Genomic DNA, 458075 nt, shown 5'->3' on the forward strand with positions numbered 1-458075 from the left:
GCGCCGCTTCGTGCCGAGGTCGACCTGCCACCAGGCGCCCGCCTCGGCGAGCGTGCGGGTGTCGGTGTTGGTGTCGGCGTCCAGGGCGAGGGCGGCGGTGGCCGCTCCCTCGGTCGAGGACTGGGTCGCCGTGCCGCTGCGGGCCAGGTCGGTGCGCAGCTGCTCGACGCGCCCGCCGTGGGCACCGGCCCGGGAGGCGACGGCGAGTGCGGCGGCCGTCAGCCGGTCGAGCCCGGTGAGGTTGTCCGTCATGACGGACCCGGTGCCGCCGAGGGCGGGGGCCACGGTGTCGGTCCAGTTGCCCCGGGCGGTGTTCCGGATTCCGTAGTCCGCCCAGTTGGAGACCCATTTGTAGCCGATGCGGGTGATGACGTTCCTCTCGACGAGGATGTGCGAGGACTGCTCGTCGAGATAGATGCCGTTGCCGTCGCGTTCGGTGTTGCCGAAGGCGGAACGGTTGATGTAGTTCCCGGACAGGACGGTGCCGGGCTGGGCGCCCTGGGTGTAGATCGCGCCGCCGTCGTGCTGCTCCTGGGCGACTTCCATCACGTCGGTGATGCGGTTGTCCGTCACCTTGTTGTCGCGCAGGACGGACTTCTGGGCCTCGGGCTGGTTCCAGCCCCAGCCGACGGAGATCCCGGAGTACGGCAGGTGTTCCAGGGTGTTGTGGTCGACGGTCAGCTCGGCCTCGTATCCGGCCCAGATGCCCACCGAGTCGGTGTACTCGACGCCGGAGCGGTGGATCGTGTTGTACGAGACGGTGTTCCGCTCCCCCGCGAGGGCCGTGCCGGGCTGCGGCTCGGTGTCGCCGACGTACACCGCGCCGGAGGACAGGTCGGTGAAGGCGGACCGGGTCAGGGTGCTGTCCTTGGTGCCCGCTTCGAGGATCGCGCCCGCTCCGCCGAGGTGGTCGAAGCGCGCGCCGTCGATGCTGACGCGCTGTCCGCCGCGCACCGTGACTGCGGCGGTGGGCTTGGTGTAGTAGCGGCCGGCGTGGTCGACCGGGCCCGTGGCGCCGGTCAGGGTGAGACCGGCCTGCATGCCCGCGTAGCCCTCGTCGGTGCCGGGCTGGCGGTAGGCCGCGTACGCGAATCCGATGCCGCTGACGGCGATGTCGTGGGCGCCGTCCAGGACGAGGAGCTGCTCGGTGTGCGGGGTGACCGCCTGGGCGCGGCGCATGTTCTCGCCCTTGCGCGGCAGGTAGGTGACGGTGCGGGCCTGCGAGTTCCAGGTGAACTCGCCAGGTGTGTCGAGGAGTTCGGGGGCGTTCTCGAAGAAGGCGACACCGCTGTAGCGGGTGGAGTCGACGGTGGTGGAGTCCCAGGCGGGGCCGGTGCGGTCGGTGCCGCTCGCGGAGTTGGTCCAGCAGGGCTGGGCGAAGGTCATGATGTCGCCGCTGATGCCCGCGATGCGGCAGTGGTAGTTGCGCCAGCGGACCCTGACCACGGCCTCTGCGTCGGTGGGGCGCTGCCAGTGGGCGATGCCGGTGGCGTTCGCGCCGGTCATCCCGGTCGTGGTGGCATCGCAGACGGCGGCCGCGCAGGCCTCGCCCCGTGCCCTGACCGCCCGTTCGCCGTCGATGAAGAGCTGGCGCGGGGTGACTCCGGCCGGTACGGACGCGGTCCAGGTGCGGTCGGCGTTGCGCTGCCATCCGGTGAGGTCCCGGCCGCCGGACAGTACGGGGCGGGCGCCGGGGGCCGCGGCCCAGGTGACGGTGCGGCCGTTCTTCCCGGAGTCGTCGACGCCGAGCTTCAGGGGCTCCGCGAGCCGGTACGTACCGCCCCTGAGGAGCACCCGGACGTCCCGGCCGCTCTCGGTGCGGGCGAGGTCCCGGGCGCCTTCGAGGGTGCAGGGGCGGGAGACCGTACAGGAGGTGCCGCGCCCGTCGGGGGCCGCGTACAGCGTGCGGGCGCCGGGGGCGGCCTGGGCGGTGGGGGCGGCGAGGAGCGCGGCGAGGAAGGCGGTGGTGGCGGCTGCGGCGGTTCCTCGCAGGATGTGCGCGGTGCGGTTCACGCGGTGGCCTTCCAGTCGGGGTGGCCGGGCATGGGCGGGTTCACGGCTCCGAAGAGCCAGTCGCGCAGGAACGGGTCGAGCGACTTCCTGCCGATGACCTCGACGGTGTGCCGGATGAAGTCCTCGCTGGAGACGTTGCGGTCCTTGAAGCGCTCGGGCCACAGCCGCATCACCCGGTCGAAGTCCCGGTCGCCGATCCGCCGGCGCAGGGCGTAGAGGACCAGGGCGCCGCCGTCGTAGATGTTGGTCCCGCCGAGCGCCTTGGGCAGGCCGGGCGGGCCGTCCTCGGCGCGGATCGCGTCGAGCTTGCCGTAGGTGGCCTTCATCTTGTCGACGAGGACGGACCAGCCGCGCTCCTCGCCGTACACGGCGGCGTAGTAGACGGCGGGGCCCTCGTTGAGCCAGGCCTGCTGCCAGTCGGCGGGGGTGACCGAGTCGCCCCACCACTGGTGGACCAGCTCGTGGACCATGGTGGTCTCGTAGCCGGGGTGCCCGTCGGCGTTGTGTTTGAACCAGTTGGTGGAGAAGAGGGAGAGGGTCTGGTTCTCCAGGGCGTCGGTGTAGCCGTCGTAGATGTGGACGCCGTAGACGGAGAACGGGTAGCGGCCGAACCTCGCCTCGCACCAGGCCAGATGGTCGGCCGTACGGGCGACGATCGGGGCGTACGTGTCCTCCAGGCCCTGGGGCACGATGTGGCGGAGCGGCAGTCCGCGGTGACCGGTGCCGTACAGGTAGGTGCCCTTGACGACGGCGATGCCGATCAGTTCGGTCGCCATCCGCTCGCGGAGCGCGAAGTGCCAGACGGTGGAGCCGTCGGCGCGCGGTGTCCGGTGCAGCAGTTCGCCGTTGGCGGTGGCGACGAAGCCCTTGGGGGCGCTGATGTGGAAGGTCCAGGTCGCCTTGTCCGACGGGGTGTCGTTGCAGGGCAGGAAGGTGTCGGCGCGGGAGGACTGGGCGGCGGAGGCGAATCCGCCGTCGGTGCCGAACTTCCAGCCGGTGAGACCGAGCCGGGGTGCCTTGCCGTTGCCCCGGTAGCGGACCTCGACGGTGAACGCCTGCCCGTCGCGCAGGGCGCGGGCGGGGGTGACGGTGAGTTCCTGGCCGCTCCGGCCGGCGGTGATCTCCCAGGTGGCCGCCCGCCCCTGGACGGTGATGGCCTCGATGGTGTGGCCGTCGGTGTCCAGGTTGAACGCGGACAGGTCCTGGGTGGCGCGGGCGTTCATCTTCACTGCGGCCGTGAAGTCGTACGTCACCGGGGTGAAGTCGAAGGTGAGGTCGTAGTGGAGGACCTGGTAGCCGCCGTTGCCGAGGGTCGGGAAGAGCGGGTCGCCGACGCCGTCCGAACCGGGCTTAGGGTCGAAGCGGTGCGGGCGTGCCGAGGCGGGCGTACCGAGGACGGGTACGGCCACGGCCGCGGCGACCGCCGCGCCTCCGAGTCTGAGGGCCGAGCGTCGCGTCGTCACTTCTTCCCCTTCTGGAACGCCTCTTCGAACTCGCCGCGGGCCTGCTCGCCGCCCTTGGCCAGGTAGTCCTTGATGAGCCGGTCGTAGGCGGACATGGGCTTGCGGCCCGCGACGATGTCCTTGAGCGCGTCCTGCTTGAGCGAGTAGAGGCTGCCGTAGCCCTTGGAGTCCCAGGTGGGCGAGGAGTACTGGAGCGTCGGGTCCTGCTCCATCATCGGAATCATCCGGGTGAACGCCTCGTGGACGTGGCGGACGCCCTGCTCGGAGTCGGCGCTGTAGATCGCGGGGACGGCCGAGGCCATGAACTTCCACGGCACGGTGACGTCCTGGGTGCCCTGCTTGGTGAGCGTCGGGTTGCCCTTGGCGTCGCGGGTGAAGTCGGTTCCCTCGACGCCGTAGTTGATGAGGGTGTACTCCTGGCTGCCGAAGGGCGAGGCGGCGAAGTCGGCCAGTGCCAGGACCTGCCGGACCCGCTCGCCGGAGGCCTTCTTCAGATGGGTGTTCTCCAGCTTGACGTTGTCCATCCAGGCGACGGCTCCGGTGCCGAACGGGACGAAGGGCCGCGGGTCGTACGTCTTGTCGATCGCCTTCATGGCGGCGACGTAGCCGACGCCGGGCGCCAGGTAGGTGGGCATGCCGTCGTAGACGTACGCCCCCTTGCCGTTCTTGAACATGTCCGTGTACTGGGCCTTCTGCGCCCCGGACATCTGGAGGGTGCCCGGGTAGTAGCAGCCCGCCTTGTACAGCGAGCGGGCCGTCTCGATGGCGAGCCGGTATTCGGGGGTCTCCAGGTCGATGGTGAACTTCCCCGTCTTCGCGTCCATCCGCCAGGCGTACGGCGCGCCCGCCGACATCGCGAGGACGTTGTTGGCACCCGCGATGATCGCGTACTGGTCCTTCTTGGGGCGGGTCAGTTCCTTGCACGCCTCGACGAACCGGTCCAGGCCGGTGATCTGGTCGAGGCTCGTGATGCCGATCTCCTCGAAGAGGTCGTGGCGGTAGAAGCCGGCGCCGCCGGTGCCGGTGCGGGCGATCGGGACACCGTAGAGCTTGCCGCCGAAGATGGCGGCCTGCCAGGCGCCCTTCGGGATCGCGGCGAGGTTCGGGTAGTCCTTGATCTTGTCCCCGGCCAGGTACGGGGTCAGGTCGGCGCACTTGGCCTGGAGGAAGGCGGACTTGTTGTCGACGCCACCGACCTCGGGGTACATGAAGAGGTCGGGCAGGCTGTCGCTGGCCACCATCGTGGAGAACTTGGTGCCGTAGTCGTCGGCGGGGACGGCGGTGATGTTCACCTCGCCGCCGAGGAGCTTCTCGATGCTCTGCCAGGCGGCGTTCTTGGCCCGCGCGGGCGGCGGCGGCGAGAAGGTCTCCATGGTCGCGCTGATCGGTGCAGCCCCCTTGAGCGGGGTGTTCTTCGTCGCGCGCAGCGGCTTGGCCGGGTAGCCGAAGAAGCCCTGCGGCACTCCGGCGGCGGTACCGGCCAGGTCGGGCTTGAGGCCGATGTTGCGGATCGCCGTGGTGGGCAGCAGCGAGGCGCTCTTGGCCTCCGCCTTGGCCACGGTGCCGCCGTCGCCGCAGGCGGCGAGCAGCGGGGCGGCGGCCAGCCCGAGACCGAGGCCCGCTCCCATGCGGAACAGGGATCTGCGGTTGATGGGGGTGGAGCTCGACACGGAATCTCCTTGGGTGAAGGGAGGAAAAGGCCGGGAAGGTCGCGTTCAGCCCTTGATGGCGCCGGTGAGCACGCCCTTGGTGAAGTAGCGCTGGAGGAAGGGGTAGACGAGCAGGATCGGCACGACGGCGATCACGAGGACGGCCATCTGTACGGCCTGCTGCGGGGCGAGGGCCTCACCGGCCGAGGCGCTGTTGAGGCTCTGGCCCTGGAGGACATAGGTCCGCAGCACCATGGGCAGCGGCCACTTGTCGGAGTCGTTGAGATACAGGAGCGCGTTGAAGAACGCGTTCCAGTACGTCACGGCGTAGAAGAGGCTGATCACGGCGAGGACGGCCTTGGACAGCGGCAGGACGATCCGCACGAGGATGCGGAAGTCCCCGGCGCCGTCGACCTTCGCGGCGTCGTACAGCTCCTCCGGCAGGTTCATGAAGAAGGAGCGCAGGACGACCAGGTTGAAGGCGCTGACCAGGGTGGGCATGACGAGCGCCGCGTAGGTGTCGTACAGCCCCAGGCCCTTGATCAGGAGGAAGTTGGGGATGATGCCCGCGTTGAAGAGCATCGTGAACAGCGCGATCATCAGGATGAAGCGGGAGCCGGTGACGTCGCGGCGGGAGAGCCCGTAGGCCATGCCGACCGTGACGAGCAGGCTGGCCAGGGTGCCGACGAGGGTGATGCCGATGCTGACGAACAGCGCCCGGGTGACGACGCCGCCGGTGAAGATGGTGCGGTAGGCGTCGAGGGTGGGGTGGTCGGGCCACAGGACGAGGCCGGTGGAGCGGATGATGTCGCTCTGCGAGGCGAAGCTCGTGCCGATGACGCCGAGCAGCGGATAGGCGACGGCGGCGACCACGACGACGATGGCGAGGCCCTTGGCGAACTGGCCGAGCCGGGTGGGCCGTTCCATCCATGGCGGCCGGCCGTCGGACTTCGCACTCCGCGCGGTACGGGTGGGTCGGAGGGTCTTCTTCGCCGGTGCCGTGGGGACGGGCTTGGCGGGCGGCTTCTCAGCGGTCAGCACCGCGGTACACCCCTTCGTGGCCGAGGCGGTGGGCGAACTTGTTGGCGCCCAGGACGAGTGCGGTACCGATGACCGCCTTGACGAGTCCGACGGCGGCGGCGACGCCCCAGTCGTTGTCCTTGATGCCGTGGTAGTAGACGTAGGTGTCCAGGACTTCACCGGCGTCCGGGCCGACCGCGTCGCGCTGGAGCAGGATCTGCTCGAAGCCGACGGAGAGGATCTGCCCGAGGTTGAGGATGAGCAGCAGGATCAGGACCGGGGCGATGCCGGGCAGGGTGACGTGCCAGAGCCGTCGCCGGGATCCCGCGCCGTCGATGGCGGCGGCCTCGTACTGCTGCTTGTCGATGTTCAGCAGGGCGGCCAGGATGATGATCGTGCCCCAGCCGGCGTCCTTCCAGGCCACCTGGAGGGTGAGCAGCCAGGGGAAGACGTCGGGGTCGCTCATCATGTCGTAGCGCGGGAGCCCCAGTTGTCCCAGGACGTCGGGCAGGAGCCCGGCGCCGCCCAGGATCTGCTGGAAGATCGAGACGATGATGACCCAGCCGATGAAGTGCGGCAGGTAGACGACGCTCTGTACGAAGCGCCGCAGCCGCTCGCTGACGATGCTGTTGAGCAGCAGGGCCAGGGCGATCGGGATGGGGAAGAAGAACACCAGCTGGACGAGGGCGATCTCCAGGGTGTTGAAGGTCGCGGACCAGAAGGCCGCGTCACCGAACGCCGCCGTGAAGTTGGCGAAGCCGACCCAGACGCTGTGCATGTAGCCGAGGTAGGGCTGGTAGTCCTGGAACGCCACCACGTACCCGAGCAGCGGGATGTAGTGGAAGACGATGAAGTACAGCAGACCGGGCAGCGTCAGCAGAAGCATCACCCGGTCCCGCTTGAGGCGCTGCCGGAGCGTCAGGCGGTGCGGTACGGGGGCCGGCCGCCCGGCGGGCGAGGCGTTCGACGGTGCGGGTTCTTCGGCCTCCTTCCGCCGTTTTGACCGCTTCTGCCGCGGCAGCGGGGGTGCTGTTTCAGCCATGGTGCGTCCTGTTCGGCTGGGTGGCGCGTGGTGAGCCTTCTGCCGCCGCAAGTTAGTAAGCGGTTAACCCATAGGTCAAGAGATCTGAGAGAAAGCCCGCGATACGGGATCATCACGAGATCAATTCTGTGGGCACAGAACCCCTAAATCCCCTACCAAATAGGGCAATCGACAGGGACTGTCGCTTGACGCTCGACCATCCAGGTCCTTAGCGTGCCGGTCATTCCATAGAACGCGATTACTGTCCGGAGGCAGGGTGCGAACCACCGAAGAGGCACCGGCTCGGTCCGATGCCGATGCCGCGACACCGCCCCCCGAGCGGCCGCGCACGGTCCTGGTCATGAGCCCCGGGCTGCTGGACGACGTCTTCCCACCACCCGTACGGGCCCGGCTGGAGGAGACCGCCGACCTGCACAACCCCGCGGTGATCAGCGAGTTCGACTCGGCACAGGCCGCGGAGGCGCTGGCCGGGGCGGAGGTGCTGCTGACCGGCTGGGGCTGCCCGCCGGTGGACGCCGCGCTGCTGGACCGGGCGGCCCGGCTGCGGGCCGTGATCCACGCGGCGGGCACGGTGAAGACGTTCCTGTCGCCCGACGCCTTCGACCGCGGCATCGTCGTCTCCTCGGCGGCGGCGGCCAACGCCGTACCGGTCGCGGAGTACACGCTCGCCGCGATCATCATGGGCGCCAAGCGGGTCTTCCCGCTGGCCGAGCTGTTCCGCTCCCGGCGCACCCACCGCACCGGCGCCGACCTGGACCGGCAGCACTGGCTCGGCACGCACGGGCTGACCATCGGCGTCGTCGGTGCCTCCAGGATCGGCCGCCGCGTCATCGAACTGCTCCGGGTGCTGGACGCCGACGTGCTCCTGTACGACCCCTACGTCGGTCCGGCCGAGGCGGAGCTGCTCGGCGTCACCCCGGCCGACCTGGACACCCTGGTGGCGACGAGCGACGTGGTCACCGTGCACGCCCCGGACACCCCGGAGACCCGCGGGCTGATCGACGCCCGCCGGATCGGCCTGATGCGCCCCGGCACCCTGCTGGTCAACACCGCGCGCGGCCCGCTGGTGGACACCGAGGCGCTGACCGGACACCTGGTCAACGGACGCCTCGACGCGGTCCTGGACGTCACCTCCCCCGAACCGCTGCCGCCCGGCCACCCCCTGTGGGACCTGCCGAACGTCTTCATCACCCCGCACCTGGCGGGCGCCCAGGGCAATGAGGTCGGGCGCCTGGGCGCACTCGCCGTCGACGAACTGGCCCGGTACGCGGCCGGATCGCCCTTCGCCCACCCGGTGCACCGGGCCGACCTGGGGAGGATCGCATGAACCCCACCGGCGCACAGGCTCTAGGCTCGGCGTCACACAACAGCCAGCAGGGGGTGAGCCGGATGCGCCGGCAGAGCACGGCCGCGGACGGACAGCGGCGGGCGACGGTCACCGATGTGGCACGGCGCGCGGACGTCTCCACGGCAACCGTCTCCCGGGTCCTGAACCGCAACTACCCGGTGGCCGAGGCCACTCGGGTGCGGGTCGAGGCCGCCATGCGCGACCTCGGCTATGTGGTCAACGCCCATGCCCGCGCGCTGGCCGGGGTCTCCAACCGCACCGTCGGCATCATCGTCAACGAGGTCATCGACCCGTTCTACGCCTACATCGCCCGGGGTGTGGAGCGCGAGGCCGCGCTCGGCGGCCGGCTCTGCCTGGTCTGCTGCACCCAGGGCGACCCGCAGCGCGAGCTGGCCTTCATCGACCTGATGCACGAGCGCCGCGCGGACGCGGTGGTGGTGGTCGGCGGCAGCATCGCCGACCGCGGCTACACCTCCGAACTGGCCCGCCGGGCACGGGAGCTGGACGCGGGCGGATCCAAACTGGTGCTGTGCGGCAGACCGCCGCTGGACGAGCCCGCGCCGACCGTGGCGGTCGAGTACGACAACGAGGGCGGCGCCTTCGCCATCACCGACCATCTCCTGACGCAGGGTCATGAGCGGGTCCTCTACCTGGGCGGCCCGCCCAAGCTCTCCACCACCCGCGACCGGCTGGCCGGGCATCTGCGGGCCCTGGAGCTGCGCGGCGTGCCGCGGGACCCGGACCTGGAGCAGCCCGGCGCGTTCAGCCGTAACTTCGGCTTCCGGAGGATGAGCGAACTCCTTCGGGAGGGACTGGACTTCACGGCCGTCTTCGCCGCCAACGACATGGTGGCGGCGGGTGCCGCGCAGGCCCTTGAGGAGGCCGGGCTGCGGGTGCCCAAGGACGTCTCCCTGGTGGGGTACGACGACATCCCGGTCGCCCAGGAGCTGCGGCCCCGGCTGACCACGGTCCACGTACCGCTGGAGGAGATGGGCCGGCAGGCGGTGCGCCTCGCGGTCTCCGGCGGGGACGACGACGACTGGCGCGAGCCGACGACGGGCGCGCTGCGACTCGGCACCCACATCGTGGTACGCGATTCCGTGGCGCCGAGGGCGGGACGAAGCGGTCGGGCGTGACCGGTTACCGGACGTCGGGGCCCTGTCAGCCATAGTAAATCGTAGTAACTTCCCGACTCCCCTTGCGGCTTCATAGCAACCGCTTACATGCTGACGGCGGGTTCACCACCCCCGCACGCTTTGGCCCCTCACTCATTTCTGCAGGGAGAGTTCCGCATGCGCTTCTCCACTTCAGCCGCTTCAGCCGCTTCAGCCACCACAGGTACCACGGCTGCCACGGATGCCACCGCTGCCATGGATGCCACCACGGCCGCCGCAGCCGCCCCCATCGGCCGTCGTTCCGTCCTCGCCGCGGCGGCAGGCGCCGGGGCCCTGGCCGCACTCGGCGCCGCTGCCGCCCCGGCTTCCGCCCGCGGTTACGCGACCGGCCACGGCTCCGCGCCTGCGACCGCCCACCGTCCGGTCGGGGTGGCCGTGACCGCCCGCCCCGCCGCCGAGGCCGAGCGGCTGCGTCTCGCGCAGGCCCTGCGCGGCAGCGAGTTCACGCCCACCGGCCGCTATGTACCGCCCGGCGCCCCGCTGAGCCTCACCGTCCAGCCGCACGACGGCCCCGTGCCCACACTCTGGATCGGCGCCTGGGACTACTACGGCGAGATCAAGGAACCCCGCCGCTATCCCCTCACGGCGGGCGCGAACACCGTGACCGACCCGCACGGCGGCCCGGTCTACCTCACCCTCGCCGGAGACGGCGAGCGGGCGGGCGTGGTGTTCCGGTCCGGCTCGTCCGCCATGCCCGTCTTCACCCTGGGAAGCACCCGGGAGGCCGAGTACCAGAGGCAGTTGGACACCCTGACGGCCTCTCCGTACGTCGAGCTCCACGCACCGCACACGATCATGACGCTCACCCGCGAGGGCGCGCTGTTGTACCGCGGTGAGGACCACGCCGCCCTGCTGCGGCTGGTCGAGCAGATCATCGACTCGGCCGCCCGGATCAGCGGTCTCGACGGTTCGATGCCGGTCCACCGGCGCAAGGCGGGGCCGTACCACTTCACCGAGGTCAGCAAGGTCCCCACCGGCGTCGGCGCCTACGCGACGCACGGGTACAACGGCTTCCCGCGCGCCTACCTCGACCGGGCGACCACCGTGGAGGGCCTGCGCACCCGCGGCTGGGGGCTCTACCACGAGCTCGGCCACCTCCATCAGCAGATGGCGTACAAGCCGGGCGGCCTCACCGAGGTCACGGTGAACATCTACTCGCTGGCCGCCCAGCGCGCCCTGAAACAGCCCTCCAACCTCCTCACCGTCGACCCGGTGACCGGGCTCACCGCCTTCCAGACGTCGCGGGCCAAGTTCGGCACGGCCGGGCTGACCTATGAGAAGTCCTTCGGCGCCTACGAGAAGCTCGTCCCGCTCCGGCAGCTCGAACTGGCCTTCGGCGACGACTTCTGGCCCCGGCTGCACCGACTGGTGCGCGAGGAGAACCCGCAGTCCGACTACACGGAGAACGCCAGGCGCTACCGGGCACTGGCCACCTACTCCAGCCGCGTCGCGGGCCACGACCTCACCGACTTCTTCATCAGCACCTGGGCGTTCCCGATCGACGCCACCGGGAAGGCCGAGCTGGCCGCGCTGAACCTGCCGAAGCCGCCCGTCGACCCGAGCACCCTCAGCGACTGACCGCTCGGAAGAGAAGCGGAAGAGAAGCGGAAGAGAAGCAGACAAGGAACCAGCATGGATCTGAGCAGAAGGACCCTTCTCGCCGTCACCGGCGCCACGGCCGCCACCGCGCTCGTCGCGACGGCGGGACCCGCCGCCACCGGGCGCTCCGGCGGCGCGGCAGCGGAGCCGGCCGACTTCGGCACCCTCCTCCAACGGGCCGAAACCTTCCTCACCGGCGGCGCGTTCGATCCGTCCGACGCCGATTTCGCCGCCGCGGTCACCGCGCTGGACATCACGGCGCGCGGCCTCTGGGACACCCTCGACCGCGCCGCCGGCCGTACCGCGCTGTGGCCGGACCTCGCCCCGGTCACCGACGCGGGCAACTTCGGCCAGAGCTACACCCGGCTGCGCACCCTCGCCACCGCCTGGGCCACCCCCGGCACCTCACTCGCAGCCGACGCGGAAGTGGCCGACGCCCTCGTCGCCGCGCTCCGCTTCGCCCACGACACCGCCTACAACCCCGCCAAGCCGGAGAAGGGCAACTGGTGGTTCTGGGAGATCGGTGCGCCGCGCGCCCTGATGGACTGCTGCGTGCTGCTGCGCGAGAGGCTGCCCGCCGCCGATCTGGCGGCCCATCTCGCGGTCGTCGACCGGTTCTGCCCGGACGCGGACCGGCGTACCAACCTCCCCACACTCGCCGAGACCGGCGCCAACCGCACCGACAAGGCCGTGATCGTCGCCCTGCGGGGACTGCTGGGGCAGGACGCGGGCAAGCTGGTCTCGGCCCGGGACGCCCTGTCCGACGTACGCGACGGAGGCCGCAACAGCCTTTTCCGATACGCCGCTTCGGGTGACGGGTTCTACGAGGACGGTTCGTTCGTCCAGCACGACGTGGTCGCGTACACCGGTTCGTACGGCACCGTGCTGCTGAGCGGCTCGGCCTATCTGCTCGCGCTGCTGGCCGGTTCGCCGTGGGCCGTCGCCGATCCGTCGGTCTCGGTGATGTACGAGGCGGTCGAGCGGTCCTTCACTCCGGTGATCTTCGACGGGCTGATGATGGACGCGGTGCGCGGCCGGGCCGTGTCCCGGGAGCGCGCCGGTGACCACCGGGACGGGGCTTCGGCCGTGGCGGCGATCCTGCTGCTGGCCACCGGCGCGCCCGAGGCGTACGCCGACCGCTGGCGCTCCGTCGCCAAGGGCTGGCTGACCCGCAACCGCACCGCGCCCTTCGCCTCCTTCGCGTCACTCCCTCAACTCGCCCTGGCCAAAGCGGTTCTGAGTGACCGTGATGTGCCGTCCGGGCCACGCACCACCGGCTCGTTCGTCTTCGCCGACATGGACCGGGTGGTCCACCGGCGGCCGGACTGGGCGTACACCCTGTCGCTGTCCTCGAAGCGGATCTCGGCCTACGAGGCGGGCAACGGCGAGAACCTGCACGGCTGGTACACCGGCGACGGCATGAGCTATCTCTACGACGCCGATGACCTGGGGCAGTTCAACGACGGCTTCTGGCCCACCGTCGATCCGTACCGGCTGCCCGGCACCACCGTCGACACCCGGCCGCGTACCGATCTCGGCACCGGCGCGGGCACCTCCATCTACCGGCCCGCCAACGCCGTCGCGGGCGGCGCGGTCCTGCACGCCCGGTACAGCGCCGCGGCCATGGAGGTCGTCGGCGCCCCGGGCACGACGCTGCGGGCGAAGAAGTCGTGGTTCCTGCTCGACAACGCGGTGATCGCGCTCGGCGCGGGCATCACCTCGCGCGACGGGCAGCCGGTCGAGACGGTCGTCGAGAACCGCAACCTCGGTACGGACGGCCGTCATCGGCTGGTCGTGGACGGCGTCCGGCAACCCCTCGCACAGGGCCGGTCCAAGGAGTTCGGCCGGGCCCGCTGGGCGCACATCGAGGGCGTGGGCGGCTATGTGCTGCCCGACGGCGCCGCGCTGCACACCCTGCGCGAGGAACGCACCGGCACCTGGCGCGCTCTCAACACGGGCGCGGACACCGGTGGCTCGACCACGCCGGTCACCCGTCGCTATCTCACGCTGTGGGTCGATCACGGGGTCTCCCCCACCGACGCGGGGTACGCCCATGTCCTGCTGCCCGGGGCATCGGCGGCCGCGACGGCCGTCTGGTCGCACTCCCGGCCGGTGCGGATCCTCGCCAACGACGCCACCGCGCAAGCGGTGGAGGTGCGCCGGCAGGGGCTGACGGCGGTGAACTTCTGGGCCGCGGGCACCGCGGGCGGCATCACCTCGTCCGGTCCGGCGTCGGTCCTGGTGCAACGCCGCGGCTCCCGCGTCTCGGTCGCCGTCGCGGACCCTGGCCGTACCCTCACCGGCCTCACCATCGAACTGCCGCACCACGTGCGTACGGTGGCGAGCGCCGATGACTCCGTGAGCGTGGTGCCGGGCCGCCGTCCGGTCCTGACCGTGGCGGTCGGTGGCTCCCGCGGCCATACCCACCGCGCCGAACTCGTCCAGTAACCCCCACCCGAGGAGCAGCACCACCATGTCCGTCGCCCCGCATCTGCGTCTGCCGCCGCCCGACCGGCTGCTGTCCTCCCGCACCGGCTGGACCCGGGCCCACTGGGAGGTGACGGCCGACCGGATGCTGGACGCGCTGGTGCCGTACGCGACACCCGGCTTCGCCCAGTACCGGCTGCCCGGCCGGTCCAGCTGGTCGGGTGTCGTGTCGGACGGTCTGGAGGGGTTCGCCCGCTCGTTCCTGCTCGCCGCGTGCCGTATCGCGGGCGCGGGCGGGGCGGTCGACCCGGCACTGATCGACCGGTACGCGGCGGGACTCGCCGCGGGCACCGACCGCGGGAGCGGCGAGTCCTGGCCGGAACTGACGGACTGCTCGCAGCAGATGGTGGAGGCGGCCTCGATCGCGGTCGCGCTGCACGAGACCCGGCCGTGGATCTGGGACCGGCTGGACGCCCGGGTGCAGGAGCGGGTCGTGGACTGGTTCTCCGGGTTCGTCGGCGGGCGCACCTGGGACAACAACTGGCGGCTGTTCCAGGTGGTGTCCGAGCAGTTCCTCGCCTCGGTGGGCGCGCCGTACAGCCGCTCCGACATCGAGTCCAACCTCGACAGGATCGAGGACTGGTACGTCGGCGACGGCTGGTACACCGATGGGGACGGCCGGAATTTCGACTACTACATCGGCTGGGCGATGCATCTGTACCCACTGCTGTGGTCGCGGATCGCGGGCCCGGACGACGGGGGCCGGACCGCGGTTCACCGGGAGCGGCTCAGCCGCTTCCTGGAGGACTATCCGCACTTCTTCGGTGCCGACGGCGCACCGGTGCACCAGGGGCGTTCGCTGACGTACCGGTTCGCCGCTCTCGCGCCGGTGTGGATGGGCGCGCTGGCGGACTGCACCCCGCTGGCGCCGGGCCTGACGCGCCGGCTCGCCTCCGGCACGATGCGGCATTTCGTCGAGCGCGGGGTGCCGGACGAGCGGGGGCTGCTGACGCTGGGCTGGTACGACACGTTCCTGCCGGTCACCCAGCCGTATTCGGGGCCCGCGTCCCCGTACTGGGCGAGCAAGGGGTTCCTCGGGCTGCTGCTCCCGGCGGACCACGCGGTGTGGACGGCGCGGGAACTGCCGCTGCCGATCGAGGAGTCCGACCAGTACACCGCGCTGCCCGCGCCCGGCTGGCTGCTGCACGGCACGCGGCACGACGGCATCGTCCGGCTGATCAACCACGGCAGCGACCACAATCCGCCGTACGACCCCGCCGGTGATCCGGCCGATGGCGAGGAGGACCCGCACTACGCGAAGCTCGCCTACTCGACGGCGACGGCACCGGAGTCGGCCCCGCACGCGATGGCCCGGGGAATCGACAACCACCTGGCGCTGCTCGCCCCGGACGGCACGCCCAGCCCCCGCGGCCGCGTCCACCCGCTGCACTGCGAGGGCCGCACGGCGGCTTCCTGGTACGCGGCCCGGCTGCCTGGCGACGAGCGGACGTACCGGATCGGGACGACGAGTGTGCTGCACGGCCCGTGGGAGATCCGCGTGCACCGGATCGACGCGCCCGAGGGGGCGGCGGTGCGGGAGGGAGGTCACGCGGTGGCGCACGCACAGGCTCCGGTCGCGACGTCCGGACCCGGCTGGGCCATGGCCCGTACGGCCGACGGGCTGAGCAGTGCGGTGGTCGCGCTGTACGGCTGGGGGGATGCGCCGGGCGCCGACGGGGCCGGCGGGGTCACGGCGGAGGTGGCCCGGGATGTGCAGTCCAACGCGTTCGGGCCGCATTCCGCGGTCCCGTATCTGCGCCGGGACAGTCGTCCGGGCGGCCTGGGCGTCCAGGTGTCCCTGGTCGCGCTGTCCCGCGACACGCTGCATCCGCAGGCTCTGCGGGATTCGGTCGCGGTGCGGGTGACCGGCGGTGGGGCGTCGGTGGTGCTGACCTTCCTGGACGGCTCGACGGTCGAGGTGGCGGGCTGATCGGCGGCGCGCCCCTTGTCGGCGTCGAGGTGGCGGGAGCGTCAACGGCGCGTCGAGGTACGGGGAACGTCAGCGGCGTCGGGACCGTCAGCCGCGCTTCGAGGTGCGGGGAACGTCAGCGGCGCGGGGCCTCCCTGCGGTCGATCTGGCCGATGAGTTCCTGGGCCAGCGACTTGATGGTGGCGAGCCCGGGGCGCCCCCAGGGACGTGGCACGGTGTCGACGGCGCAGACGGTGCCCAGGGCGACGCCCGTGCGGTCGATGAGCGGTGCCCCGAGGTAGGAGCGGATGCCTATTTCGTCGACGACCGGGTTTCCGGCGAAGCGCGGATAGTCGCAGACGTCCTCCAGGACGAGGGCCTTGCGCCGCACGAGGACGTGCGGGCAGTAGCCATGGTCGCGGGCCATGTAGCGGCCGCTGCGGTGACAGCCCGCCGCGGCCGCGCCGAGGTCGGCGCCGCTCCGGTTGCCCGCGGGGGTGTGCAGTCCCGCGAAGAACTGCCGGTTCTCGTCGATGAAGTTGACCATCGAGTAGGGGGTGGAGGTCACTTCGGCGACCCTGTCGGCGAAGGCGTCGAAGCTGTCGAACGAGGTGTCGGCCCGTTCGCCGAGGCCGAGTGTGCGCAGCCGTTCCGCGCGGACGTGGCCGTCCCGGTCGACGGGCGTCAGCAGCAGTCGGCCGGTGGCGTAGTGCGTCATGGATGGGCTCCGAAACTCTGGAGCGGAGCCGGGGCGGAGGTGGCGTTGATCAGGTGCTGGACGAGGGTGACCAGCGCGCCCGTGCCCGAGCTGGCGATCCGGGCGTCGCACAGGACGACCGGCACTTCGGGTCCGAGGTCGAGCGCGGCCCGGACCTCGTCGGGTTCGTAGCGGTAGGCCCCGTCGAACTCGTTGACGGCGACGATGAATCCGATGCCGCGCCGCTCGAAGAAGTCGACCGCGGCGAAGCATTCCGCCAGGCGGCGGGTGTCCGCCAGTACGACGGCCCCCAGCGCGCCTTTGGACAGTTCGTCCCACATGAACCAGAACCGTTCCTGGCCGGGGGTGCCGAACAGATAGAGCACATGCTGATCGGAGAGGGTGATCCGGCCGAAGTCCATCGCCACGGTGGTGGATGTCTTCGACTCGACGCCGTCGAGGTTGTCGGTCGCCATGCTGACCTGGGTCAGCAGTTCCTCCGTGCTCAGCGGGGCGATTTCGCTGACCGCGCCGACGAACGTCGTCTTGCCGACGCCGAATCCTCCGGCGACCAGGACTTTGAGGGCGACGGGGAAGAACACGGAGGTTCCGGTGCTGTCAGAGCTGTCGTCGTAGACCATCGAGCACTGCCTCCAGCAGGTGTCGGTCGGTGGGCATGTCATGGAAAGCGGGGGCGTGGGCGGTGACGGCGCCGCAGTCGACCAGGTCGGAGAGAAGGACCTTGGTGACGACCGCGGGCAGCCGGAGGTGTGCGGCGATCTCGGCGACGGACATCGGGCCGTCGCACAGGCCCAGGGCCACGGTGTGTTCGGGGCCGAGATGCGACTGCGGCTCGCTCCCGGTGGCCATGATCAGGGAGAGCAGATCGAGCATGGTGGACGGCCGGGTGCGGCCGTTGATCACGGTGTACGGGCGGATGAGCCGGCCGGCCGCGTCGTCGAGCAGGGGCCCGTCCTGCGGGGCCGGCATCCTCACAGCCCCGGAGTGAACGGCGCCCCGGCCGACTGCCGCAGCGGGGTCACCAGATAGGGCCGGACGCTCTTGACCAGCATGGCCATCTCGTAGCCGAGCACCGCGGCGTCCGCCTCGCGTCCGGCCAGGACGGCCAGGCAGGTGCCCGATCCGGCGGTGGAGACGAACAGCAGCGTGGAGTCCAGCTCGACGACCACCTGTCGCACGTCTCCGTTGTCGCCGAAGCGGGCCCCGGCGCTCCGGCCCAGTGAGTACAGCCCGGCGGCCAGGGCCGCCATGTGGTCGGCGCTGTCGGAGTCCATGCCGTGGACGGACTTCACCAGCCCGTCGGCGGAGAGCAGGACCGCGCTGCGCGTGTAGGGCACGCGTTGGACCAGCCCGCTCAGCAGCCAGTCCAGGTCCGAGACCTGACCGGACGGCATTTCGCTCGCCATGGTGCATCTACTCCTTGAAAGTGGTGTCGTCACGGGGTTCCGGGACGGACGGACCCGGTACGGATCGGTCGGGGGCGGCCGGGTCGGGTGCGGGAGGCCCCGGTTCGGGGCTGAAGCGACCCGGTTCGGTGAGGTAGGGCTCGGACGCCTGCCATACGGGCTGTTCCGGCACGGGCTCCGGGACATGCTGTTCCGGGACGTGACGTTCCTGTACGAACTGTTCCGGTACGTGCTGTCCCTGGACGAACTGCTCAGGCACGTGACGTTCCTGGACGAACTGCTCAGGCACGTGCTGTTCCTGGACGTACCGCTCAGGCACGTGCTGTTCCGGTACGGCCGGTGCGGTGAGACCTCGGACGGGCAGCGGGGCCAACGACTCCGGCGGAGCGTCCAGCGCGCCCGGCACCGCCGATCCGAATCCGGCGCTCTCGTCGTACGGGGCCGCGGTGGCCGCCTCCTCGGAGGTCTGCGCCTCGGCGAGGCCGACCCCCCGCCGGAAGGCCGCCATCAGTCCCGGGTCGTGCACGGCGTACTCGTCCTCGACACGCGGGACGGGTGCCTCCCTCAGCTGCGGGACCAGGTGTTCCTGGTTGGCCCGCCGGGGAAGCTCGGGACGGGACGGGGCGGGCGCCTGCCGGTCGACGCGTTCGGCGCGCAGCGGCAGCGGTGGCGCCTGCTCCTCGCGCCGTGTCTGCTGCGGCGGCCGGTGCGGGTGGCCCGGCGTCGGCCCGGAGGGGTAGGACGGTGGCTGCGGCGTCCGTCCCCCGTCCTCGGCGGGTGGGCGGTGAACCGCCCCCGGTGGGGGGACGGGGGCGGCGTCGGCGGGTGCCGGGCCGTCGCCGTCGATGCCGAGCAGGGCCTGCGGCAGGACGAGTACCGCCTGCGTCCCCCCGTAGATGTTGCTCTGGAGGCGGACCGCGATGCCGTGGCGGCGGGCGAGCGCCGAGACGACGAAGAGGCCGATCCTGCCGTCCTGGAGCAGATGGCCGACGTTGACCTGGTCGGGGTCGGACAGCAGCGCGTTCATGCGCTTCTGTTCGTGCCCCGGCATCCCGAGCCCGCGGTCCTCGACCTCCAGCGCGAGCCCGGCCGTGACGTGCTGGGCGCGCAGCAGTACTTGGGTGTGCGGGGCGGAGAACACCGTGGCGTTCTCCACGAGTTCGGCCAGCAGGTGGATCACGTCGGCCACGGCGTGCCCGCGCAGGGTGCCGTCGAGCGGCGGCACCAGCTTCACCCGGGGGTACTGCTCGACCTCGGCGATCGCCGATCGCAGCACCTCGGTGATGGTGACCGGGTTGCTCCACTGCCGACGGGAGACCGCCCCGCCGAGCACGGCCAGGTTCTCCGCGTGGCGGCGGATCCGGGTGGCCAGATGATCGACGTGGAAGAGGCCCTTGAGCAGGTCGGGGTCCTCGACCTCGTGCTCAAGCTCGTCGAGGATCTGGATCTCGCGGTGGACGAGTGACTGCAGTCGCCGGGCGAGGTTGACGAAGACCTCGACCTTCTGTTCGTTGCCCGCGTTGCTGAAGAGCTGGGACGCCTGGACGACGGCGGACACGGCCGCCTCCTGGGCCCGGCCCAGTTCCTGGCCGAGCAGGTCGAAGGCGTCGTCGGCGGGAGCGGCGGGGGGCTGGGGCGGTCGGGCGGGCACCGGATCGCCGTTGCGGAGCTGTTCCACCACCCGTTGCAGTGCGGCCTGCCCCTGGGCGCTGGCGCGGCGGAGCTCCAGCACCCGGTCGAGCACGCCGGAGGCCACCCGGTGGGCCCCCAGGTAGGCGGCCGCGACGGACGCGACGGCCAGCGCCGCGGATCCGCCGAGCGCGGCCCAGAGGCTGCCGGACGGACTGACCGCGCTGGCGCGGACGGTGAAGATGACGGCGGCGGCGCCGCTCAGCAGGGCGGCGACCGTCGGCAGCAGAGCGGTCCGCAGCAGTTGGGGGCGTATACGGACCTCGGGTGGCGGCTGCGCAGCGCGCGGCCTGCTCGTGGCCGAGTGGGAGCGTGCCCCGGGGCGGCCGTGCCGCCCGCCCTCTCGGCGTTCCGGTCGCGCGTCGGGTGCGCGAAGTTGAGACATCAGCGTCCTCGGTACATGGGGCACCAGGAATCGGCGTTCATGCGGTGGCACCTACGGTGGTCGGTCAGGCTCGGCGATCGGTCGGGCGGGCTCGCGGGATGGGAGCCCACTGTTGATCACCGGGCACACACGGTAGTCGTCAATCACGTATGTGCGACGGGCAGTTGTCGAACTTGCCCGCCATCCGTCCCGCTCTGGTATGACCTCTCGTACGAGCGACCGATTACGCCACATTGACACCCGCCGCCCGGCACACCACGGGGGCGCGGGCGCGATCCCCGGCAGCCCGCCCTCATCCGGGGCAGCGCCCACGGGCGTACCGGGCGCCCCTCACGCCGTACCCCAGGGCCGAACGGCCACTGGGGTGCCGCCGGGCCTCACGACCTGAGCCGTGACGCCCGGCGGCACCCCAGTGCCCGCTCTTCGCCCGTTACGCCGTCGGAGCGACCTCGGCATGCCCGGAATCCGCTTCGGCCACGGAGGCGGCCCCCTCCGCCTGCCCTCCCGCCGTGCCGGACGCGAGGCCGGGAACGCCCTCCGTCATCCGCGCCGCCCCGGCGGGCCGGTACTCGATCGGCTGCGGTGCCACCGCACGCCACCACGGCTCGGCGGGAACGCGTTGCCCGCCCGGCTCGAAGGGCTCGCCCGGACGAGGCAGCGCCAACGGCTGGCCCGCGTCGTCGGCCGCGGCGAGCGTCCCCTCGCCGGGCTCGGCCCACGGGTGCGGGGCGAGGTTGAAGGTGGCCCAGTGGATCGGCAGCATGACCCCGTGCGGGCGCCCGCCCTGGAGGTCCAGATGGGCCCGCATGCCCTCGGCGGGCGTCATGTGGATGTCGGGCCAGTACTCGCTGTACGCGCCGATCTGGATCATCGTCGCGTCGAACGGGCCGTGCTCCGCGCCGATGTCCTTGAAGCCCGGGAAGTAGCCGGTGTCCCCGCTGTGGTAGATCCGGTGCTCGGGCCCCGCGACGGCCCAGGACGCCCAGAGCGTGTGCTGCTGATTGCGCAGACCGCGCCCGCAGAAGTGGCGTGCCGGGGTGGCGGTCAGACTGATCCCGGCGACCTTCGCGGTCTCGTTCCAGTCGAGCTCGTGCATCCGGTCGGCGGACACCCCCCAGCGCTCCAGGTGGGCGCCGACGCCGAGCGGGACGGCGAAGACCGTGTCCGTGCCCGCCAGGGCCCGGATCGTGGGCAGGTCGAGATGGTCGTAGTGGTCGTGGGAGATCACGACCACGTCGACCGGTCCGAGCGCCGCCAGCGGCAGCGGCACCGGGTGCAGCCGCTTCGGCCCCGCGAAGGCGAACGGGGAGCAGCGCTCGCCCCAGACGGGGTCGAACAGGACCCGGCGCCCGTCGATCTCGGCGAGGACGCTGGAGTGCCCCATCCAGGTCAGCCGCAGTCCCGTGGCGGGCGGTGCGGCCAGATCGGCGAGGGTGGTGGCGTGGACCGGCACGGTGCCGGTCGGCGCCCGGTGGGCCCGCTGCTGCTTGTGGAAGTAGATCTTCGCGAATTCCAGCGTGGACCCGGACGGCCTCGTCCGCGCCCCCACCGGGTTCTGGAACACTCCGTCGGCGAAATTCGGCGAGCGGCGGATGCGCTCCATCCGGGCTCCGGCCGGATCGGCACCGAAGGCGTCGGTGCGCAGGGAACGCAGTCTGGTACGGAGCGGAAGCAGATAATCGGCGCCGGTCACAACATCTCCTGAGGGAGTCGGTGTCGTCTCATTATGGTCGGGCAGTACGACAGGGCGAGAGCGGAGCGGTGAACGGAGCAGTGCGGCCCGCGGTACGGCGCGCACGGTGAGCGGCCGGTGATCCCTCAGGCACGCGGCTGCCCGTACACGTGCTCGACGTGCAGGGTCAGCAGGACCCGGCCGTCCCTGACCATCGCCTGCCGGTAGTCGTCCCAGTCCGGGTGCTCACCCGCGACGTCGCGGTACAGCGTGATCAGCGCCTCCACCGTGGCGTCGTGCGGATCGGCGGCGGGCGGGGTCAGCTCGGCGGTGCCGTCCGCGACCGTCCAGGCCCAGCGGTCTGCGCTGGTGACGTGGTAGCTCGCCCGCGGGTCGCGGCGCAGGTTCCGGGTCTTGGCCCGGCTCTCGGTGATCGAGACCCGGATCAGGTGCTCGTCGGGGTAGTAGGCGTGATTGACGTTGGACAGCTGGGGCCTTCCGTCCCGCTTGAGCGTCACGAGCACTCCGCCGTCGTGCTCGCCGATGAGTCGCAGCAGCGCTTCCTGCGCGGGTTCGAATTCCGTCATGCCGACTCCAACGTCCACACGCGCCCCAGGATTCCGCTCCGTTCGCGCCCCGATGTCACATCCGCGGGGCCGCCGTACGTCGCATCGGTGACGTGTCCGAGGCCGGCGCCCCGGGGCCTGCGCCCCAAGCCGCGCCGCATCTCGTACCAGGAGACCGCCGTGACCGCCCGTATTTCGCTCGACCCGCCGCGCAGCGTCCTCTACCGTGCCGTGTCCTGGTACTCCAACCGTACGTACGGCAAGGTCATCGACCCCGTACGGGCCGCCGCCCATCACACCGGGGTGCTGTGGGCGGGCCTGCGCTTCGAGCTGTCCGCGGGCCGCTGGAGAACGTGCGCTCGCGCACCGATGCCGCGCCCGGCCTGACCGGCCGGGGCTTCGAGGACCGCTGCGACGTCCCGTCCCCTGCCGGGGACCGAACCGTCGACCAGCGGTGAGCGCGGTCACCCGTTTATCGCTTTGACAGGGGCGCCACCACCTCCCAATACTGAACGACGGTTCAGTAACGCGACGCGTTCACGGAGGGAGGCAGCATGTCCGATCAGACCGGATGTACGTCGCTGACCGGCGGCGAGGCGGTGGTCCGCGCACTGGCGGCACACGGCGTGACGCAGGCGTTCGGCATCCCCGGCACACACAATCTGGAGATCTACCGGCACCTCGGCCCGTACGGCATCGGCCATGTCGCACCCCGCCACGAGCAGGGCGCGGGCTACGCCGCCGACGCGTACGCACGGGTCACCGGACGGCCCGGCGTCGCGATCACCACCACGGGGCCCGCCCTGCTCAATATCGCGGCGGCGGTCGGCCAGGCGTACTCCGACAGCGTTCCCCTGCTGGTCGTGTCGCCCGGCATGCCCCTGCGCCACCCCCGTCAGGCGACCGGACTGCTCCACGAGATGCGCAGCCAGACCGAGGCACTGCGCGGGGTCGCGGCGTTCAGCCACCGGGTGTCGTCGGTCGAGGAGATCGGCTCCGCGGTGGCGCGGGCGTTCGCCCTGCTGCGCCACGAGCGCCCGCGCCCTGTCCATGTCGAGGTGCCGCTCGATCTGCTGGAGGCCGCGGAACCAGCGGGTCCGGTGCGGCTCGCGCCGCCCATGGCCCGTCCGGGTGCGGCAGCGGCCGCGGTGCGCGAGGCGGCGCGGGTCCTGCGGTCGTCGAAGCGGCCCGCGCTGGTGCTCGGCGGCGGCGCCAGGCAGGCCGCGGCCGAGTGCCTGACGCTCGCCGAACGGCTCGGCGCCCCCGTCGTCACCACGGCCAACGGCAAGGGCATCGTCGACGAGACGCATCCCCTGGCCCTCGGGGTGTCCCTGCACAGCCCCGCCGTCCAGCGGTGGCTGACCGGGTGCGACGCGGTGCTGGCCATCGGTACGGAACTGGCCGAGTCCGACCTCTGGTCCGCGCCGCCCGCCCTCACCGGCACCCTGATCCGGGTCGATCTGGACCCGGCCCAGATGTACGCGGGGCTGCCCGCCGGGCAGCCGCTGGTCGGGGACGCGCGGACCACGCTCACAGCGTTGCTGACGGCGCTCACGGAGCCGCGGTCCGCAAACGCGCCGGGGCCGGGAAACGGGACCGACGACGGCCCCAGGACCCGGGACAGGAGCGCGGACAGGGCCGGCCTCAGGACCGCGGACAGGTGCGGGGACACGACCGGGGACAGGAGCGCGGACAGGAGCACGGGCAGGTGCGGGCCGCCGGACCCTGCCGACTCCGTGGTGGCCCTGCGCGCCGCGCGGGACGCCGAGACGGCCGTCCGCGACGCCCGGTGGCTGCCGTATCTGCGCGCGATACGGAGCGTGCTGGCCCACGACGCGTTCCTCACCTCCGACAGTGCTCAGTGCTGCTACTACGGCGCGCTGCCGCATCTGCCCGTCGGACCCGAGGGGCGCTTCCTCCACCCGACCGGCTTCGGCACGCTCGGCTACGCGCTGCCCGCGGCCATCGGTGCGAAGACGGCGTACCCACGACGTCAGGTCGTGGCGCTGAGCGGCGACGGCGGCCTGCAGTTCTCCGTGCAGGAGCTGGCCACGGCCGTGCAGCTGGGGCTGCCGCTGCCCGTCGTCGTCTTCGACAACGGCGGCTACGGCGAGATCCGCGACGGGATGACGGCCCGCGGCGACCGGCCGGTCGCCGTCGACCTGCCCGCCGTCGATCTGCCCGCGCTGGCCCGCGCCTACGGCGGCCGGGGCAGCCACGCCGACTCGCCCGAGGCTCTCGCCCGCGCCCTTTCCCTGGCCCTGACCACCCCGGGGCCCACCGTGATCACCGTGACCGAGGAGCCTTCCCGATGACCGCCGCGAAGTCGCAGAGCCCGCTGATCTCCCTCACCTGGACGGACCATGTCACGGACCGCCGGGGCTACCTGGTCGTCGACCGGCTGGTGCGCGGCGTCTCCAGCGGCGGCCTGCGGATGCGGGACGGCTGCACGCAGGCCGAAGTGGCGGGACTCGCCCGCGGCATGACGATGAAGGAGGCGCTGCACTACGACGCCGATCGCACCGAGGCCCGCTACATCCCGCTGGGCGGCGCCAAGGGGGGCATCGACTGCGACCCCCGTGACCCCGAGGCGTACGGCGTCCTCGTCCGCTTCCTGCGGGCGGTGCGCCCGTACATCGAGAACGTCTGGACGACCGGTGAGGATCTCGGGCTCACCCAGGAACTGGTCGACCGGGCGGCGGCCGAGGCCGGGCTCGTCTCCTCCATCCAGGCGGTCTACCCGCTCCTCGACGACGAGACAGCGGCCCGGAAGCGGCTGGCCGACGCCTTCGCGGTGACCGTGGACGGCATCGGGCTCGACGCGCTGGTCGGCGGATGCGGCGTCGCCGAGTCGGCCCTCGCCGCCCTGGACCGTGCGGGTGTCCCGTACGAGAACGCCCGGGTGTCCGTCCAGGGGCTCGGCACGATGGGCGGGGCCACGGCACGCTTCCTTGCCCGAGCCGGTCTGAGGGTCGTCGCCGTGGCCGATGTGAAGGGCACGATCGCCAACCCGGCGGGGCTGGACATCGAGGCGCTCCTGCGCGCGCGGGACGCCCACGGGACGGTGGACCGGGGCGCGCTGCGCGAAGGTGACCGGGAACTGTCGGACGACGCCTGGCTGACGGCGGACGCGGAGGTGCTGGTGCCGGCCGCCGTGTCGTACGCCATCGACGCCTCGAACCAGTCCGGCATCAGGGCGCGCTGGGTCGTCGAGGCGGCGAACATGCCGGTGCTCGCGGAGGCCGAGGAACTGCTGACGGCGCGCGGGATCACGGTACTGCCCGACGTCGTGGTCAACTCCGGTACGAACGCCTGGTGGTGGTGGACCCTCTTCGGCGACATCGAGGCCGACGCCGAAGAGGCGTTCGGGCACACCCGGCGGGCGATGCGGGAGCTGATCGACCGGATACTGGCCCACGCGGAGGCCAATGGCACCACACCGAGGGCGGCGGCACACGCCCTGGTCGCCGAACGGCTGCCGACGATGGCCGAGCGGTTCGGCTGGTACCGGTAACGGCTCCCCCGCGGCCCCCGGCGGGCGGACGGCCGCGGCTACGGCGCGGCCCTGTGCGTTGGTTAGGGTGGCTGTGTGGCGAGAGTTCGGTTGGGTGTGGCGGAACGGCGTGAGGAGTTGCTGCGCGCCGCGGTGGAGCAGATCGAGGTGCGCGGGGTCTCCTCCGTGCGGATCGCCGATGTGGCCTCCGTGCTGGGGGTGAGCAACGCACTGGTGCTCTACCACTTCTCGACCAAGGAGAAGCTGGTCGCCGCCGCGTTCGCGTACGCGGCGGAGGCCGACCTCGCCCACCTGCGCAAGCTGCTGGCCCGCCGTACCAGCGCGGTGCGACGGCTGCGCGCGGCCGTCCGCTGGTACGCGCCGACCGGGCAGGCCAAGGGCTGGCGCCTGTGGATCGAGGGCTGGGCCGCCTCCCTGCGCGAGCCCGCGCTGCGCGAGGTGGCGGGCGATCTCGACCAGCAGTGGAAGGCGGAGCTGGCCAAAGTCCTCGAAGAGGGCGCTGACGCCGGTGAGTTCCACTGCGAGGACCCGGTGTCGGCGGCCTGGCGCCTCACCGCCCTGCTGGACGGCCTGGCCGTGCAGATGATGTCGTACGCGGGTCCGCTCTCCCGCGCCACGATGCTGCGGTGGACCGACGAGGCCCTCGCCCGCGAACTCGGCATCGACCACAAGACCTTGACGGGCTGACACCTCTCCCCCTCCGGCCGCCGTCCCTCTTCCTTCCCGCCTGCCCTTCCCCCGCCCTCCCTCGACCCCGCCCTCCCCCGGGCCGTCGTGCCGGATCAGGTCTGACGTACCGGCGCGTAGGCCGAGCCGTCGAGCCCGAAGGTCCAGGCGACCCCGTCCTTCGCCGTACTCGTCGTGGGCGGCACCCGCAGCCAGTAGGTACGGTGCGTGCCGTCCGGCTCCGGGGTGGAGTTGACCACTTCGACCATCACCACGTCCTCGTCCCCGTCCAGCGAGATCCGCCAGAGGATGCCCGTCTCGTCGCGGTGGACCGGTTCGGCGCGGGACTCGGTGAGGTAGCGGTCGTAGCCGTAGTACTCCAACATCACGCGGCGCAGTTCCGCGTTCTCCTCGGCCCGTATCCGCTCCGGGGTCAGCGTCGCCAGCTCCGCCAGGAACGCTGCGGGAACCGGCATGCCGCGCCACGCGTACAGCGCGAAGCCGTCCGCGTAGGCGAGCGCCGGGCCCTCCCCGTGGTCGAGCCGCCCCGCCTCGTCGCGGTGGAGCACCTCGGGCCGCTCGCTGATCACGACGGCGTGCTCGAAGGGCCACCACCAGCCGGCGTTGCGGGCGACCTCCGCCAGGCCGGTCAGCCGGTCGCCACGCCCGTCGAAGGCGGCGAGCCAGGCGGCGTCGTGCTGTCCGAGGACGGCGTCGAGCAGTCGCAGCCGGATACCGGACTCGTCCTCGGGCCGCGCGGCGAGGTCCGCGACGACGCCCGTCCGTATCCGTTCGGCGAGGGCGCCCGTGGTCTCCCAGAGCTGGGCCCCCGTGGCGGACCAGAGCGCGGACCAGCCCGCGGCGCCCAACTCGTCGTACATCCGGCGGCGTTCCTCGGCCCAGGGCCGGGTGCGGATCTCGTCGCGCACCGAGCGTCCGGCGTCGGTCAGCTTCGCCACCGCTTCGACCGCCGCGCGGGGCGAGTCGGCCCAGATGATGCGCTCCGGCTCGGCGAGACCGGCACCGCGGTAGGCGAGCCGCACCCCGTCCTCGGCCGCGGCCCGGTCCGCCGCGCCCGTCGCCGCCGCCACGGCCCGCCAAGAGTTCACGTACTGCATCGGTTGTCCCGTCCCCTGTTTCTCGATCTCGGTCTCGGATCTCGGATGTGAGATCTCCGTGCTCGGATGTCCGCCGCGCCGCACGGTCGCCGGTCGCGGCGGCCGGATCAGTCCGCGACGATACGGATCGCGCCCGGCGCGTACTCCCGCTGGCGTACCACGCGGAACCAGCCCTTCGGCAGCGAGATCGCCGCGTGCTCCTCGTGCACCACGCGTCCCCCGTCCGGGAGATGGAGCAGCATTGGCCCGAACTGCCCCGCCTCCCTTATCAGTCGGCCGGGGCCCTGCACCGCGTGGGCGTGTCCGGTGACCTCGCCCAGTGCGAGCACCAGACGTCCCCGGCCGTCGCGCAACTCGCCCGTCGCCTTCAGGAAGTGGACGGGCACGGCCGACTCCTCCACCGCCACGATCAGTACATCGCCCTGCCGGTACACAGACGTCTCCCCTCGGTCGCGGCACCCGCTGTGCCGAACACGAGGAAAACGCTACGGGGAGGGTCTGACAATCGACCGGCCGCGGTGCGTGGGCCAGGTCCCGGTCACCGCGTTGTCAGTGGGGCTTGATAGACCTTGCGGACAACAACCGTTCCCAGCATCAGGAGCTCAGGGCCATGTCCGGTGTGGACCACCTCAGCGAGCTGTGCGGCCTTCCGGCCGTCGACTTCCAGCGCAATGCCACCGAAACACCCCGTCCGGCCGCCGACGCCGCCGCGTGGCGCATCAGCGTCGATCCGTACGACGACGAGGACGGGGAACCCACTTGGGAGCAGGAGTTCTCGGCGTTCCTGGAAGCCGTCGACCCGGCCGGGGTCCGCGCCCTGATCATCGGGCAGTGGGGCGAGTCGTACGACGACAAGTCCGACGTCCCGATCGATCTCGTCATAGCCGCGGCCGACCGGCTGACCTCGCTGGAGGCGGTGTTCGTCGGAGACCTGGTGCTGGAGGAGGCGGAGATCTCCTGGATCGAGCAGTCGGACGTCACCAAGCTGCTCGCCGCGTTTCCCTCGCTGGTGGAGTTCGGGGTGCGCGGCGGCAGCGAACTGGAGTTCCCGGCGACCAAGCACGAGCGACTGCGCTCGCTCACCATCGAGGCGGGCGGGCTGCCCGTGCAGGTGGTCCGCGGCGTGCTCGACAGTGAACTGCCCGCGCTGGAGAAGCTCGATCTGTGGCTGGGGGTCTCGTCGTACGGCGGTGATGCCGATGTGGCGGACCTGGCGCCGCTGCTCTCCGGCACCCGCTTCCCCCGGCTGCACCACCTGGGCCTGCGCAACAGCGAGGTGGAGAACGAGATCGCGGCGGCCGTCGCCTCGGCCCCGGTGGTCGCGCAGCTGCGCACGCTCGACCTGTCGAACGGCACGCTCGGCGACGAGGGCGCGGCGGCGCTGCTCGAAGGCCAGCCGCTCACCCATCTCGATGTGCTCGACCTGCACCACCACTTCCTGTCCGAGGCGATGGAGCGCCGGATCACCGAGTCGCTGGTGCCCCACGGGGTCCGGGTCGACCTGTCCGAGCGCAGCAAACCGTGGGGCGACGGCGGCCCCGAGGGCCGGTACACGGCTGTGTCGGAGTGACACGATGCTCGACATCGCACACCCCGAGTTCTTCCACGACCTGCCGGTCTTCACCCTGCCGGGACCTGCCGCGGAGCAGTCCGAGGAACTGCCGGCCGCGGACGAGGTCGCCTGGCGGCTGGACTGCGGCTGGGAGGGTTCGCTGACGTTCCCCGTCCTGTGGCAGCACTTCCTGGACTCGGTCGACAGCGAGCGGGCCGAGGCGCTGGTGATCGGTCCGTGGTGGCAGGGGCACTACACCGAACTCACCCCCGTGGTGGAGTTGATCGCCGCGGACGCGGGCCGCTTCCCGGGGCTGCGGGCGCTGTTCCTCGCGGATGTGGAGAGCGAGGAGTGCGAGGTGTCCTGGCTGAAGATGTCGGACATCACTCCGGTGCTCGCCGCGCTTCCCCTGCTGGAGGAGCTGGTGGTGCGCGGCGGCGGTGACTCCGCCGCCGAAGAGGCGGGGCTGCGGTTGTCGCCGGTGCGTCACAGCGCTCTGAGGTCCCTCCGCTTCGAGTCCGGCGGTCTGCCCTCACACGTCGTGCGGGCGGTCGCCGCGTCCGAACTCCCGGCGCTGGAGCGGCTGGAGATCTGGCTCGGGACCCGTTGGTACGGCGGCGACGCGCAGGTGGAGGACCTGGCCCCGCTCCTGTCGGGCGGCACCTTTGCGCGGTTGCGGCATCTGGGCCTGCAGAACAGCGAGATCCAGGACGAGATCGCGGCGGCTCTGGCCTCGGCGCCCGTGGTGGCCCAGCTGACGTCGCTGTCGCTCGCCATGGGCACCCTCGGCGACACAGGTGCGGCGGCGCTCCTGGCGGGGCAGCCGCTGAGCCATCTGTCCACGCTCGACCTGCGCCACCACTACCTGAGCGACGGGATGCTCGACCGCGTCCGGCAGGCGTGCGCACCGGCTTCGGTCAACGGTGAGGAACCGGTGGAGTACTGGGACCCCGAGGAGGACGAAGAGCGCTATGTCGCGGTCAGCGAATAGCCCCGCGCCGCGCTTCACGGTCGTCGGCAATCCGGACAACCGCCGCGTCGCCCTCTTCCAGGAGGCCGTGCGCGCCGCCGGGCTGCCGGACGCCCGCGTCGTGTCCTGGCTCCAGGTGCTCGCCGGTGAGGCGGCGTTCCGGCCGTCGGAGACCGTACGGATGGACTCGCCCGGCGAGGACGCCGAGGTGGAGCGGCTGCTGCGCGGGGTCGTCGATCCGACCCGTGTGGAGGGGTCGGCCCGTTGGTACGCCACGTTCCTCACGGCCGTGCGGGACGTGGCGCGGGCCGCTTCGTCGGCGGGCGCCGGCCTGCTCGGCGATCCCGGGGACATCGCGGCGCTGTTCGACAAGCGGCTGTGTCATGGCGTGCTGGACGGTGCCGGGATTCCGGTGCCCGCGTCGCCGACGTCCGGTCCCAGGGCGCCCGTGGTGCGGGGCTGGGCGGATGTGCGCGAGCTGATGGCGGAGCACGGCATGCCGCGGGTGTTCGTGAAGCTCGCCCACGGTTCGTCCGCCTCGGGGGTGCTGGCCGTGGAGACGGCCGGCCCCGGCCGGCTCCGGGCGAGCACGTCGGTGGAGCGGGACGCGGAGGGCCGGCTGTTCAATTCGCTCCGGGTGCGCCGGTACACCACGGAGCGGGAGGTGGGCGCGATCATCGACACGCTCGCCCCGGACGGGCTGCACATCGAGCGCTGGCTGCCGAAGGCCGCGCAGCGGGGGCGGGCCGCGGATCTGCGGGTCGTGGTGGTCGGCGGACGCGCGACCCATGCCGTCGTGCGCACCAGCAGTTCCCCGATGACGAATCTGCATCTCGGCGGCGCCCGCGGCGATCTCGACGAGGTCCGGGCCGCAGTCGCGGCGGCGGGGGGCAGTTGGCGGGACGCGCTCGCGATGTGTGAGCGGGCCGCCGCCTGTTTCCCCGGGACGCTGTGTGTGGGCGTGGATCTGCTGCCCGCGACCGGCTGGCGGCGGTTCGCCGTCGGCGAGGTCAATGCCTTCGGTGATCTGCTGCCCGGTCTGACCGGTCTGCCGGGCAGCGGCGCCGAGGGGCTGGACACCTATGCGGCGCAGGTCGCCGCCGTACTGGAACGAACAAGGAACCACCGTGTCGTCGCTGCCCCCTGACCCCACCCACGTCAACCCCACCCGCACCGATCCCGCCCGCCGCGTCCTGGACGCCGGTGACCCGGACACCGGCGGGTCGGACACCTACGGCCCGGACACGGGTGAACCCGACATGAGCGACATCGTCGGGAGTCACGATCTGCTGTTCGTCACTCTCGACACCCTGCGTTACGACGTCGCCGTCGAGCTGGCCGCCGCCGGACGCATCCCGCATCTGGCCCGGCATCTGCCCGGTGGTGTCTGGGAGAAGCGCCATGCGCCGGGGAGCTTCACCTACGCCTCGCACCAGGCGATGTTCGCCGGTTTTCTGCCGACGCCCGCCGCGCCGGGGCCGCACCCGCGGCTGTTCGCGGCTCGTTTCGCGGGCAGCGAGACGACGGCGGACGGCACGTTCGTCTTCGACACCCCCGATCTGCTGTCCGGCCTCGCCGCCGTGGGCTACCGCACGGTGTGCGTCGGCGGCGTCGGCTTCTTCAACCGGCAGGGCCCGCTCGGCTCCGTACTGCCCGGCATGTTCCAGGAGAGCCACTGGGAGCCCGGTTTCGGTGTCGCCTCGCCCACCTCGTTCGAGGAGCAGGTGGCCCGCGCCGAGGAAGTCGTCGCCGGACTTCCGCAGGACCAGCGGCTGTTCCTGTTCGTCAATGTGTCGGCGCTCCACCAGCCCAACTGGTTCCACCGGGCGGGCGCCACCCGTGAGGCGGGCGACTCCCGCGCCACGCACGCCGCCGCCCTGGAGTACGTCGACCGGCACATCGGCCGGCTCTTCGCGGCGGCGAGCAGCCGCCGCCGCTGCTTCGCCATCGTCTGTTCCGACCACGGCACGGCCTACGGCGACGACGGCTTCACCGGCCACCGGCTCGGTCACGAAGCCGTCTGGACCGTGCCGTACGCCCATTTCTTCCTTGAGCCCGGGGACACAAGATGACCAGCACGACCCTTCCCGCAACCGCAACCGCAGCCGCTGCCGCTGCCGCTGCCGCAACCGCAGCCACGGCCCTTCCCGCCGTCAGGCCGTACGAGAGCTACGTCTACGCCTATCCGCACAAGACGGCGTACCGGCCGCTCACCGGCCGGCCCGCGCTGCGTGAGCTGTGGGCGGCGGAGCCCAAGGACGCGCTCTCCCTCTATCTCCACATACCGTTCTGCGAGGTCCGCTGCGGCTTCTGCAATCTGTTCACCCGGATCGGCGCTCCCGGGGAACTGACGACGCGCTATCTCGACGCGCTGGACCGGCAGGCCGTCGCTGTCCGGGACGCGCTGGGCGACCGGGAGCCGGTGCGGTTCGCCGCCGCCGCGTTCGGCGGCGGCACACCCACGTTCCTGACCGCCGCCGAGCTGGAGCGGCTCTGCGACATCGCGGAGAAGCGGATGGGGGCCGAGCTGCGTTCGGTGCCGCTGTCCGTGGAGACCTCGCCGTCGACCGCGACGGCGGACCGGCTGGCCGTGCTCGCCGACCGCGGGACGACCAGGATCAGCATCGGTGTGCAGAGCTTCGTCGACGACGAGGCGCGCGCGGCGGTGCGCCCGCAGCGCCGCGCCGAGGTGGAGGCGGCTCTCGGCCGGATCCGTGATGCCCGCGTTCCGGTGCTCAACATCGACCTGATCTACGGTATCGACGGGCAGACGGAGGAGAGCTGGCGGACCTCGCTGGACGCCGCGCTGGTCTGGCGGCCCGAGGAGCTGTATCTCTACCCGCTGTACGTACGCCCGCTGACCGGACTCGGCCGTCTCGGTGCGGTGGCGGAGCCGGCCGCCGAAGAGCTCGCGGCCGCCGCCTGGGACGAGCAGCGGCTGCGGCTCTACCGGGCGGGCCGCGACCATCTCCTGGCCCGGGGCTACGAGCAGGTGTCGATGCGGATGTTCCGCCGCGCGGACGCCCCGCAGGAGGGCCCCGACGACTACGCGTGCCAGACCGACGGCATGATCGGGCTGGGCTGCGGCGCCCGCTCGTACACCGCGTCCCTGCACTACTCCTTCGACTACGCGGTGGAGATGCGGGAGATTCGCGGCATCATCGACGGTTTCACCGCCACCGAGGATTTCTCCCGTGCCGAGGTCGGGCGGTACGTGGACGCCGGCGAGGCGCGCAGGCGCCACCTCCTCCAGTCGCTGCTCCAGGCCGCGGGGCTGCGGGCGGACGAGTACCGGCAGCGCTTCGGTACGGATCCGCGCGAGGACTTCCCGGCCGAGCTGGACCGTTTCGCGGCGCGCGGCTGGCTGGACGGGAGCGCGGGTGAGGGGCTGCTGCGGCTCTCCCCGGAAGGGCTGGCCCACTCCGACGCCCTGGGCCCGGAGCTGTTCTCCCCCGCGGTGCGGGCCGCGATGGCCTCGTACGAACGGAAGTGAGCACCGCCATGGACCTGACGATTCTCTACCGGGGCCCGCTGGCCTCGTGCGACTACGACTGTCCGTACTGCCCGTTCGCCAAGCGGCGCGACAGCCGGGAGCAGCTGACGGCGGACCGGGCGGCGCTGGAGCGGTTCACCGCGTGGGCGGCGGAGCAGACCGGCGACCGGCTGTCCGTGCTGTTCACGCCGTGGGGCGAGGGGCTGGTGCGGTCCTGGTACCGGCGCGCGCTGGTCGAGCTGTCGCTGCTTCCGCAGGTCGGCCGGGTGGCCATCCAGACCAATCTGAGCGGCCGTACCGACTGGCTGGACGGGGCCGATACGGACCGGGTCGCGCTGTGGTGCACGTACCACCCGGGGCAGACGCCGTACGAGCGTTTCCTCGGCAAGTGCCGGGAGCTGACCGGGCGCGGGGTTCGCTACAGCGTGGGGGTGGTCGGCTTCGACGATCATCTCGACGAGGCGCGGCGGTTGCGGGCCGCGCTGCCCGACGAGGTCTATCTCTGGGTCAACGCCGCAGAGGGGCACACCTACACGGACGAGGAGGCGGACCGCTGGACGGCGCTGGACCCGCTGTTCCCGTACAGCAGGCATCCGCACCGCTCGGCCGGGCTGCCCTGCCGGACAGGTGAGTCGGTCATCTCGGTGGACGGCGACGGCACGGTGCGGCGGTGTCACTTCGTCCGCGCGGAGCTGGGCAATCTGTACGACGGCAGTTACCGGCGGGCGCTGGGTCCGCGGGCCTGCCCGCTGAGCGTGTGCGACTGCCACATCGGCTATGTGCATCTGGAGACGCTGCCGCTGTACGACGTGTTCGCGGGCGGTGTGCTGGAGCGGATACCGGCTCCGGGCAGCGGGATCACGCCGCCGGACGGGCTCGTGGTGCCGAGCCCGTCCCGGCGTGCACTTCCCCTGACGGTCCTGCGGGATGCCCCTTAGCGGGGAAGCAGGTCCGGTCGGAGGGGAAGCAGGTCCGGGCGCTTCGCCTCTGCGTGGTCGCCGGAGGACTCGCCGCGCAGCCTTCGGCCGATCCATGGGACCAGGTAGTCGCGCGCCCAGTGGATGTCGTCGCGCCGTTCCTCGAAGGTGCCGCGCTGGGCGCGCGGCGGCCACGCCTGGTCCGGATCGGCCGGTACGTCGACGCCGAGGACCTGTGCCGCGCGCAGCGCGACCCGGGTGTGTCCCTCGGGCGACAGATGCAGCCGGTCATCGTCCCAGGCACGCCTGTCCTGCACCGAGCGCAGGGACCACAGGTCCAGGACGGGGCAGTGGTAGCGGTCCGCGATGGCCCGCAGATGAATGTTGTACGTCGCGATCTTGCCGCGCATGTGCCGCAGTACCGGCACGCCCCGGGTGTCGAATCCGGTGGTGACCATGACAGTGCCGACCGCGTCGCTCAGATCGGCGACCGCGCGCTCGAAGCGCTCGGCCAGATCGTCGGGGTCGGTACCCGGCCTGATGATGTCGTTGCCGCCCGCGCAGAAGCTGACCATGTCCGGGGCCAGTTCCTTGGCACGGGGTACCTGCTCCTCGACTATCTGGTCGAGAAGGCGTCCGCGTACGGCGAGATTGGCGTACCGGAAATTCCCGTGCGGGGAATCCTCCGGGATCGTCGCTGCGTCGGGGACCGGGAGCTGGTCCGCCAGCAGCACGGCGAAGCGGTCCGCCCAGCCGACAAAGGTCCCGTCGGGGCCGGGGTCTCCGACGCCTTCGGTGAAGCTGTCGCCAATCGCCGCGTACGACCCGATGATGCCTGGTTGATTGATTCTCGAATCGTCTGCCACAAGCGCATATCCTGCACCTTCGAATGTGACCTACGCGACCGTATTACGGGGTTGACGGGTGGTGAGATAGACCACCCGGTCAGTTTTTGGTAAAGCCGGAATAAGTGCGGGGGCGGTGCGCTCGTGCGCACCGCCCCCGCGAGAACCGCTCGCTACCGCTCCATCAGATGGAGACGCCGTGCTGGCGCAGGTAGGAGATCGGGTCGACGTCCGAGCCGTAGCTCGGGCCGGTGCGGACCTCGAAGTGCAGGTGCGGGCCGGTCGAGTTGCCGGTGGAACCGGAGAGGCCGATCTGCTGGCCGCCGGTGACGGTCTCGCCCACGGAGACGTTGAGCGAGGACTGGTGGGCGTACTGGGAGTACATGCCGTCGGCGTGCTTGATGACGACCTCGTTGCCGTACGAACCGCTCCAGCCGGCCGAGACCACGGTGCCCGGACCGATGGCGCGGACGACGGTGCCCGAGGCGGCCTGGAAGTCCGAGCCGGTGTGGTAGCCGCTGGACCAGCTGGCGCCGGAGGCCCGGTACTGGGTGGTGACGTTGGCGTTGGCCACCGGGGTCGTCCAGCCGGAGCTGTCGCCCTGGGAGGCGCTGGTGTTCGTGGAGGTGGTGGACTTGCCGGCCGCGGCGGACGAGTCCGGGGAGGACGTGGTCTTCGGGGCGGGCTTCGCCTTCGGGGCAGCCGGGGCGGCCTTCTTCGGCTCGGCCTTCGAGGGGGCCGGCGCGGACTGCGCGGCGTCCGAGGCGGCGGCGGAGCCGGACGCCTTGGCGCCGAGGGTCAGCTTCATGCCGGGGAAGATCAGGCTCGGGTTCTCGCCGACGACATCGCGGTTGTCCTGGTACAGCTTCTGCCAGCCGCCCTTGAGCTTCTGCTCGGCCGCGATCTTCGACAGGTAGTCGCCGGGGACCACGGAGTAGGTCTTCGGCGCGGTCTTCGCCGCAGCGGCACCGGGGGCGGTGTGCGCGGCGGCGACCGAGGCGGCGGGCGCGGCCTTCTCCGCGGCGTGCGCTCCGGTGGCACCGATCAGCGGGAGGGCGAGGACGGCGCCGCCGGTCCCTGCGGCGAGGACACCGCGGGCGATCGGGCCGGTCTTCGTACGACGGTGCTTACCCTGTGCGGGCATGGGGGCATTCCTCTCCGGCGCCTACGAGGTGAGCTGTCGGGTTCGGGCTGGAGATGCCCGGTCGCTGGCTGCGACTTCACCCCGAGCCGGTCCGGATCTCTCCGGGCCGGCGGCTTACCTGGGTCCCCCGCTCCTGCCACGCGTATGTGGGTGGGTGTGAATTCCGGGCGGCGGCAGGATTAGGCGGTCCGTCCGGATTGACGGTGACCGTAAACGAGTCAGGACGACAGGAACAAGCCATCGGTTGCGTACCGGAATCCTCGATTCAATTTCGGTTCGGATTTCCGGTGACACTCCGTGGATTACGGATCTTGGCTTTCCGCGCGGCGCCCGGATTACCTCCGGGCGCCGCCACCACACACCGTCACGGATATGATCCCGCTCACCAGCGGGTCACCATCTCCCCCACAAGCGGTGCATGCTCCACCAAATGCACCAATACGGACATGACATGGCCATCACCTCTGACGCAACCTCAGCACCCGCGCGTCGAGATCTCCCGTCAGCCCCGTGTGCAGCCCCTGGTGCAGGAGCACCGATCCCTCGTACACCGTCCCGGTGTCCTGGCAGACGTACGCCGCCGAGGGGACCAGACCGCGCAGCCGCAGAGCCGGGGGCCGCTGCCCGTACCGCTGCGCTTCGAGCCACATCAGCACCACGGTCTCCTCGCCCCGCACGTACTGCACCGCGCTCAGCCCGCCGCGCGGAGCCGCGAGCCGGTGGAGGGCGCCGTGCTGCACGACCGGGCGGATCTCCTTGTACAGGGACACCCAGTCCCGCGCCTCGGCCAGCTCCCGTTCGCTCCACTCGGTGAGGTCCCCGCCGACCCCGAGCACCCCGGCCATCGCGCTGACGAAGCGGAAGCGCAGCGAACTCGCCCGCCCGTTCAGCTGCACGTTCGGGCTGTCGGTGACCCAGGCGGCCATCACCCGCGCCGGGTGGATCTGCCCGAAGCCCTCCTGGATGGCGAGCCGGTCCAGCGGGTCGGTGTTGTCGGAGGTCCACACCTGATCGGTACGGGCGAGCACCCCGAGGTCGACCCGGCCCCCACCGCCCGAGCAGGACTCGAAGGCCACACCCGGGTGCGCGGCACGCAACCGGTCCAGCAGCGCGTAGAACGCGTCCACATGCTCGATCCAGAGCTTCTGCGGATATTCCTCGCCCGGCCAGCCCGCATCGGTGAAGCAGCGGTTGAAGTCCCACTTCACATAGTCGATCGGCGCACTGGAGAGCAGGGTGTCGAGCCGCTCCCACAGGTATTCCCGCACGTCCCGCCGGGCCAGGTTGAGCACCAGCTGATGACGGAACTCCGTCCGCGTCCGCCCGGGGACGTGCTGGACCCAGTCGGGGTGGGCCCGATAGAGATCGCTGTCGGGGTTGACCATCTCCGGCTCGACCCAGATGCCGAACCGCATGCCCAGCCCGCGCACCTCTTCGGCGAGCGGCTTCAGCCCGCCGGGGAAGCGCTCGGGGTTCGGCGTCCAGTCGCCGAGTCCGGCCCGGTCGCTGGTGCGCCGCCCGAACCAGGCGTCGTCCACCACGAACAGCTCGACACCCATCTCCGCGGCCCGCACCGCGAGCGCCCGCTGCTGCTCCTCGGCGATGTCGAACCCGGTCGCCTCCCAGGAGTTGTAGAGCACCGGGCGCAGCGCCTCGGCGTCCGGAATCACATGGGCCAGCTGCCAGGCGTGCCAGGCGCGGCTCGCCCCGCCGAATCCGTCCGGGCTCCACAGCCCGGCGAAGACGGGTGTGGTGTACGACGCCCCCGGCGCGAGCCGCAGCAGCCCGGACTCGTCGTAGCCCGCGCCGCCGGTGATCTGCACGATGCCGTCGGGCAGCTGGTGCACGGCGATCCGCCAGGACCCGGACCAGCCCAGCGCGCAGCCGTACACCTCGCCGTGCTCCTCGGTCGCCGCGGCGTCCGCGTCGAGCGCCACCCAGGGCAGGTGCTGGTGTCCGGTGTGGCCCCGGCGGCTGGAGAGGATCTTCTCGCCGTACGTCAGTTCCGACCGCACCAGCCGGGACTCGGCCGCCCAGCTGCCGTGGAGCTGGCTCAGCCGCCAGCCCGCACGGGCCGGCAGCGTCCAGGTCGCCGCGTCGGCGCGCAGCAGCTCCAGGGGCGGGCCGTCCGGCCCGGCGTGGGTGACGGTGGCCCAGCGCTCGATGACATCGGAGTCCCCGCGCATCCGGTAGTGCAGGGTCAGCGCGAGCCGGTGGAGAGCGTCGGTGAAGCCGAGCCGCAGTTCGTCGCCCCGCGTCTCGGCCTCCGCGAACGCCCACTGCGTTCCCCGGACCTCTGCGGTCCGTACGGAGAGGGCCGGGCGGACGAATCGGGGGCCGCCCTCGACCGGGTACTCCTCACGGCCGTCGAGCGGGGATTCGAAGCCCGGACCGGGCGGGAAGGGCACGGCGGCCAGCGCCTCGGCCGCGGACATCGTGAGGCGCGGCCCCCAGTGGAGATGAACCAGTTCATCGCGGTCGGTGAGGTGGAGCGCATAGCTGCCGGTCGCACCGTCGAGCACCCAGGTCCGGCCCGTGACACCAGTCTCGATCATCATTCCCCCACATTCGAACAGTTTCGCGCATCATCAACCATCCCCGCAGTGAGGGGCAATGCCCTCGCGGCATGACTGGCCGAAACGTGCGGACGGTCGCGCGGCAGAGCGTCACGCGGTCGAGATGATTGCCCGAGGAACCGATGTCGTATCGTCACAAGAGTGCCCTCATCGGCGAGCAGCGCCGACGCCAGACACCCCAGGAGCCACCCGTGACGCAGCAGGTGCCGCAGGTCCCGCCGACAGAAGCCGAGCTGACCGGAGTGCGCAATTTCCGGGACGTGGGCGGGCTCCCGACGACGGACGGGCGCCGTGTGGCGTTCGGGCGGCTCTACCGCAGCGGTCACCTGGCACACGCCACGGAGCAGGACACGGCGATCCTCGGCGGGCTCGGTCTGCACACCGTCTTCGACTTCCGTAGCGCCGCCGACCGGAAGCTCGACGGCCATGACGTGGACCTGGCCGGGGTGCGCAATGTCAATATCCCGCTCTCGGACCCCGCCGACGGCGCGGAGTTCTGGCGGCTGGTCCGCGACGGCGACGTCGAGCAGCTGCGCTCGATCCTCTCCGGCACCAAGGGTGCGGACCGCATGATCACCTCGTACCGGTCGATCATCAGGGACCGCACCGCCGAGCACAGCCGGGTGCTGCACGCCCTGGCCGAGGACAGCGTCCCCGCCCTGATGCACTGTGCCGCGGGCAAGGACCGCGCCGGTCTCTCGATCGCCGTGTCCCTGCTCGCCGTCGGCGTGGAGCGCGACGCCATCGAGGCCGACTACCTCAAGTCCAACGACGCGCACCGCCGGTACCGGGTGCGGCGCACCGACATGTCGGAGACGGGGATGTCCCAGGAGGTGCTGGAGCTCCTGAACCCGCTGTTCGGCGCGCACGCCGAGTACCTCGCCGCGGCCTTCACCGCCATCGAGGAGACCTGGGGAACCACGGACCGCTACCTCACCGAGGGCCTGAAGATCACCCCGGAGACCCGGGAGCGGCTGCGCGGGCGCCTGCTGGAGCCGGCGTAGGCGCGCCCGTCGCCCCGGCGCGGATCGCACCGGGCGGCGGATCGCCCCAGGCCCTCGCCCGGCGGTCGGGACTACTACTTGTTGCCGCCGGCCACGGCGAACAGCAGGTAGAGGAAGCCCGCGATGACGTGTCCGGCCACCAGGTACGCGAACAGCCGGATCACGACCCCGCGCGGCATCTTCCGCTCATGCGGGTCGTAGTTCTTGGGCCGCTGCGGGGTCAGGGGGTCGTAGTGCTCGGAATCGGACATGACAGTCCTCTCTGCCGGCCTCACGGCCGGTGAAGCGAAGGATGGAGCAGGTGCGGCGACGGGGCCGACGGCCCGGTCAGCGCCGATGGATCCCGTTGCCGAGACACAGCTCGGCGGCGGGGCTCTGCATCAGTGAGTGGACGAAGAGCAGCTCCGCGCCGCCGCGGTCGACGGCCGCGATCCGGTGCGGGGTGAGCGAATCGAAGTGCGCGCTGTCGCCGGGGGCGAGGTCGTGCACCGTCTCCCCCAGGATGACCCGCAGCCGGCCGTCGAGGACGTACAGCCACTCCTCGCCGGGGTGGACCCGCACGAGATCGCCCTGGGCGCCGTACGGCACTCTGACCCGCAGTGCCTGCATGGCACGGCCGGAGCCGCCCGCCTGCTGATACATCCAGCCGTCGGCCTCGGCGCCCTCGAAGCGGCCGCCGCGGACGATCGCGTCACGTTCGGGAGGTGTCTCCCCGAGCAGCTCGGAAACCGTCGTACCGTAGATGCGGGCGAGCCCGAGCAGCATCGGCAGCGAGGGTTGCCTGCGGCCCGTTTCGAGCCGGGAGAGGTGGGCCGGGGAAAGCCCTGCCCGCTGGGCGGCGCTCTCCAGGGTGAGACCGCGGCCGCGGCGCAGTTCGCGCAGGCGGGGTGCGACGCCGGGGAGTTCTTCGGGCACCCCTCCGTCCGGAGGATTCATACCTTTATTGGGCCAGGATCTTTCCTCCGAGGCAAATTTCTTACCTCGGAGGCAAATCCCACGGACGCCGACCCGGTGCCGGTCGACGGGTGCCGCAGGTGCCGCGGGTGCCGGTTGACGCCGGTGGCGCTCAGCGGTTGGCGACTGCCTGCTTCACCAGGGTCCGCCCGAAGTCCCACATCAGCCCGCCGCCGTTGTGCGCGTCATCCATGACTGCGGTGAACGCCGCCACGAAGCGCTCCACCTCCGGCTCGCCGATGACCAGCGGCGGAATCAGCTTGATCACTTCCAGATGGTCGCCGGACACCTGCGTGAGGATGCGGTGCTTCTGCAGCAGCGGCACCACGACCATCTGCGCGAAGAGTCCCTTTCGGGCCGCCTGGAGCATGGTCCAGCGGCTGCGGAGCTTCAGCGAGGCCGGCCGGCCGAACTCGATGCCGATCATCAGCCCGCGCCCGCGCACCTCGTGCAGCAGCTCGTAGCGGTCGACGAGGGCGGCCAGCCGTTCCCGCAGCAGATCGCCGGTGCGCCGGGCGTTCGCGACGGTCTCCTCGTCCTCCATCACCGCGAGCACGGCGAGCCCCGCCGCCATCGCCTGGGCATTGGAGCCGAAACTCGCGGAGTGGACCAGAACCCGGTCCATGGACGAGTAGACGCGTTTGAAGATCCAGTCCTTGCCGAGGGTCGCCCCGACGGGCACATAGCCGCCGGAGAGCGCCTTGGCGACACAGACCAGATCGGGTTCGACGCCTTCCTCGTGCTGGTACGCGTAGAAGTCACCGGTCCTGCCGAGCCCGGTCTGCACCTCGTCGGCGATGAGGAGCGCCTTGTGCCGGTGCAGCAGTTCCTGCGCGGCCCGCAGGAAGCCCGGCGGCGCGGCGTGCACGCCCTTGCCCTGGACGGGTTCCACGACCAGGGCCGCCACATCCCCGCGCTTCAGTTCGCGCCGCAGGGCGTCGAGGTCCCCGAGCCCGATCGCGGTATCGGGCAGCAACGGGGCGAAGCCGTCCCGGAATCCGTCCTCGCCGTTGACCGAGAGCGAACCGGTGGTGAGTCCGTGGAAGGCGTGGGTGCAGTAGAGGACCCGCGGTTTCCCGGTGGCGTAGCGGGCGAACTTCAGCGCCGTCTCGACCGCCTCCGTACCGCTGTTGCCGAAGAAGACCCGGTCCAGATGCGGGCTGTGGGTGAGCAGCTTCTCGGCCAGCAGTCCGGGCAGCGGCTGGCAGTCGAAGCGGGTGAGGTCGGCGAGCGAGGCGTCCAGGACGTCGTGCAGGGCCCGGCGGACGACGGGGTGGTGCCGCCCGAGGCCCATCACCCCGAATCCGGCGAGCATGTCGAGGTAGTCGTTGCCGTCGGCGTCCCAGAAGTACGCTCCCTCGGCACGCTCGTACACCTTGTCGAAGCCGATGGTGCGCAGCATGCGCGGCAGTTGGTGGTTGAGATGCCGTGCGTGCAGCTCGTAGCGTTCGCCGCCGCGTTCCGCGAGGAGCCGCGTGAGGTCGAAGCCCCTGGGTTCGCCGTCCTTCATTGCCCGTCCTTCTCCTTCGGCAGGTCCTGCTGGGCCGCCGGGCCCGGCCCGGACGCGCCACGAGGGGCGGCGCGTCGCGAGCGGCCGGGCCGGCGGGACGGGGAGAACCGGCGGACCGGTTCTCCGGCGGTCAGACCGTCACCGGTTACCGGTGACGGTCTCCCGTGCGGCCCGCAGGGACTCCTTCAGCGACCCCATGGTGGCGAGCACCGCCGTGGGCTCGTAGCCGCAGTGCGCCATGCAGTTGGCGCAGCGCGGGTCCTTGCCCCGGCCGTACTTCTCCCAGTCGGTCTCCTCGATGAGCTGACGGTACGTCGGGACGTATCCGTCGTTCATCAGGTAGCAGGGGCGCTGCCAGCCGAAGAGCGAATAGTTCGGGATCGCCCACGCGGTGCAGGCGAAGTCCGCCTTGCCTTCCAGGAAGTCCAGGAAGAGCGGCGAGTGGTTCAGCCGCCAGCGGGCCCGGTTGCCGCCCGCGAATGCCTTCTTGAACAGCTCGCGGGTCTGCTCGACGCCGAGGAAGTGCTCCTGGTCGGGTGCCTTCTCGTACGCGTAGGCGGGCGAGATCATCATCTCGTCGACCTTCAGATCGTCATTGAGGAAGTTGAGGACCTCGATGATCGTCTGCGGGGTGTCGGTGTTGAAGAAGGTCGAGTTCGTGGTGACGCGGAATCCGCGGCTCTTGGCCTCCTTCATCGCCTCCACCGCCTCGTCGAAGACTCCTTCCTTGGCGACCGATTCGTCGTGCCGTTCACGCAGCCCGTCGATGTGCACGGCGAAGGCGAAGTACGGCGACGGCGTGAATTTGTCGAGCTTCTTCCGCATGAGCATCGCGTTCGTGCAGAGGAAGACATATTTCTTCTTCGCGACGAGCTGACGCACGATCTCATCGATCTGCGGGTGCATCAGCGGCTCACCGCCCGCGATGGACACCATCGGCGCGCCCGATTCGAGCACCGCGCCGACGGCCTGGGCGACCGGCATGCGCTGTTTCAGAACTCCGGCCGGATGCTGGATCTTCCCGCATCCCTCGCAGGCCAGATTGCAGGCGAACAAGGGCTCCAGCTCGACAATGAGCGGGAACTTCTCTCGCTTGCGGAGCTTTTGTTCAATGAGGTACGTCGCAACCTTGATGGACTGACGAAGCGGCATGGCCATCTGGCTCACCTCCTGGGGAGCAACAAAGATCGGTGCCATTCATAGAAAGCCGGCAGGACGGCACGAAGAACGCGGAAGGCTGATATTCCACCGCGGACCGTGCCGATGCGGACGAGCTCATGCTCTGGAGCGTCCACGACCACCCGTACGGCCGCAACCGGGCGAGGGCCGTGGCGCAGGGCGGTGCGCAGTGTGGCGGCGGACTCCATGTCCACCGCGATGGCGCCGGTGGCCCTCAGTTCGGCCCGCTCAGGTCCTCGTACGACATGGTCGGAGCCGAACAGCGGACCGGTGTGGACGGTGCGGCCGGGCACCGTCCTGGCGAGGGCCTCGACGAGCAGGCCCGTGCCGGTGCAGACGGTGGAGCCGTCCGCGTCCCGGGTCTCCTCGGCGACGACCAGGTCCCCGGGGTGCATCCCGGGGGCCAGTCCGGCGCAGAAGCCGGAGGCGATGACCGCGGCGCCCCGCGCGCCGTCCCGGTCCAGCGAGTGCCCCATGGCCGTTTCGGCGGCCTTCGGGCCCATCCCGGTCCGGATGACGCTCACCGGGCCCGGGGCACCACTGCTGCGGGCACTGCGCAGGGCGAGCTGTTCGATGCCGAGCGCGCAGGCGATCAGCAGCGGTGCGGAGGGGCCGGACGGCCTCGGTGCGTCGCCCATCAGGCCCCCTCGCCGACGGACGTGCGGCCGGCGAACGGATCGCCGTACACATAGCGCCCCAGTGCGGTGAGCGGGAAGACCTGCCGGTAGAGGTGGTAATTGATGGAGAAGTCCCAGGGGAAGCCGGTCCCGGTGAAGTACGGCTCGTCCCAGGAACCGTCGGCCTGCTGGGTCTCGGACAGCCACGTGACACCTCGGGTCACCGAGCGGCTGTCGCGTTCGCCCGCGGCGAGGAGTGCCAGCAGCGCCCAGGCGGTCTGGGACGCGGTCGACTCACCGTGTCCGATCCACTTCTCCTCCTGGTAGGAGCGCAGGTCCTCGCCCCAGCCGCCGTCGTCGTTCTGGACGGACTTCAGCCAGCTCACCGCCCGGCGGATCGACGGGTGCCCCGCGGGCAGTCCGGCGGCGACCAGCGCGGGCACCACGGACCCTGTTCCGTAGACATAGTTGACGCCCCAGCGGCCGAACCAGGCGCCGCACGCCTCCTGTTCGGCGAGCAGCCACTCGATGCCCTGCCGGGTACGGGGGTGCCGGGCCCGGCCCTCCACGGCGAGCATCTCCACGACATGGCCGGTGACATCGGCCGACGGCGGATCGATCACCTCCCCGAAGTCGCAGAACGGCAGGCGGTTGGGGAACGGGCTGGTGTTGTCCGCGTCGAAGGCGCCCCAGGCCCCGTTGCGGGACTGCATGCCGAGGTTCCAGCGCACTCCGCGCTCGATCGCCGCTTCGAGCCGGGCGGGGTCGGGGTGCGCGACCCGGCGCAGCGCCAGAACCACTTCGGCGGTGTCGTCGATATCGGGATAGTTGTCATTGTGGAACTCGAACGCCCAGCCTCCCGGGGCGAGTTCGGGCTTGCGCACGGACCAGTCGCCGGGTCGTGCGATCTCCTCGCCGAGCATCCAGTCGGCGGCTTTCACGAGCGCGGGGTGGTCGGGCCGGAGCCCGGCGTCGGCGAGCGCGATGGTGGCGAGGCAGGTGTCCCAGACGGGCGACTGGCATGCCTCGATCATGCGGGCGCCGTCCTCGCGCCACACGGCGAACCGATCCAGCGAGGCGAGCCCGGCCCGCATCACCGGGTGGTCGAGGTCGTAGCCGAGCAGATGGAGGGCGATGACGGAGTAGACCGCGGGTGGCTGGATGCCGCCCCAGCAGCCGTCGTTCTCCTGGCGCTCGATGATCCAGCGGGCCGCCGCGTTCATCGCGATACGTCTCAGCGGGCGCGGCGCGACCTTGTGGTACAGGTGCATCCCCTTGTCGAGCCGCTGGAAGATCCCGTCCCAACTGGCCACCGGAGCCATGCGCTTGGGGGGATTGGGGCACGCGGGGTCGGTGTGCAGCTCGTCCAGGGCGAACGGGGCGGGCCGGACCGGCCGCTTCGCCGAGACGACGGTCAGCGGAACAATGGTCTGCCGGGCCCAGCAGCCGAAATCATAGATATTGAGCGGCAGCCACTTGGGAAAGAACATCAACTCGGGCGGCAGCTCCGGCAGGTCATCCCATTTCCACCAGCCGAAGAGGGCCAGCCAGATCCGGGTGAAGACCCGGGCGGCCGCGATGCCGCCCTGATCCCTGACCCACCCGGCGGCACGCGCCATGTGCGGGTCCTCCGGCCGGTCCCCGGCCAGCCGCAGCGCCACGTACGCCTCGATGGTGGCGGAGAGGTCGCCCGGTCCGCCGTAAAATGTGGCCCAGGTACCGTCACCGAGCTGTTCGCCGCGGATGAACCGGGCCGAGGCCTGGACCGTGGCCGGGTCCTGGATCCCGATGAACTGACGGAGCAGCAGGTCCTCGGCGTCCATCGTGACGTTGGTGGCGAGGTCGCCCTTCCACCAGCCCTGCTCGTCCTGTCTGCCGAGGAGATGCTCCACCGAGCGTTCCGCGGCCCGCCGCGCGACGGCGAGTACGCCGTCCGCGGCGATGTTGGATTCGGTCGGATCGCCGTCCGAGGCTGCGCGAGGGTACGCGGCTCCGGTGCTTCCGTCGGTCGTCGCTGTCATGGCTTCCCCTTCGTGCAGTGTGATCCTCTGCTGTGCTGGGGTCTCCGTCGGCCGGCGCCCGGTACGGGCACCGGCCGGCGACTGCGAGTCATATGCGAATGGTGATCATCTCTTTCGTACGACGACGAAGTCGGCGAGCGCGGTGAGCTGCGCCCGTACGTGCTGCGGCATGTCGACACCGTGCAGCGCCTCGATGGCGACCGCATGCTGACGGCGGGCCTCCTGGGCGGTCCACTCGCGACCGCCCGCCTCCTCGATGAGCGCCGCGCGGGCGGCGAACTCCTCTTCGGAGAAACTCTCGAAGTCATTGCTCTTGGCGTCGGCGGCGAGCAGCTCGCCGAGACGCTCGGAGGCGGGGCCGCCCGCGGCGAGCGCGGCGACGACCGGCAGGGACTTCTTGCGCTGGCGCAGATCGCTCCAGGTCTGCTTGCCCGTGGACTCCGGGTCGCCCCAGATGCCGAGCAGATCGTCGACCGCCTGGAAGGCGAGGCCCAGGTGGTAGCCGTACGCCTCCAGGGTGTCGGCGGTCCGGTCGTCGGCACCGCCGAGGACCGCACCGATGGAGACGGCACAGGCGAGCAGGGCGCCGGTCTTGTTGCCCTCCATCTCCAGGCACTCCTCGACGGTGACCCGCTCGCGGTGCTCGTAGGAGATGTCCTGGGCCTGCCCGTCGATGAGCTTGCGGGTGGCGGTGGTCAGCCGACGGGCCGCCCGGCCCGCCTCGACGGTGCCCAGTTCCAGCAGGACCTCGTTGGCGAGCGCGAAGAGCGCGTCGCCCACCAGGATCGCCTGGGCGGGACCGTGCACCTTCCAGACGGTGTCGCGGTGGCGGCGCTGCTCGTCGCCGTCCATCAGGTCGTCGTGCAGCAGCGAGAAGTTGTGCACGAGTTCGACCGCCACCGCGCCGGGGATACCGGCCTCGGCCGGAGCGCCCGCGGCCTCCGCGGACAGCAGGGCGAGCGCGGGGCGCACGGCCTTGCCGCCGTCGCCGTCGGCGGGCCGGCCCTCGGCATCGATCCAGCCGAAGTGGTAGGCGGCGACGGTGTCCATGGGCGGCGCGAGCCGGTCCACGGCAGCCCGCAGCACCGGCGCTGACAGGGCCCGTCCACGCTCCAGAAGCGCGGTGACGTCCGCGGTGTCTGCCACGGTGTCGAAAGCCGGATTCGCCGGGGTCACTGACTCTCCTCTTGTTCCGGTGGTACTGCTCATGCCGCCTCCTGCAGCGGATGTCCAAGGGTGCGACCGAGGTCCACGAGTGCGGCATCGGCGGCGCTGAAGCCACTGCGCACGGCGCCCTCCATCGTCGCGGGCCAGCCGGTGGCGGTCCATGCGCCCGCCAGGTGGAGGCCGGGGGTGCGGGTGCGGGGTCCGGGGCGCAGCCGGCCGACGCCCGGAGCTGGCGCGAAGGTCGCGGTACGTTCGCGGGTGACGAAGAAGTCGCGGATACCGGCCCCCCGGGCGGCCGGCAGGAGCCGTTCGAGTTCCGGCAGATAGCGGCCGCGCAGCTCGGCGACGGGCAGGTCGATCTCGTCCTGGGCCGCGGACTGGGAGACCGCCAGATACTGTCCGCCGCCCGTGAGGCCGGAGGATTCGGTGCGGTCGAAGACCCACTGGACCGGGGAGCCGAGTGCGGCGAAGAACGGTCGGCGCAGGACCTTGCGGTCGTAGACGACGTGCACGTTGAGGATCGGCGCGGAGTCGATGTCGAGCAGCAGGTCCGGCTCGTCCAGCGCGCCTTCGGGCAGCAGGCCGTGGGTCTCGGTCTGCGGCACGGCCAGGACGACGGTGTCCGCGCCGATCCGCTCCCCGCCGCTCTCCACGACCCAGCCGCCGTCCTCGGTCCGGCTCAAGGAGCCCACCTTGGCGCGCAGCTCGGTCCGTACGCCCGCGGAGTCGAGCGCCTTGCGGGCGAGGGTGTCGTGCAGTTCGCCGAGCGGCACGGTGGCCCAGCCGATGTCGGCGGCGCCGGGTTCGGAGAGCAGACCGGTCTTGAAGACCTTCGCGGCGAGCGCCATGGAGGCGTGCGGCGCGGTCGCGTTCAAAGTGGCCACGCCGACGAGGTCCCAGAGCGCGTCGATGGTCCGCTTCGACTGGCCGTGCTGTCGCAGCCAGGTGGCGAAGTCGATTTCGTCGAGCGCGGGGTCGGCCGGGTCCAGCCGCCCGAGTGCCAGCGCGGCCCGCCCGACGCTCGCCTTCTCGGCGAGCGAGAGGTGCGGATAGGCCGCGAGTCCGGCGGCCAGATGCAGCGGTACGGGGAGGTTGTTGCGGCGCAGCCGTCCCAGGCGGGGCCCGGCGGCCCGTCCGACGTCGAGCACGGGCACGTCGAGGCGGTCCTGAAGGGGCGCCAGATGCGCGCCTCCGACCCGGTCCAGGAACCAGCGGTAGCCGGTGCAGCAGCGCAGATAGACGTGCTGGCCGTTGTCGACGGTCAGCTCGCCGCGCTGGAAGGAGAAGGCGAGTCCGCCGAGCCGGGGCCGCCCTTCGAGCAGGGTCACGTCGAGTCCGGCGTCGGCCAGGCGGAGGGCCGCTGTGATCCCCGCGATGCCGCCGCCGACGACCACCGCGCGGGAGCGCGGGCTCTCGTCGCTCATGCGTCCCCCTCTAGTGAAATCGTCGCCGCGTCGGGCGTCGTCGGCCGGAGCGTCGCCATCCGGATCGTCGCAGTCAGGGACGCGACGGGCCACCGGAGGGTTGCCCGGCGGCCGGGCCCGGTGCGGTCCATCAGGTTCGCCCCCTGGCCGTGAGCTTCGAGATGTGGCGGGCGTCGAGGCCCGACAGACCGCGCACCGCGACATAGGCCTTCTCGTGGCCGGGCAGCGAGACCCGGCCGCGGAGCACGGCTTCGGGGTCGCGTTCGATCCGGTCCAGGAGGCGGCGGTAGATCCCGGCCATGGCGGCCACACAGGCTCCGCTGCGGCGGTCCAGCATCGGCAGCAGCCGGTAGCCCTCGGCGAACAGGGCTCGGGCCCGGCGGACCTCGAAGTGGATCAGACCGGCGAAGTCCGAGCCGGGCGGCGGGGTGGCCCGGTGGAATCCGGCGGAGCAGCCGAACTTGGCGAGGTCGTCGGCGGGCAGGTAGGTGCGCCCGTTGCCGGCGTCCTCGCGGACGTCGCGCAGGATGTTGGTGAGCTGGAGGGCGAGGCCGAGGGTGTCGGCGTACTCCGCGGCGCGGTCGGCGCCGGGTGCGCCCGGCGCGGTACCGAAAACGCCCAGGCTGAGCCGCCCGATGGCGCCCGCGACACAGCGGCAGTAGACCTTCAGTTCGTCCCAGGTCTCGTACGTCGCGCCGCGCACGTCCATCAGCACGCCGTCGATCAGCTCGTCGAGTCCGCCCAGGGGCAGGGGGAAGCGGCGGGCGGCGTCGGCGAGCGCGACGGCCACCGGGTCGGTGTCGTCCTCGTCGACGGCGCCGTCCCGGATCCGGTCGAGCAGCTCGCGGGTGCTCTCCAGCCGGGTCCGCTTGATCTCCGGGGCCAGCTCACCGTCGCCGATGTCGTCGACCCGACGGGAGAAGGCGTACAGCGCCGACATGGCCTGCCGCTTCTCGTACGGCAGCAGCCTGATGCCGTACGCGAAGTTACGCGCCTGCTGTCCGGTGACGGCCTCGCAGTAACTGTATGCGGCCTGTACCGGTGCCGACATGTACGTCGTCTGTCCCTCCACGGTCCGGCTCATCCCTCTCCACGCGCTCTTCGCAAGACGACTCCCACTTCGCGCAGCAGGCTGGGCTTGGTGGGTCTGGGCGGTCCGGGCAATACGTCGAACCCGGCGGCCGAGATCGCCGTGAGGGCGGAGCGCCCTCCGGCGACGAATCCGGCGAGGAGCAGCTTGAGTCTGCCGTGGACGCTGCCCACCAGGGGGGCGCCCTCGTCCAGCAGTTCTCTCGCGCGTTCCGCTTCGTAGGCGACCAGGGCACGCACCGATGCGCCCGCGGAGGGCAGCGCCAGGTCGGATTCGCTGACATGGAACCGGGCCATGTCCTCGGCGGGCAGATAGATCCGGTCACGGCCGAGGTCCTCGGCGACGTCCTGGAGGTGCTCGACGATCTGCAGGGCGGTGCAGACCGCGTCGGAGCGGCGGATCCGTTCGGGACTGGCGGTTCCGGTGATCGCCAGGACCAGGCGGCCGACGGGGTTGGCGGAGAGCTCGCAGTAGGCGCTGAGCTCCTCGTACGTCCCGTAGCGGCGGATCTTCTGGTCCTGCCGGTTGGCCTCGATGAGGCCGAGGAAGGGCTCGGGGGTGAGCGCGCGGCGCCGCACGGTGGGGCGCAGGGCACGCAGCAGCGGGTGGCGCGGTCCGTCGCCCGCGGTGGCGAAGACCCGGTGCAGATCGGCCTCGAAGGCGTCGAGCATGGCGAGCCGGTCGTCGGTCTGCGCGGGGTCGAGGCCGAGGTGGCGGGCGTCGGCGCCGCCGGGGGTGAGATCGCCGTCGCCGATGTCGTCGACGAGCCGGGCGTATCCGTAGACCGCCATCAGGTCGTCACGCCAGGCGCGGGGCAGGAAGAAGGGGGCCACGGGGAAGTTCTCGTCCGCGGCCTTGTCGAGGGTGCCGGTGGCGGCGGCGTCGTGGCGCGCCTGCCGGGTACGCGTCACCGCGTACCGCCCGGCGCGGAGACGGCCGAACCACGTCGGAGCTGGAGATCTTCCGTCATTGCCGTCACATCTCCCGTTCTACACTGCCGACCCAAAACATCCCTTTTCGGACACGCCGCTGCCTCTCCCGAGTGCACAGGCGCACCGCGGGTGCCGTGCCGAGGGGGTATCGCCCCACTTGCCACGAATCAGCACCGGTACAGCTTACGTTGTACAGCTCACAGAGCGGCGCCGGGGTGCGGCGCGCCCGGCGAGTGCACCTCTCCGCCCGTCAACCTTCCCCGTACCCAAGGGAATTGACCTCATCCGGCGGGAGGAGATCGTCCGGGAACCGTACTGCGTATGGTCTGCCGGACCGGTGCGCATCGCCGTACGGGCCACCCAGGACGCCCCCGTGGCCTCCGCCGGAGTGTTCCGGCGGAGGCCACGGGGGTGCGGGAGACTACTTGCCGGTCTCGCGCTCGTACGCCTTGAGGACTTCCTCGGTCGGGCCGTCCATCAGGAGCTCGCCCTTCTCCAGCCACAGCACCCGGTCGCAGGTGTCCCTGATCGACTTGTTGTTGTGGCTGACCAGGAAGACGGTGCCCGCCTCCTTGCGCAGTTCACGGATCCGCTCCTCCGAACGGATCCGGAACTTGCGGTCACCGGTGGCCAGCGCCTCGTCGATCATGAGGACGTCGTGGTTCTTGGCGGCGGCGATCGAGAAGCGCAGCCGCGCGGCCATCCCGGAGGAGTACGTCCGCATCGGCAGGGTGATGAAGTCACCCTTCTCGTTGATGCCGGAGAAGTCCACGATGTTCTTGTAGCGCTCGCGGATCTCCTCGCGGCTCATGCCCATGGCGAGCCCGCCGAGCACCACGTTGCGCTCGCCGGTCAGGTCGCTCATCAGCGCCGCGTTCACACCGAGCAGCGAGGGCTGACCGTCCGTGTACACCATGCCCGACTCGGTCGGCAGCAGTCCGGCGATCGCCCGCAGCAGGGTCGACTTGCCCGAACCGTTGGTGCCGATGAGTCCGATGGCCTCGCCCCGGTAGGCGGTGAAGGAGACACCGCGTACGGCGTGCACCTTCCTCACCCCACGCGGCTCGCCCTTGCCCTTGCCGCGGCCCACCATGCGGCTGAGCGCGGCGGTGGCGCTGCCCCTGCCGCCTCCCGCGCCGTTGACGCGGTACACGATGTGCACGTCGTCGGCGATGACGGTGGGAACATGACGTTCCTGCGTGTTGTCCTCAGCCACGGCCGTACCGTTCCTCTGCCTTCCAGAAGTACACGAAGCCCACGATGCCCACGAGCAGCGCCCAGCCGAGCCCGACCGCCCAGACGTGCTGCGGCAGGTTCTCGGAGCCGTACCCGTCGATCAGCGCGAAGCGGACCAGGTCCATGTAGATGGCCGCCGGGTTGTACTGGAGCACGTCCGCGATCCACGCCGGCTTGTCCGCCAGCATCACCGGGATGGAGAACATGACGCCGGACGCGTACATCCACGTCCGCATCACGAAGGGCATCAGCTGCGCCAGGTCGGGGGTCTTGCTGCCGAGCCTGGCCATCACCAGCGCCAGACCGGTGTTGAAGAAGAACTGCATGGCCAGCGCGGGAATGACCAGCAGCCAGGAGAGCGTGGGATAGCTGCCGAAGCCGACCGCCACGAGCACCAGCACGATCATCGAGTACAGCAGCTGCTGTAGCTGCTGGAGCGAGAAGGAGATGGGCAGCGAGGCACGGGGGAAGTGCAGGGCCCGGACCAGCCCGAGGTTGCCGGAAATGGACCGGACCCCCGCCATCACCGAACTCTGGGTGAAGGTGAAGACGAAGACGCCGGTCACCAGGAACGGGATGAAGATCTCCTGGCTCATCCCCTTCCGGGTCCCCAGGATCAGGCCGAAGATCAGGAAGTAGACCAGGGCGTTCAGCAGGGGGGTCGCCACCTGCCACAGCTGGCCGAGTTTGGCCTGGCTGTACTGGGCGGTCAGCTTTGCCCTGGAGAAGGCCATGATGAAGTGGCGCCGGCCCCAGAGCTGCCTGATGTATTCGAACAGCCCAGGCCGGGCGCCGCTCACGGTCAGGCCGTACTTGGCGGCCGTCTGGGCCGCGCTCAGCCCCTCGTCGGCGGACGACAGGGTGCCGAGGGCTACCCCACCGTCATGGGTTGTGTCACTCACAAGTTGAAACTCTCGTCTTCAAGATGCGCAGCCAGTCGCGGGCGCGGCTCAGGCGGACAGGTCCCGGAAAGAAGAAATACGCCTCATGCTCTCAGAGGAAAGCCTCTCAGATCACGGGAGGTCGGCCCAGTCTCGTCAGCCGCCATACCGTACGCCACTTCATGGGGCGCCGCGGCCCGCAGGGCTTCGCCCAGCCTTCCCGGAAACCGCCGATCCATGCCTTGAGCGCGGGCCCGGAAGGTCTGCGCAGCAGGGTCAGCAGCAGCCAGACCCCGACGTACACGGGGACCAGCGGCGCGGGCAGGTTCCGGCGGGCGAGCCAGACCCGGTTGCGGGCCACCATGCGGTGGTAGACCGCGTGCCGCGAAGGTGCGGTGGTCGGGTGGTTGAGCACCATGTCCGCGCGGTAGTCGATCATCCAGCCGGCGTCCAGCGCCCGCCAGGCCAGATCGGTCTCCTCATGGGCGTAGAAGAACTCGTCCGGCAGCGCGCCGACCTCGGCGATCACCTGGGTGCGTACGGCGTTGGCGCCGCCCAGGAAGGTCGTCACGCGCGAGGAACGCATCGGATCGGAGGCGCGCAGCCTGGGCACGTGCCGGCGCTGGGTGGCGCCGGTGTCCGGGTCGGCGATCCGGAAGGTGATGATGCCCAGCTTCGGGTCCGTGTCGAACGCCCGCCGGCACAGCTCGGCGGTGTCGGTGTTCGGCAGCAGGCCGTCGTCGTCGAGGAAGAGCAGGCCGTCCACGTCGGCGCCGGAGGGGCCGAACGCCTCGATGCCGACGTTGCGGCCGCCGGGGATGCCCAGATTCTCGGGCAGCTCCACCGTCCGTACACCGGCCGGCACGTCCGGGACCGGGGCGCCGTTGCCGACGACCACCACCTCGATCCGGTCACCGTCCTGCGCGGTGACCGAATCCAGGAGGGCGCGCAGCTCGTCGGGGCGGTTGCCCATGGTGATGATGACCGCGCCGAGTTTCATGGGAGAGCTCACTTCAACCTGCTGGAAGCGAGCACGGACACCAGGTGGAGCAGGGTCTGCAGGAGAGCGATCCCGGCGAGGACGGCGACGCCGAGCCGCGAGAAGAACAGGTCGTCCCGGACGCTGTCCGCGATCGCCGCGGCGAGGATCAGCAGCGACGCCTCGACGCCGAGGACCAGCCGGTGGAACTTCAGCGCCGCGGCGGCCTTGCGGGCCAGCGCCATTCCGGACGAGCGCGGCTCGGACGCCGCCTCCTTCACCGGCGGCATCCCGCCCTGGTGACGGGCGACGCCGACCAGGTCGGTCTCGGCCTTGATCAGGATCGCGCCGAGCGCGGCCAGGGTTCCGAGGAAGGCCCACAGCCAGTCGATGCGCCCCTCGCCCCAGAGGTCGGCGGCGCGCAGGCCGAAGCCGACCAGGACCGCGGCGTCGCACAGATAGGCGGCGACCCGGTCCAGGTAGACCCCGGCGAGCGAGTACTGCTTCTTCCAGCGGGCGATCTCGCCGTCGACGCAGTCGAGCAGCAGATAGAGCTGGACCATCAGCACGCCGAGCAGTGCGCCCGTGATGCCCGGTACGAGCAGCGCCGGGGCGGCGAGGGCACCCGCGACCGTCATCACGTAGGTCAGCTGGTTGGGCGTGACCCTTGTGTTCACCAGATGCCGGTCGATGCGCAGGGAGACCTCGCGCATGTAGAGCCGGCCGGCCCAGTGCTCGCCGCTCCGCCGGTCCTTCACACCCGGGGGGTGAACGACCGGTCGAAGCTCAGCTACCGATGGCTTTTGCATAGTCTGCGTAAGCGTCCTTGATCTGGTCGGTGGACAGGTTGAGGTGTTCCAGGATCGTGAAGCGTCCCGGACGCGTCTGCGGGGCGTACTCGACGGCGGTCACGAACTCGTCGGCGGTGAAGCCGATCTCGTCCGGCAGGACCGGCAGGCCGTGGCGCCGCAGTACCGACGTCATCAGCAGTGCCTCCTGACGGGCGCCGCGCAGATGCATCGCGAAGCAGGCGCCGAGGCCGACCTGTTCGCCGTGGCTGGCCGCACGCTGGGGGTACAGCAGGTCGAAGGCGTGGTTGATCTCGTGGCAGGCGCCGGAGGCCGGCCGGGAGTCCCCCGCGACCGACATCGAGATGCCCGTCAGCACGAGCCCTTCGGCCAGCACCTTCAGGAAGGCGTCGTCGCCGACCCCGCCGGGGTGGCGCAGCACGGCCTCGCCGGCCTGCCGCGCCATGGCTGCCGCGAGACCGTCCATCTCCTCGCCGTTGACCTCGTGGGCGAGCTCCCAGTCGGCGACGCAGGAGATGTTCGAGATCGCGTCGCCGATGCCGGAACGGACGTAGCGGGCGGGCGCCTGACGGATGATGTCGAGGTCGATCACCACGGCGATCGGGGTGGGCACCCCGTAGGAGCCCCGCCCGTTGTCGTTGTCCAGCGTCGCCACCGGCGAGCACAGACCGTCGTGCGAGAGGTTCGTCGCGACGGCGACCATCGGCAGCCCGACACGCGCCGCGGCGTACTTCGCCACGTCGATGATCTTGCCGCCGCCGAGGCCGACCACGGCGTCGTACCGGTTGCCCTTGATGCCGTCGGCGAGCTTCACCGCCGAGTCGATCGTGCCGTCGGACACCGGGTACCAGTCGGCACCCGGCAGAACCGGAGCGAGCCTCTCGCGCAGGGCGCGCCCGGAGCCGTCGCTGATCGCGACGGCGAGCTTGCCCGAGGAGGAGATCCGCTGGTCGGCCAGCACGCCCGCCAGATCGTCCATGGCGCCGCGCCTGATGTCGACGACGACCGGGGACGGAATGAGCCGGGTCAGTACTGGCACGCGATCTCACGGCCCTTCGCGAGGTCGTCGTGGTTGTCGATCTCGACCCACGTCACTTCGCCGATGGGGGCCACGTCGACGGTGAAGCCGCGGTTGACGAGCTCCTGGTAGCCGTCCTCGTAGTACAGGTCGGGGTCGCGCTCGAACGTCGTCCGCAGCGCGTCGGCCAGCTCCTCGGCGGCCTCGGGCTCGATGAGCGTGACCCCGATGTACTCGCCGGTCGCGGTGGCCGGGTCCATCAGCTTGGTGATCCGGCGGACACCCTTGCCGTCCTCGGTGATGACCTTCATCTCCTCGTCGGCGAGGTTCTTCACCGTGTCGAGGGCGAGGATGATCTTCTGGCCCTTGCCGCGGGCGTCCAGGAGGGTCTTCTCGACGGAGACCGGGTGCACGGTGTCGCCGTTGGCGAGGATGACGCCCTGCTTCAGGACCTCACGGGCGCACCACAGGGAGTAGGCGTTGTTCCACTCCTCGGCCTTGTCGTTGTCGATGAGGGTGAGCGTCACGCCGTACTTCGCCTCGAACTCCGCCTTGCGGTCGTAGACCGCTTCCTTGCGGTAGCCGACCACGATCGCGACCTCGGTGAGCCCGACCTCGGCGAAGTTGGCCAGCGTGAGGTCGAGGACCGTCGTGTCGCCGTCCACGGGGACCAGCGCCTTGGGCAGCGTGTCCGTGTAGGGGCGCAGACGTCGTCCTGCACCGGCTGCCAGTACGAGGCCGATCATGCGAGTTCTCCTTCGTCGTGTACGGCGGGGGCCGAGGAGGACACCCAGAAGCGGATGGACTCCACGAGCACCACCAGAGCCACGGCCACCGCGAGCGCGGTGAGAGCCGTGGTGAAACCTGAATGCTGAGTCAGTACGGCGGCGAGCACGGCCACCACCACGGTCCGGCCCTCGTGCCCACCGATCGTCCGCACCAGCCACTGGGGCGGCGCGCCGGTGCCGCCGCGGATGCGGTACACCGTGTCGTAGTGATGGTAGGCGACGGCCGACACCAGGCCGAAGGCCGCGGGAACGGCGTGCGGTACGTCGCTGCGGGCGGCCAGGATCAGGATCGTGCAGTACTCCGCGGCCCGGAAGACCGGCGGGACCAGCCAGTCGAGCACGCCCTTGAGCGGACGGGCGACGGCGATGCCGGAGAGAACCGTGTAGATCCCGGCGGCGACGACGGTCAGCCAGCTGCCGAACGGGACGAAGAGGGCTCCGGCGACCATGACCAGCCCGCCGAGAAGGGCGAGCGTGGGGGCTGTGAAGGTGCCGCCCGGCCGGGGGATCACGGCGCCGACGGCCTGCGCGAGGGGCCCGGAGTCGGCCAGGTCGGCGAGGGCCCGCGCGGCGCGGTCGGTGCGCCGCGCCTTGCGGGTCAGCGAGCGCAGCAGCCGGCCTGCCGTGGTGTAGCAGGCGGCCAGGGCGCAGCCGATGAGCAGGGCGTAGAAGACGATCCGCGGGGTGGTGACGGCGGTGAGGACTGCGATCATCGCCCATCGCTCGCCGATCGGCAGGACTATCATCCGGCGCAGCCAGACGGTCCAGCCGACGCTGTCGAGCTTGTCGGACAGGGCGGCGGTGGGGCTCGTGTTGGAGACCGCGTCGTGATTGGCCTCGTTGAACGAGAAGTCGACGACATGCCGGCAGGCCTGGAGCACCATCGCGCCCAGTGCCAGCACCCAGACGTCGTCGCCGCCGCGGGCCGCTCCGAGGGCGAGGCCCGCGTAGTACGCGTACTCCTTCGCCCGGTCGAACGTGGCGTCCAGCCAGGCGCCCATCGTCGAGTACTGGAGCGAGTAGCGGGCGAGCTGCCCGTCGGTGCAGTCCAGGACGAAGGAGAGGAGCAGCAGCACACCGGCGGCGACATAGCCGCCCCGGGTTCCGGTCGCCGCGCTGCCGGCCGCGATGAGCGCGGTGATCAGCGAGGCGGTGGTGACCTGGTTCGGGGTGAGGCCGCGGCGCGCGCACCAGCGGGCGATGTAGCGGGAGTACGGGCTGATGAAGAACGTGGTGAAGAAGCCGTCGTGGGCCTTCACCGCGTTGCGCAGCCGTACCGCCTCGTCGTCGACCGAGGCGACGGCGGCCTCGGCGGCCGTGCGCTGCTCGGGTCCGGTGGGGACGGCGGCGGCGAGCGAACCGAGTTCGGGGCGCTGTACGGCGATGCCTTCGGCGTCCAGCGCGACGGCGAGGCGGCCGGGCACGCTGCGGTCCCCGGCGTCCGGCCGGTCATCGGGAGACCCCACGGGACTGCCCGCGCCGACCGCCGCGACGGTCCGGTGCAGGGCCCGGACGAGCGCGGCACGTGCCTCGGGCTGCGCGGTGAGCGCGCCGGGGACGGTGGCCGCGGCGAAGCGGGGGTCGGTCAGGCCGAGCCGGAGGGCGTGGCGGTGCCCGACGAAGCGGGGGTCGACGAGCGCGACACGGCGGCTCGCGGGAACCGCCGCGAGCAGCTGGGCGGCATTCGTGGCGTCGGTGGCTGTTTGTACCTCGAAGCCGAGTGACCGCAGATCGTCCGCGAGCGACGATCCGGGTACCGGCGCACCGGTGAGGATGGCGGTCGACAGACGAACTCACTCCTTGGTACTGGCCTGGACGGCGCGCGGGAGTGCGGCCCTGAGGCGGACCGGCGGCGCGTCGGCTGAGGCTATCGGATGAACGGAAGACCGAGTTCACCGCCCGTTTATGCTCCGTTCGGGGCGGACCCGCACCATGTGGCGCCGTTCGCGATCATCATTGTCGATCAGCGCCTCGCCCCACAAACCGCGCCGGGACCAGCGCATAGGCTGACGGTCATGACGTGGCTGATCACAGGCGGAGCGGGGTACATCGGGGCACATGTGGCGAGGGCCATGGCCTCGGCGGGGGAACGGGTCGTCGCCCTCGACGACATGTCGACGGGCATCGCGGGGCGGCTGCCCGCGGACATTCCCCTGGTGCGCGGCTCGTTCGCGGACCGGGCGCTGCTGGACCGGGTGCTCGCGGAGCACGCGGTGAGCGGTGTGGTGCATCTCGCGGCGCGGAAGCAGGTCGGTGAGTCCGTCGAGAAGCCGCTGCTGTACTACCGGGACAACGTCGCCGGGCTGACCGTCCTGCTGGAGGCCGTGGTCGCGGCGGGCGTGCGGCGCTTCCTCTTCTCCTCCTCGGCCGCGGTCTACGGTGTACCGGATGTGGACCTCATCACCGAGGAGACGCCGTGCTCGCCGATCAACCCGTACGGCGAGACCAAGCTCACGGGCGAGTGGCTGGTCCGTGCGACGGGCCGGGCGCACGGGATCTCGACCGCCTGTCTGCGGTACTTCAACGTGGCGGGGGCGGCCGAGCCGGAGCTGTCGGACACCGGGGTCTCCAACGTCATCCCGATGTTCTTCGACCGGCTGACGCGCGGCGAGGCTCCGCGGATCTTCGGCGGCGACCATCCGACGCCGGACGGGACCGGCGTCCGTGACTACATCCATGTCGCCGATCTGGCCGAGGCGCATCTCGCCGTCGCGCGGAACCTGGACGCGCGGAGTCCGGGCGGGCACGAGGGCGGCGATCTGACGGTGAACATCGGCCGGGGCGAGGGCGTCTCGGTGCGGGAGCTCGCCGGCCTGGTCGCGGAGGTCACCGGTCACCGGGTGGAGCCGGTGGTCGAACCGCGGCGGCCCGGCGACGCGGCGAGGGCCGTGGCCTCGGCCGCCCGGATGACCGGGGAGCTGGGGTGGACGGCGCGCCGCGGGGTGCGCGAGATGGTCGAGTCGGCCTGGGAGGGCTGGTGCCTGCGCCACCCGGAGGCCCGCGCCCAGTAGCCCGCGAACGATCACATCACGGCTCTGACCTGGGAAGCGTTTGCGCAGGTCAGAGCATATGACAACGGTGTTCAGTCCCGTGTTGCCGGATACCCCCCACCCGTAGTTCACTGGCTTCACCGGGCGATCCGCGTCCGCGTCGCAGCACTGACCAGGAGGCGTTTTCATGGGGGCTGGCCACGATCACGGACACACGCACGGCGGGCCGCCCCCGACGGGCACGGCGGCCGCCGCGTACCAGGGGCGGCTGCGGATCGCCCTGGGGATCACGCTGAGCGTGATGGTCATGGAAATCGTCGGCGGGGTGCTGTCCGACTCGCTCGCCCTGATCGCCGACGCGGCCCACATGGCGACCGACGCACTGGGCCTGGGCATGGCCCTGCTCGCCATCCACTTCGCCAACAGGCCGGCCGGCCTCAACCGCACCTTCGGCTTCGCCCGCGCCGAGATCCTGGCGGCGCTGGCCAACTGTCTGCTGCTGCTCGGCGTCGGCGGCTTTCTGGTCTTCGAGGCCGTCGAGCGGTTCATCACTCCGGCCCAGACCAAGGGCGGCCTGGCCATCGTCTTCGCCGCGGTCGGCATGGTGGCCAACCTGATCTCCCTGTCCCTGCTGATGCGCGGACAGAAGGAGAGCCTCAATGTGCGGGGCGCCTATCTGGAGGTCCTCGCCGACACCCTCGGTTCGGTCGCGGTGCTCGTGTCCGCGAGCATCATCATGACCACCGGCTGGCAGGCGGCCGACCCGATCGCCTCACTGGTGATCGGCCTCATGATCGTCCCCCGTACGGTCAAACTGCTGCGGGAGACCCTGAACGTGCTGCTGGAGGCGGCCCCCAAGGGCGTGGACATGGGCGAGGTGCGAGCCCACATCACCGCGCTGCCCGGCGTACTGGGCGTCCACGACCTGCACGCCTGGACGATCACTTCGGGGATGCCGGTGCTCTCCGCGCACGTGGTGGTGCACCAGGAGATGCTGGACTCGATCGGACACGAGAAGCTGCTGCACGATCTGCAGGGCTGCCTCGGCGATCACTTCGACGTGGAGCACTGCACCTTCCAGCTGGAGCCGAGCGGCCACGCGGAGCACGAGGCGAAGCTCTGCCTCTGAGGCCACTGAGCCTCAGCGGCCGCCGGGGGCGGGGGCCGGGAGCTGAGGCTGTCGCGGCCCCTCGGACCGCCCGGGTGTGCGGGGGCGGCGGTGCTATCGTTCCCCGGCGAGACGTTCGAGTCTCGCAGCGGAGCGAAACCCTTTCCTGAGAGGAGCTGAGGTTGATGTCTGTCGCGACTACGGCTGCCCGGCGCAGCAATCGGTCCTTCCTCATCTCCCGGGTTCCCGACTGACCCCGACGTCACCACGTCGCCGCGTCGGCCGGAGCCCCCTCACAAGGGTTTCCCACGTTGACCGACCACATTGACGCCTCGCAGGACGACGCACGTACCGAGGCGTTCTTCTCCCTGCACCACCACCTTCCCCGGCAGAGCCCCGGCTCCGACGCCACCACACGTCGGCTGCTGGGTCTGGCCGGACCCCTGCCCGTCCGTCCGCGCGTCCTCGACCTGGGCTGCGGCCCCGGCCGGGCCGCCCTGCTGCTCGCCGCCGAGGCGGGCGCCGAGGTGACCGCGGTGGACCTGCACGAGCCGTTCCTCGACGAGCTGCGCACCGCGGCCGAGGCCCGCGGTCTCGGTGACCGCGTCCGTACCGTCAAGGCCGATATGGGCGACCTCACCGGCCCCGACTTCCCGGCCGGGTCGTTCGACCTGGTCTGGGCCGAGGGCTCGGCGTACCGCATCGGCTTCGACAACGCCGTACGCGACTGGCAGCGGCTGCTCGCCCCGGGCGGCTCCCTGGTGGTCTCCGAACGCGTCTGGACCACCGGTACACCCACCGAACAGGCGCGTGCCTTCTGGGAGCGGCACAGTGCGACGCTGCGCCCGGTACCGGCCACCACTGCGGCGGCCGTCGACGCCGGCTGCCATGTCCTGGCGGTCCTCATCCAGCCCGAGAGCGACTGGGACGAGTACTACGTCCCGCTCGCCGAGCGGGTCGCGGCCGCCGATCCCACGGCTCCCGGCATGGCGTGGGCGCAGGCGTCCACCCGTGAGGAGCTGGACATGCGGCGCGAGCACGGCACGGAGTACGGCTATGCCGCCCATGTGCTGCGCCCCGCCGATCCGCGCTGGCCGGTCCGCCCCGAGTCCGCGGCGGACCGTGCCGCGGTGCACGCGGTCAACGCGGCGGCGTTCGGCACCCGGGCCGAGGCCGATCTGGTGGACGCCCTGCGGGCCGACACCGACGCCTGGCTGCCGGGGCTGTCGTACGTCGCCGAGAGTCCGGACGGCCAGGTCGCCGCGTACGCGCTGCTGACCCGGTGCCGGGTCGGTGACGCTCCGGCGCTCGCGCTGGCCCCGGTCGCGACCTCGCCCGCCCATCAGCGGCAGGGCGCGGGCCGGGCCGTGGTGCGGGCGGTACTGGACGCGGCCCGGGTACGGGGGGAGGCACTCGTGCTGGTGCTCGGCCATCCCGAGTACTACCCGGAGTTCGGTTTCGTACCGGCCTCGCGTTACGGGATCAAGCCAACCTTCGAGGTGCCCGACGAGGCGATGATGGCCCTGGTCCTCGATGACTCGGCGCCCGTACCGACGGGCTCGATCCGGTATCCGGCGCCCTTCGGCGTCTGACGCCTCGTCCGCCCCCGCCGCACCGTCATGGCGCGGCGGGGGCGGACATGCGGGACCCGCAGTACGGACAAGCGGCTTTTGTGCGGCAGACTTGACCGGACTCCAGGGGTCCGGCGCACGAGGCCGGGGACCAAAGCGAAGGATGGGTATGCCGACCACACCAGCCACCGCGACGCACAGCTCGTCGAACGGCACAGCAGAAGCGATCATGCTCGAACTGGTCGACGAGAACGGCACCACCATCGGCACCGCGGAGAAGCTCGCCGCTCATCAGGCTCCCGGTCAGCTGCACCGCGCGTTCTCCGTGTTCCTCTTCGACGAGAAGGGGCGGCTGCTGCTCCAGCGCCGCGCGCTCGGCAAGTACCACTCCCCCGGTGTCTGGTCGAACACCTGCTGCGGCCATCCGTATCCGGGTGAGGCGCCGTTCGCGGCAGCCGCCCGGCGCACGTACGAGGAGCTGGGGATCTCGCCCTCGCTCCTCGCCGAGGCGGGCACCGTCCGCTACAACCATCCCGACCCGGCCTCGGGTCTGGTGGAGCAGGAGTTCAACCATCTCTTCGTGGGGATGGCCCAGGAGCGGCCGAAGCCGGATCCGGAGGAGGTCGGCGAGACGGCCTTCGTGACCGCCGCGGAGCTGACCGAACAGCACGCCGAGGCGCCGTTCTCGGCCTGGTTCATGACGGTGCTCGATGCCGCGCGGCCCGCGATCAGAGAGCTGACGGGACCGTCCGCGGGCTGGTGACACCCCGCGCGGTACGGGGCGGTCAGAGCTGCGTCCTCAACGGCAGCGCCGCCCAGATGATCTTGCCGCCGCCCGCGGTGTGCTCCACGTCGCAGGTACCGCCCGCCTCCGCGGTGATCTCCCTGACCAGCAGCAGCCCCCTCCCGCCCGTCTGGGCGTGGTCGGTCTCCAGCGCGGTGGGGCGGTAGGGGTGGTTGTCCTCCACCGACACTCTGATCCAGTCGACGCCGATGGCCACTTCGACGGCCAGTTCGGGCGAGAGCAGCGCGGCGTGCTTGACCGCGTTGGTGACCAGTTCCGAGACGATGAGCAGCAGCCCCTGGAGGATGTCCGCACCGACCGGCGCACCCTGCCGGTCGAGCAGGTCGCGCACGGCGTGCCGGGACTGCGGCACGGATACGTCGACGGCGGGGGCGGTGAAACGCCACACTCCTTCGTACGACGCGGGATGGGCCGGGACACTTCCGCGGCTCTCCATAGATCCGGCACCCGCTCTCGACTCGCACATCACTGACCGTCGAGTAAAGAGTGTTCGGAACCGCACAGTCCGACCCATGCCACTGATCAGAAGTAGTCGACTATCGACGTCATTTGATCGAATGGGCAGGACAGTGACAGCTATGGGACTATTTTTAATCTTTTTCTGATGTCTTGCCCGGACCGTCCCGGTCCGTCTCCGGCGCCATCTGCTCCGAGACCAGACCGACGATGCGCCGTCCGCCCACCCCGATGGCGATCAGGCCGAGACCGTCGAACAGCAGGGCCAGCGAGAAGAAACAGCCCAGCACGTACAGGCTGCTGTGCGGCCAGTCGAACAGCACCAGCAGACCCAGCAGCAGCCCGAACGCGCCCTGCAACAGCGTCCAGCCGAACTGCGGGCCGCGCACCACGACGCTGCCGACCAGCCGGAACACCCCGCCGGTCAGGAAGAGCAGCGCGGCGAACATGGTCAGCGCCTCGGCCGTGCCGTACGGATGGCGGATCACGACGACTCCGGCAGCGAGGTTCAGCGCGGCCACCACGACGCCCAGCCAGAAGTAGTTGGTGCCGCGGGACTGGACCGCGTGCAGCAGTCCGACCAGACCGCCGACGAGCAGCAGCCAGCCGAAGAGCAGCATCGAGGTGAGGGTGGCGACGCCGGTGTAGACGAGGCCGACGATCCCCGCGACGACGAGCACGGCTCCGAGCAGGGCGAGCCCGCTGAAACTCCGGCTGAGCTTCTTGCCTTCGACTCCGGGACCGGCCATCGACAGCTCCCTACGGTGCGTGCCCGCTTCGTGACCCCTCCTTGATCATAGGTTCGAACGGTACGGATAGCATCCGGCGCATGGACCGTATGGACAGCGGGGAACGCGGGACCCGGCCGGAGGCGCGGCTGGAGCACGGAGTCGCCGACGGCGTCGCCACCGTCGTCATCAGCAACCCCGCCAAGCGCAATGCGATGACGGCCGCCATGTGGCAGGCCCTGCCGGATCTGCTGGGGCGGCTGGCGGCCGATCCCGCCGTGCGTGTCCTGGTGCTGACCGGGGCCGGGGACACCTTCTGCGCCGGTGCGGACATCTCCTCGCTGCGGGACTCCTCCGGTGAGCCGCAGGTGCTCGCCGTGGCGGCCGAGGAGGCGCTGGCGGCGTTCCCGCTGCCGACGCTCGCCGCGGTGCGCGGGTACTGCGTGGGGGGCGGCAGCCAGCTGGCGGCCGCCTGCGACCTGCGGTTCGCCGAGGAGGGCGCGTCGTTCGGGGTCACCCCGGCCAAGCTCGGAATCGTCTACCCCGCGTCGTCCACGCGACGGCTGGTCTCCCTGATCGGCCCGGCGGCCACGAAGCACCTGCTGTTCTCCGGCGAACTGATCGACACACGGCGGGCGCTGCGTTCCGGTCTCCTCGACGAGGTGCTGCCGCCCGGCGGGCTGGACAAGCGGGTCGAGGCGTACGTACGGATCCTGGCGTCCCGCTCGCGGCTGACTCAGGCAGCGGCGAAGGAGTTCGCCACGGGGCGCGAGGACCGGGACGGGTACTGGGCGGAGCAGGCGCGCGGAAGCGGCGACACCGCGGAGGGGGTCGCCGCCTTCCTGGAACGCCGCGCGCCCCGGTTCACCTGGACGACAGGGGCTGCCGGAGGCGCTCCTAGCGGAAGGTGAACCGGCTGTTGTCGCGGAACTCCGCAACCAGCGCGGCCGGGGCCTTGTCGGGCGATCCGGCGTCGTAGGGCGGTTGCGGGTCGTACTCGGTGAGCAGCTGTACGGCCTGGGCGTGCTCGTCGCCCGCGATCCGGCCGAGCAGGGTGAGGCCCATGTCGATACCGGAGGACACCCCCGCGGCGGTGACGTACTTGCCGTCGAGGACGACGCGTTCGCCGGTCGGCTCGACGCCGAACTCCTTCAGAATGTCCAGGGCGAGCCAGTGCGAGGTGGCCCGCCGGCCCGCCAGCAGACCGGCCGCCGCCAGCAGCAGCGAGCCGGTGCACACGGAGGTCGTCCAGGTGCTGGTGGCATCGACGGCGCGCAGCCAGCCGAGCAGCGCCTCGTTCTCCATCTGGTCGCTCTGGCCGGGCCCGCCGGGCACGATCACGACATCGGGCGCGGGGACCTCGGCGAGGGTCTTCGCCGCGACGAGTTCAAGGCTTCCGCTGTCGTTGCGCACGGGACCGGTGCGTTCGGCGACGAACACGGTCTCGGCTCCGGGGGTGCGACTGAGGATCTCGTACGGTCCCACCGCGTCCAGGGCGGTGAAGCGGTCGAAGAGCAGGATGGCGATCTGCACGGTCGTGGCCTTTCGTTCGGTCAGTCGGTGGCTGCTGAGGTGCGGAAGCGGCGGCGGTATTCGGACGGCGCCGTTCCGAGGGCTTTGACAAAGGCGCGGCGCATGGCTTCCGGGGTGCCGTAGCCGCTGGCCCGCGAGACTCCGGTGATGTCTTCCGCGGTGTCCTCCAGGAGCCGTCGGGCGTGCTCCAGGCGCACTTGGTCGACGTAGCGGCCCGGTGTCAGACCGGTCTCCGCCCGGAAGGCGCGGGCGAAGTGGCGGGGCGAGAGACTGGCCCGGTGCGCCAGCGCCTCCACACAGAGATCGCCGTCGGGGTGCTCGGTGATCCAGTGCTGGACGTCCCGCAGGGGCTCGCGGCCGGCCGTCTGGGCGGTGAGCTGTGCGCTGAACTGGGCCTGATTGCCCGGTCGCCGCAGGAACACCACGAGGTGGCGGGCGACGGTGAGCGCGACGTCGCGGCCGTGGTCCTCCTCGACCAGGGCGAGCGCGAGATCGATGCCCGCGGTGACGCCCGCCGATGTGGCCAGCTTCCCGTCGCGCACGAAGATCGGGTCCGGGTCCACCCGGACGGCCGGGAAGTCGCGGGCGAGCTGCTCGCAGTAGTTCCAGTGCGTGGTCACCCGGTGGCCGTCCAGCAGGCCCGCCCCGGCCAGCAGCAGGGCGCCGGTGCACACCGAGACGAGCCGCTCCGCGTGCGGCGCCGTCGTGCGCAGCCAGTCGGTCAGGGCCGGGTCGGCGCCGCGGGTGCCGTGGCCGCCGGGGACCAGCAGGGTGTGCGGCACGGTGGCATCGGCGAGGCGGCTGTCGGGAAGGAGGGTGAGCCCGCTGGTGCAGCGGACCGGGCCGCCGTCGAGTGAGGCGGTGCGCAGCTCGTACGGGACCCCGGTGACGAGGGAGGCTCCGGCGAAGACCTCCACCGGGCCGCTCACATCGAGGCTCTGGACGCCGTCGAAGAGAACGACGAGTACGGATCGCTGCTTCATGGATGCCATCCTGGGCGGCGGACGGGATGGCCGCAATGACGAATCTCCCACCTTTCCTGCCCTCGCGAACCGCCCGCGTCAGGCGGCGGCGCCGGGCTCCCCGGGGGTTCCGCAACGTACTAACCAGTCGGTAACGTGCGGGCATGAGTACTCTGCCGCCCCGCGCCGGACGCCGCTGTCATAACGCCCTCAACCCGTTCCACTCGACCGTCTACTTCTCCCCCGACCTCGGCAAGGAGTTCCGGGAGCTCGGCATCGACGATGCGAGCGCCGCCTACTTCGCCGCCCGCGGCGCCGCGCTGGGTGCGGTCGGCGCGGGCACGGTCACGGCGACCTTCTACAACTTCAACCATGAGCTGGTGGCCCGTCATGTGCCCGCCGTCTGGTCGGCCGCCACGCCCGCGGCGGTCCTCGACGCCCGGCTGCGGGCCGTCGACTCGACGCTGCGCCGGCTGCTCGGGGAGGAGACCCTCGCCTCCGCCGAGCTGGCCGAGGCGGCCCGGCTCGCGCTGCGCGCCACCGAGGCGTGCACCCGACACGCCCGGCCGTTGTACGCCGCCCACGCGGATCTGCCGGTGCCCGAGCAGCCGCACCTGGCGTACTGGCACGCCGCGACCCTGCTGCGCGAACACCGCGGCGACGCCCATCTCGCCGCCCTGCTCGCCGCCGGTCTCGACCCGGTCGAGGCGCTGGTCAGCCACACCGCGACCGGCAAGGGCATGCCTGTGCGCTGGATCCTCGCCACCCGGGGCTGGCACCGCGACGACTGGGACGCCGCGGCAGAGCGGCTGCGCGGCCGCGGCCTGCTGGACGGCGAGGGCGAGTTGACGGAGTCCGGCGTGGCCCTGCGGGCGGAGCTGGAGGAGGCGACGGACCGGATGGACGCCGCACCGTACGAGCACCTGGGCGCGGCCGGTGTGGAGCGCCTGACCGAGCTGGGGCGCGGCTTCCTGTTCGCGGCGGCCTCGGCGGGCGCGTTCCCCGAGGACCTGACCGGCAAGGGCTGAGCGCGCCTTCGGGCCGTGTTCGTGGAGGGCGCGCGACACGGCCCCCGGCCACCCGGCACAATGCAGGCGAAGGGGACCACCCCGTAACAGCGTGCAGCGGTAGGAGCGGAAAGCTCTGTGCACGGCCAGCACAGCCAGTACAGCCAGTACGAGAAGGCGAGTCGGGAAAACCGTGACGACGTCCATCGAAGGCAGGATCGCCGAGGAGCTCGGCGTACGTGAGCGTCAGGTGAAGGCGGCCGTCGAGCTGCTCGACGGCGGGTCGACCGTGCCGTTCATCGCGCGCTACCGCAAGGAAGCGACCGAGATGCTCGACGACGCGCAGTTGCGCACGTTGGAGGAGCGGCTGCGGTATCTGCGGGAGCTGGAGGAGCGGCGCACGTCGATCCTCGATTCCGTACGTGAGCAGGGCAAGCTCGACGAGGCGCTGGAGGCGCGGATCCGGGCAGCCGACACCAAGGCGCGGCTTGAGGACATCTATCTGCCGTTCAAGCCGAAGCGGCGCACGAAGGCGCAGATCGCCCGTGAGGCGGGGCTCGAACCGCTGGCGGACGGACTGCTCGGCGACCCGTCGGTGGACCCGCTCGCGTCCGCCGCCGCGTTCGTCGACGCCGACAAGGGGGTCGCGGACCCGGCGGCGGCACTGGAGGGTGCCCGCTCCATCCTCACCGAGCGCTTCTCCGAGGACGCCGACCTGACCGGTGAACTGCGCGAGCGCATGTGGTCGCGCGGGCGGCTCGCGGCGAAGGTCCGGGACGGCAAGGAGGAGGCGGGCGCGAAGTTCGCCGACTACTTCGCCTTCGCCGAGCCGTTCACCGCGCTGCCCTCGCACCGGATCCTCGCGATGCTGCGGGGCGAGAAGGAGGACGTGCTCGACCTGGTCCTGGAGCCCGAGGAGCCCTCGGAGGCGGACCGGCCCGGTGCGTCCGCCTACGAGAACATGATCGCCCGCCGCTTCGGCGTCGCCGACCGCGGCCGTCCCGGCGACAAGTGGCTCGGCGACACGGTGCGCTGGGCGTGGCGGACCCGGATCCTGGTGCACCTCGGCATCGATGTGCGGCTGCGGCTGCGTACGGCGGCGGAGGACGAGGCGGTACGCGTCTTCGCGTCGAACCTGCGCGATCTGCTGCTCGCCGCCCCGGCCGGGACTCGGGCCACGCTGGGGCTCGACCCCGGTTTCCGTACGGGGGTCAAGGTCGCCGTGGTCGACGCGACCGGCAAGGTCGTGGCCACCGACGTCATCCACCCGCACGTCCCGGCCAACAAGTGGGACCAGTCGCTGGCGCGGCTGGAGCGGCTGGCGAAGGCGCACGATGTCGATCTGATCGCGATCGGCAACGGCACGGCGTCCCGCGAGACGGACAAGCTCGCCGGTGAACTCATCGACAAGCACCCCGAGTTGAAGCTCACCAAGGTGATGGTGTCGGAGGCGGGCGCCTCCGTGTACTCAGCTTCGGCATTCGCCTCGCAGGAACTGCCCGACATGGACGTGTCGCTGCGCGGTGCCGTCTCGATCGCACGGCGTCTGCAGGACCCGCTGGCCGAGCTGGTGAAGATCGACCCGAAGTCGATCGGGGTCGGCCAGTACCAGCACGACCTGTCCGAGGTGAAGCTGTCGCGTTCGCTGGACGCGGTGGTCGAGGACTGTGTGAACGGTGTCGGAGTCGACGTCAACACCGCCTCGGCGCCCCTGCTTTCGCGGGTCTCCGGGATCAGCTCCGGGCTCGCCGAGAACATCGTCGCGCACCGGGACGGCAACGGCCCCTTCCGGTCCCGCAAGGCACTCAAGGACGTGGCACGGCTCGGCCCGAAGGCGTACGAGCAGTGCGCGGGCTTCCTCCGGATCCGTGACGGCGACGACCCGCTGGACGGTTCGAGCGTGCACCCCGAGGCGTACCCCGTGGTGCGGCGGATGGTGAAGACGACGGGCGGCGAGGTCGCCTCCCTGATCGGGAACGCGACCGCGCTGAAGTCGCTGCGGGCGGCGGACTTCGTGGACGACACGTTCGGTCTGCCCACGGTGACCGACATCCTGAAGGAGCTGGAGAAGCCGGGCCGCGACCCGCGCCCGGCGTTCCGGACGGCCACGTTCAAGGAGGGCGTCGAGAAGCTCGGCGATCTGTCTCCGGGGATGGTGCTGGAGGGCGTCGTCACGAACGTCGCCGCGTTCGGCGCGTTCGTCGACATCGGCGTCCACCAGGACGGTCTGGTGCATGTCTCGGCTCTGTCGAAGACGTTCGTGAAGGACCCGCGGGATGTCGTGAAGCCCGGGGACATCGTGAAGGTCAAGGTCATGGACGTCGACATTCCGCGCAAGCGGATCTCGTTGACGCTGCGGCTGGACGACGAGGCCCAGGCGGATGGGGGCGCCGGGTCCGGGCAGTCGGGGCAGGGCGGTGGCCGGGGCGGCCGGCCGCCGAAGCAGCGGCAGGGCCAGGCTCAGGGGCAGCAGGGCGGCGGTCAGGCGGCGCGCGGTGAGCGCGGCCAGGACGGTCGGGACGGCCAGGGCGGACAGGGCGGCCGGGACCGGCGCGGTGGTGGCGGTGCGCCTCGAGGTGGTGGCGGTGCCGCTCGTGGTGGCGCGGGGACTCCCGCTCCGGCCAACAGCGCGATGGCCGACGCGCTGCGGCGGGCCGGACTGGCGGATCCGCAGCAGGGCGGCCGGAAGCGCTGAGTCCGGACGGGGACGGGGTGGGGACGGGCCGCCGCACGCGGCGCCGTCTCCACCCTGCTCCCCCGCCCTTCGCTCTCGCGCCCGGGTTCGCCCTCGCGTCCCTTCACGAGACCGGGGGCTTGGCCCTCAGAGTTCCTTGACGCCGCCGTCGGCCACCTCGACCCGCCGCGTCGTGCGCACCGCTTCCAGCATCCGCCGGTCGTGTGTGACCAGCAGCAGCGTGCCGGTGTACGACTCCAGCGCCGATTCCAGCTGCTCGATCGCGGGCAGGTCCAGGTGGTTCGTCGGCTCGTCGAGGACGAGGAGGTTGACGCCCCTGCCCTGGAGGAGGGCGAGTGCCGACCGGGTTCGTTCGCCCGGGGAGAGGGTCGTCGCCGGGCGCATCACATGGTCCGCGCGCAGGCCGAACTTGGCGAGCAGGGTGCGGACCTCGGCCGGCTCCGTGTCGGGGACCGCCGCGCAGAACGCCTCCAGCAGCGACTCCGCGCCTAGGAACAGCTTCCGTGCCTGGTCGACCTCGCCGACCACCACTCCCGAGCCGAGCGTGGCGTACCCGGAATCCAGCGGCAGCCGGCCCAGGAGGGCTGCGAGGAGGGTGGACTTGCCGGCGCCGTTGGCACCGGTGATGGCGATCCGGTCCGCCCAGTCGATCTGGAGTGATGCGGGGCCGAACGTGAAGTCGCCGCGCACGACCTGTGCGTCGCGCAGGGTGGCGACGACCGATCCGGAGCGGGGAGCGGTGGCGATCTCCATCCGCAGTTCCCACTCCTTGCGCGGCTCGTCGACGACATCGAGCCGCTCGATCATGCGCTGCGTCTGCCGGGCCTTCGCCGCCTGCTTCTCGCTCGCCTCGCTGCGCGCGTTACGGCCAAGCTTGTCGCCGTCGGTGGCCTTGCGCCGGGCGTTCTTGACTCCCTTGTCCATCCAGGAGCGCTGCATGTGGCCGCGGGCTTCGAGGGCGGACCGCCTGTCGGCGTACTCCTCGTATCCCTCGCGGGCGTGCCTGCGGGCCGTCTCGCGCTCCTCCAGGTAGGCCGCGTAACCGCCGCCGTACAGGTTGATCTGCTGCTGGGCGAGGTCCAGTTCGAGGACCTTGGTGACCGTACGCAGCAGGAATTCACGGTCGTGGCTGATGACGACCGTACCCGCGCGCAGTCCGGCCACGAAGCGTTCGAGACGTTCCAGACCGTCCAGGTCGAGGTCGTTGGTCGGCTCGTCGAGCAGGAAGATGTCGTAGCGGGACAGGAGGAGCGAGGCGAGTCCGGCGCGGGCCGCCTGGCCGCCGGAGAGCGCCGTCATCGGGAGATCGAGGCCGATGGTCAGCCCCAGGTCGGCGGCGATCTCCTCGGCCCGCTCGTCCAGGTCGGCCCCGCCGAGGGCGAGCCAGCGCTCCAGGGTGTCGGAGTACGCGTCGTCCGCGCCCGGCACCCCGTCGACCAGGCCCTGCGTCGCGACGTCCATCGCGCTCTGGGCATCGGCGACCCCCGTACGGCGGGCCAGGAACTCCCGCACGGTCTCCCCCGGACGCCGCTCGGGCTCCTGCGGGAGGTGCCCGACGGTAGCGGTGGGCGGGGAGAGCTTCAGCTCCCCCTCCTCCGGCCGGTCGAGCCCGGCGAACAGGCGGAGGAGGGACGATTTACCGGCGCCGTTGACTCCGACGAGACCGATCACATCACCGGGTGCGACCACGAGGTCGAGCCCGGCGAAGAGTGTGCGGTCGCCGTGTCCGGCGGCGAGGTCCTTGGCGACGAGGGTGGCAGTCATCAGGGGGTCGATACTAATCGGCGTCCGGGCCGGCCGGCTCGGCCCGGACCGGTGGCCTGCCCTCGGCGGGCTCGCTGCCGCGCGCCACCACCGTGCGGCGGCGGCTCCCGGCGGGTGGGCCGGGCCGCCGCCGCACCTCGATTCCCTGTTCCCTGTTCTCAGCTCTCGGTTCTCGGTGCTCGGTCCTGGTCCTGGTCCTGGTCCTGGTCCTGGTCCTCGGAGGGTGCCGTCAGTCGGTGGGGTCGGACGTGTGGCGCCGGTCCGTGGTGATCTGGGTGGTTCCCGGGCCGATCCGGATCTCGAAGTCCCCGTCGTACTTGGCGTGGCCCTCGATCACGGCGGATTCGACCGCTTCGACCCCGAACTCCTGCCGGACGATCATCGGGTCCTGCCGCAGGTCCCGCATCAGGGACACACACATCCCGATCATCACGATGGTGAACGGCGCGGCCACCAGGATGGTGAGGTTCTGGAGCCCGGCCAGCGCGTCGCCCTGGCCGTCGCCGATGAGCAGCATGACCGCGGCGACGGCGCCGGTGACGACGCCCCAGAAGATCACGACCCACTTGGCCGGTTCGAGGACGCCCTTCTGGGAGAGCGTGCCCATCACGATGGAGGCGGCGTCCGCGCCGGACACGAAGAAGATGCCGACGAGCACCATGACCAGGATGCTCATCGCGGTGGCGATCGGGAATTCCTGAAGGACACCGAAGAGCTGGGCCTCCGCGGTGTCGGCGTCGCTGAGCTTCCCGGCTTCCTGGAGCTTGATCGCCGAGCCGCCGAACACCGCGAACCAGAACAGGCTGACGGTGCTGGGCACCAGGATGACGCCGCCGATGAACTGCCGGATCGTCCGGCCACGGCTGATCCTCGCGATGAACATGCCGACGAAGGGCGTCCAGGAGATCCACCAGGCCCAGTAGAAGACCGTCCAGTTGCCGAGCCACTTGGCCACGTCGCCCTTGCCGGTCGCCTCGGTGCGTCCGGCGAGCTGCGCGAGATTGCCGAAGTACGCGGCGAGCGAGGTGGGCAGCAGGTCCAGGATGATGATCGTGGGACCGGCGATGAAGACGAACACGACAAGGACCAGGGCGAGCACCATGTTGGTGTTGGACAGCCACTGGATGCCCTTCTCCACGCCGGACACGGCGGAGGCGACGAAGGCGACGGTCAGGACCGCGATGATGGCGACCAGCAGTCCCGTACCGGTCTTCTCCATCCAGTTCAGCTCGTGAAATCCGCTGCCGATCTGGAGGGCCCCCAGGCCCAGGGACGCGGCCGAGCCGAAGAGGGTCGCGAAGATGGCGAGGATGTCGATGAACCGGCCGACGCCTCCGTGGGCGTGCCGTTCACCGATCAGCGGCTCGAAGACCGCGCTGATCGTCTGCCGCCTGCGCCGCCGGTAGGTGCTGTACGCGATGGCCAGCCCGACGACCGCGTAGATCGCCCAGGGGTGCAGCGTCCAGTGGAAGAGGGTGGTGGCCATGGCCGTCTGCATCGCCTCGGCCGCGTCGGCGGGGTGGGTGCCCGGCGGCGGATCGATGAAGTGGGCCAGCGGCTCGCTGACACCGTAGAACATCAGACCGATGCCCATTCCGGCGCTGAACATCATCGCGACCCAGGAGACGGTCCGGAATTCGGGCTTCTCGCCCTCCTGGCCCAGCGCGATCTTCCCGTAGCGGCTGATCGCGAGCCACAGCGCGAAGACCACGAAGCCGGAGGCCGCGAGCATGAAGGCCCAACCGCCGTTATGGATCAGCCCGTTGAGCAGTCGACTGGAGACCCTTTCCAGCGAGTCGGTGGCGATCGAACCCCAGAGCACAAAAGCGAGGGTGAGGACCGCCGTGACGCCGAACACCACCCGGTCGGTCGTGGGGCGCCTGCCGTGGGGCGACTCGGCGGGGAGATCCGCCGTGACCGACAGATCTCCCCGCCCACCCGTTCTCTCATCGTCCTGCGACACAAATGGCACCTTTCACGGAGTCCGAAAATCGCTCTCCGTAGGCAGTACCACACCGGCCGCACAACTCAGGGGATCAACAAGCGGTATCGGCTTGACCGTTTGTGAGGTGATATGTCGCACGCTCGTCCAGCAGCAGGGGAACCAGGTCGCGCGCCGACTGCCGCAGGGGGACGTACGCTCCGTCACCGTCGCGCCGGGAGGTGACACCGTGCAGGGCCAGTTCGTCCTTCACATCGGCGTACTGGGCGGCGTCGAGCCGGTAGCCGCACGGCGGATCCTGGAGCACCTCGTCCGGTTCCGCCGGGTCGTTGTCGGCGCCGCCGAGGTGGATGGGACCGCGGTCGCTGAACCCCGCGAGGCGCGAGGCGGTGGTGGCGGCTTCGATCCGGCCGCGCTGTTCACCGGTGAAGGTGAACAGGCCGTCGAGCGCCGCCTGCTGCGACTGGACCCGGCGCCGCTGATTGAGCGCGTGGTCGGCCTTCTCCGCGTCGGAGAGCGCGTCGACCCGGGACTCGATGAGCAGCCCGACCGCGTGCTTGATGCCCGAGGTGTTGCGCAGGATCCGCTCCTGGCCGTCGCCTGCCGTCTGCTTGATGGGATCACCGGTGACCGGGTCCGTCCAGATGCCGTACAGGCCGCTGCTGTACCCGGCCGCTGTCGCCGCGGGCCTGACATAGCGGTCGGAGAGGGTCTGCGAGGCGTCGTGCACCCCGTCGTCGACGTTGAGGTTGCGGGGCCACAGGACGAAGAGGTCCTTGTCGTAGTACGGAGGTGTCGCACCGTACTCGTGCAAGTCGTAGATGACGTCGGGCCGTTGGTCACGGATCACCGCGGCCATGGCGCGGCCCTCGGCGGTCCGCAGAGCGATGTGGTCACGGTTGATGTCGACGCCGTCCGAGTTGCCCCGGGTGTTGGCGGCGCGCCCGTCGGGGTTGGCCGTCGGCAGGACCAGCACCGTTGTGCGGGACAGGAAGGCACGGGTCGCCCGGTCCTCGGCGAAGGCGAGATCGCGGACCGTGGACAGACACGCCTCGCGGCCGGAGGGTTCGTTGCCGTGCTGACTGCAGATCAGCAGCATCGTGTTCGCCGTGGGGCGGTGACCACCGATACGGACGAGCTGGAGCGGCCGGTCCTGCTTGGTCGTGCCGATCCGGTCGACGGAGACCCGGTCGCTGCCCCGGTCGACGGCGGCGAGGAAGGACTGCTCCTGAGGCTGCCCGGTCCAGCGGGCCCCGTCGCTGAGCTCGAAGCCGGTACGGGGCGGACGGTGCGCGGCCTCGGCGGGGACGGTGGCGAACGGTACGGCGAGCGCGGCGACCGAGGCCGCCAGCGCCACTTGGCGCAGGGCCGTGCGACGGCGGCGAGGAAGCCCCGGTGTGCGCGTCCGTCGCCCGTCGCCCGGCAGGCGGGCCGTGCGACGGGTGAGGACGCGGAGAGCTCGGGCGATGCGAGGGGTCATCAGCGACTGCCTCCCGGGATACGAAGGACGGGCACGGGGGTGCCCGCCGGCCTGTCGGCGTGTGCGGAAGGTACCCCGGCAAACTCCTGTGCAACAGGGGGCGATCACCTGGCCACCGTGACAGCCGGATGGCGATCGTGTGACAGAAATGGCCATGAGCCGGTCAAAAGTAGTCTCGGCTGATTAGTCTCACCAACGACCGGTCGGAAGATCATCCGTCCCGACGACTTGGAGCATTCGTGCACCGCAGACTCATCGTCCCCAGCGCACTCGCGGCCACCCTCGTGCTGGCGATCCCGGCATCTGCCGCCGAAGGCACCGTGGGCGCCCCGGGTATCGGCGACCCCTACTACCCGGCCAGCGGAAACGGTGGCTACGACGTGTCCCACTACGACCTGCGGCTGAAGTATCAGCCCGCGACCGATCTGCTGGAGGGCACGGCGACGCTGGTCGCCACCCCCACGCAGCAGTTGTCCCGCTTCAATCTCGACTTCGGACTCGCCGTCTCCGAGGTTCGTGTGAACGGCAAGAAGGCGCGCTTCACGAAGACCGGGGAGCAGGAACTGGAGATCACCCCGTCGGCCGCCCTCACCAAGGGCAGGTCGGTCTCGGTGGTCGTCCGCTACGCCGGAAAGCCCTCCGAGCTGAAGGTCAACGGATGGACCGCCTGGGCCCGCACCCCGGACGGCGGCGTCGCCGCGCAGGAGCCGGACTCGGCGGTGTGGTGGTTCCCGAGCAACGACCACCCGCTGGACAAGGCGACGTACGACGTGTCGGTGTCCGTACCGGACGGCACCCAGGCGATCAGCAACGGGGTCCTCCAGTCGCAGAGCTCGAAGCTCGGCTGGACCCGCTTCAACTGGCGTTCGAACAAGCCGCAGGCGAGCTATCTGACGACGCTCGCGATCGGCAAGTTCGACATCACGACGGACAAGACGGCGGACGGTCTTCCGGTCCTGAACGCGTACAGCAAGGACCTCGGCGACAACGACGGTGCCGCGCGCGCCAGCGTCGAGCGTACGGGCGAGGTCGCCGAGTGGCTGACCGAGGTGTTCGGGCCGTATCCGTTCAACGCGCTCGGCGGCTACGTACCCAATGTGACCAGTGGGTTCGCCCTGGAGACCCAGACGCGACCGTTCTACAGCCCGAAGCAGTTCGCGAACGGCGCCAATGTCTCGGTCGTCGTGCATGAGCTGGCACACCAGTGGTACGGCGACAGTGTGTCGGTCGAAGGCTGGAAGGACATCTGGATCAACGAGGGCTTCGCCCGCTACAGCCAGTGGCTGTGGTCGGAGAAGGAGGGCGAGGGCACGGCGCAGGAACTGGCCGACTACACCTACGCCCAGCACCCGGCCGACGACACCTTCTGGACGGTGAAGCCGGGCGATCCGGGCCCGGACAACCAGTTCGCCGGGGCCGTCTACGACCGGGGCGCGCTGGCGCTCCAGGCACTGCGCAACAAGGTCGGCGACAAGACGTTCTTCAAGCTGCTGAAGGGCTGGCCGGCCGAGCACGCCTACGGCAACGCGAGCGTGGGCGACTTCGTACGGTTCGCGGAGCGGGTCTCGGGCAAGCCGCTCGCCGCCTTCTTCGACACCTGGCTGTACCAGCCGTCACGGCCGAAGTTCCCGGCGGCGGCCGACACCCCGGCAGGCGCACGGCCCCAGGCACCGGCCGCGCGGGAGGCCGCGCGCAAGGCCGCTCACGGGGCCGCTCATGGGGCCGCTCATGGGGCCGCTCGTGAGGTGGCGAGCCCTGAGCGGCCCGCCTCCTGGAAGAAGATCGCGGCGACGAACACCGTCCACGACCACCGCTGACCCTCACCGGTACGCTCCGGGCGCCGCCGCCGTCACCCGATGGCGGCGGCGCCCCGGCTTCCGGCGAGGGGCGGCAGTCCGCTCCCGGCGAAGGTCGGCGGCCCGGCACCCCGCGAGGGGCGGCGGATAGGCTGGCGGTGTTCGTGCAGTTCCGCCAGTCCCCGGCTGTTCCCGGCCGGATTCCCGTGCGTACGAGGAGCGTCCCTTGTCCGGTCCGAGCCCCGATGCCCTGCGTGACGCCCGCCCCACCCTGGAGGCGGTGGCGGCCCGCGCGGGAGTCTCCCGGGCGACGGCCTCCCGGGTGGTCAACGGTGGTGCCGGGGTGCGGCAGCCGCTGGTGGATCAGGTGCGCAAGGCCGTCGAGGAGCTCGGTTACATACCGAACCACGCCGCGCGGACGCTGGTCACCCGGCGCAACGAGGCGGTCGCCGTGATCATCGACGAGCCCGAGTTCCGCATCTTCTCCGATCCGTTCTTCTCCCGGCAGATACGCGGCATCAGCCGCGAACTGAAGCTGCACGATGCCCAGTTGGTCCTTCTCCTCGTGGAGGGAAGCGGTGACTTCGACCGGGTCACGCGCTATCTCGCCGGTGGCCATGTCGATGGCGTGCTGGCGTTCTCGCTGCACACCGACGACGAACTACCCGCGATCATCCGCCGGTTCCATGTCCCCACGGTGTACGGCGGCCGCCCCGGGGCGGGTTCCGGACCGGCGGTGCCCTATGTCGACTGCGACAACCGGGGCGGTGCGCGCGAGGCCGTGCGCCATCTGGTCTCGCTCGGCCGGCGGCGGATCGCGCACATCGCCGGACCGCGCGACCAGACCTCTGCGCTGGACCGCGTCGACGGCTACCTCGATGTACTGCCCGACGGCGACCCCGGCCTGATCGTGGACGCCGACTTCACCGCCGAGGGCGGCGCACGGGCCATGACGGAGCTGCTGGAGCGCCACCCCGGCCTGGACGCCGTCTTCGTCTCCAACGACCTGATGGCCTCCGGAGCCCTGCGGGTGCTGCGCGAGCACGGCAGGCGGGTGCCCGAGGACGTGGCCCTGGTGGGCTTCGACGACATGACGTCCGTCGCGGAGGCCACGGAGCCGCCTCTGACGACGGTCCGTCAGGACGTGGAAGGAATGGGCCGGTTGATGGTACGGATGCTGATGCAACGGCTGAGCGGCTCCACGGGCGACGGGGCCGAGTCCGTGATCACCCCGACCGTGCTGATCCACCGCGCCTCGGCCTGATCCCCCTCCGCTCCCTTCTCCTCCCCCACCCGCTCGCCCGCCTCCCGGGATGCGGGCCGGTGGGATGCCCGCCGACGCCCGCCCCACCTCTTCCTGGAATATGTGTCAGCAGTGTTGACGCGACTCATGAAACAAGTCGATAGTCTTTGTAACATTGACTCCCGTGGAGCGAACATGCCGTCAAAGTCGGGCGCTGTCACGGGAGTTGCTCCGGAAGATCATCGTCACCGCTCGCACAGGAGGGTGCACCATGGGCCGCTACAGCCGTCTCCGCGAGATCCGCCGGATGGATCCCAGCCGCGACTATGCCGAGATCCTCCGGCTGATCACGCAGTACGAGTTCCCCTGGGACTACCGGCAGGGCGTGAGCATCGCGTTCCTCCGTGACTTCGGGGTCCCCCGGATCTCCGCACTCCTCGACCGCACCCAGGAGTTCGAGCGGTCCGGACAGAAGCGCTACGACGACACCGTCCTGATCGGGTACGAGATGTCCGCGGACGGCTTCGACTCGGCGCGCGGCCGGGCCGCAGCCCGCCATCTGAACCGGATCCACGGCAAGTACCGCATTCCGAACGAGGACTTTCTCTATGTGCTGGCCACGACGGTCGTGGGACCGAAGCGCTGGATCGACCGGTTCGGCTGGCGGCCCCTGTGCACCCAGGAGGTCGAGGCGCTGACCCAGGTCGCGCGGAAGACGGCGGCCATGATGGGCATCGAGGGAGCCCCCGCCACCTACGAGGGCTTCGAGCTGCTCCTCGATGCCTACGAGGAGCGGATGTTCGCGTACGACCCGGCGAACCGGCGGGTCGCGAACGCCACGTTCCGGACGATGGCGAGTTGGTATCCGCGCCCGGTGCGCCCGCTGACCGCACGCTTCTCGCTCGCGCTGCTGGACGAGCCGCTGTTACGGGCGCTGGGCTTCCGGGTGCAGCCGCTCCCGGTCCGGTCGGCGGCCGCGGGTGCCCTGAGGGCACGGTCGCGGCTGGTGCGGCTGCTGCCGGCCCGGCCCCGGTGGCTGCCCTCACGCCCGCAGCCCCGCTCGTACCCGTTCGGCTGGCGGCTGGACGATCTCGGTCCGCACTGGGCCCGGAACCGCCCCCTGGAGCCCCTGCCCGACGAGGTCCCGGCGGCGGCGCCCCCGGCGAGGGAACCGTCATGAGCACCCGTCCGGGCCGGGGACGCCCGCGCCGGACTCCCGGCCGCGCCCCGGACACCGACGGCGAACCGGCTAACCGGCGGCGAGCAGCGGCACGAAGTAGCGGCGCGCGAAGGACCGGACCTGCTCGTCGTCGTCCAGCGCGAAACAGCTGACCGGGTTGAGCAGGAACGAGACGGTGATCCGCACCATCAGCTCGGCGACGGGTGTCGGATCACTCTCCGGTCTGCCTTCGGCCCGTCGCGCCTCGCGCAGCCGGTCGGCCAGATATCCACGCATGGCGAGGAAGGCCGGACCGCTCTCCAGGGTGAGGAACGGAAGCATGATCTCCGGTTCGAGCCGCAGCAGTCCGCCGACGAGCGGGTGTTCGCGGATGTGCCTGAGGACGGCGACGAACCCCTCGACCATCCGGTCCTCGATGGTGGGCAGCATGGCGACCGCGTCGTCCACCTCCACCAGGAAGCGCCGGTACTCACGCAGCAGACAGGCCGAGACGAGGCCGTCCTTGTTGCCGATCCGCCGGTAGACGGTCACACGCGAGACCTTGGCCCGTTTGGCGACATCGTCCACGGTCGACCGGCGCAGCCCGAACGTGATGAACTGCTCGCGCGCCGCGTCGAGGATCTGTTCGCTGAGCGCGTCGGACTGCGGGGTCTGCGTGAGCGCCCCCGCGAGCAGCGCCTCGTTGGTGTTCCGCGTCGGCATGAGCCCTCCCCCCGTCCCTACGGTTCGACTCCACCATAGCCATGCCGGGACAGAGCGACATGATCCGTCCCCCCGTAACTCTCCCCCGTTCAGGCAGCCTTCCGGACGGCTCCGCCGCGAGGTCAGTCCGAGCCGTAGTCGTACACCGTCACGGGTATGCCCCTGCCGACGAGCCGTTGTCCGATCAGTGGCTCGATCCTGGACCACTTGCCGCCCGCCAGACCGCAGCCGATCCGCGGCATATGGACCGAGGCACCCAGCTCCGCCGCCCGTCCGGCCACGGGGGCCAGAGCCGCGTCCACCGCCTCGTACCGCACGGGCACCCCCTTGCTGCCGGTCCGCATCCCCCGCTGCCCGATCATGTTCGCCACCCAGGTGTACGGACCGACCTGGACGAACTGCACGGCGCCCAGGGCGAAGTCGTTCCCCGCGCGCTCCCGGTGCCAGCGGCGGTATTCCTTCTCCGGCTCGGGCCAGCGGCGCGAGAGCGCCAGGACGAAGCCCTTGCCCCAGCCGCCCAGGTCGTTGCAGACATGCGCGATCAGCTTGACACCCTTGCCCTGCGGAGCGGTGGCGTCCCCCCGTACATACGTGATCTCCAGCATGTCACCCACCGTACGGACCACCCCTGTGACCTTCCAAGCCAGTTGGCCAGAAGCCTTGGGGACGTCCCAGGTGGGGCCTTGATTGTTCACGTGGTTGGCCACTTCCTTCGACGTTGGCCGACCAGGGAAGAGACGCTTCTGTCGCTCCGCGTGGTTCGTGTTTGCGTCGGCCACGGTGGCACGCTGGCTGTTGAACCGGGTAATCCGGCTTCCGGGTTGCGCAACTGGCGCCCTCGCGCCGAGGGGGGCCGGTGGTCGTACTCGCGGGCCGGACGCCGGTGCGACATCAACGTGCCGTTGACCTTCTCCACCACCCAGCACCACGACGCCAATGATCAGCCCCCAGGACGTCGACGGCCAGTCCCCGATTGCGGCCAGTAGTCCTCTTCCTCCGCATAAACATGCCCACCCGCGAGCCTGGACGGCTACCAGTGCCACGAACGAGTGATCACGAACCGAAAAACATCCTCATGGAACAGTGCTGTCCCGTCAGAACCCGATCTGTCGGTTTCCGAAGTCGTCTGCGCAGATGCCCGCACCCCTCTGCGCGCCGCTCCTGCCGGTCAGAGCACGTATGTGACCTGCGACGGCAAGGCAGCGAAATGTTCGCGGTAAGGACGAGTCCGGAGTACCACACACTCCACAGCTCCCTGCACGCAACCGCGAATTGCCACGTCCCTCATGCAGACGGAGACGGCTTCGGAAACTGACACCCGTCGCCGGGTTCCTCCCGTGCGGGCCGACAGCTCATGATCGCCGCCGGCGTCAGGGCGATCGTGGGAGCGAGGCGAGGATGGCGTCGAGGCCGAACTCGAAGACGTCCCGCTGGGTGAAGGTCGGGAAGTCGACGGTGGTGGCGTGCATCGCCGGGTACACCTCGGCCGGGAGACGGGCCCACTGTTGGCGGACCCGTTCCCAGTGCTGCGGGTCCTCGTCCCAGGCCCGGCGGACGGAGTAGAGCGTGGCGCAGCCGAGGACGAAGCGGATCAGCGTGGCCAGCAGGCCGATCGCCGTCCGGTGGTCGACCCCCAGTCGCGCCAGGCGGGCATAGACCTGCTCGGACATGCGGGCTTCGACCTCGCCGACTCCGTCGGAGGGGGCGTTGATCTGCAGGATGGCCGGGTGCGTGATGAACAGCTCGAAGTAGGCGTGCATCACCTGCCGGAGCCATGCGACGTCGTCGAGGCCGGGGTCGGGCCACTGGAATCGGCTCAGCAGCTCCGCGGTGACGGCGAGGAGGATGGCGTCCTTGTCGCGGAAGTGCGTGTAGAGCGACATCGGGCGGACGCCCAGTTGGTCGGAGAGCCGGCGGATGGTCACCGCGTCCAGTCCGTCGCGGTCGATCAGTTCGATCGCCGCGTTGACGATGGCCTCGGGGCTGAGGGTGCCGCGGGGTGCGCGAGCGGGCTCTGTCTTGTGCCTGGGCGACGACATTGGGGTTCCTGATTCGTTCGGTACACCAGTTCTATCACTGTACCGTACGCTGTACTGTTCCTGGATCGATACCGATTCCAGGAGGCCGGATGTCCGCGGACGCACTCCCCACCATTGCCTACGACCGAGCTGAGCGGCTGCTGCTGCACAACCGATCCCGGCTCGCCCTGCGGGCCAAGGCGAAGGCCGTCTGGATCGGCGACGGCGAGAGGTTCTGGTACCGGGTCGAGACCGAGCGGGGCGGCGAGTTCGTGCTGGTCGACCCCGCCGCCGGGACCCGGGGGCCGGCGTTCGACCCCGAACGGCTCGCCACCGCGCTGGCGTCTGCCGCCGGCCGGCCGGTCCAGCCGTACGCGCTGCCGTTCCGGGCGGTCGAGTTCGCGGACGGGACGGTCGCGTTCGACGCGTTCGACGCGCGCTGGACCTGCCGGCTGGCCGACTACCGGTGCGCGCGGGACGAGAAGCACGCCAAACCCTCACCGCTGGAAATCGCCTCGCCGGACAAGAAGTGGGCGGCGTTCCGCCGGGACCACGACCTGTGGGTGCGTTCGGCCGAGACGGGCGAGGAATTCGCGCTCACCGCCGACGGCACCGCGGATCGGAGCTACGCGGGCCAACCCGACGCGGCGGTCCCCACGCACCTGCTCGGCAAGCTCGGCCTTCCGGACATGCCGCCGGCGCTGCTGTGGTCGCCGGACTCGACGCACGTCCTCACCCACCGCACCGACCAGAGCGATGTCGCCCTGACGCACCTGGTCGAAGCCGTCCCGCCGGATGGCGGCCGACCGCGCCTGCGCAGCTACCACTACCCGGTCCCCGGCGAGCCGGTGGCCCGCGGCGAGTGGATCGTCTTCGACGTCGCGTCCCGGACCGCGACACCCGCCAGGACCGACCCGTTCCTGCTGCCCTACATGTCACCTTTCACGCTGAAGAAGGTGTGGTGGGCCGAGGACAGCGCGGCCGTCTACTACCTGGATCAGCCCCGTGACCTCCGGACGTTGCGGCTGCACGCACTCGACCCGACGACCGGCGAGGTGCGCACCCTGGTCGAGGAGCACGGCGACACGCGGGTGGAGGCCGCGCAGGAGATCGCCCAGAAGCCGATCGTGCACGTACTCGCCGGCGGCCGCGAGACGCTGTGGTACTCCCAGCGCGACGGCTGGGGGCACCTGTACCGCTACAAGGACGGGGCGCTGGTCGAACAGCTCACCCGAGGGCCGTTCGCGGTGCAGGAGATCGTGCACGTCGACGAGGCGGAACGGGTCGCGTACGCCGTCGTCTCAGGACTGGTCCAGGCCGACCCGTACCGACGGTCGCTGGTCCGGGTCGGCCTGGACGGCGGCGGGACCACCAAGCTCACCGACGACGATCTGGACCACGTGATCACCGCGCCGGAACACGGCCGCTGGTTCATCGACTCCGCGTCGACCGTCGACACCCCGCCGACGATCGCCGTGCGTGACCGGCACGGTGCCGTTCTGGTCGAGCTGGAACAGGCCGACATCACACCGCTGCTGGCCGCCGGCTGGACGCCGCCGGAGCGGGTCAGGACCCTGGCCGCCGACGGCGTCACCGAGATCTACGGCGTCCTCTACAAGCCCCACGGCTTCGACGCCGCGCAGCGCTACCCGGTGATCGACCACCCCTACCCGGGCCCGCAGATCCACCGGGTGGCGGCCTCCTTCGACCCGGGCGCCTACGGCCACGACGCCGAGGCGGTGGCGGCGCTGGGGTTCGCGGTGCTGGCCGTCGACGGCCGCGGAACGCCCGGCCGGGACAAAGCCTTCCACGATCACGCCCATCGCAACATGGGCAGCGCGGGCGCGCTCGAAGACCATGTCGCGGCACTGCGCCAACTCGCGGAGACGCGTCCGTGGCTGGACCTGGACCGGGTCGGCATCTTCGGCATCTCCGGCGGGGGATTCACCACCGCCCGCGCCCTCCTGGCGTTCCCCGACTTCTACAAGGTCGGCGTGGCCGAGGCCGGCAACCACGACAACCGCCACTACCACGCGCTGTGGGCCGAGACCTACGACGGACCGTTCGACCCGGACGCCGGGGCCCGGCTGTCCAACACCGAGCTGGCCGGGAACCTGGCCGGCAAACTACTGCTCGTCCACGGCGACATGGACGACAACGTGACACCGCATCTGACCATGCGGCTGGTCGACGCGCTGATCGCTGCGAACAAGGACTTCGACCTGCTGATAGTCCCCGGCGTCGAGCACAGCTTCCTCGGCCGCAACGGCTACGTCGCCCGCCGCCGCTGGGACTACCTGGTGCGCCACCTCATGCACCGCGAGCCGCCGGCCGGCTATCGGCTGGCGGACGTCCCGCTCTCCCTGGAACTGCTCGAAGCCCTCTTCAGCTGACACGGAAAGGACCTTCCCCATGCCCACCTTCTCTGCCCGCGCCCTCCAGGACCTCTGCGACCACAGCCGCGAGCAACACGCCGTCACCGGCGCCCAGGTCGCCGTCTTCAGCGGCGACGGGCTCCTGCAGGCGGTGTCCGGGACCGCGAACGCCGAGCTCGGCACGCCGGTCACCGACGACACCGTCTTCCAGATCGGCTCCACCACCAAGGTCTACACGGCCGCGCTGGTGATGCAGCTGGCCGACGCCGGCCTGGTCGATCTCGACGTGCCCGTCACACGCTATCTGCCGGGCCTGCCGCTCGCCGCCGGCAGGCAGTGGCGCGAGATCACCCCCCGCCAGCTGATGTCGATGACCAGCGGCCTGGACAACGGGCCGTACACCGACACCGGCCGGAACGACGACGCCGTCGCCCGCTACATCGGTCTCCTCGCCGACATCCCGCTCACCTTCGCCCCGGGATCGTCGTACGGCTACAGCAACGCCTCGACGAACGTGTCGGGGCTGCTGATCGAGGCGCTCACCGGTCAGTGCTGGGACGAGGCACTGCGCGACCGGCTGCTCCGCCCGGCCGGGCTCGTCGAGTCGGTCAGCCTGTTCGAGGAGCTGCCCTACCATCGCGTGGCGGTGGGCCACGTCGACGGCGTGGTCCGGCCGTGGTGCTTCGCCCGCGGGTGCGGCCCGGCGGGCTCGTCACTGGCGACCTCGGCCCGCGACCTCGCCCGCTTCGGGAGCCTCTTCCTGCGCCGGGGCCTGGCCGAGGACGCCACCGTCCTGCTGTCCGCCGACGCCGTCGCCACCATGGAGTCACCGCAGGTGGACGTGCCGGCTCGGGTCTTCGCCGACTCCTGGTGCGTGGGCCCGTACCGCAAGGTCTGGGACGGCGTGGAAGTCTTCGGGCACAGCGGCACCACCCCGAACGGATCGTCCTGCCTGCTCTGGGTGCCGACCCTCGACGTGGCGGTGGCGACGACCGTGAACACGCCGCACCAGGGCTACCCGTTCGCCGACGCGGTCTTCGACGTGGTGTTCCGGGACTGGCTCGGCGTCGCGAAGCCGCAGCGGCCCGTCCCCGGCCCCGGCCTGGAGACCGACGTGTCCGCGTACACCGGGACATACGACGCGCACGGCGTCCACTACGCGGTCACCGCGGCCGCCGGCACCCTGCTGCTGGACGTCCACAGCACCGGCGCCGAGAAGATCCACACCGAGCTGCTGCCGATCGCCGACCACCGCTTCCTGCCCGCCGACGACGCCGTCACCAGCCACCACACCTGGGACATCGCCTTCACCATCGGCGCCGACGGGCAGGCCACCCTGCTGCACAACGGCGCGTTCGCCGCCCGCCGCACCGCCTGACGGCCGGAGGTTCCGCAGGTCATAGGAGTACGCGGCCTCCGGCTCGGGGCGCCCCGGGGGCCGCGGGTGGATGTGCCAGGACGCGATGGTGGGAACTGTGGCGGGCCGACGATTCGCGAGTGCTCTTCCGCGTTCGTCCGGTCGCTCCTCACCGGCAGCGAATGGAAGCCCGCCCCTTGCTTCCCACCGCTTCGCTCCCTCAATGTCCAGACGTACACGCAAGCCGAACATCTGCGGCGACGCAACATCGCCCAGGCCCGTACACATCGGGAGAGAGGCCCTGCGCTGCCTCCTGGCCCGCCGCGGGATCTCCTTCCAGCGCACGAAGACGTGGAAGGAGTCCCCGGACCGGACTTCGAAGCCAAGCTCGACCGGATCGAGTTCGCGCTCACCTGGGCGGCTCTGCGGGCGATCCGCGCGGCCCGCCCGGACGGCGCCCCGATCTACGTGATTCTCGACAATGTGCATCGGCGACCAAGGTCGCCGGCGGTGAGCGTCAGCGAGTATTCGCCGTCAAGGTCATGCGGGGTGATCGTCGCAGCGCGATCCGACCACGCCCAGTGCACAGACAGTCCAACTCACCGAACCGCTTGTCTGCTCTTGCCTCTGGTGAACCTTCCCGGTCACAGCCCTAAATCCCTGGAAGCTGAAAGGGGTTGCCCTCTTCCCTCGCGATACGGTGCTGCGATGTCCCGATCAGTCAAACCCGGATCAGTGTTGTCCCCCGTCACCGCGGACGACGTCGACCTTGCCGTGCGGCTCGCCGTCGGCATCCTTCGGGACGCACCCGCGGAGGCTTGGGGCGGTAAGGCCGGTTCGCTGGAGTGGGACTGCTGGGAGACCGCCGAGTACCTCGCCAACGACCTGTTCTACTACGCCATGCAGCTGGGGCCGCGGAGCCCGCCGCTGGATACCCATGTGCCCATCGCGTTGAGCCGGAAGAGGCCGGACGGACCCACGGTCTTCCTCTTCGCGGACCGTGATGCGGGTCCGGCCGGCCTGGTGCAGATACTGGAGGCGTGCGGCGCGTTGCTGGTCACCATGGTGCGTACCACGCCGCCCCGGGTCCGCGCCCACCACGCCGCCGGGGTGTCGGACCCCGAAGGCTTCGCGGCGCTGGCGTTGCAAGAGACGCTGGTGCACATGCACGATCTGGCGGAAGGGTTCGGGCTTGCCTGGACCCCGCCCTCCGCTCTCTGCTCGCGGGTGCTCGCCCGTCTGTTTCCAGAGGCTCCGGGCGGCGCGGATCCCTGGCCCACCCTGTTGTGGGCCACCGGCCGCGCCGAACTGCCGGGGCACCCTCGTCTCACCAAGTGGCGCTCGGACAGCGCACCGCGGCCATAGGAGCGGATCGGGCTCAGCCACGGCCAGGCTGATGATCGTGCCCCTACCGCAGCGTGAGCACACCGGGCCACCCGTCCCAACCGGCAACCAGGCGAACCTATGCGGTCACGGCACCAGCGGCAGCACTACGTGCAGCTGAGCCCCGGAAGCGCCAACTATCGGGAACAGGCCCCGCCAACTACGTCGAACAGTTGGCGAGCGACCAGCGCCAACGCCTCAACACATCCGCCAACTGTCGTGAACGGTCACGACTGACCATCACTTTCCGACGCCCGCGGCCACTTTCACCACAGTGGTGAGACAGCAATACTGATGAACCGGATCGGCGCACGGGTACAGCCGTGGGACGCAAGGAGCAGACATCGTGACCGGGACCGACGAGCCGACGCTGACCGTCGACGAGCTGGCGGCGCGCGCCGGAGTCACCGTGCGTACGGTGCGCTTCTACAGCACCCGGGGCCTGCTGCCGCCTCCGGTCATCGGTCCGCGCCGGGTCGGGCACTACGGGCGCGAGCACCTGTCCCGTCTCGCCCTGATCGAGGAGCTCCAGCACCAGGGCATGACGCTGGCCGCCATCGAACGGTATCTGGAGCAGTTGCCGCCCGATCTGAGCGCCCGGGACCTGGCGATCCACCGGGCCCTCGTGGCGTCCTGGGCTCCGGACAAGGCCGAGGACACGACGAGGGCCGAGCTGGAGCGGCGGGCGGGCCGGGCCCTCACCGAGGGGGACGTGGACCGGCTGGCCGCGATGGAGGTGCTGGAGCGTCCCGAGGCGGCCGGGGGGACCTACCGGGTGGATCCGGGGCTGTTGCGGCTCGGCGTGGAGCTGCTGGACGTGCCGATCGCGCACGAGACGATCCTGGCGGCGCGCACGGTCCTGCTGGAGCACACCCGGTCGGCCGCCCAGGAGCTGACGCGGCTGTTCCGGGACGAGGTGTGGAATCCGTACCGTGAGCGCGAGTCGGACCCGGAGCATGTCGCGGCGATGAAGTCGCTGTCGGCCCATATGCAGCCGATGGTGGTCCAGGCGCTGGTGACCGCGTTCCAGCGGTCGTTGAAGCAGGAGCTGCGGGCCGCGTTCACGGCGGAGTGAGTACGCCGTGAACGCGGCCCGCGCCACCCGGCCTCAGTCGTGGAAGGTCTCGCCCTTCCCTGCCTTCTCCACGAGCAGTGCGGGCGGCAGGAACCGGTCCCCGTAGCGCTCGGCGAGTTCGCGGGCGCGGGCCACGAAACCGGGCAGGCCGCCCTCGTACCCGTTGATGTACTGGAGCACACCGCCGGTCCACGGCGGGAAGCCGATGCCCATGATGGAGCCGATGTTGGCGTCCGCTACGGAGATCAGGACGTTCTCCTCCAGGCAGCGGACGCTGTCCAGCGCCTCGGAGAACAGCATCCGCTCCTTCATGTCGATGAAGGGCACATCGGCGTCCGGCTTCGTGAAGTGCTCGCGCAGCCCCGGCCACAGGCGGGCGCGCTTGCCGTCCTCGTCGTATTCGTAGAAGCCCGCGCCGCCGCTGCGTCCCGGGCGCCCGAACTCGTCGACCATCCGGTCGATGACCTCGTCGGAGGGGTGCCCGGCCCAGGTGCCGCCCGCCGCCTCGACGGCCCGCCGGGTCTCGTCGCGGATCTTGCGCGGCAGGGTGAGGGTCAGCTCGTCCATCAGGGAGAGCACCTTGGCCGGGTAGCCGGACTGCGCGGCGGCCTGCTCGACCGAGGCCGGCTCGACGCCCTCGCCGACCATGGCGACGCCCTCGTTGATGAACTGGCCGATGACGCGTGAGGTGAAGAAGCCGCGTGAGTCGTTGACGACGATCGGCGTCTTCTTGATCCGGCGGACCAGGTCGAAGGCGCGGGCCAGGGCCTCGTCGCCGGTCCGCTCCCCCTTGATGATCTCGACGAGGGGCATCTTGTCGACAGGAGAGAAGAAGTGGAGGCCGATGAAGTCGGCCGGCCGTGACACGCCTTCGGCGAGGACCGTGATCGGCAGCGTGGAGGTGTTGGAGCAGAGCAGGGCGTCGGGCTCGATGACGTCCTGGATCTCCTGGAACACCTTGTGCTTGAGCGAGGTGTCCTCGAAGACCGCCTCGATCACGGCGTCGCAGCCAGCCAGATCGGCCGGGTCGCCGGTCGGGGTGATGCGGGCCAGCAGTGCGTCGCGCTTCGCCTCGGTCGTACGGCCCCGGGAGAGCGCCTTGGCGAGGAGCTTCTCGCTGTACGCCTTGCCCTTGGCGGCCGCTTCCGTGGAGATGTCCTTCAGGACGACGTCGATGCCCGCGCGGGCGCAGGAGTACGCGATTCCGGCGCCCATCATCCCGGCCCCGAGGACGGCGACCCTGCGGACCGGGCGCTCCGGGACACCCTTGGGGCGGTTGGCGCCGGAGTTGACGGCCTGGAGGTCGAAGAAGAACGCCTGGATCATGTTCTTCGCGACCTGGCCGGTGACCAGCTCGGTGAAGTAGCGGGCCTCGATGGTCAGCGCGGTCTCGAAGTCGACCTGCGATCCCTCGACCGCGGCGGCCAGGATGTTGCGGGGCGCGGGCATGGGGGCGCCGGCGGTCTGCTTCTTCAGGTTGGACGGGAAGGCGGGCAGATTGGCGGCGAACCGCGGGTTGGACGGGGTGCCGCCGGGGATCTTGTAGCCCTTGACGTCCCAGGGCTGCTGCGACTCGGGGTGCGCGTCGATGAAGGCGCGGGCCTTGGCGAGCATCTCCTCGCGGGTGGCGGCGACCTCGTGGACCAGACCGTTCTCCAGGGCGCGCGCGGGCGTGTACTGGGTGCCCTGGAGGAGCACCTTCAGGAGCGCGTCGGCGATGCCCATGAGGCGTACGGTGCGGGTGACGCCGCCGCCGGCGGGCAGCAGGCCGAGGGTGACCTCGGGCAGGCCGATGCGGGAGCCGGGCGCGTCGAGGGCGACGCGGTGGTGGGAGGCGAGCGCGATCTCGTAACCGCCGCCGAGTGCCGCTCCGTTGATGGCGGCGACGATGGGCTTGCCGAGGGTCTCGATGCGGCGCAGCGACCTCTTGATGGCGGTGCCGGTATCGAAGGCGGCCTGGGCGTCCTCGGGGCCGACCTTGATCATGTCCTTGAGGTCGCCGCCCGCGAAGAAGGTCTTCTTGGCGGAGGTGTAGATGATGCCGCGGATGGAGTCCTTCTCGGCCTCGGCGCGGTCGGCGACGGCGGCGATGGAGTCCTTGAACGCCTGGTTCATCGTGTTGGCGGACTGGTCGGGGTCGTCGAGGACGAGGGTGACGACGCCGGTCCCGTCCTGTTCCCAGCGGATGGTCGTGCTCTCGGTCATTGCTCTTCTTCTCCGTAAGCAGGGGTGGCCGGGGACGGTCAGAGGCGTTCGATGACGGTGGCGATGCCCATCCCGCCGCCGACGCAGAGGGTGACGAGGCCGTACCGCTTGTCGCGCCGCTCCAGTTCGTCGATGAGCGTGCCGAGGATCATCGCGCCGGTCGCGCCGAGCGGGTGGCCGAGCGCGATGGCGCCGCCGTTGACGTTGACCTTGTCCAGGGAGAGGCCCATGTCCTTGACGAAGCGCAGGACCACTCCGGCGAATGCCTCGTTGATCTCGACGAGGTCGATGTCGTCGATGGTCAGACCGGCCTTGGCCAGCGCCTTGCGGGTGGCGGGAGCGGGGCCGGTCAGCATGATGGTCGGTTCGGAGCCGGAGACGGCGGCGGAGACGATGCGGGCGCGCGGGGTGAGGCCGTAGCGCTCGCCGACCTCCTTGGAGCCGATCGCGACGAGGGCGGCGCCGTCCACGATGCCGGAGGAGTTGCCCGCGTGGTGGACGTGGTCGATCTTCTCGACCCAGTGGTACTTCTGCAGCGCGACCGCGTCGAAGCCGCCCATCTCGCCGATGGCCGCGAAGGACGGTTTGAGGGCGGCGAGCGAGTCGGCGGTGGTGCCGGGCCGCAGGTGCTCGTCGCGGTCGAGGACGACGAGGCCGTTGCGGTCCTTGACGGGAACGACGGAACGGGCGAACCGCTCGTCCTTCCAGGCCGCGGCCGCGCGCTCCTGGGACAGGGCGGCGTACTCGTCGACATCGCGGCGGGAGAAGCCCTCGATGGTGGCGATGAGGTCGGCGCCGATGCCCTGCGGGGCGAAGCCGGTCTCGAAGTTGGTCATCGGGTCCATCGCCCAGGCGCCGCCGTCGGAACCCATCGGGACCCGGGACATCGACTCGACGCCACCGGCCAGGACGAGGTCCTCCCAGCCCGAACGGACCTTCGCGGCAGCCAGGTTGACCGCTTCGAGGCCGGAGGCACAGAAGCGGTTCTCCTGGACACCGGCGACGGAGTCGGGGAGTCCCGCCGCGATAGCGGCGATCCTCGCGATGTCGGATCCCTGGTCACCGAGCGGGCTGACCACACCGAGCACGATGTCGTCGATGGCCGCCGGGTCGAGGTCCGGGAAACGGCCGCGGATCTCGTGGATGAGGCCGACGACCAGGTCGATCGGCTTGGTGCCGTGCAGGGCCCCATTGGCCTTGCCGCGGCCGCGCGGAGTGCGGATCGCGTCGTAGACGAATGCTTCGGTACTCAAGACAGCTGCCTTTCGGGGGTGGTTGGGCGACGAGAAGTCGGACGAGCGAGGATCAGGCGAGCAGCGAGCGGCCGATGATCTCCTTCATGATCTCGGTCGTACCGCCGTAGATGGTCTGGATACGGCCATCTGTGAACGCCTTGGCGACCCGGTACTCCGCCATATAGCCGTAGCCGCCGTGCAGTTGGAGGCACCGGTCGGCGACACGCTTTTGCAGTTCGGTGGCCCACCACTTCGCCATGGAGGCGTGTACGGCGTCGAGGACGCCCTCCGAGTGGTCGACGATGCACCGGTCCAGGAAGGCCCTGGTGACGGCGCACTCGGTGGCCATCTCGGCGATCTCGAACCGGATGTGCTGGAGCTTGGAGAGCGGCCGCCCGAACGCCTCGCGCTCCTTGACGTACTGGGTGGTGATCTCCAGAAGATGCTCGGCGGCGGCGATCCCGGCGACCGCGATCCCCATCCGTTCCTGAGCGAGGTTGGTCATCAGGTGGATGAAGGCGCCGTCCCGCTCGCCGAGGAGGTTCTCCTTGGGCACCCGGACGTCGTTGAAGAACAGCTCGGCGGTGTCCTGGGACTTCTGGCCGATCTTGTCGAGATTACGGCCCCGCTCGAAGCCCTCCGCACCGCGTTCGACGACGATCAGGGAGAGTCCCTTCGCGCCGCCCTCGGCTGTGGTCTTCGCGACGACGATCACCAGGTCGGCGAGGACCCCGTTGGAGATGAAGGTCTTCGAGCCGTTGAGCAGCCAGTGGTCCCCCTTGTCCTCGGCCGTGGTGCGGATCCCCTGGAGGTCGGAGCCCGCGCCCGGTTCGGTCATGGCGATCGCGGTGATGGTCCCGCCGCCGCAGAAGCCGGGCAGCCAGCGGCGCTTCTGCTCCTCGGTGGCCAGGCCCGTGAGGTAGGGGCCGATGATGTCGTTGTGCAGACCGACGGCGAATCCGGGCACCCCGGCCCGGGTGAACTCCTCGGCGAGAACGGCGCTGTAGCGGAAGTCTGCGTTGCCCCCGCCGCCGTACTCCTCGGGGACGGCGAAGCCGAGCAGGCCCTGCCGTCCGGCGGCGAGCCATGCCTCGCGGGAGACGATGCCGTCCTTCTCCCACTGCTCGTAGTGCGGGAGGACTTCCTTGGCCAGGAAGGTCCGGACGGTCGCGCGGAACGCGTGGTGCTCCTCGGTGAAGATCTGCCGCTGCACGGGGCCCCCTGGAGCCGGTTCTTGACGGTGGAGGTCAGCCGGGCGGCCTCGGGGCCGCCCGGCGAGACGGTGGGTGTGCTGACGCCCGCGTCACGGAGTGCGTGCCCCATCAGCCGGTGACGCCCTTGCGTGTGGCCGCTGTTCCGGTCGCTTCTGTTCCGGTTGTCGTGGCGGCTGTTCCGGTCGCCTGCGCCCCGGTGGCGGCTGTTCCGGTCGTCTCCGTGGCCCGCAGGCCCGGTACGTCCCAGTCGGCGGCGACCGCCTCGGTGTCCGCGCCGGGCCGCGCGGGTCCGCTGCGTACGGAGACCGGGGTCACGGAGAACCGGGGGGCCGGGGCCGGCTGGGTGAGGCCGCCGTGCTCGACGAACGTGGCGCGGGCGGCGAGATGCGGGTGGTGCGGGGCCTCGCGGAGCGAGAGCACGGGGGCGACGCAGGCGTCCGTGCCCTCGAACACCTCTGTCCACTCCTCGCGCGTCCGGGTCAGGAACCGCTCGGCGACAGCGGTGCGCAGGTCGTCCCAGCGGGTGAGGTCCTTGCGGTCCGGTGCCTCGTCCGCGATACCGAGGAGGGTGACGAACTCGTCGTAGAACCGCTGCTCCAGCGGCCCCACCGCCATGTACTGCCCGTCGGCGGTCTCGTACGAGCCGTAGAAGGGGCAACCGCCGTCGAGGAGGTTGGAGCCGCGCCGGTCCTGCCAGCCGCCGGCCGCCAGCATCCCGTGGATCATCGTCGCGAGGTGGGCGGCGCCGTCGACGATGGCGGCATCCACGACCTGGCCCGCCCCGCCGGACGTGCGGGCGTGCTGGAGGGCGGCGAGGACGCCGACGACGAGGTAGAGCGAGCCGCCCGCGTAGTCGCCGACCAGGTTGGCGGGCACGGTGGGCGGCTCACCGGGTTTGCCGATCATGGAGAGGGTGCCGGTGAGGGCGATGTACGCGATGTCGTGTCCGGCCCGCTCCGCGAGGGGGCCGTCCTGCCCCCAGCCGGTCATCCGCCCGTAGACGAGTCGCGGATTGCGGGCGAGACAGTCGGCGGGCCCGACCCCGAGGCGTTCGGCGACGCCCGGCCGGTATCCCTCGATGAGGATGTCGGCGCGTTCGGCGAGGTCCAGGACCCGGCCGGGCCCGCCCTCGGCCTTGAGGTCGACGAGGACCGAGCGCTTGTTGCGGTTGGTGAGGTCGTACGCGGGGTCGATGGCCAGACCCGAGCCGCCGGGACGGTCGACCCGCACCACGTCGGCCCCGAGGTCGGCCAGCAGCATCGCGGCGAACGGACCGGGCCCGATCCCCGCCAGCTCGACGACGCGCACCCCCGTCAGCGGTCCTCGCGGGCTGTGCTCTGTCCTTGCCATCAAGCCCCCAGCTGTGTGACACAACCGATGTAACATCGATGATGCTAAGAACGCCTCACGCTCCGCACAACCCCTAGTGCCGAGCAAGCGCTTAGTTCTTTCCTCGCGATCCTCTCTCATCATTGCTCCCCGGCCGTGCCCCGCCGCGTCCCGCTCCGCTAACCTCTGCCTGCCACATCGGCACCGGCTCCCTGCGGAGGTACTCGTGAACAGGCAGAGCGGGGCGAAACGCCCCTATGACGTCGTCCTTTTCGGTGCCACCGGATTCGTGGGGGTGCTCACCGCCGAATATCTGGCCGCGAACGCGCCGGTCGACTGCCGCTGGGCACTGGCGGGCCGCGATCGCGCCAAGCTGGAGCGGCTGCGCGAGCGGCTGACCGCCATCGAGCCGCGCTGCGCCGAACTGCCCCTGGTACAGGCGGACGCCGACGACGCCGAAGCACTGCGCGCGCTGGCCGAGTCCGCGCGGGTGGTGGCCACGACGGTGGGTCCGTACGTCTGGTACGGCGAGAAACTGGTCGCCGCCTGCGCCGAGGCGGGAACGGACTATGTGGACCTCACCGGCGAGGCGGAGTTCATCGACCGGATGTACCTGGAACACGATGCGCGGGCGCGCGAGACGGGGGCACGCGTCGTGCACGCCTGCGGATTCGACTCCGTACCGCACGACCTGGGCGTGTACTTCACCGTTCAACAGCTGCCCCGCGACGTACCGCTCGTCATCGACGGCTTCGTCCGGAGCAACGCCGTGTTCTCCGGCGGTACGTTCGCCTCCGCTCTGACGGCGATGGGCCGCGGCCCCCAGATGCTCCAGGCGGCCAAGGAGCGGCGGCTGCACGAACCCCGGCTGGTCGGCCGACGCGTCCGCGCCCCGCTGGGCACCCCGCACTTCAGCGGGGCGACCGGCACCTGGGCGCTCCCGCTGCCGACCGTGGACCCCCGGATCATCGGCCGTTCCGCGCGGGCGCTGGAGCGTTACGGCCCCGACTTCCAGTACCGGCACTTCGCCTCGGTGAAGCACCTGCCGGTGGCCATCGGCTCGACCGCGGCACTCGGCGCGCTGGTCGCGGCTGCCCAACTCCCGTCCGTACGCGAGTGGCTGATGAGCCGTTACGAACCTGGCGAGGGGCCCGACGCGGAGCGCAGGAAGCGGAGCTGGTTCACGGTGCGCTTCGTCGGGGAGGGCGGCGGACGCCGGGTCTTCACCGAGGTGTCCGGCGGCGATCCGGGTTACGGGGAGACGGCGAAGATGCTGGCCGAGTCGGCGCTCTGCCTGGCCCTGGACGAGCTTCCGGCGACGTCCGGGCAGGTCACCACTGCGGTGGCGATGGGTGACGCGCTGCTGGAACGGCTCAGGGCGGCCGGTCTGGGCTTCCGGGTCGCGGCGGTCCGCTGAGCACCTTTACGCCCCTTTTCGGTCCGGTGGCCACCGTTTCTTCCGGTGGCCACCGTTCACAGGACCCAGGTGGCCAGGGTGTAGAGCATCGCGCCGAGCCAGACGAGCCCGACGGCACTACCGAGGGCCATGCCCACCGCGATCCGGCGCTGAGCGGGGTGCAGAGGTGCCGTGCGGACAGTTGTACGAGAAGTGTTCATACGTACCAGCCTGCCGATCATGACCGGCAGGCGCTATCCGTACGCGTACTCAGGCGGTCTCCTCGCGCAGGGCCCGCCTGCACAGCGCGTCGGCCTTGCGGGTCGTCTCCGGCTGCCGGAAGCGACGGGCCAGCCGCAGGGTGTGGGCGCAGGCGTTGTCCAGGCTGATCCGGTGGCCGACCGAGACGAAGACCGGATTCGTGCCGACCTGGGTGCGCAGGGCCCGGCCCACCACCTCGTCGCCGTCGAGCAGCGGCGAGGAGTCACCGCGCAGAGGTCCGGGGGCTTCGTACGAAAAGGTGAACGGGTTCTTGCCGACGCCGATGACCGGCAGCCCGGTGAGGACGCCCAGGTGGCTGGCCAGCCCGAAGCGGCGCGGGTGCGCCAGCCCGTAGCCGTCGCAGACCACGAGGCCGGGGTCGACGGAGAGCGACTCCAGCGCCGCCAGGACCGTGGGCATCTCGCGGAAGGCGAGCAGCCCGGGAATGTACGGGAAGGTGACCTTGCCGACGGAGGTGGCCTCCTCGACCACGTCCAGGGTCGCGGCGTCCAGGACCACGGCCGCCGCGACGACGACGTTCCGTTCCTCGTCGTAGGCGACGTCCACCCCGGTCACCAGGCCGGTACCGGGTGCCGGTCCCGGCTCGTCGAGCACCACACGCGAGCGCAGGGTCTCCTGGATCGCGCGGGCCTCGGCCTCGTCGGCGGGCATCATGTCTGCGGGCATCTCGTCGGCGGGCAGCCCGTCGTCGGGCATCCCGTCGGCCGGCATGGGGGGCTTCGTCATAGTGAGGTCCACCTTAGGGAACGGCCGGGGGAAGGGGCGCGGCGGGCGGGTCCGGGGGGCGCACGGCGGAATCGCCCCGGGCCGGCCGGGCGCGGCGCACGACGGACCGGCGGGGGCGGGGGCGCGGGCGGGGGAACGGATTCCGCGGGCGGCGGGCATCCCGGTAGCCTGACGATCATGTTCGTACTCGAATTGACCTACACCGCTCCGGTCGAGCGGGTGGACGCGCTGCTGCGGGACCACGTCGCCTGGCTGGACGCGCAGTACGCGGCCGGGGTGTTCATCGCGTCGGGCCGCAAGGACCCCCGGGACGGCGGGGTGATCCTGGCCGTCGGGGACGACCGCGCGCGGATCGAGAAGATCGCGGCGGCCGACCCCTTCGTGGTGCACGCCGTGTGCGCGTACCGGATCACGGAGTTCATCGCGACCAAGACGTCGCCCGAACTGGCCTCGTACAAGCAGCGGTTGCCCCGCTGAGGGCCCTCCCGCCGCCCCTGTGCGTCGACGGGGACGGGTCGGCCTAGAAGCCGAGCCGCGCCACCCGGCCCTGCTCTCCGGCGGCCCAGCAGCCGAAGTCGGATGTGCAGTCGACGGTGTCGTACGAGCCCGTGTCGACCGTGCGCCAGGTACGGCCGCCGTCGCGGGTGAGGTCGGTGCCCGTCGGGCCGACCGCCAGCGCGGCGGACCTGCTGTGCGGCAGCCAGGCGACGCCCGAGCGGTAGGCGGCGGGCGGGGTGGCGGACTGCCGCCACCCCCGGCCGCCGTCGGCGGTGACGGCCGAGGCGTTCGGCGACGACTGGTCGGCGCGGTAGTCGCCGCCGACCGCGATGCCGTGCGTACGGTCGCGGAACGCGACGCCGAAGACGCCCCGCGCCGGGTCCCCCGCCGGGATCGTGGATGGCGTCGCCGTCCAGGTCAGGCCGCGGTCCTTGGAGTGCAGCACCCGTGCGGTCGCGGCGCCGCCGGTGGTCAGCCAGACGTCCTTCGGCCCCGAGCTGACCAGGCACTGGCCGCTCGCGGCGAAGCCCGCCTCCCCGGTCTGCGCCGCCGGCATCCCGGCGTTGGGCAGGACCTTCCAGTTGCGGCCGCCGTCCGCCGTGGACAGGATGCGGAACTTGCCGTCCACCGGATCGCTCATGGCGAGCCCGTGCCTGCTGTCGAAGAAGGTCAGGCAGTCGTAGAACGCGCGGGCGTCGGTGTTGCGGAACGATTCGGTCCAGGTGGCTCCGCCGTCGTCGGTGCGCAGGACCCGGGACGCCTCTCCCTCGCCGATGGCCAGGACCACCGCGCGGCGGCTGTCGAATGCCTCGATGTCGCGGAACTCCAGACCGGCCGCGCCGGGCGGCGACACGGTCCGCCAGTTCCGGCCGCCGTCGGTCGTCCGCAGGACCGTACCCTTCGATCCGGCGACCCAGGCGGTACGTCGGTCGACAGCCGCGAGTCCCCGGAACCGGGCGTCGGTGCCGGTGTCGGTGCGTACCCATCCCGGTGTGGCGTGTGCGCCGCGCGTTGCCTGCGCGGCGGGTGTTGCCGACGCCGTGTCTGCTGCTGCTGATGTCGCGTGTGCTGCTGGTGCGGCCAGTGCGGCAGTCACTGCCGCCCCGCACAGCACCAGGGACATCAGTCGTCTCGTCTTCCCCAAGGCCCTCATGGCGCTGGAAGCTAGTCCACGGGCAGCGGGCCGTCCAGGGGGTGACGCTCGAAACCGGGCAACCGTGCGGCGACGTGTTCTTCGGTGACGCAGCTCACGCCACCCGCCAGTGCACGGATCGAGGAGTTCCGTCGTCTACTCCCATGCCGGGAGCCGTTCACCCAGCCGTGAGAGGGAGCAGGTCTTGTCCAGCGTTATCGAGCAGTCCGTGCAGGCCCGCATGGTCGCATCCGCTCCGCAGATGGAGACCCTGCCCGCCACCCTGCAGTACGACCGCGAAGACCCGTTCGCCGTACGCATGGCGTTCCCCGGCCCGGCGACCCTGGAAGGCACCGAGGTGTCGTGGGAGTTCTCGCGTGAGCTGCTCGCCACCGGGATCGACACACCGGCCGGTGTCGGCGACGTTCGGGTGCGGCCGTTCGGTTTCGAGCGGACGGTGCTGGAGTTCCATGCCGTCGAGGGCGTCGCGATGGTGCACGTGCGGACGGCGGAGCTGCGGCAGTTCCTCAAGCGGGCTCAGGAGATGGTGCCGGTGGGTGACGAACACCGGTTCATGGACCTCGACCGCAGTCTGACCGACCTGCTCGGCGGGGCCTGTTGACGCTCAGGGGGAACCTGTTGACGCCCGGGGGGAGCCTGTTGACGCCCGGGGGGAGCCTGTTGACGCCGGGCGGGGCTTGTTGAGGTGCGTGGGCTATGGGTGAAGTAACGCCCAGGTCTTGGAGCCGCCGGAGGGTGTCAGCGCCGGAGCCAGCCCCCAGTCCCCGCCGTGTTCGTCGACGGCCGCGGCCAGCAGCCACATGCTCGCGCTGCGGCGTTCACGACACTCCTCGGACCGCTCGGCCTCGTCATGCGCCGGGTGCTGGTCGTAGAGGACGATGCGCAGCGCGTCGAACTGCCAGTGGACCTTCAGCAGCATCTCCCGGTCGGGGGTGAACCGGTAGGCGGCCGCGACCAGTTCGGAGGCCGCCAGGACCGCCGGGTCGCGCAGTCCGGCGAGTCCGTGCCGCTCCAGCAGCCCGTGCACGGCACCGCGGGCGAGCCCCGCGCAATACGCGCCGCCCGGCAGGGCGAAGGAATAGCTGAGATTGTCCGGCACCGGCGGGCGGGGTCCCGCGGGTACGGGTGCCGGGAGGCAACACATGGCGCCCTTCATCCAGGTACTCACATTTCTCGGTACATGTGGGGACGATCACACACAGGCACGGTCGCCCCGTGTGAGACTTGCACTACCGACCGTAGCGCACACCGGAGCACAGTGCTACTACTTGTGCTGTTCCGGTCATTTCGCCGACCGCCCAACCGGAAGGAGGCCACAGTGCCACCCAGAAGCACCCCGACCGCCAGGCAGCAGCGCCTCGGCTATGAGCTGCGCAAGCTCCGGGAACAATCCGGAATGTCGGCCCAGCAGGCCGCCGCCCTGCTGGGCGTCGACCGCACCCGCATCCCGAACATCGAGTCGGGGCGGTTCGGCATAAGTTCCGAGCGGGTGCGGACCCTGGCCTTCAACTACGGCTGTCCCGACACCGGCCTGATCGACCTGCTCGCCGAAATCGCACAGGAGCGGGCCAGGGGCTGGTGGGAGGAGCACCGCGGACTCCTGCTTCCGAGCCTGCTCGACATCGCCGAACTCGAATACCATGCAGTGGAGTTGAACACTTCGACCACCACACACATCCCCGGCCTCCTCCAGACGGAGGAGCACGCGCGAGCGGTGTTCGACACCGCCGACCCCCGGCTGCCGGGGCCGGATCTGCAAGCCCGGCTCTCGCTCCGGCTGCGTCGCCAGGAGGTTCTGGACCGGGACCGGCCCCCGTTGTACGAGGCGGTGATCCATGAAGCCGCGCTGCGCATGCAGTTCGGCGGACCCAAGGTGAGCGGCGCCCAGCTGGCCCACATCCTGGAGCAGTCCGAACGGGACCGGACGACGGTCCGGGTGATCCCGTTCACGGCCGGCGGCTTCCCCGGAGCGGGGCAGTCCTTCACCTACGTCGGCGCCGCGGTTCCTCAGCTCGACACCGTGCAGCTCGACTCCTCGCACGGATCGATGCTGCTGGACGCGGATATGCAACTGCGCCGCTACCGGGGCCTGTTGGAACGACTGCGGACGCTCGCACTGCCCGTCCAGGAGTCGCGCGACTTCATCAGGTGCATAGCCCAGGACCTCTGAGGAGAGAGACCATGACCGATATCCGCTGGGACGAAGCCTTCTGCAGCGAGGGCGCGAACTGCTTCCGCTTCGGCCAGGACGACCAGGGAAGGGCCTACATCGGGTCCACCACCGACACCGCCACGTACATCAGCGACTCCATCGAGGCGATGCGCGCGCTGATCGCCGCGGTGAAGTCCGGCGCCGCGGACCATCTGCTCTGACCCGTCGCCCCGACGAACTCCCCGTGCCCCCTGTGCCCGGCGCTCCGAGTACGCCGACCACTCTGAGCAGCTCAGCACAGGGGGCCGAGGTCTCGCGGTCTCCCGGGCCGGGCCGCGCCGACCCGAAGGCCCGGCCCAGGAGCTCTGCCCAGGAGTTCTGCCCAGAAGCCCGGCCCACGAGCCCGATAAATCACGACAGGACCTGTCCGGTATTCCGGTTAGCTTCGCGACCATGGATCGGAACATGGACCGGAGCATCGTCATCACCGGCGCGCGCGAGAACAACCTCCGCGACGTCTCCCTCACTCTCCCCAAGGGCCGCATCACCGTCTTCACCGGGGTGTCCGGGTCGGGCAAGTCCTCGATCGTCTTCGACACGATCGCCGTCGAATCGCGGCGGCAGCTGAACGAGACCTTCACCTCGTTCCTCCGGAACCGGCTGCCGAAGTACGAGCGGCCGCACGTCGAGTCCGTCGAGAATCTGTCGGTGGCGATCATCGTCGACCAGAAGCCCGTGGGCGGCAATGTGCGCTCCACCGTCGGCACGATGACCGATATCTGGTCGGTCATCCGGGTGCTGTTCTCCCGGCACGGCACGCCGAGCGCCGGGCCGGCGACCGTGTACTCGTTCAACGATCCCAGCGGCATGTGCCCCGAGTGCGACGGCGTGGGCCGCACGGTCCGCCTGGACCTCGACCGGGCGGTCGACTGGTCGAAGTCGCTCAACGAAGGGGCTCTCCTGCTGCCCGGCCTCTCGGTCGGCAGCTGGGAGTGGAACCTGTACGCCGGTTCGGGGCGCTTCGACAACGACCGGCCGCTCGCGGACTACACCGAGGAGGAGCGCCGCCTCCTGCTCCACGGCAAGGGGTTCACGGTCCGCCCGCAGCTGCGGACGGCCTCGGCGGACATGCGGTTCGAGGGCGTCGTGGAACGCTTCGACCGGCTCTACCTCAAGCGGGACACGGAGTCGCTCTCCGAGAAACGGCGCGAGGCCGCCCGCCGGTTCACCGTCGAGACGGTGTGCGGCTCCTGCGGCGGTGCGCGGCTCAACGCGGCGGCGCTCGCCTCCCGTATCGACGGGCACTCCCCCGCCGACTACGCGAGGATGGAGGTGGCCGACCTCGTCGGCGTACTGGCGAAGATCGACGATCCGGTGGCGGGTCCGATCGCGGCGGCCGCCCGCGAACGGCTGGAGCGTCTGGTCGGCATCGGTCTCGGCTACCTCAGCCTGGACCGCGAGACCACCACGCTGTCGGGCGGCGAGGGACAGCGGCTGAAGATGGTGCGCCATCTGGGCAGTTCACTCACCGGCCTGACCTTCGTCTTCGACGAACCGAGCGTCGGACTGCACCCGCGCGACGTCGGCAGGCTCAACGATCTGCTGGTACGGCTCCGGGACAAGGGCAACACCGTGCTGGTCGTGGAACACGACCCGGATGTGATGGCCGTCGCCGACCATGTCGTCGACATGGGGCCGGGCGCCGGAAGCGACGGCGGACGTGTCGTCTTCGAGGGGACCTTCGACGGGCTGCGCGAGGCCGGCACGCTCACCGGCCGGTGTCTGCGCCGGCGCACCCCGGCCAAGGAGGCGTTCCGCTCCCCCACCGGGTGGCTTCCGGTGTCCGGTGCCGACCTGCACAACCTCAAGGGCGTGGACGTGTCGTTCCCCGTCGGTGTGCTGACCGCGGTGACCGGTGTGGCCGGGTCCGGCAAGTCCACCTTGGTATCAAGGGTGTTCACGGCGGCGTACCCGGATGCGGTGGTCATCGACCAGACGGCGATCACCGCCTCGTCCCGGTCCACCCCGGCCTCCTACCTCGGCGCGCTCGACACCATCCGCAAGGTCTTCGCCAAGGAGAACGGCGTCGATCCGGGGCTGTTCAGCTTCAACTCCTCGGGCGCCTGCGCCGAGTGTGCGGGGCGCGGCGTGATCTTCACCGATCTCGCGTTCATGGATCCGGTCACCACGACCTGCCAGAAGTGCGAGGGACGGCGCTTCCAGGACGACGTCCTCGCGCACCGGATCGGCGGCAAGTCCATCGTCGATGTACTGGACATGACGGCCACTCAGGCCGTCGAGCTGTTCGATGACCCCTCCCTGCTGCGGAAGTTGCGCACACTGGATGATGTCGGGCTCGGATACCTCACGCTGGGCCGGCCCCTCGGTTCACTCTCGGGCGGTGAGCGCCAGCGCATCAAGCTCGCGACGCGCCTGCACCGTACGGGCAGTGTGTACGTCCTGGACGAGCCGACGACCGGACTGCACATGGCCGACACCGGCACGCTGGTGGATCTGCTGGACCGGCTGGTCGACGCGGGCAACACCGTCATCTGCGTCGAGCACAACCTGGATGTGGTCAAGCGGGCGGACTGGGTGATCGACCTCGGCCCCGACGGCGGCAGGAACGGCGGCGAGCTGGTCTTCGAGGGCACCCCGGCGGCGCTGGCGGCACACCGCACGTCCTTCACCGCCGCGTATCTGCGCCGGGATCCGGGATGCGCTCCGGAGCACCACGCTCCGGGACGGTAGCGAGCGCGGCGGGAGGCAGCGAGCCCTCCGGGACGGCTGAGGGCGCAGCGGCGGGGCTCCGGGGGCTGGAGCGGCCGCGATGCCGCGGGGCATGATGGGGCGGCCCGACCGCCGTCCCGCCCCTGGAGGAGCCCTCGTGCCCAGCAGAACAGCCCTGGTCCGCCGTGTGAGCCCGCGACTCGCCGAGGGGCTCGTGACCCATGTCGAGCGCACACCCGTCGACGCCGGGCTGGCCGCGGAGCAGTGGGAGCGGTACGTCGCCGTGCTCGCCGAGCACGGCTGGGACACGGTCGAACTGGCTCGGGCCGACGACTGCCCGGACGGGGTGTTCGTCGAGGACGCCGTCGTGATGTTCCGCAATGTGGCGCTGATCGCCCGGTCCGGGGCGGAGTCCCGCCGGGGCGAGACCCCGGGCGTCGAGGAGGCGCTGGTGCGGCTCGGCTGCTCGGTCAACCGGATCCGCGAGCCCGGAACCCTCGACGGCGGCGATGTGCTGAAGATCGGCGACACGGTGTACGTCGGGCGCGGCGGGCGGACGAACGCGGAGGGGATCCGGCAGCTCCGGGCCGCCTTCGAGCCCCTGGGCGCCTGTGTCGTGGCGGTGCCGATCAGTAAGGTTCTGCATCTGAAGTCCGCGGTGACGGCGCTTCCGGACGGCACCGTCATCGGGTACCCGCCGCTGGTCGACGAGCCCTCGGTGTTCGGCCGGTTCCTGCCGGTGCCGGAGGAGGCGGGCGCGCATGTGGTGCTGCTCGGGGGCGGCCGGCTGCTGCTGGCCGCGAGCGCCCCGAAGTCCGCGGAACTGTTCCGGGAGCTCGGATTCCGGCCCGTCGTGGTGGACATCAGCGAGTTCGAAAAACTGGAAGGCTGCGTGACCTGCCTGTCCGTACGCGTCCGTGACCTGCACGCATAACGGTACGTAAGCGGATGCCCGGAGGCACCGGCTTGGCGTGGGCCTTAACGTCGCTTTAACCTACGGTCACGTAACCTACGAAGCCGTAGGTAATTCTCCCGTCCCCAGGAGCTCCCCGTGACGATCACCTCTCCCCACCTCGGCAGTTCGAAGGCGTGGACCGACGCCCAGCTGCTGTACGCGCTGGAAGAGGTGGTGGAGAAGGAACTCAACCGCCATCTCAAGGTCGCCAAGGACTGGATGCCGCACGAGTACGTCCCGTTCTCCGACGGCCGGAATTTCCCCGGTATCTTCGAGGACGGCGACGCGTGGGCGCCGGAGCAGTCCAAGGTGACCGACATCGGCAAGATCGCGCTGGTCGTGAATCTGCTGACCGAGGACAACCTCCCCAGCTACCACCACGAGATCGCCTCGCTCTTCGGCCGTGACGGCGCCTGGGGCACCTGGGTGCACCGCTGGACCGCGGAGGAGGGCCGGCACGGCATCGTGATGCGCGACTATCTGCTCACCTCGCGCGCCGTGGACCCGGACAAGCTGGAGCAGTTCCGCATGGCGCACATGGCGGAGGGCTTCGAGTCCGACAACCGCCACTCGATGCTGCACTCCGTCGCGTACGTCGCCTTCCAGGAGCTGGCGACCCGGGTCTCGCACCGCAACACCGGCCACCAGTCGGGCGACCCGGTCTGCGACCGGATGCTGGCCCGGATCGCGACCGACGAGAACCTCCACATGGTCTTCTACCGCAACCTCCTGGGCGCCGCCTTCGAGCTCGCCCCGGACCTGACGATGCAGGCCGTACGCGATGTCGTCGTGAACTTCCGGATGCCGGGACACGGCATGCCGGGCTTCGAGCGGGCCGCCGCGCAGATGGCGATCGGCGAGATCTACAACATGCGTATCCACCACGACGACGTGATCCAGCCGGTCCTGCGCTACCTGAAGGTCCTCGACATCGACGGGCTCGGCCCGGAGGGTCTGAAGGCACAGGACGAACTGGGCCTGTACATGGGCGGCCTGGACAGCGAGGCGTCGAAGTTCGACGAGAAGCTGGCGGCCCGCAAGGCACGCCTGGTCGCGCGCGGCCGGGCCTGACCCTCCCCGTGCGGGACTGACACACCCCCCGTACGCGCGTACGCGACAGCGAGCACCGGCACCGAGCGCCGGACGGCCCGACACCACGGGCCGTCCGGCGCTCGCGTCGCTCCGGCCCCCGTTCGCTCCCGCGCTCACTCCCGCGCTCGTGTCACGTCGGGCCCCGGGTCACTCGCGCGCCGTCACCTCCGCGTACGCGACGTCCCGCACATCGGCGACCGGATGCTGGCGCAGCATGCGCAGCTGGGTGCGCCAGGGCCCCGTCCAGCCCGTGCGCCGGCCTCCGGCCACGGTCAGTTCGGCGGCGAACAGTCCTTCGGCCGGGTCGCCGCTGCCCGTGAGGCGTGCGGTGACGACGAGCAGCGTGTCCAGGCCGACGACGGCCGGCCCGTCCGGAGCACCGGCGTGTTGGCCGATGGTGCGCGCGGTACGGGCGGCGAGGACCGGCCGCCCGTGGTGCAGTCCGGCGAGCCGGACCAGCGCGGCGTGCAGGGGCTCCGCGTCCGCGTCGAGATCCACGGCGTGCGCGAGCAGACCGGCGGCCTGCGGCACGAAGTCCCGGAATCCGGCGAGGACTTCCCCGGTGGCGCCGAGCACGGCCCGAGTCCGCCGGCGCCGCCCCGCGGTCCGCCGGCCGAGCGCCTCGGCCACGTACACCACCCGCTGCCGGGCGGGCCTGTCCCGCTCGGCGCCCGCCTCGTCCGCCGTGTCGTCGGTGGCCAGGGTCGCCAGTACCCGGTTCAGCGCGTCCACCGCCGCCGGGGCCGCCGTGGCCGCCTCGATCAGCGCGTCCGCCGCGGACCGCCAGGTCCCGCGCCGGTCCAGGCCGGTGAGCGCGCCCACCAGGACGTCGCACGCGCCGGGCGACCACGGCAGCCAGCGGGCCACCGCGTGATGGGCGAGGGCGGCGAGCTCCTCGTCGTCGGTGTCGCACACCCGCTGGACCAGCCCGGCGTACCGCTGCCGGTGCCCGGCCGCCAGCTCCGCCGGGTGCGCCCGCAGCACGGCGGAACGCGGCGCACCGGCGCCGCTCACCGCGTCGGCCATCACGTCCCACATCCGCTCGTCGTCGAGCAGGGGGATACCGAAGGCCACACAGGCGGCCCGCACGTCCGGGTGCTGGTCCGGCAGCGCGTACGCGTGGGCGAGCAGGCCCGCCGCGTGTGCGGTGGGCAGCCGGAGCGCGGCGAGCCGCACCACCTCCTTGCGGCTGGTCACCTTGCCGGTGCCGGGCGCCACGCGCGCGGCCAGCGAATCGGCCAGCAGGGAAGGCCGTACGGACAGGGAGACGCGGCCCGCCGCGTACACGGCGACGCGGGCGCGGTCGTCACCGGTGTGCGCGAGCAGATCGGGCAGCACCTCGGCGGGCCTGTCGGTGCGGGCGAGCGCGGCGAGCGCCGCCTCGGCGAGCACGATGTCGGCCGATCCGGTCCAGGGACGTACGGCATCGGCGCCGATGCCCGGCAGCCGGGCCAGTTGCCCGATGGCCGTGGCCCGGGAATACAGCGGCAGCTTCCCGTCCCGCGCGACCCGTTCCAGGTCCCGGCCCGCGGCCCGGTGCTGCCGCGGCACCCAGCGGATCACGTCGGTGCCCACGGGCACGGTCCATGGGGTGCCCGCGGTGAGGAACCTTCCCCACGGCGGTGTCTCGCCGAGGAACCGGTCGAGCAGATCGGTGCGGCGCCCGGTGAGCACCCGCAGCACGGCGGGCAGGGCGATGGCCGACGGGTCGCGGGTCAGGATGCTCTCGACGCGTTCGTCCCGGTGCGCGGGCGGCTCCAGCCGGAAGCCGATCGCGGTCCGGGCGGCGGAGTTGTTGCCGTAGAGAACCGCCTGCCGGAGCATTTCCTGAAGGTCCGGCATGGTCGCGGCGCGGCGGCCCACGGCCCGTGCCAGGGCGAGGACGAGGCCGTAGTCCGACCGCTCGGCCCCCGCCTCCAGCCAGGGCCTGAGCGCTTCGAGCACGGTGTGTTCCTGGCCCCGGCGCAGGGTCCGGTCGAGTCGGCCGAGGTCCGCGCTTCCGCTGTTCCCGGAGATCCGGACCAGGGTGCGCAGGGCCCAGTTGAGCAGGGCGCGCTGCCCGGTGACCGCGTGCTCGCGCAGGACGCCCACGGCGAGCGCGCTGAGTGCGGAGCGGGTCGTCGGCGATGAGTCGCGGGCCTCCACCGCATCTGCGGCTATCCGGTCCAGCCGGGGTTCCACGGCGTCGGTGCAGAGCGCGGGCGGGACCGTGAGCAGGGCGCGCAGCGCGGCGGACCGGACCGGGTCCTGTTCGTTGCGCAGCCGCAGCATGTCGTCGAGCACGGTGGCGACGGCGGCCGGGTCCGCGGAACGGCCCGCGTTGCGGATGAGCAGCGACCAGGCTTCGGCGCGGTCGTCGGCGGCGGACCTGCGCGTCGCCGCCAGGAGCCGTTCGCGTACCTCCGCGACCGGCAGATACGACTCGGCGAGCAGGACCGTGTCCCGGCCGGCCCCTCGGTCACGGGCTCGCGCCGCCATCCGCCGCGCCACGGGAGCCACATGGCTGCGGGGCAGCGCGTCCAGCACCGTGGTGTCGACGGTGCCGGACGCGCCGTCGCCCCGGCCCTCCACGACCGCGTCGTAGAAGGCGCCGCGACGGCCCGGCGGCAGGGCCAGGACCAGCCCGGCGAGCAGATCCCCGAAGTCCGCGACGGACCGGCCGAGTTCGACGTACAGCTCGTCGGGCACCGTACGGGCGAGGCGTCGCAGCAGCACCTTGCTGAGCACTCCGCCGCGTGGCAGCCGAAGGCCTTCGGGGCCGAGGAACAGCCGCGCGAAGCGGACCGGGTCGGCCGCGAGGAGCTCGCCGAGCCTCCGGCTCACCGGAAGCGTCGAGGGGCCGTACCGCTCCAGGAGGTCGAGGACCCGGTGCGGGTGGGCCGCCGCCGCCGCGACGACCCCGCGTTCATGGCCGTACCACCGCCACCAGGCGTCACGTCGCGTCCCGGGCTGCGACGCCAGGTCGCGTTCCGCGGCATCGAGGAACGGGCGGGGGTGGCGGGTGGCGAGGGACGACCAGCAGCTCACCGAACGGAACAGTTCGGGCAGCAGCCGGTCCACCACCTCGCACGAACAGCCGGGCAGCAGCCGGGACGCCTCGGCGTCGCCCCAGGTCCCGCGCAGCGGCTCGATCAGCCGGTCGGCCAGGGCGGTGCGGCGGTCGGCGACGATCGCCCGGACCATCTGACGGCGCACGGCCGTCGGCGCGTCTGCGAGGGCCGCCTCGTACGCGGAGTCCGGTACTCCGAGACTGCGCGCCACCCCGCAGGGCCACGCCCCTGACGCGGGGGTCCTCGTCGGCGATGCGGTCCTCGATCCACCCGGCGTCGCGGGCGACGGCCGCGGCGACGACGGCGAGGTGACGCTCATAGGGATCGCCGCCCGCCAACTCCTCCAGGACCGGCCGCAGTACCCCGTCCGAGGCCAGGCGTCCGGCGCGTACGGCGAGTTCCCGCATACGCCCGTGGTACGGGAGCGGCTCCAGGGCGTCGAGCAGGGTGCAGGCGAGGACGAGCGGCTGAGCGTCGGTCATGGGGCGATTCTGCCGTGCCCGGACAGGATCACCCCAGAGGTTTACGGACCGTATCCACAACGGCCCCCGCCGCGGCCGGACGCGCCGACCGGACGCGGCTCCCTACCTGACGGTCCGGTGGACGCTGCGCACGGCGGCGATATCGGCGTGCGCCGTGGGACGCGGCAGGTGCGCGCTGAACCCGTCGAGCCGACGCCGGACACTGGTCGCGATGCCCTTGCCCAGTACGTAGCGGGTCGCCGTGCGCGCGTCCGCGGCGGTGTCCAGGATGCGGTGGGCCTCCCGGCTGCGCATGCCCGTGTGGCTGAGCACCAGGTGGGTCAGCAGGTGCGGGAACGCCGCGAGAGAGGACCCGATCCGTGCGGCGGCCTCGGCGTCGATGTGGTTGTCCGGCGCCCCGAGGGTCCCGGCGGCCCGGACCCGGCCCAGGTCGAGCAGCTGCACGCCCGCCGTCGCGGCCGCCGTCACCAGCCGGGCCGCGGCGCGTGGCCCGATCCCGTTGCTGGCGACGGAGATCCGGGCGGTACGGCCGTACGGCGCGCGGGCCAGACCGGCGGCGAGCGTATCGGCCCCGTCGTCCCCCAACCGGGCTGCCGATACGTAGAGTTCGGCGATCGCCCCGGCGGCCAGGAGCGCCGCCAGCGGCGCCGCGCCGACGGGTCCGAGCGCGTTGCCGCCGATGAACAGCCGCTCCACGGGTCGCCCCGCCGCTGCCGCGGTGAGCAGCGCCTCGGCGAGGACGGCGGCGCCCGCCGCGCCGAGTCCGGTCTGGACGAGGTCGAGGGTACGGAGCGTGGCGGCGGCCTCGACGAGCTGGGCCGCCGCCTGCCCGCCGCCGGTGCCGAGCGGGTTCCGCTTGAGCCAGACACCGGTCACCATGTGCTGCGAGGCGCGCAGGCTGTCCGCGATCCGGCAGGCGCCGCCCGCGGTGATCCGGTTGCAGCCCAGGTAGAGGGTCTCCACACCGGTCCCCGCGCTGCGGTCCGCGACGGCGCCCGCGCCCTCGTCACCCAGCCCGTCGGTGCCGAGCAGCAGATGCCGTACGGGGGCGGGTCCGCCGTCCGCCGTCCGGGGGTGCAGGGCACCGGCGACCAGCGCGGCTCCCCGGGGGCCGAGCGCCTGTTTGCACAGGTCCAGGCGGCCGTCGGGCAGCGCGGTGCCCGACGGGAAATCCAGCCGTTCGTCGGCGCTCACGCCGGAGTGCAACCAGCGGAGCAGCGGGGCGAGTTCCGTGACCGAGCGCGGCAGCACCGGGTGCACTCCCGCGTACGAAGGCGAGGGCGGAGGGGGCGGCGAGGAGAGTGGCGTGGTTGGGTGCGCTCCGGGGGTCACCATGACGCCTCCCGGTAGTCCTTGAGGAACACGCCGGAGACGGGCGATCCGGCCTCGCCCCGGACGATCGGGTCGTAGACGCGGGCCGCCCCGTCGACTGTGTCGAGGGGGGTCCGGAAGCCTCCGGCGGCGAGCCTTCGCTTCTTCGGGGCCGGGTTCTCGTCCGTGATCCAGCCGGTGTCCACGGCACACATATGGACACCCAGTTCCGCGAGTTCGGCGCCGCTGGTACGGGTGAGCATGTTGAGTGCCGCCTTGGCCATATTGGTGTGCGGGTGGCCGCCCGTCTTGTTGCGCACGGCGAACCGGCCTTCCACCGCCGTCACATTGACGATGTAGCGACGTGGCCTCGGCGAGGCCAGGAGCAACGGGAGCAGCCTGTCGCAGAGCAGTGTCGGGGCCAGCGCGTTGACCAGCTGGGTCTCCAGGACCTCGGCGGGGTCGAGCGAGCCGATCCGCGCGGACCAGGAGTTCACTGGTGAGGTGTCGGGCAGCAGACCCGCCTCGTCCGCGTCGGGCAGCAGGAGTGCCAACGCCCCGGGGGCGGCGGGGCCCTCGACGGCGGACATCGGTGTGTAGCCGGGTGCGCGCAACGCGCCGACGGGCAGAGCACCGTGCTCCCCCGCGGTCAGCAGGGCGTACGCACCGGGGGGCCGACGCACGGTCTGGGCCGCGTTGTTGACGAGGATGTCGAGCGGTTCACCGGCCTCCCGCAACTGCTCGCACAGGCCCAGCACCTGACGCGGGTCTCGCAGGTCCACGGCGAGGACGGTGAGACGGCCCAGCCACCGCGGGCTGTCCGCCACGGCCCGGAACCGGCGCAGCAGATCGTGCGGGAAGCGGGTGGTGACGAGAAGGTCGGCACCGTCCCTGAGCATCATCAGCGCCAGCTGGAAACCGATCTTGACGCGCCCCCCGGTCAGCAGGGCGCGCCGCCCCGACAGATCCGTACGGCAGGCGCGCCGGGCCCTGTTCTCCGTCGCGCACTCCGGGCACAGCAGGTGGTAGAACGAATCGACCTGGCGGTACCCCGACTTGCAGATGTAGCAGCGACGGGGCCGGGTCAGGGTGCCCGCGGGGGCCACAGCGGCACCCGCGGGGTCGAGCGGGGCGTCCTCCCGCCGGCTCTCGGCGCCGGTCGCGGTGGCCGCGAGGACGGCGGCGTCCGCGGCGGCGCGCCGCTCGCCGCTCGCCCTGCGGCGCTTGACACGGCCGTCGCGGGTGAACGAGGCGGCGACCTGTTCGGCGCGGAGCCGGACGGGGTCGTCCGCGGGCAGTGCGCGAAACCGGGCGACGAGCCGGTCGAAGTCGGCCGACTCCGCGTCGGTGACGGTCCGTTCACGGACCGCCTCGTGCCGGCCACCGGACGCGGGGCGCGCGCTCCCGGCCGAGGTCCGGATCTCGGCCGGGCCGTCGTGGCGGTACGTCGCTTCGTGGTGCATGCCTCTGCGCTCCCCGTGGTCCCGACCGGATTCGAACCGGCGTCCCTCCGCATGTCATACGGACGCGTCTTCCTCTGCGCTACGGGACCCCGGGGGCGGCCTGCCCCGACGCGCCTGCTTCAGCGACTCGTCCGGGCATGGGGAGATACTAACCAGCTGTCACCCGGGCGCCCTCATGAATAAGACCGACCGGCACCTGGGGGGGGTGGGGGAGGAGCGGGGCTGGGTGCGTGCAGCGGCGAGGCGGAGGATCGAGGCATGGCACAGCGCCATGGTGAGTGACGACAACGCCGCAGATACGCGTGCCCGGAAGGGCCCGAAGGGGAGCCGGGAAGGAGCCTGGAAGAGGGCCGGTCCGCTGTTCCGTGCGGCGGAAGTACCGGACGGGCGAGGACCCTCGGTACGGTGATTCAGGCCCGGTTGCGATCGGCTCGGCGCAACCGTTCGCGCTCCTTCTCGGAGAGTCCGCCCCAGACACCGAACCGCTCGTCGTTGGTGAGTGCGTACTCCAGACAGGCCACTCGTCCCTCGCAGGCGTTGCACAACTGCTTGGCCTCGCGCGTCGAGCTGCCCGGAGCGGGGAAGAAGAACTCGGGTCCGGCCTGCGCGCACAGCGCGCCCTCCTGCCAGGCGAGCGTCTCGTCTTCGGTCACGGTGTTGATCAGCATGGGCCTCACGGTGCCCGGTCCCGATAAACGACCGATCAACGATTCATCAATCCGGGTCAGGCCCGAAGCGGAACGGCCGTAGGCGCAACGGCCCGGGTCCGGCGCGGGACGGCCGGTGCGCGGCGGCCGCCCGTCCCGTCGGGCGGCCGGTCAGCCCGCCTGCCTCGGTTCGGGCTTGATCACCGCGAAGGCGGCGCCGTAGGGGTCGGCGAGATTGGCCATCCTGCCGACCTCCGGGACGTCCATGGCCGCCAGGGTCTCCTTGCCGCCGAGCCGCTTCGCCTCGGCCGCCGTGGCGTCGACGTCGTCGACCGTGAAGTACGGCAGCCAGTGCGGACCTGCCACTGCCTCGGTCGGTGAGTCCTTGAACGGCACGAGGCCGCCGAAGGCCGAATCGGGTCCGGCGTTCGCGGGGCGCACCGTGGTGTAGGTGTACGCGCCGCCGCCGAACCCCATCTCGTCGGTCTGCCATCCGAAGACCTTGTTGAAGAACGCGGCGGCCGGGGGCACGGCCGGGGTGTAGAGCTCGGCCCAGAGGAACGAGCCCGGTTCGTGGATGACGCCGAGGCCCGGATTCTCCTTCGGCTGCCACACACCGAAATACGCCCCGGCGTTGTCCTTGAAACCGGCCATGCGGCCGAACTCCATGACGTCCATGGGCTCCAGCAGCACGGTGCCGCCCGCTCGCTCCACCTTCTTGGCCGTGGCGGAGGCGTCGGGCGACTGGAAGAAGACCGACCAGGCGCTCTTCGACTGCTCCGCGGGGACCGTCATCACACCGGCGGCTGTGCGGCCGCCCAGCGTGTACATCCCGTAGCCCCCGATCTCGGGGCCTCCCGGGACCAGATCCCAGCCGAAAAGACCGTGGTAGAAGGCGGTGGCGCCGTCGAGGTCCGGTGTACCGAGGTCGATCCAGTTGGGGATGCCGTCGACGAATCTGGGGCTGGGCATGGTGCGCTCCTTCAGCGAGTCCCATGGTCTCGCTTGTCCTGATGCGCGGGCCTTTCTCCTGACTTTTCGAGTCTCGCACCGGGCACTGACAGCCGCAGTCCGCGCGAGGCCGGGTCCGCCGCGTGAAACGCGGACACAGAAAGGGCCCCCATCAGGGCACCGGCCCCGGACGCGGGCCAGGGGGCGCGTCACGTCGGACGACGGCCCGTCGACGTGCTCGGCCGAAGGGGTGAGGAGCCGGCGCCGGACGACACCGGAGTGGTGCCGCGGAACGCCCGCACGGGGCGGCGGCACGGTCCCGGCCGGACCACTCGGCCCTGATCCGACGATGATCGCGTGTGCCATGCCGCCCAGCGTAGGGGCGGCCCCCCGAGCGGGCCGAAGCATTGCGGCGTGCGGCGCGTCTCTCCTCAGCGACGTACGCCGAGTGCCGGAAGTACCGTCTCGGCGACCCGGTACGCCTCCTCCAGCAGCGGGTTGCCGGACAGGATGAAGGTGTCGACGCCCAGGTCCTCGAACTCCTTGAGCCGTTCGATGACCTGGGCCGTCGACCCGACCACCGCGGTGCCGGGGCCCGGCCGGAACAGGCTCATGCCCGGCCACATATTGGGGTGGACCTCCAACTCCCGCGCCCTGGCGGGCACCTTGCCGCCGTGCTGGCGGAACTGACGCTGCCAGCCGATGCCGTCCTCCCCCGCCCGGTCGCCGAGCTGCCGTGCGTACGTGGCGTCGCTGGTGACGTCGAGGAGCCGGTCCGCTGCCGCCCACGCCTCGTCCTCCGTGTCGCGGACGATGAGGTGGAGCCGCAGTCCTATGCGCAGGGTGCGGCCGTACGCGGCGGCACGTGCGCGGACCCGATCCAGCTTCTCCTTCAGCAGGTGCGGAGGCTCGCCCCAGGTCAGGAACACATCGACGTGCTCGGCCGCCATCTCTATGCCGGGCGCCGAGGAGCCGCCGAACCAGAGCGGGATGTGCGGGTCCTGGACCGGCTTCAGCTCGCGGAAGGAGGCACCCGCGTTCTTCAGGTCGTAGAAGCGCCCCTTGTGGTCGAAGGCCTCGCCCGCGGTGAGGCGCTTCACGATCGACCAGTATTCGGCGCTCAGTTCGTACCGTTCGTCGTGCTCCACGTGGAGGCCGTACTCCCGGAGGGACGCGGTCGAACCGTTGACGACGTTGAAGCGCAGCCGCCCGCCGAACAGGGTGTCGAAGCTGAGCGCCATCTTGGCCAGCAGCGTCGGCGAGATCAGTCCGGGGTGGACGGCCAGCAGGGGTTTGAACCGGGTGCTGGTGGTGGCGGCGAGCGCGCTCCCGAGGGGCCAGACGTCGTAGAGGTCCGTCGCGAGCAACGCCCCGCTGTAGCCGAGCTGTTCGACGGTACCGGCGAGTCGGCTCAGATAGCCGAGGTCGACGGGACGGCGCCCGGCCGGCTCCCAGGGGTAGGCGCCTTCGCGCGGGATGATGTACCAGAGGACTTCGCTCGGCATGGCGGTCAGGCCGCCTTCGGCGCGGAGGGGCGGGCGACGGCGGCAGCCACGGTGACGGGCCGCTCGATGAAGCCGGTGCGGTGGAAGATGTCGGCGGCCTCCTGCTGCTCGGCGAGGAACTCCTCGCTCACCGCCTCGATCCGCCAGGGCAGGGAGCGCAGCGCGCTCTCCCAGTCGTCGGCGCCGCCGCCCAGGTCGGCGGCGGCGATCTCGGCGGCCCGGCGCGGGTGTGCGGCGACCCAGGCGTCGGCGTGCCGGAGGGCGCGGGTGAGCGCCTCGATGATCTCCGGCCGCTCCTCGGCGAGTTCGCGCCGGGTGAAGAACACGGAGCGGTCGGTGATGACGTCGGCGGTGGGCACGAGGGTGCGCAGTCCGCCGGCGCGCCGGGCGGCGGCGAGCTGTGCACCCTGGGCGACCCAGGCGGCGATGTCGCCGGTGCGCAGAAGCTGTTCGCTGTCCTTCGTGCCTCGTACGGCGGTGATGTCGCCGGCGTACGAGAGCCCGGCGTCGTGGAGCGCCTTGGCGATGAGGTGGGTCTGCCAGGAGCCGATCGCCAGGTGGACGACCGCGCCCTTGAGGTCGGCGACGGTACGGACCGGACTGTCCACGGGCACGAGCAGGGCGCCGTGTTCGGGGCGCGGGGCGGAGACGGCCGTGTAGACGAGGTCGTGGCCCGCGGCCTGGGCGGTGACGGGCGGGGTCGAGCCGGTACCACCGAAGTCGATGACGCCCTGGGTGAGGAGTTCGCCGGTGCGGACGCCGTTCGTGTACGGGTGGAAGGCGACGCTCTCGCCGAGCGGGGCCAGTTCTTCCTGGGCGAAACCGAGCCGGGTGAGGTGGTACAGGTAGTAGAGGGACGGATTGCTGCTGTGGACACCAATGGTGATGGTCATTCAGATCACTCCGATTTCGGTACGTCCGGGGGTCGGCGCGGGGGCGGTGGCGGGCGCGGGGGGTATGGCGGGGGGCGTGGCGGGAGCCGGGGGCGTCCGGACCCCGAGGTCCTGGAGCAGGCGGCGGCGCAGGGCGACGAACGCGGGGTCCCCGGGTTCGCGCGGCCGGTCGACGGCGACCGGTTCGTCCGTGACGAGCCGCCCGTCACGCAGGACGGCGACCCGGTCGGCGAGCCGTACCGCTTCGTCCACGTCGTGGGTGACGAGGAGGACGGCGGGACGGTGCTTCCGGCACAGTTCACCGACCAGGTCCTGCATCTTCAGCCGGGTCAGCGCGTCCAGTGCGGCGAACGGCTCGTCCAGCAGGAGCAGTTCGGGCTCACGGACCAGGGCGCGGGCGAGGGCGACGCGCTGGGCCTCACCACCGGAGAGGGTGGCGGGCCACGCCTGTGCGTGCCGTTCCAGGCCGACTTCCGCCAGGGCCCGGATGCCGTCGTCGGAGCGGCTTCGCGGCAGGGCGACGGTCACATTGGCGAGGACCTTCTTGGACGGTACGAGGCGGGGTTCCTGGAAGACGACGGTACGGGCCTCGGGTACCAGGACCTCTCCCCCGTCGGCGCCGTCCAGTGCCCCCAGGATGCGCAGCAGGGTGGTCTTCCCGCTGCCGCTCGCGCCGAGCAGGGCGACGAACTCGCCGCGCGCGATGTCCAGTTCCAGACCGTCCAGTACGGCGCGGGCGCCGAAGACGCGGCGCAGCCCCCGTACCCGTACGGCGGGCGTCGTCGTTTCGTGGCCGGTCATCGGGAGGCTCCCTGCGGGGTACGCCACGGCATCAGGACGCGCTCCAGCAGCCGTACGACGATGTCGGCGCCCAGGCCCAGCAGGCCGTAGACGAGGATGCAGACGGCGAGGATGTCGGTGCGGGCGTAGCTCTGGGCCTGGGACATCAGATAGCCGATGCCCGCGGTGGCGTTGATCTCCTCGGCGGCGATGAGCGCGATCACGCTGAGGGTCATCGACAGGCGCAGTCCGGCGAGCAGCGACGGCAGTGAGCCGGGCAGGACGACCTCGCGGACGATGCCGAGGCGGCTCATGCCGAAGGTGCGCATCGCCTCGATGAGTTTGGGGTCGGTGTTGCGCACGCCGCTCGATGTCGAGACGTACATCGGGAAGGTGGTGGCGACGGCGATGAGCAGGATCTTGGCGGTCTCGTTGATGCCGAACCAGACCATGAACAGCGGCACCAGGGAGAGGAAGGGGATGGTGCGCAGGGTCTGGAGGGAGGAGTCGAGGAGTTCGTCGCCGAGGCGGGTGAATCCGGTGGTGATGCCGAGGGTCAGTCCGGCGGCCAGCCCGATGAGCAGGCCGAGACCGGAGCGGGTGAGCGAGGTGGAAAGTGCGTCGGGCAGCTGCCCGTTCCCCCACAACTCGCCGACCGCGCGGAGGACTTCGGCGGGCGAGGCCAGCACGTCCGCGGTCAGGACTCCGGTCGCGGACGCCGTCCACCACAGGACGAGCAGGGCCACGGGGCCCAGTGCCCGTACGGTCAGGGCGTAGGTACGGCCGCGGGCCTTGCGCAGTTGCGGGCGCGGGGTGACGAGTGAGGTGGTCGCGGTGCCGCTCATGTCAGCTTCTCGACGTCGAGCAGATGGGCCGCGACGTCGACCTCGGTCTTGGTGACCTTCTGCTCGGCGTAGAACGCGGCGACGGCCTTGAAGCGGGCGGTGTCCTCGGGGCCGATCGGGTCGACCGTGCCGCCCTGGGCGGTGAAGCCGGTCTGGACTTCCGCGGCCTTGCCGGTGACGGCGGTGGGACCGACGTCGGTGAAGACGTTCAGATACGCGGCCGGGTTCCTCTTCTCCTCGGCGCTGGCATCGTGGAGGTACTGGTAGAGCGCCTTGACGACCTCGGGGTGCTGTTCGGCGAAGCCCGTACGGACCGCGTTCAGGCTGTAGTTGTCGGAGCCGATGGCGGCGCCGTCGGCGACGAAGTGTGCCTTGCCGCTGCCGATCTCGGCGACGGCGTACGTGGCCCAGACGGCCCAGGCGTCGACCTTGCCCGCGTTGAAGACGGCGGCGGTCTGGTCGGGGCGCAGATAGACGCGCTGCACCTTGTCGGCCGGGATGTTCGCCTTGGCGAGGGCCTTGAGCAGCAGGTACTCGCCGGTGCCGCCCTGGTTGACGGCGACCTTCCGGCCGACGAGGTCGGCGACGGACTCGATGCCGGAGCCGTCGCGGACCAGGATGCCCTCGCCCGCCGCGTCCGGGTCGACGGCGGTGAAGAACCTGAAGCCGGGGCGCTGGGCGAGCGAGGTGATGCCGGAGGTGATGGAGCCGGTGGCGATGTCGAGCTGGTCGGCGTTCATCGCCTGGGCGGCCGGGGCGAAGGGCCCGGCGCTGCCGGTCCACTCCACCTTGGCGCCGACCTTGCCTAGCGCCTTGTCGAGGCTGCCGTCCTTCTTGCCGAGGGCGAGCACCCCGGAGTTGCCGGGGTCGGGGATGCGTACGGAGACCGTGCCCCCCGCGCCTGAGCCGGAGGCGCTGTCGGCCTCGGACGTGCCGCAGGCGGTGAGCGCGAGCAGCGCGGTGGCCGTGAGGAGGGCGGGGAGCGCGGCGTTGCGCAGTGGTCGGGTCACGTTCATGGTGGCGGGGGTCCTCAAGGCTCAGGGGGCGGCGGGCAGTCGGGCGGAGTGCGGTCCGTTCAGGGCGGCAGCGCGCTGGAGCGGCCCGGCATCGGCCCAGGCGGTGATGTCGACGCGCTCGGGCAGGAAGCCGTGGGCGTACAGCGCGGACTCCTGCTCGGCGAGCAGGGCGAGGCGCCTCGGTGTCAGGTCGGGGTGCAGGGTGAGGTGGGTGCCGGGGCGGTAGGCGCCCGCGACTCCGTCGGCTCCGGCGCCGGTCTCGGCGCCGAGGATCCGGGCGACCTCGTCGGGCCGGCCGGCGGCCCAGTCGGCGGCCCTGAGCAGGACGGCGAGGAAGCGGTCGACGAGGTCCGGGTGTTCGTCCAGGAGGTCCTGGTGGACGGTGATGGGGCGGGGGGTGCCGTTGTTGATCCGGAAGCGGTGGTCGGGCAGTTCGTCGAGTTCGACGGCGACCTCCGCACCGGACCGCCGGGCCGCCTCGACGGCGAGGGCGCCCTTCACGTACACCGCGTCGACGTCCCCGCGCCGCAGCGCGGCGAGTTCGGCCGCCCACTGCCCCTCGTGGCCGTCGGCCGGTACGTCGACGAGCACGGCGTCCTCCTGACTCAGCCCGGCGGAGGCGAGTGCGCCCTCGAAGCCGCGCAGGGCCATGGCCCGCCAGAAGTCGATGGCGATGGTGTGCTTCGGCACGGCGAGCCGCAGTCCGCGCAGGGCCTCGGCGCCCCGGATACCGGAGCCCGGCGCGACGAGCACGCTCTGGCGCTCCTCGATCCAGGTGAGTCCGATCAGCCGGGTCCGCTCGCCCCGCGAACGCGCCCACAGGGCGGGCACGTTGCCGCCCTCCCGGAACAGGCCGGGGAGCGCGTGGGTGAAGTGCGCGGCGCGGTCGGCGCCGGGGGCGGCGTCCTGGAGGGAGCGCACCTCGATGCCGTCGGGGGCGAACTCGTCGGTGAGCCAGCCGCGGTCGGCGGCGATGCCGGTGGCGGTGGGTACGGGACAGCGGGTGAACCAGAGTGTCTGGGGCAGGACGGCGGCATGCGGCATGAGGTGTCATCCCGGTCGGGTCGGCGAAGTGGGCGCGGGCGTGCGGGACCGGACCGCTCGGGAGCGGGACGGTGAGCGCGGGAGGGTGAGGCGGCGGAAGCGATCGCGGCGATGCGGCCGCGGGACCGTGCCGGTACCCCGGACTACCGGATCACCCAGGGATCGGGGCGGGGCCGGCGAAGAGGACTGCGACAGGGCGACGGAAGATGCGGAAGCCCGGAAGCCCCGGAAAGCGCGGAAGGCGAGGGAAGGCGAGGAACGTGCGGAAGGTCAGCGACAGGCTGCGCTGGAGACGCGCGCCAGATCGATGTGACGGCGCAGCGTGAGAGCGAGCGGCACCGGAGCGGCGGTGGCGTGGGAGTGGTCCGCGATGCGGCGACCGGCCATGGCACTGCTCCTTTCGTGCTCGTCGGTGGTGACGGCCGAAGCCTGCCACGGATGCGAGCGCCCGGACAACTCGCTTCCCATGATGTGGGATTACATATGAACGGAGTGTTTCCTGACCCGGTTGAGCCAAGGGTCAACTCCCGTAATGTGGCAATGGAAAGCACCCCTCCCACCCCACGAGCGGAGAGTGAGACCGACATGACCGAGGCCGCGACAGCGCGCGCTCCGGGCGGGGCCCAAGCGGTCCGGCGCGCGCTGGACGTCCTGCACTGTTTCCACGACAACGGCGCCGACCTCAGCGCCTCCGACCTGGCCCGGCGTCTGTCGCTGTCGGTGTCCACGGCCCACCGGCTGGCCCGTACGCTGCTGGGCGCGGGCTTCCTGGAACAGGACCCGCGCACGTCCCGGTACCGGCTCGGCCCCTCCGTCACCGAACTGGGCCGTCTCTCCTACCACCAGCGCGGGCTGCATCTGGCCGCCCCCGAGCTGGCCGACCTCGCCGAGCGCACCGGCGCGACCACCGACCTGGCGCTGCGCAGCGGCCCGCACGCGGTGATCGTGGCGGGCGGTTCGGTGACTCCGAAGGTGGGGCTGCGCAGACCGCTGCACTCCACGGCACTGGGCAAGGTGCTGCTGGCCTGGGCGCGACCCGGCGAGGGCGGCCCCGACTCACTGCCCCCGCTGCCCGCGTTCACCGATCGCACGATCGTGGAACCCGCCGCGTTGCGGGCCGAATTGGCGCGCGTACGGGCCGATGAGTACGCGCTCAACGACGGCGAGTCGGCTTACGGGGTGCGGACGTTGGCGGTTCCGGTGCTGGACGGCGCGGGTCACGCGCGGTTCGCCCTGGCGGTACGGGCCACCCCGAGCGTGATCACGCCGGAGCGGACCGACTGGCTGCTGACGCAGGCCCGGTCCTGCGCGCGGGCGCTGGAGGTACTGCTGCTGTCCCCGGCCGAGCGGCGCCCGCCCGCGCGGTAGCCGCGCGCGGGCACGGGCGCGGGCGCGTGCTCCGGCGCGGCCACGGACGCGGACACACCGCGCGAGCCGGGGGTGCGGGTGCCGGGGTGCGGGAACGCCCCCCGGCGCGTTCCGCTCAGTGCTCGTGCTGCCCGCCCGCCTCGTCCGCGCTCGCCGCCTTGTCGGCCTCGTCGGCCTTGGCCGTGGGGCTCTTCGTGCTCGACACATGGTGCGGTTCGTACCCCGGGACCGTGCCGTCCGGCTTGGCCACCAGCAGCAGTCCGGCCATGCCCATGTCGGAGTGGCTCTGGACATGGCAGTGGTACATCCAGGCGCCCGCGCCCACGTTCTCGCCCGCGATGATCTGGAATCCGAAGGAGTCGGCGGGGCCGCAGATCTTCGTGTCCACCACCCGGCTGGGGTCGTCCGGCCCGGTGAGCAGCCCGGTTCTGTTGTCCGCCCAGCGATGACCGTGGATGTGGAACGTGTGGTAGTACTCGCCGTGCGTGATCATCACGACCTCGACCCGGTCGCCCACCGTGGCCTCGAAGTTCGGACTCTCGTGGCCCGCCTTGTTGTTGATCGTCATGTCGTTGAAGACGATCGTGATCGTCTTGTCCGGCAGGATGTCGCCCTGGCGCCGCACGACCAGGGGCCCGTAGAGCCCCTTGCGGATGCCGCCCGTGCCGTGGTCCGTGCCGACGACATGGTCGTGGTAGTGCCAGTAGCCCGCGCTGCCCGGCCGCCAGGTGCCGTCCTTGCGGCGGCCCGGGGCGTGGGTGCGCCAGGTGTAGGTACGGGTGCCGCCCGGCTCCACATGGCTCTTGTTCATCCGGGTGCCGTCACTGGCGATGTCGTAGTCGACACCGTGGACATGGAGGCTGGCGTCGACGTCCGTGGTGTTCTCGAACTCGATGTGCAGGGTGTCGCCCTCGTTGATCTCGATGAGCGGCCCGGGAATCGACGCCTTGCCCCTCTCGAAGCCGTAGCCGAGGGAGCCGTCCGCCAGCTTCTCGGCGTACATCTTCAACCGGCGCACCACACCTCCCGCCGGTGCCGTCCGCGGCGGGTTCTCGGCCGAACTGGCCTCGACCGCGCCGAGGGACAACGATGTCACGCCGGTCGCCGCCGCCGCCGCGCCACCCACCAGCATCCGCCGGCTGAAGGTCCTTCGATCCATGCCGAACTCCCCAATGCGTGAAGGAAATTGCTGAGGCTCAGAGCCCAGTCGGGCACAGGAGATCCCCGGGACGGCCCATACCGTAGCCGGGGGATCCCCGTTTATCCACACCCAGGACAAAGTTAGTGCGGATCCTGCCATAGCTATTGGCGCGCCACGAAAAGAGGTCTAGCTTCATGCGCTGTTGCAGTGACCGAAAAGTTGCAGTGACCAAGAGGGGTGGGTGACACATGCAGCGCACACCGCATCACCGGTCCAGAACACGCCGCGGTCTCGCGGCGGCCGTGGCGACCGGCGCACTGACCGCGTCCTTGCTGGGCGGCAACGCCGCCAGCGCCAGGCCCTATCCGGAACCGGCAGACCGGCTTCCGACAACGTTGTCCCTTCCGTCGCCGCCCGGTGGGGCCAACGTCAAGGTGCTGGTCTTCCACGCCTCGGCGGGCGACGAGTCGCCGACCGTGGACGCCGGTATCGCGGCGATCGAGAAGATCGGGCTGAGCGGGCCGGAGGCCGGACGTTTCAAGACCGTCGCCTCGGACGACGCCGGGGTGTTCACCAACGCCAAGCGGCTCGGCACGTTCAACGCCGTCGTCTTCCTCACCGGCGGCGGCGATGTCCTCGACCCGGAGCAGGAGGCCGGTCTTGAGGCGTACATGGAGGCGGGCGGAGGGTTCCTCGGCATCCATGACGCGGCGCGCACCGAGCCGTACTCGGACTGGTTCACCGGTCTGGTCGGGGCCCGTCCGGCCGCCAACAGCCCCACCACCGCGCAGCGCGCGACGGTGGAGATCGGGGACCGGAGCCACCCGGCGACCAAGAACCTGCCGCTGGAGTGGAAGCGGCCCGACAAGTGGCTGAACTGGACGAAGAACCCGTCCGGCAATGTGCACACCGTGGCCAGGGTCCGCGAGCTCACCTACAAGCCCGGCGCGAGCGCCAACGGCTGGGACCACCCGGTCTCCTGGTGCCGCGACTACGACGGCGGCCGGTCCTTCTACACGGCCATGGGCGGCACCGTCGACAGCTTCGCGGAGACGGACTTCCGCGACCATCTGCGCGGTGCGCTGTCCTGGACCACCCGGCTCTCGCAGGCCGACTGCACGGCCACGATCAACGCCAACTACAAGGCCGAGCGCGTCACCCAGCCCAACCAGCCGGGTCAGAACGACCAGATCGGCGAGCCGCACGGCCTGGTCACCGCCGCCGACGGACGGGTCTTCTACATCGGCCGCGGCGGCGCCGACAGCAGCGTGCCGGTCGTCACGGACTGGAAGGACCCGAACATCGGCAAGGGTCTGGGCGAGATCCACGTCTACGACCCGAAGACCAAGAAGGTCACGCTCGCCGGTGCGCTGACCGTGTTCGGCAACAAGGGCGGCGGCGACGAGCTGGTCAAGGTCGAGGAGGGGCTGCTCGGCATCGAGCTGGACCCGGACTTCGCGTCCAACGGCTGGGTGTACCTGCACTACACGCCGCACGCGAAGATCGACCGCGACAAGCAGATGGCGGTACGCCAGGTCTCCCGCTTCACCTTCGACCCGGCCACCAACAAACTGGACCTCGCCTCCGAGAAGGTACTGCTGAACTGGCCGGTCCAGATCCACAGCTGCTGCCACGCGGGCGGCGGAATGGCCTGGGACTCCAAGGGCAACCTGTACATCGCGACCGGTGACAACAACTCCTCCGGTTTCAGCGACGGTTACTCCGGCAACAACCCCCAGCCGAACTACAAGGGCGTGTCGTTCGCCGATGCCCGCCGCACCGCGGGCAACACCAACAACCTCAACGGGAAGATCCTGCGGATCCACCCCGAGGACAACGGCACGTACACGCTGCCCGAGGGCAATCTCTTCACCGGCAAGGAGCCGGACGAGGGCGGCGGCAAGACCCGCGGCGAGATCTATGTGATGGGGGTGCGCAACCCGGCCAGGATCTCCATCGACAAGTCGACCGACACGCTGTACGCGGGCTGGGTCGGCCCGGACGCCGGGGAACCGAGCACCACCTGGGGTCCGGCCAAGTACGACACGTTCGCCGCGATCACCAAGCCCGGCAACCACGGCTGGCCGTACTGCATGGGCAACAAGCAGCCCTACCGGGACCGCAATCTGCCCGACCCGAGCAAGCCGCTCGGCTGGTACGACTGCGACGCCCCGAAGAACGAGTCGCCGAACAACGACGGTCTGGTGAAGCTGCCGCCGGTCACCTCCAACACCATCTGGTACTCGCCGCAGGGCGGCGGCGTGGACTACCCGCGCGACGCCGACGGCGTCCCGAGCTACAGGATCGAGGAGCAGAAGCTGCTCCTGCCGTGGCTCAAGGGCGGCGGACAGGCCACGATGAACGGTCCGGTCTACCGGTACGACGCCGCGAGCACGAGCGCCGACAAGTGGCCCGCGTACTGGGACGGCAAGTGGTTCGTCGGTGACTTCTACGACGCCGACCAGCCGCGGCACGCCGTGCTCACCGACCCGAAGACGGTCGGCAAGGGCGGTCTGCCCACCCATGCCGAGTCCCTGAAGAAGATCATCCCGGTCGGGGCCGACGGCATCCGCAACCTGATGGACTGGAAGTTCGCCCCGGACGGTTCGCTGTATGTCCTGGACTACGGGCGCGGGTTCTTCACCTCCGACTCCAAGTCCGCGCTGTGGCGTGTGACGTACAAGGGCGGCGGCCCGACCCCGGCCGCCGCCGACCTGGCCAGGAAGGCGGCAGCGCAGTGAGACACCCCTCGCTCCTCGCACGACGGCGATACCGTCCCGCCCGGCTGTGGGTGGCCCTGCTGGGATCGTTCCTGATGGTCCTCGGGCTGACCTCGACGGCGGCGTACGGCCGCACGGACGACCGTGCGGCGGCGGCCGGTCAGGTCCTCAACTGGACCGCGGGCGACCCCATCGACCACTATCTGTCGGCGCCCAGGACGGCGGTGGCCGGCAAGGCGACCATCGTCTTCGAGAACAGCACGGCGACCGGCAACACGACCGGGATGCCGCACACCCTGACGTTCAGCGTGTCGGACCCCGAGTTCAACAACGATGTCCAGCTGAACATCCTGGCCAACCCCAGCGACAGCGCGGGCGGCAAGTACAGCGTCGACGTCACCCTCACCCCCGGCCGGTACTTCTACCACTGCACCATTCCGGGGCACGGGTCGATGCAGGGCATCCTCACCGTGACGGACGGCGGTGGCGGTGAGGACACCACCGCCCCGGAGACGTCCGCCAAGGTCGACGGCGACAAGAACGCCGACGGCGCGTACCTCGGCCAGGCCACCGTCACCGTGGCAGCGACCGACGGGGGCTCGGGCGTCGACACCGTCGAGTACGCGGTCGGGGCGGACGGCACCTGGCAGCCGTACACCACGCCCATCGTGGTCAACGAGGTCGGCACGCACAAGATCCGCTACCGGGCCACCGACAAGGCGGGGAACACGGCGGCGGAGAAGGCCGTCGACTTCACCGTGGCCGCCCCGCCGACCGACGACAAGACGCCGCCGGAGACCTCGGCGACCGTATCGGGCGAGAAGGACGGCCAGGGCGCGTACCTGGGCATGGCCACGGTCACCGTGACGGCGTCCGACACCGGTTCCGGCGTCAACACCATCGAGTACGCCATCGGGGCGGGCGGCGCCTGGCAGCCGTACACCGCCCCCGTGATGGTGCACGAGGTGGGGACGCACAAGGTCCGCTACCGGGCCACCGACCGGTCGGGGAACGTGGCCGGCGAGAAGGCCGTCGACTTCACCGTCGTCGAGCCGCCCTCGAAGGACACGACCGCGCCGGAGACCTCGGTGAAGGTGGCGGGCGACAAGAACTCGGACGGCGCCTTCATCACCAGCGCCAAGGCCACGGTCACGGCTAGCGACGACGACTCCGGGGTGGACAAGGTCGAGTACTCCCTCGACGGCGGTCCGTATCTCGCCTACACCGCTGTCGTGATCGTGGACCGGGTCGGGTACCACACGCTCGCCCACCGGGCCACGGACAAGGCGGGCAACACCTCCGAGGCGAAGAAGGTGTCCTTCACCGTCGCGCAGAGCGGCGGAGTCCCGGCACCGAACTGCGCGGAGTTCGACGAACGGCTCACCGTCATCGTGGGCACCGTCGACACCGGTGTGCCCAACCGGATCACCCGCAACCGCTGCACGGTCAACGAGCTGATCGAGGACGAGAAGGACTGGTCCTCGCACGCGCTGTTCCTCAAGCACGTGGACAAGGTCCTCGACCGGCTGCTGACCGACGGTGTGATCGACACCCGTGAGCACAAGAAGATCTACCAGGCGGCCAAGCAGTCCGGGATCGGCAGTCCGGGGCAGTCCGAGGGCTACACCAAGCTCTTCGACGGCACGGCCGCTTCGCTGGCCAAGTGGCAGCAGGTGGGCGGCGGGCAGTTCGCCCTCAACAAGGAGGAAGGCTCGATCACCAGCTCCACGACGGTGGACGGCATGGGCATGCTGTGGTTCCCGTCCCGGAGCTACGGGGACTTCTCGCTGAAGCTCCAGTGGCGGGACGACGCTCCCGGCACGGGCAACGCCAACGGCGGGGTGTTCGTCCGCTTCCCGAACGTCCACGACAACCCGGAGGAGACCCGCCCGGAGTGGGTCGCCATCAAGTACGGCCATGAGATCCAGATCAACGACCGGCCGGACGGCGACATGTACAAGACCGGCTCGGTCTACGGCTTCGACCGGGTGGGCCTCGGCGGCGCCGGGGTCACGCCCAAGGGCACCTGGAACGACTACGAGATCCGCGTGGTCGACCAGCACTACTCGGTCTACCGCAACGGTGTCCTGCTGAACGAGTTCGACAACAACGGCGGACAGCTCTTCGAGCCGCCGCGGGGCGACGACCCGGGCACCGACGGCCGGCGGTTCGCCTCCGGCCACATCGGGCTCCAGGTCCACAGCACCTCGGACGTCATCTCGTACCGCGACATCCGGGTCAAGGAGCTGTAACCCGCACGCGCACCTCTCAGGAGGCCGCGGCCGCATGCTCCGGCATGTGGTCGCGGCCTCCCGGGTGCCGGTGCCGCCACACCCGGAACACCGTGCGCCGCGCCCCCGTCACTCATGCAGCGTCGCCGTCACCGTCGCCGCCGTCACCGCCGTCACCGCCGAGCCCGTCCGCGCCGTCGTCGTGCCGGGCGCGGCTGGGCTGCACCCGCTTCGGTTCGCCGGGCATCTTCGGGTACTCCGGCGGGTAGGGCATGTCGCCGAGCCCGCGCTCCTTCTCGTCCCGGTCGGCGAGTTCCAGCAGCGCGTCGAGCGGGAACGCGTGCTCGTCCATGTCGGCGTGGACGTCGCCGAGTTCGGCGTAGCGCGCGGGCAGGGTCCTGATGTCGAAGTCGCGGGGCTCGGCGTCGTCGACCTCCTCCCAGCGCAGGGGTGCGGAGACCGGGGCGTGCGGGAAGGGCCGTACGGAGTAGGCGGAGGCGATCGTGCGGTCGCGGGCGGTCTGGTTGAAGTCGACGAAGATCCGCTCGCCGCGCTCCTCCTTCCACCAGGCGGTCGTCACGCGCTTCGGCATGCGCCGTTCCAGTTCGCGTCCGGCGGCGATGGCCGCCCGTCGTACCTCGGTGAAGGTCCACCGCGGTGCGATGGGCACGAAGACATGGATGCCGCGGCCGCCGGAGGTCTTGGGCCAGCCGCGCAGCCCGTGGTCCTCAAGGACGGAGCGCAGTTCGTGGGCGGCGGCGACGGCGTCCGCGTAGTCCGTACCGGGCTGCGGATCGAGGTCGATGCGCAGCTCGTCGGGGTGGTCGGTGTCGGCGCCGCGTACCGGCCAGGGGTGGAAGGTGAGGGTGCCGAGGTTGGCCGCCCAGATCACGGCGGCGAGTTCGGTGGGGCTGATCTCGTCGGCGGGACGGCCGCTGGGAAAGGCGATCCTGGCGGTCGGGATCCAGTCGGGGAGGTTCTTCGGCGCCCGCTTCTGGTAGAAGAAGTCCCCCTCGACGCCGTCCACGAAGCGCTGGAGGGTGGTCGGCCGGTTACGCAGGGCGCGTGTGATTCCGGGCCCCACGGCCAGGAAGTACTCGGCCACGTCCCTCTTCGTGTAGCCCTTCTCCGGGAAGTACACCTTGTCCGGGCTGGACAGCCGTACGGCTCGTCCGCCCGCGTCCAGCTCCACCGCTGCTCCCATGACGGCCACCGTAGGCCGGTCGCACATATGCCGCATATCGGGAGACGTGCGGCGGCGGGTGGGTGAGAATCGGGCCATGGATCTGCCGGTGATGCCGCCCGTGAAGCCGATGCTCGCCAAGTCCGTGTCCACGATCCCGCCGGGCATGCAGTACGAGGCGAAGTGGGACGGCTTCCGGGCGATCGTGCACCGGGACGGCGACGAGGTGGTGATCGGCAGCCGCACCGGCAAACCCCTGACCCGCTACTTCCCGGAGCTGGTCACGGCGGTACGGGACAATCTCCCGCCGCGCTGCGTCATCGACGGGGAGATCGTCGTCGCGTACGAGGGGCGCCTGGACTTCGACCGGCTCGGCGAGCGGATCCACCCGGCGGACTCACGGGTGCGGCTGCTGGCCGAGCAGACCCCGGCCAGTCTGATCGCCTTCGACATCCTCGCGGTGAACGACGATTCGCTGCTCGCCACCCCCCAGTCGGACCGGCGGGCCGTGCTGGAGGCGGCGCTCGCCGACGCCTCGGCGCCGGTCCATCTCGCCCCGGCGACCACGGATCAGGCGGTCGCCCAGCAGTGGTTCGAACGGTACGAGGGCGCGGGGCTCGACGGTGTCGTGGCCAAGCCTCTCGGTCTTCCCTACCGGCCCGACACCCGGGTGATGTACAAGATCAAGCACGAGCGGACCGCCGACTGCGTGGTCGCCGGGTACCGGGTGCACAAGAGCGGCCCGGTCGTCGGCTCACTGCTGCTGGGCCTGTACGACACCGAGGGAGTCCTCCAGCACGTCGGGGTGTGCGCGGCCTTCCCGATGAAGCGGCGCGCGGAGCTGGCCGAGGAACTGGAGCCGCTGCGCACCGGGTTCGCCGAGCACCCGTGGGCGGCCTGGGCGGAAGCCGCGGCGCACGAGGGCGCCCGGCTGCCCGGGACGCAGAACCGCTGGTCGGGCAAGAAGGACCAGTCCTGGGTGCCGCTGCGCCCGGAGCGGGTCTGCGAGGTCGCCTACGACCACATGGAGGGCGACAGGTTCCGGCACACCACGCAGTTCCGGCGGTGGCGGCCGGACCGCGCCCCCTCCGGCTGCACCTACGGGCAGCTGGAGGAAGTGGTGCGGTACGACCTGGCCGAGGTGCTGTCAGGCGGCTGATCCCGGCGCGCCCGACGGGGTGGCGCAGGGGTCCTCGCTCTCGCCGGGGTCCGGCGTGGGTGTGGGTGTGGGTGTGGTGTCGGACGGGTCGGGGCTCGGGGAGCCGGTGGGGCAGCCCGGGTCGGTGGGACCGGTGTCCGTCGGGTCGGGGCTCGGACCGGGGTCCGTGGGGCCGGTGTCCGTGGGATCGGGGCTCGGACCGGGGTCCGTGGGGCCGGTGTCCGTGGGGTCGGGGCTCGGGCCGGGTGAGGCGGAGTCCGTGGGGCGGGGCGAGGGGGACGGGCCCGGTGTGCGGGTGGGCTGCGGTCCGATGACGATGCCGCCGCCCTTGCCCGGGGTACCGGGGCCGCCGACCGGGGCCTTGGGTTCGGCCGGGCCGCCCGCGCCGGGGCTCGTGGGGATCACACCCTTGCCGTCGGCCACCGGGTGGGTGCCCTCGCGGTAGAACGCCAGCCAGGACAGCACGGTGCGCAGGTAGGTGTCCGAGTGGTTGTAGCTGAGGATCGCCCGGTCCAGGTCTCCCCGCACGGCCAGGTCGCGGGGCCCGGCGCAGAGGTAGTGCCCGGCGGCGAGGGCGGCGTCGTAGATGTTGTTGGGGTCCTTGCGGCCGTCGGCGTTGCCGTCCTTCCCCCAGTGCGCCCAGGTGGAGGGGATGAACTGCATCGGGCCGACCGCCCGGTCGTACGCGCTGTCGCCGTCGTACGCGCCGTTGTCGGTGTCCCGGATCGTGGCGAAGCCCGCCCCATTGAGCACGGGTCCCAGGATCGGGGTGAGCGTGGTGCCGCGGGCGTCGACGCGGCCGCCGCGGGCCTGGCCCGACTCGACCTTGCCGATCGCCGCGAGCAGCTGCCACGGAAGGCCGCAGCCCGGGTCGCTCCGTCCCAGGGCGCTCTCGGACGCGCGGTACGCGGCCAGCACGGTGGCCGGAATCCCGGACTGCGCCCAGGACTTGGCGACGGCCGGGTTCGGCCGTGTCCCGGGCTTCGGCGGCTCGGGCGACCTCAGCGGCGGCAGCTCGGTGTGGTACGAGTCGTCGTTGGGCACCTGGGTCCACACCACGTCGTCCGCCGCCGCGGCCTTCTTCGGGTGCTGCGCGGGGCCGGCGAATCCCGGCGCCTGGGACGCGGTGAGCGCGGCCATCGCGGCGAAGGCCGTGGCCGTGCCGGTGAGTCCGCGGCGCATCGTGCCGTTGAACCTCATGCGTGCTCCCTTCTCCTCCGGGTCACCGGGTGAACGTATCGATGGCGGCGATCCGCCAGGTGTCGCCGCGGCGAACGGCGTCCACGGCGAACATGGCCGCCGCGTAGGTGGTCTCCTCGGCCTTGCCGGTACGGGTGTTGCTCTGGTCGGCGAAGATCAGCAGCCGGGCCCGGTCGCCGTCGAGCAGCTCGACGCCGCTCTCGGTGACGGTCGTGGTGAGGACGAGCTTCTGCTTCGGTGCCTGGGCCCGTACCTCGGCGAGCATGTCCTTGTGCTGCCCCACCGCCTTGCCGACGAGATACGTGCTCGCGGCCCGGTCGGACTTGGCGGGCGAGGCATAGTCGTACGAGAAGACGGCACCGACGGCCTCGGTGATCTGGCCCTTCACCTCACTGGTGCGGCCGATGTCGGTGAGGGCGGTGTTCTGCCGGGACGGGTCGTCGCGCAGGCTTCCGGCGGAGGTGAACGCCCAGGCCGCGAAGGCGCCGAGGAGCACGGTGAGGGCGCACAGGAGGGCGGGCAGAACGGTCCGGAGGCGGGGCGGGCGCCGCCCCGGCCGGGGTTCCGGCTCGGCTTCGGCCCTCCCCTCGGCCTCGTGCCGGGCCGGCTTCTTGTCGTTCGCGTCCGCTTCGGGATCAGGGGTGTTGATCTCCCCGGACTCCTTGGGTGGTGCGGGCGCGGCCGTGCGGTCCGCCGCGGCGGTGGCCAGGCGGCGCTGGCGGTTGACGAGGTGACGGGTCGTCGACATGTCCGGTGGTCCTCTCGGTGACGGGGCGGGGTGCGGGGCTTCAGCCGGCGGTGTTGCCGACGGGCGCCTGTCCGAGGGCGCTGAGCTTCCACCCCTGGGAGGTCCGGGTGAGCTGCCCGAGCATCCGGCTCTCCTTCACCGCGGGTTCGCCCTTCGGTGCGGTGACGGTGACCCGCAGCGCCACCATGACCCCCGCCCGCCCGGCCCGGTCGTCGAGTTCGGTGACCGCGCCGGAGAGGACCTTCGCGGTGCTGACCGTCTTGGCGGACTGGATCTGCTTCACGAACTCGTCCCGGCCGTCGATGAGTTGCTTGTGCAGATCGCCGGTGGTGGAGCTCTCCCAGCTGTCCAGCCCCTGTTCCAGCTTCTGGTGGTCGAGGGTGTTCATGTTCTGCACGGCCTGCTCCCCCGCGGCCAGCGCGTCGTCGCGGGCCTGCGCGTACGCCGCCGAGTCGTCGTGCGCGGCGTCGTACCGGGACCAGCCGCCCCAGCCCGCCGCACCGGCCGCCACGACCGTCAGCGCGATCGCCACCATCACCAGTGGATTCCTCGTCGTGCGTACCCGTGCCATTGCTTTGCCTCTCCCCTGCCCGCTGAGCCGATCCGGGCCTTGTGCGTTGCCTGCGTGCGCTACCTGGAAGTGATCTCGACGATGCGCCAGTGCCCGTCCCGCAGTTCGGCGGTCACCGAGAGCTGTGCGGCCGCTGTCGTGGCGGCCTTGCCCCGGCGCTCGTAGACCTGGTCGAGAAGGACGAGGAGGTGGGCGCTGCTGTCGGTCAGCCGGGTCACCCCGGCGCGTACGACATGGGTGGTGAGCGTCAGTTCCTGGTCGCCGGACTGCTTCTCGACCTGGCCGAACAGCGCCGCGTACTGCTGGAGCGCCTTCCCCGCCAGGACCTCCTTCGCCGCCTCCTTGGTGACGGCGGTGGCCTGCGGGCTGTACGAGAACACCTTGCCGAGCGCGTTGCTGACATCGCCCACGACGCGCGTGGTCGCCTCGGCGTCGGTCAGCGCGCGGTTGGATGTGGCGGTGGTGTCCCGCAGTTGCCGGCCCTCGGCGAAGAGCAGTCCGCCGGCTGCGAGCAGTACGCACACGAGGACCGCGCCGAGGACCCGGGGCCAGCCGCGGTCCCGGCGGGGCGTCGCGGGCGCGGGAGCGTCGGCCTCCGTGCGTGTCCTGTCCTCGGGCCGCTCCGCGTCGACTCCCTCGTGGCGGTCCTCGGTCCGCCCCGCCCCGGTGCTCGTGTGCGTGCCGTTCACCGTCGCCGTTCCTCCCCGCTGCCTCATCCGCCGCCTCCGGCCCCGAGCGCCGTGAGCGCCTCGACCTTCCAGCCGTCCGCCGTTCTCGTGAGGGTGGCCTCGAAGCGTTTGCGCTGGGTACCGGCCTTCCCGGTGCGCGGGGTGACCTCGATGTCGACGGTCGCGATCAGCTGCGCCGTCCGGGTCCGCTCGTCGAGCGCGGTGAGCGCGGCGTCGGTGACCTTGCCGCGTGCGGTGGCTCCGGACGCCGTCAGTTCGCTCGCGTCCGTCTTCCGGGTCCGCTTGAGCTGGTCGTGCAGCGGTCCGGTCGAGGAGGCGAGCCAGGCGCGCAGCCCGGTGGCCACGCTCCCGGCGCTCTTGCCGTCCAGGCTGTTCAGCGTGGCGATGTGCCGGCGCCCTTCGGACAGTGCGGCGTCCCGGCTCTTCGCGTACGAGAGCGTGTCGTCGCCGCGCGCACCGGCGTACGACCAGCCGCCGAGGGCGCAGACCAGCACGGCGGCGAGCAGCGCTCCCCAGCCGCTCAGGGTTCTGGCGCGGCGCGTCATTCGTGTCCTCCCAGGCCGAGCAGACCGGACATGCCGTCGGCCGGGGGCGCGGTCCGGGCGTCGAGGCCCAGCGCTCCGGGCAGCCGGTTTGCCGCGTCGGTGCCCCGGAACACGGGTCCCGCGGTGGCGGGCTCGGGTACGGGTCCGCCCTTCGGGGCGTTCGCGCTGCCCCGTACGTTGACGCCGGTGCCGGGCGACGAGGTGCAGCGGGCCTTGGTGTTGACCGGGGGCGCGGCCGAGGTGTCGAGGCCGTTGCGGTAGGTCGTCGCGCCGTATCCGGCGGTGCAGGGCAGCGGTTCGAAGAAGGTGACCGACATCCCGAAGCGGGCGCCGCCCTCGTCCACCGCGGTCGCGCCCGCCGCCGCCACGGCGGGCAGCTTCACGAGCAGTTCCTCCAGGCCGCGCTGGCGCGTGACGGCGACCTCGGACGTGGTGAGGAGGTTGGCGACGACGACCCCGAAGCTGGGGTCGAGGTCGCGCAGCAGCCCGCTGATCTGCCCGGCCGCGTCCGGGGCCGCCGCGATGAGTTCGCGCAGGTCGGTGTCGGAGCCCTTGAGTTCGGCTGCCAGCTCCTTGGCCCCGGAGGCGAAGCCCTTCAGTGCCTCGCCCTGTTCGGCCTGCGTCCGCAGCACGGTCTCGCCGTCGGCCATCAGCCTGGTGGTGACGGGCAGGGATCTGTCGGCCGCGTGGATGAACTCGCTGCTGGTGTCCAGGAGCACCTGGAGGTCGTCGCCGCGTCCGTTGAACGCGGTGCCGAACTCGTCGACGACCGTGCGCAGGTTCTCCAGGTCGACCGAGCTCGCCAGGTCGTTGACGCTGGTGAGGACGTCGGTGGGCGGCGCCGGGATGGTGGTGTCGGCCTGGTCGATCACCGAACCGTTGCCGAGGAAGGGGCCGTCCCCGCGGGTGGGGCGCAGGTCGACGTACTGCTCGCCGACCGCCGAGAGGTTGGCGACGACGGCCTGGAGGCTGTCCGGGATGGGAGGTGAGTCCTTCTCGATGCGCAGCTCGGCCTCGACCCCTTCGTCGGTCAGCTCGATGGGTCCGACGCGGCCGACGGAGACGCCTCGGTAGGTCACGTTGGAGTGGGTGTACAGGCCGCCCGTCTGCGGGAGTCGCACCGTGACGGTGTAGTAGCTGCGCAGTCCGACGTAGTGGCCGAGGTCGGCGTAGCGCACGCCGAGGTAGCCGAGCACGAGGACCGCGATGACGAGGAAGGCGATGTTCTTGAGCCGGATGGCGAGGGTGATCATCGGTTGCTCCCCTGCGAGGTCTCGGGGACTGAGGGCAGCGGTAGCGGGAGCGTGTCCTTCAGGGGCGCTCCGCCGCCCGTACCGCCCGTGGGCTGCGGGGGTACGGGGTCGCCGGGGATCAGTGCCGGGATGACCTGGGTGCCGGGCAGGGCCGTCACATCGAGGTAGACGTTGAGGTAGTCGCCCTTCACTCCGCGCAGCACCTCGTCGGTGAACGGGTAGGTGAGCAGCACCTGGAGGGAGTCCGGCAGATCGTTGCCGGAGTCGGCGAGGGCCTTCAGGGTCGGGGCGAGGGCCTTGAGGTCGGCGATCATGTCGGCCTTGCTCTTGTTGATCGTGTCGACGGCCACGGTGGAGAGCGTGTCGAGCGAGCGCAGCATCGTCAGGAGCGAGCCGCGCTGCTTCTCCAGGACCTTCATGCCGGGGCTGAGCCCGGTGAGGACCGTGCCGACGTCTTGTTTACGGGTGGCCAGCGTGGCGGCGAGCCGGTTGACGCCGTCGAGGGCCTGGGTGATGTCCTCCTTGTGGCCGTCGAGGTTGGTGACGAGGGTGTCGACCCGGTTCAGCATCGAGCGGACCTGGGGTTCCTGTCCGGCGAGCGCCTTGTTCAGCTCGGTCGTGATGGTCTTCAGCTGGTTGACCCCGCCGCCGTTGAGAAGCAGGGACAGCGCGCCGAACACCTCCTCGACCTCCGGGTTCCGGTTGGTGCGGGCCAGCGGGATGCGGTCGCCGTCCGCGAGGGAGCCCCGGGCGCTGCCGCCCGCGGGGGGTGAGAGCTGGATGAACTTCTCGCCGAGGAGGCTGGACTGTTCCAGGTGGGCGTAGGAGTTCCGGGGAAGTTCGACCTTCCCGTTGACGCGCATGGTGACCTTCGCGGTCCAGCCGCCGGGGGCGAGGGAGATCTTGGTGACGCGTCCGACGGAAACGTCGTTGACCTTCACCGAGGACTGCGGGGCCAGGCTCAGCACGTCCCCGAATTCGGCGGTGATCTCGTAGGGGTGGTTCCCGAGGTCGGCGCCGCCGGGCAGCGGCACCTGTTCGATGCCGGTGAAGGCCGGCGCGTCGACGCTCGTCACCACGAGGGCGATGCCGACTCCGGCGGCGAGCAGCGCGGCGGCGCCGGTGAGCACCCGGGGCCCGGGTCTGCGCAGGGCACGGCTCATCGCTTCGCTCCCTTCCTGTCCGGTGTCGGGTCCTTCTCCGGGGTGCCGTAGACGGTGCCGACCTCCGGCAGCGGCAGTACCGGCAGGGCCTTTCTGCGGGTGGCGTCGACCGGGGCGAGTCCGGTGAGGGTGGGGTTGCGCGCGTCGGTCTCCGGTTCGACGAGCGGGCCGCCCATGGACAGCTCGTTGAGGTTCGTACGTCCGTTGAGCGTCCGGTTCACCGGGTCGTAGGCGTTGAGGACGTTCCCCGCGGCGAGCGGCAGGGTGTCCATGGCCTCGGCGAGCGAGGCCCGTTGGTCGACCAGGGTCTGGGTGAGCGGCACCAGTGCGTCCACGTTCTCCTTCAGTGCACCGCGGTTGTCCTCGATGAAGGTCTTGACCTGGCCGAGAGCGGTGCCGAGTTCCCGCAGTGCGGCGCTGAGGTTCTCCTTGTCCTCGGCGAGGAAGCCGGTGACCGAGTTGAGCTGCTGCTCGGCGGTGCGGACGTCGCTGTCGTTGTCCTTCAGCATGGTGGTGAAGGACTGGAGGTAGGACAGCGTGTCGAAGAGGTCGCCGCTGCTTTTGTCCAGGGTCTTGGTGGCCTTGCCGAACTGCTCGATGGAGTCCCCGATGGCCTTGCCGTTGCCGTCGAGGTTCTTGGCTCCGGTGTCCAGGAGTGCGGCCAGCGCTCCGTCGGCGTTGGCCCCGTCGGGGCCGAGCGCGGTGGACAGCTCGGTGATCGACTCGTACAGCTGGTCGACCTCGACGGGCGTGGCGTTGCGTGCGGCGGGCAGCACGGCGTTGTCGGCGAGCCGGGGCCCGCCGTCGTAGGCGGGCGCGAGCTGGATGTACCGGTCGGCGACGAGGCTGGGTGCGACGACGACCGCGTGGGCGTCCTTCGGGACCGTGATGCCCCGGTCGAGCCGGAGGACGACCTTGACCTCCTTGCCCCGCGGCTTCACGGATTCGACCGTGCCGACCCGTACGCCGAGGATCCGCAGGTCCGATCCGGCGTAGACGCCGGTGGCCTGGTCGAAGTAGGCGGTGACGGTGGTCGTCCCCTCCTCGTCCAGCGCCATCACCCCGCTGGTGGCCGCGACGGCGACGACCGCGAGTCCGGCGCCGATGCCGACGATGCGCGTGAGTCTCATGTCAGCGGCCGCCTTGCTGCTTGGGTGGCATGCATCCGGTCGCCGGGGGTGTGCCGGCGGGCAGGTAGTTCTTCGGGACGACCCCGCAGACGTAGTTGTCGAACCAGCGCCCGCTGCCCAGGGTGTTGCCGATGAGGCGGCTGTACGAACCGGTCATGGCCAGCACCTTGTCGAGGCTCTTGCGGTTCTTGATCAGCACGGCGGTGACCCGGCCGAGCGAGTCCAGGGTCGGCTTCAGCTGCTTCTCGTTGTCCGCGACGAGCCCGGTGAGCTGGGTGCCGAGGTTCTTGGTGCCGGTGAGCAGCAGATGGATGGAGTCGCGGCGCGCCTGGAGCTCGCCGAGGAGCAGATTGCCGTCCTCCAGGAGGGTTTCGAAGCTGCTCTTCTTGTTGGCGAGGGTCTTGGTGAGCTGCTTGCTGCCCTGGAGGAGGGTGGCGAGCTGGGCGTCGCGCTCGGAGACCGTCTTCGACAGCGCGGAGAGGCCGTCCGCGGCGCTGCGTACGTCGGGGGGTGAGTCCTTGAAGGTGGCGGAGATCGTCTCGAAGCTCTTGGCGAGCTGGACGGTGTCGATCTCCCCGATGGTCTCGCCCAGTCCGTTGAACGCCTGGGTGACGTCGTACGGAGAGGTGGTGCGGCTCGCGGTGATGCGCGCGTGCGGGTCCTGCGGGGCGTTGCCCAGCGGGTCGACGGCGAGGTACTTCTCGCCCAGGAGCGTCTTGACGGCGATGCCGACGGTGGAGGAGTCGCCGATCCAGGCGTCCTTCACCCGGAATTCGACCTTCACCTTGGGGCCGTCGAGCGAGACCGCGGTGACCTCGCCGACCTTCACTCCGGCGATCCGTACCTCGTCGCCGTCGGTGAGCCCGGCCGACTCGGTGAAGTCGGCGCTGTAGGTGGTGCCGCCGCCGATGAAGGGCAGCGAGTCCGCGCGGTAGGCGGCGAGACCGATGAGGGTCAGGACGAGGAGCCCGACGATGCTGACGGCGACCGGGTTGCGTTCCCGGATGGGGGTGATTCTCATGCCAGGCACCTCGGTTGGGTGATCGCGATGCCGGTGGGCGGCGCGCTGCCGTCGTCGGTCGTGACCCCGCTGACCTTGGCTTCGCAGAGGTAGAGGTTGAGCCAGGATCCGTAGGACGTGAGCCGGCTGATCGCCTCCATCTTGGCCGGTGTCTTCTGCAGGAAGTTCTCGATCTTCGGCGTGTTGTCGCCCAACCGGTCCGTGAGGCGGCCCAGTTGCTTGATGTCGTCCTTGAGCGGCTTGCGGCCGTCCTCGAAGAGACCGGCGGTGACCGTGGTGAGGGCGCCCATCGCCGTCACCGCCTCGCCGAGCGGCTTGCGGTCACCGGAGAAGCCGGTGACGAGCTTCTGGAGGGTGACGACGAGGTCGTTGAAGCCCGCCTCCCGGTCGTTGACCGTCTTCAGGACCGTATTGAGGTTCTTGATCACCTCGCCGATCACCTTGTCCTTCGCGGCGACGGTGCTCGTCAGCGAACCGACGTGCTGGAGGATGCTGTCGACGGTTCCGCCCTCGCCCTGGAGCACCTGGACGATCGACCCGGCGAGCTGGTTGACGTCCGGCGGGGACAGCCCCTCGAAGAGCGGCTGGAAGCCGTTGAACAGCTGGGTGAGGTCGAGGGCCGGGGTGGTGCGGGCGAGCGGGATGGTGTCTCCGGCGGCGAAGCTCGCCCCGACCCGGCCCGCGCCCTGGTCGAGGTCGATGTAGCGCTGGCCGACCATGTTGAGGTACTTGATGGAGGCGGTCACCGAGGCGGGCAGCTTGCGGCCCTTGCGCACGGCGAAGGAGACCTCGGCGAGCCGTCTGTCGGCGACCTCGATGGACTCGACCTGGCCGACCTTGACCCCGGCGATCCGGACGCTGTCCCCCTCGATCAGCCCGGTGGCGTCGGTGAACCTCGCCTTGTACGTGGTGGTGTCCCCGACCCCCGTATTGGCGATGGAGAGCCCCAGCACGGTGGTGGCCAGCACCGTCACCAGGATGAAGACGATCGATTTCGTGAGCGGTCCCGCGAGGGAGCGGCGATTCACTTGAGCTTCACCTCCGCACCGCGGAAGGCCGGACCGATGAGCACGCTGCTCCAGTCGGGCAGGGTCTGCGGCTGGACTTTCAGTGAGGGAGCGACCAGTTCGTTCACGAGCCTGGACTCCTGCGGCGAGTTGGGCAGACCGAGGGCGGTGTCCTCGGCCGGGGGTCCGGCCGCCGCGTCCCGGCCGGCGGGCGGGTCACCGTCGGGGGTGACGGCCCGCGCCTTCCGGGCGTCGGCGGTGGGTACGTGCTTGCCTACGTAGGGCACCGAGTAGCAGTGCGGGCCGCCGTCGGCGTCGTAGACCGGGGTGTCCTTGCCCGCCACGTACTTCCCCTTGGACGGGACGGACTTGACGCTCACGTGCAGGCCCGGCTGATCGGTTCCCTTGCCCAGGGCCTTGTCCATGGCGGGCACGAATCCGGCCATGGTGCGCAGCGTGCAGGGGAAGGAGGACGAGTACTTCGCGAGGACTTCGAGCGTCGGCCTGCCGGACGCGGAGAGCCTGATGAGGTTGTCCTTGTTCGCCCGGAGGAAGGAGGTGATGTCCTGCGCGGTGGCGGTGGTGGCCCCGTACAGGCCGGCGAGCTGTGCCTGCTGGTCGGCGATGGTGCCGCTGGTGGTGGTGAAGTCGGTCAGCGCGTCCAGGACATCGGGCGCGGCGTCCCCGTACACCTTGCTCACCTTGACGAGTTCCTTGATGTCGGCGTTGAGCGTGGGGAGTTGGGGGTTGAACTTCTTCAGGTGGGCGTCCAGCGTGACCAGCGTGTCGCCGAGCTTGTCGCCTCGGCCCTCAAGCGCCTGGGCGACGGCGTTGAGGGTGGCGGAGAGCTTCTCCGGCTTCACCGCGGTCAGCAGCGGCAGCACGTTGTCGAGGACCTGTTCCAGCTCGATGGCGTTGCTGGAGCGGTCCTGCGGGATCACCGCCCCGGCCCGCAGCGTCCGGTCGGAGGGGACGCGCGGGGGCACGAGGGCCACGAACCGTTCGCCGAAGAGGGTGGTGGGCAGCATCTGGGCGGTGACGTCGGCGGGGATCTGCCCGAGCTTGCCGGGTTCGATGTCCAGGGTGAGACGGGCTCCGTCGCCCTCGGAGGCGATGTGGCGCACCTGGCCGATGACGACTCCGCGCAGCTTCACATCGGCGTTGTCGTGCATCTCGTTCCCGGCGGACGCGGTGTGTACGGTCACGGTGGCGCTGTCGGTGAAGTCCTTCTCGTACACCGAGACCGACACCCACACCAGGACGACGGGCACCAGCAGGAAGGCGACTCCGGCGAGTCTGCGACGGACCGTCTGGGTGCTGTTGCGGGCAGTCATCAGCCGGCCACCTTCACCGTCGTCGTGGCGCCCCAGATGGCGAGCGAGAGGAAGAAGTCGGTGACGCTGATCAGCACGATCGCGTTCCGCACGGACCGGCCGACCGCCACTCCCACCCCGGCGGGGCCTCCGCTGGCGTGGAAGCCGTAGTAGCAGTGGGCGAGGATCACCAGCACGCTGAAGATCAGCACCTTGAGCACCGAGAGGATCACGTCGTCCGGGGAGAGGAAGAGATCGAAGTAGTGGTCGTACGTTCCCGCCGACTGGCCGTTGAAGAAGATCGTGATGTAGCGGGAGGCGACGTACGAGGAGAGCAGCCCGATCGCGTACAGCGGGATGATCGCGACGACCCCGGCGATGATCCGTGTCGTGACGAGGTACGGCATCGACCGCACGCCCATCGCTTCGAGGGCATCGACCTCCTCGTTGATCCGCATCGCCCCGAGCTGGGCGGTGAAGCCCGCGCCGACGGTGGCGGAGAGGGCGAGACCGGCGACGAGGGGCGCGATCTCGCGGGTGTTGAAGTAGGCGGAGATGAAGCCGGTGAAGGCGGAGGTGCCGATCTGGTTGAGCGCCGCGTACCCCTGGAGGCCGACGACCGTGCCGGTGAACAGGGTCATCGCGATCATCACGCCGATGGTGCCGCCGATGACGCCGAGGCCGCCGCTCCCGAAGGCCACTTCGGCCAGGAGGCGCTGCACCTCCTTCAGATAGCGGCGCAGGGTGCGCGGGATCCACACCAGTGCCCGTACGTAGAAGGTGAGCTGGTCGCCCGATCTGTCGAGCCAGCTGAGCATCGACATCGGTCAGCTCCCCTTCGCGGGGACGATCTGGAGGTAGATCGCCGTGAGGACCATGTTCACGAAGAACAGGAGCATGAAGGTGATGACGACGGACTGGTTGACCGCGTCACCGACCCCTTTGGGACCGCCCCTGGGGTTCAGGCCCCGGTAGGCGGCCACGATCCCCGCGATGAAGCCGAAGATCAGTGCCTTGAACTCGCTGATGTACAGGTCGGGCAGCTGGGCCAGGGCGGAGAAGCTGGCCAGATAGGCGCCCGGTGTGCCGTCCTGCATGATCACGTTGAAGAAGTAGCCGCCGAGGGTGCCGACGACGGAGATCAGCCCGTTGAGCAGGACGGCGACGAACATGGTCGCCAGGACGCGCGGGACGACGAGGCGCTGGATGGGCGAGACGCCCATGACCTCCATCGCGTCGAGCTCCTCGCGGATCTTGCGTGAGCCCAGGTCCGCGCAGATGGCCGATCCGGCCGCTCCGGAGATCAGCAGCGCCACGATGATCGGGCTGGCCTGCTGGATGACGGCCAGCACGCTGGCGCCACCGGTGAAGGACTGTGCGCCGAGCTGCTGGGTGAGCGAGCCGACCTGGAGGGCGATGACCGCGCCGAACGGGATGGAGACGAGGGCGGCGGGCAGGATGGTGACGCTGGCGACGAACCAGAACTGCTCGATGAACTCGCGTACCTGGAAGGGCCTGCGGAAGATGGCCCGGCTCACCGCGAGGCCGAGCGCGAACAGCTTCCCGGTCTCCCGCAGCGGGGCGAGCAGCCGTGTCGGGGGCTTGTTGCCGGGCACCTCGGGCGCGGAATGCCCGGTCGTGGGCGGCTCCGGGGGCCGTACCGGCATGGGGGCCGTCACGGGCGCACACCGCCCGCGGGCGGCGCGTAGCTGTTCATGATGGCCGTACGGGCGGCCTCCGGCAGCTGGCCCATCATCGACATGACCCGCTCCCGGCGGCGCAGCGCCCCCTGGCGTACGGGCATGCCGGGTGAGGGTTCCAGCTGCGGTACGACGGTGCGCGGCCCGGTCGCGGGCGCGGCGATGCTGTCCCGCTGCTCGGCGGCGAGGGTGGCGGCGTCCTTCTCCTCGGACATCCCGATGGGGCCTTCCCGGCGTCCGGCGAGGAACTGGGAGACGACCGGGGTGTCGCTGGTGAGCAGCACCTCGCGCGGGCCGAAGGTGACGAGATTGCGGCAGAACAGCATGCCCATGTTGTCGGGGACGGTCGCCGCGATGTCGAGGTTGTGGGTGACGATGAGCATCGTCGCGTCGATCTGCGCGTTGAGATCGATGAGGAGCTGGGAGAGGAAGGCGGTGCGGACCGGGTCGAGTCCGGAGTCGGGCTCGTCGCAGAGGATGATCTGCGGGTCCAGGACGAGGGCGCGGGCGAGACCGGCCCGCTTGCGCATACCGCCGGATATCTCGCCCGGGAGCTTTCCCTCGGCACCGAGAAGTCCGACGACATCGATCCGCTCCATGACGATGCGGCGGATCTCGGATTCCTTCTTGCGGGTGTGTTCACGCAGCGGGAAGGCGATGTTGTCGAAGAGCGACATCGAGCCGAAGAGCGCGCCGTCCTGGAACATGAGCCCGAACAGCTTCCGGGTCTCCATGATTTCGCGCTCGGGGCTGTTCACCATGTCGACGCCGTTGATGAGGACGCGCCCCTGCTCGGGCTTGAGCAGTCCGATGATGGATTTCAGGAAGACGGTCTTTCCGGTGCCGGAGGGACCGAGCATCACACTCACCTCGCCGGCGGGCAGGGTGAGGCTGACGTCCTGCCAGATGTTCTGTTTGCCGAAGGACTTCGTGAGGCCCTCGACGACTACTTCGATTCCCATCGGCCCTCCTTCGAAGTGGTCGTGGACGTCGTCATCTGTCTGCGCTCCGGCTCTGAGAAATCCAATGGCGGCTCATCACACATGCACCAGGAGGCGCACGTTATGTCCGTCGAAACCGCCAGGACAAGGCTTGAACAGCGGAATTCGACGAACGAGGCGCTGGAAGTGGATCACTTGTCACTCGATGACAAATCCGCCCCCCGCTTTTGTCGCACAGTGCGCAAGCGCTTCGGTGCCCGAGCCGGGGCCCTGACCTGCCAAGTCGCCGCGCCGCGCATTCGAACGGGAATCCACGAACGCCGAACGAGCAGGTGCCGAGGGGTTCCGAGTCGCTCATCCGGGACGCTACGGCTGGGTAACCTGACTGCGCAATACCGGATACGGAACTTTCTGCGCGGTGATTGCGGGGCCGCGATTACTTGTCCGGAGGTGAGTAATCGGCGCGCGAAACCTGTGAAAAAGTGAGGACCCATCCGTGAATGGCGCGGGAGACGTCCGCCGGTGCTCCGCCTGCCAGGTGGCTCTTCCGCGCCGATTCCACACCGAAGAGCCCTTCCGGCGAGGTGCCGCCGGAAGGGCTCGGGGGACGGTTCGTACAGAGGTCGCGCCGGAGGTCACCGCTCCGGCTTCGGCACCTTCGGCGGGCAGTCGGGGCCGTCCGGGTTCGTGGACACGCACAGGGGTGCCTGGGTCATCTTGATGTAGTTTCCGCCCCCCGAGATGGACGCGGTGAGCAGCGGATCCAGGTCCTCCCCGACACCGCATCCCTCAAAGGCCGGGATATAGGTGTTTCCGTCCATGGTTCCGCCGTACTGGACGGTGTATCCGGCGCGCGGATAGGTCGTCCCGAACGCCTTCAGGGTCTGGTCGATCGGCTTGGACGTCCGGCAGTTCGGCCCGACGTCGAGGGCCACGCCGTTGACCTTGACGTCCTTGACCCGCAGTTCGAACTTGGCCGTGATGGTGGTGTATTCGGGGTACCTCGGGTCGACGATGAGGTCGTTGATGGTGAGGGAGTCGATGCTGGCCGTCGGGCCGACCTGGCTCAGGATCATCGTCGCCGTGGTCGGCATGAATCCGAAGGAGAGGAACGTGCCCCGGGCCGGCGGGAGCTGCCGCTTCCCCTCGTACTCGAACTCCGCACCGCTCAGCACCCGCACGGTCTTGAGGCACGGGTCGTTGGTGTAGTTCATCATCATGGTCACGTTCGTGCGGGCGGGCCCCAGGAGCGCCGCACCGTTCAGCTTCTTGACGTTGGTGAACCCTGCCACGTACGCCTCGGAGGGGGTGGGGAGCGACATCGAGAAGGGACACGGTTCGACGTCGCCCTCGCTCTCCTGCGTCCGGCCGGCTTCCCTGCGCGCGTCGTCCAGCTTTTCGCGCTTGTCGGGCGGGAGCGTGTCGTCGCGGTCGGGGTCGGCCGGAGGCCGCTCGACGGGTTCCTCCGTCGGTGTGCCGCTGATGGGCAGCGAGGCCAGGACGGTGTCCGCTCCCGGCATGGGACGGCAGGTCACGTCGATCCCGGCCGGCTCGGCGGGTGAGCCGTCGGCCTTCAGCGGGCTCAGCGTGAGGGTCAGGTCGGAGGCCGACAGGGTGGCCTTGCCCGGCGAGCCGAAGGTGGCTGTCGGGACCGGCCCGGCCGCCTCCAGCGTGACGCTCTCCCGGCCCGTGATGTCCTGTGCGGGGGCCGCCAGACCGGACCAGTCGGCCTTGGCCGAGTCCGTCGCGTCGGTGTACAGGACCGCGAGTTGGGCGAGGGCGGAGACCGCGGTGGCATCGAGCTGTTCCAGTTCGCCCAGCACTCCGCGCGGCAGGTCGAGGCCGATCGTCACATCACGGGCGGCGACGGGGGCGCCCACCGTGCCGCCGGCCGGATAACCGGCGGCCACGACGGCGGTCACCGCGCGGCTGCCGGAGGGGAACTGGCAGTCGTAGTCGATGGTGGCCTCGGACCGCTGTCCGTCGGCCGCCGATTGGGCACCCGGCAGAAAGGTGGCGGCGACGACCAGGAGGCCGCCCGCGGTCATCCGCGCCGCGCGGCGTGGGGCCAGACGTGCAGTGGCTGCCATGCTTCTCTGCCTTCCGGACTCGAATGTACGAGATCGCCCAGGGGCGGGCGGCCGTTACGCGTTGCACCGGGAATACCTTGGGCCCGCGCGGCCGTCCGAAATGACGAAAGGACGTGGGTCCCAAGAGAATTGACCGGGTCTCCGCAGGCGTCCACGGCCGCTTACCGGTCGGTACGCTACGCGGCGCCCGAGAGGCTTGGGAAGCGGTTCGCGCCCGGCTCTTCCGGGCCGGGGCGAGAACACGAGGAGAGTGACAAGAAACGCGGGCCTGTTTATCAGTTCGTGAGTATTCCGGCGGCCCTCACCGACGGGTCCGGCCCGGCCGCGTGAACCGCGGCCGGGCCGGAGCGCTCGGGCGATGTGACCGAGCGATCCCCGCCTACGGATCAGCTGTAGGTGATGACGGGCGAGCCACCCGCGGCGGCCACGACGTTGTACGTGCCCTTGAAGGTCGCCGTCGCGCCCACGATGCCGCAGCCACCGCCGACCTTGCTGCCGATGGTCAGCAGACGGGGGCTGGTGGCGGCCGGAGCCACGGCCAGAGTGCCGTTGGCGCCCCCGGCGCTCGGGTTGTTGTAGACCCCGTCCACCGTGCCGGTCACCTTGAAGGTGCACGGGCCGAGGACGCTGGAGCCGGTGACCGTGGCGGTGATGCCGCCGATCCAGCCGGTGGTCTTTCCGGTGCCGTTGGTGCCGGACCCCGCGGTGTACCCGCCCGGGGTGTTGCCGTTGATCGTCCACGGCGTGGTGGCCGTGACGGTCCAGGTGCTGCCGAACGGGCCGGTGCACGGCGCGTTGAACGAGGCGCCGGTGATCTGGGCCAGGACCGGCCCGGCGACGGGCGAGGAGGCGGTGCCGTTGGCGGAGGCGGTGGCGCACTGGATCACGTTGCCGACGTTGTCCGTCAGGGTCGTGACACCGGCCGTGCCGGTGAACGCTCCGGCCGGCGCGATGTTCCAGGCGGCGGTGGGTCCGGCGATCGCGGACGGTGTGGCCAGGGCGACCGCCGCGGCGGCGGCACCGAATGCGGCGAGAATACGCGTCTTCTTGAGCATGGAACTTCTCCTGTCCCGTTGGGGAATTGGGCCGTCGGAGTTGCGCCCGAAAGGGCACAACACTGTCCGGCACGGATTTCTGGGGGAAGTACTCCCGTTCGCGAGCGAAGGGGATACAGCTGAACGTGAACCTATCGACGCCTTAATTCGGCGGCTCTCCCGGGCAGCGATCGTGCCAGGCATTCGATTTCGGTTCCCGCAATGATGCCGATCCATTTGACGACTCAATGACTACTGACCGGAACTTTACTGCGCCAATTCGGAGTTGAGAAGAGGTGGCACAGAATTCCGTTGCGCGCTTCGGCCCTTACTTCAGCGCCGAGTGCCAGAAGCGCGAGAATTCCTTGCCCTCGTTCGGCGCGAGGCTCGCCGGGGTATAGGGGCTGGCGAAGTAGGTCGAGGTGTTGTCCAGGACCACGTTGTTGTTGCCGGCGGCCGACGGCAGCCCCGTCTTGAGGTTCACCGCCCAGTCCAGGAGCCCGGCCCCACAGCCGCTGGCGCCCGGGACGGCGAACGCGGCATCCCCCTGGTCGGCGCTGTCGAAGGTGTACCGGCCCATCTCGCCCGCCTCGTCCGTGGCCCCGTTCGCCGCGAACCGCTGGAGCGAGAGCGAGGGCTGGGTCAGGTTCTGCGGCTTGAGCAGAACCGGATTCGCCGTGGTGCCGATGTAGCACTTGTCCCCGAGGAAGGGGTTCTTCAGGTGGACGCGGACCGGGATGGTGAGAATCGGCTGACCGGTGGAGAAGGCCCCGGCCATATGGAAGTCGCGCGGCGCCCCGGCCGGTTCGATGGTGGCCGTCACCCGGTTGAGGCTGTTGTCCGTGAGCTGCTTGCAGATGCCCGAGATGACGGGGATGCCGTTCGGGCACATGAGACCGAGCAGCCCACCGGGGATTTCCGCGGAATCCGCGATGAGCGCGCCGTCGGACGGGGGGACCAGTGTGGTGGTTCCGTCACTGTGCTGGATCACTCCGAGCTGGAGGTCGCTGTTGCCGGTCGGCACCTGCGACTTGCCGAGCTTGATGGAGCCGCTGGCCGAGCTCGACGAGATACAGGTCGCGACGTCGTTGACGCCGTCCGCCGCGAGCATGGCGGGAGCGTCCACCGGGCAGCGGCTGAACGGCGCCCAGTTGCCGTTCAGCTGACTGGCCGCGGTGGCCGAGCCGGTGGAGAGCAGGGCAGTGAACGCCGTGAAGGCTGCGAGCAGCCCCACACGCGTTCTGGTGGAAGCGGATCTCATGTCGTCCCCTCTTGACTGCCGCCGCGGTGACGGCCTTGTCCACGGAGTTGATCGGTTTCGGCAATGCCCGGACGTGGAGGTGGCGTGCGCCGACAGCTCGACGTCTGCGGTGCATCGTGGGTGGACCGGAAGAACGAAAGGTCTGAGCATCAAATTTCAGGCAGATTTCATGCCCGAATTGACCGAGGCGTGATGTTACTCGCGAGAAACAGGGCGACACAATCCGTCCGTCTAAGATCTTTTACGCAGCGCGGATTTTGATCCGGAAATGAGCACAGCAACGGTTCCGCTTTATCAAGTGGTGCGCATTTATGGGACCGAACGCGGGTCCGCGGGGCAGGAATCCCGCCGGTCGCGCACACCGGGCCGGTGTACGGCGACGCCCGGCGGCGGACACCTCGATCCCGCGCCCGGGTACGGCTCACGCCCCCACCGGCGGCAGCCGTCACGGGCACCCCGGTTCGCGTTCCCCGTGGTGAGCGCCCCCGCACTCGTCGAATCCGGTACGCCCGCCGGGCGGTCCGGAGCCCTCGGCCGGATCCGCGCCGGCCGCGAATGGAGTTTCTTGTCGACCGCCGAGCAAGCGGCCGAAATACATTGTCCGAAAGTGAGCACTCCGTCCCACCTGCACCGCAGCACCACAACGCGGCCGAGATGTGTGCCCCCTGCACTCCGATCTTGTCGAAGAGGTGGGCAGTACCCGTGACTTGGTCTATCTTCATCGCGGACTTGGTACGCACCTGTCGGTTCGTGGGAGCGCCTCCCCCCACCGCCTCACCCCACCACCGGGCGCCGAGAGCAAGGGGACACGCATGCCACATCTCATACAGCCGTTGGATACCGAAGACCCGCTGGGGCCCCTCCCCCAGGAATTCGCCGCGATGATGCGGCCCGAACTGCCCAGTCTCATCAAGGAAATCGGCATAGAAGTCACGCGGGCGTACCCGGAATACGCCCGGCTGCTCGACGGCCCGAACGGACTGGCCATGCGCGTGGGCGTGGAGCAGAGCCTCTCCTCGTTCGTCGACCTGGTGGCCGAGCCCTCCGCCTCCACCACCCTCCGCGACGACATGTGCCGCCGTTTCGGACGGTTCGAGGCGTACGAGGGACGGAGCATGGAGACCCTCCAGGGCGCCTATCGCCTCGGTGCGAGGGTCGCGCTGCGGCGCGCGAAGAAGGTCGGGCAGAGTTACCACCTCTCCCCCACGCTCATGCTGAGCTTCGCCGACGCGCTCTTCACCTACGTCGATGAGCTGGAATCCCTTTCCCGCGAGGGGTTCCTGGAAGTGCAGTCCCAGTCGGGCGAACAGGGCGAGGCCATGCGCCGCCGCCTCCTGCACCTGATCCTCGCCGGCCGCCCCGTACCGCGCAGCGCCATCGCCGATCTGTGCGAGCAGACCGGCTGGGCCCTGCCGGAGCAGGTCACGCTGATCGCCGTACGAGCCCCCGCGGGTCTGGACCGGCTCTGCGCCGACCGCGACGTCCTGTCCGATCTCAGCGATCCGCAGCCGCACTTACTGATTCCGGGGCCGATCGACGACGCACGAAGATCCATGCTGGAGCAGGCCCTGCCCACCGCGCGCGCGGCGATCGGGCTGACCGTCCCGACCGCCCTGGCCTCGGACTCGATCCGCTGGGCCCGCCGGGTACTCGAACTCGTCGACACGGGCGTGATCGACGACGCGCCGTTCATCCGGTGCGAGGACCACCTGATCACCCTGTGGCTCCTGTCCGACCCGGCACTCCTCGACCAGCTCGCCCAGCGGGAGTTGGCCCCGGTCGCCACCATCAGCGTCAACCGTCGCGAACGACTGGTCGAGACGCTCAGAATCTGGCTCGACACCCGCGGCACCGCGGCCCAGATGGGCGAACTGCTCGATGTGCATCCACAGACCGTCCGCTACCGCATGCGCAATCTGGAGAACATCTTCGGCGACCAACTGGTCGACCCGGAGAGCCGGTTCTCCACGGAGGCGGTACTGCGCGCGCTCCAACTGCGCGCCCGCAGCGACGCCCCACCCGCCTGAAGGGGCGCGCGCTCCCGCCCCTCGGGGCGGATGCACGATCGGCGCGGCAGATCAACTTACCCACGGGTAAGGCGAAATAGACGGTCAGTCCCAAACGGTTGCGACACGGAGACGTATCCAACGAGAAACGCGGAACCACGTCCCGTAGACATGGAGGAGCCGGCCGCCCACCAGGCAGCCGCATCCCGGCACCGCCTCCTGGCCAACCATCCGAGAGGGAACCCCCCATGACCGCCTCGCACCTGCTCGTCCCCGTCCCGATCCCGGACCGGGTCGCCGCGCTGATCGGCTCCTGCATCCCACCGCACATCCTCCAGGCGGAGTTCGACGCGGACTGCGCGGCCCGCGAGGTCCGCCGGTTCCGCGGGCCGCGCCTGGGGATCGAGGACCAGGCCGACCGCGAACAGGCGCTGTCCGAACTGGCCCGCGCCAACAAGATGCTCGCCGCCCATCACCCCCGGCTGGCGGTGGGTCCGGGCTCCACGTGGTGACTCCCGGCCACCGTCCGCCCGGCGCACCGACCGCTTGCGGAGCGGCGGCGCGACCCTTACCTTACTCAAAAGTAAGTTTACTTCAGAGTAAGGAACTGTCGTGGCCGACAACAGCAGCGGCGACCTGACGGACGAACTGGCCGGGCTCGACTTCTCGGCCGTCTCCCCCGAGGAGTTCGCACGGATCGTCAAGGGCCTGTCCGCCGGTCAGCTCGGCGAGGTGATGCGCGGCCCCCTGCGCATCCGCGTCCTCGAAGAGGTCTTCGGCAGGATGAGGCAGCAGTTCCGCCCGGCGGCGGCAGGACAGCTCACGGCCCTCATCCGCTGGAAGATCACGGGCGAGAGCGACGAGATCTTCGAGACCGCCATCGCGGAGGGAACCTGCGAGATCACCCGGGGCCGCTCGGAGGCCGAGCCCCGTACGACACTCGTCATGGCGGACGCCGAATTCCTCCGGCTCGTCTCCGGCAACGGCAACCCCGTGACGATGTTCATGATGCGCAAGCTGAAGATCGCCGGTGATGTCGGCCTGGCCTCGGGGCTCACCCGCTACTTCGACATCCCGAAGGTCTGAGCCGATGAGCTTCTTCTCGCTGGCACTGACCGAGGAACAGCAGGACCTGCGCAACTGGGTGCACGGCTTCGCCGCCCAGGTGGTCCGCCCGGCGGCGGCCGAATGGGACGCCCGGGAGGAGACCCCCTGGCCCGTCATACAGGAGGCGGCCCGGATCGGTCTGTACGGCTTCGAATCGCTCGCGGACATGTACGGGGACCCGACGGGGCTCTCCCTCCAGATCGCCAACGAGGAGCTGTTCTGGGGCGACGCCGGGATCGGCATGGCTCTCTTCGGCACCTCGCTCGCCGTCGCCGGGATCTTCGCCTCCGGCACGCCCGACCAGCTCGCCGAGTGGGTGCCGCAGTGCTACGGCGACGCGGCCGACCCGAAGGTCGCGGCCTTCTGCGTCTCCGAACCCCAGGCCGGGTCGGACGTCTCCGCCATGGCCACCGCGGCCCGGTACGACGAGGCCCGCGACGAATGGGTGCTCCGGGGCCAGAAGGCGTGGATCACCAACGGGGGGATCGCCGGGATCCATGTCGTCGTCGCCTCGGTCGACCCGGCGCTCGGCTCCCGCGGACAGGCCGCGTTCATCGTCTCCCCGGGAACCGAGGGCCTGGTGGCGGGCCGCACCGTCAAGAAGCTGGGGCTGCGCGCCTCGCACACGGCGGACCTGTTCCTCGACGACGTACGGATACCCGGCCGCTGTCTGCTCGGCGGCAAGGAGAAGCTCGACAGGCGTCTCGCGCGGGCCCGTGAGGGCGGCGCCGCCAAGGGCCAGGCGGCGATGGCCACCTTCGAGGTCAGCCGCCCCACCGTCGGCGCGCAGGCGCTCGGCATCGCGCGGGCGGCGTACGAGTACGCGCTGGAGTACGCCGGGGAGCGGGAGGCGTTCGGCCGTCCCATCATCGAGAACCAGTCGATCGCGTTCGCCCTCGCCGACCTCCGTACCGAGATCGAGGCCGTACGCCTGCTGATCTGGCAGGCCGCCTGGATGGCCCGCAACGACCGGACCTTCGACGCGGGCCAGGGCTCCATGTCCAAGCTGCGGGCCGGTGAACTGGCCGTCTCGGCAACGGAGAAGGCCATCCAGATCCTCGGCGGCGCCGGGTACAGCAGGGAACACCCGGTCGAGCGGATGTACCGCGACGCCAAGATCTACACGATCTTCGAGGGAACCAGCGAGATCCAGCGACTGGTCATCGCGCGGGCGATCTCCGGCCGTCACATCCGCTGAACCGCACGGCCGCCGTGCCGCCCGGTACGCCCATGGGCTTACCGGGCGGCACCCCGCGTTGACCGGGCCCGCCCCCGGGCCGTCGGTCGCCTCCGGGCCGGTCAGGCTCCGACCGGGGTGAACCGCACCGGCAGCGAGCCCGGCCCACGGGTGAAAAGGCCCTGTTCCGACGGGACGAAACCGTCCGCGAGGCGCACGTCCGGCATCGCGTCGAGCAGCTGGTTCACCCCGGCCTCCACCTCGGCCCTGGCCAGCAGCGCGCCCACACAGAAGTGCCGGCCGAGCGCGAACGCCAGATGGTCCGCCGCCGCCGAGAACGCGGTGGTGCCGGTCAGGTCGGTGCGGAAGATGTCGAAGCGGTCGGGGTCCCGGTAACGGGACTCGTCCCGGTTGGCGGCGCCGATCAGACAGGTGACGGTGACACCGGCCGGGACCGTGCCGCCGCTCAGCTCCACCTCCACCGCCGTCTGCCGCATGATCATGTGCACCGGCGGGGTGTAGCGCAGCGTCTCGGCGAAGGCCCGGTCGATGAGGGTGCGGTCCTCGCGTACCGCCGCGAGCTGATCGGGGTGGCCGAGCAGATTGGCGAAGATCGAGGCGATGGCCTTGTCGGTGGTCTCGCCGCCCGCCGCGAGCAGCAGGCTGCAGAACGCCTTGATGTCCTCGTCGCTCATCCGTACGCCGTCGGCCTCGGCGGCACAGAGCGCGGAGAGGAGGTCGTCGCCGGGCGCGTTCCGGCGCCGCTGGATGACCGGGATCATGTACGCGGCGAATTCCTGGCGGGTCCGCTCCCCGGCCGCCGCCACGTCCGGGTCCCCGGCGAGGTTGCCCAGAAAGGCGATGACCGTGGTGTACCAACCGTGGAACCGGTCGTGGTCCGCCTTGTCCAGGCCGAGCATGTCGGCGATGACCAGCACGGGGAAGCGGGTCGCGAACGCCTCGACGAGGTCGGCCTCGCCGGAGTGCCGGAAGGTGTCGATCAGCTCGCGGGCATTGCGTTCGATGACCGGCAGGAACTTCTCCTGGAGCTCCTTGCCCCGGAAGGCGGGCGCGACCAGGGCCCGTCGTACGGCGTGCTCCCGGCCGCTGAGCTGGAGGATCGTCCTGCCGTGGACCGGTTCGATCTGCCAGTCGTAGTTGTCCGTGGTGAACTCGCCGGCCTTGTCCTTGAAGACCCGCTCGACATCCTCGTACCGGGAGATGAGGTAACTGTCCGTGGCCTCGTGCCGGATCAGCGGCGCGTCGGCGCGCATGGTCCGGTAGGCCCCGTACGGATCGGCTGCGAAGGCGGGCGAGAGGATGTCGGGCGAAGACGACACGTGCGGTGCGGTCGGCTCCTGCGGCGCAGAGGTCATGACGCTCCAGGGTCGGGAACGGGCAACGCAGTCAAGGCTATTGATCATCCGTCCGTGCACACACCCTCCGGGGAACGCCCTGTCTGCCGGTCCGCGGCCCGCCGTCCTCCTGGTCACCGATCTCTCGCTCGGCCGGGTGGCGAAGGAGTTCCAGGGGGGCGTTCGTGGCCCGGCTGAAGAGCTCTCCGCGGGCACCGTCGGCCTGACCCGTCCGGCCTCGGCCCGCATGCGGTCGGTGCGGGCCGGTGTGAGGGTGCAAACGTGACCACTGCCAGCGAGACCGCCCCCGCCGCGCAGAGTGCCGCCGCGCCGCCCGTGCTCGACCGACGCCGCCGCAACATCGTCTTCGCCACGATCGTGCTCGGGATGCTGCTGGCGGCGCTGGACCAGACGATCGTGGGAACGGCCCTGCCGACGATCGTCTCGGACCTCGGGGGCGCCTCCCATATGTCCTGGGTGGTCACCGCGTATCTGCTCGCCGAGACGGTGGCGACGGTGCTGGTCGGCAAGTTCGGTGACCAGTTCGGGCGGAAGCTGGTCTTCCAGGTTTCGGCGATCATCTTCATCACCGGTTCGTTCCTGTGCGGTCTCGCGTCGAACATGCTGCTGCTGATCATCTGGCGGGGCATGCAGGGCATCGGCGCGGGCGGTCTCATGGTGACGTCCATGGCGCTCATCGCCGATGTGATCCCGCTGCGGGAACGCGGCAAGTACCAGGGGGCGATCGGTGCCGTCTTCGGTATCTCGACGGTCATCGGACCGCTGCTGGGCGGGCTGTTCACCGACCATCTGACCTGGCGCTGGGCGTTCTACGTCAATGTGCCGATCGCGATCGTGGTGGTCATCGCCGCCGCCCGCAACATTCCGTCGGTGAAGGCGGCCGGTCGGCCGGTCATCGACTATCTGGGTATCGCGCTGGTCGCGGTGGGGGCGAGCGCCCTGATCCTGGCGACGAGCTGGGGCGGCAACGAGTACGCCTGGGGCTCACCGGCCATCATCGGTCTGTTCATCGGCGGTCTCGTCGCCCTGGCGCTGTTCTGCGTGGTGGAGACGCGGGCGAGGGAACCGATGCTGCCGATGCGGCTGTTCCGCAACCCGGTCTTCACGGTCTGCTCTATCCTCAGCTTCATCGTGGGCTTCGCGATGCTGGGCGCGATGATCTTCCTGCCGACGTATCTCCAGTACGTGGACGGGGACTCGGCGACGCTGTCGGGGGTGCGGACGCTGCCGATGGTCGTCGGCCTGCTGATCGCCTCGATCTTCAGCGGCAACGTGGTGAGCAAGACCGGCCAGTACCGGCTGTTCCCCATCATCGGCTCCATGATCATGGCCGTCGGGCTCTTCCTCCTCTCCCGGATGGGACCGGAGAGCGGCGTGTGGCTGGAGTCGCTCTACATGCTGGTGCTGGGGCTCGGCATCGGGCTGTCCATGCAGGTGCTGACGATCGCCGTGCAGAACACCGTCGACTACGCGGACCTGGGCACGGCCACGTCGGGCGTGACCTTCTTCCGTACGCTCGGCAGTGCCTTCGGCACGGCGGTGTTCGGCACGATCTACGCCAACTCGCTCAAGCCCAACCTGGCCGAAGGCGTCGCCGAGGCGGTGCGGGCGGGCGGTGATCCCGCGGCGCTGGCCAAGGCTTCGCAGAACCCGCAGGCCCTGCACGCCCTGCCCGGCGTCCAGTCGGCGCCCCTGGCGCAGGCGTACGCGGACACCCTGCACACGGTCTTCCTGTGGACGGTGCCGGTGGCCCTGATCGGGTTTGTCGTGGCGCTGTTCCTGAAGCAGGTGAAGTTGCGGGACTCCGCGCGCGCCGGGTCGACGGACATGGGTGAGGGATTCGCCCAGCCCAGCACCGGGGACTCGTCGAAGCTGCTCGAATTCGCCGTGGCCAGAATCCTGCACGACGCGGGTCCGGACACGGCGCGGCGGATCGTGGCGGACTCCGACACCCGGCTCGACATGGCCGGGGCGTGGGCGGTGATGCAGGTCGATCTGTTCACCCGGATGGTGGGCCACGCGGGCCTCGGCCTGATCGCGACCCGGCACCGGATTCCGCCCGAGGTGCTGGTGCCGGTCTTCGACCGGATGATCGAGGAGGGCTATCTGACCGGGGACGGCCGGCTGTTCACGCACACGGCGGCGGGCCGGCGCGAGGCCGCGACGATCTCCGGCGCCTGGGGCCAGTGGCTGAACGCCCGGCTGGCCGAGGACGGTGCCCGGCCGGACGACCGTCAGCTGAGGGCGGCCGTCGATGTGATCGCCAAGCGGCTCCTGGCGGAGGACCTGGCCCAGGAGCTGTCCCCGGCGGCGCGGGTGAGGGGGGCGACGCGGGTGGGGACCCCGGTCTGAGGTCGGCCGTGCTTCCGGCCGGCACCCGCCGGGTGGTCGCGGCGCACCCGGACCGTCGGGGTTCCCACGGTGTCAGTGTTCCCAGGACCGGGGGCGGCTCTGCGCCTCCCACTCCTCGCGGAGCAGGGAGAGCAGCGCGCTGTCGTAGCGGCGGCCCCGGTGCACAGGCAGGCGGAGCGGCGTACCCCCTCCTGGACGAAGCCCGCGCCGGACAGGACGGCGAGCGCGGCGGTGTTGTCGGTGTGGGTGACCGCCTCGACGCGCTGCAGCGGCAGTTCACCGAAAGCCAGATCGGTCAGGGCCGCCAGGGCGTCGGCGGCGTACCCCTGGCCCCGGTGCTCGGGGGCCAGCAGCAGATACGCCTCCGCGGTGCCGTCGACGAAGTCCTCTTCGCTGAGCGAGACATGGCCGGCCGGGGTGCCGTCCGCGAGGAGGACGAGGAAGTCGTCACGGGTCCGGTCCTCGATCCAGCCCTCGATGCGTTCGCGGAGTTCGTACAGCGCACCGGGCCAGATGCCTGTCTCGTGGGCGGCGACCGGGTCGGAGCGCCAGCGCTGGATCAGTCCGGCGTCGTCGGGCTCGATCGGGGTGAAAGCCACGGTGCGGCCCCGCCGGAAGCGTTCTCGTACGGTGTCCGGCTGCTCGGCATCCTCGTTCATGCGCGGATCGTACGGGGCTGTCGGCACCACCGTGAACAGCTTTTCAGCCGACGAAGACGGCCGCCGCGTAGACCCAGGCACCCTGGTGGCGCACGAAGCGGCTCTGCTCGTGGAGCGAGTCGGGCCGCCCGTTGTCCGTGTAGTGGGCCCGGAAGGTGACCGTGCCCGTCGTGTGGAAGGCGCTGCCCTCCGTGGTGTCCAGGATCTCCAGCCGCACCCAGCGCATCGCGGGGTCGAAGTCGACGGCGGGCGGCCGGGTGTCGGGGTGCCAGCTGCGCAGCAGGTACGCGGCGTCCTGGACGACGAAGGCCGTGTACCGGGAGCGCATCAGCGCCTCGCAGCTCCGGGCGGCGGCCGTTCCGGAGTGCAGGGGGCCGCAGCAGTCCCCGTAGGTGGCGGGCAGGCCGCAGGGGCAGGGCGAGGTGGGAGTGATCCGTGGGGCCTGCGGGCCGGCGGTGGCGGGCCGCCGAGGTCGGGAGGTGCGTCGTGACATGGGTCCATTGTGACCCGGTGCGACGTGGGGTCCGTCGTCACCCGGTGCGGCCTGGAGTTCGTTGTCACCCGGTGCGGCATGGGGGCAGGGAGCCGGGGCGTTTCATCGGGTCCGTTGTGTCCCGGGGCGGCATCGGCTCAGGGGGCCGGGGTGAACCGGCGGCGGTATTCGGTGGGGGTCAGGCCCGTCCGGCGGCGGAGCTGGGTACGCAGATTGGTCGCGGTGCCGAGTCCGCTGGTGCGGGCGACCACGTCGAGGCGTTCCTCACCGCGTTCCATGAGGCGGCAGGCCAGGGTGACGCGCTGTTCGGTCAGCCACGCCAGCGGGGTGGTACCGAGCTGGGCCCGGAAGCGGCGGTGCAGGGTGGCGGGGCTGACGGCGGCGCGGGCGGCGAGTCCGGGCACGTCGAGGGCGGCGCCGATGTGCGCTCCGGCCCACTCCAGGAGCGGGCCGAGCGAGGTGTCGGGGACGGCGGGCACGGGGTGCTCGACGAACTGACGCTGGCCACCGTCGCGGTGCGCCGTGAAGACCAGACGCCTGCTGACGGCCGCGGCGATCTCCGCGCCGTGGTCGCTGCGCACCAGGTGGAGCGCGGTGTCGAGGGCGGCGGCGCTGCCCGCGCCCGTGATGATCTGTCCGTCGTCGACGAACAGGACGTCGGGGTCGAGGCGGACCCGGGGGTAGCGGGCGGTGAAGGTGTCGGCCCACCGCCAGTGCGTGGTGGCGCGGCGGCCGTCCAGCACTCCGGCGGCGGCGAGCGTGAACGAGCCCGTGCAGAAGCTGACCAGCCGGGCGCCGCGGGCGGCGGCGCGCCGGATCGCGTCGAGGTCGGCCGGGTCGGCGGCGGCCTCGGGATCGGGGCGGTTCGGCACGATCACGGTGTCGGCGCGGTCCACGGCATCGAGCCCGGCGATGCCGGAGAGCTGGAAGAAGCCGGAGTGCATACGGACCGTCGGGGTGGCGGCGCAGAGCGCGAAGTCGTACCAGGGAACGGGCAGCTCGGGGCGGCGCAGACCGAAGATCTCGGTGGCCACGCTCATCTCGAAGGGGTTGGAACCGGCCGAGACGATCAAGACGACCCGGTGAGAGGATTCTTTCGCCATATGCGATTCCTATCACTCCCCGGTTCGTGCGTCGACGGGCACGATGGCGGCATGAGCGATGACACGACAGGACCCGCCGCACACCCGATCCTGCTGAGCGACGCGCTGAGCACCTTCGACGCGCTGTGGAGCCCGCGCGTCGTGACCCGCGTCAATGACTACGACGTGCGGGCCGCGAAGGTGCGCGGCGAGCATGTGTGGCATGTCCACGAGGACACGGACGAGTTCTTCCTGGTGCTGGACGGGGCCCTGGAGATCGCCCTGCGCGAGGCGGGCGGCGAGCGGGCGGTCACGCTGGAGCGCGGCGCGGTGTTCGTCGTGCCGCGCGGGATCTGGCACCGGCCGTCCTCGGCGGACGGCGCCTCGCTCATGCTCTTCGAGCCGTCCGGTACGTCGACGGTGGGCGACGCGCACGACGAGGTCCCCGACCATGTGGACGCGACGACCGGTCACGCGCTCGCGCTCTGAAACACATGAGGACCGGGTGGCCGCTCGCGACGACGATCGCCGCGGGCGTCACCCTGTCCGCCGGCCGCCGGTGACGGGCACGGTCAGGGCTTGGGGGCGCCGTCAGGGCTTGCGGGCGACGCCCGCGTATCCGGGGATCGGCTCGTCACCGGGGACATCGATGACCTCGCCGAGTTCCGGGTGCCAGTCGGCGGAGAGCGAGACGCCGGGCTCCACGAGGTCGAGTCCGTCGAAGAACGCGGCGAGTTCGGCACGGCTGCGAGGCCGCAGCGTCATGCCGCGCGCCTTGTACATGGCACGCGCCTGTGCCGCGCCCTCCGGGTTGAAGTCACCGGTGGTGTGCGAGAGGACGAGATAGCTGCCGGGGGCCAGTTGCCCCACGAGACGGTCGACGAGCTCCGCGGCACCGTCCTCGTCGTCCAGGAAGTGCAGCAGCGCGAGCAGCGACAGCGCGATCGGCTTGTCGAAGTCGAGGACCTTTCCCGCCTCGGCCAGGATGGTCGCAGGCTCCCGCGCGTCGGCCTGGATGTACTCGGTGGCGCCCTGCGAGGTGGAGCGCAGCAGGGCGGCGGCGTGGGCGAGCACGATCGGGTCGTTGTCGCAGTAGACGATGCGCGCGTCCGGGGCCGCCTGCTGGGCGATCTGGTGGAGGTTCGGCTCGGTCGGTATGCCGGTGCCGATGTCCAGGAACTGGCGTACCCCCTGCTCGGCCAGCCAGCGGGTGGCCCGGTGCATGAACGCCCGGTTGACGCGTGCCATGTCCCGGCCGCGGGAGTCCAGCACGAGCAGTTGCCGGGCCATCTGTTCGTCGACCGGGTAGTTGTCCTTGCCGCCGAGGAACCAGTCGTACATCCGCGCGGGATGCGGCTTGCTGGTGTCGATCTCGATGGACTGGGGGTCTTGCCCGGTCATGGCACGCTCCGTAACTAATTGTCCGTACGTCGACGTTCACAGAGAACAAAGAGATATGGGGCGAGAATAGATGCCGATGCGTCAGGTGAGAAGGAAATCCGCCTGCCCCGCCTTGGCACCTTGGATGAACGCGGCGATCTCGCCGTTGGAGTAGATCAGCGCCGGACCGTCGGGGTCCGCGGACTGGCGTACCGCGACCCTGCCGTCGGCCAGCTTCATGGCCTCGATGCAGTTGCCTCCGTTGCCGCCGCTCCACGGCTTGTACCAGCCCTCGGAACCCAGGTCGCCGGCCGGCATGCCGTTGTATATGTGGTTCATCACAGCTCCTTGCGGAAGTCCCTGAGGATTTCCTTCGTGCGTTGTGCAGTTGCCGCCTGAGCCGCCATGCGGTCCATGACTTCGAGGTAGGAGGCCACCTCGGGGCGCGCGTCGAAGTAGACGGCGCCGGTCAGGTACTCGCTGTAGACCATGTCGGGCAGTTCGGGGACGGCGAACCGGAAGAGCACGAAGGGGCCGTACGTGCCGGGGTGATGGCCGGTGGCGAACTCCGCGATCTGGATCGTCACATGGGGCATCTCAGTGGCGTCGAGCAGCTTGTCGATCTGTCCGCGCATCGCGTCGACGCTGCCGACCGGGCGCCGCAGGACGGTCTCGTCCATGACCACCCACAGCTTCGGAGCGTCCCCCTTGGCGAGCAGCGCCTGCCGCTCCATCCGCAGCGCGACATGGCGCTCTATGTCCTCGGGTCTGGTCTGGCCGACGGCGCCGGTACGCATCACGGAGCGCGCGTAGTCCTCGGTCTGGAGCAGCCCGGGGACGAAGTGCGGCTCGTACATGCGGAGCAGGCTCGCGGCGCCCTCCAGGCTGACGTACATGCTGAACCAGTCGGGCAGTACGTCGTGGAAGCGCTGCCACCAGCCCGGCTTGTTGGCCTCCTCGGCGAGCTCGACGAAGGCGTCGGCCTCGTCGTCGGCGATCCCGTACGCCTTCAGCAACAGCTGGACATAAGGGATCTTCAGCCCGACCTCGGCCGTCTCCATCCTGCGTATCGTCGCGGGGGCGACCCTGAGCACCTTCGCGGCCTGGTCACGGTTCAGGCCGACACGCTCCCGCAGATCCTGCAGGCGCTTGCCCAGAACGACCTGTCCCACGGTCGGGGCGGACCGCGGTTCGCTCACTTCAGCCTCCCCATGCGCTGTTTGGCAGCAGTGTGCCATGTGCGTGCCACCAAGAACACATCCACTCTGAAATTTTCAGAGTGCCCCTTGCCAAGTGTTCATGTCGGGGGGAGAGTTGGCGAGTGAACCAGTTCACTTAGTCGCGCCCGCCCTTTTTCACAAAGGAACAAAGCGTGACGCAGCCCCCACTGTGAGGAATCGGTCGTGGCACCTGGCAGTGCGCTCATCCCCCGGCTCATGGACCTCAGCCCCGGGACGGAAGCGCTCCGTTACTGCTTCGCGCTGCCCGCGCAACCGGAGTCGGTAGCCGGAGCGCGACGGCTGACCCGGACTTGGCTCGACGCCTGGAAGCTGGACGGCGACACCTACGACGCCGCGATCCTCATCGTCTCCGAGCTGGTGACCAACGCGATCGTGCACACCGCGAGCGCCCGTGTGGTGTGCGAACTCCGATGCCTCGGCAGGCGGCTGCGCATAGCCGTACAGGACCAGGGGCACCAGCCGGGCGGCCCGCGCCTGCGCCGCACGGCCGACGACGAGCACGGACGCGGCCTGCTGCTCGTCGACTCGATGAGCAGCGCCTGGGGGTCCGAGGACGCGGGGGACGCCTCCGGACGCATCGTCTGGGCGGAACTGCCGCACGGCACGGAGCAGCCATGCTGAGGAACGCCATGTCCCGTCTGCGTGGAGCGCAGCACTCCCCCGACCGGCGAGAGACCCGCGATGGCCGGGTGCGGCTCCCCCTGCCCCCCGCGCTGTCGGCCAGTCTCGGCTGTGACGCGGTGGGGGTTCCCGCGCGGTACGGATTCCGGCTGATGTCGCACCTGCCGCGCACCGGGTGCGTCTTCGCCGATGCCGAGCGGTGGTGGTGGATCGTTCCGGCGGGCTCGGATCTGGACCTGGACTGGCCCGAGCAGGTTTCGTACGAAACCGGGGTGTACGTCCCCGCGGTGCGGCCCCGGCTGATCCACGCCCCCGACAGCCTCACGCCGTACACCCCGCCCATTCCGCTTTTCCTGATGGCCTGCCAGGTGACCGGTGTGGCCCCGTCCTGGGCCGCGGCCGGACGGCCCAGCGTCGTGTCCGCGCCCTGACGGAAGTCCCCTCGCATCGGCCCTGCGGTGCCGTTCGGACCGGTCGGGCACCCTTGTCACGCTGCGTTGTCAGTGGTCGGCCCTACTGTGGCAGCACTGATCGAAACGCCCGCGGCGGAGCGGGCTGTCGGGGTGTGAAGGGGGCGTTCCTGTGCGGCGCTGGGAGTATGTCGAGGGCTCTGCTTCGAAGTTCTGGGAGACCGGGGCGGAGGGTGTCACGGTCACCGTGCGGTACGGGCGTTGCGGGAGCGACGGCCGGACGCAGACGAAGGAGTACGCGTCGGCGGACGCCGCCGAGGAGCAGATCCGCAGGACGATCGCGGAGAAGGAACGCAAGGGGTACCGCGAGGTGGGGGCAGCGGACGCGGACCCTGCGGAGACTTCAGCGCCTTCCGTTTCCACGGCTTCCACGGTCTCGTCGGCATCCTCGGCTTCCACGGGCCCGTCAGCGTCTTCGGCTTCCTCGCCTGCAACGGGCCCGTCGGCGTCTTCGGGTTCTACGGCTTTTACGGCTGCAACAGTCCCGTCGGCATCTTCGGCGGGTGCGCTCCCCGACGAGGACACCTTCGAACTCCCCGCGAACTGGCGGCGGGTGCTCCACCCTCGCCGGGGCGGCGTGCCGCGAACGCCGGGGAAGCCGCGGCGCCAGGTGCTGGAGGCGGTCGAGGCACGGGTGGCCGAGGAGGCCGCGTGGATCGAGGAGTTCTTGCTCGCACCGCGCACCGATGCCGCCCTCGCCGAGCAGGTGCGCTCGCAGCTCACCGGTGATCCGTCCCCCGTCGGCGCGGCCGCGCTGGCCGCCATGGTCACGATCTCCGGGTCGCACTCGGCGTGGGCGGACACCTGGGTCGCCCGCCACGGGCTGCCGTTCGCCGCGCGCGCGGCGGTGGAGTTCTTCCAGATCGACGCGCGCTGGAACCGGAGCGGACGCCAACGGAGCAAGCCCGTCCTCCAGGCGCTCAGCACCGCCCGGCACACCTACTGGTCCAGCGAGCGCCGCCCGGCGATCGACCGCGTCCGGGTCCTGGTCGCGGCGGCCGACGAGGAGACCTACCGCGCGACGGTCGCGGCACTCGCCGACTGCCGCACCACCACGCAACGAAAGATCCTCGCGGCCTATCTGGCACCGAGCGAGAGCGACTGGGTCGCCGATCTGTGTACGGACGCGCAGGTGATCACGGAACGCGACCTGACGCTGCGGGCCCTGGTGTTCTCCTCACTCAACTCCGTCGACCAGATCGAGCTGTTCGACGAGCCGCCCGGCTTCGACCACAGCGTCGCGCTGATCGCGACAGTCGCCGAAGGCGTCGGCACAGCCATCACTCCGCTGCTGGCGGAGGCCCTCACCGGGTACTACTACGCGGACGGGGAGAAGCTCGTCGCCCAGGCGCTGATCGAGATCCCGACGGACGAGGCGTTTCTCGTCCTGCTGCGCCACTCGGACAAGAAGCACTCACGCGCCGCCCTCCTCGACGCGATGCGCCGCTATCCCGTACGGGCGCTGCGGCTGCTCGGCGCCGACGTGCGGGACACCGACAGCCCGACGTCCAAGGCCTCGCGGAAGCTGCTCCTCGGCCATATCGGAGCCCACCGTGAGCTGGTGGCGACCGTGCTCCCGACCCTCTCCGCCGAGCTCACGGAAATCGTCGAACCACTCCTCAACCCCGTGGACCGGATCGCCGACGCGCCCGCGCACGCGCTGCCCGCCGTGCTGACGCGCCCGCCGTGGTCCCGGCCGCGCACCCATGTCAAGCCGGTCGTCGTGACCGGACTGGAAGCTGTGCACGAGCCCTCGGTGCGCTGGGCACCCGACGAGCGGGACCAGTGGGCGGCATGCACCAGCTGGTACACGCGCAAGCACGACATCCACGACTGGGAGAAGGAGATGACGCACCTGCGTCACACCCTCGGCTCCGACAGCCTCCACCCCGCCTGGGCCTACGTCCACGGACCCGAGGAACTGGTCGCGCCCCACCTCGCCACATGGGACCCGACCGATCTGTGGGACGCCGGGGACACGCTCAAGCCGATCGCCGCCCGTTTCGGGCTCGCGGCCCTGCCGTTGCTGCTGCGGGCCGTGCCCCGGCAGCCCGGTCAGCTCGCCCCGCTGCTGCTCCCGTTCCTCGATGTGCACGTCGCACGGCACATGGCCAACTGGGCGGTGCGGCTCAAGTCCGCGGCGACGACGGCGCGTTCCTGGTTCGCGCGGCACGGGGCCGAGGCCGCCGCGCTGCTGGTGCCCGACGCGGTGGGCAAGGCCGGTGTCGCCCGGCGCTCCGCCGAGCACGCCCTGCTCCAGATCGCCGCGGTGCACGGTGACCAGGTGGTGCGCGAGGCCGCCGCGTCGTACGGTGCGCGGGCCGCGGAGGCCGTCGAGGCGCTGCTCGCCACCGATCCGCTGGAGCGTGTCCTGCCCGCGAAGATGCCGGCCGTACCGGGGTGGGCGGAGCCCGTGCTGCTGCCGCAGATCCTGATCCGTTCCGGTGGCGCGCTGCCCGAGCAGTCGGTGCGCGACGCCGTGATGATGCTGGCCCTGTCCAGGCCCGGGGAGGTGTACGCGGGTGTCACCGCGCTCACGGAGACCGCGGACGCCGATTCGCTCGCGGAGTTCGCCTGGGCCCTGTTCCAGCAGTGGCAGCAGGCCAATCTGCCGGCCGCGGAGTCCTGGGCCCTCCATGCGCTGGGCCTGCTGGGCGACGACGAGACGGTGCGCCGGCTGACTCCGATCATCCGGTCCTGGCCCGGAGAGGGCGCACACCACCGGGCCGTGGAGGGCCTCGATGTGCTCGCCGCCATCGGCAGTGATGTCGCGCTGCTGCATCTGAACGGCATCTCGCAGCGGGTGAAGTTCAAGGGGCTGAAGGTCCGGGCCCAGGAAAAGATCGCCGAGGTGGCGTCGGCACTGGGGCTGACCGGGGAGCAGCTCGCGGACCGGCTGGTGCCCGACTTCGGGCTGGACGATGACGGCTCGACGGTCATCGACTACGGCACGCGGACGTTCACGGTCGGCTTCGACGAGCAGCTGAGGCCGTACGTGCTGGACGCCGACGGCAAGCGGCGCAAGGACCTGCCGACGCCGGGCGCGCGGGACGACGCGGAGCTGGCCCCGGCGGAGCGCAAGCGGTTCATGGCGCTGAAGAAGGATGTGCGGACGGTCGCCGCCGATCAGGTGCGGCGGCTGGAAGCGGCCATGGTGACGGACCGCTCCTGGACGGCCCAGGAGTTCCGCGAGCTGTTCGTCGGCCATCCACTGCTGTGGCACCTGGTGCGCCGGCTGGTGTGGCTGAGTGAACTGGACGGGGTGCGGACATCGTTCCGGGTGGCGGAGGACCGTACGTTCGCCGACGCCGAGGACGACGTGTTCGCCCTGCCCGACGGGGCCACGGTCGGCCTCGCGCACCCGCTGCACCTGGGGGACGAACTGACCGTCTGGTCCGAGGTGTTCGCGGACTACGAGATCCTTCAGCCGTTCCCGCAGCTCGGCCGGGCGGTGTACGCGCTGACGGAGGAGGAGGCCGGAGGCTACCGGCTGCCCCGGTTCGAGGGGCTCACGGTGCCAATAGGCAAGGTGCTGGGACTGGAGCGGCGCGGCTGGCGACGCGGGGTGCCGCAGGACGCGGGCGTGGAGCGCTGGATCTCCAAGCGGCTCGGCGAGGACTGCTATCTGGTGATCGGCCTGTACGAGGGCATCGCCGTCGGGGTCGTCGACATGTTCCCGGACCAGAAGCTCGAAACGGTCTGGCTCGACACCGAGCCCACCGATCACTGGGACAGGCGCGCCCACCCGTTGCGCTTCGGCGGCCTCGGTCCGGTGGTCGTGTCCGAGCTGCTGGCCGACCTGGCGGAGCTGACCGAGGGAGTCGTGGCATGAGCGTGCGGACGAGGGAAGAGGACGGGGCCGGGTCGCCGGGAGACAGCGCCGCCGGGGCGGACGGTGCGCCGGTGCGGGGGCAGTCCCCCGCCGAGGAGGGCGGGCCGGCCGCCGTGCAGCGGCCACCGGCCGAGGTGCGTCACGCGGACGAGCTGGCGGCGCTGCGGGCCGCGGACCGGGATCCGCGGCCACCCGGCTGGGAGCTGAGCCTGCGGGCCGCCCGGCGGTTCGTCATCGGCGACGAGAGCGCGGGCGTCAGCCGTAAGTTCGTCGGCAATCCGTCGCTGGTCGACCGGGCTCTGGTGACGCTCGCGACCAGCCGCGGGCTGATGCTCGTCGGCGAACCGGGCACGGCGAAGTCCCTGCTGTCCGAGCTGATCGCGGCGGCGGTCAGCGGGGTCTCGACACTGACGGTGCAGGGCGGCGCGGCCACCACCGAGGACCAGATCAAGTACGGCTGGAATTACGCGCTGCTGGTGGCCGAGGGCCCCTCGCCCCGGTCGCTGGTACCGGCCCCGATGCTGCGCGGGATGGCGGAGGGCCGGATCGTACGCTTCGAGGAGATCACCCGCTGCCCGCTGGAGGTCCAGGACTCGCTGCTCTCGCTCCTCTCCGAGCGGGTCGTGGCCATTCCCGAACTCCCGGGCGCCGACGGCATGGTCTTCGCCCGTCAGGGGTTCAACGTCATCGCCACCGCCAACACCCGGGACCGGGGCGTCAACGAGATGAGCGCGGCGCTCAAGCGGCGGTTCAACTTCGAGACGGTCTTCCCGATCCCCGACCTGGACACCGAGCTGGCCCTGGTCGAGGCCGAGGTGGCCACGCTGCTGCGGCGTTCGGGGGTGGAGCCGCCGCCGGACCGGGATGTGCTGGAGGTCCTCGTCGGTACGTTCCGGGAACTGCGCGCGGGCGGCGGCGCCAGGAGCGGTGCGGTCCCGGACCGGCCAGCGGCGGTGATGAGCACGGCCGAGGCGGTCTCCGTGGCCCATGCGGTGGGGGTGCGCGGCTGGTTCCTGCGCGGTGAGCCGGGCAGCGCCGCCGATGTCGTGGCCTGCCTGGCCGGTACGGCGGCGAAGGACAGTCCGGAGGACATGGCCCGGCTGCGCCGCTATCTCGAACAGCAGGTGCAGCGTCGCCGGGGGCCGCAGTGGCAGGCCCTGTACGACGCGCGTCATCTGCTGGCCGACTGATGTCCGCCGTGTTCCTGGGGGTGCGCCACCACTCCCCGGCCTGCGCCCGGCTAGTCGAGCGGACCATCGAGCGCCTGCGGCCCGCCCATGTGCTGGTGGAGGGCCCGGCCGAGATGAACACGCGGCTGGACGAACTGCTGCTCGGGCACGACCTGCCGGTCGCGGTGTTCAGCCACTACCGCGACGAGGACCGGTCGGCGACGTCCTGGGCGCCGCTGTGCGACTACTCCCCCGAGTGGGTCGCGCTACGGGCGGGCCGGGCGGCCGGGGCCGAGGTCCGCTTCATCGATCTGCCCGCCTGGCACCCGGCGTTCGCCGACCGCACCAACCGGTATGCCGATGCGGAGGCCCGGTACGCACAAGCCACGGCACGGCTGTGCGAGCACTTCGCGGTGGACTCGTCGGACGCCCTGTGGGACCGGCTTTTCGAGGTCGAACCGGAGGACGGGCTCGCGGAGCGGCTCGACGCCTACTTCGCCCTGGTGCGCGGCGACGCGGAGGCCGACGATCGCGACCGGGCGCGCGAGGGGTACATGGCCGCGTGGGTACGGTCGGCTCTCGCCGCGTCCGGCGGCCGCCCGGTGCTGGTGGTGACCGGCGGCTTCCACCAGCCGGCGTTGCGCGCGCTCGTGGCGGGTGGCGCCGAGGGCGGGTGGGCCGTCGGTGCGGACGGGTGGCCGAAGGTGCCCGTTCCGCCCGCCGGTGCGCAGGCCGGGAGTTTCCTGGTGCCCTACTCCTTCCGCCAGTTGGACTCCTTCTCCGGCTATCAGTCGGGCATGCCGTCGCCCGGCTACTACCAACAGGTGTGGGAGGCGGGCCCCGAAGCCGCGGCGGACGGGTTGCTGCGTGTCGTCGTCGAGCGGCTGCGGGCCCGTAAGTACGCCGTGTCCACCGCCGATCTGATCGCGGCCCGGAGCATGGCCCAGGGCCTCACGGCGCTGCGCGGCCATCCCCGTCCCGCGAGGATCGATGTCCTCGACGGCCTGGCGGGCGCGCTGATCACGGACGACCTGGACGGCCCGCTCCCCTGGACGTCCCGGGCCGCGCTGGCGGCGGGCACCCATCCCGCCGTTGTCGAGATGGTCGCGGCGTGCGGCGGTGACCGCACGGGACGGCTGCATCCCGCCACCCCCGCGCCACCGCTGGTGCACGATGTGGCGGCACAGCTCGCCCGGCTGCGGCTGGACGGCGCCCGGGAGACGGCGTACGGCCTCGATCTCATGGACGCCGGGGATCTGGAACGCAGCCGGGTGCTGCACCGGCTGCGGGTCCTCGCAGTGCCCGGCCACACCCGGACCGCGGGCCCCGAGCACGGCGTCGACCCGGTATTCACCGAGCGCTGGGAGTCCGCTCCGGCACCGGGCCGGGACGCCGCACTCGTCGAGGCCGGGGCGTACGGGGCGAGTCTCGCGGAAGCCGCGGCGGCCTCGCTCACCGCGCGCACGCGCGGAATCGAGGCCGGGGCGGACACGCTCGCGGGTGCCCTGTTCGACGCCGTGCTCTGCGGCGCGGGCGCCCTGTCCGAACCGCTCCTGACCGAACTGGCGGACCGGGTCCGCGGGTTGAAGACTCCCGGCCCGCTCGGTGAGGTGCTGGCCACGGCACTCGGCCTGTGGCGGCACGACCGGGTGTACGGGGTGGCCCGCGGCCTACTCCTCGGCTCCGTGATCGACAGCGCCGCGGTCCGGTTGCTCTGGCTGATCGAGGGGGCTCGCGGGGCTTCGGGGGTGGACTTCCCCCGGCTGCGGGCGGTGGCCGCGGTGCGGGACGCGGTGCTGCACGCGCCCGGACTGCTGTCGGTGGCACGGGAGACCGTGACCGGGATCGCCCTGCGGGTCAGCCGCGACCGGGCCGCCCCGCTCGACCTGCGCGGCGCGGCCTTCGGCCTGTACCGCACGCTGGAATCCGGTGCCCCCGACGATCCCGGCCCCGCCGTGCACTCGGTGGCTGCGGGCGGAGCGGATGCGCTCGGCGACTGGCTGGCTGGGCTGTTCGCGGTGGCCCGCGAGGAGGTGACCGGGGTGGCGGCCGACGGTTCCGCGTCACTCGTCGCGGTGCTGGACGATCTCCTCGGCGCCCTCCCCGACGCGGACTTCCTGTCCGGGCTGCCCGCCCTGCGCCAGGCGTTCGCGTACTTCCCGCCCCGCGAGCGCGAGCGGATCGCGGCACGGCTCCTGGAGCGGCGCGGAGTCCGGGGTTCGTCGCGCTCGCTGCTGCGGACCACCGCCGACCCGCTGCTGATCGTCCGGGCCGGCGCCCTGGAGGAGGACGTGTCCCGTTTGCTGGCCCGTTACGGACTGGGAGTCGCACCATGACCGCATCCACCTCCGCCTCCGCACCCCAGCCCGCATCCGGGCGCGTCGGGCCGAACGGGCCGAACCGGCCGGAGGGAACCGACCGTCCCGACGTTCCTGGTACTTCGGTGACTGCGGACACTGCGGACACTGCTGATGCTTCTGACACTCCTGGCGCTCCTGACGCGGGACTTGAGCGCTGGCGGCTGGTGCTGGGGTCGCCGGCCGAGACCTGTACCGGGCCGCTGGGTGAGGGATCCGCCGCACAGGACGCCGCGTTGGACTGGCTCTACGGCCGGGATCCCGATCTCGGACGGCGAGGTGTCCGGCGCTCCGGCTCCACCACGCGGCGTACCGCGGGGGACGGGCCTTCGGCCGTGACGGCGATCGACTGGCTGGAGGACATCCACCGGCTCTTCCCGAAGGACACCATCGAACGCCTGGAGCGCGACGCCGTCGAGCGGTACGGCATCCAGGAGATCGTCACGGACCCGGCGGTGCTGGAGCGGGTCGAGCCGAGCCCCACCCTGCTGCGGGCGGTGCTGCGTACGAAGCATCTGATGAACCCGCAGGTGCTGCTGCTCGCCCGGCGCATCGTCGCCTCGGTCGTCAAGCAGCTGCTCGCCCGGCTGCAACCGGAGATCCGCCGGGCCTTCCACGGCACCCGCTCCCGCAGACCGAGCCGGGTACCGCTGGCGAGGGCCTTCGACTTCCGGCAGACGGTACGGGCCAACCTGGCGCACTATCAGCCCGAGGAACGCCGCATCCTCATCGAGCGCGCCCACTTCCACTCCCGTACCCAGCGGCATCTGACGCAGTGGCAGCTGATCCTGCTGGTCGACCAGTCGGGCTCGATGGCAGGTTCGGTGATCCACTCCGCGGTGACCGCCGCCTGTCTGTGGGGGCTCCCCGGCCTCAAGACCCATCTCGTGGCCTTCGACAGCAATGTGGTCGACCTGACCTCCGATGTGACCGATCCGGTGGAGCTGCTGATGCGGGTACAGCTCGGCGGCGGCACGGACATCGCGCGCGCCGTGTCGTACGGGGCGGGCCTGGTGGAGAACCCGCGCCGCACGATCGTCGCCCTGATCACCGACTTCCACGAGGGGGGTGACCCCGTCCGGCTGGTGCGCTCGGTGCGGGCGCTCACCGAGCAGGGCACCACCGTGCTGGGGCTCGCGGCGCTCGACGAGGACGCGAACCCCGATTACGACCGCGAGCTGGCCGGCCGGCTGGCCGAGGCCGGGGCGCACATCGGTGCCATGACACCGGCGCGGCTGGCCGAGTTCGTCGCCGAGAGGCTGGGCCGATGACCGACGCGACTACGACCACTACCACGACCGCCCTCCCGAGTACGGGCGAGGCGGGCACCGCCACCCGCCGCGACCTGTTGGCCCTGACCCCGGACACACTCGCCGCCCTCACCAACCGGGGTCTGGTCAAGCGCGCCACGAAGGAACTGGACGCGGGGACGGTCCCGGCGGTCACCACCGATCCCGACGCCACCGTGCGTGCCCGCTTCGAGGACGGGACGGCCACATCACTGCCGCCCGGCGCGGGGCTGGACATCGGTGCGTGCAGTTGCGCGGCTCCCGGTGTCTGCCGCCACCTCATCTCTCTGGTACTCGCCTACCAGCGCACCGCCACACCGCCGGACCACCCCCCGGCCGCTCCCGTATCCGGCGAGGCACCGGATACGAAACCAGGAGCGGGAACGGAGCCAGGATCGGCAACGGGGACCGAGTCACGATCGACGACGGGAGCGGGAACAGGGACGGGAGCGGTCCCGGCTCCGGTCCTGCCGTGGTCCCCCGGTTCTGCGGACGACCGAACGCTGACGGCCGCCTTCGGGGCCCGCGCACTCGCCTCGGCCCGTCGCACCTTCGAACGCGGATACGGGGCACGCGTGCACCGCCCCACGGCGGAACGGCCCGACCCCTGGGTCGAGCTGCCCACGTGTACCGTGCGCTTCCCGGTTCCCGGGGAGATCGCGTATGCCCTGACCGACGCGGCCGCGATGCTGAAGGGCGAGGTGGTGACCCTCGCCGTCTGGGCGTTCCGCGAGGCGGACCGGACGGGTGAGTCCGCCGTCCGGGTGGGTGGCGGGGCCACCGTCCAGGCCGCGGCGGGGCGCGGGTTGGACACGGTCGCCGGTCTGGCCGACGAGCTGCTGCTGTCGGGCACGGCGCACGCGAGCCCGGTCCTCGGAGGCGCGCTGACCCGTGCCGGTGAGGCGCTGGCCGCAGGTTCCCTGCACTGGCCGGCCGGTGCCGTGGCCGAACTGACCGACCAGCTCTCGGCGTACGCCGACCGCAGCGCCCGATACCGCCCCGAACGGGTCGCCGAACTGCTCACGGAGATCCATGCGCGGCGCCGGGCGGCGGCGCTCCCCGGCGTTCTCGGCACCCAGGAAGCGGGCGACACCCCCCTGCGCCGGGTCCGGCTCACCTCCCTCGGCTGCCGGATACGCGCCGTCGGGAACAGTTCCGTCGCCGAGGTCTACTTCGCGCACCCGGGCGCCGCCACCGTGCTCGTGCTCCGCAAGGAGTGGGCCGCGGCGGACGGGGAGCGGACCACCGGGCACCGGCTCGCCACCCGGCGTGTCCTCGGTACGAGCCTGGCCGCACTGGCCACCGGCAGCCTGGTCAGCGAAAGCGTCCGGCGGACGGCGAGCCGTGCCCTGACGATCGCCCGCGGCCGGCTGGGCACGACCGGCATCACCCCGGTCGGCGGGGCCTGGACGGAGCTCGCCGAGCCGCTGCTCGTACGCGATCTGGCGGCGCTGACGGCCTCTTGGGAGGGCAGGCCGCCCCGGCTGATCCGCCCGCGCGTGGAGGCGGAGACGGTGCGGGTCATCGCGCTGTCGGAGGTGGAGAGCGTCGGTTACGACCCGGCCGAACAGCGGCTCGAAGCGGTGGTGCGGGATGCGGCGGGCACGTCCGCCCTGGTGTGTTCCGACTACCGGCCGGAGTGTCCCGGTTCGCTGGACGCCCTGGCCGACGCGCTCTCGGGCGGGGCCACGCTGATCAGCGGCGCGGTGCACCGCTCGGGCGGCGGTATCCGGATCGACCCGATCGCGGTGCTGACGCCGACCGGAGTGACCGTGCCCGATCTGGCTCCCGGCGACGGCTCCACGGTCCTGGCCGCGGTGGTACGGCAGTCGCCCGATCCGCTGGCCGCCGCGCTGGACGGGGCACTCGCCGCCCTCGCGGCGGTGACCCACAGTGGCCTGCGCCATCTGTCGGCCCCGGCCCGCGACCGGATCGACGAGGCGGCCACCGCACTGGCCCGGACCGGACTGGCACGGTCGGCGGAGCTGCTGCGCGCCTTCCTGAACCCCGACACCACCACCGCCGCCGCCGCCGGAGACAACAGCAACGGCGACGGTGACCGTGACGGCAGTGGCCTCGGCGAGCGCTCGGGCGAGGCGGCCCGCTCCGCCGCCTGGCTGGAGGCTCAGCTCCAGCTCCTGGTCAGCAGCGAACTCCGGGCAGCCGAGACCCCGTGACGCGGCCGGAAGGCCACCCGCGCGGCCCGGGACGCTTCCGGCGACGCCCAGCTGAGACATCTCCTGGGAGCCGGCCCGGAGCTGCCCCGGAGCCGAACAAGGGTCGGTCGACGGCGGCCGGTTACGGCCGGTCGAGGTAGGCGAGGCCAGGGTGGGCACCGATGTACCCGTCGAGCAGCCGGCGGGCCACCGCGACGGAGTCGACCAGCGGGTGCAGCGCGAACGCCTGCGCCGCCGTGGCGCGTGAACCGCTCGCGGCCGCGTCGAGCACCGCCCGTTCGACGGCCTTCACCGCGGTGACGAGGCCGACCGCGTGATAGGGAAGCGGGGAGACGGCGACCGGGTGTGCGCCGTTCGCGTCGACGAGGCAGGGCACCTCGATGACGGCGTCAGCGTCGAGCACCGACAGGGTGGTGCGATTGCGGACGTTGAGGATCAGTGAGGTCCGCTCATTGCGGGCGATGGCCCGCATCAGGGCGAGGGCGACCTGCTCATATCCGCCGGACTCCAGATCGCTCTCGGCGCGCTCGCCGACCCCGGCCACATCCCGGTTCTCCGACATGTACGTGGCTTCCCGTTCGGCGCGCGTACGGTCCCAGGTGGTCCACGCCGGGGCGTCCGGCTCCCTCATCCGGGCGTAGAAACCCTGCTGCTGCTCGCGCAGGAAGGCCCCCCGGGTCTGCTCCGCCTCCTGGTAGGCGCGGACCGCCTCCCGGTTGAAGTAGTAGTAGTGCAGATACTCGTTGGGGATCGCGCCCAGCGACCGCAGCAGTTCGGTGCCGAAGAGCTTGCCCTCCTCGAAGGAGCCGAGCAGTGCCGGGTCGGCGAGCAGCCGGGGCAGTTCGTCGCGGCCGTCGACGTACAGGCCCCGGACCCAGCCGAGATGGTTGAGCCCGGCGTAGTCGATCCAGGCCCGGTCCGGGTCGGCGCCGAGCACGCGGGCGATCCGCCGGCCGAGCCCGACCGGGGAGTCGCAGATGCCGATGACCCGGTCGCCGAGGTGGCGGGACATGGCCTCGGTGACCATGCCCGCGGGGTTGGTGAAGTTGATGACCCAGGCGTGCGGGGCGAGCCGGGCGATGCGCCGGGCGAGGCCGACCGCGACGGGGACGGTGCGCAGTCCGTACGCGATGCCGCCCGCGCCGACGGTCTCCTGGCCGAGCACGCCCTCGTCGAGGGCCACCCGTTCGTCGGCCGCGCGTCCTTCGAGCCCGCCGACACGGATCGCCGAGAAGATGAAGTCGGCACCGCGCAGGGCCTCGTCGAGTTCGGTGGTGGCCACGACGGCAGGGGCGTCGGGGATCCCCGCGGACTGTTCGTCGAGCACCCGGGCGACGGCCGTGAGCCGGTCGGCGTCCGTGTCGTACAGGGTCACCCGGGAGACGCGACCCTCGGCATGATCGCCGAGCAGGGCCCCGTACACGAGAGGCACCCGGAATCCGCCACCGCCAAGAATTGTCAGCTTCACGCTGCTCGATGGTACGGGGGCGGCCGGACGAATACGTGGTGCGCGCCGGTTTGCCGTGGTGCCCCCTGCGCGCCGTGGCGGGGCAGCGACGGGGTTCGGCCGAATCATGGGCGTACGCGGGCCATTCCGCACCCCCGCGTAGACAGCGCTTACCACCAGGGGGGTCAATGCCTTCCGTGCATCACCTGGCATGCCCATGAAGAATCCGATTCCGGGACCGGTCCCGCACCGCAGAGGGAGGAATCAGCACCCATGAACATCGACACTCCACCGAACAGACCCCGTTGGCGACGGCGCGCCTCGCTCACCACGCTTGCCGCCGCCGTGGCTCTGGGCACCGTACTGACCGCGGCAGCCGTGTCGTCGGCCGACAGTGCCAACAACGCCACCAGTACCGCCGATACCGCCAGTACCACCGGCGCCGACCGTGCCACTTCCCAGGTGGTCACCTGGGCCGCGAGCGCCGACCGTCAGGTCACTCCCACCCAGGACCGCACCTACCGTCTCATCGTGCACACGAGCACCGGCGGCCAGGGCCTGCGGATCCGTCTTTCCAACGTCTTCGGCGATCAGCCGGTCACTTTCGGGCGGGCGTACGCCGGGGAGCGGGCGACCGACGCCGCGGTGGTCGCGGGCACCAATCGGGCGCTGTCGTTCGGGGGTTCGCCGTCCGTCACCGTACCGGCGGGCGGTTCCGCGTACAGCGACGCGCTGCCCGGCACCGTCCGGCCGGGATCGGACCTCGCGGTCAGCATCTACGTACAGAGCTCCGGAACCATCGCGTCCGGTCACCGGATGGCGCTCCAGACCTCGTATGTCGCGCCCGTCGGTGACCACACGGCGCAGGAGTCGGCCGACGCGTTCACCCAGCGGGTCTCGTCCTGGTTCTATCTCGACGCCGTCGTGGTGGGCGCCCGCCGCGGTACGGGCGCGGTGGCGGCGCTGGGCGACTCGATCACGGACGGGTCGAGTTCGACGCAGGACACCAACCGCCGCTGGCCCGACCTGCTGGCGGGACGGCTCGCAGCCGACCGGACCACGCGTGTCAAAGGTGTCGCCAACGAGGGCATCTCCGGCAACAAGGTGCTCAGCGACGGTGCCGGGGAGAGCGCCCTGAAGCGGCTCGACCGGGACGTCCTGTCGCAGCGCGGGCTGGAGACGGTGATTCTGCTGGAGGGGGTCAACGACATCAAGTCCGTCCCGGCCCCCACCGCCGGGCAAATGATCGCGGGGTACCAGGAGATCATCGCGCGCTCGCACGCGGCGGGTGTCTGTGTGGTCGGGGCGACCGTCATGCCGTACGAGGGCTGGCGCGACTGGAACACGGGCGGTGAGCAGGTCCGGCAGGCGGTGAACGCGTTCATCCGGGACAGCGGGTCCTTCGACGCGATCGCCGACTTCGACGCGGCGACCAGGGACCCGTCGGCTCCCGCCCGGATGCTGAGCGCCTTCGACAGCGGCGACCATCTGCACCCCAACGACGCGGGCATGGAGGCCATGAGCCGCGCCGTCGCCCCCGACGACCTGCGGTGCGACCTGAGCTGAGCGGGCGCCGCCGGGCGCGATCCGAGCCGAAACCGGCGCCGCCGGGTGCGAGGGGAGCTGAGCCGGCGCCGCCGGGTGCGAGGGGAGCTGAGCCGGCGCCGCCGGGTGCGCCCCGGACCTCTCACCCCGCCGGGTGGCCCCGGACCGACCCCACAGGGTCCGGGGCCACCCGGGTGGCGACAGGCGTCAACAGAGCTTCAGCCGCCGTTCCACCAGCGCGACACCGCCTGCCACAGACGGGCCGGTGCCCCCGGACCGCGCTGCTGCGGAATCGCGGCGGCACCGGCAGGGTCACCGCCCGCCGGATCGTCGCCCTCCCGAGCGACCGCCGGGTCTCCCGTCGGAACGACCGGCGGAGCGGGCACCGGAACGACCGGCGCAGCGGCTGCCGGCACGACCGGCCGGACCGCCGTCGGCTCCGCCGTCCCTGCCTCCGTCGGATCCTCGTACGGCGCCGCGCCCGGGGCGTGGGCGGGCGGCGTCCCCACCTCGCTGGACGTCGGCGCGGGGACGGGACGGGACGGGGAGGAGACCTCCCAGTCGACGGCCGGCCGGGAGCGGGCCATCATCGACAGCGGATCGGAGTCCACCGCCTGCTGCGGGCTCGGCGCGAACGTCGCGGGCAGCTCCACCAGGTGGCGCGACATGATGTTGCCCACCCAGCGCAGCTCGCTCTCCTCGACGTCGAGCTCCAGATCCGGCAGGCGCATCAGCAGGGCGTCGACACCGACATCGGCGATGGCGCGGCCGATGTCCTGGCCGGGGCATTCGTGCGGGCCGCCGCTGAAGGCGAGATGCGAGCGGTTGCCCTCCATGTTGGCGGCGAGGTCCGGCCGTACCCTCGGGTCGGTGTTGGCCGCGGCGATGCCGACGAGCAGGGCGTCGCCCGCCTTGATCTGCTGGCCGCCGAGTTCGGTGTCGCCGACCGCCCAGCGGCCGAAGACAGCGGTGAACGGCGGCTCGTCCCACAGAGTCTGTTCCACGGCCTCCGGCACCGTCATGTGGCCGCCGCTGAGACGGGCGCGGAAGCGCGGGTCGGTGAGGACCATACGCAGCACGTTGGCCATCAGATTGGCCGTCGACTCGTAGGCGGCGATGAGGATCAGCCGCAGGTGCTCGACGACCTCGACATCCGTCAACGAGGCCGGGTGCTCAAGGAGCCAGCTGGCGAGGTCCGGAGCGGGGGCAGCGCGGCGCCCTTCGACGAGCCGGGTCAGCGCGGCGACGACATGGGCGTTGCTCGCGACGGCGGTCTCGGTGCCCCGGATCATGTCGCGGGCCGCCTGCACCAGGGCGTCGTCGTACTCCTCCGGCATGCCGAAGATCGCACACACCACCATCATCGGCAGATGCTCGGCGAACTGGCCGACCAGGTCGGCGGTGCCCTTCTCGCAGAAGTCGTTGACGAGCCGGTTGCTGAACCGGTTGATATGGCGGCGCACGCCCCGGGTGTCGATGCGCTCCATGCTGTCTGTGACCGCGCCGCGCTGACGCTCATGGGTGGCGCCGTCGGCGAAGACGCAGACCGGCTGCCAGGTGAAGATCGGGGCCAGCGGGTGGTCCGGGGCGACGCTGCCGTCCTGCAGCGCCCGCCAGCGCCGGGAGTCCCGGGAGAACTGGGAGGGCGTCCGGGTCAGGTGCAGGTTCTCGCTGTGCCCGAGGACGAGCCAGGCGGGTACGTCTCCGTGCAGCAGCACCGGGGCGACCGAGCCGTGTTCGGCGCGCAGCTTGTCGTAGAGACCGGCGGGGTCGTTCTCCGCCTCGGGTCCGTAGAACCGACGCAGCCCGCCGGGTCCGACTCCGACGCCATGGGCGGGGCATTCGGGGGGCGGGACCGGTCCGGAGGCAGCTCCGGGTTCGTCGTGGAAGGGGGTTGTCACAGTCGCTCCAGGATCGGGATTCCAAGGATCAAGCGAGGGGCGCGGACGAGGGCGCGCCGACCCATCGGCGCGCGGGGTGGTGCCGCGCGGGACAAAGGCGCGCGCCGGGGTGTGCGCGCGCCTTTGTCTTCAGTTGGTGCGTCGGATGAGCAGTCAGCGGGCCCGGTGCCGACGGACGAAGTCCGCAGGCGACCTCCGCAGACGTTGTCCGCAGGCGATGCCATCGGGCGAAGTCCGCGGCCGACGTCCTCAGGTGAGGGGGACGGCCAGGCTGTGCAGGTAACGCATCAGAGTCATCAGCACATCGCGGCTGGATGTCCGCGTACGGGCGTCGCAGTCGACCATCGGGATCTCGTCCGCCAGGTCGAGGGCTCTGCGCAGCGCCTCGACCGGGTGGTGCGGTGCGTCGGGGAAAGTGTTCACGGCGACGACGAACGGGACACCGCGCTCCTCCAGCCGGCCGATCACGTCGAAGCTGACCTGGAGCCGCCTGGTGTCGATGAGGACGACGGCGCCGAGGGCCCCTTCGAAGAGTCCGTTCCACAGGAACCAGAAGCGCTCCTGGCCCGGGGTGCCGAACAGATAGAGGATCAGTTCCTCGCTGAGACTGATCCGGCCGAAGTCCATGGCGACGGTGGTGGCGGTCTTGCTCTCCACACCGACGTTGTTGTCGACGCCGACCCCGGCCTCGGTCATGGTCTCTTCGGTCGTCAGCGGCCGGATCTCGCTCACCGAGCCGACCATGGTGGTCTTACCGACCCCGAACCCGCCGACGATCACGACCTTCACCGCGGCGTTGGCCGTGGTGGGAAGGACGTCCTCGCTGCGGGGTCCGGTGATCGTGTCAGAGTTTCTGAAGTCCATGCATCACCGCTTCGAGAAGGGACCTGTCGGGCAGGGTGGCTCGGACGAGGGGGGCACGCGACTCGATGAGTTCGGTCGCGAGCAGATCCGTCAGGAGCGAAGTGACCACGCTGAACGGCAGGCTGAGGTAGGCCGAGATCTCGGCGACGGATAAGGGTGCCCGGCAGATCCGCAGGATCGCGGCCTGCTCGGGCTGGCACGTCGGCGTGGGCTCGGCCTGCGCCACGACCATGGTGACCAGGTCGAGCGAGGCCCGCCCGTCACCGTCGAGTTCGCCGGTGATCACATACAGCCGTTCCGGATCGCTCAGCGCCGGATCGGCCTTGCGGCGTTCTCGTCGGGGAGCATTCATCCGGACTGCCTGTCGTGGCGCGGCGGACTGGTCAGATGTGCGCCGATCCGGACGACCAGATCACGCATACGGGCGCCGACCATCCCGGCGTCGATGGTCTGACCGGCCAGGACCGCGAGATACGCGCCGGTCCCGGCCGCCATCAGATAGAAGAACCCGCCGGTGACTTCGATGACGACGAGCTTCATCAGCCCGTCGCTGTAAGGGATTTCGGTGGCTACCGCTGCGGCCAGGCTCTGCAGACCGGCGCAGGCCGCCGCGAGGCGGTCGGCGACGTCGGGGTCTCCCCCGTGCATGGCGATGCGCAGGCCGTCCGACGAGAGCACCACGATCTGGTGGATGCTGGGCACGTCGTCGGCCAGTTCCTTGAGCATCCAGTCCATGTTCCCGCGCTGCTGGATCACTTCAGGTCTCCCTTGTCCCACGCATCGTCAGAGTCCTCGCCACTACTGGGTTCCTGCGGCACGCCGTTGACGGCCTTGGTGAAGGCCTCCAGCCACAGGCCGGGGGGCTTCTCCTCGCCCCTGGCGGGACCGCCCTCCTCGTCGCCCGCCGCGCCCCACCGGCCGGCGTGCCCGCCGTTCGCGGAGTCGACGCCGGACTGCACGGGCTGCTGCGGGAGGTTGTGCGAGCCGAGCGGGGCACGGCCCCGGCTGCGGCGCTGCGGAAGACCGCCCTCGGTCCACTCGGTCACGATCGGGCCGTCGTCCTCCATGGCCGTTGGCGGGGCGACCGGATGCGGAGAAGGTCCGGACACCGAGCCCTCGGGGAGACCCGCGACCACGGAGGGGGGCAGGCCGGTGGACGGGGGCTTCGGCTTGCGCTTGCCGGGCGGTGGCACGACATGCTGGAGCTGTGACATGTCCAGCGAACTGTTGGGCCGCGAGGTGGCACCGATGCCGTGGGCGATGCCGGGTGCCGGACCGGTGGTGATCATGTCGCGCGGGACGATCAGCACGGCACGGACCCCGCCGTACGCCGACTGGCGCAGGGACACCTGGAGTTGGTACATGCGCGAGAGGCGGCCGACGACGGCCATGCCCAGGCGCGGGGACTCCCCGAGGTCGTTCATGTTGATGCCGGCCTGGGCCTGCGCCAGCATGTTCTCGGCGCGGGCGCGGGCCTCCTCGCTGAGGCTGACGCCGCCGTCCTCGATCTCGATGGCGATGCCGGTCTGCACCTCGACCGCGGTGACGTGCACCTTGGTCTGCGGGGGCGAGTAGCGGGTCGCGTTGTCGAGGAGTTCGGCGCAGGCGTGGATGAGCGGCTCGACCGCGGTCCCCACGATGGCGATCTTGGAGATCGAGTGCAGCTCGATGCGCGGGTATTCCAGGATGCGGGACATCGCGCCGCGCAGCACGCTGAACAGCGGTACGGGCTTGGGCCACTGGCGGCTCGGCCGGGCGCCGCCGAGCACCGAGATCGAGTCGGCGAGCCGCCCGATCAGCGCGGTGCCGTGGTCGATGCGGAGCAGGTCGTCGAAGACCTCGGGATTGCGCCCGTAGTGGTCCTCCATCTCCCGCAGTTCGCTCGCCTGACGGTTCACGATGGCCTGGACCCGCCGGGCGACAGCGACGAAGGCGCGCTGCGCGGAGTCACGCCGCGCCTCTTCGCCGTCGATGATGTCGAGGACCTGGAAGACCTGCTCGCGCAGCGCCTTGGGCAGGTGCCGGTTGGCCGCGTCCGCGTCGAAGACGTCGCGCATCACCTCTTCGGGTGAATTGCCCACGCGCAGCTGTCGGATCGCGGCCGGCATGACCTCTTTGGTGAGCCGCACCGTCTCGGCGTCGTGCGAGTGAATGCGGTGTTCCAGGTAGGCGATGCGCTGTTCGTACTTGGCCCGCTGGACGCTCATCGCGCGGCGGCGGCGGTTCAGCGCAACGGCGAGCGCGGAGACCACGATGGTGGTGATCGCGCCGCACACGGCGACTGGTATCCGAGCGATCTCGGTCACCAGCGCCGCACCGGCGGCAGTGGCGCCGACCAGCAGCACCACGGGCAACAGGACTACGCGGACAACGGGAATTTCTCGGTCGGTCGGCGGTGATTCAACACGGACCATCTAAACCCTCTGGCGGTTGATTCCGGGATGTATGCATGCGTGTGCGGATACTCATGAACAAGTGCTCGAATTCGTATCAACTCGACTTCACTGCGCGTGAGCTTAGCCAGATCAGAACAGTGCTTCGGCATATTCACCCAACCCTCTGCGCGAGGACTCCGGCAGTAATACACTCACCAGTTTTTGCACTCAGCGCCGCCGAGCGTGCGCGAGGAGTGACGACGCGGGGAAAGCGGCCGAAATTTGCCCTACCCGTACCTCACAGAGAGACAGCAGCGACATGCTGATGACGATTCAGGTTCAGGGGACTCATCCCGTACCGCAGAGCAGGACAGAGGCACATGTGAGCGAACCGGATCGAAAGGAGCAGATTAGTGACCGCCGGAAGGGTGGACGTCAAAATGTCCGCGGTGACGAACCGCTCGGTCGCCCGTGCGGGCCGCGGATCACGGTCGAACGGCAACGACACACGGGTCCGCGAACTCGCGTACCCGCACCGGCCCGAGCCCGCGTCACGCACGGGCCGGCCTCACGTACGGCGGCAACGGGAGCGGCATGACGGCGGCACGCGGCTACACCATCGAATCGCTGGACACGGGTCTGCGGCTGATGCGGCTGTTCCTCACCCATGACACCCTCACCGTCAGCGAGGCCGCCGAACGGCTGGGCGTCGGCCGGTCCACCGCGCACCGGGTGCTCTGCACCCTGGAAGGCCGGGGTTTCGCCATCCGGGACACCTCGGGCCGCGGCTACTCGGCGGGCCCGGAGCTGGTGCGGCTCGGCCGCCCCGCGGGCTTCGGCACCGCGGTCCGGGAGCGGCTCGCGGCCGTGCTGGAGGACGCGGCACGACGGACCGGCGAGACGGTACAGAGCGTCGCGCTGATGGGCGACCAGATCATCGTCACCGACGGCCGGGAGTCCTCCCACCCGGTAAGGGTGATGCTGGAGAGGGGGCGTACCCACCCCGCGCACGCCACCTCCGGCGGCAAGATGCTGCTCTCCCGGATGACGACGGATCAGGTGTGCGCCCTCTGTCCGTACGAGGAGTTGGAGCGGGTCACCCCGCACACCCCCGCCTCCCGCACCGCCCTGCTGGCCGAGTTGGACGAGATCCGCGCGGCCGGGCACGCGCTCAGCCGGGGTGAGTCGGTCCCGGGGGTGTACGCGGTCGCGGTGCCGCTGGCCGGGTCCAGCTGGCGCGACCGCCTCGCCCTGGTGGCATCGGCCCCCGCCGACCGCTCCGGGGACAGTGCCCTGGCCGAACGGGCCGGACTGCTGCGGCAGTCGGCCGCGCTGCTGAAACCCACGCGCGGCCTCTGACCCCGGGGGGCCGGGCAGTGGTCGGGGCGCCGGGTGCTGGGCACCGGGCGGGGCGTCCGGCCGTCAGCGCCGGGCTCCGCCGATACGTCCCTCCAGCTGCACCAGCAACTCGCTGAGCTGGGCGCTGAGTCGGCTCCGGGTCCGGTCGTCGAGGCCGGAAAGCACAGAGCGTTCGTACGCGAGCTGCTCGGGCAGCAGCCGGTCGACCAGGCCGAGGCCCTCCTCGGTGAGGCGGACATGGGCGACCCTGCGGTCGCGGGCGTCGCCGCGGCGGTCGATGAGGCCACGCTCCTGGAGGGCCCGGAGCCGCTTGGTGACGGCGGCGCCGGAGGAGAAGGTCTCACGGGCCAGTTCGCCGGGGGTCAGTTCCCGGTCGGTGCGGCGTACGGCTCCGAGCAGGTCGAACTCGGCGCGGGTCAGTCCGGCGGTGCGCAGCGGGGCGTCCTCCGCCTGCTGGAGGAGCGCGGCGCAGCGGTTGATGCGGCCGATGAGTTCCATCGGTCCGGTGTCGAGCTCGGGGTTGACGGCCTGCCACTGCCGTACCACCGAGGCAACGATGTCGTCGGTCACACCGCTCCGTTCTCCGGGGCGAGGGCGATCAGCCCCCGCCGTTGTGCTGTCGCGGCGAGCGTACGGTGTCCGGCCCGCTCGGCCGCGAGGAGCTCCTGCTCGGGCAGGGCGCGCTGCCACCACTCCCCGGCCGCGGTGTCCCCGGCCTCGCGGAGTTCGACGAGTGAGCCGGTCAGGCGGCGGCGCGCCCGGTCCAGGGAGGCGGGGCCGGAAGCGGGGTCGGCGAGGGTGCGTACGGCGTGGGCGCGGGCGGCGCCGGTGGCGGCGAGTGCCCTCTCGACGCGCCCGGCGGCCCGTCGGTTGGTGACGAGCATCGCGGCGAGGAAGCCCACGGAGGCGCCGACGAGGGTGTCCAGGACCCGGTCACCGATGAGTTCTCCGGCCGGGTGGGTGCCGCCGAACTCCAGGACCAGCAGGGCCATCGGGGTGACGGCGACGGAGCCGAGCCAGTAGTTGCGGGTGATCAGGGCTTCCGCGGCGAAGCCGAAGAACAGGACGCAGGCGATGAGGGCGAGCGGACCGGTCCGGGTGAGGGGGAGGACGGCGGCGAAGACCAGTACGCCGAGGAGGTTGCCGAGGGTGCGCTGGAGGGTCCGGTTCCAGGACAGGGTGACGTTGGCCTGGTAGAGGGAGGCGGCGGTGACGATCGCCCAGTAGGGGCGCCCGACGCCGAGGGCGGCGCAGAGATATCCGGCGAGCGCGCAGCCGATCAGCGTACGGGCGGCGACGGGCAGCAGCGGGGAGCCGGGCGCGAGGGCGCGCAACAGGGTGCGGCGGGCGTCCCGGCGGCTGCCGGAGCTCCGCAGCTCAGCCCGTTCGGCCTCGATCCCGAAGAGTTCGTCCGTGGTGCCCGGGGCGGCCGGCGGGGTGGGAACCGGGCTGCGGGCACGGGTCGCGGCGGCCCAGGCACGCAGCCGCTCGGGCGGGGCGGCGCCGGTGCGGCCGGTGAACGCCGAGCCGGCGAGGGCCGCTTCGGCGTGCACGACGAGCCGTTCCAGAGCCTGTCGCACGGGGGTGGGGCGGCCGGTGGCGAGCAGGGACTGCCAGGCCGTGTGCACGGCGGCGGCCGCGGCGTGCCGGGTACGGGGGCCGGGGTCGGCGGCACAGGCGGCCGCCGCGTCGAGCGCGCGGGCGGTGGCGCGGCGCTCGGGGCCCTCGCGGCGGATCAGCGCGGGTCCGACGGTGACCAGCCAGGAGACGGCGCCCGCGGCCAGGGTCAGGGCGAGGTGGCCGGGGATCTGCCCGAGGTGCTGCGGTGTGAACAGCGCGGCGGAGGTGACGAAGGTGAAGATCACATGGCCGGGCGGGCCGATCCTGGTCGCGTCGCAGAGCGTCTTCTGGACGGCGGCGAGGAGTGCGGCGACCGCGATCAGGACGGCGGTCGAGCCGGTGAGCGAGGCGGTGAGCAGCGATATCGCGAGGCCGGCGAGCATGCCGAGCACGACGCGCGCCACGGTTCCGGCACGCCGGGCGTACGGCAGGCTGTGGCCATACAGCGCGCACAGCGAACCGGCCATCGTGTACATCACGAGATCCAGCCGGTCGACGGCGAAGAGCAGCAGGTTCGGTACGGCGGAGGCGACGACGACGCTCAGCGCCGGCTTGAACCAGGTGTCCGAAGGGCGGGCGAGGCGGAGTGCGCCGGCCAGCGGAAGTCTGCGGACGGAGGGCTGCCGGGATCGCACAGGTGTATCACTCACCCAGATACGTTAACAGGTATTACACCCGTAAACGATATGGTGAGCCCTCTCACCCGGCGCGCCCGTCAGCCGTCCTGTCGGTCAGCCGCCCTGTTCATCGGTTGCCTGGACGTGGTCGGCGATGCCGACGACGAGGACCCGGGTGTCCGGGACGATGGGCCGCCAGCGGTGGACGAGGCCGCCCGCGCAGTAGAGCGTGTCGCCCCGTTCCAGCCGGTAGAAGTTGCCGTCCGCCTCGACCTCCGCGGCGCCGTCGGCGACGTACAGGATCTCGTCGTTACGGTGCCGGAACTCGCGGCCCCAGTCGTGGGCGCCGGTGAACTCCAGCGCGTGCAGGCGCTGATGGCCCCGGACGAGCGGGCGCATCCGGCCGTCGGCCTCGCCCTCGGCCCCCGTCTCCCGTACCGAGGCGGAGGCGCCGCGCACGACGTCGACCGGGCGCGGCGCCTCGGCCGTCGACAGCAGCTGCACCGCCGTGGTGTCCAGCGCGTCGGCGATCCGTTGCAGCGAGCCCATGCTCGGCCGGGAGCGGCCGTTCTCGATCTGGCTGAGGAAGGGCACCGACAGTCCGGCCCGCCGGGCGACCTCCGCGAGGGTCAGCTCCAGGGCTCGGCGTCGTCGGCGGATTCCGGGGCCGACCTGTGGGGTGTCCGCCTCGCTCATGTCACTCACTCCGTGTCCCGCGTGCCGCACACCACAGCCGGTGGGGCGGAAATCAGCCTACCGGGCCGGTTAACATTTTAAGCACCACCTAAAAAAGTTAACCGAGAGGATCGATCCATGCCCCTCGTGGACCAGAATCAGCGTCGGCGCCGCGGTACCGGGCTCATGGCTCTGGACGAAGAGGCCAGTTCCGGCGGCTACACCCTGTTCGCCCCGCTGACCGGCGGCGGCGAGGTCTACCTCATCGACCTGCGCGGCGAGGTGGTCCACCAGTGGAACCTCCCCTACCGTCCGGGGCGGCACGCGCGGATCCTGCCGAACGGCAACCTCGCCTACAGCGGGGTCCTGCCCGACGAGCCGGCGCTCTTCCCGATGTGGCACAAGTACCGCGGCGGGATCATGCAGGAGATCACTCCGGACGGCACCGTGGTCCGCGAGCACCGCGACCGCCACCAGCACCACGACGCGTACCACTACGGCGACGGCCGTCTCCTGTACAGCGCCCTGGAACCGCTGACCGGTGCGGCGGCGGACTCCGTGCGGGGCGGCGTGCCCGGCTCCGAGCCGGACGGCACGGTGTGGGCGGACACCATCGTCGAGGTGGACGCCGAGGGCCGCACGGTGTGGGAGTGGAAGGTCTCCGAGCACCTGGACCGCGAGGAGTTCCCGCTGCACCCGGACTACTCCCGCGAGCACTACCCGCTGATCAACAGCGTGCTGCCGACCAGCGACGGCAACATCCTGGCCAGCTTCCGCTCCGTCTCGGCGGTCGTGGTCATCAGCCGGGAGACCGGCGAGATCATCTGGCGCAGCGAGCCCGGAGCCGTATCGCAGCAGCACTGCCCGACGGAACTGGAGAACGGCAACTTCCTGGTCTTCGACAACGGCGTCTTCCGGCCCCGGTGGGACGTGCCGTTCAGCCGGGTCATCGAGATCGAGCGGGCCAGTGGCACCATTGTCTGGGAGTACCACGATCCGGCGCGCGAGTCGTTCTTCGCCCCGTTCATGGGCAGTGCCCAGCGCCTGCCCAACGGCAACACGCTCGTGACGGACTCCCCCGCGGGCCGCCTCTTCGAGGTGACCCCGGACGGCTATCTGTGCTGGGAGTACATCGTGCCGTTCTTCGGCGGCTACCAGGAAGAAGAAGTGCGCAAGCTGTTCCCCTCCGAGCCCAACGCCGTGTTCCGCTCCTACCGCTACTCGGCCCAGGAACTCCCCTGGCTCGACGTCCCGAAGGGCTGAGCCGGACCATGGCTTCCCCCGTCCCCGAAACCGGCACCGAGACCGAGACCGGCACCGGCACCACGGCGCGCGCCGCCGACGACGCCTCCGCTGCCGCCGGGGCCGCTTCCCCCGTCGCCCCCGTCGACGAGCGGCTTCCCCTGCCGAGGCTGGCACCGCTGGCCTTCCAGCATCTGCTCGCCGGGGTCGCCGCCCCGGTCTCCTCGGTGATCCTGATCGCCACCACCCTGTCGCTGTCCGCCTCCCAGACCGCGTCCCTGCTCAGCGCGACGCTGGTGCTGTGCGGCATCGGCGCGCTGCTCCAGTCGCTGGGGGTCAAGGCGCTGCGGATCGGCGCCCGGCTGCCGTTCCTGATGCTGCCGGGCGGTGCGGCGGTGGCGATCTTCCTCCAGGTCGCCAAGGAGCACGGGCCCGCCACCGCGTCGGGCTCGGTACTGATCGCCTCGGTCTTCCTGCTGCTCGTGCTGCCGTTCTACGGGCGTCTGGTGCGGTACTTCCCGCCCCTGGTGATGGGGACGACCGTGGTCCTGATCGGGATCAACATGATCAAGATCACCTCGCCGATGATCGCGTCGGGGCCGGGCCTCGGCTTCGCCACGCTGGGCATCACCGCGCTGTTCTTCCTGCTGATGCGGGGCGTCTGGCGGCAGATGTCGGTGCTGTTCGGGCTCGTGGGCGGGACGGTCGTCGCGGCCGTCAGCGGCACGACGTTCCATATGGCGCAGGGCGCCGCCTTCGCGCTCCCCGACCCGTTCCCGTACGGCGCACCGCACTTCGACCTGCTGGCCGCCGTCCCGCTGCTGGTCTTCGCGCTCGCCTCGCTGGCGGAGGCGACCGGTCAGACGGTGCTGAACAGTGAGGCCGTGGGGCGTACGCCGGACGCGGCACGCGACGTGCCGCGCATCTCCCGCGCCGACGCGGTGACCTCGCTGGGCGCCGGAGTCTTCGGTACGTCGCTGATGGTGACGAGCGCCGAGAACATCGGCATCGTTCAGCTGACCCGGGTGCGCAGCAGGTTCGTCACGGCGGGCGCCGGGGTGCTGCTGATCGCGTGCGGGCTGATCACTCCGCTCACCCGGCTGCTGGCCGCCATTCCGGAGCCGGTGGTCGGGGCGGCGGGCCTGATCATCTACGCGGTGATCGCGACGATGGGGTTCGGGATGCTCAGCCGCGAGAACCTCTCGCACGGCACCAACGGCATCGTCGTGGCGCTGGCGCTCTGCGTCGGACTGCTGCCGGTCTTCGCGCCCGAGATGTACGCGGGGCTGCCGGTGTGGGCCCGCACGATCTTCGGCAGCGGGGTCGCCGCCGGGGCGCTGGCCGCGGTGATCCTGGCAGCCGTGTTCAGCAGACTGGGCCCGCCGCAGGACAAGCGCGACGCGGCCTGAGGTTTCCGGCACGGCATGGCGGTGCCCCCGAACACTGGACGGTTCGGCGGCACCGCCATGTTCGCGACCGCGGGTCAGCCGAGGCCGCGGGAGTCCTGCTTGAGCGCGGTGTCCACGGTCAGAGCCGTCGCGACGACGAGACTCAGGAGCGGCTCGGGCAGCTGGTAGTGGATCTGCAGCACGTAGTTGTCCGCCGTGGTGAACATGGTCTTCGCGAGACCTTCCCAGGTCTTCGTGATCCGGGCGATCTCCGCGTCGTTGTGGTCGACGATCGCGAAGTTCCAGGCACGCCAGTTCTCCGCCTTGATCGCGCCGATCTTCCGGCCGTCGACCATCATCGCAAAGTTGATCTTGCCGATGGCGTTCTGCTGGACGATCTCGCCGACCGGCTGTCCGTCGGGACGCTGGACGACCACCCGGGACTTGATGAACTTCGCCGGGCGGGTCAGCAGCAGTTGCGGGACGCCGTACGCGTCACGGATCTCCAGCCGGTGCGTCAGGTACTGGTCGATGCTGGAGACGAACCGGAGCACCTTGCGCAGGGCGCTCTGCCCGACCTGCACGACCGAGCCGATCGTGGTGCCGTGCTGGTCGAAGACGCTGTACTCGTTCGTGACCTCGATCAGCTTGGCCTTCTGGTTCACCACCAGGACCTGCTGGGTGAACAACGAACCGGCACCGGGCGCGGTCTGCTGCTGCGGCACGTGGGCCTGCTGCGGCAGGTGGGCCGGCTGAACCGCTTGACGCTGCTGGACCGGCTGCGCTGCTTGAACCTGCTGGACCGGCCGGACCGGAGACTGGGCGGGAGCCGCGGCCTGCTGCCCCTCGGCCGGGTGCGTGTGCTCGGTCCACTGCGAGCCGTCCCAGTAACGCAGCAACTGAGGCGCGCCATGGGGATCCGGAAACCAGCCCGCAGGTATGTTCGATTGCATCGTCACCGGGGCACACTATCCCGCGGACCTGCGACCCGCACTCCTTGAACCTTCATATAGCTACTACGATGGCGGCGATGAACAGGCTGAGCGTGCGGACCGACCGGAGACCGGGCGGCGTACGCGTGCCCGCCTCGCTGGGCTGGGTGTTCGTCCTCCTGGCGATGTTCTTCTGCTGCTCGCTCACCGCCCCGGCCACTGCCGCGCCTTCGACGGCCGCCCACGGCACGGCCGCCGCCCACGCGATGACTCCGACGCCCGAAACGGAGGCCGCCCGCGTGGTCGCGGACGCCCCCGCCGACCGCGGCATGGGAACGTCCTGCCACGGCGCGTCGGACCACTCGAAGGCCGTGGTGCTGCCGGGGCCGTCCGCTCCCGTCGCGCTGCCCTCCCCCGTGGCCGTGGTGCCCGTCGCCCCGCTCACCGGCGCGGCCGCCATCCGCGGCCCCGCCAACGACGCTGTACGCGCCGTCGACCACCTGCGTCTTCAGGTCCAACGGATCTAGAGGCCCGGGTCCGTCCCCCTTTCCACCGCGTTCCGCGCAACCGCCGGAGCACCGGGGACGGCCGCCCGCATGCCCTCTTCCCTCCATGCATCACCACGTATGCATCCCCGTTCGAACCCGAGGACCCTCCATGGCTTCCCCCAAGAACACGCCCTCCACCAAGAACCAGAACAGCTCCACCGCCGCGCGCCGCGCCAAACTCGAAGAGGCCCGCCGCAAGGAACGGGCCCGCGAGCGCCGCAACCGGATCATCACCATCGGCGCCTCCGTGGCCGTGGTCGCCGCACTCGTCGCCGGGGGCGGGTATCTGATGGCGCAGGCCGATGAGCAGGACAAGGCCGAGGAGCAGGCCAAGACCTCCCCCGTCACGGGCGAGCGCAGCTGGGACAAGCTGACCCAGAACCATGTGGACAAGCCGGTCTCGTACCCGATGAACCCGCCCGTCGGCGGCGACCACAACCAGGTCTGGATGAACTGCAACGCCGACGTCTACACCGAGGCGATACCGAAGGAAAACGCCGTCCACTCCCTGGAGCACGGTGCCGTCTGGGTCACGTACAGCGAGAAGGCGAAGCCGGCCGACATCAAGGCTCTCGGCGAACGCGTCTCGTCCACCCCGTACTCGCTGATGAGCCCCGTCAATGACCAGGACGCCCCGCTGATGCTCAGCGCCTGGGGCAAGCAGGTCACCGTGAAGAGCGCCTCGGACGCCCGCGTCGCGCAGTTCTTCACCAAGTACGTCCAGGGCCCGCAGACTCCGGAGCCGGGCGCCGCTTGCACCGGCGGGCTCGCCAAGTGACCGCCGGCACGGGCTCGGGCGCTTCGGGCTCGGGCGCTTCGGGCGGCTCGGGCGGCTCGGTCCGCATGGTCGTGGCCGGAGCAGCGGTGCTGTTGGTGTCCCTGGGGCTGGTGGTGCTGATGGTGGTACGGCCGTCCGCCGCATCCCCGTCGGATCCGTCGTCCTCCCCCGGCTCGTCGTCGCGGTCGGCGTCGCAGTCGGCGCCCGCCGAGACCTCGGTCGACGCGGGATTCGCCCGGGACATGTCGATCCACCATCAGCAGGCCGTCGAGATGTCGTTCATCGTCCGGGACCGTACGGACGACGAGGACGTCCGCCGTCTCGCGTACGACATCATCAACACGCAGGCCAATCAGCGCGGCATGATGCTGGGCTGGCTGGAGCTGTGGGGCCTGCCGAAGAGCGCGTCCGGACCCCCGATGAAGTGGATGGGGCACACCGTCACGCCCCGGGGCGACGGCTCGCTGATGCCGGGCATGGCCACCGACGCGGAACTGGACGAGCTGCGCTCGGCCGAGGGCCGGAAGGCGGAAGTGCTGTTCCTTCGGCTGATGACCGTTCACCACCGCGCGGGCGCCGACATGGCACAGGCTGCGGCCGGTTCCGCGGAGACGGAAGCGATCAGGAATCTGGCGGCCGGCATGGTGCGCGGCCAGGAATCGGAGATCGGGCTCATGGCGGACATGCTCAAGGCGCGGGGCGCGACGGCCTGAGCGTAGGCCGGGGGACGAACAGCGCACCGGGCCGGGACAGGCAGCACACCCGGCCGGGGACGAACAGCGCGCCCGGCCGGGGACGAACAGCGCTCCGGGCCAGGGCAGGGAGGGCGGGCGGCGTGGCGGAAGCCGGCCGCCCTCCGGTCCGTGACGAGTCCGCTCTCCCCCGGCGGGCATCACATAGGCTCGGCGACGACATGAAGAGCAACCTCACACCGCTGGGTCCCAAGGCCGACAAGGACACCGTGCGCCGGAACAACCTGAGCCTGGTCCTGCGTGCCGTCCGGGACGAGGGCGTGACCGGCGAGGCGACCAGGGCGGGCGTGGCCGCCCGCGTCGGACTGACCCGGGCCGCGGTCTCCTCGCTGGTCGAGCAGCTGCTCGACAGCGGCTTCCTCACGGAGTCGGGCAAGACCTTCAGCGGGCAGGCCGGGCGCCCCGGTACGGCGTTGAAGGTGGCGCGCACCGGTCCCGCCGGGCTCGGCGTGGAGATCAACATCGACTATGTGTCGGTCTGTGTCGTGGATCTGGCGGGCACCGGACGGGTCCGGCAGACCGAACACCTCGACAACCGGGGCGCCCCGCCCGACGAGGTCCTGGCGCGGGCCGCGCGGATCGCGGCCCGGACTCTGGAGTCGGCGCGCGAGCAGGAACTGCGCCCGGTCGGCGCGGCACTCGCGCTGCCGGGGCTCGTCTCCGGCGGTTCGGTGCGCCAGGCGCCCAACCTGGGCTGGAACCGGGTTCCGGCCGAGGAGCTGTTCGCGCGCGCGCTCGCCGAACTGCGCCCCGACGGCGCGGTGCTGCCGGTGAGTTCGGAGAACGAGGCCAATCTGGCGGCGCTGGCCGAGCTGTGGTTCGGCGGGCTCGGCGAGGTCCGGAGCTTTCTGTATCTGAGCGGTGAGATCGGCGTCGGCGGTGCGCTGGTGATCGACGGGGAGCTGCTGCGCGGCGCGCACGGCTTCGCCGGGGAGATCGGGCATGTGGTGGTGGACCCGGCGGGTCCGGAGTGCCGGTGCGGATCGCGGGGCTGCCTGGAGCAGTACGCGGGTCAGACGGCGCTGTTGCGTGCGGCCGGGATCGAAGGGGCCGGTGGTGGTGCCGGGGTGGTGGAACTGGAACGGCGCGCGCAGGCCGGGGACGCGCGTGCGGTGGCGGCGGTCGCCGGGGCGGGCCGGATGCTGGGGCAGGTGCTGTCGGGTGCGGTGAATCTGGTCGACCCGGACGCGGTGGTGCTCGGCGGGATCTACCGGGGCCTGATGCCGTGGCTGTCGCCGCCCGCCGACGAGGAGCTGACCGGCCGTGTGGTGTCCGGCCTCTGGTCCCGGGGCGGCGGTCGGCTGCGCGCGTCGTCCGTCGCGGGGGACGCGGCTCGGGGCGCGGCGGCGCTGGTGGTACAGAACGTGCTGGCGGATCCGGTGGCGTACGCGCGGTGAACCCGCCCGGCGATCGAGTGCGGGGCGGGTACCGGCGTGCGGGGCGGGTACCGGCGTGCGGAGCGGTCCTTCCGTCCGAGCGGGAGCGGACCCGCCGCCGGAGTACGGCGCGGGCCGTCCACCGAAACGGGGAGCGGGCCCGCCGCCGGGGCGCGGGGCCGGCCCCGCACTCGCCCGGCGGGGTCGGTGCGCTCTAGATGCCCAGCAGGTGGTCCATGGCCAGTTGGTCCAGGGCCTCGAAGGCCATACCGCGTTCGGCGGCGGCCGTGACGTCGAAGTCCTCGTACGCCGAGCGGTCGGCGAGCAGTCCGGCGACGCCGTCCTCGGCGGTGGGCAGGGCCAGTTCGTCCAGGCGGGAGGCACGCAGGGCCTCCCGTACGGCGGGGTCGGCCCGGAAGGCGGCCGCCCGCTCCTTGAGGATCAGGTAGTTGCGCATGCAGCCCGCGGCCGAGGCCCAGACGCCGTCGTAGTCCTCGGTCCTCGGCGGCTTGAAGTCGAAGTGGCGCGGACCCTCGTAGCCTCCCGTCGACTCCAGCAGGTCGACCAGCCAGAACGCCTGGCGCAGGTCACCGGCGCCGAAGCGGAGGTCCTGGTCGTACTTGATGCCGGACTGGCCGTTGAGGTCGATGTGGAAGAGCTTGCCCGCCCACATGGCCTGGGCGATGCCGTGCGGGAAGTTCAGCCCGGCCATCTGCTCGTGACCGGTCTCCGGGTTGACGCCGACCAGTTCGGGCCGCTCCAGGCGTTCGATGAAGGCGAGGGCGTGGCCGATCGTGGGCAACAGGATGTCGCCGCGCGGCTCGTTCGGCTTGGGCTCGATGGCGAAGCGCAGGTCGTAGCCCTGCTCGGTGACGTAGTCGCCCAGCAGGTCGAAGGCTTCCTTCATCCGGTCCAGCGCGACCCGGATGTCCTTGGCGGCACCGGATTCGGAGCCCTCTCGGCCGCCCCAGGCCACATAGGTGGTGGCGCCGAGTTCGACGGCGAGATCGATGTTGCGCAGCGTCTTGCGCAGGGCGTACCGGCGTACGTCCCGGTCATTGGCGGTGAACGCGCCGTCCTTGAACACCGGGTGGGTGAAGAGGTTCGTCGTCGCCATGGGCACGACGAGCCCGGTGGCGTCCAGCACCTGCCGGAACCGCTTGACGATCCCTTCACGCTCGGTGTCCGTCGAGCCGAACGGGATCAGGTCGTCGTCGTGGAAGGTCACTCCGTAGGCGCCCAGTTCGGCGAGCCGCCGCACGGAGTCGACCGGGTCGATCGGAGCCCGGGTCGCGTCGCCGAAGGGGTCGCGACCCTGCCAGCCCACCGTCCACAGACCGAAGCTGAACTTGTCCGCCGGAGTGGGAGTGAAGCGTTCCGTCATCGCCTGGCCGCCTTCGGGTACCGTCGGTCCGCCGACGGTCACACCGGCCGGACCTTATTTGTTCAGTGTCATGACTAATCATGCACGGAACACCCTCCCGACAAAACCCCCCGACTGACTGTTGACCGGAGTCAGCCCTGTTCCGGGAGGCACCGTTCGCGTAATTTGTTTGCCACACAACCAAATTCCAGAGCGAGAATGAGGTAGCCCATGCCGCCGCGTACCGTCGTCATCGGGGTGGACAGCTCCACGCAGTCCACCAAGGCGGCCGTCATCGACGCCGTGACCGGTGAACTGCTCGCCGTCGGCCGCGCCCCGCACCAGGTCGGCGGGGATGCCGGGGCCCGCGAGAGCGACCCCGAGGTCTGGTGGCGAGCGCTGTGCGAGGCCGTGACCGCCGGGATGAAGGAGTCCGGAGTCCCCGCCTCCGCCGTCAGCGGCATCGCGGTGGCCGGTCAGCAGCACGGGCTCGTCGTGCTGGACCGATCGGGCCGGCCGCTGCGTCCCGCGCTCCTGTGGAACGACACCCGCTCCGCCCCGCAGGCCGCCGCCCTCACCGCCGCGCTCGGCGGCCCCGACGCGTGGACCGCGCGGACCGGTTCGGTGCCGGTGGCGTCCCTCACCGCGTCGAAGTGGCAGTGGCTGCGCGAGAACGACCCCGCGAACGCCGCGGCTGCCGCGGCCGTACGCCTCCCCCACGACTTCCTCACCGAACGGCTCGCGGGCACCGCCGCCACCGACCCCGGCGACGCCTCGGGCACCGGCTGGTACAACACCGCCACCGGCGCCTACGACCCGGAACTCCTGGGACTCCTCGAACTGGACGCCGCCCTGCTCCCCGAGGTCGCCCCCACCGGAGCGGCCCGCGTCGGCTCCCTGACCCAGGCCGCCGCCGAAGCGCTGGGGCTGCCCGAAGGCATCGCCGTCGCCGCCGGGACCGGCGACAACATGAGCGCCGCCGTCGGTCTCGGACTCGGCGGCGCCGGACTGCTCGACCACCCGGTCCTGAGCCTCGGCACGTCCGGCACCGTCTTCGCCGCGTCCCGCACCCGGCCCACGTCGAGGGCCCTGTCCGGCTTCGCCGCCGCGGACGGTACGTACCTCCCCCTGGCCTGCACGCTGAACTGCACGCTCGCCGTCGACAAGGTCGCCACGCTGCTCGGCCTGAACCGCGAGGACGCGTCCCCCGGGGGCGAGGCCGTACTGCTCCCCTACCTGGACGGCGAACGCACTCCCGACCTGCCCGCCGCCTCCGGACTGCTCACCGGACTGCGCCACGACACGACCCCGCAGCAACTGCTCGGCGCCGCCTACGAGGGCGCGGCCGTCACCGTCCTGCGAGCGCTGGACGAACTGCTGCGGGCCTGCGGTCTCGACCCGGACGCGCCCGAGGTGGCCGCCCGGCCGCTGCGGCTGATCGGCGGCGGTGCCCGGGGGCGGACCTGGGTGGAGACCGTACGCCGGCTCTCGGGCCGCCCCCTGATCGTCCCCGGCACCGGCGAACTGGTCGCCGTCGGCGCGGCCGCACTCGCCGCGTCGGCGGCCGGTGGCGGCGACCCGGTGGTCCTGGCGGCCTCCTGGAACGAACGGACAGCCGAAACTTCGGACCGTCAACTCCCTTGCACAGAACGGGATATGGAGACCTGGCAGCGGGTCACCTCAGTACTGGAGCAGGCCGCCGAGCCGTTGCTGGGCGGCTGAGCTCCGGCCGGGCACCGGATCGTCGGCCGGGTGCCGGATCGCCCCGCATCCGTTTTGGGATGCGAACCGAACTTCAATAAGATCCGGCGATGATCATAAGAAAACGGCTGACGGCCGGGGTGTGCATCGTGCTCGCCACCCTGACCGCCGGACTGGGCACCGCGCTCCCGGCCGCCGCCGACGAACCCCCCTCCTCCGCATCGCCCAAGGTCGAACTGGTCCTCGACGTCAGCGGTTCCATGCGCACCCGCGACATCGACGGCAAGTCCCGGATGACCGCGGCGAAGCAGGCATTCAACGATGTCCTGGACTCGGTGCCCGAGCAGGTGCAGCTCGGCATCCGGACCCTGGGCGCCGACTACCCCGGCGACGACCGGAAGGTCGGCTGCAAGGACACCAGGCAGCTCTACCCGGTCGGGCCGCTCGACCGCACCGAGGCGAAGACCGCGGTCGCCACCCTGGCGCCCACCGGCTGGACCCCGATCGGTCCCGCCCTGCTGGGCGCCGCCGACGACCTCGAAGGCGGCGAATCGACCCGTCGCATCGTCCTCATCACGGACGGCGAGGACACCTGCGGGCCGCTCGACCCCTGTGAGGTGGCCCGGGACATCGCCGCGCGCGGGGTCCACCTGGTCATCGACACGCTGGGCCTCGTGCCCAACACCAAGATCCGCCAGCAGCTGACCTGCATCGCGGAAGCCACCGGCGGTACGTACACCGCCGTCCAGCACACCGAGGAACTCTCCGACCGGGTCAAGCAGTTGGTTGACCGGGCCGCCGAACCCGTCATCACCCCGGTGGCGACCGAGGGCGCCGACAGCTGCTCGGCGGCACCGCGGCTCAAGGCCGGTCTCTACACCGACCGCGAGAAGTTCGGCCAGCACCGCTGGTACCGGGTGGACGTGCTGCCCGGTCAGGAACTGCGCGCCTCGGTGAGCGTGGCGGCGGACCGCGCCGTCAACAACGACTACGGCGTGCTGCTGCGGGCGGTGACGAAGCACGGACGGGAGATCGTGCGGGGCTCGGAGTCCGGCACCGGCCGTACGGACGTGATCTCGTCCGGGCTGCGCTACCCCAAGCCGGAACAGGACGACAACGAAAACGAGAAGCCGGCCGCCGAGGCCGTCTGCCTCCAGCTCAGCAACTCCTTCTCGGCCGCCGCCTCGGTGAAGACCTCGCCCGGACTGCCGGTCGAACTGACCGTGGACCTGGTGGACGGCCCCGACAACGCCGCCGACCCGGCCGCGTTCGGCCTCGGCCGGGGCTGGTGGCTGCTGGGCGTCCTGGTCCTCACCGGCCTGGTCGCCGGTCTGCTGACCGGCTGGATCTCGCGCTGGCGCGTCGCCGTATGGAGGACCAACTGATGCGTAGGACCCACCACCGCGCGAACGGTGTCAAGCACGCGACCGGTGTCAAGCGCACGTTCGCCGCAGCGCTGCTCGCCGGGCTCACCCTGCTCACCTCGGCGGGGGCGGCCGTCGCCGACGACCCGTCAGCGACCGCGAGCCCCGGCGAGGACGACGCCGGGAAGTCCGGCCCCACCGAGGCCGGCACCACCTTCCGTACCGCGACCTCGCTCCAGCAGGGACAGCGCGGCACCGCAGAAGCCTCGGCGGGCGACTACCTGTACTGGGTCTTCCCCGCCGACGCGGGACAGCGCGCCACCGTCGAGGCCACGGTCACACTCCCGCAGAGTGCCACCAGGCACGGCGCGTCCACCTGGCAGATCGAGGTGTACGACGGTCTGCGGCGCCGCCAGGCCTGTATGTACGGCCACCAGACCCGGAAGGCGGCGGCCGACGCGGCGACCGTCGAGCTGTCCTGCGTGCTGCGCACCGTGCGCGCCTGGTCCGAGCCCTGGGCCGACGACCCGCTGCCCGGCAGCTACTACGTGCGGCTGACCGTCCTGGATCTGCCCGCCACGGACCTCGGCCTGCCGGTCGGGGCCGAGATGATGGTCACCTCGGCCGACAAGGGCGGCGCCCACGACGTGGACGGGGCGCTCGCCGAGCCGCTGGTGCCCGGCGCGTCCTCCGTCGACCAGGCCTCCGACGACGCCTCGGGGGACGGCGGCCCGGCGGACGGTGACGCGCGGCCGCGGGTGTCGCTGGGCAGCGAACCGGACGACGGCTGGAGCTCCGGCTGGTGGACGGACCGCTGGCTGTGGACCGTGGGCGGAGGAGTGCTCGCCGCACTCGCGGCCGTCTTCGGCTACTCCCTGACACGCGGCGGCGGCCGTCCGTCCCGGGTCCCGCCGGGCGTCTGACCGGCCGTTCGACGGCGCCCCGGCCCCGACTTCCGCGAACGGGGCCGGGGCGCCGTGCCGTACCGAGTGGCGGACGGCTCCCTCCTCGAAGACCCTGGGCCGCGACAGGGGCTCCAGCACTTCGCTACGGGGAGGCACACCAGGTGTGGCAGTTCTTCGCGGACAATCCGTGGGTGGCCGTGTTCACCGTGATCACGCTCGGTGCGCTGCTCGGCATGGTGAGGTTCGGCCCGGTGAAGCTCGGTGCGGCCGGAGTCCTGTTCGTCGGCCTGTTCGTCGGGGCGCTCGACAAGGACATCGCCGCGGCCGTGCCCGCCGGGGTCTCCGCGCTGGGGCTCGCCCTGTACGTGTACACGGTCGGGCTGGAGTCGGGCCCCGCGTTCTTCCGTGAACTGCGCGGCCAGCTCGCGGTGATGGCCGGAGCGGTCGTGGCGCTCGCCCTCACCGCCGTCGTCGTCGGTTTCATCGGCCACCAGGGCTTCGGAATCAGCGGACCGTTCCTCGCCGGCGGGTACGCGGGCATCGGAACCACCACCCCCGGCCTGGCCGCCGCGCAGGCCGCCTCGCAGGACCCCACACAGCCCGCCGTGGGCTACGCCATCGGTTACCCGCTCGCCGTCGTCATCACCATCATGTTCGTCTCCGCGCTCGCGGTCCGCCGCAGCTGGGCCGCCCGCCGCGACCCCGACTCCGGGCTGCCGTCCACCCTCGTCACCCGTACGGTCCAAGTGACCCGCGACCGCGTCTGGGCCGATGTGCCCGGCGTCGCCGCGCACCGCGTGCTGGCCAGTGTGTACCGCCCCGTCGGGGGTGGCACACGGGTGGCCGGGAGGCTGGAGCGGCTGCGCCCCGGTGACCTGGTCGTGCTGGTCGGCGGCGAGGACGACGTACGGGCCGCGACCGACGCCCTCGGCGCCCTGGCCCCGTTCCATCTGCTGGACGACCGCAGTGCCGTGGACTACCGGCGGATCCTGCTCACCAACCCCGACCTCGCCGGCCGCACGGTCGCCGAGCTCGGTCTGGACCAGCGGTACGGCGCGGCCGTCAGCCGGGTGCGGCGCGGGGACTTCGACATGCTCGCCCATGACGGTCTGGTGCTCCAGCTGGACGACCGGGTCCGGGTGGTCATGCCGCGCGAGCGGACGACCGAGGTCACCACGTATCTCGGCGACACGGAGGCCAAGGTCAGCGAGGTGAGCGCGGTCAGTCTGGGCCTCGGACTCGCCCTCGGCTTCCTCATCGGCATCCCGTCGCTGACCCTGGGCTCCACCACCCTGGCACTCGGCACCGGAGCCGGGCCGCTGGTGATGGGCATGATCCTGGGCTGGCGGCGGCGCACCGGGCCGCTCGTGTGGACCCTGCCGACCCGCGCCAACCTGACCCTGCGCCAGATCGGGCTGCTGCTCTTCCTCGCCATCGTGGGACTCACCTCCGGCTACTCGTTCCGGGAGAACGCCTTCTCCCTGTTCGGGCTGAAGCTCGTGGCGGTCCTGGCGATCGGCGCGGTGGTCAGCTACACGCTGATGGTGCTCGTCGCCAGGGTCCTGGGGCAGAGCCGGGAGCGGACCATGGGCCTGCTGTCCGGCTATGTGGGCAACCCGGCGATCGTGGCGTACGCCAACGGCCGGGTGAGCGACAGCCGGATCAACAACGGCTACTCGACGCTGTTCGCGCTCGCCATCCTGGTCAAGATCGTCTGCATCCAGCTCATCGTCGGCCTGTGACACCGCCCCGCCCGGGTGAACCGTTGCCCCTACCCTGAAGCCATCACTCACCGACGCGGAGGGAGAGGTCTCTTGAGCGAGGCGCTGTACGTGAGGTTCCAGGGCACCGAGCGCAGCCCGAGGGGACACTTCCCCGGGGTGTTCGGCCTGGCCAACGGTCTGGCCCGGGAGGGCAGGCTGAGCGAGGAGCAGCACCGGTTCTGGCGCGCGGGCAACGACTGGTACGACGCCCACTACACCAATCCGTCCGATGTCGATCCGTCCGTCTACGATCCCGCGGTGAATCCGGGAGCGGTGGCCTGGTTCAAGGTGACGGCCGTGGAACTCATCGACCGGGTCGACGGCTATCTGACCCTGCTGGCCGAGCACCGGGTGCCGTGCGAACGGGTCGAGTCCGCCGATCCCGGCACGATCGTGTACGAGGACGCCGACCAGGTCGTGGTCGTGCCCCATCCCCGTTCGAACGAGTCCCCGACTGCGACTACTCTCGACAACTCGCGTACTCCACAGGGCTGATGGCGGATACCGGCCATGTCCCCCGCCACGTTCTGGTGGGGTGTCGGTCCCGTCCTGTTCGATGGGGAGCGAGTCACCGCGCAACGGCCGCGGTGCGCCACCAGTGAGCGGAGTTCTCTGATGTCCACGCAGACCGGCACGGCACTCGAAGCCGAGCCGCGCGGCCACACACTCGTACCGGGCCCCAAGGGGCTGCCGTTCCTGGGGAGCATGCCGCAGTTCGCGAAGAACCCGCTCGCCTTCTTCGAGCGTCTTCGCGGTCACGGGGACATGGTGCGCTGGCGTTTCGGCCGGAACCGGTGCGTGTTCATATCCGACCCGGACTGCATAGGCGAGCTGCTCACCGAGACGGAACGCACCTTCGACCAGCCCACGTTGGGCATCGCCTTCCGTACGGTGATGGGCAACGGCGTCGTGGTGGCACAGGGTGCGGACTGGCGGCGGAAGCGGTCGCTGGTCCAGCCGTCGGTGCGGCCGAAGCAGGTGAAGTCGTACGCGTCGACCATGGCCGACAGCGCGGTGGAGCTGGCGGACACCTGGAAGGTCGGCGAACGCGTCGACATCAAGCGGGAGATGGCCGCCCTGACCCAGCGGATCGCGGTCCGCACCATCTTCGGTGTGGACACTCCGGCGGACGCCGAGTCGATGGGCCGGGCGATGGATGTCGCCCAGCGCGAGATCGGCAAGGAGTTCAGCGGCATCGGCGCGCTGCTCCCGGACTGGGTGCCGACCCCGGGCCGGGCCAGGATCAGGAAGGCCGCGGCGGTCATCGACGCCGAGGTGGGCCGGGTCGTGGCCCGCCACCGCGACGGGGACGGGGAACGCCCCGACCTGCTGAGCCGGTTGCTCACCGCCGTGGACGAGACCGGCGCGCGGCTGACCGACCAGGAGATCCGCGACGAGACGGTCACCCTGTACATCGGCGGCCACGAGACGACCAGTTCCACCCTGGTGTGGGCCTGGTATCTGCTGTCCCGCAATCCGCGCGCGCGGGCCGCCCTCGCCGAGGAGCTGGACCGGGTCCTCGGCGACAGCGAGCCCGCGTTCGACGACTTCGCGCGCCTCACGTACGCCCAGTCGGTGGTGAAGGAGACCCTGCGCCTGTACCCCACGATCTGGCTGATCACCGGGGTGGCCAAGGCGGACGCGCGCATCGGCGGCGTACCCATTCCCGAGGGGACCAGGGTGTGGAGCAGCCAGTGGACCACGCAGCGCGACGCGCGGTGGTTCCCGGAGCCCGAGGAGTTCCGGCCCGAGCGGTGGGACGCCGAGCACGGCGACGAGATCGCGGAGTACGCGTGGTTCCCGTTCGGCGGTGGCCCCAGGGTCTGCCTCGGTACGCGCTTCGCGATGGTCGAGGCGGTCCTGATCCTGGCCGTACTGGCCCGGCGTTTCGAGCTGGACGTGGACCCGGGCACGGTCAGTCCCGAACCGAGCCTGACGCTTCAGCCGGACCGGGACATCATGGCGACGGTGCGGGCGCGTCAGTAGTCGTAGCGCGTCATCGTCACCGGGAGCGTGATCCACAGCGGGGCGCCGGGCAGTTCGGGCGTACCGGTGAGCGCGGAACCGAGGAAGAAGACCACCCCCTGCCTCCTCGCCCGCTCCGGCCCCTGCCCTGCCCCGCCGCCGCCGCCGCCCCGACTATCGGGGAAGCCACTTCTTCCATACGTCCGGGTTCGCCGCGATCCAGCGATCGGCGGCTTCCTCCGGGGTGAGCTTCTCCGAGGCGATCAGCGCCGACACCTCGTTCTGCGCGTCCTCGGACCACCTGAACTTCTTCAGGAACGCGGCCGCCTCGCCACCGCGCGCGGCGAAGTCGGCGTTGAGGTACTTCTGGAGCGGTGTCCTCGGATACGCGCAGTCGATGTCCTTGGGGTCCTTCGCCCCGCACGCCTCGGTGTACTCCGGGAGTTTCACCTCCACCATCGGCACCTCGTTGAACAGCCACTGCGGCTGGTACCAGTAGCTGAGGAAGGGCTTCTTCTCCTTGGCGAACTGCTGGATCTGCGTGATCTGGGCCGCCTCGGAGCCGGCGAAGACCACCTTGTAGTCCAGGTCGAGGTTCTTCACCAGCGCCGTGTCATTGGTGACGTAGGACGGTGAACCGTCCATCAGCTGGCCCTTGTCACCGCTCTCCGCGGTGCGCAGTTCGTCCGCGTACGCGTTCAGGTTCTTCCAGTCGGTGACATCGGGGTGCTTGTCCGCCCAGTACTTCGGTACGTACCAGCCGATGTGCCCGGTGACGCCGAGGTCCCCGCCGCGCACGATGGTCTTCTTCTCGTCGACGTACAGCTTCTCCTGGTCCGGGTGGCCCCAGTCCTCCAGGATCGCGTCGACGCGGCCCTGGCTGAGGGCGTCCCAGGCCGGGACCTCGTCCGTCTGGACCAGATCGACCCGGTAGCCGAGCCGGTCCTCCAGGAGTCGCCGGGCGACCGCCACATTGGCCTGGGCACCGACCCACGACTGCACGGAGAGGGTGACGGTCCTGATCCCGGCGGGCGCGGCGAACGGGGACGTCTGCCGGGTCATGTCGGCGGCGCCGCAGCCGGTGACCGCCAGCAGCGCCGCGGCCGAGGAAACGGCCGCGAACATACGCGTACGGGCGCGGGTGCCGGTACTCGGACGGGTGCCGGTACGTCGACGGATGCCGTTACGGAGCCGGGCGCCGCCGGGGGTACGGGTACGGGTGCGCGTCATCTCAGCTCTCCTGTCGCTGGCGGCGGTTGGTGGGCTGGGTGACCCGGTCGAGCATCAGGCCGAGGCAGACGATCGCGGCTCCCGCGACGAGCCCGGTGGCCAGGTCGCCCTGGCCCAGGCCGAGCACCACCTGGTAGCCGAGCGCGCCCGATCCGACGAGGCCGCCGATGATGACCACGGCGAGGACCAGCACGACCCCCTGGTTGACGGCGAGCAGCAGAGCGGGCCGGGCCAGGGGCAGTTGGACCTGTCGGAGCTGCTGGCCGCTCGTTGCGCCGAGCGAGCGGGCGCACTCCATCGCGGCCGGGTCGACGCCCCGCAGCCCCTGGGTGGTGATGCGGACGACGGCGGGCAGCGCGTAGACGACGGCCGCCGCGGCGGCGGGGGCACGGCCGACGCCGAACAGGGCGACGACGGGGATCAGGTACACGAACTGCGGCATCGTCTGGAAGACGTCCAGGACCGGCCGCAGTAGCCGCTCCAGACGTTCGCTCCGGGCCGCCGCGACGGCGATCGCGAAACCCAGCACAAGAGTGACCGCCACGGCGGCGATGACCTGGCTGAGCGTGTCCATCGACGGTTCCCAGACGCCGAGGACGCCGATGGCCGCCATGGCCAGTACGGCGGTGGCCGCCGTGCGCCAGGTGCCGATGGTCCAGGCGAGGGCCGCGACGATCAGCAGCACCGACCACCAGGGCAGGCCCTGCAGTCCGTCGCGCAGCGGGTTGAGTATCCCGTCGGTGAAGTGGGCGGCCCAGTCGGCGGTGCCGCCGACGACGGGCACACCGGTGTAGAGGTGGTCGACCATCCAGTCCTTGGCGGTGTTGACCGGTTGGGCGATGGCCACGGTCACGCTCTCGGGCCAGACCCGGCCGTCGGCCAGCCGTCCCGCCGTTGCGGCGGTCGCCGCGATCACGGCGGCCAGGGCCCAGCCGCGTCCGCCCCGCAGAGCGGCGGGGCCGGCCGGCGCGCTGCCGATCCGCCGTCCGGCCGCTTCCGTCGTACGGTCCAGGACGACGGCCAGCAGCACGATCGGGATGCCCGCCGCGAGGGCGGCGCCCACGTCGACCGAGGACAGCGCCTGGTAGACACGGTCGCCGAGACCCCCGGCACCGATGACGGAGGCGATGACGGCCATGGACAGGGCCATCATGATGGTCTGGTTGAGGCCGAGCAGAAGTTCCTTGCGGGCCAGCGGCAGCCGGGCGGTCAGCAGGCGCTGTCCGCCGGTCGCGCCGAGCGAGGCCACCGCTTCCATGACCCCCCGGTCGGCGCCGCGCAGCCCGAGCGCGGTGAGCCGCGCCATCGGCGGAGCCGCGTACACGACGGTGGCGAGGACGGCTCCGGGCACGCCGATGCCGAAGACGAGCACCACGGGCAGCAGATAGGCGAAGGCCGGCAGCACCTGCATCGTGTCGAGTACGGGGCGCAGCACCCGGAACGTGCGGTCCGAGAGCCCGGCGGCGAGCCCGAGGAGCAGGCCGAGCACGACGGACGCGAGAACCGCGACGACCATCAGCGCGAGCGTCTGCATGGTCGGCACCCACATGCCCAGCAGCCCGCACACGAGGAACGACACCGCCGCCGTCAGCGCGAGCCGGACACCGGCCACCCGCCACGCGACGACGGCGGCGAGAGCGGTGACACCCGCCCAGCCGAGGGCCAGCAGGAGGAGGTAGACGGCGCGTACGGAGATGACGACCGCGTTGCTGATGTGGCCGAAGAAGTAGAGGAACAGCGGGTGGCTGTCTCGGTTGGCCACGATCCATTCGGTCACGTCGCCGAGCGGCGCCGACAGGTCGACGGTCAGCGCCTGGGGCCACATTCCCCCGCCCCAGCGGGCGTGGACGACCGGGACGGCGACGGCGGCGATCACGGCGAGCAGCAGAAGCTTGGCGAGGGCGGGGCGGCCGCGCAGCGCGGACACCGGGCCCCGGCGCGAACTGCCGGATACCGGGCCGGAGGTGGGGGTGGGAGTGGGGCTGGAGGCGGCTTGGGCGGTGGCCATCAGGCGGTCACCTCATGTGACCCGTCCGGGGCCCCGCCGCGGGGCTCGTCGGAGAACCCTCCCTCGGCTCCCCCACGAGACCCGGTCCCCGCGACGACGTCGAGCAGGCACGCGTGGTCGACGATGCCGACCAGTCTGCCCCTGTCCATGACACGGGCCGCCGGGTCGCCGGAGCGAGCCACCGCTTCGATGGCCTGGGAGACGGTGGCGTCGGGGCGCAGGGCCGGGCCGCGTTCGCTCTCTCCGGCGGCCGGGGGCCGCATGGCGGTGGCGACGGTGAGGACCTGTTCGCGAGCGACATCGCGGACGAACTCGCGTACGTAGTCGTCGGCGGGCGACCCGACGATCTCCTCGGGGGTGCCGAGCTGCACGATGCCGCCGTCGCGCATCAGGGCGATCCGGGTCCCCAGGCGCAGCGCCTCGCTGAGGTCATGGGTGATGAACACCATCGTGCGGCCCTCCTCGCGGTGGAGCCTGACCACTTCGTCCTGCATCTCGCGGCGGATCAGCGGGTCGAGCGCGCTGAACGGTTCGTCGAAGAGGAGGACGGACGGGTCGACGGCGAGTGCCCGCGCCAGCCCGACGCGTTGCTGCTGGCCGCCGGAGAGCTGTGCGGGGCGGCGGTCCTCCAGCCCGGCCAGGCCGACCTTCGCCACGAGTTCGGCCGCCTTGGCCCGGCGTTCGGCCCGGCCCAGGCCCTGGATCTCCAGTCCGTAGGCGACGTTGTCGAGGACCGTACGGTGCGGCAGCAGCCCGAAGTGCTGGAAGACCATCGCGGCACGGTGGCGCCGCAGTTCGCGCAGCCGGGCGCGGTCCATCGCGAGGACGTCCTCGCCGTCTATGGCGAGCGTGCCGCCGGTGGGCTCGATCAGCCGGGTGAGGCAGCGTACGAGGGTCGACTTGCCGGAGCCCGACAGGCCCATCACGACGAAGACCTCTCCCTTGCGGACGTCGAAGGAGACGTCGCGCACGGCGGCGGTGCAGCCGGTGCGCTCGCGCAGTTCGGCGGCGGGCAGGTCGGCGTACTCACTGCCGGGGATCCGGTCGGCCTTGGGGCCGAACACCTTCCACAGGTTCCGGACGGCGAAGACGGGGGTATCGGCTCCGGTCATCGGCCCTCGCCTCCGGCCGGGACCTCGGCCGTGAGCAGTTCGGCGCACTTCTCGCCCACCATCAGGACTCCGATCATCGGGTTCACCGCGGGCATGGTCGGGAAGACGGAGGCATCCGCGATCCGGATGCCGTCGAGTCCCCGGACGCGCAGCTGGGGATCGACCACGGCCGCCGGGTCGTCGGGGGCGCCCATCCGGCAGGTGCCCGCCGGGTGGTAGACGGTGTGCGCGACCTTCCGGGCGTACGCGCTGATGTCCTCGTCCGATGTGATGTCCGGGCCGGGGCACACCTCGCGCTTGAGCCAGTGAGCGAGCGGTTCGGTCTTCGCTATCTCGCGGGCGAGCTTGATGCCGTCGACCAGGGTGCGGCCGTCGTGGTCGTCCTCGTCGGTGAAGTAACGGAAGTCCAGGGCGGGTTTGACCTCGGGATCGGCGCTGGTGAGGCAGAGGCGGCCGCGGCTGCGCGGCTTGGGGATGTTCGGGGTCATCGACACACCGTGCTCGGGCTTCTCGTAGCCGAGCCGCTCCGGGTTGTCGGTGAACGGGATCTGGTAGAAGTGGAACATCAGGTCCGGGCCCCGGGATTCGGGGTCGCGGCGGACGAAGAGCCCGGCGTCCGAGTCCATCGCGGAGTTCTCGGGGATGGGCCCGTCGGTCTCCCAGACGATGACCGACTCGGGGTGGTCGAGCAGGTTCTCGCCGACGCCCGGCAGGTCGTGGACGACGGGAATGCCGAGCTGTTCCAGGTCCTCGCGCGGCCCGATCCCGGAGTGCAGCAGCAGCCGCGGGGTGTCCACCGCGCCCGCGCAGACCAGGACTTCGCGCGTGGCGCGCAGCAGGACCTCCTCGCCGTCCTTCGTTCGGACGTGCACACCCGTGGCGCGCGTGCCGTCGAATTCCAGGCGGTACGCCCAGGTCTCCAGCAGGATCGAGAGGTTGGGGCGGTCACCGGCCTCGATGTGCGGGTGGAGGTAGGCGACGGAGGCGGAGGAGCGCTTGTTGTTCTCCGGGTGGTAGGCCAGGTCGAAGAAGCCGACGCCCTCGTGGAACGGCTCGCGGTTGAAGCTGTCGACGCGCGGGACTCCGGCCGCGGTCCGTGCCGCGTCGACGAAGTCGCGGGCGATGGCGTTACGGTCCTTCTCGTCGACGGGCACAATGTTGTTGCGCAGTCGGGCGAAGTACGGGTCCATCGCGGCCGCGTCCCAGCCGGCGGCGCCCGCCTCGGCCCACTCGTCCCAGTCGCCGGGCAGCGGTTTGAAGCTGATCAGCGTGTTGTGGGAGGAGCAGCCGCCGAGCACCCGGGCCCGGCTGTGGCGTATGTGGGAGTTGCCGCGCGGCTGTTCGGTGGTGGGGTAGTCGTAGTCGAGGTCGCCGCCGAGCAGGCCGAGCCAGCGGCGCAGGGTGAGCACGTCGTCGCGGCCGATGTCGGTGGGGCCGCCCTCGATGACCGTGACGGTGACGCCGGGGTCCTCGGTGAGGCGGGAGGCGATGACCGAACCGGCGGTGCCGCCGCCGACGATCACGTAGTCGACAGGTTCGGGGAGTGCGGTGCGGTGGGGGGACGGAGGCATCGGCTTCACTGCTCCTTCTGCAAAGTGCGTGCGTGAACGTGCGTGCGGGCGGGCGTGAACGGGCGTGCGTGCGGGCGCGGGCATGCGCGTGTGGGCGTACTGCTCCAGCGGCTTCTCTGTTGCTGCTTCTGCTTCTCGGTTGCTGCTTCTGCTTCTGCTTCTGCTCCGAGCAGGCGCGCGGAATCAGCCGGCGAACCAGCGCTGCGGCCGCGGGTTGAGGTTCTGGTAGATGTGCTTGGACTCCCGGTACTCCGCGAGGCCGGTGGGGCCCAGCTCGCGCCCCGTACCGGACTTGCCGAAGCCGCCCCATTCGGCCTGCGGGAGATACGGGTGGTAGTCGTTGATCCATACGGTGCCGTGGCGCAGCCGCCCCGCCACGCGCCGGGCGCGGCCCCCGTCGGTGGTCCAGACGGCGCCCGCGAGGCCGTAGTCCGTGTCGTTGGCCAGGGTGATGGCCTCCTCCTCGGTACGGAACGTCTCGACGGTGAGGATCGGGCCGAAGGTCTCCTCGCGGACGACCCGCATCTCCCGGTGGCAGCCGTCCAGCACGGTCGGCCGGTAGAAGTAGCCGCCCGCCGGCCGCTGCGCGGAGGATTCGGGGCGGGCGCCGCCGGAGCGGACGACCGCGCCCTCCGCGCGGGCGGAGGCGACGTACGCCTCGACCTTGGCGAGCTGCTGCGCGGAGACGAGCGGGCCGCACTCGACGCCCGCCTCGGTGCCCCGGCCGAGCCGGATCGCGTCGGCGCGGCGGGCCAGTTCGGTGACGAAGCGCTCGCTGACGGACTCCTCGACGATGAGCCGGGCCCCGGCCGAGCAGACCTGCCCGCTGTGGAAGAAGGCGGCGTTCAGCGCCTGGTCGACGGCGGTGTCGAAGCCGTCCTCGGTGGCGCAGGCGTCGGCGAACACCACGTTGGGGTTCTTGCCGCCTAGCTCCAGGGCGACCTTCTTCACCGTGGGCGCGGCGGCCTGCGCGACCTTGGTGCCGCTGGCGAGGCCGCCGGTGAAGGAGACCAGGTCCACGTCCGGATGCTCGGAGAGCCGGGCCCCGACCGGGTCGCCCGCACCGGTGACGAGGTTGGCCGCGCCGTCGGGCAGCCCTGCCTCGGAGAGCAGCCGGATCAGGTGGACGGTGGAGAGCGGCGTGACCTCGCTGGGCTTGAGCACGAAGGTGTTGCCCGCGGCGAGCGCCGGGGCGATCTTCCAACTGGCCTGGAGGAGCGGGTAGTTCCAGGGGGCGATCAGGGCGCAGACGCCGACCGGCTCGTGCACGACGATGCTGTGGACGTCGGGGTCGCCCGCGTCGACAACCCGGCCGCCGCTCTCGTTCATGACGAGGTCGGCGAAGTAACGGAAGGCGTTGGTTACGTCATCGACGTCGACGCGGCCCTCTTCGAGGGTCTTGCCGGTGTCACGGCTCTCGGTGAGCGCGATCTCCTCGCGGTCGCGCTGGAGCAGGTCGGCGACGCGGCGGAGCAGCCCGGCACGCTCGGCGACGGGCCTGTGCGGCCACGGGCCGTCGTCGAAGGCGCGGCGCGCGGCGGCGATGGCGGCGTCGGTGTCCGTGATGTCGCCCTCGGCGACGACCGCGAGGACGGTGGCGTCGGCGGGGTCGAGGATCTCGCGGGTCGCGCCGGATCCGGCGGCCCGCCAGATGCCGTCGATGTGGATGGTGCTGAGCGCCGACATGTCGTGTTCTGCCTTCCGTGCCTGAAATGCCCCCGCCGGTTCGGCCGGGGCGTTCTGCGCGGTGGACCGGAGGACGGCCGCACCAGCAGCCTGGACCCCTCCCCGGTACGGCGGAATGTATGCCGGGATTTTCACCCTGGGTGACATGCCTCACTTCGGGCAACCGTCCGGCCCCGGATGCCGTCGTCGGCCCGCCACCGGTCCCTGGTACGGAACCGGCGGCGGGCCGGGCGGGGTGTCAGCCGACGGCCGGGCCGGGCGTCAGCCGATACGGATCGTCCCCGGAACCCGTCCTCACCCTGATGTCAGGGTGAGGTCCGGCTCCCCGATGCCGTCCGCGCCAGCCATCGCGCGATCCGGTCCCAGCTTCCGGGGTCGAACTCCCGCGCCACGGCGGCGAACCGCTCCGGCCGGGCGAGCAGCCGACGGTGTCCGGGGTGCAGTGCGGCCTGGGCGAGCAGCCAGCCCGCCATCAGGTGCGGGTCGCCCGCGTGCTTGCGCGCCCCGGCCTCGTACCGCTCCCGCGCCGCTGCCGCCTCGCCCGCGGTCAGCAGTTCATCGGCGGTGGCCGCCATGTCGGGCGCCGGACGCGGACGCAGATAGAGGCTGCCTCGGATGTCCTGCCAGTACGTGCGGTCCGCGGCCGCCGGAGTGATCAGGGGCGGCTGTCCGGCGACGGGTACGCGGATGTCCCCGGAGCCGAACGCCGTGAGCAACGCGGTGCGTTCGCTCTCCGGGCACCGCAGATTGCGCAGCCGCCACTCGACGCGGTGGCCGGCCGCGGCGGCTCCGGCCCGCTCCGCCGCCCCTTCGTCCACCGGTTCCCGCAGCCAGCCGTCGACGGTGTGCGACAGCCCCGCGACGAGGCGCCGCCCGGGGCCGGTGAGGCGCGCCCGGGTGGCGAGGGTGCGCAGCACCATACGGGTCTGGAGCCGGCGCAGCGCGAACTGGAAGGGCGCCAGCTCCTCGGGGTCGGCCACCTTGTCGCCGATCCGGTCCCGCCAGAATCCGGCCACGCCGACGAAGGCGTAGGCGCCGTGGAGCAGTCCCGGCAGATGCCTCGGGTCGGAGCGCCACGGTGCGTAGTACCGCTCGTCGCGGTCGTCGTCGAGCATCGGGAAGAGGTGGAGCAGGGCGCCGAGCTTGCTGTGCTGGAACTCGTGGACGAGGGTCTCGGCGAGCGCCAGTCCGCTTCCGGGCCTGGCCACCACCATGGAGCCGAACGCGTCGCCGGTGGAGGCGCTGAGACCGGCGGCGGGCACGGGGAGCTTTCGGCCGCTGTCCTGCGGGTGCCAGGGGACGATCCGGCTGATCTCCTCGGGGCGCAGCGCTCCGGCTTCCGCGTCGCCGCGGCGCAGGATCGACAGCGCGTCCTGGAAGAGGTCCTGCCAGCGGCGCAGTTCCCCGGGGCCGACGCGTGAGGGGGCGATCGGCTCGTCCAGGTCGCGGTACGGGTCGATGTCGTCCAACTGCACCTGGTGCGATCCGGGCCCTGCGAAAGGCCCGGCTGCGGCAGGCGGGTGCACCGGGAGCCGGTGTACCGGAAGCCGGTGGGCGGATTCGGGGTCGGTGAGCGGTCGTACGACGACCACGTCGCCGTACCGCCCGCCGGTCTCCCCGCTTGGCCCCTCACCTGACGCCTCGTCTGTCCCCTCTTGCCGGACCGTGAGCGCGCCCGAGGACACCGTGACGCGCACCGGGTGGAAGGCGTCCGCCGGGGGGCGGTGCAGCCTGATGAGGCCCAGCGTGGGGAGGCTGAGCGTCGCCGCCCGCGCGGGAAGCGTCAGCTCGGCGCCGGTACCGGCGAGCAGGGCCGCCGTCACGGCCACCGCCGCCAGCTGTCCGGCGTCCGCCCACAGCGGCGGTCCCGACGCGCTGCCGTGCAGGCGGCGCAGGGTGTGGGCGAGCCAGCTGCCGACCTGTGGGCTGAGCAGCAACCGCTCCACGGGCCGCGGTGCCCGTGCGGCGGCCCTCTCCAGCACGGGCCAGATCGCGGCCGCGTCCAGGGGCCCAGGATGCCGGGGTGTTCGTCCAGCCGGTCGAGGAGCTCACGCAGCAGCAGGAGGCGACGCGTCCGCTCGCCCTCGACCAGGAACGCGACGGCCTCGCGCGAGCCGCCGCCTGCGGCGATCTCGTCGAACAGCGGGCCGGGCATGCGGATCGGGGCGTACACATCGCTCCCTGTCCCGGTGACCTCCTGTCCGGTCCGTCCCGGCTATTCGGCCCGTCCTGGTTCGGAACCGCCGCCCATGGCGTTGCCCCGGGCGCGCCGGAGTTCCGCCAGCAGCCGTGCGCCCGGGTCAGGGGCCGGAAGGCGACGCAGATCGGCGACACTCACGGACGCGAGGTCCAGGACATCGCTCTCGACATGGTCGGTGGTGCGGTCGGCGGATACCGGCTCGTACAAGGCGCGCTCCCCCTTCGCGAGCGGTGGCACACGATGCCACCGTTTCCTCCATCATGACGAACGGGACCCCTTCCGGAAACCCATGTGATCACGCCAGCCGATCATTTTCCTGCCCCCTGGGCGGCGATCAACTCCTGTATGGCCTCTCCGAGTTCGGCGGCACGCACCGGATCGACGTCGAGCAGGGTCACCGCGTCGAACAGTTCTCCCAGTCTGTCCGGATGCGCCCTGAGAGTCCGTACGATCCCGATGACATCGGTACGCGGCATCGAGTGCCGGGGCATCCGCTCGATGACCGCTGCGGGCAACTCGTTGACCAGAGCCTGTCGTTCGTCGCGGTCGTTCATCAGCGGGTAGGCCAGCAGCGCCTCGATGAGCCGCGCGAGCGACCGGGCGGGCGACAGGGCGGGAGCAGGCGAAGGAGCGGGAGCGTTCAGCGGGGCAGGAGCGGACGGCGAGGCCTGCGGGGCTGCCGGGGTCGGGTCGGGCGCCGGACTGCTCTCGGTACGGCCGGGCCGGTGGAGGAGGAGCGTCGGCACCTGGTCGGTGCGGCCCGTTGCCCGGAGTGCTCCCAGCCGGGCCCGTACCGCGTCGAAGCGGACGTTGGGGTCGGGCACGGGATCGTCGTCGGGGAGTTCGCTCAGCACGATGTCCGAGAACACCCCCGTCCGGCGCTCGGGATCGTTGGCCGCGCGCTGCCCCCTGGTGGCCGCGAGCATCAGGACCTGCTCGTGGGCCTGGACCCGCTGCCCCGCCGGGAGGTGTTCGTCCGGCAGCGAGTGCGGGAAGTGGTGGCGCTCGTCGAACGTCTGGCAGGCATCGACCATCCAGGTCTGCCGCCCGAAGCCGGTGACCGCGTCACTTCTCAGCGTGCCGCGGGCGGGGATGCCGGTGACGAAGGCGCTGCGCAGGGAGTCGTGGTCGGCCGGGCGGTGGGGGACGTCCAGAGTCTCGCCGTCCAGCGGGGCGAGACGCAGCAGGACATCGGCCTCCGGCACGCCGCGGGCCAGCAGCCAGTCGCGGAACCGCAGGGCGTCCCTGACCGGTCCCGGCAGGTTCCAGCTGTCACCGGCCGCGTACCGCTCGATGCCGACCACCAGGGCGACGACCCGGTGCGGGGCGATCCGGTGCGGGGCGATCCGGTCCTGATTCACGGGAGCCGTTCCCCGATCGCGCGGTAGACGGCGGGGTCGGTCCAGTAGGCGCTGTGCGCGACGGGAAAGGGCTGTCGGCTGTCGGTGGCGATGTCGTGGGCGCGGCCGGGGAAGAGCGGTTCGGCCGCGTACCCGAGCAGATCCCGGCGGTCGTAGAGATTCAGCCAGTCGGGGACGTGTGCGGGCAGCGGGTCGGGGTGCGCGAGCGTGGGCAGCGCGCCCGTCTCGTACAGGAACGGTCCCTGCGAGCCCACGGTCACCAGCAGCTCCACGCCGGGCAGTGGGCCCGATATCAGCGTGTCCAGGGCGATGATGCCGCCGAGGCTGTGGCCCAGCAGGACCACCGGGGGGGGTCGGTGGCGGCGATGTGATCGCGCAGCCCCTGGCGTGTCCGCTCGCCCCTGGCCAGGTATTTGAGAATGTCTCCGGCGGCCGGGTGGGCGGCGTCGGTGAGTGCCCGGCGCCGCCGGACGGCGTAGCGGGACCCCAGGCGTACGAAGGGCTTGCCGAGCAGGCCGAGCACCGGGCCGCGGCCGGTTCCCGCCGGGACCGCGCCGAGCCGGGCGGCGAGTGCCCCGACGGCGGCGTCCCTGGTGTCCCCGCTGGCCTGGAGCGGTTCGTCGGCGTCGACGGCCGCCGCGATGACGGTGGCCGTCAACGAGCGGGCCAGTACCCAGGGCAGCACCTCGGCGTCCAGCGCCTCGGCCGCGGGCGCGAGCAGGGGGCTGCGCGCCAGGTCGGCGGCCGCCCGCGCGAGTCCGGGTCCGAGCTGTTCGGCCTGTTCCTCGCCGTGTACGGCCAGGTCGGCGAGCAGGGCCCGGGGGCGCTCGTCGGGGAACGCGGCGCCGGGCGGTGTGACCCGGGCGGTGGCTCCCGCGGCGGCCAGGGCCAGTTCGCACCGGGGGTCGTCGTACAGCCGGGCCCGGACGGGAGCACGAACTCGACCTGCACCGGAGGCTCGTTCTCCAGCTCCGGCACATCCGCCCAGCGGGCCTCACCGCTGCCGATCGCCCGGTCGACCGCTCCGGCGAGGGCGTCGAGGGTCGCGCGCTCCACCTCGCCCGCCACCGGCTCCCAGTAACCGGGGGCCGGATTGACCCAGTGCCGTACGAAGACATCGGCCGAGCCGTCGTCCGCGGGCTCCACCATCACGACGAGACAGCGCGGCACTTCCGGGTCGGCCCTCGACGGGGCCGCGATGCCGCGCCGCCGTTCCGCCAGCGCCTCCACCGCGTCCGTACCCGCTTCCCGGGCCCAGCGGTCCGACCATTCGCGTAACTTGCCGCCGACCGCCTTCGACTGATGGGCGATCACCTCGACCAGCACCAGGGCGGGAGGCAATCCGTCGGCCTGCGTGTTGACTTCGCGCAGATAGCCGAAGCGTTGGAGGGGAGACAGCCCGTAGGGGACGTCGACCCCAGTTCATGGCCGAGAACCGCGTGCAGGCGGCCGTCGTCGGAGTCGCGCACCTCGCCGAGCAGCCGCCCGATCTCCCGCAGGGCGCCCTCGCCGAACACCGGGGCCAGGTCCGCGGTCGCTCCGCCGGGGCCGGAGCTGTCGACCAGCCTGGCCAGCCGCGCCGAGTCCTCGGGGCCCGAGGCGACGCTGACGCCGAAGATCAGCGCGTCGAGCCCGCCGTCACGCTTCAGGACGTCCATGACGAGCGACAGCATGTCGACCCGCGGGTTCTTGCGCAGATAGTTGATCTCGGTCCGGAGCTGAAACGCGACCAGGGCGACGAAATGGATGCACTGCTCCGGATCGCGCACGCAGGCCAGCGCGCACAACTCGTCGACCAGCGCTCCGACCAGAAGCGGATCGGTCTCCCGCGATCCCCTCGGCGCGTGTGCCACCACCGACCCCATCCCCCGCTGCGCCGGTACTTCCTTCCACGATCGATCGCGAAGTTATCACGCCGGATCTATCGCAACCAGGTTCGATTACAGGCCCGTTGGAACCATTCCGCCGCTTCGGACGGGTTGCGCCACGCGGATTGGGCACGATGCGAGACGGCGGAGCACCGCGCCCGGCCGGACGGCTCACCCGGACGGGTGGAACGGCCGGGACTCCCAGCCGGGCGCCGGCCCCGTACTGGCCCGGACGGTCAGCTCCGGACCCAGCAGTTCGACCTCGCCAGCGCCGCGTCCGGGCGGTGCAGCACACGTACGCCGGCCTCCCGGGCCATTGTCCGGACCCCGTCGACCGTCCGCTCGGCGAAAACGGTGTGCCGCTCGTACACGGCCTCCGCCTCCCCGATCAGTGCGAGCGAGCGGTGTCCGAGACCGGCGAGATGCTGTACGCACAGGGCCCCGGTCGCCTCGAAGTCGAGGTCCACACAGGTCAGCCCGGCCGTGTCGGCGGGCAGCCCGATGAGCACCGCGGCCCGGTCGGTCTCCCGGATCAGCGGCAGCCGCTCGTTGTGCGGTTCGACGTCCATGAGGATCATCGCGTCGGCGAGTGAGCTCCCCGCCGGGTGGTACCGCGAAGCGCTTCGACAGCGCTTCGACGCCCTGGACGGTGCGGACCTGTGGCCACCGCTCACCCCAGCAGCACGGGGAAGGACTCCATGTCGTTCTGGGTCATCACCGGCAGCTTGCGGATCTCGTCGTCCGGGACGGCGAGCCGCAGCCCCGGGAAGCGTTCGAACAGGGCGGGCAGCGCGATGGCCGCCTCCACCCGTGAGAGGGCCGCCCCGGGGCAGATGTGGGGGCCGTGGCCGAACGTCATGTGCCGGATGGGGGCGGGCCGGGTGATGTCGAAGGCGTCGGCGTCGGCGCCGTGCTGCTCGACGTCCCGCCCGATGGCCCGGTAGGAGATGACGACCCCGTCGCCCTCCTTGATCACGTCGTCGCCGACCGGGATGTCCTCGGTGGCGAACCGCATCAGCAGATGGGTGGTGGGGGTGTCCCAGCGCAGCGTCTCCTCGATCACCGTCTCCCACCCGATGCTTCCGTCCAGCACCATCCGCAACTGGTCGGGGTGCGCGAGCAGAGCGCGTACGGCGTTGAGGATGAGCCCGATGGTGGTCTCGTGCCCGGCGGCCACCATCGCCTTCAGATTGCCCACCACCTCCTCCTCGGTGAGCGGCTCCCCGCCCTCCTCGGCCAGGATCAGTGCGCTGGTGAGGTCGTCGCCCGGCCGCGCGGTCCGCTCCCGTACCAGGGCGTAGTAGAAGACGTCCAGCTCATCGAGCAGCGCCAGGCGTTCCTCCTGCGGGGTGAGCATCGAGAAGAACGCCTTGTACCGCTTCATCAGCATCGGGTGCTGGTCCTCGTCCACCCCCATCAGCATGCCGACGACCCGCATGGGCAGCGGCTGGGCGAACACGGACTTGAGGTCGACGACCCCGTCCCTGCCCTGTTCCGCGAGGGATTCGAGCAGTTCCCCGGTGAACTTCTCGATGTCCGGGCGCAGCGCTTCGAGCCGGCGCGGGGTGAGCGCCTGGGAGGTCTTGGTGCGCAGCCGCCGGTGTTCGGCGCCGTCCACCGTGAACATCGAACGCCCCGCGTCGATCATTCCGATCAGCGGCCAGGCCCGGGTCACCGCCCCGCTGCGCCAGAGCCCCCAGGCGTCGAGGTCCTTCACCAACCGGGGATCGACGAGGAGTTGACGGGCCTCCGCGTGCCGGGTGACGGTCCAGGCCGGGACGCCGAGCAGTTCGATCCGGGCGAGCGTCCCGGCGTCCCGCAGCCGGGCGGTCTCGCCGTCCAGGTCCTGGACCATCGGGTCGATGACCACGGTCCCGACACCCGGTTCGGCGTCATGGGCGGCGGCATGAGGGCAGTTCACGACGGATCTCCTGTCGTACGTACGGGAGTGAAGCGGACGGGGAGCGCGGTCATCCCACGCAGGAACGCGGACGGCCGGCGGACCAGTTCCGCCGCGGGCACGGCCAGTTCGAGGTCGGGCAACCGGTCCAGCAGGACTTCGATGCCGGTGCGGGCGATGGTCTCGGCGATCTCCTGGGCGGGGAACGGGCAGCGGTACTCGCCATGGCTGAAGGCGAGATGCGCGCTGTTGCCGCCCTGCCCCGAAGCGGTTCCGGGGGACGAGAGCTGCTGGCGGATGTGCGGATCGGCGTTGGCCGCGCCGAGTCCGAGCAGCAGCATGTCGCCGCTCCGGATGTTCCGGCCGCCCAGATGCGTGTCCCTGGCCGCCCAGCGTCCGGCGAGGATCTGGGTCGGACCGTCCTCCCACAGGACCTCGTTCATGGCCTCGGCGACGCTGTGCCGCCCGCCCGACAGGGAGGCGGCGAACTGGTCCTCCGTGAGCATCAGGCGCATGGAGTTGCCGATCCAGTCGGCGGTGGTCAGGTGCCCGGCCGCGGTGATGGCCATGAGGTCGAGCGCGTACTCCTCGTCGGTGAACGGCTCGGGGTGCGTGAGCATCCGGGAGATCACATCGTCCCCGGGCGCCGACCGCTTGGTCTCCACCAGCCGCCGCATGTGCTCGCCGAAGCGGGCATAGGCATCCTGGGCTCCCGCCCCGCCGTCGGCCAGGTCCTTGAGCACCTGGGCGATGTCCGCGCCCTCGGCGTCGGGGAAGCCGACCAGCCGGGCGAGCACCAGGACGGGGAGCGGTACGGCGAACTCGGCGACGAGATCGGCCGTGCCCCGGGTGCAGACGTCGTCGATGAGCCGGTCGGCCAGTTGTTCGCAGTGCGACCGGATCTCGAACGGATCCGCGCCTTCGAGAGCGGGCCCCACCATCCGGGCGTGCCGCAGGTGCTCGGCCCCCGCGGTGAAGTAGATGGAGGGCATGGGCCGCCCGACCATCGGCAGCAGTGGCCAGTCCTCGGGGATGTGCCCCCACTGATTCCACAGCGCGACGTCCCGGGGGAAGAGTTCCCCGTCACTGGTGACCTGGTGGAGTTCGCGGTAGCCGATGACCAGCCAGGCGGGTACCCCGCCGGGCAGTTCGACGGGGACGACGGGTCCGTGCTCGCTCCGCATGGTGCGGTAGAGCACCTGCGGCTCGGTGGTGAAGTCGGCTCCCCCCAGGGGCACGGCGCCCGAAGCACCGCCTAACGGGCAGCCACCACCGGCACTTGTCGAGGCGGCGGACGCGGTGGGCAGGGGGTTCGTCATCGTACGGACTCCAATGGCGACGGCTTCGCGCGTTGCGACCATACGATCAACGCGGCACCACTATAAGGAGGTTCCGTGAAGCCCCGAGGGTCCAGCAGGCCCTTTTCTTACCTTTTCGATCATGCGCGCCCGACATCTGCGCATGATTGATCACAAGTTCGACAGGGGGGTAGCTGGCTACCAGGCCCCTCTGGGGGATAGCCCTCAGTGAAGTCGGGGTCTATTGGGGTCGCCCGGAGGACGCCCGGCCCATAGATTCTGAAGTGGAATCAACGCACCGCTCCCCATCCCCTACGGAGGAACCCCCGTGACCGCCCCCTCGCACCGTCCGCACCGGCAGCCGCTCGCGGCCCACCCGCTCGTCGCGGCCTTCGTGCGCTTCGTCGTCTGCGGCGGAGGGGTCGGGGTCGCCTCCAGCGGCGTGCTCGTGCTGCTGAACGGACGACTGCCGCTGGTGCTGGCCAACGCCCTGGTCACGGTCGTCTCCACGGTGATCGCGACGGAGCTGCACCGCCGCATATCCTTCCGGAGCGGTCGCGGGGGCTGGGGTGTCCACCTCCAGTCCGGCCTGACGGCCGCCGTGAGCTACGCGTTCACCACCGGCGCGCTGCTCACCCTGTACGCCATCGATTCGACGCCGTCCGCGCCCCTCGCGCAGACCGTCTATCTGTCGGCATCCGCGCTGGCGGGCGTCGGCCGGTTCGCGCTGCTGCGGATCGTGGTCTTCGCCGAGCGGCCGAGCACGGCGAAGACCGCCGTGCTCGGCAAGTCCGCCGTGACGATGGCCGCGTAACGCCTCGCGGGGGCGGGGTACGTATCAACGGCTCACGTCCGCCGGTGTCGTCCGCCGGTGTCGTCCGCCGGTGTCGTCCGCCGGTGTCGTCCGCCGGTGTCAGCGCCGCCGACTACTGTTCGGGTATGGCGTCGACGGACATAACCCCCACCTCCGGCATCCGGGTGCCCGCCGACATGTTCCGGTTCACCACGGGCAACCTCGCGCCGCTCTACTCCGCGATCCTCCAGGCGTTCGGCGACGCCAACGAGCGTCTGGTGACGGCGCTCGGGCTGGATGAGGTGCGGGAGCGGCTGCGCGGGGTCGGCTGGTTCGACGCCCTGACCGACGAGGACCTCACCGGGGCGCTGAAGCAGCTGCGGGCGTGGGAGTTGCTGGACGTCATCCAGAACCACGCGGAGAACTACCGCACCGCGGAGGAGTACGAGCGGCGCAATCTGCAGTACTCCCTGACCCGGCGCGGGGAAGCCGCGTTCGCCGGGGTGCAGCACGCGCTCGCCGTCCTGGCGTCGACCGGGGCGCTGCAGACCGCCGTGCTGGACGCGATCGCGGACCGGCTGGCCGAGCTGGACCGGCTGATGCGGGAAGCGGGCTCCGGGGACCGGCGGATCTTCGCCACGCTCCAGGAACTGGAGGGGCACCTGGACGCGCTGCGCGGGAACACCAAGCAGTTCAACGGTGAGTTGCAGCGGCTGCTGCGCACCGACGGCGCGGAGCTGTCCACCTTCCATGAGGTGAAGGGGGCGACCGTCGCGTATCTCCAGGAGTTCCTGACCAATCTCGACCAGCGCGCGCACGCGGTGGCCGCCGCCGTAGCCCGGATCGAGGAGCGCGGTCCGCGGGAGGTGTGGCGGCGTGCCCTGAAGGGCGCCGAACTGCCGCCGCTGGGAGGCGCGGACCCCGGGCCCGAGTGGCTGGCCCGGCGGCAGGCACGGTGGGACGGTCTGCGGGCCTGGTTCCTGCCCGTGGACGGGTCCGCGGCCCGCGTGGAGCAACTGCACCATGTGGCGCGGCGCGCCATCGTGACCCTGCTCCAGGTGCTGGACCGGATCACCGAGTCACGGCGTCGGTCCACCGGCGCCGTACAGGACTTCCGGGAACTGGCCCGGTGGTTCGCCGCGGCGCCCGGTGAGGACGACATGCACCGGCTGTGGGCGACGGCGTTCGGACTCGGCCCGTCACGGCACGCGCACCTCGCGCACGCCGACCCGGAGCTGGTCCCGGTCACCGAGAGCTGGCGCGACGCCCCACCGGTGGAGGTGTCCGCGCTGTTGCGCACCAGTGGGCGTACGGAACAGTTCTCGCGCACCGGGCGGGTGCGGGATGTGGCGGCACTGAAGGCGGCGCGGGCCGAACGCGCACGGATGGAGCGGGCCGAGCTGGAGGCCGCCTGGAGTCTGCTGCGCACCGAGGCGCCGATACGGCTCTCGCACGTCGGCGCCCTGGACCACGAGGTGTTCGAACGTTTGCTGGATCTGCTGGGCCGGGCATTGGCGACGCGTCCGGACGCGTCGGGCACCCGGCGCGCGGTGACCGGGGACGGGCGGGTGGAGGTCGTGCTGCGACCTGCGGCCGACGGCCTGGCACCCGCTGTGCTGCGCACCTCCCGCGGCGCACTGACCTGCCCCGACTATCTCCTTGAGGTGCGGATGGCGGGTGCCCGATGAGTAATTTCGCCAATCAGCTGGTCACCGCCGAGCGCGAGGAACTGGCCCGCTGCATCCGGACTCTGCTGGTCCGCCCGCTGCTGACCGAACGGTCCGATCCGGCCGTCTTCGATCTGGTGCGGCGTCGCCGGGATCCGCTGGCCCACTGGTTCGACTACCACTGCGGCTGGACGCTGGTGGTCGAGCCCCGGCTCGGTTACGCCCGGCTGATGAAGGTCCGGGGGGACGCCGACGCGACGCGGCCCGCCCGGCGGACCCGTTCGGGCCGTGCCCCGTTCGACCGTCGGCGGTACGTCCTGCTGTGCGTCACCGCGGCCGAGCTGCTGTCGGTGCCGGTCACCACGATCGGACTGCTGGCGGACCGGGTCGTCCAGGCGGCCGCGACCGACGAGGCGTTGCCGTCCTTCGACACGGCGCAGCGCGCGGAGAGGGTGGCGTTCGTCGATGTGCTGAGGCTGCTGGAGTCGTACGGGGCGTTGCGGACCGTGGACGGGACGACGGACAGTTTCGCCGACTCGGCCGAGGCGAAGGTCCTCTACCGGGTGGATCCGACCGTGCTGATGCGGCTGCTCGCCGCACCCTGCGGGCCCTCCCGGCTCGCCGTCCCGGCCTCCGGCGTTCCGGCCGGCTTCGAGACGCTGCTGGCCGGACTCGTACAGGAACGCCGGTACTGGCAGGGCGACAGCGGTGGCGGTACCGGCGACGGCGGGGACGGCCGAGGTCGTTTCGGCGGGGACGGCGGGGATCGATTCGGCGGGGACGGCGGCGCGGCGTCGGAGGGTCCGGAAGGTAGTGCTCCGGAGAGCCGGGTCTCCTCCGTGCAGCGCAATCTGTGGCTGCGGCACTCGGTGCTGCGGCGCCTGTTCGACGAGCCGGTGCTGCACCGGGACGAGTTGTCCGAGGCCCAGCTCGGCTATCTCACCTCCCCCACCGGCCGCCAGATCCTGCGCCGTGCCGCGGAGCAGGCGGGGTTCGTGCTGGAGGAGCGGGCCGAAGGGTTCCTGCTGGTCGATCCGGAGGCCATCGCCACGGACAGCAGATTCCCGGACGGTGCCCAGCACGCCAAGGTGGCCGCGCTCCTGCTGCTGGACGTCCTCACCGCCGCGCCCGCCGGGTGCGCGCCCGAGCAGCTGGCCGCCGAGGCCGGCCGGATTCTGGACCGGTTCCCGCGCTGGGGCAAGGCGTACCGGGGGGAGAACGGGGCGACGGCCCTCGCCGAGGACGCGGTGCGCGCCCTGGCCGAATTCGGACTCGTACGGCATGAGGGCGGTCGGGTGGTGCCACGGCCCGCCGCCGCCCGCTATCGCGTCACCAGTGCCACTCTCAAGGAAGAACACCCCGCATGACGCACCCCGCACTCCCCCTCAGCGCCGTCGAGACCGAGGCTCCCGGTACCCGCTGGCAGCCGGCCCGTGCCGGGGTACTCAACGTATGGCGGTACTACGACGAGGTGTTCGCCTTCCACCGGGGGCGCCTCCTGCTGCGCGGCCCGAACGGCACCGGTAAGTCCAAGGCCCTGGAAGTGCTGCTGCCGTTCCTCTTCGACGCGAGCCTGCGCCCCCATCGGCTGTCCACCTTCGGCGGCTCCGAGCGCACCATGCACTGGAACCTGATGGGCGAGGGGGCCACGGGCGTCACCAGGGTGGGATACGTCTGGCTGGAGTTCAGGACTCGGGGGGAAGCGGCCGGGGACGGGGCGGAGGCGTTCTTCACCATCGGTGCGCGGTTGCAGGCGAGCGAGCGGACCACCACCGTCACCACCGACTTCTTCACCACCCGGCGCCGCGTCAAGTCCTCGGGGGACGAGGGATTCGACGTCGTCGACGACGCGGGCCGGCCGCTCGCCAGGGCCGCGCTCGCGGCGGCGCTGGCAGGGCACGGCGAGGTGCACGCGTCGGCCTCCGAGTACCGCGACACCGTACGGCGGACCCTGTTCCCCGGGCTCAGCGAGCAGCGTTACGGAGCGCTGATCACCGCCCTGCTCCAGCTGCGGACGCCGAAGCTGTCCCAACGGCTCGATCCCTCACTGCTGTCGGAGCTCCTCTCGCGCGCCCTGCCGCCGCTCGACCAGGGGGAGATCTCCGAACTGGCCGACGGTTTCGAGCGGCTGGACCGCCGGCGCGAGCATCTGTCGCGGCTGGAGGAGGAGGTACGGGCGGCCCAGGCACTCGGCGCCCGGCAGCGTTCGTACGCCCAGCGGGTGCTGCGCTCCGGGGCCGCCGCGCTGATCTCGGCGACCACCGACATGGACAACCACGCGCGCGCGGCCCGAGAGAGCGAAGAGGCGCACCGGGACGCCGTGGCCGATCGGGAGCGGGTCGAGATCCGGCAGGGCGAGACCGAGGCGCTGGCGGCCGAACTCGCCGCCAGGATCGAGGTCCTGACGGACTCCGAGGCATTCCGGCAGGGCCGCGAGCTCGACCGGCTCCGACAGCGGGCCGCCGGGGCGGGCCGGGACGCCGAGGACCGTCGTGGCGCGGCCGGGGCGGCGAGGGTGGCCGCGGACCGGGACGGGGTCCTGCACGCCGAGGCCGTGGAAGCGGCGGACGCGCAGGCGGAGGAGGTCCGTGTCGCCGGGAGCGACACCTGGCAGGTCGCGCGGCGCGCCGGTATGACGGCCGCCTGTACGGAGGTGGGCGGCGCGCTCGAAGCGGGCGACGCCGACCGCGCGCGGCAGATTCTGCACGGCGCGGTGCGCGGGCGCCTGGGCCAGGTGGAGGAGGTGCGCGCCGCGCTGGAGGCGTTGCGGGCCGCTCTCGGTGAACGTACGTCCGCCGAGGAGCTGTTGGAGTCCTCCCGGACCGCACTGGCCGCAGCGTCGGAACGCCGCACGGCGCGCACGGCCCAATACGATCAGGCGGTCGAGGCGCAGGCGGAGCGGCTTCGTACCTGGGCCCGGAGCTGTGCGGAGATCCCCTTCGAAGGGAACGCGGCACAGGAGCTCGCCGAGCGGGCGACCAGTGAGCCGGAGGTCCTGGCCCTGGTGGACGCGGCCGCCCGGACCGTCGAGTACGCCCTGACCACGGCGGAGGCCACGGCCGGGGCCCGGCGCACGGCGGCGCGGGCGGAACGCGACACGTTGATCGCGGAGACCGAGGAGCTGGAGCGGGCCACGGAACTCCCGCCACCGTCACCGCCGTTCCGCACGGCGGACCGGTCCCGGCTGCCCGGTGCGCCGTTGTGGCGGCTGGTGGCCTTCCACGACGAGGTGCCCGCCGGGACGCGTGGCGCCGTGGAGGCCGCGCTGGAGGCCAGTGGTCTGCTGGATGCCTGGGTCGCGCCGTACGGGGGTGCGTTCGCCCTGGGTCACGACACCTTCGCGGAGGCGGAATGGGCGGAGCCCGCGGCGGGCCGCAGCCTCACCGAGGTGCTGGGGCCGGAGCCGGGTGCGCCGGTCTCGGCGGAGCGTATCGGGCAGCTGCTGGCGGGGGTCGCGTACGACGACACACTCCCCCAGGGGCACACCGCCGCGATCGGCGCCGACGGAACCTGGCGGCTGGCGAGTGCCACGGGCAGCTGGTCCAAGGCTGAGGCCGCCTACATCGGCGCGACCGCGCGGGTACGGACGCGGGAGCGGCGTGCCGCCGAACTGGCCGCGGCGGTGGCCCGGACGGACGGGGTGCTGGCCACTCTGGATGCCGGTCTCGCGGCCCTCGCCGACCGCCGCGAGGCGCTGGAGGCCGACCGGCGGGGCCGCCCCGACCACCGCGCCGTCGTCGCGGCGGAGCGCGATCTCGACCGGGCCAGGTCCGACACCGACGCACGGGACGACGCGGTACGGGACGCCGTCGCGCGGCTCACCCGGTACGAGTCCCTGGCCCGGACCGCGCGCCACCGGCTCGACGGGGTGGCGGCCGAGCACGGGCTGCCCGCCGACGCGCAGGCGCTGGCCGTGGTGGCCGGGATGGTCCAGGGGCTTCAGGACACCGGCGGCCGGTGGCTGCTCGCCCAGGTACGGCTCGCCTCCGAACGGCGCACGGCCGCGGAGGTGGGGGCCCGTGCGGAGCGGTCCGGTCTGGCCGCGCGGGAACACGAGGCCGCGGCGCACCGTGCGGAGTCGGACGCCCGCGCGCTCGGCGCGCAGTTGGAGGAGATCGAGCACACGGTCGGCGCGGAGTACGGCGAGACGCTCGCCCGTATCGAGCAGATGCGGACGGGACAGCGCCGCGCCCAGGCCGAGCTGCGTGAGTTCACCACGTCGCTGCGCGGTCTCGAAGGCCGCGTGGGTTCGCTGAGCAGTGAGCGCGCCACGGCGGCCGCGGGCCGCGACGCCGCCGCGGCCGCCCGCGACATGGCCGCCGACCGCTTCCGGCACCTGCTGCGGCTCGGGTTCCCGGTCGATGCCGGGACCCCCGACGAGGCGCGGGCGGCCGAGGCCGGATCCGGAGCGGGGACGAAGGCCACGCTGGAGACGGCACGCACGATCGGGGCCCTGTGGCCGTCCGTCCCGTACGGGGCGAAGAACCTCGCGGACGCGCTGGGCCGCCTGGCGGAGACGGTCCACGCGAGTCGCCAGGCCCTGGGCGAGCGGGCCGACCTCGCCATGGAGGCGTACGACGATGTGCAGGTTCTCTCCGCCGCCATGGACGGCGTACGCATGGGTGCCGCCGGGCTGCTGGACGCGGTGACGGCGGAGCGCGACCGCAGCCTGGACGAGATCACCGCTGATGAGCGCGAGCTGTTCGACCGTACGCTCACGGGCAACACCCGACGCCATCTCGCGGCCCGGATCCGGCAGGCCAATGAGCTCGTCGACGCGATGAACTCCAGGCTGGAGCGGGTGCGCACGGCGTCCCGGGTCGCCGTACGCCTGGTGTGGCAGGTCGATCCCGGGCTGCCGCCGGGTACGCGCGCGGCCCGCGACATGCTGCTCAAGGACCCGGTGCGGATGCCGGACAGCGACCGGGAGGCGCTGCACCGTTTCTTCCGCGACCGGATCGAGGAGGCCAAGGCGTCCGACACGGCCAGGAACTGGGAGCAGCAGCTGACGCGGGTACTGGACTACACCGCGTGGCACCAGTTCGTGGTGAAGCTGGACCGGGCGAACGGTCAGGGCTGGCAGCTGCTCACGAAGAAGCTGCACGGCGCCCTGTCCGGTGGGGAGAAGGCGATCGCCCTGCATCTGCCGCTGTTCGCGGCGGTGGCCGCGCACTATCAGGCGGTGCCCCTGGCTCCCCGGCTGATTCTGCTGGACGAGGTGTTCGTCGGGGTCGATTCCACCAATCGCGGTCAGGTCTTCGATCTGCTGTGCTCGCTCGATCTCGATCTGATGCTGACGTCGGACCACGAATGGTGCACCTATCGGGAGCTCGACGGGATCGCCGTGCACCAGCTGATCACCGGGGGCGGCGGCCCCGACGACGATGCCGTCACCACCGCGCGATTCGTCTGGAACGGCGCGGATCTGGTGCCCGCGGAGGACCCCCCGCCCACGGCGGGCGTGGTGTCACGCAGCGGAGAGAGTGGCGCGGAGAGCGGCGGACCGGGCGGGGCGGACCGGTGAAACATCCGCTGGACCGTCCCGAACTGGCCACCCTGTGGCGGGCGTTCCATGCCCGGCTGTCCACCGGGGCGCCGGTCACGCGGGTGCGGGTCGGACCGCTGGACGAGGCCGCCCGCGGCGCTCTGGCCGACCTCCTCGGGCTCGACCGGCTGCCGGGCCCGCAGCCCACGGTGGCCCTGGCCCGGCTCGACGAGGCGCTTCTCGACAGCTGCGGCCACAACACCCGCTCCGTCGTCGCGGACATCGTCGGCCCGCTCGGGGACCGGGCCGCGGACCGGGCGTCCGGACTCGCCGCCCGCGCCGCCCTGTGGGAGTGGCTGGCCACCCACCCTGTGGTCCTGGCACAGCCCGCCCTCACCGCCTGGGCGGACGCGGCCCGGCGGGCGGGCCTGATCGGCGGCGGTGTACCGGCCACCCGTGAAGTGCTCCGGGACGCCCTCACCGTCCTGGCCGAACTGCCCGCGCACGGCGAACCGTTGCCGGTCTTCGCGACACGCGTGCTGAACGACTCCCACGCCCTCGACGACGGCACCCGGCTGTCCGGCCTCGTCCTGCGGGCCCTCTGCACCCTGTACGGCACCCCCGTACCCGGTACGGATGCCACGGGCACCGACACTCCCGGCACCGCTGAGCCCGGCACCTTCGCCCCCGGGCCCGCTGCCCCCGGCACCCCTGCGACCGCCAGCGCCGCTCACGGGACGCCTGCGCTGGGCACGGCGGCGGACCGGCGCGCCCTGTGGTCCCGCGCCGGAATAGCCGACGACGCGCTCTCCACCACCGTGCTCACGGCGGGTCTACGCCCCTCGGGGCACGGCCCGGTGGCTCGCGCGCTGGCCGGATTCTCCGCCGCCGGGCATGCCGCGCACCTCACGCTGGCCCAGCTCCGTTCGCCGGGCGACCTCCGCCTCCCTCCCGCCACCGTCCACATCACCGAGAACCCGAGCATCCTGGCGCTCGCCCTGCGCCGCTTCGGCCCGGCCTGCCCACCCCTCATATGCACCTCGGGCTGGCCGAACAGCGCCGCGGTGTTCCTTCTCCATCGGCTCGCCGGCGCGGGCGCGGCGCTGCGCTACCACGGTGACCTCGACGGTGAGGGGCTGCGTATCGCCGCCCATGTACTGGCCAGGAGCAGCGCCGTGCCCTGGCGCATGTCGGCATCCGACTACGTGACGGCTCACGCCGTCGCACCGTCGGGACCCGCCGCCGGAAGGATCACCGAGGCTCCCTGGGACCCCGATCTGGCCCCGGCCCTCCGGGAGCGCGGGACCGCCGTCCTGGAGGAGCATGTGGCCGAGACCCTGCTGGCGGACCTCGCCGAGGTCGCCGGTCCCCACTGAGCCCGTAGCCGGGCCGTGTTTCGCACTCGCATACGATCGACCGTGTGTGTGCAAACGTCATAGTCGCCGAAGACGACGAGAAGCAGGCCGAACTCGTACGCCGCTACCTCGAACGGGAGGGGCACGCCGTGCGGGTCGTGGGCGACGGGCTCGCCGCGCTCGAAGAAGTACGGCACCGGGAGCCGGACCTGCTCCTGCTCGATGTGATGATGCCGCGGGCCGACGGCCTGGATGTGGTGCGGGTGCTGCGGGCCGAGTGCCGGGAGCTGCCCGTGCTGATGCTGACGGCCCGCACCACGGAGGACGATCTGCTGCTCGGGCTCGATCTCGGGGCGGACGACTACATGACCAAGCCGTACAGTCCGCGCGAGCTGATGGCACGGGTCCGTACGCTGCTGCGCCGCAGTCGTCGTACGGGACCGGAGGCGCCCGTGGTGTCCCAGGTGCTGCGGGTGGGGACGCTGACCGTGGATCCCGAACGGCACGAGGTGTCGGTGGGGGGTGAACCGAAGGAGTGCACACCGGGTGAGTTCAGGATCCTGGCCGCGATGGCGGCCGAGCCCGACCGGGTCTTCACCCGCCAGCGGCTCCTGGAGGAGCTGCACGGTTTCGACCGCTACATCGGGGACCGGACGGTCGATGTGCACGTCATGAACCTGCGGAAGAAGATCGAGCCGGCGCCGCGCCGCCCGGTCAGACTGCTGACGGTCTTCGGTGTCGGCTACAAACTGACGGACCCGGCCAAGGGGCTCCCGCGTGGCTAGGGCCTCCCGCGTGCCCGGCGGCTCCCGCCCGGACAACGCCGCCGAGGCGCGCGCCGGGGCGCACGAGCCCGGTCCGACGGGCACGAAGGGCCCGGTCGGGCCGGTCCGGGCCCGCATGCCGCTGCGCAAGAGCCTGTTCGGGCGGCTGCTCGGCGTATCCGCACTGGTGGCGGCCTGTTCGGTGGCGGCGACCGCCTGGCTGGCCGTGCAGACCACCTCCGGGGCGATCAAGCAGGAGCAGGGGCAGAACCTCACCGCCGACGCCCGGATCTACGACACCCTGCTGGATTACGCGGCTCGCAACTCCACCTGGGACGGTGTCGAGGCGACCGTGGCGGAACTGGCCCGGCAGTCCGGGCGCAGGGTCGCACTGACCACCCAGGGCCGTCAGCCCCTCGCCGACTCCGCGGCCCAGCAGACCCCGCCCGTACTGCCCCCGCAGGCGTCCGCGGTCGTCGACCCGTTGTCCGTGGACGCCGTTCTGGCGTCCGCGAACGCCGACCGCGCCGGGGCTGCCGACGACCGGGTCGACGCCCGTGCGGTCGGCCCGTTCCGGCTGTCGGCCACGGAGCGTACGACGTTGCGGCAGGCCGCCGACCGGAACGTGGCGTGCCTGAGCCGGGCGGGGATCGCCTCGGACGTGGTCGTGGGACCGAGCGGACGGCCCCGTATCCAGATAGTGGGCAACGACCCCGAGCGGGCACTGGGCACCAAGTGCAACACCGAGGCACTGAACGATCCCACCCGCACCGAGAAGAAGGCGCTCGCCGCACTCAACGAGCTGGCCGACGCCTGCCTCGAACGTCAGGGCCGCAGCGCCGTGCGGCTGAACCAGGATCTCTCCTGGGGGCAGGACGGCGGGCCCATGCCCATGCCCATGCCGAGCGCGGGCTCGGTGAAGCTCCCCACCCCGACCGACAGGCCCGCGGTACAGACCGGTGAGGGCGACCGGGCCATCGCCTCGTGTGTGGGCACGGCGCGCCGCGAGCAGCTCAGCTCCTATGTGGCCTCCCCCGCCCTGCTGTTCATCGGTGACGAGGGCGGCACCACCGTGCCCGGTTTCGATCTCTCTCCGGCGAACACCGCCAAGATCGCCGGTGTCGCCGCTCTCGTGCTGGCGCTCACCGTAGGTGCCTCGGTGCTCGCGGGCGCCCGGCTCGTGCGCCCGCTGCGCGCGCTGACCGGCGCCGCACAGCGCATGCGCGACGGCGAGGAACCGGCCTCGGTCCCCGTCACGTCCGACAATGAGATCGGCCGACTGGCCGCCGCGTTCAACGACATGTCGGCGCACCGGGCGCGCCTGGAGGCGCAGCGCAAGGCGATGGTCAGCGATGTCGCCCATGAGCTGCGGACCCCGCTGAGCAACATCCGGGGCTGGCTGGAGGCGGCCCAGGACGGTCTGGCCGATCCCGATCCGGCGTTCGTCTCCTCGCTGCTGGAGGAGGCGGTGCAGTTGCAGCACATCATCGATGACCTCCAGGACCTGTCCGCGGCCGACGCGGGTGTGCTGCGGCTGCACCCCGAGCGGGTACGGATCGAGGAGCTGCTGGCCCAGGTCGCGGCCGCGCACCAGGGCCGGGCCGAGACCGCGGGCGTGACGCTGACGGTGGACGCCCCACCCGGCCCCGTACGGGAAGCGAGCCCCGTACTCGAAGCGAGCCCCCTACCGGAAGCGGACCCCGTACTGGAAGCGGACCCCGTGCGGCTGCGGCAGGCCATCGGCAATCTCGTCTCCAACGCGCTGCGCCACACCCCGGCGGGCGGCCGGGTGACGCTGCGTTCGTACGGCTCCGAGTCCGGGGAGCACATCGTCGTCGAGGTGGTGGACACGGGCAGCGGGATCTCGCCCGAGGACCTCCCCCATGTCTTCGACCGCTTCTGGCGCGCGGAGAAGTCCCGCAGCCGCCGCACGGGAGGCAGTGGCCTCGGTCTCTCCATCGTCCGCAAGCTCACCGAGGCCCACGGCGGTACGGTCGGTGCGGCGAGCGCCGAGGGAGCGGGATCGGTCTTCACTCTCCGGCTGCCCACGACGTCCCGCGCCTCGGCGGGAGGGCCGGAAGCGAGGGCCTGAAGGCGGCCTGACAGGGGCCCGACGCGAGGGCTGATGGGATGACCACAGCGTCCTGACAGCTTCTTCATAACTTCACGCCAGCCTGGCCCCATGCCCCGTACCCGGTGCGAACCACCTCCGGGTCCGACACGGGGCCGAGCTGGAATGGAGCCATCTGTATGACCGCTCGTCTCACACTGCGTACCGTCGTGCTCGCCGCCGTCGCGGCAGGTGCGGTGCTCGCCCCGTCGGCCGCGGCCTTCGCCGACAGCACGCCCACGCCGGCATCCCCCCGCGTCGGGAAGACCCCTTCGCCCGTCGTTTCCGAGGTCGCCGCGCAGCCGACGGTCAAGCCCCGTGACAGCGCCGGTGCGGGCGACCGCCCCGCACCGGCCGTCAAGCCGCGTGGCGGCGTGGCCGCCGGTGACCGTCCGGCACCGGCCGTCAAGACCGGTGGCGAAGCGGGCGCCGGTGTCAGTTCCGCACCGGCCGTCAAGCCCCGCGGCGGCGTCGCCGCCGGCGACCGTCCGGCACCGGCCGTCAAGACCGGTGGCGAAGCGGGCGCCGGTGTCAGTTCCGCACCGGCCGTCAAGCCCCGCGGCGGCGTCGCCGCCGGCGAACGCCCCGCCGGTGGCGGGGACAGCACCACCGCACTCATCGGATCGGCCGCCGGTGCGATGCTGCTGGCGGGCGCGGGCACCATCGTGCTGCGTCGCCGTTCCGCGGCCCACCGCAACGGCTGACCTGCCGTCAACACCCACCAGTGACCGTGGCGCCGTCCCACCGGACGGCGCCACGGTCGGTCGTCGTCCCGTCCGGCTGGAGCCTGCCGTGTCCCGTACGTACCACCCGTTCCGGCGCGCTGCCGGAATACTGCCCGCCATCGCCGTCTGCGTCGCCCTGGCGGGGTGTTCCTCCACGGCGTCGGACACCTCACCGTCCGCCGCCGGGCCCGCGTCCTCCGCGCACTCCGGCTCGGAGTCGTCAGGGTCCCCCGGGTCCACCGCGCCCACCCGGCCTCCGCGGGCGGGGAAGGCCGAACCGGTGAGTCCCGCCTCGGTCTCCATCCCGTCCGTCGGCGTGAACAGCACCGTCATGCGTCTCGGTCTCAACGCGGACGGCACCGTCGAGGTCCCGCCCGCCGAACAGGGCATGACCGTGGGCTGGTACACCGGCGGAGCCGTGCCGGGGAAGCCCGGTGCCGCGGTGCTCATAGGCCACAACGACACCCGGTTCGGCAGGGCCGTCTTCCACGATCTGAAGAAGATCCGCAAGGGCGCCGACATCTCGGTGCGCGACAAGGCCGGAAAGACCGTCCACTTCAAGGTCACCGGCATGGAGACCGTCGACAAGAAGGCGTTCCCCACCGACAAGGTCTACGGATCCACCGATGGCAGCACGCTGCGGCTCATCACCTGTGACGGTGCCTTCGACGCGAACGGACATCCCGTGGACAACCTCATCGTGTACGCCGCGCTGCGCTGAATCCGGATGGCAGCCGACCGTAAAGATTGCGGGCATCCTATGTCTACCGGCGGGTAACTGCCGCTGCTTTGATGGGTGACACGGTCCACCCCCTCTCAGCAGAAGCAGGAGACCCCGTGCCCCACACCGCACTCCGCCGCCTCTCCGGCGCGACTCTCTCCGCCGCGCTCGCCGCCGTCACGCTGGCCGTCAACACCCCGCAGGCGACGGCGGCCGAAACGCCGTCGCTACGGGTACTGACGTACAACGCGTTCATTTTCAGCAAAAATCTCTACCCCAACTGGGGCCAGGACCACCGGGCGGCGGAGATACCGAAGACATCATTCTTCCGGGGCAACGACGTGGTCGTACTCCAGGAGGCGTTCGACAACTCGGCCTCCGACGCCCTGCTGCGCAACGCGTCCGCCCAGTACCCGTACCAGACCCCGGTGGTGGGCCGGAGCAAGAGCGGCTGGGACGCCACCGGCGGGTCCTATTCGGCTGCGACTCCGGAGGACGGCGGGGTGTCCGTACTGAGCAAGTGGCCGATCGTCCGCAAGGAGCAGTACGTCTTCAAGGACGCCTGCGGCGGCGACTGGTGGTCCAACAAGGGCTTCGCGTACACCCAGTTGAACGTGAACGGCACCCCGGTCCACATCGTCGGCACCCACACCCAGTCGACGGACCCCGGATGCTCGGCGGGCGAGGCGGCGCAGACGCGCAGCCGTCAGTTCAAGGCGATCGACACCTTCCTCGACGCCAAGAAGATCCCCGCCTCCGAACAGGTCATCGTGGCGGGCGACTTCAACGTCGACTTCCACTCCGCCGAATACGCGTCCCTGCTCGCCGACGCGGGCCTGACCGCCGCCGACGCGCGGACCGGCCACCCCTACTCCTTCGACACCCGGGACAACTCGATCGCCTCCGAGCGCTACCCCGACGACCCCCGCGAGGACCTCGACCACATCCTGCACCGCGCGGGCCACGCGAAGCCGTCCGGGTGGACGAACGACGTGGTCAAGGAGCAGAGCGCACCCTGGACGGTCTCCAGCTGGGGCACGGACTACACGTACACGAATCTCTCCGACCACTACCCGGTGATCGCGTCGGGGCACTAACACCCCTGGGAGTACGCGGGAGCGGCGCGGAGCGATCGAGGCGGGTCGGCCCCCGAGGCGGCAAACCACTGTTTGAACCCTGACCGGGCACACCGAGTCCCGCGGAAATACAAAAAGACCCCAGGTCAACCGGGGACTTCGCTGGTGCCCGAGGGGGGACTTGAACTCTCCACTCGGGCACCAGCCTTTGTATGCCCTGACCTGCGGAGACGTCCTGGTCAAGGCGAATCTCGGCAGGCACGTTCTCAGGGAGGCTATTCGTCTTGGATGGTGACTCCTGGCGCGAGTTCTTCGATGCCTTCGAGCGGGAGGCGTGGCGGTTCGAGGCGCAGCCGACGTACACCATGCCCAGCGAGCGGGAGAACGCAGCTCGATTCCTGAGAGGTGAAGCCAAGCCGCTGGACCACAACTCACGCTGGCATGAGCGGGTCCGGAGATACAAGGACTCGGGGCGAAGTGTCGGCCGTGTGCGCGTTGTTCGTCGGCCTCACCGAATATCAGCGCTATCAGTTCGCGTGGGGAATTCCGGGAAACATCGATGCTGGGGAGGACATCCGGGTACTGGACGTGACACACGACGACTTCCCACCATGGTGACCAGACTTCTTGCCACGCCTGAGTACGCCAAGGCCAGCCTCAGTGGATCGCCAGGCGACAGGACGAAGACCGTTGCCAGGAAGCTGGAAAGGCAAGCCGTTCTCTACGACACCACTAAGGTCACTAAGGTGTTCATTTTCCTGCTGACGGAACAAGCCGTTCAATGGCCCATGCTTGAGCGGGCTGCCATGGCTGTGCAGGTTGATCGCCTCGTGTCACTATCCCATCTCTCCACGTGCGCATAGGCGTTCTCCCGATCGATTCGGTTACGAGTCATGGGCCCATGAACACGTTCACTGTCTACGATCAGCGCCTCACCACAGTTGAGACCTTCGCCGGGCGAATAGTCGCAGCTTCCTGAGCTGCGGGAACCGGGTCGGGTGTTCGTTGCCTGCACAGCCTTGGCGGACGGTCCAGCACGGCGATTCGTCCGATTCCCTAGGCGGCTCATTCATCCCTCGCGTCGCGTGGTGCTGTCTTCGTCGCGGGCCGGGCGGGGACTCTCGTGGGTGATGGTCGTCGGGTGGCAGGCCGGGTCACGGTCGGTTCCGGAGGGCGTGCTGGAGGTGTTGGGTCCAGGTCCGCCCGGTGGGGCCCAGAGGTGTACGGGACGTGAGGGGGCTCAGGCGCCCGTTTGTCTGGAGTGTGAGGAGTTCGTCGCCGGATCTGGTCGGGCCGGGGCGGATCTGTGGCCACCACAGGGCTTCGTCCGGCTTCAGTTCTGTGAGGGGCGCGGAGATCGGGAACGGGCCGTGCAGGTGTCCTTCCGCTTTGCGGTAGAGACCCTGTGGGGGTACGGCTTCGATGAAGGCCGGCCGGTCGGCGTGCAGGACGATCTGGCTCAGGGCCGGGACGGGCGTGGTGGCGGTGCGGGGCGGGGGGAGGCTGGGCAGCAGGCAGGCCAGGATGTGTAGGCCCAGGGACGGCAGCAGTGCGGTTGCTTGTTCGGCGGCCTGGACGAGGGAGGTCACCGCCTGGAAGCGGGGGTTGATCTCCACGGCCAGCACCGTGCGATCGTTGTGGAGCAGGTCCAGGCCGAATACGCCTCGGTAGCCGCGTTCGCGCAGGGTCTCTCCCACGGCCCGTGCGGCGTCGCGGGCCGTGTCGTACAGACCCGCGGGCAGGTCGGCGGGGCCGATCAGCTGGTTTCCGCAGTGCATGCCCCATCCGGGTGTCAGTTCGGGGAGGCCGACGAGCTGGTGGGAGAGCGCGGAGACCACGGTGCGGTCGCCGCCCACGCAGGCGCTCACGGTCAGGGACAGTCCCGGTACCAGGCGGCTGAGCTTGAGGGCGTGCCCGTCCCAGGCCCGTAGCTGCCGTTCGAGTTCGTGGTGTGTGCACACGCGCAGGGTGCCGCGGCCGATGAGGTTGTTCTCGCGTCGTTGGAGTACCGCTTCGGTCCAGTGGCCGGGCCAGTACGCGCGGGCGGGTCGGCGTCCGTGCGCGGGGATGAGGACATACTCCGGGACGGGAACACCGGCCGTGGAGAACACCTCCAGCGCGTCGATCTTGTCCGCCGCCCGGGCGGTAACCGGCTTCGGAGCGGCCAGCAGTCGCCGACCGTGGGCCGCCGCCCAGGTGATGGCGTGGTCGCCTTCCTCGGGCGCGAAGGCCACCGCCATGGAGCGGCTCCTCGCGCCGCGCCGGGATTCCGCGATCGGTGCATCACCGGCCGTCGGGTAGAGCGCGGAGACCATGGCGTGGCGCAGCCAGGGGGTGCGGTGTCCGAACGCCGAGATCATGGAGTCGGTGCGGTCCAGCCAGACGACGTCGTCGACCAGTTCGCCCAGCAGCCGCAGGCCGTTTGAGGCGTCGATCCCCTCCAGGGTGGTGGACTCGGTCAGGAGGGGGGCGTTGGCGACAGGTTCGGCGCCCATGCGTTGGGCCTTTCGTACGATGGTCGGGCTGGTGATCGTGTCAGCCCGTGGATGCCGGGCTCCTGCGGGCCGCTCGCCCGTGGCGGGTGGGACGTGATCGTCCGGTGCGTGGATTTGGCGGGAAGGGCGGGACCCTGTGGCGCGGGTCTGCTCGGGAACGGGCCGGGTCCCTTCGTGCGGCCGGGGCCGGACGTTGGGACCGCTCGTGATGCCGGTGCTCATGCCGCTATCACGAGCGGTGTGCGGGGCTATACGGCTGTGTTGACCGTGGACAGGACTCCGAAGCGGCTGAGCGCGGTGGAGAGGTCGCCCTGGGTGTCGGTTCCGGTGGGGACGACGATGGCGGTGGTGGGGATGAGGTCCCGTGGTGCGCCGGTCTGCACCTGGAAGGGGATGTTGACGGTGGTGGGCAGTGCCGGTCCGAGGAGTCCGATTCCGGCGGGTACGGCGAGCTGGTACACGGAGGGGATCGCCGGGTCGTTGTTCTCGTACAGCGCCGTGAACCCCGAGGGCCGTCCAGCGGTGGGGACCCTGGTGTAGAAGGGAGTGGAGAAGGTGAAGTGCGCGGGGTGGCCGGTGCCGCTGAGCAGGGTGCCCGCGCCGTTGTAGAAGTTGAACGGGATGTAGGCGGCGCTGCCGCCCGCGACCAGTGGCGTCTGCGGGGTGGTGTAGTACAGGTTGGTGTTCCCGGGAGTCGGCGTGGCGAGGCTGGCGCGGACGAAGAGGAACGGCCAGACGTTGCGGGTCAGGTCGCTGTCGTGGTCAATGGTGTTGGCCGCGTCGGTGGTGAAGATCGCCCGCCCGAAGGAGGGGATGTTCGGGGCGCCGGAGGCCAGGCTCATGGAGACGGTGACGGTCTGGGTGGAGTTGGCCGGGAAGCCGTTGAACGAGACCTGGATGATCGAGGGCACGTCGACAGCGGTGTTCTGGTAGAGCCAACTGGAGGTGGCCCCGGTGACGGTGGGCAGGGCGTTGACGTTGGCGTAGAACGGTGTGATCACCTTCAGCGACACCGGCCCGGTGGCGGCCACACTCGCGAAGTTCCCCACGGTGATCGTCAGACTGGCGTTGCCGCTGCCGTCATAGGTGGCCGGATCCGTCCTGCAGTACAGATTCACGATGTTGGTCAACGTGCTCACATCCCGGTGATCCGCTGGAGAATGGTGGACTGGCTGGTCATGGTCTGGATCTTCCTCGATGCGGCCGGAGTTCGGTCCGGCCGGCTTGTGGCCTGAACTCGGCCCTGCTTGCACGGGATGCCTGACGCCGTACGCCTGTGCCAGTGCCGGTGCCGACCGCCCGGTGGCGCTCCGCATGTCAGGACGTGGCCGATCGGCTAGGACTTGTCCGGGCGATCATGTTGCTGGTTAGGGTGCGAGCGTGGCCAAGACGAGCGTGAGCAACGAAACCAGCAGCGTGGTCTGCCTGTGGGTTGAGCCGTGGGGAACTGATCACTGGATGGGGCCGGGCGAAGAGTTCACCGTCGTGACCGAGACGGACCCGGAGCACTCGCCGTTCAACGTGGTTGTGCATGATCAAGGCATCACGGTGTGGGTGAATTCGGGCAGCGACGCCGAAGTCTTCGACAAGAACGGCGACCTGGTCCCGTGTGGGCATCAGCGGCCGGCGGAGGGCGACCACTGAGGTGTGTTTTGCCGTCAGGTTCGGAGCCAGACGACGATGGCTGCCACGGTTGCGGTGCCGAGGTAGACGTAGCGGCGTTTGTCGTAGCGAGTGGCCACCGCCCGGTGCTGTTTCAGTCGGTTGATCGCCCGTTCGACGGTGTTGCGCTTCTTGTAGCGGTCTTCGTCGAACTCGGGTGGCCGCCCGCCGCGTGATCCCTTGCGCAGGCGGGCGGCCTGGCTGTCGGTCTTCTCCGGGATCGTGTGCCGGATGCCGCGGTGCCTCAGGTAGTCGCGGCACGGCCCATTGCTGTAAGCCTTGTCCGCAGCGACGCTGTCGGGCTTCTTCCGGGGCCTGCCCGGCCCGACTTTGGGAACGCGGATCTTCTCCAGTACCGGCTCGAACTGCGTGCAGTCTGCCCGCTGACCTGGTGTGACGATCAGAGACAGAGGGCGGCACCGGCCGTCCGCGCTCAGGTGGACCTTGGTCGTGAACCCGCCGCGCGAGCGGCCCAGGCCCTCACCTCCAGCACCACCTCCACCAGGCGGGCGACGAGGCTCTGCCACGGTCTCTCGTGCTGGTGTTCTTCTGACGCGTCCCCCTTTGAGGCGGGAGCCGGCGGTGGGTCTGTCCGGGCGCCCGCCGCGTGCTGATGCGCCCGCACGATGGTGGAGTCGACCGAGACGTCCCAGTCGATCTCACCCGCCGCATCCGCCGCGGCCTGGACCTGCTGGAGCAGACGCTCCCACGTCCCGTCGGCCGACCACAGACGGTGGCGTTCGTAGACGGTCTTCCACGGCCCGAACCGTTCGGGCAGATCACGCCAGTGAACACCGGTCCGAACCCGGTGCAGAATCCCGTCGATCACCTGCCGATGATCCCTCCACCTGCCACAACGCCTATTACTGACAGGCAGGAACGGCCGCAGCCGTTCCCACTCTGCATCACTCAGATCACCCCGCCCCATGACCACATCAACGACCTGGGCAGGGAGTAGTCACATGATCGGCCGGACAAGTCCTAGACGGCGCCGCTGGCGACAGAGAGGATGCCGAAGCGGTGATGGGCGGTGGAGAAGTCGCCCTGGGTGTCGGTCGAGGTGGGGACGACGATGGCCGACGCCTGCGTGAGCAGCCTGGGGGCGCCCGTCTGCACCTGGAAGGGGATGTTGACCGTGGTGGCCACGGTCGGTCCGAGGAGTCCGATTCCGGCGGGTACGGCGAGCTGGTACACGGAGGGGATCGCCGGGTCGTTGTTCTCGTACAGCGCCGTGAACCCCGAGGGCCGTCCAGCGGTGGGGACCCTGGTGTAGAAGGGGGTGGAGAGGGTGAAGTGCGCGGGGTGGCCGGTGCCGCTGAGCAGGGTGCCGGCACCGTTGTAGAAGTTGAACGGGATGCCGGTTGTACCGGCTCCGGCGACCAGCGGCGTCTGGGGGCTGGTGTAGTACAGGTTGGTGTTCCCGGGAGCGGGCGCGGCCAGGCTGGCGCGGACGAAGAGGAACAGCCAGACATTGCGGCTCAGGTCGCTGTCCTGGTCGGTGGTGTTGGCCGCGTCGGTGGTGAAGATGGCCCGACCGAAGGGCGGGAGGTTGGGTGCGCCGGAGTCCAGGCTCATGGAGACGGTGACGGTCTGGGTGGAGTTGGCCGGGAAGCCGTTGAACGAGACCTGGATGATCGAGGGCACGTCGACAGCGGTGTTCTGGTAGAGCCAACTGGAGGTGGCCCCGGTGACGGTGGGCAGGGCGTTGACGTTGGCGTAGAACGGTGTGATCACCTTCAGCGACACCGGCCCGGTGGCGGCCACACTCGCGAAGTTCCCCACGGTGATCGTCAGACTGGCGTTGCCGCTGCCGTCATAGGTGGCCGCGTCCGTCCTGCAGTACAGATTCACGATGTTGGTCAACGTGCTCACATCCCGGTGATCCGATGGAAACTGATCGGTTGAGTGGTCACGGCCCGAACTCCCGAAGGTTCGAGAGGGAAAGCCGACCCGGTGGGGCCCGCCGCTCACTGATGGCGGTCCGCCCCCGGGGCTCCCGCCTGCGTCTGCCGCTGAACAGTGCCGGGTGAACGCCTCAGGCACGGGGCACCTCGGCCCCCCGGGGTGCACGGGCGCGGTCCGGCGAGGACCTGGCGCGTCGGCTACAGGCCGATGAAGGTCCAGGTGGCGGTCCCGGTGGTCTGGGTCAGTCCGGGTGCGGAGAAGCAGGCGGTCACGTTCGTGTTGGGTTCGATGTCGATGTTGTTGAGGTCGGCGCCCGCGTACCGGCCGGAGACGATCTCGCCGTCGTAGGTTCCGACCAGCTGTCCGGCGGCGTTGGTCGCCACGGTGGAGGACCAGTCCCAGGTGGAGGTGGTGTTGTCGTTCCAGGTGAGGATCTCGGTGCCGCTGCCGGACTGGATCGGGGAGATGCAGGAGGCGGTGTAGCTGCCGGTGAAGGAGGCGGTGAAGGAGTTCAGTCCGCTGATCTTGCCCAGGCCCGTACAGCCGTGGCCCTCGTCGGTGCCGCTGGTGGACACCGTCTGGGAGAACGTCCGCAGTCCGGGGCTGTAGTTGGTGGTGTCACTGCCCACGCACTCGACGAGTATCAGGCTCTCGGCGGAGGCCGGTTGTGCGTGGGCGGACTGGGCGGCGACGGCGGGAAGGATGAACACGATCGCGGACAGGGCTGCCCGAGGGGACTTGCGCATGCTGCACCATTTCGTGGAGCGGGCCGGACCTGGCTGAATCCGGATCGCAGCAGCGACGCTACGCACACGGGCAGCCGTCGGGGAAGGGAGCGCGCAGGGCTCATGCCGCGCCGGGCGGGTCCGCCCCGCCCGCTCCCTCACTAGGGGTATCGCACGCCCCCGCTGTCGGCCGTACCTGACCGACGAGCGGGAAGAGACCGTCCGGGCCCTCGCCGCGCATACGCGCTGAACGCCGCAACACCAGCCTCACCGCCCTCTTCGACGGCGCCCTGCCCGGCGGACACTGCCCGACCCGTACCCGCGCTCCGAGGCCGGCCCCGCCATGCCCCCGCACACATGCGACCGGGCATCAACGACACCGGGCAACCCAACCGTCCCACAAGCGCCAGTGAGGTGAACTCGGAGAAGGCCACCCCCAGGGCCTGTCAGCGCCGTCTCACCGAAAAGGATGCCGGACACAAGAAGAACTCCCAGCCCGGACGCAGTGCGGATGGAGCAGGGGTTCGCCGCCGATCATCCGGAGTGTCGTCGTGCCGAGGGCGGCGGCCTCGGAGATGACCCGGTGCCAGTCGGCGACGGTGAGCGTACTGCGGCCGCGTGTCGGTCCGGCCTGGGCGTAGCAGTGGGGGCAGCCGAGCTGGCATCGGGACGTCAGCTCGATGGACGGGAACCGTAACCGGGTGGGGCGGCGGTCGCGATCGTCATCATCCGAGCCTGGGTGGCCGCCTGTGCAACCGGTGGGTCTTTTGCCGGTACTGGTGCGGTCGCCCGGTTTCCGGCGGGCCGGGCGGTGGCCGCCGGGCCCGCGGGTCGTCCGGTGTGCCCGTGGATTCCGGCACCGGAGTCCACCACCCAGCCCCTTGCCCGGAGGCCGGCGAGCACCGCCTTGCGCGGCACCGGGACGTTCACCGGCTCCGGCCGCGCACGTGATCGCGCCCGTCCGCGCCTACCTCACCGCGCCTCCGCCGGCGAAGCCGCCCGCACGCTTCCACACCGGGGATCGGCGTGAGACCGGCGGTGAGCGTCGGTCGTCCTGGCCTTGGTGGTGGATCGCGCCCGCCCGGGCGTCCGGCGAAGCGATGAACTGACCGCTCCCCGGCACGCGGGGGAGCTCGCGCCCCCGGGGTGCTGCGTGCGCTCACCGCTCGTGGCTGCCTGCCTCGGGGCCCGGGCCCTACGGTGAGCGGGTCCGCCCGTACCGATGAGGCGAGTTCCGATCACCCCGCCCATGCCCGGAAAATCGAGCAGCCGGATGGGGAGTAGCGGCGTCTACGCTCGGGGAATGGACCGCTACGAGAAGACGGCGCATCCGGAGTGGTGGGCCAACCCATCCACCTGCCTGGCTCGAATCCTGCTCAGAGCGACGTCCACCGCCAACACGGGCGCGTGGGAAGCAGTGTTCTCGCCCCCTTTCGACCACGGCGTCGGCGAGAACCTGATACAGCTCATCGACGCGGACTCCTGCTTCATCCTTCGCTTCGACACCTCAGCCGTCGACGTCCAGGCAGAGGACTTCGACGGCGTCGATCGCCTTCGGCCGACCGTCATCCCTGAGCCGTAAAGCCGAGCAGCCCGACATGATCGGCCGGACAAGTCCTGATGGCGGATGCCTTGGCCGGTGCACCGCCCGGCATCCGCGCGCTGGGGTTCGTACCTCCGACCAGTCCTACGGCTCTGCGGCGGAGAAACGGACGAGTTCACGTCCCCGCACCGGTTCACCGAGGAGTTCCGCGTAGGAGCCCGCAGACGACTCCGGGGCCGAAGAGGAGACGGCGGATCTCCTGGAGATTGTGCGGGCACTCAAGGCGGCGCTGGGCATTGGTGACCAGCGGTTGGAAACGACCCGTCGGGACAAGGCGGAAGAGCGCGGAGGATCTTCCGGGCGGATCATCTGGGCCGGAATCCGCTGACGGGTGTGCCGGCCAGGGCCGATGGGCGGCACGTCGCACGTCCCACGCCGGTGCGAAGGGCGCGTGCCCGTTCGGCCGGTCGGCGTCGGTGATCCGGAATGCCGCTCCTGGCCGCCGACGGCCGGGACCGCGTCATGTGCGGTAAAACCGTACCGGGACGACGCCGAACCCGGGCCCCGGCAGCGGCCGTTGCCCCCGGAGTGTTCCGGCGAACGACAGTGGGTTCGTGCATACCAGGTGTGACTTCCCGTAGCCCGGGAGGGTGCGTCATGTCAACGGCATCGGGAGGGCCTGCGCCGCTGGATACGGGTGATGGGCAGTCGGCACGGCCGTAGGGCAGGCCCGCGTATGGGCGGGAGCCTGCGGCGGCGGCGTTGCCGGCCTGGCTGGCGGATCCGGATGCTCCTCGGCTGTGCGTGATCACGGGCAGCGCGGGATGCGGCAAGTCTGGGCTGCCGGCATGGCTGGTCGCGCGGTTCCCGGCCGGACACCGCGCCAGGTCGCAGGGGTGCATGCCGTCGTTCCGCTGGAGAACCTCGGAGTCCGAGGTGCGGTGTGGGAGCTTGCTCACCAGCCGGCGGTGGCGGCGAGCGCTCCGGGGACGCGGAACCAGCGGGGCAGGATCACCCCGCATCCCTCACCGGCTCCGCCACGGGGAGGAGCGGATCAGCCGTGGTGACGGGGGCGGCCGGGACGGTGGGGGTGTGGCGGGGCAGGGGGCGTGTCACCACACCGGTCAGCAGGGCGCGGGTGACATAGCCGAAGCGGCGGGAGTCGATGCTCAGGGGCCGGTTGTCGCCCAGGACCAGGTAGTGGCCGGGCGGCACGACCGCGCCCGGGGGGACGCCCAGCCGTTCGGCGAAGAGGGCCGGAACCGGGTCGCCCGGCCCGGCGGCGACCCGTTTGATGATCAGCCCCTCGTGCGTCAGCCCCGCCTCACGGGCGCCGGGAGGCGGTTCGAGGACGACGACATCACCCCGGGCCGGCCCGGACGTGCGGCGGCGCACGAGGACGCGGTCGCCGTCACGGAGGGCGGGCTCCATGCTGGGGCCGGTGACGGTGACGGCCAGCAGACGGGTCCGCAGCAGACGGCGGGCAAGGCGCACGATCACGGAGAACCTCCGCTCCCGGAGGCGGCGGCCACCACGTCGGCGGGCGGATGCGGCCCGGCAGCGGCGCCGGAGAGCGGCGGGGCGACCGCGGAAGGCCCCTCACCATGAGCGCCGCCGTCGCCGTCGGGCGCGTACCCGCTGGCCTGGAGGCTGAACAGCCGGGCGTACACCCCGGAACGGCGCATGAGGTCGGCATGCGGTCCCCGCTCGACGATCCGGCCGTCCTCCAGCACCACGATCGTGTCCGCGTCGCGCAGGGTGTTGAGGCGGTGCGAGATGAGCAGCCCCGTCCGGCCCGCGCGGTGGCACCGCAGTCGGCGGTGGATCTCGTACTCCGCCTCGGGGTCGAGACCGGAGCCGGGCTCGTCCAGGACCAGCAGGTCGGCGTCGTCCCGGATCAGGGAGCGGGCGAGGGCGAGCCGCTGCCACTGGCCGCCGGAGAGGACGATGCCGGTCGTGGCATCGTCCTTGTCCCGCTCGCTGAAGAAGATCCGGCTCAGCAGGGTGTCGTAGCCGTGGGGCAGTCCGGTCAGCCGGTCGTGGATTCCCGCGACGCGGGCGACCTGTTCCACCCGGTCGGGGTCCTGGAGCGCGGCGAGATCGCCCAGGGCGATGTTCTCGCGGGCCGTCAGGTCGTACTCCATGAAGTCCTGGAACGTCGCCCCCATCCGGCGTCGCAGCTCACGCGGGCACAGCTCGCGCAGGTCGACACCGTCCCAGAGGATCTGCCCCCGGCTGGGATCGTAGAACCGGCAGACCAGCTTCACCAGCGTGGACTTCCCGGCGCCGTTGAGGCCGACGAGGCCCACGGCCTGCCCGGCGGGCAGGACCAGATCGACGCCCCGGAGCACCCAGGGCTGGTCCTCGCCGTAACGGAACCACACATCACGGAACTCCACCGAGTGACGCAGCGGCGGAACGGGACGGGGGCGGGCGGGCACCGGCAGATCGGGCCCGGCACCGGTCACGGTGAGGAAGTGGCGGAACATCAGAAGGGCGTGGTGGCCCATGGCGAGTTCGCCGGCGAGACCGGCCAGGGCCGCCTGCACTGCGGGCAGGGCGGTGACCAGGACGGTCACCCCGCCGACCGTGATCTGCCCCGAGCGGGCGGCCGAGACCGCCCACAGCAGACCGGCCCCCGCGACCAGGGCCGAGAGCAGGGCGAGCCCCGCCTGGACGGCCAGCTCCTGACGGTCCATCCCCCGCTTCGCGGCGTCCGAGGTACGGCGCTCCGCGACCATCCGATCACCGAGGAATCGCCCCAGACCGAAGAGCCGGATCTCCTTCGCGGCCCGCAGATCCGTCAGGAGAGCGCTGTAGAACAGCTCCCGGCGCTCCACCGGGCCCACCGACCAGACGAGCGCGGCGCGCCGGCGGCTGAGCGCGATCTCGGCGCCGAGAACGAGGACGCCGGAGGCCAGGACCGCCGCCGCCATCCAGGGGCCGAGCAGGGCGAGCGCGCCGAGGAAGCCGGTGAGGGTCACCACGGCGCCGACGGTGCCGATGACACTGCCGACCGCGTCGACCGGGGCGGAGCCGCCGTACTGACGGGCCATCCGCAGCCGGTCCAGGAAGCGCGGGTTCTCGTACGGGCCGATACCGGTGAACCGGTCGACGGCGGTGTGCAGTTCGATCTGGGCGCGCAGCCCCACCGCCCGGCCGAGCTGGGCCCGCAGATACTGGAGGAACTGGGGTACGACGGCCACCGCGACACCGCAGCCGACCAGCAGCAGGACCGGACCGGTGAGCGAGCCGCCGGCGGAGGGGCCGGTGACCAGCCGGTCGATCACGGTCTTGAGGGTCCAGGCGGCGGCGACCGGGGCGGCGGACGCGGTCACGGTGAGCAGCAGCCAGCCCGTGAGCGTGGCGGGTGCCGCCCGGCGGGCGAGGCGGACCGCGGCGGCCATCACGGTGAGGAGCGGGGAGTTGTCGGGCTCGTCACCGGGTCCGCCGGCGGGACCGGTCACCGGGCGGCGGCGACGAGGGTACGGGGCCACCGGCCGACCTCGGTCACCACGAGACCGCCGTCGGGGCCGTGTCCCACCCGTACACAGCTGGGAAACGCCTTGGCGGCGAACGCCCGGGTCACCGGGCCGTCATGGGACTCCTGGACGGTGGGCACCACGGCGGCAAGAGCGGCGGCCATCGACGCGCCGGACGCGCCCGAGCCGTGCTCGTTTGAGCCGTGATCGTTTGAGCCGTGGTCGTTTGAGCCGTGGTCGTTTGAGCCGTGCGAGTCGCCCGAGTCGCCGACGACGACGGCGAGTACCCGCCGGGCCTCCTCGGGCCGGTCCGCGTAGCGGGCGGCGAAGCCGGGCAGCTTGTCGCGGCAGGGCGCGCAGGTCGGCGAGAAGAACGCGACGAGGGTTCCGTCGGCGAGATCCCGGTCGGTGACGGGGCTGTCGGGCGGGCCCGCGGTGAAGGAGGGGATCGGGGTGCCGACGGCCGCGATCCCGGACATGCCCTCGGGCATGCCGACGGCGGGCACCGGTGCGCGCTCCAGCAGGTCGGAGTGTTCACGCAGCCGTCGGACGACACCGACGGTGAGAACGAGGTTGACCAGGGCCAGGGCTCCGACGGCGAGGATGGCGACGGCGAGCGGATTCACGGGGCGGATTCCTTTCGGGGCAGGGGACGGAAGAGCGCGGCGAGGTCGTCGAGGGCCGTGACGAGCAGGCCGAGGACCGCACCCCCGAGAAGGGCGGTCAGCACCGCCACCGGGTCGCCCGCCATCGGGTCGCCCGCCTCCGGGGACCGCCCGGTGACGGCGACGGCGACGAGGCCGGTGACCGCCACCGCGAGCAGAACGGAGTTGCGTACGGCGTGGACGGCGCCGAGCGGGGTCGTCGTACGGCCGAAGCAGCGGCAGGGCACACGACTGCCCCTGCGGGCGGCGTCGGCGGCCAGCGCGGTGAATGCGGCGAGCAGCACGGCGGCGATCCCGAGCCCGGCGACGAGTACGGCCGGGGGTGCGAGAACGCCCGGCAGGGCGAGGGCGGGTACGAGGGCGGCCTCCGCGGTCACCACCAGCACGGCGAGGGTGCGGGCGGGCAGCGGGACGGAGAGCCGCCGGGCGGGCGGCAGGGAGCGCACGGTCCCGGTGAACTCCGCGAAGGCGGCCCGGCTCCGTACCTTGCCCGTGACCGAGCGCGTGAACACCAGCAGCAGACAGCCCCGGACCGCCCAGAGGGCGAGTTCCACGACGGTGTCCTTCCTGAGGGGGTGGCCCCGGGCGGGGGCGGCGGGAGAGTTCCCCCTCCCCCCGCCAGGGGCCGACGGGCTGGTCAGGCGGTGCAGTTGGCGCAGCGATAGCCCTGGAAGTAGCGGGTGCCGTCGGAACAGACCCGGTAGGTGGAGAGCGCCCTGAAGCCGGTCTCGTGGCACACCGGAATCATCGTCCGGGTGCACGATTCCTCGGTCCAGCACTGGACGGCGGCCGCCGCCTCCGCCCGGGGGACCAGGCGGTCGACCATCGCATCGGACAGCTTCCGGGACCACTTGCGCATGGGAGACCCTTTCGTCGAGGAGAGTTGGGTGAGTGACGGTGCCGGGGGTGGGTCAGCCGTTGCAGCGGGCGCAGCGGACGCCCCGGTAGGAGCGGCTGCCGTCGGCGCACACCTGGTAGATGAAGTAGCCCCAGCGGCCGGTGGAGCCGCAGAGCTGGAGCGGCCCCACCTGGCAGATCTCCTCGGTCCAGCACTGGGTGGCGGCGGCGGCCTCCGCCCGGGGGACCAGGCGGTCGACCAGGGAGTCGGAGAGGTTTTCGAACCACGCACGCATGAAAGGTCCTTCGGTTGGTGTTGTTGTGAGCGGCCGGCCCCGGGGCGGGCCGGCCGGCCGTCGCGGCGCTCGCGGCGGTGGCACGGGAAACGCGGCTGCCGTCGGCGCGGACGTGACGGGTCACGGCCGTCCGGAGGCCGGTACCGGGCCGTGCCGCGGAGCCGGTGCGCCCTGCCGGGCAGCGGGGGATTCCCCGTACCGGCGCCCGGTGGCGGCGGCCTCCGCCTGTGGGACCGGACGGCCGGTCAAAGAACCGGGCCGGTTCTGGAACCACATGCGCATGGACTTCCTCTGGGTGAGGGGACCTCGGTGTGCTCCCGGCCGGTTGCGTGGAAGCGTCTTCGGCCCCGTCAGCTTCCGGGGACGCCCTTGCACGAATCTTGAGCAAATCTGAAATCGGCGGCGGCCGGTGGGATGGCACTCAGCGGACGGACGGGACGCGTTGGACATCGGGTACGGAGTTCTCGGGGAGATCGAGGCACGGCGGGACGGATGCCGTATGGACCTGGGCCCGGCCCGGCAGCGGACCGTCCTGGCGGCGCTGCTGATGGACGCCGACCGGTTGGTGCCCCTGGAGGGGCTGGCGGAGCGGGTGTGGGGTGCCCGGCCGCCGCGTCAGGTCACCGCGGCGCTGCACAGCTATCTGTCACGGCTGCGGCGGGTGCTGGAGCGGCCCGCACAGGACTCCGCCGTATCTGAGGACGCCGGTACGGGGCGGTCCGCCATCGTGCGGCGGCCCGGCGGGTACACGGTGCTCGCCGGTCCGGGCACGGTGGACGCGCATCTCTTCCACGATCTGGTCGCGCGGGCGCGGGCCGCCGACGGCGACGGGGCGCTGGAGTTGTACGACCGGGCGCTCGCGCTGTGGCGGGGCGCGCCGTTCGCGGGGGTGGACACCCCATGGTTCAACGCGGTACGGGCCTCGCTGTCGGAGCAGCGGCACGCCTGTCGGCTGGACCGCAACGACCTGGCGCTGAGGCTGGGGTGTCACAGCACGCTCCTGCCGGAGCTTGGCGCCTGCCACGACGAGCACCCCTGGGACGAGCGGCTGGCCGCCCAGCTCATGGTCGCGCTGTGCCGGAGCGGGCGGGCGGCGGACGCGCTGCGCTGCTTCGAGCGGGTGCGGTGCGCGCTGGCGGAGGAACTGGGCAGTGATCCGGGGCTGGAGCTGCGGCGGCTGCATCAGCGGGTGCTGGCGGGCGATCCGGCGCTCGGGCCGGCCGGGCGGTCGGCCGCCGTCCCGGTGACCGGTCCCGCCCCGGTCACCGGGACGGCGGGCTTCCTCACGGTGACCAGCTCCCCCGCGGTGTCCGGCTCCTCCGCCGGGGCGGACTCCCTCACCGAGCCGGACCCCCGCACGCCCCCGGACGGGCCGCGCACCGGCGCGGTGCCGCATCAGCTTCCTCCCGCGACACGGTGCTTCACCGGGCGTACGGCTGAACTCGCCCTCCTGGAACAGGCACTGGGCCAGTCGCCGGACGAGACGGCGGACCGGGTGCCCGGCGGCGGTCCCGGCGCGGGGCCGGTGTGTGTCATCAGCGGCGGCGCGGGGGTCGGCAAGACCTCGGTGGCACTGCACTGGGCGCACCGGAACACCCGCCGCTTCCCCGACGGCCAGCTGTACGTGGATCTGCGTGGGTTCTCCCGCTCGGGCGCTCCGCTGGCGCCCACCGCGGCACTCCGGCTGCTCCTGTGCGGTCTCGGTGTGGACCCGGGGGCGGTCCCGGCCGGTCAGGAGGCGCTCGCCGGGCTGTACCGGAGCGTGATCGCGGACCGCCGGGTGCTGATCGTGCTGGACGACGCCGCGGATGCCGAGCAGGTGGCGGCGCTGCTGCCGGCGAGCGCCGGGGCCGCCGTGCTGGTCACCAGCCGCCGCCGGCTGACCGGGCTCGCCGTCACCCAGGGGGCGCGAACGGTGTCGCTGTCCACGCTGTCCGGGGCGGACTCCCGGGAACTGCTCGGGCACCGGCTGGGCGAGGCGCGGCCGGCGGCCGAGCCGAAGTCGACGGCGGCCCTCCTGGAGCAGTGCGCGGGTCTGCCGCTGGCGCTCGCCGTGGTCGCGGCGCGGGCGGCGGCCCGGCCCGGCTTTCCGCTGGCGGCCCTCGCCGAGGAACTGCGGGACGAGGCGGGGCGGCTGACCGCGCTGGGCTCGGATGATCCGTCGGCGGATGTCCGGACGGCGCTGCGTCTGTCGTACCGGGCGCTGGGCGGTGCCGCGGCCGGGGCGTTCCGGCTGCTGTCGGCGGTGCCGGGGCCGGACATCGGGCTGGGCGCCGCGGGGAGTCTGCTGGGCTGTTCCCCAGCGTCGGCGCGGGCGCTGCTGCGAGAGCTGGAGGCGGTCCATCTGGTGGAGCAGCACCGGCCCGGCCGGTTTCGGGTGAACGCGCTGGTGCGGCTGTACTCGGCCGAGCTGCGGGAGGCGGAACCGTTCGAGCGGGCGCTGCGGCGGGTGCTGGACCACTATCTGCACACGGCGCGGGTGGCCGATCAGCTGCTGGCCCCGTACCCGTATCCGCCGGTGTGGCTGGGGCCACCGCTGCCGGGAGTGATTCCGCAGCGGCCCGCGGACCGGCGCGCGGCGGGGGCATGGTTCCGTACCGAGTGGGCGTGTCTCGCGGGGGCTCGGCGGGTGGCGGAGCAGCGGAGGTGGGACGTGGTGGTGTGGCAGCTGGCCCTGGTGCTGGACGGCTTTCAGTCGCGGCGGGGACGGGCGTACGGGTCCGGGACGGTATGGCCCGGGGGTACGGCGGCGGCCGGGGCGGTTGGGAGCGAGCTGCCCGGCGGAGCGCGTCGCCGGGCGGTCCACAGCCGTCGCCCGGGGTACGCCCCGGTGGAGACCCGGCCCCTGCGGGGCCGGGACGACGGTGCGGGGCGGGTACCGGCGAGGGGCGCGCCGCCGTGCCTGGCGTAGGTGGATGATGCTGTTGGGGAAGAGGAAGCACGGGCCACGGTCGGCCGACGCCCCCCGAATCCCCGGACGTTGAGCCGAGCCCCCCGCCCGCGCGGGGGTGGTGCCCCGAAGTTGTCGGGGGGGGGCGTGCTGCCACGCGCGTGGTCCCCGCACCACGAGCCGCTCCAGCATGCGCCCACGCACGGGCAACCACTCAGCAAGAGTCCGAGGCGAACCGACTGTCCCACCAACGCCAATGGGATGAACCGGCCGAACGACGCCGTCGGGCTCCGCCGTCGGGCCTTTGTCGAACAAGATCCCGAACACACGAAAAACTCCCAGCCCGGACGAATCCGTGCTGGGAGTTATGTAAAGCCAACCTGAGCAGTTGTGTGAACTACCCCTGGTGTCCGAGGGGGACTTGAACTCTCCACTCGGGCACCAGCCCATTCGTCAGCTGACCTGCGGAAACATGCCCCTGAGTGCTCAGTCTTGACGGCCTGGGTTGGTCATGCGTATCCCCTGTTTCGGGCTGCTTCGGAGCGCTGTTGGTCATGCGTTGGTCACGTGACCAACCTTGCTGGCGCACTATCGAGCACCCGCCAACGTGTTCGTACGCCCTTGACGATCTGGACTCTGCACCGCGAAGCTCGTGCAAGTTGGCGTAAGCCACTCGACACCGGAGGCAGTCATGGCACTACGGTTCATCGGGATTGATCCAGACACCGGTCAGCAGGGTTCCCCCACCGTTTGGGTGGACGAAGAGAAGAGGGAACTCGTGCTCCAGGGCTGGAAGCCAGACGAGAAGCTAGAGGCAGAGTGCGCAGCGTTCGAGGCTCCCGGACACGCGCCGGGCATCCCGGCGCACGAAGCCGTAATTCGGATTCCGGCCCGCATGGTGCCGATGCTCAGGGAGGCATGTGATGTCGCAGAACGAGCCGGGCTTTGACGAGCTGCTGGCAGCTGCCAAGCACTCGGCCGTGCACCTGGAGATGCGCGACTCGTACGGGGTGGGCGATGAAGCCGAGGACTTCGAGAACTGGAAGCGCACGGGGCAACGCGACGTGGACCCCGCCTCCGCGTACTGGACGCCTTGGGTTGATTTGATTCGGGGCACAGTGGCGAGAGGCGTTACGGTCCGACGCGCACGCGTCGTCTCCGAACCGGTCACCGACTACATCCGTTACGAGCACGCTGGCACCGTGGTCAATGTCCAGGCCGGGGAACAGGTTCGCTGGCTGCCCAGGCGGCAGGCATCGGACATCGCCCTGCCCGGCAACGACTGCTGGGTCTTCGACGGTGAGACCGTGCTTTTCAACCACTTCTCAGGTGATGGCAACTGGTCCCAACCGGGCTGGGAGTTTCGCCCCGAAGCGGACGTCGCCCGGTTGGCATCGGCGGCGTTCGAGGCGGTGTGGGAGCGGGGCATCCCGCACGAGAAGTACTCGGTCTGACCTAGCGAAACGCTGAAGAGCCATTCATGTCCGCATCTCCCTCGTCCAGCGCTCAGGCCGCCCGCGAAGTCCTTGCTGCTCGCCTCGGAGAGCTACGCAAAGACGCGGAGTTGACCGGGCACGATTTGGCCCTTCGGTGTGGCTGGAGCCCTGCGAAGTCGTCACGCATCGAGCGAGCCAAGACGCCCGCATCTGATGCCGATATCCGCGCCTGGTGCAAAGCATGCGGCGCGGAAGACCAAACCGCTGATCTCGTCGCAGCGAACCGCCAGGCCGATCAAATGTACGTCCACTGGAAAAAGCTCCACCGTCACGGAATGCGCCGGGCACAGGAGGAAGTAGTTCCCCTGTACCAGGGGACCCGACACTTTCGCGTGTACTGCTCGAACGTCGTGCCCGGCATGCTCCAGACTGAGGCGTACGCGGCGGCCTTGCTCTCCACAATCGCCGCCTTGCAAGGCACCCCCGACGACTCGCCCGATGCCGCCGCCTCACGCGTCGAACGTTCGCAGGTCCTCCACGAAGGTGGCCACCGGTTCGCGCTGCTCATGGAAGAAACCGTGCTCCGCTACCGCATCGGTGACGCAGATGCGATGGCTGGCCAGCTGGGCTACCTGCTCGCCGTGATGGCTCTTCCGAACGTGAGCCTGGGCATCATCCCGTTCGCCGCCGAGCGGCGCGTGTGGCCCCTGGAAGCGTTCTACTTGTTCGACGACCACCGCGCGAGTGTCGAACTTCTGACGGCTGCTGTAAACGTATCGGCTCCAAGCGAGATCAACGTCTACGCCAAAGCGTTCTCCCGACTGGCAGAAATGGCCGTGTACGGCTCTGATGCCCGCATCCTCATCACAGACGCGATTAGCTCGCTCCAGTGATTCGTGTGCAAGCTGATGCAAGAACGTGGACCGGCTGCTCCCGTCCTCCCTACCGTCCATGACATAACGCAGTCATGGGAGAGGGCGGGCGATGGCGAGTGACAGCAGAGCACAGGGAACCGAAGCGGGCGGCCACGCCAGCGGCGGATCAGCCCGACAGTTCCTCTCCCGTCTTTCCAGGACGCGCGGTGTCGACGGTGTGCTCCTGGTAGGTAAGTCCGACCCTGGGCCGGAGGGAGCGGACCTCAGTCCGGGTTCGCCGTTTCGCTGGCCGAAGTGTGAATGCGGCAGCCCGAAGTGCCCGGATTACCAGGCCCACCCGCAAGCGACTCAGGAGGAACTGAGCGCCAGGGTTGCCGAGGTCAACAGGCGGAGCCGTAGGGGTGGGCTGTGAGCGTCAGAACGGTCATGCGGTACGTGAAGCACCGGATCACTGAGCACCCAGACACGGACGTGACGTTCGAGGCCGAGTGCCTGGACTGCAAGTGGAAGGCGGCGCCTTCCACCTGATGGGGGCGTTCTTTGGTTCGTTCGAGCGGTTCAGAGGAGCGCTCGGAAGGGGTTGGGATCGGCGAGCGGTTCCGGCCTCTTCACCGGTTCACGCTCCGGGGCCTGCGCGGGGGCCGGGCGGTAGGCGTCCATCTGTACGACCGTGGCACGGTTCCAATCACGCTCGGCCGGCGTCGACTGCGGAGCGGTATTCGGCTGCCCCGCGTGACGGGAATCGTCACCGCGGAGTGCGAAAACGGTCTTCGGTCGACCGGCCTTTCCTTCCCGCTCCACCGTGACGACGACTTCGGGCAGTTCCTTGACTTCGGCTGCCGACGCTCCGACGTACGGGAGTACCTGAGAGGACGTGGCGCGTCCTCCGTGCATCGCGATCCGGGCCCGCACCTTGTCCTCAAGGCTGAGCGGCTGACGCTTCACCTTCGGAGAGGTAGCCCCCTTGGTGATCCGAACGACGTCCTGGACGGAACGGCGAACCAGGGTGAAGGCGGCCGACAGTATCTCTTCCGTGACCGTCTCAGAGCACTCAGATGCTGCCAGGCAGGCCGCGACCCTGAGCGTCTGCTCTGCCGTCCGTTCGATGAACACTGCCTGCCCTTCGGGCAGGGTCTCACCCAGGATGCGGGCGTACCGGCGGACGATTCGCCACAGGGGGCGGGCATCCTCGGAGAGGGTGATCACGCGGGGGCGTTCGGTGGCCCATCCGTATGCGTCGGAGAGTTCCCGGCCGTCGAGTGCGGGCAGGCTCACGCGGTCGTCATCGAGCATGGGAACGGAGCCGAGCAGGAAGGGCAGGATGCGGTTGTACGAGCCTCCGGCCGCTTCCGACTCGCCCACGTACTTGGTCCAGTCGGAGGGGGTGACGTGGCAGTGCAGGACCATGGCGGGGTCGCGTACTTCCTGCGCTTCCTGCTTGGTGGTGTTGCGGAGGGTGGCCCCGTCCCAGGCCGCGCGGAGCTTGGTGGTGAACGAGGGATCACACTTGACCCTGCGGAGCACTTCCGACCATTCCTCTTCCACCACCAGGGCTCGGACGTCACGCCCGTGCTCCGTTTCTGCCGTGGCCTCCTGCTGCTCCCACAAGTGGTTGACCATGCTTGCGCCAGAGGTGATCCCGGATGTGGAGTGAGTAGCGATGAAGCGGCCCACGGACTTGTCCAGGACGTGATGCGCTGCCCGCAGCGCGGTCCCCTTGCCCCCGCCGGTTCCGGCGACCAGGGCCGACCACAGCAGCACGGGGCGGGAGTTGCCACGGGACGATACCTTGACCGTTCCGCCGATGGCGGCCGACCACATCGACAGGGCGGCGACGTATACCCCCAGGTCATCCGTTTCCAGGAACGGGGAGATCTTGCGGACGGACCGGCCGACGGGACCGTAGAGAACGGGGGTGCTAATGCTGCTGCCACTTCCTGGGGGTTGGTTCGTTTGACGGGGGTGACGGGGCGCCACCGGCCCCCGTCCTCGCCGGGCTACACCATGGCCCGGTATGGGCACTCGCGTAAGGACGGAGCGCGGAAGCTCGCCGCCTCCGGAGCGGGCCGACTCGGCCTGTCATCCCTGGTCTGACCTGGGGAATCGCTCGGCTGTTGGTCACGTGGTTGGTCACGCCACAGCCCGGCAAAGCAAAAAACCCCACGTGAAGTGGGGTCTTGCTGGTGTCCGAGGGGGGACTTGAACCCCCACGCCCGATAAAGGGCACTAGCACCTCAAGCTAGCGCGTCTGCCATTCCGCCACCCGGACAAGGTGTCTGTCGTTCGCGGTGTGTTTCCCCGCGGCGACAAAGAAAACAATACCAGGGGTTCAGCGCGGCTCTCACCTGTATATCCGGTGGTCAGTGCGGTGCGGCGGGTCCTGGCGACACGGTCGCGCCGACTCGCCACCAGGCGTTCACCCGCTGTCGTGGCTCACGTACGCAGCGTGCGGCTTGCCGGTTGTCCGGCGATGTCCGCGGTCCTCGGGGCCCGTGGCGTTACCTTCGCGTGCATGAGTGATCGCGGCTATCGGCGGCCCCGTGCGCTGTCCCCCCTGCGCGAGCATCTGCGCGACACGTTCTGGTTCGCGCCGACCCTGGGGTGCGTGTGTGTCTTCGTGCTGTGGTGGATCACCTCCACGCTGGACACGGAGATCGTCGCGTACCTCCAGGACGAAGGGGCGTACGAGGAACTCGGCGACCTGATCTCGTTCGCCCAGGACGCGAAGACGATCGTCACCACGATCAGCTCGGCGATGATGACCTTCATCGGTGTCGTGTTCAGCATCTCGCTGGTGGCGGTGCAGATGGCGAGCGGGCAGCTCACGCCGCGGGTGGTGCGGATCTTCGTCAGGAGCCGGATCAGCAAGCTCACGCTGACGGTGTTCCTGGCGACGTTCCTGTTCTCCCTGCTGGTCCTGACCTCGTACGAGAGTGAGGCCGACCCGCGCCGGGTCACCTCCGTACCGCTGTTGCAGAGCATGCTGACGCTGGGGCTGGTCGGCCTGAGTCTGCTGCTGTTCATCGCCTATGTGAGCGCCACCCTGCGGCTCATGCAGGTGGGACCGGTCGTCGACCGCATCACACGTGAGTCGTTGAGGGTGCTCGGGCGGATGCCCGGTGGACCGCTGTCCGAGGAGCCGCTCGCGCCCGAGACCGGCCGGCTCATGCATACGGGGCGTGCGGGGGTCCTGCGGGACGTGAACGTGGCACGGCTCGTGCGCGCCGCGCGGCGGCAGGACGTCGTGTTGCGGCTGATCCCGCGGATCGGTGATTTCGTGGTGCCCGGGACGCCGGTCCTCGCCGTCCACGGCGGGACCGCCCCTCCCCGGCACGCGCTGACGTACACGGTGTCGGTCGGGGTCGAACGCGCGCTGCACCAGGACCTCGGCTTCGGGCTGCGTCAGCTCTCGGACATCGCGTTGCGGGCCCTGTCCTCCGCCGTGAACGACCCGACCACCGCCGTGCAGTGTCTGGACCGGATCGTGCAGTTCCTCGCGGCGGTGGTGCCGCTGCCGCTCGGCGCGGTGCACCACCGGGACGGGGCCGGCCGGGTGCGGCTCGTCCAGGATGTGCCCGGGTGGACGGATCTGGTGGATCTCGCGTTCGAGGAGATCCGCGGGTGCTCGGCGGGGACTCCGCAGGTCTCCCGGCGCCTGCTGGCCGGGATCGACGATCTGCTGCTGCTCGCTCCCGAGGATCGGCGAAGGCCCCTGCTCCGGCACCGTGCGCTGCTGGTGCAGGCGGTGGAGCGCACGGTGCCGGAGGCGGCGGAGCGGGAGTTCGCGCTGTCCCCCGACCACCAGGGGATCGGCTGAGCGGGGCCGTCAGTCCCCGCAGCGTCCCTCGCGCAGCGAGTGCAGGTGCTCGCTGGACTTGCGGGCGAAGGCCATGGAGTCGACCGGGTTGTCGTGCTCGGTCTGCCAGTGGTGGTAGGTGCGGCCGCGGTGGGTCCGGTGGGTGACCTTGGACAGGAACGTCTTGTAGTCGATGTCTCCGTCGCCGACGTCCGACATGCGGTAGCCGTCGCGGGTGGTGTCGTCGCGGATGCCGTCCTTGACATGGAACAGGGGGTAGCGGTCGGGGTGCTTGAGAACGTACTTCAGCGGGTCCAGGGGCGCCGGGGTGCCGTCCGCCCTCTTGGAGAAGCGGAACTGCGCGCAGTAGGCCCAGTAGATGTCCAGCTCCAGATAGACCAGGTCGGGATCGGTCTCGGCGAGCAGGACGTCGTAGAGGCGTACGTTCGGCCTGTCGGTCGCGAAGGAGAACTCCTCGGCGTGGTTGTGCTGGTAGAACTTCATGCCGCGCTTGCGGGCGGCGGCGCCGTAGGTGTTGAACTCCTCGGCGACACGCTTCCAGCCGTCGACCGTGGAGCCGTAGCGGAACGGTCCGGAGGGCGTGCCTATGTGCTTGAGGCCGAGGGCCTCGGCGTCGTCCAGGACCTTGGTGAGGTTCTGGGCGAAGGTGTACGCCCCCGGGTTGTTGTCGTCGGAGTGGCCGACGTGGCTGCCGATGGGGTTCAGCCCGTGGTCCCGGGCCAGCCTCTTCAGCTGGGCGAGGGTGAGGGCGCCGGCCGAGCCCTGGGTGTATCCGGCGAACTCGATCTCGTCGTAGCCGTACTCCTCCAGTTCGGCGAAGACGGCGGCGAAACCGAGGGTGGAGATCTTGTCGCGGAGGCTGTAGAGCTGGATGCCCAGGCGGCCGGGGGGCAGGACGGCGCGGCCCTTGCCGTGGCCCTCGTGCTGTTGGCCGTGGCCGTGCCCCTTGCCCTGGGCGCCGGCCCGGTCGCGGCTGTCGGCACTGGCGGTGGCGGCGCCGACGATGGAGGCCGCCGTGGCTCCGGCGGCGACGCCCAGAACGTTGCGTCGGCTGAGTCTGCGCGCGAGTTCGGAGTCCTTCGGGGTGCGGCTCATGATCACGTAACTCCCTTGATGAGACCTGATGGGTGAGCGGGTCCGGCAGGGCTGTCAGTGCAGTCCGGCAAGCTGGAGGAGCAGGGATTTCACTTCGGTGGCCCGGACCCGTCCGGGGAAGGCGTGGGGGGTGGAGCAGAGGATGAGCGGACCTTCGTCGTCGCTCGTGGGGAGGCGGCCGTGGCTGCCGCGAATAGGTGACGGGTCGAGAGGGACGACCGCCATGCGATAGCGCATGCCCAGCTTCTTGCGGGCGACCGCCGTGACGGCCTTGACCCGGACGTAGGGGTCCTGAGGGTCCATGAAGAGCTCGACGGGGTCGTAGCCGGGTTTGCGGTGGATCTCGACGAGCTGTGCGAAGTCGGGGGCACGGGCGTCGTCGAGCCAGTAGTAGTACGTGAACCAGGCGTCCTTCTCCGCCACGGCCACGAGTTCGCCGGAGCGCGGGTGGTCCAGGTGGTGGGCCTTCTTGCCCTCGTCGTCCAGGAGTTGCTCGATGCCGGGCAGGTCCGCGAGGGCTTCGCGGGTGGCTTCGAGGTCCTCGGGACGGCGTACGTAGATATGGGCGATCTGGTGGTCGGCGACGGCGAAGGCGCGGGAGGCCATCGGGTCGAGGTATTCCATGCCGTCCTGGGTGTGCACCTCCAGCAGGCCCGCCCGGCGCAGCGCCCGGTTGATGTCGACGGGCCGCTCGACGCGGGTGATCCCGTATTCGGAGAGCGCGACGACGGTACGGCCTTCGGCGCGGGCGTCGGCGAGCAGCGGGGCGACGGCCCGGTCGAGGTCGGTGGCCGCCCGGTGGGAACGGGGGTCGTCGGGGCCGTAGCGCTGAAGGTCGTAGTCGAGGTGGGGCAGGTAGCACAGGGCGAGGTCGGGGGTGCGGGTGGCGAGGATGTGCCGGGTGGCGTCGATGATCCACTGAGAGGAGACGAGGTCGGCTCCGGGGCCCCAGAAGTGGAAGAGGGGGAAGGTGCCGAGCTTGTCGGTGAGCTCGTCGTGCAGGGCCGGGGGCCGGGTGTAGCAGTCGGGCTCCTTGCGGCCGTCGGCGTAGTAGACGGGGCGCGGGGTCACGGTGTAGTCGGTGTCGGCGCCCATCGCGTACCACCAGCAGATGTTGGCGACGGTGTAGCCCGGGTGGGCGCGGCGGGCCGCGTCCCAGAGCCTGTCGCCCTCGACCAGTCCGTTGTGCTGGCGCCACAGCAGGACGTCACCGAGCTCGCGGAAGTACCAGCCGTTGGCGACGATGCCGTGCTCGGCGGGGGTGGTTCCGGTGAGGAAGGTGGACTGGGCGGCACAGGTGACGGCCGGCAGGACGGTGGAGAGCGGTGCCTGGGCGCCCGATTCGGCCATGGCCCTGAGGTTCGGCATGTGGGCGAGGAGCTGGGGGGTGAGGCCGACGACGTCCAGGACGAGGAGGGGGGTGGGGGCGCTGTCCTTCGCGGGAGTGCTCATGGGAGCTCCTTGAGGCCGAGGTCGACCAGGAGGTCGCGGGCGAGGGTGAGTTCGGCGGCGATGCCGTCGGCCAGCTGGGTGCGGTTGCGGGGCCGCAGCTCGGCCGGGAGGGCCTGCCAGGTGTACGTCTCGACCTCCAGGTGCCGGGTCAGGGGCAGCGCTCCGCCGACGAGCCGGGCGAGCGTGTCGCGGAGCACGGGGAGGGTGGAGGTGAGCGGGGGCGCCGGTGGGGCGTGCAGCGGTACGTGGAAGTGGGAGCGCCACGGGCTGCTGTCCGGTAACGCCCGGCCGGCCAGTGCCTCGTCGAGGTCGTCGGTTCCGAGCAGCCCGGCGGCGGTGCGGGTGCGGGTCTGGTGCAGGAAGCGGGGCTCGGCGAAGGCGGCGAGCGCGGTGCGCACCTCGGGCAGATGGGGGTGTTCGGCGTGCAGGGCGGCGGAGAGCTGGGACTTGACGACGAGCACCCCGGCGGCGGCCAGGGCGTCCAGCGCGGTGCCGGGGTCCTCGAAGGAGGTGGCGAGGTGGCAGGTGTCGACGCAGATACCGATGCGGTCGTGCCCCACCTCGGTGAGCGGGGTGATGGCGTCGGCGGTGGTCTCCACGGTGCAGCCGGGTTCCGGTTCGAGGCCGATCCGGATCGACTTGCCGGTCAGCTCGGCGAGGGCGTCGAGGCGCTGGGCCAGGGTGATGAGGGCCTTGCGCGCGGTGCGGGCGGCTTCGGTGTCCCCGGTGTACGGGGTGCGCCAGGCGATCGGCAGGGTGGAGATGGTGCCTTCGCCGACGTCGTCGGGCAGCAGGGCGGCGAGGAGGCGGGCGAGGTCGGTGGTGTGGGAGAGCCGTTCGGGGTCGGTCCAGTCCGGTTTGTAGACGCGGTACTTGACCTCCTCGGCGCCGAAGCCCTCGTACGGGAAGCCGTTGAGGGTGACCACTTCGAGACCGCGGCGGTCCAGCTCGGCGCGGAGCGAACGCAGCTCGGCGGGGTCGTTGATCAGGGCGTGCGCGGCGTCCTTGGCGAGCCAGAGGCCGATGCCCAGGCGGTCGCGGCCGAGGCGTTTGCGTACCGGTTCGCTGTGGTCGCGCAGCTGGGCGCGGACTCCGTCGAGGGTCTCGGCGGGATGCACGTTGGTGCAGTAGGAGAGGTGGACCGTGGAGCCGTCGGGGTGGCGGAAGCGCATCGGCTCACTCCCCGCCGCGCAGGATGGAGTTGCCTTCGTGGAGCGGGTCGGGGTCGGCGATGTCGAGCTGGAGCCGGCCGCTCTGCCCGTAGAAGGCGACGGGGTTGCGCCAGAGCACCTGGTCGACGTCGTCCTCGGTGAATCCGGCCTTCAGCATGGCGTCGGCGACCTTGCGGGTCTTCAGCGGGTCGCTCCTGCCCCAGTCGGCGGCGGAGTTGACGAGCATCTTCTCGGTGCCGTGGTTCTTGAGGATCGTGACCATCCGGTCCTCGTCCATCTTGGTGTCCGGGTAGATGGAGAAGCCGGCCCAGCAGCCGCTGTCAGTGGCGGCCTTTACGGTTGTCTCATTGAGGTGATCGAGCAGCACATGCTCCGGGGGGAGGTGCGATTCACGGATGACGTCGATGGTGCGGTGCAGACCGGCGAGCTTGTCGCGGTGCGGGGTGTGGACGAGGGCGGGCAGCCCGTGGTCGGCGGCGAGCTGGAGCTGGGCGGCGAGGGCGATGTCCTCGGCGGGGGTCATGGAGTCGTAGCCGATCTCACCGACGGCGACGACGGAGTCCTTGACGAGATAGCGGGGCAGCGCGTCGAGGACGGGGGTGCAGCGGGGGTCGTTCGCCTCTTTGGGGTTGAGGGCGAGCGTGCAGTGGTGGGCGATGCCGTACTGGGAGGCGCGGAAGGGTTCCCAGCCGAGCAGGGCGTCGAAGTAGTCGAAGAAGCTGGCGGGCGAGGTGCGGGGCTGGCCGAGCCAGAAGGAGGGTTCGACGAGCGCCCGGACCCCGGCGTCGTACATCGCCTGGTAGTCGTCGGTGGTACGGGAGGTCATGTGGATGTGGGGGTCGAAGATGCGCATCAGGACTCCTCCGTGGGGGCGGCGGGTGCGGGGGCCGGGGCAGCGGCTCCGGTGGCTTCCGTGAGGGCGAGGACGGTGCGCAGATCGGCGGGGACGGCGCGGCCGGCGGCGGTGCGCTCGGCGGCGAAGTCCCCTAGCATGCGGGCGAGTTCGGCATCACCATGAGCACGGCGAGCGAGCTCGGCGACGGCTTCGACGGGGACCTCGGTGAACAGGCACTTGAGGACGGCGTGCCGCCATCCGTGCGCGTCGAGATGGGTGGCCGCGTAGGGTCCGACGGCCGCGGCGACCAGCCGGGTGTCGTTGGTGCGCAGGGCGTCCTCGACGAGCGGGAGTGCCGAGGCGCCGAGAGCCAGCCGGTGCAGGGTGAGCAGGACAGCGCGGCGTTCGGCGGCGGTGCCCTGTTCGTAGAGCCGGGTCACGGAGGGCAGCGCGGCACGGGCCTCGACAAGGAGGAGGCAGCGTACGGAGTCGGCGTGTTCGAGTCCGCAGCGCCGGCCCGCGGCGGCGTATCGCAGCTCCCACGGCGGCGCGGCATACGGGCTGTCCGTCACGGGGCCGGACCGGGTGCGGGCGGCGTCGTGCGCGGCCTCGGCGAGCGCTTCGTCGAGCCAGGCCCTGGCGGCTCCGCCGAGCTCGCCGTCGAGTTCCTCGCGGGACTTCAGCACGGGATGGCTCCCTTCGTCGTGGCCTCGCGCAGGAACTCGATCGACCGGCGGGCGAGTTCGGGGCCCGCGTGGGAGTGGCGGGGCAGTTCTACGACGGTGAGGCCCTGGTAGTCCGACTCGGCGAGTGCGGCGAGCACCGGCGGGAAGTCGATCTCGCCGTCGCCGAACGGGAGGTGTTCATGGAGACCGCGCCGCATGTCCTCGATCTGGACATGGCGGAGCCAGGGCGCGGACTCCCGGACGCAGTCCACGGGCGAGGCGGTCTCCAGGCACTGGCAGTGGCCGATGTCGAGGGTGAGCCCGAGGGGGGCGGGGTCCCCGAGGAGTGCGCGCAGGTGGTGGAAGTCGGCGAGCGTGGCGAGCAGATGACCGGGTTCGGGCTCGATGGCGAGGGGGATGCCCGCGCGGTCGGCGGCGTCGAGCACTGGGGTGAGCGCGTCGGCCAGCCGCTTCCAGGCGGTGTCCGACGCGGCGTCCGGTATCGATTCCCGTGTGATGTCCGGTGCCGAATCCTGCACGGTGTCCGCCGTCGCGCCCGCAGAGACGCCCGCGGAGAGGTCCGGTGGGGTGATTCCGCTGAAGCAGTGCACGGCGTGGGCGCCGAGGTCGGCGGCCACGTCGACGGCCCGGACGAGCAGCCGGGTACGGGCGGCGCGGGCCTCCGGGTCCGGGTCGAGGAGGGAGGGGCCGTGCTTGCGACGGGGGTCGAGGACGTAGCGGGCGCCGGTCTCCACGGTGACGCCAAGCCCCAGGGCGTCGAGCCTGCGGCGCACCCGGCGGGTGCGCTCGGCGAGGTCCGGGGCGAGGGGGTCGAGGTGCATGTGGTCGAGGGTCAGGCCGACCCCCTCGTACCCGAGGTCGGCGAGGAGCCCGAGGGCGTCGTCGAGGCGGAGGTCGGTGAGCCCGTTGGTGCCGTAGCCGAGGTGGAGGGTCATGTGGGGCTCACCTTCCGTGCGAGTTTCCGGGCGAGGGGGACGAGGCTCATGACGACGAGCCCGGCACCGGGTGCCCCCGCTCGGGCGGCCAGCGCGGCCTGGAGCGGGATCATGGCCCGGATGCCGCCGCCCACCGCGCGCTGGGTGAGGGCCGGGGACGGGTTGAGGGCGGCGTGCAGGAGGGGTGGCGCGGCGGTACGGAGGTAGGCGGCGGCGAGCGCGGTGAGCAGGAGCCGGTCCGGTGTCGAAGCGAACGTGGCGGCCCGGAGCGCGGTGGTGCGCAATGGCCCGCCGAGGTGTTCCCCCGCGCCGGCGCCTCCCTGGACCGGGGGCGGTCCCCCGCTCCCGCGGCGCCCGCCCGCCACGGCGATGCCGAACGCCGCGGTGGCGCCGAGCGCGGCGAGCGGCGCCACGGTGGACCCGCCCTGCGCCTCCTGCCGCGAGACCGCGGTGATGGCGTAGGTGTGCGCCCCGAGCAGGGCGGCGGCGGGAACCGCGGCACGGGCGGCGGCGAGGGGGCGCGGTGCGACGGCGCCCACGATGGTGCGAGCGCCCGCATGGACCGGCGGCCCGATGGTGCGCAGCGGGGCGGTGGCGGCAGCCGAGGTCCGTCCCGGGAGCGCGGTGGGAACGGCGACGGCTGCCGTCGGGGCGGGGGCGGCTGCCGGACGGGCGGGCCCGGTAGGCCGCGCCGGGCCCGCAACGCTTTCGGGTACCCCTGCCGTCGCCGTCGCGCCCAGCAGCAGGTCGAGTCCGCGCGCCGCGGCCATCGCCGCGGGGCCCGCCTTCGTGTGCTTGAGGTGCAGGTCGTACGCCCAGACCGTGGCCGCGAGGCCCGAGGCCGCCAGCAGCGCGGGGCGGCCCGCGCGGGCCGCCAGGGCCAGACCCGCGATCGTCAGCGCTCCGGCCGCACCCAGCGCGGCGGCCGGTGCGATCCGGCCCGAGGGAATCGGGCGGTGCGGTCGGTCGACGGCGTCCTCCTCCCGGTCCGCCCAGTCGTTGAGGGCCATCCCCGCCTCGTACAGGCAGAGCGAGGCGCCCACGGCGAGCGCGGTGCGCCGGTTGGGGCGCAGTCCGGCCGCCGCCGCTCCGGCGAGCGCGTCGCCGGGCACCGTGAACAGCGCGGACACCCGCAGGAGTTCCGCCCACGCACGGGCCCGGCCACCTCGCGGCATCGTGCGCCTGTCCGGTGCGGGCGCAGTCCCGCCCGCACCGGACAGGCTGTCGGTGGGCACCGCGGCAGCGGCCGGACCCGACGGCGCGGAGGTCGTGGCAGCCGGACCCGAAGGTGCGGAAACCCCGGCCGCCGGGCCCAAAGGCGCAAAAGCCACGCTCGGCCGCGTCCCGGTCACGGTGCTCAGCAGGGCCGGCAGGCGCCACCTCACTGCTGCACCCGCAGCCGCTCGGCGAAGGCCACCAGAGCCGCGTACTGCTCGGACAGTGCGGCCGAGGCACCGCCGTCCGGGTCCTTGAAGTAGAAGCCCAGCTCCGGCAGGGGGCCCGTCAGACCGGCTTCGTGGGCGCGGGCCAGCAGCCGGGCCAGGTCCAGGACCAGGGGGGCCGCCAGCGCGGAGTCGCATCCCTGCCAGATCGTCTGGAGGATCATCCGGGAGCCGAGGAAGCCGTCGAAGGCGATGTGGTCCCAGGCCGTCTTCCAGTCCCCCATCGCGGGGACGTCGTCGATGTGGACCTCGCCCTCGGGGGCGGTGCCGAAGGTGTCGGCCAGGACGCGTTCCTTGCCCGCGTTCTTGGCCGCCGCCGCGGCCGGGTCGGCCAGCGCCGCGCCGTCCCCGCCGCCGAGCAGGTTCGTGCCGGACCAGGCCCGTACGGGCAGGGCGCGTTGCAGGAACATCGGGGCGAGCACGGAACGCAGCAGTGTCTGGCCCGTCTTGCCGTCGCGGCCGGCGTGGGGAAGCTCGCAGGTGGCGACGGCGTCCTGAAGGGCCGGGCTGCGCAGGCCCGTGGAGGGGGTGAAGTTGACGTAGGGACAGCCGGCCCGGAGCGCGGCGGCCGCGTAGAGGGAGCTGGCGGGCAGCCGCGGGTCGTCCGGGCCGGGGGCGGGTTCGGTCGAGGAGACGTTGATGACGACGGTGCGCGCCAGTTCGTTGCGGCGGGCGAAGTCGGTGAGGTCGGCGGTGAACGCCGTGATGAGTTCCTCGTCGGTGCGGGTGTCGCCGGGGAGCGGTCCGCCGATCCGTATCTCCGCGTCGGCCGTGGTGAGTTCGGCGCGTACGGCGGAGGGCAGGCCGTGCGGGAGGACCTCTCCGGCGGCCAGCGCCTCGGCCCGTTTGGGCAGCGGGCAGTCGATGGTGTCGTGACCGCCGAAGACCAGGGAGGCCAGGGGTGGCAGTCCGACATCGGCGAAGGGGGGTGTCTCGGTGACCATGCCGGTCGCCGGGTGGAGCCCCGCCGCGATGGCGGCGCAGCCGGTGGTGGCGGTGGTGGCGACGGAGCCGCGTGCTCCGATGAACCAGACTCCGGTACGAACGGCATGTGCGGTCACGGGGCTGCCTCCCTGGGGGGATGAAGAGGGGTGGAGGACGACGGGCGGGGGAAGGTGTGTGAGCCTCCCCCGCCCGTCGTCGGCAGAGGTGGCCGCCCTACGTCGAGGGCAGCTCCTTGAGCTGGATGTTGCGGAAGGACACCTGGTCGTCGGCTCCGTGGTTCTGGAGGCCGATGTAGCCGTCCTTCAGGCTGCGGGCCGGATCGGTGTTGGTGAAGTCGTTGATCTTGACTCCGTTGAGGAAGATCTGGAGCCGCTCGCCCTGGACCCGGATCTCGTAGCTGTTCCACTGGCCGGGCGGCCGCAGAACCTGGTCACGGGCCTTGATGTTGGCCGACTTGAAGGTGTAGACGGCGCCCGTGGTGCGGTCGACGGCGTCCGTGGCGTCGATCTGGATCTCGTAGCCCTTGTTCACCGCGGACCACGGGTCGTCCGACTCCGGGAAGCCGACGAAGACGCCGGAGTTGTCGTCGCCCGCCATCTTCCAGTCGAGCTTCAGGGAGTACGACTTCAGCTCCTTGGCCTGGTAGGTGAGCAGGCCCATGCCGCCTTCGGAGCGCAGTTCACCGCCGGTGACGTTGAACTTTCCGGGGCCCGCCTGCTTCCAGCCTTCGAGCGTCTTGCCGTTGAAGATGGTGCGGTAGCCGGTGTCGGGCTTGCAGTCGGCCTTGACCTGACCGGCGGCGTAGCGCATGCCGCCCAGCAGGTGCTGGCGGAAGGCCGGTTCGGTGTAGGACTCCTTGGTGTGGCCGAGTCCGGTGTAGAAGGAGCGGCCGCCCTGGTAGGTCTGGCACCAGGAGATCGGGTGATCGCCCTTCATCGTGCCGCCGGTGTAGGTGGTCTCGTCCAGGGTGGCGAGGACGTTGGCCTTGTCCCGCGGGTTGGTGCGGTAGTTGTACCACTCGTCGGTGCGGTCCCAGGCCTCGTCCAGATGGGCGGTGGCCGGGTGGTCGCGGTCCTCGACGCGGACGGTGGCGGGCTGGATCTGCGGGTGCGAGGAGAAGTAGGCGCCGACCAGGCCGCCGTAGAACTCCCAGTCGTACTCGGTGTCGGCGGCGGCGTGGACGCCCATGTAGCCGCCTCCGCCCGCGACGTAGTTCTCGAACGCCTTCTGCTGTTCGGCGTTGAGGACGTCACCGGTGGTGGAGAGGAAGACGACGGCGTCGTAGCGCGCCAGGTTGCTGGTGGTGAACTGACCGGCCGCCTCGGTGGAGTCGACGGTGATGTTGGTGTCCTTGCCCAGTTCCTTCAGGGCGGTGACGCCGGCCGGGATCGAGTCGTGGCGGAAGCCGCCGGTCTTGGAGAAGACCAGGATGCGCTTGGCGGTCCTGTCCACGGGGCTGTTGGAGAGTTCGAAGTCGTCGACGTCGTAGAGCGCGCCGTCGCCGCCCTTGAAGACCAGGAAGAGTTCCGTGGCCTTCTTGGGTGCCCCGCGCAGGGGTACGTCGATGTCCTGGAAGGTGTCCCAGCTGCCGGTCACCGGTACGGGCGCGGAGCCGAGGATCTTGCCGGTGGCCGATCCGGCGCGTACCTCCAGGAAGCCGCCCGCGCCGTCGGAGGACACCCGGGCCGTGAGCTTGGTGGTTCCGGCGAGGATGTACGGCTTGAAGGAGATCCAGTCGTCGTTGTTGATGTCGCCGACCGTCTTGCCGCCGCGGGCGCTCGCCTTGTCGTAGATCTTGACGCCCGACGAGTCGCCGAAGTGCTCGGCCTGGCGGTGCTTGGGCTGGAGCTGTGCCTGGTCGCGGCCGCTCAGCGCGGCCTGGCCGCCGCCCCCGCCGTCGGTGTAGGAGGCCGAGATGCCGCCGTAGATGTTGGCGTTGGGGTCGTGCCCGCCCTCCATCGCCGTCTTGATGGTGCCTTCGCAGCCGTGCTCGGTGGTGATGTCATGGCCGTGGCTGTCGTGGCCGAGCGTGAACTTGACCTCGACCTTGGTGCAGTCGATGGCCCCGTCCTCGGGGTCGCTGACGTCGACCTTGAACGGCACCGCGTCACCGAACTCGAACTGCTGGCCGTCCGAGGGGAAGACGAGGTCCACGCTCGGTGCGGTGTTGCCGACGGTCACATGCACGCTGGCCGAACCGGTGCGGCCCGTGGGGTCCTTCGCGGTGAGGGTCGCCGTGTACGTACCGTTCTTCTTGTACGTGTACGAGGGGTTGGCGGCCGTCGACTTTCCGCCGTCGCCGAAGTCCCAGGCGTACGTGAGCGCGTCGCCGTCACCGTCGGCGGTGCCCGCCGAGGAGAACTTCGCCTTCAGCGGGGCGGTGCCCGAGGTCTTGTTCACCGCTGCCTCGGCGACGGGTGAGCGCCCGCCGGTGGCGTTCTCGATGCGGTAGAGCGCGGAGTTCTCGTCGCCGCCGAACCAGGCGAGGCCGTAGTCGAGGACGTACAGTGCGCCGTCCGGACCGAAGGCCATGTCCATGATCTGCGTGCCGGTCCACGGGACGTCGTTGATGGACTGGACGGTGCCTTCCCCGTCCTGCTCGATGCGCTTGATCCACTTCCGGCCGAACTCTCCGGCGAAGAAGTCACCGTCGTACGCCTCGGGGAACTTCACCGGGGAGTCGAGGGCCGCGTCGTAGCGGTAGACGGGGCCGCCCATCGGGGACTCGGAACCGGAGCCGAACTCGGGCAGGGAGCCGCCGTCGTACGGAATCCAGGCGGGCTGGGCCGGGGGCAGGTCGACGAGCCCGGTGTTGTGCGCCGACTCGTTCTTCGGGGCGGCGCAGTCGAACGCCGCGCCCGAGGTCTTCGTCCCGAAGTCGTAGTCGATGTAGGGCTTGTTGTCACCCACGCAGAAGGGCCAGCCGAAGTTCCCGGCCTTCGTCACCCGGGCGAACTCGACCTGTCCGGACGGTCCGCGCTTGGGATCGGCGGCACCCGCGTCGGGGCCGTAGTCGCCGACGTACACGATGCCGGTGGGCTTGTCGACGGTGAAGCGGAACGGGTTGCGGAAGCCCATCGCGTAGATCTCGGGGCGGGTCTTCGCGGTGCCCGGCGCGAACAGGTTGCCGTCGGGAACGGTGTACGTCCCGTCGTCGGCGACCTTGATGCGCAGGATCTTGCCGCGCAGGTCGTTGGTGTTCCCGGAGGTGCGTCGGGCGTCGAACGCCGGGTTGCGGTCGGCCCGGTCGTCGATCGGCGTGAAGCCGTCGGAGGCGAAGGGGTTGGAGTCGTCACCCGTCGACAGATACAGGTTGCCCTGCGCGTCGAAGTCCATGTCGCCGCCGACGTGGCAGCACATGCCGCGCGAGGTGGGGACGTCGAGGACCTTCTTCTCACTGGCGTTGTCGAGGGTGCCGTCCGCCTTGAGGACGAACCGGGAGAGCCGGTTCACGCCGTCGAACTTGGCGAAGTCCGCGGCCGTCCCGTTCTCCGGGGCGTCGCCGGCGGGGGTGCTGAGCGGGGGCGCGTAGAAGAGGTAGATCGCCCGGTTCTCGGCGAAGTCCGGGTCGACGCCGACTCCCTGGAGCCCTTCCTCGTCGTGCGAGTACACGGGGAGGGTGCCGGATATCCGGGTGTTGCCCGCACTGTCGGTGATCCGCAGCTCGCCGCTGCGCGAGGTGTGCAGCACACTGCGGTCCGGGAGGACGGCCAGCGACATGGGCTCGCCGGTCTCGGCGGCCCCCTTGGCGAGGGTGACCTGCTGGAAGTCCTCCGCCGCGGCGGCCTGCGCGGCCGGATCGGCGACGGCTCCCGGCGCGGAGCTCAGGGTGAGCGTCGCGGCGGCGAGGAGTCCGCCGGTGAACAGCGCGAGGGTTTTGTGTACGCGGAGCCGCTTTCTGGTTCTGTGCACGAATGTCCTCCGGAGAGTGCCGGTTGTACGGGCGGGTGGTGCCTTGCCGTGCCGCGCGGGGACTGCCGCGCGCTCGTCATCCGGAACCTGGCGGGGCCCCGGTGACGCGAGTCATGTGGTGTACACGTTGGGGACGGTAGACCTGTTCTTCCCGGACGGAAAGCCCTTGTGCAGGAGTGAAGTCGGCCTTCCTCCCGCGACAGGACAAAGCGCCGTCCGGGCAGCCCTGACCGACCCGGCGGCGGGTGTGCCGCCGGGTTGCACGGGCGGGGTTCCCCGAGCGCTCCGCCTCATGGCCTGCTGGTTCTCGGCGGGGTGGAGCGCTCGGGGACGGGTCAGCCGTTGCCGCCGAACGCCGCGTCGAAGGAGGCCGACGGCGGGTCGAAGTCGAACCGCTTCAGCGAGGCAAGCGCTTCCGGCGCACCGGTCAGCCGGTCCATGCCGGCGTCCTCCCACTCGACGGAGACGGGCCCGTCGTAGCCGATGGACCGGAGCATCCGGAAGACGTCCTCCCACGGCACGTCGCCGTGCCCGGCCGAGACGAAGTCCCAGCCGCGCCGGGGATCGCCCCACGGCAGGTGCGAGCCGAGCCGCCCGTTGCGTCCGTCGAGGCGCTTGCGGGCCTCCTTGCAGTCCACGTGGTAGATCCGGTCCCGGAAGTCGTACAGGAATCCGACCGGGTCGAGGTCCTGCCAGACGAAGTGGCTCGGGTCGAAGTTCAGCCCGAACGCCGGGCGGTGGCCAACGGCCTCCAGGGCGCGGTGCGTGGTCCAGTAGTCGTACGCGATCTCGCTGGGGTGCACCTCATGGGCGAAGCGCACCCCCTCCGCGTCGAAGACGTCGAGGATCGGGTTCCAGCGCTCCGCGAAGTCCTCGTAGCCCCGCTCGATCATGTGCGGCGGGACCGGCGGGAACATGGCGACCAGGTGCCAGATCGAGGAGCCGGTGAAGCCGATGACCGTCCGCACCCCGAACGCCGCCGCCGCTCGCGCGGTGTCCTTGATCTCCTCGGCGGCCCGTCGGCGTACGCCTTCGGGTTCGCCGTCGCCCCAGACGCGGGCGGGCAGGATCGCCTGGTGCCGTTCGTCGATCGGGTTGTCGCAGACCGCCTGCCCGACCAGATGGTTGGAGATGGCGAAGCAGGTGAGCCCGTACTTGTCGAGCAGCTGCCGCCGCCCGTCCAGGTAGCCGGGCTCGGACAGGGCCCTGTCGACCTCGAAGTGGTCGCCCCAGCAGGCGAGTTCGAGTCCGTCGTAACCGAAGTCACGGGCGTGCCGGCAGACCTCCTCCAACGGAAGGTCTGCCCACTGGCCGGTGAAGAGAGTGAAGGGGCGGGGCATGGGGCGCGGAACCTCCTAGAACGGGACGGGAGTGTGTACGGAGTTCTTCTCGGCGCTTTCCTCGACCGCCGCGAGCACCCGTTGCACCTGGAGTCCGTCGGCGAAGGACGGCACGGGGGCCGATCCGGTGGCGATGGCGCTGACCACGTCCCGGGCCTGGTGGACGAAGGTGTGCTCGTAGCCGAGGGCGTGGCCCGGCGGCCACCACGCCTCCAGGTACGGGTGCTCGGGCTCGGTGACGAGGATGCGCCGGAACCCCGCCGTGGTGGCCGGTTCGGTGTGGTCGTGGAAGGACAGTTCATTGAGCCGCTCCAGATCGAAGGCGAGCGAGCCCAGTTCCCCGTTGATCTCCAGCCGCAGCGCGTTCTTGCGGCCCGCCGCCATCCGGGTCGCCTCGAAGGAGGCCAGCGCCCCGGAGGCGAGCCTGCCGGTGAACAGCGCCGCGTCGTCCACCGTCACCGCCCCGTGCCCGGCCGTGTCCGCGGCCCCGGAGAGCCCGGACGGGGCACCGGCGAGCAGCGGCCGCTGCCGTACGAAGGTCTCGCTGACGGCCGACACTCCGACCAGCAGCTCCCCCGCCAGGTACTGGGCGAGGTCGACGATGTGCGCCCCGAGGTCACCCAGCGCCCCGGACCCGGCGTGCTCACGCTTGAGCCGCCAGGTGAGCGGCGACTTCGGGTCCACCAGCCAGTCCTGGAGATAGGTGGCCCGTACGTGGCGCAGGGGGCCGAGGCGGCCATCGGCGATCAGTTTGCGCGCGTAGGTGATCGCGGGCACCTTGCGGTAGTTGAAGCCCACGATCGCGACCTGACCGCGGGCCGCGGCGCGCTCCGCGGCCCGGGTCATCGCCTCCGCCTCCGCGACCGTGTTGGCCAGCGGTTTCTCGCACAGTACGTGCTTGCCGGCTTCGAGGGCGGCGATGGCGATCTCCGCATGGCTGTCGCCGGGGGTGCAGATGTCGACCAGCTGCACATCGTCCCGGGCGATCAGCGCCCGCCAGTCGGTCTCCGCGGCCGCCCAGCCGTGCCGGGCCGCGGCGGCGTCGACCGCCGTACGGTCGCGTCCGCAGATCGCGGCGAGAGCGGGTCTCATCGGCAGGTCGAAGACGTGTCCCGCGGTGCGCCACCCCTGTGAGTGGGCGGCTCCCATGAACGCGTATCCGACCATGCCGACACCGAGCGTCGGCGACTGTCGCGGCGGCGCTGCGGCCTCCTGCTCCGTCTCTTCCCTACGGGCCATACGGACTTCCTCCTCGTCGGTGGTTCGGTGGCGGCGGCGGGGCTCGGTCAGCTGAAGCCCGTCGGCAGGTACTGGTCGACGTTCTCCTTGGTGACGACGGCCGAGTAGAGCGTCAGGGAGGTCGGGATCTCCATCTCGGCCAGTCCCCCGATGCCCTTGCCCTGGCCCAGGGCGCGCGCCAGGTCGATGGCGGACGCGGCCATCGTCGGCGGGTACAGGACAGTGGCCTTCAGGACGCTGTTACCGGCCTTGATGGCGTCCATCGCGGACTTGGACCCGGCGCCGCCGACCATCATGAACTCGTCGCGGCCCGCCTGCTCGATGGCCCGCAGCGCGCCGACGCCCTGGTCGTCGTCGTGGTTCCACAGTGCGTCGAACTGCTTCTGCGCCTGGAGGAGTTGGGCCATCTTGGCCTGGCCCGACTCGACGGTGAAGTCGGCGGCCTGACGGGCCACCAGCTTGATGTTGGAGTAGTTCTTCAGGGCGTCGGCGAAGCCCTGGCTGCGCTGCTTGGTGAGCTCCAGGTTGTCGATGCCCGCCAGTTCGACGACCTTGGCGTTCGGCTTGTCCTTGAGCTGTTCGCCGATGTAGTGACCGGCGTTGAGGCCCATGCCGTAGTTGTCGCCGCCGACCCAGCAGCGGTACGCCTGCGGGGAGGCGAAGATGCGGTCCAGGTTGACGACGGGGATGCCCGCCTTCATGGCTTCCAGGCCGACCTGGGTGAGCGCCTTGCCGTCGGCGGGGAGGATGACGAGGACGTCGACCTTCTTGTTGATGAGGGTCTTGACCTGGCCGATCTGGGCGGCGGTGTCGTTGGAGCCCTCGGTGATCTCCAGGGTCACCTCCGAGTACTTCTCCGCACGCGACTTGGCGTTCACGTTGATCGCGTTGAGCCAGCCGTGATCGGCCTGCGGTCCGGCGTAGCCGATGGTGACGGGCTTGCCCGGCTTGTCGTCGGCCGCGGGCTGGTTGGTCGCGACGGTTTCGCTCTTCTTCGGTTCATTGCTGGTGCAGGCGGTGAGGAGAGCTCCCGCGGATACGGCCGCGGTGCCGAACAGCAGTCCTCTGCGACTGGTTTCTGGCATGGCTGTCAAACCCTTCATCCGGTGCGTGGCATACGGAACAGCAGGGGGAAGCGGGGTGGTGCGGGACGGTGCGGCGGTACGCGCCGCCGTGGGAAACGGGCCGTGGCAAACGGTGCGCGGCTCAGGTCTCGCCGTTGCGCAGGGTGCGGCGCTGGATGAGGACGGCGGCGACGATGATCGCGCCCTTGGCGATCTGCTGGACGTCGCTCTGGAGGTTGTTGAGCGCGAAGATGTTGGTGATCGTGGTGAAGACGAGGACGCCGAGTACGGAGCCGATGATGGTGCCCCGGCCGCCGCTGAGGAGCGTGCCGCCGATGATCGCGGCGGCGATGGCGTCGAGCTCGTAGAGGTTTCCGTTGGTGTTCTGCCCGGAACCGGCCAGGATGATCAGCATGAAGGCGGCGATGCCGCAGCACAGCCCGGAGACCAGATAGAGGTAGAGGCGCTGACGGCGTACGTCGATTCCGGCGAGCCGGGCCGCCTCCGCGTTGCCGCCGACCGCGACCGTACGGCGCCCGAAGGTGGTCCGGTTCAGGACCAGCCAGCCGACGAGGGTGACCGCGGCGAACATCAGGACCAGGGGCGGTATCCCGAGGATGTAGGAGTCGGGCAGACCGAGGTCCAGGACCGAGGGGACGGTGACGATCTGCGTCTTGCCGTCGGTGATCTGGAGCGCGAGCCCGCGGGCCGAGGCGAGCATGGCCAGGGTCGCGATGAACGGCACCATGCCGCCGTACGCGATGAGCACTCCGTTGACGAGTCCGGCGGCGAGCCCGACGATCACGGCGGTGAAGAGGATCCCGGCGAAGCCGAACTCCTGGGTGGCCAGTGTCGTCGCCCAGACGGAGGCGAGCGCGACCATCGCACCGACCGAGAGGTCGATGCCGCCGCTGGTGATGACGAAGGTCATGCCGACGGTGACCACACCGATGACGGACGCCTGGGTCAGGATCAGCTGAAGGTTCCCGGTGTCCAGGAACGCGTCGGGCTCCGTGAAGCCGCCGACGGCGACGAGGGCGACGAGAACACCGAGCAGCGACAGGTTACGGACATCGAGGCGCAGGCCGAGTCCGCGCGGGCCGCCGCCCGCCTTCGAGGGGGGCGAGGCGGAGGAGCCGGTGGCGGCCCCCCGGTCCGTCCCCTTGTGCTGCGCCGACGGGGCGGGCTGTGTCATGACGTCGGGCTCCCTTCCATCACGAGGTCGAGTACGCGGTGCTCGTCGAGCTCCTGGGCGGGCGCCGTATGCACGACGCGTCCCTCACGGAGCACCAGCACCCGGTCGGCGAGGCCCAGCACTTCGGGCACTTCGCTGGAGACGAGCAGTACGGCGAGGCCGTCGTCGGCCAGCCGGCGGATCACGGCGTAGAGCTCGGCGCGGGCGCCGACGTCCACGCCGCGGGTGGGTTCGTCCAGCAGCAGGACCCGGCAGCCGCGCAGCAGCCAGCGGGCCAGGACGGCCTTTTGCTGGTTGCCGCCGGAAAGGGTACGGATGAGGGTGTCCGGGTTGTCGGGCCGCAGCGACAGTTCGCGGGTGGCGGTCTGCGCGGCCCGCCGTTCGGCTCCCCGGTCGATCCAGCCGGACCGGGCGAAACGGGAGAGCGAGGAGACCGAGACATTGCGGGTGACCGATTCGGTCATGAGCAGGGCCTGGGCCTTGCGTTCCTCGGGGGCGAGCCCGATTCCGGCGGCGACGGCCGCGCGGACGCTGCCGGTCCGCAGCGGCTTGCCCGCCACGGTGACGCGTCCGGTGCTGGGCTTGCGGGCGCCGTAGATCGTCTCCAGGATCTCGGAGCGTCCGGAGCCCACGAGTCCGGCGAGCCCGACGATCTCGCCGGGCCGGAGTTCCAGGTCGACGGGAGCGAACTCCCCCTTCCTGGACAGCCCTTCGACCTTGAGCACCGGTTCCGCGACAGCCGGTGCGGCGGACCCCGCGCTGTCCCGGACGGCGGGCCCGGGGCGCTGCGGGAAGACGTGCTCGACATTGCGGCCGGTCATCATGGCAACGATGTCGCGCGTGGGTGTGGACTCGGCGGGCAGACCGACGGCGACGGCACGGCCGTCCTTGAGGACGGTCACCCGGTCCCCGATCCGGCGGATCTCCTCCAGGCGGTGGGAGATGTAGACGACGGCGACACCGTCCGCGGTGAGGTCGGCGACGATGCGGAACAGGTTGTCGACCTCGTCGGGGTCCAGGGCGGCGGACGGCTCGTCCATCACGATGAGCCGCACGTCGTGGGAGAGCGCGCGTGCCATGGAGACGATCTGCTGCTGGGCCGCGGAGAGTTCACCGACCGGTCGGGCGGGGTCGATCTCCGGGTGGCCGAGCCGCTTGAGGAGGGCGCCGGCGGCGGTCCGGCCCTGGCGGGTACGGACGACGAAGCGTGCGGTCGTCGGTTCATGGCCGAGGAAGACGTTCTCGGCGACCGAGAGCCCTTCGACCAGGTCGAGTTCCTGATAAATGGTGGCGATGCCGAGCCGCATCGCCGTGATCGGCGACTTCAGCGAGGCGGGTTCGCCGCGCCAGGTGATCTCGCCGCCGTCGGGCTGATGGGCTCCGGCCAGCACCTTGATGAGGGTGGACTTGCCGGCGCCGTTCTGGCCGAGGAGGCAGTGGACTTCACCGGCCAGGACCTCCAGGTCCACGCCGTCGAGGGCGCGCACGCCGGGAAATGACTTGGTGATGCCGGACATGGTGAGCAGGGGTGGTTGTGATGCCATGACAAATCCCCTCGGCGGTGCGGCCGGTGAGTGGACAGGGGGCAGGGGAGCAGGGGCCGGTGGTGCCGTACTGCCGACGGCACCGCGGACGGCTGCTGACAAAGGCGCGGGTGAAACGGCTTACGGAAGAGCTGCGGAACGGCTTGTGGAACGGGCTTGCTGTGACGGTCGGACAGACGGGTGGACGGGGCGGGCGGACGGGGCGGGCGGAACGCTTGCCGAGCTGGGTGCTTACGTCATGCCGGCCGGCCCGGGATCAGGCCGGTGAGAACAGGTGGTCGCTGATGAGCCGGGCCGCGCCGATCACTCCGGCGACGGGTCCCAACTCACCGAGCACGATGGGGAGATTGCCGGTGGCCAGCGGCAGGGACTGCCGGTAGACCTGGGTCCGGACGCTGGCGAGGAGATTGTGGCCGAGGCCGGTCACTCCCCCGCCGATCACCACCAGACCGGGGTTGAAGAAGCTGACGAGTCCGGCGATGACCTGGCCGACGCGGTTCCCGCCCTCACGGATCAGGTCGAGCGCGGTGGCGTCCCCGGCCGCCGCGGCGGCGGCCACATCGGCGGCGGTGAGCTTGCCCGCCTCCGCCAGCCGGGCCGCGAGTTCGGGCGACCGCCCGGCGCGCGCCGCGTCCTCGGCGTCGCGCGCGAGCGCGGCACCGCTGAAGTGCGCCTCCAGACAGCCCCGGTTGCCGCAGGCGCAGGGGCGGCCCTCCGGTTCCACCTGGATGTGCCCGATGTCGCCCGCGCTGCCCGTCGTCCCTCGGTAGACCTCGCCGCCGACGACGATGCCGCAGCCGATACCCGTACCGATCTTGACGCAGAGGAAGTCGCCCACGGAGCGTGCGACGCCCGCGTGCTGCTCCCCCATCGCCATGAGGTTCACGTCGTTGTCGACCATGACGGGGCAGCCCAGCTCCTGGCTGAGCGCCTCGCGGACCGGGAAGCCGTCCCAGCCGGGCATGATCGGCGGCGCGACCGGCACGCCTTCGGGGAAGCGGACGGGTCCGGGTACGCCGATCCCCGCGCCGTCGAATCCATCGGCGAGTCCGGAGGCCCGGAGCTTGGCCGCCAGGGACAGGACCTGCTCGAAGATGGCGACGGGGCCTTCGCGTACGTCCATGGGGTGGTTGAGGTGTCCCAGTACCTCCAACTCGGCGTTGGTGACGGCCACATCGACGGAGGTGGCACCGATGTCGACACCGAGGAACCGGAGTGCGGGAGCGAGCCGGATGTTGTGCGAGCGGCGTCCACCACGGGATGCGGCGAGTCCGTCGGCCACCACGAGTCCGGTCTCCAGCAGCCGGTCGACCTCGACGGCGAGCTTGGAGCGGGAGAGATCGACCTGATCCCCCAGCTGTGCCCGTGAGTTGGGACCGCCGTCCCGCAACAGCCTGAGCAGTCGTGCCTGATGCGCGTTCGCGGGTCGTGCCGTCATACGTCTCACGCGTCCCTCCCCGCCACATCGGCCAGTCCGTCGGGCTTTCGATGGGGAACGTAGCAGCGCTTTGCCTGAGTGGGAAGAAGTTGAGCAGGAATCCACTCCAACTTTCTCCACACCCAGGACAAAGATGGGCGGGGCACGTCCCCGAGGGGATGGGAAGCGTCCGCGAGGGCGTGAAGGGGCACGCGACAACGGGAAGGGCCGGGGCACTCGGCCCCGGCCCTTCCCTCACGACATGTGCTGCCGGTTGCCCGCACCAGCCACGCACGGGCCGTCGCGCACGGGCCGCACACAGGCCGTCGCGTACAGGCCGTCGTGCACGTTCCGCGCGTACGGCCCGTCAGCCGCCTTCGCGCTGGTGGTACGTCTGGCGCGTCTGCTCCGTGTGCGAACGCATGATCTCGGTCGCCCGCCGCTCGTCCCGCGAGGAGATCGCCGCGATGAGCTCGCGGTGCTCGATCCAGGACCGGGTGCCGCGCTGACGGGCGACCGGTGTGTAGTACCAGCGGACCCGGCGGTCGACCTGTCCGGCCAGTTCGGCGAGAACGACGTTCCCGGCCAGTTCCATGACCTTGGCGTGGAAGGCGGCGTTGGTCGCGACTGCCAGGTCCACGTCGTCGTCGGCGACGGCCCGCTCGCCCGCGGCGCAGAGTTCTTCGAGGGCGGCGATCCCCGGCGCGCCGGAATTGGCGGCGGCAAGCCGGGCCGCCTCCGCTTCGAGCAGCGCACGGACCGAGAGCAGTTGGTCGGCCTCCTCCTCGGTGGGCTCGTGCACGAAGGCACCCTGCGCGGGGCGCAGGTCGACCCACCCTTCGGTGTTCAGCCGCTGGAGCGCCTCGCGCACCGGCTGCCTGGACACGCCCAGATGCCCGGCCAGTTCGCTCTCGACCAGGTGCTGGCCCGGCCGGAGTGCTCGCGTGGTGATCAGTTCGAGGAGCGTCTCGTAGACGCGCTCGCGCAGCGGACCGGGCCGTTCCAGCTTCGGCACAGCCCCGTGCGGCAGTCCTGTGGACAACATCGCGGTCCCCCTCCGGGCGACGAGCAATTGCTTATCGTCTACAGTCTACCGAGCGCAATTCCCCTCACGGACAGCGGATCACCTGGCCCGCGTAGGAGAGATTCCCGCCGAACCCGAACAGCAGGACCGGAGCACCGCTCTCGACCTCGCCGCGTTCCACCAGCTTGGACAGGGCCATGGGGATCGACGCGGCGGAGGTGTTGCCGGAATCCACCACGTCGCGGGCGATGACCGCGTTGATCGCACCGATCTTCCTGGCGACCGGTTCGATGATCCTCAGATTGGCCTGGTGCAACACCACCGCGGCCAGATCCTCCGGCGCGATTCCCGCCTTCTCGCACACCTTGCGGGCGATCGGCGGCAGCTGTGTGGTGGCCCAGCGGTAGACGGACTGCCCCTCCTGCGCGAAACGCGGCGGTGTGCCCTCGATCCGTACCGCGTTGCCCATCTCCGGGACCGAACCCCAGAGCACCGGCCCGATCCCGGGTCCGGCGGCACCTTCCCCGCCGTCCGTGGCGGAGGGATCGGCCGTGACGACCGCGGCACCCGCGCCGTCCCCGAGCAGGACGCAGGTGGTGCGGTCGGTCCAGTCGGCGATGTCAGCCATCTTGTCGGCGCCGATGACCAGGGCGCGGGTGGCCGCACCGGCCCGGATCGCGTGGTCGGCGGTGGCCAGGGCGTGGGTGAACCCGGAGCAGACCACATTGATGTCCATCACCGCGGGCGAGCCCATGCCGAGACGGGCCGCGACCCGGGCCGACATGCTCGGGGAGCGGTCGATCGCGGTGGAGGTGGCGACGAGGACCAGATCGATGTCGGCGGGCTGCAGGCCGGCCGCCGCCAGCGCCTTGGCGCCCGCCTGCGCGGCCATTTCGTCCACCGGCTCGTCGGGGCCGCCCACATGACGGGTCTTGATGCCGACGCGACTGGTGATCCACTCGTCGCTGGTGTCGACCATGGCTGCCAGATCGTCGTTGGTGAGCACCTTGGCGGGCTGATAGTGGCCGAGCGCCACGATACGTGAGCCGGTCATTACTGGTTCCCCTCGCTACGTATGGCAGGAACCATCCAGTCTTGGTCGCTACCGCCCGGTACAGGGGCACGTGATCCCACAGGAATATGGGCCGCGGGTTGGAGCCTTGACAACAGCCTCGACCCTCCATAAGGAATACTGTAGACAATATCCTGCCGAATGATGCCCCTGTCCGATCCCACAACCGATCGAACCGGCGTACACAAGGGCATCCCGATCAAACTTCTCAGCGATTTTTCGTGGGATCCGATCAGTACGCCGTTCCGACCACCATACGGCCGGTCGCGGGCTGCGACGCCGCCCGCACGTGCCGGACAATGAGACCGAGAACCTCCGCAGCAAGGGCCGCTTCGGCTTCACCCACGTACAGAATCGGGTTCATCGGCTATGGGACGGGCCACCGAGCGACGCCGCACGATCAGGATCCGGGACGGGATCCTCTCCACTCGGCCCGACACGCTCGTCGCGGAGGAACCGCTGGAGATCCGGCTGAACGGCAAGCCGCTCGCCATCACGATGCGGACCCCGGGCGACGACTTCGCGCTCGCGGCGGGCTTCCTGGTGAGCGAGGGCGTGATCGGCCTGGGCTCCGAGGTGCGGTCGATCGTGTACTGCGCCGGGGCGACGGCGGACGGTACGAACACGTACAACGTGGTGGACGTGCGGCTCGCGCCCGGCGTGGTGGTGCCCGACATCACCCTGGAACGCAATGTCTACACGACCTCGTCCTGCGGCCTGTGCGGCAAGGCCAGTCTGGACGCGGTACGCACCACGACCCGGCACCCGGTCGCCGACGCTCCCCCGGTCCGGGTGACGCCCGCGCTGCTCTCGGGCCTTCCCGACCGGCTGCGCGAGTCGCAGCGGCTCTTCGACAGGACCGGCGGGCTGCACGCGGCCGCCCTGTTCTCGGAGGACGGCGAACTGCTGGACATCCGGGAGGACGTGGGCCGGCACAACGCGGTCGACAAGCTGGTGGGGCGGGCGCTGACGGACGACCGGCTGCCGTTGTCGCGGGTCATCCTGCTGGTGTCGGGCCGTGCCTCGTTCGAGCTGGCGCAGAAGGCGGTGATGGCGGGAATCCCGATGCTCGCGTCGGTGTCCGCGCCGTCGTCGCTGGCCGTGGACCTGGCGGCCGAGAGCGGACTGACCCTGGTCGGGTTCCTGCGGGGTCCCTCCATGAACGTGTACGCGGGAGAGCACCGCATCGCGCTGGAAGCCGCGGCCGAAGGGGCCGACGGGGCCGACGCGGCCGACGCGGCCGGGGCGCCCGCCCGGAGCACCGGGGCGGCGGGCGCGTAGGGCCCGCGCCGGGCTCATGGGCCGCGCGGGCCTCGTCGGACTCGTCGGAAGACCCGTACGGCGGGGTCAGGCGCGGCCGGTGGCCGAGGACAGCTCTTCGGCCGGGCCGGGAGCGGCCCCCGGCACCGCGGCCGGTTCGGGGTCGCGCGAGCGGCGCTTCGCGATCACCGCGCAGACCATCAGCTGCATCTGGTGGAAGAGCATCAGCGGCAGCACGGCCAGGCTCGCGTGCGCCCCGAACAGGACGCTCGCCATCGGCAGCCCGGCGGCCAGGCTCTTCTTCGACCCGGCGAACTGGATCGCGATCCGGTCCCCGCGGTCGAACCCGAGCCGCTTCGCCCCGTACCAGGTCAGCGAGAGCATCAGCGCCAGCAGCACCGCTTCGGCGGCGAGCAGCGCGCCGAGACGGGCCGGAGTCACCTGGTGCCAGACACCGGCGACCATGCCCTCGCTGAACGCGGTGTAGACGACCAGCAGTATCGAACCGCGGTCGACATAGCCGAGGACCTTCTTGTGCCGGACGAGGAAGCCGCCGATCCAGCGGCGCGTCAGCTGTCCGGCGACGAACGGGGCCAGCAGCTGGAGCACGATCTTCAGCAGCGAGTCGGCCGAGAACCCGCCGCCGGTGCCGCCGAGCAGCAGGGCGGCGAGGAGCGGGGTGAGGAAGATCCCGGCGATGCTGGAGAAGGACCCCGCGCAGATCGCCGCGGGCACGTTGCCGCGGGCGATCGAGGTGAAGGCGATCGAGGACTGGATGGTGGACGGAACCAGGCAGAGGAAGAGGAAACCGGCCTGGAGCTGCGGGGTCAGCACGTACGGCACGAGGCCCTTGGTGGCCAGCCCCAGCAGCGGGAAGGCGACGAAGGTGCAGATCAGGACGGTGAGATGGAGCCGCCAGTGCTTCAGTCCGTCGAGCGCCTCCCCGGTCGAGAGACGGGCTCCGTAGAGGAAGAAGAGCAGGGCGACCGCACCGGTGGACGCCCCGCCGGCCACGTCGGCGGCCGGGCCCGACGCGGGCAGCAGTGCCGCGAGCCCCACGGTGCCGATCAGCGCGAGGATGTACAGGTCGATCGGCAGCCAGGACGGCAGCTTCAGGGTGCGGCGGCTCATGTGCTCCACGTGTCTCTCGGTCAGGTCGTGCCCACCCATCCTGCGACGGATCGCCCCCATCGGGAATCCGGCATACCGCTCTGACTGTCATCACGGAACGCGATAGCGTGGGCCCATGTACGACCCCGCTCAGCTGCGCACCTTCCTCGCCGTCGCCCAGACCCTCAGCTTCACCCAGGCCGCCCGCAGACTCGGCGTCCGGCAGTCCACGGTGAGCCAGCACGTGCGGCGGCTGGAGGAGGCGACGGGACGGCAGCTGTTCGTCCGCGACACACACCGGGTCGATCTCACCGAGGACGGCGAGGCGATGCTCGGCTTCGCCCGGACGATCCTGCAGGCGCACGAGCGCGCCGCGACGTTCTTCGCCGGCACCCGGCTGCGCGGCCGGCTGCGGTTCGGCGCCTCCGAGGACTTCGTCCTGACCCGGCTGCCGGAGATCCTGGAGTCCTTCCGCCGCGACCATCCGGAGGTCGAGCTGGAGCTGACCGTGGAGCTGTCCGGGACGCTGCACCAGCAACTGGCGGCGGGGCGCCTGGATCTCCTGCTCGCCAAGCGGCGCACCGGCGACACGCACGGCGAGCTGGTCTGGCAGGACACGCTGACCTGGATCGGCGCCCCGCAGCTGCGGATCGATCCGGAGCGCCCGGTGCCGCTGATCGTCTTCCCGCCGCCGGGCATCACCCGGGCCCGCGCGCTGGAGGTCCTGGAGGAGCACGGCAGGTCCTGGCGGATCGCGTGTACGAGCACGAGTCTGAGCGGGCTGATCGCGGCGGCCCGCGCGGGCCTGGGCGTGATGGCCCACACCCGGGGGCTGATCCCGCCGGGGCTGGTCCCGGTACCGGCCAGGGCGGGGCTGCCGGAGCTCGGCGATGTGGACTTCGTCCTGCGGCACGGCCGCCGCCGGGACGCCGCACAGGAGGCCGCGGACGCGCTGGCGGCGGCGATCCTGGCGGGCGGCGACCGGCTGCACCGCGGGATCAGCGGCCGCGACGGGGCATGATCCGTACGCGACAGACTGGACGGACGCGGAGCAACTCCCCGTACCGGCGTAGAGCGGGAGTGATCGCAACGTTCAGATTCGGTGGAGATTCCCGCGCGAGCCACTTACTCCGCGGTCAGAAGTGCGCCCGAGCCTTGCCCATCTGGCCGGATATCGACGGTTGACCTGTGCAGATGGCACGTTTTACGGAGACTTCCACCCCTCCCGCAGGCGCGTTCCTTGGGGTAGCGTCGCGGCGCTGTGCGGAGTGCCGGAGGAGCAGGTCATTTGCGCGAGTTCACTGTCCCACCCATGGCGGCGGCGCCTCTAGTCGGCGGTCTCGCCGATGTGGTATTCGATTACGCCCAGGACGACCCGCACCGGGTCGCCCTCGGCCGCAAGGACGCGTCCGGACAGTGGCGCGATGTCACCTCCGCGGTCTTCCGCGACGAGGTGCTGGCCCTGGCCAAGGGACTGATCGCCCACGGCGTCCGGTTCGGTGACCGGGTCGCCCTGATGTCCCGTACGCGGTACGAGTGGACGCTGTTCGACTACGCGCTCTGGTCGATCGGCGCCCAGTCGGTGCCCGTCTATCCCACGTCGTCGGCCGAGCAGGTGCTGTGGATGCTGCACGACGCCGAGGTCGCGGCCGTGATGGTCGAACACGAGGACCACGCGATGACGGTCGGTTCGGTGATCGACCGGCTGCCGCATCTCAAGCGGCTGTGGCAGCTGGACGCCGACGCGGTCGCCGGACTGATGGCGGCGGGCGCCGAGATCGACGACGAGGTGGTGCACCGGCACCGGCGTGCGGTGACGCCCGAGTCCGTGGCGACCGTGATCTACACCTCCGGGACGACGGGCCGCCCCAAGGGGTGTGTGATCACCCATGCCAACCTCATGTTCGAGACCGACACCATGGTCAGCCGCTGGGAGCCGGTGTTCCACTCCAAGGCGGCCGACGAGGCGTCCACACTCCTCTTCCTCCCGCTGGCCCACGTCTTCGGCCGCATGGTGGAGATCGCGGCGGTCCGGGGCCGGGTGAAGCTCGGCCATCAGCCGGAGCTGTCGGCGTCCGCGCTGATGCCGGACCTGTTGACGTTCCGGCCGACGTTCATCCTGGCGGTGCCGTACATCTTCGAGAAGGTCTTCAACGGCGCCCGGCGCAGGGCGGAGACGGAAGGCCGTGCCGGGGCGTTCGGCAAGGCCGTCGAGATCGCGGTGACGTACGCCGAGGCACTGGAGGAGCGGGCGTTCGGGAAGGGCCCGGGGCCGTCCGCCGGGCTGCGGATGCGGCACCAGTTCTTCGACAAGGTCGTCTACAAAAAGGTCCGCGACGCGATGGGCGGCCGGGTGCGGCACGCGATGTCGGGCGGCTCGGGCATGGAGCGCCGGCTCGGGCTGTTCTTCGAGGGTGCGGGCGTGAGGGTCTTCGAGGGGTACGGGCTCACCGAGTCGACGGCGGCGGCGACGGCCAATCCGCCCGAGCGCACCCGCTACGGCACGGTCGGCCTGCCGATCCCGGGCACCACGGTGCACATCGCCGAGGACGGCGAGGTGTGGGTGCACGGTGCCAACGTCTTCTCCGGCTATCTGGGCGATCCGGAGTCCACCCACACCGTGCTGAACGACGGCTGGCTCGCCACGGGGGACATCGGCGCACTGGACGAGGACGGCTATCTGACGATCACCGGGCGGAAGAAGGAGATCCTGGTGACGTCGGGCGGCAAGAGCGTGTCCCCGGCCGGTCTGGAGGAGCGGGTGCGGGCGCATCCGCTGGTCGCGCAGTGCATCGTCGTCGGCAACGACCGGCCCTACATCGCGGCGCTGGTGACCTTGGACCAGGAGTCGGTGGACCACTGGCTCGCCATGCGGGGCCGGTCCCCGCTGCGCGGCGTCGAGCTGGTGCGGGACCCGAACCTGGAGCGGGAGGTGCGCCGGGCGGTGGTGGCCGCCAACACGGCGGTGTCGCAGGCGGAATCGATCCGTACGTTCCGGATTCTGGCGCACCAGTTCACCGAGGAGGCCGGTCTGCTGACCCCTTCGCTGAAGCTGAAGCGCAAGGCGATCGAGGCGGCGTACGCGGTCGAGGTGGACGCGCTGTACGGCTGACGCCGCCACCCGGCGGGAGCCGGAACCGACGTCCGTACGGGGACGCGCCGGTGCCCGTCGTGGGGAATGCCCCGGTGCCCGTACGGGGAATGCTCCGGTGTCCGTACGGGGAATGCTCCGGCCGGGCTGATCGTTGTCGTGAGGAGTACCAACCGACGACGTAAGGATCGACCGCTCGTGAGCCAGGTCCCCTCCATCACCCTCAACAACGGCCTCGAAATGCCGCAGCTCGGTTTCGGTGTCTGGCAGGTGCCGGACGACGAGGCCGCGAAGGCGGTCGCCACGGCCATCGAATCCGGGTACCGGAGTATCGACACCGCCGCGATCTACGAGAACGAGGTGGGCACCGGCAAGGCCATCGCCGCCTCCGGGGTCGCCCGTGACGAGCTCTTCGTCACCACGAAGCTGTGGAACAGCGAGCAGGGTTACGACTCCACGCTGCGCGCCTTCGACGCCTCGCTCGACAAGCTCGGTCTGGACTACGTCGACCTGTACCTGATCCACTGGCCGCTGCCCGCCACCGACCGGTACGTCGACACGTACAAGGCCCTGGAGACGATCCACGCCGACGGCCGCGCCAAGGCCATCGGCGTGTCGAACTTCCTGCCGGAGCACCTCGACCGGCTGCTCGGCGAGACCTCCGTGGTCCCGGTGATCAACCAGATCGAGCTCCACCCGCAGCTCCAGCAGGCGGAGTCCCGCGCTCTGCACGCCGAGCACGGCATCGCCACCGAGGCGTGGTCGCCGCTGGGCCAGGGCAAGGGCCTCCTGGAGGTCCCGACGGTCGTGGCGGTCGCGCAGAAGCACGGCCGCACGCCCGCCCAGGCCGTGCTGCGCTGGCACATCCAGACGGGCAACGTGGTGATCCCGAAGTCCGTGACCCCGTCACGGATCGCGGAGAACTTCGATGTGTTCGGCTTCGAGCTGGACGCCGACGACCTCGCCGCGTTCGCCGCCCTGGACGAGGGCAAGCGTCTCGGCCCGGACCCGGCCGAGTTCAACTTCGGCGCCTGAGCCGCACCCGTTCGTCCCGGATTACTTCCGGCGCCCCCACCGTGCTGACGGTGGGGGCGCCGTCGTACCCCGTCGCCGTCACACCCCGCAGTCGTCGCACCTCGCCGAAGGAGAACCAGAGCATGAGCAGGGACGCCGCGCCCGCCGTCGAGGCCGGTCTGTACCGTCTGCGCAACGTCGGCAGCGGGCTGCTGCTGGAGGTGTACGGTGCGGCCAGGGGCGGCGGCGCCCCGGTGCTGCAGGGCGAGGAGAGCGGGTCGGCCGCGCAGCTCTGGCAGCTGTCCCCGGTGCACGAGGGCGCCGCGCTCCACCACCTGGTCAACGCGCACAGCGGCAAGCGGCTGGATGTCGCCAACGCCTCCACGGAGAACGGCGCGACCATCCAGCAGTGGAGGGCCAACAACTACGGCGCCCAGGAATGGCTGATCGAACAGCACCTGGAGGCACCGGGCACGGTGACCCTGGTCAGCTTCATCAGCGGGCTCGTCCTCGAAGTCGCCGACGGATCGACGGAGGCCGGGGCCAGGATCCAGCAGTGGGAGGACACCGACTCCCCCTCCCAGTGGTGGCGGTTGGAGGCCGTTGCGCCCTGACCGTCCCGCTCCCCTCAGCCGCGCCGGGCCAGCTGGACCGTGCGGGCGGTGAGCAGGTAGGCATCGGACCTGTGGTGCAGTCCGGCCGGGTCCTGAGGATCGAGCAGCCGGTCGAGTACGGCGACGTCGTCGGCGTCGAGCCGGTCACCGAACGCCTCGCGCGCCCGGGTGAAGGTATCCACGACGTACTCACGGGCCTGGGCGGAGAGCGGGGCCGGCAGGTCGAGGAGGAAACTGCGGGTGCCGTTCGGCGTCAGTCCCACCGCTCCGAAAAGGGCGTTCCAGTCCTCGGTCTCGCGCTTCGCGTCCGGCAGCTCGACCCGCATCCGCTGGAACCACTCCGTCGAGACCGCGTCCAGCCGGGCCTCCAGGCCGGGACGGCCGATGCCGATGTCCCGGGGCAGCCGCCGCGTGGGAAGCCCGCCCTCGACGAGCGCCACCGTTCCGCCGGGCCGCAGGACCCCGGCGAAGCCCGCCAGAACGGCACGCTGGTCACCCATGTGGTGCAGGGAGTTGCCCGCCCAGATCAGGTCGGCCTCACCCAACCGGGAGAGACCGTCCGGGAGTTCGGCCTCCAGCGTACGAAATCGTTCGCCCACTCCCAGTCGCCGGGCACGGGCGGCCGCCCGCTCCAGGAGTGCCGGGGTGGCGTCCACGGCGACGACCTCCGCCTCGGGGAACACCTCGGCCAGCAGGCAGGTGACCACGCCGGGGCCGCTGCCGATGTCGAGAACGCGGCGCACGGTCGGGGCGTCGGGCAGCGAGGCGATCCAGCGGGCCACCTCCTCGTACTGCGGGCCGCTGAGCTCGGCTTCCCGCTCCAGCCTGGGCCCCATCGCGTCCCAGTCGAAGTCCGTGGTGTCATGCGCGTGCGCGTGCGGCTGCGTACCCTCGTGCGACTGCGCGTGCGACTGCTCGTGGTGGCCGTGACCGGCGTGATCGTTCATGGGGGCCAGCCTTGCCGAGAATTGCGCTCCCGGCTACTTCTGTTGCCGCTTCGGCAAATCCGCACCCGCCGGGCCCCGGCCGCTCTCCCGTGGGCTTTCCGGGCGGCTTTCCCGGCGGGTGTATTGCCGGTGGGCCTCCGGGCCCATAACTTGCCGTTATGGAGCTGGAGTTGCGCCATCTACGGACCGTACGCGCCATCGCCGACACCGGCAGCCTCACCAAGGCCGCCGCCGCACTCGGGCTCGCGCAACCCGCCCTGAGCGCTCAACTGCGGCGGATCGAGAAGGCTCTCGGCGGCGTGCTCTTCGAGCGGGACCACACGGGCGCCCGGCCGACCCCGCTCGGTGAGCTGGTACTCGAACGGGCGAGGGTGGTACTGCCCGCGGTGAGCGAGCTGCAGGCGGAGGCGGTGCGGTTCGCCAATGCCACGGGGGCCATGGACAGGTTCCGGCTCGGCGGGACGCATGGACCGTTGCTCGGCGGTCTCGTCGACCGGCTCGCCACCGCGCACCCGTCGGCGCCGGTGTCCACGTACGCCTCGTGGTCGGTGGCCGAGATCGCCTCACTCGTCATCGACGGGCGGCTGGACTTCGCTCTGATCGGGGCCTGCGGCGAGAGCCCGCCGCCGATGGCGGACCGCCTGGTCTGGCAGGTCGTCGGCGTCGACCCGGTGTTCGTGATGCTGCCGGAGAACCACCCGCTGGCGGGCGAGCCGGAACTGGGCCTGGCCGCGCTGTCCGGCGAGTGCTGGGCCGATGTGCCGGGCGACGGCTGTTTCGCGGACTGCTTCGCCGCGGCCTGCGCACGGGCGGGCTTCACCCCGGTGTCGGTGTACGAGACGGACACGTCGTCCGTCGTCCACCTGGTGCAGGTGGGGCGGGCGATCGGGCTGTGCCGGGCGACGTTCCCGCCGACGCCCGGCCTGGTGACGCGGCCGATCACCGGTTCACCGCTGAGCTGGCGCCATCTGCTGGGCTGGCATCCCCGCTCTCCCGCCGCGGACGCCGCCGCGGGAGCGGTGAGCGGGCTGACCCGGTCGGCGTACGCGGAGGCGGTGTCGCGCAGCCCGGACTACGCGGCGTGGCTCGCCGCGCATCCGGCGTTCGGCACGGTGGCCTGAGAGCCCGGAACCGAGTTCCGGTCCTACTCCGCGCCGTGCGCCGGAGCCGCTGCCGCCACCCGGGTGGCGAGCGCCAGGTCCTTCTCCGTGATCGCACCGCCCGCGTCATGGGTGTTCACGGACAGGGCGACGGTGTTGTAGCCGAGCGTCAGATCGGAGTGGTGCCCGAGCTCCTCCTGGATCTGCGCGACATGGACGGTCAGGGCCGCGGCGGCGAAGTGGGAGGGCAGCCGGTAGGTGCGGGTGATCCGGCCCCCTTCCCGCGCCCAGCCGGGCAGCGCGCGCAGCCGGGTCTCGATCTCGGAGGGCGACAGCGGTTCGGCGGGCATGGAACGGCTCCCTGCATCACGAAGTGGATCAAAGGACGGTCCGGCAGTGCGGGTGACGTTACGGTCTGGGTATGACAACTGTCGCGCGTGACACGGGAGTGGGGCCGCTGCTGCGAGGCTGGCGGCAACAGCGGCGGATCAGCCAGTTGGAGCTGGCCCTGCGCGCGGACTCCTCGGCCCGGCACATCTCGTTCATCGAGACGGGCCGCTCCCGGCCCAGCGAGGAGATGGTCCTGCGGCTGGCCGAACACCTCGACGTCCCCGTCCGGGAACGCAACGCCCTGCTCGTGGTGGCCGGATACGCGCCCCGGTACACCGAGACACCGTTGGACGACCCGTCGATGGGCGCGCTGCGCGAGGGCATGGAGCGGCTGCTCCAGTGCTACGACCCGTATCCGGCCCTCGTCCTGGACGGCATGTACACCGTGGTGGCCGCCAACCGGGCCAGCTCGCTGCTGATGACGGGGGTGGCCGAGCATCTGCTCACCTCTCCGCCGAACGCCATGCGGATCACCCTGCATCCGGAGGGTCTCGCCCCGCGCATCGTGAATCTGCCGGAGTGGCGGGCGGATCTGCTCGCCCAGATGGAGCGCCAGATCGCCCTGGTCCGTTCGCCGGAGCTGCGGGCCCTGCACGAGGAGGTCGCCGCCTATGCGCCGCCCGAGCGGGGCGCCGGCGAGCGGAACGGGTACGCGTCCGGCCCGCCCCCGGCCGGGGGCGGGCGGGCGGCGTTCGCACTGCCGATGCTGGTCGAGCACGAAGGGCGGGTGCTGTCGTTCATCTCCTCCATCGCGACGTTCAACACGCCGATGGATGTGACGGTCGCCGAGCTGGCCATCGAGACGTTCCTGCCCGCCGACCGGGAGACCGCCGCGTATCTCCACTCCCTCACTTTTTGAGCGGCGCGGTCCAGGGGGCGTCGCTGCGGGCCAGTACCGTCGCCACCGTGCTCGCGGCGGCGAGGATCACCACGGTCAGCACCAAGGGCAGTGTCGGCCGGCCGTGCAGGACTGCGGCGGCTCCGGCCATGGCGCCCAGCAGCATCGCTGCGGCGGACAGGACCCGCCGTCCGGCACGGCTCCCGCCTCCCCCGGCCGGACGGCTGTCCGAGGCGACCCCGGTGAGTGTGAGCGTCAGCACGGTGGTGGTGAGGTCGGGGACCGCGAGCGCGCGGGAGGCCGCGTTCTGCACGCCGAGGCCGAGGCCGAGCAGCACGATGAGGGCGAACCTGACCCCTCCCGTGTACGGCGTGCCGGAGACCAGGGTGACGCCTGCCGCGGCCGCCACGAAAACGGTCTCGGCCAGGAGCGCGTACTGAAGCATCCGGCCCCGGTGGGTGCGGGTGCGGTGGACGAGCAGGCCGCCCGTCAGTGCCCCGGTGAGAAAGGCGGCCAGCGCCACCAGGGAGGCCGCCAGTGAGAAGCCGGGGGCTCCGGCGACGGCGAAACCGGAGAAGACCACGTTGCCGGTCATGTTGGCGACGAAGACCCGGCCCAGGAGCAGATAGCTGACCGCGTCGACGAGTCCGGTGACGAAGGTCAGGGCGAGCATCACGGGCGGGAGGGGGCCGTGCCGGTCGTTCGGGTCCGGTACGACCGTGGACCACGCCTCGCGCAGGACGACAGCCATGGGCACGCTCCGATCACTGGGTGTGGTCCGGATTGTCCGTGCCGGGCGTGCGGTCGGCGGCGACCGACGCGCGCACCGCCCCCGCGGTCGGCGGGGGCGGCGGGGCGGCGGCTCGGATCGGAGGCGGTTGGCCGGAGACGGCGGGTCGGCGGCGGTGGGTCAGACCCGGGCGCCGTTGTCGAGCGGGGCGCGGCGGGGCGCCGGGGCTGTGCGGCGGCCCTTCGCGCGGGTCGGGGGCGGAGCCTTGCTGCCCTTCTCCAGCACGAGGGCGCCCGGCACGGCGGTGAGCACCGAGGAGTACGTACCGACGCAGACGCCGATGAGCAGGGCGAGCGCGAAGTCGGCGAGCGAGTCGCCGCCCAGCACCGCGAGCGCGGCGAGGATGAACAGGGCGCCCATACCGGTGTTCACGGTTCTGGGAACGGTCTGCAGGACGGCCCGTTCGGCGACGGTGGCCAGCGGTGCGCGAGGGCTCTTGGCCCACAGCTCCCGTACCCGGTCGAAGACCACTACCGAGTCGTTGACCGAGTAGCCGATGACCGTGAGCAGCGCGGCCAGGAAGATGCCGTCGACGGTACGTCCCAGCCAGGCGAAGGCGCCGACGAGAATGATCACGTCGTGGACGAGTGCCCCGACCGAGGCCACGGCGAACGTCCAGCGGAACCGGACCGCCAGATAGGCGAGCTGGACGAACACGGCGACCGCGAGGGCGATCAGCGCGTTGCGCCGCAGCTCGTCGCCGAGGCTGGGCCCGATCAGTTCGTCGCGCACCTTGGTGGTCTCACCGCCCTCGGCCGCGAGCGCGGCGCGCAGGGCGTGTTCCCCGTCGTTGTCGAGCTTCCCGGTGCGTACGGAGAGGTCGCCCGCGCCCGCGGTGGTGACCTCTGCGTCGCCGAAGCCCGCGGCGGCCAGCGTGGTGCGGGCCGTGTCGACGTCGACGGGGCGGCTGGTGGAGTATTCGACGAGACGGCCACCGGTGAACTCGACGCCGAGGTTGACCCCGCGGACCACGATGCCGAGCACGGCGACGGCGATCAGCGCCGTGGAGAACAGCAGCCAGCGGCGCGGCGAGCGGAACAGCCGCGGATCGCGGCGGGTCAGCCAGGTCCGTACCCGGCCGGGGCGTGCGATGCCGTTGATGCCCCGGTAGTCGCTGACGAACCGTGAGTTCGCCGCGATCTCGGTGAGCGCCCGGGCGATGACGAGCGCGGAGAACATCGAGGCGATGACGCCGATGGCCAGGGTGACACCGAAGCCCTTGACCGGCCCCGAGCCGAGGAAGAAGAGGAGCCCCGCCGCGATCAGCGTAGTCACGTTGGAGTCGGCGACCGCGCTCCAGGCGTTGCGGAATCCGGCGGTGAGCGCGGAGCGCAGGGAGCCGTTCGGCCGGGCGGCGCACTCCTCTCGGGCGCGCTCGAAGACCAGGACGTTCGCGTCGACGGCCATGCCGATGGCGAGCACGAATCCGGCGAGACCGGGGAGGGTGAGGGTGACGCCGAGCGCGACCAGCGCGGCGTACGAGATCACCCCGTAGGCGGCGAGGGCCACGGCGGCGAGGGCCCCGAAGAGCCGGTAGACGAAGGTGATGAACAGCGCGGTGGCGGCGGCTCCGATGAGTGCCGCCCTGGCGCTGGCGTCGATGGCCTCGGCACCGAGCGTCGGGCCCACGGTCCGCTGTTCGACGATCTCGACGGGTACGGGGAGCGCGCCGCCCTTGATGAGCAGGGCCAGGTCGCGGGCCTCGTCGGCGCTGAAGGAACCGGTGATCCGGGTGGTCCCGGACGGGAGTCCGACGTCGCAGCCGATCGACGGGTCGACCTGCGGCGAGGAGATCACCTGCTGGTCGAGAACGATGGCGACCCGTCGCCGGTCGTCCTGGGCGGGGTGGCAGGCGGCTTCACCGGTCAGTTTGGTCCAGTCCCGGCCCGCTGCCTTCTCGAAGTCGAGCGAGACGGTCCACCCGGCGCCCCCCTCGGTGTCGAAGGTGGCGGTGGCGTCCTTGACGCCCGCGCCGGAGAGCCGCACGGGGCCCAGGGCGAGCGGGCGGCCCTGCTCGTCGGGCAGCGTCAGGGGTTTCTTGGCGGTGGGTGCCTTGCCCGTGGGTTCGGAGCTCGGGTCCTTGCTGGTGGATTCGGGGCTGGTGTCCGTCGCGGCGCCCGGTCCCTGTACGGCGTGGAAGCTCAGCTGGGCGGTTCTGCCGATCACCTCGGCGGCCTGGCGCGGGTCCTGGACGTCCGGGAGTTCGACGATGATCCGGTCCTCGCCGGAACGGGTCAGGGTCGGTTCGGAAACGCCGAGGGAGTCGATGCGCTGGCGCAGCACCTCCAGGGTGCGGTCGGTGCTCTCCCGGTCCGCCCGGGTCGTGGCGGAGTCCTTGGCCTGGAGCACCATACGGGTGCCGCCCTGGAGATCGAGGCCGAGTCTGGGTGACATGGTCAGCGTGATGAACACGGAGACGAGCAGTACGGCGGCAGCCAGAACCGCTCGCACCGCGGTGGCGCGAGTCATGGGAATCCTCCGGTGGGGCGTCTACCGCCCTCACCTCAGCGAGGACGGGACGGCAGGTCTGTGGGACAGGACCGGTGACCGGTGCTCGGACCGGCGGTCGTCCCGGGAGGACCCCGTACGACGGGGAGCCCGGCCGGGCTCCCGTCGGGTACGCGGGAGGCGGCTTCGGAGCGGCATTGCGTGAGGGTGCGCGGTGCGGGCAGGACCGGCGTGCGGGGCGGCAGCGCGCTGTGGGCGGGCGGCGGCGAGTGGTTCGGTGCCTGGGCCCGGGTGATGCCCGCCCGGGGGTGCGGGGCGGAGGTGGCCGCGGCCCGGGGGTGGTCGTGGCCGGTGGCCACGACGGTCCGCCCGCGACGGGTGTCCTGGCCGGAGGTGACGGTGCGGGTGTCGTGTCCGCCGGTCGCCCCGGTGCGGAAGCGGCGGGTGTCGTGGATCTGGCCGGTCCGTACGGTCCGGTCGGTGTGCTGGGCGGGGGCGGGGGCGGGGGCGACGGGTGCGTACGCGGCGACGGGGGCCGGCCCCGTGAGGGCGCGGACCGGGATCGCGGCACCGGCGGCCGCGGGCGCGCCGCCGACCAGGGTGAGGACGGCGAGGAGCAGCGCGGCCAGGGCGTGCCGTGCCCGCCGCGCCGCCGCGTCCGGTCGTCCGCGCCGGTGCGTGCTCCCCCGGCCCGGCTCCGGGAAGGGGGTCACCTCGGCGGGCCGGGCAGAACGGCCGGGGTGGCGGCGTGGCGGAGCACGGAGCTGAGGATCAGCCCGGCGCCGCGTACGACGGTGGTCGACGGGTCGTCGGCGAGACGGACCCGTACCCCGAGACGGAGTGCGAGCCGGTCGGTGATGTCGGGGCGCAGCGCGCCGCCTCCGGCGAGGACCGGGCCCTTGCGCAGGGCTCCCAGGACCGTGCCGTGCCGGTCCTGCCGCCACATGGACATGATCATGTCGAGCACGGTGCGGACGAGTGCCGCGGGCAGCGTGGCCGGGTCCAGGTCGCTGAGCCCCGACTCGGCCTGGCGGGCGTCGGCGACCATGCCGTCCACGAGCAGGGTCACTTCGGTCAGCTCGGCGCCCATGTCGATGACGAGCAGGGGGCCGCTGTCCGGCGGTCCGGCGTAGGCCGCGGCGGCGCGGGCGCTGTTGAGCACGACGACACTCGTCGGACCGAGCGCGGCGAGCAGTTCGCGCGCCGCGGTGCGGTGCTCGGCTCCGGCGAGGACCGGATGGCTCAGCACGATCACGCTGTCACTGCGGTCGGTGCCGAGAGCCGCGTCGGCGATGCGGCTGAGCAGCCTGCCGCAGGACTCGGGGTCGACGATGCGGCCGCGTCGGACGGGCCGGAGGGAGCCGTCGTCCGGGACCGGGTCGGCCACGAGGCCGTGTCCGGGGACCCAGGCACGGGTCCGGGAGCTGCCGAGGTCGAGGGCGAGGCCCCTCGTGGCGACGGGCCGGTTGCCGCGTGAGAGGTGGTCGCGGTGTGCCCGGAGCACCGGGGTCTCCCGATGGACGGACCGGACGTAGCGCTGTCCGTCGCGCAAAGAACTCATCGCTCCTCACCCCCGGCCTGCCACCACAGCCGTCCGCTCACCACTGACCCGCTGATAGCGAGGCATGACCGAGCCCTCACTATGCAATACCGAGGCAAGGAAAGCCACTTCCTTACCTATTCAAAGGCCCCGTCACCGGACACCCACCACGTGACGCGCGGCACGGGGACGCGTCATCGGGCGTGCGGCACGGGGACGCGTCATCCGGCGTACGGCACGGGACGCATCGGCGTGAGGGCACGCGCACGCGCGCCCTCACGCCTCCTCGCTCAGGAACGAGGCGAGCAGTTCAGCGAATTCGTCCGGTGCCGCGATCCGGACGCCCAGGTCCTCCGCCTTGGTCCGCTTCGATCCGGCCTTCTCCCCGGCGACCAGGAGGCTCGTGCGCTTGGAGACGCTGGAGGAGGACTTCCCGCCGGCCCGCTCGATCAGCTCGTTCATCTGGTTGCGGGACAGCTTCTCCAGACTGCCCGTCATGGCCCCGGTGACCACCACGGTCATCCCGTCCAGCGGCAGGTCCGAGAGCGCGTCGGCGGCGTGCGCGCCCGCTTCCCCGCCCGCTTCCCCGTCCTCCTCGGTCCCGGGCTCCGGCGGCGGCGTGGCGCCGGGCTCCGTCATGTTGACTCCGGCGCCCACCAGCTTCTCGATCAGCGGGGCCAGCTCGGCCAGCTCGGCGACCACGCCCGCGGCCTTCTCCTTGCCGATGCCGTCGACCAGTTGGAGCGTCTCGATGTCGGCGGCGACGATCCGGTCCATGGTCGCGAAGTAGCGGGCGATCCGGCGGGACATGGAACGCCCCGTGCCCCGTACGCCCAGGGCGCAGAAGACGCGGGACAGCGGGCGGGTCCGGGCCGTCTCGATGGCGGCCAGCAGATTGTCGGTGGAGGTCTCGCCCATCCGGTCCAGGGTGAGCAACTGTTCCCGCTCCAGGGTGAAGAGGTCGGCGAAATCGGTGACCAGCCCCGCGTCGACGAGCTGGACGACGCGCGTGGCGCCCAGTCCCTCGATGTCGAGCTGGTCGCGGCCGGCGGCGTAGGACACGGAGGCGACCAGCCGGCAGTCGCGGCCCCGGGTGCAGCGCCAGCGCTGCTCGCTCGTGTCGATCTCGGAGCCGCACTGCGGGCAGCTCGCGGGGAATTCGATCGGCTGCTCGTCACCGGTCCGCAGGTGCGCGACGGGCGCTTCGATGCGCGGAATGATGTCGCCCGCCTTGTAGACCATCACCTGGTCCCCGAGCCGGAGATCGCGGCGGGTGATGTCGGCCGGGTTGTGCAGGGTGGCGTAGCCGACGGTCGACCCGTCGATCTCGACGGGCTCCAGCACCGCGCGCGGCGCGATGATGCCGGTGCGGCCCACATTCCACTCGACGGCCAGGAGCCGGGTGACCTTCTCCACGGCCGGAAGCTTGTACGCGATGGCCCAGCGCGGCGCCCGGGTCCCGGAACCGGCCTCGCGCTGGTCGGCGGCGAGGTCCGCCTTGATGACGATGCCGTCGATACCGAACGGCAACGAGACCCGCAGGGCGCCGATTTCCGCCACCCTCGACTGCACCGCCTCGACCGTGGTGACCGTGCGCGGGGCGACGTCCGTGTCCGCCGCCGTGTGCACGCCGAGCCCGGCGACGTACGCCAGGACCTCGCTGTGCGGCAGCCCGGCCAGGGTGTCGGTCAGCTCACCGGAACCGGGCAGCGCGAGCGCGCCGTACGCGAAGAAGGTCATCTCCACCCGGTAGGGCCGGTCCTTGGCGCGCAGGGTGCCTGCCGCCCCGTTGCGCGGATTGGCGAAGGGGGCTCCGCCGTGTTCCGTACGGACCGTGTTGGCCTGTTCGAACTGCTCGTCCGTCATGAGGATCTCGCCGCGCACCTCGATCGTGACCGGTGCGTCGAGCCGCTCGGGGAGGCCGAGCACCGTACCGATGGCGTGCGAGACGTCCTCGCCCGCGGTGCCGTCGCCCCGGGTGATCAGCCGGTCGAGCCGTCCCCGCTCGTACCGGGCGGCCACGGCGAGGCCGTCGAGCTTGGGCTCCACGCTCCAGGCGGCCACCGGTCTGCCGATCCGCCGCTCCAGGGAGGCGGTCCAGGTGGCGAACTGCTCGGCGGAGAAGACGTTGTCCAACGACAGCATGGGCACCGTGTGCGGTACGTCGCCGACGGCCGCGCCGCCCGCGACCTTGCCCGTCGGCGAGGCTGCCAGCACCTCCTGCGGGTGCGCGTCCTCGTACGCGGCGATCCCGCGCGCCAGCCGGTCGTACGCGTCGTCGTCGAGCGGGCTCTCACCCGTGGCGTAGTACGCGGCGGCGGCCTGCGACGCCTGGTCGACAGCGGCGGCGTAGGAGGACGCGTCGGCGAGCACAACAGCTGAGTTCGTCATGGCCACCATCCTGCCGCCCACCACTGACAACGCCCGATGGACGGATCTACGGGGCCGGTCCGCAGGACGGGTCCACAGGACCGGTCGTCCGCCGCGCCCTGTGCGTAACGGCGAAGTCGACGCCGCGTCCCCTCCCCGAAACACGGCCGCGGCAGAGTCACCCGCATCGCGCACGCATCGCGTGCCGGCCCACGACCGGATCGTGGCCGAGGCCGGGGGGATTCGCTCCCGGAGCCCGGTGGGAGTGCGGGGGCGGTGACTGCACTCCGTCAGCCATTGAAGGTGACCTCCGGAACGGAGCACTGCCGCTGTGAACGCACACCCTTCCCCGCTCACTCCCCCGCCCTCATCCCCATCCCCGTCCTCGCCCCCGTCCTACGGACTCAGCGAACTCGACAGGGAAAGCCGGATGGGCGGCCGGGGCACCGAGGTGTCCGACCGGGAGATCCGGCGTATCGATCTCTCCGACTTCGACCGGCGCAGGGCCGACATCACCCAGGAACTGTGGGAGGCGGCGACCGACGTCGGCTTCTTCCAGATCTACCACCACGGCATCGAACAGAGTGACATCGACCGGGCATTCGCCGCCGCGCAGGCGTTCTTCGCCCTTCCCGAAGAGGTCAAGGCCACGTACCCGTTGCGGAAGGGAACGAATTCCGGCCGGGAGAGCCGGAGTCAGGTACGCCCTTCGATCGGCACTCCGGACACCAAGGAGTCGTACCAGGTCACCCGCCCGCTCATGACGGGGCTCTGGCCCGACAACAGTGAGATCGCGGGATTCCGGACGACCGTCCTGGAATTCGAGGCGCGGTGCCGGCAGGTCGCCATGCGGGTGCTGTCCTGCTTCTCCGACCGGCTGGGATTCGCCACGGACTTCTTCGACGCCGCTCACGACCCGTCGGCGGATTCGTATCGCAGCACTCTGCGCATGCTGCACTATTTCGCGATCCCGACCCATGCACGTGGCTCCATGGACACCTGGCGCGCCGGTGCGCACACCGATTTCGACTGCCTCACCCTGCTGTTCCAGCAGGAAGGGCAGGGCGGCCTCCAGGTCTGCCCGGGGAAGGAGGCGGAGGCCGGGGAATGGACGCCGATCGTGCCGTCCGCGGATTCCATCACCTGCAACATCGGCGACATGCTGATGCGCTGGAGCGATGACCGGCTGCCGTCGAATTTCCACCGGGTGCGGAATCCGGGCCCGGACGAATACCAGGGCGCCCGTTACAGCCTGGCGTTCTTCGCCCAGGCGAACCACGACGTGGTGATCGAGAGCCCCGGCTCCAGCTATCCGCCGATCACCGCCGGTGAATATCTGCGGCAGCGGATCAGCGCCAACTTCGCGGGCCCGCGCACCGGCTGAACATCGCGCGGGTCCAGGGCTCGCCTCAACCGTCGGTGCCCGGGAAGGGCTCGTCCGCCCGCGCCGCCCCGGTGAAACCCTCCGAACGCAACGGCACCTGCGGCCCCGAGAGTTCGCTCAGCCAACGGCTCAGTACCCGGTGCACGGCCTCGGCGCCCACCAGGCCGCCCCCGGACGGCGGGGGCGTGCCCCGGGCGGCCTCGGCGGCGACGATGTCGAGCGGGTCCGTCATGGCGCGCGGCCACAGCAGGAAGGGGCGCGACTGCTCACCGCCCAGCCCGCCGTGCGAGCCGATCTGCTCCTCGAAGGCGTGGACGAAGCCGGTGTCGGGGTCGTACATCGAATTGACCATCACATCCGCGACGTGCGGGAAGGTGTCGGTGCGCCGTACGGCGGCCGCCGCACCCGCGCCGAAGACGGCCAGCGGCCCCGCGCCGTCGGCCAGCTCCCGCACCGGGACCTCGGCCCCGCCCGGACCCAGCACCACGGAGCCGTGTTCCTCGCTGCGTACGAGGAGGAAACCGATCCCCGGATGGTTGGCGAGCGTGCTGAGCAGCGCGGGGTGGCGGCGGTCGAGCTGTTCGCGCGAGGCGCGGCCCTCGATGTCCGGGAAGGACAGCAGCCCCAGGTTGCCGGAGGCGAGCACGATCGGGTCGGAGGACTTGGCCCGGTGTTCGGCCTCCTTCTCCTCCACCGGGCGGTGCAGCGCGATCCGTACCGCGTCGCGCGCCTCCGAAGCACTGCGGGTGCGCTGCGCCCTGCGCGGTACGGGCAGCCCGCAGCCCGCGCGTACCAGGTCCTTGAGGGTCAGCCCGTACGTTCCGGCGAATGTCTCCCCCGGGCTCTGGCCGTGGTCGGAGAGCAGCACGATCCGGTAGGTCCGAGGGGTGTGCTCGGCGACCTTGGCGATGAGGGCGAGGGAGCGGTCGAGCCGTACGAGGACCTTCTCCGCGTCGCGGCTGTGCGGCCCGGAGTGATGGGCGACCTCGTCGTAGGCGACGAGGTCGGCGTAGACGGCGGTGCGTCCGGCGAACATGTCGCCGATGACGGCGGAGACCACCACATCGCGTTCGACGACGGTCGCGAACGCCCGGATGAAGGGGTAGAGCCCGCCGCGCTTGATCCTGGGCGTGTCCTTGCGCACCCGGGACCTGGTCGACTGGCCGATCTCGCGGCAGACCTCGGCGACGAAGGACAGTGCGGTACGGACGGCGTTGGCGGGGTCGGAGAAGTACGCGAAATACCCGGCGCGGGACCGCCGTCCCTTGCCGCGCCGGGCGGCCATCGAGAGCACGAGGGCGAGCTGGTCGGCGCCGCCGCTGAAGAGGTTGCCACGGCTCGCGCCGTCGACGGTGAGCAGTCCGCCGTCGCGGGTGCGCCTGATGGCCCGGCGCTGCATTTCGAGGGCGCTCGCCGGTCTGCTGGAGACCATGACGGTGCCGGTCTCCTTCTCGTACCAGCGGAAGGCGGGCACGTCGTGGTTGCTGCCGTGCAGGATGGCGAGCTGGCTGGCACCGGTCTGGCTGGACCAGTCGGTGCGCCAGGGGGTGAGCCGGTGGCCGGACTCGTCCGCGATCCAGCCCGCCACGGTCGGCATCAGTCCGTCGGCCGCCGCCCCGGTCAGGACGTCATGGCCGACGCCGTCGAGCTGGAGGAAGACGGTGCCGGGCGGTCCGCCGCGACCGCCGTCAGCGGTACCGGCCGTGCCGCTGCGGCGGCGGCGCCGGTCGGCGAGCCGGGAGAGCCTGCGCCGGTAGGCGTCGTCGTCCCGGACCGCTAGGGCGGTGGAGGTCGCGGAGGCGACGGCGGACATGACGGCGGCGACGACCACCGCCGTCTCCGGGTCGGCCGCGCCGCGCCCGTCCGGGATGAGCCGCAGGGCGATCAGCAGCAGGGAGCCGTTGAGGAAGAAGACCAGCAGCCCGAGGACGAGGGCGGGCACGATGAGCAGCGCCCGGACGAGGACGGGCCAGACCAGCGCGGAGAGCAGGCCGAACGCGCCCGCGCCCCAGGCGGCGGTGAACGCGGTCTTGGTGATGCTGTCGCCGTCGTCGGACTGGAGCTGGAAGTCGGGCAGGATCCCGGCGAGCGCCAGCATCGTCAGGGTGGACACCGCCCACACCGCGATCACGCGCATCAGGGCTCTGCCAGCCGTACGCCATCGCCCGTCACCCACGCCGTTCCACCTCACGTCCGGGCCCGGCCGTCGTGGGCCCGGACCCAGCCTTTCACAGCGGTGCCCACGGGCGACGGCGCCGACGGGGACGGCGGTGACGGGGGCGGCGGTGACGGGGGCGGCGGCCGGGCTGATCAGCGGTTGTCCTGACCGGGCGGGCCCCCGGCGTGATCAACGGCCGGATCAGCAGCCGGATCAACAGCCGTCGTAACCGGCGGTGGGCATGGAGAGCCTTCGGTGGACGCTGGCCTTCGACCGTGCGGTGTACTGCGGTTCGTCCAGACCGGCGAGCTCCAGTCGTACGCCGCGCCGCTCGCACTCCGCGGTGAATTCGGGGACCGAGGTGAGCGCGCGGGCGAGCACCCGGCCGTTGGGCGCCACGAACAGGTCGACCTGGCCGTCCTCGACGTCGTTCCACAGGGCGTAGTGGTCGGGGCGCAGCCCGTAGACGCGGAGCTGCCGGGTGATGACGTAGCCCCGGCCCGCCGCCCAGCGGGCGCACATGGCCTGCTGGCCGCGGGTGTCGACGAGGAACGGATCGCCGTCGAGCTCTTCGAGCGGCGTGAGACTGGCGATGGCCGCCACCCGTACGTCTCCCATGGACGGTCCCCCCGCACTAGGAATTCTGCGCCCGACCCTACCCCGTCGGTAGCCGTCCGTAACCGGTCGCACCTGTGCGGAAGGGACCGGCAAGGCGTGCACCGGCGTGCCGACGGCGCGCGGCGCTTAGGCTCGTACCCGGGGACGGGATTCACAGGGGGACGAGCGAGGAGGCGGGGCGTGCCGGTGGAGGTCACCTGGTGGGGTCATGCCACCTGCACGGTCGAGGACTCCGGCGTCCGGCTGCTGACCGATCCGCTGTTCGTACGGCGCTTCGCGCATCTGCGCCGCCGCCGGGGCGAGGTTCCGCCGCCCCGTGCGGCGGTGGCCGATGTGGTCCTGATCTCGCACCTGCACTCCGACCATCTGCATCTTCCGTCGCTGGCGCGGCTGGCTCCCGGCAGCCGGCTGATCGTGCCGAGCGGAGCGGTGGCCGCCGTGGCGGGGCTGCGGATGCTGCGACGGACGCGCGAGCTCCGGATCAGCGAGGTGGCGCCGGGCGACGTGGTGCGGGTCGGCGAGGTACGGGTACGGGCGGTCCCCGCGCTGCACGACGGGCGGCGGCTGCCGGTCGGTCCGCGTCGGGTCCCCGCGCTCGGCTATGTGGTCGAGGGGGAGGCACGGACGTACTTCGCCGGGGACACCGGTCTGTTCGACGGGATGGCCGAAGCGGTGGGTCCGGTGGACGTGGCGCTGCTGCCGGTGGGCGGCTGGGGGCCGAACCTCGGGCACAGCCATCTGGACCCGGCCCGTGCCGCCGAGGCGCTGACCCGGCTGGAGCCCAGTTCGGCGGTGCCCGTGCACTACGGCACGTACTGGCCGATCGGGATGGACGGTGTGCGGCCGCACGAGTTCCACTCACCGGGCGACGAGTTCGTCCGGCAGGCGGCGCTGTTGGCCCCGGAGGTGGCGGTGCACCTGCTGGGGCACGGCGAGCGGGTTCGGCCGGAGGCCGGCCGGTGATCCACGCGATCCAGGGAGCGGTGCGGGAGCTGCCGACGGAGGCGACGCAGCAGGCGGTCGGCTATCCGTCGTTGTTCCTTCTGGTGGCCCTGGGGTCGCTGGTTCCGGTGGTGCCGACGGGTGCGCTGGTGAGTTCGGCGGCGGTGGTGGCGTTCCATCAGACGGCACCCTTCGCGTTGCTCGTGGTGTTCGTCGTGGCGTCGGCCGCCGCGTTCCTCGGGGACATCTGCCTGTACTGGCTGGGGAAGCGCGGGGTCCGCTCCAAGAACGGTTCGAAGTGGCTCAGGGCGATCAGCGACCGGGCCGCTCCGGAGCGGCTGGCCCAGGCTCAGCAAAAGCTCCAGGAGCACGGGGCGATGGTGCTGGTGTTGTCCCGGCTGGTGCCGGCCGGGCGGATTCCGGTGATGCTGGCCTGTCTGCTCGGCCGGATGCCGCTGCGTCGGTTCGCGCGGGGTGATGTACCGGCGTGCCTGGCGTGGGCGGCGACGTATCAGCTGATCGGCATTCTGGGCGGTTCGCTCTTCCCCGAGCCGTGGCAGGGGGTGGTCGCGGCGGTCGGTCTGACGCTGCTGATCAGCGCGGCTCCGGCGGTGTGGCGCAGGTTGCGGACGAGGCTCGGCCACTGACGCCGTCGAGTACGCGCGAGGCGCCGATGGGCAGGTCCCAGAGCTGTTCGCGCGGGTGACCGGCCCGCCGCCAGGCGGTTCGGAGCCGGGTGAGCGGTTCGAGCACCGGCTCGGCGGAGAGCAGGAACGTCGCCCAGTGCATCGGTGCCATGGCGCGGGCCCCGAGGTCCTCGTACGCCTGTACGGCCTCCTCGGGGTCGGTGTGCACATCGGCGAGCCACCAGCGTGGTTCGTACGCTCCGATCGGCAGCATGGCCAGATCGAGACCGGGGTGGCGGCGGCCGATCTCCTTGAACCAGTGGCCGTATCCGGTGTCCCCGGCGAAGTAGATCCGCTGCCCGGTGCCCTGCCGGTCGCCGAGCACCCAGCCGCCCCAGAGGGACCGGCAGGTGTCGATGAGCGTGCGTTTGGACCAGTGGTGGGACGGGACGAAGTCGAAGCGGACACCGTCGAGCTCCGCCGACTCCCACCAGTCGAGCTCGGTGACGCGGGTGAAGCGGCGGCGCCGGAACCAGCGGCCGAGACCCGCGGGGACGAACAACGGGGTTTCCCTCGGCAGCCGGCGCAGGGTGGGGGCGTCGAGGTGGTCGTAGTGGTTGTGGCTGATCACGACCGCGTCCACGGGCGGCAGATCCTCCCAGCGGACGCCCGCCGGCGTGATCCTGGCCGGGGTGCCGAGAATGCGCCGGGACCAGACGGGGTCGGTCAGGACCGTGAGCCCGCCGATGCGGACGATCCAGCTCGCGTGTCCGGCCCAGGTGACGGCGACCGTGCCGGTGGCGGGAACGGGCAGGGGCGCGGGGGCGTACGGCAGCCGGTGGATGCCGCGCAGGCCCTCGGCGTTGGGCCGCAAGGAGCGCTCGCGGGCCAGTCGAGTCATGCCCCTGACACCCGGAAGGGGCGCGGTGAGGCGGTCCGCGAACGTACGGGGCCAGGTTCTGACCTCGCCGGGAGGACGCGCCGCCGTGTCCTCGCCGGGGTGGCCCGGGGCCGTGGTCCGGGCCACCTCGCCCGCCCCGGTGGGAGCGCGCTCGCTCTGTTCCGTCATCGAGAGGCTCCTGTCGGCAGAGTTTCGTCTCGGTTCGCCGGTCGTCGTCTCAGCCCGTCGGTCATCTCAGCTCGTCGAAGGCCGCTGCGAAAATACTCAGCGCCGCCGCCACGTGCGGCAATTTCAAGGGCTCCACAGCGGTGAGGGACTCCCACTGCTGCCCGGGGGTCGACCCGAGCAGCGGCCCGGTGCCCAGCCGCACCCGCAGCGCGCCCGGTTCGTCCCCGAACCGGTGTCCGCCGGGGGCCGGGGCACCGAGACGGGCCGTCAGGTACTCCTCCAGCTCCATGGAGTCCGTGACGCCCCGGGAGACCAGCCGGGAGCGGAGTGGGCCGAGGTCGGCGTAGAGATGGCGGCCCGCCTGCGGGGGTCTGGCCAGCGCGCCGGAGCTGAGCACCGCGCGGTGCGCGGCGGAGGCGACCTGGGCCTGGAGCTCCGCGGCCTGCCGGATCCTGGCCGTGACGGACTCCGGCTCCCGCAGCGCGTGGGCGGCGGCCCGCGCGACGGGCCCGGCGACCAGGGCTCCCGACGCGGTGAGGACGTCGAGCGTACGGGCGTGGCGCACGGCGGCCCGCTCGGTGTCCGGGAATCGGGCGATCGCCACCGGCCAGGCGGCCGGGGTCAGCGCACCGGCCAGGTCGCTCAGCACCGTGACATCGTCCGGGCACATCTCGGCGGGGCTCAGCAGGACCGTGTCGTGGGGGCGGTGCAGGGTGTCGCGCCAGGTCTCGTCGCTGATGATGTGCAGCCCCTCGGCGACCGCGGCCTCGCACGCCTCGCGGACCAGTTCGGGCGGGGCGACGGTGGCGGTCGGGTCGTCCGCCACGGAGATCAGCAGCAGCCGGGGCCGGCCGCCCTCGGCCCGCACCCGGCGCACGGTCTCCAGCAGGGCGTACGGATCGGGTACGCCACCGCATTCGGCCGGGGTCGGCACATGGTAGGCGGGCCGGCCGAGCAGCCGGGCCTGCGGCGTCCAGGTGGCGGGGCAGGGACGCGGCATGAGGACGTCGCCGCCGTGTGCGGCGATCAGCGCGAGGAGCAGGGGCTGGGCGCCGGGTGCGGCCGCGACGTGCCGCGGGCCGCCCCGCAGCCCGCGCCGCGCCCAGTAGGAGACGGCCGCCTCGCGCAGGGCGGTTCCGCCGCCGGGTGGTTCGGGAAGGGCACGGGAGGCCGCGGCGGCCAGGACATCCGCCAGCTCGGGCAGTACGGGCAGGCCGGGGTCGGGGGCGGGCGGACCGTACCGGACGGGGCCACGGTCCCCACGCGGATGAGGCGGAAGGGATCCGTCCTGCCCGCTTCGTCGCGCCTGCCCGCTTCGTTCGTCCTGCCCGTCCTGCCCTCTTCGTCCGTCCTGCCCGTACTGCTCGCCGGTCCGCTCGCTCCGGTCGCCCTGTCCGGTGTCCTCGGTCCGGTGCATCCCGGGCCCTCCTCCGCCTCCGCCGGCCGTCCCCGTCCGTCCTCGCCTCGTGCCCACGCCGCTCTCAGGGCCTTTATACGGAGGTTTGGGGCGGGGCGCCCGCCCAATTGTGCGAGCGGGGGACGGCGGCACGCGGGATGCGCGCGCTCTCGGTCAGCCCGCGAACGGAGTGCCCGGCAGGCCGAGCCCCGCGTCCGGCAGCACCAGCAGCGATCCGGCGAGCGGGTGCGGGGCACCTCCGCCCGTACGGGCGGAGGTGATGTAGAGATCGCGCAGATCCCTGCCGCCGAACGCACACGCCGTCGGGCGTCGGACCGGCAGCCCGATGATCCGCTCCAGCCTGCCGTCGGGGGCGTAGCGGCGCAGTGCCGAGCCGTTCCAGAGGGCGACCCAGACGCAGCCCTCGGCGTCGACGGTCAGTCCGTCGGGGGCGCCCGCACCGGGTTCGATCGTCGCGAACGGGCGGCGGTCGCGCACCCGCTCGCCGTCCACGTCGAAGACGTCGATACGGAGTGTGGGGGTGTCGATGTAGTACATGAGCCGGCCGTCCGGACTCCACCCGGTGCCGTTGCTGCACGCCACCGCGCCCACCGTGTCCGTCACCGTGCCGTCGGGCGCGACGCGGTAGAGGCCACCGCCGATCTCGGCCTCGTTGTCGCGCATGGTGCCCGCCCACAGCGCCCCGTCCGGCGCCACGGCGGCATCGTTGCCCCGCCGTCCCGCGACCGGGTCGTGCAACAGCCATGAGAAGGCGCCTTCCGCGTCGTAGCGGCCGATGCCTTCGCGCAGGTTGACGACCAGTCCGCCACCGGCCCGCGGCTTCGCCGCTCCGACCTGCTGCCCGGTGGCCATGACGGTGCGGCGGCCGGATTCCGGATCGTAGGTGTGGATGCGGGAGGAGAGGATGTCGACCCAGATCAGGCGCCCGGTGGCCGGGTCCCAGGTGGGCCCCTCGCCGAGCTGCGCCTGTTCGCGCACGGCCACTTCCGGTACGACGTTCATGACTGCTCCAGGTGGTGTCCGGGCCGCACCGTGATCGCCCCTGCTACACGCGTTCGACGCCCCGGTCATCGTACGGATCCCTGACCGGGCCCCCGCTCTCCGGGGCCCGCCGTTCCCGGGTGTGTGGCCATCGTCTCGGCGCGCCTGCCGGTTCATCGGGGCCGGGCCGGGTATTCGCTGACCCATGTCTACCGCGAGCACCGAACCCTCCATCCCCTTCTCGGCCTCCTATTCCGTCTCCCTCCCCGTCCCCGCCCGGCTGCGCGGCCTGCTGCACAGCCGCGACCTCGCCCTGTTCCGCGGCGTCGCCGGCCGACGCTGGCCGGGCGCCGATCAGGTGCTGCCGAGGTTGAGCCGCACCGCCGATCACGGGCTGCTCTGGTTCGGCGCCGCGGCCGGTATGGCGGCGCTGGGCAGCAGCGCGCGGGCACGCCGGGCGGCCTTGCGCGGCGTCGCGTCGCTGGCCGTCGCCTCGGCCGCGATCAACACCGTCGGCAAGCGGGCGGTGCGCCGGGAGCGGCCGATACTGGATCTGGTTCCGGTGGTGCGGCAGCTCAAGCGGCAGCCGTTCACCACGTCCTTCCCCTCCGGGCACGCGGCGTCCGCTGCCGCCTTCGCCACGGGTGTCGCCCTGGAGTCGAAGGGCTGGGGCGCGGTCGTCGCCCCGGTCGCGGTGGCGGTGGCCGCCTCCCGCGTCTACACGGGGGTGCACTATCCGGGCGATGTGCTGGCCGGTGCGGCGCTCGGCATAGGGGCGGCGTTCGCGTTGCGCGGAGTCGTACCGACGCGGGGTCAGCTGCCCGCGCCGGGCCGTCCTCCGGCGACGGCTCCCGCGCTGCCCGCCGGAAAGGACCTGGTTGTCGTGGTGAACCAGGAGTCCGGCACGGCCACCGCGACCGCCTCGCTGGTGCGCGAGGCGCTGCCGCTGGCCGAGGTCGTGGAGTGCGCGCCCGACGAGCTGTCCGGGGCGCTGGCCGAGGCGGCGGACCGGGGCCGGGCGCTGGGGATCTGCGGGGGTGACGGCACGGTGAATCTGGCGGCGTCCGTCGCGGCGACGCACGGGATGCCGCTCGCCGTCTTTCCCGGTGGAACCCTCAATCACTTCGCGTACGACCTGGGCATCGAGACGGTGCACGACACGGCTGCCGCCCTCACCTCGGGGGACGCGGTCCGGGTGGACCTGGGCCGGTTCCGGCCCGGCCCCGAGGGGCCCGGCGGGGCGGACGGCTACTTTCTCAACGCGTTCAGCCTGGGGGTCTATCCGGAGCTCGTACGGACCCGGGAGCACTGGGCGCCCCGCATCGGCGGCTGGCCCGCCGGGGTCCTGGCGGCCTTCGAAGTACTGCGCGGCCGGCGCCCGCTGGAGGCCGAACTACAGGGCAAACGACGGCCGTTGTGGCTCCTGTTCGTGGGCAACGGGCTCTTCCAGCGGGTGGGGCCCGCACCCGGGCGGCGGCACAACCTGGCGGATGGCCTGCTGGACATCAGGGCGGTCCACGGCGGCCGGACTCCGGGCCTGCGACTGCTGGCGGCGGCGGTGGCCGGTCCGCTGACCCGCTCCCCCGTCCATGCGGCGGTACGTCGGCGCCGGGTGCGGATCGCCGGCCTGACACCGGGGACCCCGTATGCGTACGACGGTGAAGTGGCCCACTCGGAAACGGAGTTGACGATCGACAAACTGACGGAAGCGCTCACCGTCTACTGCCCCATGCCCGTGTGACAGAGACCGGCCTGCCCACATCGTAAGACGCGTATCTCATTATGCGACATCGCGGCGTACCGTGGCCGCACCGCTTGCGAGAGAACACGTCGAGAGAGGACCCACGGCCATGCCGAAGGAGACCGCCGTCTACACGCACGGCCACCACGAGTCGGTGCTGCGCTCGCACCGTTGGCGGACCGCCGCCAACTCGGCGGCCTACCTGATCGGCGAACTCCGCCCCGGCCTCGCGGTACTGGATGTCGGCTGCGGCCCCGGCACCATCACGGCCGACCTGGCCGCGCTGGTCGCGCCCGGCCCGGTGACCGCGGTCGACACCGGCCGCGACATCCTCGACCAGGCCGCCGCGGTCGCCGCCGAGCGCGGCCTGGACAACGTCACGTTCGCCACCGCCGATGTCCACGCACTGGACTTCCCGGACGACTCCTTCGACGTCGTCCACGCCCATCAGGTGCTCCAGCACGTGGGCGATCCGGTGCGGGCGCTGCGCGAGATGCGGCGCGTCTGCCGGCCGGGCGGCCTCGTCGCCGTGCGCGACAGCGACTACGCGGCGATGACCTGGTATCCGGAAGTGCCGGGCCTGGACGAGTGGCAGGAGCTGTACGGGCGGGTGGCCCGCGCCAACGGGGGCGAGCCCGACGCGGGCCGACGGCTGGTCTCCTGGGCCCGGCGGGCCGGCTTCACCGACCTCACCCCGACGGCTGCCGCCTGGTGCTTCGCCACGCCGGAGTCCCGCGACTGGTGGAGCGCGCTGTGGGCCGACCGTACGACCGGATCGGTGTACGCGAAGCTGGCGGTGGAGGGCGGCCACGCGGACACGGAGCGACTGACGGCCGTCGCGGCGGCCTGGCGTGCCTGGGGCGCCGAGGACGACGGCTGGTTCATGGTCCCGCACGGTGAACTGCTGTGCCGCGCCTGACGTCCGGCGGCGGCCCCATCGGGTGAGGGCCACGGCGGTTACGCCCAGCCAGTCGGCCACCCGCCCGTCGTCCGGAAGCGATCACATGCCCAGGGGTCGCCAACTACCCTCGTACGCATGGAAATCATCGGAACCACGCTGCGCATCTGCGTCGACGACCTGGAGGCCTCGGTGGCCTTCTACGAGAGCCTCACGAGCATCCCGGCGCTGCGCTTCGAGCGCGGCGGGGTCTCGGTCGCCGCGATCGGCTGCTTTCTGCTGATGAGCGGTCCGGAGTCGGAGCTTGAGGTGCTGCGCAAGGTGAGTGCGACGATCGCGGTCAAGGACGTCGACGCGGCCCACGCGGCGCTGACCCGGGTCGGCGCCCACATCGTGGCGGGCCCGGTGCCGACCCCGGCCGGCCGCAACCTCATCGCGCTGCACCCGGACGGCTCGGTCTTCGAGTACGTCGACCGCAACGCACCCGCCTGACCCGGCCGCCCGGGGGCGCGTCCTCAGCGCTTCGGGCGCATCCGGTAGTTGTACGCGTCCGGCAACGGCTCCTCGCTGACAGCGGCCCAGAGGTCGCCCAGGATCTCGGCGCCCTCGCGCAGGTCGGCGACCTCGAACCCGGCGTCGAAGAGCGCCCGCGCCGCCGCGGTCTCCCCTTCGGCGACCAGGACGCGGGCGTCGAGGAGCCGGAACCGGCCGCGTTCACGGACGGCCGGGTCCAGGGCCGCCAGGACGGTGCGCGCCGCCGTCGGCCGCCCGGCGGCGAGCTGGGCCTCGATCGCCTCGCGGGCGAGGGCCGCGGTGGCGGCGGACCAGCACTCCTCGTCGGCGCGTTCCCCGCAGAGGTCGTCGAACGCCTCGGTGTAGAGATCGGCGGCGCGGGACACCTGGCCGCTGTCCTGGGCGGCGACGGCCAGACAGCGCAGCAGCGGCCAGCGGGACGGCGCGAGGGCGAGGCCGCGCTCCCAGCTGCGGACGGCCTGGGCGCGGTCGTCGGCGTGCCACTGGGCGATCCCGAGGTGGTATTCGGTGAGCGGGTCGGCGGGCGCGGTCTCCAGCATGTCGCGCCAGTGCGGCGAGACCAGCGTGGGTCCGGGCGGGCCGGCCCGGCGCGGCCGGGGCACGGCGCCCTGGTGCAGCAACTCCAGCCAGGGTTCCTGCTGTTCACCGAGCGTGGACTCGGCGAAGGGAGTGCCGGGAAGTGTGAGACCGGCCCGCTTCACCTCCAGGGCGCCCCAGCCGGATCCGGTGGCGAGCACCTCCACCGGCTCGGCGTCGGCGAACGGCCGCCAGGCCGCGTACGCCTCCTCGACGTCGGTGCGCGACAGGACCGCGGCGAGCCGCTGTTCGGTCTCGGCGCGGGCGGCGGTCCAGTCCGCGCCGTGCACGGTGGCGGGGTCCGCGGAGAGTGGACCGTACGACTCCAGCCAGCTGAACTCGGCGCCCGGTTCGAGGGGGACGTGCTCCAGCTGGGTGCGGGCGAGCCCGGCCTGGATCTCGGCATAGCCCCCGGTGCCCGGCTCGGTCAGCCACTGCTGCCAACGGCGTCCGCCCGCACCACTGCCCCAGAGGAAGAGCTTGCGGCCGCGCAGCAGATCGGTGGAGGTCTGGACGAGTCCGTGACCGTCCTCGTCCAGGGCGGCGATCCAGCGGCGGGCGCCGTCGGGCACCTCGTAGAAGTAGTCGGCCGGGTAGGTGCTGCGCAGCGGGTACGTCACGTCGGTGCCGCCGGTCTCCGGGACGGCGACCCGGTCCAGGGTCCGCTCGTACCCGAAGTGCCAGGCTTCCTCGGCGGGGGCCAGTACGCGGGTGCCCTCGCTCTCTGGGACGGCGATGTTGGACCACCAGTAGACGGGCGCGGGATGCTCGTGCGGATTGCGTATCCGTACGCCGACGTGCAGGAAGTCGGAGTCGTCGGGCAGCCACAGATCCACCTGGAAGGGCAGGTCGCGCAGCCGCTCCCACTCCCAGAGCCGGACCATCCGGCCGCCGTCCGGGGCGGGGACCAGGGCGGCGTGGACGGGTGCGCAGGAGAGGGTGGAGTGGCCGGTGGCGCCGATGTTCCATTCGATGCCGCCGGAGAACCAGGCACCGTTGAGCGCGAAGTCGGCGGGCTGGAGGACGGGGTTGCGGTAGACCAGCTCGCGGCCGGTCGACTTGTGGTGCAGGGAGTGGACGCGGCCGCCGAGACCGGGCAGCACGGTCGCGCGCAGCCGGTCGTTCTCGATGACGATCGCGTCCAGCTCGGTGGGGGTGCGCTCACGTCCGTATCCATCCAGGACGCGTACCGGCAGGACGGTGCGCAGCGGCTCGTGGCCGAGCTGACGCGCCATGTCCCGGGGCAGGTCGGCCCGCTCGCGCTCGTCGACGGCATGCGGCTCGTCGAGCGTCCGCAGGGCGGGCAGCGGGTTCTCCGGTCCCCGTGGTGCTGCGGGCAGAGTCAGTACGGCACGTCGTACGGTCGTGGCCAAGGCAACCTCGCTCCCTCGCACGGGCCGCCACAGGTCCGGGCGCCCCCGATGACCATGGAACACGTTGGATGCCGCCCCGACCAGGGGCGAAGCCGTGCGACTTCGGCAAAGAGCCCGCCGATCGCCCCCTCCGGACCGCCGGGCGCCCGCCTTCCGCCCTCCCCCGTCTGCCCTCCGCTCTCCGCCCTCCGCCCTCCGCCCTCCGTTGAATATTCCCGGTGCCCTGCGGCACTGCCGCCGTAGCCTTGCCTCTCGGCTGTTTCGAGCGGAGGGCGGCAACACGATGGGCACGCAGCACACGTACCGGGTGATCGTGCGGGGTACCTGGGAGAGGCTGACGGACGGGGACCGGGCCCGGCTGCTGTCGGAGGTGGAGGAGCACGGTCTGACGGCGATGCGGTTCACCGAGGAGGGCACGCTGGCCTACGACGCCGTGCTCAAGCACTTCAGTTTCCGCTATGTAGTGGTGTCCGACGCGGCGGACGGCGAGGAGATGGCGGCGGCCATCGCCGAGGACCGGGCGGAGAGCGCGCTGAAGGAGCGGGGGTACCCGCACGGCGACCTGCGCTCCACTGTGACGGACATGGACACGATGAAGGTCAACCACAAGGGGCGGCGCGGCTCAGGCGCGGCGTGACGCCGGGCCGAACGCTGCCGCAGGGGCTCTGGGCAGGGAATCCTTGCCTTCAGCTCTGTCGGGGCTTACCGGTCCGCGCACCGGATCGTCCGGCGAACGTCCCTCCCGACAGAGCTGAAAGTCACTGGAGAACTCAAGGGACGGCCCTCAGGACTCGTGGCATCCCACAGTGTCCGGCTGATTGATGGGGTAGCGGAGGAGTACGTCGTCGGCGACGAAGAGCCCCTGACTGAGGGTCATCGCGCTCGGCACGAGATCGGCGACCGTCTCCTCGGCGAGGTCGGGGAGCGACCTGACCTGGTCGGGCGTCAGGTGCCCTTCGGCGAGCAGGTCTCCGCTGTGGCCGCTGACCTGACGGAGAGCGAACAGACGGTGCAGAGATCGCAGGATCTCTTGAGCGTCCGGGTCATGAGTCTGCTCGGCGGCTGCCAGCAGGGCTTCGGCGGCCTGTCGGTGGGCATGGGCGTCGACCAGCTTGAGGGCGGGAGTGACGGCCACGTTCCAGCGGTTGAGCGGATTGCCGGGCTCGGCACCGCGCAGGCGGGTTCGCGCCCGCTGATGCCAGATGCGCTCGATGTCCTCCAGGAGCTCCTGGAGGAAGGCCGGATCGGTGAGTTCGCGGTCGCCGGGCGGAGTAGCGCTGGTCTCGTTCGGAGTGAAGTGGCCGAGGAGCATCTCGCCGGCCGCCTTGACCCAGATGACCAGGTTGTCCCCCTCCGCCGTGATGGTGCCCTCATTGGCCGCCAGTTGGCCGGCGATTCCGTTGGCCAGGAGAAGTCCCTGTGCACCGCAGCGCTCGCGGCACTCGGTCATGACAGCGCGCGCCTGCCACGTTATCCAGCCCTTGGCTATGGCGATGAATCGCTCAGCGTCCTCGCGTCGGTCCTCCGTTCCCTCCGCCCACCGTCGCAGGGCCGTGCGGTGCAGCAGGGTCGCGGCGTAGGTCGTGGCGATGGCGTCGAGGAGCGGGGCGTGGTGGCTGCGATGGGCGAACAGGGGGACGGTCCTGCGCGGGGTCACGCTCGCGGTGTGCCTGGTGTGAGCGTGACGCATGGCCACGGCCAGGGCCTGGCGGGCGGTTCCCAGGCTGTAGGCACTCATGCAGAGTTTTCCGGTGGTGACGCGGCCTATGGAGCGCAGGAATCGCATGCGGGGGCTGCCGATGGAGCTGCTGAACACACCCTCCGCCGTGAGCCGCCCGTGATCGCCCTGGAGGAGTGCGTCGTGCGGCAGGCGGACGTGGGTGAACGAGGTGACGCAGTGGTCCACGGGGCTGCTGGCGGTCTGCGGCAGCCTGCGTATCTCCACTCCCGGCAACGGGCACCCGGTGTCGTCGCTGAGCGGCGTGAGGAACAGGAAGACACCCCGGTCCGTGCCGTCCGTGATCAGCCGGGCCGCGACGACCCCGGTCTTGGGGCCTCCGGTCGAGCTGGTGTTCGGCATGAATTTGCGTGCGCCGGGTGTCGGCGTATGCAGGACGAATTCGCCGGCCGTCGCGTCGTACACAGCTGTCGTCTCCAGCTGCGAGGCGCTGTTGCCGTGTCCGACCTCGGTGCACAGAAAAGTTCCCGTGCGAGCCATTCCGATGTATTCGCGCAGGTCCCGCTCCTGCCCGGGTCCGAGATCAAGGAGGCTGCCGAGGAACAGGTTGTAGTGGATACTCGCCACGGTCGCCATTCCGGGGTCGGCGGGTCCGGCCCACTCATGGAACGCGCTGAGACGCTCCACGTCGGTCACGAGCTCCTCGGGACTGTCCATGGCGGCGTTGACAGCGCGTAACCGTTGATAGGACAGAGTGGCGCGCTCATGGGGCGTCAGCCCCTCCCGGTAGCCGAACCGCTCGGCGCGGAAGAGATCACGCCAAGGCTCGTGCACCTTCTCCAGCCGGTCGCCGAAAAGAGCCCGCACAAGCGCTTCACCTGCGGAAGTGCCCCGGTCATATGAGTTCTGAGTATTCACGCTTCGGCACGCTAGCCCATACGGTCAGTCACGACAGCGTGATGATCAACACGATTAAAATCCGAAAACCCCGTGGTGACGGCCCGGCCGCCCGTTGACGGGGCGGGAAGGTGCCGGGGCGAGGACACCCGCCCACGCCCCGGCCTTCCGGCCCCGGACTACTCACGCGATCATGAAGTCCCGGAGCCGAAGCGCGCGTTCGACGATCCTGACGTCCCCGATCCAGCCGTGCATCAGCTGGTCGAGCTTCCCGCCGTACTCGTAGCCGCCGAGCAGCCACGGCAGTCCGGCCGTGGCCAGCCCGATGGTGCGGGTGGCGGGGTTGCGTGCCACGACGCAGCCGTCGACGTACATCGTCGTGTGCGCGCCGTCGTTGACGAGGGCCACGTGATACCACCGGTCGCGTGTCAGCTCGTGGCTCCAGTTGGTGACGGACCCGGGCTGGTTGAGCGGCGCGGCCGCCCACTGGAGTCCGGGTCCGTCCGACAGGGACAGGGTGGCCACGGGCTCCTCCGGGTCGCCGGAGGTCTTGCCCGCCGCGCGGAGAGTGCCCCGCCGGCCGAGGACGCCGCCCCAGGCGTGGTGTCCGGCGTCCCAGTCGGCGGGCACGCGCAGGAATGCCTCGACGGTGTAACCGGACCTGAATGTCAGGGTGTTGAGCGGCGCGTTGTTCACGGTACGCAAGTAGGCGCCCCGCAGCGGTGGCTTCCCGCCGTCGAAGTACAGGCTGCCGTGGCCCGGCTGGTCCGGGTGGTGCGCGGTCGACCAGCGCAGCGCGTCGGGCCCGCTGCCGGGGACGTCCTGGCGCACCAGGTCGTTGCGGTGGCCGGAGAGGTCGGGGACGCGCAGGGCGGCGTCGGCGGCCGAGCCGTCCCGGCGCCCGCCGTCGAAGCGCCAGTACGCGACCGTGCCGCGCACCAGCATGCGCGCGGCCGGGCGGGGGCCGCGTACGGGGACGGGAGCAAAGCCCGCAAACCGCTGTGCGAAGTCGACGGGGACGGAGAACCGGTCCTGGGGGCCGGTCAGTTCGATCTCTCCGCGCTCCAGATCGTTCAGCTGTTCGCCCGCGCGGCCCAGGACCCAGGGGGAGATCGTCTCCACGTCGATGGTGTTCCTGGCCAGGTCGAAGCGGTAGAGGCGGATCATCGCGCTGCCGCCGTAGTAGCGGTTCTGGTAGTTGGTGATGTGCAGGTGCACATCATTGCCTGCGGCGTTCTTGCGGGTGGTCCGTCCGGCGGGCCAGTAGTGCCCGTTGAGGGTGAGGAAGATCTGGTCGTGGTCGGCTATCAGCTCGTCCCACAGATGTCTGCCGTGGTCGGAGAACTCCGCCTCGTCGCCGTCCGCGTCGGCGTACACGAGCTCGTGCGTGGTGAGGATGACCGGCGTGTGCGGGTGCCGGGCGATGACGTCGCGCGCCCAGGCCAGGCCCGCCGCCGACGGCCGCCAGTCGAGTGCCAGCACCAGCCACTCGCGGCCGGCGGCGCGGAACAGGTGGTACGTGTTGTAGCCGTCCGGGGTCGCCCCGCCGAACGTCGGCAGGCGCCGCATGCGCCGCGGGCCGAAGGTGTCCAGATACGGGGTGCGGCCGCGCTGGTCGTCGGTGGAGGATTTGATGTCGTGGTTGCCCGCGACGACGCTGTAGCCGACCCGCCGCCGGTCGAGCAGCCCGAACGCCTCGCCGATCGCGCCGAATTCACTCGCCTGACCGCTTTCGGTCAGGTCGCCCAGATGGGACAGGAAGACGATGTTCTCGTCGCGCCCGTTGTCGAGCACATAGCGCAGCGATGCCTCGACCGGCGCCTTGTGGATGCTGGCCCCGTCGAAGAGGTACTGGGTGTCCGGCATGACCACGACGGTGAAGCGCGGATGGTCGGGGTCCGGGCGCCGGGCCGCGTCCGCCGCGGTGGCGGGCTGCTGCGGAACGGCGGCGGCGGATCCGGCCGCCAGCAGGCCGGTGGCGGCGGTCGCGGCACCGGTGAGCGCGGTGGCACGCAGGAAGGTGCGGCGGCCGGTGGCGGGCAGGAGCGGACCGTCGGGCCGGTGGGTCGGGCTGCACATGGTTCTCTCCGTGGCGGATCGGGCGTCGGGGGGGGCGACTGAAAGCTAGCCACAGGAAGCGGGGAGGAACCGGGCTGTAACGGCGACAGATGGGCGAAGAGTGCATGAAGAGGAGACGTGTGTGCGGGGCGCCCCACCGGATCACGGCGGGCATGCACCTGCCGCGCGGCCAGAAAGGCTGACCTGGGTGAACGGGGCCGAGGTTGCCCGAGCTGCGGCCCGACCCGCCGCCGTACGGGAGTTCACCGAGGACGGCGACGGGGCAGTGGCGGCAGGTGCACCGTGTCCGCAGTGGAAGAGGGGCGGCACCTCACCGGGCCGTGATCGCCCACCGTTCGTGGTCGCGCCAGGCGCCGTCGACGAAGAGGAAGTCCGGTGAGAGGCCCTCCAGCCGGAACCCGGCCTGCCGGACCAGGGCGATGGAGGGCGCGTTGGCGGGCTGGATGTTGGCCTCCAGGCGGTGCAGGCCGAGCGGTCCGAAGGCGTGGGCGATGACGAGGCCCAGTGCCTCGGTCATCAGTCCGCGCCCGGCCGCGTGCGCGAAGGCCCCGTAACCCAGGGCACCGCAGCAGAAACCGCCGAGGACGATGTTGTTGATGTTGATGAATCCGGCGATGCCGCCGCCCGCGGCGCGTTCACAGACGAGGAACCCCTGCCGGGACGGATCGGCGTGGAGGTGACCGGCGTAGTCCGCGTAGGCGTCGGGGTCCTCCGGCGGGAAGAGCCACGGGTGGTGGAGGGCGCGGCTCTCCCTCGCGCGGGCGGTGAACTCCTCGGCGTCCGCGCGTGTGAAGCGCCGCAGCGCCGTCCTGGGGCCTTCGGCCAGGTACGCGGCGAGCGGGAGGTGACCGGTCGGCTCGGACATCCGCTCAGCGTACGACGTGCCGCGCCGCCGGTCCGCCTGCGTACGAATGGGCGCGTCCGCGTGCGTGCGACGGGGCGCGCCGTCGCGCCGTGCGCGGTGGCCGGTCGCCGCTCGGCGCGTCCCCGCGTCGCATGCCGCTACTTCGTGCGCCGGCGGAACACATAGCCGCCACAGAGCAGCCCGGCCGCGAACACGCCCAGCAGGGCGAGCCAGAGCGGCATCGAGACCTCGGGGACGATCAGCCGGATGGTGACGTCGTCGGTGTTCACGCAGATGAAGACGAGCACGAGCACGGCCACGACGGCGACGGTGACGCGTGCCGGGGTGAACAGCCCCGAGCTCCCCTTGCCGCCGCTCGATACGTCCTTGGGGCTCATGGTCAGGCCCTTTCGCTGGCTCCTCGTGTCCGGCCCGGCGCCGTACCGCCCTACGACAGCCGCCCCCGGGTCCAAGGATGTCTCCATCCCCGGACCGGGGGGCGGTGCAGTACGGCCGTTCGGGTGACACGACGGGTCGGCGGCGGGACGGCGGCGGGGCGGCAGCAGCTGGGCGGGCGGTCAGCCCGCAGGGACCACCGGGAGCTCCAGCACTCCGGTGTCCTGCGGGGCGCTCACGACGGTGACCGGCTTGATGCCCCGGTTGCCGAAGTACGCCGAGTCGCTGGCCGCGATCACGAATTCGAGCCGGTGTCCCGCCTCGTACCGGTGGACGATGCCCGGAAGCTCCACGGTGAAGGGCAGGGTGACGTCGGGCACGCGGACGGGCGAGACCAGCCGGTTCACCAGCTTCTTGCTGCCGTCGGGGGCCACGTCGTACACCTTGGCGAACAGGACGAGCTTGTCGGCGGCGTCCCCGCTGTTCTGGACGCGTTCCGTCTTCGGCGAGACGACCTTCAGGGTGGCCTTCGGGGCGCCGACGACATCGACGGGCGAGGTCAGCGGGGCGCTGGTCCAGCCGAGGTAGGTGCCCTTGGTGTCGTACGGCTTCGGGTCGGGCAGGCCGATGAGACCGGCGAGCGAACTCTCGGAGTGACTGGTCGGCACGAGCCAGTTGGTGTACTGGCGGCTGCCGCGGATCACCTTGGAGCGGTTGTCGACCAACTTGCCGTCGCCGGAGAGATACATCTTCCGCGACAGGGACGGTACGGCGGCCGCGGTGCCGTAGCCGCTCTGCCAGTCGCGGTAGTAGGCGAACGCGGGGCCGGTGTCGGTGTCCGTCTTCTTCTGGAGGTAGCGGTCGAACCAGGCGAGGACGCGCTGTCCGACGTAGCTCGTCTCCAGATTGCCCTGTCCCAGGTCGAGTTCACCGTCCGTCTGGCCGCCGCTGTGGCCCCATGCCTGCCAGATCATCTTCGCCGTGGTTCCCTGGGCCTTGAGGGTCTTGTACGTGGCGGCGGCCTCGTTCAGGTTGAACAGGCTGTCGGCCTGGCCCTGGACGATCAGGGTGGGGGCCTTGACCTGTCCGAGGTAGGAGACGGGTGAGACGCTGCGCGCGTACGCGAGCATCGCGGCGGCCTTGTCGGCGGGGTAGCGGCCGGAGTTGAGCAGCCGGATGGTCTCGCAGGCGCGGGCGGCGAAGTGCAGGCAGTCCAGGCTGCCGAACCGGGACGGGTCGAGGCTCGGGTTGAGGATGGTCTGCCCCTCCCCGATCAGGTAGAACCCGTTGGTCCACTGCCACTTGAAGACGCCGGGGGTGTCGGAGGAGACCCCGGCGCGCGCACCGGTGTTGTTGGGTGCGAGGGCGTATCCGAGGTCGTTCCAGGTGATCAGCGGGACCAGCGCGTCGACCCGGCGGTCGACGGCGGCGGTGGCCATCTGTACGGCGCCGCCGTACGAGCCGCCGATCATGCCGACGCGCGGGTCGCCCGTGCCGTCCTTGGTGATGTAGTCCGCCTCCGTGCCGTCGTCGGCGGCACGGGTCCCGGCGAGGAAGTCGACGAGCCCGCTCGCCGCCGCGCCGTCGACGGCGGGGTCGTCGAGCGTGATCAGACAGCCGGACTTGCCGAAGCCGAGGCCCGAGTAGACGAGGCCCACATAGCCGCGGGTGGCGAAGGCCTTGCCGATGGCGTCCGTCGACCCGTCCGACTTGCTGCCGCCGAAGCCGTTGGTGGCGAGGACCGCGGGGGCCGGGTGGGCGGCGTCGACCCCGGTGGGGCGGTAGAGGTCGGCATCGAGGGTGCAGGAGCGGCCACCGGCCTGAACGGTGAACTTCAGTGGGGTGACGGTGTATTGGGCGGCATCGGCCTGTGCCGGCCCGGCGAACGCGAGGGGAGCGGCGAGGGCCGCCCCCGCGACGGCGACGAGCGGCTTGCGGAACCGGGAGACAGCACCTGACACGAAGACCTCCACACCGAGGGCACCTTACCGACCGGTAAGTATTGGGCCGGGCCCATGGTGTGACAGGCGTCATAGTCGCGTCAACGCCCAAGACAGCGTTTCTTGAAAGATATTCACGTTCCGCACACATGCCGGGGCCAAGTCCGCCGCGGCCCGGATCCCCCAGCCCCACGGCCCGGATCCCGCAGCCCCTGATCCGGCCCCCGCTCCCGCGCCCCCGCGGCCTCACACCAGCGCGGGGACCTCCACCGTCAGCGTGGGGCGGCCACCGTCCGCCGGGGCGTCCAGCACCGCGGGCACGCCCAGCGGAATCGTCAGCGCCGACGGCGCGTGCCCGAAGCCCAGCTCCTCGACCACGGGTATGCCCAGGCCGCCGAGCCGGTCGGCGAGGACCGTACGCACCTGTTCATAGGGTCCGCACTCCTCCCACGATCCGCACACCACACCGGAGATGCCGTCGAGCGCCCCGGCCCGCAGCAGCCGGGTGAGGATGCCGTCGAGCCGGTACGGGCCCTCCGTGATGTCCTCGATCGCCAGCAGCCCGCCCCGGGCCGACGTCCGGGCCCCCGGGGTGCCCAGGTCGGCGGCGAGCATGCTGACGCAGCCGCCGTAACCGATGCCCCGGGCCCGGCCGGGCACCAGGGACGCCGCCGTGTCCAGGCCGAGCGTGCGCACGGTCTCGGGCGCGAACAGGGTGGCGCGCAGATGTTCCTGGGTGGGCGCGTCCTTCAGGAACACATCGGTCGCGACCATCGGACCGTGCAGCGTGGAGAACCCGGCCCGCAGCGCGAACGCCTCGTGGAGCACGGTGATGTCGCTGTAGCCGACGAACACCTTCGGCCCGGCCGCCCGGATCGCGGGCCAGTCCAGCAGATCGACCATGCGGTGGGCGCCGTAGCCGCCGCGGGCGCACAGCACGGCGTCGACGGTCGGGTCGCACCAGGCACCCTGGAGGTCGGCGGCACGGTTCTCATCCGTACCGGCGAGGAAGTCCAACTCGGGGTGGACGTCCAGGACATGAGGGGCGACGACGGGCTCCAGATCCCAGCCGCGCAGCAGATCGAGGCCCACCGCCAGCCGGTCGGCGGGCACCGGACCGCTGGGGGCCACCACCGCGACCCGCGCGCCCGGTCGCAGCCGCGCGGGCCGGGCGAGGGGTTCCAGCGGGGCACGGGAGCCGCGCGGCTTCGTGGGCCCCGTCGGTCCGAGGGTCACTTCCTCAGCTCCAGCCGCGGTACGTCGGGGCGGTCGATGCCGAACGTCTGGGCATAGAGGGAGAGTTCGGCCTCCAGCGCGCGGATCATCGTGTCCGCGCGCCGGAACCCATGGCTCTCCCCCGCGAAGGCGATGTACGCGTGCGCGACGCCGCGGCCCTCGACGGCCGCGAGGAACCGCTCGCACTGGGCGGGCGGACAGATCACGTCGTCGAGCCCCTGGAGCAGCAGGAACGGCGTGGTGAGGCGGTCGGTGCGGTGCATCGGCGAACGCTCGCGGTAGCGCTCGGGCACCTCGGCGAACGGTCCGACGAGTGACTCCAGATACCGCGACTCGAAGTCATGGGTCTCGTCGGTGGCCCAGCCCGCGAGGTCGAGGATGGGGTAGCTGATCGTTCCGCAGGCGTAGAGGCCGGTGGATGTCAGCGAGGCGGCGGTGGTCCAGCCGCCCGCGCTGCCTCCCCGGATCGCGAGGCGGTCCCGGTCGGCCGAGCCCTCGGCGGCCAGCGCCTCGGCGACGGCGGCACAGTCCTCCACGTCGACGACGCCCCACTGGCCGCGCAGCCGTTCGCGGTAGCGGCGGCCGTAGCCGGTGGAGCCGCCGTAGTTGACCTCGGCGACACCGATGCCGCGCGAGGTGAAGTAGGCGATCTCCAGGTCGAGGACGAGCGGGGCGTGGCCGGTCGGGCCGCCGTGCGCCCAGACCACGTACGGCGGAAGTTCCCCCTCGGGCCCGCTGCGGTCGGGGCTGTGCGGCGCGTAGATGTGGGCGTGGATCTCGCGGCCGTCGGGACCGGTGAAGGTGCGGTCGCGGGGTTCGGGGTAGTACGCGGGATCGACCGCGTCGCGGTGGGGTGCGCCGATGGCCAGGGTGCGTCCGGTCACGGTGTCCAGCTCCACCACCTCGGCACCGCTGCGCGGGCTCGCGGCGACGCCGATGACTCTGCTGCCGCGCACGGCGAGCGTGCCGGCCCAGGCGGTCCAGGGTCCCGCCACGTCGGCGAGTTCCCCGGTCTCCGGGTCGAGCACGCCGAGCCGGGTGGTGCCCCTGCCGTGGATGACGGCGATCAGTCCGTTGTCCAGCGGCCGGAACCAACGCAGCCCGATCTTCCACAGCGCTCCGCCGAACTCCTCGCCCCGGCCGGGGCAGAGCCGGCTGGCGGGGACGGCTCCGCCCACCGGGGCGTCGGGCCGGATGCGCTGGAGCTCCCACCAGTCACCGAGGTCCGAGACGAACAGCAGCGTGCCGTCCCGGTCCCACTCGATCTGGCAGACGGACTCGTCGATATCGCCGACGAGCGGGCGTACGCCGGTGAAGGTGCCCTCCTCGGTGACCTCGGCCAGCATCACCACCGTGCCGTCCCAGGGCATCCGCGGGTGGTCCCAGGCGATCCAGGCGGCCCGCCGCCCGTCGTGCGAGAGCCGCGGCCCCGTGACGAACCGGTGCCGGTCGTCGGAGAGTTCCCGTACGGCGCTGCGGTCGTCGGCCGCCGAGCCGTCCAGCGGCACGGCGGCGACGACCCGGCGCACATCGGTCGGTGCCTCGCCGGTGAACTCCTCCAGGACACACCAGACTTCGCCCTGAGCCCCCAGATCGAGATGCAGCTCCGGGTCCACCCAGCGCAGTCCGCCGCCGATGTCCGACACAGGAGTGAGCGGCCAGGGTTCGTCGGGGCCGTCGGGGGCGTAGGCGTACAGCCGCTGGTCGGTGAAGTGGACGAAGACGACGAGCGGGCCGCCCGCGGTGCGCTCGGCCCCGGCCCAGGGCTGCCCGCCGTACTCGATGACCCGGCTGCGGGCGTTCCACGGTGCGGGCAGCACGGCTGCGGTGGTGCCGTCCGCGCGCCGGCGCACCAGCGCCCGGCGGCCGTCCTCGGCCGGGCGCGGCTCGGTCCACCACACCTCCTCGCCGACGGTGCCGACGTGGTCCGGGCGTCCGTCGTGCGAGGCGGCGAGCGCCGCGTCGATCGGCGACGGCCAGGTCCCGTACGGCGCTGTGGAAACGTTCGGCGCTGTGGACAGGTTCGGCGTTGCGGACACGTTTGGTGCTGTGGACAGGTTCGGCGTTGCGGACACGTTCGGCTCTGTGGTCACGATGGACTGTCCCCCCGGTACAGGTCAGGCGGTGCGCAGATAGTGGTCGAGGACGCGGACGCCGAAGTGCAGGGCGTCGACGGGTACGCGCTCGTCGACACCGTGGAAGAGCGCCTGGTAGTCGAAGCCGACGGGCAGCTTCAGCGGCGAGAAGCCGTATGCGGTGATGCCGAGGCGGGAGAACTGCTTGGCGTCCGTGCCGCCCGACATGCAGTACGGGACGGCGTGCCCGTCCGGGTCGAAGTGTTCGACGGCGGCGCGCAGTTTGGCGTACGTGGGTGAGTCGACGGGTGCCTGGAGGGCGACCTCACGGTGGTGGAACTCCCACTGGACGGCGGGTCCGGTGAGCCGGTCCATCGTCTCGCGGAACTCGTCCTCGCCGCCCGGCAGCATGCGGCCGTCGATGAAGGCGGTGGCCCTGCCGGGGATCACGTTGACCTTGTATCCGGCGTCCAGCATCGTCGGGTTGCTGCTGTTGCGGACGACCGGTTCGAGGAGGGAGGCGACCGGGCCCAGCTTGCCCAGCAGCTCGTCCACGTCGAAGCCGGGAGCGTCGACATCGACGTCGATGCCGTGCAGTGCGGCGATCTCGGTGAGCGCGGCCCGGACCGTCGGGGTGATCCGTACCGGCCACTCGTGCTCCCCGATCCGGGCGACGGCGGCGGCGAGCGCGCTCACCGCGTTGGCCCGGTTGACCTTGGAACCGTGGCCCGCCGTGCCCTCGGCGGTCAGCTTCAGCCAGCCGGTGCCGCGCTCGCCCGCGGCGATCGGGTACAGCGACAGCCCCTCCCCGGCGTGGAAGGTGAAGGCACCGGATTCGCTGATGCCCTCCGTACACCCCTCGAAGAGCCCGGGGTGGTGGTCGGCGAGGAAACCGGAACCGTCGTCGGCGCTGGCCTCCTCGTCCGCGGTGTACGCGATGACGATGTCGCGGCGGGGGCGCACACCGGCGCGTGCCCAGCCGCGGACGACGGCGAGCACCATCGCGTCCATGTTCTTCATGTCGACGGCGCCGCGCCCCCACACCACCCCGTCGCGGACCTCGCCGGAGAAGGGGTGCACGGTCCAGTCGGCGGCTTCGGCGGGCACTACGTCGAGGTGCCCGTGCACGAGGAGCGCGTCGGCGGACGGGTCGGTGCCCTCGATCCGGGCGACCACGTTGGTCCGTCCGGCGGTGCGCTCCAGCAGGGTGGGTTCCAGGCCGGTGGCCGCCAGGCGCTCGGCGACGTACTCGGCCGCCGGCCTCTCCCGGCAGTCGCCGCCGCCGTGGTTGGTGGTGTCGATCCGGATGAGTTCGGAAGTGAACGTCACCACTTCGTCGAGTGCCCGCTCGTCCACCTGTCCGAGCGGGTCGGGCGCCTCAGCCATATTGTTCCTCCACGGCGGACGACACGATGGTGGTCACCGCCTTGAACGTGCGAATACCTTCGTACATCGTCGCGCTGCTGTACGCGACGCGCCTCTCGCCGCTCGGCGCCACGCCGGGGACCACGGTCGCCGCCGCGGCCAGATGCTCGGCGTCGAACTCCAGCTCCACCGTGAAGGAGCCGCCCGTCACCGGGGTGTGCCGCACGGCGAGTGCCGCCGCGTCCCTGGCCGCGGCCCTGATGTCGGCGGCGGTACGGGCCGGCGTGCGGCACACCGCGGCGTACCGCGAGACGTAGTCCTTGACGGCGACCTTGCGGGCCTCGGGGGCGTATCCCTCGGCGTCCGCACAGGTGAGGTCGTCGCCGGTGACGAGAACGACCGGGACGCCGTACTCGGCGGCGACATGCGCGTTGAGCAGGCCCTCACTGGCGCGGACGCCGTTCAGCCAGACCCCGGTGATGGAGTTGGCCAGATAGGTGTGGGCGAGCACGCCTTCCGTACCCGCTCCCGTGTGATAGCCGACGAAGGCGATGGCGTCGACGTCGCCGTGCTGGATGCCCTCCACCATGGAGAGGGACTTGTGCTTGCCGGTGAGCATCTGGACCCGGTCGTCGAGGCGCTCCAGCAGGAGGTTGCGCATGGACCAGTGCGCCTCGTTGATCAGCACGTCGTCGGCGCCGCCGTCGTAGAACCCGAGGGCCGCGGCGTTCACGTCGGAGGTGAACATCGAGCGGCAGCGCTCCCACTGCGGAGTGCCGGGCAGCACATCGGCCGGCCAGGTCACTCCGGTGGCGCCCTCCATGTCGGCACTGATGAGGATCTTCACGCCCCACCGTCCCGTAGCAGGTCATGGGCGGGCGATTCGGCGGTGACGGTGGTCGGCCGGCCATCACTCCAGCGAGCCGCGTCGTCGGTCCGCGGCACAGCGCAACAGATCTTCACGCTGGCTCACGCTACGCGACGGCGATGGGACGAGCCAGAGCCGGGCGGACGTTCGACGGCCCGAGGGGAACCCCGAGGCCGGTCCGGTTCACCGCTCGGCGGCGCGGAGTCTGTCGTCGAGCCCACGCAGCACCGCGACGTCGATCTCCGTACCGGCCGCGGGGGTGCGTGCGGTGTCCTGCCATTCGTGCCAGAAGACGGCGGCGTTCGCGGAGACGAGGCATCTCCCAGGTCCAGAGATCCGTCGTGCGAGGGTGACGGCCGGGGCCCCGCGCTCTAGGCGCTCAGCCCCGGCCCGTGCCCGTGCCCGTGAGCAGTTCCTCGATCCTGGCGAGTTCCTCGTCGGTGAAGTCCAGGTCGCGGACGGTCTCCACGTTGTTCTCCAGCTGGGCGACGCTGCTCGCGCCGACCACGGCGGAGGTGACCCGGCCGCCGCGCAGCACCCAGGCCAGTGCCAGCTGGGCGAGTGACTGGCCGCGCTCCTTCGCCACGGTGTCGAGCGCGCGCAGCCGGTCCACCAGCTCGGGGGTGACGGCGTCCGGGGTCAGGAAGGGGCTGTCGCCCGCGGCCCGGGAACCGGCCGGGATGCCGTTCAGATAGCGGTCGGTGAGGATGCCCTGCTCCAGCGGGGAGTAGGCGATGGAGCCGGTGCCCAGTTCGTCGAGCGCGCTGAGCAGCCCTTCCTCGGGGCGGCGGTCGAGCATCGAGTAGCGGGGCTGGTGGATGAGCAGGGGTGTGCCGAGGTCCTTGAGAATCGCGGCGGCCTCGCGGGTCTGCTCGGCGGAGTAGTTGGAGAGGCCGACGTAGAGGGCCTTGCCCTGGCGTACGGCGGTGTCGAGCGCACCCATCGTCTCTTCGAGCGGGGTCTCGGGGTCGAAGCGGTGGGAGTAGAAGATGTCGACGTACTCCAGACCGAGCCGCCGCAGGCTCTGGTCCAGCGAGGAGCGCAGGTACTTCCGGGAGCCCCACTCGCCGTACGGGCCGTCCCACATGTCGTAGCCCGCCTTGGTGGAGACGACGATCTCGTCCCGGAGCCGGGCGAAGTCCGTCTTCAGCGCGCGGCCGAAGGTGACCTCGGCGGAGCCGGGCGGCGGGCCGTAGTTGTTGGCGAGGTCGAAGTGGGTGATGCCCAGGTCGAAGGCCCTGCGCAGGATGCGGCCCTGCTCCTCGGGGCTCCGGTCGCCTCCGAAGTTGTGCCAGAGGCCGAGCGACAGCGCGGGGAGCAGCAGCCCGCTCCGGCCGGTGCGCCGGTAGGGCATGGCGGTGTAACGGTCGGCGGACGGGAGGTACATGTGTGCTCCGCGGGAGAGGTCCGAGGGAGCGCTCCGGGCTCGGTGCGCAGGGTCCAGGCTGACGGAGAACGATCCAGCAGTCCAACCGGAGATTCCGCTGGGATTCATCGTCTACCTTTCTCAATCATGGAACTGCGTCAGCTGGAGCACTTCGTCGCCGTCGCCGAGGAGCAGCACTTCACCCGCGCCGCCGAGCGCCTCTCCGTCTCGCAGTCGGGTCTCTCGGCGTCCGTCCGGGCGCTGGAGCGGGAGCTGCGCACCCCGCTGTTCAGCCGGACCACGCGCTCGGTGCGCCTCACCGAGGCGGGACGTGCCCTGCTGGTGGAGGCGGAGCGCACGCTGGCGGGGGCGCGGGCGGCACGGGACGCGGTCGATGCCGTACGGGGGCTGCTGCGCGGCACCCTGACGGTGGGGGTCGAGCAGTGTGTGGCGGGAGTCAGTCCGGCACGGCTGCTCGCGGCCTTCCACCGTGACCATCCGCACATGGAGCTACGGCTCCGGCAGGAGGGCACCACGAGCCTGCTGGACGGGGTGGCCGAGGGCCGGCTCGACATCGCGTTCGCCGCCACCGTCAGTCCGCTGGAGTGGCGCGGCGAGCTGATCCCGCTGGCCCGGGAGCCCATGGTCGTCCTGTGCGCTCCCGGTCACCGGTTCGCCGGGCGGCCCGTGGTGGCGTGGGACGAACTGCGCGGTGAGTCCTTCATCGACTTCCACCCGGACTGGGGGCCGCGGCGCGCGGCGGACGAGGCGTTCGCCTGCGCGCGGGTGCGCCGGAGCGTGGCCCTGGAGGTGAACGACGTGCACAGCCTGCTGGAGCTGGTGCACGAGGGGCTGGGCATCGCGGTGGTGCCGCACCACTTCACGCGCAAGCCCGAGGCCCGGGGCCTGGTCACGGGGGAGCTCGAAGGCCCGGACGCGCCGGTGTACGAGAGCGTGGTGGTGCTTCCGGCGGCGCGGGGACTGAGCCCGGGTGCGCGGGCGCTGACGCATCTGGTGCGGGAGGACGCCCTGCGCTGAGCGTCACCCCGTCCGGCCCACCACCAGCCAGTTCGAGGGAAGCGCGATACGGATGCCGTCGGCCACGTACTCCGTGGTCAGCAGCGGCAGTTCGCCCTGGGCGAGTACGGAGAGCCCGGCCGCGCGGATGAACTGGGGCAGCGCCGCGTCCCGGACCGTGCCGGTGGCGATGCCGTGGGTGAGGACCGGGCGGAGCTTCGGGGGCGGTCCGGCCGGTCTCCGTGCCAGCACCGACAGCTCGGCGCCCGCCGCCTCGGCCGGTTCCACGACGAAGGCCCTGCCCCGCTCCCCCACCAGGGTCGCGATGGAGTCGATCAGCGGTTGCCGGTCGGCCGGATCGCACTGGTGGAGCACGCCGCGCATATAGACGTGGGTGTCGCCCAGTTCGCCGTGGAGGCGGCGCACCGCGCCCGGGTCCGCCGCGTCGATCTCGCGGAACGGCACCGCCCCGAGCGGGTCGCGGCGGCGGGCGTGGGCCAGCGCCGCCGCGGAGAGGTCGACGCCGGTGACCCGGGGCAGCCGTTCGGCGAGGAAGAACGTCTGTGTGCCGTTGCCGCAGCCGAGGTCGACCAGGGGAAGGTCCGCCGCCATCAGGTGGGGCTCGAAGAGCGCGAGGTGCAGCCCCGAGGTGAGGGCGGGTTCGGCGTCCCAGAAGACCGCGCCGGGGTCGTCGGGAGCTTCGCTCCAGAAGCTCTCCCAGGCACGCTTGTACTGACTCGTCACGCTCATGACCCGCTCCCCAGGGCGATCCGCACAACCTGTCATGACTTTTTGTCAGGGACGGTCTATCGCGCTCCGGTTGCAGCGACAAGCGACCGGCGCATTCTTTCACCGCGCGTTCGATCCGTAGGCGCCCCCCGTGCGCCGTGCACGCCCCCGCTCACGCTGCCATGACCGACCGTGCGCACGGCATGACGAACCCCGCGCACGGCGGAGTGGCGACCGTGCGCGGGGTGCCGGGACAAGTCCCGGAGATCAGTCCTCGTGTCCGAACCGGAGCTCAGTCCTCGTGTCCGAGCTGAAGGTCGCGCTCGGTGCGCCCACCGCCCGCGACCTGGAGCACGGTCGCCACCGGCGGATAGCCCGCGGCGATCACGGTGTACTCGCCGGACGACAGGTCGACGAACCGGAACGCCCCGTCCGGCCCGGTGGTGAGGGTGTCCACCACATTGCCCGCCGCGTCGAGCAGGGTGACCCGGGCGTCCTCGACGGGCCGCCCGCCGCTCGCCCGGACGACCCCGCGCAGGACGGCGCCGCCGGCCAGTTCGATGTCCTGGCGGGTCTCCCTGGCGGCCTGCACACTGACCGGCAGCGCGGCGGGCCGGAAGGCCGGAGCGCTGGCGGCGAGGGTGTACTCACCGGCCACCAGCTCGGTGATCACATAGCCGCCCTCACGGCCGGTACGGGTGGTCGACACGACTTCGCCGCGTACATCGGTGAGGGTCACCGCGGCGTCCCGGACCGGGACCCCGTCGGCCGTGACGACCGTACCGGCGAGCCGTCCCGCGCCGCCGAGCACCACATCGAGTTCGACGGGCCGCTCGCCCACTGTGACGCTGACGGCCTGCGGCTGGTGCCCGCCCGCGGCCGCGATCAGTACATAGGAACCGGCGCCGGGGACGCTCAGCGCGTACCGCCCGTCGTCGCCGCTCGCGCCGCGCCCGACCTGCTGCCCCTGGACATCGATGAGGGTGAGTGCCGCCCGGGGGACCTTCGTACCGTCCGGGTGCTGGACGCTCCCGCAGACAGGTACGCCGGACGGGTAACCGACGGGCGGGGAAACGGAGTTGGTGCGCGCGGTGGGGATCGGCGAGGGCTCGGTGGCCGTTTCGGGGCTGTGGTGGGACACCAGCGGTTTCTCCTTGAGGAAGAAGGCGAGGAACAGGCCGAGCACGAGCACCGGCACGAGGTAGAGGAAGATGCGCGGCATCGCGTCGGCGTACGCCTGGATATAGGCGTCACGCAGTGCGGGCTCCATCGCGTGGACGAGCTGCGGGGTGATCGACGCGGGATCGGGGAGGTCGGCGCCGGACGGTAGGTGTACGGCGAGGGCGTCGGCGAGCCGCCCCGCGAAAAGGGTGCCGAAGACGGCGGCGCCGACGCTGCCGCCGATCTGCCGGAAGTAGTTGTTGGCACTGGTGGCGGTGCCGAGGTCGGCGGGCCGTACGGAGTTCTGCACGGCGAGCACGAGGACGGACATGACCAGGCCGATCCCGATGCCGAGGACGGCCTGCGCGAAGCTGTACTCCAGCCGGGAGGTGCCGGTCTCCAGCCGGGAGAGCAGCCACATGCCGACGGCGGACACGGCGCAGCCGACGAGTGGGTAGATCCGGTAGCGGCCGGTCCTGGAGATCAGCTGTCCGGAGACGACGGAGGCCACGACGATGCCGCCCATCATCGGCAGCATCAGGAGCCCCGACCCGGTGGCACTGGCCCCGTCGACCATCTGGAGGTACGTCGGCAGATAGCTGGCGGCACCGAAGAGCGCGACACCGACGACGGCGCCCACGAGCGAGGTGACGTTGAAGATCGAGTCGCGGAACAGCCGGAGCGGGATGACGGGCTCGGCGGCGCGGTGCTCGACGGCGATGAAGAGCAGGGTCGTTCCGACCGCGCCCGCGGCGAGGCCCAGGATGGTGCGCGAGCCCCAGGCGTACTCGGTCCCGCCCCAGCTGGTGAGCAGCACCAGGAAGGTGGAGGCGGCGGCCAGGAGCAGCCCGCCGAGCACATCGAGCCGGGGGCGGACAGTGGGCTTGGGAAGTTTCAGTACGACGGCGATGACGGCGAGGGTGACCAGGCCGAAGGGCACGTTGATGTAGAAGCACCAGCGCCAGGAGGCGTGGTCGGTGAAGAAGCCGCCGAGCAGCGGGCCCGCGACGGACGCGAGGCCGAAGACGGCACCGATGAGGCCCATGTAGCGGCCTCGTTCCCGGGGCGGGACGATGTCCGCGATGATCGCCTGGACGCCGATCATGAGCCCGCCGCCCCCGATGCCCTGGACGGCCCGGAAGGCGATCAGCTCGTCCATGGTGCGCGACCAGCCGGCGAGCGCGGAGCCGATGACGAAGACGATGATGGCGAACTGGAAGACGCCCTTGCGGCCGAAGAGATCGCCGAGCTTTCCGTAGATCGGGAGGCCGATGGTGGAGGCGAGCAGATAGGCGGTGACCGCCCACGACATCTTCTCCAGGCCGTGCAGCTCACCGACGATCTTCGGCAGGGCGGTGGCGACGATCATCTGGTCGAGCGCCGCGAGCAGCAGGGTGAGCATCAACCCGAGGAAGACCATCCGGACCCGGCGCGGGCTGATCCCGTCGGGCGGGGCGGCCGCCGCGGCGCCGGGGCCGGGAGTCGTCGGTGGTGGCGGCGGTGCGAGCACGGTCGTGGTGTCGGCGCCCCCTGCCGTGTCGCCCGGCTCGTCCTTCACCAGCGTGATCCCACCCACCACGTAACGCTCCCCTAGTCGCCTCTGCGCCGCCCATTTCTCGCATCGCGCGGCGAGGCAGGGCAAACGCGAACCGGGGCGCGTACGGCGCGGGCAAAGGGCTTATGCGCCGGTCGGAGCCGCTACGGCGCACAACCGGCCACCCCGGAAAAACCACCCGTTCCGGTGAGGCCGGCCGTCAAGCGGGCGGCCGGGCCGAACGTGGTGTCGGCCGGGCCGCGTTCGGTCTACTTCTCGACCGCGGTGGCGAGGTTCTGGAGCAGTTCGTCGTAGATGCGGCCGAGGCCCTTGGGCGCGAAGGTCTTCTCGAAGAAGCCGCCGATGCCGCCCGCGCCGTTCCAGACGGTCGAGACGACGGCCTTGGACTTGCCGTCACCGGCCGGGGTCACGGTCCAGGTGGTGACCATGGAGGAGTTGCGGTCCTTCTCGACGAGCTGCCCGTCGGTCGGCTCGGAGACCTCCAGCAGGCAGTCGCGGACCCGCTTGCTGGTGGCCTGGAGCTTCCAGTGGACGAGGGTGCCCTCGCCGTCACCGCCCTCGCGCACCTCGTACTCACTGAAGTGTCCGGTCAGCACCTTGCCCCGGACCTCCTGGTAGTCCGCCAGCGCGTCGAACACCGTCTCCGCGTCCGCCGCGATGATCCGCTCTGTCGTGGCCTCGACCTGCGCCATGGCTGTTCCTCCAGCACTCGGTTGTTCGGGGGGGTGAGCTGAGCCAACCACCTCGGGTACGGCCCCTCAAAATCGGGGTCCCCGGGCCGCCTCGCACGATCAAGGGAACAAGTGTTCTATTCTGTGCCCAGTTCTACCGAGGAGGCGTCCATGCGCTGGGACAATCTGGTCGAGAACGGCACAATGACCGGGAACAGCGCGCTCTTCGCCGCCGACGCGGTGACCACGCGCACGTTCGACACCCCCGAATTCCGGGGGATCACCTTCCATGAGATCCGGGCCCGTTCGATCGTGAACCGGGTGCCGGGGGCATCCCGGATGCCGTTCGAATGGACCGTGAATCCGTACCGGGGCTGCTCCCACGCCTGTGTGTACTGCTTCGCCCGCAAGACCCACAGCTATCTGGATCTCGACACCGGACTCGGCTTCGACTCCCAGATCGTCGTCAAGATCAACGCGGCGGAGCTGGTACGGCGGCAGCTCGCCTCCCGCCGCTGGCGGGGCGACCACATCGCGATGGGCACGAACGTCGACTGCTACCAGCGCGCCGAGGGCCGCTACCGGCTGATGCCCGGCATCATCGAGGCCCTGCGCGATCGCGCGAACCCGTTCTCGATCCTGACGAAGGGCACGCTGATCCTGCGGGATCTGGAGCTGCTGCGACAGGCCGCCGAGGTCACCGAGATCGGAGTGTCCGTCTCCGTCGGCTTCACCGACCGCGAGCTGTGGCGCACGGTCGAACCCGGCACACCCTCCCCGGAGCGGCGCCTCGACGTGGTGCGCACCCTCACCGACAACGGCATCGGCTGCGCGGTCCTGATGGCCCCCGTCATCCCGTTCCTCGGCGACCGTCCCGACCAGCTGCGCGACACGGTCCGCGCGATCGCCGCCGCCGGGGCGACCTCGGTGACCCCGCTCGTGCTCCATCTGCGGCCCGGCGCCCGGGAGTGGTTCATGCAGTGGCTCGCCCGCCACCATCCGCACCTCGTGCCGCGCTACGAGCGGATGTACGCGGACGGGTCGTACGCGCCGACGTGGTACCAGCGCCGGATCACCCGCCAGGTCCACGAGCTGGCCACCGAGTTCGGGATCGGGCCCCCCGACTGGGGCGCGGCCCGCCGGGTCGACGCGTCCGGCACACCCGGGCAGGCCGACCCGGCGCCCGGACCGACCCAGCTGACCCTGCTGTGACCTCCGACCCTCCTGTGACAGCGACCTCCGACCCTCCGGTGACGGCGCGGGCGCGTCACGGCGTCGGCGTGACCAATCGGGTCAACTCTCGACAGAACGTGTCCGCTTCCGCCTGAATTCGGGGACCATGCGGCGGGGGCTGTGCCACCCACAGCCGCGTTCCCTCCACCACGGGAGGCCGTATGACGAATCGTGCAGGAATTCTGGTCGCCGTCGGCGCGGCGGTCGCGGGGCTGGTGAGCGCCGCGCCGGCCCCGGCGACCGCCGACACGGGCGCGCCACGCGCGCCGCAGCTCAAGTGGACCGACTGCGCGACGGAGGACTATCCGACGCTCCAGTGCGCGACGGTCCGCTCCCCGCTGGACCATGACCACCCGTCGGGCCGCCAGGTGACGCTCGCCCTGTCCCGGATCCCGCACACCGCGAAGACCTCGCAGGGCCCGCTGCTGGTCAACCCGGGCGGTCCCGGCGGCAGCGGACTCTCGATGGCCGGTTTCGTGGCCTCCGCACTGCCCTCGAAGGTCGCCGCGACGTACGACGTGATCGGGTTCGATCCGCGCGGGGTGGGGAAGAGCCGCCCGGCACTGAACTGCGTACCGAAGTACTTCGATCCGGTGCGCCCCGACTCGGTGCCGACGTCGTACCGGGACGAGCGGGTCAAGCGGGACCGGGCCGCGTCCTTCGCCGCGGCGTGCGGGGAGAAGCACGGCGACCTGCTGCCGTACATGGACACCGTCAGCGCCGCCAAGGACCTCGATGTGATCCGCCGGGCGCTCGGCTCGCGGCAGATCAACTACTTCGGCTACTCGTACGGCACCTACCTCGGCGCGGTCTACGCGAAGCTGTACCCCGAGCGGGTGCGACGCCTGGTGCTCGACTCGATCGTCGACCCGGACGGGGTCTGGTACGACGACAACCTCAGCCAGGACTACGCGTTCGACGCCCGTCACCAGGCGTTCACCGCCTGGGTCGCGAAGAACGACGCCACGTACGGACTCGGCAGCGACCCGGCGCGCGTCGAAGCCGCCTGGTACGCGATTCGCGCCGCGGTCAAGGAGCACCCCGCGGGCGGCAAGGTCGGTCCGGGCGAGCTGGAGGACACCTTCATGCCCGGCGGGTACTACAACGGCTACTGGCCCTATCTGGCCGAGGCGTTCGCCGCGTTTGTGAACGAGGGCGACCAGGACGCACTGGTCGAGAGCTACGAGAACTTCGGCGCGGTCGGCGCCGGCGGCGAGAACGGCTACTCGGTCTACACGGCCGTCCAGTGCCGCGACGCCGCATGGCCGCGGGACTGGAACACCTGGCGCGACGACACCCGCGCGGTGAACGCCAAGGCGCCCTTCATCGCGTGGAACAACACCTGGTACAACGCCCCGTGCGCGTCCTGGCCGGTGGAACCGCTCAATCCGGTACGCGTGACCAACCATGAGCTCCCGCCGGCGCTGCTCTTCCAGGCCACCGACGACGCGGCCACGCCCTACGAGGGCGGTGTCACCATGCACCGCAAGCTCAAGGGCTCCAGCCTGGTCGTGGAGCAGGGCGGCGGCAACCACGGGATCACCCTGAGCGGCAGCAACTGCCTGGACGCGTATCTGGCGGACTACCTCGCCACCGGCACGGTCCCGCGCGGCGACGGCAGCCGCGCCGAGGCGGACGCGGTCTGCCGCGCCCTGCCCGACCCGAAGCCGCTGCCCGCCGAGAAGGCGGCCGTGCTGAGCGCGAACGACAGCAAGGGCAGCCGGCTCCACGGTCTGCTGGGCTTCCGCGGCTGACCGTGCGGCCGGGGCGTACGCCGGGATGGTCCACGATGACGCACCGGACCGGACCGGCGTGCACCCCCGAGGTACGCCGGATCAGCCGGCCGGAAGCCTGCTGAGGGCTTCGGCCGCCGCGTCGGCGAGGCGCGGGTGGGGCAGCGCCGCCCGCAGGACCGGGCGGGCCCGGTCGTCGCCCAGCCGCCCCAGCCCCTCCACGCAGGCGAGGGCCACCCGCCAGTGCGGCTCCCGCGGGGCGAGCAGCCGCTCCAGCGTGCCGACGAGGGCGGGGACCGACTCGGGTGCGCGCAGCGCGGTGAGCAGCCGCACCGGGTGCAGGGCGTAGGCCGTGCGCAGGGTGTTGGTGGCGAGCGCGGCCGCCGCCCGGGGCGTACGGGGATCGCCCAGGCGCTCCAGGGCGTGGGCCGCGGACACACAGCGTTCGGGGTCGCGGTGGTTGAGCAGCAGCACCAGCGCCTCGAAGGCCCGCCGGTCACCCCCGCAGCCGAGCCGGAAGGCGGCGATCTCGCGCGCCCACAGCGGGCGTCCCGGTTCGACGAGGACCCGGGCCAGCTCCTCGTCGTCGTCGGTGGCGACGAGCCGGTCGTACGCCGCCGACCCGTCGGCCTCGTCCCGCAACCGGTCCATGAGCGACCGGAACTCCTCATCCATAACGCTCAGCGTATCGGCGGACACGCACCGTATAAACCCCGGCGGCGTACACCCCGGGGCGTGCGGTGTGGTCCAGCGCACACCGGCGCAGGGCTGGCGCGCTCGTTACTCGCCGGTTAATCTCATGTGAGCGGGACACACCCCCGCAGGCTCCGGTGGCCTGGTGACGCAGCCATCCGGAGTGCTTGTCGGTTCGGCGGCTTTGTGAGACGTGACTCCGGGACAGAGTCCGTCGCCCCTTCCCGGTCCGGGCGCCCTTCGAGTGTCCGGGCCCTGTGCACCACGACACGCGCCTTCCGCACGCCGTACGCCGGTCGGTCATTCCTGGCGCGTCGTGCTCCTCACAGTCGTCACTCACCCTGGAGTCCCGTGATGGACACCCCGCTCAGCACCATTGCCGTCGTCGGCCTCGGCACCATGGGCACCGGCATCGCCGAGGTCCTGGCCCGTGCGGGCCGCGAGGTCATCGGTATCGACACCGACGAGGCGGCCGCCCGCCGGGCCGTCGCCTCCCTCGAAGCCTCCACCGCCCGCGCCGTGCGGCGCGAGCGGATCACCGAGCGGGAGCGGGGCGACATCCTCGCCCGGTTCCGCACCTTCTCCGACCTCGGGGCCGCCGCGGAGGCGGAGCTGGTCATCGAGGTCGTGCCGGAGACGTACGAGCTCAAGCAGCAGGTGTTCCGGGATCTCGACGCGGTCGTCTCCCCCACCGCGATCCTGGCCACGGGCACCAACGCCCTGTCGGTGACCCGGCTGGCCGCCGAGTCGCGGCACCCCGAGCGGGTGCTCGGCCTGCACTTCTTCAACCCGGCGCCCGCGATGAAGCTGGTCGAGGTCGTGTCCTCGGTGCTGACCGCGCCGCCCGCCGTCGAGACCGTCACCCGGCTGGCCCGCGAGCTGGGCAAGGAGCCGGTCGCGGTCGGCGACCGGCCGGGATTCGTCGCGGACGGCCTGCTGTTCGGCTACCTCAACCAGGCCGCCGCGATGTACGAGGCGAACTACGCCTCCCGTGAGGACATCGACGCGGCGATGAAGCTGGGCTGCGGGCTGCCGATGGGCCCCCTCGCCCTGCTCGACCTGATCGGCATCGACACCGCCCGTACGGTCCTGGAGGCCATGTACTGCGCCTCGCACGACCGGCTGCACGCCCCGGCGCCGGTCCTGGGTCAGCTCAGTCAGGCGGGCCTGACCGGCCGCAAGGCGGGCCGCGGCTTCTACACGTACGAGGCCCCGGGCGGCCAGGCCGTGGTGCCGGACGCGCTGACGCCGGCGGCCGGCGCGGGAGGCGTCGCCGGGCGCCCGGTGCGTTCGGTGGGGGTCGCGGGCTCCGGGACGATGGCTTCGGGCATCGCCGAGGTCTTCGCCAAGGCCGGTTACGACGTGGTGCTGGCGGCGCGCGGCCAGGAGAAGGCCGACACGGCGAAGGGCCGGATCGCCACGTCGCTGGAGCGCTCGGTCACCAAGGGGCGGCTGACCGCCGGGGCGCGGGACGAGACGCTGGCCCGGATCACCGCGGCCGGTTCGCTGGACGCGTTCGCGGACGTGGACCTCGCGGTCGAGGCGGTCGCCGAGGATCTGGAGGTCAAGCGGCAGCTCTTCGCGACCCTGGACAAGGTGTGCAGGCCGGGCGCGGTCCTGGCCACGACGACCTCGTCGCTGCCCGTCGTCGCGATCGCCCGCGCGACCGCGCGGCCCGAGGACGTCGTCGGGATGCACTTCTTCAACCCGGCGCCCGCGATGAAGCTCGTCGAGGTGGTCCGTACGGTGCTGACCGCCGACGAGGTGCACGCCACGGTCCGCGAGGTGTGCGCGAAGGTGCGCAAGCACCCGGTGGACTGCGGGGACCGGGCCGGATTCATCGTGAACGCGCTGCTGTTCCCGTATCTCAACAACGCGATCAAGATGGTCGAGGAGCACTACGCGACGCTCGACGACATCGATGCCGCCATGAAGCTGGGCGGCGGTTACCCGATGGGCCCCTTCGAACTGCTGGACGTCGTCGGCCTCGATGTCTCGCTCGCCATCGAGAAGGTCCTGCACAGCGAGTTCCGTGACCCGGGCCTGGCCCCGGCGCCGCTGCTGGAGCATCTGGTCGCCGCGGGCTGCCTGGGCCGCAAGACGGGGCGCGGCTTCCGCGAATATGCCCGTCGCTGAGCCGGGAGCCGGGTGGGGCGGGCTGCTGGGGCCTTCGGGCGGCCCGCCCCCGCAGGCGCGCTCTCCTGCACGGATGCAGTACGTTCACACCATGTCCCAGCCCGCCAAGTCACCCCGTGCCTCCGCCGCGCCCGACGCCCCGGAAAGTGCCGCAGGCACGCGCGCCGCCGCCCAACGGCTCAAAATGCGCCGTGAACTGGCCGCCGCGGCGATGGAGCTCTTCGCCACGAAGGGGTACGAGGCGACGACCGTCGACGAGATCGCGGGCGCCGCGGGGGTCGCACGGCGGACCTTCTTCCGGCACTTCCGTTCCAAGGAAGAGGCGATCTTCCCCGACCACGACGACACCCTCGTCAGGGCCGAGGCCGTCCTCAACGCGGCACCCGCGCACGAGCACCCGCTCGACACCGTGTGCCGCGGCATCAAGGAAGTCATGAAGATGTACGCGGCCAAGCCCGCCGTCTCCGTGGCCCGTTACAAACTGACCCGTGAGGTCCCCACCCTGCGGGAGGCCGAGATCGCGTCGGTGGCCCGCTACGAGCGACTGTTCACCCGCTATCTGCTGGGCCACTTCGACGAGCGCGACCATCACGTGGGCAATGACGACCCGCTGCGGGCCGAGGTGGCCGCGTCCGCCGTGGTCACCGCGCACAACCACGTGCTGCGCCGCTGGCTGCGGGCGGGCGGCCAGGGCGATGTGGAGGCCCAGCTCGACCACGCCTTCTCGATCGTCCGCGAGACGTTCGGGGCGGGCATCGGAGCCGGGCGGATCGCCGGGACCGAGCCCGCGAAGGTACCCGCCGCGACGGTGGCGGCCGAGGGCGAGGTGCTGGTCGCCGTGGCGCGGACCGACGCACCGCTCGACGAGGTCATGCGCACGATCCAGCAGGCGCTCAGCAAGGAACGCTGAGCCGCCGTCCGGCGCCGCGGCTCCGGACGGCCGGTGCCCGTGCCCACCGGTCGACGGCAGCGCGCCCAACGCCCGCCGAAACCTGATTGCCGGGTCCGGCCCCCGGTGCTGAGCTGGGCGGATGGATCATGACCGCACCACCCTGCTGGCCCTGTTCGACCGCGAGATGCGGGAGCACGCCCGCCCCGACGGCCCCGGTGTACGGGTCGAACGCGACGGCCCCCTCGTCCGCCAGGTCGGTGCCGCGGACGACTGGAACGGTGTCGTCTGGTCCGCCCGGGAGCTGGACGCCGCGGAGGCGGACGCGGCCGTCGCCGCGCAGGTGGCGTACTACACGGGGCTCGGTCACGACGAGTTCGAGTGGAAGCTGTACGCGCACGACCGGCCCGCCGATCTGGGCCGGCGGCTGCGGGCGGCCGGTTTCGTCGCGGAGCCGCCGGAGACCGTGCTGGTCGCGCCGGTCGAGTCGCCGCCCACCGCCGTCGAGCTGCCCGAGGGCATCTCGCTGCGTACGGTGACCGACGCCGCGGATGCGGAGCTGATGGCCCAGGCCCATGAGCGGGCGTTCGGCACGGACTGTCCGGGGCTGCGGCATCAGGTGGCGGCCCGGCTGGCACAGGACCCGGACGGCTTCGTCGGGGTGCTGGCCAAGGCGGGCGACGAGCCGGTGAGCTCGGCCCGGATGGAGCTGTACCCCGGCACGGGCTTCGCGGGGCTCTGGGGCGGTGGGACGGCCGCCCCGTGGCGCGGCAGGGGCATCTACCGGGCCCTGGTCGCCTTCCGTACGCGTATCGCCGCCGAGCGCGGCTACCGCTACCTCCAGGTCGACGCGACGAACCAGTCCGCCCCGATCCTGCGCCGCCTCGGCTTCATCGCGCTCGGCACCACGACGCCGTACGTGTATCGCGCGGCGCCGTAACCACCCGGCAGCAGGACAGAACGGCCCGGAACACCCATCGTATTGCTCATGCGTGCCCATGAGATGACAAGTGAGAGAAATTGTTGGCACTCGGTGCCTTGTCAGGTGTCACGGAGTGCCATACGTTGAAGGTGTCCGGGCGGCCGGCGTGCTGGGACCTCACGTACGCCGGCTGTCCCCGCCAACCATGTGTCGGCGCGCCCGGACGCCTGCGTCACAGGCACCCTTCCGCTCCACAGAGCAAGCCGAAGCACCACCCGCCGAACCGACGGCAGCACCTCCACACCGCACCGCTCCCCTGCCCGCAGGGACCTCTCAAGCGTTCCCTCGACGCCAGCTTTGCCGGAGGCAACACCGTGAAGGAAATCCTGGACGCGATCCAATCGCAGGACAGCACCGCCGCGGACTTCGCGGCCCTGTCCATCCCCGAGTCGTACCGCGCGGTGACCGTGCACAAGGACGAGACGGACATGTTCGCCGGGCTCGCCACCCGCGACAAGGACCCCCGTAAGTCGCTGCACCTGGACGAGGTCCCGGTGCCCGAACTGGGCCCCGGCGAGGCGCTGGTCGCCGTCATGGCCAGCTCGGTGAACTACAACTCCGTCTGGACCTCCATCTTCGAGCCGATGTCCACCTTCGGCTTCCTGGAGCGGTACGGAAAGCTCAGCGAGCTCACCAAGCGCCATGACCTCCCGTACCACGTCATCGGCTCCGACCTGGCGGGCGTCGTCCTGCGCACCGGCCCCGGCGTCAACGTCTGGAAGCCGGGCGACGAGGTCGTCGCGCACTGCCTCTCCGTCGAGCTGGAGTCCTCGGACGGCCACAACGACACGATGCTCGACCCCGAGCAGCGCATCTGGGGCTTCGAGACCAACTTCGGCGGGCTCGCGGAGATCGCCCTCGTCAAGTCCAACCAGCTGATGCCCAAGCCGCGGCACCTCAGTTGGGAGGAGGCCGCGGCTCCCGGCCTGGTCAACTCCACCGCGTACCGCCAGCTCGTCTCGCGCAACGGCGCGGGCATGAAGCAGGGCGACAACGTGCTGATCTGGGGTGCCAGCGGCGGCCTCGGCTCCTACGCGACGCAGTTCGCGCTGGCCGGCGGCGCCAACCCGGTCTGTGTCGTCTCCAGCGACCAGAAGGCGGACATCTGCCGGCGGATGGGCGCGACCGCGATCATCGACCGCAGTGCCGAGGACTACAGGTTCTGGAAGGACGAGCACCACCAGGACCCGCGTGAGTGGAAGCGGTTCGGCAAGCGCATCCGCGAGCTGACCGGCGGCGAGGACGTGGACATCGTCTTCGAGCACCCGGGCCGCGAGACGTTCGGCGCCTCGGTCTACGTGACCCGCAAGGGCGGCACGATCGTCACCTGCGCCTCGACCTCGGGCTACAACCACGAGTACGACAACCGCTATCTGTGGATGTCGCTGAAGAGGATCGTGGGCTCGCACTTCGCCAACTACCGCGAGGCGTGGGAGGCCAACCGGCTGGTCGCCAAGGGAAAGATCCATCCCACGCTCTCCAAGGTCTACACCCTGGAGCAGACCGGCCAGGCCGCCCACGACGTCCACCGCAATCTCCACCAGGGCAAGGTCGGCGTCCTCGCGCTGGCACCCCGCGAGGGTCTGGGCGTGCGGGACGAGGAGCTGCGCGAGCGGCACATCGACGCCATCAACCTGTTCCGGGACGCTCCTACGGAGCGGACCGTCCGATCCAGCCGGAACGTCTGAGGTTCTCCAGATGACTGAGCGTCACAAGGACAGGCCCTGGCTCATGCGGACCTACGCCGGTCACTCGACCGCCGAGGCGTCCAACGAGCTGTACCGGCGCAACCTCGCCAAGGGCCAGACCGGTCTGTCGGTCGCCTTCGACCTGCCGACACAGACCGGCTACGACCCCGATCACATCCTCGCCCGGGGCGAGGTGGGCCGGGTCGGCGTGCCCGTCTCCCACCTCGGTGACATGCGACGGCTGTTCCAGGACATCCCGCTGGAGCAGATGAACACGTCGATGACCATCAATGCGACCGCGATGTGGCTGCTGGCGCTCTATCAGGTGGTCGCGGAGGAGCAGGGCGCGGACCCGGACAAGCTCCAGGGCACCACGCAGAACGACATCGTGAAGGAGTACCTCTCGCGCGGGACGCATGTCTTCCCGCCGGGTCCCTCGCTGCGGCTGACCACCGACATGATCACGTACACGGTCGGACGCATCCCCAAGTGGAACCCGATCAACATCTGCAGCTACCACCTGCAGGAGGCGGGAGCCACTCCCGTCCAGGAGATCGCCTACGCGATGTCCACCGCCATCGCGGTGCTGGACGCGGTGCGCGACTCCGGACAGGTGCCCGAGGAGAGGTTCGGCGATGTCGTCGCGCGCATCTCCTTCTTCGTGAACGCGGGTGTCCGCTTCATCGAGGAGATGTGCAAGATGCGCGCCTTCGGCCGCATCTGGGACCGCGTCACCCGCGAGCGGTACGGCATCGTCGACCCCAAGCGGCGCCGCTTCCGCTACGGCGTCCAGGTCAACTCCCTCGGCCTGACCGAGGCGCAGCCGGAGAACAACGTCCAGCGCATCGTCCTGGAGATGCTGGCCGTCACCCTCTCCAAGGACGCCCGCGCCCGCGCCGTCCAGCTGCCGGCCTGGAACGAGGCACTGGGGCTCCCGCGCCCCTGGGACCAGCAGTGGTCGCTCCGTATCCAGCAGGTCCTGGCCCATGAGAGCGACCTGCTGGAGTACGAGGACATCTTCGCCGGTTCGCATGTCATCGAGGCCAAGGTGGACTCGCTGGTCACCGAGTCGCTCGCGGAGATCGACCGGATCCAGCAGATGGGCGGCGCGATGGCCGCCGTCGAGTCCGGCTACCTCAAGTCCGAGCTGGTCTCCTCGCACGCCGCACGGCGGGCCCGGATCGAGAGCGGCGAGGAGAAGATCGTCGGCGTCAACATCTACGAGTCGACCGAGCCCAGCCCGCTCACCGCCGACCTGGACGGCGCGATCATGACGGTGGACCCGGCGAACGAGGCCCGTGTCGTCGCCGCCCTGCACCAGTGGCGCGACAACCGGGACGAGGCCCGTGCCACCGAGGCGCTCGCCGCGCTGAAGAAGGCCGCCGCGGGCACCGAGAACATGATGGAAGCGACCGTGGAGTGCGCCCGCGCGGGGGTCACCACCGGCGAGTGGTCCTGGGCGCTGCGGGACGTCTTCGGCGAGTTCCGGGCGCCGACGGGTGTCTCGTCCGCACCGGTCGCCGTCACCGCCGAGGCGGGCACCCCGCTCGCCCTCGTCCGGGAGAAGGTCACCCGCACCGCGGGCGACCTCGGCGTGGGACGGCTGCGGCTGCTGGTCGGCAAGCCGGGCCTGGACGGGCATTCCAACGGCGCCGAGCAGATCGCCGTACGGGCCCGTGACGCCGGGTTCGAAGTGGTCTACCAGGGGATCAGGCTGACCCCCGAGCAGATCGTCGACGCCGCCCTGGCCGAGGACGTGCACTGCGTCGGCCTGTCCATCCTGTCCGGTTCGCACGCCGAGCTGGTTCCGGATGTGCTCCACCGGCTGCGCGAGGCCGGCGCGACCGACATCCCGGTGATCGCGGGAGGCATCATTCCGCCCGCCGACGCCGCCGCCCTGATCGGCGCCGGTGTCGCCGCCGTCTTCACCCCGAAGGACTTCGGTATCACGGAGATCATCGGCCGTATCGTCGACGAGATCCGGAAAGCGAACAAGCTCGACCCTCTGGAGGTCCCCGCATGACCACGCCCACGACGCCCGTGAACCGTCTGCGTCCGCGCCGTTCCTGTCTCGCCGTGCCGGGCTCGAACCCGCGCTTCCTGGAGAAGGCCCAGGGCCTCCCGGCCGACCAGGTCTTCCTGGACCTGGAGGACGCCTGCGCGCCGCTCGCCAAGGAGGGCGCACGCCACCACATCGTCGACGCGCTCAACAAGGGTGACTGGACGGGCAAGACCCGGGTCGTGCGGGTCAACGACTGGACGACGCACTGGACGTACCGCGACGTCATCACGGTCGTCGAGGGCGCCGGGCCGAACCTCGACTGCGTCATGCTGCCGAAGGTCCAGGACGCCCAGCAGGTCGTGGCCCTGGACCTCCTGCTGACCCAGATCGAGAAGACGATGGGCTTCGAGGTCGGCCGGATCGGCATCGAGGCACAGATCGAGAACGCCAAGGGCCTGGTGAACATCGACGACATCGCCGCGGCCTCGCCCCGGCTGGAGACGCTGATCTTCGGCCCGGCCGACTTCATGGCCTCGATCAACATGAAGACCCTGGTGGTCGGCCAGCAGCCGCCCGGCTACGGCGCGGACGCCTACCACTACATCCTGATGCGCATCCTGATGGCCGCCCGTACCCACGATCTCCAGGCGATCGACGGCCCCTTCCTCCAGATCCGCGACGTGGACGCCTACCGCGAGGTCGCGGGCCGTGCCGCCGCTCTCGGCTTCGACGGCAAGTGGGTGCTGCACCCCGGCCAGGTCGACGCGGCCAACGAGGTGTTCTCGCCCTCGCAGGAGGACTACGACCGCGCCGAACTGATCCTGGACGCCTACGACTGGTACACCTCCGAGGCGGGCGGCAGGAAGGGCTCGGCGATGCTCGGCGACGAGATGATCGACGAGGCCAGCCGCAAGATGGCCCTGGTGGTCGCGGGCAAGGGCCGCGCGGCCGGTATGCCGCGCACCTCGACGTTCGAAGCGCCGGAGGCCTGATCATGCGGTTCGGACGCACCTTTGAGGAGTTCGAGGTCGGTGCCGTCTACAAGCACTGGCCCGGAAAGACGGTCACGGAATATGACGACCACCTCTTCTGCCTGTTGACCATGAATCACCATCCGCTGCACATGGACAGCAACTACGCCGAGAACACGACCGATTTCGGGAAGAACGTCGTCGTCGGCAACTACATCTACTCGCTGCTGCTCGGTATGTCGGTGCCGGACGTCTCCGGGAAGGCCATCGCCAACCTGGAGGTCGAATCGCTCAAGCACATCGCGCCGACCTTCCACGGCGACACCGTCTACGGCGAGACCACGGTCCTGGACAAGACCCCGTCGAAGTCCCGCCCCGACCGCGGAATCGTGTACGTCGAGACCAGGGGCTACAAGCAGGACGGCACCGTGGTCTGCGTGTTCCGCCGCAAGGTGATGGTTCCCACCGAGGCGTACATCAAGGAGCGCGGCGGCGAGCAGCCCGGCCGCCCGACGCCTTCCAACTAACCGTGTGAAGCCACAGGAGAAGCAGCCATGACGCGACTCGCCCAGACCGCCGGTCTCAACGACATCCAGCAGGAAATCCTCGCCACGGTCCGGGATTTCGTCGACAAGGAGATCATTCCGGTCGCGACCCAGCTGGAGCACCGCGACGAGTACCCCGCCGAGATCGTCGAGGGGCTCAAGGAACTCGGCCTGTTCGGGCTGATGATTCCCGAGGAGTACGGGGGGCTGGGTGAGTCGCTTCTCACCTATGCGCTGTGCGTGGAGGAAATCGCCCGCGGCTGGATGAGCGTGTCGGGAATCATCAACACGCATTTCATCGTGGCGTACATGCTCAAGCAGCACGGCACACAGGAGCAGAAGGACACGTTCCTGCCGCGGATGGCACTGGGAGAGGTGCGGGGCGCGTTCTCGATGTCCGAGCCGGCGCTCGGCTCGGATGTCGCCGCCATCACCTCCAAGGGCGTCAGGGACGGCGACGAGTACGTCCTGAACGGCCAGAAGATGTGGCTCACGAACGGCGGCACGTCCAATCTGGTGGCCGTGCTGTGCCGGAGTGACGAAGGACACCCCGAGGGCACGGCGCCCCACAAGTCGATGACGACCTTCCTGGTGGAGAAGGAGGCGGGCTTCGGCGAGGTCCGTCCGGGCCTCACCATCCCCGGGAAGATCGACAAGATGGGTTACAAGGGCGTCGACACGACCGAGCTCATCATGGATGGGCTACGCATTCCGGCCAATCGCGTACTGGGGGGCACCACCGGCCGGGGGTTCTACCAAATGATGGACGGCGTCGAGGTCGGCCGGGTAAATGTGGCGGCGCGTGGTTGCGGCGTCGCACAGCGTGCATTCGAGCTGGGTGTTTCATACGCCCAGCAGCGCCACACCTTCGGAAAGCCCATCGCCCAGCACCAGGCGATCCAGTTTAAATTGGCCGAAATGGCCACCAAGGTCGAGGCCGCCCATGCAATGATGGTAAACGCGGCCCGCAAAAAGGACTCCGGGGAACGAAACGACCTGGAGGCAGGGATGGCGAAGTACCTCGCCTCCGAGTACTGCAAGGAAGTCGTCGAGGACGCCTTCCGTATCCACGGCGGTTACGGCTTCTCCAAGGAGTACGAGATCGAGCGCCTCTACCGCGAGGCACCGATGCTGCTGATCGGTGAAGGTACCGCCGAGATCCAGAAAATGATCATTGGCCGCCGCCTCCTGGAGGAGTACCGACTTCAGGGTTGATTGCCCCTTTCGAGGTGATTTAGTCGCGAAGAACATCACACCCTGTCATCCTCGGCCGGTGCCTCTGAGCTGTCCGACTCGGCTGCTGGCTTGCCCAGTTGCGGCTCGCAACCGATAGCATCGCCGGAAAGCCGCCGTCCCCCGTTGCCAGCGCGGCATCATCCGCTACGAAGGTCATTCATGCCCGACAGCCATACCTCCGCATCACGCGGTGGGGTCCGCATCGCACGCGGAGCATCGCCGTGGCTCCTGCCGACCGTCGCCACCGCCGCTCTCAGCCTCACCCGGGCCCGCAAGTCCGGGCGCTGGGCAGCAGTGGCCGTGCCCACCACCGCGCTCGCGGCGGGCATGCTCTGGTTCTTCCGTGACCCCGAGCGCGAGATCACCGAGGGCCGGGTCATCTCTCCGGCCGACGGCGTGGTGCAGAGCATCATGCCGTGGAAGGACGGACGCACCCGCGTCGCGATCTTCATGAGCCCTCTGAATGTCCACGTCAACCGGGCGCCGCTGGCCGGCACCGTGACGTCCGTCGAGCACATTCCCGGCGGCTTCGTTCCGGCGTTCAACAAGGAGAGCGAGAACAACGAGCGCGTTGTCTGGCACTTCGACACCGAGCTCGGCGACATCGAGATGGTGCAGATCGCCGGAGCGGTCGCCCGTCGCATCGTGCCGTACCTCCCGCAGGGTACGAAGGTGGAGCAGGGCGAGCGCATCGGCCTGATCCGCTTCGGCTCGCGCGTCGACATCTACCTTCCGGAAGGTATCGATGTCGCGGTCGAGGTCGGCCAGGCCACCACCGCGGGGGTGACTCGAATTGACCGTGATTGATCCAGAGACACAGACAGGCTGGGTGCCGCAGAGCGCCGAGGAGAACGACTCCGACGGCACGGAGGACATGCCGCTCTCGATGCGGCTGTCGATAGCGGACACCCTCACCCTCGGTAACGCCACGTGCGGATTCATGGCGGTGTACTTCACCACCACGGGCATCCTCATCCCGCATCTCACGGGCAGCGACGAGTCCGGCATGGCCCGGCACTCGGCGGCCACCGCGGTCATCCTCATGCTCATGGCAGCGGTCTTCGACCTGTTCGACGGGCTCGTGGCACGCAAGCTGCGCTCCTCCCCCATGGGCGCCGAGCTGGACAACCTCTCGGACCTGATCAGCTTCGGGCTCGCCCCGGCCTACTTCGTGCTCGTGTACGGAATGGTCGCGGACGACGCCTACCAGCGGGTGTCGGCGCTGGCCGCGATCGTGGTGCTGCTGGCGGTGGTGCTCAGGCTGGCGAGATTCTCCTGCGTGACGCTGAAGGACGGCATGTTCCAGGGCATGCCGAGCCCCTTCGGAGCGCTGACGGTCGTCTCGATCGTGCTCCTGGAGCTGCCCTTCGTACCGACGCTCCTCGCGATCATCGGTGTGGCGTGGCTGATGGTGAGCCGGGTCGAGTACCCCAAGCCGCGCGGTGTTCTCGCGGTGGCGATGCTCAGCTGGATCGTGGCCGCCATGGGACTGCTCGCCGCATGGGCCTTCGACGCCCCCGGCGGTCAGCTGCTCCTCCAGACCGGCTGCGCCCTCCAGGTCGTGCTGGGTGCGGTGATCCCGCTCTTCGCGACGGCACGGCGCGTGAACACGTTCCGCGACAACCGCCGCGAGGCACGGGCGGCACAGCTGCCGTAGCCACAGACCGCGGACACACGCGTGAGGGCCCGGATGCTCCCCAGCATCCGGGCCCTCACGCGTGTGTCCGCGGTACGCCTGTGTCCGCGGTACGCCTGTGTCCGCGGTACGCCTGTGTTCTCGCTACCGGGCGGGGTCGGCCGGGACAGCCCTCAGGGGTTCCAGGCTCCAGATCCGCTCGGTGCGCAGCGGTCCGTTCCGGACCAGGAAGTCGCCATGGCCGGGGACGAGCGCGGCGAGCTGCGAGGCGTGGCACAGGACCGCCTCCCGCTTCGCCGCCCACCGGTCGTCGGACAGCCGCAGTTCGTGCCGGACGGCGACGCGGTGGTCGCGCCGCAGCTCCTGGTACGCGAGGCCGTGCGCCTCGCTCTCCGCCAGGGCCTCGCACGCCTGCGCGGTGTCCCACTCGGGCAGGTGCCCGGTGTACGGCAGGTCGGCGTACACCCAGGGTGCGGGGGCTCCCATGTCGGCGAGGACCCGCATGGCGCGCAGCCGTACGGCCCGGTGGTCGCGCTGGTTGGTGCCGAGCGGGGTGAGGACCCGGGTGCCGGGGGCGAGGCTCCTCAGCAGCGTGTCCAGCGCGGTGGGCTGGAGCCCGCCCTCGACGTACGGGCCGTCGGGATGGTCGATCGTCACCTGCTCGACGCCGAGCAGCGCGCAGGCCCGCGCGTCCTCGGCCCGGCGGACCCGGTGGGCCTCCGCGCCGGTGGAGAAGCCGCAGAGGTCGTCCCATCCGGAGGCCTGGACGCCGGCGTCCGGGGCTCCGCCGTGGACGGTGACGACGGCGATGGGGCCCGGTAGTTCGGACAGCAGTCCGGCCAGGGACAGTACGGCGTCGTCGAAGTGCGGCGAGAGGATGACGGTGCGCCAGGGGGGTGGTTCGGATATGGGCAGGGAGGACATGTGGTGCTCCGGAAGTGCTGCGGCAGGGGTGGTGGGCGCGATGGGCCCGGTCGGCCGGGCGCGGGCCCGGTCGGAATGGAGCTAACCATCACCACCGCGATTTGGTCCAGACCAAACGGCCGACGCGTTGCCGAAGGGGCCCTGACCGCCGGGCGCGGCTCCGCGAGCGGGTCGCGCGCCGACGGTCGTCGTCGCACGGGTACGAGGACGCCCGAACGGGTCCGGCCGGGGTCCGGCCAGAACCTGTTCGGGCGTTCATCGTGTGCTGGGGGATTCAGCGCCCGACCGGGTCAGGGCGAGGTCAGGGCTTCGACGTGCGGGACTCGGCGCGTCACGGCTTCAATGTGAAGGACTCGGCGGCCGGGGCCACCGCGGCCGGGCGGATCACCTTCAGGCCACCGGGGGTCTTGGCGTCGGGCTTCATGATGACGCTCTGCCGGGTGGACGGTGCCGCCGGGTCCGAGAAGTCGTGCGACATCCCGAAGTCCGCCCCGTACCCCTTGATCGTGAGCAGCGCCTTGTCGATTCCCGCACGGGTGAGGTCCTTGGACTCGCACGCCTTCTTCAGCGCCTCGCCGTAGACGGACGCCGCCGTGTATCCGGCGACGACGCCGTTGTCGAGCCCGTCCTTCGGGTACTGGGCCGCGTAGTCCTTGGCCAGCTTCGACGGGCCGGCGCCCGGGTCGCCGATCGGCAGGGTGGAGGCGGCGACGTAGTAGTCCTTGAGCAGGGCCGGGCCCGCCTGGGTCTTCAACAGCTGCGGCGCGAAGGCCGAGTTGTTGCCGACGACCGGCACGTCGAAGCCGGTGGCGGCGGCCACACCGACGAGCGAGGCGGCCTGGCGCGGACCCGCGCTCACGATGACCGCCTTCACACCGGCCTGCTTGAGCGCGGCGACCTGGGCGGTCATGTCGTTGTCGGTCGGCTTGATCTTCTGCTCGAACACGCTGAGGCCCAGTTCCTTCGCCGCGTACTTCGAGCCGGCCAGGGCGTTCTCGCCGTAGTCGCCCTCGAAGTAGACATGACCGATCGTGTCGCCCTTGGCGATGCGCTTCTCGGTCAGCAGATAGTCGAGCAGGTTGATCGTCTCGATGTCGTACGTGGCGCCGATGACCCGTACGTACTTCGAGCCGAGCAGACTCGCCGACCAGGCCTGCGGCAGGACGAGCCCCTTGTCCTGGCCGTCGATGCGCTGCTCGACGGCGGCCACGAACGGGGAGCCGATGAACTGGGTGAAGCCCAGTACCTCCGGCTCCAGTTCGGTGTAGGCGGCGATGGCCTTCTGCGGGTCGTAGCCGTGGTCACGGACCGTCAGTTCGATCTTCCGGTCACAGATCCCGCCCGCGGCGTTGGTCTCCTTCACCCACAGCTGCTGGGCCTGGGTGACGCTCTTGCCCAGCGAGGCGTACACCCCGGTCATGTCGGTCAGGGCGCCGAGGGAGATCTTCGAGGAGGTGACCCCCTCGCCGGTCTTGACCCCGCTCTTGTCCTTCTCGTTGCCGTCCCCCTCGGTGGCCTTCCCGCTGCATCCCACAAGGGTGACGGTGAGTGCCGCGACCACGGCCGTGAGTGCTCTCAGTTTCATTTCTTCTCCCCAGATTTCTTCAGACGCGCGATGCCGCCGGGCAGGAACAGGACCACCGCGACCACCGCGGCGCCGTACAGATAGCGGGACGCCTCACCCGGTGCGAGTCCGCCCGTACCGGGGGCGGATACCAGCGGGAGGGAGTCACTGTAGTGAGTGAGCACCTGCGGGAGCAGGGAGACGAAGGCCGCGCCGACGACCGCTCCCGCGACGCTGCCGAGCCCGCCGATGACGATCATGGCGAGGTATTCGAGCGACAGGATCATGCCGAAGTACTCGGGCACGGTCCGCTGGAAGAGCAGGGCGAGCAGGACGCCCGCCAGGCCCGCGTACATCGAGGACAGGACGAACACCCCGGCCCGGTAGCGGGCGACCGGCACGCCCATCACGCCTGCGGCGATCCGGTGGTCCCGGATGGCGTTCATGGCCCGGCCCGGCCTGCCGCGCAGCACCCCGCGGGCGAACAGGCCGCTGACGAGCAGCGCGAGCAGGGCCACGTACCAGAGCTTCTCGGCGGACTGGAACGGCACGGCGGCGACGACGAGTTCGCTGTCGTCGAAGGTGAACCCGAACACCGAGAGCGGCGGTACGGCGCGGCCGTTGAAGCCGCCGGTGAGCGAGCCCGCGTTGAACAGCACATGCTGGCCGATGAAGATCAGCGCGAGGGTGGCGATACCGAGGTACGCGCCGCGCAGCCGCCCCGCGATGGGGCTGAAGACCCCGCCGGCGGCTCCCGCGAGCAGCACGGCGAGGATCGCCGCGAGCCAGGTCGGCAGACCGAGGCCGCTGAGCGCGTGCCCGTCCTCGGTGCCGCTCTCCCCCGCCAGGACGCAGTAGCCGTACGCGCCCACGGCGAGGAAGAAGGCGTGGCCCATGGAGAGCTGGCCCGTGGCTCCGGTGAGGAGGTTGATGCCGATGGCCCCGATCGCGGCGGCCATCGCGAAGAGTCCGGCCTGGAGCCAGAAGCGGTCCAGGTAGAACGGAAAGGCCAGCAGCAGGACCGAACCGATGAGCAGGAGGTACGTACGGGGGCGGCGCAGCCGGTCGGCGAAGGTCCCCGTCGTCCCTGCGGCCCCCGTCGTGGGTTCGGTGGTGGGTTCGGTGGTGGGTCCGGTGGTGGGTCCGGTGGTGGGTCCGGTGGTGGCGTCAGACACGGGCGAGCTCCTTCGTACCGAAGAGTCCCGCGGGCCGGATGAGCAGCACGATCACCATCACCAGATAGGGCGCGAGATCGCCGATGCCCCGGCCGAGGAAGGAGAGATCGCTCTGGTAGCCGGTGGCGAGCGACTCGGTGACACCGACGATGAGTCCGCCGGCGAGTGCCCCCGTCGTGGAGTCGAGGCCGCCGAGGATCGCGGCGGGGAACGCCTTGAGCGCGGCGAGCGAGGTGGCCCGTTCGAGGCCGGGGGTCGGGAACACGGTGAGGAAGAGCGCGGCGACGGCGGCAAGAGCTCCGGCGACCGCCCACGCGGCGAGCGAGACCCGGCCGAGCTTGATCCCCATCAGTGCCGCCGTCTGCGGGTTCTCGGCGGCGGCTCGCATCGACACACCCCACGAGGTGTAGCGGAAGGCGAGCAGGAACACCGTGATGAGCAGCCCGGCCGCGACGAACGCGGCGATGCGGGTCTGGGCGAGGGTGACCCCGCCGACGGTGACGACCTCGTCGCCCCACGGGTCGCCGAGTGCCAGTACGTCCGTGCCCATGCGGCGGGTGAGTTCGGTGGTCAGCAGGATGTCGACGCCGATGGTGACGATGGCCAGGACGCTGTGGTCGCTGCCCCGGTAGCGGCGCATCACGAAGAACTCGATCGCGGCGCCGACGACCGCGGCACCCGCGATACCTACGCCGAGCGCGGGCCAGAAGCCGATGTCGTCGTGGAGCACGGCGGTGACGTAGCCGCCCGCCAGCAGGAGGGAGGCGTGGGCGAAGTTGACGACTTCGGTGGCCTTGAAGATGACGACGAAGCCGAGCGCGATCAGCGCGTAGACCGAACCGATCGACAGCCCGCCGAGGAGGAGTTCGATGAACGTGGTCATTCCGGTGCCCCCAAGTAGGCCTGGACGACGGCCGGGTCGTTCTGGACCTCGGCGGGTGTACCGCCCGCGATCCTGCGTCCGAAGTCGAGTACGGTCACCGCGTCCGCGAGCCGCATCACCACCCCCATGTCGTGCTCGACCAGCACGATCGAGATGCCGAGGCTGTCGCGCACATTCGCCACGACGGCCGCGGTACGGCGCCGTTCGTCGGCGGTCATCCCGGCGATGGGTTCGTCCAGCAGCAGCACCTGTGGCTCCATGCACAGGGCGCGGCCGAACTCGACAAGCTTCTGCTGTCCGTACGGGAGGGCCCCGGCGGGACGCTCCAACTCCTTCTCCAGGCCGATGAATTCGGCGATCTGACGAACCCGGTCCAGATGGCGCCGCTCCTCGTGGGCCGCGGACGGCAGGCGCAGACCGGTGGCGAGGAACCCGGCACGGGTGAGGCGGTGGCGGCCGAGCAGCAGGCTGTCGGCGACCGTGGCGTGCGGTGGCAGCGCCAGGTTCTGGAAGGTGCGCGCGACGCCGAGTCCGGCGATCCGGTGCGGCGGGAGGCCGGTCAGCTCGGTGGTGCCGAGGTGGACGCTGCCCGAGGTGGCGCGATAGACACCGGAAAGCACGTTGAAGCAGGTGGACTTGCCCGCGCCGTTGGGGCCGATGACGGCGTGCACACTGCCCGGCTCGACGGTGAACGAGACGCCGTCGAGGGCGGTGAGCCCGGCGAAGCGCACGGTCACGTCGCGGACGGTGAGCGCGGCGGGGGCGGGTGCCCCGGTGGCCGCCGGGGTGGCGGACGGTGCGGTCCTCACGCGGACCACCTGCTCAGGGTGCGCGCGGACCGGCCCGCCGGGTCGGCGTCCTCGGCGGCCGTCTCGTCCACGACGCCGAGATAGCGGCGGCGCACCTCGTCGGACGCGGCGAGTTCGTCGGCCGGTCCGGACAGGGCGACCTCGCCGACGTCCAGGACGTACGCGGTCGAGGCGAGCCGCAGGGCGATGGACGCGTTCTGCTCGACGAGCATGACGGAGGTGCCGGTCGCGTTGATCTCCTGGATGGTCTCGGCGATCCTGGCCGCCATCAGCGGGGCGAGACCGAGTGACGGCTCGTCCAGCAGGAGGAGCCGGGGCCCGGCCATCAGCGCCCGCCCCATCGCCAGCATCTGCTGTTCGCCGCCGGACAGCAGCCCGGCCCGCTGGTGCGCGCGTTCGGCGAGCACCGGGAACAGTTCGTGTACGCGGGCCAGCGCGGCGGCCACGTCCTTGCGCCCGCCGCGGGCCCCCAGTGCGCCCGCCCGCAGATTGTCGGCCACCGTCATCCGGGCGAACACCTGCCGCCCTTCCGGCACCTGGACCACTCCCGCGGCCACCACCTGGGCGGGCCGCAGCCCGTCCAGGGGCCGGCCGTCGAGGCGGATGGTGCCCGTGCCCGTCCCGCGGTGGAAGCCGAGGGTCCGCGATACGGCCCGCAGCAGCGTGGTCTTGCCGGCGCCGTTGCCACCGAGTACGGCGGTGATCGCGCCGGCCGGCACGTCGACGGAGACATCGCGCAGGGCCCGTACCGGGCCGTAGCCCACGGACAGTGCGCGGATCTCTAGCGTTGCCATGCGTCCTCCTCCTTCCGCCTTGTCGTGTTGTGTCGCGTTGGTGTTGTGCCGTGCCGTGCCGTGCCGCGTCGCGCTGGTGCGCGGTGCCATGTCACGTGTCGCGTGTCGCGTTGTGGGATGTACGTCGTGCGGTGCCATGTCACCTGTCACGCCATGGGTGCGCGGTGTGTGGTGCGCTGCGTGCGGTGCGCTGTGCCATGTCACGTGTCGCGTCGTCGGTGTGCGTCGTGTGGTGCCACAGACCAGCACCGGGCGGCCCGTGCGTCCACGGCGCGGGACCGACTCGATGCGGGTGACCAGCGAGTGAAGGGCGTGGTTGTGCACGCGCACAGAGGGCGGTGACGCGGGCTCGCGCCCGCCGCCGCCGGTGGCATCCTCACCGGGCATGAGCGGCCGCAGAGCCCGCGGAACGGAGCAGAGGATGCAGCGGCGCAGTGACGAGCGGGCCCAGGCGCTGCTCGACGCGTTGCTGGAGGGCCGCCCGTCGCCGGGCCTCGCCCGGCGCGCGGCGGCGGGCCTGGGGCTGCCCGAGCGGGGGCGTTACGCGGTGGCGGTCCTGGGCACCGGACACGGTGGGCCGACCCGGCACGGGCCGGTGCGGTGGGCCCGGGACGCGGACGGCGTGCGGTGGTGCTGGCGGACGCGGGCGGACTGCGAGATCGCCGTCGTCGCACTGGGGGACGGGAGCCTTGCCGAGCCTGCCGCGCTGCTGACGGAGCGGGACGCCGGTCCGGGCGGGATCAGCCCGGTGGTGGACGGCTTGGCCGAACTCGGCCTGGCCCGCAGGCTGGCCGGCTTCGCGCTGCTGACCTGCGCCCCGCGGACACGGGAGATCGTCCGGCTGGACGAGCGGCTGCCGTCCGCTCTGGTGGTGAGCCGGCCGGAGCTGGCCGCCACGCTGGTCACCGAGGTGTTCGGCCCGCTCCTGGCCCTGGCTCCGGCGGAGCGGGCGCTGCTGGTGGGGACGCTGGAGAAGTGGCTGGAGTGCGATGGGTCAGTGGGGCGGACCGCGGAACGCCTGCGCTGCCACCGGAACACGGTGTTCAACCGCTTGCGGCGGCTGGAGCGGCTGACGTCGCGCTCGTTGTCGACGCCGCGCGAGCTGATCGAGGTCATGCTGGCGCTGGACGCGTTCCGGCTGCCGCCGCCACCGGCATGGCCCGCGAAACACGTGTGGCCCGCGGGGCGGGCGGCGTACGCGGACGGGGGTCCGGGGGCCTGTGACCGCGCCCCTGAACCCCCGTGACCGAACGTGCCGCCCGCCGTCAGCTCAGGAAGTCCCGGGCGATCGAAGCGGCCACCCGCTCCAGCAGCGGACCGGCCTGGGCCATGGAGACCGCCGGATCCGGTTCCAGTTCGGTGAGGGCGTAGGCGCGCCGGATGCCCGCCGTGCCCAGTGCCTCCGGCGACAGGGCGAGCCGGCCACAGACCGCGACGACTTCGAGACCGGCGGCGCGGGCGGCAGCGGCGACGCCCGCCGGGGCCTTGCCGTGCAGGGTCTGCTCGTCCAGTGAGCCCTCGCCGGTGATGACCAGCGTGGCCCGGGCGAGCGCCGGGGCGAAGCCGAGGACGTCCAGCATGACCTCGATGCCGGGCCGGAAGCGGGCACCGAGGGCGACCAGCGCCCCGTAGCCGATGCCTCCGGCCGCGCCCGCGCCGGGCAGTGCGGCGTACTCGGGGCCCAGGACCGAGGCGTAGTGGGTGAGGGCCGCGTCGAGGACCGCGATGTCCTCCTCGGTCGCGCCCTTCTGCCGCCCGTACACCTCGGGGGCGCCCTTCGGCCCGGTCAGCGGGTTGTCCACGTCGCTGGCCAGGATCAGGTCGACGTCCGCGAGGCGCGGGTCGAGCCCCGACAGCTCGGCCTCGGCCAGATCGGCGAGGCCGCCCCCGCCGGGGCCGACGGGTTTGCCGTCCGCGTCCAGGAAGCGGGCGCCGAGCGCGGCCAGCATGCCCGCGCCCCCGTCCGTGGTGGCGCTGCCGCCGACCCCGAACACCACGGTCCGGGCGCCCGCGTCGAGCACGGCCCGCAGCAGTTCGCCGGAGCCGTACGTGGTGGCCGTGAGCGGGGCGAACACCCCTGCGGGGAGGTGCTGGAGGCCCGATGCCTCGGCCATCTCCACCACCGCGGTGCCCTCGCGCAGCGCGTACGCCGCGGTCACCGGTTCCCCGAGCGGGCCGGTCACCCGCGCCTCGCGGCGCTCGAATCCGGCGGCCACCGCCGCCGCGACCGTGCCGTCGCCACCGTCCGCGACGGGCAGGGTCTCGACCCGCACATCGGGGACGACGGACCGCAGCCCGGCCGTCACCCGCTCCGCGACCTGTACGGCCGTGAGCGAGCCCTTGAACTTGTCCGCCGCGACGAGCACGCGCGCGGTCTCCATCTCTGCTCCGTCCGTCACCTTGCATCCCTTGCTTTCGAACAGGCAGTCGCGCCGCCCCGACCCTATCCGCAGGACCCCTGATCTGCCCATGGGCGTTCAGAAGCGCACCCGGCCGCCCCACTACGCTGCGTGGGGTGACCACCACTGACTACGCCACGTACATCGCCGGACTCCCCCGGGTCCTGGCAGCCGCGGCCTCGCTGTTCCGCGACGGCCGGGGCCGGGTCCTGCTCGTCGAGCCGAACTACCGGGACGGCTGGGCCCTGCCCGGCGGAACGGTCGAGTCCGACACCGGCGAGAGCCCTCGGCAGGGGGCACGCCGGGAGACGGCCGAGGAGATCGGGCTCGACCTGGAACCGGGCCGGCTGCTCGCCGTCGACTGGACGCGCGGCACGGCTCGGCCGCCGATCGCCGCGTATCTGTACGACGGAGGAGTGCTGACCGAGGAGCAGTTCGCGGCGATCCGGCTCCAGGAGGAGGAACTTCTGTCCTGGAAGCTGGTGGAGCCCGCCGAACTGGACGACCATCTGCCGGGCACCCTGCGGCTGCGGGTGCGGGCGGGGCTGGAGGTGGTGAACTCCGGAGCGGGAACAGTGGAGTTGGAGGACGGCAAGCCGGTCGCCTCCTGAACCGGGACCCACCGCACCTCGGATACGTGCGGGCGGTACGCGCACGCGGTACGCCCTCTCGCTTCGATCACCATGCCCATGCCAATCTCTGGAGTGCCGCCGCGCGCCGGACTCGCTCGTTCACGCGCCATTGGTCCGTCGTGCATCCACGCCCGGCATCATCCGAGCTCCACGACAGCGGAGGGGTCATGCGCAGACTCAAGGGACATTTCGGCGGCCTGTGGAAGACTGCGACAACGGCACTGGCCTGTACGGCGGTTGTCGGCACGGCGGGAGGTGCGGCAGCGGCTGCCGCACCCGTCCCCGTACCCGCACCCACCCTCGTATCCACCCCCGCACTCGGCTCCGTATCCACCCCCGCACTCGGCTCCGTATCCACTCCGGCGCTCGCCCCCTCATCCGCCGCGCGGACCGGCGCACCGGACGGGCAACAGGTGGGCGTTCCGCGCCGGTTGCCGTCGTCGGTCGACGGCGGCGCCTGGCAGTCCGGTCATGTCCAGGGCATGGCCATCGACCGCCGCAAGGGCTTCCTGTACTTCTCGTTCACGAATCTGCTGGTCAAGACCGACCTCACGGGCAGGCCGGTGGGTTCGGTCACCGGCTTCACCGGGCACCTCGGTGATCTGGACTTCAACGCGCGGGACGGCAGGGTCTACGGCTCGCTGGAGTACAAGGCCGCGAAGTCGTTCTACATCGCGATCCTCGACGGTGACCGCATCAACCGCATGGGCATGGACGCCCAGGCCACGGGTGTCGTCTCGACCGTCTATCTCAAGGAGGTCGTACGGGACTTCACGGCCGACATGAACGGCGACGGGGTCTTCGACGGGGACACCGGCAACACCCCCGACCACCGGTACGGCTGCAGCGGCATCGACGGGGTGGCCTTCGGCCCGGAGTTCGGCAGGAAGCACGGGAAGCAGCGGCTGACCGTCGCGTACGGCGTGTACGCCAACACCGCGCGCACGGACAACGACCACCAGGTCCTGCTCCAGTACGACATCGGGCGGTGGAGGAAGTACGAGCGTCCGCTGACCGAGGCCGCCCCGCACACCAGCGGCCCCGCGCGGGTCGGCGGCAAGTACTTCGCGTACACCGGGAACACCACGTACGGCGTGCAGAATCTGGAGTTCGACGGGTACAGCGGCAACTGGCTGCTGGCCGCCTACAAGGGCACCAAGCCGGGCTTCCCCAACTACACGGTCTTCGCGCTCGACGGCGCGAAGAAGCCGGTACGGGGTCCCGTCCGCGGGCAGCAGAGGCCCGAGCGCGGGCTGCTGCTCCCGCTGCTGCGCGGGGGCCTGCACGACGCACCGACCGGGACGTACGGCTGGCCGGCCCCCGGTCAGTACGGCCAGTACGGCCAGTACGGGCTGGTCTCGCTCGACGACGGACGCTTCTACGTGACGCGCAGCGGCACGGTCCAGGACGGCGGGGTCACCAAGCAGACCGCGACCGCCGTGCTCAACACCTGGACGGGGCGGACCCCGTCGCCGTTCAGCCCTGTTGTTCCCGCGCTCTGACGGCGGCCTCGCGCAGCGACCGGGGCATCGCGGACACGGACGGCGAACACGGCCTGCGGATACGGGCTGCGGATACGGGCTGCGGATACGGGCTAGTGGTCGAGTTCCGCCTGGACGCGGCGCGAGGGCTTGAAGACGTACAGGTCGAGGATCTCCGGAGCGTCCACGAGCCCCGGACCGCCCGCCGCCGCCCAGGTCGCTATGTCCGCCACGGCGTCCGGGTCGTTGACCAGACCCAGCCAGACGGGGCGGCCCCCGGCCCGCCGGCCGTCGGACGAGGGCTGTACGACGATGACGTTGCCCTGCTCACAGGCGTCCAGGCACTCCACCGCACGCACCGTGGCGGCGCGGCCGAGAGATTCCCGCAACTGGGCGAGCTGCCCGGCGTGGTCCACGCCGGGGATCTTCTCCGTCCCGCAGCAGCAGCCCCGGCAGACACTGACGGTGGGCCGGGGCGGGCCCTCGGCGGGGGCGGCCTTGCGGGGGCGACGGCTCATGCGGGCACTTCCGGTCGTGACGGCGCTGATGATCACCGGCGACTCTACCGAGCGCACCCCATCTCGAACAGTTGTACTCCCGGCGGACCGGGTGGGGTAGTGTTGATGGCTGCGAAGGGGAGTAGCCCCGCAAACCGGTCGTCGACACACTGGAACCCTCGGGTTCCCGGTGGCCGGGCCCGTAGACGCTTACGGGCGGGCGAGACCTTCGGTCAGGTATGACACGCCCGTGCCCTGCGGGCGCTGCCGTCATGCCGGGCCGAGTGGTCCTCCGAAAAGCCCGAACGGCGCTTCGCGAGACCCGGGGCCCGGCTCTCAACAGAAAGCCACCCGGAATGCATCTCGACCCACTGGCGATCCTTACCGCCTTCGGGCTGATCTTCCTCGCGGAGCTCCCCGACAAGACGATGTTCGCCTCGCTGGCCATGGGCACGCGCATGCGTCCGCTCTATGTCTGGTTCGGCACCTCGTCCGCGTTCATCGTGCATGTGGCCATCGCGGTCGGTGCCGGCAGCCTGATCGGGCTGCTGCCCGACTGGATCGTCAAGCTTGTCTCGGCCTCGCTCTTCGCGTTCGGCGCGTTCATGCTGCTGCGCAGCGGGAGCGGCGACGACGAGGAGGACGGCGAGGTCAAGACCGTGACCGGCTTCTGGCCGGTCTACTCGACCGCGTTCATGGCGGTCTTCATCAGCGAATGGGGCGACCTCACCCAGATCACCACCGCCAACCTCGCGGCGAGCAACGGCACGTGGTCCACGGCGATCGGTTCGGCCGCCGCCCTGATGTCCGTCTCCGCGCTGGCACTGCTGGCGGGGCGCTTCATCGCCAAGCGGGTGCCCCTGAAGACCGTTCAGCGCATCGGCGGTATCTGCATGCTCGGCCTCGCCATCTGGTCGGTCGTGGAGATCTTCACCGCCTGACGCGGCGTATGTGCGGCGGGAGCGGGGCGCCTAGGGGCCCGGCTCCCGCCGCCGGGCCATGGGGCCGTACAGAGCCCTGGGCCGCGGGGCCGTGGGGGCGGCTCAGAACAGTGCCGGTACGTCATTCTCCGTACCGTTCTCGAAGGCGAGCAGCCGCTGCTTGCGGTCGAGCCCGCCGCCGTATCCGGTGAGGCTGCCCGACGCGCCGATGACCCGGTGGCACGGGACGACGATCGAGACCGGATTCTTGCCGTTGGCGAGGCCGACCGCCCGGGAGGCGCCGGGCTTGCCGAGCTGCTCGGCCAGCTCGCCGTAGGAGCGGGTCTCCCCGTACGGGATCTTCAGCAGCTCGGCCCAGACACTCTGCTGGAACGGGGTTCCGGCCAGCCGCAGCGGCAGGTCGAACTCCGTCAGCTCGCCCGCGAAGTACGCCTCCAACTGGCGGATCACCTCGGGGAACGGGCGCGGGTCGGGCTCGCCGAAGGTCTCCTCCGGGGGGCGGTGGCGCTGCCCGGTCATATAGATGGCGGACAGGACGCCGTCCGTGGCGACGAGCGTCAGGGGTCCGTACGGGCTGTCGGTGACCGTGTGCTGCTTGGTCTCCGTGTGGTCGGCAGACATGGGTGAGGGTCCTTTCGCGGTCAGCGGTCAGGCGGGCAGGTGGTTGATGGGGTGGTCGTCAACGGTCCACAGGTACTGGACCGCGTACGCCCGCCAGGGCCGCCAGTCCGCGGCGCGTGCGGTGAGGGCGGCGGGGGTGGCGGGGAGACCGAGCTGTTCCGCCGCCCTGCGGATGCCGAGATCGGTGGGCAGGAAGGCGTCCGGGTCGCCGAGTGCCCGCATGGCGATCACCTCGACCGTCCAGGGGCCGAAGCCGGGCAGCGCGGTGAGTTCCGCTCGGGCCCGCCCCCAGTCGCTGTCGTTGCCCAGGCGCAGCGATCCGTCGGCGAGGGCGGCGACGAGCGTGGTGAGGGTGGTACGGCGGCTGCGGGGCAGGGCGAGCGACTCGGGGTCGAGCCCCGCGAGCGCCTCCGGTGTGGGGAAGAGATGGGTCAGGCCCCCCTCGGGGTCCTCGACGGGGACGCCGTGGGCGGTGACCAGCCGGGCCGCGTGGGTACGGGCCGCGGCGGTGGAGACCTGCTGGCCGAGCACCGCCCGTACGGCGAACTCCGCCGCGTCGACGGTGCGCGGCACGCGCCTTCCCGGGGCCTTGTCTACCAGCGGGGCGAGCAGCGGGTCGGTGCGCAGCTGCTCGTCGACGGCGACCGGATCGGCGTCCAGGTCGAGCAGCCAGCGGCAGCGGCTGATGGCGAGCGTGAGGTCGCGCGGGTCGGTGAGGGAGAGCCGGCAGGCGATGTGGTCGGGCTGCGGGGCCAGGGCGACGATGCCGTGCCCGTACGGGAGGGTGAGCGTGCGGCGGTAGGCGCCGTCGCGCCATTCCTCGACGCCGGGTACGGCGGTCGCGGCGAGGTGCCCGAAGAGGTTGCTGGGGTTGAGCGGGGCCCGATATGGCAGGCGCAGCGCGATGACGCCGGGGGTGGCGGGCGCCTTGGGCCCCCCGGCGGCCCGGGTGCGCAGTTCGCCGGGGGCGAGGGCGAAGACCTCGCGGACGGTGTCGTTGAAGGTGCGGATGGAGGCGAAACCGGCGGCGAACGCCACCTCGGCCATGGGGAGCGCGGTGGTCTCGATGAGCAGGCGGGCGGTCTGGGCCCGCTGGGCGCGGGCCAGGGCCAGGGGTCCGGCACCCAGCTCGGCGAGGAGCTGGCGCTCGATCTGCCGGGCGGAGTAGCCGAGCCGGGCCGCGAGACCCGGTACGCCCTCGCGGTCGACGACCCCGTCCTGGATGAGACGCATGGCACGGGCCACCGAGTCGGCGCGGGCGTTCCACTCCGGGGAGCCGGGGCTGGTGTCGGGCCGGCAGCGCTTGCAGGCCCGGAATCCGGCCTGCTGGCAGGCGGCGGCGCTGGGGTAGAAGGTCATGTTGCGGACCTTGGGCGGTACGACGGGGCAGCTGGGACGGCAGTAGATCCGGGTGGTGAGGACCGCGGTGAAGAACCAGCCGTCGAAGCGGGCGTCCTTGGACTGGACCGCCCGCACGCAGCGCTCGGTGTCGGTGTGCATGGTTCAAGCATCGGTCACCGGTGAGGGCAGGGCTGGCGGAAATCCGACATCAAGGTTGCGCGGAAATGCGACATGGCGGCTGTGACGGGTGACATGACAGCCGTGTGAAAGGTGACATGACGGCGGTGTGAAAGGTGACATGGCAGACGCCCGCGAAACCGCGGGGGCGGGGTTTCGCGGGCGTGTGCCATGTCATGCGCCGGGTGCGGGTAACACGGGCGTGTGCCATGTCATACGCCGGACACCCGGAGGCAGGCGCTGCGGGCCCTACGTCCCTTCGCCGAAGGTCCACACGGCACGGCTTCCCGGGCCGACGACGAGGGCCGACCGGCCGATCTGCTCGGTGTGCCGTTCCGCCACCGGCCTGTTCAGCGACAGCTCGACCTGTCGCAGGCCCGCCCGGTCGCGCGCAACCGCGTCGAGCTGGATCTCGGTGCCGCCGCGTACGGCGACGGCTCCCCCGCCCGCCTCGGTCCGGACGACGAACCCGCCCGCCCGCAGCAACGGCACCGTGCGGGCGAGGTCCCCTTCCGTGACCGCGAGGCGGATGGACACCACGTCACGCATCAGATGACCGCGGTAGTCGTCGGACAGATAGCGCTCCCGGCCGACGTCACCGGGGTAGGAGGCCGGCTCGGTGTTACCGCGCGGGTCGGCGAAGTACTCCGGCAGGTATTCCATCCCCCAGGCCCCGAACGCGTCGTACTGGGCGGAGGTGAAGACGGCGTCGAACCAGGGCACCGGGACGCCGTCGCCGAAGTCACGTGTCTGGCGGAACTCGAAGGGGTCGGCGATCCCCTGGTCCCGCAGCCGCTGGATCACCGTCGTCAGGTCTCCGGACCGCTCGGCCGAGACGCCCATCCCGGCCGATCCGAGGGTGCCGTCCTGGCCGGGCAGATCGCCCGCTCCGAACAGTTCGAGATAGGTCTCACGGCCCATCAGATAGCGTCCGGTCCAGGTCTGACCGTCGGCACCGGTGGTGGTGCGGACCTGGAAGTTGGCGAAGTCCCGCAGGTAGTCGGAGTGTTCGATGGCGTCGGCGGTCTCCCTGTCGAGCACCCCGTAGGCGTGGTTGAAAGAGAGCAGTTGCCGGTCGGACAGTTGGCGGTCGGACAGTTGCCGGCTCCCCTCGGCCCGCGCAGTCCCCGTGCCGTGCTCGATCGCGCCGGGGAGGGTCACCGCGAGTGCCACCGCGAGGACCATGGTCATCCGTAACATCTGACGAAGCAGCATGCGGGGAATCGTAGGGCGGGCGGTGGACGGCCGCCGATGATTTCGCGGAAGCCCGGGGCGCGCGGCAAGTGACGCGTGCCAGGCTGCTCCGGGCGGCCGACGGCCAGGTGGGCCGCCGCCCTGCCCGCCTGGCCGCCCGGCCCCCAGCCCACCTGGCCGTCGGCCGCCCGGAGCTACGGGAGCGTCTTCCGCATCAGCGTGCACATCGTTTCGTAGCGGCGCGGCGAACCGTCCGGGGCGCGTTCCTCCCACGAGTCCGCCTGCCGGTCGTAGGCGACGTAGCCCAGCCGCTCGTAGAGCGCCCGAGCTCGGGGGTTGCTCTCCTTCACGGCCGGTTCGCTCCGCCGCAGACCGCGCTTCCTGATCCGCAGCTCCGCGGCTTCGACAAGGAACGTACCGATGCCGCGCGACTGCGACGCGGGGTGCACAGCGAACTGCCAGAGCGTCCCGGCACCCTCCTTGACCAGGTAGTCGATGCCCCCCTTCGCCACAGGAACGTCCGATGCCGGGCAGATCGCCAGGTAGTCGACCTCACCCAGCCGGGCACGCTCGATCTGCTTCGCGACACCGTCAGATGGTGGGCGGACCCCGACCACCCGCACGACGCCAGGTCCTCGTGCGTCAGGTCACGTACCGACAGCGGGGCACCACGTGGCCCGCCGGAGGCCCCGCGCCCGCGCTCATCGGGACCGCAGCCGTCGCCAGACGGCCTTCGCCGCGTGATGGCCGGACATGCCGTGCACACCGGGGCCCGGCGGGGTGGCGGAGGAGCAGAGGAAGACCGCCGGGTGGGCGGTTGCGTAGGGGACACGGGCGAGCTTGGGGCGGATCAGGGTCTGGAGTCCGGAGAAGGCTCCGCAGGCGATGTCACCGCCGACGTAATTGGCGTTGCGCGCGGCGAGTTGCGGAGGGCCCGCGAGGGCGCGGGCGAGCACCAGATCACGGAACCCGGGGGCGAAACGCTCCAGTTGGCGCTCGATGACCTCGGTGGCGTCGCCCTGCCACCCGGCCGGGACGTGCCCGTACACCCAGAAGACATGGCGGCCCTCGGGAGCTCTGGACGGATCGATCAGGCTCGGCTGTGCGGTGATCAGGAACGGAACGCTCGGGTCCCGGCCCTCCACGGCGGCGCGCAGCGCGGTGTCGATCTCGCCCGCGGTGGGCCCGATGTGGACCGTGCCGGCGCGCCGGGCGTCCTCCGCGGTCCAGGGGACGGGGCCCGACAGCGCGTAGTCGATCTTGAAGGCGGAGGCGCCGTAACGGTAGCCGCGGTACGTGTCGCCCAGCCCGGCGATCCGGGCCAGGGCGGTCGGCGAGGTGTCGAAGACGTAGGCGCGGGCGGGCGGGAGTTCGTCCAGGCGCTTGACCTCGATGCCGGTGCGGATCGTGCCGCCCTGTTCGCGGAGGTAGGAGGCGAGGGCGTCGGAGATGGCCTGCGAGCCGCCGCGCGGCACCGGCCAGCCGTTCTCGTGGGCGGCGAGCGCGAAGACCAGGGCGATGGCCCCGGTGGCGAATCCGCTGGTCGGCGCTATGGCATGGGCGGCGAGCCCCGCGATGAGCCCTCGGGCCCGGTCGCCGCCGAAGCGCCGGGAGAGCCAGGTCGCGGGCTGCAGTCCGAGTGCGCCGAACCGGGCCAGGCGGTACGGGTCGCGGGGCAGCCCGTCCCACGGGGTGCGCAGGAAGTCGGCGGCGAGGGTGTCCCAGTGGCCGAGGAAGGGGGCGACGAGCCGGCGGTAGGTCCCGGCGTCCCGCGGCCCGAGCGACATCGCGCTCTCCCCCACCGACCGGGCGAGCACGGCGGCCGTTCCGTCGGGGAAGGGGTGGGCGAGCGCCAGGTCGGGCTGGAGCCATTCCAGGCCGTGGCGGGCCAGGGGCATCTGCCGGAACGCGGGTGAGCCGATGCCCAGCGGGTGCACGGCGGAGCACGGGTCGTGCCGGAAGCCGGGGAGGGTGAGCTCCTCGGTGCGGGCGCCTCCGCCGACACGGTCCCCCGCCTCGTACACCTCCACGGCGAGGCCCCGGCGGGCCAGTTCGACTGCGGCGGTCAGTCCGTTGGGGCCCGCCCCCACGACGACAGCATCGAGCATCGACGGCACCTTCGGACTCCTTCGTCAGCCGATGGGCAAGGAACCCAGGATATGAGGGCCTTCGGACAGTGGGGCCGGGGGTGGTCCCTCATCGGCCCCGGCATCCGCCCGGCCGGGTGCCGGTCCGGCCGGGTACTCGTCCCCCGGCCGGACCGGCACCGTCATCCGTCTACTCAGGCGCTCGTGCGCAGCGCGTCGAGGATGCGCCGCACGGTGGCCTCGTCCCTGGCCGCGGTGAAGGGCAGGTCGTTGCCGCCTGCGATACGGAAGGGGGCACCGGACAGGGTGGCCTGGGCGCCGCCCGCCTCGGTGACCAGGAGCAGGCCCGCCGCGTGGTCCCAGGCGTACTCCCAGTTGAAGGCGACCGCGTCCGACTCGCCGCGGGCAACGGCGAGGTACTCCAGGCCCGCCGAACCGCAGGGCCGGGCGTCGATGCCGTCGGTGCGCAGGCCGAGGAGGGCCCGCTTCTGGGCGTCGGTGGTGTAGTCGGGGTGGGACATCGCCACCTTCAGGACGGCACCCGGGGCGGGCGAGCCGGAACGTATCGGCTCGCCGTTGAGCGTGGCTCCCCGGCCGCGTACCGCGACGGCCATCTCGTCCAGTGCCGCGGCGTACGTCCAGGAGGCGAGGAGCTCACCGTGGTGCGCGAGCGCGACGAGTGTGCAGAAGCCCGTCTCCCCGCGTACGAACTGGCGGGTGCCGTCGACCGGGTCGACGATCCACACCGGCGCGTCGCCGCCCAGCGCGTCGTACACCGCCGGGTCGGCGTGGACCGCCTCCTCGCCGACGACGACCGAACCGGGCAGCAGCTTGGTCAGGGAGGCGGTGAGGTGCTCCTCGGCGAGCCGGTCGGCGGTGGTGACCAGGTCGTGGGGACCGTTCTTCTCGATGATCTCGTGCGCGGCGAGCTGCCGGTACCTCGGCATGATCTCGGCGGCGGCCGCGGCGCGGACCGCCGCCTCGACCTCGGTCAGCGGCCCGGTGTCCCCGGCGGTCTCGGCCAGAAAGTCATCGATCATGACTCCAGCTAAGCACGCTCCGCCGGGGACTCCTCGGGCGGGCGGTCAGCGGCCGACCGCGTATCCCTGCATCCCGCGCGGATTGGCGGCGGCGGACAGGATGCCGGTCCGCGGGTCCCTGGCGACCGCGCACATCCGGCCCTCCGACCAGGCGCTGCCGACCGTGACGTCATGGCCGCGGCGGCGCAGTTCCCCGATCACCTCCGGGTCCATGCCCTCCTCGACGGTGACGCTCCCCGGGCGCATGCCGCGCGGGAAGAAGGAGCCGGGGAAGCTGTCGTTGTGCCAGTTCGGGGCGTCGATGGCGCCCTGAAGGTCGAGGCCGCCGCGGACCTCGGCGCGGAGGGCGACGGCGAGGAAGAAGTGCACCTGCCACTGGTCCTGCTGGTCGCCGCCGGGCGTGCCGAACGCCATGACGGGGACGCCGTCGCGCAGCGCGAGGGACGGGGTGAGCGTGGTGCGGGGGCGGCGGCCGGGGGTCAGCGAGTTCGGCAGGCCCTCCTCCAGCCAGGCCATCTGGAGCCGGGTTCCGAGCGGGAAACCCAGCTCGGGCACGACCGGGTTGGACTGGAGCCAGCCGCCGCTGGGGGTGGCCGAGACCATGTTGCCCCAGCGGTCGACGACGTCGACGTGGCAGGTGTCGCCGCGGGTGGCGCCGTCCGGGGCGACCACCTGCTCACCGGCGCCCGCGCCGTCCCTGGCGACGGTCGGCTCGCCCACTCCGGCCGCCGGGATGCCCATGGCGTCGAAGCCGGACTCGCCGGAGGCGACCGCGTGGGCGTGCGTGCTGAGGAGCGGGGTGCGGCCGTCGGGGCTGCCGGGGCGCAGCTCCAGCGACGCGGTGTCGGTGATCAGGGCGCGGCGCTCGGCGTTGTACGGCTCGGAGAGCAACGCGTCGAGCGGTACGTCGGTGGCGTCGCCGTACCAGGCCTCGCGGTCGGCCATCGCGAGCTTGCAGCCCTCGATGAGCAGGTGGACGTAGTCGGCGGAGCCGTACGCGGGCAGTTCGGCGGGGAGCAGGGCGAGCTGCTGGAGGAAGGCGGGGCCCTGGCTCCAGCCGGCCGCCTTGGCCAGCGTCCAGCCGTTCCAGTCGTACGTGGCCGGCGCCTCGTACGACGCGGACCAGCCCGCCAGGTCGGCGGCGGTGAGGGTGCCGGTGTGGCGGGTTCCGCTGGTGTCCTTGGTGGGGACGGCGGCCTGGCGGACCAGCGCCTCGGCGATGAAGCCCGTACGCCAGATCTCGCGGGCGGCCTCGATCTGCGCGGTGCGGTCCTCGCCGCCGGTCTCCTCGGCCTCCGCTATCAGGCGGCGCCAGGTCGCGGCGAGGGCCGGGTTGCGGAACAGCTCGCCGGGCCGGGGTGCCCTGCCGCCCGGGAGGTAGACGTCGGCGGAGGTGTGCCACTCGGTCTCGAAGAGCTCCCGGACGGTCTCCACGGTCTGGCCGACGCGCTCCACGGGGGCGTGGCCGTCCTCGGCGTACCCGATCGCGTAGCGCAGGACCTCCGCGACGGTCCTGGTCCCGTGGTCGCGCAGCAGCAGCATCCAGGCGTCGAAGGCGCCCGGCACGGCGGCGGCGAGCGGTCCGGTACCGGGGACCAGGTCGAGGCCGAGGGAGCGGTAGTGCGCGACGGTGGCGCCCGCGGGGGCGGGGCCCTGGCCGCACAGCACCTGCACGGCGCCGTCCTTCGGCGCCAGGATCATCGGGACCTCACCGGCCGGGCCGTTGAGGTGCGGTTCGACGACGTGCAGGACGAATCCGGCGGCGACGGCCGCGTCGTAGGCGTTGCCGCCGTCCTCCAGGACGGCCATCGCGGACTGCGAGGCGAGCCAGTGGGTGGAGGACACCATGCCGAAGGTGCCCTGGAGGGTCGGCCGGGTGGTGAACACGGATGCGGCTCCTTGCTGCGACGTGCGAGGTTCTGAGTGACGGGGTTCTGGGGTGCTCGGTCTCTGGATTGCTCGGTCTCGGGGCTGCTCGGTCTCGGGGCTGCTGTGCGGATCGTACGTACGCGCCGTACGCGCCGTCCGGCCGTCCGCGCCGTCCGTCCGTGCCCGCTGTCAGGCGGTGGCGCCCGGTGCGGTGGCGCCCTGTGTGGTGGCGTCGGGTGCGGTGCCGTCGTCGGTCACGAGGTGGCAGGAGACCTGCCGTCCGCCGGGGATCTCGCGCAGTGCGGGGATCTCGGTGCGGCACAGGTCGGTGGCGAGCGGGCAGCGGGTGTGGAAGCGGCAGCCGGGCGGCGGGTCGAGCGGACTGGGCAGTTCGCCGTGCAGCACGATGCGTTCGCGGGAGCGCTGGAGAACCGGGTCGGGTACGGGGGCGGCGGAGAGAAGGGCCTGTGTGTACGGGTGCTTGGGGGCGGCGAAGAGTTCGGCGGTCGGGGCCTGTTCGACGATCTGCCCGAGGTACATCACGGCGATCCGGTCGGCGAGGAATTCGACGGCGGCCAGGTCGTGGGTGATGAACAGGCAGCCGAAGCCCCGGTCGCGCTGGAGGTCGGCGAGGAGGTTGAGCACGGACGCCTGGACGGACACGTCGAGCGCCGAGGTCGGTTCGTCGGCGACGAGCAGATCGGGATCGCAGGAGAGCGCACGGGCGATCGAGATGCGCTGGCGCTGCCCGCCGGACAGCTCGTGGGGGTGCCGGTCGGCGTGCTCGGGGCGCAGCCCGACCTGGCCGAGGAGTTGCTCGACCCGTTCCCGTACGGCCGCGCCCCGTGCCCTGCGGTGCAGCCTGATGGGTTCGGCGATGATCTGGCCGATGGTCATCCGCGGGTCGAGCGAGGACGACGGGTCCTGGAAGACCAGGTGGAAGTCCTTGCGCAGGGGCCGCAGGGCGCGGCGGGAGAGGTGGGTGACGTCCGTGCCGTTGATGTGGACGGTTCCGGCGGTGGGTTCGTCGAGGCGTACGGCGCAGCGGCCGACGGTCGACTTGCCGCTGCCGGACTCGCCGACGAGGCCGACGACCTCGCCGCGTCCGATGGTGATCGAGACTCCGTCGACGGCCCGGACGGTGCCGCCGCCGGAAGCCCCGAAGTGCCGTTCCATGGCGTTGATCTCCAGCACCGGGGGGTGCGGGTGAGGGGTGCCCTCGCCGCCTTCGCCGCTTTCGCGCGGTGCGGGGACGGCCTGTGCGGTGGTCACTTTCCGGCCTCCTGGTCGGGTCGCGCGTCATGGGCGGCGGTCACCGCACCCGCCCCGAGGGCGGCGGTCGCTTCGCCCGCGGCGTACGGGTGCCAGCAGGCCGCCCGGTGCGCGGCGTCCGTACCGGCCTGCGGGTCGATGGCCCGGAAGCCGGGGCGGCCGCCGGTGCAGGTGGCGTCGGCACGGGCGCAGCGCGGAGCGAAGGTGCAGGCGTCGGGCTGGCTGTCGAGGCTCGGCACGAGGCCGGGGATCTCGGGGAGCCGGCGTTTTCCCTCGCCGCCGGGCCGGAGCACGGCACCGAGCAGGCCGCGGGTGTAGGGGTGGCGGCCGGAGGCGAACAGATCGTGGACCGGGGCCTGTTCGACGGCTCGGCCCGCGTACATCACGAGCACCCGGTCGGCGGCGTCGGCGACGACACCGAGGTCGTGGGTGACCAGGACGATGGCGGTGCCGAGGCGTTCGCGCAGGGACTGGAGGACTTCGAGGATGCCCGCCTGCACCGTGACGTCGAGCGCGGTCGTCGGCTCGTCGGCGATGAGGACGGACGGGTCGCAGGCCACGGCGATGGCGATCATGACGCGCTGGCGCATGCCGCCGGACAGCTGGTGCGGGTATTCGTCGACGCGGCGCGACGGGGCGGGGATGCCGACCAGTTCGAGGAGGTCCGCGGCGCGCGCCTTGGCGTCCTTCTTGCTCAGTCCCTGGTGCCGGCGGAGCACTTCGCCGATCTGCCGGCCGATGGTGAGGACCGGGTTCAGCGAGGTCATCGGTTCCTGGAAGATCATCGCGATGTCCTTGCCGCGGATCTTCTGGAGTTCCTTCTCCGGTGCGCCGACCAGTTCGCGCCCGCCGAGTCTGATCGATCCCCCGACGCGGGCGGTGGGCGGGAGCAGCCCCATGGTCGCCATCGAGGTGACGGACTTGCCGCAGCCCGACTCCCCCACCACGGCGAGGACTTCGCCGGGTGCGAGGTCGTAGGAGACCCCGTCGACGGCGTGCACGGTGCGGGTGTCGGAGCGGAAGGAGACCGAGAGGTCGCGCACGCTCAGGACGGGTTCACGCACGGGGTTCCGTACGGGTTCGGGTTCGGGAACTATCTCGGTCATCGGGTCCCTCCACGGGGGTCGAGGACGTCACGCAGCCCGTCGCCGAGCAGGTTGAAGGCCAGGGTCGCCGCGACGATCGCCAGGCCGGGGAAGACGGCCAGCCAGGGCGCGGGGGCCAGGAAGGACTGGGCTCCGGAGAGCATCACGCCGAGCGAGGGGTCGGGCGGCTGGACGCCGAGGCCGAGGAAGCTCAGCAGTGCCTCGCCGATGATCGCGGCGGGGATGCCGACCGTGGCCTGGACGATCAGTGCGGAGCCGGCGTTGGGCAGGATGTGCCGGAAGAGCACGGTGGCGTCGCCGCCACCGTTGGCGATGGCCGCGCCGACGTAGTCGACATGCTTGAGCCGCAGGGTCTCGGCCCGGGTGATGCGGATGACGGCGGGGATCTGGGAGATGCCGATGGCGATGGTCGCGTTGGTCAGCGACGGGCCGAGGATCGCGGCGAGTCCGACGGCGAGCACCAGGAACGGGAACGCCAGCATGGTGTCGGTGAGGCGTGACACGGCACTGTCCGCGAACCGGCCGTAGTAGCCGCCGAGCAGTCCCAGCGGTACGCCGACGACGAAGGCCAGCACGACGGCGACGAGGCCGACCTGCATGGAGGCGCGGGCGCCGTGGACGATGCGGGAGAGCTGGTCGCGGCCGAGGTCGTCGGTGCCCAGCCAGTGCGCCCAGCCGGGTTCGGCGAGTACGTTCCCGAAGTCGGGCTGCGCCGGGTCGTACGGGGCGATGAGCGGGGCGAACAGGGCGGCGAGGATGAAGACGGAGGCGATGACCGCGCCGGTGAGGGCGAGCCGGTTGCGGCGCAGGGCGCGGAGCTTGCCGCCGCCCCGCCTCCTGCGCTCGGTGACCGGTGGCGGGGTGGGGAGCGCCGAGGTCTCTGGGGTCGCTGTGGTCACCGGGCACCTCCGAGCCGGATGCGCGGGTCGATGACCGAATAGACCACGTCGACCAGCAGATTGATGAGGATGTACGCGGCCGAGGTGCAGAGCACCACGGCCTGGAGCGTCGCGTAGTCGCGGGTGAAGACGGCGTCGATGGTGAGTTTGCCGAAGCCGGGCAGGACGAAGATCTGCTCGGTGACGACGGCGCCGGAGATCAGATGGCCGAGCTGGAGGCCGAGCACGGTCACCACGGTGACGAGCGAGTTGCGCAGCGCGTGTCCGCCGATGACGGAGCGCCTGGACAGGCCCTTCGCGCGGGCGGTCCGGACGTAGTCGGCGGAGAGCGAGTCGAGCATCGCGGCGCGGGTCTGCCGCATCACGACCGCGGCGAGCCCTGAGCCGAGCACGATCGCGGGCAGCACCATGCGGCGCAGGTTGTCGATCGGATCGGTGCCGAAGGGGACGTATCCGGAGGCGGCGAACACCGGGACGGCGATGGCGAATCCGAGGACGAGCACGATGCCGAGCCAGAAGGTCGGGATGGAGAGGCCGATCAGCGCGATGGCGTTGGCGAGCCACTCCTCCGGCTTCCCGCGCCGTACGGCGGCGACGACTCCGGCGCCGATGCCGACGACGATGGCCAGGAGCAGGGAGAGCGCGGCCAGTTCCAGGGTGACGGGCAGCGCCTGCCCGATGGCGTCGGCGACCGGGAGTCCGGTACGGGAGGAGGTGCCGAGGTCCCCGGTGAGGGCGTGGCCGATGAACCGTCCGTACTGGACCACGACATTGTCGTTGAGTCCGTAGCTCTCGCGGATCGCGGCGAGCGCCTCGGGGCTGCGCTCCTCACCGGCCAGGGCGAGCGCCGGGTCGCCGGGCAGCGCCCGGATTCCGGCGAAGACCACGATGCTGACGAGGAAGAGGGTGATGAGGGACTGCCGCAGGCGCGTCAGCAGGTATTTCGTCATCGAGTGTACCCCGCAGTCTTGACCCGGACCAGTCCGTCGCCGTAGACGCGGATGCCCGCGACGTCCTTGGTGGCGACGACATAGTTCTTCTGCCGGTAGAGGTAGATCATCGCGTGGGCGTCCTGGACGCGACGGGTGAGTTCGTTGTAGATCCCGGTGCGCCGGGCCGGGTCGGCGACGGTGCGGCCCTGGGCGATCAGCCGGTCGATCTCCGGGTCGCCGAGTCCGTAGGCGTTCATGGCGCCCGCGGTCTTGAGGAAGTTGGAGACGTTGCCGTCCGGGTCGAGCCGGCCGGACCAGCCGCTGGTGAAGACGTCGTAGTCACCGGCGTCGGTCTCCGCGAGCATGGTGGCGTACTCGGTGGGCCGCAGCGTCAGCTCGAAGCCCGCCTCCTTGACCATGGCCTGGAGGACCTGGCCGACGCGCCCCTGTTCGGGGGTGGTGGAGGTCTTCAGCTCGATCCTGACCGGGGTCTTCACGCCGGCGTCCTTCAGCAGTTTCCTGGCCTTGGCGACATCGCGCCGGGGGCAGTCCTCCGGTTTGACGCCGGGGGCGATGGCGGACTGCGGGGAGATCGGGCCGCAGGCCGGTTCGTACATGCCCTGGAAGACGACCTTGTTGATCAGGTCGCGGTCGATGGCGAGCTCGAATGCCTCCCTGACGCGGACGTCCCTGGCGAGCGGGGTGTCGAGTTTCCCGGGCTTCTGTCCGAGGCCGTTCACGTTGCCGACGTTGAGGCCGATGCCCTGGTAGCCGAGGGAGGGCGAGTTGAACAGCTGGAGCTTCGGCTCGGTCAGCGCGCTCCGTACGTCGACGGGGCCCATCTGGTCGCCGATCTGGAGGTCGCCGGAGCGCAGGTTGGCGAGGCGGACGTTGCCGTCGGGGATGGGTTTGTAGACGACGCCGTCCAGGTGGACCTTGTCGGCGTCGTAGTAGTGAGGGTCCTTCTTGAGCACGATCCGGTCGCCGCCGACGCGCTCGACGAAGCGGAAGGGGCCGACGCAGGAGGGGTGGTTGGTGAAGTCCTTCCCGTACTTCTTGAGCGCGGTCGGTGACATCACCATCCCGGCCCGGTCGGCGAGGACACCGGTGAGGGGTACGTAGGGGTGGTCGAGGACCATGCGGACGGTGAGCGGTCCGGTGGCCAGCGCCGTGCGGACCGGGGCCAGCTCGGTGCCGCGCGCGGATCCGGGGAGGTCGCGGTGGCGCAGCAGCGAGGTGACGACCGCCTTCGCGTCGAGCCGGGTGCCGTCGCTGAACGTCAGGCCGGGGCGCACCCGTACGGTGACGGTGCGGCCGTCGGCCGAGACGTCGGGGAGCGCGGCGGCGAGCTGCGGCACGACGGTGCCGTCCGCGTCGATGTCGTAGAGCTTCTCGCACATGCCCGCGAAGACCGTGCGGCCCACGAGGGTCTGGGCGAGGGTGGGGTCGAGTTTGTCCGGGTCGGAGTTGAGAGCCACGGTGAGCGTCCCGCCGTCGCGTACGGACCGGTCATCGGTTTTCCGTACACCGCCGACCTCGGTCGCCGAGGACTGCAACGACGCGCAGCCCGAGGTGAGGGACACCAACGCAACTGCCACCAGGGCAACCGCTTTTCGGCGCACGAGGGCCTACCTCCCGCCAGGGGTGATCAAGGGAATATCGCAGACCGTATTTCGCATACAGTCCGCAAGGCAAGAGTTCCGCTCACATAGCGGACAGGATTTTCCTGACGATCGGATAACGGCGCCGCGCGTCGGCGCCGTGGACCGGAGCCGCGGACCGGAGCCGCGAATCGGCGCCGTAGATCGAGGCTGCGGACCGGAGCCGCGAATCACCAGGCGCGGGCGGCTCGCACCAGGTGGTCGCGGACGCGGGCGACATCGGGGTTGGCGGTGGAACCGGGGCGCTGTACCAGGTACGCGGTGTTGAGCGGGGGGTCCACGGGCTCATGCAGCGGGACGAGGGCGCCCGAGGCCAGTTCGGCCCGGCAGAGATAGCGGGGCAGCACCGTGAAGCCCGCCCCCGCCGTGACGGCGGACAGGACGCCGCGCAGGTCGGGGACGGTGAGAGCGGCCTGGCAGCTCAGGCGCCCGCCGAAGACATGGCGCCAGTAGCGGCGGGCGATGGGCAGGTCCTCGGCGTACGTGACCAGCGGGACGCCGTGCAGCGCGGCGGGGCCTTCGGCCGCGATCCGCGCCGGGCCGCCGGTACGCGCCGCCCAGACGGGCGCGGCCACCAACACGAACTCCTCGTCCATCAGGGGCGCCGACGCCAAGGCCCGCCCGCGCGGCCGGACCGTGGCGATGACCAGGTCGTGGCGGCCCGCGCGCAACTCGTCCAGGAGCGGGTCGGTGAGGCCGGTGACCACCCGCAGCCGCACACCGTCGGCCACCAGGGGCGCCAGGGCGGGCAGCACCTGCACGCACATCGCCTCGGCCGGGCCCGCCAGATGAACGGGCTCGGCGGGGCGCTCCTCGTCCGGCGGGCCGAGGCCGCCGCCCGTCACCGCGGCGAGGGCGTCGAGCGGAGCGTCGACCCTGGCGGCGAGTTCGTCCGCGAAGGGCGAGGCGGCGACACCGCGCGGCAGCCGCTCGAACAGCTCACGGCCCAGCTGCCGCTCCAGGGACCGGATCTGCGTGGTGACCGTCGGCTGCGACAGGCCGAGCAGGCGCGCCGCGGCGGTGAACGATCCGGACCGATGGACGGCGAGGAAGGTACGCAGGAGATTCAGGTCCGCCGGACGGCCGGGGACTGCGGCTGTCCGGCCCAGTCCCGCCAACCCATCGGATTCCTTATTTCTCATAGAGGCAAGCCTATTGGAGACCTATGGGTCGCCCGGCCTACGGTCGGAGGCATCAGCGACCCGACCTTCGGAGACATGTGACATGGCAAAGATCCTTTTCGTGGTGACCGGTGCCGACCACTGGACACTGGCCGACGGAACCAAGCACCCGACCGGCTTCTGGGCCGAGGAAGCCGTCGCTCCGTACGAGGCGTTCACGGCCGCCGGCCACGAGGTCGTCGTCGCCACCCCCGGCGGAGTCGTCCCGACCGTGGACCGGGGCAGCCTCACCCCTGAGTTCAATGGCGGCCAGGAGGGTGCCGACCGCGTCGCCGCGGCACTCGACACGTTCACCGAGCTGCGCAAGCCGATCGCGCTGGAGGGCGTGGACCTCGGCGCGTACGACGCCGTCTTCTACCCCGGCGGCCACGGGCCCATGGAGGACCTCGCGGTCAACGCCGACTCCGGGAGGCTGCTCACCGCCGCCCTGGCGTCCGGCAAGCCGCTCGGTGTCGTCTGCCACGCACCGGCCGCGCTGCTCGCCGCCACCGGGCCCGACGGCGTCAACGCGTTCGCCGGATACCGGCTCACCGGCTTCACCAACGCCGAGGAGCGCCAGGCCGGTCTGGCCGACAAGGCCAAGTGGCTGCTCCAGGACCGCCTCGTGGAGATCGGCGCCGACTTCCAGGAGGGCGAGCCGTGGGCCCCCTTCGTGATCGTCGACCGCAACCTGGTCACCGGGCAGAACCCCGCGTCCTCCGCACCGCTGGCCGCCGAGCTGGTCAAGAAGCTGGCAGCCTGAGGAACGGGCACGTACGACGGGCACCCCGAGCCGGGCAGCACGGCAGCGCGGGACGGGGCAGGGCGGAACGGGACGGGCCCGTCGCTCGGCCGGGCTCGGCGCTCGGCTCGGCCGGGTGCCCGGCTCGGGGCGTCAGGTCCAGGCGTTGAGCACGGGCGGTTCACAGAGTTCGAAGACCACGTCGCCCTCGTCCGGTTCGGCACCGGCGACGGGCCGCACCCGCGCACCGGCCGCCACCAGGTGCGGAGCGACGCCCACGACACGGCAGCGGAACACGAACCCTTCGGAGAACCGCACGAGGGACTCATTGCGCGCCGCTTCCGTATAACGGTGCACCACCGCGCTCCGCACGACGACCCCGTGACCGGTGCCGCGTTCGGGCTCCAGATCGCTCGACGCGCACACCGGACACAGCAGCCGCCGGAAAGAGGCGGTGCCGCACCAGCGGCAGCGGTGGTAGGAGAGGCCGCACTCTTCGTGCGCGCTCCGGACGGTGCCAATTCCTGTCTGGGACACGGCTCTACCCCCTGCGCTCGGCTCGGACTCGCCGCACCTCGATGTCGGCGCGTCCGCACCATATGGCACTGAGTGCCGAAGAGTAAAGGCACTGAGTGCCTATTTTTCGGCCGATCCCTGGCCCACGACCGATTCGATCTGCTGCACGACGCGCCACATCGGGGTGCCCTTCGGGGCGACCATGACGATGACCTCGTTCCCGCCGGACGCCACCACCGGGACCGGCGCGGGGCGCTCTACGCCACTCCCCCACACATCCCGCACCAGGCTCAGGGCATGGTCCACGGCCACCTCGGGATCACCCGCACCACCCGAACGCAGCCACAGCCGCAGCCCGTTGTTGTGCGCGGCGACCACCGAGGCGGCGATCACCTCGGCGCGCAGCGCCTCGTCCCCCGCCTCGCCGAACCGGCCGCGCAGATGACCGGCCAGCGCCTGCTCGTAGCGACGCACCACGGAGAGTTCGTACGTACGCAGACCGGGAACCTCACGGGTGAGCCGGTAACGCTGCACGGAGAACTGGGGGTTGGCGGAATACATGCGCAGCACGATCCGGGCGGCGTCGCACACGGCGGCCACCGGATCGCTGTCGTCGACGGCGGCCAGAAAGGCGGTCACCTCGGCGAGGCAGCGTTCGTGGTCAGGGAAGACCGCATCCTCCTTGGAGGGGAAGTAGCGGAAGAACGACCGGCGCCCCACCCCGGCCCGCGCCACGATGTCGTCCACCGTGGTCTGCTCGAAACCGCGCTCCAGAAAGAGCTGGAAGGCCGCCTGGGCGAGCACCTCCCGCATGGGGGCCTTCTTCTCCGGTCTGCGCGCCTCGGTCATGCGGCGAAACGTAGCACCGGAAGGACAGCTTTGGCACTAGGTACCTTTACAGAGGGTACTGAGTGCCATAATCTCGTATCTACGAACCACACCCAGGTAGGAGAGCCGGCGTGAGCTTGAGGATCGTTGTCTGTGTGAAGTATGTGCCCGACGCGACCGGTGACCGGCGTTTCGCCGATGACCTGACGGTGGACCGTGAGGATGTCGATGGTCTGTTGTCGGAGCTGGACGAGTATGCGGTCGAGCAGGCGTTGCGGATCGCGGGCGGGGTGGAGGGGGCTGAGGTGACCGTGGTGACGGTGGGTCCCGAGGACGCGAAGGACGCGTTGCGCAAGGCGTTGTCGATGGGTGCGGACCGGGCTGTTCATGTGGAGGACGGCGCTCTGCACGGTTCGGATGCGATGGGGACGTCGCTGGTGCTGGCGAAGGCGGTCGGGGACCGTGGGTTCGATCTGGTGATCTGTGGGATGGCGTCGACGGACGGCACGATGGGTGTGCTGCCGGCGTTGCTCGCGGAGCGGCTGGGGGTGGCTCAGGTGTCGTTGCTGTCGGAGGTGTCGGTGGCCGGTGGTGTGGTGACGGGGCGGCGGGACGGTGATACGGCCAGTGAGGTGCTGGAGGCGTCGTTGCCGGCGGTGGTGTCGGTGACGGACCAGTCGGGCGAGGCGCGGTATCCGTCGTTCAAGGGGATCATGGCGGCGAAGAAGAAGCCGGTCGAGTCGCTGGATCTGGATGATCTGGGGATCGGTGCGGGTGAGGTCGGTCTGGCGGGTGCGTGGACGGTGGTGGACGCGGTGGCCGGTCGTCCGGCGCGTACGGCGGGCACGGTCGTGAAGGACGAGGGCGAGGGCGGCAGGCGGCTGGCCGAGTTCCTCGCGGGCCAGAAGTTCATCTGAGGCCCGCGTCCGGGTCCGCTGTTCGGTTCGGTTCGTTGTCGTTCCCCCTTTTCCGTTTCGTTTCGCAGGAGATTGAAGTCCCATGGCTGAAGTTCTTGTCTATGTCGATCATGTGGACGGTGCTGTCCGCAAGCCCACGCTGGAGCTGTTGACGCTGGCGCGGCGTCTGGGTGATCCGGTGGCTGTCGCGGTGGGTGCCGGTGCGCGGAAGACGGCCGGTGTGCTGGCCGGGCACGGTGCGGTGCGGGTGCTGGCCGTGGAGGGGCCGGAGTTCGCGGAGTATCTGGTGGTGCCGAAGGTCGATGCGCTGCGGGCGGCGTTCGACGCGGTGTCGCCGGTCGCGGTGCTGCTGCCGTCGTCGGCGGAGACGAAGGAGATCGCGGCGCGTCTGGCGGTGCGGACGGGTTCGGGGATCATCACGGACGCGGTGGATGTGGAGGCGGGTGAGTCGGGTCCCGTCGCGACGCAGTCCGCGTTCGCGGCGTCGTTCACGACCCGGTCGCGGGTGGTGCGGGGTGTTGCGGTGATCACGGTGAAGCCGAACTCGGCGCCGGTGGAGCCGGCGGAGGCCGCGGGTGCCCTGGAGGACCTGCACGTGGATTTCTCGGGTACGGAGAACGCGGCGCGGGTCGTGTCGCGTACGCCGCGTGAGTCGACGGGCCGTCCGGAACTGACCGAGGCCGCGATCGTGGTGTCGGGCGGACGCGGGGTCAACGGTGCGGAGAACTTCCCGCTGATCGAGGCGCTCGCGGACTCCCTGGGCGCGGCGGTGGGTGCCTCGCGTGCCGCGGTCGATGCCGGGTGGTACCCGCACTCCAGCCAGGTCGGGCAGACCGGCAAGTCGGTGTCCCCGCAGCTGTACATCGCGTCCGGGATCTCCGGCGCGATCCAGCACCGGGCCGGGATGCAGACGTCCAAGACGATCGTCGCGATCAACAAGGACGCCGAGGCCCCGATCTTCGACCTCGTCGACTACGGCGTCGTCGGCGACCTCTTCGACGTGATCCCCCAGCTCACCGAAGAAATCAACACCCGCAAGGGCTGACCCCCACACACACAGCGCACACCACAACACACGCAGCGCGCACCACGCAGGCGCGCACCACACGCAGCACACAGCACAGCGCAAGCACAGCACCCCCCGGGGCCGCACGGTGAAACCCACCGCGCGGCCCCAGGCCATTACCGGACACCATCGACGGACGCGCGGCGGGCAGGACGGTGGTAACCGCGTTCTCGCCGACCCTCCTGCTTCGACATGTGTCAACATAGACACATGTCGAATGCGAAGGTGTCGCCGCTGCCGGAGTCCGAGGTCGTTCCGTGCTGCCCGCCCCTGACCGAGCGGGCCCTGACCTCCGAGGAGGCCGTACGCACGGCCGCGATGTTCAAGGCGCTGGGTGACCCGGTGCGGCTGCGGCTGTTCTCGCTGGTCGCCTCGCACGACGGCGGCGAGGCGTGCGTGTGCGACATCTCCGACGTCGGCGTCTCCCAGCCGACCGTCTCCCACCACCTCAAGAAGCTCAAGGAGGCCGGGCTGCTCTCCTCGGAACGACGCGGCACCTGGGTCTACTACCGCGTCGAGCCGTCCGTGCTCGCCGCCATGGGGCAGATGCTGGCGTCCCGGCCCTGAGCGCTCCCGCCCGCGCAAGAGACACGTCACCCTCATGCTCATGCGGTCCGTCCCGTTGTCACATTCGGCGGGGCCGTTTCGTCATGTCTGTGTAACCGTCGAAACGGCAAGGAGATCACCATGAACGCCCGTCTCAACCTCCTCGGCAACCCCGTCGCCGCCAAACTCACGAAGCACATCGTCTCGGCGGGCAAGGCCGTGACGGACTCGACGCTTCCCGCCGTGACGCAGGAGCTGGTGAAGATCCGCGCCAGCCAGATCAACGGCTGCGGCTTCTGCACCGACATGCACACCAAGGACGCCGCCCACGCCGGTGAGGAGTCGGCGCGCCTCAACCTCATCGCGGTCTGGCGGGAGGCCAAGGTCTTCACCGAGGCCGAGCGGGCCGCCCTGGAACTGACCGAGCAGGGCACCCGCATCGCCGACGCCGCCGGTGGAGTCACCGACGAAGCCTGGGCGAACGCCGCCAAGCACTACGACGAGGACCAACTGGCCGCCCTGGTGGCCCTCATCGCCCTCATCAACGCCTTCAACCGGTTGAACGTCATCGTCCAGCAGCCGGCCGGTGACTACCGGCCGGGCCAGTTCGGCTGACCCAGGCTGCGGCGTGGCGGGTCCTTGGGGCCGCGGTCTCAGGTCCGTGGCCCCACGGGCTGCTGGAGAGGCGGCTGGGCCGCAGGAGTGATACGCGTGCCGCGGACGACGGCCACGGGCGTCGGCTCGCGGTCGCGGGGCGCCTCGTCCGGGGCCGGTGCTGGGTCAACCCCTTTATGGCCGCGCCCAGTTGGCCGGACCGTTCGGAATCAGGGCCGCGGCTTCCTGAAGTGTTCGATCAGACGTGAGTAGCTGTCGTCGGCGTGACCGTCCGCCAGCGCCCGCTCCACGAGGCTGAGCGTGTAGCCGGGGAATACGGTGTCGATGTGCCGCGCCCTGCTTTCGCGGACCAGGTCCTCGACGGAGGGCCGGTGGTGCTGGAGCGACCCGAACTTCGTCGCGTACGTGCCGCGATCCACCTCGTCGGCGAGCACCGGGAGGGATCCCAGAAGTGCGGCGACGGACGGCCCGGCGTCATCCAGGAACCGCTTCACCTCGATGCCCTCGCTGGTCAACAGGGCGGCGGCGTGCAGGAATCCGTTGAGTGTGCCCCACATGGTGCCGTGCACGGCCATCCCGTACAGCGTCGGTGCGCCGGCGTCCGCCGAGACCAGGGCGCTCCGGCCGCCGAGCAGCCCGATCGTCGGCCGCCAGCGGTCGAACACCGCGCCGGAGCCGCCGTAGAAGATCACCGTGTCCGCGCCTCCGATGCCCGGAGCGATCGTCATGATCTGCCCATGGAGGTACCGCGCGCCCTGGCCCTCGACCCACTCCGCCACGGCCCTGGCCTCTTCCGATGTCCCGTCCGTGAGGTTGACCACGGCGCGGCCCGCCAGCACGTCCCCCGCCGTTTCCAGAACCTCGCGCGCCGCGGCATTGCCCTGCACGCTGACGACCACGAGCGGGCTCGCTGCGACGGCGTCCCGTACGGTCCCGGTCCGCACGGCTCCCCCGGCGACCACGGGGTCGGTCTTCTCCGGCGTACGGTTCCACACTGTGGTGCGGTGCCCGCCGGCCAGGAAGGCGCCCGCGAGGGCTGATCCCATCTCGCCCAGGCCGATCACGGTCACGTTCGGCCGGGCATCGGTGTTCTGCGAGGCAGTCGTCATCAATCGCCCTCTCTCCGGTTGTGGCGGCCCAGCCCCCGACCGGTGCCGCCACCGTTTCTGCGGTGGAACAACACGCTAGAAACCCAACCGCGGTTGAGGTCAAGCGAGACTTCGGCCGCCGTTCCGCCCGCCCGCCCCGGCACTCACCTGGACGGCTCCGGCGCGATCTCCTGGATCAGGTCCTCGACCATGGCCTTGATCTCGTCACGAATGGGCCGCACCGCCGCGACTCCCTGCCCGGCCGGGTCCTCCAGCTGCCAGTCGAGGTAGCGCTTGCCGGGGAAGACCGGGCAGGTATCGCCGCACCCCATCGTGATGCAGACGTCCGACTCCTTGACGGCGTCGACGGTGAGGACCTTCGGCGTCTCGGCGGAGATGTCGATGCCGACTTCCGCCATGGCCTCGACGGCCGCGGGGTTGACCGCTTCGCCGGGGTCGGATCCGGCGGAGCGGACCTCCACGCGGTCCCCCGCGAGGTGGGTCAGCCACGCGGCGGCCATCTGGGAACGGCCGGCGTTGTGGACACAGACGAAGAGCACAGAGGGCTTCTCGGACATCAGGAGGTCTCCCTTGCCTCACGAACGAATCAAACGAATCAAACGAATCAGATGCAAGTGATATCAGTTTCTACTGGCATCAGTAGCCAATGATGTGAAAGTATCAGCCCATGATGACGTCAGTCGACACTGAACTGATCCGGGTGCTGGGCGATCCGCTCCGGCTCCGGATCGTGACCCTGCTCGCCCGCGAGACGCTGTGCACCACCCACCTGGTCGAGGAGACGGGTGCCAGACAGACCAACCTCTCCAACCACCTGAGAGTGCTGCGGGAGGCCGGCGTCGTGGAGACGGAACCGTGCGGCCGCTTCACCTACTACAAGCTCCGCCCCGACGTCATCGCCCAGCTCGCGGGCCAGTTCGCCGAGCTGGCCGAGTCCGCCCGTACCGCATCCGAGAACAAGAGGGCCTGTCCGTGACGGCCGCGCAAGCACCCGCGACGGCCACCGATACGCCGGTCGTCCGGAAGCTGTCGACGCTCGACCGCTTCCTCGCCGTCTGGATCCTCCTGGCCATGGCCCTCGGCCTCGGCCTGGGACGGCTCATACCCGGCCTGAACGACGCACTGGCGAAGGTGGAGATCGGCGGCATCTCCCTGCCCATCGCGGTCGGGCTGCTGATCATGATGTACCCGGTCCTGGCCAAGGTCCGCTACGACAAGCTCGACGCCGTCACCGGCGACCGCAAGCTCATGATCTCCTCGCTGGTCATCAACTGGATCATCGGCCCGGCCATCATGTTCGCGCTGGCCTGGATCTTCCTTCCCGACCTGCCCGAGTACCGCACGGGCCTGATCATCGTCGGCCTGGCCCGCTGCATCGCGATGGTCATCATCTGGAACGACCTCGCCTGCGGCGACCGCGAAGCCGCCGCCGTCCTCGTCGCCCTCAACTCCGTCTTCCAGGTCATCGCGTTCGGCCTGCTCGGCTGGCTCTACCTCGACCTGCTGCCCGGCTGGCTCGGCCTGGGTGATGGACAGAGCCTCGACATCTCGATGTGGAAGATCGCGCTGAACGTCGTCATCTTCCTCGGTGTGCCCCTGGTCGCCGGCTTCCTCACCCGCCGCATCGGCGAGAAGAGGATGGGCCGCGAATCGTACGAGGCCGGATTCCTGCCGAAGATCGGCCCCTGGGCGCTCTACGGCCTGCTCTTCACGGTCGTCATCCTCTTCGCGCTCCAGGGAAAAACGATCACATCCCAGCCGCTGGACGTCGTCCGCATCGCGCTGCCGTTGCTCGTGTACTTCGCGATCATGTTCGTCGGCACCTTCTTCCTCGGCAAGGCGATCGGTCTCGCCTACGACCGCACCGCGACCCTCGCGTTCACCGCCGCGGGGAACAACTTCGAACTCGCCATCGCGGTCGCCATCGCCACCTTCGGCGTCACCTCCGGCCAGGCGCTCTCCGGCGTGGTCGGGCCGCTGATCGAGGTCCCGGTCCTGATCGCTCTGGTGTACGTGTCCCTTGCCTGGCGCAAGAAGTTCACCCCGGCCCCCTTGGGTTCATGACACGGCACACGCGGGTGGTGGTGATCGGCGGCGGCCAGGCAGGACTCGCCGCCGGTTACCACCTGCGCCGCCGGGGCCTGGACTTCGTCATCCTCGACGCCCAGGCGCGGGCGGGCGGCGCCTGGCAGCATGCGTGGGACTCACTGCACCTGTTCTCCCCGGCCGCCTTCTCGTCCCTGCCCGGCCGCCTCATGCCGCACCAGCCGGGCGAGACGTATCCCGATGCCGCACATGTGGTGGAGTACCTGCGCGACTACGAGCAGCGGTACGAACTCCCCCTCCACCGCCCGGTACGCGTGCGCGGTGTGCACAGGAATGCCGAACACCTGCGGGTCGAGACCGATTCGGGAACGTGGCGCGCCGACGCGGTCGTCAGCGCCACCGGTACCTGGTGGCGCCCCTTCCTGCCCGCCGTACCGGGCCACGCGGTGTTCCGGGGCCGACAGGCGCATACCGTGCGGTACCGCGGCCCCGAGGAGTTCGCCGGGCAGCGTGTCGTCGTGGTCGGCGGCGGCAACTCCGGTGCGCAGATCGCCGCCGACCTCGCCCCGCACACGCGGCTGACCTGGGTGACCCGGCACCCGCCCCGCTACCTCGCCGACGAGATCGACGGCCGTGCGCTGTTCGATGCCGCCACCGCCCGCCGCCGCGCACTCGACGCGGGTACGGGCGACACCGGAGGAGTGGCCTCACTCGGCGACATCGTGACGGTTCCACCCGTACGCGAGGCCCGGGATGCCGGGTTGCTCAAGGCGCGGCCCATGTTCACCCGCCTCACGCCGGACAGCGTCCAATGGGCCGACGGCACACGCACCGAAGCCGACGCGGTCATCTGGTGCACCGGCTTCCGTCCGGCCCTCTCCCACCTCGCGCCCCTCGGGCTGCGTGGACCGCGCGGCCACATTCCGACGTACGGCACTCGCGCCGCGGACGAACCACGCCTGCACCTGCTGGGATACGGCGACTGGACCGGACCGGCCTCAGCCACCCTGATCGGCGTCGGCCGGCCGGCCCGTGACGCGGCTCGCGAGATCGCCGAGCTGCTGGGGACGTAGGACGGGAGCAGCCTTCGCGGCGGGGCACGCACAAGGGCACGGGGGGCAAGGCCGACGACCGCGGCAGCCGACGGGCGGCGGTACAAGGCAGGCGACTGCGGCCCTGAGCCGTCAACGGCCCCTGGAGCCCCAGCGGTTGGCTTCGAAGCCGCATGTCCGGGCCACCGCGCACCCCAGTGCCACCACCACGACCACGCCGGGCACCGCCGCCAGCGCGACGAGGGCTCCGTGGAAAAGGAGGAGCGGACCCGCTACGAGCCCCGCGACGAGAATCCCCAGCACGAATACGCCCACCCAGCGGTCGTCGTCCTCGGTCCAGCCCTGGACGCGCAGCCCGGCGAGTATCAGCACCATGAGCCAGAACTCGGTGCCGAACAGCCACCCGAACTCCCCGGTGCTCGCCCGGACCATTTGCGCGTCGACGTACGAAACCATCACCGCCAGAGGGCCGACGACGGCCGACTTCCCGGCCGCCGCGAGCACCGAAGCCGATGTCGGAACGCGTCCCGCCACGGACCGGCCCCCGCCCTCCTCCGACAGTCCGCCCTCCCCCGACGGTACGTCGTCCCTGTCATCCCTCTCCGTCACCTGGCTTCCTCCCCGCGATGGCAGCTCTCCGGTGTCTGTGACGCACCGATCCTGACAGGTGCCACTGACAGGTGCTCCGGCAGGCGCTCCGATTGACCTCAACCGTGGTTCACGTATGAGGCTGCTCTTCAGGCGGCGTTGGCCGCGTCCGGAACGAATCATGCCGATCGAGGAGCGCTCGTGATGACGGAGACAGTGACCCAGTGGATCAGGCGGCACGCCCACCCGCTCACCACTCTGGACCCACAGGCACCCTTGACCGATCTCTCGCCTCTGGCCGACCTCATCGGAGACGCCAAGGTCGTCGCCATCGGCGCCTCGACCCGCCAGGCCCACGAACTGGCCGCTCTTGCGCACAGGACCGTCCGGCTCCTCGTCGAGGACCTGGGGTTCCGTTCACTGGCCTTGGAGGGCGACGACGCGGCGAGGGTCGGACTCGGTGAGTACATCAGAAGCGGTACGGGAAACCCGGAGGCATCGCTGTCCGGGGCACGGTCGTTCTGGCGGACCGAGGAGATGCTCGACCTCGTCCGATGGATGCGCTCCTACAACCGACGCAACCCCGATGACCAGGTCCGGTTCACCGAGGGCGTCGGCAGCTCCCGGACACGAACGCCCCAGCGCCAGCCGCAGTCCCAGTCGCAGCCACAGCCACAGCCACAGCCACAGCCAGACGATCGCGCCGAAATCGACCGGAACTTGGCCGAGAGTGTGATGCGGTGGCACGAACGCTCCGGCGACAAAATCGTCTACTTGGGCGGCCTCGCCCATACCGCCAACGGCGACTCGCGCACCACCTACCCCACGTCGCCGCCGATGACGCACCGGAACGCGGGCAGTCATATGCGCGAACACTTCGGATCGGGTTACCTGAGCGTCGGCCTGACATTCCACCACGGCATGGCGCCTTACCCCATTCCCGCTCCACCCGCGGAGTTCGCCGACGCGGTCCTGGGCAGCGCCGGTCTGGATGCCTATGCCCTGGACCTGCACGGTGACGGCCCCGCCGCCGTACGGGCGTGGCTCGACGCCCCGGCCAGGACGCGCGTGATCGGTCCCGCCTACGACCCGGCCGACAACGCCGCCTACCGTCTTTCCGGTGGGTCGTTGGCCGACTGGTTCGACGTCATCCTCCACTCCCGAGTGGTCACCCCGGTCCGCCTCCTTGAGTAGGGCGGCACCGGTACGCGGCGGCGCACGGCCGGGACCCATGTGACATTTCAGGGGCGGAGGGCGTTGATGATGAGGTCGGCGAAGGTGTCGGCGTACTCCCCCACACGCTCCGGGGCGAGTGGCGCGTCCGTGAAGAGCCGCTCGGTCAGCTCCCGGCTCGCGAACATGGCTCCACCGCCGGAGGTGATCATGTAGAAGATCACCTCGGGCGGTACCGGCCTGATCTCGCCGCGCTCGACCAGGTCGTCGCGCAGCGGGAGGAAGCGGTCGATGATCGGCGTGACGTAGGTGTCGGTGATGTAGTCGAGCCGGTCGCTGGACTGGCCGCCCTCGATGTTCATCAGACGCTGGAGTTCGGGGTGCTGGGCGGTGAACCGGACGAAGGTCCGCACGAAGGAGTGGAGGCGTGCCAGGGAGTCGGCCGATTCGTCGTCGGAGCTGAGGAGTTGCGCGACCAGGTGGCCGAAGCCCCAGTCCACGGCGGCGCGCCAGACGGCTTCCTTCGAGCCGAAGCGCTGGTGGAGCAGGTTGTGACTCACACCGAGTTCGCGGTTGAGCGTGCGTATCGACACCCCGTCGAAGCCGTACGTGGCGAAGGCGCGCAACGCGGCCCGGAGGACCTCGCCCTCGGGGGCGGGGGCCTCGTCCTTGCGCGGGCGGCCCCGGGGACGCACTGCCTTGACCATGGCCTCATCGTACGGGCGTGCGCTCCGGGACCGGAAAGCGTGATCGTCCGGCATTCCGGCGGTGCCGGCCGGCCCGGGCATCAGTCGATCTCGATCACGATCTTCCCCTTGGCGCGGCCGCTCTCGGAGTACTCATGGGCCTCGGCCATCGCCGACAGGGGGTAGGTGCGGTCGATGACCGCCTGGACAGTGCCCTTCTCGGAGAGCTCGGCGAGAAGTTCCAGGGCCGCGCGGTCGGAACGGAACAGGCTCCAGGCATAGGCGCGGCGGTGCCGTTTCTGAGCGCGCCGGTGGCGCAGGAGGGTGCGGACCGCCTCGGTGCCCCCTCGCAGCAGCCCCTTGGTGTCGACCAGGCGCATCAGGGGGTGGACGAGCGTGGCGTATCCCGCGCCGGGCCCGGGGCGCAGGATGGATATCATCTTGGCCTCCTCGGACTGGTCTGCCAGGCAGACCGCGAAGTCGTACCGGTCCAGGTGCCGGGTGAAGTCCTGGGTGCGGTAGTCGAAGACCTCGTCCGCGCCCAGGCGGCGGCAGAGGTCGACGCCCTGCGGGCCGGCCGTGACGGCGACATGGGCGCCGAGGGCTTTGCACACCTGCAAGGTGACGACGCCCGTACCGCCGGTGCCGCCCTGCAGGAAGACCCTCCGGCCGGCCGCGCTCTCGGCCCGGAAACCCGCGTCGGTGAGCGCGGCCCAGGCGGACAGGAACGCGTAGGGCAGGGCCGCGGCCTCGGCGAAGGAGAGCGAGGCGGGCTTGCGTACCACCTCGGCGGCCTCGACCAGGCAGTACTGGGCGTACGTACCCCGGATGGAGGGCTTCTTCGCACCGAACACCGCGTCCCCCACCCGCAGTCCGCTCACACCCGCGCCGAGTGCCACGACCTCTCCGGAGACGTCGCTGCCGAGGATCTGCGGGAAACCGCCGATGCCGCTGAGGCGCAGGAGTGAGCGACCGTAGCCGCCACGCCTGCGGCAGTCGATCGGGTTGACCGATGTGGCCCGCTGGCGCACCAGGACCTCTCCCTTGCCCGGTGGACGCGGGGCGGGCGCGGCTCCGTACCCGAGGACCTCCCGGGCAGGTCCGAACCGGCTGTTCTGGACTGCTTGCATGGCTCTCTCTCATGGTGGGTTCGCGTCACCCGGATTCCGGTGGGGCCGCCGTCGATTCAGCGCGCGACGCGGGGGTTGGTTCAGCGCGTGACGCGGGGGATGCTTCGTCGGCGCTTGGCTCAGCGCCTGGCTCGGCGCCTGGCTCAGTGTTTTCCGAAGTACATGAGCTCCCACAGGGCCGGTGCGCCGACGCTGTCGCCCTCGCGGCCGGGCGTGAGGCGCTCGACGGTGACCTGGCCGGTGAAACGCAGATAGGCGCCGTTGAATCCGGCGAGCCGGGCCAGGACCCGCTCGGGGCCGTTCAAGGACTCGATCATGCGGTCCTGCACGATGGTGTTCTCGCGCCGGAAGGTGACCCTGAAGCGTTCGCCGCCCTCGGCGGTGGCGTCGTAGTCGTACACGACGGTGTTCGCGACGGGCTTCCCGGTCACCGGGTCGGGCTGCTCGTCGGACTTGGTGAACCGCACCAGCCGGCCCTGGTCGGCCAGGATCCTGCCGTCCTTGGCGAGCATGAAGATGGGGACCTCGGCCGATCCGTACTTCTTCGCGGCGGTGATGTACGAGGCGATCACGGTGTAGTCGCCCACCTCTGCCCGCGCCCAGTACCAGTGGTGCATGAGGCGGGCCATCTCCGCGTCGCCCCAGTTGTGGTCGTGGTAGCCCGTGCCCGTAAGGGTCTCGGTGACACCGTCGATGGTGAGAGTGGCCTCCACCGTGCCCTGCGGTACAGCGGGCAGCCATGCGAAGTACTTCTGATGCTCCTCGCCGAACACGATGTGCCCGGTCTTCGGCCGCCAGGAGGGCAGCTGTCCGGTGAGGGTGACGTCGGCGACGACGCCCTCGATCTCCGCGTGGATGCGGTAGGCGTGCAGGTCACCGGAGAACGTGTTGCGGCCGATGCGGACGTCGCACCGGTCGGTGGCGAAGTCGTGGTCGTCCGGATGGGCCGGTGACGTCCGCTCCAGGTGGGTGCCGTCCGGGCGGTCGAGTTCGATGGTGATCACCGGCGCAGGCGGCTGATCGACACCCTTGCCGACCCGGAAGTCCTTGACCATGAAGTTGATCACCAGGGTGGATCCGTCGTCGAGCACGGAGTCGAAGTACCACCACTCGAAGGTGCCGGGGCCGCCGGGGCGGGAGCGGAAGCCGTCCTCCCAGGGCGCGATGTCGGCCCTGGCAATCCCCAGCCGCTGATAGTCGGCCGCTTCATCGGCCATGCCGCACACCTCGGGTCGGGACATCGTCCTCGCCTCGCTTTCCTCGGAAGTCTCGCGATCAGCCCTCCTCCATCAAATATAGACACATGACAATTAAAATCAAGTCGCGTCGTCCTGCTCGGTTCCGCACTCGGCTCGGACAACCACGCCTACGGCGTGACCCGGGCCGAGGACACCTCGGGCGGTTTCGACGGTCCGACGACCACCTCGGTGACCGACGGCCTCACGGGACACCACCGACACCGCCGCGCAAGAGGCGACGGTGCGCGTGACAGTGGGCTGACGCCCAGGCTCCGGGCTACCCGGCGCAGCCGTCGGGCGTTCCGGCGGCTGCGCCGGGCTCCGCCCGCGGCTCGTCGAGGTGAAGCCAGAGGTAGCGGTGACGCCGGACAGCCGCTATTTCCTCAAGCACGGCAAGCACCCCCAGCGCCCCAAACACCCCAAGCACCCCGAGCGGACCCGTTGGGCAAGGGCCCACGCGCCGGCGCATGGGCCTCGGGGCGGGCTCGTTCATCGAGGCGCCACAAGTGGGCGCAGCGGGGTGTCCCGGAGCTTGTCGACGAGGGGCGCGGTGCGGCGGGCCGCGAGTGTCAGGGGCCAGGCGAGGCCGGCTCCGACGAGCAGGCCGAGGACGACGTCGTGGGGGTAGTGCGCGCCGACCCACACGCGGGACAGCGCCATCAGCAGCGCGGCGGGCAGGGCGACGGCTCCCAGGCGCCGGTGGGTGAGCCAGATGGCCACAGCTGTCGCGGCGGCGATGGCGGCGTGGTTGCTGGGCAAGGACCAGTCCCCCAAGGGGGGACATGCCTCCAGCGTGACGGTGTGCAGGGTCCGGCAGGGCCGTTGCTCACGGACCAGCGACTTGATCACGGTGTCCGCGGCGAACGCCACGACCACGATGACGGGGGCGGCCAGTGCCGTCGCGGTCCGTGGCGAGGTGGCGGACCGCGCGCGCCACCAGGACACCAGCATGAGTACGGCGAACAGTGCGAGGCCGTACGTGGACCAGGCCGAGATCAGGGAGTCCAGCCAGGCCGGTGCGTGCTGGGCGAGGTCGGTGATGGACGTGTACAGGCTTCCGTCGACGGAGGTGCCGTCCAGGGCGAGCGATGTCAACGCGAACCCCCTTCGGGTGCACGGCGGGTGCGCAGCACCTCGACGGCCAGCGGGATGAGGGAGATGACCACGACGAGGGCCACGATCGGCAGCAGGTAGCGGTCGACGTTGGGGACCGAGGAGCCCAGTGCGTATCCGGCGAGCACGAGACCGACGGTCCAGATGAGCCCGCCGACGACCTGCCAGAGCGTGAAGAGGCGAGCGGGTACGTTCAGGGCTCCGGCCAGTGGGTTGAGCACGGTGCGCACGACCGGGACGAAGCGAGCCAGCACGATCGCTCTGGCATGGCCGTACCGGTTCAGAAGTTGCTCGGCCCGGTCGGCGCCTTTGTGGAGTTTGGGGCTGCGGCTGCGGGCCAGCAGCGCCCCGCCGCCGCGCCGGCCGATCCAGTAGCCCGCCTGGGCCCCCAGTAGCGCCCCGGCCACTGCCGCGATGAGGACCTGGGCGAGCGAGAGGTGCACCGGGCCGTGTGCGGCGGGCACGCACAGCAGGCCCGCGGTGAACAGCAGCGAGTCGCCGGGCAGGAAGAAGCCGACCAGGAGCCCGGTCTCGGCGAAAAGGACGACCGCGATACCGAGTGCGCCGAACGCGGAGAGCAGCGACCCCGCGTCGAGGAAGTTCACGGCCTGTGGTGCTGCCGCGAGAACGGATACGGCCATAGGAGGCTGCTCCCATAATGGTGGGTGGGGCCGGCCTGGGTGACGACCCGATTGACTACAGTGACGTAGACGGTCTACTTCACTGTAGACGAAGGATGCGGGAGGAGCGTTCCCATGAGTGACACGAACGCGGAGCGGCGACCGGCCGGCGAGCTGGAAGCCACTGTGCTGGCGACCTTGTGGGCTGCCGACGGTCCGCTGACCCCGGCCCAGGTGCAGGGCGCGCTGGGCGTGTCGCTGGCGCGTACCACCGTGACGACCATCCTCTCGCGCCTGCATGAGAAGGATGCGGTGACGCGCGTGCGCTCCGGTCGCGGTTACGCCTACACCCCGACCGAGGACGCCGCGGGCCTGACCGCCCGGCGCATGCATGCGGAGCTGGAGAAGGAGGTCGACCGCGACGCGGTGCTGACCCGCTTCGTCTCCCGGCTCAGCGATGACGACGAACGGCTGCTGCGCTCCCTCCTCGACGGAGGTTCCGCATGATCTACCTGGTGTGGGTGCCGCTGCTCGTGCCCTTCCTCGCCGGCCCGGCAGGCCGACGGCTCGTGTCCTGCGTTCCCCCGAGGCAGGCAGCCTGGCTGCTCACCCTCACGACGGCGGGCCTCGCCGCCGGCAGTACGGCGTCTCTCGCCCTGCTCGTCATTCCCGGTGCCACCCACGTACACGCCGTCGCCGCTCTCGGCGACCTGCTCACCCCACTCACGACCGGCTCGCCCGACACGGTCGTGGCGATGGGCACGGTCGCGGCGGCGCTGCTGGCGTGGTGCACGACCGTACTGGTGCGCGGGCTGCACCGACGCCGGGCTCAGCTGCGTCGGGCGAGGCGGTTGGCGGCCTGCGCGGACGGCGAGCTTGTCGTACTGAAGGACGACAGCCCGGACGCGTACGCGCTGCCCGGCCGGCCGGGCAGGATCGTGGTGACCACCGGCATGCTGCGCGCCCTCTCCGCCGCCGAACGCGAGGCTCTGTTCGCTCACGAACGTGCCCATCTGAGCGGACGTCACCACCTCTTCGTGGCGGTGGCCGAACTGGCCGCTCTCTGTCATCCCGGCCTGCGCAGCCTGCGTGAGCCGCTCGGCTACGCGCTGGAGCGCAGCGCGGATGAGGCCGCCGCCGAAGCCGTCGGCGACCGCCGCCTGGCGGCTCGGGCGATCGGCCGGGCCGCCCTGGCCACCCGCGCCGCCCAGTCACCCGGCGCGGGACGTCCCGGCTTCGCGATGGCCGCGACGACCGGTCCCGTGCCACGCCGCGTCGCCGCCCTGCTCGACCACGGAGCGCACGGCGCGCACCCGCGGCGCACGACCAACCGCTTCCTCGCGGCTGCCCTGCTGGCGTGCCTGGCGCTCTCGGCGGCCTCGGCCCTGGAAGCCGCCACCGACCTGCACACCAGCATCGAAATCGCGCAGGGCGAGAGCCCCCGGGACTGAGCTCCGCGTCAGGTACGGCTCGCGGCAGTCAGGAAAAGTTCCTGAAAGCCCTGCCGGCGTGCGGCGTCATGACAACCCAGCACGCATGACGTCGGGGCGCACTGCCGGCACCGGCGGATGTGAACCGGCTGCCGGTCGGAGGCACCGGTCACAGGCACCGGTCAGAGACAGGGGAGTTGGACTGGCGCGGTGAGCGAGCGGCGCGGCTATGGCACCGATACCACCGACGGGCGGTGGGCGCTGATCGAGCCGGTGATCACTGTGTGGGAGGCGGCCCGGGAAATGAGGTGAAGCGTCCTGGTCACCCGCGCACCGCCTTCGCCCGCCGGTCCCGGGAGAACCCAGACCTCACCGACTATCGACCGCAGGATCATGGACCTTCGAGCGGCTCATGAGTGACGGCCCGCCGACCAGCAACGTTGTGGACGGCCGCAGGCCGGGCGGGCGACTTCACGTCGTTCGGGCCAGCCTCTGCAGGCTTGTGGCGTACCGGCGCGCCACGGCCTGCTGAAGCAGGCGTCCGCCGGGGCCCAGCGCCTTCGTGTACCAAGCCGAGGGCCGGCTGATGGCGACGATGGTGAACTCGGTGGAGTTGTCCGGCAGGCGTTCCAGAACGAACGCTTCTTCACCGCACTCGGGGTGTCCGGTGAGCGTCCCGTAGGCGAACCCGGTCCGATGCTTCTCGTTGACGGTCCACACAACCTGGCACGGCGCCCTGAGCGGCCCTGCGCGCAACAGCACCCGTACGCCGGGCGCGGCATGCGGAGTGTCGTCCGAGACACGGATCAAGGGAGTGGCCCGGTGCATCCCCCACCCGAAGAGCGCCTCGGCGGCACGGTCGTACGTGCCGAGCCCCAGGGACGTACGGAGCCGCAGCACGTGGAAGCCCGGGGGTGCCGGTCCGCTCTTCGCCGTCATGCCCACGTCGGAATAGGTCAGATCGCGCATGCGCCCCATCATGCCCCGCTGCCACAGGGGAGTGTCCTGACAGCCCCGTGCCGGACGCACCATGCGACCGAGGGCCGGGGAAGAATTCCCCGGCCCTCGGCGGTCGAACCCGGTCGGCCCCTCAGACGCCGGCGGACACCATCGCCATCGCGCAGGCGAACAGACCGCAGCCGAGCACTACCCCGGCGCAGATCCTTGCGGTCCTGAGGCCGGGCAGACGCCTGGCCCGCCCGACCGCCAGGACCACCGGCGCCGCGACGAAGGGCAGCGCAGCCGCCGCCAGCATCGCGAGGCCCCAGCCGAGCGAGGCCGTGGCGCCTTCCGGCATCTCGGCCCGGCCCAGAGCGCTCAGCGTGTGCTGTGCGCCGTTGAACCCGAGCGGCAGCGCCGCGAGGAGGCCCGGCAGGAACGCCAGGCAGATCGCTGCCACCGCACCGGCGGTGCGGTCCAGCAGACCTGTTGTATTCGCTTGCATGTCAGCCCCTTACCAACGCGGCGCGTACCAACTGATGTTGGAGGCGAAAAGGCCCCACATCAGCTTGGCGAAGACATTGTTCGCCTTGGCACACGGCTTCTTCTTGTTGCACCAGGTGTTGTTCGGTCCCCACGCCTTGACGTTGAGCTGGAGGAAACCGTACTTCTTGCCGAACCAGAACTTGATCTTCTTGTCCTTGCCTTCGACGTGCCCCTTCAGCGACTTGAACTGCCAGTACGTCTTGCCCAGGTGGGTGACCTTGACCGGCCCCTTGCCGTAGGCCAGGTTGCAGCGCTCGCCCAGACTGAGCGTGGCACCGCAGCCGGTCAGCGGAAAGACCCAGAAGTGCGTGCGGATCCACTTGAAGACCGTCTTGGCGGAACTGCCGAAGAGGCCGAGGCTGTACGAAGCCCCGTACGAGTATGCACCGCTCAGGTCGAGGCAGGAGACGGGGTTGCCGCGGCAGTACTCATAGCTGTTGTCGTTGCCTCCCTGAACCGGGTCGACGGAGAGGAAACGCCCGCCGCTCGGGTCGTAGAGGCGGACCCCCATGAGGGTGACGCCACTCGGAGTACCGCTGTCCCGCTGGTAGGCGCCGAGCCATCCGTAAGTCGTCGCGGAGGTCCCGTCGAGCGGTTTGCCGTATTCGTCGTACCGCTGCACGGTGAGCGGGACCGCCTGGTTCAGCGGGAGTTGGATCGAGATGTCCCCGTGCAGGTTCGCGAGTTGCAGAACCGTGTCACCGGTGCCGGAGGTGGCGGCGGCCAGCTGGCCGTCCGGACCGGCGACGGACCGGGTGATGCCGCCTCCGGACGACTTGGTCCAGGAGGGCGTGTCCTCCTCGCCGCCGAAGTGGCTGACAACGCTCCCGGAGGAAATCCAGGTTCCGCTCCCGTCCTTGGTCTCCTCGGCCGACCGCGCGAGCCGGCCCGCGGCGTCCAGCGACCAGACGGTGCGCTGCGAGCCGACGGTCTCGCTGCGCACGAGGTCGTTGACGTGGTAGGTCAGGGTGTCTTCACCGCGGGTGGTGGTACGCCCGAAGGCGTCGTACGCGATGCCCGTGCCGATCAGCCGGTCACCGCTGTCGTAGCCGGAGGAGACCTTCGTGCTGGTGGTGTCGGCGGTGGCGCTGTCGCAGTCGTCCGACGTCGTCGTCAGGCCGGTGCGGTTGCTGTTCGCGTCGAAGGCGTAGGCGCGGGTGGTGCAGCCGCCGGCCGTGGTGTCGGTCGCCGTGGCCAGCCGCCCGGTGGCGTCATAGGTGAAGGCGGTCTCGGTGGTGGCGCCGTCGGTCTGGGTGTGCTGGAACTGCTCGCCCAGGGCCGTGGTGCCCGCCACGTCCGAGAGGACGGTGTTGCCCGCACCGTCCGTGTACTCCTTTCCGGTCTGGATGCCGGCGGTGTCGGTCGTGACCGTGAGGGTGTAGCCGCCGGGCAGCGTCTGGGTGACGATCCGGCCGTCGGCGTCGTAGACGGCCCCGAAGGTGCCCGCGACCGAATCGTCGACGGTCTTGACCCGGCCGGCGCCGTCATAGGTGTAGGTGGTGGCGGACGGAGCTGAGTCGGTGACCCGTACCGGCCGGTCGAGGACGTCGTACGCGGTGGTCGTCGTGTTGCCCGCCCCGTCGTCGTACGAGACGGGACGCCCGAGGGCGTCGTATCCGTAGCGGATGGTCTGGCCGCCCGCGGACCGGGTGGCCGGCTGCCCGGTGGCCGGGTCGTAGGTGTACGTGGTGTCCGCCACTGCCTCGCCGGCGCCGCCCGTGACCGAGGACTTGACGGTGCGGCCCGCGGCGTCCGTGGCGACGGTGGTGACACGGCTGCTGCCGTTGGCCGTCTCGGTCCTGGTCGCGAGCTGCCCCGCCCGGCCGTAGGTGAAGCCGGTGGTGATCAGCTCGGAAGGGTTGCCCCCGCCCCCGGTGACGGAGGCCGCGGGAGCGGTGCGGCAGAGCATGCCCGCCCACTCCGGACGGCCGGCACAGGCGCCAGTGCCGCCCGCGGTGTAGTACGTGTAGACCAGCGTGCCCGCGTCCGAGCCGTTGGACCCGGCCGTCCGGGTGCTCGCCACCCGGCCCTTGGCGTCGTACGTCGTACGGGCGACAGGCGCGGTGGGGCTGGTTCCGGTTGCTCCCTCCTTGCCGGACAGGACTTGTCCGGTGGACCAGTCGTAACTGACGGAAGCGGTCTGGATGTCCGCGTCCTTCGGGTAACCCTCGACGGTGGCGCCGGAGGCGGTGGTGGTCACCTGGCCCGACACCTTGGCGTCACCGGGACGGTTCTCGTCGTAGACGTAGCTGTTGTGGGACCGGGCCGGGACGACGGAGCCCGCCGGAATCGTGGCGTCGGAGGTGGCGCCGGTCAGTTCCCTTCCCAGGGTGACCAGGTGAAGCGGACCGTATTCGTCCAGCGTCCGCTGTCCGTCGGCCGAGTACACCGTCGTCGAGGCGAGCCGTTCGGCCCGCTCGGCGCTGGTCAGATCGGACAGGCCGAGTGACGTGGCCTTGGCGTCGTCGGCCCGGAGGGCGACGGCGCGGTTGCCCGCGGTCAGTTCGGCGACCGTGTTGCCGTGGGCGTCGTACTCGGTCGTGGTGATCGAGCCGCCGGGGGCCGCGGTGTTGGTCTCGTCCCCGTTGGCGTTGATGTACGTGACGGTGGCCGCGTCGTAGGCGCTCGCGCCCAGGTCGACGCCTGTGCTGGAGGCCGGGGCCGAGCCGGGCGGGAAGACCGCGGTGGCGTCGGTGGGCGCCTCGTCCTGGGCCCAGGTGGCGACCGTGGCCCTGTTCATCTGGTGGGGCGCCTTGGATCCGGACAGCGGGACGTCGTAGACGACCGTGGTCGCGGCCGTGCCGGCCGTGGTGGTGGCTGTTCCCTCGGCGAGACCCGGGCGGGACGCCTTGAGCAGCATGCCCGAGCCCGCCGTGAGAGCGGATCCGGCCTTGCCGTAGGTGAAGGTCCACGGCAAGGCGCCGCCCTCGGTGAGGGTGGCGAGCCTGCCGTCGGCGTCATAGGTGTAGGAGGTCTTCAGCGCGGCGCCGATCCTCGGGTCCCACACCTCGCGCAGCCGGCCGGTGGTGTCGTAGGCGTAGCGGGAGATGATCTCCGGCGTGGCCTTGTCCGCTCCGGGCGCGGTGGCCCACAGGCGGACGGTCTGCACCCGATTCTGCTGGTCGCCCAGGGCCCCGGTGGCCGCGGTGGTCGTGGTGGCGTAGACGAACTCCACGACGCGGCAGCCCCGCTGCGCGGGATCGGCCTGGCACTGCGCGGCAGTGACACCCTCGGTCGGTGAGATCACGTACTTCGGGCGGACGAGCTTCTGACTGCCGCTCGTGGTCGTCTCGGAGACGAACGTGAGTTGCGTGTCGTCCACCGCGGACGCGCTGGACGCCAGCGGCCACGTGGTGGTGCCTGCGGCCTTGGTGAAGACCGCGACGTTGGCCTGGCTGTCCTTCAGCGTGAACGACGTGCCGGTGAGCGATCCCGTGAGCGTGAGCGACTCATATCCGGTCTGGGCAGCCCAGCCGCCCTTCGGGACCGCGGTGAAGGCGATGGCCGCACCGTCGGCGTCCAGGATCTCCACCGAGGTGTCCGACGTCCTGCGGAGCTGGGTGAACTCGCTGCTCTCCTCCCCGCTGACGGACGAGGCCCAGCCGGGGCCGAAGATCTCGGCCTGGCCCTCGGTGTCCGTGCTGTTGGTCCGCGAGGAGAAAGTGCGCTGCACCTGGACGGAGAACGCCGAGGCGTCCGGCTCCGTCAGGGAGAAGTCACCGGTGAGCAGGTTGACTTCACCGATGCCGACCGAGCCCGTCGGTGCGGTGCCCGCGTCCCGGTCGAGGGTGACGCCGGTGGTTTGCGAGTGACCGGTGGTGGTGCCATTGGTGAATGCGGCCCGCAGTTCGACGACTCCGTCCTCCGCGAGGGTGGACACCACGTTCCACACCAGCTCGGTGGCGTTGCCGCCGGTGACCTTCACCGGCCAGGCGGTGACGGCGCTCCCCGAGGCGGTGACGTCGGCCGCCGGGACGGTGTGCCAGGTGTCCTCCTCGCCGCGACGGTACTCCCAGGTCACACCCGTGTACGTGGAGAGTCCCTTGGCTGCGAGAGTGACCCGGCGTGCGGTCTCCGTCCCGTCGGCGGGAGAGATGACGGCCGCTCCGTCCTCGCCCACGCCGAACGCGTACGCGGTGACCGCGGTCGAGAGGTTGCCTCCGGAGTCGACGGTCCTGGCGTACAGCGTGTGCCAGCCGTCTGCCGGGTCGATGGTGATGTCGGCAGCGTCGCCGCCGGTGCCGTTGGTGGTGTCCAGCTTCTTGTGCGGGACGGCCGGGTCGTCCAGGCCCCACCAGTAACCGGCGCCGTCGGTGGAGTCGGTGTCCAGAGTGCAGCTGACGCCCGAATCGGCTTTGGCCGTCCAGCCGTTCTCCTCGTAGGTGTCGCAGGAGATGCTCGGCGCGGCAGGTTTGGCCGTGTTCAGGATGAAGGTGCTGTAGCCGGTCCACGCGCCGTAGTCGACTCCGTCGTGGGCGCGGGCCCGGTAGCGCAGGTGTGCACCGGCCGGGAAGGGGGTGGTCGCCGGGATGGTGAGCTTCGCCGTCGAGCCGGAGGCCACCTCGGGCGACGTGCCCGTATAGGTGTAGGTGGTGTCCGCGTAGGCGGGGTCCGGCGTGACCTCGAACTGCGCCTTGGTCTTCGACCCGTCCGGGTCCGTCACGGCGGCGGCGAGGACCGGGGTGAGAGACGTGACGTAGCGCTTGCCGTTGTAGCTGTTCAGCGCGGACGGCGAGACGGACGTACCGGTCGGGGTGGCCGGGTACGAGTTGTACGTCACTGTGAGGTGCGGCTCGGTGGAGCCGTCGCCGGAGACGTAGTTGGCCGAGCGGAACCGCCGCCACGTGTACGAGTCGGACTCGTCCGCTCCGGCGATTCGGAGACCGTGGTTGGCGGAGCCGGCGGCCCATGCCTGGACGATCGCGTCAATGTCGAAGTTGACGTTCCCGGCCGGGCAGCCGGCGTTGTAGCCCAGCGCCGCCTTGCTGGTGACCGCGCCATCGGCCGTGGTGGCCGGCTGGACGGCCCAGGTGATGTCGGAGGACGCCCAGGTGGAGGTGACCCGTCGTACCTGCGTACCCGCTCCGGTGGTCGCGCAGGTCGAGGAGTAGTACGAGTACAGCGCCAGGTTGGTGTCGGTGATGTGCTTGCCCTTGAACGCGGCCACATCGAACTTCACGTACGAACGCGCCTTGGTGGTGCCCGCGTCGTAGGTGCCCGATTTCAGCTCGGTCGACGAGACCTGCGAGTCGGGGTAGTTGGTGGCCACCCAGGTGTCCGTGCTCGCCGCGAGGGTCGAGGTCGGGTCCACGACGACCGGGTAGCTGAGGTCCTGGTCGAAGTAGTCGGCGTCCGGGGTCAGCACGAGGCTCTGGGAGCCGTCGGCGGCGGTCTCGACCTCTGTGTCCACCTGTGCCAGATGCCTCGACTCACCCGAGGCGGGGTTCGTGGAGGAGTCCCACATCATCGGCGCCGGAGCCTCGGCGACCAGCTTGCCGTCGGTGTCCTTGAGCAGCAGGCGTCCGGAGTCGGACTCGGTGAGCTTCAGTCCGCCCAGCTTGACGGGTATTCGGTACTCGACCGGGCTGGACGGGGCCTCGTCCAGGACCACGTTCTGTGAGAAACCCTGCGAGAGGGCCGTCACGGTGAGCGTCTGGCCGTCGCCCAGGTCGTACGCCGCGGTGTCGCCCTTCACCTCGGGGGCGGGAAGCGTTTCCTGCCAGCCCATGCTGAAAAAATGGTCACCGCGGGCCACCGACGCCAACACCTTGTCGCCGCCGTCCGACACCGTCACATCGGCGGCCGCGACCTTCGGCTCCAGGGAGGGGCCGACGTCGGAGAGCGAGGTGTCGATGTCGCGCCACGTGCCCTCCACCTTCGCCCGGACCGGGCCCGCGTACAGCGACGTCTCAAGTTCGCCACTGGGCAGGGCGTAGGTCGTGGTGGTCTCCGTCCGCTCCGGGATCACCTCGATCCTACGGTTCTGCAGCCTGGCCATGACCAGGGCCGCGGCCACCGAGTCGGCCGACGATGCCTTCGTCGTACTCGCCGGTGCCGCCGTCGCGCCGGCGGGCTGACCGGCCGTCACAGCGGTACCGGCGGCGAAGGCCGTACCCGACCCGAGCGACGCAAGAGCTGTCTGGGCAGCCAGGACGGTTGCCAGGCCGACGGCGATCCGTCTGGTCCTCCCCCGTGCTGAAGTGTCCCCCCTGAGAAGCGGTCTCTTCCGCTTCTCCCATCCACGCGTCACTGTCGCTCCATACTTTTCGGTGTTTCACAGAATGAGCACATCCTGCACATTCTGTGCGCTGAACATGCGGTTCTGTCACCGGAGCGATTTCTGGCCCGAAGCGATGCGGGATCGTGATCATGAAGTCGGACTGAGTGTGCGCAACGCGGGCAGGGCGGTGAACCCGACCCATCGGCCGCCCTCACCGCCCGATGAACCGCTCTCGCCGGGGAGTCCGCCTTCCGCGCGGCCCACCAGGCCCGTCCCGACAACCGGTGCGGCCCCGACGGGCGCGATGCCGCGCGTGAGTCACCACGCGGATGCGATTCCTCCCCGACCTGGGGCGGTTCATCCGGTGGCAAACCGGTTCAGCCGGCCAGCGAAAGCCCGTTGAGAATCACCTCGGCCACGCTCTCGGCGTAGAGCCGCACGCGCGTCTCCTCGGTCGACGTCAGCTCCGGGTTCATCATCGAGGCGAGCGCCATCTGGCCGTAGAGCGCGGATCCGCCCGAAGTGAGCAGGAAATAGAAGGTCTCATAGGGGACTTTCTTGACTCTCCCCTGCTCGTGCAGAAGTTCAAGAACGAGGATGTAGCGCGCCCGGATGGGCTCGATGTAATGACGGTAGAGATACTCCAGGCGATCCGTGGCGGCCACGCCTTCCAAAGCGACAATGCGAGCCAGATAGGGGCGCTCTGCCGAGTACTCGATGAAATTCCGGATCAGCATTCGCAGGCGCACCATGGGGTCGGCCGATTCGTCGTCCCCGGCCACCAGATGATCCACGAGCGGTTGAAATGCCCAGTCGACGGCGGCCTCCCACAGTTTCGCCTTCGACCCGAAGCGCTGATGGAGAAGGTTACGGCTGACACCCAGCTCGTCATTGACGGCCCGCAGTGACACACCGTTGTACCCGTGCACCGAGAAAGCCTCGATCGCGGCGGCCAGAACCTGATCGGTCGGGGCGAATTGCGCGTCCTTGGGCGGACGTCCTCGTGGACGGGAGACACGCGGCGGATTGTCAGACATGGGACCAGCTTAGCCGCGTTGCCTCTCCCCCGTGGAGCCGGAGGAGAGGTAACGAGAGAACGAACGAACAGGGCGGCAATTCCTTTACCGTGTGAGCTTGTCCACGGGCTTGAACTTCGCTTCGCCGCCTTCGAGGTTCGCATTGAGGAATGCGTGACGGTCTCGCCGGTTGATCTGGTCGATCCATCCGGCCACACCGGGAATGTTCCGGCGCAGAGTCTCGCGCGTCAGATTCCCCGGCGTCCGGACGAGCGGGGCGAAGCGCCACAGGCCGGGGTCGGGGAGGCCGGTGCTCCCGTAGCTGTCCTCGCCCAAGTAGAAGCGCGCGTGGCCGAGTTGCGCCTTGTAGCGCAGCTTGCCGTAGACCTGGCGCAACCCCTTCGCGTCGTCAGGAGGGAGGTAGGTGTCCATGAACGACCGGCACAATTCCTGCGAGTCCTTGTCGATCTTCGGCTGTTCCGCGAGCCCGAACAGCAGGTTGCCCTTGAAGCCCTCGGTCACCGTCTCCGGGTACCACGGCGGCTCGACGCCCATGAGGTAACCGACATAGCGCCAGTGATGCATCATCGCTTCCACGTCGGCGTCCGTGGGGCGGTAGCCGAGCAGTTTCAGCTGCGTCCCGGGGGCGAACGAACTGAGCAGCAGCGTTCCGGTCTGCGCGAACTGGCTGATGGGCATGCCCAGTCGGGCCCGGTCCCACTCGGGGTGCGGCAGCAACGTGTGACGGATCATCGAGTGCAGGGTGCGCACGAACACCGCGGAGCGGCGTCCGGCAGCACCGGGACGCATGGCCCCGGGCTCGGTGGTATCCGTCCACAGGCGCGAGGTCTCCACGAACCGGCCGAACGCCGACCCACCGGTGTACGCGCCGGTCAGCGCGAGCGGCTTGGCGACGGTCTCCAGCCCGTACGCGTTGAACGTGGACATCCCGAAGTACGGGTAGAGCTCCTTGTACCGCCGGAAGACTTCGGCTCCGTGCTCGACCTTGCCCCAGTCCACCCACTCGGGGTCGGTGTTGATCTGGTCGAACAGGGCCACCAGTTCCGGGGACGGGTCACTGACGCTCTTGATTCCGCCGTGCAGGGCCTGTTCGACGTCCTTTCGGGCACGAGCCTTGCCCTTGGGCGAGGCGAAGGCGGCGTCGATGTAGGCGTCGCCGAGCCGGTCGCCGGTGTTCATGGCCCGCCCGAAGGCCGTCGCCAGTTCCTCGGGGACATCGAGGTGGGACTTGGCGAGGCGCTCAAGTTTCCACTTGAGTGCCTGCCCCTGGGGGCTCCCGGCGGCTTCGAAGTAGGTAAAGATCTCGGGGATGGACACTTCGGCCGCTTCGGCCACATGGTTCGCTTCGGCCGCATTGGTTGCTTCAGCCGCATTGGTTGTTTCATCCACATCGGTCGGCTGCGTCATTGATCTCACCGCTTTCAGATGGTTGGGGCAGGGGTCGCGGCCAGTTGGCGCGCCGGTTCGCGGGCGACCCGCAGGGCGGCCGCTTCGTCCGCGAGGGACGTGTCGCGGCGCTCAACCGGGCGAGGAGCGGGACGAGTTCCTTGACCTCGGCGCCGTTCGGACCGGCGAGGCCCTCGGTGTGCCGCGACGTCTGCGCCGCCACCCGGCCGGGCACCGGCAACGCCGGGTGCGGGGAAACTCCCACTGTGCGGTCCCCCGGCAGCCGGACAGGATCCGTGTCGGCGAGCGTCGCGGCCCGTCGGCAGAGAAGGCATCCGCCGGTTGTCATGTCTCCTCCCGCCGAATCCTGGCGTGCGGAGGAGCGGGCGAGGGCTGGCCCCGGGACCGGATGGAAGCCAGGGAGGGGCTGCGGCGCCCTTCGCGGGGAAACGTGGGAACACCCGCGATGGAGGCCCAGCCCACGTGATCGATGTGCGGATGGCCGAGGACCACGTCGGTCACGGAGTCGGGCGGGCAGTCCAGCTCCGCCGGCCGCTGCGGCAACTGCGCACAGGAAGGGGGCAGTTCGCCATTGGGCAGCCGCTGCGCGGCGAGCCCGCCGCACGGGACCTGGAGCATCCCGCGCCGGTCGAGGACACCGGTCCGGGCCTGCCACACGGACAGCGGCACGTCCGGGTGGAGCAGGTTCGGCGGCATCGACATGACGCCGTCGGTGAGGGGCTCGACTGTCACATCACCTATCCGCATGCTCCGAACGTTACCATTAAAGTGTTGGTCGTCAATTTATATTTCCAGCACACAGAACGATACGCGGCGCATACGGGTGATCATCTCGTTCCTAAATTGACCAACGACACTTTAAATCCTAGGGTCGGCGGCACACCACGACGCAGAGGAGCACCCTCATGTCCGGTCAACGGATTGACGTCCACACTCACGGCGTGTCGGACGCGGCGATGACGGCGATCGCGGGCCGGGGCTTCCGGCCGACCGGCGGATACCGCATGTCGGTGCGGTGGACCCCGGAGGCCGCGCTCGCCTACATGGACCGGCACGGGATCGCCGCCCAACTCGTCTCCCTGCCACTCCCGTTCGCGGGGGCCGACGACGACCCCGGCTTCGGGACGCGTCTGGCCCGGCTGATCAACGAAGGGCACGCCGAGCTCATCGCGAAGCACCCCGGCCGCTTCGGGGCCTTCGCGACGCTGCCCGCGGACGGACCCGACGAGGCGCTGGCGGAAGTCTCCTACGCACTGGACGAGTTGGGACTCGACGCAGTGGTACTGACCTCGAACATGCTGGGGCACTACTTCGGCGATCCATCGGTCGAGCCCGTACTGGCGGAGCTGGCACGGCGCGAAGTGCCGGTCTTCGTCCACCCCGCGGACTGCCCGCACATCGACGTGCTCGGGTTCGGCCGGCCGAGCTCGGTCGTCGAATTCCCCTTCGACACCGCGCGCACCATCACCAACGCCCTGTACACCGGCGTCTTCCAACGGCATCCCGGACTGCGGCTGATCCTGGCGCACTGCGGAGGGGCGCTGCCCACCCTCGCGTGGCGGATCGGCGAACACACCGTCATGGGACGGGGCCCCGAGGACGCGGACATCGATCCCGCCCACGTCGCCGAGGTGCTGCGCGGGCTCTACTACGAGACGGCACTCGCCGGCAGCCGCAACTCCCTGCTGCCGACGCTTGAGGTGACCTCGGCGGACCACATCCTGTTCGGAACCGACTGGCCCGCGGCCCCGGAGCCCACGGTCGTACGCAACATCGACCATCTCACCGGCTTCGACGGCTTCACCGACGCCGAACTCCGAGGCGTGGAGCGCGACAACGCGCTCAGGCTGTTCCCCAGGTTCGCCTGACTCCGGGCGGGGCGGCCAACGACTGGCCCGTGAGGTCCCCAGGACGCCACGATCGTGGCGTTCCCGGGACCCGCCCCCTCAGCGTCGCGCGGATCGCTCCGCCACGTCGCGGCACATCGAGAAGCTCGGTCTCACCGCCTCAGGCGGGAAACCGGCGGGTGACGTCTCAGGCCCGGCGGGTGACGTCTCAGGCGGCGTCCGGCGGCCAGAACTCCTCGACGCGGTCGCGGTCGCGGTACATGTTCCAGTAGATGTCGGCCAGTCGGTCCGGCTCCACCACGGTGATCCCTGACGGCAGGGGAGCGCCCGCGAAACTGTCGTGGCCTTCGCTGCCGGCGATGACGGAACCGATGGTGAGCGTGCCGACGTACACGCCCAGCGGAGCGACTTCTCCGTGGAGCGCGTACAGGTAGTTGCGGGTCGCGGCCATGGCCGATCCGAGGCCGCCCATGCCCGGTACGGGACGGGCAGCGGTGAGGCCGTGGGTGACCAGGATCGCGCCGTCCCCGCGTGCCGTCATCGCCGGCAGAACGGCGCGGGTGATCTCTACGGGCGTGAGGGTGAAGAGGTTGAGCAGTTCACCGAGCCGGTCCGCGGTCAGCTCCGTCGCGGGCTGCGGCATGGCCATCATCGTCACGGGCGAGTACTCCACCACATCGATGCGGCCGAAATGGTCCTGGATGCGCGCCACCAGTGCCGGGATCCCGGCGGGGTCGGCCAGGTCGGCGGGGAAGGCCGCGGCCTCGATGCCCTTGGACGCGAGGGAGCGGGTCAGCTCCTCCAGCCGTCCGGGCCGACGGGCGACGAGAGCGACCCGGAAGCCCTCACGGCCGAAGCGATGAGCCAAGGAGGCTCCCAGACCGGTACCGGCCCCGAAAATGGCGATCACAGGGGACATGGCGGCGCACTCCTCAAGAACCGTGGCAGTAAGTTGAGCGTATCTTCAACTTACTTTCGACGGTAGCACTCAACTTGAGGCGACCCTCAAGAAAGGATCCGCTGTGCGAACGGACAAGGGAGCGGAGGCCAGGACGCCCGGCCGCCCGGGCCGGACGAAGGCCGGGCGCGGGCTGCGGAGCGACGCGGCACGCAACGAGGAGCGGCTGAAGGCGGCGGCGGCCGAGGTGTTCCGGGAGCGAGGACTCGGAGCTCCGGTGGATGAGATCGCCAAGCGCGCGGGAGTCAGTGTCGGCACGCTCTACCACCGTTTCGGAGGCCGTGAACGGCTCATCGAAGCGGTGGTACCCGAAGCCCTCGCCGCACGCCTGGAGGAGGCCGGGCACTGGGCGCTGGAACAACAGGACGCATGGGAAGGATTCACCGGCTACATCGAGCGTCTGTGCGATATCCAGGCGAATGACCGCTCTTTCGGCGAAGCCCTCAGCGGCGGAGCCCTGAGCCCACCGCGTCTGGCCGCCGTCTGCGCGGCCCAGGCGGACACCGCCCGCCGCATCGTGGCCAACGCCCATCAACAAGGCACCCTGCGCGAAGACTTCACCCCGGATGATCTGTCCTACGTGTTCTGGTTCACGACCGCCACGCTCAACGCCACGGCGGACAGTGATCCACACGCCTGGCGCCGTGGGATCACCTTCCTTCTCGACGGCCTCCGCGCCCGCTCCCCCGGATGACGCTGATCATGGACAGCGGGACCAGATCCGCGAAATGAGCGGATTAAACCGTACGGTGGCGACGTTATGCCTGATCAGCGCCGATTCGCACCGAGGCGGGTCGGGCGGAACTGGAGGCATGGCTGTGCACGGTGAGTACAAGGTCCCCGGCGGCAAGCTCGTCGTGGTGGATCTGGACGTAGAGGGTGGGGCGCTGCGCAACGTGCGGGTGGCGGGGGACTTCTTCCTGGAACCCGACGAAGCGATCCTGGCCATCGACGCGGCCCTCGAAGGCGCCCCGGCCAACACCGACACCGCCGGTCTCGCCGCCCGCATCGACGCCGCGCTGCCCGCGTCCACGGTGATGCTCGGGCTGACCGCGGAGGGCGTCGCCGTCGCCGTACGCCGGGCCCTGGCGCAGGCCACCGAGTGGAGCGACTACGACTGGCAGCTCATCCACGAAGCACCCCAGTCGCCCGCCCTCCACATGGCCCTCGACGAGGTCATCACCGCCGAGGTCGCGGCAGGCCACCGCCCGCCGACGCTCCGGGTCTGGGAATGGGCCTCCCCCGCCGTGATCATCGGCAGCTTCCAGTCCCTGCGCAACGAGGTCGACCGGGAGGCCGCCGCGCGGTACGGCGTCGACGTCGTCCGCCGCATCTCGGGCGGGGGCGCCATGTTCGTGGAGCCCGGCAACACCATCACGTACTCGCTCTCCGTCCCGGACTCCCTCGTCTCCGGACTCTCCTTCGCCGACAGTTACGCCTACCTCGACGACTGGGTCCTCGGGGCACTCGGCGACATGGGTATCCGGGCCTGGTACCAGCCGTTGAACGACATCTCCACGGACGCCGGGAAGATCGCGGGCGCGGCGCAGAAGCGTGTGGTGGGCCGGGAGGGCGCGGTGCTCCACCACGTGACCATGTCCTACGACATCGACGCCGACAAGATGCTCGAAGTGCTCCGGATCGGCAAGGAGAAGCTGTCCGACAAGGGCACCAGGAGCGCCAAGAAGCGCGTCGACCCGCTGCGCCGCCAGACGGGGCTGCCGCGCGAGATCGTCATCGACAACATGATCGACTCCTTCCGCAACCGGCACGGGCTCACCCCCGGCGAGGTGACCGGCGAGGAGATGGCGCGCGCCGAGGAACTCGTACGCACCAAGTTCGGCACGGCGGAGTGGACGGCGCGGGTGCCGTAGACCCGGCCGTCATCACCCCGCGCCCTTCGTCCCCCGCTTCCCGCCCGCGTACGGCCGAACGGCGTCTCCCGGCGCGCGCCGGACCCGATTCCGCGTCGTCATGGGAGTCGGGGCCCGCGTCGTGCGGGCCACGTACCGCTGTGGCCATCGCCACCGGGTCGAGGAGACGCCAGGATGAAACGCATCACCGGGAGGGCCACCGCCGTGGCCGCGGTCGCCTTCTTCGCCACCGCGGCCACCGGCTGCGGTGGCGGAAACAGCGGCAGCTCGTCCGCCTCCACCTCTCCGTCCGCCTCCGCCTCGCTAGCCGCTTCCGCTTCCACCAGCACATCGGCGGCCGCCGGGACCGTGGCGACCGCCACCGGTTCGCTGGGCACATTCCTGGTCGACGGCGCCGGCCGGACCCTGTACCTCTTCGAGGCCGACACCTCCACCAAGTCCACCTGTACGGGCACCTGTGCCGCGGCCTGGCCTCCCTTGACCGTGACCGCCGAACCGGTCGCGGGCAAGGGGGCGAAGGCGGATCTGCTGGGCACCACCACACGGGGCGACGGCAAGAAGGAAGTCACGTACAACGGTCACCCCCTGTACTACTTCGGGGGCGACACCAAGGCCGGTGAGACCAACGGGCAGGGCTCCACCGCGTTCGGCGCCGCGTGGTACGTGCTCGACGCGTCCGGCAAGAAGATCACGGGTCCGGCATCGCCCAGCGGGCAGCCGACCAGCGGTCAGCCGTCCGGCGGCGGGTACTGAGCGCCTCGCCGCCCGGTCGGTCCCGTCGCCCCCGCCGTCTGCTTCGGAGCGGAGTACCGTGGACGCATCGAGGGCATTCTCGCCGTCGGCTGGTGTGCCCTGGCCGTTCTGGACGCTTGCGGGCCGGAGGCGATGGCCGGTGGACTTCATTGGAGCGCGACCCCTCGTGAGGGCCCATGAGCTCAACTGACGAGTCGTCCCAGAGCCCGGTCGGAGCGGTCGGCCGGGTGACCGTGCAGATCCCGCCGGACGGTCCGGGCGAAGTGCTCGTGGCCGTACGCGGCGGCTCGGAGACCTACGCGGCCTGGTGCGAATCCGCGACAACTCTCGGCCGGGACGTACGTGTCATCGTCGTCGACGCCATCTCGGCACGCTCGGTGATCGTCGAGCCGTTGCCGTCCTGAATCATGTAGGAACCACGAAACACGGCAGGAGTTCTCTCATGCTGTTCTGGCAGGTCCCCGCGCCCAATGAGGCCATGCTCATCTCCGGTACGAAGCGGCAGGCGCAGGAAACACAGTTCCGGATCGTCACCGGCCACGGAAGTTTCGTGCTACCGGTGAAACAGAAAGCCCGCATGCTCTCCCTGGCGCTGCGGGAGGCCGAGATCGCCGAGGACTGCGTCACCCAGCAGGGCATCCGGCTGAGCGTGCGCGCGGTGTGTGTGTTCAAGGTCGGGGACGACGCGGTGTCGATCGCCAACGCGGCACGGCGCTTCCTCTCCGAACAGGACCGGATGGAGGAACTCGTCGGTCGGATCTTCGCCGGGCACCTCCGCTCCATCGTGGGCGGACTGACCGTCGAGCAGATCATCCGGGAACGCAGCCGGGTCGCCCAGGAAGTGATGGTGGGCAGCCACAGCGAGATGGAGAAGCTCGGAATCGTGGTGGACGCGCTCCAGATCCAGGAGATCGAGGACGCCACCGGGTACATCAACAACCTCGCGGCCCCCCACGCGGCCGCGGTCGCCAGCCAGGCGCGCATCGCGCAGGCGAGGGCCGACCAGGAGGCCAGCGAGCGCGAGCAGCAGGCGGCGGCGTTGAAGGCCGAGTACGAGCGTGACACGGCCATCAAGCGGGCCGGGTTCCTCGCCGAGACGGAGCAGTACAACGCCCGCGCCGCGCAGGCGGGTCCGCTGGCACAGGCCAGGGCGTCCCACGACGTCATCGAGGAGCAGACGGCGCTCGCCGAGCGGCAGGCCCAGCTGGCCGCGCAGCGCCTCGAAGCGGAGGTCAGGCGTCCGGCGGATGCGGAGGCATACCGACAGCGCACGCTGGCCGAGGCCGCCCGTGATCAGGCCAAGTTCGCGGCGGACGGCAGCGCCTACGCCGAACGGACTCTCGCCCAGGCGCAGGCGGATGCCAACACCGCCCGCGCCCTGTCGCTGCGCGACGGGAACCAGGAGCTCATCGCGGCCAACCGGGTCGTGGAGAACCTGCCCGCCCTCGCCGACGCCGCGGCACGCGGCATGGCCGGGGCCCATCTCACCGTGCTGAACGGGACCGACGGCGTCAACAGCATGGCGGCGGGGCTGGTGGGCCAGGGTCTGGCCATCCTCGACTCGCTGCGCAACACGAAGGATCCGGCGGTGGACGGAAAGCGCAGCCTGCGCCTCCCGGAGAACCCGTGACCGCCCCGGTATGACCGCCCGGTCCGTATGATCGCCCCGCCCGACACGACCGCCCCGGTCGGCACAGTGCCGACCGGGGCGGAAGCGTGGAACAGGGAAAGCGGCTGCCGTGACGGTCAGACCAGGCTGGCGATCGCCTGGTTGAACGTCGCGGACGGGCGCATGACCGCAGCGGCCTTCTCCGGGTCGGGCTGGTAGTAGCTGCCGATGTCGACCGGCGAGCCCTGCACCGCGATCAGCTCGGCGACGATGGTCTCCTCCTGCTCGGCCAGCGTCTTGGCCAGCGGCGCGAACGCCTCGGCGAGCGCGGCGTCGTCGGTCTGGCCCGCCAGCTCCTGGGCCCAGTAGAGCGCCAGGTAGAAGTGGCTGCCCCGGTTGTCGATCCCGCCGAGCTTGCGGCTGGGCGACTTGTCCTCGTTGAGGAAGGTGCCGGTCGCCCGGTCCAGGGTGTCGGCGAGGACCTGGGCGCGCGCGTTGCCCGTGGTCGTGGCCAGGTGCTCGAAGCTGACCGCGAGGGCGAGGAACTCGCCCAGGCTGTCCCAGCGCAGGTAGTTCTCCTTGACGAGCTGCTGGACGTGCTTGGGCGCGGAGCCACCGGCACCGGTCTCGAACAGTCCGCCACCGTTCATCAGCGGGACGACGGAGAGCATCTTCGCGCTGGTGCCCAGCTCAAGGATGGGGAACAGGTCGGTGAGGTAGTCACGCAGCACGTTGCCGGTGACCGAGATGGTGTCCTCGCCGCGGCGGATGCGCTCCAGGGAGTACGCGGTCGCGTCCTCGGGCGTCTTGATGGAGATGTCGAGGCCGCCGGTGTCGTGGTCGGCCAGGTAGGTGGTGACCTTGGCGATGAGGTTGGCGTCGTGCGCGCGGCCCTCGTCCAGCCAGAACACGGCCGGGTTGCCGGTCGCGCGGGCGCGGGTGACGGCGAGCTTGACCCAGTCCTGGATCGGCAGGTCCTTGGTCTGGCACATCCGGAAGATGTCACCGGCGCCGACGGCCTGCTCCAGCACGACGTCGCCGTTGGTGTCGACGACCCGCACCGAACCGGTGGCGGGGATCTCGAAGGTCTTGTCGTGGCTGCCGTACTCCTCGGCCTTCTGCGCCATCAGACCGACGTTCGGTACGGAGCCCATGGTCGACGGGTTGAAGGCGCCGTGCGCGCGGCAGTCGTCGATGACGACCTGGTAGACGCCCGCGTAGCTGCTGTCCGGCAGGACCGCGAGGGTGTCGGCCTCGTCGCCGTCCGGGCCCCACATGTGGCCGGAGGTGCGGATCATGGCCGGCATGGAGGCGTCGACGATGACATCGCTGGGGACGTGGAGGTTGGTGATGCCCTTGTCGGAGTCGACCATCGCGAGGGCCGGGCCCTCGGCGAGCTCGGCCTCGAAGGACGCCTTGATCTCGGCCCCCAGGTGGGGCACGGAGTCCAGGCCCTTGAGGATGGCGCCGAGGCCGTCGTTCGGGCTGAGTCCGGCGGCGACGAGCGCCTCACCGTACTTGGCGAAGGTGTTCGGGAAGAAGGCGCGGACCACGTGGCCGAAGATGATCGGGTCGGAGACCTTCATCATGGTGGCCTTGAGGTGCACGGAGAACAGCACGTCCTCGGCCTTGGCACGGGCGACCTGCGCGGTGAAGAACTCGCGCAGCGCGGCGACGCGCATGACGGCCGCGTCCACGACCTCGCCCGCGAGGACGGGGACGGACTCGCGCAGCACGGTGGTGGTGCCGTCGTCACCCACCAGCTCGATGCGCAGCGAACCGTCCTCGGCGATGACGGCGGACTTCTCGGTGGAGCGGAAGTCGTCGACGCCCATGGTCGCGACGTTCGTCTTCGAGTCCGCGGACCAGGCGCCCATGCGGTGCGGGTGCGCCTTGGCGTAGTTCTTGACCGACGCGGGGGCACGGCGGTCGGAGTTGCCCTCGCGCAGGACGGGGTTCACCGCGCTGCCCTTGACCTTGTCGTAACGGGCGCGGACGTCCTTGTCCTCGTCGGTCCGCGGGTCGTCCGGGTAGTCCGGAAGCGCGTAGCCCTGCTCCTGGAGCTCGGCGATCGCGGCCTTGAGCTGCGGGATCGAAGCCGAGATGTTCGGCAGCTTGATGATGTTCGCGCCGGGAGTCCTGGCCAGCTCACCGAGCTCGGCGAGTGCGTCATCGATACGCTGTTCGGCCTTGAGGTGCTCCGGGAAGCCGGCGATGATCCGCCCCGCCAGGGAGATGTCGCGGCTCTCCACCGTGACCCCTGCGGTCGAGGCGTAGGCCTCGACGACGGGCAGGAACGAATAGGTCGCCAGGGCAGGGGCCTCGTCGGTGTGCGTATAGATGATGGTCGAGTCAGTCACCGGGTGCTCCGCTCCACGTCTGCAACATTGCTTGACATCAAGATATCCCGTGACCGCTCCCCTCTCCACAAGGCCCCCGCGCTCGTTCTCCCGCCCCGGCCCTTCAGTGGCCGGATTCCTGGGCCTCGCCCGGCCTCCGCCGGGGTTCCACCTGCTCGACGCGAAGGGCGACGTACCGCGGTGGGCGGCGGCCCGCGCCCCGTACCGGATCGCCGAGGAGGAGGTGAACGCCTGGCGCGTACCGCCGTTCACCGGTCACCGTCTGGTCCATCTGATCGCCTTCGGCACGATCCGCGCCGTCGAACGCGTCGAGGCGGGGCTGCTCAGCGTTCCCGGACAGGTGTGACCCCGAGGGCGGCGGGGGCGGGCGGCCGGTGCTCGAACCAGCGCCGGTCGTCCTCCAGTTGGGCGGCGAGCGCGATCAGCCGCTCCTCGCTGCGGGAGGGGCCGAGGAGCTGGGCGCCGAGGGGCAGGCCGTCGCTGGTGAACCCGGCCGGGACGTTGATGCCGGGCCAGCCCAGGACGTTCCAGGGCCAGGCGTACGGGCAGGCCGCGGCCATCGCGAGGTCGGTGCGCCAGGCGCTCAGCCGGTCGAAGGTGCCGACGCGGGGCGGCGGGGTGGCGGTGGTCGGGGTGAGCAGTACGTCGAACCCGCGCCCGGACGCGTCGAAGAGGGCGCCGATCCTGCGGTGCTGGCGCACTTCGCGGGCGCGGGCCGCCCGGACGACCCGGCCGCCGAGGCGGGTGCCGGTGCGCAGGGCGCTGCGGGTGCGCGGGTCCAGGAGGGCCGGGTCGGGGTGGCGGGCGGCGAATTCGGCGATCCCGGTGGTGGCGCGGGGGACGAAGGCGAGGCCGATCAGCCCGTAGCGGGGTCGGGCCTCCTCGACATGGTGGCCCAGGCGGGCGAGGGCCTCGGCGAGTGCGGTGACGGCCCGGCGCACCTCCGGGTGCGGGGCGGCGCCGGTGAGGGTGAGCGGTGGCCGCCAGGCGAGCGCGATGCGCAGTCGGCCGGGGTCGCGGAGGGCGGCGGCCGAGGCGCTGACGGCGGGCGGGCGGTGCGGGTCGTCCGGGTGCGGTCCGGCGACCGCGTCGAGCAGGAGGGCCGCGTCGGCGACGGTACGGGCCAGGGGGCCGTTGACGGTGAGGCCCTGGAAGGCGTCGCTGTGGGGGTGCGTGGAGATCCGGCCGCGCTGCGGTTTGATGCCGACGAGATGGGTCCACGCGGCGGGGATGCGGACGGAACCGGCTCCGTCCGAGCCGAGCGCGGCGGGGACGAGTCCGGCGGCCACGGCCGCCGCGGAGCCACCGGACGAACCGCCCGGGGTGTGCCCGGTGTTCCACGGATTACGGGTGGCGCCGAAGGCCGCGCCCTCGGTGAACGGCCACTGGCCCAGCTCGCAGGAGTTGGTCTTGCCGACGACGACGGCTCCGGCGGCGCGCAGCCTGCGGACCGCCTCGCTGTCACGGACGGCCGGGGGCAGGTCCCCGTCGCAGCCGAAGTGGGTGGGCAGGCCCGCGACATCGGTGTCGTCCTTGACGGCGACCGGTACGCCGAGCAGCGGCAGCCGTTCGCCCGCCGCGAGCCGCCGGTCGGCTTCGGCCGCCTCGGCGAGCGCGGCTTCGGCCCGTAGGTGCCGGAAGGCGTTGAGGGTGCCCTGGGTGGCCTCGATCCGGGCGAGGGCGGCCGCGACGAGGGCGGTGGAGGAGGTGCGGCCGTCGGCGAGTTGCCGTGCGCTGTCGGCCAGTCCGGGCGGTGCGGGTGCGCGGGACGGCTCCGATGCCGCTGCCCGTGCGGGTACCGCTGTCGCCGCCGGTACCGGCGGGGCGCTCGATCCGGTCCGGTCCGTGGGTTCCGTTGAGGACATGGGCTGTCGCCTCCCTCGTGTCCGCCGGATCCACCGGTCCTCCCGGTTCCGCCCGCACGAACTTACTGGAGGGTAACGAAGCGGGGGCCGCCCGCTCAAGCGTTTCGCACGGCGGGCCGCGGGCTGCCGGGACACGGATGCGTCCGGATCCCTCCGGCCCGAACCGAGACGCCCCGAACCCAGACTCCAGGGTTCCGCCGGGGCCGCTTCCCACCTACGAGGGCCCGTCTCCTGCGAGGGCCGTTTCCTTCGCGGGCCACTTCCTCCGAGGCCGTACCTGCCTCCGGACACCTGTCCCCCACGGTGCGTGAGCGAAAACCTCGCCGGACTTCACCCTCCGTACGCACCGTCGCGCGCTCCTCACCTCGCGGGCGTACGCTCGACATCACGGATCACACGGATCGCGCACCCTGAACGGCCCTCAGCAGGCCCTTTCGAAGGAGGCGACGTGACCGGTCACCGTATGGCCGCACGCACGGCCGCAGGCGCGGCAGTCGTCGCACTCACCATCACGAGCGGCGCAGTGGCGCACGCCGGTGACGGCACCGGCTCGCTCAGCGCACAGCAGATCGCCGACCGCTCCCGTGACGCGCTTCTCGGGGTGCGTTCCCTGCACCTGAACACGCGAGGTGACCTCGGTAAGGCGGACTCGCCGATGACGCTGGATCTCGTCCTCGACCGGGACGGCAACTGCGCGGGCGGCGTCGACCTCGGCAACGACGAAGGCTCCATGAAGATCATCAAGCGTGGCGACACGGTGTGGCTGAAGCCGGACTCGGCATTCTGGAAGAACCAGGTGCCGATCGGCGGCTCGGCCTTCGAGGCCATCGTGGACGGCCGGTACATCAAGGCTTCGGCCACCGACCCGAGACTGGGCGACGTGACCAGGGCATGCGATCTCGACACCTTCCGCCAACTGATCACGGACAACGCGAAGACCGGCTCCGACCGGGGGACCCTGGTCAAGGGCAAGGAGACGCGGCTCGCCGGTTCCCCCGTCGTCCCGCTGATCCGGACCCGGAACGGCGAGACACTGACCCTGTACGTGGCCACGGAGGGCAAGCCCTATCCGGTGCGGTTCACGGTGAAGGGCCCGTCGGCGGACGCGGTCGTGGGCTTCTCCGCCTTCGACAAGCCAGTGCCCACGGCCACTCCCCCGGCGGACGAGACGGTGGATGTCAACGCCCTGCTGGGGCGCACGACCTCGCCCGTCTGACAGTGCCGTTTCCCCAACCCTTGCCCCCGGCCCCTGCCCCGTGTCCCGCCCACGACCGCGTCCGCCGACGGGCCCTTCGCCCCTTCGCCCCTGAGGGCCCTCACCCGCGCGGGGTGCGATCCCCCCGGCTGAGCAGCGCGTACAGCACGAGCGACGAGGCCAGTCCGACCGCCCAGCCGTAGTCGGCGAGCGGTTTCAGGAACGGGATCAGCCCGTCGGACGGGAAGGGGCCCTTCCCGGGGGCCGAGTGGGAGCCGCCCACGGCCAGGACGCCGCCGACGGCGAAGGCGGCGACGGCCCGCCAGTTCCAGCCGTTGGTGTACCAGTAGCGCCCGCCGGGCCGGTAGAGATCCGCGAGGTCCAGCACGGTGCGGCGGATGATCCAGTAGTCGGCGATCAGAATGCCCGCCACCGTACCGAGGAGGCCGCCGACCAGTCCGAGCCAGGTGAAGATGTACAGCTCGGGGGTCTCGGTGAGTTTCCACGGCATGATGAGGACGCCGACGACGCCCGTGATCAGGGCGCCGGTACGGAAGTTGATGACCTTCGGCGCGAGGTTCGCCAGGTCGTACGCGGGTGAGACGACGTTCGCCGCGATGTTCACCGAGATCGTCGCGATGAGGACCGTGATCAGCCCGAAGAGCAGCCCGAACACGTTGTCGGTCTTGGCGACGAGCTGGACCGGGTCCCAGACGGCTACCCCGTACACGGCATGCGAGCCGGACGTGACGAAGACCGACAGCAGGGCGAAGAAGGTCATGGTGGTCGGCAGGCCGAGCGACTGCCCCCGGATCTGGGCGCGTTGGCCCGCGGCGAAGCGGGTGAAGTCGGGGATGTTCAGCGAGAGCGTGGACCAGAAGGCGATCATGCCCATCAGGGACGGGAAGAAGACCGGCCAGAAGTCCTTGCCCCAGCCGAGCGCGGAGGGCTGGTCCAGCAGCGGACCGAATCCGCCCGCCTTGACGGCGACCCACACCAGCAGGACGACGGCACCGACGAGGACGAACGGAGCCGCCCAGTTCTCGAACCGGCGCAGGGTCTCCATCCCCCGGTAAATGATGGCGAGTTCGAGCGCCCAGAAGAGGACGAAGCAGAGCCACAGCGTCCATGGCTGGCCGCCGATCTCGTCGGCCTTCGCCCAGCCGCCGAAGATCTTGCCGAGCAGGGTGAAGACGCCGACGCCCCCGATCCAGGTCTGGATGCCGAACCAGGCGCAGGCGACGGCGGCGCGGATCAGGGCGGGCAGATTGGCGCCGCGCAGCCCGAAGGAGGCACGGGCCAGCACCGGGAAGGGGATGCCGTACTTGGGTCCGGCGTGCCCGGTGAGCAGCATCGGGGCGAGCACGATCAGGTTGGCCAGCGCGATCGTGAAGACGGCCTGCTTCCAGTCCATGCCGAGCGCCACCAGACCGGAGGCGAGCAGCCAGGACGGGATGTTGTGGGCCATGCCGATCCAGAGGGCCGCGAAGTTGTACGTCGTCCAGGTGCGCCGTTCCAGGGGGACGGGCAGGAGGTCCTCGTTGGCGAAGCGGGGGTCGTCGGGAACGTAGCCGTGGGCGAGTTCGACGCGACCGGACGGGGCGGGTATCGGGTCCTGCGGTGGGGTGGGTGGGACAGTTGCGGTCATGGCGGCTGGACCCTTCGCTCGGGAGCGGTGCCGTGCGGGGCGGGGTTCGGGTCTACGCGGGGAAGCGGGCACCCTGTGTGCGGGGTGCGAGGCGGGGAAAGCGGCCGGGTGTGCCGGTCAGGTCGACAGGGCCGGGATGATCTCGGAGCCGTAGGCGTCGATCGTCGCCTCGCGTGCGTCGTGCATGTTGTACAGGGCGAACTGGTCGACTCCCAGGTCGCGCAGGGCCCGGAGCTTCTCGATGTGCGCCTCGGCGGGGCCCAGCAGACAGAACCGGTCGACGATCTCGTCGGGGACGAAGGCCGTGTCCGGGTTACCGGTGCGGCCGTGGTGGCTGTAGTCGTAGCCGGACCGCCCGGCGATGTACGCGGTGAGCGCCTCGGGAACCAGACCGGAGTGCTCACCGTAGTGGGACACCAGGTCGGCCACGTGGTTGCCTACCATGCCGCCGAACCACCGGCACTGCTCGCGGGCGTGGTCGAGGTCGTCGCTCACATAGGCGGGGGCGGCGACGCAGATGGTGACGGAGTCCGGGTCGCGGCCCGCGTCGGCCGCCGCCTGCCGTACCGCCTTGATCATCCACTCGGTGAGGAACGGGTCGGCGAGCTGGAGGATGAACCCGTCGGCCTTCCTGCCTGCCAGGGCCAGCGCCTTGGGACCGTACGCCCCCATCCAGACCGGCAGGCTGCCGTCCTTCACCCACGGGATCTGGATCGGCCGGCCGTCGACGGTGGCCTCCCGGCCCTCCGCCAGATCACGAATGACATCCATCGCCTCGCCGAGGCGGGCCAGGGTGTTGGGTTTGCGGCCCGCGACGCGCATCGCGGAGTCGCCGCGCCCGATGCCGCAGACGGTGCGGTTGCCGTACATGTCGTTGAGGGTGGCGAAGGTGGAGGCGGTGACCTCCCACGTACGGGTGCCCGGGTTGGTGACCATCGGGCCGACGATCAGCCGCTCGGTGTGCTCCAGGATGCTGCTGTAGATGACGAACGGCTCCTGCCAGAGCACCGCCGAGTCGAACGTCCAGCCGTAGCGGAAGCCGTTGCGTTCGGCACGGCGCATGAGACCGACCACCGTCGAGGCGGGCGGGTCGGTCTGGAGGACGAGTCCGAAGTCCATGCCGGGTTCTCCTAGTCCAGTTGCTGACATGTGGCACGGGCGGCGTGCGTGCCGTGACCGGCACGACCCTTGAACTTCCGCCCATGGATGGCGACTTCACCCGGGAAGGCGCGGTCTCGGCCCCTCCGGTGAGGTGCGGGTCCGGCAGACGGTGCGGGGGTGGAGGGGGCGTGTCGTCGTCGCCCGGTGCACATTCCGCCCTCGCCCGTACTCCGGCCTTCAGGCACTCGGGCGCACATTGGCGATGCTCCGGGAGCGCTGCCCCGGGTGACGTGATCGGGAAGATCCTTCCACATCATGCCGTGCCGAACCTTGTGCGACGACGCTTCGAGAGCGAGTCGCGAGGGGCCGATTCTGGACTGCTTCCCAGGTTTTGGGAAGAGGTCTCCCCCACACGTGCCCACTGCTCGCCGGTGAGCCCTACCGAACGGCGCGCACACGCGGGCGGGCGGCGCCGGTGACGCACACGGACCTGCCGCTCAGGCCGGGGCGGAGGGCGGCGAGGAACGTCTCCGGTGACGAGGAAGTGACACACCGGCTCTGTCAGTTCGCCCCCCGGAAGATGCCGCGCGGCACATAGGTCCCGTGGCCCGCGTGACCCACGTAGTTACGGTTGTCGACCACCGGAACACCGCGGGAGAGCACCGTCTCCACCCGCCCCGTCACGCGCTTGCCCTCGTACGCCGAGTAGTCGACGTTCATGTGATGTGTCTCGGCCGAGATGACCTGCTCGGCGTGCGGGTCATAGATGACGATGTCGGCGTCGGCGCCCGGTGCGATCGTGCCCTTCTTCGGATACAGGCCGAACATCCGGGCGGGCGCGGCGCAGGCGATCTCGATCCAGCGTCGACGGCCGATGTGCCCGTCGACAACAGCCTGGTGAAGGAGGTCCATACGGTTCTCGACACCCGGCATGCCGTTCGGGATCTTCGAGAAATCTCCCCGGCCCATCTCCTTCTGGCCCTTGAAGCAGAACGGGCAGTGGTCCGTGGAGACCACCTGCAGATCATTCGTCCGCAGTCCACGCCACAAAGCCGCCTGATGCTCCTTCGGGCGCAGCGGTGTGGAGCAGACGTACTTGGCACCTTCGAATTCGGGCTCTGCCAGGTTGTCGGTCGACAGGAAGAGGTACTGCGGGCAGGTCTCACCGAATACGGGAAGGCCCTCGTCCCGGGCCCGTGCCAGCTCGGCCAGCGCTTCCTGCGCCGAGACGTGCACCACGTAGAGAGGAGAGCCCGCCACCTGGCTCAGCTTGATCATCCGATGCGTGGCCTCCGCCTCCAGGAGTGCCTTGCGGACCTCACCGTGGTAGCGCGGATCCCGCTCACCGCGTGCCAGTGCCTGTTCGACCAGTACGTCGATGGCGAGGCCGTTCTCCGCGTGCGTCATCACCAGCGCGCCGTTCGAGCCCGCACGCTGCATGGCCCGGAGAATCTGACCGTCGTCGGAGAGGAACACCCCCGGATACGCGGTGAAGAGCTTGAACGAGGTGACCCCGGCCGAGACGAGCGTGTCCATCTCCTTCAGCGAGGACTCGTTCACATCGGACATGATCATGTGGAACGCGTAGTCGATCGCGCACTTTCCATCGGCCTTCTCATGCCATGCGTCAAGCCCCTCACCGAGTGACCCGCCCTTGGACTGGATCGCGAAATCGATGATGGTCGTCGTGCCGCCCCAGGCCGCGGCCCGCGTGCCGGTCTCAAAGGTGTCGGAGGCGAACGTGCCACCGAACGGCATCTCCATATGCGTGTGCGCGTCGACCCCGCCCGGGATCACGTACTTCCCCGCGGCGTCGATGACGTGACCGGCCGTCCACCCATGGCTGCCGTGGGTGGCCAGGGCCACGACGCGGCCACCGTCGACGAGCACGTCGACGTGCAGCTCGTCGGAGGCAGTGATGACCAGGCCACCGGTGATCAGAGTGCGTGCCATAGCGACTGCTCCATTCGCGTCGGATCCGGGGTTTCGCTCATGAGCCGCTTCTGTACGTCCAGTGCGTCCAGTGCGCCCAGTGCGCCCAGTGCGCCCTGTATGCCCTGTACGCCCTGTGCGGCACCGTCGGCGGCCCGGGTACCGGTCCCCAAGAGGTCGGCGGCGAAGGTGCCGCCGAAGGACGTCTCCGCGCGGTGATGACGAGGCCGCCGTGGATGACGGTGCGGCTCATGTCCCTCTCCTCACCGCGGCGGAATGGGTCTACGCACGTAGATACGTGCGTGATGAAGAACGTAGAAGTGGGTTGCCCACTGTGGCAATACCGCTGCCGCTAACGGATGAAGACGTTTCCGTTTCCCGCGCGGGACACCCCACCGGCCCAATGCGCGACGCGAAGCGGCACGGCTTCCGGTGGCGGGCCGTCACGGCGGCGCTCTCGTCCACGTCGGCGCACCGTGCACGTGGCCGGGCGGCCGTGGCGGCCTCGACTGCCGTCACCGCCACGGAGATTGATAACGGAATGATGAAGGGTCTGGTCCAAATGTTGGGTACGGTTCATCGGCTGGTCCCGCAACGGGCGTGAGGCGATCACCCCGGGCGGCGAACGTCTGACACGTCGCCGGACGCCCCGAAGTCCGGTGCCTTCCGACCGATCCCGGAGGATCACGTGCGCATATCGCGCTCCGCACGTACCGCACTGGCCGCCGCCACCGTCGCGGCCGTCGCCCTGCCCCTGGTCACCACAGCCGCCCACGCCGAGGGGTCCAAGGCCGCGCCCGCCGCCGCCCCGTACGCCGGTCTGCCGTCCGGTACGAAGCAGGCGAAGACCCTCGTCATCGGTGTCGACGGCGCCTCGATCGACACCTTCGCCCGCGCAGCCGTACCGAACCTCGACAAGCTGATGTCGGGCGGGCTGACGGCACGCAGCAATCTCTTCGCCAACCCCATGGCCCCGACCGTCTCCGGCGCGGGCTGGTCCTCGATCGCCACGGGTGTCTGGCCCGACAAGCACAACGTGAAGGACAACAACTTCACCGCGCCCAACTACGGGCAGTACCCCGACTACGCGACCCGTCTGGAGAACGCCGACCCGGCGACGTCCACACTGGTCGTCGGCACCTGGAACCCGATCCCCGAGATCGTCTTCGGCGCCAGGACCGACCTGCGCCTCGCGGGCGGCAATGACGCGGGCACCACCGCCAAGGCCGAGGACTACCTCGCGCACGGCAATCCCGACTCCACCTTCGTCCACCTCGACGAGGTCGACGGCGCCGGTCACAGCTCGGGGACGGCGAGCGACGCGTACCTCAAGGCCCTCGGCGTCGCCGACACCCAGATCGGCCGGCTGCTGAACGCCGTCACCTCCCGGCCGACGTACGCCAAGGAGGACTGGCTGGTCGTCGTCACCGCCGATCACGGTCACACCCCGACCGGCGGCCACGGCGGCAACTCCCCCGGTGAGCGCGGTACGTTCGTCATCGCCCGGGGCAAGGGCATCCAGCCCGGTTCGGTGCGTCACGACGTCAAGATCACCGACATCGCTCCCACCGTCCTGCGTCACGAGGGCGTCGCGACCGACCCCGCCTGGAACCTGGACGGCACCGCGCTCGGCGAGCTGAAGCCGGACGCCTTCGACGCGCTGCGCGGCTCGCTGCGCGCCCCGGTCGACGAGACGAAGCTCCCGGCCGGCACCAAGGGCTGGACGAACACCGCGCCCGAGGGCTGGAGCATCGACAATTCGAGGATGCCTGCCGGCGGCGTCACCGAGTGGCGCGGCTGGTCCTTCGCGACCGACGAGTTCTGGACGAACGCCGAACTCGGACAGGGCCGTGAGACGAACGTCCGGGCCCGCGACGTCTTCGCGGTCGCCGACTCCGACGAGTGGGACGACAAGGCGCACGGCGCCGGCCAGTTCGACTCGACCCTGGTCGGACCCGCGTACCGGCTGAACGGTGCGGCGACGGCGAACGTCTCGTACGCCACGAACTACCGCGTCGACGGACCGCAGACCGGCGATGTGTACGTCTCCTACGACGGCGGCGCCCCGCGGCTCGTGAAGTCCTACCGGGCGAACGCCAACACCGTCGAGCGCCTGAAGCTCGACGTCCCGGCCGGTGCGAGCACCGCGCGGCTGAGCTTCCGCTACACCGGGACGAACAGCGCGTTCTGGACCGTCGACCAGGTCGCCTTCGGCCAGCCCAACCCGCCGTCCCAGCTCGCGGTCTCGCGTCTGACGGCGGACACCAAGCTGCTCGGCAGGCCGGGTTCCGCGTCCCCGTGGACGGTCCTCGCCAAGGGTGCGGTGAAGACCGCCGACGGCAGGCCGGTGCGCGGGGCGAAGGTCACGGCGGAGCTGGTCTCCGGCGACAAGGTACGGAAGCTGACCGGCAGCACGGGCAAGGACGGCTCGTTCCGCTTCCGGACCACCGTGGGCCGGGGCAACGCCGAGGCCACGCTGACGGTCACGGATGTGCGCTACGGGAAGCTCGCCTACTACGGCGAGCTGGACCCGGTCCGCTCCCTGGACCTCACCCGCCCCACCGGTCACCGGGGCTGATCCAGCCGCCGGGGACGGCGACGGCGGCGGACGGCCGGTCCGCGGCTCACAGGACGGGGGCCGGGCCCCGGGGTGAACACCACCCCGGGGCCCGGCCCGTTCCGGTTCCGATCCCGGTCCGGCTCCGATCCCGATCCGGTCCCGATCCCGATCCGGTCCCGATCCCCGTTCCGATTCCGATTCCGATCCCGGTCCCCGTTCCCGTCCCGGCCCCGGTCAGACCGCCGTGTGCAGGGCGTCCGCCAGAAGCGCGGCACCCTCCTCCGCCTCGGCGACCGTCAGCGACAGCGGCGGCGCGATCCTCAGCACACTGGTGCTGTGACCGCCGCCCTTGCCGAGGAGCAGTCCGCCTTCGCGGGCCGCCTCCAGGACGGCCGCCGCGGCCTCCGGATGCGCCTCGTCGGTGCCGGGCTTCACCAGTTCGATGCCGATCATGAGGCCCCGGCCGCGCACTTCCCGTACGCACGACGAACGCGCGCCGATCGCCCGGAGGCGTTCGATGAGCAGTCCGCCGACACGGCGTGCGTTGCCCTGGAGGTCGTGCTCCAGGAGGTACGAGAGGTTGGCGAGCCCGGCGGCCATGGTGACCGGGGAGCCGCCGAACGTCGAAATGGAGTTGGCATCAAGGCAGTTCATGACCTCGGCGCGGGCGACGACCCCGCCGATGGACATGCCGTTGCCGATGCCCTTGGCGAAGGTGAGGATGTCCGGCGGCCCGTGCTCGCCGTGCGCCTGCCAGCCCCAGAAGTGGTCGCCGGTACGCCCCCACCCGGTCTGCACCTCGTCGGAGATCCACAGGATGCCGTGCCGGTCGAGGACTTCACGGAACGCCGCGAACAGCCCGTCGGGCGGTGAGGTGAAGCCGCCGACGCCCTGGATGGGTTCGGCGATCAGCGCGGCGGCCTCCCGGGTGTGCCCGAGCAGGTCCTCCAGATCGGCGACGCATGCCTTGATGAACTGCGCGTCGCTCAGTTCGGCGTACGGACCGCGGCTGCGGACGCCACCGTGGACGTACAGGGTCTGCAGCGGTGACAGACTCGTGGGCGACCAGGCGTGGTTGCCCGTGATGGAGACCGCCGCGAACGACCGTCCGTGGTAGCTGTTGCGCATCGCGAGGACCTGGTTGGACCTGCGGTACGCGGTGGCGAGCAGTAGCGCGGTGTCGTTGGCCTCGGTGCCCGACGTGGTGAAGAAGACCCGGGCGTCGGGGATGCCGGAGAGCGTGGCGACACGCTCGGCGAGCTCCACCATCGGGCGGTTGAGGTAGAGCGTCGAGGAGTGGATGATGCGCGCGGCCTGCTCGGCGACCGCCTTGGTGACCGCGGGCAGGGCGTGGGCGGTCATGGTGGTGAGGATGCCGCCGAAGAAATCGAGATACCGGTTGCCGTCGGCGTCCCAGACATGGCGTCCCTCGCCGTGGGTGAGCTCCAGGGGCTGCCGGTAGTAGAGCGCCAGCCAGTCCGGGCTGACCGCCAGATGGCGCTCGTGCAGTCCGGTCACGGCTCCACCAGCCCGTCGTACGCGTCCGGCCTGCGGTCCCGGTAGAACGCCCACTGCTGTCGTACCTCCTCGATCATGTCGAAGTCGAGGTCCCTGACCAGGAGTTCCTCCTCCTTGTCGCTGGCGACCTCGCCGACGAACTGACCGCGCGGGTCGACGAAGTAGCTCGTGCCGTAGAAGTCGTTGTCGCCGTACTCCTCCTGGCCGACCCGGTTGATGGCGGCGATGAAGTACTCGTTGGCGACGGCGGACGCGGGCTGTTCCAGCTGCCAGAGATGGCTGGAGAGGCCGCGCGAGGTGGCCGACGGGTTGTAGACCAACTGGGCTCCGTTGAGACCGAGTTGGCGCCACCCCTCGGGGAAGTGCCGGTCGTAGCAGATATAGACGCCGACCTTGCCCACGGCGGTGTCGAAGACGGGCCAGCCGACGTTTCCGGGCTTGAAGTAGTACTTCTCCCAGAAGCCCTTGACCTGCGGGATGTGGTGTTTGCGGTACTTGCCGAGGTACGAGCCGTCGGCGTCGATCACCGCCGCGGTGTTGTAGTAGAAGCCGCTCTGCTCGACCTCGAAGACCGGCACGACGATCACCATGCCGGTCTCGCGGGCCAGGTCCCGCATCCGCTGGACGGTCGGCCCGTCGGGCACCGCCTCGGCCCAGCGGTAGTGCTCGGGCTCCTGCACCTGGCAGAAGTAGGGGGCGTTGAACACCTCCTGGAACCCGATGATCCGCGCCCCCTGCCGGGCGGCTTCGCGCGCATGTTCCTCATGCTTGGCGATCATGGATTCGGTGTCGCCGGTCCAGGTCGCCTGGACAAGTGCGGCGCGTACGACGTGGGACATGAGTTGCTCCTTCGACGCGGCGTCCGAGAGCCTCTACGCGTTTCTACGCACGTAGATATCCGCATGGGAGGAGAACGTAAGCCCCGCCACACGGCGGGGCAAGACCATCGCCGTGAACCGGCGGAGTCGATCATGTTTCACACCCGAGCGGTCGACACCGGTCCGGCCGGCAGTCGATCGCGGTCGAAACAGGTGCCTGGCACGGTGTGCGCGCCCGGTCCGATCCGGAAGGAAACCCCAGGGAGCGCCCGACGCACGGGTGTCATTCGCGCTGGAGTGCGCTCCAGCTCATAGCCTCCGAGGCACCACCCGACCGAAGGGGATCATTCGTGCGATACACACTGTTCGGCAGGACCGGTCTGCGAGTCAGCGAACTGGCACTGGGTGCCATGACACTGGGCAGCCATGAGTCGGGGCCGGATGCCGTCCGGGACGCCAGCGGGCGGATCGTCGACGCGTATGCCGAGGCGGGCGGCAACTTCCTCGACACGGCCGACATCTACGCGGCGGGCACCTCGGAGACGGTCCTCGGGGAGGTGCTCGGCGACCGCCGCGACTCCCTCGTCCTCGCCAGCAAGTACACCTGCGCGACCGCCCGCGGCGACGTCAACTCCGCGGGAAATCACCGCAAGAACCTCGTGCGGTCGGTGGAGCGGAGCCTCGGCCGGCTGCGCACCGACCGGCTCGACGTGCTGTGGGTGCACGCGCGGGACAACTTCACCCCGGTCGAGGAGGTCATGCGGGCCCTCGACGATCTCGTACGCACCGGAAAGGTGCTCTACGTCGGGGTCTCGGACTGGCCCGCCTGGGAGATCGCCCAGGCCAGTACGCTGGCCGAGCTGCGCGGGTGGACGGCCTTCGCCGGTTCGCAGCTGCGGTACAGCCTGCTGGAGCGTACGCCGGAACGCGAACTGCTCCCCCAGGCACGCGCCTTCGACCAGGCCGTCTTCGCCTGGAGCCCGCTGGCCCGCGGCCGGCTCACCGGCACCCACTCCGTCGACGGCACGGCTCCGGCGGCGGGCGGCGGGCGCGACGGCCGCGACGACGCGGAACGTCGCGCGTACGAGACCGTCCGCGCGGTCGTGGAGATCGCCGAGCAGGGCGGCTGGACCCCGGCCCAGGTCGCGCTGGCCTGGCTGCGCGGGCGTCCCGGCAACATCGTCCCGATCATCGGCGCCTCCACCGAGGCCCAGCTGACCGACAACCTGGCCTGTCTGGAGGTCGGGCTGGACGCGGACGCGGTCGAACGCCTGGACACGGTGAGCGCGGTGCCGCTGGGCTTCCCGCACGACTTCCTGCGCGAACCGGGAGTCAGGGAGACGGTGTACGGAGACCGCTGGGCGGACATCGAGGACCGGCGCTCCACCTACCGGCGTACGACCGGCGACGTGCGGTAGCGGCAGCCATGGGCGACGCGCGGTAGCGCGGGGCGCGCCCCGGCGCACGCGGCCTGGCCGACGAGCGGCGCTACATCCCCGCGACGCCCGCCACCCGCAGCGCGTGCACCAGGTCCCATTCGCTTTCCGTCGACACCTGACGGGCGGCGGCCAGGAGGCGGGGTACGAGGTGGGCCTGGCCGCCCCCGGCGATCCCGGCCGCGTCCTGCGCGGTTCGTACGCGCACGAAGGCGCCCAGCAGCGCCTGCGCCTCGGACGCCCCGCCCGCGCGGTCCAGGGCGACCACGGCGTCGGCGATGTCGGCGGCGGGGCGCGCCACCCCCAGGCGCAGCAACTGCCCGCAGTCCTCGGTGCGGCCCGCCGAGGCCAGCGCCCCCACCGCCCCGGCGAGCCCTTCGGGCGGCAGCAGGGACACCTCCCACAGCAGGGTCGCCCAGTCGGCCGCCAGCCCCGCGCGGTGCAGGGCGAGGGCCAGTACCGGCAGATGTCCGGCGGGCCACGCCGCCGCCTCGCAGAGCACGACGTGCGCCTCGCCGCTGCGGCCCTCGGCACGCAGCCGGACCAGCAGCGCGACGGCGGTGGACGCGACGCGGAGGGCGGCGGGGTCCGGTGGGCTCTCCGGCACCGGGGCGGCGGCAGGGGCGGGTCCGTTCTCGGCCGGCGCGCCGCCGAAGCGGGCCCCGCGCGGTGCCGCGGCACCGGCCGAGGGGGCGGGCAGCACGGGGACCGGCGAGGGGGCGTACCCGGTCTCCTCGTCGTCCACCTCAAGACCGGCGAACCGAGCCCCTCGGGGCTTCTCGCGCCGGGGCGCGGGCGCCGAAGCGGCGGCGGGCGCCGGAACGGCGGGAGGCGCGGCGACGGGAGGCGCGGCGGTGGGTGCGACGGCCGCCATCCGCTTGCGCAGATCCGTGCAGCGGGCCGAGGCGCGTTCGTGGTCGTCCCGGGCCCAGGCGAGCGCGTCCGTGTCCGGTGCGTGCGGGCCGCCCGCCCCTGCCGCGCTCAGCCGCTCGGCCGCCCGGATCTGTTCCCGGAGCATCAACTCCAGCCGGTGGACGAGCGCTTGGCGTCCGCCGGGCTGCCGGTCGTGGGCGGCGGCCGATGCGGAGTACAGCGCGGCGGCCCGTACCGATTCATGCTCCGCGAACGCGGTGCCATGTGACATCGCGAGGTCCGACAGCAGGGACTCCACCACGTCCCAGGGCGGGATCTCGACCCCGTCGAGGCACGCTCTCATGCCTTCGGGGTCGCGGCGGGTGAAGACGCCGTACCACCCGCCTCCGGGGTCCAGCCGGGCCGCGAGGTCCCGGAGGTACTGTGCGAACGCCCCTACTTCCACCGCGTGTTCATGCACCGTGATCGTCGCCCTCGCCGACTGTCGACTGGAACCTTCCAGTCGGGAGGCATTCGACCGCAGATGTGTTACGGGCGGGTCACACGCGTCTTTCCAATGCGGTGCGGGCTCAGAAGGTGACGGCGATACCCGTGTGCGGGCGCTTGCCGAGCCGTACGACCATGGCGGGCCAGTCGACGATCCAGAACTTCCAGGTGTACTTGCGGGCCAGCACCTTGCGTACCGCCCGGGTCCCCGCCTCGTCGAGCAGCCGCGCGGTGCCCTCGGCGCTGGGGGCGCCCTCCGCGACCCGGCCGCGCATGTCGCAGACCGTGACCAGGACCCGGCTGTTGTTGCGCAGGCGTTTCACCTTCCACGAGTCGGAGCGGGTCCAGACGTACAGCACCTCGCCGTCGGCCGCCGCCCAGACGGGCGTGGCGACGGGGGTGCCGTCCTTCCGGAACGTTGTGAGGCTGACGTACTCGCTGCGGGCGAAGTCCTGAAGAGTCACGGGCGTGACCCTACGCGCTCAGGCGATCAGGGGAACCGCATCCGGTTCCGGGGCGCATCGGGTGAGCAGTTCGTCCATCGAGAGGCCGAGTGCCCCGGCCAGTGCCGCCACCGTGAAGAAGGCGGGGGTCGGGGCCCGGCCGGTCTCGATCTTGCGGAGGGTCTCGGCGGAAATTCCGGCGCTCGCGGCGATGGTGACCATGCTGCGTCCGCCGCGTGCCTCGCGGAGCAGTCGGCCGAGCCGTTCGCCGCGGAGGCGCTCTTCGGGTGTCAGGGGCGTACGTACCATTCCGTCATTCTAATACCGCGCGGACCGGTATAGTAATAGGCACGGTACGACTGTGCGACTCACCACAGACCCGTCCATCACCGTGCGGGCCATCCGCCGACCCGGGCGCTCCGGTCAACTGCGCTGATCAGGTGATGTCTCAGTCGTCGCCGAGGAACTTCCTCGCCAGCGCCTCACCCGTGGTGACCGCCTTCGTGCGGCTCTCGATCGGCGAGACCCGGGAGCCCTTGAACACGAGGTAGGTGACGCCGGAGTCGGTGCCACCGGTGCGCGGGTCGGGGTCGATGCCGAGCGCGCGGGCGGTGGCGTACGACGCCTCGCCGATGATGCCGCTGGGGCCCGTGTCACCCACCACGGCGTACCGCACCCGGTCACGATAGATGACGGCGGCGACGCTGCCGCCCCTGATCCCGGACTTCCGGTAGTCCCAGACGGAGCTCGGCCCCGGCACGACGATGTGCGGGAGCGCGGCCGAGTCCAGCGGTTTGCCGCCCGACGTCACGAACGCCGTCTCCGGCAGGAAGTTCGGGTCGGTCTTCCTGTTGCACGCCTTCGTCTTCCGGCCGTCGCAGTCGATGTCCATGTCCGCCTTCCAGAACACGGCACCGTCCGTGCCGCACACGGGGACGGTGGCCTTCGGCCGGGAGGCGTCCGTGCGGTACTTCCCCTTGGAGATCCGCGTGCAGGACGTCATCTCGGCCAGCAGCGCGGCGGCGGTCACCGGACCCTCCCCGCTCCCGGCCGACCGGGAGCCGGTGGCGGTGGCGGGCAGTGCCGCGGGGCCGAGCAGGGCGGCGCCGCAGACCGCCGTCAGGGCGAGCGTCAGGGCGAGTGTCCGGGTACGCACTGTGGGGATGGCCTTTCCACTGGACCTGAGGGCTCCATCGAGCCCTTCCTTGCCGACACGGCGCTTCCGGCTGCCCCGAATCCGACCGGGGCGGCCGGATGCCGTGTCATGACGGCGGGGCCGGTACTCGCGATATGTCGCTCCGTACCGGCCCCGCCGACCGTGCTCGTCCGACCGGAGGTCAGTTCCCGCCGCTCGGATGCACCACCATGGCCGAGCCACCGCCCCGCCGCACCTTTTCCGCCGCCGCCAGCCACCGGCCGTCCGGCAGCCGCTGTACGCCGGTGGCCGCGCCGATCTCCGGATTCAGCTTGAAGGCGTGGCCGAGCGCTTCCAGCTCCGCCCGCAGCGGGCTGTCCCAGATTCCGGGCTCGATCTCCGTCGTCGGCGCGTTGCGCTGGCTGGCGCGCGGCGCCGCGATGGCGTCGACCAGCGGGAGCCCCCGGTCGACATGACCGGTCAGGGACTGGAGCACGGTGGTGATGATCGTGGCGCCGCCCGGGGAGCCCAGAGCCAGCACCGGCTTGCCGTGCTTCAGCACGATGGTCGGTGAGATCGACGACCTCGGCCGCTTGCCCGGACCCGGCAGATTCGGGTCGTGGACCGCCGGGTTGGCGGGCGCGAAGGAGAAGTCGGTCAGCTCGTTGTTGAGCAGGAAACCGCGGCCGGGGACCGTGATGCCGCTGCCGCCGGTGGACTCGATGGTCAGGGTGTACGCGACGACGTTGCCCCACTTGTCGGCGGCCGTCAGATGCGTGGTGTTCTCCCCCTCGTACGTCGTCGGGGCAGCCGTCCCGCCGGTCGCGCAGGCGGTCGGGTCGCTCGGGTCACCGGGCGCCAGCGGGCTGGTCAGCACCGCGTCGTCCTTGATCAGGCACTCCCGCGAGTCGGCGAACCGCTGGCTCAGCAGCCCCCGGGTCGGCACGTCCTCGAACGCCGGGTCGCCGACCCAGCGCCCCCGGTCGGCGAACGCGATCCGGCTCGACTCGATGAGCCGGTGCAGATACTGGACCTTGCCGACCCTCGAAAGGTCCGTGGACTCCAGGATGTTGAGCGCCTCGCCGACACTCGTACCGCCGGACGAGGACGGCGCCATGCCGTACACGTCGAGCCCCCGGTAGCCGACCCTCGTCGGATCCTGCCGCAGCGCCCGGTACGCCTTGAGGTCCTTGCCCGTCAGATCGCCCGGCCGCACCACCCGGTCGGCCTCCGGGTCGACGGGCGGCCGACGGACCGTACGGACGATGTCGTCGGCCAGTTCGCCCCGGTACAGCTCGTCGACGCCCTCGCGGCCCAGCTCCCGGTACGTGCGTGCCAGATCGGGGTTCTTGAAGACCGAACCGACCACCGGCAGCTGACCACCGGGCAGGAACAGCTCGGCGGACGCCGGGAAGTCGGCGAACCTGGCCTGATTTCCCTCGGTCTGCGAGCGGAACGTTTCGTCCACGACGAATCCGTCGTGGGCCAGCCGCTCGGCCGGCTTCAGCAGCGTACGCAGCGACTTGGTGCCCCAGGTGTCCAGCGCCTTGTCCCAGGTCGCCGGGGTGCCGGGGGTACCGACGCCGAGACCGCTGGTGACGGCGTCGTTGAACGGGATCGGCTTCCCGTTCTCCAGGAAGAGCGAGGAGTCCGCGCTGCGCGGCGCGGTCTCCCGGCCGTCGATGGTCTGTACGGTGCGCTTCTTCGCGTCGTAGTAGACGAAGTAGCCACCGCCGCCGATGCCCGCCGAATACGGCTCCGTGACACCGAGCGCCGCCGCGGTCGCCACAGCGGCGTCGACCGCGTTGCCTCCCTTGCGGAGCACCTCGATACCGGCCGCCGAGGCGTCCTCGTCGACGCTCGCCACGGCTCCCCCGTACCCCACCGCCACGGGCGACTTGGCCGTCGCCGGCCGCGTGGCGGCGGGCGGCGCGGAACCGGCCGGGGCAGCGGCCCCGATCGAGGCGACAACAGCGAAAACAGCTAAGAACGACGTATTCCGGCCGACGGAACGGCGCATGTGTACCTCCGATAAGCGTTTCGTCCGCGCAGGGTAGCCTCGTGCCGCCCCGGACGTCAGGACCGCCTCGGACAACAACCCCGATGCCCGCTAACATGCCCGCCCATGACCGACGACGTACGCAACATCGTGCTGGGTGTCATAGCCGCCGGCATCAGCGCCTGTCTGGGCTGGCTCGCCCGTACCCACCTCTGGCGCCGCAGGCTGCGACGCAAGCAGGCTTTCTTCGGGCTGCCGGGGAATTCCGAGTGCCTGCTGGTCGTCAACCGCTTCGCGGGCGCCGAAGGTTCGGTGCACCGTCACGACACCTTCGCCCTGCTCGAACTCTCCGCGCTGATCAAGGACTGTTCGGCGCACGCGCGGATCCTCTCCCACGACGTGGCGCAGCAGGGCTTCGGCGAGCGCACGGAGTTCTGCATCGGCGGGCCGGTGTCCAACCAGCGGATGGCCGCGCATCTGCATTCACTGCTGCCGGGTGTGAAGATCAACACGGATCCGGAGCCGAGCCCCGACCGCGCGTCCTTCCAGGTCGGTCCGGAGCGCTACCGGCTGGAGCCGGGCGTCAACGAGTACGTACTGCTCGCCCGGCTGACGGGAGGTCAGGGAGCCCGCCCGGTCTTCCTGTTCTGCGGGCAGCGGGCCATCACCAATCAGGCGGCCACCCGGTATCTGGCCCGCAACCACGAGAAACTGTGGCGCAGGCACGGCAACAGCTCCTTCTGCCTGCTGCTGAAGGTCACCAACTCCCAGGCGTACGGCCCCGATGTGGTGGAGCTGGTCGGCGATGTGACCCGCGCCGCCCAGGAACCCGTACCGGCGCCCCGCACCTCGCACCGGGCCACGGGCTGACCGTCACGTCAGCGCCGCCGGAACCGCCCCCGGCCCGCCGCCACCATCGCGTCGATCTCCACGATTCCCAGCGGCCGGGCCAGCAGGACCACCACGAGCAGCAGCACCAGGACCCCGGCCCCGGTGGCCGCCGCATCGCCCGCTCCCTCCACCGCCCGTGCCGCCCCGTACGCCAGCGCCCCGGCCGGCAGGCACGCGGCGATCAGCCGGACGTGCGCCCCCAGCGCGGGCGACCGCAGCAGCCCGCCACCGCCCGGCCCCGGAACGCGCCGGTGCAGCACGTACGCGGTGACGGCGAACCCCGCGAAGAACGCCACCGAGTTCGCCCCGGCCATCCCGGTCACCGCCCAGCGTGCGGGCAGCAGCAGATACGCGGCCACGCACAGTGCGGCGTTGACCCCGGCGATCACCAGGTTGAGGAGGAAGGGGGTGCGGGTGTCGCTCATCGCGTAGAAGCCGCGGGTGAGCACGTACTGTCCGGAGAAGGCGATCAGCCCCGGCGCGAAGGCGGCCAGCATGCCGGCCATCACCGTGATGTCGGCGTCCGTGGTCCGCCCGTACCCGAAGACCGACCCCATCACCCACGGTGCCAGCACGAGCAGGACGGCCGCCGCGGGCACCACGGCCGGGGCGCTGGTCCGCAGGGCGTACGAGACGTCCCGCCGCACCCCGGCCAGGTCCCCGTCGGCCGCCGCCCGGCTCATCCTCGGCATCAGCGCGGTGACGAGGGAGACGGTGATGATGCCCTGCGGGACGACCAGGAGCTGGTACGCGTAGCTGTACGCGGTGTATCCGGCGCCGCCCGACACCCCCTGGTCGACGGCGCGCTGCCCGGTGCCGGTGGAGAGCCGGGTCACCACCCAGTAGGCGAGCTGGTTGGTCAGGACGAGCAGCACGAGCCAGCCGGCCGAGCGGAGCGGCCGGGTCAGCCCGCTGCCGCGCCAGTCGAAGCGGGGCCGCCAGCGGAACCGGGCGGCGCGCAGCGCGGGGATCAGGGCGAGGGTCTGCACCGCTATTCCGGCGGTCGTCCCCCAGCCGAGCAGTTGGGCGTCGGCGTCGCCGAGGACGCCGTCGGAGCCCGCCGCGACCGAGAGGTAGAGACCGAACACCCCGATGATCACGACGTTGTTGAGGACCGGGGTCCACATCATCGCGCCGAAACGGTCGCGGGCGTTGAGGACTTGACCGAGGAGCGTGAAGAGCCCGTAGAAGAGGATCTGCGGCAGGCAGTAGCGGGCGAGCGCGACGGTCAGCTCGGCCTGCCGGCCCGTGTAGTCGGTGTAGACGGAGACGATGAGGGGCGCACCGGCCACCGTGATCGCGGTGAGGGCGACGAGGCCGACCGTGCAGACGGTCAGCAGCCGGTCGGTGTACGCGGCTCCGCCGTCGGCGTGGTGCTTGGCGGCCCGTACCAGCTCGGGGACGAAGACCGCGTTGAGGGCGCCGCCGATGAGCAGCATGTACAGGATGTTGGGGACGGTGTTGGCGACCGTGTAGCCGTCGGCCGCCAGCCCGGTGCCGAGTGCGGCGACGACGACCGCCGAGCGGATGAAGCCGGTGGCGCGGGAGACGACGGAGCCCGCCGCCATGACGGCTCCGCTGCGCAGCACGGAAGCGGGCTTCGCCGGGCCGTCCCCGGTGGCCTCCGCGCCGGGGACGGCTCCGGGGGCGGCTCCGGGGACGGCTCCGAGGGCGGGGCCCGATTCAGGGGAGGTTCCGGTTCCGCTTTCGTCTACCTTGCCGGTCGCCGTCATCGGCAGGTCCGGCGGGCCGGACAGGTCCGGAACGCCCCGTACAGGGTGTTGTTGTCGGCTCCGCCCACCGGTGTCTCCCACTCTCCGAGGATGTCGACGGCCTCATGCCCGGTCGTCGCGTCGAGGGTCGACGGGCGCAGGCCGAGGGTGGAGGGTACCCCGCGCGGCTCGTACACCCGTACGCGGTGAGCGGGCGCTGCCGTCCCGCACCGCGTTGGTCACCGCCCCGGGAATTCCTGGATTTCCGGAAATTTACGGAACCCTGAGCTGGGAAAATACCTCTCTCCTCACGAGAAGCACTTGTTCTGGAGGTTTTCCCGTTGATCTCTGCACGTCGGCACATACGCCGCATCGCCCCGGCCGGCCGTCCCGCCCGGCATGCCCTGATCGGCCCGGTCGTGGTGCTCGGTGCCGCGCTCACCGCCTGTTCCGGTGGCGGGTCCGCCGCGGTGGCGGGGTCGGGGAAGGCCCCGGACACCAGCATCTCGGTGAACCTGCGGGGTACGAAGGCCGCCGCGGGCGCGCCGGTGAAGGTGACGCTGGCCCAGGGCGAGCTCAAGAAGGTCACGGTGACCGGGGCCAAGGGCGGGGCGCTGGCCGGGCGGATATCCGCCGACGGCCGTAGCTGGACGTCCGAGCGGGTCGCGGCGCCCGGCACGGCGTACACCGTGGAGGCGAAGGACACCGACGGCGGCAGCGACCGGGCCGGCTTCACCACGGCCCCGGCGGACAAGGTCAACAAGCTGACCCTCGCCCCGGGGAAGAACACCACGGTCGGCATCGGGCAGCCGCTGTCGATCGTCTTCGACAACCCGGTGAAGGACAAGGCCGCGGTCGAGAAGCGCCTGAAGGTCTCCACCTCGAACAACACCGAGGGCTCCTGGGGCTGGCTCCAGGACTACTCCGGCAAGGACCGCGTCGACTGGCGGCCCAGGGAGTACTGGAAGTCCGGCACCAAGGTCACCCTGGACGCGGAGCTGAACGGCGTCGACACGGGCACGGCGGGCGGCTGGTTCGTACGCGACTACGCGACGACGTTCACGATCGGTGCCGCCCAGTTGGTCAAGATCGATCTCGACAACCACCGGCTCGCACTGCACCGCGACGGCAAGCAGGTCATGGACGTCCCGATGTCGGCGGGCACGCCCGGCGGCGACAAGGCGTCCTGGCGGGGCACGGCCGTCCTGATGTCCAAGGAGGGCACGATCAACATGCGCTCCGAGACGGTGGGCCTCGGCGACGCCTACGACAAGATGGTCGACTCGTCGATGCGTCTGACCTGGTCGGGGATGTACGCGCACGCCGCGCCGTGGAACGCCGCCTACTTCGGCCGCGCCAACCACAGTTCGGGCTGCGTCGGCATGAGCGACGCGAACGCCGCGTCGCTGTACCAGCAGGTGCGGGTGGGCGACCCGTTCGAGATCACCGGTGCCGACGCCAAGGGCACGGTGGCCGAGGGCAACGGCTACGGCGCGTGGAACGTCTCCTGGGCCGACTGGCGGACGAAGAGCGCGCTGAGCTGATCCGCGGCGCCCGCCCACTACTGACAACTCGTCCAACAATCGTTACCCTCACGCAACGCACCGACCGGTTACCAGCGGTGAACAACCGGGGTTACCGTCGGGTCACTTTGCACTGACACGCGTGAGGAGTGACCCGTGGGACGTCCGAACCCGGCTCTGCGCACCACCGCTTCGATCACCACCGCCGCAGTCCTGCTCGCCGGGGCCGCCCTCGGGGCGGCCCCGGCGGCGGCTGCCCCGGCGACGACTGCTCCGCCCGCCACCGCTCAGGCGGGCGGGGCCGCCGCCCCGGGCCTGACCTTCCACGACATTCCCGGCTCGGGCGGCATCACGCTCAAGGGCAATGTCTTCACCCCCGCCGGAGCCGCGGCAGGCACGAAGCATCCGCTGATCGTGCTCCCCACCAGCTGGGGGATGCCGCAGATCGAATACCTCGCGCAGGCTCAGCGGCTCGCCGACTCCGGTTATGTGGTGGTCAGTTACACCTCACGCGGCTTCTGGCTCTCCGGCGGCAGGATCGAGGTCGCGGGGCCGCCGGACATCGCCGATGTCTCCGCCGTCATCGACTGGGCGCTGGACCGCACCCCGGCCGACCCGGACCGGATCGGCATGGGCGGCGTCTCCTACGGCGCGGGCATCAGTCTGCTGGCCGCCGGGCACGACAAGCGGATCAAGGCCGTCGCCGCGCTCAGCGGCTGGGCCGACCTCATCGAATCGATCTACAGCGGCCGCACCCAGCACCTCCAGGCCGCCGCCCTCCTCGGCGGAGCGGGGCTGCTCACCGGCCGCCCCGGCGAGGAACTCACCCAGACCCTGACCGACTTCCTCGGCTCCAACCTCGCCAGGGAGGCGGACATGATCGCCTGGGGCAAGAAGCGCTCCCCCGCGACGTATCTGGACCGGATCAACGCCAACGGCGCCGCGATCATGATGGGCAACGCCTGGGGCGACACCATCTTCCCGCCCAACCAGTACGCCTCGTTCTACGAGAAGCTCACCGGCCCCAAGCGTCTGGAATTCCGCCCCGGCGACCACGCCACCGCCGAGGCGACGGGACTGCTCGGCCTGCCCAACGACACCTGGACGAGCGCGCACCGCTGGTTCGACCGATATCTCAAGGGCGAGCGCAACGGCATCGACACCGAGCAGCCGGTCCAGCTCAAGTCCCGTACCGACAAGGGTTACGAGGGCTACCCGGACTGGAAGTCGGTCGGCGCCGGGAAGCACCGGATCGGCCTGGACGGCACGAAGAAGATCCTGTCGAACGTCGACTCGGGCGCCAACGGCGGCATCGTCATGCTGTCCAACGCCCTCGACCAGTTCGTGAAGCTGCCGCCCGTCGCCTCCATCCCCCTGCTGCCGCGCGCCTTCGCGAGCGTCTGGCAGTCCGGGCCGTACGCCGCCGCCCAGCACATCCGCGGCACCGCCACGCTGCACACCACGGTCACCAGCACCAAGGAGAGCGGCACCCTCGTCGCCTACCTCTACGACGTGGGGCCGCTCGGCCTCGGTAAACTGGTCAGCAACGCCCCCTACACGTTCCACGGGCAGACCCCGGGCCGGCCGTTCCCCGTGGACCTGGAGCTGTTCTCCACGGCCTACGACGTCCCGGCCGGTCACCGGCTCGCCCTGGTGATCGACAGCGTTGATCCGCTGTACATCGAGCACAACCCGACCGGCTCGCAGCTGACCTTCTCCTCGCCCGGTACGGATCCGAGTTACCTCTCGGTCCCGCTGCGCGAGAAGTGATCACCGGCTGCTGCCGGGCGGGCGCTGCCCGGCTACTGCCCTCCCGGCAGCAGCGTCCCTGGTTCGGCCGGGGCCACCTCCACCGCCTCGGTCTTCGGGTTGCGCCGCTGCCGTTTCGCCACCCAGGTGGCGAACCAGGAAAGCAGCATGCACATCCCGATGTAGATGGGTGAGATCACCATCACCACAGGGATGAAGGGAAGATCGTAGTCGAGATTCGACGCGATCAGCTTTCCCGCGTGGAGAAATTCCTCATAGGTGATCAGATAGCCGAGTGAGGTGTCCTTCAGGGCCACCACCAGCTGGCTGATAATGGTGGGGAGCATGGCGCGTACCGCCTGGGGTGCGAGGACGAAGGTCGTGACCTGCGTCTTGCGCATGCCGAGCGCGTACGCGGCCTCCCGCTGGCCGCGATCCACCGAGTTGATGCCGGTACGGAACACCTCCGCGAGGACGGAACCGTTGTAGAGGGTCAGTCCGGCGACCAGCGCGGGCAGCGGCTGCACCTTCAGCGCCACGAAGATGAAGAAGATCATCACCAGCACCGGCATGGCCCGGAAGAATTCGACCAGCAGCGTCGAGATCCAGCGCACCGGCCGGTGCACCGAGAGCCGGCCGACGGCGAGGACGGCACCGAGTGCCAGCGAGAGCACCGCGGCGTACGCGAACGCCTTGAGGGTGTTGCCGAGTCCGCGCAGCAGCAGCTCCTGGATGCCCTTGTATTCGAAGGGCGTCCACTTCGCGCTGGTGAACTGGTTGGTGTCGAAGAGCAGATAGATGACCCAGCCGACCAGCGCGAGGATCAGGATCGTGGAGCCGACCCCGTACAGGAAGTGCCGTTTGCGGGTCAGCGGGCCCGGGATGTCGTAGAGCGCGGTGGCCGTGGGCATGGAGCGGGCGGTCATCGGGCGACTCCCCAGCGCTTCTCCAGCACGTTGAAGAGCGCGCTGATGGACAGGGTGATGATCAGGTAGCCGACGGCGATCCAGATGAACGTCCAGATGATGCTGTAGCCCAGCTCGTTGAGGGTCTTGTAGGTGCCGAGCAGCTCCGTGACGCTGAACGCTCCCGCGATCGCGGAGTTCTTGGCCAGCGCGATGAGCGTCGAGCCGACCGGCGGGATCACCGAGCGGAAGGCCTGCGGCAGGACCACATGGCTCAGGGTCTGGCCGAAGGACATGCCGAGGCTGCGGGCGGCCTCGCCCTGGCCGGTGGGCACGGTGTTGATGCCGGAGCGCAGCACCTCACAGATGAACGCGGAGGTGTAGCAGCCGAGCGCGAGTACCGCGAAGACCTTGAACGGCAGGACCAGGCCGAAGCGCGGCAGACCGAGCAGGACGGCGAAGAACAGCAGGGTGAGCGGGGTGTTGCGGAGCACGGTCACCCAGACCGTGCCCAGCGCCCGGAAGGAGCCGACCGGCGCGACCCGGCAGGAGGCCATGAGGAAGCCGAGGACCATCGCCAGGACCGAGGAGTAGACGGTCAGTTCGACGGTGCCGAGGAAGCCCTTGCCGTAGAGCGAGAAGTTCTCTGTCAGTACATCCATGAGTGAGGCCGTCCCCTCAGGTCGCCGGGTAGCGGTCGATGGGCGGCGGCGTCGGCGCGGGCACTCCGGACAGGCCCAGCGTCGCTTCGAACGCCTTCTTCCAGTTGCCGTTCTTCTCGTTGGCCTCCAGGGCGTTGTCGAGGGCGAACCGCAGCGCGTTGTCGCCGCGGGGCACGCCGATGCCGTACGGCTCCTGCGAGAACGGCTTCCCGACGACCTTCATCTCGTCCGGGGCCTTCGCCGCGAAGCCCAGCAGGATCGCGTCGTCGGTGGTGACGGCGTCGACCTGGTAGGTCAGCAGGTTGTCGACACAGATCGAGTACGTGTCGTAGGCGACGAGGTGCGCCTTGGGGTAGTCGGCGGCGATGCGCTGGTACGGAGTGGAACCCGCGGCCGAACAGACGGTCTTGCCGTCCAGGTCCTGCGGCCCGTGGATGTCGTTCTCGTCGGTGCGCACCAGCAGCCCCTGCCCGGCCAGGTAGTAGGGGCCGGCGAACCCGACGAGTTTCTTGCGCATGTCGTTGATGGTGTAGGTGCCGACGTAGTAGTCGATCTGGCCGTTCTGCAGAGCGGTCTCGCGGTTGGCCGAGGCGATCGTCCTGAACTGGACCGACTTCGGCTCGAAGCCGAGCGAGGCCGCCATCATGCGGGCGATCTCGATGTCGAAGCCGGAGTAGATCCCGGTGGCCGGGTCCTTCTCGCCCAGGTAGGGCTGGTCCTCCTTGGCGCCGACCACGAGGTGGCCCCGCTTCCTGGCCTTCTCCCAGGTCGGGGAGTCGGGCAGTTCGAAGCCGGTGACGACCTTGTACTGCGGCAGCGCCTCGGGCTTCGGCCCCTTGACGGGCGGGCTGCCCTCCTTGCCGCACCCGGCGGCGAGCACGGCGAGCAGAAGGCCCGCCAGAGCGACCGCGCCCGTCCTCGTGCGTGACCTTTTCGTACGCGACCTTTTCGTACGCGAGTTCCTCGTACGCAACATGGAGCCCCCCGTCAGTGCTTGAGGATCTTGGACAGGAAGTCCTTGGCGCGGTCGCTCGACGGTGCCGTGAAGAAGTCCTCCGGGGTGCGGTCCTCGACAATGCAGCCGTCGGCCATGAAGACGACGCGGTTGGCGGCGGACCGGGCGAAGCCCATCTCGTGCGTGACCACGATCATGGTCATGCCCTCCTGGGCGAGCTGCTGCATGACCTCCAGCACCTCATTGATCATCTCCGGGTCGAGGGCCGAGGTGGGCTCGTCGAAGAGCAGCGCCTTGGGGTCCATGGCCAGGGCGCGGGCGATGGCCACGCGCTGCTGCTGACCGCCGGAGAGCTGGGCGGGGAACTTGTCGGCCTGCGAGGCGAGGCCGACCCGGTCCAGCAGTTCCCTGGAGCGCCGGTCGGCCTCGTCCTTCTTGCGCTTGCGTACCTTGAGCTGGGCGAGCGAGACGTTGGCCAGCACGGTCTTGTGGGCGAACAGATTGAACGACTGGAAGACCATGCCGACTTCGGCCCGGAGCTGCGCGAGCCCCTTCCCCTCCTCCGGGAGGGGCTTGCCGTCGATGGCGATGTAGCCCGATTCGATCGTCTCAAGTCGGTTGATCGCCCGGCAGAGCGTGGATTTGCCGGATCCGGAGGGGCCGATGACCACCACCACCTCCCCGCGTCCGACGGTGAGATTGATGTTCCGCAGTACGTGCAACTCTCCGAAGTGTTTGTTGACGTCCCGCAGCTCGATCAACGGATCGACGGCCATACGCTGCCCTACCCACTTGTCGCTGTGTCGAGGTCAGCGCAAACTATCCATCCCGACAAGGGACTTCGTACCCGACACGCGCATATAGGGCATAAGGCTGTTTATCTCGATTCGGTGACGCGGGTCAGCTCTCGGCGGACTCCGCGTACACCTGGGAAAGCTCGGGGCTGCCCGCCATCGCCCAGTCGAGACCGGCCGCGACGACATCGATCTCGCGCCCGGAGGCCAGGCGCACCACGGGCTGGCCGCTCGGCCAGACGTCCCACGCCGCACCGGGCACGGTCCGCACGAGAACCGTGCCGAGGTAGAGGCCGGCGTCGTTGCCGAGCCAGGGCAGTTCCTCGGGGTCGTCGCGCCAGCGGGGCGGCAGCTGGTCGAGCGCGGTCAACGAGGCGGGGCTGTCGTCGAGTTCGAGTCCGTTCTGCCCTGCTCGGACACGCAGCAGTTCGCATTCGGCGAGCAGCTCGGCCACGCCGTCGGGATCCGCTTCGACGGCGGCAGCGAGAGCCGCTCCCGGCGTACCGCCCTGACGCTTACGCCAGTTGTCCAAGAAAGGGATGTTCATACCACTAGGGTCCCATCCCCGCCGCGATCCGCACCACAGGGCGCGCGGCCGTTGCCGATCCGACACCCGGCTCCGGTCGGGCGGGACCCGGCATCTAGGGTGCGGACATGATCTCGCAGACCTATCTGTCCGAACTGTTCTCCCTGGAGGGCCGGGTCGCCGTGGTGACCGGTGGCAGCTCCGGCATCGGTCGGGCGATCACCGGCGCCCTCGCCCGCGCGGGGGCGAGCGTCGTCGTCGTGGCACGCCGGGAGGCGGAGCTGGCCGCGACGGTCGGCGAGCTGACGGGCGAGGGCTGCCGGGCGACGTGGGTGAGCGCGGATCTGAGCACCGCCGAGGGTGTGCGTACGGGAGCCGAGGCGGCGGCCGCGCCGTACGGGGAGCCCGACATCCTGGTGAACTGCGCCGGGATCAACCTGCGGCCGCCGATGGGCGAGCTGGGCGAGGACGTCTGGGACACCACGATGACGGTGAACCTGAAGGCGCCCTACCTGCTGGGGCAGCGCTTCGGACCCGGCATGGCCGAGCGGGGCTTCGGGCGGATCATCCACATCACCTCCCAGCAGGCGCACCGCGCGTTCGTGAACAGCGGTGCGTACGGGGTGTCCAAGGGCGCCCTGGAATCGCTGGCCCGCTCGCAGGCGGAGGCGTGGTCCCCGCACGGCGTCACCTGCAACACGCTGGTGCCGGGATTCGTGCTGACGCCGCTGAACGAACGGCTCTCCTCCGACCCGGAGAAGGTGGCGGCACTGGCGGCGCGCACCATGGTCGGACGCAATGGTCTGGCCGAGGACTTCGCGGCCGCCGCGGTGTTCCTGGCGGGCCGGGGCTCCGGCTATGTCACCGGCCAGTCGATCTTCGTCGACGGCGGGTTCTCGGTGCACTGAACCCGCCGCGGCAACGGTCGGTCAGGATTCCCGCTGCCCCAGGGCCGCCGCCGCGTCGGTCACGGCGGTTTCGACGGCGGCCGATGCGGTGTCCTTGCCGATGCCGAGGCCGGTGAGCACACCGGAGCCGTCCTCGAACTCCAGCAGGGCCAGCAGGATGTGCTCGGTGCCGACGTAGTTGTGCCCGAGCCGGAGCGCCTCACGGAAGGTCAGCTCCAGGACCTTGCGGGAATCCGCGTCGTACGGGATCAGCTCGGGCACCTCGTCCGCGGCGGGAGGCAGTGCGGCGGCCGCGGCGGTGCGGACGGCGTCCGGGCCCACCCCCCGGGCGGCGATGACCCGGGCGGCGATGCCGTCGGGCTCGGTGAGGAGGCCGAGCACCAGGTGGGCGGGGAGGATCTCGGCATGGCGGGCGGCCTGGGCCTCGTTGTGGGCGGCCACGACGACGTTGCGGGCGCGCGGGGTGAAGCGGCCGAATCCCTGGCTCGGGTCCAGGTCGGAGCCGGAACCGGCGCTCGCGTCGGCCTTCTTGGGGACGAAGCGCTTCTGGGCGGCCTGCCGGGTGACTCCCATGCTCCGGCCGATGTCCGTCCAGGAGGCGCCGGAGCGGCGCGCCTGGTCCACGAAGTGGCCGATGAGGTGGTCGGCGACGTCACCGAGATGGTCGGCGGCGACGACCGCGCCCGACAACTGCTCCAGGGCGTCGGTGTGGCTGTTCTTGATGGCCGCGATCAGATCGTCGAGGCGCACGGATGGCGTTGCGGGAAGAGGCTGCGTCATGCGTCAACCGTAGGTTGACACCCCTGGGGTGTCAACCTACGGTTGTCAGCAGATCCGCCGCCGCTCAGAGGTCGAGGTCGACGACCACCGGGGCATGGTCGGAAGCGCCCTTGCCCTTGCGCTCCTCCCGGTCGACGTAGCTGTCCTTGACCGCCGCCGTGAACGGGGCGTTGCCGTAGACCAGGTCGATGCGCATGCCCTTGTTCTTCGGGAAGCGCAGCTCGCGGTAGTCCCAGAAGGTGTACGGACGGTCGTACTTCAGCGGGCGCGGCATCACATCGCTCAGCCCCTCCTCCCGGAGCGTCGCCAGGGCGGCGCGCTCGGCGGGGGTGACATGGGTGGCGCCCTCGAAGACAGCCGGGTCCCAGACGTCCTCGTCCGTCGGCGCCACATTGAAGTCGCCCAGGACCGCGAACGGCCGCGCACCCGCGGCGTCCACCGCCACGGCCTTCTGGAGAGCCTCGAACCAGCGCAGCTTGTACGCGTAGTGCGCGTGCTCGACCTCGCGGCCGTTGGGCACGTAGACGGACCAGACACGGACCGGGCCGCAGGTCGCGGAGATCGCCCGCGGCTCCCGCACCCCGTCGTACTCCGGGCCGTCCGGCAGCCCCGTGACGACATCGGTGAGCCCGACCCGGGAGAGCAGCGCGACCCCGTTCCACCGGCCCGTGGCGTTGACCGCGGACTCGTAGCCCAGCTCGCGCAGCTCGTCGGAGGGGAACTGTTCGGCCGTGCACTTGGTCTCCTGGATGCACAGCACGTCGGTGCCGGTGCTCTCCAGCCAGGCCAGCAGCCGCGGGAGCCGGGCGGTGATCGAATTGACGTTCCAGGTGGCGATGCGCATGGCAGCAAACCTAGCCGGTCCCACTGACAGCCGCCGTCGGTTCGGCCCCGAGTGAGACCGTGCGTCAGGCCGGCCGGGCAGTCCTGCGGCCGGTCGGCCGTTCAGAGTTCCGTGACGTCTCCGGGCGCCAGCCGGCCGTGGTCGGCACCGCCGAGGCTGCCGATCTGGTTGTCGTAGATGGGCCGCGCGAGATCGGTGAGCAGGGCGTCATGGATGTCGATGGCGCGCCGCGGCTTGACCTCGCGTACGTAGTCGATGACTTCCGAGATCTTGTTCCACGGGGCCATCACCGGGAGCATCAGGGTGTCCACCGGCCGGTCGGGGACGGTGAGCGCGTCCCCGGGGTGGAAGACCGAACCGTCCACCAGGAAGCCGATGTTGGTGACCCTCGGAATGTCCGGGTGGATCACCGCGTGCAGCTCTCCGTGCACGGCCACCTCGAAGCCGGCGGCGGCGAAGGTGTCGCCGTGCCCCACGGTGTGCACCCGCCCCGGGAAGGCGGCGGAGAGCTGATCGGCCACGCTGCGCAGCGTCCAGATCTCGGCCGCCGGGTTGGCCCGGAGACCGGCCCGCAGCCGCGCCTCGTCGAAGTGGTCCGGGTGTTCGTGCGTGACCAGGATGACGTCGGCACCGATCGCGGCGTCGTCCTCGGAGAAGCCACCGGGGTCGATGACGAGCGCCTGCCCGTCCTTCTCGATCCGGATGCAGGAGTGCGTCTTCTTGGTGAGTGTGAGAGGCGATGCGTTCATGCCGCCCATCCTGCTACGCGGGCGGTGTGGTTTCCTCCTGGATCACGGACCGCGCGATGTCGAAGGCGGCACCGGCGGCCGGAATGCCGCAGTACACGGCGGTCTGGAGCAGGACTTCCTTGATCTCGGCGGGCGTGAGCCCGTTGCGCAGGGCCGCCCTCGTGTGCGCGGCCAGGCCGTGGAGGTGACCGGAGGCGACCAGCGCGGTGAGCGTGATGCAGCTGCGCGTCCGGCGGTCCAGCCCCTCCCGGGTCCAGACCTCGCCCCAGGCGTACCGGGTGACGAGTTCCTGGAAGTCCTCGGTGAAGGCGTCGGACGACGCGTTCACCCCGTCGACGTGGGCGTCTCCCAGCACCTCGCGGCGGATCTTCGTACCGCTGTCGAGCACGTCGCCGCGGCCCGCGCCGTCGGCCTCGGGCCGGGCGGCCGCGGGGGCGATCTCGGCGACGGGTGCGAAGGGGACGGAGAGCGCCGGGACGACGGGCAGGACCGGAATGGCGGCGAGGGTGTCCTGCCAGGCCGCGGAGAAGTGGGTCAGGAGCAGGTCGCAGACGGCGCCGGGCTGCTCGACGGGGGCGAGGTGGGAGGCGCCGGGGACCAGGGCGAGCCGGGCGTCCGGGATGCCCGCGACCAGGGTGCGGGCCTCGGCGGGACCGGTGACCTGGTCCTCGGCGCCGACCAGGACGAGGGTGGGAACGCCGATGCGGCCGAGTTCGCCGCGGATGTCGAAGGCGGCCAGCGCCTCGCAGGCGGCGATGTAGCAGCCGGGGTCGGTGGTGCGGACCATCTGCACGGCCCACTCGACGATGGCGGGCTGGGCGGCGGCGAAGCCGGGGGTGAACCAGCGCTCCGGCGCGGTGCGGGCCATCGGCTCCAGCCCGTTGGTCCGGACGATCACGCCGCGCTGGCGGAACTCGTCGGCGCTGCCGAACCGGGGCGAGGCCGCCACCAGGGCCAGCGAGGCCACCCGGTGCGGGTGGCGCAGGGCGAGCTCGGCGCCGATCGCGCCGCCGATGGAGCAGCCCGCGTACCCGAAGCGCTGGACGCCGAGGCTGTCGAGGGTGGCGAGCAGCCGGTCCGCCAGCTCCGCGACGGCGGTGGCGGGGTGGGCGGGGGCGCCGCCGTGGCCAGGCAGGTCGTAGCGGAAAACGCGCCAGTGCTGGGACAGCTCGGGTATCTGACGGTCCCACATGTGCCAGGTGGTCCCCAGCGAGGGGCCGATCACCAGGACGGGCGCGTCGTCCGGCCCGTCGAAGCGGTACTGAAGGGTCTGCGGGACCTGAGTGGCCTGCGGGGCCTGCTGTGACACGGGCGCCTGAGCGGTCTGCGGAGGCGCCGGGGCGTGTGGACGCGTGGGGCCATGGGCGACGTGCGGAGCGTGCGGGGGCACCGGTGCGGCTGCGGGCTGCGGGGCCGGAGCGATGTGCGCGGGCGGCTCGCCCCGGCCCGGCTGCGGGGCGGGTGCGGCCTGTACGGCCTGCGGGGCCACGAGGGCCGGTGCGGGCTGCGGGGGCATGGGGTACTGCGGGGCCACCAGGGCGTGCGGGGCCGCAGTGGCCTGTACCGCCTGTACCGCCTGCGGGGCCACAGGGGCCTGCGGGGCTATGGGGGCCAGGGCGGCGGCGGGCTGCGGGGCCGGCGCGGGCTGCGGGGTTGTGTCGCTCACTTCACTCACTCGCTCCAGGTTAGTGAGCGCGCTGTCGGGTCGCGGTCAGGGGGTCGCCGCGGAAACGACATACACGACAGGGCTGGCCGGATCGGTCATGTTGACGGTGATGTTCTGGGTGGGGCGCGGGTCCTTGTTGGTGTGGGTCGTGCCCGCCCAGAACACACCGGGCCCGAAGTACCAGTCGCTGATCTTGATATCGCGTTCACCGATGGTCACCGCCCCCGGCTTCAGGGCGGCGCGGCCCGTTCCGACACCCGACAGGAACCGGTCGAGCCCGGCGGATGTCGTACGGAACTTCACGTACAACCGGCTGGCCTTCCAGTTGTTGGTCTCGTAGTACTGGACCCCCGACGCGTTACCGGGGATCGGCACCTCGAAGATCCGGCGCTGCATCCCGGACGGCCAGTCCTCGCGAAGCCCCTGCGCGGAGGCCTCGGCCTCCTTGTCCTTGCCGGAGCGGCGGCTCTGGCCCGCGGAGATCAGCAGGTAGCCCGCCGGGATACCGATCAGCAGCACGATGATCGTCGCCGTGATCAGCCGTCGGCGGATCACCCGGCGGCGGTCCTGCGGAGGCTTGCCGTCGCCGTCGCCCGGCGGAACGGACTGGCGCGGCACGACGGGGTGCTCGGCTGCGGTCATGATCGGAGATCCCTTGGTACTGCGGCTGCTGCGGATGCGGTTACTGGCCGGAGGACGCCGCGCGGCGCGGCCGCGGTTCAGTCGGCGGTGCGGGTGGATCGCGTGTTGCGGATGGTGCTCGCGGCCTGATCGTAGATCTGCGCGTACCGCTCGTACCGCTCCACGCGGCGGCGGTTGGCCCGGCGGAATCTGCGGGCGACCAGTCGGGCCAGGTCCGCGGCGCCGACCATACCCGCCTCGGGGCCGAGCTGGGCCTTCGCGATCCGGGCCTCGGGGCGGTAGCCGCGACCCGTGAGATGCCGCTTGAAGGCGTCCCTGGCGGGGCCGATCAGCAGATCGTCGGCGGCACTGACGCCGCCTCCGATCACGAAGCAGGACGGGTCGAGCGCGGCGGCCAGGTTGGCGATGCCGACACCGAGCCACTGGCCGATGTCCTGGAGGAGCTCGATGCACATCGCATCGCCCTCCCGGGCCAGTTCGGTGATGAGCGGGCCGGTGATGTCGGGGATGTTGCCCTTGACCCGGTCCAGCAGATAGTGCGCGACCGGGGAGTCCGCCGCGGCCAGTTCCCTGGCCTCGCGCACCAGCGCGTTGCCGGAGCTGTACTGCTCCCAGCAGCCGCGGTTGCCGCAGGGGCAGCGATGGCCGCCGGGGACGACCTGCATGTGGCCGAACTCACCCGCGACGCCGTACTTTCCGCGCTTGACCCGGCCGTCCTCCAGGATCGCGCCGCCGATGCCGGTGCCGAGCGTGATCATGACGAGGTGGTCCTCGCCGCGGCCCGCGCCGAAACGCCATTCCGCCCAGGCGGCCGTGTTGGCGTCGTTGTCGACCATGACGGGGACAACGAGGCGGGAGGCGATCGCGTCGCGCAGGGGTTCGTCGCGCCAGGCGAGGTGCGGAGCGAACAGGACCTTCGAGCGGTCGGCGTCCACCCAGCCCGCCGCGCCGATGCCCACGGCGTGCACGTCGTGCCGGTCGGAAAGGTCCAGGACCAGCTCGACGATGGTGTCCTCGACGACCTTGGGACTCTTGGACTTGTCCGGGGTCTCGGTGCGCAGCTGCTCCAGGATGTTGCCGTCCGCGTCGACGACGCCGGCCATCACCTTCGTCCCGCCGATGTCGATGCCGACGGTCGGGACGCGCGGCGCGGTGAGGTGCGAGCGCCGCTCCCTGGTGCCGACGGTCTTGAGGACGGTGGCGCGGGCGGAGCCGCGGTGTGTGAAGTCGCGGTACGTGCTCATCGTCCCTGCGGGGTCTGGAGGGCCGGTCGGGTGCTGCTACCGGCGGTGGACGGCGCCCACCGCGCTCGATTCTGCCACTGCCGGGCCCCGGGGGCCGGTGGGCGGGTCGGCCGCGCCGGAAGCCGTGCCTCCACTACGGGGTGCCGTCGGCGGCCTCAGGCCCGTCGGGGCGTCCGGGGGCAGGGGTGCGCTCCAGCTCGTGGCTGAGCTCGTCGAGCTCGCTGCCGCCCGCCATCTGGCGGGTGAGCTCGTCCAGGGTGATGTCGTCCTTGGTGTGGCTGCCGGACATCGCGCCGCGCTTGAGCAGCACGAACCGGTCCCCCACGAGGTAGGCGTGGTGCGGGTTGTGCGTGATGAGAACCACGCCGAGCCCGGCGTCCCTGGCCGCCGCGACGTACTTGAGGACGACCCCGGACTGCTTGACGCCGAGTGCCGCCGTCGGCTCGTCCAGGACGAGGACCTTGGCGCCGAAGTAGACGGCGCGGGCGATCGCCACACACTGGCGCTCGCCGCCGGACAGGGTGCCGATCGGCTGGTCGACGTCGCGCAGGTCGATCCCCATGCGCAGCAGCTCGGAGCGGGTCGTCTCGCGCATCCGGCGCACATCGAGGCGCTTGAAGGGCCCGGAGCCGATCGTCGGTTCGGAGCCGAGGAAGAAGTTCCGCCAGACCGGCATGAGGGGGACGACGGCGAGGTCCTGGTAGACCGTGGCGATGCCCCGGTCGAGGGCGTCGCGCGGGTTGGCGAGGGTGGTCTCCTCGCCGTCGATCAGGAAGGTCCCGGCGTCGTGCCGGTGCAGCCCCGCGATGATCTTGATCAGCGTGGACTTGCCGGCCCCGTTGTCGCCGAGGACACAGGTGATCTCGCCCGCGTGGACCACCAGCGAGACGTGTTCCAGCGCCTTGATGTTGCCGTAGAACTTGGCTACGTCGGCCAGCTCGACGAGTGCCCGGTCGGCCGTCACTTTGTCGCCTCCGCGCGCTTGCGTACCCATGCGTTGAGCAGGGTGGCCAGGAGCAGCATCGCTCCCAGGAAGAACTTGAACCAGTCCGGGTTCCACTCCGCGTACACGATGCCCTTGCTGGTCATGCCGAAGATGAAGGCACCGACCGCGGAGCCGATCGCGGAGCCGTAGCCGCCGGTGATCAGGCAGCCGCCGATGACGGCCGCGATGATGTACGTCAGCTCGTTGCCGACGCCCTCGCCGGACTGGACGACGTCGTAGCTGAACAGCAGGTGCTGCCCGGAGACCCAGGCGGCGAAGGCCACGCCGAGGTAGAGGCCGATCTTCGTACGGATCACCGGCACGCCGACCGCGCGGGCCGCGTCGGCCTCACCGCCGACGGCGAAGATCCAGTTGCCGAAGCGGGTACGGAGCAGGATCCAGGTGGCGACCGCGACGAGCGCCGCCCACCACAGGATGGTGACCTTGAACTCGACGTCACCGATCGTCAGCTGGGAGGCGAACACCTTGCGGGCCGAGTCGAAGCCCTCCATGTCGCCGATCGCCTTGGTCGAGACGGTGCCGCTGATCAGCTTGGTGAAACCGAGGTTGAGCCCGGTCAGCATCAGGAACGTACCGAGCGTGATGATGAAGCTCGGCAGCTTGGTACGGGTCAGCATGAAGCCGTTGAACGCACCGACGGCCAGGGTGACCAGCAGGGACACGAAGACGCCGACCCAGACGTTGGCCGTCATCTGGTAGCTGAACATCGAGGAGATCAGCGCGGAGCTGGTGACCAGCACACCGGCGGAGAGGTCGAACTCGCCGCCGATCATCAGCAGCGCCACCGGCGCCGCCATGATCCCGATGGTGGAGGCCGCGTACAGCACCGTGCCGAGGCTGGATGCCTGGAAGAAGCTGTCCGCGACGATCGTGAAGAAGAGGAAGACGGCCGCCGCGCCGACGACCGAGCCGAGCTCGGGACGGCCGAGCAGCCTGCGCAGCGGCGAGGTGCGGAGCAGCCGCTCGTCGGCCCCGCCCTTGGACGACGGGGCCGGAGCCGGGGCGGGGGCCGCGGGCTGTCCGGTCCCGCTCATCGGGTCCCCCGCTTCGTGTATTCGGCGAGCGCGTCGGCGTCGTCGGACGTGATGATCTGCGGGCCGGTCAGGACGGGCAGGCCGCCGCCGAGCACATTGCGGTTGTAGCGGTAGAGCCAGAGCAGGTCGACGGCCTCGTAGCCCTGGAGGTAGGGCTGCTGGTCGACGGCGAAGCCGAGCTTCTTCTCCTTGAGCCCGGCGGCGACCTTGGCGTTCAGGTCGAAGGTGTCGATCTCCGCCTTGCTGCCCGCGGTCGCCTTGGCCTGGACGGCGGCGTCGGCGAACGGCGCGCCGAGGGTGACGACCGCGTCGATGCTCTTGTCGGCCTGGAGCTTGGCCTCGATGGACGCCTGGACGTCGGGCATGTTGGTGCCGTCGACGTACAGGTTCTGCATCGTGCCGGCGAAGGACTTCTTCGCCCCCGCGCAGCGCTGCTCGTGGCCGACGTTGCCCTGCTCGTGCAGGATGCACAGGGCCTTCTTGCGGCCCCGCTTGTCCAGCTCGTCGCCGACGGCCTCACCGGCGATGGACTCGTCCTGGCCGATGTGGGTGAGGGCGCCGAACGCCTTGGACTCCGCGGAGCCCGAGTTCACCGTGATGACCGGGATACCGGCCTTGACGGCCTTGGCCACCACGGCCTTCATGGCGTCGGGCTTGGCGAGCGTGACGATCAGCCCGTCGACCTTCTTGTCGATCGCGGTCTGGACGAGCTGGGCCTGCTGCTGCGCCTCGTCGTTGTGCGAGTACAGGAAGTTGATGTTGTCCTTGGCGGCCGCCTGCTCGGAGCCCTTCTGGACGATGTCCCAGAAGGTGTCGCCGTCGCCCGAGTGGGTGACCATGGCGAAGGTCCAGCGGGGTGTGGTCACGGCGGACCGCCCCTCGGCGGCCTCGGCCGCGCGTTCTTCCGCCCGCTTGCCACCGGTGCTGCTGCATCCCACGAGGGAGGCGCCGAGCACCGCTGCCAGCACGGCGCCCATCGCGCGTACCCCTGTCCGAACCCTTGCCACGACGCCGTGCCCTTCTTGTGCTGCTCGCTGTGCTGCTTGGAGGAGCCGGGGGGAGCGCTGTCCCGGCCCGGCTGCCCAAGTATCCCCGAGCCCCGCCCGGCATCGCCCGGCAGGGGCCGGGCGGGGGCGGGTCGCGGTGGCGCGGCGGGGGTTCACCGGGTGCCGCGCGCGGTGAATTTCTCCAGCTCCGGTACGTCCTTCGCGGTGACGATCGCCGGTCCGGTGAGCACCGGTTTCCCGCCGCCGACGACATTTCCGTTGGTCCGGTTGAGCCACAGTCCGTCGACGGCGAGATAGCCCTGGAGGTAGGGCTGCTGGTCGACGGCGAAGCCGACCTCCTCGGCCTTGAGGCGCCCGACCACCTCGGCGTTGAGGTCGAAGGTGTCGACCTCCGCGGTGGATCCGGAGCCCTTCTTGGCCTTGACGGAGGCGGCGGCGAAGGGGGCGCCGAGGGTGACGACCGCGTCGATACCCGTGTCCGCCTGGAGCTTGGCCTCGATGGAGGAGGTGGCGGCTGGCATGTTGGTGCCTTCGACGTTGAGGTTCTCGACGGTCCCGTCGAAGGTCTTGGCCACTCCGGCGCAGCGCTCTTCCAGTGACACGTTGCCCTGTTCGTGAATGACGCAGACGGCCTTCTTCCGGCCGCGCGCGTTCAGCTCGCTGCCGACGGCCTCGCCCGCCACGGCCTCGTCCTGCCCGATGTGGCCGAGCGCGCCGACCTCGGTGGAGAACCGTGCCCCGGAGTTGATCGTGACGACGGGGATGCCCGCCCTGACGGCCTTGGCGACGACGGCCTTGACCGCTTCGGGTTTGGCGAGGGTGACGACGATGCCGTCGACCTTCTGGTCGATGGCGGCCTGGACGAGCTGGGCCTGTTCCTTGCCCTCCTTGTTCGCGGAGTACAGGAATTCGACGTTGTCCTTGGCCGCGGCCTGTTCGGCGCCGTTCTGGACGATGTCCCAGAAGGTGTCGCCCTCCCCTGAGTGCGTCACCATCGCGATCTTCATCCGGGGCGTGGAGACCGTCTTGCCGCCTCCCCCACCGCCGCTGCCGGAGGTGTCCTCGGAGTCCTTGCCGCCGGAGCCGCTGCATCCGGCGACGGTGAGGGCGACTGCGGCGATCAGGACTGCTGCCGTGCGAGCCGTACGCATGGTGGGTCCGCCTTCTCTCCCCGGCCGCCGGAGTGCGGCTGGGGGAGTTCTAGCGGCGTTGTATGACCACCGTCAATAGTTTGTCCGAACATGACGACGCGCTACGGAGCCCGGGCGGGCCGGGTCGGGCCGGGTCGGATCGGGTCGGATCGGGTCGGATCGGGTCAGGTCGGCTCAGGAGCGTACGAGCAGCTGGAACTCGAACGCGTACCGCGCGGCCCGGTAGACGTGCGAGCCGAACTCGACCGTCCGGCCGGTGTCGTCGAAGGTGGTCCGCTCCATCGTGAGCAGCGGCGCACCCGTCGCCTCGTGAAGTTCGGCCGCCTCCCGCGCGGTGGCGGCGCGCGCGCCGATGGACTGGCGGGCGCTGTGCAGGGTGATGCCCGAGAGGCGCATCATCCGGTACAGCCCGGTGGCCTCCAACTGCTCGGTACCGAGGGCGAGCAGACCCGGGGGCAGATGGTTGCGCAGCAGCGCCACCGGCTCGTCGTCCGCGTACCGCAGCCGCTCGACGAGGTGGACCTCGCTGCCCTCCGCGACGCCGAGGGCGGCGGCGACCTCGGCACCGGCGGGTTCGAGGGTGGTGCGCAGGACCCGGGTCGCGGGGCGCTGACCGGCCGCCTCCAGGTCGTCGTAGAGGGAGCTGAGCTCCAGCGGACGCCGGACCTTGCTGTGCACGATCTGGGTACCGACGCCCCGGCGGCGCACCATCAGCCCCTTGTCGACGAGCGACTGGATCGCCTGGCGCACGGTGGGCCGGGACAGGCCGAGGCGGGCGGCGAGCTCGATCTCGTTGCCGAGCAGGGTGCCGGGGGCCAGCCGTCCCTGTTCGACGGCCGCCTCCAGTTGCTGCGCCAGCTGGAAGTAGAGCGGCACCGGGCTGGTGCGGTCCACGCTCAGCGGGAGCGGCTGGTCGGTTCCTCGTTCGGTCACGGGCCGAGCGTAGTTCGATTGTCCGGACAAAGCCATGGCGGTCCGGGCAGCGGGATGGTGGGCGTGCGGGAGGCCGTCCACATCATCGAGGGCCCGCTGAAGAACACCGGCGCGGTGCGGCCGACCGCCGTGCACGCGGATGCGCGGATACACGGAATGGTCTTGAAGATCAGGTTTCGTGTGGAGTGTTCTTGGCGAAGTACTTCAACCATGTGCTTATCGCCGGTTGCCGGTCATCCCGCTGTCGCAGTTTTCCGTGAGCCCCGAGGCGGGCGGTCCGTCCCGGTGCTGGGCCCGCGGGTCGACGCCGAGGCGATGCGCACCGCGCGGGTGCTGGCCGGGTTGCCGACCCATGACCGGCCTGTCGAGCGGACGGTCGCGCTGCGGCAGGCCGCCGTGGCTGCCGGTGAGTTGGCGGTCTCGCTGTCCGCCCTGGCTCCGGCCGTGGCCGGTGAGGGACTGCCGTCGGAGTCGACCAGTCAGTCGTTCTTCCGGGTCCGCGAAGGGGAACTGTCGGATCAGCAGGCCGCCCTGCACGGTGTCCTGGTCGTCCACCGCGGCCTGGAAGACCTGTGTGAGGCTCCGCTGTCGGGTACCGACCTGGCGCTGGAGGTGGCCGGGATGCGGCAGTCGGTGCTCGACCTCACCGGCGCGGCGCCGGGCACCGACCCCGGCTCCGTACCTCCGGTGGCCGTCCCCGAGCCCGGTGCGGGGGCGTCGTTGGAGAGTGTGTGGAGTGCTCGGTGGCTCATCGGGCACCAGGTCCATGTCCTGTTCAACGTCTGCGCCGCGGTCGCCGTGGCCGACGCCACCCGCCATCTGCGGCACGGCGACGCCGATGCCGCGCTGCTGCGGCTGGCGGACGCGACGGTGTACGTGCGAGGCTTCCCGGCGGCCATGACCCACGCCAGTACGGTCCCGGCCGATTACTACATGGCGGCGATGCGCCACACCATGGCGCCGCCGTCGGTGGACGTCCCGTTGAGCGGGCGCCAGCATCGCGGATACAAGCTGTTCCGGGCGGCGATGAAGGACCTGCTGTCGGTGCTTCCCGACTCCTACGAGCACCTGGCCGCCCGCGCCCCGGAGTTGGCCGAGGCACGGGCCGCTCTCCTGGAAGCCGACATCGTGGACGGTGAACGGCACGTCACCCTCGCGTACTCGATGGTGCATCTGCATCGTTCCATCGCTCAGAAACCCGAAGGCCCCGACAACGCCGTCGCCGAACTACGGCACATGCGCCATCGCCGCGCGGCCCAGTACGCCTCCCTGATCCGGTTCGGGGACCACTACGTCGCCGACGCCGTGGCCGGTCTGCGCCACTCGTGAGTCCGTGCGTCCGCCGCCCGCCCCTGGCAGGAGACCCTGATGTCCAAGACGACGCCCGACACCGCCCGGAGCTCTGCCGTCGCCGCCGACTGGGCACTTGATCCGGCCGATACCGACGCGTGCGAGCGGCTGGCCCGCACCCTGTGCACCGGCGGGCACGACCGGGTCGACGACCCCGAGTGGGTGGCGGGGGCCCGGGACGCCTGGGAGGACCTTCCGCTCCCGCTGCGCCGCGGGGTACGCCGGTTTCGGAGGCACTCCGGCCCGCACGGCACATTGGTGATCGGCGGCCTGCCCGTCGACCGGGCGGCCCTGCCCGCGACACCGTCCGTACCCGGCTCGGTCCAGCGCCGGGCCAGTATCCCGGCCGCGATGCTCACCATGGTGGCCTGCGGGCTCGGCGAGCCTCTCGCCTACCGGGCAGAGAAATCCGGTGCCCTCGTGCAGGACGTCGTGCCCGTGCCCGGACAGGAGACCTTCCACGGCAACGCCGGATCGGTGCCGCTGTCCTTCCATACCGAGAACGGCTTCCACCCGCACCCACCCGACTACGTGATCTTCCTGTGCCTGCGCGCCGACCACGACGGGATCGCAGGCATGCGCGTCGCCGGCATCCGCCAAGCGCTGCCGCTTCTCACCCCACCCGGCCGCCAGGCCCTGTTCGCACCGGAGTTCATCACCACACCACCGCCCTCCTTCGGCCCCGCCGCTGCCACGGGTGAGCCCGGTGTCAGGCCCCGACCGGTGCTGTCGGGTGCGGTCGAGGATCCCGACATACGCATGGCTCAACTCGTCACCACCCCGCTCACCCCTCGGGCCACCGCGGCACTGACCGAATTCGGCCGCGCCTGCGAGGCGAGCGCCCGCACCCTGCGCCTGACTCCCGGCGACCTGGTCATCATCGACAACCGCGTCACCGTCCACGGCCGCACCGCCTTCCACCCCCGTTACGACGGAGCGGACCGCTGGCTGCAACGCACCTACGTCACCACCGACCTGCGCCGCTCCCGCGACCACCGCCCCAATGACGGCCACATACTCGCCCGCTGACCCGCGTCCGGTCCCACGGGGAGGTGTTCACACTCTCCTTGACTCGCATCAGACGCGAGGAATCAGCATCCCCCGCGAGCTGTCGGAGAACCCGTGGGTCAGCCCCCCCCTGGGCAAGTAGCGGCGGTTGGGGTGGGCGGGATCTCCGCCCGGTGGTGGGGCCTCATCACGGATGCCGAGGCGTCGGGCCACGCTCAGCGTTCACGGTCCCGCAGGTCCTCCGCGACCGCGACGCGCATGCTGCGCGAACTCGACGAGCGGACAGCTCTTGGTGATACACCGACATCCTCTTGCCCCTTTGGCGCGCATCTCGGTCACACCGCATCCTTTGTCAGGACAAACGCTTGACATGACGACAGGGCGAACGCCACCTTGGGGCCATGCGCATCGGACTGATCGGAACGGGACGTATCGGCAGTTTCCATGCGGAGACGCTGAGCCGTCACTCCGCCGTTGACTCACTGGTGGTGGCGGACGCCGACCGGGACCGGGCGGCCGGGGTCGCCGCGCGGACCGGGGCCGGGGCCGTAGCGGTGGACGAGATGTTCACCTCCGGCGCGGACGGCGGTGTCGACGCGCTGGTGATCGCCTCGGCGACCTCCGCCCACGCGGGTCTCATCGAACGGGCCGCCCGCGCCGGGCTTCCGGCGTTCTGCGAGAAGCCGATCGCCCTCGATCTGCCCGGCACCCTGGGCGCCCTGTCGGCGGTCGAATCGGCGGGCTCCGTACTCCAGCTGGGATTCATGCGGCGCTTCGACGCGGGGTTCGCCGCGGCCCGCGCCGCCGTACGGGAGGGGCGGCTCGGGCGGCTGCACACCGTGCGCGCGATCACGTCGGACCCGGCGCCGCCGCCCGCCGCCTATCTCCCGCTCTCCGGCGGCCTGTACCGCGACTGCCTGGTTCATGACTTCGACATGCTCCGGTGGGTGACCGGCCGCGAGGTGACCGAGGTGTACGCCACCGGGTCGGACGCCGGGCCCGCGATGTTCCGTGAGGCGGGCGATGTCGACACGGCCGCGGTCCTGCTGACCCTGGACGACGGGACGCTCGCCACGGCCACGGCCACCCGGTGCAACGGCGCCGGATACGACGTGCGGATGGAGCTGGCGGGCGAACGCGATCAGCTCGCGGTCGGCCTCGACGACCGCACCCCGCTCACCTCGGCGGAACCGCAGGGCCCCGCCGCCCCGCCGAAGCCCTGGCCGGGCTTCCTGGAACGGTTCGCACCGGCGTACGAGGCGGAGCTGGACGCGTTCCTCAAGGTCGCGCGGGGCGAGCTGGCCAACCCGTGCGACGGGCGGGAGGCGCTGCACGCGCTGCGTATCGCGGAGGCGTGCGAGGTGTCGCGCCGCGAACGCCGGCCGGTGAGCCTGCGGGAGATCCCCGGAGACTGACCGACCGGCGCCCGTGGGCCGTCACACGCTCAGGGCTGTCGGACGCGGCGGCTCGTCAGACGCCGCGGCCGTCAGACGCGGAGTGTCGTCACCAGGCCACCGGCAGGGTGAGCGGCCCCCGCATCAGCATCCCGGTACGCCAGCTCAGCGTCGCCGGGTCCGCGGCCGGCCGCAGGTCCGGGCAGCGTTCCAGCAGCGACCTGATGGCGATCCGGGCCTCGATACGGGCCAGTGGCGCGCCCAGGCAGTAGTGGATGCCGTGGCCGAACGCGACATGGCCGCGGGCGTCCCGGGTGATGTCGAAGCGGTCCGCCTCCGTGTACCGGGCGGGGTCGCGGTTGGCGTCCGACATCGCCACGAGGACCAGTTCCCCGCCGCCGGGTATGACCGTGCCGCCGACCTCGATCGGCTCGGTGGTGAAGCGGTACGTGGGGGTCTCGACGGGCCCCTCGAAGCGCAGGATCTCCTCGACCGCGTTGTCGATGAGGCCGAAGTCCGCGCGCAGAGCCTCCAGTTGATCGGGGTGGGTGAGCAGATTGTGTATGCCGTTGGTGATGAGGTTGACGGTGGTCTCGTGCCCCGCGACGAGCAGCAGCCAGGCCATGCCCATCAGCTCGTCACCGGAGAGCCGGTCGCCGTCGCCGTCCGACGTGTGGATCAGCGCGCTGATCAGGTCGTCGCCCGGCTGCTCACGCTTGCCGGCGAGGAGCCGGGCTATGTAGGCGGTCATTTCCGCCGTCGCGGCGGCGCGGGCCTCGGCCGCGGTCGAGAGGGCGAGGTTGGACCACTCGCGAAACGCCGTCCGGTCCAGGAAGGGCACCCCCAGCAGCTCGCAGATGACGGACATCGGCAGCGGGAAGGACAGCCCCTCGACGAGGTCGGCGCTCCGGCCCGCCGGAGCGAGCATCGCGTCCAGCAGCTCGTCCGTCATCTCCTGGATGCGTGGGGCGAGTGCCTCCATGCGACGCGGGGTGAACTCCTTGGTCACCAGTTTTCTCAGCCGGGTGTGATCGGGCGCGTCGCTGTTGAGCATGGTCGTACCGGCGGAGACCTGGGACACGCCCAGCGCGGGCGAGGCATTCCGCCACTGCTTGGACAGGCGCTGGTCGGCGAGGAGTTCGCGCCCCACGTCGTAGCCGACGACGAGCCAGGCAGGGGTGCCCTCGGGTATGCGGACCCGGTGGACGGGTCCCCGGGCTCGCAGTCGCGCGTACACGGGGTAGGGGTCACGAACGAAGTCCTCGCCGAGGGCGGCAAGGTCAACCATGGCTTCGGTGGTCAACACGGTTCCTTTCCCTATGACATGGCGAATCGCCAGGCGATTGACTGGGCCGATGGCTCGGCGGATGGCCTGCCTGATCGCACGGGCCGTGGGCGGGGCGTACGGGGCGACGTCACCAGCGCACCGGCAGCCGCCGCACACCCCGCAGCAGCAGGCCCGTCACCCACTCGGGCTCCCCGCCGTCCGGGTCGAGCGCGAGGTCGGGGCAGCGCTCCAGCAGCGCCCGGATCGCGATCCGGGCCTCCATCCGGGCCAGCGGCGCGCCCAGGCAGAAGTGCATCCCGTGTCCGAAGGCCAGATGCCCCCGGGTGTCGCGGCGGATGTCGAAGGTGTCCGGGTCCGGGAACCGGCCGGGGTCGCGGCCGCCGGAGGCCAGGGCCACGACCACCACTTCGTCCGCCGGGATGACGGTGGAGCCGACCGTCACCGGCTCGCGGGTGAACCGCAGCGTGGCCGTCTCCACCGGACCGTCGTACCGCAGCGTCTCCTCGATCGCGCCGTCGATCAGACCGGGGTCGGCCCGGAGCAGGGCCAGTTGTCCCGGATGGTCGAGCAGGGCCCGTACCCCGTTGGAGATCAGATTGACCGTCGTCTCGTGGCCCGCGACGAGCAACAGGAACGCCATGCCCACCAGTTCGTCGGACGAGAGCCCGTCGCCGCCCTCGTCGCGCGCCCGGATCAGCGCGCTCATCAGGTCGTCGCCCGGCGCACATCGCTTGTCCTCGATGAGTTCGACCAGGTAGTCGCCCATGGCACCGACCGCGTCGCCCTCCATCTGCTCCGCGGTCGGCGAGACGACTCCGTTCGACAGCAGGCGAAAGGCGTCCCGGTCCAGGTCCGGCACACCGATCAGCTCGCAGATGACGGTCATCGGCAGCGGAAAGGCGAGCGCGTCGATGAGATCGGCGCTGCCGGTGGCGGGCATCGCGTCGAGCAGTTCCGCGGTGATCTCCTCGACGCGCGGGCGCAGCGCCTCGATCCGCCGGGAGGTGAACTCACGGGCGACGAGCCTGCGCAGCCGGGTGTGCCGGGGCGCGTCCAGCTCCAGCATGTTCGTGCTGATCGCGCTGTCCCCGTCCGGCCAACGCCCCGACGGCCGCCAGTCCTTGTTGAACCTCGGGTCCGCGAGGGCCGCCCGGCCCTCGTCGTACCCGACGATCAGCCACGCCCGTTCGAACTGCTCGGTGCGAATGGCGTGCACAGGTCCCTCGGCACGCAGTTTCGCGTAGTACGGATACGGATTCGCCACGAAGTCCGGCACATCACGCAGATCGATCACGGACATGGTCCGCCCCCTTCAGGTCCGGTCGGGTCAGCGTATGCCGACCCCGTCCCCGCCGTCCTCGTCGAGCAGCCCGGCGTCGTGCACCAACAGTGCGATCTGGACACGGTTGTTGAGGTCGAGTTTGGTGAGAATCCGGGACACGTGTGTCTTCACGGTGGCCACGCTCAGATACAGCGAACCCGCGATCTCCGCGTTGGAACCGCCGCGTCCGACGGCGAGGGCGACCTCCCGTTCCCGCTCGGCCAGATCGTCGAACCGCCCGCGCGCCCGGTCCGCGCGGCTGCCGCGGCCGTCCGGTGCGCCGCCCGCGGCGCGGGCCATCAACTGCCGTGTGACAGCGGGCGAGAGGACCGGGTCACCGGCGGCGACCCGGCGGACCGACTCGACGATCTGCGCGGGCGGGGTGTCTTTCAGGACAAATCCCGCGGCCCCGGCGCGAATGGCCCGCAGCACCTGTTCATCGGCGTGGAAGGTGGTCAGGACGACGACCTCGGGGGCGGCGGGGCGGCCGCGCAGCTCCTCGGTCGCGGTGATCCCGTCCATGCCGGGCATCCGGATGTCCATCAGCACCACATCGGGGCGCAGCCGTTCGACCAGCCCGGCGACCTCGTGGCCGTCGGCACCCTCCCCCACGATGTCGATGTCGTCGGCGCCGCCGAGCATCAGTGTGAGCCCGGCCCGGACGAGCGGGTCGTCGTCGACGATGAGCAGCCGGATCGGTTGCGCCACCAGGGGCGTGGGGGACATCGGGGTGTTCATGAGGGCCACCGTAGCCAGCTCCGGCGGCGGTCCCGCACACAGCCCACCGCGGCTCCGCGCCGTCGCGGCATCACGCGGCGGGCCACGGCAGTCGGGCGCGGACGGCGAACCCGCCGTCGGCCTCGTGTCCGTGGTCCAGATGGCCCCCGGCCAGCGTGGCGCGTTCGGTGAGCCCGATGAGCCCCTGTCCGGAGCCGGGCACCCGCTCGAAGGGTTCGGTGGGGGCAGGGTTGCGGACCTCGATGGTGAGCCCGTCGCCCGGCCCGCCGGTCACGGTGACGGTGACCTCGGTGCCGGGCGCGTGCTTGCGCGCGTTGGTGAGGCACTCCTGCGCGATGCGATAGACGGTCCGGCCGGTGGCCGCGGGGGCGGTGGCGGGGTCGGCGACACGGTTGTCGAGGGTCACCTTCATGCCGGCCAGCCGGGACTCGGCGATCAGGGCGTCCAGGGTGACGAGGGTGGGCTGCGGCCGGTGGCTCTCGTCGCCCTCCCCCGGCGCCCGGAGTACGCCGATGATCTCGCGGAGGTCCTGGAGCGCCTCGTGGGCGCTGTCCCGGATGACTCCGGCGGCCCGGCCGACCTCGGCCGGGGGTGCGTCGGGCCGGAATTGAGGGCTCCGGCGTGCACGCTGAGCAGGGTCAGCCGGTGGGCGAGGACATCGTGCATTTCGCGGGCGATGGCCTCGCGGGCCAGCCGCTGTGCCTGTTCGGCGCGCAGTTCGGCCTCCGTCTCCGCCCGGCGCGCCCGTTCCCGCAGGGTCACGACGAGCTGGCGCCTGGACCGTACGACCATGCCCCAGCTGAGCACCAGCAGGGTGAGCAGCACGCCGATGATCGTCGAGGCGAGGTAGGAGGTCTCCGGGTCCGGGCGCAGGTAGGGCTGCAGGGGCGCTACGGCGAGGGCCCCCGCGCCGACGATCGCGGTGGGTCTGAACGGCCGGTGCACGGCCAGGCTGAACAGGGCGACCAGCAGAGCGCCCGCCGCGACCGGCTCCACGACGCCGACGGCGATCATGGCCACCGCCAGCCCGACGGGCCAGCGCCGCCGCACCCAGAGGGCACAGCACGCGGCCGCGCCGATCACCGAGTCCACGAAGACGACCGTGTCCGGCGTGGTGTGGTCGGCGTCGATCGCACCGATGACGAGCATGCCGACGAACGCGGCGCACAGGAAGGCCGCGATGTCGACGGCCCAGTCCCGCACGGTGCGGCGTGACCGTGCCCGGTCGTCGGGCAGCTCTGGTTCGGCCATCGCCGACGGCAGCAGCCAGCGGTACTCGGTGCGGGTCATATCGATAAATCTATGCGGGTGAGCGGCCCGGACGGGCCTTCCGTGGGCAGGAAGCGGCCAAAGTCGTACGGTCCGCGACTTTCGGCGCGCGGGCGAAGACCGGTGGCCGACGCGGGGGCGGTGGCACGGGCGGGAGGGTCGGCCCATGAAGAGAATCGTCGAGTCGGTCGGGTTCCTCGTCTTCGCCCAGGGCGCCGCCGGACTCCTCTACGGGTGGACGGGCTGGTTCCGGCTGTGGACGGTGGTGCGGCGCCTCGACTTCATGAGTGAGTACGGGGTGTTCGTCAACATCGTGCTGGTGGTGACGGGCGCCGCGGTGATGATCGCGGCGGATTCGATCAAGACATGAGCCGCACGGCGTGAGCGGTCAGGTCGCGGCCGGGGTTCTGTCCGCGCCGCGCCGTCCCCACGCCGTGCCGGCCAGCACGAGCACCGCGCCGAACAGGCCGGGGACACCGAGCCGCTCGCCGCCGATCGTGATGCCCACGGCGGCGGCCCACAGCGGTTCCGTACCGAGGAGCAGGCTGACGCGGGAGGGCGAGGTGCGGCGTACGGACCACATCTGCACGAAGAACGCGAAGAGCGTGCAGAACACGGACAGGAAGATCAGCCCGGCCCACTCCCGGGCACCGAAGTCCGCCGCGACGGTCCAGGGCGCGGAACCGGTGCCCGGAACGGCGGCGAGGACGGCGAAGACCGCGACGGCGCCGCCGAGCTGGACGGTGGTCAGGGAGAGCGAATCCGCTTCCTGAACCGCCTTGATACGGGCCATGGCCAGGACATGGACGGTC

The 458075-nt window shown here is 71.1% G+C and carries 391 protein-coding genes, 2 tRNA genes, 8 pseudogenes and 1 riboswitch (2 of these 402 running past the window's edge); of the genes and pseudogenes, 151 read left to right on the forward strand and 250 right to left on the reverse strand.

The features are described from left to right. The 5 genes from OG413_RS32640 to OG413_RS32660 form a co-directional block, all read right to left on the reverse strand. Positions 1-2013: the 5' portion of a right-handed parallel beta-helix repeat-containing protein gene (locus tag OG413_RS32640; protein WP_266811875.1), read on the reverse strand. Its footprint begins 201 nt before the window's first position; 2013 of the gene's 2214 nt are visible here — the first part of the coding sequence; it begins with the start codon at positions 2011-2013; its stop codon lies off the left edge, out of view. Beyond that, the gene (locus tag OG413_RS32645; RefSeq protein WP_266811876.1) at positions 2010-3476 is read right to left on the reverse strand and encodes a M1 family metallopeptidase; all 1467 of its coding nucleotides are present in this window, start codon (positions 3474-3476) and stop codon (positions 2010-2012) included. Before OG413_RS32645 ends, OG413_RS32640 begins: the two co-directional genes overlap by 4 nt. After that, positions 3473-5146: an extracellular solute-binding protein gene (locus OG413_RS32650; RefSeq protein ID WP_266811877.1), complete on the reverse strand. Its 1674-nt coding sequence runs from the start codon at positions 5144-5146 to the stop codon at positions 3473-3475. Before OG413_RS32650 ends, OG413_RS32645 begins: the two co-directional genes overlap by 4 nt. A gap of 45 nt (positions 5147-5191) precedes the next feature. Then, complete coding sequence (locus OG413_RS32655; RefSeq protein WP_073719926.1) at positions 5192-6052, reverse strand: carbohydrate ABC transporter permease; 861 nt, start codon at positions 6050-6052, stop codon at positions 5192-5194. Between the two features lie 100 nt (positions 6053-6152). Further along, entirely contained in the window at positions 6153-7187 is a 1035-nt protein-coding gene (locus OG413_RS32660; protein ID WP_266811878.1) for a sugar ABC transporter permease, read from the reverse strand. Between the two features lie 340 nt (positions 7188-7527). On the opposite strand from OG413_RS32660, the gene OG413_RS32665 reads away from it, so the two are divergent. The 5 genes from OG413_RS32665 to OG413_RS32685 all read left to right on the forward strand — a co-directional run bounded on the left by OG413_RS32665 (position 7528) and on the right by OG413_RS32685 (position 15726). Then, the gene (locus tag OG413_RS32665) at positions 7528-8514 is read left to right on the forward strand and encodes a hydroxyacid dehydrogenase (RefSeq protein ID WP_266813217.1); all 987 of its coding nucleotides are present in this window, start codon (positions 7528-7530) and stop codon (positions 8512-8514) included. A gap of 62 nt (positions 8515-8576) precedes the next feature. Continuing rightward, entirely contained in the window at positions 8577-9671 is a 1095-nt protein-coding gene (locus OG413_RS32670) for a LacI family DNA-binding transcriptional regulator (protein ID WP_266813219.1), read from the forward strand. Between the two features lie 234 nt (positions 9672-9905). Further along, positions 9906-11288 (forward strand): M60 family metallopeptidase, encoded by a 1383-nt coding sequence (locus tag OG413_RS32675; RefSeq protein ID WP_266811879.1) that lies wholly within the window; start codon positions 9906-9908, stop codon positions 11286-11288. Positions 11289-11342: 54 nt separating this feature from the next. Continuing rightward, the gene (locus OG413_RS32680; protein WP_266811881.1) at positions 11343-13757 is read left to right on the forward strand and encodes a polysaccharide lyase 8 family protein; all 2415 of its coding nucleotides are present in this window, start codon (positions 11343-11345) and stop codon (positions 13755-13757) included. A gap of 25 nt (positions 13758-13782) precedes the next feature. Beyond that, positions 13783-15726: a DUF2264 domain-containing protein gene (locus OG413_RS32685; protein ID WP_266811883.1), complete on the forward strand. Its 1944-nt coding sequence runs from the start codon at positions 13783-13785 to the stop codon at positions 15724-15726. 115 nt (positions 15727-15841) lie between these two features. Here the strand turns inward: OG413_RS32685 and OG413_RS32690 are convergent, their stop codons facing one another. From OG413_RS32690 to OG413_RS32720, 7 genes are all read right to left on the reverse strand, one after another. Continuing rightward, positions 15842-16423: a GAF domain-containing protein gene (locus OG413_RS32690; protein ID WP_266811885.1), complete on the reverse strand. Its 582-nt coding sequence runs from the start codon at positions 16421-16423 to the stop codon at positions 15842-15844. Then, positions 16420-17043, reverse strand: coding sequence for an ATP/GTP-binding protein (locus OG413_RS32695; protein ID WP_266811887.1), 624 nt, complete (start codon positions 17041-17043; stop codon positions 16420-16422). Before OG413_RS32695 ends, OG413_RS32690 begins: the two co-directional genes overlap by 4 nt. Continuing rightward, entirely contained in the window at positions 17021-17392 is a 372-nt protein-coding gene (locus tag OG413_RS32700; protein WP_266811889.1) for a DUF742 domain-containing protein, read from the reverse strand. The genes OG413_RS32695 and OG413_RS32700 overlap by 23 nt, the downstream gene beginning before the upstream one ends. Positions 17393-17394: 2 nt before the next feature. Continuing rightward, the gene (locus OG413_RS32705) at positions 17395-17829 is read right to left on the reverse strand and encodes a roadblock/LC7 domain-containing protein (RefSeq protein ID WP_266811891.1); all 435 of its coding nucleotides are present in this window, start codon (positions 17827-17829) and stop codon (positions 17395-17397) included. A gap of 7 nt (positions 17830-17836) precedes the next feature. Continuing rightward, positions 17837-19903 (reverse strand): ATP-binding protein, encoded by a 2067-nt coding sequence (locus OG413_RS32710; RefSeq protein WP_266811893.1) that lies wholly within the window; start codon positions 19901-19903, stop codon positions 17837-17839. Between the two features lie 430 nt (positions 19904-20333). Further along, positions 20334-21596 (reverse strand): MBL fold metallo-hydrolase, encoded by a 1263-nt coding sequence (locus OG413_RS32715; RefSeq protein ID WP_266811894.1) that lies wholly within the window; start codon positions 21594-21596, stop codon positions 20334-20336. Positions 21597-21721: 125 nt separating this feature from the next. Next, positions 21722-22162, reverse strand: coding sequence for a PPOX class F420-dependent oxidoreductase (locus OG413_RS32720; RefSeq protein WP_266811895.1), 441 nt, complete (start codon positions 22160-22162; stop codon positions 21722-21724). A 159-nt stretch (positions 22163-22321) separates the two neighbouring features. Between OG413_RS32720 and OG413_RS32725 the strand changes: the two genes are divergently transcribed. The 4 genes from OG413_RS32725 (at position 22322) to OG413_RS32740 (ending at position 26342) form a co-directional block, all read left to right on the forward strand. Further along, on the forward strand, positions 22322-22528 hold the full coding sequence (locus OG413_RS32725) for a hypothetical protein (protein WP_266811896.1): 207 nt from the start codon (positions 22322-22324) through the stop codon (positions 22526-22528). A gap of 167 nt (positions 22529-22695) precedes the next feature. Then, positions 22696-24456: a thiamine pyrophosphate-dependent enzyme gene (locus tag OG413_RS32730; protein ID WP_266811898.1), complete on the forward strand. Its 1761-nt coding sequence runs from the start codon at positions 22696-22698 to the stop codon at positions 24454-24456. Next, on the forward strand, positions 24453-25655 hold the full coding sequence (locus OG413_RS32735; protein WP_266811900.1) for a glutamate dehydrogenase: 1203 nt from the start codon (positions 24453-24455) through the stop codon (positions 25653-25655). The genes OG413_RS32730 and OG413_RS32735 overlap by 4 nt, the downstream gene beginning before the upstream one ends. Before the next feature lie 75 nt (positions 25656-25730). Beyond that, entirely contained in the window at positions 25731-26342 is a 612-nt protein-coding gene (locus OG413_RS32740) for a TetR/AcrR family transcriptional regulator (protein ID WP_266811901.1), read from the forward strand. Between the two features lie 95 nt (positions 26343-26437). On the opposite strand, the gene OG413_RS32745 is transcribed toward OG413_RS32740, so the two are convergent. Both OG413_RS32745 and OG413_RS32750 read right to left on the reverse strand, forming a co-directional pair. After that, complete coding sequence (locus OG413_RS32745) at positions 26438-27439, reverse strand: DUF6745 domain-containing protein (protein ID WP_266811903.1); 1002 nt, start codon at positions 27437-27439, stop codon at positions 26438-26440. 107 nt (positions 27440-27546) lie between these two features. Then, positions 27547-27873, reverse strand: a complete 327-nt coding sequence (locus OG413_RS32750; protein ID WP_266811904.1) for a hypothetical protein — start codon at positions 27871-27873, stop codon at positions 27547-27549. A 176-nt stretch (positions 27874-28049) separates the two neighbouring features. On the opposite strand from OG413_RS32750, the gene OG413_RS32755 reads away from it, so the two are divergent. The 6 genes from OG413_RS32755 to OG413_RS32780 all read left to right on the forward strand — a co-directional run bounded on the left by OG413_RS32755 (position 28050) and on the right by OG413_RS32780 (position 34392). Next, complete coding sequence (locus OG413_RS32755; RefSeq protein WP_266811906.1) at positions 28050-29009, forward strand: STM4015 family protein; 960 nt, start codon at positions 28050-28052, stop codon at positions 29007-29009. A gap of 4 nt (positions 29010-29013) precedes the next feature. Then, the gene (locus OG413_RS32760) at positions 29014-29982 is read left to right on the forward strand and encodes an STM4015 family protein (RefSeq protein ID WP_266811908.1); all 969 of its coding nucleotides are present in this window, start codon (positions 29014-29016) and stop codon (positions 29980-29982) included. Then, positions 29963-31108: an STM4014 family protein gene (locus OG413_RS32765; protein ID WP_266811910.1), complete on the forward strand. Its 1146-nt coding sequence runs from the start codon at positions 29963-29965 to the stop codon at positions 31106-31108. The genes OG413_RS32760 and OG413_RS32765 overlap by 20 nt, the downstream gene beginning before the upstream one ends. 112 nt (positions 31109-31220) lie before the next feature. After that, positions 31221-32033, forward strand: coding sequence for an STM4013/SEN3800 family hydrolase (locus tag OG413_RS32770; protein ID WP_266813220.1), 813 nt, complete (start codon positions 31221-31223; stop codon positions 32031-32033). Continuing rightward, positions 32030-33454, forward strand: coding sequence for an STM4012 family radical SAM protein (locus OG413_RS32775; RefSeq protein WP_266811912.1), 1425 nt, complete (start codon positions 32030-32032; stop codon positions 33452-33454). Before OG413_RS32770 ends, OG413_RS32775 begins: the two co-directional genes overlap by 4 nt. 8 nt (positions 33455-33462) lie before the next feature. Continuing rightward, on the forward strand, positions 33463-34392 hold the full coding sequence (locus tag OG413_RS32780; RefSeq protein ID WP_266811914.1) for an STM4011 family radical SAM protein: 930 nt from the start codon (positions 33463-33465) through the stop codon (positions 34390-34392). Here the strand turns inward: OG413_RS32780 and OG413_RS32785 are convergent. From OG413_RS32785 to OG413_RS32795, 3 genes are all read right to left on the reverse strand, one after another. Then, a complete protein-coding gene (locus OG413_RS32785) occupies positions 34389-35237 on the reverse strand; it encodes an SGNH/GDSL hydrolase family protein (protein ID WP_266811916.1) in 849 nt (282 codons plus the stop codon). The genes OG413_RS32780 and OG413_RS32785 overlap by 4 nt on opposite strands. A gap of 163 nt (positions 35238-35400) precedes the next feature. Beyond that, complete coding sequence (locus OG413_RS32790) at positions 35401-36360, reverse strand: LysM peptidoglycan-binding domain-containing M23 family metallopeptidase (protein WP_266811918.1); 960 nt, start codon at positions 36358-36360, stop codon at positions 35401-35403. Positions 36361-36365: 5 nt separating this feature from the next. Further along, positions 36366-36523, reverse strand: a riboswitch (cyclic di-AMP (ydaO/yuaA leader). Positions 36524-36818: 295 nt separating this feature from the next. Further along, the gene (locus OG413_RS32795; protein ID WP_266813222.1) at positions 36819-38915 is read right to left on the reverse strand and encodes an alpha-galactosidase; all 2097 of its coding nucleotides are present in this window, start codon (positions 38913-38915) and stop codon (positions 36819-36821) included. Between the two features lie 212 nt (positions 38916-39127). Here OG413_RS32795 and OG413_RS32800 point away from each other — a divergent pair, with 212 nt between their 5' ends. After that, positions 39128-39940 (forward strand): tyrosine-protein phosphatase, encoded by an 813-nt coding sequence (locus OG413_RS32800; RefSeq protein ID WP_266811920.1) that lies wholly within the window; start codon positions 39128-39130, stop codon positions 39938-39940. Positions 39941-40014: 74 nt separating this feature from the next. On the opposite strand, the gene OG413_RS32805 is transcribed toward OG413_RS32800, so the two are convergent. The 18 genes from OG413_RS32805 to OG413_RS32885 all read right to left on the reverse strand — a co-directional run bounded on the left by OG413_RS32805 (position 40015) and on the right by OG413_RS32885 (position 58275). Next, positions 40015-40191, reverse strand: a complete 177-nt coding sequence (locus OG413_RS32805) for a DUF6126 family protein (protein WP_198953040.1) — start codon at positions 40189-40191, stop codon at positions 40015-40017. A 76-nt stretch (positions 40192-40267) separates the two neighbouring features. Next, positions 40268-40876 (reverse strand): helix-turn-helix domain-containing protein, encoded by a 609-nt coding sequence (locus OG413_RS32810; RefSeq protein ID WP_266811924.1) that lies wholly within the window; start codon positions 40874-40876, stop codon positions 40268-40270. Between the two features lie 130 nt (positions 40877-41006). Beyond that, positions 41007-42404, reverse strand: a complete 1398-nt coding sequence (locus tag OG413_RS32815) for an aspartate aminotransferase family protein (protein WP_266811926.1) — start codon at positions 42402-42404, stop codon at positions 41007-41009. Positions 42405-42542: 138 nt separating this feature from the next. Beyond that, positions 42543-43562 (reverse strand): adenosyl-hopene transferase HpnH, encoded by a 1020-nt coding sequence (hpnH, locus tag OG413_RS32820; RefSeq protein WP_266811928.1) that lies wholly within the window; start codon positions 43560-43562, stop codon positions 42543-42545. Between the two features lie 5 nt (positions 43563-43567). After that, positions 43568-44221, reverse strand: coding sequence for a 1-hydroxy-2-methyl-2-butenyl 4-diphosphate reductase (locus tag OG413_RS32825; RefSeq protein ID WP_266811930.1), 654 nt, complete (start codon positions 44219-44221; stop codon positions 43568-43570). After that, positions 44221-46221, reverse strand: a complete 2001-nt coding sequence (shc, locus tag OG413_RS32830; RefSeq protein WP_266811932.1) for a squalene--hopene cyclase — start codon at positions 46219-46221, stop codon at positions 44221-44223. Before shc ends, OG413_RS32825 begins: the two co-directional genes overlap by 1 nt. Before the next feature lie 105 nt (positions 46222-46326). After that, positions 46327-47430: a polyprenyl synthetase family protein gene (locus OG413_RS32835; RefSeq protein ID WP_266811933.1), complete on the reverse strand. Its 1104-nt coding sequence runs from the start codon at positions 47428-47430 to the stop codon at positions 46327-46329. Further along, positions 47427-48812, reverse strand: a complete 1386-nt coding sequence (hpnE, locus tag OG413_RS32840; protein ID WP_266811935.1) for a hydroxysqualene dehydroxylase HpnE — start codon at positions 48810-48812, stop codon at positions 47427-47429. The genes OG413_RS32835 and hpnE overlap by 4 nt, the downstream gene beginning before the upstream one ends. Beyond that, a complete protein-coding gene (locus OG413_RS47165; protein ID WP_353962295.1) occupies positions 48809-48943 on the reverse strand; it encodes a DUF6380 family protein in 135 nt (44 codons plus the stop codon). The genes hpnE and OG413_RS47165 overlap by 4 nt, the downstream gene beginning before the upstream one ends. Beyond that, the gene (gene hpnD, locus OG413_RS32845) at positions 48943-49896 is read right to left on the reverse strand and encodes a presqualene diphosphate synthase HpnD (RefSeq protein WP_266811937.1); all 954 of its coding nucleotides are present in this window, start codon (positions 49894-49896) and stop codon (positions 48943-48945) included. The genes OG413_RS47165 and hpnD overlap by 1 nt, the downstream gene beginning before the upstream one ends. Then, entirely contained in the window at positions 49893-50813 is a 921-nt protein-coding gene (hpnC, locus tag OG413_RS32850; protein ID WP_266811939.1) for a squalene synthase HpnC, read from the reverse strand. Before hpnC ends, hpnD begins: the two co-directional genes overlap by 4 nt. A 442-nt stretch (positions 50814-51255) precedes the next feature. Further along, positions 51256-52050: an ABC transporter ATP-binding protein gene (locus tag OG413_RS32855; protein ID WP_266811940.1), complete on the reverse strand. Its 795-nt coding sequence runs from the start codon at positions 52048-52050 to the stop codon at positions 51256-51258. After that, complete coding sequence (locus OG413_RS32860) at positions 52043-52972, reverse strand: ABC transporter permease (protein WP_073719743.1); 930 nt, start codon at positions 52970-52972, stop codon at positions 52043-52045. Before OG413_RS32860 ends, OG413_RS32855 begins: the two co-directional genes overlap by 8 nt. A 106-nt stretch (positions 52973-53078) precedes the next feature. Next, positions 53079-53951: a glycosyltransferase family 2 protein gene (locus OG413_RS32865; protein WP_266813224.1), complete on the reverse strand. Its 873-nt coding sequence runs from the start codon at positions 53949-53951 to the stop codon at positions 53079-53081. A gap of 8 nt (positions 53952-53959) precedes the next feature. Then, positions 53960-54739: a CDP-alcohol phosphatidyltransferase family protein gene (locus OG413_RS32870; RefSeq protein WP_073719745.1), complete on the reverse strand. Its 780-nt coding sequence runs from the start codon at positions 54737-54739 to the stop codon at positions 53960-53962. Beyond that, positions 54717-55778, reverse strand: coding sequence for an iron-containing alcohol dehydrogenase family protein (locus tag OG413_RS32875; RefSeq protein WP_266811944.1), 1062 nt, complete (start codon positions 55776-55778; stop codon positions 54717-54719). Before OG413_RS32875 ends, OG413_RS32870 begins: the two co-directional genes overlap by 23 nt. Continuing rightward, positions 55766-56503, reverse strand: coding sequence for a phosphocholine cytidylyltransferase family protein (locus tag OG413_RS32880; RefSeq protein ID WP_266811946.1), 738 nt, complete (start codon positions 56501-56503; stop codon positions 55766-55768). The genes OG413_RS32875 and OG413_RS32880 overlap by 13 nt, the downstream gene beginning before the upstream one ends. Continuing rightward, positions 56500-58275 carry a DUF5941 domain-containing protein gene (locus OG413_RS32885; RefSeq protein ID WP_266813226.1) on the reverse strand — a complete coding sequence of 592 codons (1776 nt, stop codon included), beginning with the start codon at positions 58273-58275 and terminating at the stop codon, positions 56500-56502. Before OG413_RS32885 ends, OG413_RS32880 begins: the two co-directional genes overlap by 4 nt. Before the next feature lie 285 nt (positions 58276-58560). Between OG413_RS32885 and galE the strand changes: the two genes are divergently transcribed. From galE to idi, 4 genes are all read left to right on the forward strand, one after another. Beyond that, positions 58561-59556, forward strand: a complete 996-nt coding sequence (gene galE, locus OG413_RS32890) for a UDP-glucose 4-epimerase GalE (protein WP_266811948.1) — start codon at positions 58561-58563, stop codon at positions 59554-59556. A 166-nt stretch (positions 59557-59722) separates the two neighbouring features. Then, a complete protein-coding gene (locus tag OG413_RS32895; protein ID WP_266811950.1) occupies positions 59723-60664 on the forward strand; it encodes a cation diffusion facilitator family transporter in 942 nt (313 codons plus the stop codon). A gap of 290 nt (positions 60665-60954) precedes the next feature. Beyond that, positions 60955-62235, forward strand: coding sequence for a bifunctional class I SAM-dependent methyltransferase/N-acetyltransferase (locus OG413_RS32900; protein WP_266811952.1), 1281 nt, complete (start codon positions 60955-60957; stop codon positions 62233-62235). A 148-nt stretch (positions 62236-62383) separates the two neighbouring features. Next, the gene (gene idi / locus OG413_RS32905) at positions 62384-62977 is read left to right on the forward strand and encodes an isopentenyl-diphosphate Delta-isomerase (RefSeq protein WP_266811953.1); all 594 of its coding nucleotides are present in this window, start codon (positions 62384-62386) and stop codon (positions 62975-62977) included. Positions 62978-62999: 22 nt separating this feature from the next. On the opposite strand, the gene OG413_RS32910 is transcribed toward idi, so the two are convergent. Next, on the reverse strand, positions 63000-63455 hold the full coding sequence (locus OG413_RS32910) for an ATP-binding protein (protein WP_266811955.1): 456 nt from the start codon (positions 63453-63455) through the stop codon (positions 63000-63002). 154 nt (positions 63456-63609) lie between these two features. Continuing rightward, positions 63610-64224 carry an HdeD family acid-resistance protein gene (locus OG413_RS32915; RefSeq protein WP_266811957.1) on the reverse strand — a complete coding sequence of 205 codons (615 nt, stop codon included), beginning with the start codon at positions 64222-64224 and terminating at the stop codon, positions 63610-63612. Positions 64225-64313: 89 nt separating this feature from the next. Between OG413_RS32915 and OG413_RS32920 the strand changes: the two genes are divergently transcribed. After that, positions 64314-65114 carry an enoyl-CoA hydratase/isomerase family protein gene (locus OG413_RS32920; protein WP_266813228.1) on the forward strand — a complete coding sequence of 267 codons (801 nt, stop codon included), beginning with the start codon at positions 64314-64316 and terminating at the stop codon, positions 65112-65114. Here OG413_RS32920 and OG413_RS32925 read toward each other — a convergent pair. Next, positions 65101-65736 carry a DJ-1/PfpI family protein gene (locus OG413_RS32925; RefSeq protein WP_266811959.1) on the reverse strand — a complete coding sequence of 212 codons (636 nt, stop codon included), beginning with the start codon at positions 65734-65736 and terminating at the stop codon, positions 65101-65103. The genes OG413_RS32920 and OG413_RS32925 overlap by 14 nt on opposite strands. A gap of 20 nt (positions 65737-65756) precedes the next feature. Next, positions 65757-66719 carry a GlxA family transcriptional regulator gene (locus OG413_RS32930; RefSeq protein ID WP_266811961.1) on the reverse strand — a complete coding sequence of 321 codons (963 nt, stop codon included), beginning with the start codon at positions 66717-66719 and terminating at the stop codon, positions 65757-65759. Positions 66720-66862: 143 nt separating this feature from the next. Between OG413_RS32930 and OG413_RS32935 the strand changes: the two genes are divergently transcribed. Further along, positions 66863-67726 (forward strand): hypothetical protein, encoded by an 864-nt coding sequence (locus OG413_RS32935; RefSeq protein ID WP_266811962.1) that lies wholly within the window; start codon positions 66863-66865, stop codon positions 67724-67726. Positions 67727-67898: 172 nt separating this feature from the next. After that, positions 67899-70400, forward strand: a complete 2502-nt coding sequence (locus OG413_RS32940; protein WP_266811963.1) for a Tex family protein — start codon at positions 67899-67901, stop codon at positions 70398-70400. 126 nt (positions 70401-70526) lie between these two features. Here the strand turns inward: OG413_RS32940 and OG413_RS32945 are convergent, their stop codons facing one another. The 3 genes from OG413_RS32945 to OG413_RS32955 all read right to left on the reverse strand — a co-directional run bounded on the left by OG413_RS32945 (position 70527) and on the right by OG413_RS32955 (position 75586). Continuing rightward, entirely contained in the window at positions 70527-72164 is a 1638-nt protein-coding gene (locus OG413_RS32945; RefSeq protein ID WP_266811965.1) for an ABC-F family ATP-binding cassette domain-containing protein, read from the reverse strand. Positions 72165-72393: 229 nt separating this feature from the next. After that, on the reverse strand, positions 72394-74127 hold the full coding sequence (locus tag OG413_RS32950) for a BCCT family transporter (protein WP_266811967.1): 1734 nt from the start codon (positions 74125-74127) through the stop codon (positions 72394-72396). Positions 74128-74200: 73 nt separating this feature from the next. Beyond that, a complete protein-coding gene (locus OG413_RS32955) occupies positions 74201-75586 on the reverse strand; it encodes a M14 family metallocarboxypeptidase (protein ID WP_266811969.1) in 1386 nt (461 codons plus the stop codon). A gap of 239 nt (positions 75587-75825) precedes the next feature. Between OG413_RS32955 and OG413_RS32960 the strand changes: the two genes are divergently transcribed. The 3 genes from OG413_RS32960 to OG413_RS32970 all read left to right on the forward strand — a co-directional run bounded on the left by OG413_RS32960 (position 75826) and on the right by OG413_RS32970 (position 79805). Further along, complete coding sequence (locus OG413_RS32960; RefSeq protein ID WP_266811971.1) at positions 75826-77403, forward strand: M1 family metallopeptidase; 1578 nt, start codon at positions 75826-75828, stop codon at positions 77401-77403. A 205-nt stretch (positions 77404-77608) separates the two neighbouring features. Beyond that, the gene (locus tag OG413_RS32965; RefSeq protein WP_266811973.1) at positions 77609-78646 is read left to right on the forward strand and encodes a LacI family DNA-binding transcriptional regulator; all 1038 of its coding nucleotides are present in this window, start codon (positions 77609-77611) and stop codon (positions 78644-78646) included. A gap of 250 nt (positions 78647-78896) precedes the next feature. Beyond that, positions 78897-79805, forward strand: a complete 909-nt coding sequence (locus OG413_RS32970; RefSeq protein ID WP_266811975.1) for an oxygenase MpaB family protein — start codon at positions 78897-78899, stop codon at positions 79803-79805. 69 nt (positions 79806-79874) lie between these two features. On the opposite strand, the gene OG413_RS32975 is transcribed toward OG413_RS32970, so the two are convergent. The 3 genes from OG413_RS32975 to OG413_RS32985 form a co-directional block, all read right to left on the reverse strand. Continuing rightward, positions 79875-80507 (reverse strand): TetR/AcrR family transcriptional regulator, encoded by a 633-nt coding sequence (locus tag OG413_RS32975; protein WP_266811977.1) that lies wholly within the window; start codon positions 80505-80507, stop codon positions 79875-79877. A 122-nt stretch (positions 80508-80629) separates the two neighbouring features. Continuing rightward, on the reverse strand, positions 80630-81112 hold the full coding sequence (locus tag OG413_RS32980; protein WP_266811979.1) for a macro domain-containing protein: 483 nt from the start codon (positions 81110-81112) through the stop codon (positions 80630-80632). A gap of 765 nt (positions 81113-81877) precedes the next feature. After that, positions 81878-82546, reverse strand: a complete 669-nt coding sequence (locus OG413_RS32985) for a TetR/AcrR family transcriptional regulator (protein ID WP_266811980.1) — start codon at positions 82544-82546, stop codon at positions 81878-81880. An 89-nt stretch (positions 82547-82635) separates the two neighbouring features. On the opposite strand from OG413_RS32985, the gene OG413_RS32990 reads away from it, so the two are divergent. The 5 genes and pseudogenes from OG413_RS32990 to OG413_RS33010 all read left to right on the forward strand — a co-directional run bounded on the left by OG413_RS32990 (position 82636) and on the right by OG413_RS33010 (position 88715). Continuing rightward, a complete protein-coding gene (locus OG413_RS32990; RefSeq protein ID WP_266811981.1) occupies positions 82636-84918 on the forward strand; it encodes a DPP IV N-terminal domain-containing protein in 2283 nt (760 codons plus the stop codon). 19 nt (positions 84919-84937) lie between these two features. Then, the gene (locus OG413_RS32995; RefSeq protein ID WP_266811982.1) at positions 84938-86278 is read left to right on the forward strand and encodes a serine hydrolase; all 1341 of its coding nucleotides are present in this window, start codon (positions 84938-84940) and stop codon (positions 86276-86278) included. Between the two features lie 253 nt (positions 86279-86531). Continuing rightward, positions 86532-86743: pseudogene (locus OG413_RS33000) on the forward strand (IS630 family transposase); the annotation flags it as partial. Positions 86744-86965: 222 nt separating this feature from the next. After that, positions 86966-87622 carry a hypothetical protein gene (locus tag OG413_RS33005; RefSeq protein WP_266813230.1) on the forward strand — a complete coding sequence of 219 codons (657 nt, stop codon included), beginning with the start codon at positions 86966-86968 and terminating at the stop codon, positions 87620-87622. Between the two features lie 361 nt (positions 87623-87983). Beyond that, a complete protein-coding gene (locus OG413_RS33010) occupies positions 87984-88715 on the forward strand; it encodes a MerR family transcriptional regulator (protein ID WP_266813232.1) in 732 nt (243 codons plus the stop codon). Between the two features lie 33 nt (positions 88716-88748). On the opposite strand, the gene OG413_RS33015 is transcribed toward OG413_RS33010, so the two are convergent. The 4 genes from OG413_RS33015 to OG413_RS33030 all read right to left on the reverse strand — a co-directional run bounded on the left by OG413_RS33015 (position 88749) and on the right by OG413_RS33030 (position 94719). After that, positions 88749-90920, reverse strand: a complete 2172-nt coding sequence (locus OG413_RS33015; RefSeq protein ID WP_266811983.1) for a 3-hydroxyacyl-CoA dehydrogenase NAD-binding domain-containing protein — start codon at positions 90918-90920, stop codon at positions 88749-88751. 38 nt (positions 90921-90958) lie between these two features. Next, positions 90959-92173, reverse strand: coding sequence for an acetyl-CoA C-acetyltransferase (locus OG413_RS33020; RefSeq protein ID WP_073719769.1), 1215 nt, complete (start codon positions 92171-92173; stop codon positions 90959-90961). A 52-nt stretch (positions 92174-92225) separates the two neighbouring features. Further along, positions 92226-93368 carry an acyl-CoA dehydrogenase family protein gene (locus tag OG413_RS33025; RefSeq protein WP_266811984.1) on the reverse strand — a complete coding sequence of 381 codons (1143 nt, stop codon included), beginning with the start codon at positions 93366-93368 and terminating at the stop codon, positions 92226-92228. A gap of 109 nt (positions 93369-93477) precedes the next feature. Beyond that, positions 93478-94719 carry a CaiB/BaiF CoA-transferase family protein gene (locus OG413_RS33030; protein ID WP_266811986.1) on the reverse strand — a complete coding sequence of 414 codons (1242 nt, stop codon included), beginning with the start codon at positions 94717-94719 and terminating at the stop codon, positions 93478-93480. A gap of 205 nt (positions 94720-94924) precedes the next feature. Here OG413_RS33030 and OG413_RS33035 point away from each other — a divergent pair, with 205 nt between their 5' ends. Next, on the forward strand, positions 94925-96115 hold the full coding sequence (locus tag OG413_RS33035; protein ID WP_266811988.1) for a trans-acting enoyl reductase family protein: 1191 nt from the start codon (positions 94925-94927) through the stop codon (positions 96113-96115). A 56-nt stretch (positions 96116-96171) separates the two neighbouring features. Here OG413_RS33035 and mmpA read toward each other — a convergent pair whose 3' ends face one another. Then, entirely contained in the window at positions 96172-96315 is a 144-nt protein-coding gene (gene mmpA / locus OG413_RS33040) for a morphogenic membrane protein MmpA (protein WP_266811990.1), read from the reverse strand. A gap of 49 nt (positions 96316-96364) precedes the next feature. Next, a complete protein-coding gene (locus OG413_RS33045; protein WP_266813234.1) occupies positions 96365-97027 on the reverse strand; it encodes an endonuclease V in 663 nt (220 codons plus the stop codon). Between the two features lie 252 nt (positions 97028-97279). On the opposite strand from OG413_RS33045, the gene OG413_RS33050 reads away from it, so the two are divergent. Next, entirely contained in the window at positions 97280-97579 is a 300-nt protein-coding gene (locus OG413_RS33050) for a YciI family protein (RefSeq protein WP_266811991.1), read from the forward strand. A gap of 43 nt (positions 97580-97622) precedes the next feature. On the opposite strand, the gene OG413_RS33055 is transcribed toward OG413_RS33050, so the two are convergent. After that, positions 97623-98753, reverse strand: coding sequence for an oxidoreductase (locus tag OG413_RS33055; RefSeq protein WP_266811992.1), 1131 nt, complete (start codon positions 98751-98753; stop codon positions 97623-97625). A 184-nt stretch (positions 98754-98937) separates the two neighbouring features. Between OG413_RS33055 and OG413_RS33060 the strand changes: the two genes are divergently transcribed. Continuing rightward, positions 98938-99354 (forward strand): SsgA family sporulation/cell division regulator, encoded by a 417-nt coding sequence (locus tag OG413_RS33060; protein WP_266811994.1) that lies wholly within the window; start codon positions 98938-98940, stop codon positions 99352-99354. A gap of 93 nt (positions 99355-99447) precedes the next feature. On the opposite strand, the gene OG413_RS33065 is transcribed toward OG413_RS33060, so the two are convergent. After that, on the reverse strand, positions 99448-99852 hold the full coding sequence (locus OG413_RS33065) for an ATP-binding protein (RefSeq protein WP_266811996.1): 405 nt from the start codon (positions 99850-99852) through the stop codon (positions 99448-99450). Between the two features lie 219 nt (positions 99853-100071). Between OG413_RS33065 and OG413_RS33070 the strand changes: the two genes are divergently transcribed. The 5 genes from OG413_RS33070 to OG413_RS33090 all read left to right on the forward strand — a co-directional run bounded on the left by OG413_RS33070 (position 100072) and on the right by OG413_RS33090 (position 105661). After that, the gene (locus OG413_RS33070) at positions 100072-100923 is read left to right on the forward strand and encodes a Scr1 family TA system antitoxin-like transcriptional regulator (RefSeq protein ID WP_266811998.1); all 852 of its coding nucleotides are present in this window, start codon (positions 100072-100074) and stop codon (positions 100921-100923) included. An 11-nt stretch (positions 100924-100934) separates the two neighbouring features. After that, entirely contained in the window at positions 100935-101126 is a 192-nt protein-coding gene (locus OG413_RS33075; RefSeq protein ID WP_266811999.1) for a hypothetical protein, read from the forward strand. Positions 101127-101370: 244 nt separating this feature from the next. Next, positions 101371-103656: an excinuclease ABC subunit UvrA gene (locus tag OG413_RS33080; protein WP_266812000.1), complete on the forward strand. Its 2286-nt coding sequence runs from the start codon at positions 101371-101373 to the stop codon at positions 103654-103656. Between the two features lie 136 nt (positions 103657-103792). Continuing rightward, positions 103793-104569 (forward strand): dimethylargininase, encoded by a 777-nt coding sequence (gene ddaH / locus OG413_RS33085; protein WP_266812002.1) that lies wholly within the window; start codon positions 103793-103795, stop codon positions 104567-104569. A 117-nt stretch (positions 104570-104686) separates the two neighbouring features. Then, positions 104687-105661 (forward strand): acyl-ACP desaturase, encoded by a 975-nt coding sequence (locus OG413_RS33090; RefSeq protein WP_266812004.1) that lies wholly within the window; start codon positions 104687-104689, stop codon positions 105659-105661. A gap of 168 nt (positions 105662-105829) precedes the next feature. Here OG413_RS33090 and OG413_RS33095 read toward each other — a convergent pair whose 3' ends face one another. From OG413_RS33095 to OG413_RS46965, 13 genes are all read right to left on the reverse strand, one after another. Next, entirely contained in the window at positions 105830-108943 is a 3114-nt protein-coding gene (locus OG413_RS33095) for a hypothetical protein (protein ID WP_266812005.1), read from the reverse strand. A gap of 373 nt (positions 108944-109316) precedes the next feature. Further along, a complete protein-coding gene (locus tag OG413_RS33100) occupies positions 109317-110549 on the reverse strand; it encodes a ribonuclease inhibitor (RefSeq protein ID WP_266812007.1) in 1233 nt (410 codons plus the stop codon). Further along, positions 110543-111988 (reverse strand): SDR family oxidoreductase, encoded by a 1446-nt coding sequence (locus tag OG413_RS33105; protein WP_266812008.1) that lies wholly within the window; start codon positions 111986-111988, stop codon positions 110543-110545. Before OG413_RS33105 ends, OG413_RS33100 begins: the two co-directional genes overlap by 7 nt. Positions 111989-112004: 16 nt before the next feature. Then, positions 112005-112077 (reverse strand) — tRNA-Val (locus OG413_RS33110). Between the two features lie 321 nt (positions 112078-112398). Continuing rightward, positions 112399-112656, reverse strand: a complete 258-nt coding sequence (locus tag OG413_RS33115; protein ID WP_266812010.1) for a WhiB family transcriptional regulator — start codon at positions 112654-112656, stop codon at positions 112399-112401. A 150-nt stretch (positions 112657-112806) separates the two neighbouring features. Then, positions 112807-113607, reverse strand: a complete 801-nt coding sequence (locus OG413_RS33120) for a VOC family protein (RefSeq protein WP_266812011.1) — start codon at positions 113605-113607, stop codon at positions 112807-112809. A 410-nt stretch (positions 113608-114017) separates the two neighbouring features. Beyond that, a complete protein-coding gene (locus tag OG413_RS33125; RefSeq protein ID WP_266812012.1) occupies positions 114018-115091 on the reverse strand; it encodes an LLM class flavin-dependent oxidoreductase in 1074 nt (357 codons plus the stop codon). Between the two features lie 5 nt (positions 115092-115096). After that, positions 115097-115984, reverse strand: a complete 888-nt coding sequence (locus OG413_RS33130) for an ABC transporter substrate-binding protein (RefSeq protein WP_266812014.1) — start codon at positions 115982-115984, stop codon at positions 115097-115099. Further along, positions 115985-116785, reverse strand: a complete 801-nt coding sequence (locus OG413_RS33135) for an ABC transporter ATP-binding protein (protein ID WP_266812016.1) — start codon at positions 116783-116785, stop codon at positions 115985-115987. Further along, the gene (locus OG413_RS33140) at positions 116782-117609 is read right to left on the reverse strand and encodes an ABC transporter permease (RefSeq protein WP_266812017.1); all 828 of its coding nucleotides are present in this window, start codon (positions 117607-117609) and stop codon (positions 116782-116784) included. Before OG413_RS33140 ends, OG413_RS33135 begins: the two co-directional genes overlap by 4 nt. Then, positions 117606-118625 carry an NrtA/SsuA/CpmA family ABC transporter substrate-binding protein gene (locus OG413_RS33145; RefSeq protein WP_266812019.1) on the reverse strand — a complete coding sequence of 340 codons (1020 nt, stop codon included), beginning with the start codon at positions 118623-118625 and terminating at the stop codon, positions 117606-117608. The genes OG413_RS33140 and OG413_RS33145 overlap by 4 nt, the downstream gene beginning before the upstream one ends. Before the next feature lie 21 nt (positions 118626-118646). Continuing rightward, positions 118647-119669: an ABC transporter substrate-binding protein gene (locus OG413_RS33150; RefSeq protein ID WP_266812021.1), complete on the reverse strand. Its 1023-nt coding sequence runs from the start codon at positions 119667-119669 to the stop codon at positions 118647-118649. A 270-nt stretch (positions 119670-119939) separates the two neighbouring features. After that, positions 119940-120056 (reverse strand): putative leader peptide, encoded by a 117-nt coding sequence (locus tag OG413_RS46965; protein WP_323137955.1) that lies wholly within the window; start codon positions 120054-120056, stop codon positions 119940-119942. 198 nt (positions 120057-120254) lie between these two features. Here OG413_RS46965 and OG413_RS33155 point away from each other — a divergent pair, with 198 nt between their 5' ends. Next, on the forward strand, positions 120255-121037 hold the full coding sequence (locus tag OG413_RS33155) for an IclR family transcriptional regulator (RefSeq protein WP_266812023.1): 783 nt from the start codon (positions 120255-120257) through the stop codon (positions 121035-121037). A 115-nt stretch (positions 121038-121152) separates the two neighbouring features. Here OG413_RS33155 and OG413_RS33160 read toward each other — a convergent pair whose 3' ends face one another. Then, positions 121153-122196, reverse strand: a complete 1044-nt coding sequence (locus OG413_RS33160) for a multicopper oxidase domain-containing protein (protein WP_266812025.1) — start codon at positions 122194-122196, stop codon at positions 121153-121155. 230 nt (positions 122197-122426) lie between these two features. Between OG413_RS33160 and OG413_RS33165 the strand changes: the two genes are divergently transcribed. After that, positions 122427-124919, forward strand: a complete 2493-nt coding sequence (locus tag OG413_RS33165) for a ThuA domain-containing protein (RefSeq protein WP_266812027.1) — start codon at positions 122427-122429, stop codon at positions 124917-124919. Continuing rightward, positions 124916-127150: a family 16 glycoside hydrolase gene (locus OG413_RS33170; protein WP_266812028.1), complete on the forward strand. Its 2235-nt coding sequence runs from the start codon at positions 124916-124918 to the stop codon at positions 127148-127150. Before OG413_RS33165 ends, OG413_RS33170 begins: the two co-directional genes overlap by 4 nt. 112 nt (positions 127151-127262) lie before the next feature. Here OG413_RS33170 and ligD read toward each other — a convergent pair whose 3' ends face one another. Continuing rightward, positions 127263-128333: a non-homologous end-joining DNA ligase gene (gene ligD / locus OG413_RS33175; protein ID WP_266812029.1), complete on the reverse strand. Its 1071-nt coding sequence runs from the start codon at positions 128331-128333 to the stop codon at positions 127263-127265. Positions 128334-128409: 76 nt separating this feature from the next. On the opposite strand from ligD, the gene OG413_RS33180 reads away from it, so the two are divergent. Further along, positions 128410-129471, forward strand: a complete 1062-nt coding sequence (locus OG413_RS33180; RefSeq protein ID WP_266812030.1) for an ATP-dependent DNA ligase — start codon at positions 128410-128412, stop codon at positions 129469-129471. Here the strand turns inward: OG413_RS33180 and OG413_RS33185 are convergent. The 17 genes from OG413_RS33185 to OG413_RS33265 all read right to left on the reverse strand — a co-directional run bounded on the left by OG413_RS33185 (position 129460) and on the right by OG413_RS33265 (position 147137). Further along, positions 129460-130671 carry a lytic transglycosylase domain-containing protein gene (locus OG413_RS33185; protein ID WP_266812031.1) on the reverse strand — a complete coding sequence of 404 codons (1212 nt, stop codon included), beginning with the start codon at positions 130669-130671 and terminating at the stop codon, positions 129460-129462. The two genes, OG413_RS33180 and OG413_RS33185, sit on opposite strands and share 12 nt — an antisense overlap. A gap of 22 nt (positions 130672-130693) precedes the next feature. Further along, complete coding sequence (locus OG413_RS33190) at positions 130694-131419, reverse strand: hypothetical protein (RefSeq protein ID WP_266812033.1); 726 nt, start codon at positions 131417-131419, stop codon at positions 130694-130696. A gap of 40 nt (positions 131420-131459) precedes the next feature. Continuing rightward, positions 131460-131990 (reverse strand): hypothetical protein, encoded by a 531-nt coding sequence (locus OG413_RS33195; protein WP_266812034.1) that lies wholly within the window; start codon positions 131988-131990, stop codon positions 131460-131462. A gap of 59 nt (positions 131991-132049) precedes the next feature. Then, positions 132050-132679, reverse strand: a complete 630-nt coding sequence (locus tag OG413_RS33200; RefSeq protein ID WP_266812036.1) for a hypothetical protein — start codon at positions 132677-132679, stop codon at positions 132050-132052. Between the two features lie 23 nt (positions 132680-132702). Continuing rightward, a complete protein-coding gene (locus tag OG413_RS33205) occupies positions 132703-133224 on the reverse strand; it encodes a hypothetical protein (protein ID WP_266812038.1) in 522 nt (173 codons plus the stop codon). Next, positions 133221-134477 carry an MCE family protein gene (locus OG413_RS33210; RefSeq protein WP_266812040.1) on the reverse strand — a complete coding sequence of 419 codons (1257 nt, stop codon included), beginning with the start codon at positions 134475-134477 and terminating at the stop codon, positions 133221-133223. Before OG413_RS33210 ends, OG413_RS33205 begins: the two co-directional genes overlap by 4 nt. Continuing rightward, a complete protein-coding gene (locus OG413_RS33215; protein WP_266812042.1) occupies positions 134474-135640 on the reverse strand; it encodes an MCE family protein in 1167 nt (388 codons plus the stop codon). The genes OG413_RS33210 and OG413_RS33215 overlap by 4 nt, the downstream gene beginning before the upstream one ends. Further along, complete coding sequence (locus OG413_RS33220) at positions 135637-136770, reverse strand: MCE family protein (protein WP_266812044.1); 1134 nt, start codon at positions 136768-136770, stop codon at positions 135637-135639. Before OG413_RS33220 ends, OG413_RS33215 begins: the two co-directional genes overlap by 4 nt. A 1-nt stretch (position 136771) precedes the next feature. Next, positions 136772-137791 carry an MCE family protein gene (locus OG413_RS33225; RefSeq protein ID WP_266812046.1) on the reverse strand — a complete coding sequence of 340 codons (1020 nt, stop codon included), beginning with the start codon at positions 137789-137791 and terminating at the stop codon, positions 136772-136774. After that, positions 137788-138819, reverse strand: a complete 1032-nt coding sequence (locus tag OG413_RS33230; RefSeq protein ID WP_266812047.1) for an MCE family protein — start codon at positions 138817-138819, stop codon at positions 137788-137790. Before OG413_RS33230 ends, OG413_RS33225 begins: the two co-directional genes overlap by 4 nt. Next, a complete protein-coding gene (locus OG413_RS33235; RefSeq protein ID WP_266812049.1) occupies positions 138816-140132 on the reverse strand; it encodes an MCE family protein in 1317 nt (438 codons plus the stop codon). The genes OG413_RS33230 and OG413_RS33235 overlap by 4 nt, the downstream gene beginning before the upstream one ends. Then, positions 140132-140935: an ABC transporter permease gene (locus OG413_RS33240; RefSeq protein WP_266812051.1), complete on the reverse strand. Its 804-nt coding sequence runs from the start codon at positions 140933-140935 to the stop codon at positions 140132-140134. The genes OG413_RS33235 and OG413_RS33240 overlap by 1 nt, the downstream gene beginning before the upstream one ends. 3 nt (positions 140936-140938) lie before the next feature. Continuing rightward, a complete protein-coding gene (locus OG413_RS33245; RefSeq protein WP_266812053.1) occupies positions 140939-141790 on the reverse strand; it encodes an ABC transporter permease in 852 nt (283 codons plus the stop codon). Continuing rightward, the gene (locus OG413_RS33250) at positions 141787-142773 is read right to left on the reverse strand and encodes an ABC transporter ATP-binding protein (protein WP_266812055.1); all 987 of its coding nucleotides are present in this window, start codon (positions 142771-142773) and stop codon (positions 141787-141789) included. The genes OG413_RS33245 and OG413_RS33250 overlap by 4 nt, the downstream gene beginning before the upstream one ends. A 614-nt stretch (positions 142774-143387) precedes the next feature. Further along, entirely contained in the window at positions 143388-144842 is a 1455-nt protein-coding gene (locus tag OG413_RS33255; protein WP_266812057.1) for a DUF6801 domain-containing protein, read from the reverse strand. 386 nt (positions 144843-145228) lie between these two features. Further along, positions 145229-145897 (reverse strand): hypothetical protein, encoded by a 669-nt coding sequence (locus OG413_RS33260; protein ID WP_266812059.1) that lies wholly within the window; start codon positions 145895-145897, stop codon positions 145229-145231. Between the two features lie 307 nt (positions 145898-146204). Further along, positions 146205-147137, reverse strand: coding sequence for a hypothetical protein (locus tag OG413_RS33265; RefSeq protein WP_266812061.1), 933 nt, complete (start codon positions 147135-147137; stop codon positions 146205-146207). Between the two features lie 812 nt (positions 147138-147949). On the opposite strand from OG413_RS33265, the gene OG413_RS33270 reads away from it, so the two are divergent. From OG413_RS33270 to OG413_RS33285, 4 genes are all read left to right on the forward strand, one after another. Then, positions 147950-149164 (forward strand): helix-turn-helix domain-containing protein, encoded by a 1215-nt coding sequence (locus tag OG413_RS33270; protein WP_266812063.1) that lies wholly within the window; start codon positions 147950-147952, stop codon positions 149162-149164. 227 nt (positions 149165-149391) lie between these two features. Continuing rightward, a complete protein-coding gene (locus tag OG413_RS33275; protein WP_266812065.1) occupies positions 149392-149655 on the forward strand; it encodes a hypothetical protein in 264 nt (87 codons plus the stop codon). Positions 149656-149755: 100 nt separating this feature from the next. Next, on the forward strand, positions 149756-150229 hold the full coding sequence (locus OG413_RS33280) for an SCP2 sterol-binding domain-containing protein (protein WP_266812067.1): 474 nt from the start codon (positions 149756-149758) through the stop codon (positions 150227-150229). A gap of 4 nt (positions 150230-150233) precedes the next feature. Next, positions 150234-151448 (forward strand): acyl-CoA dehydrogenase family protein, encoded by a 1215-nt coding sequence (locus tag OG413_RS33285; protein WP_266812069.1) that lies wholly within the window; start codon positions 150234-150236, stop codon positions 151446-151448. 101 nt (positions 151449-151549) lie between these two features. Here the strand turns inward: OG413_RS33285 and OG413_RS33290 are convergent, their stop codons facing one another. Further along, a complete protein-coding gene (locus OG413_RS33290; protein WP_266812071.1) occupies positions 151550-152803 on the reverse strand; it encodes a cytochrome P450 in 1254 nt (417 codons plus the stop codon). Between the two features lie 261 nt (positions 152804-153064). On the opposite strand from OG413_RS33290, the gene OG413_RS33295 reads away from it, so the two are divergent. Continuing rightward, positions 153065-155155 carry an MDR family MFS transporter gene (locus OG413_RS33295; protein WP_266812073.1) on the forward strand — a complete coding sequence of 697 codons (2091 nt, stop codon included), beginning with the start codon at positions 153065-153067 and terminating at the stop codon, positions 155153-155155. Between the two features lie 72 nt (positions 155156-155227). Here the strand turns inward: OG413_RS33295 and OG413_RS33300 are convergent. The 3 genes and pseudogenes from OG413_RS33300 to OG413_RS33310 form a co-directional block, all read right to left on the reverse strand. Next, positions 155228-155814: pseudogene (locus OG413_RS33300) on the reverse strand (GNAT family N-acetyltransferase). A 43-nt stretch (positions 155815-155857) separates the two neighbouring features. Continuing rightward, the gene (locus OG413_RS33305; RefSeq protein WP_266812076.1) at positions 155858-156307 is read right to left on the reverse strand and encodes a YchJ family protein; all 450 of its coding nucleotides are present in this window, start codon (positions 156305-156307) and stop codon (positions 155858-155860) included. A 137-nt stretch (positions 156308-156444) separates the two neighbouring features. Continuing rightward, positions 156445-157410, reverse strand: coding sequence for a GlxA family transcriptional regulator (locus OG413_RS33310; protein WP_266812077.1), 966 nt, complete (start codon positions 157408-157410; stop codon positions 156445-156447). 51 nt (positions 157411-157461) lie between these two features. On the opposite strand from OG413_RS33310, the gene OG413_RS33315 reads away from it, so the two are divergent. After that, the gene (locus OG413_RS33315; protein ID WP_266812079.1) at positions 157462-157878 is read left to right on the forward strand and encodes a cupin domain-containing protein; all 417 of its coding nucleotides are present in this window, start codon (positions 157462-157464) and stop codon (positions 157876-157878) included. A 102-nt stretch (positions 157879-157980) separates the two neighbouring features. On the opposite strand, the gene OG413_RS33320 is transcribed toward OG413_RS33315, so the two are convergent. The 3 genes from OG413_RS33320 to OG413_RS33330 all read right to left on the reverse strand — a co-directional run bounded on the left by OG413_RS33320 (position 157981) and on the right by OG413_RS33330 (position 159968). Further along, entirely contained in the window at positions 157981-158790 is an 810-nt protein-coding gene (locus OG413_RS33320; protein WP_266812080.1) for an SAM-dependent methyltransferase, read from the reverse strand. An 81-nt stretch (positions 158791-158871) separates the two neighbouring features. Continuing rightward, positions 158872-159108, reverse strand: coding sequence for a DUF397 domain-containing protein (locus OG413_RS33325; protein ID WP_010058136.1), 237 nt, complete (start codon positions 159106-159108; stop codon positions 158872-158874). Next, positions 159108-159968 carry a helix-turn-helix transcriptional regulator gene (locus tag OG413_RS33330; RefSeq protein WP_266812095.1) on the reverse strand — a complete coding sequence of 287 codons (861 nt, stop codon included), beginning with the start codon at positions 159966-159968 and terminating at the stop codon, positions 159108-159110. Before OG413_RS33330 ends, OG413_RS33325 begins: the two co-directional genes overlap by 1 nt. A gap of 204 nt (positions 159969-160172) precedes the next feature. On the opposite strand from OG413_RS33330, the gene OG413_RS33335 reads away from it, so the two are divergent. The 8 genes and pseudogenes from OG413_RS33335 to OG413_RS33365 all read left to right on the forward strand — a co-directional run bounded on the left by OG413_RS33335 (position 160173) and on the right by OG413_RS33365 (position 171925). Beyond that, entirely contained in the window at positions 160173-160631 is a 459-nt protein-coding gene (locus OG413_RS33335) for an ATP-binding protein (protein WP_266812097.1), read from the forward strand. Further along, positions 160625-161062 carry a hypothetical protein gene (locus OG413_RS33340; RefSeq protein WP_266812099.1) on the forward strand — a complete coding sequence of 146 codons (438 nt, stop codon included), beginning with the start codon at positions 160625-160627 and terminating at the stop codon, positions 161060-161062. Before OG413_RS33335 ends, OG413_RS33340 begins: the two co-directional genes overlap by 7 nt. Before the next feature lie 151 nt (positions 161063-161213). Next, positions 161214-161405: pseudogene (locus tag OG413_RS47170) on the forward strand (WGR domain-containing protein); the annotation flags it as partial. A gap of 273 nt (positions 161406-161678) precedes the next feature. Then, a complete protein-coding gene (locus OG413_RS33345; protein ID WP_266812100.1) occupies positions 161679-164933 on the forward strand; it encodes a DUF4132 domain-containing protein in 3255 nt (1084 codons plus the stop codon). Further along, the gene (locus OG413_RS33350) at positions 164930-166123 is read left to right on the forward strand and encodes an AAA family ATPase (protein WP_266812102.1); all 1194 of its coding nucleotides are present in this window, start codon (positions 164930-164932) and stop codon (positions 166121-166123) included. Before OG413_RS33345 ends, OG413_RS33350 begins: the two co-directional genes overlap by 4 nt. Next, positions 166123-168438 (forward strand): DUF5682 family protein, encoded by a 2316-nt coding sequence (locus OG413_RS33355; protein ID WP_266812104.1) that lies wholly within the window; start codon positions 166123-166125, stop codon positions 168436-168438. Before OG413_RS33350 ends, OG413_RS33355 begins: the two co-directional genes overlap by 1 nt. Positions 168439-168695: 257 nt before the next feature. Then, positions 168696-169730: a VWA domain-containing protein gene (locus OG413_RS33360; RefSeq protein ID WP_266812106.1), complete on the forward strand. Its 1035-nt coding sequence runs from the start codon at positions 168696-168698 to the stop codon at positions 169728-169730. Then, positions 169727-171925, forward strand: coding sequence for a hypothetical protein (locus tag OG413_RS33365; protein ID WP_266812108.1), 2199 nt, complete (start codon positions 169727-169729; stop codon positions 171923-171925). The genes OG413_RS33360 and OG413_RS33365 overlap by 4 nt, the downstream gene beginning before the upstream one ends. A 121-nt stretch (positions 171926-172046) precedes the next feature. On the opposite strand, the gene OG413_RS33370 is transcribed toward OG413_RS33365, so the two are convergent. Beyond that, positions 172047-173393 carry a 6-phospho-beta-glucosidase gene (locus OG413_RS33370; RefSeq protein WP_266812110.1) on the reverse strand — a complete coding sequence of 449 codons (1347 nt, stop codon included), beginning with the start codon at positions 173391-173393 and terminating at the stop codon, positions 172047-172049. Positions 173394-173645: 252 nt separating this feature from the next. Here OG413_RS33370 and OG413_RS33375 point away from each other — a divergent pair, with 252 nt between their 5' ends. Beyond that, positions 173646-174938, forward strand: a complete 1293-nt coding sequence (locus OG413_RS33375; protein WP_266812111.1) for an SGNH/GDSL hydrolase family protein — start codon at positions 173646-173648, stop codon at positions 174936-174938. A gap of 197 nt (positions 174939-175135) precedes the next feature. Here OG413_RS33375 and OG413_RS33380 read toward each other — a convergent pair whose 3' ends face one another. The 5 genes from OG413_RS33380 to OG413_RS33400 all read right to left on the reverse strand — a co-directional run bounded on the left by OG413_RS33380 (position 175136) and on the right by OG413_RS33400 (position 180096). After that, positions 175136-176818 carry a cytochrome P450 gene (locus OG413_RS33380; protein ID WP_266812112.1) on the reverse strand — a complete coding sequence of 561 codons (1683 nt, stop codon included), beginning with the start codon at positions 176816-176818 and terminating at the stop codon, positions 175136-175138. A 249-nt stretch (positions 176819-177067) separates the two neighbouring features. After that, on the reverse strand, positions 177068-177682 hold the full coding sequence (locus tag OG413_RS33385; RefSeq protein WP_266812114.1) for an ATP/GTP-binding protein: 615 nt from the start codon (positions 177680-177682) through the stop codon (positions 177068-177070). Continuing rightward, entirely contained in the window at positions 177663-178034 is a 372-nt protein-coding gene (locus OG413_RS33390) for a DUF742 domain-containing protein (RefSeq protein WP_266812116.1), read from the reverse strand. Before OG413_RS33390 ends, OG413_RS33385 begins: the two co-directional genes overlap by 20 nt. Further along, positions 178031-178438 (reverse strand): roadblock/LC7 domain-containing protein, encoded by a 408-nt coding sequence (locus OG413_RS33395; protein WP_073719834.1) that lies wholly within the window; start codon positions 178436-178438, stop codon positions 178031-178033. The genes OG413_RS33390 and OG413_RS33395 overlap by 4 nt, the downstream gene beginning before the upstream one ends. Beyond that, positions 178435-180096, reverse strand: a complete 1662-nt coding sequence (locus OG413_RS33400; protein ID WP_266812119.1) for a sensor histidine kinase KdpD — start codon at positions 180094-180096, stop codon at positions 178435-178437. The genes OG413_RS33395 and OG413_RS33400 overlap by 4 nt, the downstream gene beginning before the upstream one ends. Positions 180097-180651: 555 nt before the next feature. On the opposite strand from OG413_RS33400, the gene OG413_RS33405 reads away from it, so the two are divergent. Beyond that, positions 180652-181416 carry an IclR family transcriptional regulator gene (locus tag OG413_RS33405; protein WP_266812121.1) on the forward strand — a complete coding sequence of 255 codons (765 nt, stop codon included), beginning with the start codon at positions 180652-180654 and terminating at the stop codon, positions 181414-181416. Between the two features lie 63 nt (positions 181417-181479). Here the strand turns inward: OG413_RS33405 and OG413_RS33410 are convergent, their stop codons facing one another. The 3 genes from OG413_RS33410 to OG413_RS33420 form a co-directional block, all read right to left on the reverse strand. Next, positions 181480-181986: a MarR family winged helix-turn-helix transcriptional regulator gene (locus tag OG413_RS33410; RefSeq protein WP_266812123.1), complete on the reverse strand. Its 507-nt coding sequence runs from the start codon at positions 181984-181986 to the stop codon at positions 181480-181482. Continuing rightward, complete coding sequence (locus OG413_RS33415; protein ID WP_266812125.1) at positions 181983-183686, reverse strand: FUSC family protein; 1704 nt, start codon at positions 183684-183686, stop codon at positions 181983-181985. Before OG413_RS33415 ends, OG413_RS33410 begins: the two co-directional genes overlap by 4 nt. Positions 183687-183767: 81 nt before the next feature. Then, the gene (locus OG413_RS33420; RefSeq protein WP_266812127.1) at positions 183768-184349 is read right to left on the reverse strand and encodes a helix-turn-helix domain-containing protein; all 582 of its coding nucleotides are present in this window, start codon (positions 184347-184349) and stop codon (positions 183768-183770) included. A 117-nt stretch (positions 184350-184466) separates the two neighbouring features. Between OG413_RS33420 and OG413_RS33425 the strand changes: the two genes are divergently transcribed. After that, the gene (locus OG413_RS33425) at positions 184467-185591 is read left to right on the forward strand and encodes an aryl-sulfate sulfotransferase (protein WP_266812129.1); all 1125 of its coding nucleotides are present in this window, start codon (positions 184467-184469) and stop codon (positions 185589-185591) included. Positions 185592-185599: 8 nt separating this feature from the next. Continuing rightward, positions 185600-186979, forward strand: coding sequence for a uracil-xanthine permease family protein (locus OG413_RS33430; RefSeq protein WP_266812131.1), 1380 nt, complete (start codon positions 185600-185602; stop codon positions 186977-186979). Positions 186980-187053: 74 nt separating this feature from the next. Here OG413_RS33430 and OG413_RS33435 read toward each other — a convergent pair whose 3' ends face one another. After that, on the reverse strand, positions 187054-187917 hold the full coding sequence (locus OG413_RS33435) for a phospholipid scramblase-related protein (RefSeq protein WP_266812133.1): 864 nt from the start codon (positions 187915-187917) through the stop codon (positions 187054-187056). A 71-nt stretch (positions 187918-187988) separates the two neighbouring features. On the opposite strand from OG413_RS33435, the gene OG413_RS33440 reads away from it, so the two are divergent. The 4 genes from OG413_RS33440 to OG413_RS33455 all read left to right on the forward strand — a co-directional run bounded on the left by OG413_RS33440 (position 187989) and on the right by OG413_RS33455 (position 191365). Beyond that, complete coding sequence (locus OG413_RS33440; RefSeq protein ID WP_266812135.1) at positions 187989-188417, forward strand: hypothetical protein; 429 nt, start codon at positions 187989-187991, stop codon at positions 188415-188417. Between the two features lie 130 nt (positions 188418-188547). Continuing rightward, positions 188548-189216 (forward strand): DUF3105 domain-containing protein, encoded by a 669-nt coding sequence (locus OG413_RS33445; RefSeq protein WP_266812137.1) that lies wholly within the window; start codon positions 188548-188550, stop codon positions 189214-189216. A gap of 65 nt (positions 189217-189281) precedes the next feature. After that, entirely contained in the window at positions 189282-189929 is a 648-nt protein-coding gene (locus OG413_RS33450) for a DUF305 domain-containing protein (RefSeq protein ID WP_266813236.1), read from the forward strand. Positions 189930-190129: 200 nt separating this feature from the next. Continuing rightward, complete coding sequence (locus tag OG413_RS33455) at positions 190130-191365, forward strand: ROK family protein (RefSeq protein WP_266812139.1); 1236 nt, start codon at positions 190130-190132, stop codon at positions 191363-191365. Between the two features lie 193 nt (positions 191366-191558). Here the strand turns inward: OG413_RS33455 and xylA are convergent, their stop codons facing one another. After that, on the reverse strand, positions 191559-192728 hold the full coding sequence (gene xylA / locus OG413_RS33460; protein ID WP_266812141.1) for a xylose isomerase: 1170 nt from the start codon (positions 192726-192728) through the stop codon (positions 191559-191561). Between the two features lie 210 nt (positions 192729-192938). Here xylA and xylB point away from each other — a divergent pair, with 210 nt between their 5' ends. The 6 genes from xylB (at position 192939) to OG413_RS33490 (ending at position 200426) form a co-directional block, all read left to right on the forward strand. Next, positions 192939-194429 (forward strand): xylulokinase, encoded by a 1491-nt coding sequence (gene xylB, locus OG413_RS33465; RefSeq protein WP_266812143.1) that lies wholly within the window; start codon positions 192939-192941, stop codon positions 194427-194429. An 89-nt stretch (positions 194430-194518) separates the two neighbouring features. Continuing rightward, entirely contained in the window at positions 194519-195793 is a 1275-nt protein-coding gene (locus OG413_RS33470) for a VWA domain-containing protein (protein WP_266812144.1), read from the forward strand. Beyond that, positions 195793-196695 carry a hypothetical protein gene (locus tag OG413_RS33475; protein WP_266812146.1) on the forward strand — a complete coding sequence of 301 codons (903 nt, stop codon included), beginning with the start codon at positions 195793-195795 and terminating at the stop codon, positions 196693-196695. The genes OG413_RS33470 and OG413_RS33475 overlap by 1 nt, the downstream gene beginning before the upstream one ends. Before the next feature lie 173 nt (positions 196696-196868). After that, complete coding sequence (locus tag OG413_RS33480) at positions 196869-198419, forward strand: aspartate:alanine exchanger family transporter (RefSeq protein WP_266812148.1); 1551 nt, start codon at positions 196869-196871, stop codon at positions 198417-198419. A gap of 72 nt (positions 198420-198491) precedes the next feature. Then, a complete protein-coding gene (locus OG413_RS33485; protein WP_266812150.1) occupies positions 198492-198935 on the forward strand; it encodes a hypothetical protein in 444 nt (147 codons plus the stop codon). Between the two features lie 120 nt (positions 198936-199055). Next, positions 199056-200426 (forward strand): cytochrome P450, encoded by a 1371-nt coding sequence (locus OG413_RS33490; protein ID WP_266812152.1) that lies wholly within the window; start codon positions 199056-199058, stop codon positions 200424-200426. Between the two features lie 153 nt (positions 200427-200579). Here OG413_RS33490 and OG413_RS33495 read toward each other — a convergent pair whose 3' ends face one another. From OG413_RS33495 to OG413_RS33520, 6 genes are all read right to left on the reverse strand, one after another. Continuing rightward, a complete protein-coding gene (locus OG413_RS33495) occupies positions 200580-201530 on the reverse strand; it encodes an ABC transporter substrate-binding protein (protein WP_266813238.1) in 951 nt (316 codons plus the stop codon). A 106-nt stretch (positions 201531-201636) separates the two neighbouring features. Then, positions 201637-203643 carry a proline/glycine betaine ABC transporter permease gene (locus OG413_RS33500; RefSeq protein ID WP_266812153.1) on the reverse strand — a complete coding sequence of 669 codons (2007 nt, stop codon included), beginning with the start codon at positions 203641-203643 and terminating at the stop codon, positions 201637-201639. Further along, on the reverse strand, positions 203643-204755 hold the full coding sequence (locus OG413_RS33505; protein WP_266812155.1) for a glycine betaine/L-proline ABC transporter ATP-binding protein: 1113 nt from the start codon (positions 204753-204755) through the stop codon (positions 203643-203645). The genes OG413_RS33500 and OG413_RS33505 overlap by 1 nt, the downstream gene beginning before the upstream one ends. After that, positions 204752-206326 carry a GMC family oxidoreductase gene (locus OG413_RS33510; RefSeq protein WP_266812157.1) on the reverse strand — a complete coding sequence of 525 codons (1575 nt, stop codon included), beginning with the start codon at positions 206324-206326 and terminating at the stop codon, positions 204752-204754. The genes OG413_RS33505 and OG413_RS33510 overlap by 4 nt, the downstream gene beginning before the upstream one ends. Before the next feature lie 183 nt (positions 206327-206509). Next, positions 206510-208012: an aldehyde dehydrogenase family protein gene (locus tag OG413_RS33515; RefSeq protein WP_266812159.1), complete on the reverse strand. Its 1503-nt coding sequence runs from the start codon at positions 208010-208012 to the stop codon at positions 206510-206512. A gap of 305 nt (positions 208013-208317) precedes the next feature. Beyond that, positions 208318-209412 (reverse strand): HEXXH motif-containing putative peptide modification protein, encoded by a 1095-nt coding sequence (locus OG413_RS33520; protein WP_266813240.1) that lies wholly within the window; start codon positions 209410-209412, stop codon positions 208318-208320. Between the two features lie 623 nt (positions 209413-210035). On the opposite strand from OG413_RS33520, the gene OG413_RS33525 reads away from it, so the two are divergent. After that, complete coding sequence (locus tag OG413_RS33525; protein ID WP_266812161.1) at positions 210036-210476, forward strand: hypothetical protein; 441 nt, start codon at positions 210036-210038, stop codon at positions 210474-210476. Between the two features lie 44 nt (positions 210477-210520). On the opposite strand, the gene OG413_RS33530 is transcribed toward OG413_RS33525, so the two are convergent. From OG413_RS33530 to OG413_RS33560, 8 genes and pseudogenes are all read right to left on the reverse strand, one after another. After that, positions 210521-211573 (reverse strand): caspase family protein, encoded by a 1053-nt coding sequence (locus OG413_RS33530; protein WP_266812163.1) that lies wholly within the window; start codon positions 211571-211573, stop codon positions 210521-210523. Beyond that, a complete protein-coding gene (locus tag OG413_RS46970; RefSeq protein WP_323137957.1) occupies positions 211570-211845 on the reverse strand; it encodes a hypothetical protein in 276 nt (91 codons plus the stop codon). The genes OG413_RS33530 and OG413_RS46970 overlap by 4 nt, the downstream gene beginning before the upstream one ends. Positions 211846-211865: 20 nt before the next feature. Next, positions 211866-212258 carry a hypothetical protein gene (locus tag OG413_RS46975; RefSeq protein ID WP_323137958.1) on the reverse strand — a complete coding sequence of 131 codons (393 nt, stop codon included), beginning with the start codon at positions 212256-212258 and terminating at the stop codon, positions 211866-211868. Further along, positions 212228-212971: a hypothetical protein gene (locus OG413_RS46980; RefSeq protein ID WP_323137982.1), complete on the reverse strand. Its 744-nt coding sequence runs from the start codon at positions 212969-212971 to the stop codon at positions 212228-212230. Before OG413_RS46980 ends, OG413_RS46975 begins: the two co-directional genes overlap by 31 nt. After that, entirely contained in the window at positions 212884-213426 is a 543-nt protein-coding gene (locus tag OG413_RS33545; protein ID WP_323137959.1) for a hypothetical protein, read from the reverse strand. The genes OG413_RS46980 and OG413_RS33545 overlap by 88 nt, the downstream gene beginning before the upstream one ends. Positions 213427-213719: 293 nt before the next feature. Further along, a pseudogene (locus OG413_RS33550) lies at positions 213720-214043 on the reverse strand (LacI family transcriptional regulator); the annotation flags it as partial. 68 nt (positions 214044-214111) lie between these two features. Next, complete coding sequence (locus tag OG413_RS33555; protein ID WP_266812166.1) at positions 214112-215362, reverse strand: cytochrome P450; 1251 nt, start codon at positions 215360-215362, stop codon at positions 214112-214114. Next, the gene (locus tag OG413_RS33560) at positions 215359-216660 is read right to left on the reverse strand and encodes a cytochrome P450 (protein WP_266812168.1); all 1302 of its coding nucleotides are present in this window, start codon (positions 216658-216660) and stop codon (positions 215359-215361) included. The genes OG413_RS33555 and OG413_RS33560 overlap by 4 nt, the downstream gene beginning before the upstream one ends. Before the next feature lie 307 nt (positions 216661-216967). Between OG413_RS33560 and OG413_RS33565 the strand changes: the two genes are divergently transcribed. The 12 genes and pseudogenes from OG413_RS33565 (at position 216968) to OG413_RS33620 (ending at position 232198) form a co-directional block, all read left to right on the forward strand. Next, positions 216968-217453, forward strand: coding sequence for a GtrA family protein (locus tag OG413_RS33565; RefSeq protein WP_266812169.1), 486 nt, complete (start codon positions 216968-216970; stop codon positions 217451-217453). 125 nt (positions 217454-217578) lie between these two features. Further along, on the forward strand, positions 217579-219120 hold the full coding sequence (locus tag OG413_RS33570) for a TIGR02677 family protein (RefSeq protein WP_266812171.1): 1542 nt from the start codon (positions 217579-217581) through the stop codon (positions 219118-219120). After that, positions 219117-220466 (forward strand): TIGR02678 family protein, encoded by a 1350-nt coding sequence (locus OG413_RS33575; RefSeq protein WP_266812173.1) that lies wholly within the window; start codon positions 219117-219119, stop codon positions 220464-220466. Before OG413_RS33570 ends, OG413_RS33575 begins: the two co-directional genes overlap by 4 nt. Next, positions 220463-224623, forward strand: coding sequence for a TIGR02680 family protein (locus OG413_RS33580; RefSeq protein ID WP_266812175.1), 4161 nt, complete (start codon positions 220463-220465; stop codon positions 224621-224623). Before OG413_RS33575 ends, OG413_RS33580 begins: the two co-directional genes overlap by 4 nt. Then, positions 224620-225960, forward strand: a complete 1341-nt coding sequence (locus OG413_RS33585) for a TIGR02679 family protein (RefSeq protein ID WP_266812177.1) — start codon at positions 224620-224622, stop codon at positions 225958-225960. The genes OG413_RS33580 and OG413_RS33585 overlap by 4 nt, the downstream gene beginning before the upstream one ends. 44 nt (positions 225961-226004) lie before the next feature. Continuing rightward, complete coding sequence (locus tag OG413_RS33590; protein WP_266812179.1) at positions 226005-226724, forward strand: response regulator transcription factor; 720 nt, start codon at positions 226005-226007, stop codon at positions 226722-226724. 115 nt (positions 226725-226839) lie between these two features. Beyond that, positions 226840-228795: a HAMP domain-containing sensor histidine kinase gene (locus tag OG413_RS33595; protein WP_266813242.1), complete on the forward strand. Its 1956-nt coding sequence runs from the start codon at positions 226840-226842 to the stop codon at positions 228793-228795. Between the two features lie 158 nt (positions 228796-228953). Next, the gene (locus OG413_RS33600) at positions 228954-229517 is read left to right on the forward strand and encodes a hypothetical protein (protein WP_266812181.1); all 564 of its coding nucleotides are present in this window, start codon (positions 228954-228956) and stop codon (positions 229515-229517) included. 88 nt (positions 229518-229605) lie between these two features. After that, entirely contained in the window at positions 229606-230259 is a 654-nt protein-coding gene (locus tag OG413_RS33605) for a class F sortase (RefSeq protein ID WP_266812182.1), read from the forward strand. Positions 230260-230375: 116 nt separating this feature from the next. Further along, positions 230376-231356 carry a sphingomyelin phosphodiesterase gene (gene sph, locus OG413_RS33610; RefSeq protein WP_266812184.1) on the forward strand — a complete coding sequence of 327 codons (981 nt, stop codon included), beginning with the start codon at positions 230376-230378 and terminating at the stop codon, positions 231354-231356. A 227-nt stretch (positions 231357-231583) separates the two neighbouring features. After that, positions 231584-231941: pseudogene (locus tag OG413_RS33615) on the forward strand (DUF6879 family protein); the annotation flags it as partial. A 5-nt stretch (positions 231942-231946) separates the two neighbouring features. Beyond that, entirely contained in the window at positions 231947-232198 is a 252-nt protein-coding gene (locus tag OG413_RS33620) for a Scr1 family TA system antitoxin-like transcriptional regulator (RefSeq protein ID WP_323137960.1), read from the forward strand. 291 nt (positions 232199-232489) lie between these two features. Here OG413_RS33620 and OG413_RS33625 read toward each other — a convergent pair whose 3' ends face one another. Next, positions 232490-233830 carry an ATP-grasp domain-containing protein gene (locus OG413_RS33625; RefSeq protein ID WP_266812186.1) on the reverse strand — a complete coding sequence of 447 codons (1341 nt, stop codon included), beginning with the start codon at positions 233828-233830 and terminating at the stop codon, positions 232490-232492. A 248-nt stretch (positions 233831-234078) separates the two neighbouring features. Beyond that, complete coding sequence (locus OG413_RS33630; protein ID WP_266812187.1) at positions 234079-234969, reverse strand: hypothetical protein; 891 nt, start codon at positions 234967-234969, stop codon at positions 234079-234081. A gap of 241 nt (positions 234970-235210) precedes the next feature. On the opposite strand from OG413_RS33630, the gene OG413_RS33635 reads away from it, so the two are divergent. Next, positions 235211-235474: a hypothetical protein gene (locus tag OG413_RS33635; protein ID WP_266804290.1), complete on the forward strand. Its 264-nt coding sequence runs from the start codon at positions 235211-235213 to the stop codon at positions 235472-235474. A gap of 14 nt (positions 235475-235488) precedes the next feature. Here OG413_RS33635 and OG413_RS33640 read toward each other — a convergent pair. The 4 genes and pseudogenes from OG413_RS33640 to OG413_RS46985 form a co-directional block, all read right to left on the reverse strand. Further along, positions 235489-236420 (reverse strand): annotated as a pseudogene (locus OG413_RS33640) (IS5 family transposase). Positions 236421-236473: 53 nt separating this feature from the next. After that, positions 236474-237364, reverse strand: coding sequence for a hypothetical protein (locus OG413_RS33645; RefSeq protein WP_266812189.1), 891 nt, complete (start codon positions 237362-237364; stop codon positions 236474-236476). Positions 237365-237594: 230 nt separating this feature from the next. Then, on the reverse strand, positions 237595-238143 hold the full coding sequence (locus tag OG413_RS33650) for a hypothetical protein (protein ID WP_266812190.1): 549 nt from the start codon (positions 238141-238143) through the stop codon (positions 237595-237597). Positions 238144-238579: 436 nt separating this feature from the next. Next, complete coding sequence (locus OG413_RS46985; RefSeq protein WP_323137983.1) at positions 238580-239074, reverse strand: radical SAM protein; 495 nt, start codon at positions 239072-239074, stop codon at positions 238580-238582. Between the two features lie 351 nt (positions 239075-239425). Here OG413_RS46985 and OG413_RS33655 point away from each other — a divergent pair, with 351 nt between their 5' ends. Next, entirely contained in the window at positions 239426-239704 is a 279-nt protein-coding gene (locus tag OG413_RS33655) for a hypothetical protein (protein ID WP_266812191.1), read from the forward strand. A 972-nt stretch (positions 239705-240676) separates the two neighbouring features. Here the strand turns inward: OG413_RS33655 and OG413_RS33660 are convergent. From OG413_RS33660 to OG413_RS33685, 6 genes are all read right to left on the reverse strand, one after another. Continuing rightward, positions 240677-241165 carry a S26 family signal peptidase gene (locus tag OG413_RS33660; RefSeq protein WP_266812193.1) on the reverse strand — a complete coding sequence of 163 codons (489 nt, stop codon included), beginning with the start codon at positions 241163-241165 and terminating at the stop codon, positions 240677-240679. Beyond that, on the reverse strand, positions 241162-243162 hold the full coding sequence (locus OG413_RS33665; protein WP_266812194.1) for an ABC transporter ATP-binding protein: 2001 nt from the start codon (positions 243160-243162) through the stop codon (positions 241162-241164). Before OG413_RS33665 ends, OG413_RS33660 begins: the two co-directional genes overlap by 4 nt. Next, on the reverse strand, positions 243129-243773 hold the full coding sequence (locus OG413_RS33670) for a hypothetical protein (protein ID WP_266812195.1): 645 nt from the start codon (positions 243771-243773) through the stop codon (positions 243129-243131). The genes OG413_RS33665 and OG413_RS33670 overlap by 34 nt, the downstream gene beginning before the upstream one ends. Continuing rightward, positions 243770-244366, reverse strand: coding sequence for a MauE/DoxX family redox-associated membrane protein (locus OG413_RS33675; protein ID WP_266812196.1), 597 nt, complete (start codon positions 244364-244366; stop codon positions 243770-243772). Before OG413_RS33675 ends, OG413_RS33670 begins: the two co-directional genes overlap by 4 nt. Positions 244367-244449: 83 nt before the next feature. Beyond that, positions 244450-244671 (reverse strand): hypothetical protein, encoded by a 222-nt coding sequence (locus tag OG413_RS33680; protein WP_266812197.1) that lies wholly within the window; start codon positions 244669-244671, stop codon positions 244450-244452. Between the two features lie 52 nt (positions 244672-244723). Then, entirely contained in the window at positions 244724-244945 is a 222-nt protein-coding gene (locus tag OG413_RS33685) for a hypothetical protein (RefSeq protein WP_266812198.1), read from the reverse strand. A gap of 499 nt (positions 244946-245444) precedes the next feature. On the opposite strand from OG413_RS33685, the gene OG413_RS33690 reads away from it, so the two are divergent. The 4 genes from OG413_RS33690 to OG413_RS33705 all read left to right on the forward strand — a co-directional run bounded on the left by OG413_RS33690 (position 245445) and on the right by OG413_RS33705 (position 250164). Then, the gene (locus tag OG413_RS33690; RefSeq protein WP_266812200.1) at positions 245445-247856 is read left to right on the forward strand and encodes an AfsR/SARP family transcriptional regulator; all 2412 of its coding nucleotides are present in this window, start codon (positions 245445-245447) and stop codon (positions 247854-247856) included. A 670-nt stretch (positions 247857-248526) separates the two neighbouring features. Continuing rightward, the gene (locus tag OG413_RS33695) at positions 248527-248784 is read left to right on the forward strand and encodes a hypothetical protein (protein ID WP_251070196.1); all 258 of its coding nucleotides are present in this window, start codon (positions 248527-248529) and stop codon (positions 248782-248784) included. Next, complete coding sequence (locus OG413_RS33700; protein ID WP_266812202.1) at positions 248759-249289, forward strand: DUF6879 family protein; 531 nt, start codon at positions 248759-248761, stop codon at positions 249287-249289. The genes OG413_RS33695 and OG413_RS33700 overlap by 26 nt, the downstream gene beginning before the upstream one ends. A gap of 26 nt (positions 249290-249315) precedes the next feature. Continuing rightward, complete coding sequence (locus tag OG413_RS33705; protein WP_266812204.1) at positions 249316-250164, forward strand: helix-turn-helix transcriptional regulator; 849 nt, start codon at positions 249316-249318, stop codon at positions 250162-250164. A gap of 540 nt (positions 250165-250704) precedes the next feature. Here OG413_RS33705 and OG413_RS33710 read toward each other — a convergent pair. Both OG413_RS33710 and OG413_RS33715 read right to left on the reverse strand, forming a co-directional pair. After that, positions 250705-251907 carry a DUF3987 domain-containing protein gene (locus OG413_RS33710; RefSeq protein WP_266812205.1) on the reverse strand — a complete coding sequence of 401 codons (1203 nt, stop codon included), beginning with the start codon at positions 251905-251907 and terminating at the stop codon, positions 250705-250707. A 420-nt stretch (positions 251908-252327) separates the two neighbouring features. Continuing rightward, positions 252328-252415: transfer RNA gene (locus OG413_RS33715), tRNA-Leu, on the reverse strand. Between the two features lie 243 nt (positions 252416-252658). On the opposite strand from OG413_RS33715, the gene OG413_RS33720 reads away from it, so the two are divergent. Then, a complete protein-coding gene (locus tag OG413_RS33720) occupies positions 252659-253963 on the forward strand; it encodes a DUF2254 domain-containing protein (RefSeq protein WP_266812206.1) in 1305 nt (434 codons plus the stop codon). A 9-nt stretch (positions 253964-253972) separates the two neighbouring features. Here the strand turns inward: OG413_RS33720 and OG413_RS33725 are convergent, their stop codons facing one another. From OG413_RS33725 to OG413_RS33805, 17 genes are all read right to left on the reverse strand, one after another. Continuing rightward, complete coding sequence (locus OG413_RS33725) at positions 253973-255058, reverse strand: sugar phosphate isomerase/epimerase (RefSeq protein WP_266812207.1); 1086 nt, start codon at positions 255056-255058, stop codon at positions 253973-253975. A 54-nt stretch (positions 255059-255112) separates the two neighbouring features. Further along, positions 255113-256510, reverse strand: a complete 1398-nt coding sequence (locus OG413_RS33730) for a nucleotide pyrophosphatase/phosphodiesterase family protein (protein ID WP_266812208.1) — start codon at positions 256508-256510, stop codon at positions 255113-255115. Continuing rightward, the gene (eboE, locus tag OG413_RS33735; RefSeq protein ID WP_266812209.1) at positions 256507-257682 is read right to left on the reverse strand and encodes a metabolite traffic protein EboE; all 1176 of its coding nucleotides are present in this window, start codon (positions 257680-257682) and stop codon (positions 256507-256509) included. The genes OG413_RS33730 and eboE overlap by 4 nt, the downstream gene beginning before the upstream one ends. A 4-nt stretch (positions 257683-257686) precedes the next feature. Continuing rightward, positions 257687-258535 carry a TatD family hydrolase gene (locus OG413_RS33740; RefSeq protein ID WP_266812210.1) on the reverse strand — a complete coding sequence of 283 codons (849 nt, stop codon included), beginning with the start codon at positions 258533-258535 and terminating at the stop codon, positions 257687-257689. Further along, a complete protein-coding gene (locus OG413_RS33745; RefSeq protein WP_266812211.1) occupies positions 258535-259203 on the reverse strand; it encodes an EboA domain-containing protein in 669 nt (222 codons plus the stop codon). The genes OG413_RS33740 and OG413_RS33745 overlap by 1 nt, the downstream gene beginning before the upstream one ends. Beyond that, positions 259197-260138 carry a sugar phosphate isomerase/epimerase gene (locus tag OG413_RS33750; RefSeq protein WP_266812213.1) on the reverse strand — a complete coding sequence of 314 codons (942 nt, stop codon included), beginning with the start codon at positions 260136-260138 and terminating at the stop codon, positions 259197-259199. The genes OG413_RS33745 and OG413_RS33750 overlap by 7 nt, the downstream gene beginning before the upstream one ends. Further along, entirely contained in the window at positions 260135-261313 is a 1179-nt protein-coding gene (locus OG413_RS33755; RefSeq protein WP_266813244.1) for a UbiA family prenyltransferase, read from the reverse strand. Before OG413_RS33755 ends, OG413_RS33750 begins: the two co-directional genes overlap by 4 nt. A gap of 206 nt (positions 261314-261519) precedes the next feature. Beyond that, entirely contained in the window at positions 261520-262641 is a 1122-nt protein-coding gene (locus tag OG413_RS33760; RefSeq protein WP_266812215.1) for an inositol-3-phosphate synthase, read from the reverse strand. Between the two features lie 97 nt (positions 262642-262738). After that, positions 262739-266437 carry a ThuA domain-containing protein gene (locus OG413_RS33765; protein WP_266812217.1) on the reverse strand — a complete coding sequence of 1233 codons (3699 nt, stop codon included), beginning with the start codon at positions 266435-266437 and terminating at the stop codon, positions 262739-262741. Positions 266438-266772: 335 nt separating this feature from the next. Next, the gene (locus OG413_RS33770) at positions 266773-267777 is read right to left on the reverse strand and encodes a sugar phosphate isomerase/epimerase (protein ID WP_266812219.1); all 1005 of its coding nucleotides are present in this window, start codon (positions 267775-267777) and stop codon (positions 266773-266775) included. Between the two features lie 15 nt (positions 267778-267792). Next, positions 267793-269016 carry a Gfo/Idh/MocA family protein gene (locus OG413_RS33775; protein WP_266812220.1) on the reverse strand — a complete coding sequence of 408 codons (1224 nt, stop codon included), beginning with the start codon at positions 269014-269016 and terminating at the stop codon, positions 267793-267795. 47 nt (positions 269017-269063) lie between these two features. Then, positions 269064-270101 carry a substrate-binding domain-containing protein gene (locus tag OG413_RS33780; protein ID WP_266812222.1) on the reverse strand — a complete coding sequence of 346 codons (1038 nt, stop codon included), beginning with the start codon at positions 270099-270101 and terminating at the stop codon, positions 269064-269066. A gap of 121 nt (positions 270102-270222) precedes the next feature. Beyond that, positions 270223-271275 carry an ABC transporter permease gene (locus tag OG413_RS33785; RefSeq protein ID WP_266812223.1) on the reverse strand — a complete coding sequence of 351 codons (1053 nt, stop codon included), beginning with the start codon at positions 271273-271275 and terminating at the stop codon, positions 270223-270225. Beyond that, positions 271272-272819, reverse strand: a complete 1548-nt coding sequence (locus OG413_RS33790; protein WP_266812225.1) for a sugar ABC transporter ATP-binding protein — start codon at positions 272817-272819, stop codon at positions 271272-271274. The genes OG413_RS33785 and OG413_RS33790 overlap by 4 nt, the downstream gene beginning before the upstream one ends. A gap of 256 nt (positions 272820-273075) precedes the next feature. After that, the gene (locus tag OG413_RS33795; protein WP_266812226.1) at positions 273076-274257 is read right to left on the reverse strand and encodes an ROK family transcriptional regulator; all 1182 of its coding nucleotides are present in this window, start codon (positions 274255-274257) and stop codon (positions 273076-273078) included. Between the two features lie 346 nt (positions 274258-274603). Continuing rightward, complete coding sequence (locus tag OG413_RS33800) at positions 274604-275281, reverse strand: GntR family transcriptional regulator (RefSeq protein ID WP_266812228.1); 678 nt, start codon at positions 275279-275281, stop codon at positions 274604-274606. Positions 275282-275345: 64 nt separating this feature from the next. Then, positions 275346-276314 (reverse strand): beta-ketoacyl-ACP synthase III, encoded by a 969-nt coding sequence (locus OG413_RS33805; protein WP_266812230.1) that lies wholly within the window; start codon positions 276312-276314, stop codon positions 275346-275348. 387 nt (positions 276315-276701) lie between these two features. Between OG413_RS33805 and fdhD the strand changes: the two genes are divergently transcribed. Then, the gene (fdhD, locus tag OG413_RS33810) at positions 276702-277613 is read left to right on the forward strand and encodes a formate dehydrogenase accessory sulfurtransferase FdhD (protein WP_266812232.1); all 912 of its coding nucleotides are present in this window, start codon (positions 276702-276704) and stop codon (positions 277611-277613) included. A gap of 66 nt (positions 277614-277679) precedes the next feature. Here the strand turns inward: fdhD and OG413_RS33815 are convergent, their stop codons facing one another. Next, complete coding sequence (locus OG413_RS33815) at positions 277680-278723, reverse strand: bile acid:sodium symporter family protein (RefSeq protein WP_266812234.1); 1044 nt, start codon at positions 278721-278723, stop codon at positions 277680-277682. A 115-nt stretch (positions 278724-278838) separates the two neighbouring features. Here OG413_RS33815 and OG413_RS33820 point away from each other — a divergent pair, with 115 nt between their 5' ends. From OG413_RS33820 to OG413_RS33835, 4 genes are all read left to right on the forward strand, one after another. Continuing rightward, on the forward strand, positions 278839-279723 hold the full coding sequence (locus OG413_RS33820) for a LysR substrate-binding domain-containing protein (RefSeq protein ID WP_266812235.1): 885 nt from the start codon (positions 278839-278841) through the stop codon (positions 279721-279723). 291 nt (positions 279724-280014) lie between these two features. After that, positions 280015-281814 (forward strand): long-chain fatty acid--CoA ligase, encoded by a 1800-nt coding sequence (locus tag OG413_RS33825; RefSeq protein WP_266813246.1) that lies wholly within the window; start codon positions 280015-280017, stop codon positions 281812-281814. A gap of 177 nt (positions 281815-281991) precedes the next feature. Further along, entirely contained in the window at positions 281992-282828 is an 837-nt protein-coding gene (locus OG413_RS33830) for an aldo/keto reductase (protein WP_266812236.1), read from the forward strand. A gap of 122 nt (positions 282829-282950) precedes the next feature. After that, on the forward strand, positions 282951-283421 hold the full coding sequence (locus OG413_RS33835; RefSeq protein ID WP_266812237.1) for an RICIN domain-containing protein: 471 nt from the start codon (positions 282951-282953) through the stop codon (positions 283419-283421). 14 nt (positions 283422-283435) lie between these two features. Here OG413_RS33835 and OG413_RS33840 read toward each other — a convergent pair whose 3' ends face one another. Then, on the reverse strand, positions 283436-284368 hold the full coding sequence (locus OG413_RS33840) for a trans-aconitate 2-methyltransferase (RefSeq protein WP_266812239.1): 933 nt from the start codon (positions 284366-284368) through the stop codon (positions 283436-283438). Positions 284369-284526: 158 nt separating this feature from the next. On the opposite strand from OG413_RS33840, the gene OG413_RS33845 reads away from it, so the two are divergent. Beyond that, complete coding sequence (locus OG413_RS33845; protein WP_266812241.1) at positions 284527-285489, forward strand: LysR family transcriptional regulator; 963 nt, start codon at positions 284527-284529, stop codon at positions 285487-285489. Between the two features lie 23 nt (positions 285490-285512). Here OG413_RS33845 and OG413_RS33850 read toward each other — a convergent pair whose 3' ends face one another. Further along, positions 285513-285818 carry a 4a-hydroxytetrahydrobiopterin dehydratase gene (locus OG413_RS33850; RefSeq protein ID WP_266812243.1) on the reverse strand — a complete coding sequence of 102 codons (306 nt, stop codon included), beginning with the start codon at positions 285816-285818 and terminating at the stop codon, positions 285513-285515. Between the two features lie 71 nt (positions 285819-285889). Here OG413_RS33850 and OG413_RS33855 point away from each other — a divergent pair, with 71 nt between their 5' ends. Then, the gene (locus tag OG413_RS33855) at positions 285890-286717 is read left to right on the forward strand and encodes a helix-turn-helix domain-containing protein (RefSeq protein ID WP_266812244.1); all 828 of its coding nucleotides are present in this window, start codon (positions 285890-285892) and stop codon (positions 286715-286717) included. Here OG413_RS33855 and OG413_RS33860 read toward each other — a convergent pair. The 5 genes from OG413_RS33860 to ligA all read right to left on the reverse strand — a co-directional run bounded on the left by OG413_RS33860 (position 286707) and on the right by ligA (position 293865). Further along, positions 286707-287447 (reverse strand): YoaK family protein, encoded by a 741-nt coding sequence (locus tag OG413_RS33860; RefSeq protein WP_266812246.1) that lies wholly within the window; start codon positions 287445-287447, stop codon positions 286707-286709. The genes OG413_RS33855 and OG413_RS33860 overlap by 11 nt on opposite strands. 159 nt (positions 287448-287606) lie before the next feature. Further along, positions 287607-289955, reverse strand: a complete 2349-nt coding sequence (gene secD / locus OG413_RS33865; protein ID WP_266812247.1) for a protein translocase subunit SecD — start codon at positions 289953-289955, stop codon at positions 287607-287609. A 35-nt stretch (positions 289956-289990) separates the two neighbouring features. Next, positions 289991-290647 carry a hypothetical protein gene (locus OG413_RS33870; RefSeq protein WP_266812248.1) on the reverse strand — a complete coding sequence of 219 codons (657 nt, stop codon included), beginning with the start codon at positions 290645-290647 and terminating at the stop codon, positions 289991-289993. Beyond that, complete coding sequence (locus OG413_RS33875; protein ID WP_266812250.1) at positions 290644-291495, reverse strand: rod shape-determining protein; 852 nt, start codon at positions 291493-291495, stop codon at positions 290644-290646. The genes OG413_RS33870 and OG413_RS33875 overlap by 4 nt, the downstream gene beginning before the upstream one ends. 255 nt (positions 291496-291750) lie before the next feature. Beyond that, positions 291751-293865 (reverse strand): NAD-dependent DNA ligase LigA, encoded by a 2115-nt coding sequence (gene ligA, locus OG413_RS33880; protein WP_266812252.1) that lies wholly within the window; start codon positions 293863-293865, stop codon positions 291751-291753. 310 nt (positions 293866-294175) lie between these two features. Between ligA and OG413_RS33885 the strand changes: the two genes are divergently transcribed. Next, on the forward strand, positions 294176-295228 hold the full coding sequence (locus OG413_RS33885) for an isopenicillin N synthase family oxygenase (RefSeq protein ID WP_266812254.1): 1053 nt from the start codon (positions 294176-294178) through the stop codon (positions 295226-295228). Positions 295229-295253: 25 nt separating this feature from the next. Here the strand turns inward: OG413_RS33885 and OG413_RS33890 are convergent, their stop codons facing one another. Then, the gene (locus OG413_RS33890; protein WP_266812256.1) at positions 295254-297404 is read right to left on the reverse strand and encodes a phage holin family protein; all 2151 of its coding nucleotides are present in this window, start codon (positions 297402-297404) and stop codon (positions 295254-295256) included. 195 nt (positions 297405-297599) lie between these two features. After that, complete coding sequence (locus OG413_RS33895) at positions 297600-298004, reverse strand: hypothetical protein (RefSeq protein WP_266812258.1); 405 nt, start codon at positions 298002-298004, stop codon at positions 297600-297602. Between the two features lie 186 nt (positions 298005-298190). Here OG413_RS33895 and OG413_RS33900 point away from each other — a divergent pair, with 186 nt between their 5' ends. Then, on the forward strand, positions 298191-298967 hold the full coding sequence (locus OG413_RS33900) for an MBL fold metallo-hydrolase (protein WP_266813248.1): 777 nt from the start codon (positions 298191-298193) through the stop codon (positions 298965-298967). Beyond that, complete coding sequence (locus OG413_RS33905) at positions 298964-299593, forward strand: DedA family protein (RefSeq protein WP_266812259.1); 630 nt, start codon at positions 298964-298966, stop codon at positions 299591-299593. Before OG413_RS33900 ends, OG413_RS33905 begins: the two co-directional genes overlap by 4 nt. Here OG413_RS33905 and OG413_RS33910 read toward each other — a convergent pair. From OG413_RS33910 to OG413_RS33920, 3 genes are all read right to left on the reverse strand, one after another. Beyond that, a complete protein-coding gene (locus OG413_RS33910; RefSeq protein ID WP_266812260.1) occupies positions 299541-300641 on the reverse strand; it encodes an MBL fold metallo-hydrolase in 1101 nt (366 codons plus the stop codon). The two genes, OG413_RS33905 and OG413_RS33910, sit on opposite strands and share 53 nt — an antisense overlap. Positions 300642-300702: 61 nt before the next feature. Next, positions 300703-302058 carry a pyridoxal phosphate-dependent aminotransferase gene (locus tag OG413_RS33915; RefSeq protein WP_266812261.1) on the reverse strand — a complete coding sequence of 452 codons (1356 nt, stop codon included), beginning with the start codon at positions 302056-302058 and terminating at the stop codon, positions 300703-300705. Positions 302059-302211: 153 nt separating this feature from the next. Further along, the gene (locus OG413_RS33920; protein WP_266812262.1) at positions 302212-303060 is read right to left on the reverse strand and encodes an SMP-30/gluconolactonase/LRE family protein; all 849 of its coding nucleotides are present in this window, start codon (positions 303058-303060) and stop codon (positions 302212-302214) included. Positions 303061-303319: 259 nt separating this feature from the next. Between OG413_RS33920 and OG413_RS33925 the strand changes: the two genes are divergently transcribed. The 3 genes from OG413_RS33925 to OG413_RS33935 all read left to right on the forward strand — a co-directional run bounded on the left by OG413_RS33925 (position 303320) and on the right by OG413_RS33935 (position 306170). Then, positions 303320-304780 (forward strand): bifunctional phosphatase PAP2/diacylglycerol kinase family protein, encoded by a 1461-nt coding sequence (locus OG413_RS33925; protein WP_266813250.1) that lies wholly within the window; start codon positions 303320-303322, stop codon positions 304778-304780. A 109-nt stretch (positions 304781-304889) separates the two neighbouring features. Next, the gene (locus OG413_RS33930) at positions 304890-305699 is read left to right on the forward strand and encodes a class I SAM-dependent methyltransferase (protein WP_266812264.1); all 810 of its coding nucleotides are present in this window, start codon (positions 304890-304892) and stop codon (positions 305697-305699) included. A gap of 117 nt (positions 305700-305816) precedes the next feature. Further along, positions 305817-306170, forward strand: a complete 354-nt coding sequence (locus OG413_RS33935; RefSeq protein WP_266812265.1) for a VOC family protein — start codon at positions 305817-305819, stop codon at positions 306168-306170. Between the two features lie 23 nt (positions 306171-306193). On the opposite strand, the gene OG413_RS33940 is transcribed toward OG413_RS33935, so the two are convergent. After that, positions 306194-308161 carry a DUF5107 domain-containing protein gene (locus OG413_RS33940; RefSeq protein WP_266812266.1) on the reverse strand — a complete coding sequence of 656 codons (1968 nt, stop codon included), beginning with the start codon at positions 308159-308161 and terminating at the stop codon, positions 306194-306196. Positions 308162-308444: 283 nt separating this feature from the next. Between OG413_RS33940 and OG413_RS33945 the strand changes: the two genes are divergently transcribed. Continuing rightward, positions 308445-308798 carry a DUF6204 family protein gene (locus tag OG413_RS33945; protein ID WP_266812268.1) on the forward strand — a complete coding sequence of 118 codons (354 nt, stop codon included), beginning with the start codon at positions 308445-308447 and terminating at the stop codon, positions 308796-308798. Positions 308799-308945: 147 nt separating this feature from the next. On the opposite strand, the gene OG413_RS33950 is transcribed toward OG413_RS33945, so the two are convergent. The 10 genes from OG413_RS33950 to OG413_RS33995 form a co-directional block, all read right to left on the reverse strand. Then, complete coding sequence (locus OG413_RS33950; RefSeq protein ID WP_266812270.1) at positions 308946-310706, reverse strand: acyl-CoA dehydrogenase; 1761 nt, start codon at positions 310704-310706, stop codon at positions 308946-308948. A 213-nt stretch (positions 310707-310919) separates the two neighbouring features. Continuing rightward, positions 310920-312815 (reverse strand): LamG-like jellyroll fold domain-containing protein, encoded by a 1896-nt coding sequence (locus tag OG413_RS33955; RefSeq protein WP_266812271.1) that lies wholly within the window; start codon positions 312813-312815, stop codon positions 310920-310922. A gap of 310 nt (positions 312816-313125) precedes the next feature. Then, positions 313126-313680 (reverse strand): GNAT family N-acetyltransferase, encoded by a 555-nt coding sequence (locus tag OG413_RS33960; protein ID WP_266812273.1) that lies wholly within the window; start codon positions 313678-313680, stop codon positions 313126-313128. A gap of 137 nt (positions 313681-313817) precedes the next feature. Next, positions 313818-314057: a LapA family protein gene (locus OG413_RS33965; RefSeq protein ID WP_266812275.1), complete on the reverse strand. Its 240-nt coding sequence runs from the start codon at positions 314055-314057 to the stop codon at positions 313818-313820. Positions 314058-314237: 180 nt separating this feature from the next. Then, positions 314238-316028: a CocE/NonD family hydrolase gene (locus OG413_RS33970; protein ID WP_266812276.1), complete on the reverse strand. Its 1791-nt coding sequence runs from the start codon at positions 316026-316028 to the stop codon at positions 314238-314240. A gap of 213 nt (positions 316029-316241) precedes the next feature. Next, positions 316242-317180 (reverse strand): LD-carboxypeptidase, encoded by a 939-nt coding sequence (locus OG413_RS33975; protein ID WP_266813252.1) that lies wholly within the window; start codon positions 317178-317180, stop codon positions 316242-316244. Positions 317181-317227: 47 nt separating this feature from the next. After that, a complete protein-coding gene (locus OG413_RS33980) occupies positions 317228-319252 on the reverse strand; it encodes a prolyl oligopeptidase family serine peptidase (protein ID WP_266813253.1) in 2025 nt (674 codons plus the stop codon). Positions 319253-319348: 96 nt separating this feature from the next. Beyond that, positions 319349-320692 (reverse strand): M20/M25/M40 family metallo-hydrolase, encoded by a 1344-nt coding sequence (locus OG413_RS33985; protein ID WP_266812278.1) that lies wholly within the window; start codon positions 320690-320692, stop codon positions 319349-319351. Continuing rightward, positions 320685-321518 carry a M55 family metallopeptidase gene (locus OG413_RS33990; protein WP_266812280.1) on the reverse strand — a complete coding sequence of 278 codons (834 nt, stop codon included), beginning with the start codon at positions 321516-321518 and terminating at the stop codon, positions 320685-320687. Before OG413_RS33990 ends, OG413_RS33985 begins: the two co-directional genes overlap by 8 nt. Before the next feature lie 400 nt (positions 321519-321918). After that, entirely contained in the window at positions 321919-322926 is a 1008-nt protein-coding gene (locus OG413_RS33995; protein WP_266812281.1) for an aldo/keto reductase, read from the reverse strand. Between the two features lie 126 nt (positions 322927-323052). Between OG413_RS33995 and OG413_RS34000 the strand changes: the two genes are divergently transcribed. Beyond that, positions 323053-323943, forward strand: coding sequence for a LysR family transcriptional regulator (locus OG413_RS34000; protein ID WP_073722799.1), 891 nt, complete (start codon positions 323053-323055; stop codon positions 323941-323943). 3 nt (positions 323944-323946) lie between these two features. Here the strand turns inward: OG413_RS34000 and OG413_RS34005 are convergent, their stop codons facing one another. The 3 genes from OG413_RS34005 to OG413_RS34015 all read right to left on the reverse strand — a co-directional run bounded on the left by OG413_RS34005 (position 323947) and on the right by OG413_RS34015 (position 328059). After that, a complete protein-coding gene (locus tag OG413_RS34005; protein ID WP_266812284.1) occupies positions 323947-324672 on the reverse strand; it encodes a class I SAM-dependent methyltransferase in 726 nt (241 codons plus the stop codon). Between the two features lie 271 nt (positions 324673-324943). Beyond that, on the reverse strand, positions 324944-327391 hold the full coding sequence (locus tag OG413_RS34010; protein ID WP_266812286.1) for an MFS transporter: 2448 nt from the start codon (positions 327389-327391) through the stop codon (positions 324944-324946). Positions 327392-327615: 224 nt separating this feature from the next. Then, positions 327616-328059 (reverse strand): SRPBCC family protein, encoded by a 444-nt coding sequence (locus tag OG413_RS34015; RefSeq protein WP_266812287.1) that lies wholly within the window; start codon positions 328057-328059, stop codon positions 327616-327618. 150 nt (positions 328060-328209) lie between these two features. On the opposite strand from OG413_RS34015, the gene OG413_RS34020 reads away from it, so the two are divergent. Together OG413_RS34020 and OG413_RS34025 are read left to right on the forward strand one after the other, a co-directional pair. Then, positions 328210-329250, forward strand: coding sequence for an Rv2578c family radical SAM protein (locus tag OG413_RS34020; protein ID WP_266812288.1), 1041 nt, complete (start codon positions 328210-328212; stop codon positions 329248-329250). 182 nt (positions 329251-329432) lie between these two features. Beyond that, the gene (locus tag OG413_RS34025; protein ID WP_266812289.1) at positions 329433-331025 is read left to right on the forward strand and encodes an alpha/beta hydrolase; all 1593 of its coding nucleotides are present in this window, start codon (positions 329433-329435) and stop codon (positions 331023-331025) included. Positions 331026-331106: 81 nt separating this feature from the next. On the opposite strand, the gene OG413_RS34030 is transcribed toward OG413_RS34025, so the two are convergent. Continuing rightward, a complete protein-coding gene (locus OG413_RS34030; protein ID WP_266812291.1) occupies positions 331107-331679 on the reverse strand; it encodes an adenylosuccinate lyase in 573 nt (190 codons plus the stop codon). Positions 331680-332051: 372 nt separating this feature from the next. On the opposite strand from OG413_RS34030, the gene OG413_RS34035 reads away from it, so the two are divergent. The 10 genes from OG413_RS34035 (at position 332052) to pssA (ending at position 343803) form a co-directional block, all read left to right on the forward strand. Further along, on the forward strand, positions 332052-333833 hold the full coding sequence (locus tag OG413_RS34035; RefSeq protein WP_266812293.1) for a 3-hydroxyacyl-CoA dehydrogenase family protein: 1782 nt from the start codon (positions 332052-332054) through the stop codon (positions 333831-333833). 91 nt (positions 333834-333924) lie between these two features. Next, positions 333925-334743 carry a TetR family transcriptional regulator gene (locus OG413_RS34040; protein WP_266812295.1) on the forward strand — a complete coding sequence of 273 codons (819 nt, stop codon included), beginning with the start codon at positions 333925-333927 and terminating at the stop codon, positions 334741-334743. A gap of 121 nt (positions 334744-334864) precedes the next feature. After that, entirely contained in the window at positions 334865-335662 is a 798-nt protein-coding gene (locus tag OG413_RS34045) for a GNAT family N-acetyltransferase (protein ID WP_266812296.1), read from the forward strand. A 356-nt stretch (positions 335663-336018) separates the two neighbouring features. Then, positions 336019-337392, forward strand: coding sequence for a crotonyl-CoA carboxylase/reductase (ccrA, locus tag OG413_RS34050; protein ID WP_266812298.1), 1374 nt, complete (start codon positions 336019-336021; stop codon positions 337390-337392). A 10-nt stretch (positions 337393-337402) separates the two neighbouring features. Next, positions 337403-339415: a protein meaA gene (locus OG413_RS34055; RefSeq protein ID WP_266812300.1), complete on the forward strand. Its 2013-nt coding sequence runs from the start codon at positions 337403-337405 to the stop codon at positions 339413-339415. Further along, positions 339412-340386, forward strand: a complete 975-nt coding sequence (locus OG413_RS34060; RefSeq protein WP_266812302.1) for a CoA ester lyase — start codon at positions 339412-339414, stop codon at positions 340384-340386. The genes OG413_RS34055 and OG413_RS34060 overlap by 4 nt, the downstream gene beginning before the upstream one ends. Before the next feature lie 2 nt (positions 340387-340388). Further along, positions 340389-340892 (forward strand): MaoC family dehydratase, encoded by a 504-nt coding sequence (locus OG413_RS34065; RefSeq protein ID WP_266812304.1) that lies wholly within the window; start codon positions 340389-340391, stop codon positions 340890-340892. Between the two features lie 27 nt (positions 340893-340919). Then, positions 340920-342125 (forward strand): acyl-CoA dehydrogenase family protein, encoded by a 1206-nt coding sequence (locus OG413_RS34070; RefSeq protein ID WP_266812306.1) that lies wholly within the window; start codon positions 340920-340922, stop codon positions 342123-342125. A 180-nt stretch (positions 342126-342305) separates the two neighbouring features. Further along, on the forward strand, positions 342306-342953 hold the full coding sequence (locus OG413_RS34075) for a phosphatidylserine decarboxylase (protein ID WP_073722827.1): 648 nt from the start codon (positions 342306-342308) through the stop codon (positions 342951-342953). A 22-nt stretch (positions 342954-342975) separates the two neighbouring features. Next, complete coding sequence (gene pssA, locus OG413_RS34080; RefSeq protein WP_266812309.1) at positions 342976-343803, forward strand: CDP-diacylglycerol--serine O-phosphatidyltransferase; 828 nt, start codon at positions 342976-342978, stop codon at positions 343801-343803. 123 nt (positions 343804-343926) lie between these two features. On the opposite strand, the gene OG413_RS34085 is transcribed toward pssA, so the two are convergent. From OG413_RS34085 to OG413_RS34110, 6 genes are all read right to left on the reverse strand, one after another. Next, positions 343927-344706, reverse strand: a complete 780-nt coding sequence (locus OG413_RS34085) for a PIG-L deacetylase family protein (protein WP_266812311.1) — start codon at positions 344704-344706, stop codon at positions 343927-343929. Positions 344707-345037: 331 nt separating this feature from the next. Beyond that, positions 345038-346291, reverse strand: coding sequence for an ABC transporter substrate-binding protein (locus OG413_RS34090; protein WP_266812313.1), 1254 nt, complete (start codon positions 346289-346291; stop codon positions 345038-345040). Next, positions 346288-347331, reverse strand: coding sequence for a branched-chain amino acid ABC transporter permease (locus OG413_RS34095; protein WP_266813255.1), 1044 nt, complete (start codon positions 347329-347331; stop codon positions 346288-346290). The genes OG413_RS34090 and OG413_RS34095 overlap by 4 nt, the downstream gene beginning before the upstream one ends. A 106-nt stretch (positions 347332-347437) precedes the next feature. After that, entirely contained in the window at positions 347438-348328 is an 891-nt protein-coding gene (locus OG413_RS34100; protein ID WP_073722837.1) for a branched-chain amino acid ABC transporter permease, read from the reverse strand. Beyond that, positions 348325-349137 carry an ABC transporter ATP-binding protein gene (locus OG413_RS34105; protein WP_266812315.1) on the reverse strand — a complete coding sequence of 271 codons (813 nt, stop codon included), beginning with the start codon at positions 349135-349137 and terminating at the stop codon, positions 348325-348327. The genes OG413_RS34100 and OG413_RS34105 overlap by 4 nt, the downstream gene beginning before the upstream one ends. Further along, positions 349134-349931 (reverse strand): ABC transporter ATP-binding protein, encoded by a 798-nt coding sequence (locus OG413_RS34110; protein ID WP_266812317.1) that lies wholly within the window; start codon positions 349929-349931, stop codon positions 349134-349136. Before OG413_RS34110 ends, OG413_RS34105 begins: the two co-directional genes overlap by 4 nt. Before the next feature lie 421 nt (positions 349932-350352). Here OG413_RS34110 and OG413_RS34115 point away from each other — a divergent pair, with 421 nt between their 5' ends. Continuing rightward, on the forward strand, positions 350353-351177 hold the full coding sequence (locus tag OG413_RS34115; protein WP_266812319.1) for a CdaR family transcriptional regulator: 825 nt from the start codon (positions 350353-350355) through the stop codon (positions 351175-351177). 19 nt (positions 351178-351196) lie between these two features. On the opposite strand, the gene OG413_RS34120 is transcribed toward OG413_RS34115, so the two are convergent. Next, the gene (locus OG413_RS34120; RefSeq protein WP_266812321.1) at positions 351197-352312 is read right to left on the reverse strand and encodes a glycerate kinase; all 1116 of its coding nucleotides are present in this window, start codon (positions 352310-352312) and stop codon (positions 351197-351199) included. Between the two features lie 134 nt (positions 352313-352446). Between OG413_RS34120 and OG413_RS34125 the strand changes: the two genes are divergently transcribed. Then, complete coding sequence (locus OG413_RS34125) at positions 352447-352941, forward strand: NUDIX hydrolase (protein WP_266812322.1); 495 nt, start codon at positions 352447-352449, stop codon at positions 352939-352941. A gap of 188 nt (positions 352942-353129) precedes the next feature. Then, positions 353130-354464, forward strand: a complete 1335-nt coding sequence (locus tag OG413_RS34130) for a hypothetical protein (protein WP_266812324.1) — start codon at positions 353130-353132, stop codon at positions 354462-354464. Between the two features lie 92 nt (positions 354465-354556). Here the strand turns inward: OG413_RS34130 and OG413_RS34135 are convergent, their stop codons facing one another. Continuing rightward, complete coding sequence (locus OG413_RS34135) at positions 354557-354961, reverse strand: (2Fe-2S) ferredoxin domain-containing protein (RefSeq protein WP_266812326.1); 405 nt, start codon at positions 354959-354961, stop codon at positions 354557-354559. A 335-nt stretch (positions 354962-355296) separates the two neighbouring features. On the opposite strand from OG413_RS34135, the gene OG413_RS34140 reads away from it, so the two are divergent. Next, the gene (locus OG413_RS34140; RefSeq protein ID WP_266812328.1) at positions 355297-355881 is read left to right on the forward strand and encodes a TMEM165/GDT1 family protein; all 585 of its coding nucleotides are present in this window, start codon (positions 355297-355299) and stop codon (positions 355879-355881) included. Between the two features lie 102 nt (positions 355882-355983). On the opposite strand, the gene OG413_RS34145 is transcribed toward OG413_RS34140, so the two are convergent. The 13 genes and pseudogenes from OG413_RS34145 to OG413_RS34205 all read right to left on the reverse strand — a co-directional run bounded on the left by OG413_RS34145 (position 355984) and on the right by OG413_RS34205 (position 371222). Next, positions 355984-356502: a methylated-DNA--[protein]-cysteine S-methyltransferase gene (locus tag OG413_RS34145; RefSeq protein ID WP_266812329.1), complete on the reverse strand. Its 519-nt coding sequence runs from the start codon at positions 356500-356502 to the stop codon at positions 355984-355986. Positions 356503-356529: 27 nt separating this feature from the next. Further along, complete coding sequence (locus OG413_RS34150) at positions 356530-358002, reverse strand: AlkA N-terminal domain-containing protein (protein ID WP_266812331.1); 1473 nt, start codon at positions 358000-358002, stop codon at positions 356530-356532. Positions 358003-358269: 267 nt separating this feature from the next. Next, positions 358270-359205, reverse strand: coding sequence for a DUF5829 family protein (locus tag OG413_RS34155; RefSeq protein WP_266813257.1), 936 nt, complete (start codon positions 359203-359205; stop codon positions 358270-358272). A 203-nt stretch (positions 359206-359408) separates the two neighbouring features. Beyond that, positions 359409-359875 (reverse strand): annotated as a pseudogene (locus tag OG413_RS34160) (GNAT family N-acetyltransferase). A gap of 40 nt (positions 359876-359915) precedes the next feature. Further along, entirely contained in the window at positions 359916-361331 is a 1416-nt protein-coding gene (locus OG413_RS34165) for an NAD(P)/FAD-dependent oxidoreductase (RefSeq protein WP_266812332.1), read from the reverse strand. Between the two features lie 164 nt (positions 361332-361495). Continuing rightward, positions 361496-362341, reverse strand: a complete 846-nt coding sequence (locus OG413_RS34170; RefSeq protein ID WP_266812333.1) for an inositol monophosphatase family protein — start codon at positions 362339-362341, stop codon at positions 361496-361498. A 45-nt stretch (positions 362342-362386) separates the two neighbouring features. After that, on the reverse strand, positions 362387-364228 hold the full coding sequence (locus tag OG413_RS34175) for a gamma-glutamyltransferase family protein (protein ID WP_266812335.1): 1842 nt from the start codon (positions 364226-364228) through the stop codon (positions 362387-362389). Positions 364229-364399: 171 nt separating this feature from the next. Continuing rightward, positions 364400-365386, reverse strand: a complete 987-nt coding sequence (locus OG413_RS34180) for an oligopeptide/dipeptide ABC transporter ATP-binding protein (RefSeq protein ID WP_323137984.1) — start codon at positions 365384-365386, stop codon at positions 364400-364402. A gap of 92 nt (positions 365387-365478) precedes the next feature. Further along, positions 365479-366588, reverse strand: coding sequence for an ABC transporter ATP-binding protein (locus OG413_RS34185; RefSeq protein ID WP_266812339.1), 1110 nt, complete (start codon positions 366586-366588; stop codon positions 365479-365481). Continuing rightward, positions 366585-367397 (reverse strand): ABC transporter permease, encoded by an 813-nt coding sequence (locus OG413_RS34190; protein ID WP_266813259.1) that lies wholly within the window; start codon positions 367395-367397, stop codon positions 366585-366587. Before OG413_RS34190 ends, OG413_RS34185 begins: the two co-directional genes overlap by 4 nt. Positions 367398-367483: 86 nt before the next feature. Further along, positions 367484-368437 (reverse strand): ABC transporter permease, encoded by a 954-nt coding sequence (locus OG413_RS34195; RefSeq protein ID WP_266812341.1) that lies wholly within the window; start codon positions 368435-368437, stop codon positions 367484-367486. Further along, positions 368434-370017, reverse strand: a complete 1584-nt coding sequence (locus tag OG413_RS34200) for an ABC transporter substrate-binding protein (protein ID WP_266812343.1) — start codon at positions 370015-370017, stop codon at positions 368434-368436. The genes OG413_RS34195 and OG413_RS34200 overlap by 4 nt, the downstream gene beginning before the upstream one ends. Before the next feature lie 233 nt (positions 370018-370250). Beyond that, entirely contained in the window at positions 370251-371222 is a 972-nt protein-coding gene (locus OG413_RS34205) for a LysR family transcriptional regulator (RefSeq protein ID WP_266812345.1), read from the reverse strand. Positions 371223-371304: 82 nt separating this feature from the next. Between OG413_RS34205 and OG413_RS34210 the strand changes: the two genes are divergently transcribed. Next, the gene (locus OG413_RS34210) at positions 371305-372003 is read left to right on the forward strand and encodes a type 1 glutamine amidotransferase domain-containing protein (protein WP_266812346.1); all 699 of its coding nucleotides are present in this window, start codon (positions 371305-371307) and stop codon (positions 372001-372003) included. Positions 372004-372135: 132 nt separating this feature from the next. Here the strand turns inward: OG413_RS34210 and OG413_RS34215 are convergent, their stop codons facing one another. After that, a complete protein-coding gene (locus OG413_RS34215; RefSeq protein WP_266813260.1) occupies positions 372136-372504 on the reverse strand; it encodes a Zn-ribbon domain-containing OB-fold protein in 369 nt (122 codons plus the stop codon). A 114-nt stretch (positions 372505-372618) separates the two neighbouring features. After that, positions 372619-373311 carry a TetR family transcriptional regulator gene (locus OG413_RS34220; protein WP_266813262.1) on the reverse strand — a complete coding sequence of 231 codons (693 nt, stop codon included), beginning with the start codon at positions 373309-373311 and terminating at the stop codon, positions 372619-372621. Between the two features lie 146 nt (positions 373312-373457). Here OG413_RS34220 and OG413_RS34225 point away from each other — a divergent pair, with 146 nt between their 5' ends. From OG413_RS34225 to OG413_RS34240, 4 genes are all read left to right on the forward strand, one after another. After that, positions 373458-374243 (forward strand): electron transfer flavoprotein subunit beta/FixA family protein, encoded by a 786-nt coding sequence (locus OG413_RS34225; protein ID WP_266812348.1) that lies wholly within the window; start codon positions 373458-373460, stop codon positions 374241-374243. An 82-nt stretch (positions 374244-374325) separates the two neighbouring features. Continuing rightward, complete coding sequence (locus OG413_RS34230; RefSeq protein ID WP_266812350.1) at positions 374326-375288, forward strand: electron transfer flavoprotein subunit alpha/FixB family protein; 963 nt, start codon at positions 374326-374328, stop codon at positions 375286-375288. 231 nt (positions 375289-375519) lie between these two features. Then, positions 375520-375876 (forward strand): helix-turn-helix transcriptional regulator, encoded by a 357-nt coding sequence (locus OG413_RS34235; RefSeq protein WP_266812352.1) that lies wholly within the window; start codon positions 375520-375522, stop codon positions 375874-375876. Between the two features lie 120 nt (positions 375877-375996). Then, positions 375997-376470: a carboxymuconolactone decarboxylase family protein gene (locus OG413_RS34240; protein WP_266812354.1), complete on the forward strand. Its 474-nt coding sequence runs from the start codon at positions 375997-375999 to the stop codon at positions 376468-376470. A 209-nt stretch (positions 376471-376679) separates the two neighbouring features. Here OG413_RS34240 and OG413_RS34245 read toward each other — a convergent pair whose 3' ends face one another. Both OG413_RS34245 and OG413_RS34250 read right to left on the reverse strand, forming a co-directional pair. Beyond that, on the reverse strand, positions 376680-377579 hold the full coding sequence (locus OG413_RS34245; protein WP_266812356.1) for an NAD(P)-dependent oxidoreductase: 900 nt from the start codon (positions 377577-377579) through the stop codon (positions 376680-376682). A 143-nt stretch (positions 377580-377722) separates the two neighbouring features. Continuing rightward, a complete protein-coding gene (locus tag OG413_RS34250; protein ID WP_266812358.1) occupies positions 377723-378136 on the reverse strand; it encodes an arsenate reductase ArsC in 414 nt (137 codons plus the stop codon). 110 nt (positions 378137-378246) lie between these two features. Between OG413_RS34250 and OG413_RS34255 the strand changes: the two genes are divergently transcribed. From OG413_RS34255 to OG413_RS34265, 3 genes are read left to right on the forward strand one after another with little or no spacing between them, the layout of a single operon-like run. Continuing rightward, complete coding sequence (locus OG413_RS34255; protein ID WP_266812360.1) at positions 378247-378555, forward strand: helix-turn-helix transcriptional regulator; 309 nt, start codon at positions 378247-378249, stop codon at positions 378553-378555. Then, positions 378552-379643: an ACR3 family arsenite efflux transporter gene (gene arsB / locus OG413_RS34260; RefSeq protein WP_266812362.1), complete on the forward strand. Its 1092-nt coding sequence runs from the start codon at positions 378552-378554 to the stop codon at positions 379641-379643. The genes OG413_RS34255 and arsB overlap by 4 nt, the downstream gene beginning before the upstream one ends. Then, positions 379640-380698 (forward strand): ArsO family NAD(P)H-dependent flavin-containing monooxygenase, encoded by a 1059-nt coding sequence (locus tag OG413_RS34265; protein ID WP_266812364.1) that lies wholly within the window; start codon positions 379640-379642, stop codon positions 380696-380698. Before arsB ends, OG413_RS34265 begins: the two co-directional genes overlap by 4 nt. 111 nt (positions 380699-380809) lie before the next feature. On the opposite strand, the gene OG413_RS34270 is transcribed toward OG413_RS34265, so the two are convergent. Next, positions 380810-381286, reverse strand: a complete 477-nt coding sequence (locus tag OG413_RS34270; protein WP_266812366.1) for a hypothetical protein — start codon at positions 381284-381286, stop codon at positions 380810-380812. Between the two features lie 183 nt (positions 381287-381469). Here OG413_RS34270 and OG413_RS34275 point away from each other — a divergent pair, with 183 nt between their 5' ends. Continuing rightward, the gene (locus OG413_RS34275; RefSeq protein ID WP_266812368.1) at positions 381470-382459 is read left to right on the forward strand and encodes an erythromycin esterase family protein; all 990 of its coding nucleotides are present in this window, start codon (positions 381470-381472) and stop codon (positions 382457-382459) included. Positions 382460-382506: 47 nt separating this feature from the next. Here OG413_RS34275 and OG413_RS34280 read toward each other — a convergent pair whose 3' ends face one another. From OG413_RS34280 to OG413_RS34300, 5 genes are all read right to left on the reverse strand, one after another. Then, positions 382507-383145, reverse strand: a complete 639-nt coding sequence (locus OG413_RS34280) for a TetR/AcrR family transcriptional regulator (RefSeq protein WP_266812370.1) — start codon at positions 383143-383145, stop codon at positions 382507-382509. Between the two features lie 80 nt (positions 383146-383225). Then, on the reverse strand, positions 383226-384254 hold the full coding sequence (locus tag OG413_RS34285) for a zinc-binding dehydrogenase (RefSeq protein WP_266812372.1): 1029 nt from the start codon (positions 384252-384254) through the stop codon (positions 383226-383228). Positions 384255-384397: 143 nt separating this feature from the next. Then, positions 384398-385471: a lipocalin-like domain-containing protein gene (locus OG413_RS34290; protein ID WP_266812374.1), complete on the reverse strand. Its 1074-nt coding sequence runs from the start codon at positions 385469-385471 to the stop codon at positions 384398-384400. Positions 385472-385981: 510 nt separating this feature from the next. Further along, complete coding sequence (locus tag OG413_RS34295; RefSeq protein WP_266812376.1) at positions 385982-386587, reverse strand: phosphatase PAP2 family protein; 606 nt, start codon at positions 386585-386587, stop codon at positions 385982-385984. Further along, a complete protein-coding gene (locus tag OG413_RS34300) occupies positions 386584-387246 on the reverse strand; it encodes a DedA family protein (protein ID WP_266812377.1) in 663 nt (220 codons plus the stop codon). Before OG413_RS34300 ends, OG413_RS34295 begins: the two co-directional genes overlap by 4 nt. A gap of 114 nt (positions 387247-387360) precedes the next feature. Between OG413_RS34300 and OG413_RS34305 the strand changes: the two genes are divergently transcribed. Together OG413_RS34305 and OG413_RS34310 are read left to right on the forward strand one after the other, a co-directional pair. Further along, positions 387361-387732 (forward strand): BlaI/MecI/CopY family transcriptional regulator, encoded by a 372-nt coding sequence (locus OG413_RS34305; protein ID WP_266812379.1) that lies wholly within the window; start codon positions 387361-387363, stop codon positions 387730-387732. Next, on the forward strand, positions 387729-388676 hold the full coding sequence (locus tag OG413_RS34310) for a M56 family metallopeptidase (RefSeq protein WP_266812380.1): 948 nt from the start codon (positions 387729-387731) through the stop codon (positions 388674-388676). The genes OG413_RS34305 and OG413_RS34310 overlap by 4 nt, the downstream gene beginning before the upstream one ends. Positions 388677-389126: 450 nt before the next feature. Here the strand turns inward: OG413_RS34310 and OG413_RS34315 are convergent, their stop codons facing one another. The 6 genes from OG413_RS34315 to OG413_RS34340 form a co-directional block, all read right to left on the reverse strand. Continuing rightward, positions 389127-389624, reverse strand: coding sequence for a DUF1990 family protein (locus OG413_RS34315; RefSeq protein WP_266812381.1), 498 nt, complete (start codon positions 389622-389624; stop codon positions 389127-389129). 121 nt (positions 389625-389745) lie between these two features. Next, a complete protein-coding gene (locus OG413_RS34320; RefSeq protein WP_266812383.1) occupies positions 389746-390099 on the reverse strand; it encodes a hypothetical protein in 354 nt (117 codons plus the stop codon). Between the two features lie 9 nt (positions 390100-390108). Then, entirely contained in the window at positions 390109-396228 is a 6120-nt protein-coding gene (locus OG413_RS34325) for a DNRLRE domain-containing protein (RefSeq protein WP_266812385.1), read from the reverse strand. Between the two features lie 509 nt (positions 396229-396737). Further along, complete coding sequence (locus OG413_RS34330; RefSeq protein WP_266812387.1) at positions 396738-397397, reverse strand: TetR/AcrR family transcriptional regulator; 660 nt, start codon at positions 397395-397397, stop codon at positions 396738-396740. Between the two features lie 84 nt (positions 397398-397481). Next, a complete protein-coding gene (locus OG413_RS34335) occupies positions 397482-398804 on the reverse strand; it encodes an oxygenase MpaB family protein (protein ID WP_266812389.1) in 1323 nt (440 codons plus the stop codon). 324 nt (positions 398805-399128) lie between these two features. Then, positions 399129-399536: a hypothetical protein gene (locus OG413_RS34340; protein ID WP_266812390.1), complete on the reverse strand. Its 408-nt coding sequence runs from the start codon at positions 399534-399536 to the stop codon at positions 399129-399131. 173 nt (positions 399537-399709) lie between these two features. On the opposite strand from OG413_RS34340, the gene OG413_RS34345 reads away from it, so the two are divergent. Next, entirely contained in the window at positions 399710-400672 is a 963-nt protein-coding gene (locus OG413_RS34345) for an amidohydrolase family protein (RefSeq protein WP_266812392.1), read from the forward strand. Between the two features lie 187 nt (positions 400673-400859). On the opposite strand, the gene OG413_RS34350 is transcribed toward OG413_RS34345, so the two are convergent. Further along, a complete protein-coding gene (locus tag OG413_RS34350) occupies positions 400860-401570 on the reverse strand; it encodes an SDR family oxidoreductase (RefSeq protein ID WP_266812394.1) in 711 nt (236 codons plus the stop codon). 103 nt (positions 401571-401673) lie between these two features. Here OG413_RS34350 and OG413_RS34355 point away from each other — a divergent pair, with 103 nt between their 5' ends. The 5 genes from OG413_RS34355 to OG413_RS34375 all read left to right on the forward strand — a co-directional run bounded on the left by OG413_RS34355 (position 401674) and on the right by OG413_RS34375 (position 405866). After that, complete coding sequence (locus OG413_RS34355) at positions 401674-402303, forward strand: TetR/AcrR family transcriptional regulator (RefSeq protein ID WP_266812395.1); 630 nt, start codon at positions 401674-401676, stop codon at positions 402301-402303. Positions 402304-402427: 124 nt separating this feature from the next. Continuing rightward, positions 402428-403483, forward strand: a complete 1056-nt coding sequence (locus OG413_RS34360; protein ID WP_266813264.1) for a biotin/lipoate A/B protein ligase family protein — start codon at positions 402428-402430, stop codon at positions 403481-403483. Between the two features lie 174 nt (positions 403484-403657). Beyond that, positions 403658-404236: a hypothetical protein gene (locus tag OG413_RS34365; protein ID WP_266812397.1), complete on the forward strand. Its 579-nt coding sequence runs from the start codon at positions 403658-403660 to the stop codon at positions 404234-404236. Between the two features lie 176 nt (positions 404237-404412). Beyond that, a complete protein-coding gene (locus OG413_RS34370) occupies positions 404413-404640 on the forward strand; it encodes a hypothetical protein (protein WP_266812398.1) in 228 nt (75 codons plus the stop codon). Positions 404641-404678: 38 nt separating this feature from the next. Beyond that, positions 404679-405866 (forward strand): flotillin family protein, encoded by a 1188-nt coding sequence (locus OG413_RS34375; protein WP_266812400.1) that lies wholly within the window; start codon positions 404679-404681, stop codon positions 405864-405866. Positions 405867-405982: 116 nt separating this feature from the next. On the opposite strand, the gene OG413_RS34380 is transcribed toward OG413_RS34375, so the two are convergent. Next, positions 405983-408205: an NADP-dependent isocitrate dehydrogenase gene (locus tag OG413_RS34380; RefSeq protein WP_266812402.1), complete on the reverse strand. Its 2223-nt coding sequence runs from the start codon at positions 408203-408205 to the stop codon at positions 405983-405985. Between the two features lie 49 nt (positions 408206-408254). Here OG413_RS34380 and OG413_RS34385 point away from each other — a divergent pair, with 49 nt between their 5' ends. After that, entirely contained in the window at positions 408255-408551 is a 297-nt protein-coding gene (locus tag OG413_RS34385; protein ID WP_266812404.1) for a hypothetical protein, read from the forward strand. Here OG413_RS34385 and OG413_RS34390 read toward each other — a convergent pair. After that, complete coding sequence (locus OG413_RS34390) at positions 408529-410070, reverse strand: amidase (RefSeq protein WP_266812406.1); 1542 nt, start codon at positions 410068-410070, stop codon at positions 408529-408531. The two genes, OG413_RS34385 and OG413_RS34390, sit on opposite strands and share 23 nt — an antisense overlap. Positions 410071-410518: 448 nt before the next feature. On the opposite strand from OG413_RS34390, the gene OG413_RS34395 reads away from it, so the two are divergent. Continuing rightward, positions 410519-411286: a hypothetical protein gene (locus OG413_RS34395; RefSeq protein ID WP_266812407.1), complete on the forward strand. Its 768-nt coding sequence runs from the start codon at positions 410519-410521 to the stop codon at positions 411284-411286. A gap of 100 nt (positions 411287-411386) precedes the next feature. Here OG413_RS34395 and OG413_RS34400 read toward each other — a convergent pair whose 3' ends face one another. From OG413_RS34400 to OG413_RS34415, 4 genes are all read right to left on the reverse strand, one after another. Beyond that, positions 411387-412913, reverse strand: coding sequence for an NCS1 family nucleobase:cation symporter-1 (locus OG413_RS34400; RefSeq protein WP_266812408.1), 1527 nt, complete (start codon positions 412911-412913; stop codon positions 411387-411389). 117 nt (positions 412914-413030) lie between these two features. Beyond that, complete coding sequence (locus OG413_RS34405) at positions 413031-414032, reverse strand: TIGR03842 family LLM class F420-dependent oxidoreductase (RefSeq protein WP_266812409.1); 1002 nt, start codon at positions 414030-414032, stop codon at positions 413031-413033. Positions 414033-414575: 543 nt separating this feature from the next. Beyond that, positions 414576-415967: a dihydropyrimidinase gene (gene hydA / locus OG413_RS34410; RefSeq protein ID WP_266812410.1), complete on the reverse strand. Its 1392-nt coding sequence runs from the start codon at positions 415965-415967 to the stop codon at positions 414576-414578. Then, entirely contained in the window at positions 415952-416119 is a 168-nt protein-coding gene (locus OG413_RS34415) for a hypothetical protein (protein ID WP_266812412.1), read from the reverse strand. Before OG413_RS34415 ends, hydA begins: the two co-directional genes overlap by 16 nt. Positions 416120-416634: 515 nt before the next feature. Between OG413_RS34415 and OG413_RS34420 the strand changes: the two genes are divergently transcribed. Further along, positions 416635-418524 (forward strand): alkaline phosphatase family protein, encoded by a 1890-nt coding sequence (locus OG413_RS34420; protein WP_266812414.1) that lies wholly within the window; start codon positions 416635-416637, stop codon positions 418522-418524. Positions 418525-418740: 216 nt separating this feature from the next. Here the strand turns inward: OG413_RS34420 and OG413_RS34425 are convergent, their stop codons facing one another. Both OG413_RS34425 and OG413_RS34430 read right to left on the reverse strand, forming a co-directional pair. Continuing rightward, positions 418741-420024 carry an aspartate aminotransferase family protein gene (locus OG413_RS34425; protein ID WP_266812415.1) on the reverse strand — a complete coding sequence of 428 codons (1284 nt, stop codon included), beginning with the start codon at positions 420022-420024 and terminating at the stop codon, positions 418741-418743. After that, a complete protein-coding gene (locus OG413_RS34430; RefSeq protein ID WP_266812417.1) occupies positions 420021-420863 on the reverse strand; it encodes a nitrilase-related carbon-nitrogen hydrolase in 843 nt (280 codons plus the stop codon). The genes OG413_RS34425 and OG413_RS34430 overlap by 4 nt, the downstream gene beginning before the upstream one ends. Before the next feature lie 329 nt (positions 420864-421192). Between OG413_RS34430 and OG413_RS34435 the strand changes: the two genes are divergently transcribed. Continuing rightward, entirely contained in the window at positions 421193-422260 is a 1068-nt protein-coding gene (locus OG413_RS34435; RefSeq protein WP_266812419.1) for an aldo/keto reductase, read from the forward strand. Between the two features lie 70 nt (positions 422261-422330). Here OG413_RS34435 and OG413_RS34440 read toward each other — a convergent pair whose 3' ends face one another. From OG413_RS34440 to ggt, 5 genes are all read right to left on the reverse strand, one after another. Then, entirely contained in the window at positions 422331-423617 is a 1287-nt protein-coding gene (locus OG413_RS34440) for a hypothetical protein (protein ID WP_266813266.1), read from the reverse strand. Positions 423618-423720: 103 nt separating this feature from the next. Then, on the reverse strand, positions 423721-424101 hold the full coding sequence (locus OG413_RS34445) for a PPOX class F420-dependent oxidoreductase (protein ID WP_266812421.1): 381 nt from the start codon (positions 424099-424101) through the stop codon (positions 423721-423723). An 18-nt stretch (positions 424102-424119) separates the two neighbouring features. After that, a complete protein-coding gene (locus OG413_RS34450) occupies positions 424120-424389 on the reverse strand; it encodes a helix-turn-helix domain-containing protein (protein WP_266812423.1) in 270 nt (89 codons plus the stop codon). Between the two features lie 139 nt (positions 424390-424528). Beyond that, positions 424529-425236: a glycoside hydrolase family 75 protein gene (locus OG413_RS34455; protein ID WP_266812424.1), complete on the reverse strand. Its 708-nt coding sequence runs from the start codon at positions 425234-425236 to the stop codon at positions 424529-424531. Positions 425237-425417: 181 nt separating this feature from the next. Further along, complete coding sequence (ggt, locus tag OG413_RS34460) at positions 425418-427235, reverse strand: gamma-glutamyltransferase (protein ID WP_266812426.1); 1818 nt, start codon at positions 427233-427235, stop codon at positions 425418-425420. A 105-nt stretch (positions 427236-427340) separates the two neighbouring features. Here ggt and OG413_RS34465 point away from each other — a divergent pair, with 105 nt between their 5' ends. Further along, positions 427341-428084, forward strand: a complete 744-nt coding sequence (locus OG413_RS34465) for a hypothetical protein (RefSeq protein ID WP_266812428.1) — start codon at positions 427341-427343, stop codon at positions 428082-428084. Positions 428085-428092: 8 nt separating this feature from the next. Here the strand turns inward: OG413_RS34465 and murJ are convergent, their stop codons facing one another. Both murJ and OG413_RS34475 read right to left on the reverse strand, forming a co-directional pair. Further along, a complete protein-coding gene (gene murJ, locus OG413_RS34470; RefSeq protein WP_266812430.1) occupies positions 428093-429838 on the reverse strand; it encodes a murein biosynthesis integral membrane protein MurJ in 1746 nt (581 codons plus the stop codon). Further along, positions 429835-430014, reverse strand: a complete 180-nt coding sequence (locus OG413_RS34475) for a hypothetical protein (protein WP_266812432.1) — start codon at positions 430012-430014, stop codon at positions 429835-429837. The genes murJ and OG413_RS34475 overlap by 4 nt, the downstream gene beginning before the upstream one ends. 144 nt (positions 430015-430158) lie before the next feature. Between OG413_RS34475 and OG413_RS34480 the strand changes: the two genes are divergently transcribed. Next, positions 430159-431361 (forward strand): Ig-like domain-containing protein, encoded by a 1203-nt coding sequence (locus OG413_RS34480; RefSeq protein ID WP_266812434.1) that lies wholly within the window; start codon positions 430159-430161, stop codon positions 431359-431361. Positions 431362-431496: 135 nt separating this feature from the next. Further along, positions 431497-433110: a CocE/NonD family hydrolase gene (locus OG413_RS34485; protein WP_266812436.1), complete on the forward strand. Its 1614-nt coding sequence runs from the start codon at positions 431497-431499 to the stop codon at positions 433108-433110. Positions 433111-433142: 32 nt separating this feature from the next. Here the strand turns inward: OG413_RS34485 and OG413_RS34490 are convergent, their stop codons facing one another. The 5 genes from OG413_RS34490 to OG413_RS34510 all read right to left on the reverse strand — a co-directional run bounded on the left by OG413_RS34490 (position 433143) and on the right by OG413_RS34510 (position 436952). Then, complete coding sequence (locus OG413_RS34490; RefSeq protein WP_266812437.1) at positions 433143-434015, reverse strand: amino acid ABC transporter permease; 873 nt, start codon at positions 434013-434015, stop codon at positions 433143-433145. Then, a complete protein-coding gene (locus tag OG413_RS34495) occupies positions 434012-434656 on the reverse strand; it encodes an amino acid ABC transporter permease (protein WP_266812438.1) in 645 nt (214 codons plus the stop codon). Before OG413_RS34495 ends, OG413_RS34490 begins: the two co-directional genes overlap by 4 nt. Positions 434657-434672: 16 nt before the next feature. After that, on the reverse strand, positions 434673-435632 hold the full coding sequence (locus OG413_RS34500) for a glutamate ABC transporter substrate-binding protein (protein WP_266812439.1): 960 nt from the start codon (positions 435630-435632) through the stop codon (positions 434673-434675). An 11-nt stretch (positions 435633-435643) separates the two neighbouring features. Next, positions 435644-436387 carry an amino acid ABC transporter ATP-binding protein gene (locus OG413_RS34505; RefSeq protein ID WP_266812441.1) on the reverse strand — a complete coding sequence of 248 codons (744 nt, stop codon included), beginning with the start codon at positions 436385-436387 and terminating at the stop codon, positions 435644-435646. Between the two features lie 124 nt (positions 436388-436511). Further along, the gene (locus tag OG413_RS34510) at positions 436512-436952 is read right to left on the reverse strand and encodes a DUF6278 family protein (protein WP_073719293.1); all 441 of its coding nucleotides are present in this window, start codon (positions 436950-436952) and stop codon (positions 436512-436514) included. A 107-nt stretch (positions 436953-437059) separates the two neighbouring features. On the opposite strand from OG413_RS34510, the gene OG413_RS34515 reads away from it, so the two are divergent. Then, a complete protein-coding gene (locus OG413_RS34515; protein ID WP_266812443.1) occupies positions 437060-437839 on the forward strand; it encodes an SDR family NAD(P)-dependent oxidoreductase in 780 nt (259 codons plus the stop codon). Between the two features lie 21 nt (positions 437840-437860). Here OG413_RS34515 and OG413_RS34520 read toward each other — a convergent pair whose 3' ends face one another. From OG413_RS34520 to OG413_RS34570, 11 genes are all read right to left on the reverse strand, one after another. Beyond that, entirely contained in the window at positions 437861-438619 is a 759-nt protein-coding gene (locus tag OG413_RS34520; RefSeq protein WP_266812444.1) for a Clp protease N-terminal domain-containing protein, read from the reverse strand. A 64-nt stretch (positions 438620-438683) separates the two neighbouring features. Further along, positions 438684-439463, reverse strand: coding sequence for an exodeoxyribonuclease III (locus OG413_RS34525; RefSeq protein WP_266812446.1), 780 nt, complete (start codon positions 439461-439463; stop codon positions 438684-438686). A gap of 101 nt (positions 439464-439564) precedes the next feature. Continuing rightward, positions 439565-440212, reverse strand: coding sequence for an MBL fold metallo-hydrolase (locus OG413_RS34530; RefSeq protein WP_266812448.1), 648 nt, complete (start codon positions 440210-440212; stop codon positions 439565-439567). A gap of 13 nt (positions 440213-440225) precedes the next feature. After that, positions 440226-441521 carry an alpha/beta fold hydrolase gene (locus tag OG413_RS34535; protein WP_323137985.1) on the reverse strand — a complete coding sequence of 432 codons (1296 nt, stop codon included), beginning with the start codon at positions 441519-441521 and terminating at the stop codon, positions 440226-440228. Between the two features lie 402 nt (positions 441522-441923). Next, a complete protein-coding gene (locus tag OG413_RS34540; RefSeq protein WP_266812449.1) occupies positions 441924-442520 on the reverse strand; it encodes a hypothetical protein in 597 nt (198 codons plus the stop codon). A gap of 77 nt (positions 442521-442597) precedes the next feature. Continuing rightward, positions 442598-443764, reverse strand: coding sequence for an ROK family glucokinase (locus OG413_RS34545; RefSeq protein WP_266812450.1), 1167 nt, complete (start codon positions 443762-443764; stop codon positions 442598-442600). A gap of 133 nt (positions 443765-443897) precedes the next feature. Then, positions 443898-444758, reverse strand: coding sequence for an ATP-binding cassette domain-containing protein (locus OG413_RS34550; protein ID WP_266812451.1), 861 nt, complete (start codon positions 444756-444758; stop codon positions 443898-443900). Further along, positions 444725-445804, reverse strand: a complete 1080-nt coding sequence (locus OG413_RS34555; protein ID WP_266812452.1) for an ABC transporter permease — start codon at positions 445802-445804, stop codon at positions 444725-444727. The genes OG413_RS34550 and OG413_RS34555 overlap by 34 nt, the downstream gene beginning before the upstream one ends. After that, on the reverse strand, positions 445801-446781 hold the full coding sequence (locus tag OG413_RS34560; protein ID WP_266813269.1) for a sugar ABC transporter substrate-binding protein: 981 nt from the start codon (positions 446779-446781) through the stop codon (positions 445801-445803). The genes OG413_RS34555 and OG413_RS34560 overlap by 4 nt, the downstream gene beginning before the upstream one ends. 182 nt (positions 446782-446963) lie before the next feature. Beyond that, the gene (locus tag OG413_RS34565) at positions 446964-447962 is read right to left on the reverse strand and encodes a sugar ABC transporter substrate-binding protein (RefSeq protein WP_266812454.1); all 999 of its coding nucleotides are present in this window, start codon (positions 447960-447962) and stop codon (positions 446964-446966) included. 174 nt (positions 447963-448136) lie between these two features. Further along, complete coding sequence (locus OG413_RS34570) at positions 448137-448895, reverse strand: GntR family transcriptional regulator (protein ID WP_266812456.1); 759 nt, start codon at positions 448893-448895, stop codon at positions 448137-448139. A 285-nt stretch (positions 448896-449180) separates the two neighbouring features. On the opposite strand from OG413_RS34570, the gene OG413_RS34575 reads away from it, so the two are divergent. The 3 genes from OG413_RS34575 (at position 449181) to OG413_RS34585 (ending at position 452668) form a co-directional block, all read left to right on the forward strand. After that, a complete protein-coding gene (locus tag OG413_RS34575) occupies positions 449181-450224 on the forward strand; it encodes a hypothetical protein (RefSeq protein WP_266812457.1) in 1044 nt (347 codons plus the stop codon). Between the two features lie 39 nt (positions 450225-450263). Further along, complete coding sequence (locus OG413_RS34580) at positions 450264-451274, forward strand: clavaminate synthase family protein (protein WP_266812458.1); 1011 nt, start codon at positions 450264-450266, stop codon at positions 451272-451274. 380 nt (positions 451275-451654) lie between these two features. After that, positions 451655-452668: a Gfo/Idh/MocA family oxidoreductase gene (locus OG413_RS34585; RefSeq protein ID WP_266812460.1), complete on the forward strand. Its 1014-nt coding sequence runs from the start codon at positions 451655-451657 to the stop codon at positions 452666-452668. A gap of 88 nt (positions 452669-452756) precedes the next feature. On the opposite strand, the gene OG413_RS34590 is transcribed toward OG413_RS34585, so the two are convergent. The 4 genes and pseudogenes from OG413_RS34590 to OG413_RS34605 form a co-directional block, all read right to left on the reverse strand. After that, positions 452757-453950, reverse strand: a complete 1194-nt coding sequence (locus OG413_RS34590; RefSeq protein WP_266812462.1) for a cytochrome P450 — start codon at positions 453948-453950, stop codon at positions 452757-452759. A 112-nt stretch (positions 453951-454062) separates the two neighbouring features. Beyond that, the gene (locus OG413_RS34595) at positions 454063-455235 is read right to left on the reverse strand and encodes a cytochrome P450 (RefSeq protein WP_266812463.1); all 1173 of its coding nucleotides are present in this window, start codon (positions 455233-455235) and stop codon (positions 454063-454065) included. 27 nt (positions 455236-455262) lie between these two features. After that, positions 455263-455994 carry a response regulator transcription factor gene (locus OG413_RS34600; protein WP_266812464.1) on the reverse strand — a complete coding sequence of 244 codons (732 nt, stop codon included), beginning with the start codon at positions 455992-455994 and terminating at the stop codon, positions 455263-455265. 70 nt (positions 455995-456064) lie between these two features. After that, positions 456065-457284 (reverse strand): annotated as a pseudogene (locus OG413_RS34605) (sensor histidine kinase). A gap of 145 nt (positions 457285-457429) precedes the next feature. Here OG413_RS34605 and OG413_RS34610 point away from each other — a divergent pair. Beyond that, complete coding sequence (locus OG413_RS34610; protein WP_266812465.1) at positions 457430-457633, forward strand: hypothetical protein; 204 nt, start codon at positions 457430-457432, stop codon at positions 457631-457633. Positions 457634-457651: 18 nt separating this feature from the next. On the opposite strand, the gene OG413_RS34615 is transcribed toward OG413_RS34610, so the two are convergent. Next, positions 457652-458075, reverse strand: the end of a protein-coding gene (locus OG413_RS34615) for a DMT family transporter (RefSeq protein ID WP_266812466.1). 506 nt of this gene lie beyond the right edge of the window; 424 of the gene's 930 nt are visible here — the last part of the coding sequence; its start codon lies beyond the right edge, outside the window; it ends in the stop codon at positions 457652-457654.

The sequence above is a fragment of the Streptomyces sp. NBC_01433 genome, from assembly GCF_026340105.1.
In the GTDB taxonomy this organism is placed as follows: Bacteria; Actinomycetota; Actinomycetes; order Streptomycetales; family Streptomycetaceae; genus Streptomyces.

Excerpts from the sequence above, each read along its gene's own strand:
- ligD (WP_266812029.1), bottom strand. The coding sequence starts at position 128,333 with ATGGGAGCAGCGGTGGAGCTGGACGCGGGCGGACGAGCCGTACGGCTG.
- OG413_RS32690 (WP_266811885.1), bottom strand. The coding sequence starts at position 16,423 with ATGACGCACTACGCCACCGGCCGACTGCTGCTGACGCCCGTCGACCGG.
- OG413_RS34545 (WP_266812450.1), bottom strand. The coding sequence starts at position 443,764 with ATGAGCACGTACCGCGACTTCACACACCGCGGCTCCGCCCGCGCCACC.
- OG413_RS33655 (WP_266812191.1), top strand. The coding sequence starts at position 239,426 with ATGGACCGCTACGAGAAGACGGCGCATCCGGAGTGGTGGGCCAACCCA.
- OG413_RS33500 (WP_266812153.1), bottom strand. The coding sequence starts at position 203,643 with ATGGCCACCGCCCAAGCCGCCTCCAGCCCCACTCCCACCCCCACCTCC.
- OG413_RS33805 (WP_266812230.1), bottom strand. The coding sequence starts at position 276,314 with ATGACCGGCTCACGTATCGTGGCGCTCGGCCACTATCAGCCCGCCAAG.
- OG413_RS33130 (WP_266812014.1), bottom strand. The coding sequence starts at position 115,984 with ATGACCATCACCATTGGTGTCCACAGCAGCAATCCGTCCCTCTACTAC.
- OG413_RS33470 (WP_266812144.1), top strand. The coding sequence starts at position 194,519 with ATGATCATAAGAAAACGGCTGACGGCCGGGGTGTGCATCGTGCTCGCC.
- OG413_RS33320 (WP_266812080.1), bottom strand. The coding sequence starts at position 158,790 with ATGACCGGGCAAGACCCCCAGTCCATCGAGATCGACACCAGCAAGCCG.
- OG413_RS32920 (WP_266813228.1), top strand. The coding sequence starts at position 64,314 with ATGGACAGCGGGGAACGCGGGACCCGGCCGGAGGCGCGGCTGGAGCAC.
- OG413_RS34520 (WP_266812444.1), bottom strand. The coding sequence starts at position 438,619 with ATGACGCAGCCTCTTCCCGCAACGCCATCCGTGCGCCTCGACGATCTG.
- OG413_RS34025 (WP_266812289.1), top strand. The coding sequence starts at position 329,433 with ATGACGAATCGTGCAGGAATTCTGGTCGCCGTCGGCGCGGCGGTCGCG.
- OG413_RS33910 (WP_266812260.1), bottom strand. The coding sequence starts at position 300,641 with ATGACGGAACAGAGCGAGCGCGCTCCCACCGGGGCGGGCGAGGTGGCC.
- OG413_RS33965 (WP_266812275.1), bottom strand. The coding sequence starts at position 314,057 with ATGAGCCCCAAGGACGTATCGAGCGGCGGCAAGGGGAGCTCGGGGCTG.
- OG413_RS32695 (WP_266811887.1), bottom strand. The coding sequence starts at position 17,043 with ATGGTCTACGACGACAGCTCTGACAGCACCGGAACCTCCGTGTTCTTC.
- OG413_RS33055 (WP_266811992.1), bottom strand. The coding sequence starts at position 98,753 with ATGAGGGCCTTGGGGAAGACGAGACGACTGATGTCCCTGGTGCTGTGC.
- OG413_RS32670 (WP_266813219.1), top strand. The coding sequence starts at position 8,577 with ATGCGCCGGCAGAGCACGGCCGCGGACGGACAGCGGCGGGCGACGGTC.
- OG413_RS33580 (WP_266812175.1), top strand. The coding sequence starts at position 220,463 with ATGACGCACCCCGCACTCCCCCTCAGCGCCGTCGAGACCGAGGCTCCC.
- OG413_RS33895 (WP_266812258.1), bottom strand. The coding sequence starts at position 298,004 with ATGGGAGACGTACGGGTGGCGGCCATCGCCAGTCTCACGCCGCTCGAA.
- OG413_RS33235 (WP_266812049.1), bottom strand. The coding sequence starts at position 140,132 with ATGACTGCCCGCAACAGCACCCAGACGGTCCGTCGCAGACTCGCCGGA.
- OG413_RS33220 (WP_266812044.1), bottom strand. The coding sequence starts at position 136,770 with ATGAGACTCACGCGCATCGTCGGCATCGGCGCCGGACTCGCGGTCGTC.
- OG413_RS33190 (WP_266812033.1), bottom strand. The coding sequence starts at position 131,419 with ATGTCGACGACCCGTCACCTCGTCAACCGCCAGCGCCGCCTGGCCACC.
- OG413_RS34500 (WP_266812439.1), bottom strand. The coding sequence starts at position 435,632 with ATGTTGCGTACGAGGAACTCGCGTACGAAAAGGTCGCGTACGAAAAGG.
- OG413_RS33255 (WP_266812057.1), bottom strand. The coding sequence starts at position 144,842 with ATGGCAGCCACTGCACGTCTGGCCCCACGCCGCGCGGCGCGGATGACC.
- OG413_RS33450 (WP_266813236.1), top strand. The coding sequence starts at position 189,282 with ATGGTCGTGGCCGGAGCAGCGGTGCTGTTGGTGTCCCTGGGGCTGGTG.
- OG413_RS33290 (WP_266812071.1), bottom strand. The coding sequence starts at position 152,803 with ATGACCTCTGCGCCGCAGGAGCCGACCGCACCGCACGTGTCGTCTTCG.
- OG413_RS34560 (WP_266813269.1), bottom strand. The coding sequence starts at position 446,781 with ATGGGCGCCGTGCTGGCAGCGGTGCTCGGCGCCTCCCTCGTGGGATGC.
- OG413_RS32985 (WP_266811980.1), bottom strand. The coding sequence starts at position 82,546 with ATGTCGTCGCCCAGGCACAAGACAGAGCCCGCTCGCGCACCCCGCGGC.
- OG413_RS32995 (WP_266811982.1), top strand. The coding sequence starts at position 84,938 with ATGCCCACCTTCTCTGCCCGCGCCCTCCAGGACCTCTGCGACCACAGC.
- OG413_RS32710 (WP_266811893.1), bottom strand. The coding sequence starts at position 19,903 with ATGTCTCAACTTCGCGCACCCGACGCGCGACCGGAACGCCGAGAGGGC.
- OG413_RS33825 (WP_266813246.1), top strand. The coding sequence starts at position 280,015 with ATGGCGGCGGCGCCTCTAGTCGGCGGTCTCGCCGATGTGGTATTCGAT.
- OG413_RS33755 (WP_266813244.1), bottom strand. The coding sequence starts at position 261,313 with ATGCCGCGAGGTGGCCGGGCCCGTGCGTGGGCGGAACTCCTGCGGGTG.
- OG413_RS33820 (WP_266812235.1), top strand. The coding sequence starts at position 278,839 with ATGTACGACCCCGCTCAGCTGCGCACCTTCCTCGCCGTCGCCCAGACC.
- OG413_RS33150 (WP_266812021.1), bottom strand. The coding sequence starts at position 119,669 with ATGCCGCATGCCGCCGTCCTGCCCCAGACACTCTGGTTCACCCGCTGT.
- OG413_RS32970 (WP_266811975.1), top strand. The coding sequence starts at position 78,897 with ATGGGCCGCTACAGCCGTCTCCGCGAGATCCGCCGGATGGATCCCAGC.
- OG413_RS33575 (WP_266812173.1), top strand. The coding sequence starts at position 219,117 with ATGAGTAATTTCGCCAATCAGCTGGTCACCGCCGAGCGCGAGGAACTG.
- OG413_RS33595 (WP_266813242.1), top strand. The coding sequence starts at position 226,840 with ATGCCGCTGCGCAAGAGCCTGTTCGGGCGGCTGCTCGGCGTATCCGCA.
- OG413_RS33650 (WP_266812190.1), bottom strand. The coding sequence starts at position 238,143 with ATGCGCAAGTCCCCTCGGGCAGCCCTGTCCGCGATCGTGTTCATCCTT.
- OG413_RS33305 (WP_266812076.1), bottom strand. The coding sequence starts at position 156,307 with ATGTCACGACGCACCTCCCGACCTCGGCGGCCCGCCACCGCCGGCCCG.
- OG413_RS32805 (WP_198953040.1), bottom strand. The coding sequence starts at position 40,191 with ATGTCCGATTCCGAGCACTACGACCCCCTGACCCCGCAGCGGCCCAAG.
- OG413_RS32835 (WP_266811933.1), bottom strand. The coding sequence starts at position 47,430 with ATGAGCAGTACCACCGGAACAAGAGGAGAGTCAGTGACCCCGGCGAAT.
- OG413_RS34515 (WP_266812443.1), top strand. The coding sequence starts at position 437,060 with ATGATCTCGCAGACCTATCTGTCCGAACTGTTCTCCCTGGAGGGCCGG.
- OG413_RS32895 (WP_266811950.1), top strand. The coding sequence starts at position 59,723 with ATGGGGGCTGGCCACGATCACGGACACACGCACGGCGGGCCGCCCCCG.
- OG413_RS34600 (WP_266812464.1), bottom strand. The coding sequence starts at position 455,994 with ATGAACACCCCGATGTCCCCCACGCCCCTGGTGGCGCAACCGATCCGG.
- OG413_RS32655 (WP_073719926.1), bottom strand. The coding sequence starts at position 6,052 with ATGGAACGGCCCACCCGGCTCGGCCAGTTCGCCAAGGGCCTCGCCATC.
- OG413_RS33140 (WP_266812017.1), bottom strand. The coding sequence starts at position 117,609 with ATGAGCGGCACCGCGACCACCTCACTCGTCACCCCGCGCCCGCAACTG.
- OG413_RS33275 (WP_266812065.1), top strand. The coding sequence starts at position 149,392 with ATGACCGCCTCGCACCTGCTCGTCCCCGTCCCGATCCCGGACCGGGTC.
- OG413_RS33400 (WP_266812119.1), bottom strand. The coding sequence starts at position 180,096 with ATGGTCCGTGTTGAATCACCGCCGACCGACCGAGAAATTCCCGTTGTC.
- OG413_RS32795 (WP_266813222.1), bottom strand. The coding sequence starts at position 38,915 with ATGATCGAGACTGGTGTCACGGGCCGGACCTGGGTGCTCGACGGTGCG.
- OG413_RS33700 (WP_266812202.1), top strand. The coding sequence starts at position 248,759 with ATGTCGCAGAACGAGCCGGGCTTTGACGAGCTGCTGGCAGCTGCCAAG.
- OG413_RS34005 (WP_266812284.1), bottom strand. The coding sequence starts at position 324,672 with ATGAGCGTGACGAGTCAGTACAAGCGTGCCTGGGAGAGCTTCTGGAGC.
- OG413_RS32975 (WP_266811977.1), bottom strand. The coding sequence starts at position 80,507 with ATGCCGACGCGGAACACCAACGAGGCGCTGCTCGCGGGGGCGCTCACG.
- OG413_RS33350 (WP_266812102.1), top strand. The coding sequence starts at position 164,930 with ATGAGCGTGCGGACGAGGGAAGAGGACGGGGCCGGGTCGCCGGGAGAC.
- OG413_RS32675 (WP_266811879.1), top strand. The coding sequence starts at position 9,906 with ATGGATGCCACCACGGCCGCCGCAGCCGCCCCCATCGGCCGTCGTTCC.
- OG413_RS33445 (WP_266812137.1), top strand. The coding sequence starts at position 188,548 with ATGGCTTCCCCCAAGAACACGCCCTCCACCAAGAACCAGAACAGCTCC.
- OG413_RS33120 (WP_266812011.1), bottom strand. The coding sequence starts at position 113,607 with ATGCCCAGCCCCAGATTCGTCGACGGCATCCCCAACTGGATCGACCTC.
- OG413_RS33855 (WP_266812244.1), top strand. The coding sequence starts at position 285,890 with ATGACAACTGTCGCGCGTGACACGGGAGTGGGGCCGCTGCTGCGAGGC.
- OG413_RS33315 (WP_266812079.1), top strand. The coding sequence starts at position 157,462 with ATGAGCGATGACACGACAGGACCCGCCGCACACCCGATCCTGCTGAGC.
- fdhD (WP_266812232.1), top strand. The coding sequence starts at position 276,702 with ATGGGACGGGCCACCGAGCGACGCCGCACGATCAGGATCCGGGACGGG.
- OG413_RS33430 (WP_266812131.1), top strand. The coding sequence starts at position 185,600 with ATGGCTTCCCCCGTCCCCGAAACCGGCACCGAGACCGAGACCGGCACC.
- OG413_RS34490 (WP_266812437.1), bottom strand. The coding sequence starts at position 434,015 with ATGACCGCCCGCTCCATGCCCACGGCCACCGCGCTCTACGACATCCCG.
- OG413_RS34540 (WP_266812449.1), bottom strand. The coding sequence starts at position 442,520 with ATGACCGCAGCCGAGCACCCCGTCGTGCCGCGCCAGTCCGTTCCGCCG.
- OG413_RS33840 (WP_266812239.1), bottom strand. The coding sequence starts at position 284,368 with ATGAACGATCACGCCGGTCACGGCCACCACGAGCAGTCGCACGCGCAG.
- OG413_RS34030 (WP_266812291.1), bottom strand. The coding sequence starts at position 331,679 with ATGGATGAGGAGTTCCGGTCGCTCATGGACCGGTTGCGGGACGAGGCC.
- hydA (WP_266812410.1), bottom strand. The coding sequence starts at position 415,967 with ATGGCACGCACTCTGATCACCGGTGGCCTGGTCATCACTGCCTCCGAC.
- OG413_RS34230 (WP_266812350.1), top strand. The coding sequence starts at position 374,326 with ATGGCTGAAGTTCTTGTCTATGTCGATCATGTGGACGGTGCTGTCCGC.
- OG413_RS34085 (WP_266812311.1), bottom strand. The coding sequence starts at position 344,706 with ATGTCCTCCCTGCCCATATCCGAACCACCCCCCTGGCGCACCGTCATC.
- OG413_RS33620 (WP_323137960.1), top strand. The coding sequence starts at position 231,947 with ATGGTGACCAGACTTCTTGCCACGCCTGAGTACGCCAAGGCCAGCCTC.
- OG413_RS33405 (WP_266812121.1), top strand. The coding sequence starts at position 180,652 with ATGACGGCGGCACGCGGCTACACCATCGAATCGCTGGACACGGGTCTG.
- OG413_RS34000 (WP_073722799.1), top strand. The coding sequence starts at position 323,053 with ATGGAACTGCGTCAGCTGGAGCACTTCGTCGCCGTCGCCGAGGAGCAG.
- OG413_RS32735 (WP_266811900.1), top strand. The coding sequence starts at position 24,453 with ATGACCGCCGCGAAGTCGCAGAGCCCGCTGATCTCCCTCACCTGGACG.
- idi (WP_266811953.1), top strand. The coding sequence starts at position 62,384 with ATGCCGACCACACCAGCCACCGCGACGCACAGCTCGTCGAACGGCACA.
- OG413_RS32770 (WP_266813220.1), top strand. The coding sequence starts at position 31,221 with ATGAGCGACATCGTCGGGAGTCACGATCTGCTGTTCGTCACTCTCGAC.
- OG413_RS33045 (WP_266813234.1), bottom strand. The coding sequence starts at position 97,027 with ATGCCCGCCGACGAGGCCGAGGCCCGCGCGATCCAGGAGACCCTGCGC.
- OG413_RS32870 (WP_073719745.1), bottom strand. The coding sequence starts at position 54,739 with ATGCAAAAGCCATCGGTAGCTGAGCTTCGACCGGTCGTTCACCCCCCG.
- OG413_RS32930 (WP_266811961.1), bottom strand. The coding sequence starts at position 66,719 with ATGAAGCAGCGATCCGTACTCGTCGTTCTCTTCGACGGCGTCCAGAGC.
- OG413_RS33730 (WP_266812208.1), bottom strand. The coding sequence starts at position 256,510 with ATGAGCACTCCCGCGAAGGACAGCGCCCCCACCCCCCTCCTCGTCCTG.
- OG413_RS32790 (WP_266811918.1), bottom strand. The coding sequence starts at position 36,360 with ATGCCCGCACAGGGTAAGCACCGTCGTACGAAGACCGGCCCGATCGCC.
- OG413_RS34015 (WP_266812287.1), bottom strand. The coding sequence starts at position 328,059 with ATGGCGCAGGTCGAGGCCACGACAGAGCGGATCATCGCGGCGGACGCG.
- OG413_RS32665 (WP_266813217.1), top strand. The coding sequence starts at position 7,528 with ATGAGCCCCGGGCTGCTGGACGACGTCTTCCCACCACCCGTACGGGCC.
- OG413_RS34245 (WP_266812356.1), bottom strand. The coding sequence starts at position 377,579 with ATGACGACTGCCTCGCAGAACACCGATGCCCGGCCGAACGTGACCGTG.
- OG413_RS32780 (WP_266811914.1), top strand. The coding sequence starts at position 33,463 with ATGGACCTGACGATTCTCTACCGGGGCCCGCTGGCCTCGTGCGACTAC.
- OG413_RS32760 (WP_266811908.1), top strand. The coding sequence starts at position 29,014 with ATGCTCGACATCGCACACCCCGAGTTCTTCCACGACCTGCCGGTCTTC.
- OG413_RS34320 (WP_266812383.1), bottom strand. The coding sequence starts at position 390,099 with ATGCAAGCGAATACAACAGGTCTGCTGGACCGCACCGCCGGTGCGGTG.
- OG413_RS34315 (WP_266812381.1), bottom strand. The coding sequence starts at position 389,624 with ATGCGCGATCTGACCTATTCCGACGTGGGCATGACGGCGAAGAGCGGA.
- OG413_RS34205 (WP_266812345.1), bottom strand. The coding sequence starts at position 371,222 with ATGAGAAATAAGGAATCCGATGGGTTGGCGGGACTGGGCCGGACAGCC.
- OG413_RS33800 (WP_266812228.1), bottom strand. The coding sequence starts at position 275,281 with ATGTTGTCCACAGGACTGCCGCACGGGGCTGTGCCGAAGCTGGAACGG.
- OG413_RS34140 (WP_266812328.1), top strand. The coding sequence starts at position 355,297 with ATGCATCTCGACCCACTGGCGATCCTTACCGCCTTCGGGCTGATCTTC.
- OG413_RS34330 (WP_266812387.1), bottom strand. The coding sequence starts at position 397,397 with ATGTCTGACAATCCGCCGCGTGTCTCCCGTCCACGAGGACGTCCGCCC.
- OG413_RS46965 (WP_323137955.1), bottom strand. The coding sequence starts at position 120,056 with ATGGCCGGTCGCCGCATCGCGGACCACTCCCACGCCACCGCCGCTCCG.
- OG413_RS34310 (WP_266812380.1), top strand. The coding sequence starts at position 387,729 with ATGATCTACCTGGTGTGGGTGCCGCTGCTCGTGCCCTTCCTCGCCGGC.
- OG413_RS33720 (WP_266812206.1), top strand. The coding sequence starts at position 252,659 with ATGAGTGATCGCGGCTATCGGCGGCCCCGTGCGCTGTCCCCCCTGCGC.
- OG413_RS34235 (WP_266812352.1), top strand. The coding sequence starts at position 375,520 with ATGTCGAATGCGAAGGTGTCGCCGCTGCCGGAGTCCGAGGTCGTTCCG.
- OG413_RS33625 (WP_266812186.1), bottom strand. The coding sequence starts at position 233,830 with ATGGGCGCCGAACCTGTCGCCAACGCCCCCCTCCTGACCGAGTCCACC.
- OG413_RS34275 (WP_266812368.1), top strand. The coding sequence starts at position 381,470 with ATGACGGAGACAGTGACCCAGTGGATCAGGCGGCACGCCCACCCGCTC.
- OG413_RS34610 (WP_266812465.1), top strand. The coding sequence starts at position 457,430 with ATGAAGAGAATCGTCGAGTCGGTCGGGTTCCTCGTCTTCGCCCAGGGC.
- galE (WP_266811948.1), top strand. The coding sequence starts at position 58,561 with ATGACGTGGCTGATCACAGGCGGAGCGGGGTACATCGGGGCACATGTG.
- xylA (WP_266812141.1), bottom strand. The coding sequence starts at position 192,728 with ATGACGGAACGCTTCACTCCCACTCCGGCGGACAAGTTCAGCTTCGGT.
- OG413_RS34450 (WP_266812423.1), bottom strand. The coding sequence starts at position 424,389 with ATGGTACGTACGCCCCTGACACCCGAAGAGCGCCTCCGCGGCGAACGG.
- mmpA (WP_266811990.1), bottom strand. The coding sequence starts at position 96,315 with ATGAACACTTCTCGTACAACTGTCCGCACGGCACCTCTGCACCCCGCT.
- OG413_RS33495 (WP_266813238.1), bottom strand. The coding sequence starts at position 201,530 with ATGTTCGCGGCCGTTTCCTCGGCCGCGGCGCTGCTGGCGGTCACCGGC.
- OG413_RS34240 (WP_266812354.1), top strand. The coding sequence starts at position 375,997 with ATGAACGCCCGTCTCAACCTCCTCGGCAACCCCGTCGCCGCCAAACTC.
- OG413_RS33385 (WP_266812114.1), bottom strand. The coding sequence starts at position 177,682 with ATGGACTTCAGAAACTCTGACACGATCACCGGACCCCGCAGCGAGGAC.
- OG413_RS34290 (WP_266812374.1), bottom strand. The coding sequence starts at position 385,471 with ATGGCCGATGAAGCGGCCGACTATCAGCGGCTGGGGATTGCCAGGGCC.
- OG413_RS33790 (WP_266812225.1), bottom strand. The coding sequence starts at position 272,819 with ATGGCATCACAACCACCCCTGCTCACCATGTCCGGCATCACCAAGTCA.
- eboE (WP_266812209.1), bottom strand. The coding sequence starts at position 257,682 with ATGCGCTTCCGCCACCCCGACGGCTCCACGGTCCACCTCTCCTACTGC.
- OG413_RS33145 (WP_266812019.1), bottom strand. The coding sequence starts at position 118,625 with ATGAACGTGACCCGACCACTGCGCAACGCCGCGCTCCCCGCCCTCCTC.
- OG413_RS32955 (WP_266811969.1), bottom strand. The coding sequence starts at position 75,586 with ATGACCCCTCGCATCGCCCGAGCTCTCCGCGTCCTCACCCGTCGCACG.
- OG413_RS33935 (WP_266812265.1), top strand. The coding sequence starts at position 305,817 with ATGGAAATCATCGGAACCACGCTGCGCATCTGCGTCGACGACCTGGAG.
- OG413_RS33930 (WP_266812264.1), top strand. The coding sequence starts at position 304,890 with ATGCCGAAGGAGACCGCCGTCTACACGCACGGCCACCACGAGTCGGTG.
- OG413_RS34185 (WP_266812339.1), bottom strand. The coding sequence starts at position 366,588 with ATGACCGAGATAGTTCCCGAACCCGAACCCGTACGGAACCCCGTGCGT.
- OG413_RS34145 (WP_266812329.1), bottom strand. The coding sequence starts at position 356,502 with ATGTCTGCCGACCACACGGAGACCAAGCAGCACACGGTCACCGACAGC.
- OG413_RS34430 (WP_266812417.1), bottom strand. The coding sequence starts at position 420,863 with ATGTCCCACGTCGTACGCGCCGCACTTGTCCAGGCGACCTGGACCGGC.
- OG413_RS34265 (WP_266812364.1), top strand. The coding sequence starts at position 379,640 with ATGACACGGCACACGCGGGTGGTGGTGATCGGCGGCGGCCAGGCAGGA.
- OG413_RS33815 (WP_266812234.1), bottom strand. The coding sequence starts at position 278,723 with ATGAGCCGCCGCACCCTGAAGCTGCCGTCCTGGCTGCCGATCGACCTG.
- OG413_RS32825 (WP_266811930.1), bottom strand. The coding sequence starts at position 44,221 with ATGGGCGACGCACCGAGGCCGTCCGGCCCCTCCGCACCGCTGCTGATC.
- OG413_RS34365 (WP_266812397.1), top strand. The coding sequence starts at position 403,658 with ATGAAACGCATCACCGGGAGGGCCACCGCCGTGGCCGCGGTCGCCTTC.
- OG413_RS33725 (WP_266812207.1), bottom strand. The coding sequence starts at position 255,058 with ATGAGCCGCACCCCGAAGGACTCCGAACTCGCGCGCAGACTCAGCCGA.
- OG413_RS32765 (WP_266811910.1), top strand. The coding sequence starts at position 29,963 with ATGTCGCGGTCAGCGAATAGCCCCGCGCCGCGCTTCACGGTCGTCGGC.
- OG413_RS33075 (WP_266811999.1), top strand. The coding sequence starts at position 100,935 with ATGACCGATATCCGCTGGGACGAAGCCTTCTGCAGCGAGGGCGCGAAC.
- OG413_RS34220 (WP_266813262.1), bottom strand. The coding sequence starts at position 373,311 with ATGCGGGAGGTGCTCGCCCAGGCGGCCTTCCAGCTCTTTCTGGAGCGC.
- OG413_RS33560 (WP_266812168.1), bottom strand. The coding sequence starts at position 216,660 with ATGACGAACCCCCTGCCCACCGCGTCCGCCGCCTCGACAAGTGCCGGT.
- OG413_RS33080 (WP_266812000.1), top strand. The coding sequence starts at position 101,371 with ATGGACCGGAGCATCGTCATCACCGGCGCGCGCGAGAACAACCTCCGC.
- OG413_RS34100 (WP_073722837.1), bottom strand. The coding sequence starts at position 348,328 with ATGACCACGTTCATCGAACTCCTCCTCGGCGGGCTGTCGATCGGTTCG.
- OG413_RS33960 (WP_266812273.1), bottom strand. The coding sequence starts at position 313,680 with ATGTCCGAGCCGACCGGTCACCTCCCGCTCGCCGCGTACCTGGCCGAA.
- OG413_RS33770 (WP_266812219.1), bottom strand. The coding sequence starts at position 267,777 with ATGCCCCGCCCCTTCACTCTCTTCACCGGCCAGTGGGCAGACCTTCCG.
- OG413_RS33680 (WP_266812197.1), bottom strand. The coding sequence starts at position 244,671 with ATGCGCAAGTGGTCCCGGAAGCTGTCCGATGCGATGGTCGACCGCCTG.
- OG413_RS32815 (WP_266811926.1), bottom strand. The coding sequence starts at position 42,404 with ATGAAGGACGGCGAACCCAGGGGCTTCGACCTCACGCGGCTCCTCGCG.
- OG413_RS33210 (WP_266812040.1), bottom strand. The coding sequence starts at position 134,477 with ATGATCACCCTCGCCATCCGGCTCAAGAACATCGCCTTCCTCGTCATC.
- OG413_RS33165 (WP_266812027.1), top strand. The coding sequence starts at position 122,427 with ATGCAGCGCACACCGCATCACCGGTCCAGAACACGCCGCGGTCTCGCG.
- OG413_RS33270 (WP_266812063.1), top strand. The coding sequence starts at position 147,950 with ATGCCACATCTCATACAGCCGTTGGATACCGAAGACCCGCTGGGGCCC.
- OG413_RS34285 (WP_266812372.1), bottom strand. The coding sequence starts at position 384,254 with ATGCAAGCAGTCCAGAACAGCCGGTTCGGACCTGCCCGGGAGGTCCTC.
- OG413_RS34280 (WP_266812370.1), bottom strand. The coding sequence starts at position 383,145 with ATGGTCAAGGCAGTGCGTCCCCGGGGCCGCCCGCGCAAGGACGAGGCC.
- OG413_RS34180 (WP_323137984.1), bottom strand. The coding sequence starts at position 365,386 with ATGGAACGGCACTTCGGGGCTTCCGGCGGCGGCACCGTCCGGGCCGTC.
- shc (WP_266811932.1), bottom strand. The coding sequence starts at position 46,221 with ATGACAGCGACGACCGACGGAAGCACCGGAGCCGCGTACCCTCGCGCA.
- OG413_RS33455 (WP_266812139.1), top strand. The coding sequence starts at position 190,130 with ATGAAGAGCAACCTCACACCGCTGGGTCCCAAGGCCGACAAGGACACC.
- OG413_RS33105 (WP_266812008.1), bottom strand. The coding sequence starts at position 111,988 with ATGCACCACGAAGCGACGTACCGCCACGACGGCCCGGCCGAGATCCGG.
- OG413_RS33775 (WP_266812220.1), bottom strand. The coding sequence starts at position 269,016 with ATGGCCCGTAGGGAAGAGACGGAGCAGGAGGCCGCAGCGCCGCCGCGA.
- OG413_RS34505 (WP_266812441.1), bottom strand. The coding sequence starts at position 436,387 with ATGGCCGTCGATCCGTTGATCGAGCTGCGGGACGTCAACAAACACTTC.
- OG413_RS34110 (WP_266812317.1), bottom strand. The coding sequence starts at position 349,931 with ATGGCAACGCTAGAGATCCGCGCACTGTCCGTGGGCTACGGCCCGGTA.
- OG413_RS34510 (WP_073719293.1), bottom strand. The coding sequence starts at position 436,952 with ATGAACATCCCTTTCTTGGACAACTGGCGTAAGCGTCAGGGCGGTACG.
- OG413_RS32980 (WP_266811979.1), bottom strand. The coding sequence starts at position 81,112 with ATGCTGGAGATCACGTATGTACGGGGGGACGCCACCGCTCCGCAGGGC.
- OG413_RS33985 (WP_266812278.1), bottom strand. The coding sequence starts at position 320,692 with ATGGCTGAGGCGCCCGACCCGCTCGGACAGGTGGACGAGCGGGCACTC.
- OG413_RS33195 (WP_266812034.1), bottom strand. The coding sequence starts at position 131,990 with ATGGCACGGGTACGCACGACGAGGAATCCACTGGTGATGGTGGCGATC.
- OG413_RS34020 (WP_266812288.1), top strand. The coding sequence starts at position 328,210 with ATGCGCTGGGACAATCTGGTCGAGAACGGCACAATGACCGGGAACAGC.
- OG413_RS34375 (WP_266812400.1), top strand. The coding sequence starts at position 404,679 with ATGCTGTTCTGGCAGGTCCCCGCGCCCAATGAGGCCATGCTCATCTCC.
- OG413_RS33240 (WP_266812051.1), bottom strand. The coding sequence starts at position 140,935 with ATGTCGATGCTCAGCTGGCTCGACAGATCGGGCGACCAGCTCACCTTC.
- OG413_RS33180 (WP_266812030.1), top strand. The coding sequence starts at position 128,410 with ATGGATCTGCCGGTGATGCCGCCCGTGAAGCCGATGCTCGCCAAGTCC.
- OG413_RS34300 (WP_266812377.1), bottom strand. The coding sequence starts at position 387,246 with ATGGCCGTATCCGTTCTCGCGGCAGCACCACAGGCCGTGAACTTCCTC.
- OG413_RS34495 (WP_266812438.1), bottom strand. The coding sequence starts at position 434,656 with ATGGATGTACTGACAGAGAACTTCTCGCTCTACGGCAAGGGCTTCCTC.
- hpnD (WP_266811937.1), bottom strand. The coding sequence starts at position 49,896 with ATGAGCCGGACCGTGGAGGGACAGACGACGTACATGTCGGCACCGGTA.
- OG413_RS33690 (WP_266812200.1), top strand. The coding sequence starts at position 245,445 with ATGGACCTGGGCCCGGCCCGGCAGCGGACCGTCCTGGCGGCGCTGCTG.
- OG413_RS33600 (WP_266812181.1), top strand. The coding sequence starts at position 228,954 with ATGACCGCTCGTCTCACACTGCGTACCGTCGTGCTCGCCGCCGTCGCG.
- OG413_RS34060 (WP_266812302.1), top strand. The coding sequence starts at position 339,412 with ATGACCACGCCCACGACGCCCGTGAACCGTCTGCGTCCGCGCCGTTCC.
- OG413_RS33515 (WP_266812159.1), bottom strand. The coding sequence starts at position 208,012 with ATGTCGGCGCTCAGCACCATCCACATCGACGGCATCTGGCGGGCCGCC.
- OG413_RS33850 (WP_266812243.1), bottom strand. The coding sequence starts at position 285,818 with ATGCCCGCCGAACCGCTGTCGCCCTCCGAGATCGAGACCCGGCTGCGC.
- OG413_RS34055 (WP_266812300.1), top strand. The coding sequence starts at position 337,403 with ATGACTGAGCGTCACAAGGACAGGCCCTGGCTCATGCGGACCTACGCC.
- OG413_RS33135 (WP_266812016.1), bottom strand. The coding sequence starts at position 116,785 with ATGACCGGCCACGAAACGACGACGCCCGCCGTACGGGTACGGGGGCTG.
- OG413_RS32880 (WP_266811946.1), bottom strand. The coding sequence starts at position 56,503 with ATGATCGGCCTCGTACTGGCAGCCGGTGCAGGACGACGTCTGCGCCCC.
- OG413_RS33250 (WP_266812055.1), bottom strand. The coding sequence starts at position 142,773 with ATGGGAATCGAAGTAGTCGTCGAGGGCCTCACGAAGTCCTTCGGCAAA.
- OG413_RS34390 (WP_266812406.1), bottom strand. The coding sequence starts at position 410,070 with ATGTCCTCAACGGAACCCACGGACCGGACCGGATCGAGCGCCCCGCCG.
- OG413_RS32755 (WP_266811906.1), top strand. The coding sequence starts at position 28,050 with ATGTCCGGTGTGGACCACCTCAGCGAGCTGTGCGGCCTTCCGGCCGTC.
- OG413_RS33510 (WP_266812157.1), bottom strand. The coding sequence starts at position 206,326 with ATGCCTCCGTCCCCCCACCGCACCGCACTCCCCGAACCTGTCGACTAC.
- OG413_RS34565 (WP_266812454.1), bottom strand. The coding sequence starts at position 447,962 with ATGCGTACGGCTCGCACGGCAGCAGTCCTGATCGCCGCAGTCGCCCTC.
- OG413_RS33260 (WP_266812059.1), bottom strand. The coding sequence starts at position 145,897 with ATGCTCAAGAAGACGCGTATTCTCGCCGCATTCGGTGCCGCCGCCGCG.
- OG413_RS33375 (WP_266812111.1), top strand. The coding sequence starts at position 173,646 with ATGAACATCGACACTCCACCGAACAGACCCCGTTGGCGACGGCGCGCC.
- OG413_RS33155 (WP_266812023.1), top strand. The coding sequence starts at position 120,255 with ATGACCGAGGCCGCGACAGCGCGCGCTCCGGGCGGGGCCCAAGCGGTC.
- OG413_RS33205 (WP_266812038.1), bottom strand. The coding sequence starts at position 133,224 with ATGACGCGCCGCGCCAGAACCCTGAGCGGCTGGGGAGCGCTGCTCGCC.
- OG413_RS33780 (WP_266812222.1), bottom strand. The coding sequence starts at position 270,101 with ATGCCAGAAACCAGTCGCAGAGGACTGCTGTTCGGCACCGCGGCCGTA.
- OG413_RS34035 (WP_266812293.1), top strand. The coding sequence starts at position 332,052 with ATGGACACCCCGCTCAGCACCATTGCCGTCGTCGGCCTCGGCACCATG.
- OG413_RS34090 (WP_266812313.1), bottom strand. The coding sequence starts at position 346,291 with ATGAAACTGAGAGCACTCACGGCCGTGGTCGCGGCACTCACCGTCACC.
- OG413_RS33365 (WP_266812108.1), top strand. The coding sequence starts at position 169,727 with ATGACCGACGCGACTACGACCACTACCACGACCGCCCTCCCGAGTACG.
- OG413_RS33995 (WP_266812281.1), bottom strand. The coding sequence starts at position 322,926 with ATGTACCTCCCGTCCGCCGACCGTTACACCGCCATGCCCTACCGGCGC.
- OG413_RS32700 (WP_266811889.1), bottom strand. The coding sequence starts at position 17,392 with ATGCCGGCCCCGCAGGACGGGCCCCTGCTCGACGACGCGGCCGGCCGG.
- OG413_RS33265 (WP_266812061.1), bottom strand. The coding sequence starts at position 147,137 with ATGAGATCCGCTTCCACCAGAACGCGTGTGGGGCTGCTCGCAGCCTTC.
- OG413_RS34595 (WP_266812463.1), bottom strand. The coding sequence starts at position 455,235 with ATGTCCGTGATCGATCTGCGTGATGTGCCGGACTTCGTGGCGAATCCG.
- OG413_RS33115 (WP_266812010.1), bottom strand. The coding sequence starts at position 112,656 with ATGCTGATCAACACCGTGACCGAAGACGAGACGCTCGCCTGGCAGGAG.
- OG413_RS33955 (WP_266812271.1), bottom strand. The coding sequence starts at position 312,815 with ATGTGCAGCCCGACCCACCGGCCCGACGGTCCGCTCCTGCCCGCCACC.
- OG413_RS33860 (WP_266812246.1), bottom strand. The coding sequence starts at position 287,447 with ATGGCTGTCGTCCTGCGCGAGGCGTGGTCCACGGTCGTACCGGACCCG.
- OG413_RS32990 (WP_266811981.1), top strand. The coding sequence starts at position 82,636 with ATGTCCGCGGACGCACTCCCCACCATTGCCTACGACCGAGCTGAGCGG.
- OG413_RS33750 (WP_266812213.1), bottom strand. The coding sequence starts at position 260,138 with ATGACCCTCCACCTCGGCTACGGCACCAACGGGCTCACCGACCTCCGC.
- OG413_RS34370 (WP_266812398.1), top strand. The coding sequence starts at position 404,413 with ATGAGCTCAACTGACGAGTCGTCCCAGAGCCCGGTCGGAGCGGTCGGC.
- OG413_RS33835 (WP_266812237.1), top strand. The coding sequence starts at position 282,951 with ATGAGCAGGGACGCCGCGCCCGCCGTCGAGGCCGGTCTGTACCGTCTG.
- OG413_RS34115 (WP_266812319.1), top strand. The coding sequence starts at position 350,353 with ATGCAGCGGCGCAGTGACGAGCGGGCCCAGGCGCTGCTCGACGCGTTG.
- OG413_RS33845 (WP_266812241.1), top strand. The coding sequence starts at position 284,527 with ATGGAGCTGGAGTTGCGCCATCTACGGACCGTACGCGCCATCGCCGAC.
- OG413_RS33945 (WP_266812268.1), top strand. The coding sequence starts at position 308,445 with ATGGGCACGCAGCACACGTACCGGGTGATCGTGCGGGGTACCTGGGAG.
- hpnE (WP_266811935.1), bottom strand. The coding sequence starts at position 48,812 with ATGAGCGACGAGAGCCCGCGCTCCCGCGCGGTGGTCGTCGGCGGCGGC.
- ggt (WP_266812426.1), bottom strand. The coding sequence starts at position 427,235 with ATGCGCCGTTCCGTCGGCCGGAATACGTCGTTCTTAGCTGTTTTCGCT.
- OG413_RS33355 (WP_266812104.1), top strand. The coding sequence starts at position 166,123 with ATGTCCGCCGTGTTCCTGGGGGTGCGCCACCACTCCCCGGCCTGCGCC.
- OG413_RS34580 (WP_266812458.1), top strand. The coding sequence starts at position 450,264 with ATGTCCAAGACGACGCCCGACACCGCCCGGAGCTCTGCCGTCGCCGCC.
- OG413_RS34525 (WP_266812446.1), bottom strand. The coding sequence starts at position 439,463 with ATGCGCATCGCCACCTGGAACGTCAATTCGATCACCGCCCGGCTCCCG.
- OG413_RS32720 (WP_266811895.1), bottom strand. The coding sequence starts at position 22,162 with ATGACGGAATTCGAACCCGCGCAGGAAGCGCTGCTGCGACTCATCGGC.
- OG413_RS34255 (WP_266812360.1), top strand. The coding sequence starts at position 378,247 with ATGATGACGTCAGTCGACACTGAACTGATCCGGGTGCTGGGCGATCCG.
- OG413_RS34195 (WP_266812341.1), bottom strand. The coding sequence starts at position 368,437 with ATGACGAAATACCTGCTGACGCGCCTGCGGCAGTCCCTCATCACCCTC.
- OG413_RS33915 (WP_266812261.1), bottom strand. The coding sequence starts at position 302,058 with ATGCACCGGACCGAGGACACCGGACAGGGCGACCGGAGCGAGCGGACC.
- OG413_RS33215 (WP_266812042.1), bottom strand. The coding sequence starts at position 135,640 with ATGAGCCGTGCCCTGCGCAGACCCGGGCCCCGGGTGCTCACCGGCGCC.
- OG413_RS34130 (WP_266812324.1), top strand. The coding sequence starts at position 353,130 with ATGCGCAGACTCAAGGGACATTTCGGCGGCCTGTGGAAGACTGCGACA.
- OG413_RS33920 (WP_266812262.1), bottom strand. The coding sequence starts at position 303,060 with ATGAACGTCGTACCGGAAGTGGCCGTGCGCGAACAGGCGCAGCTCGGC.
- OG413_RS34135 (WP_266812326.1), bottom strand. The coding sequence starts at position 354,961 with ATGAGCCGTCGCCCCCGCAAGGCCGCCCCCGCCGAGGGCCCGCCCCGG.
- OG413_RS33390 (WP_266812116.1), bottom strand. The coding sequence starts at position 178,034 with ATGAATGCTCCCCGACGAGAACGCCGCAAGGCCGATCCGGCGCTGAGC.
- OG413_RS34585 (WP_266812460.1), top strand. The coding sequence starts at position 451,655 with ATGCGCATCGGACTGATCGGAACGGGACGTATCGGCAGTTTCCATGCG.
- OG413_RS33785 (WP_266812223.1), bottom strand. The coding sequence starts at position 271,275 with ATGACACAGCCCGCCCCGTCGGCGCAGCACAAGGGGACGGACCGGGGG.
- OG413_RS34530 (WP_266812448.1), bottom strand. The coding sequence starts at position 440,212 with ATGAACGCATCGCCTCTCACACTCACCAAGAAGACGCACTCCTGCATC.
- OG413_RS33490 (WP_266812152.1), top strand. The coding sequence starts at position 199,056 with ATGTCCACGCAGACCGGCACGGCACTCGAAGCCGAGCCGCGCGGCCAC.
- OG413_RS32660 (WP_266811878.1), bottom strand. The coding sequence starts at position 7,187 with ATGGCTGAAACAGCACCCCCGCTGCCGCGGCAGAAGCGGTCAAAACGG.
- OG413_RS34040 (WP_266812295.1), top strand. The coding sequence starts at position 333,925 with ATGTCCCAGCCCGCCAAGTCACCCCGTGCCTCCGCCGCGCCCGACGCC.
- OG413_RS34155 (WP_266813257.1), bottom strand. The coding sequence starts at position 359,205 with ATGGTCCTCGCGGTGGCACTCGCGGTGACCCTCCCCGGCGCGATCGAG.
- OG413_RS34555 (WP_266812452.1), bottom strand. The coding sequence starts at position 445,804 with ATGAGCGGGACCGGACAGCCCGCGGCCCCCGCCCCGGCTCCGGCCCCG.
- OG413_RS33425 (WP_266812129.1), top strand. The coding sequence starts at position 184,467 with ATGCCCCTCGTGGACCAGAATCAGCGTCGGCGCCGCGGTACCGGGCTC.
- OG413_RS34345 (WP_266812392.1), top strand. The coding sequence starts at position 399,710 with ATGTCCGGTCAACGGATTGACGTCCACACTCACGGCGTGTCGGACGCG.
- xylB (WP_266812143.1), top strand. The coding sequence starts at position 192,939 with ATGCCGCCGCGTACCGTCGTCATCGGGGTGGACAGCTCCACGCAGTCC.
- OG413_RS34075 (WP_073722827.1), top strand. The coding sequence starts at position 342,306 with ATGCCCGACAGCCATACCTCCGCATCACGCGGTGGGGTCCGCATCGCA.
- OG413_RS32745 (WP_266811903.1), bottom strand. The coding sequence starts at position 27,439 with ATGCAGTACGTGAACTCTTGGCGGGCCGTGGCGGCGGCGACGGGCGCG.
- OG413_RS32945 (WP_266811965.1), bottom strand. The coding sequence starts at position 72,164 with ATGACTGCCACCCTCGTCGCCAAGGACCTCGCCGCCGGACACGGCGAC.
- OG413_RS34065 (WP_266812304.1), top strand. The coding sequence starts at position 340,389 with ATGCGGTTCGGACGCACCTTTGAGGAGTTCGAGGTCGGTGCCGTCTAC.
- OG413_RS32910 (WP_266811955.1), bottom strand. The coding sequence starts at position 63,455 with ATGGAGAGCCGCGGAAGTGTCCCGGCCCATCCCGCGTCGTACGAAGGA.
- OG413_RS33325 (WP_010058136.1), bottom strand. The coding sequence starts at position 159,108 with ATGAACCACATATACAACGGCATGCCGGCCGGCGACCTGGGTTCCGAG.
- OG413_RS47165 (WP_353962295.1), bottom strand. The coding sequence starts at position 48,943 with ATGGACCGCACCGGGCCCGGCCGCCGGGCAACCCTCCGGTGGCCCGTC.
- OG413_RS34045 (WP_266812296.1), top strand. The coding sequence starts at position 334,865 with ATGGATCATGACCGCACCACCCTGCTGGCCCTGTTCGACCGCGAGATG.
- OG413_RS32685 (WP_266811883.1), top strand. The coding sequence starts at position 13,783 with ATGTCCGTCGCCCCGCATCTGCGTCTGCCGCCGCCCGACCGGCTGCTG.
- OG413_RS33030 (WP_266811986.1), bottom strand. The coding sequence starts at position 94,719 with ATGGCAAGGACAGAGCACAGCCCGCGAGGACCGCTGACGGGGGTGCGC.
- hpnH (WP_266811928.1), bottom strand. The coding sequence starts at position 43,562 with ATGGCCATGCCGCTTCGTCAGTCCATCAAGGTTGCGACGTACCTCATT.
- OG413_RS32730 (WP_266811898.1), top strand. The coding sequence starts at position 22,696 with ATGTCCGATCAGACCGGATGTACGTCGCTGACCGGCGGCGAGGCGGTG.
- OG413_RS32705 (WP_266811891.1), bottom strand. The coding sequence starts at position 17,829 with ATGGCGAGCGAAATGCCGTCCGGTCAGGTCTCGGACCTGGACTGGCTG.
- OG413_RS34335 (WP_266812389.1), bottom strand. The coding sequence starts at position 398,804 with ATGACGCAGCCGACCGATGTGGATGAAACAACCAATGCGGCTGAAGCA.
- OG413_RS34120 (WP_266812321.1), bottom strand. The coding sequence starts at position 352,312 with ATGGAGACCGCGCGCGTGCTCGTCGCGGCGGACAAGTTCAAGGGCTCG.
- OG413_RS34550 (WP_266812451.1), bottom strand. The coding sequence starts at position 444,758 with ATGGGTACGCAAGCGCGCGGAGGCGACAAAGTGACGGCCGACCGGGCA.
- OG413_RS32915 (WP_266811957.1), bottom strand. The coding sequence starts at position 64,224 with ATGGCCGGTCCCGGAGTCGAAGGCAAGAAGCTCAGCCGGAGTTTCAGC.
- OG413_RS34070 (WP_266812306.1), top strand. The coding sequence starts at position 340,920 with ATGACGCGACTCGCCCAGACCGCCGGTCTCAACGACATCCAGCAGGAA.
- OG413_RS33685 (WP_266812198.1), bottom strand. The coding sequence starts at position 244,945 with ATGCGTGCGTGGTTCGAAAACCTCTCCGACTCCCTGGTCGACCGCCTG.
- OG413_RS32810 (WP_266811924.1), bottom strand. The coding sequence starts at position 40,876 with ATGAATCCTCCGGACGGAGGGGTGCCCGAAGAACTCCCCGGCGTCGCA.
- OG413_RS33795 (WP_266812226.1), bottom strand. The coding sequence starts at position 274,257 with ATGACGGCACGACCCGCGAACGCGCATCAGGCACGACTGCTCAGGCTG.
- OG413_RS33160 (WP_266812025.1), bottom strand. The coding sequence starts at position 122,196 with ATGGATCGAAGGACCTTCAGCCGGCGGATGCTGGTGGGTGGCGCGGCG.
- ligA (WP_266812252.1), bottom strand. The coding sequence starts at position 293,865 with ATGACGAACTCAGCTGTTGTGCTCGCCGACGCGTCCTCCTACGCCGCC.
- OG413_RS33005 (WP_266813230.1), top strand. The coding sequence starts at position 86,966 with ATGTCCCGATCAGTCAAACCCGGATCAGTGTTGTCCCCCGTCACCGCG.
- OG413_RS33340 (WP_266812099.1), top strand. The coding sequence starts at position 160,625 with ATGCTGAGGAACGCCATGTCCCGTCTGCGTGGAGCGCAGCACTCCCCC.
- OG413_RS33420 (WP_266812127.1), bottom strand. The coding sequence starts at position 184,349 with ATGAGCGAGGCGGACACCCCACAGGTCGGCCCCGGAATCCGCCGACGA.
- OG413_RS33705 (WP_266812204.1), top strand. The coding sequence starts at position 249,316 with ATGTCCGCATCTCCCTCGTCCAGCGCTCAGGCCGCCCGCGAAGTCCTT.
- OG413_RS34305 (WP_266812379.1), top strand. The coding sequence starts at position 387,361 with ATGAGTGACACGAACGCGGAGCGGCGACCGGCCGGCGAGCTGGAAGCC.
- OG413_RS34250 (WP_266812358.1), bottom strand. The coding sequence starts at position 378,136 with ATGTCCGAGAAGCCCTCTGTGCTCTTCGTCTGTGTCCACAACGCCGGC.
- murJ (WP_266812430.1), bottom strand. The coding sequence starts at position 429,838 with ATGACGGCGACCGGCAAGGTAGACGAAAGCGGAACCGGAACCTCCCCT.
- OG413_RS33225 (WP_266812046.1), bottom strand. The coding sequence starts at position 137,791 with ATGAGAATCACCCCCATCCGGGAACGCAACCCGGTCGCCGTCAGCATC.
- OG413_RS34150 (WP_266812331.1), bottom strand. The coding sequence starts at position 358,002 with ATGCACACCGACACCGAGCGCTGCGTGCGGGCGGTCCAGTCCAAGGAC.
- OG413_RS33015 (WP_266811983.1), bottom strand. The coding sequence starts at position 90,920 with ATGACCGAGAGCACGACCATCCGCTGGGAACAGGACGGGACCGGCGTC.
- OG413_RS33570 (WP_266812171.1), top strand. The coding sequence starts at position 217,579 with ATGGCGTCGACGGACATAACCCCCACCTCCGGCATCCGGGTGCCCGCC.
- OG413_RS34170 (WP_266812333.1), bottom strand. The coding sequence starts at position 362,341 with ATGATCGATGACTTTCTGGCCGAGACCGCCGGGGACACCGGGCCGCTG.
- OG413_RS33100 (WP_266812007.1), bottom strand. The coding sequence starts at position 110,549 with ATGGTGACCCCCGGAGCGCACCCAACCACGCCACTCTCCTCGCCGCCC.
- OG413_RS34400 (WP_266812408.1), bottom strand. The coding sequence starts at position 412,913 with ATGACCGCAACTGTCCCACCCACCCCACCGCAGGACCCGATACCCGCC.
- OG413_RS32775 (WP_266811912.1), top strand. The coding sequence starts at position 32,030 with ATGACCAGCACGACCCTTCCCGCAACCGCAACCGCAGCCGCTGCCGCT.
- OG413_RS34210 (WP_266812346.1), top strand. The coding sequence starts at position 371,305 with ATGGCAAAGATCCTTTTCGTGGTGACCGGTGCCGACCACTGGACACTG.
- OG413_RS32680 (WP_266811881.1), top strand. The coding sequence starts at position 11,343 with ATGGATCTGAGCAGAAGGACCCTTCTCGCCGTCACCGGCGCCACGGCC.
- OG413_RS33310 (WP_266812077.1), bottom strand. The coding sequence starts at position 157,410 with ATGGCGAAAGAATCCTCTCACCGGGTCGTCTTGATCGTCTCGGCCGGT.
- OG413_RS33505 (WP_266812155.1), bottom strand. The coding sequence starts at position 204,755 with ATGACCGGAGCCGATACCCCCGTCTTCGCCGTCCGGAACCTGTGGAAG.
- OG413_RS33475 (WP_266812146.1), top strand. The coding sequence starts at position 195,793 with ATGCGTAGGACCCACCACCGCGCGAACGGTGTCAAGCACGCGACCGGT.
- OG413_RS34405 (WP_266812409.1), bottom strand. The coding sequence starts at position 414,032 with ATGGACTTCGGACTCGTCCTCCAGACCGACCCGCCCGCCTCGACGGTG.
- secD (WP_266812247.1), bottom strand. The coding sequence starts at position 289,955 with ATGACTCGCGCCACCGCGGTGCGAGCGGTTCTGGCTGCCGCCGTACTG.
- OG413_RS33695 (WP_251070196.1), top strand. The coding sequence starts at position 248,527 with ATGGCACTACGGTTCATCGGGATTGATCCAGACACCGGTCAGCAGGGT.
- OG413_RS33125 (WP_266812012.1), bottom strand. The coding sequence starts at position 115,091 with ATGCCGAGCGAAGTCCTCTGGTACATCATCCCGCGCGAAGGCGCCTAC.
- OG413_RS33875 (WP_266812250.1), bottom strand. The coding sequence starts at position 291,495 with ATGAGTTCTTTGCGCGACGGACAGCGCTACGTCCGGTCCGTCCATCGG.
- OG413_RS33285 (WP_266812069.1), top strand. The coding sequence starts at position 150,234 with ATGAGCTTCTTCTCGCTGGCACTGACCGAGGAACAGCAGGACCTGCGC.
- OG413_RS34350 (WP_266812394.1), bottom strand. The coding sequence starts at position 401,570 with ATGTCCCCTGTGATCGCCATTTTCGGGGCCGGTACCGGTCTGGGAGCC.
- OG413_RS33050 (WP_266811991.1), top strand. The coding sequence starts at position 97,280 with ATGTTCGTACTCGAATTGACCTACACCGCTCCGGTCGAGCGGGTGGAC.
- OG413_RS33185 (WP_266812031.1), bottom strand. The coding sequence starts at position 130,671 with ATGAGGTTCAACGGCACGATGCGCCGCGGACTCACCGGCACGGCCACG.
- OG413_RS32935 (WP_266811962.1), top strand. The coding sequence starts at position 66,863 with ATGAGTACTCTGCCGCCCCGCGCCGGACGCCGCTGTCATAACGCCCTC.
- OG413_RS32865 (WP_266813224.1), bottom strand. The coding sequence starts at position 53,951 with ATGAAACTCGGCGCGGTCATCATCACCATGGGCAACCGCCCCGACGAG.
- OG413_RS34465 (WP_266812428.1), top strand. The coding sequence starts at position 427,341 with ATGACCGACGACGTACGCAACATCGTGCTGGGTGTCATAGCCGCCGGC.
- OG413_RS33440 (WP_266812135.1), top strand. The coding sequence starts at position 187,989 with ATGAACAGGCTGAGCGTGCGGACCGACCGGAGACCGGGCGGCGTACGC.
- OG413_RS33740 (WP_266812210.1), bottom strand. The coding sequence starts at position 258,535 with ATGCGCATCTTCGACCCCCACATCCACATGACCTCCCGTACCACCGAC.